The organism is Rheinheimera sp. UJ63 (assembly GCF_021568285.1).
In the GTDB taxonomy this organism is placed as follows: domain Bacteria; phylum Pseudomonadota; class Gammaproteobacteria; order Enterobacterales; family Alteromonadaceae; genus Alishewanella; species Alishewanella maricola.
This window is the reverse complement of record NZ_JAKGTQ010000002.1, coordinates 115,344-576,716: the sequence shown is the minus strand read 5'-3', so window position 1 is coordinate 576,716 and position 461,373 is coordinate 115,344. Positions and strand designations below refer to the sequence as shown.

Annotated in this window: 413 protein-coding genes, 9 tRNA genes and 1 pseudogene (2 of these 423 running past the window's edge); 145 read left to right on the top strand and 278 right to left on the bottom strand. The window is 46.2% G+C overall.

Features of this window, described 5'->3' with window-relative positions; all coding sequences use genetic code 11:
• On the bottom strand, positions 1-80 hold the 5' portion of the coding sequence (locus tag L1N97_RS08685) for a DcaP family trimeric outer membrane transporter (RefSeq protein ID WP_236129504.1). Its footprint begins 1,090 nt before the window's first position; 80 of the gene's 1,170 nt are visible here — the first part of the coding sequence; its start codon is at positions 78-80; its stop codon lies beyond the left edge, outside the window.
• 207 nt (positions 81-287) lie between these two features.
• Between L1N97_RS08685 and acs the strand changes: the two genes are divergently transcribed.
• Together acs and L1N97_RS08675 are read left to right on the top strand one after the other, a co-directional pair.
• The gene (acs, locus tag L1N97_RS08680; RefSeq protein WP_229588001.1) at positions 288-2,243 is read left to right on the top strand and encodes an acetate--CoA ligase; all 1,956 of its coding nucleotides are present in this window, start codon (positions 288-290) and stop codon (positions 2,241-2,243) included.
• Between the two features lie 109 nt (positions 2,244-2,352).
• A complete protein-coding gene (locus L1N97_RS08675) occupies positions 2,353-3,027 on the top strand; it encodes a response regulator transcription factor (protein WP_236129503.1) in 675 nt (224 codons plus the stop codon).
• Between the two features lie 33 nt (positions 3,028-3,060).
• Here L1N97_RS08675 and L1N97_RS08670 read toward each other — a convergent pair whose 3' ends face one another.
• Complete coding sequence (locus tag L1N97_RS08670) at positions 3,061-6,609, bottom strand: PAS domain-containing hybrid sensor histidine kinase/response regulator (protein WP_236129502.1); 3,549 nt, start codon at positions 6,607-6,609, stop codon at positions 3,061-3,063.
• Positions 6,610-6,766: 157 nt separating this feature from the next.
• Here L1N97_RS08670 and L1N97_RS08665 point away from each other — a divergent pair, with 157 nt between their 5' ends.
• The 5 genes from L1N97_RS08665 to L1N97_RS08645 all read left to right on the top strand — a co-directional run bounded on the left by L1N97_RS08665 (position 6,767) and on the right by L1N97_RS08645 (position 11,944).
• On the top strand, positions 6,767-7,030 hold the full coding sequence (locus L1N97_RS08665; protein WP_236129501.1) for a DUF4212 domain-containing protein: 264 nt from the start codon (positions 6,767-6,769) through the stop codon (positions 7,028-7,030).
• Positions 7,031-7,035: 5 nt separating this feature from the next.
• Complete coding sequence (locus tag L1N97_RS08660) at positions 7,036-8,817, top strand: sodium:solute symporter family protein (protein ID WP_236129500.1); 1,782 nt, start codon at positions 7,036-7,038, stop codon at positions 8,815-8,817.
• A 93-nt stretch (positions 8,818-8,910) separates the two neighbouring features.
• On the top strand, positions 8,911-9,429 hold the full coding sequence (locus L1N97_RS08655; protein WP_229587993.1) for a hypothetical protein: 519 nt from the start codon (positions 8,911-8,913) through the stop codon (positions 9,427-9,429).
• Between the two features lie 34 nt (positions 9,430-9,463).
• Complete coding sequence (locus L1N97_RS08650) at positions 9,464-11,284, top strand: putative nucleotidyltransferase substrate binding domain-containing protein (RefSeq protein WP_236129499.1); 1,821 nt, start codon at positions 9,464-9,466, stop codon at positions 11,282-11,284.
• A complete protein-coding gene (locus L1N97_RS08645) occupies positions 11,285-11,944 on the top strand; it encodes an exonuclease domain-containing protein (RefSeq protein ID WP_236129498.1) in 660 nt (219 codons plus the stop codon).
• Here L1N97_RS08645 and L1N97_RS08640 read toward each other — a convergent pair.
• The 6 genes from L1N97_RS08640 to L1N97_RS08615 form a co-directional block, all read right to left on the bottom strand.
• A complete protein-coding gene (locus L1N97_RS08640; protein WP_236129497.1) occupies positions 11,941-12,399 on the bottom strand; it encodes a DUF1456 family protein in 459 nt (152 codons plus the stop codon). The genes L1N97_RS08645 and L1N97_RS08640 overlap by 4 nt on opposite strands.
• A 76-nt stretch (positions 12,400-12,475) precedes the next feature.
• Complete coding sequence (gene efp, locus L1N97_RS08635) at positions 12,476-13,036, bottom strand: elongation factor P (RefSeq protein ID WP_442967226.1); 561 nt, start codon at positions 13,034-13,036, stop codon at positions 12,476-12,478.
• A gap of 32 nt (positions 13,037-13,068) precedes the next feature.
• Positions 13,069-14,226, bottom strand: coding sequence for an elongation factor P maturation arginine rhamnosyltransferase EarP (gene earP, locus L1N97_RS08630; protein ID WP_236129496.1), 1,158 nt, complete (start codon positions 14,224-14,226; stop codon positions 13,069-13,071).
• Between the two features lie 15 nt (positions 14,227-14,241).
• The gene (locus tag L1N97_RS08625) at positions 14,242-14,595 is read right to left on the bottom strand and encodes a hypothetical protein (protein WP_236129495.1); all 354 of its coding nucleotides are present in this window, start codon (positions 14,593-14,595) and stop codon (positions 14,242-14,244) included.
• Positions 14,589-15,122 (bottom strand): hypothetical protein, encoded by a 534-nt coding sequence (locus tag L1N97_RS08620; protein WP_236129494.1) that lies wholly within the window; start codon positions 15,120-15,122, stop codon positions 14,589-14,591. The genes L1N97_RS08625 and L1N97_RS08620 overlap by 7 nt, the downstream gene beginning before the upstream one ends.
• A 2-nt stretch (positions 15,123-15,124) precedes the next feature.
• The gene (locus tag L1N97_RS08615; protein ID WP_229587983.1) at positions 15,125-15,745 is read right to left on the bottom strand and encodes a LysE family translocator; all 621 of its coding nucleotides are present in this window, start codon (positions 15,743-15,745) and stop codon (positions 15,125-15,127) included.
• Between the two features lie 126 nt (positions 15,746-15,871).
• Between L1N97_RS08615 and L1N97_RS08610 the strand changes: the two genes are divergently transcribed.
• Positions 15,872-16,066, top strand: a complete 195-nt coding sequence (locus L1N97_RS08610; RefSeq protein ID WP_226750001.1) for a DUF3185 family protein — start codon at positions 15,872-15,874, stop codon at positions 16,064-16,066.
• A 63-nt stretch (positions 16,067-16,129) separates the two neighbouring features.
• On the opposite strand, the gene glnS is transcribed toward L1N97_RS08610, so the two are convergent.
• The 14 genes from glnS to sdhC form a co-directional block, all read right to left on the bottom strand.
• On the bottom strand, positions 16,130-17,794 hold the full coding sequence (gene glnS / locus L1N97_RS08605) for a glutamine--tRNA ligase (RefSeq protein ID WP_229587981.1): 1,665 nt from the start codon (positions 17,792-17,794) through the stop codon (positions 16,130-16,132).
• A 116-nt stretch (positions 17,795-17,910) separates the two neighbouring features.
• Positions 17,911-18,948 carry a multifunctional transcriptional regulator/nicotinamide-nucleotide adenylyltransferase/ribosylnicotinamide kinase NadR gene (gene nadR / locus L1N97_RS08600; protein WP_229587979.1) on the bottom strand — a complete coding sequence of 346 codons (1,038 nt, stop codon included), beginning with the start codon at positions 18,946-18,948 and terminating at the stop codon, positions 17,911-17,913.
• A complete protein-coding gene (gene pnuC, locus L1N97_RS08595; RefSeq protein WP_236129493.1) occupies positions 18,945-19,745 on the bottom strand; it encodes a nicotinamide riboside transporter PnuC in 801 nt (266 codons plus the stop codon). The genes nadR and pnuC overlap by 4 nt, the downstream gene beginning before the upstream one ends.
• A 30-nt stretch (positions 19,746-19,775) precedes the next feature.
• Positions 19,776-21,401: a tryptophan halogenase family protein gene (locus L1N97_RS08590; RefSeq protein ID WP_236129711.1), complete on the bottom strand. Its 1,626-nt coding sequence runs from the start codon at positions 21,399-21,401 to the stop codon at positions 19,776-19,778.
• A 14-nt stretch (positions 21,402-21,415) separates the two neighbouring features.
• The gene (locus L1N97_RS08585) at positions 21,416-22,207 is read right to left on the bottom strand and encodes a hypothetical protein (protein WP_226750006.1); all 792 of its coding nucleotides are present in this window, start codon (positions 22,205-22,207) and stop codon (positions 21,416-21,418) included.
• Positions 22,208-22,284: 77 nt separating this feature from the next.
• On the bottom strand, positions 22,285-25,236 hold the full coding sequence (locus L1N97_RS08580; protein WP_236129492.1) for a TonB-dependent receptor domain-containing protein: 2,952 nt from the start codon (positions 25,234-25,236) through the stop codon (positions 22,285-22,287).
• Between the two features lie 169 nt (positions 25,237-25,405).
• On the bottom strand, positions 25,406-26,278 hold the full coding sequence (sucD, locus tag L1N97_RS08575) for a succinate--CoA ligase subunit alpha (RefSeq protein WP_226750008.1): 873 nt from the start codon (positions 26,276-26,278) through the stop codon (positions 25,406-25,408).
• A 10-nt stretch (positions 26,279-26,288) separates the two neighbouring features.
• Complete coding sequence (gene sucC / locus L1N97_RS08570; RefSeq protein ID WP_229587969.1) at positions 26,289-27,455, bottom strand: ADP-forming succinate--CoA ligase subunit beta; 1,167 nt, start codon at positions 27,453-27,455, stop codon at positions 26,289-26,291.
• 144 nt (positions 27,456-27,599) lie between these two features.
• Positions 27,600-28,787 (bottom strand): 2-oxoglutarate dehydrogenase complex dihydrolipoyllysine-residue succinyltransferase, encoded by a 1,188-nt coding sequence (odhB, locus tag L1N97_RS08565; RefSeq protein WP_236129491.1) that lies wholly within the window; start codon positions 28,785-28,787, stop codon positions 27,600-27,602.
• Positions 28,788-28,853: 66 nt separating this feature from the next.
• On the bottom strand, positions 28,854-31,664 hold the full coding sequence (locus L1N97_RS08560; RefSeq protein WP_236129490.1) for a 2-oxoglutarate dehydrogenase E1 component: 2,811 nt from the start codon (positions 31,662-31,664) through the stop codon (positions 28,854-28,856).
• A gap of 102 nt (positions 31,665-31,766) precedes the next feature.
• Positions 31,767-32,483 (bottom strand): succinate dehydrogenase iron-sulfur subunit, encoded by a 717-nt coding sequence (locus tag L1N97_RS08555; RefSeq protein ID WP_226750012.1) that lies wholly within the window; start codon positions 32,481-32,483, stop codon positions 31,767-31,769.
• 13 nt (positions 32,484-32,496) lie between these two features.
• A complete protein-coding gene (gene sdhA / locus L1N97_RS08550) occupies positions 32,497-34,269 on the bottom strand; it encodes a succinate dehydrogenase flavoprotein subunit (RefSeq protein WP_226750013.1) in 1,773 nt (590 codons plus the stop codon).
• Positions 34,270-34,617: a succinate dehydrogenase, hydrophobic membrane anchor protein gene (sdhD, locus tag L1N97_RS08545; RefSeq protein WP_226750014.1), complete on the bottom strand. Its 348-nt coding sequence runs from the start codon at positions 34,615-34,617 to the stop codon at positions 34,270-34,272.
• A complete protein-coding gene (gene sdhC, locus L1N97_RS08540) occupies positions 34,608-34,985 on the bottom strand; it encodes a succinate dehydrogenase, cytochrome b556 subunit (protein WP_229587964.1) in 378 nt (125 codons plus the stop codon). The genes sdhD and sdhC overlap by 10 nt, the downstream gene beginning before the upstream one ends.
• 366 nt (positions 34,986-35,351) lie before the next feature.
• Between sdhC and gltA the strand changes: the two genes are divergently transcribed.
• The 3 genes from gltA (at position 35,352) to L1N97_RS08525 (ending at position 38,546) form a co-directional block, all read left to right on the top strand.
• Positions 35,352-36,623: a citrate synthase gene (gltA, locus tag L1N97_RS08535; RefSeq protein ID WP_229587962.1), complete on the top strand. Its 1,272-nt coding sequence runs from the start codon at positions 35,352-35,354 to the stop codon at positions 36,621-36,623.
• 259 nt (positions 36,624-36,882) lie between these two features.
• Positions 36,883-38,100 carry an aminotransferase class V-fold PLP-dependent enzyme gene (locus tag L1N97_RS08530; RefSeq protein ID WP_236129489.1) on the top strand — a complete coding sequence of 406 codons (1,218 nt, stop codon included), beginning with the start codon at positions 36,883-36,885 and terminating at the stop codon, positions 38,098-38,100.
• Positions 38,055-38,546: a SufE family protein gene (locus tag L1N97_RS08525; protein ID WP_236129488.1), complete on the top strand. Its 492-nt coding sequence runs from the start codon at positions 38,055-38,057 to the stop codon at positions 38,544-38,546. The genes L1N97_RS08530 and L1N97_RS08525 overlap by 46 nt, the downstream gene beginning before the upstream one ends.
• On the opposite strand, the gene tcdA is transcribed toward L1N97_RS08525, so the two are convergent.
• From tcdA to L1N97_RS08490, 7 genes are read right to left on the bottom strand one after another with little or no spacing between them, the layout of a single operon-like run.
• A complete protein-coding gene (gene tcdA / locus L1N97_RS08520) occupies positions 38,543-39,328 on the bottom strand; it encodes a tRNA cyclic N6-threonylcarbamoyladenosine(37) synthase TcdA (protein ID WP_236129487.1) in 786 nt (261 codons plus the stop codon). The two genes, L1N97_RS08525 and tcdA, sit on opposite strands and share 4 nt — an antisense overlap.
• Before the next feature lie 11 nt (positions 39,329-39,339).
• On the bottom strand, positions 39,340-40,041 hold the full coding sequence (locus L1N97_RS08515) for a pseudouridine synthase (RefSeq protein WP_236129486.1): 702 nt from the start codon (positions 40,039-40,041) through the stop codon (positions 39,340-39,342).
• Complete coding sequence (gene kdsB, locus L1N97_RS08510; RefSeq protein WP_236129485.1) at positions 40,034-40,789, bottom strand: 3-deoxy-manno-octulosonate cytidylyltransferase; 756 nt, start codon at positions 40,787-40,789, stop codon at positions 40,034-40,036. Before kdsB ends, L1N97_RS08515 begins: the two co-directional genes overlap by 8 nt.
• Positions 40,777-40,974, bottom strand: a complete 198-nt coding sequence (locus tag L1N97_RS08505; protein WP_226750022.1) for a Trm112 family protein — start codon at positions 40,972-40,974, stop codon at positions 40,777-40,779. Before L1N97_RS08505 ends, kdsB begins: the two co-directional genes overlap by 13 nt.
• A complete protein-coding gene (gene lpxK / locus L1N97_RS08500) occupies positions 40,949-41,947 on the bottom strand; it encodes a tetraacyldisaccharide 4'-kinase (protein ID WP_236129484.1) in 999 nt (332 codons plus the stop codon). The genes L1N97_RS08505 and lpxK overlap by 26 nt, the downstream gene beginning before the upstream one ends.
• Entirely contained in the window at positions 41,944-43,695 is a 1,752-nt protein-coding gene (gene msbA / locus L1N97_RS08495; RefSeq protein ID WP_236129483.1) for a lipid A export permease/ATP-binding protein MsbA, read from the bottom strand. The genes lpxK and msbA overlap by 4 nt, the downstream gene beginning before the upstream one ends.
• A gap of 35 nt (positions 43,696-43,730) precedes the next feature.
• Entirely contained in the window at positions 43,731-45,953 is a 2,223-nt protein-coding gene (locus L1N97_RS08490) for a ComEC/Rec2 family competence protein (protein ID WP_236129482.1), read from the bottom strand.
• Positions 45,954-45,978: 25 nt separating this feature from the next.
• On the opposite strand from L1N97_RS08490, the gene L1N97_RS08485 reads away from it, so the two are divergent.
• Positions 45,979-46,512: a DUF2062 domain-containing protein gene (locus L1N97_RS08485; protein ID WP_229584217.1), complete on the top strand. Its 534-nt coding sequence runs from the start codon at positions 45,979-45,981 to the stop codon at positions 46,510-46,512.
• A gap of 67 nt (positions 46,513-46,579) precedes the next feature.
• Here the strand turns inward: L1N97_RS08485 and L1N97_RS08480 are convergent, their stop codons facing one another.
• The 3 genes from L1N97_RS08480 to L1N97_RS08470 are packed head-to-tail and all read right to left on the bottom strand — an operon-like array spanning position 46,580 to position 49,687.
• Entirely contained in the window at positions 46,580-47,818 is a 1,239-nt protein-coding gene (locus L1N97_RS08480; RefSeq protein WP_229584218.1) for a lipoprotein-releasing ABC transporter permease subunit, read from the bottom strand.
• Positions 47,815-48,495: a lipoprotein-releasing ABC transporter ATP-binding protein LolD gene (gene lolD, locus L1N97_RS08475; protein WP_236129481.1), complete on the bottom strand. Its 681-nt coding sequence runs from the start codon at positions 48,493-48,495 to the stop codon at positions 47,815-47,817. The genes L1N97_RS08480 and lolD overlap by 4 nt, the downstream gene beginning before the upstream one ends.
• On the bottom strand, positions 48,488-49,687 hold the full coding sequence (locus L1N97_RS08470) for a lipoprotein-releasing ABC transporter permease subunit (protein WP_236129480.1): 1,200 nt from the start codon (positions 49,685-49,687) through the stop codon (positions 48,488-48,490). Before L1N97_RS08470 ends, lolD begins: the two co-directional genes overlap by 8 nt.
• Before the next feature lie 108 nt (positions 49,688-49,795).
• Here L1N97_RS08470 and L1N97_RS08465 point away from each other — a divergent pair, with 108 nt between their 5' ends.
• The 6 genes from L1N97_RS08465 (at position 49,796) to L1N97_RS08440 (ending at position 56,925) form a co-directional block, all read left to right on the top strand.
• Positions 49,796-50,374 (top strand): PilZ domain-containing protein, encoded by a 579-nt coding sequence (locus L1N97_RS08465; RefSeq protein WP_236129479.1) that lies wholly within the window; start codon positions 49,796-49,798, stop codon positions 50,372-50,374.
• A gap of 63 nt (positions 50,375-50,437) precedes the next feature.
• Positions 50,438-53,917 (top strand): transcription-repair coupling factor, encoded by a 3,480-nt coding sequence (gene mfd / locus L1N97_RS08460; RefSeq protein WP_236129478.1) that lies wholly within the window; start codon positions 50,438-50,440, stop codon positions 53,915-53,917.
• Complete coding sequence (locus L1N97_RS08455; protein ID WP_236129477.1) at positions 53,914-54,957, top strand: CsiV family protein; 1,044 nt, start codon at positions 53,914-53,916, stop codon at positions 54,955-54,957. The genes mfd and L1N97_RS08455 overlap by 4 nt, the downstream gene beginning before the upstream one ends.
• A gap of 81 nt (positions 54,958-55,038) precedes the next feature.
• Positions 55,039-55,545, top strand: coding sequence for a DUF3087 family protein (locus L1N97_RS08450; protein WP_236129476.1), 507 nt, complete (start codon positions 55,039-55,041; stop codon positions 55,543-55,545).
• A gap of 16 nt (positions 55,546-55,561) precedes the next feature.
• A complete protein-coding gene (ylqF, locus tag L1N97_RS08445) occupies positions 55,562-56,497 on the top strand; it encodes a ribosome biogenesis GTPase YlqF (protein ID WP_236129475.1) in 936 nt (311 codons plus the stop codon).
• Positions 56,498-56,508: 11 nt separating this feature from the next.
• Positions 56,509-56,925, top strand: coding sequence for a BLUF domain-containing protein (locus L1N97_RS08440; RefSeq protein WP_236129474.1), 417 nt, complete (start codon positions 56,509-56,511; stop codon positions 56,923-56,925).
• A gap of 26 nt (positions 56,926-56,951) precedes the next feature.
• Here L1N97_RS08440 and ahr read toward each other — a convergent pair whose 3' ends face one another.
• Complete coding sequence (gene ahr / locus L1N97_RS08435) at positions 56,952-57,953, bottom strand: NADPH-dependent aldehyde reductase Ahr (protein WP_229584227.1); 1,002 nt, start codon at positions 57,951-57,953, stop codon at positions 56,952-56,954.
• Between the two features lie 369 nt (positions 57,954-58,322).
• Between ahr and L1N97_RS08430 the strand changes: the two genes are divergently transcribed.
• Positions 58,323-58,835 carry a DUF1993 domain-containing protein gene (locus L1N97_RS08430; RefSeq protein WP_236129473.1) on the top strand — a complete coding sequence of 171 codons (513 nt, stop codon included), beginning with the start codon at positions 58,323-58,325 and terminating at the stop codon, positions 58,833-58,835.
• Positions 58,836-59,044: 209 nt separating this feature from the next.
• Entirely contained in the window at positions 59,045-60,448 is a 1,404-nt protein-coding gene (gene rimO, locus L1N97_RS08425; protein WP_236129472.1) for a 30S ribosomal protein S12 methylthiotransferase RimO, read from the top strand.
• Between the two features lie 69 nt (positions 60,449-60,517).
• On the opposite strand, the gene L1N97_RS08420 is transcribed toward rimO, so the two are convergent.
• Together L1N97_RS08420 and L1N97_RS08415 are read right to left on the bottom strand one after the other, a co-directional pair.
• Positions 60,518-61,216 (bottom strand): hypothetical protein, encoded by a 699-nt coding sequence (locus L1N97_RS08420; RefSeq protein WP_236129471.1) that lies wholly within the window; start codon positions 61,214-61,216, stop codon positions 60,518-60,520.
• Positions 61,217-61,331: 115 nt separating this feature from the next.
• Positions 61,332-62,045: an RluA family pseudouridine synthase gene (locus L1N97_RS08415; protein ID WP_236129470.1), complete on the bottom strand. Its 714-nt coding sequence runs from the start codon at positions 62,043-62,045 to the stop codon at positions 61,332-61,334.
• A 297-nt stretch (positions 62,046-62,342) separates the two neighbouring features.
• Here L1N97_RS08415 and fusA point away from each other — a divergent pair, with 297 nt between their 5' ends.
• The 6 genes from fusA (at position 62,343) to L1N97_RS08385 (ending at position 71,683) form a co-directional block, all read left to right on the top strand.
• Positions 62,343-64,448 carry an elongation factor G gene (gene fusA / locus L1N97_RS08410; RefSeq protein WP_442967225.1) on the top strand — a complete coding sequence of 702 codons (2,106 nt, stop codon included), beginning with the start codon at positions 62,343-62,345 and terminating at the stop codon, positions 64,446-64,448.
• A gap of 147 nt (positions 64,449-64,595) precedes the next feature.
• Positions 64,596-66,056: a circularly permuted type 2 ATP-grasp protein gene (locus tag L1N97_RS08405; RefSeq protein WP_236129468.1), complete on the top strand. Its 1,461-nt coding sequence runs from the start codon at positions 64,596-64,598 to the stop codon at positions 66,054-66,056.
• Positions 66,057-66,059: 3 nt separating this feature from the next.
• Positions 66,060-67,031 carry an alpha-E domain-containing protein gene (locus L1N97_RS08400; protein WP_236129467.1) on the top strand — a complete coding sequence of 324 codons (972 nt, stop codon included), beginning with the start codon at positions 66,060-66,062 and terminating at the stop codon, positions 67,029-67,031.
• 25 nt (positions 67,032-67,056) lie between these two features.
• Positions 67,057-69,423: a circularly permuted type 2 ATP-grasp protein gene (locus L1N97_RS08395; RefSeq protein ID WP_236129466.1), complete on the top strand. Its 2,367-nt coding sequence runs from the start codon at positions 67,057-67,059 to the stop codon at positions 69,421-69,423.
• Positions 69,420-70,301, top strand: a complete 882-nt coding sequence (locus L1N97_RS08390) for a transglutaminase family protein (protein ID WP_236129465.1) — start codon at positions 69,420-69,422, stop codon at positions 70,299-70,301. The genes L1N97_RS08395 and L1N97_RS08390 overlap by 4 nt, the downstream gene beginning before the upstream one ends.
• A gap of 74 nt (positions 70,302-70,375) precedes the next feature.
• Positions 70,376-71,683: an acetyl-CoA hydrolase/transferase family protein gene (locus L1N97_RS08385; protein ID WP_329605544.1), complete on the top strand. Its 1,308-nt coding sequence runs from the start codon at positions 70,376-70,378 to the stop codon at positions 71,681-71,683.
• A 32-nt stretch (positions 71,684-71,715) separates the two neighbouring features.
• Here the strand turns inward: L1N97_RS08385 and uvrB are convergent, their stop codons facing one another.
• Both uvrB and L1N97_RS08375 read right to left on the bottom strand, forming a co-directional pair.
• The gene (gene uvrB / locus L1N97_RS08380; RefSeq protein WP_229584237.1) at positions 71,716-73,731 is read right to left on the bottom strand and encodes an excinuclease ABC subunit UvrB; all 2,016 of its coding nucleotides are present in this window, start codon (positions 73,729-73,731) and stop codon (positions 71,716-71,718) included.
• Between the two features lie 11 nt (positions 73,732-73,742).
• Complete coding sequence (locus tag L1N97_RS08375; RefSeq protein ID WP_236129463.1) at positions 73,743-75,077, bottom strand: MATE family efflux transporter; 1,335 nt, start codon at positions 75,075-75,077, stop codon at positions 73,743-73,745.
• 540 nt (positions 75,078-75,617) lie between these two features.
• On the opposite strand from L1N97_RS08375, the gene L1N97_RS08370 reads away from it, so the two are divergent.
• From L1N97_RS08370 to nth, 11 genes are all read left to right on the top strand, one after another.
• A tRNA-Asn gene (locus tag L1N97_RS08370) sits at positions 75,618-75,694 on the top strand.
• Positions 75,695-75,722: 28 nt separating this feature from the next.
• Positions 75,723-75,799 (top strand) — tRNA-Asn (locus L1N97_RS08365).
• A 21-nt stretch (positions 75,800-75,820) separates the two neighbouring features.
• A tRNA-Asn gene (locus tag L1N97_RS08360) sits at positions 75,821-75,897 on the top strand.
• A gap of 167 nt (positions 75,898-76,064) precedes the next feature.
• A complete protein-coding gene (locus tag L1N97_RS08355; RefSeq protein WP_229584239.1) occupies positions 76,065-77,993 on the top strand; it encodes an EAL domain-containing protein in 1,929 nt (642 codons plus the stop codon).
• A 139-nt stretch (positions 77,994-78,132) separates the two neighbouring features.
• Positions 78,133-78,717, top strand: a complete 585-nt coding sequence (gene rsxA, locus L1N97_RS08350) for an electron transport complex subunit RsxA (RefSeq protein ID WP_226750049.1) — start codon at positions 78,133-78,135, stop codon at positions 78,715-78,717.
• Complete coding sequence (gene rsxB, locus L1N97_RS08345; protein ID WP_226750050.1) at positions 78,714-79,265, top strand: electron transport complex subunit RsxB; 552 nt, start codon at positions 78,714-78,716, stop codon at positions 79,263-79,265. Before rsxA ends, rsxB begins: the two co-directional genes overlap by 4 nt.
• Before the next feature lie 7 nt (positions 79,266-79,272).
• Positions 79,273-81,747 (top strand): electron transport complex subunit RsxC, encoded by a 2,475-nt coding sequence (gene rsxC / locus L1N97_RS08340; protein ID WP_236129462.1) that lies wholly within the window; start codon positions 79,273-79,275, stop codon positions 81,745-81,747.
• The gene (rsxD, locus tag L1N97_RS08335) at positions 81,744-82,811 is read left to right on the top strand and encodes an electron transport complex subunit RsxD (RefSeq protein WP_229584242.1); all 1,068 of its coding nucleotides are present in this window, start codon (positions 81,744-81,746) and stop codon (positions 82,809-82,811) included. Before rsxC ends, rsxD begins: the two co-directional genes overlap by 4 nt.
• Positions 82,808-83,437: an electron transport complex subunit RsxG gene (gene rsxG / locus L1N97_RS08330; RefSeq protein WP_229584243.1), complete on the top strand. Its 630-nt coding sequence runs from the start codon at positions 82,808-82,810 to the stop codon at positions 83,435-83,437. Before rsxD ends, rsxG begins: the two co-directional genes overlap by 4 nt.
• Positions 83,434-84,129 carry an electron transport complex subunit E gene (locus L1N97_RS08325; protein ID WP_229584244.1) on the top strand — a complete coding sequence of 232 codons (696 nt, stop codon included), beginning with the start codon at positions 83,434-83,436 and terminating at the stop codon, positions 84,127-84,129. The genes rsxG and L1N97_RS08325 overlap by 4 nt, the downstream gene beginning before the upstream one ends.
• Positions 84,130-84,142: 13 nt before the next feature.
• The gene (nth, locus tag L1N97_RS08320; RefSeq protein WP_226750055.1) at positions 84,143-84,802 is read left to right on the top strand and encodes an endonuclease III; all 660 of its coding nucleotides are present in this window, start codon (positions 84,143-84,145) and stop codon (positions 84,800-84,802) included.
• A 70-nt stretch (positions 84,803-84,872) separates the two neighbouring features.
• Here nth and L1N97_RS08315 read toward each other — a convergent pair whose 3' ends face one another.
• Positions 84,873-85,271 (bottom strand): MerR family transcriptional regulator, encoded by a 399-nt coding sequence (locus tag L1N97_RS08315; protein ID WP_229584245.1) that lies wholly within the window; start codon positions 85,269-85,271, stop codon positions 84,873-84,875.
• A gap of 120 nt (positions 85,272-85,391) precedes the next feature.
• On the opposite strand from L1N97_RS08315, the gene L1N97_RS08310 reads away from it, so the two are divergent.
• Entirely contained in the window at positions 85,392-87,563 is a 2,172-nt protein-coding gene (locus L1N97_RS08310) for a TonB-dependent receptor domain-containing protein (protein ID WP_236129461.1), read from the top strand.
• Positions 87,564-87,791: 228 nt separating this feature from the next.
• Complete coding sequence (gene gloA / locus L1N97_RS08305; protein WP_229584247.1) at positions 87,792-88,193, top strand: lactoylglutathione lyase; 402 nt, start codon at positions 87,792-87,794, stop codon at positions 88,191-88,193.
• A gap of 55 nt (positions 88,194-88,248) precedes the next feature.
• Here gloA and L1N97_RS08300 read toward each other — a convergent pair whose 3' ends face one another.
• The 6 genes from L1N97_RS08300 to L1N97_RS08275 all read right to left on the bottom strand — a co-directional run bounded on the left by L1N97_RS08300 (position 88,249) and on the right by L1N97_RS08275 (position 93,310).
• The gene (locus L1N97_RS08300; RefSeq protein ID WP_236129460.1) at positions 88,249-89,088 is read right to left on the bottom strand and encodes a substrate-binding periplasmic protein; all 840 of its coding nucleotides are present in this window, start codon (positions 89,086-89,088) and stop codon (positions 88,249-88,251) included.
• Between the two features lie 45 nt (positions 89,089-89,133).
• Positions 89,134-90,024 carry an aspartoacylase gene (locus L1N97_RS08295; RefSeq protein WP_236129459.1) on the bottom strand — a complete coding sequence of 297 codons (891 nt, stop codon included), beginning with the start codon at positions 90,022-90,024 and terminating at the stop codon, positions 89,134-89,136.
• 161 nt (positions 90,025-90,185) lie between these two features.
• Positions 90,186-90,401, bottom strand: coding sequence for a bacterioferritin-associated ferredoxin (locus tag L1N97_RS08290; RefSeq protein WP_236129458.1), 216 nt, complete (start codon positions 90,399-90,401; stop codon positions 90,186-90,188).
• Between the two features lie 75 nt (positions 90,402-90,476).
• Positions 90,477-91,679, bottom strand: a complete 1,203-nt coding sequence (locus L1N97_RS08285; protein WP_229584251.1) for an ABC transporter permease — start codon at positions 91,677-91,679, stop codon at positions 90,477-90,479.
• Positions 91,679-92,479 (bottom strand): ABC transporter ATP-binding protein, encoded by an 801-nt coding sequence (locus L1N97_RS08280; protein WP_226750063.1) that lies wholly within the window; start codon positions 92,477-92,479, stop codon positions 91,679-91,681. The genes L1N97_RS08285 and L1N97_RS08280 overlap by 1 nt, the downstream gene beginning before the upstream one ends.
• Before the next feature lie 9 nt (positions 92,480-92,488).
• Positions 92,489-93,310 (bottom strand): DUF3025 domain-containing protein, encoded by an 822-nt coding sequence (locus L1N97_RS08275; protein WP_236129457.1) that lies wholly within the window; start codon positions 93,308-93,310, stop codon positions 92,489-92,491.
• 163 nt (positions 93,311-93,473) lie between these two features.
• On the opposite strand from L1N97_RS08275, the gene asnB reads away from it, so the two are divergent.
• Entirely contained in the window at positions 93,474-95,138 is a 1,665-nt protein-coding gene (asnB, locus tag L1N97_RS08270; RefSeq protein ID WP_226750065.1) for an asparagine synthase B, read from the top strand.
• 256 nt (positions 95,139-95,394) lie between these two features.
• Here asnB and secF read toward each other — a convergent pair whose 3' ends face one another.
• The 3 genes from secF to L1N97_RS08255 all read right to left on the bottom strand — a co-directional run bounded on the left by secF (position 95,395) and on the right by L1N97_RS08255 (position 98,731).
• On the bottom strand, positions 95,395-96,339 hold the full coding sequence (gene secF / locus L1N97_RS08265) for a protein translocase subunit SecF (protein ID WP_236129456.1): 945 nt from the start codon (positions 96,337-96,339) through the stop codon (positions 95,395-95,397).
• Between the two features lie 10 nt (positions 96,340-96,349).
• The gene (gene secD, locus L1N97_RS08260; protein WP_236129455.1) at positions 96,350-98,203 is read right to left on the bottom strand and encodes a protein translocase subunit SecD; all 1,854 of its coding nucleotides are present in this window, start codon (positions 98,201-98,203) and stop codon (positions 96,350-96,352) included.
• Positions 98,204-98,413: 210 nt separating this feature from the next.
• Positions 98,414-98,731: a hypothetical protein gene (locus L1N97_RS08255; protein WP_236129454.1), complete on the bottom strand. Its 318-nt coding sequence runs from the start codon at positions 98,729-98,731 to the stop codon at positions 98,414-98,416.
• A gap of 222 nt (positions 98,732-98,953) precedes the next feature.
• Between L1N97_RS08255 and atcJ the strand changes: the two genes are divergently transcribed.
• From atcJ to L1N97_RS08225, 6 genes are all read left to right on the top strand, one after another.
• Positions 98,954-99,238 (top strand): cold adaptation protein ActJcold adaptation protein ActJ, encoded by a 285-nt coding sequence (gene atcJ, locus L1N97_RS08250; RefSeq protein ID WP_226750069.1) that lies wholly within the window; start codon positions 98,954-98,956, stop codon positions 99,236-99,238.
• Between the two features lie 7 nt (positions 99,239-99,245).
• On the top strand, positions 99,246-99,791 hold the full coding sequence (atcA, locus tag L1N97_RS08245) for a cold adaptation protein AtcA (RefSeq protein WP_229584258.1): 546 nt from the start codon (positions 99,246-99,248) through the stop codon (positions 99,789-99,791).
• A 2-nt stretch (positions 99,792-99,793) separates the two neighbouring features.
• Positions 99,794-100,558, top strand: coding sequence for a cold adaptation protein AtcB (gene atcB, locus L1N97_RS08240; RefSeq protein WP_229584259.1), 765 nt, complete (start codon positions 99,794-99,796; stop codon positions 100,556-100,558).
• Positions 100,559-100,569: 11 nt separating this feature from the next.
• Positions 100,570-101,466: a cold adaptation protein AtcC gene (atcC, locus tag L1N97_RS08235; RefSeq protein ID WP_229584260.1), complete on the top strand. Its 897-nt coding sequence runs from the start codon at positions 100,570-100,572 to the stop codon at positions 101,464-101,466.
• Between the two features lie 91 nt (positions 101,467-101,557).
• A complete protein-coding gene (locus L1N97_RS08230; protein WP_236129453.1) occupies positions 101,558-102,415 on the top strand; it encodes a PA4780 family RIO1-like protein kinase in 858 nt (285 codons plus the stop codon).
• A 385-nt stretch (positions 102,416-102,800) separates the two neighbouring features.
• Entirely contained in the window at positions 102,801-104,318 is a 1,518-nt protein-coding gene (locus L1N97_RS08225; RefSeq protein WP_229584261.1) for a DUF3360 family protein, read from the top strand.
• A gap of 194 nt (positions 104,319-104,512) precedes the next feature.
• Here L1N97_RS08225 and L1N97_RS08220 read toward each other — a convergent pair whose 3' ends face one another.
• Genes L1N97_RS08220 through L1N97_RS08210 form a run of 3 tightly spaced genes read right to left on the bottom strand, consistent with a single transcriptional unit; the run spans position 104,513 to position 106,902 of the window.
• Positions 104,513-104,800 (bottom strand): hypothetical protein, encoded by a 288-nt coding sequence (locus L1N97_RS08220; protein WP_229584262.1) that lies wholly within the window; start codon positions 104,798-104,800, stop codon positions 104,513-104,515.
• A gap of 45 nt (positions 104,801-104,845) precedes the next feature.
• Positions 104,846-106,015 carry a vWA domain-containing protein gene (locus tag L1N97_RS08215; RefSeq protein WP_236129452.1) on the bottom strand — a complete coding sequence of 390 codons (1,170 nt, stop codon included), beginning with the start codon at positions 106,013-106,015 and terminating at the stop codon, positions 104,846-104,848.
• Positions 106,016-106,059: 44 nt separating this feature from the next.
• Positions 106,060-106,902, bottom strand: a complete 843-nt coding sequence (locus L1N97_RS08210) for an AAA family ATPase (RefSeq protein ID WP_226750075.1) — start codon at positions 106,900-106,902, stop codon at positions 106,060-106,062.
• A gap of 125 nt (positions 106,903-107,027) precedes the next feature.
• On the opposite strand from L1N97_RS08210, the gene cysK reads away from it, so the two are divergent.
• A complete protein-coding gene (cysK, locus tag L1N97_RS08205; RefSeq protein WP_229584264.1) occupies positions 107,028-107,999 on the top strand; it encodes a cysteine synthase A in 972 nt (323 codons plus the stop codon).
• 171 nt (positions 108,000-108,170) lie between these two features.
• Positions 108,171-108,620 carry a hypothetical protein gene (locus tag L1N97_RS08200; protein WP_229584265.1) on the top strand — a complete coding sequence of 150 codons (450 nt, stop codon included), beginning with the start codon at positions 108,171-108,173 and terminating at the stop codon, positions 108,618-108,620.
• Between the two features lie 41 nt (positions 108,621-108,661).
• Here L1N97_RS08200 and L1N97_RS08195 read toward each other — a convergent pair whose 3' ends face one another.
• Positions 108,662-109,405 (bottom strand): enoyl-CoA hydratase-related protein, encoded by a 744-nt coding sequence (locus L1N97_RS08195; protein WP_236129451.1) that lies wholly within the window; start codon positions 109,403-109,405, stop codon positions 108,662-108,664.
• A 19-nt stretch (positions 109,406-109,424) separates the two neighbouring features.
• Positions 109,425-111,164: a gamma-glutamyltransferase gene (gene ggt, locus L1N97_RS08190; RefSeq protein WP_236129450.1), complete on the bottom strand. Its 1,740-nt coding sequence runs from the start codon at positions 111,162-111,164 to the stop codon at positions 109,425-109,427.
• 70 nt (positions 111,165-111,234) lie between these two features.
• Here ggt and rrtA point away from each other — a divergent pair, with 70 nt between their 5' ends.
• Complete coding sequence (gene rrtA, locus L1N97_RS08185; protein WP_229584268.1) at positions 111,235-111,813, top strand: rhombosortase; 579 nt, start codon at positions 111,235-111,237, stop codon at positions 111,811-111,813.
• 48 nt (positions 111,814-111,861) lie between these two features.
• On the opposite strand, the gene L1N97_RS08180 is transcribed toward rrtA, so the two are convergent.
• The 5 genes from L1N97_RS08180 to L1N97_RS08160 are packed head-to-tail and all read right to left on the bottom strand — an operon-like array spanning position 111,862 to position 116,597.
• Positions 111,862-112,584, bottom strand: coding sequence for a YdcF family protein (locus tag L1N97_RS08180; RefSeq protein ID WP_236129449.1), 723 nt, complete (start codon positions 112,582-112,584; stop codon positions 111,862-111,864).
• Positions 112,568-113,890, bottom strand: coding sequence for a hypothetical protein (locus L1N97_RS08175; protein WP_236129448.1), 1,323 nt, complete (start codon positions 113,888-113,890; stop codon positions 112,568-112,570). The genes L1N97_RS08180 and L1N97_RS08175 overlap by 17 nt, the downstream gene beginning before the upstream one ends.
• The gene (locus tag L1N97_RS08170; RefSeq protein ID WP_229584271.1) at positions 113,890-114,783 is read right to left on the bottom strand and encodes a glycosyltransferase; all 894 of its coding nucleotides are present in this window, start codon (positions 114,781-114,783) and stop codon (positions 113,890-113,892) included. The genes L1N97_RS08175 and L1N97_RS08170 overlap by 1 nt, the downstream gene beginning before the upstream one ends.
• A 10-nt stretch (positions 114,784-114,793) precedes the next feature.
• On the bottom strand, positions 114,794-115,540 hold the full coding sequence (locus L1N97_RS08165; RefSeq protein ID WP_229584272.1) for a WecB/TagA/CpsF family glycosyltransferase: 747 nt from the start codon (positions 115,538-115,540) through the stop codon (positions 114,794-114,796).
• A 1-nt stretch (position 115,541) separates the two neighbouring features.
• A complete protein-coding gene (locus L1N97_RS08160) occupies positions 115,542-116,597 on the bottom strand; it encodes a glycosyltransferase family 4 protein (RefSeq protein WP_236129447.1) in 1,056 nt (351 codons plus the stop codon).
• 208 nt (positions 116,598-116,805) lie between these two features.
• On the opposite strand from L1N97_RS08160, the gene wecA reads away from it, so the two are divergent.
• The 3 genes from wecA to L1N97_RS08145 are packed head-to-tail and all read left to right on the top strand — an operon-like array spanning position 116,806 to position 120,360.
• Positions 116,806-117,867: a UDP-N-acetylglucosamine--undecaprenyl-phosphate N-acetylglucosaminephosphotransferase gene (gene wecA, locus L1N97_RS08155; RefSeq protein ID WP_236129446.1), complete on the top strand. Its 1,062-nt coding sequence runs from the start codon at positions 116,806-116,808 to the stop codon at positions 117,865-117,867.
• Positions 117,864-119,204 (top strand): flippase, encoded by a 1,341-nt coding sequence (locus L1N97_RS08150; protein ID WP_236129445.1) that lies wholly within the window; start codon positions 117,864-117,866, stop codon positions 119,202-119,204. The genes wecA and L1N97_RS08150 overlap by 4 nt, the downstream gene beginning before the upstream one ends.
• Positions 119,197-120,360: a polysaccharide pyruvyl transferase family protein gene (locus tag L1N97_RS08145; RefSeq protein WP_236129444.1), complete on the top strand. Its 1,164-nt coding sequence runs from the start codon at positions 119,197-119,199 to the stop codon at positions 120,358-120,360. Before L1N97_RS08150 ends, L1N97_RS08145 begins: the two co-directional genes overlap by 8 nt.
• Positions 120,361-120,466: 106 nt before the next feature.
• Here the strand turns inward: L1N97_RS08145 and L1N97_RS08140 are convergent, their stop codons facing one another.
• The 8 genes from L1N97_RS08140 to L1N97_RS08105 form a co-directional block, all read right to left on the bottom strand.
• Complete coding sequence (locus L1N97_RS08140) at positions 120,467-120,763, bottom strand: DUF6482 family protein (protein WP_229584277.1); 297 nt, start codon at positions 120,761-120,763, stop codon at positions 120,467-120,469.
• A gap of 118 nt (positions 120,764-120,881) precedes the next feature.
• Positions 120,882-121,319, bottom strand: a complete 438-nt coding sequence (locus tag L1N97_RS08135; protein WP_236129443.1) for a nuclear transport factor 2 family protein — start codon at positions 121,317-121,319, stop codon at positions 120,882-120,884.
• Positions 121,320-121,484: 165 nt separating this feature from the next.
• Entirely contained in the window at positions 121,485-122,312 is an 828-nt protein-coding gene (locus L1N97_RS08130) for an SDR family oxidoreductase (protein ID WP_236129442.1), read from the bottom strand.
• Positions 122,313-122,671: 359 nt separating this feature from the next.
• Entirely contained in the window at positions 122,672-123,568 is an 897-nt protein-coding gene (gene mmsB, locus L1N97_RS08125; RefSeq protein WP_236129441.1) for a 3-hydroxyisobutyrate dehydrogenase, read from the bottom strand.
• Positions 123,569-123,571: 3 nt separating this feature from the next.
• Positions 123,572-124,726, bottom strand: coding sequence for an enoyl-CoA hydratase/isomerase family protein (locus L1N97_RS08120; RefSeq protein ID WP_229584280.1), 1,155 nt, complete (start codon positions 124,724-124,726; stop codon positions 123,572-123,574).
• A 93-nt stretch (positions 124,727-124,819) separates the two neighbouring features.
• Positions 124,820-125,977: an acyl-CoA dehydrogenase family protein gene (locus tag L1N97_RS08115; RefSeq protein WP_236129440.1), complete on the bottom strand. Its 1,158-nt coding sequence runs from the start codon at positions 125,975-125,977 to the stop codon at positions 124,820-124,822.
• A 106-nt stretch (positions 125,978-126,083) separates the two neighbouring features.
• Complete coding sequence (locus tag L1N97_RS08110; RefSeq protein ID WP_229584282.1) at positions 126,084-127,580, bottom strand: CoA-acylating methylmalonate-semialdehyde dehydrogenase; 1,497 nt, start codon at positions 127,578-127,580, stop codon at positions 126,084-126,086.
• Positions 127,581-127,714: 134 nt separating this feature from the next.
• Complete coding sequence (locus tag L1N97_RS08105; protein WP_236129439.1) at positions 127,715-128,899, bottom strand: acetyl-CoA C-acyltransferase; 1,185 nt, start codon at positions 128,897-128,899, stop codon at positions 127,715-127,717.
• A 266-nt stretch (positions 128,900-129,165) separates the two neighbouring features.
• On the opposite strand from L1N97_RS08105, the gene L1N97_RS08100 reads away from it, so the two are divergent.
• The 10 genes from L1N97_RS08100 (at position 129,166) to L1N97_RS08055 (ending at position 140,011) form a co-directional block, all read left to right on the top strand.
• A complete protein-coding gene (locus L1N97_RS08100; protein ID WP_226750097.1) occupies positions 129,166-129,570 on the top strand; it encodes a MerR family transcriptional regulator in 405 nt (134 codons plus the stop codon).
• 47 nt (positions 129,571-129,617) lie between these two features.
• Positions 129,618-130,787: an isovaleryl-CoA dehydrogenase gene (locus L1N97_RS08095; RefSeq protein WP_236129438.1), complete on the top strand. Its 1,170-nt coding sequence runs from the start codon at positions 129,618-129,620 to the stop codon at positions 130,785-130,787.
• Positions 130,788-130,967: 180 nt separating this feature from the next.
• Positions 130,968-132,575, top strand: coding sequence for a carboxyl transferase domain-containing protein (locus L1N97_RS08090; protein WP_236129437.1), 1,608 nt, complete (start codon positions 130,968-130,970; stop codon positions 132,573-132,575).
• A 163-nt stretch (positions 132,576-132,738) separates the two neighbouring features.
• A complete protein-coding gene (locus L1N97_RS08085) occupies positions 132,739-133,557 on the top strand; it encodes an enoyl-CoA hydratase/isomerase family protein (protein WP_236129436.1) in 819 nt (272 codons plus the stop codon).
• Between the two features lie 4 nt (positions 133,558-133,561).
• Positions 133,562-135,547, top strand: a complete 1,986-nt coding sequence (locus tag L1N97_RS08080) for an acetyl/propionyl/methylcrotonyl-CoA carboxylase subunit alpha (protein ID WP_236129435.1) — start codon at positions 133,562-133,564, stop codon at positions 135,545-135,547.
• Positions 135,544-136,449, top strand: coding sequence for a hydroxymethylglutaryl-CoA lyase (locus L1N97_RS08075; protein ID WP_236129434.1), 906 nt, complete (start codon positions 135,544-135,546; stop codon positions 136,447-136,449). The genes L1N97_RS08080 and L1N97_RS08075 overlap by 4 nt, the downstream gene beginning before the upstream one ends.
• A gap of 1,086 nt (positions 136,450-137,535) precedes the next feature.
• A complete protein-coding gene (locus L1N97_RS08070; RefSeq protein ID WP_236129433.1) occupies positions 137,536-138,237 on the top strand; it encodes a CoA transferase subunit A in 702 nt (233 codons plus the stop codon).
• A 10-nt stretch (positions 138,238-138,247) separates the two neighbouring features.
• On the top strand, positions 138,248-138,907 hold the full coding sequence (locus L1N97_RS08065) for a CoA transferase subunit B (RefSeq protein ID WP_229584290.1): 660 nt from the start codon (positions 138,248-138,250) through the stop codon (positions 138,905-138,907).
• A 173-nt stretch (positions 138,908-139,080) separates the two neighbouring features.
• Positions 139,081-139,530: a type II RES/Xre toxin-antitoxin system antitoxin gene (parS, locus tag L1N97_RS08060; RefSeq protein WP_236129432.1), complete on the top strand. Its 450-nt coding sequence runs from the start codon at positions 139,081-139,083 to the stop codon at positions 139,528-139,530.
• Position 139,531: 1 nt separating this feature from the next.
• Positions 139,532-140,011, top strand: coding sequence for an RES family NAD+ phosphorylase (locus tag L1N97_RS08055; protein ID WP_236129431.1), 480 nt, complete (start codon positions 139,532-139,534; stop codon positions 140,009-140,011).
• Here L1N97_RS08055 and L1N97_RS08050 read toward each other — a convergent pair.
• On the bottom strand, positions 140,000-140,878 hold the full coding sequence (locus L1N97_RS08050; protein WP_229584293.1) for an NAD(P)-dependent oxidoreductase: 879 nt from the start codon (positions 140,876-140,878) through the stop codon (positions 140,000-140,002). The two genes, L1N97_RS08055 and L1N97_RS08050, sit on opposite strands and share 12 nt — an antisense overlap.
• Before the next feature lie 83 nt (positions 140,879-140,961).
• On the opposite strand from L1N97_RS08050, the gene L1N97_RS08045 reads away from it, so the two are divergent.
• Positions 140,962-141,441 (top strand): glutathione peroxidase, encoded by a 480-nt coding sequence (locus L1N97_RS08045; protein ID WP_226750108.1) that lies wholly within the window; start codon positions 140,962-140,964, stop codon positions 141,439-141,441.
• Positions 141,442-141,511: 70 nt separating this feature from the next.
• Positions 141,512-142,492: a 2-hydroxyacid dehydrogenase gene (locus L1N97_RS08040; protein ID WP_236129710.1), complete on the top strand. Its 981-nt coding sequence runs from the start codon at positions 141,512-141,514 to the stop codon at positions 142,490-142,492.
• Between the two features lie 85 nt (positions 142,493-142,577).
• Here the strand turns inward: L1N97_RS08040 and L1N97_RS08035 are convergent, their stop codons facing one another.
• Positions 142,578-142,970 (bottom strand): DUF2750 domain-containing protein, encoded by a 393-nt coding sequence (locus L1N97_RS08035; RefSeq protein ID WP_229584294.1) that lies wholly within the window; start codon positions 142,968-142,970, stop codon positions 142,578-142,580.
• A gap of 90 nt (positions 142,971-143,060) precedes the next feature.
• Complete coding sequence (locus tag L1N97_RS08030; RefSeq protein WP_236129430.1) at positions 143,061-143,483, bottom strand: YqaA family protein; 423 nt, start codon at positions 143,481-143,483, stop codon at positions 143,061-143,063.
• 214 nt (positions 143,484-143,697) lie between these two features.
• On the opposite strand from L1N97_RS08030, the gene L1N97_RS08025 reads away from it, so the two are divergent.
• Positions 143,698-145,239 carry a methyl-accepting chemotaxis protein gene (locus L1N97_RS08025; RefSeq protein ID WP_236129429.1) on the top strand — a complete coding sequence of 514 codons (1,542 nt, stop codon included), beginning with the start codon at positions 143,698-143,700 and terminating at the stop codon, positions 145,237-145,239.
• Between the two features lie 16 nt (positions 145,240-145,255).
• Here L1N97_RS08025 and rlmC read toward each other — a convergent pair whose 3' ends face one another.
• From rlmC to L1N97_RS08005, 4 genes are all read right to left on the bottom strand, one after another.
• Positions 145,256-146,419, bottom strand: coding sequence for a 23S rRNA (uracil(747)-C(5))-methyltransferase RlmC (rlmC, locus tag L1N97_RS08020; protein ID WP_236129428.1), 1,164 nt, complete (start codon positions 146,417-146,419; stop codon positions 145,256-145,258).
• A 4-nt stretch (positions 146,420-146,423) separates the two neighbouring features.
• The gene (locus L1N97_RS08015; RefSeq protein ID WP_236129427.1) at positions 146,424-147,683 is read right to left on the bottom strand and encodes an alkaline phosphatase family protein; all 1,260 of its coding nucleotides are present in this window, start codon (positions 147,681-147,683) and stop codon (positions 146,424-146,426) included.
• A 183-nt stretch (positions 147,684-147,866) separates the two neighbouring features.
• A complete protein-coding gene (gene pbpC, locus L1N97_RS08010) occupies positions 147,867-150,311 on the bottom strand; it encodes a penicillin-binding protein 1C (RefSeq protein ID WP_236129426.1) in 2,445 nt (814 codons plus the stop codon).
• A gap of 45 nt (positions 150,312-150,356) precedes the next feature.
• The gene (locus tag L1N97_RS08005) at positions 150,357-156,188 is read right to left on the bottom strand and encodes an alpha-2-macroglobulin (protein ID WP_236129425.1); all 5,832 of its coding nucleotides are present in this window, start codon (positions 156,186-156,188) and stop codon (positions 150,357-150,359) included.
• A gap of 187 nt (positions 156,189-156,375) precedes the next feature.
• Between L1N97_RS08005 and L1N97_RS08000 the strand changes: the two genes are divergently transcribed.
• The 3 genes from L1N97_RS08000 to L1N97_RS07990 all read left to right on the top strand — a co-directional run bounded on the left by L1N97_RS08000 (position 156,376) and on the right by L1N97_RS07990 (position 158,334).
• Positions 156,376-157,008 (top strand): methylamine utilization protein, encoded by a 633-nt coding sequence (locus tag L1N97_RS08000; RefSeq protein ID WP_236129424.1) that lies wholly within the window; start codon positions 156,376-156,378, stop codon positions 157,006-157,008.
• A gap of 76 nt (positions 157,009-157,084) precedes the next feature.
• A complete protein-coding gene (locus tag L1N97_RS07995) occupies positions 157,085-157,918 on the top strand; it encodes a DUF3034 family protein (protein ID WP_236129423.1) in 834 nt (277 codons plus the stop codon).
• Positions 157,918-158,334 (top strand): group I truncated hemoglobin, encoded by a 417-nt coding sequence (locus tag L1N97_RS07990; protein WP_226750118.1) that lies wholly within the window; start codon positions 157,918-157,920, stop codon positions 158,332-158,334. Before L1N97_RS07995 ends, L1N97_RS07990 begins: the two co-directional genes overlap by 1 nt.
• A 177-nt stretch (positions 158,335-158,511) precedes the next feature.
• On the opposite strand, the gene thpR is transcribed toward L1N97_RS07990, so the two are convergent.
• On the bottom strand, positions 158,512-159,018 hold the full coding sequence (thpR, locus tag L1N97_RS07985; protein ID WP_236129422.1) for an RNA 2',3'-cyclic phosphodiesterase: 507 nt from the start codon (positions 159,016-159,018) through the stop codon (positions 158,512-158,514).
• Between the two features lie 116 nt (positions 159,019-159,134).
• Positions 159,135-161,408: a YgiQ family radical SAM protein gene (locus L1N97_RS07980; RefSeq protein WP_236129709.1), complete on the bottom strand. Its 2,274-nt coding sequence runs from the start codon at positions 161,406-161,408 to the stop codon at positions 159,135-159,137.
• Positions 161,409-161,582: 174 nt separating this feature from the next.
• On the opposite strand from L1N97_RS07980, the gene L1N97_RS07975 reads away from it, so the two are divergent.
• Complete coding sequence (locus tag L1N97_RS07975) at positions 161,583-162,482, top strand: cation diffusion facilitator family transporter (RefSeq protein WP_236129421.1); 900 nt, start codon at positions 161,583-161,585, stop codon at positions 162,480-162,482.
• A gap of 116 nt (positions 162,483-162,598) precedes the next feature.
• Here the strand turns inward: L1N97_RS07975 and L1N97_RS07970 are convergent, their stop codons facing one another.
• A complete protein-coding gene (locus tag L1N97_RS07970; RefSeq protein ID WP_229584304.1) occupies positions 162,599-163,135 on the bottom strand; it encodes a hypothetical protein in 537 nt (178 codons plus the stop codon).
• 207 nt (positions 163,136-163,342) lie between these two features.
• Positions 163,343-164,110, bottom strand: a complete 768-nt coding sequence (locus tag L1N97_RS07965; protein ID WP_236129420.1) for a helix-turn-helix domain-containing protein — start codon at positions 164,108-164,110, stop codon at positions 163,343-163,345.
• A gap of 135 nt (positions 164,111-164,245) precedes the next feature.
• Here L1N97_RS07965 and rhlP point away from each other — a divergent pair, with 135 nt between their 5' ends.
• On the top strand, positions 164,246-165,121 hold the full coding sequence (gene rhlP, locus L1N97_RS07960) for a rhombotarget lipoprotein (protein WP_236129419.1): 876 nt from the start codon (positions 164,246-164,248) through the stop codon (positions 165,119-165,121).
• 10 nt (positions 165,122-165,131) lie between these two features.
• On the opposite strand, the gene L1N97_RS07955 is transcribed toward rhlP, so the two are convergent.
• The 3 genes from L1N97_RS07955 to L1N97_RS07945 are packed head-to-tail and all read right to left on the bottom strand — an operon-like array spanning position 165,132 to position 172,536.
• On the bottom strand, positions 165,132-168,227 hold the full coding sequence (locus L1N97_RS07955; protein WP_236129418.1) for an efflux RND transporter permease subunit: 3,096 nt from the start codon (positions 168,225-168,227) through the stop codon (positions 165,132-165,134).
• Entirely contained in the window at positions 168,224-171,463 is a 3,240-nt protein-coding gene (locus L1N97_RS07950) for an efflux RND transporter permease subunit (RefSeq protein ID WP_236129417.1), read from the bottom strand. Before L1N97_RS07950 ends, L1N97_RS07955 begins: the two co-directional genes overlap by 4 nt.
• 14 nt (positions 171,464-171,477) lie before the next feature.
• The gene (locus L1N97_RS07945) at positions 171,478-172,536 is read right to left on the bottom strand and encodes an efflux RND transporter periplasmic adaptor subunit (protein ID WP_236129416.1); all 1,059 of its coding nucleotides are present in this window, start codon (positions 172,534-172,536) and stop codon (positions 171,478-171,480) included.
• Positions 172,537-172,850: 314 nt separating this feature from the next.
• Between L1N97_RS07945 and L1N97_RS07940 the strand changes: the two genes are divergently transcribed.
• Both L1N97_RS07940 and L1N97_RS07935 read left to right on the top strand, forming a co-directional pair.
• The gene (locus tag L1N97_RS07940) at positions 172,851-173,492 is read left to right on the top strand and encodes a DUF4136 domain-containing protein (protein WP_229584310.1); all 642 of its coding nucleotides are present in this window, start codon (positions 172,851-172,853) and stop codon (positions 173,490-173,492) included.
• Between the two features lie 168 nt (positions 173,493-173,660).
• On the top strand, positions 173,661-174,398 hold the full coding sequence (locus tag L1N97_RS07935) for a pseudouridine synthase (protein WP_236129415.1): 738 nt from the start codon (positions 173,661-173,663) through the stop codon (positions 174,396-174,398).
• On the opposite strand, the gene L1N97_RS07930 is transcribed toward L1N97_RS07935, so the two are convergent.
• On the bottom strand, positions 174,354-175,541 hold the full coding sequence (locus tag L1N97_RS07930) for an MFS transporter (protein WP_236129414.1): 1,188 nt from the start codon (positions 175,539-175,541) through the stop codon (positions 174,354-174,356). The two genes, L1N97_RS07935 and L1N97_RS07930, sit on opposite strands and share 45 nt — an antisense overlap.
• A gap of 370 nt (positions 175,542-175,911) precedes the next feature.
• Between L1N97_RS07930 and L1N97_RS07925 the strand changes: the two genes are divergently transcribed.
• On the top strand, positions 175,912-177,468 hold the full coding sequence (locus tag L1N97_RS07925; protein WP_229584313.1) for a peptide MFS transporter: 1,557 nt from the start codon (positions 175,912-175,914) through the stop codon (positions 177,466-177,468).
• 129 nt (positions 177,469-177,597) lie between these two features.
• On the top strand, positions 177,598-178,179 hold the full coding sequence (locus tag L1N97_RS07920; RefSeq protein WP_236129413.1) for a DUF5610 domain-containing protein: 582 nt from the start codon (positions 177,598-177,600) through the stop codon (positions 178,177-178,179).
• Between the two features lie 14 nt (positions 178,180-178,193).
• On the opposite strand, the gene L1N97_RS07915 is transcribed toward L1N97_RS07920, so the two are convergent.
• A complete protein-coding gene (locus L1N97_RS07915) occupies positions 178,194-179,489 on the bottom strand; it encodes a hemolysin family protein (protein ID WP_236129412.1) in 1,296 nt (431 codons plus the stop codon).
• A gap of 156 nt (positions 179,490-179,645) precedes the next feature.
• On the opposite strand from L1N97_RS07915, the gene L1N97_RS07910 reads away from it, so the two are divergent.
• Together L1N97_RS07910 and L1N97_RS07905 are read left to right on the top strand one after the other, a co-directional pair.
• Positions 179,646-181,712, top strand: a complete 2,067-nt coding sequence (locus L1N97_RS07910; protein ID WP_236129411.1) for a tetratricopeptide repeat-containing diguanylate cyclase — start codon at positions 179,646-179,648, stop codon at positions 181,710-181,712.
• 222 nt (positions 181,713-181,934) lie between these two features.
• A complete protein-coding gene (locus L1N97_RS07905; RefSeq protein WP_236129410.1) occupies positions 181,935-183,821 on the top strand; it encodes a propionyl-CoA synthetase in 1,887 nt (628 codons plus the stop codon).
• Between the two features lie 213 nt (positions 183,822-184,034).
• Here the strand turns inward: L1N97_RS07905 and L1N97_RS07900 are convergent, their stop codons facing one another.
• The 11 genes from L1N97_RS07900 to L1N97_RS07850 all read right to left on the bottom strand — a co-directional run bounded on the left by L1N97_RS07900 (position 184,035) and on the right by L1N97_RS07850 (position 195,732).
• Positions 184,035-184,343: a DUF6170 family protein gene (locus L1N97_RS07900; RefSeq protein ID WP_226750136.1), complete on the bottom strand. Its 309-nt coding sequence runs from the start codon at positions 184,341-184,343 to the stop codon at positions 184,035-184,037.
• Between the two features lie 111 nt (positions 184,344-184,454).
• On the bottom strand, positions 184,455-186,554 hold the full coding sequence (locus L1N97_RS07895; protein ID WP_236129409.1) for a YjbH domain-containing protein: 2,100 nt from the start codon (positions 186,552-186,554) through the stop codon (positions 184,455-184,457).
• The gene (locus tag L1N97_RS07890) at positions 186,554-187,303 is read right to left on the bottom strand and encodes a capsule biosynthesis GfcC family protein (protein WP_236129408.1); all 750 of its coding nucleotides are present in this window, start codon (positions 187,301-187,303) and stop codon (positions 186,554-186,556) included. The genes L1N97_RS07895 and L1N97_RS07890 overlap by 1 nt, the downstream gene beginning before the upstream one ends.
• Positions 187,300-188,004, bottom strand: a complete 705-nt coding sequence (locus L1N97_RS07885; protein WP_236129407.1) for a YjbF family lipoprotein — start codon at positions 188,002-188,004, stop codon at positions 187,300-187,302. Before L1N97_RS07885 ends, L1N97_RS07890 begins: the two co-directional genes overlap by 4 nt.
• Before the next feature lie 49 nt (positions 188,005-188,053).
• The gene (locus L1N97_RS07880) at positions 188,054-188,422 is read right to left on the bottom strand and encodes a hypothetical protein (RefSeq protein ID WP_236129406.1); all 369 of its coding nucleotides are present in this window, start codon (positions 188,420-188,422) and stop codon (positions 188,054-188,056) included.
• 122 nt (positions 188,423-188,544) lie between these two features.
• Positions 188,545-190,527, bottom strand: coding sequence for a polysaccharide biosynthesis protein (locus tag L1N97_RS07875; RefSeq protein WP_236129405.1), 1,983 nt, complete (start codon positions 190,525-190,527; stop codon positions 188,545-188,547).
• Between the two features lie 83 nt (positions 190,528-190,610).
• Positions 190,611-191,519, bottom strand: a complete 909-nt coding sequence (gene galU, locus L1N97_RS07870) for a UTP--glucose-1-phosphate uridylyltransferase GalU (RefSeq protein WP_236129404.1) — start codon at positions 191,517-191,519, stop codon at positions 190,611-190,613.
• Positions 191,520-191,599: 80 nt separating this feature from the next.
• The gene (locus tag L1N97_RS07865; RefSeq protein ID WP_236129403.1) at positions 191,600-192,616 is read right to left on the bottom strand and encodes an NAD-dependent epimerase; all 1,017 of its coding nucleotides are present in this window, start codon (positions 192,614-192,616) and stop codon (positions 191,600-191,602) included.
• Between the two features lie 4 nt (positions 192,617-192,620).
• A complete protein-coding gene (locus L1N97_RS07860; protein WP_236129402.1) occupies positions 192,621-193,979 on the bottom strand; it encodes a UDP-glucose dehydrogenase family protein in 1,359 nt (452 codons plus the stop codon).
• Between the two features lie 45 nt (positions 193,980-194,024).
• Positions 194,025-195,479, bottom strand: coding sequence for an MBL fold metallo-hydrolase (locus L1N97_RS07855; RefSeq protein WP_236129401.1), 1,455 nt, complete (start codon positions 195,477-195,479; stop codon positions 194,025-194,027).
• Between the two features lie 19 nt (positions 195,480-195,498).
• Entirely contained in the window at positions 195,499-195,732 is a 234-nt protein-coding gene (locus L1N97_RS07850) for a four helix bundle protein (RefSeq protein WP_329605552.1), read from the bottom strand.
• Positions 195,733-195,986: 254 nt separating this feature from the next.
• On the opposite strand from L1N97_RS07850, the gene L1N97_RS07845 reads away from it, so the two are divergent.
• Positions 195,987-196,904, top strand: coding sequence for a hypothetical protein (locus L1N97_RS07845; RefSeq protein WP_236129399.1), 918 nt, complete (start codon positions 195,987-195,989; stop codon positions 196,902-196,904).
• Between the two features lie 363 nt (positions 196,905-197,267).
• Here the strand turns inward: L1N97_RS07845 and L1N97_RS07840 are convergent, their stop codons facing one another.
• The 31 genes from L1N97_RS07840 to rfbC all read right to left on the bottom strand — a co-directional run bounded on the left by L1N97_RS07840 (position 197,268) and on the right by rfbC (position 232,873).
• On the bottom strand, positions 197,268-198,275 hold the full coding sequence (locus L1N97_RS07840; protein WP_236129398.1) for a sugar-transfer associated ATP-grasp domain-containing protein: 1,008 nt from the start codon (positions 198,273-198,275) through the stop codon (positions 197,268-197,270).
• 191 nt (positions 198,276-198,466) lie between these two features.
• Entirely contained in the window at positions 198,467-200,416 is a 1,950-nt protein-coding gene (locus L1N97_RS07835) for an asparagine synthase-related protein (protein ID WP_236129397.1), read from the bottom strand.
• 34 nt (positions 200,417-200,450) lie between these two features.
• A complete protein-coding gene (locus tag L1N97_RS07830) occupies positions 200,451-201,287 on the bottom strand; it encodes a sulfotransferase domain-containing protein (RefSeq protein ID WP_236129396.1) in 837 nt (278 codons plus the stop codon).
• Complete coding sequence (locus L1N97_RS07825; RefSeq protein ID WP_236129395.1) at positions 201,284-202,210, bottom strand: hypothetical protein; 927 nt, start codon at positions 202,208-202,210, stop codon at positions 201,284-201,286. Before L1N97_RS07825 ends, L1N97_RS07830 begins: the two co-directional genes overlap by 4 nt.
• A 3-nt stretch (positions 202,211-202,213) precedes the next feature.
• Positions 202,214-202,492 (bottom strand): PqqD family peptide modification chaperone, encoded by a 279-nt coding sequence (locus L1N97_RS07820; protein WP_236129394.1) that lies wholly within the window; start codon positions 202,490-202,492, stop codon positions 202,214-202,216.
• Entirely contained in the window at positions 202,482-204,182 is a 1,701-nt protein-coding gene (locus L1N97_RS07815) for an ATP-binding cassette domain-containing protein (protein WP_236129393.1), read from the bottom strand. The genes L1N97_RS07820 and L1N97_RS07815 overlap by 11 nt, the downstream gene beginning before the upstream one ends.
• A 31-nt stretch (positions 204,183-204,213) precedes the next feature.
• Positions 204,214-204,684: a lasso peptide biosynthesis B2 protein gene (locus L1N97_RS07810; protein ID WP_236129392.1), complete on the bottom strand. Its 471-nt coding sequence runs from the start codon at positions 204,682-204,684 to the stop codon at positions 204,214-204,216.
• Entirely contained in the window at positions 204,668-205,867 is a 1,200-nt protein-coding gene (locus L1N97_RS07805) for a nucleotidyltransferase family protein (protein ID WP_236129391.1), read from the bottom strand. The genes L1N97_RS07810 and L1N97_RS07805 overlap by 17 nt, the downstream gene beginning before the upstream one ends.
• A 193-nt stretch (positions 205,868-206,060) precedes the next feature.
• Positions 206,061-206,615, bottom strand: coding sequence for a sugar transferase (locus L1N97_RS07800; RefSeq protein WP_236129390.1), 555 nt, complete (start codon positions 206,613-206,615; stop codon positions 206,061-206,063).
• A gap of 41 nt (positions 206,616-206,656) precedes the next feature.
• Positions 206,657-207,586 carry a UDP-glucose 4-epimerase family protein gene (locus L1N97_RS07795; RefSeq protein ID WP_236129389.1) on the bottom strand — a complete coding sequence of 310 codons (930 nt, stop codon included), beginning with the start codon at positions 207,584-207,586 and terminating at the stop codon, positions 206,657-206,659.
• Positions 207,583-208,794: a glycosyltransferase family 4 protein gene (locus L1N97_RS07790; protein ID WP_236129388.1), complete on the bottom strand. Its 1,212-nt coding sequence runs from the start codon at positions 208,792-208,794 to the stop codon at positions 207,583-207,585. The genes L1N97_RS07795 and L1N97_RS07790 overlap by 4 nt, the downstream gene beginning before the upstream one ends.
• A 1-nt stretch (position 208,795) precedes the next feature.
• Positions 208,796-209,926 carry a non-hydrolyzing UDP-N-acetylglucosamine 2-epimerase gene (gene wecB, locus L1N97_RS07785; protein ID WP_236129387.1) on the bottom strand — a complete coding sequence of 377 codons (1,131 nt, stop codon included), beginning with the start codon at positions 209,924-209,926 and terminating at the stop codon, positions 208,796-208,798.
• A gap of 3 nt (positions 209,927-209,929) precedes the next feature.
• Positions 209,930-211,036: a UDP-2-acetamido-2,6-beta-L-arabino-hexul-4-ose reductase gene (gene wbjC / locus L1N97_RS07780; RefSeq protein WP_236129386.1), complete on the bottom strand. Its 1,107-nt coding sequence runs from the start codon at positions 211,034-211,036 to the stop codon at positions 209,930-209,932.
• 3 nt (positions 211,037-211,039) lie between these two features.
• Entirely contained in the window at positions 211,040-212,074 is a 1,035-nt protein-coding gene (locus L1N97_RS07775; protein WP_236129385.1) for a nucleoside-diphosphate sugar epimerase/dehydratase, read from the bottom strand.
• Positions 212,074-213,177: a glycosyltransferase gene (locus tag L1N97_RS07770; protein WP_236129384.1), complete on the bottom strand. Its 1,104-nt coding sequence runs from the start codon at positions 213,175-213,177 to the stop codon at positions 212,074-212,076. Before L1N97_RS07770 ends, L1N97_RS07775 begins: the two co-directional genes overlap by 1 nt.
• A gap of 39 nt (positions 213,178-213,216) precedes the next feature.
• On the bottom strand, positions 213,217-214,338 hold the full coding sequence (locus L1N97_RS07765; RefSeq protein WP_236129383.1) for a glycosyltransferase: 1,122 nt from the start codon (positions 214,336-214,338) through the stop codon (positions 213,217-213,219).
• A 32-nt stretch (positions 214,339-214,370) separates the two neighbouring features.
• The gene (locus tag L1N97_RS07760) at positions 214,371-215,762 is read right to left on the bottom strand and encodes a hypothetical protein (protein WP_236129382.1); all 1,392 of its coding nucleotides are present in this window, start codon (positions 215,760-215,762) and stop codon (positions 214,371-214,373) included.
• Positions 215,763-216,546: 784 nt separating this feature from the next.
• Positions 216,547-217,950 carry a lipopolysaccharide biosynthesis protein gene (locus L1N97_RS07755; protein ID WP_236129381.1) on the bottom strand — a complete coding sequence of 468 codons (1,404 nt, stop codon included), beginning with the start codon at positions 217,948-217,950 and terminating at the stop codon, positions 216,547-216,549.
• Complete coding sequence (gene rffA / locus L1N97_RS07750; RefSeq protein ID WP_236129380.1) at positions 217,947-219,074, bottom strand: dTDP-4-amino-4,6-dideoxygalactose transaminase; 1,128 nt, start codon at positions 219,072-219,074, stop codon at positions 217,947-217,949. Before rffA ends, L1N97_RS07755 begins: the two co-directional genes overlap by 4 nt.
• A 1-nt stretch (position 219,075) precedes the next feature.
• Entirely contained in the window at positions 219,076-219,630 is a 555-nt protein-coding gene (locus tag L1N97_RS07745; protein ID WP_236129379.1) for an acyltransferase, read from the bottom strand.
• Positions 219,630-220,679: a TDP-N-acetylfucosamine:lipid II N-acetylfucosaminyltransferase gene (locus tag L1N97_RS07740; protein WP_236129378.1), complete on the bottom strand. Its 1,050-nt coding sequence runs from the start codon at positions 220,677-220,679 to the stop codon at positions 219,630-219,632. Before L1N97_RS07740 ends, L1N97_RS07745 begins: the two co-directional genes overlap by 1 nt.
• Positions 220,680-220,804: 125 nt before the next feature.
• Entirely contained in the window at positions 220,805-221,668 is an 864-nt protein-coding gene (rfbA, locus tag L1N97_RS07735; RefSeq protein WP_236129377.1) for a glucose-1-phosphate thymidylyltransferase RfbA, read from the bottom strand.
• 3 nt (positions 221,669-221,671) lie between these two features.
• On the bottom strand, positions 221,672-222,745 hold the full coding sequence (rfbB, locus tag L1N97_RS07730) for a dTDP-glucose 4,6-dehydratase (RefSeq protein ID WP_236129376.1): 1,074 nt from the start codon (positions 222,743-222,745) through the stop codon (positions 221,672-221,674).
• On the bottom strand, positions 222,742-223,998 hold the full coding sequence (wecC, locus tag L1N97_RS07725) for a UDP-N-acetyl-D-mannosamine dehydrogenase (RefSeq protein ID WP_236129375.1): 1,257 nt from the start codon (positions 223,996-223,998) through the stop codon (positions 222,742-222,744). The genes rfbB (L1N97_RS07730) and wecC (L1N97_RS07725) overlap by 4 nt, the downstream gene beginning before the upstream one ends.
• Before the next feature lie 3 nt (positions 223,999-224,001).
• On the bottom strand, positions 224,002-225,123 hold the full coding sequence (gene wecB, locus L1N97_RS07720; RefSeq protein WP_236129374.1) for a non-hydrolyzing UDP-N-acetylglucosamine 2-epimerase: 1,122 nt from the start codon (positions 225,121-225,123) through the stop codon (positions 224,002-224,004).
• 3 nt (positions 225,124-225,126) lie between these two features.
• Positions 225,127-226,047, bottom strand: coding sequence for a Wzz/FepE/Etk N-terminal domain-containing protein (locus tag L1N97_RS07715; protein WP_236129373.1), 921 nt, complete (start codon positions 226,045-226,047; stop codon positions 225,127-225,129).
• A gap of 297 nt (positions 226,048-226,344) precedes the next feature.
• Complete coding sequence (locus L1N97_RS07710; RefSeq protein ID WP_236129372.1) at positions 226,345-229,161, bottom strand: polysaccharide biosynthesis/export family protein; 2,817 nt, start codon at positions 229,159-229,161, stop codon at positions 226,345-226,347.
• A 187-nt stretch (positions 229,162-229,348) separates the two neighbouring features.
• Positions 229,349-229,852, bottom strand: coding sequence for a transcription/translation regulatory transformer protein RfaH (rfaH, locus tag L1N97_RS07705; RefSeq protein ID WP_236129371.1), 504 nt, complete (start codon positions 229,850-229,852; stop codon positions 229,349-229,351).
• 104 nt (positions 229,853-229,956) lie between these two features.
• Complete coding sequence (locus L1N97_RS07700; protein WP_236129370.1) at positions 229,957-231,300, bottom strand: capsule assembly Wzi family protein; 1,344 nt, start codon at positions 231,298-231,300, stop codon at positions 229,957-229,959.
• A 131-nt stretch (positions 231,301-231,431) separates the two neighbouring features.
• Entirely contained in the window at positions 231,432-232,283 is an 852-nt protein-coding gene (gene rfbD, locus L1N97_RS07695; protein ID WP_236129369.1) for a dTDP-4-dehydrorhamnose reductase, read from the bottom strand.
• Entirely contained in the window at positions 232,283-232,873 is a 591-nt protein-coding gene (gene rfbC, locus L1N97_RS07690) for a dTDP-4-dehydrorhamnose 3,5-epimerase (RefSeq protein ID WP_236129368.1), read from the bottom strand. Before rfbC ends, rfbD begins: the two co-directional genes overlap by 1 nt.
• 51 nt (positions 232,874-232,924) lie before the next feature.
• On the opposite strand from rfbC, the gene rfbB (L1N97_RS07685) reads away from it, so the two are divergent.
• Both rfbB (L1N97_RS07685) and wecC (L1N97_RS07680) read left to right on the top strand, forming a co-directional pair.
• Positions 232,925-233,929 (top strand): dTDP-glucose 4,6-dehydratase, encoded by a 1,005-nt coding sequence (rfbB, locus tag L1N97_RS07685; protein ID WP_236129367.1) that lies wholly within the window; start codon positions 232,925-232,927, stop codon positions 233,927-233,929.
• 313 nt (positions 233,930-234,242) lie between these two features.
• Complete coding sequence (wecC, locus tag L1N97_RS07680; protein WP_226750175.1) at positions 234,243-235,490, top strand: UDP-N-acetyl-D-mannosamine dehydrogenase; 1,248 nt, start codon at positions 234,243-234,245, stop codon at positions 235,488-235,490.
• Positions 235,491-235,534: 44 nt separating this feature from the next.
• Here wecC (L1N97_RS07680) and L1N97_RS07675 read toward each other — a convergent pair whose 3' ends face one another.
• From L1N97_RS07675 to ccmA, 16 genes are all read right to left on the bottom strand, one after another.
• Entirely contained in the window at positions 235,535-236,947 is a 1,413-nt protein-coding gene (locus L1N97_RS07675) for a mannose-1-phosphate guanylyltransferase/mannose-6-phosphate isomerase (RefSeq protein WP_236129366.1), read from the bottom strand.
• 101 nt (positions 236,948-237,048) lie between these two features.
• The gene (locus tag L1N97_RS07670; RefSeq protein ID WP_236129708.1) at positions 237,049-237,675 is read right to left on the bottom strand and encodes a transposase; all 627 of its coding nucleotides are present in this window, start codon (positions 237,673-237,675) and stop codon (positions 237,049-237,051) included.
• Positions 237,676-238,017: 342 nt separating this feature from the next.
• Entirely contained in the window at positions 238,018-239,745 is a 1,728-nt protein-coding gene (locus L1N97_RS07665) for an SLC13 family permease (protein ID WP_236129365.1), read from the bottom strand.
• Between the two features lie 3 nt (positions 239,746-239,748).
• Positions 239,749-241,155 carry a sulfate adenylyltransferase subunit CysN gene (gene cysN, locus L1N97_RS07660; protein ID WP_229584381.1) on the bottom strand — a complete coding sequence of 469 codons (1,407 nt, stop codon included), beginning with the start codon at positions 241,153-241,155 and terminating at the stop codon, positions 239,749-239,751.
• On the bottom strand, positions 241,155-242,063 hold the full coding sequence (cysD, locus tag L1N97_RS07655) for a sulfate adenylyltransferase subunit CysD (RefSeq protein ID WP_226750180.1): 909 nt from the start codon (positions 242,061-242,063) through the stop codon (positions 241,155-241,157). The genes cysN and cysD overlap by 1 nt, the downstream gene beginning before the upstream one ends.
• A 189-nt stretch (positions 242,064-242,252) precedes the next feature.
• Entirely contained in the window at positions 242,253-243,377 is a 1,125-nt protein-coding gene (wecB, locus tag L1N97_RS07650) for a non-hydrolyzing UDP-N-acetylglucosamine 2-epimerase (protein WP_236129364.1), read from the bottom strand.
• 131 nt (positions 243,378-243,508) lie between these two features.
• Positions 243,509-244,291, bottom strand: a complete 783-nt coding sequence (locus L1N97_RS07645) for an MlaA family lipoprotein (protein ID WP_236129363.1) — start codon at positions 244,289-244,291, stop codon at positions 243,509-243,511.
• A gap of 1 nt (position 244,292) precedes the next feature.
• A complete protein-coding gene (ccmI, locus tag L1N97_RS07640; RefSeq protein WP_236129362.1) occupies positions 244,293-245,516 on the bottom strand; it encodes a c-type cytochrome biogenesis protein CcmI in 1,224 nt (407 codons plus the stop codon).
• On the bottom strand, positions 245,513-246,034 hold the full coding sequence (locus tag L1N97_RS07635) for a cytochrome c-type biogenesis protein (protein ID WP_236129361.1): 522 nt from the start codon (positions 246,032-246,034) through the stop codon (positions 245,513-245,515). Before L1N97_RS07635 ends, ccmI begins: the two co-directional genes overlap by 4 nt.
• Positions 246,031-246,609, bottom strand: a complete 579-nt coding sequence (locus L1N97_RS07630) for a redoxin family protein (RefSeq protein ID WP_226750185.1) — start codon at positions 246,607-246,609, stop codon at positions 246,031-246,033. The genes L1N97_RS07635 and L1N97_RS07630 overlap by 4 nt, the downstream gene beginning before the upstream one ends.
• Positions 246,602-248,563: a heme lyase CcmF/NrfE family subunit gene (locus tag L1N97_RS07625; protein WP_236129360.1), complete on the bottom strand. Its 1,962-nt coding sequence runs from the start codon at positions 248,561-248,563 to the stop codon at positions 246,602-246,604. Before L1N97_RS07625 ends, L1N97_RS07630 begins: the two co-directional genes overlap by 8 nt.
• A gap of 3 nt (positions 248,564-248,566) precedes the next feature.
• The gene (ccmE, locus tag L1N97_RS07620) at positions 248,567-249,064 is read right to left on the bottom strand and encodes a cytochrome c maturation protein CcmE (protein ID WP_229584388.1); all 498 of its coding nucleotides are present in this window, start codon (positions 249,062-249,064) and stop codon (positions 248,567-248,569) included.
• The gene (ccmD, locus tag L1N97_RS07615; protein ID WP_226750188.1) at positions 249,064-249,354 is read right to left on the bottom strand and encodes a heme exporter protein CcmD; all 291 of its coding nucleotides are present in this window, start codon (positions 249,352-249,354) and stop codon (positions 249,064-249,066) included. The genes ccmE and ccmD overlap by 1 nt, the downstream gene beginning before the upstream one ends.
• A 13-nt stretch (positions 249,355-249,367) precedes the next feature.
• Positions 249,368-250,105, bottom strand: a complete 738-nt coding sequence (locus tag L1N97_RS07610) for a heme ABC transporter permease (protein ID WP_226750189.1) — start codon at positions 250,103-250,105, stop codon at positions 249,368-249,370.
• 1 nt (position 250,106) lies between these two features.
• A complete protein-coding gene (gene ccmB / locus L1N97_RS07605) occupies positions 250,107-250,772 on the bottom strand; it encodes a heme exporter protein CcmB (RefSeq protein ID WP_229584390.1) in 666 nt (221 codons plus the stop codon).
• The gene (gene ccmA, locus L1N97_RS07600) at positions 250,766-251,425 is read right to left on the bottom strand and encodes a cytochrome c biogenesis heme-transporting ATPase CcmA (RefSeq protein ID WP_236129359.1); all 660 of its coding nucleotides are present in this window, start codon (positions 251,423-251,425) and stop codon (positions 250,766-250,768) included. The genes ccmB and ccmA overlap by 7 nt, the downstream gene beginning before the upstream one ends.
• Positions 251,426-251,615: 190 nt before the next feature.
• Between ccmA and L1N97_RS07595 the strand changes: the two genes are divergently transcribed.
• Positions 251,616-254,234, top strand: coding sequence for a flagellar hook-length control protein FliK (locus L1N97_RS07595; RefSeq protein ID WP_236129358.1), 2,619 nt, complete (start codon positions 251,616-251,618; stop codon positions 254,232-254,234).
• A 77-nt stretch (positions 254,235-254,311) separates the two neighbouring features.
• On the opposite strand, the gene L1N97_RS07590 is transcribed toward L1N97_RS07595, so the two are convergent.
• The gene (locus L1N97_RS07590; RefSeq protein WP_236129357.1) at positions 254,312-255,724 is read right to left on the bottom strand and encodes a sodium-dependent transporter; all 1,413 of its coding nucleotides are present in this window, start codon (positions 255,722-255,724) and stop codon (positions 254,312-254,314) included.
• A 178-nt stretch (positions 255,725-255,902) separates the two neighbouring features.
• Between L1N97_RS07590 and L1N97_RS07585 the strand changes: the two genes are divergently transcribed.
• On the top strand, positions 255,903-256,202 hold the full coding sequence (locus tag L1N97_RS07585) for a YciI family protein (RefSeq protein ID WP_226750194.1): 300 nt from the start codon (positions 255,903-255,905) through the stop codon (positions 256,200-256,202).
• 33 nt (positions 256,203-256,235) lie between these two features.
• Positions 256,236-257,255, top strand: coding sequence for a UDP-glucose 4-epimerase GalE (gene galE, locus L1N97_RS07580; RefSeq protein WP_236129356.1), 1,020 nt, complete (start codon positions 256,236-256,238; stop codon positions 257,253-257,255).
• A gap of 178 nt (positions 257,256-257,433) precedes the next feature.
• Here the strand turns inward: galE and L1N97_RS07575 are convergent, their stop codons facing one another.
• Together L1N97_RS07575 and L1N97_RS07570 are read right to left on the bottom strand one after the other, a co-directional pair.
• Positions 257,434-258,084, bottom strand: a complete 651-nt coding sequence (locus L1N97_RS07575; protein ID WP_236129355.1) for a response regulator — start codon at positions 258,082-258,084, stop codon at positions 257,434-257,436.
• The gene (locus L1N97_RS07570; protein WP_236129354.1) at positions 258,077-259,231 is read right to left on the bottom strand and encodes a sensor histidine kinase; all 1,155 of its coding nucleotides are present in this window, start codon (positions 259,229-259,231) and stop codon (positions 258,077-258,079) included. Before L1N97_RS07570 ends, L1N97_RS07575 begins: the two co-directional genes overlap by 8 nt.
• 130 nt (positions 259,232-259,361) lie before the next feature.
• On the opposite strand from L1N97_RS07570, the gene L1N97_RS07565 reads away from it, so the two are divergent.
• Together L1N97_RS07565 and L1N97_RS07560 are read left to right on the top strand one after the other, a co-directional pair.
• The gene (locus L1N97_RS07565) at positions 259,362-260,114 is read left to right on the top strand and encodes a hypothetical protein (RefSeq protein WP_236129353.1); all 753 of its coding nucleotides are present in this window, start codon (positions 259,362-259,364) and stop codon (positions 260,112-260,114) included.
• A 227-nt stretch (positions 260,115-260,341) separates the two neighbouring features.
• Positions 260,342-261,142, top strand: a complete 801-nt coding sequence (locus L1N97_RS07560; protein WP_236129352.1) for an SDR family oxidoreductase — start codon at positions 260,342-260,344, stop codon at positions 261,140-261,142.
• Positions 261,143-261,356: 214 nt separating this feature from the next.
• Here L1N97_RS07560 and rluB read toward each other — a convergent pair whose 3' ends face one another.
• The 5 genes from rluB to rnm are packed head-to-tail and all read right to left on the bottom strand — an operon-like array spanning position 261,357 to position 265,196.
• The gene (gene rluB, locus L1N97_RS07555) at positions 261,357-262,271 is read right to left on the bottom strand and encodes a 23S rRNA pseudouridine(2605) synthase RluB (protein ID WP_236129351.1); all 915 of its coding nucleotides are present in this window, start codon (positions 262,269-262,271) and stop codon (positions 261,357-261,359) included.
• Positions 262,271-262,867, bottom strand: a complete 597-nt coding sequence (gene scpB / locus L1N97_RS07550) for an SMC-Scp complex subunit ScpB (protein ID WP_229584400.1) — start codon at positions 262,865-262,867, stop codon at positions 262,271-262,273. The genes rluB and scpB overlap by 1 nt, the downstream gene beginning before the upstream one ends.
• The gene (locus L1N97_RS07545; RefSeq protein WP_229584401.1) at positions 262,867-263,688 is read right to left on the bottom strand and encodes a segregation and condensation protein A; all 822 of its coding nucleotides are present in this window, start codon (positions 263,686-263,688) and stop codon (positions 262,867-262,869) included. Before L1N97_RS07545 ends, scpB begins: the two co-directional genes overlap by 1 nt.
• 12 nt (positions 263,689-263,700) lie before the next feature.
• Entirely contained in the window at positions 263,701-264,321 is a 621-nt protein-coding gene (locus L1N97_RS07540) for an L-threonylcarbamoyladenylate synthase (RefSeq protein WP_236129350.1), read from the bottom strand.
• The gene (gene rnm, locus L1N97_RS07535; RefSeq protein ID WP_236129349.1) at positions 264,318-265,196 is read right to left on the bottom strand and encodes an RNase RNM; all 879 of its coding nucleotides are present in this window, start codon (positions 265,194-265,196) and stop codon (positions 264,318-264,320) included. Before rnm ends, L1N97_RS07540 begins: the two co-directional genes overlap by 4 nt.
• A gap of 120 nt (positions 265,197-265,316) precedes the next feature.
• Here rnm and L1N97_RS07530 point away from each other — a divergent pair, with 120 nt between their 5' ends.
• The 8 genes from L1N97_RS07530 to L1N97_RS07495 all read left to right on the top strand — a co-directional run bounded on the left by L1N97_RS07530 (position 265,317) and on the right by L1N97_RS07495 (position 273,158).
• On the top strand, positions 265,317-265,496 hold the full coding sequence (locus L1N97_RS07530; protein WP_226750205.1) for a DUF6435 family protein: 180 nt from the start codon (positions 265,317-265,319) through the stop codon (positions 265,494-265,496).
• Between the two features lie 377 nt (positions 265,497-265,873).
• Positions 265,874-267,445 carry an anthranilate synthase component 1 gene (locus L1N97_RS07525; RefSeq protein ID WP_236129348.1) on the top strand — a complete coding sequence of 524 codons (1,572 nt, stop codon included), beginning with the start codon at positions 265,874-265,876 and terminating at the stop codon, positions 267,443-267,445.
• Positions 267,446-267,447: 2 nt separating this feature from the next.
• Entirely contained in the window at positions 267,448-268,074 is a 627-nt protein-coding gene (locus L1N97_RS07520) for an aminodeoxychorismate/anthranilate synthase component II (protein WP_236129347.1), read from the top strand.
• Positions 268,074-269,114, top strand: a complete 1,041-nt coding sequence (trpD, locus tag L1N97_RS07515; protein WP_236129346.1) for an anthranilate phosphoribosyltransferase — start codon at positions 268,074-268,076, stop codon at positions 269,112-269,114. Before L1N97_RS07520 ends, trpD begins: the two co-directional genes overlap by 1 nt.
• Positions 269,107-270,540 (top strand): bifunctional indole-3-glycerol-phosphate synthase TrpC/phosphoribosylanthranilate isomerase TrpF, encoded by a 1,434-nt coding sequence (gene trpCF / locus L1N97_RS07510; protein ID WP_236129345.1) that lies wholly within the window; start codon positions 269,107-269,109, stop codon positions 270,538-270,540. The genes trpD and trpCF overlap by 8 nt, the downstream gene beginning before the upstream one ends.
• The gene (gene trpB / locus L1N97_RS07505; protein ID WP_229584407.1) at positions 270,533-271,732 is read left to right on the top strand and encodes a tryptophan synthase subunit beta; all 1,200 of its coding nucleotides are present in this window, start codon (positions 270,533-270,535) and stop codon (positions 271,730-271,732) included. The genes trpCF and trpB overlap by 8 nt, the downstream gene beginning before the upstream one ends.
• Positions 271,732-272,532, top strand: coding sequence for a tryptophan synthase subunit alpha (gene trpA, locus L1N97_RS07500; protein ID WP_226750210.1), 801 nt, complete (start codon positions 271,732-271,734; stop codon positions 272,530-272,532). The genes trpB and trpA overlap by 1 nt, the downstream gene beginning before the upstream one ends.
• A 146-nt stretch (positions 272,533-272,678) precedes the next feature.
• Positions 272,679-273,158: an FKBP-type peptidyl-prolyl cis-trans isomerase gene (locus L1N97_RS07495; protein ID WP_226750211.1), complete on the top strand. Its 480-nt coding sequence runs from the start codon at positions 272,679-272,681 to the stop codon at positions 273,156-273,158.
• A gap of 192 nt (positions 273,159-273,350) precedes the next feature.
• Here L1N97_RS07495 and L1N97_RS07490 read toward each other — a convergent pair whose 3' ends face one another.
• Together L1N97_RS07490 and L1N97_RS07485 are read right to left on the bottom strand one after the other, a co-directional pair.
• Positions 273,351-274,481, bottom strand: a complete 1,131-nt coding sequence (locus L1N97_RS07490) for a PQQ-dependent sugar dehydrogenase (RefSeq protein WP_236129344.1) — start codon at positions 274,479-274,481, stop codon at positions 273,351-273,353.
• A complete protein-coding gene (locus L1N97_RS07485) occupies positions 274,478-274,915 on the bottom strand; it encodes a hypothetical protein (protein ID WP_236129343.1) in 438 nt (145 codons plus the stop codon). The genes L1N97_RS07490 and L1N97_RS07485 overlap by 4 nt, the downstream gene beginning before the upstream one ends.
• A gap of 179 nt (positions 274,916-275,094) precedes the next feature.
• Here L1N97_RS07485 and hemH point away from each other — a divergent pair, with 179 nt between their 5' ends.
• Together hemH and L1N97_RS07475 are read left to right on the top strand one after the other, a co-directional pair.
• A complete protein-coding gene (gene hemH, locus L1N97_RS07480; RefSeq protein ID WP_236129342.1) occupies positions 275,095-276,177 on the top strand; it encodes a ferrochelatase in 1,083 nt (360 codons plus the stop codon).
• A 10-nt stretch (positions 276,178-276,187) separates the two neighbouring features.
• Positions 276,188-279,283, top strand: a complete 3,096-nt coding sequence (locus L1N97_RS07475; RefSeq protein WP_236129341.1) for a transglycosylase domain-containing protein — start codon at positions 276,188-276,190, stop codon at positions 279,281-279,283.
• A gap of 93 nt (positions 279,284-279,376) precedes the next feature.
• Here the strand turns inward: L1N97_RS07475 and L1N97_RS07470 are convergent, their stop codons facing one another.
• Positions 279,377-280,309, bottom strand: a complete 933-nt coding sequence (locus tag L1N97_RS07470) for a GGDEF domain-containing protein (protein WP_236129340.1) — start codon at positions 280,307-280,309, stop codon at positions 279,377-279,379.
• A 144-nt stretch (positions 280,310-280,453) separates the two neighbouring features.
• Positions 280,454-281,050, bottom strand: a complete 597-nt coding sequence (locus tag L1N97_RS07465; RefSeq protein ID WP_236129339.1) for an HAD family hydrolase — start codon at positions 281,048-281,050, stop codon at positions 280,454-280,456.
• A 133-nt stretch (positions 281,051-281,183) separates the two neighbouring features.
• On the opposite strand from L1N97_RS07465, the gene L1N97_RS07460 reads away from it, so the two are divergent.
• A complete protein-coding gene (locus tag L1N97_RS07460) occupies positions 281,184-281,882 on the top strand; it encodes a YebC/PmpR family DNA-binding transcriptional regulator (protein WP_226750218.1) in 699 nt (232 codons plus the stop codon).
• Between the two features lie 52 nt (positions 281,883-281,934).
• Here L1N97_RS07460 and L1N97_RS07455 read toward each other — a convergent pair whose 3' ends face one another.
• From L1N97_RS07455 to L1N97_RS07440, 4 genes are all read right to left on the bottom strand, one after another.
• The gene (locus L1N97_RS07455) at positions 281,935-282,114 is read right to left on the bottom strand and encodes a hypothetical protein (protein ID WP_229584414.1); all 180 of its coding nucleotides are present in this window, start codon (positions 282,112-282,114) and stop codon (positions 281,935-281,937) included.
• A 241-nt stretch (positions 282,115-282,355) separates the two neighbouring features.
• Positions 282,356-282,553 carry a general stress protein CsbD gene (locus L1N97_RS07450; RefSeq protein ID WP_229584415.1) on the bottom strand — a complete coding sequence of 66 codons (198 nt, stop codon included), beginning with the start codon at positions 282,551-282,553 and terminating at the stop codon, positions 282,356-282,358.
• Positions 282,554-282,726: 173 nt separating this feature from the next.
• Positions 282,727-283,125, bottom strand: coding sequence for a cytochrome b562 (locus L1N97_RS07445; RefSeq protein ID WP_229584416.1), 399 nt, complete (start codon positions 283,123-283,125; stop codon positions 282,727-282,729).
• 220 nt (positions 283,126-283,345) lie between these two features.
• Positions 283,346-285,535, bottom strand: a complete 2,190-nt coding sequence (locus tag L1N97_RS07440) for a M3 family metallopeptidase (protein WP_236129338.1) — start codon at positions 285,533-285,535, stop codon at positions 283,346-283,348.
• A 272-nt stretch (positions 285,536-285,807) separates the two neighbouring features.
• Here L1N97_RS07440 and L1N97_RS07435 point away from each other — a divergent pair, with 272 nt between their 5' ends.
• Positions 285,808-287,013 carry a dipeptidase gene (locus tag L1N97_RS07435; RefSeq protein ID WP_236129337.1) on the top strand — a complete coding sequence of 402 codons (1,206 nt, stop codon included), beginning with the start codon at positions 285,808-285,810 and terminating at the stop codon, positions 287,011-287,013.
• 71 nt (positions 287,014-287,084) lie between these two features.
• On the opposite strand, the gene bdpA is transcribed toward L1N97_RS07435, so the two are convergent.
• The 6 genes from bdpA to L1N97_RS07405 all read right to left on the bottom strand — a co-directional run bounded on the left by bdpA (position 287,085) and on the right by L1N97_RS07405 (position 295,648).
• Positions 287,085-288,581: a BAR domain-like protein A BdpA gene (bdpA, locus tag L1N97_RS07430; RefSeq protein ID WP_236129336.1), complete on the bottom strand. Its 1,497-nt coding sequence runs from the start codon at positions 288,579-288,581 to the stop codon at positions 287,085-287,087.
• A 329-nt stretch (positions 288,582-288,910) separates the two neighbouring features.
• Complete coding sequence (locus tag L1N97_RS07425) at positions 288,911-290,080, bottom strand: M14 family metallopeptidase (protein WP_236129335.1); 1,170 nt, start codon at positions 290,078-290,080, stop codon at positions 288,911-288,913.
• A complete protein-coding gene (locus tag L1N97_RS07420; protein ID WP_236129334.1) occupies positions 290,080-293,199 on the bottom strand; it encodes a TonB-dependent receptor in 3,120 nt (1,039 codons plus the stop codon). The genes L1N97_RS07425 and L1N97_RS07420 overlap by 1 nt, the downstream gene beginning before the upstream one ends.
• A gap of 73 nt (positions 293,200-293,272) precedes the next feature.
• Positions 293,273-294,358 (bottom strand): FecR family protein, encoded by a 1,086-nt coding sequence (locus tag L1N97_RS07415; protein WP_236129333.1) that lies wholly within the window; start codon positions 294,356-294,358, stop codon positions 293,273-293,275.
• Positions 294,351-294,929: an RNA polymerase sigma factor gene (locus L1N97_RS07410; protein ID WP_236129332.1), complete on the bottom strand. Its 579-nt coding sequence runs from the start codon at positions 294,927-294,929 to the stop codon at positions 294,351-294,353. The genes L1N97_RS07415 and L1N97_RS07410 overlap by 8 nt, the downstream gene beginning before the upstream one ends.
• A 209-nt stretch (positions 294,930-295,138) precedes the next feature.
• On the bottom strand, positions 295,139-295,648 hold the full coding sequence (locus L1N97_RS07405; protein ID WP_236129331.1) for a M48 metallopeptidase family protein: 510 nt from the start codon (positions 295,646-295,648) through the stop codon (positions 295,139-295,141).
• A gap of 266 nt (positions 295,649-295,914) precedes the next feature.
• Between L1N97_RS07405 and L1N97_RS07400 the strand changes: the two genes are divergently transcribed.
• The gene (locus L1N97_RS07400; RefSeq protein ID WP_236129330.1) at positions 295,915-296,601 is read left to right on the top strand and encodes a 2OG-Fe(II) oxygenase; all 687 of its coding nucleotides are present in this window, start codon (positions 295,915-295,917) and stop codon (positions 296,599-296,601) included.
• 239 nt (positions 296,602-296,840) lie between these two features.
• Here L1N97_RS07400 and L1N97_RS07395 read toward each other — a convergent pair whose 3' ends face one another.
• From L1N97_RS07395 to L1N97_RS07385, 3 genes are read right to left on the bottom strand one after another with little or no spacing between them, the layout of a single operon-like run.
• Positions 296,841-298,262: a YfcC family protein gene (locus L1N97_RS07395; protein WP_229584423.1), complete on the bottom strand. Its 1,422-nt coding sequence runs from the start codon at positions 298,260-298,262 to the stop codon at positions 296,841-296,843.
• Positions 298,259-299,128, bottom strand: coding sequence for an N-formylglutamate amidohydrolase (locus tag L1N97_RS07390; protein WP_229584424.1), 870 nt, complete (start codon positions 299,126-299,128; stop codon positions 298,259-298,261). Before L1N97_RS07390 ends, L1N97_RS07395 begins: the two co-directional genes overlap by 4 nt.
• A 60-nt stretch (positions 299,129-299,188) precedes the next feature.
• On the bottom strand, positions 299,189-301,939 hold the full coding sequence (locus L1N97_RS07385; protein WP_236129329.1) for a TonB-dependent receptor: 2,751 nt from the start codon (positions 301,937-301,939) through the stop codon (positions 299,189-299,191).
• A 123-nt stretch (positions 301,940-302,062) separates the two neighbouring features.
• On the opposite strand from L1N97_RS07385, the gene L1N97_RS07380 reads away from it, so the two are divergent.
• Positions 302,063-302,962, top strand: a complete 900-nt coding sequence (locus tag L1N97_RS07380; protein ID WP_236129328.1) for a LysR family transcriptional regulator — start codon at positions 302,063-302,065, stop codon at positions 302,960-302,962.
• 701 nt (positions 302,963-303,663) lie between these two features.
• Positions 303,664-303,774: pseudogene (tnpB, locus tag L1N97_RS17065) on the top strand (IS66 family insertion sequence element accessory protein TnpB); the annotation flags it as partial.
• A gap of 150 nt (positions 303,775-303,924) precedes the next feature.
• Here the strand turns inward: tnpB and L1N97_RS07375 are convergent.
• The 19 genes from L1N97_RS07375 to aspS form a co-directional block, all read right to left on the bottom strand.
• Entirely contained in the window at positions 303,925-304,641 is a 717-nt protein-coding gene (locus L1N97_RS07375) for a hypothetical protein (RefSeq protein ID WP_236129327.1), read from the bottom strand.
• Positions 304,642-305,459: 818 nt separating this feature from the next.
• Positions 305,460-305,549: transfer RNA gene (locus tag L1N97_RS07370), tRNA-Ser, on the bottom strand.
• 115 nt (positions 305,550-305,664) lie between these two features.
• Positions 305,665-306,723 carry a quinolinate synthase NadA gene (gene nadA / locus L1N97_RS07365; protein WP_236129326.1) on the bottom strand — a complete coding sequence of 353 codons (1,059 nt, stop codon included), beginning with the start codon at positions 306,721-306,723 and terminating at the stop codon, positions 305,665-305,667.
• 127 nt (positions 306,724-306,850) lie between these two features.
• Positions 306,851-306,926 (bottom strand) — tRNA-Lys (locus L1N97_RS07360).
• A 26-nt stretch (positions 306,927-306,952) separates the two neighbouring features.
• Positions 306,953-307,028, bottom strand: a tRNA-Lys gene (locus L1N97_RS07355).
• Positions 307,029-307,047: 19 nt separating this feature from the next.
• A tRNA-Lys gene (locus L1N97_RS07350) sits at positions 307,048-307,123 on the bottom strand.
• A 26-nt stretch (positions 307,124-307,149) separates the two neighbouring features.
• A tRNA-Lys gene (locus L1N97_RS07345) sits at positions 307,150-307,225 on the bottom strand.
• 174 nt (positions 307,226-307,399) lie between these two features.
• A complete protein-coding gene (gene ybgF, locus L1N97_RS07340; protein WP_226750335.1) occupies positions 307,400-308,197 on the bottom strand; it encodes a tol-pal system protein YbgF in 798 nt (265 codons plus the stop codon).
• A gap of 20 nt (positions 308,198-308,217) precedes the next feature.
• Positions 308,218-308,742: a peptidoglycan-associated lipoprotein Pal gene (gene pal / locus L1N97_RS07335; RefSeq protein WP_236129325.1), complete on the bottom strand. Its 525-nt coding sequence runs from the start codon at positions 308,740-308,742 to the stop codon at positions 308,218-308,220.
• 45 nt (positions 308,743-308,787) lie between these two features.
• The gene (gene tolB / locus L1N97_RS07330) at positions 308,788-310,134 is read right to left on the bottom strand and encodes a Tol-Pal system beta propeller repeat protein TolB (protein ID WP_236129324.1); all 1,347 of its coding nucleotides are present in this window, start codon (positions 310,132-310,134) and stop codon (positions 308,788-308,790) included.
• Positions 310,131-311,099: a cell envelope integrity protein TolA gene (tolA, locus tag L1N97_RS07325; protein WP_229584429.1), complete on the bottom strand. Its 969-nt coding sequence runs from the start codon at positions 311,097-311,099 to the stop codon at positions 310,131-310,133. Before tolA ends, tolB begins: the two co-directional genes overlap by 4 nt.
• Entirely contained in the window at positions 311,089-311,517 is a 429-nt protein-coding gene (tolR, locus tag L1N97_RS07320; RefSeq protein WP_324295575.1) for a protein TolR, read from the bottom strand. The genes tolA and tolR overlap by 11 nt, the downstream gene beginning before the upstream one ends.
• Positions 311,517-312,197, bottom strand: a complete 681-nt coding sequence (gene tolQ, locus L1N97_RS07315) for a protein TolQ (RefSeq protein ID WP_226750339.1) — start codon at positions 312,195-312,197, stop codon at positions 311,517-311,519. The genes tolR and tolQ overlap by 1 nt, the downstream gene beginning before the upstream one ends.
• A complete protein-coding gene (gene ybgC, locus L1N97_RS07310; RefSeq protein ID WP_236129323.1) occupies positions 312,187-312,597 on the bottom strand; it encodes a tol-pal system-associated acyl-CoA thioesterase in 411 nt (136 codons plus the stop codon). Before ybgC ends, tolQ begins: the two co-directional genes overlap by 11 nt.
• Before the next feature lie 597 nt (positions 312,598-313,194).
• Positions 313,195-314,208, bottom strand: coding sequence for a Holliday junction branch migration DNA helicase RuvB (ruvB, locus tag L1N97_RS07305; protein ID WP_229584431.1), 1,014 nt, complete (start codon positions 314,206-314,208; stop codon positions 313,195-313,197).
• A gap of 96 nt (positions 314,209-314,304) precedes the next feature.
• On the bottom strand, positions 314,305-314,925 hold the full coding sequence (gene ruvA / locus L1N97_RS07300; protein WP_226750342.1) for a Holliday junction branch migration protein RuvA: 621 nt from the start codon (positions 314,923-314,925) through the stop codon (positions 314,305-314,307).
• Between the two features lie 24 nt (positions 314,926-314,949).
• Positions 314,950-315,471: a crossover junction endodeoxyribonuclease RuvC gene (gene ruvC, locus L1N97_RS07295; RefSeq protein WP_229584432.1), complete on the bottom strand. Its 522-nt coding sequence runs from the start codon at positions 315,469-315,471 to the stop codon at positions 314,950-314,952.
• Between the two features lie 2 nt (positions 315,472-315,473).
• Positions 315,474-316,217, bottom strand: a complete 744-nt coding sequence (locus L1N97_RS07290) for a YebC/PmpR family DNA-binding transcriptional regulator (protein ID WP_236129322.1) — start codon at positions 316,215-316,217, stop codon at positions 315,474-315,476.
• 79 nt (positions 316,218-316,296) lie between these two features.
• On the bottom strand, positions 316,297-318,072 hold the full coding sequence (gene aspS, locus L1N97_RS07285; protein WP_229584434.1) for an aspartate--tRNA ligase: 1,776 nt from the start codon (positions 318,070-318,072) through the stop codon (positions 316,297-316,299).
• Positions 318,073-318,269: 197 nt separating this feature from the next.
• Between aspS and cmoA the strand changes: the two genes are divergently transcribed.
• The 7 genes from cmoA (at position 318,270) to L1N97_RS07250 (ending at position 323,875) form a co-directional block, all read left to right on the top strand.
• Entirely contained in the window at positions 318,270-318,998 is a 729-nt protein-coding gene (gene cmoA, locus L1N97_RS07280) for a carboxy-S-adenosyl-L-methionine synthase CmoA (RefSeq protein WP_226750346.1), read from the top strand.
• 5 nt (positions 318,999-319,003) lie between these two features.
• On the top strand, positions 319,004-319,969 hold the full coding sequence (gene cmoB / locus L1N97_RS07275; protein WP_236129321.1) for a tRNA 5-methoxyuridine(34)/uridine 5-oxyacetic acid(34) synthase CmoB: 966 nt from the start codon (positions 319,004-319,006) through the stop codon (positions 319,967-319,969).
• Positions 319,970-319,992: 23 nt separating this feature from the next.
• The gene (locus L1N97_RS07270) at positions 319,993-320,880 is read left to right on the top strand and encodes a LysR family transcriptional regulator (protein WP_229584437.1); all 888 of its coding nucleotides are present in this window, start codon (positions 319,993-319,995) and stop codon (positions 320,878-320,880) included.
• Positions 320,881-320,892: 12 nt separating this feature from the next.
• Positions 320,893-321,300 (top strand): hypothetical protein, encoded by a 408-nt coding sequence (locus L1N97_RS07265; protein WP_229584438.1) that lies wholly within the window; start codon positions 320,893-320,895, stop codon positions 321,298-321,300.
• 75 nt (positions 321,301-321,375) lie between these two features.
• Complete coding sequence (gene purM, locus L1N97_RS07260; RefSeq protein WP_226750349.1) at positions 321,376-322,419, top strand: phosphoribosylformylglycinamidine cyclo-ligase; 1,044 nt, start codon at positions 321,376-321,378, stop codon at positions 322,417-322,419.
• A gap of 9 nt (positions 322,420-322,428) precedes the next feature.
• Entirely contained in the window at positions 322,429-323,091 is a 663-nt protein-coding gene (purN, locus tag L1N97_RS07255) for a phosphoribosylglycinamide formyltransferase (RefSeq protein WP_236129320.1), read from the top strand.
• Between the two features lie 58 nt (positions 323,092-323,149).
• The gene (locus L1N97_RS07250) at positions 323,150-323,875 is read left to right on the top strand and encodes a DUF3108 domain-containing protein (protein WP_229584440.1); all 726 of its coding nucleotides are present in this window, start codon (positions 323,150-323,152) and stop codon (positions 323,873-323,875) included.
• Here L1N97_RS07250 and L1N97_RS07245 read toward each other — a convergent pair.
• Complete coding sequence (locus L1N97_RS07245; protein WP_229584441.1) at positions 323,843-324,613, bottom strand: class II glutamine amidotransferase; 771 nt, start codon at positions 324,611-324,613, stop codon at positions 323,843-323,845. The genes L1N97_RS07250 and L1N97_RS07245 overlap by 33 nt on opposite strands.
• Before the next feature lie 233 nt (positions 324,614-324,846).
• On the opposite strand from L1N97_RS07245, the gene fadE reads away from it, so the two are divergent.
• Positions 324,847-327,342: an acyl-CoA dehydrogenase FadE gene (fadE, locus tag L1N97_RS07240; RefSeq protein ID WP_236129319.1), complete on the top strand. Its 2,496-nt coding sequence runs from the start codon at positions 324,847-324,849 to the stop codon at positions 327,340-327,342.
• Between the two features lie 88 nt (positions 327,343-327,430).
• Here the strand turns inward: fadE and L1N97_RS07235 are convergent, their stop codons facing one another.
• Positions 327,431-330,016 (bottom strand): ExeM/NucH family extracellular endonuclease, encoded by a 2,586-nt coding sequence (locus L1N97_RS07235; protein WP_236129318.1) that lies wholly within the window; start codon positions 330,014-330,016, stop codon positions 327,431-327,433.
• A 184-nt stretch (positions 330,017-330,200) separates the two neighbouring features.
• Here L1N97_RS07235 and ppnP point away from each other — a divergent pair, with 184 nt between their 5' ends.
• The 3 genes from ppnP (at position 330,201) to L1N97_RS07220 (ending at position 332,714) form a co-directional block, all read left to right on the top strand.
• Positions 330,201-330,482, top strand: a complete 282-nt coding sequence (gene ppnP, locus L1N97_RS07230; protein ID WP_236129317.1) for a pyrimidine/purine nucleoside phosphorylase — start codon at positions 330,201-330,203, stop codon at positions 330,480-330,482.
• A gap of 77 nt (positions 330,483-330,559) precedes the next feature.
• On the top strand, positions 330,560-332,314 hold the full coding sequence (locus L1N97_RS07225; protein ID WP_236129707.1) for an ABCB family ABC transporter ATP-binding protein/permease: 1,755 nt from the start codon (positions 330,560-330,562) through the stop codon (positions 332,312-332,314).
• An 85-nt stretch (positions 332,315-332,399) separates the two neighbouring features.
• A complete protein-coding gene (locus L1N97_RS07220; protein ID WP_229584444.1) occupies positions 332,400-332,714 on the top strand; it encodes a TraR/DksA family transcriptional regulator in 315 nt (104 codons plus the stop codon).
• Positions 332,715-332,755: 41 nt separating this feature from the next.
• On the opposite strand, the gene L1N97_RS07215 is transcribed toward L1N97_RS07220, so the two are convergent.
• The 3 genes from L1N97_RS07215 to L1N97_RS07205 are packed head-to-tail and all read right to left on the bottom strand — an operon-like array spanning position 332,756 to position 337,403.
• Positions 332,756-335,797, bottom strand: a complete 3,042-nt coding sequence (locus L1N97_RS07215) for an efflux RND transporter permease subunit (protein WP_229584445.1) — start codon at positions 335,795-335,797, stop codon at positions 332,756-332,758.
• Positions 335,798-335,808: 11 nt separating this feature from the next.
• Positions 335,809-336,867 (bottom strand): efflux RND transporter periplasmic adaptor subunit, encoded by a 1,059-nt coding sequence (locus L1N97_RS07210; protein ID WP_236129316.1) that lies wholly within the window; start codon positions 336,865-336,867, stop codon positions 335,809-335,811.
• A complete protein-coding gene (locus L1N97_RS07205) occupies positions 336,867-337,403 on the bottom strand; it encodes a TetR/AcrR family transcriptional regulator (RefSeq protein WP_236129315.1) in 537 nt (178 codons plus the stop codon). The genes L1N97_RS07210 and L1N97_RS07205 overlap by 1 nt, the downstream gene beginning before the upstream one ends.
• A gap of 341 nt (positions 337,404-337,744) precedes the next feature.
• Between L1N97_RS07205 and L1N97_RS07200 the strand changes: the two genes are divergently transcribed.
• Positions 337,745-338,149, top strand: coding sequence for a YccF domain-containing protein (locus tag L1N97_RS07200; RefSeq protein WP_236129314.1), 405 nt, complete (start codon positions 337,745-337,747; stop codon positions 338,147-338,149).
• Between the two features lie 99 nt (positions 338,150-338,248).
• Here L1N97_RS07200 and L1N97_RS07195 read toward each other — a convergent pair whose 3' ends face one another.
• The 3 genes from L1N97_RS07195 to L1N97_RS07185 are packed head-to-tail and all read right to left on the bottom strand — an operon-like array spanning position 338,249 to position 340,340.
• A complete protein-coding gene (locus tag L1N97_RS07195) occupies positions 338,249-338,800 on the bottom strand; it encodes a PEP-CTERM sorting domain-containing protein (protein ID WP_236129313.1) in 552 nt (183 codons plus the stop codon).
• A gap of 35 nt (positions 338,801-338,835) precedes the next feature.
• Positions 338,836-339,741, bottom strand: a complete 906-nt coding sequence (locus L1N97_RS07190; RefSeq protein ID WP_236129312.1) for an Hcp family type VI secretion system effector — start codon at positions 339,739-339,741, stop codon at positions 338,836-338,838.
• Positions 339,742-339,776: 35 nt separating this feature from the next.
• Entirely contained in the window at positions 339,777-340,340 is a 564-nt protein-coding gene (locus L1N97_RS07185) for an Hcp family type VI secretion system effector (protein ID WP_236129311.1), read from the bottom strand.
• Positions 340,341-340,964: 624 nt separating this feature from the next.
• On the opposite strand from L1N97_RS07185, the gene L1N97_RS07180 reads away from it, so the two are divergent.
• The 5 genes from L1N97_RS07180 (at position 340,965) to L1N97_RS07160 (ending at position 345,561) form a co-directional block, all read left to right on the top strand.
• On the top strand, positions 340,965-342,287 hold the full coding sequence (locus L1N97_RS07180; RefSeq protein ID WP_236129310.1) for a tetratricopeptide repeat protein: 1,323 nt from the start codon (positions 340,965-340,967) through the stop codon (positions 342,285-342,287).
• Positions 342,288-342,421: 134 nt separating this feature from the next.
• Entirely contained in the window at positions 342,422-342,832 is a 411-nt protein-coding gene (locus tag L1N97_RS07175) for a DUF3429 domain-containing protein (protein WP_236129309.1), read from the top strand.
• A gap of 4 nt (positions 342,833-342,836) precedes the next feature.
• Complete coding sequence (locus L1N97_RS07170) at positions 342,837-343,202, top strand: thiol-disulfide oxidoreductase DCC family protein (RefSeq protein ID WP_236129308.1); 366 nt, start codon at positions 342,837-342,839, stop codon at positions 343,200-343,202.
• Between the two features lie 3 nt (positions 343,203-343,205).
• Entirely contained in the window at positions 343,206-343,559 is a 354-nt protein-coding gene (locus tag L1N97_RS07165) for a hypothetical protein (RefSeq protein ID WP_236129307.1), read from the top strand.
• Between the two features lie 145 nt (positions 343,560-343,704).
• On the top strand, positions 343,705-345,561 hold the full coding sequence (locus tag L1N97_RS07160) for a M1 family metallopeptidase (protein ID WP_236129306.1): 1,857 nt from the start codon (positions 343,705-343,707) through the stop codon (positions 345,559-345,561).
• Positions 345,562-345,564: 3 nt separating this feature from the next.
• On the opposite strand, the gene chrA is transcribed toward L1N97_RS07160, so the two are convergent.
• From chrA to L1N97_RS07125, 7 genes are all read right to left on the bottom strand, one after another.
• Entirely contained in the window at positions 345,565-346,764 is a 1,200-nt protein-coding gene (chrA, locus tag L1N97_RS07155; RefSeq protein ID WP_236129305.1) for a chromate efflux transporter, read from the bottom strand.
• 1,326 nt (positions 346,765-348,090) lie between these two features.
• Positions 348,091-349,281 (bottom strand): organoarsenical effux MFS transporter ArsJ, encoded by a 1,191-nt coding sequence (gene arsJ / locus L1N97_RS07150; protein WP_236129304.1) that lies wholly within the window; start codon positions 349,279-349,281, stop codon positions 348,091-348,093.
• A gap of 23 nt (positions 349,282-349,304) precedes the next feature.
• Positions 349,305-350,309 carry an ArsJ-associated glyceraldehyde-3-phosphate dehydrogenase gene (locus L1N97_RS07145; protein WP_236129303.1) on the bottom strand — a complete coding sequence of 335 codons (1,005 nt, stop codon included), beginning with the start codon at positions 350,307-350,309 and terminating at the stop codon, positions 349,305-349,307.
• 119 nt (positions 350,310-350,428) lie between these two features.
• Complete coding sequence (locus L1N97_RS17060) at positions 350,429-351,202, bottom strand: metalloregulator ArsR/SmtB family transcription factor (RefSeq protein WP_236129302.1); 774 nt, start codon at positions 351,200-351,202, stop codon at positions 350,429-350,431.
• A 212-nt stretch (positions 351,203-351,414) separates the two neighbouring features.
• The gene (locus L1N97_RS07135; RefSeq protein WP_236129301.1) at positions 351,415-352,467 is read right to left on the bottom strand and encodes an aldo/keto reductase; all 1,053 of its coding nucleotides are present in this window, start codon (positions 352,465-352,467) and stop codon (positions 351,415-351,417) included.
• Positions 352,468-352,660: 193 nt separating this feature from the next.
• Positions 352,661-353,173 (bottom strand): GNAT family N-acetyltransferase, encoded by a 513-nt coding sequence (locus L1N97_RS07130; protein WP_236129300.1) that lies wholly within the window; start codon positions 353,171-353,173, stop codon positions 352,661-352,663.
• 1 nt (position 353,174) lies between these two features.
• Complete coding sequence (locus tag L1N97_RS07125) at positions 353,175-354,101, bottom strand: M14 family metallopeptidase (protein ID WP_236129299.1); 927 nt, start codon at positions 354,099-354,101, stop codon at positions 353,175-353,177.
• 451 nt (positions 354,102-354,552) lie between these two features.
• Here L1N97_RS07125 and L1N97_RS07120 point away from each other — a divergent pair, with 451 nt between their 5' ends.
• Complete coding sequence (locus L1N97_RS07120; RefSeq protein WP_236129298.1) at positions 354,553-355,413, top strand: ion transporter; 861 nt, start codon at positions 354,553-354,555, stop codon at positions 355,411-355,413.
• Positions 355,414-355,474: 61 nt separating this feature from the next.
• On the opposite strand, the gene L1N97_RS07115 is transcribed toward L1N97_RS07120, so the two are convergent.
• The 11 genes from L1N97_RS07115 to tkt all read right to left on the bottom strand — a co-directional run bounded on the left by L1N97_RS07115 (position 355,475) and on the right by tkt (position 366,911).
• Entirely contained in the window at positions 355,475-356,080 is a 606-nt protein-coding gene (locus tag L1N97_RS07115; protein ID WP_236129297.1) for an acyl carrier protein phosphodiesterase, read from the bottom strand.
• An 80-nt stretch (positions 356,081-356,160) separates the two neighbouring features.
• Positions 356,161-357,426 carry a tetratricopeptide repeat protein gene (locus L1N97_RS07110; RefSeq protein WP_236129296.1) on the bottom strand — a complete coding sequence of 422 codons (1,266 nt, stop codon included), beginning with the start codon at positions 357,424-357,426 and terminating at the stop codon, positions 356,161-356,163.
• 4 nt (positions 357,427-357,430) lie between these two features.
• Positions 357,431-358,048 (bottom strand): energy transducer TonB, encoded by a 618-nt coding sequence (locus tag L1N97_RS07105; protein WP_236129295.1) that lies wholly within the window; start codon positions 358,046-358,048, stop codon positions 357,431-357,433.
• A gap of 2 nt (positions 358,049-358,050) precedes the next feature.
• Positions 358,051-358,455 (bottom strand): ExbD/TolR family protein, encoded by a 405-nt coding sequence (locus L1N97_RS07100; protein WP_226751876.1) that lies wholly within the window; start codon positions 358,453-358,455, stop codon positions 358,051-358,053.
• A 12-nt stretch (positions 358,456-358,467) separates the two neighbouring features.
• Positions 358,468-358,995: a MotA/TolQ/ExbB proton channel family protein gene (locus L1N97_RS07095; protein WP_236129294.1), complete on the bottom strand. Its 528-nt coding sequence runs from the start codon at positions 358,993-358,995 to the stop codon at positions 358,468-358,470.
• A complete protein-coding gene (locus tag L1N97_RS07090; protein ID WP_229584465.1) occupies positions 358,995-360,362 on the bottom strand; it encodes a MotA/TolQ/ExbB proton channel family protein in 1,368 nt (455 codons plus the stop codon). The genes L1N97_RS07095 and L1N97_RS07090 overlap by 1 nt, the downstream gene beginning before the upstream one ends.
• Before the next feature lie 6 nt (positions 360,363-360,368).
• The gene (locus L1N97_RS07085; RefSeq protein WP_236129293.1) at positions 360,369-361,118 is read right to left on the bottom strand and encodes a DUF3450 domain-containing protein; all 750 of its coding nucleotides are present in this window, start codon (positions 361,116-361,118) and stop codon (positions 360,369-360,371) included.
• A gap of 265 nt (positions 361,119-361,383) precedes the next feature.
• Positions 361,384-362,448 carry a class II fructose-bisphosphate aldolase gene (gene fba, locus L1N97_RS07080; RefSeq protein ID WP_229584467.1) on the bottom strand — a complete coding sequence of 355 codons (1,065 nt, stop codon included), beginning with the start codon at positions 362,446-362,448 and terminating at the stop codon, positions 361,384-361,386.
• A 53-nt stretch (positions 362,449-362,501) separates the two neighbouring features.
• Positions 362,502-363,683, bottom strand: a complete 1,182-nt coding sequence (locus L1N97_RS07075) for a phosphoglycerate kinase (RefSeq protein ID WP_229584468.1) — start codon at positions 363,681-363,683, stop codon at positions 362,502-362,504.
• A gap of 22 nt (positions 363,684-363,705) precedes the next feature.
• A complete protein-coding gene (epd, locus tag L1N97_RS07070) occupies positions 363,706-364,713 on the bottom strand; it encodes an erythrose-4-phosphate dehydrogenase (protein WP_229584469.1) in 1,008 nt (335 codons plus the stop codon).
• A 200-nt stretch (positions 364,714-364,913) separates the two neighbouring features.
• Positions 364,914-366,911, bottom strand: a complete 1,998-nt coding sequence (gene tkt, locus L1N97_RS07065; protein WP_236129292.1) for a transketolase — start codon at positions 366,909-366,911, stop codon at positions 364,914-364,916.
• A gap of 362 nt (positions 366,912-367,273) precedes the next feature.
• Here tkt and metK point away from each other — a divergent pair, with 362 nt between their 5' ends.
• The 7 genes from metK to L1N97_RS07030 all read left to right on the top strand — a co-directional run bounded on the left by metK (position 367,274) and on the right by L1N97_RS07030 (position 373,246).
• Complete coding sequence (gene metK, locus L1N97_RS07060; RefSeq protein WP_236129291.1) at positions 367,274-368,422, top strand: methionine adenosyltransferase; 1,149 nt, start codon at positions 367,274-367,276, stop codon at positions 368,420-368,422.
• A gap of 187 nt (positions 368,423-368,609) precedes the next feature.
• The gene (locus L1N97_RS07055) at positions 368,610-370,190 is read left to right on the top strand and encodes an AbgT family transporter (protein WP_229584472.1); all 1,581 of its coding nucleotides are present in this window, start codon (positions 368,610-368,612) and stop codon (positions 370,188-370,190) included.
• Between the two features lie 105 nt (positions 370,191-370,295).
• Complete coding sequence (rsmE, locus tag L1N97_RS07050; protein WP_236129290.1) at positions 370,296-371,024, top strand: 16S rRNA (uracil(1498)-N(3))-methyltransferase; 729 nt, start codon at positions 370,296-370,298, stop codon at positions 371,022-371,024.
• Between the two features lie 11 nt (positions 371,025-371,035).
• A complete protein-coding gene (gshB, locus tag L1N97_RS07045) occupies positions 371,036-371,998 on the top strand; it encodes a glutathione synthase (RefSeq protein WP_229584474.1) in 963 nt (320 codons plus the stop codon).
• 18 nt (positions 371,999-372,016) lie between these two features.
• The gene (locus tag L1N97_RS07040) at positions 372,017-372,574 is read left to right on the top strand and encodes a YqgE/AlgH family protein (protein ID WP_236129289.1); all 558 of its coding nucleotides are present in this window, start codon (positions 372,017-372,019) and stop codon (positions 372,572-372,574) included.
• On the top strand, positions 372,574-372,993 hold the full coding sequence (gene ruvX / locus L1N97_RS07035) for a Holliday junction resolvase RuvX (protein ID WP_226751863.1): 420 nt from the start codon (positions 372,574-372,576) through the stop codon (positions 372,991-372,993). Before L1N97_RS07040 ends, ruvX begins: the two co-directional genes overlap by 1 nt.
• A complete protein-coding gene (locus L1N97_RS07030; protein WP_236129288.1) occupies positions 372,977-373,246 on the top strand; it encodes a DUF1653 domain-containing protein in 270 nt (89 codons plus the stop codon). The genes ruvX and L1N97_RS07030 overlap by 17 nt, the downstream gene beginning before the upstream one ends.
• A gap of 55 nt (positions 373,247-373,301) precedes the next feature.
• Here L1N97_RS07030 and L1N97_RS07025 read toward each other — a convergent pair whose 3' ends face one another.
• Positions 373,302-374,174: a tRNA/rRNA methyltransferase gene (locus L1N97_RS07025; RefSeq protein ID WP_236129287.1), complete on the bottom strand. Its 873-nt coding sequence runs from the start codon at positions 374,172-374,174 to the stop codon at positions 373,302-373,304.
• 301 nt (positions 374,175-374,475) lie between these two features.
• Between L1N97_RS07025 and L1N97_RS07020 the strand changes: the two genes are divergently transcribed.
• Positions 374,476-376,674 carry an SEC-C metal-binding domain-containing protein gene (locus tag L1N97_RS07020; protein WP_236129286.1) on the top strand — a complete coding sequence of 733 codons (2,199 nt, stop codon included), beginning with the start codon at positions 374,476-374,478 and terminating at the stop codon, positions 376,672-376,674.
• A gap of 38 nt (positions 376,675-376,712) precedes the next feature.
• Here L1N97_RS07020 and L1N97_RS07015 read toward each other — a convergent pair whose 3' ends face one another.
• The 3 genes from L1N97_RS07015 to L1N97_RS07005 all read right to left on the bottom strand — a co-directional run bounded on the left by L1N97_RS07015 (position 376,713) and on the right by L1N97_RS07005 (position 378,885).
• Entirely contained in the window at positions 376,713-378,158 is a 1,446-nt protein-coding gene (locus L1N97_RS07015) for a KAP family P-loop NTPase fold protein (protein ID WP_236129285.1), read from the bottom strand.
• A 205-nt stretch (positions 378,159-378,363) separates the two neighbouring features.
• Positions 378,364-378,723 carry an RNA methyltransferase substrate-binding domain-containing protein gene (locus tag L1N97_RS07010; protein ID WP_329605550.1) on the bottom strand — a complete coding sequence of 120 codons (360 nt, stop codon included), beginning with the start codon at positions 378,721-378,723 and terminating at the stop codon, positions 378,364-378,366.
• Entirely contained in the window at positions 378,724-378,885 is a 162-nt protein-coding gene (locus L1N97_RS07005) for a hypothetical protein (protein WP_236129284.1), read from the bottom strand. It abuts the gene before it with no gap.
• A gap of 212 nt (positions 378,886-379,097) precedes the next feature.
• Between L1N97_RS07005 and L1N97_RS07000 the strand changes: the two genes are divergently transcribed.
• Positions 379,098-379,937 carry a 23S rRNA (adenine(2030)-N(6))-methyltransferase RlmJ gene (locus tag L1N97_RS07000; RefSeq protein WP_236129283.1) on the top strand — a complete coding sequence of 280 codons (840 nt, stop codon included), beginning with the start codon at positions 379,098-379,100 and terminating at the stop codon, positions 379,935-379,937.
• Positions 379,938-379,939: 2 nt separating this feature from the next.
• Positions 379,940-380,719, top strand: coding sequence for a S1/P1 nuclease (locus L1N97_RS06995; RefSeq protein ID WP_236129282.1), 780 nt, complete (start codon positions 379,940-379,942; stop codon positions 380,717-380,719).
• Positions 380,720-380,746: 27 nt separating this feature from the next.
• Here L1N97_RS06995 and L1N97_RS06990 read toward each other — a convergent pair whose 3' ends face one another.
• Both L1N97_RS06990 and L1N97_RS06985 read right to left on the bottom strand, forming a co-directional pair.
• Positions 380,747-381,292 carry a hydrolase gene (locus L1N97_RS06990; protein WP_229584482.1) on the bottom strand — a complete coding sequence of 182 codons (546 nt, stop codon included), beginning with the start codon at positions 381,290-381,292 and terminating at the stop codon, positions 380,747-380,749.
• A 54-nt stretch (positions 381,293-381,346) separates the two neighbouring features.
• On the bottom strand, positions 381,347-381,670 hold the full coding sequence (locus tag L1N97_RS06985) for a DUF440 family protein (RefSeq protein ID WP_226751857.1): 324 nt from the start codon (positions 381,668-381,670) through the stop codon (positions 381,347-381,349).
• Between the two features lie 93 nt (positions 381,671-381,763).
• Here L1N97_RS06985 and rlmA point away from each other — a divergent pair, with 93 nt between their 5' ends.
• Positions 381,764-382,567 (top strand): 23S rRNA (guanine(745)-N(1))-methyltransferase, encoded by an 804-nt coding sequence (rlmA, locus tag L1N97_RS06980; RefSeq protein WP_236129281.1) that lies wholly within the window; start codon positions 381,764-381,766, stop codon positions 382,565-382,567.
• On the opposite strand, the gene L1N97_RS06975 is transcribed toward rlmA, so the two are convergent.
• A complete protein-coding gene (locus L1N97_RS06975; protein WP_236129280.1) occupies positions 382,564-383,760 on the bottom strand; it encodes a serine hydrolase domain-containing protein in 1,197 nt (398 codons plus the stop codon). The genes rlmA and L1N97_RS06975 overlap by 4 nt on opposite strands.
• A 198-nt stretch (positions 383,761-383,958) precedes the next feature.
• Positions 383,959-384,372 carry an MAPEG family protein gene (locus L1N97_RS06970; protein WP_226751854.1) on the bottom strand — a complete coding sequence of 138 codons (414 nt, stop codon included), beginning with the start codon at positions 384,370-384,372 and terminating at the stop codon, positions 383,959-383,961.
• Positions 384,373-384,589: 217 nt separating this feature from the next.
• On the opposite strand from L1N97_RS06970, the gene L1N97_RS06965 reads away from it, so the two are divergent.
• Together L1N97_RS06965 and L1N97_RS06960 are read left to right on the top strand one after the other, a co-directional pair.
• Positions 384,590-386,656: a site-specific recombinase gene (locus tag L1N97_RS06965; RefSeq protein ID WP_236129279.1), complete on the top strand. Its 2,067-nt coding sequence runs from the start codon at positions 384,590-384,592 to the stop codon at positions 386,654-386,656.
• Positions 386,657-386,791: 135 nt separating this feature from the next.
• On the top strand, positions 386,792-387,388 hold the full coding sequence (locus L1N97_RS06960) for a thymidine kinase (RefSeq protein ID WP_226751852.1): 597 nt from the start codon (positions 386,792-386,794) through the stop codon (positions 387,386-387,388).
• A gap of 32 nt (positions 387,389-387,420) precedes the next feature.
• Here L1N97_RS06960 and L1N97_RS06955 read toward each other — a convergent pair whose 3' ends face one another.
• From L1N97_RS06955 to L1N97_RS06790, 34 genes are all read right to left on the bottom strand, one after another.
• Positions 387,421-387,726, bottom strand: coding sequence for an EscU/YscU/HrcU family type III secretion system export apparatus switch protein (locus tag L1N97_RS06955; protein WP_226751851.1), 306 nt, complete (start codon positions 387,724-387,726; stop codon positions 387,421-387,423).
• Between the two features lie 17 nt (positions 387,727-387,743).
• A complete protein-coding gene (locus tag L1N97_RS06950) occupies positions 387,744-388,181 on the bottom strand; it encodes a DUF2802 domain-containing protein (protein ID WP_236129278.1) in 438 nt (145 codons plus the stop codon).
• A complete protein-coding gene (locus tag L1N97_RS06945) occupies positions 388,181-388,675 on the bottom strand; it encodes a chemotaxis protein CheW (protein WP_229584487.1) in 495 nt (164 codons plus the stop codon). Before L1N97_RS06945 ends, L1N97_RS06950 begins: the two co-directional genes overlap by 1 nt.
• Positions 388,668-389,483, bottom strand: a complete 816-nt coding sequence (locus L1N97_RS06940; protein ID WP_236129277.1) for a chemotaxis protein CheW — start codon at positions 389,481-389,483, stop codon at positions 388,668-388,670. The genes L1N97_RS06945 and L1N97_RS06940 overlap by 8 nt, the downstream gene beginning before the upstream one ends.
• A gap of 1 nt (position 389,484) precedes the next feature.
• Positions 389,485-390,261, bottom strand: coding sequence for a ParA family protein (locus L1N97_RS06935; protein WP_236129276.1), 777 nt, complete (start codon positions 390,259-390,261; stop codon positions 389,485-389,487).
• Positions 390,261-391,226 carry an OmpA family protein gene (locus L1N97_RS06930; RefSeq protein WP_229584490.1) on the bottom strand — a complete coding sequence of 322 codons (966 nt, stop codon included), beginning with the start codon at positions 391,224-391,226 and terminating at the stop codon, positions 390,261-390,263. Before L1N97_RS06930 ends, L1N97_RS06935 begins: the two co-directional genes overlap by 1 nt.
• A 3-nt stretch (positions 391,227-391,229) precedes the next feature.
• Positions 391,230-391,973, bottom strand: coding sequence for a flagellar motor protein (locus tag L1N97_RS06925; protein WP_229584491.1), 744 nt, complete (start codon positions 391,971-391,973; stop codon positions 391,230-391,232).
• Entirely contained in the window at positions 391,966-393,126 is a 1,161-nt protein-coding gene (locus tag L1N97_RS06920; RefSeq protein ID WP_229584492.1) for a protein-glutamate methylesterase/protein-glutamine glutaminase, read from the bottom strand. Before L1N97_RS06920 ends, L1N97_RS06925 begins: the two co-directional genes overlap by 8 nt.
• An 11-nt stretch (positions 393,127-393,137) precedes the next feature.
• Positions 393,138-395,285, bottom strand: coding sequence for a chemotaxis protein CheA (locus L1N97_RS06915; RefSeq protein WP_236129275.1), 2,148 nt, complete (start codon positions 395,283-395,285; stop codon positions 393,138-393,140).
• 15 nt (positions 395,286-395,300) lie between these two features.
• A complete protein-coding gene (locus L1N97_RS06910; protein WP_236129274.1) occupies positions 395,301-396,053 on the bottom strand; it encodes a protein phosphatase CheZ in 753 nt (250 codons plus the stop codon).
• Positions 396,054-396,079: 26 nt separating this feature from the next.
• On the bottom strand, positions 396,080-396,451 hold the full coding sequence (cheY, locus tag L1N97_RS06905; RefSeq protein WP_442967229.1) for a chemotaxis response regulator CheY: 372 nt from the start codon (positions 396,449-396,451) through the stop codon (positions 396,080-396,082).
• A gap of 54 nt (positions 396,452-396,505) precedes the next feature.
• Positions 396,506-397,225 (bottom strand): RNA polymerase sigma factor FliA, encoded by a 720-nt coding sequence (locus L1N97_RS06900; RefSeq protein WP_439647514.1) that lies wholly within the window; start codon positions 397,223-397,225, stop codon positions 396,506-396,508.
• Positions 397,226-397,233: 8 nt separating this feature from the next.
• On the bottom strand, positions 397,234-398,100 hold the full coding sequence (locus L1N97_RS06895; RefSeq protein WP_226751840.1) for a MinD/ParA family protein: 867 nt from the start codon (positions 398,098-398,100) through the stop codon (positions 397,234-397,236).
• Positions 398,093-399,517, bottom strand: a complete 1,425-nt coding sequence (gene flhF / locus L1N97_RS06890) for a flagellar biosynthesis protein FlhF (RefSeq protein ID WP_236129273.1) — start codon at positions 399,515-399,517, stop codon at positions 398,093-398,095. Before flhF ends, L1N97_RS06895 begins: the two co-directional genes overlap by 8 nt.
• Before the next feature lie 9 nt (positions 399,518-399,526).
• Positions 399,527-401,635 (bottom strand): flagellar biosynthesis protein FlhA, encoded by a 2,109-nt coding sequence (gene flhA, locus L1N97_RS06885; protein WP_236129272.1) that lies wholly within the window; start codon positions 401,633-401,635, stop codon positions 399,527-399,529.
• Between the two features lie 137 nt (positions 401,636-401,772).
• A complete protein-coding gene (flhB, locus tag L1N97_RS06880; RefSeq protein WP_236129271.1) occupies positions 401,773-402,903 on the bottom strand; it encodes a flagellar biosynthesis protein FlhB in 1,131 nt (376 codons plus the stop codon).
• A 9-nt stretch (positions 402,904-402,912) separates the two neighbouring features.
• A complete protein-coding gene (gene fliR, locus L1N97_RS06875; RefSeq protein WP_229584498.1) occupies positions 402,913-403,674 on the bottom strand; it encodes a flagellar biosynthetic protein FliR in 762 nt (253 codons plus the stop codon).
• Between the two features lie 11 nt (positions 403,675-403,685).
• On the bottom strand, positions 403,686-403,955 hold the full coding sequence (gene fliQ / locus L1N97_RS06870) for a flagellar biosynthesis protein FliQ (RefSeq protein WP_229584499.1): 270 nt from the start codon (positions 403,953-403,955) through the stop codon (positions 403,686-403,688).
• A complete protein-coding gene (fliP, locus tag L1N97_RS06865; protein ID WP_229584500.1) occupies positions 403,952-404,698 on the bottom strand; it encodes a flagellar type III secretion system pore protein FliP in 747 nt (248 codons plus the stop codon). The genes fliQ and fliP overlap by 4 nt, the downstream gene beginning before the upstream one ends.
• Before the next feature lie 8 nt (positions 404,699-404,706).
• On the bottom strand, positions 404,707-405,312 hold the full coding sequence (gene fliO, locus L1N97_RS06860; protein WP_236129270.1) for a flagellar biosynthetic protein FliO: 606 nt from the start codon (positions 405,310-405,312) through the stop codon (positions 404,707-404,709).
• Entirely contained in the window at positions 405,312-405,692 is a 381-nt protein-coding gene (gene fliN / locus L1N97_RS06855) for a flagellar motor switch protein FliN (protein ID WP_236129269.1), read from the bottom strand. Before fliN ends, fliO begins: the two co-directional genes overlap by 1 nt.
• A 5-nt stretch (positions 405,693-405,697) precedes the next feature.
• A complete protein-coding gene (gene fliM / locus L1N97_RS06850; protein ID WP_236129268.1) occupies positions 405,698-406,786 on the bottom strand; it encodes a flagellar motor switch protein FliM in 1,089 nt (362 codons plus the stop codon).
• 12 nt (positions 406,787-406,798) lie between these two features.
• Complete coding sequence (gene fliL, locus L1N97_RS06845; protein WP_236129267.1) at positions 406,799-407,314, bottom strand: flagellar basal body-associated protein FliL; 516 nt, start codon at positions 407,312-407,314, stop codon at positions 406,799-406,801.
• Positions 407,315-407,459: 145 nt separating this feature from the next.
• Entirely contained in the window at positions 407,460-409,919 is a 2,460-nt protein-coding gene (locus L1N97_RS06840; protein ID WP_236129266.1) for a flagellar hook-length control protein FliK, read from the bottom strand.
• A 93-nt stretch (positions 409,920-410,012) separates the two neighbouring features.
• Positions 410,013-410,468 carry a flagellar export protein FliJ gene (gene fliJ, locus L1N97_RS06835; protein WP_236129265.1) on the bottom strand — a complete coding sequence of 152 codons (456 nt, stop codon included), beginning with the start codon at positions 410,466-410,468 and terminating at the stop codon, positions 410,013-410,015.
• On the bottom strand, positions 410,468-411,811 hold the full coding sequence (gene fliI, locus L1N97_RS06830) for a flagellar protein export ATPase FliI (protein ID WP_236129264.1): 1,344 nt from the start codon (positions 411,809-411,811) through the stop codon (positions 410,468-410,470). Before fliI ends, fliJ begins: the two co-directional genes overlap by 1 nt.
• Positions 411,812-411,861: 50 nt before the next feature.
• The gene (gene fliH, locus L1N97_RS06825; RefSeq protein ID WP_236129263.1) at positions 411,862-412,665 is read right to left on the bottom strand and encodes a flagellar assembly protein FliH; all 804 of its coding nucleotides are present in this window, start codon (positions 412,663-412,665) and stop codon (positions 411,862-411,864) included.
• 13 nt (positions 412,666-412,678) lie between these two features.
• On the bottom strand, positions 412,679-413,710 hold the full coding sequence (fliG, locus tag L1N97_RS06820) for a flagellar motor switch protein FliG (RefSeq protein ID WP_229584509.1): 1,032 nt from the start codon (positions 413,708-413,710) through the stop codon (positions 412,679-412,681).
• On the bottom strand, positions 413,703-415,409 hold the full coding sequence (fliF, locus tag L1N97_RS06815) for a flagellar basal-body MS-ring/collar protein FliF (protein ID WP_229584510.1): 1,707 nt from the start codon (positions 415,407-415,409) through the stop codon (positions 413,703-413,705). Before fliF ends, fliG begins: the two co-directional genes overlap by 8 nt.
• A gap of 28 nt (positions 415,410-415,437) precedes the next feature.
• Positions 415,438-415,776, bottom strand: coding sequence for a flagellar hook-basal body complex protein FliE (fliE, locus tag L1N97_RS06810; RefSeq protein ID WP_229584511.1), 339 nt, complete (start codon positions 415,774-415,776; stop codon positions 415,438-415,440).
• Positions 415,777-415,950: 174 nt separating this feature from the next.
• Positions 415,951-417,309: a sigma-54-dependent transcriptional regulator gene (locus L1N97_RS06805; RefSeq protein ID WP_236129262.1), complete on the bottom strand. Its 1,359-nt coding sequence runs from the start codon at positions 417,307-417,309 to the stop codon at positions 415,951-415,953.
• Between the two features lie 4 nt (positions 417,310-417,313).
• Positions 417,314-418,429, bottom strand: coding sequence for a sensor histidine kinase (locus tag L1N97_RS06800; RefSeq protein WP_236129261.1), 1,116 nt, complete (start codon positions 418,427-418,429; stop codon positions 417,314-417,316).
• A gap of 147 nt (positions 418,430-418,576) precedes the next feature.
• The gene (locus tag L1N97_RS06795; protein WP_236129260.1) at positions 418,577-420,040 is read right to left on the bottom strand and encodes a sigma-54 dependent transcriptional regulator; all 1,464 of its coding nucleotides are present in this window, start codon (positions 420,038-420,040) and stop codon (positions 418,577-418,579) included.
• A gap of 127 nt (positions 420,041-420,167) precedes the next feature.
• Entirely contained in the window at positions 420,168-420,941 is a 774-nt protein-coding gene (locus L1N97_RS06790) for a flagellin (RefSeq protein WP_236129259.1), read from the bottom strand.
• A 272-nt stretch (positions 420,942-421,213) separates the two neighbouring features.
• Between L1N97_RS06790 and pseB the strand changes: the two genes are divergently transcribed.
• The 10 genes from pseB to L1N97_RS06740 all read left to right on the top strand — a co-directional run bounded on the left by pseB (position 421,214) and on the right by L1N97_RS06740 (position 431,176).
• Positions 421,214-422,215: a UDP-N-acetylglucosamine 4,6-dehydratase (inverting) gene (gene pseB / locus L1N97_RS06785; RefSeq protein WP_236129258.1), complete on the top strand. Its 1,002-nt coding sequence runs from the start codon at positions 421,214-421,216 to the stop codon at positions 422,213-422,215.
• A complete protein-coding gene (gene pseC / locus L1N97_RS06780) occupies positions 422,212-423,378 on the top strand; it encodes a UDP-4-amino-4,6-dideoxy-N-acetyl-beta-L-altrosamine transaminase (RefSeq protein WP_236129257.1) in 1,167 nt (388 codons plus the stop codon). Before pseB ends, pseC begins: the two co-directional genes overlap by 4 nt.
• Before the next feature lie 34 nt (positions 423,379-423,412).
• Positions 423,413-424,111 (top strand): pseudaminic acid cytidylyltransferase, encoded by a 699-nt coding sequence (gene pseF, locus L1N97_RS06775; RefSeq protein ID WP_236129256.1) that lies wholly within the window; start codon positions 423,413-423,415, stop codon positions 424,109-424,111.
• A gap of 1 nt (position 424,112) precedes the next feature.
• Positions 424,113-425,138: a UDP-2,4-diacetamido-2,4,6-trideoxy-beta-L-altropyranose hydrolase gene (gene pseG / locus L1N97_RS06770; protein ID WP_236129255.1), complete on the top strand. Its 1,026-nt coding sequence runs from the start codon at positions 424,113-424,115 to the stop codon at positions 425,136-425,138.
• A 24-nt stretch (positions 425,139-425,162) separates the two neighbouring features.
• Positions 425,163-426,212, top strand: coding sequence for a pseudaminic acid synthase (pseI, locus tag L1N97_RS06765; protein WP_236129254.1), 1,050 nt, complete (start codon positions 425,163-425,165; stop codon positions 426,210-426,212).
• Positions 426,209-427,186, top strand: a complete 978-nt coding sequence (locus tag L1N97_RS06760; protein ID WP_236129253.1) for an ATP-grasp domain-containing protein — start codon at positions 426,209-426,211, stop codon at positions 427,184-427,186. The genes pseI and L1N97_RS06760 overlap by 4 nt, the downstream gene beginning before the upstream one ends.
• Entirely contained in the window at positions 427,170-427,841 is a 672-nt protein-coding gene (locus L1N97_RS06755) for an HAD family hydrolase (protein WP_236129252.1), read from the top strand. The genes L1N97_RS06760 and L1N97_RS06755 overlap by 17 nt, the downstream gene beginning before the upstream one ends.
• Positions 427,834-428,706 carry a class I SAM-dependent methyltransferase gene (locus tag L1N97_RS06750; RefSeq protein WP_236129251.1) on the top strand — a complete coding sequence of 291 codons (873 nt, stop codon included), beginning with the start codon at positions 427,834-427,836 and terminating at the stop codon, positions 428,704-428,706. Before L1N97_RS06755 ends, L1N97_RS06750 begins: the two co-directional genes overlap by 8 nt.
• 198 nt (positions 428,707-428,904) lie before the next feature.
• Positions 428,905-429,492, top strand: coding sequence for a class I SAM-dependent methyltransferase (locus L1N97_RS06745; RefSeq protein WP_236129250.1), 588 nt, complete (start codon positions 428,905-428,907; stop codon positions 429,490-429,492).
• A gap of 34 nt (positions 429,493-429,526) precedes the next feature.
• Positions 429,527-431,176, top strand: a complete 1,650-nt coding sequence (locus tag L1N97_RS06740) for a motility associated factor glycosyltransferase family protein (RefSeq protein WP_236129249.1) — start codon at positions 429,527-429,529, stop codon at positions 431,174-431,176.
• On the opposite strand, the gene L1N97_RS06735 is transcribed toward L1N97_RS06740, so the two are convergent.
• From L1N97_RS06735 to L1N97_RS06640, 20 genes are all read right to left on the bottom strand, one after another.
• Positions 431,173-433,986 (bottom strand): motility associated factor glycosyltransferase family protein, encoded by a 2,814-nt coding sequence (locus tag L1N97_RS06735; protein ID WP_236129248.1) that lies wholly within the window; start codon positions 433,984-433,986, stop codon positions 431,173-431,175. The two genes, L1N97_RS06740 and L1N97_RS06735, sit on opposite strands and share 4 nt — an antisense overlap.
• A gap of 12 nt (positions 433,987-433,998) precedes the next feature.
• Positions 433,999-434,298 (bottom strand): hypothetical protein, encoded by a 300-nt coding sequence (locus L1N97_RS06730; RefSeq protein WP_236129247.1) that lies wholly within the window; start codon positions 434,296-434,298, stop codon positions 433,999-434,001.
• A 2-nt stretch (positions 434,299-434,300) separates the two neighbouring features.
• Positions 434,301-434,738 carry a flagellar export chaperone FliS gene (gene fliS / locus L1N97_RS06725; RefSeq protein WP_236129246.1) on the bottom strand — a complete coding sequence of 146 codons (438 nt, stop codon included), beginning with the start codon at positions 434,736-434,738 and terminating at the stop codon, positions 434,301-434,303.
• A gap of 9 nt (positions 434,739-434,747) precedes the next feature.
• Positions 434,748-436,208, bottom strand: a complete 1,461-nt coding sequence (fliD, locus tag L1N97_RS06720; RefSeq protein WP_236129245.1) for a flagellar filament capping protein FliD — start codon at positions 436,206-436,208, stop codon at positions 434,748-434,750.
• 36 nt (positions 436,209-436,244) lie between these two features.
• On the bottom strand, positions 436,245-436,634 hold the full coding sequence (locus L1N97_RS06715) for a flagellar protein FlaG (RefSeq protein WP_236129244.1): 390 nt from the start codon (positions 436,632-436,634) through the stop codon (positions 436,245-436,247).
• A 65-nt stretch (positions 436,635-436,699) separates the two neighbouring features.
• Positions 436,700-437,548, bottom strand: coding sequence for a flagellin N-terminal helical domain-containing protein (locus tag L1N97_RS06710; RefSeq protein WP_236129243.1), 849 nt, complete (start codon positions 437,546-437,548; stop codon positions 436,700-436,702).
• A 282-nt stretch (positions 437,549-437,830) separates the two neighbouring features.
• Positions 437,831-438,682, bottom strand: coding sequence for a flagellin N-terminal helical domain-containing protein (locus L1N97_RS06705; protein WP_236129242.1), 852 nt, complete (start codon positions 438,680-438,682; stop codon positions 437,831-437,833).
• Positions 438,683-438,856: 174 nt separating this feature from the next.
• A complete protein-coding gene (flgL, locus tag L1N97_RS06700) occupies positions 438,857-440,080 on the bottom strand; it encodes a flagellar hook-associated protein FlgL (RefSeq protein ID WP_236129241.1) in 1,224 nt (407 codons plus the stop codon).
• A gap of 3 nt (positions 440,081-440,083) precedes the next feature.
• Positions 440,084-442,153, bottom strand: coding sequence for a flagellar hook-associated protein FlgK (gene flgK / locus L1N97_RS06695; protein ID WP_236129240.1), 2,070 nt, complete (start codon positions 442,151-442,153; stop codon positions 440,084-440,086).
• Positions 442,154-442,186: 33 nt separating this feature from the next.
• The gene (gene flgJ, locus L1N97_RS06690; protein ID WP_236129239.1) at positions 442,187-443,332 is read right to left on the bottom strand and encodes a flagellar assembly peptidoglycan hydrolase FlgJ; all 1,146 of its coding nucleotides are present in this window, start codon (positions 443,330-443,332) and stop codon (positions 442,187-442,189) included.
• Entirely contained in the window at positions 443,333-444,427 is a 1,095-nt protein-coding gene (locus L1N97_RS06685; RefSeq protein ID WP_236129238.1) for a flagellar basal body P-ring protein FlgI, read from the bottom strand.
• 9 nt (positions 444,428-444,436) lie between these two features.
• On the bottom strand, positions 444,437-445,108 hold the full coding sequence (gene flgH / locus L1N97_RS06680; RefSeq protein WP_229584550.1) for a flagellar basal body L-ring protein FlgH: 672 nt from the start codon (positions 445,106-445,108) through the stop codon (positions 444,437-444,439).
• 14 nt (positions 445,109-445,122) lie between these two features.
• Positions 445,123-445,911, bottom strand: a complete 789-nt coding sequence (gene flgG / locus L1N97_RS06675; protein ID WP_229584551.1) for a flagellar basal-body rod protein FlgG — start codon at positions 445,909-445,911, stop codon at positions 445,123-445,125.
• Positions 445,912-445,995: 84 nt separating this feature from the next.
• Positions 445,996-446,742: a flagellar basal body rod protein FlgF gene (locus L1N97_RS06670; protein WP_236129237.1), complete on the bottom strand. Its 747-nt coding sequence runs from the start codon at positions 446,740-446,742 to the stop codon at positions 445,996-445,998.
• Between the two features lie 150 nt (positions 446,743-446,892).
• Positions 446,893-448,194 carry a flagellar hook protein FlgE gene (gene flgE, locus L1N97_RS06665; RefSeq protein ID WP_236129236.1) on the bottom strand — a complete coding sequence of 434 codons (1,302 nt, stop codon included), beginning with the start codon at positions 448,192-448,194 and terminating at the stop codon, positions 446,893-446,895.
• Between the two features lie 26 nt (positions 448,195-448,220).
• Complete coding sequence (locus L1N97_RS06660) at positions 448,221-448,904, bottom strand: flagellar hook assembly protein FlgD (protein WP_236129235.1); 684 nt, start codon at positions 448,902-448,904, stop codon at positions 448,221-448,223.
• A 10-nt stretch (positions 448,905-448,914) separates the two neighbouring features.
• The gene (flgC, locus tag L1N97_RS06655) at positions 448,915-449,334 is read right to left on the bottom strand and encodes a flagellar basal body rod protein FlgC (RefSeq protein WP_226751796.1); all 420 of its coding nucleotides are present in this window, start codon (positions 449,332-449,334) and stop codon (positions 448,915-448,917) included.
• Positions 449,335-449,336: 2 nt separating this feature from the next.
• Positions 449,337-449,738, bottom strand: coding sequence for a flagellar basal body rod protein FlgB (flgB, locus tag L1N97_RS06650; RefSeq protein WP_236129234.1), 402 nt, complete (start codon positions 449,736-449,738; stop codon positions 449,337-449,339).
• Positions 449,739-449,801: 63 nt separating this feature from the next.
• Entirely contained in the window at positions 449,802-450,635 is an 834-nt protein-coding gene (locus L1N97_RS06645) for a CheR family methyltransferase (RefSeq protein WP_226751794.1), read from the bottom strand.
• A 16-nt stretch (positions 450,636-450,651) separates the two neighbouring features.
• Positions 450,652-451,581, bottom strand: a complete 930-nt coding sequence (locus L1N97_RS06640; protein ID WP_229584556.1) for a chemotaxis protein — start codon at positions 451,579-451,581, stop codon at positions 450,652-450,654.
• Between the two features lie 127 nt (positions 451,582-451,708).
• On the opposite strand from L1N97_RS06640, the gene flgA reads away from it, so the two are divergent.
• The 3 genes from flgA (at position 451,709) to flgN (ending at position 453,264) form a co-directional block, all read left to right on the top strand.
• Positions 451,709-452,434 carry a flagellar basal body P-ring formation chaperone FlgA gene (flgA, locus tag L1N97_RS06635; protein ID WP_236129233.1) on the top strand — a complete coding sequence of 242 codons (726 nt, stop codon included), beginning with the start codon at positions 451,709-451,711 and terminating at the stop codon, positions 452,432-452,434.
• Between the two features lie 78 nt (positions 452,435-452,512).
• A complete protein-coding gene (gene flgM / locus L1N97_RS06630) occupies positions 452,513-452,830 on the top strand; it encodes a flagellar biosynthesis anti-sigma factor FlgM (RefSeq protein ID WP_229584558.1) in 318 nt (105 codons plus the stop codon).
• Positions 452,830-453,264 carry a flagellar export chaperone FlgN gene (gene flgN / locus L1N97_RS06625; protein WP_229584559.1) on the top strand — a complete coding sequence of 145 codons (435 nt, stop codon included), beginning with the start codon at positions 452,830-452,832 and terminating at the stop codon, positions 453,262-453,264. The genes flgM and flgN overlap by 1 nt, the downstream gene beginning before the upstream one ends.
• Positions 453,265-453,312: 48 nt before the next feature.
• On the opposite strand, the gene L1N97_RS06620 is transcribed toward flgN, so the two are convergent.
• On the bottom strand, positions 453,313-453,774 hold the full coding sequence (locus L1N97_RS06620; protein WP_236129232.1) for an LPP20 family lipoprotein: 462 nt from the start codon (positions 453,772-453,774) through the stop codon (positions 453,313-453,315).
• A 236-nt stretch (positions 453,775-454,010) separates the two neighbouring features.
• On the opposite strand from L1N97_RS06620, the gene L1N97_RS06615 reads away from it, so the two are divergent.
• Both L1N97_RS06615 and L1N97_RS06610 read left to right on the top strand, forming a co-directional pair.
• Positions 454,011-455,147, top strand: a complete 1,137-nt coding sequence (locus tag L1N97_RS06615; RefSeq protein WP_236129231.1) for a flagellar assembly protein T N-terminal domain-containing protein — start codon at positions 454,011-454,013, stop codon at positions 455,145-455,147.
• Positions 455,148-455,248: 101 nt separating this feature from the next.
• Positions 455,249-455,323 (top strand) — tRNA-Arg (locus tag L1N97_RS06610).
• A gap of 163 nt (positions 455,324-455,486) precedes the next feature.
• Here L1N97_RS06610 and L1N97_RS06605 read toward each other — a convergent pair.
• From L1N97_RS06605 to ptsP, 6 genes are all read right to left on the bottom strand, one after another.
• Entirely contained in the window at positions 455,487-456,182 is a 696-nt protein-coding gene (locus L1N97_RS06605) for a FlgO family outer membrane protein (protein ID WP_236129230.1), read from the bottom strand.
• Between the two features lie 77 nt (positions 456,183-456,259).
• The gene (locus L1N97_RS06600; protein WP_236129229.1) at positions 456,260-456,922 is read right to left on the bottom strand and encodes a FlgO family outer membrane protein; all 663 of its coding nucleotides are present in this window, start codon (positions 456,920-456,922) and stop codon (positions 456,260-456,262) included.
• Entirely contained in the window at positions 456,919-457,539 is a 621-nt protein-coding gene (locus L1N97_RS06595) for a FlgO family outer membrane protein (protein WP_229584564.1), read from the bottom strand. Before L1N97_RS06595 ends, L1N97_RS06600 begins: the two co-directional genes overlap by 4 nt.
• 343 nt (positions 457,540-457,882) lie before the next feature.
• Complete coding sequence (locus tag L1N97_RS06590; RefSeq protein ID WP_229584565.1) at positions 457,883-458,731, bottom strand: thymidylate synthase; 849 nt, start codon at positions 458,729-458,731, stop codon at positions 457,883-457,885.
• Entirely contained in the window at positions 458,728-459,540 is an 813-nt protein-coding gene (gene lgt, locus L1N97_RS06585) for a prolipoprotein diacylglyceryl transferase (RefSeq protein ID WP_229584566.1), read from the bottom strand. The genes L1N97_RS06590 and lgt overlap by 4 nt, the downstream gene beginning before the upstream one ends.
• 72 nt (positions 459,541-459,612) lie before the next feature.
• On the bottom strand, positions 459,613-461,373 hold the 3' portion of the coding sequence (ptsP, locus tag L1N97_RS06580) for a phosphoenolpyruvate--protein phosphotransferase (protein ID WP_229584567.1). The gene runs 498 nt beyond the window's last position; only the last 1,761 of its 2,259 coding nucleotides appear in the window; its start codon lies off the right edge, out of view; it ends in the stop codon at positions 459,613-459,615.

Genomic DNA, 461,373 nt, shown 5'->3' with positions numbered 1-461,373 from the left:
TTGTTCGCATGTGCTGCGCCTGCAGTTAAGGCTAATGCGATAGCCGCAGCTAAGGTATTCCGTGTCTTACATTGTCTCATCTGGAGTTCTCCATGTTTTTTTATAGTAGTACTGATGTCGTTATTATTGTAACCAAACTCTGAGCGACAGTCTGCATCTTCGCAATTAGCCTTTAGTCGCAATTCGCACTCTGTTTTAACATCGTCTAGACTATGGTCTAATTTCTTTAAACAGCTGTCTCCGTTAGTAATGATTAATAATAATTACGATAATCCGTAGGGGATCATATGACGCAACCAACTCTTTATCCGGTGCCTGAAAAAATCAAGCAGCATTGCCATGTAACTGATGAACAATATCAAGCACTTTACCAACAATCTATTGAACAGCCTGATCAGTTCTGGGGCGAACAAGCCAAGAAACTGGATTGGATTAAACCGTTTACTCAGGTGAAAGACACCAGCTATGAACTGGGCAAAGTGAAAATCAATTGGTTTGCTGATGGCGTGCTAAATGCCAGTGTTAACTGTTTAGATCGCCATCTTGCCACGCGAGCCAATCAAGTGGCCTTTTATTGGGAAGGTGATGAGCCTGGCGTTGAATCAAAAGTGACCTATCAACAACTGTATGATGAGGTTTGCCAACTCGCCAACGGCATGAAAGCCCTGGGGGTGAATAAAGGTGATCGGGTTACCATTTACTTACCGATGATACCGCAAGCCGCTGTTGCGCTATTAGCCTGTGCTCGAATTGGTGCGGTGCACTCGGTGGTGTTTGCCGGTTTCTCACCTGATGCACTGGGCAGCCGTATCGTCGATTGTGATTCAAAATTGGTGATCACCACCGATCAAGCTTTACGGGGTAGCCGTGCTACTAACCTAAAAGACAATACGGATTTAGCCTTAGCGCATTTAGGCGACACCAACCCAGTTAAAAATGTCATTGTGATTAAACATGTTGGCAAAAGCATTGATTTTCACCATGGTCGAGATGTTTGGTATCATGACCTGCTTGCTGCACAACCTAAAGAATGTGCACCTGAGCCGATGAATGCGGAAGATCCACTGTTTATTCTTTATACCTCCGGTTCAACCGGTAAGCCCAAAGGTGTCCTTCACACCACTGGCGGTTATCTGCTGTATGCCGCCATGACGCATCAATATGTTTTCGATTATCAAGAAGGCGATATTTACTGGTGCGCCGCAGACGTTGGCTGGGTTACAGGCCACAGTTATATTATTTACGGGCCGTTGGCCAATGGCGCCAGCAGCGTGATGTTTGAAGGTGTCCCTACCTACCCCAGCGTGAAACGTATTGCGCAAATTGTAGATAAATACCAGGTCAATATTCTGTATACCGCGCCAACAGCCATCCGCGCTTTGATGTCGCATGGCGATGCGCCTGTTGCCGGTGCCGATTTATCTTCGTTACGGATCTTAGGTAGCGTGGGTGAACCCATTAACCCAGAAGCATGGAATTGGTATCACGAAAAAATTGGTAAGGGTAATTGCCCTATCGTTGATACCTGGTGGCAAACAGAAACAGGCGGCATTTTAATTACGCCATTACCGGGTGCCACTGCCTTAAAACCTGGCTCGGCAACGCGGCCATTCTTTGGCGTTAAACCGGCGTTAGTGGATAACGAAGGCAACACCGTCACGGGCGCGGGCGAAGGTAATTTAGTTATCACGGATAGCTGGCCTGGGCAAATGCGTACCTTGTTTGGCGATCACGAACGCTTCGAGCAAACCTACTTTAGTACCTATGCGGGGGTTTATTTTACCGGTGATGGTGCACGTCGTGATGAAGACGGCTATTATTGGTTAACGGGTCGTGTCGATGATGTATTAAATATTTCTGGCCATCGTTTAGGCACCGCTGAGATTGAAAGCTGTCTTGTTGCGCATGAAGCGATTGCTGAAGCTGCCGTAGTCGGTTACCCACACGATATTAAAGGCCAAGGCATCTATGTGTATGTTTCACCTCGGGTGGGTGTAGAACCCAGTGAAGAGCTAACCAAAGCGATTAGAGCCTGGGTGCGTGAAGAAATTTCACCTATCGCTACGCCAGATCTGATACAGTGGGCTCCTGCCGGATTGCCGAAAACGCGCTCTGGTAAGATTATGCGCCGTATCCTGCGAAAAATTGCAGCCAATGAACATGATCAGTTAGGAGATATTTCTACACTGGCTGATCCATCAGTGGTTGAATTATTGGTAAATAACCGCTTAAATCGTAAGTAAGACACCCGTCCTCTTACGTTGAGCTGGTGTGTCTCCAGTCGCAGCAGAAAAGGCCGCTACCATGCGGCCTTTCTTATAACAAAAACAAGCTAAAACCACTGGAGGGAAGATGGCAAAGTTAATCGTAGCAGACGATCATCCGCTATTTAGAAACGCGCTTATTAATGCTATCAGCAGTACTTTTGCTACCAAAGCCACCGTTGAAACAGACAGTTTTGAAAGCACCTGTGCCGCCCTAGAACAACATCCCGATGCTGATTTGTTATTACTCGATCTGCATATGCCGGGAAACTGCGGTTTCTTGGGGTTAATTCAACTGCGGAAAAACTATCCCAGTTTACCGATCGTGGTGATTTCAGCGAGTGAAGATTTGGATGTGATCCGCCGCGTCATGTCGTTTGGCGCCTCTGCCTATGTCCCCAAATCCGCCAATCCTGTTGATATCAGTACCGCCTTAAATGCGGTGCTAGATGGTGAGTTATGGGTACCGAAGAACCTACAAAAACAAATTTTAGAACAAGGTGATACCGAGCAAGATTTGGATTTAGCCTCTCGGGTGGCGCAATTAACCCAGCAGCAATACAAAGTTTTGTATTATTTAACTGAGGGTTGGCTAAATAAACAAATTGCTTATGATCTGCATATCTCAGAAGCCACGGTGAAAGCGCATATTACGGCAATCTTTCGTAAACTGGGTTGCACTAACCGCACCCAAGTGGTGATCCAAGCGCAGCGGCTGACGTTAGAGCCGCCGGTTGATCGCGCTATGGCTCAGCATCAATAAGCGCTTGTTTGCCATTAAATCGCCAACGAGGGCCTAATTAGCGGCCCTTTTCAGCATTTTAAAATGATTCAGCGTTGCCCGTAACGCCCCCGGTTTAATCGGTTTAGCTAAAAACATCAACGACTCCGCTTTAGCTAAGGCCGCTAAATCAGCTTGAGGTGAGGCCGACACCAAGATGCCATTTACCTCTCCCCAATACTGACGGATCTGCCGATACAGATCTAAGCCATTCAAATGTTGGCCTAGTTGATAATCAATAATAATCACATCCGGTGCGGGATGGTTCGGCGCATAACTGAGTAACTCTTGTTCATCATAAAAACACTGCACATCAGTGATCTGCCATTGCTGTAATAAGACTTTTAACGCCGCTAAGTTAGCCGCATCATCATCGACACACACCACCGACAGCCCTGGTAAGGGCCTTTGCTGCAGGGGGCTAGGCAGAGGCAGATCTTGGCGGCGCTTGCCAAGTACTAACGGCAAGCGAATACTAAACACCGTGCCCTTACCCGGCCAAGACTTCACTAACAACTCATGGCCAAGCAATTTCGCCATCCGATTAACCACTCCCAGGCCCAAGCCCAGCCCTTGTTGGCCTTTAGCCGTGGCATCAATGCGATAAAAGTCTTCAAAAATACGCTGCAGATCTGCCTCACCAATACCCGGGCCAGAATCCCACACTTGCAATAACAAATGATCACCACGTTTGCGACAACCTAGTAAAATGCGTCCTTTATTGGTGTACTTGATGGCATTAGATAACATGTTTTGTAAGATCCGCCGTAAATAAGTGGCATCGGTTTGCACTTGTAACGAGCTGGTTTTTACTGTTAAGGCTAAGCCTTTTTGACTGGCCACCAAGCCATATTCGTCGGCTAATTGCATCAATAATTCTTTTAACGGCACCGGTTGTACATTCGGTTGTAACTTACCATCATCAAGTTTGGCGATTTCTAATAAGGTTGAAATCAGCTCTTCTGAAGCTTTCAGCGAATTATCAAGCTGCGTTAAAATCGCACTTTGTTGCTGCTTGTCGTGAATGCCTGCTAAAGCGGCAGTAAACAAGCGCGCGGCATTTAACGGCTGTAAAATATCGTGGCTGGCTAAAGCAAGAAACCGGGTTTTCGACGCATTCGCCGCTTCAGCTTCGGCTTTTGCTTGCAGTAATTGCTGCTCTGTTTCACGACGACGCCCTACCTCAGCCAGTAACTCCTGGTTCATGTCAGAAATAGTTTGCGTACGCTCATGCACCCGATCTTCTAAGTGTTGCTTCGCCTCGGCTAAGCCCTGCACGGCTTTAACATGGTCCGAGATGTCGGTAAAGCTGGTGACAAAACCGCCGCCAGGGATGGGGTTACCGCGCATTTCAATCACTTTACCATCAGGTCGCACCCGCTGAAAAACATGAGCCGTACCATTTCGCATATGCATAATACGTTTTTCAACGTGCTCATCCGGATCACCAACGCCACAGAGCCCGCGCTCCGCATTAAGCCGCACAATATCTGCCACCGGCCGCCCCACACGTACCATACCATCAGGATAATTAAACATCTCTAGGTAGGATTTATTCCACGCGACCAAATTCAGATCACGATCAACCACACTGACCCCTTGGCTTAAGTGTTCTAGCGTTGAGAATAATATTTTGCGAGAAAATTGAATGGCCTGCGTAGTGTCATCAAACAAGGTGACGACATCTTCAAACGCCAGTTGCCGCCCTTCAAGTACCGCATTAACCATAGTAGAGGCAGACGACGCGCCGATGACCCCAGCGAGTTCACGTTCAACGTGTTCGACTAACCCAACGCTAGGCAAGTCATCCAGTTGCAGAGTCATTTGCTGTTTACGACCAAATTCGGCTAAACATTCTGCGGCACGTTGATTACCAACAAACCGTTCCAGTAAGATTTTTAAATCACTGTTATGAATGCGAATACGCCGCGCTGGCGTATCTTGATGTTTAATCGGTAAATTCGGTTTAACAAAGGCCACCGCCTGTAAGCGATCAAGCAAGTTTACCTTGGTACTTAACGAGACCAACGTATAAGCAAGCACATTAAAGCCCAGCGACACCAAGACACCATGGCTTAACGAATCCAGCTTAATACCAAACATGGCCGTAGGCAGTAGCCAATTCAGCCCAAAGACCCCCTGCTGCATAATGGCGCTGCTTAATACCCCGGCATTCACCAGTTGCGGTAACATTAAGGTGTAAAACCACAACACCATACCAATACTTAAACCCGCATACACGCCATAAGCATTACCACGACGCCAATAAAGCCCGCCAACGACCGCAGGGACTAATTGAATGGTCAGCGCAAAGGCTAACAAACCGGTTTCGGCCAATTCGTAGTTGCGGGCAAAGACACTGTAATACAGATAAGACAGCGCCATCACCACCACGATCATGGTACGCCGTACCACCAAAATTAATAGGCTGTAATCGTGTGATAAACCTTTTTGCTTACTCGACTTTAATAAGCCTGGCATCACCACATCATTACTGATCATCGTGGCTAAAGCTAAGGTCGCAATAATAATCATCGACGTGGCGGCAGAGAAGCCACCGATAAACACTAATACGCTTAAAACGTTCCATTCCATCCGTGAAGGGATTAACAACACAAAGCTATCCGCCAGCTCCAGCATATCGGGAAACAGTTGCATACCGGCCACGGCAATCGGGATCACCACTAAGGTGACTAAAACTAAATAACCGGAAAACCAGCGTCTGGCATGACGTAAATAATGATGTGAGACATTTTCGACAAAGGCGACATGAAATTGTCGGGGTAGCAAAAACACCGCGACCATCGCCAACAGTGTTTTCGTGATAAATTCAACCCAACCGGGTGTGGTCAGTTGTTCTTGCTGCGACACCGAATGTAAGGCAAAAGTGCGAAGCACAGACTGATCAGTATCCATTAAGAACACATACACGGCTATGGACAGCATTAAAAGTGCAAACAACTTCACCACGGATTCGAAGGCGATGGCCACCATCACCCCACGGTTTTGCTCGGTCAGGTGAAGTTTGCGTGTACCAAATAAAATGGCGAAAAACGCCATGGCGATGGCGCTTAATAAGGCACTGTCTTGATACCATGCTAATTTACTGTCATCAAAGCTGCCGCCAAGTAATACCTGATAAGAGCCTGCCACCGCCTTTAATTGCAACGAGATATAAGGGATCACCACAATCAAGCAAACAACGGCCGCCAAAGTGGCGATATTGCTGCGCTTACCATAGCGGGCAGAGATAAAGTCAGCAATCGAGGTCACGTTTTGTTTTTTCGACACATACAACAGCTTAAATAAAAACGGTTGCGCGAAGATAAACAGCAGAATAGGCCCTAAATAAATGGCAATGTAATCCCAGCCGCGGGTCACTGCCGTACCCACTGCGCCATAATAGGTCCAAGAGGTACAATAGACCGCTAACGCCAAGCTATAAATTAAACCGCCATACTTTCGTATTAGACGATCGTCGGCATGGCGTTCACCCCAATTGGCAATTAAAAACAAACCACCGACATACAGTAAGGCTAATAGGGCTACAGTCCACGCAGTCACGGGATTCTCCATTTAGGGTTATCAGCTAACTTTGGTTTTAGTGCGGCACCTTGTCAATGCTTCAGTACAAGTCTTCGACTAAAGTCGGGCTAGCAGAGCAGCTAACTACTGCTACATTAGAATTGCTCGAAAATAAAAACTAAAGGAGACACAACTTATGGCAAATAATAACACGAATGCCGCTGCATATTGGAGCGCTAACCTGCGCCTCATAATCGTAAGCTTGGTGATATGGGCAACCGTATCCTATGGCTTTGGTATTTTACTTCGGCCGTTACTGGCCGGTATTAGCGTTGGCGGTACTGATTTGGGCTTCTGGTTCGCACAACAGGGTTCTATTCTTACGTTTATCGCGTTGATCTTCTTCTATGCCTGGAGAATGAACCAACTGGATAAAGAATTCGGTGTGGACGAGGAGTAAGCAGGATGAGTCAATTTGCAATTAACTTGATATTTGTTGGCGGCTCGTTTGCCCTCTATATCGCAATCGCTATCTGGGCACGTGCTGGCACCACCAAAGAGTTCTATGTCGCCGGTGGTGGCGTAAACCCAGTAATGAACGGTATGGCTACGGCTGCCGACTGGATGTCAGCGGCATCTTTCATTTCTATGGCCGGCTTAATCGCGGCGGGTGGTTATGCCAATTCAACCTTTTTAATGGGTTGGACCGGTGGTTACGTTTTGTTAGCCATGCTATTAGCCCCCTACCTACGTAAATTTGGTAAGTTTACCGTACCTGACTTTATCGGTGATCGCTTTTACAGCACAGGTGCACGCTTAGTTGCGGTAGCTTGTTTGATTATTGCTTCAGTAACTTACGTTATCGGTCAAATGACCGGTGCCGGTGTGGCGTTCTCTCGTTTCCTTGAAGTGAGCAGCGACATGGGTCTGATCATTGCGGCTGTTATTGTGTTTTTATACGCGGTAATGGGCGGTATGAAAGGTATCACTTACACGCAAGTTGCACAGTATGTGGTGCTAATCATTGCTTATACTATCCCTGCAGTGTTTATTTCATTACAACTTACCGGCAACTTCTTACCGCCATTAGGCTTGTTTGGTACCCATATCGAATCAGGAATGCCGTTACTGGCTAAGTTAGATATGGTTGTTCGTGAGTTAGGTTTCCAAGATTACACCGCAGATGTTGATAATAAACTGAACATGGTGCTTTTCACGCTGTCACTGATGATCGGTACTGCAGGTTTACCTCATGTTATTATCCGTTTCTTCACTGTGCCTAAAGTAGCCGATGCGCGTTGGTCAGCAGGTTGGGCATTAGTGTTTATCGCGTTATTGTATTTAACTGCACCAGCAGTTGCGTCAATGGCACGTTTAAATCTGATGAACACCATTTACCCAGCAGGACCCACTGCGGATGCTATTCAGTATGCGGAACGCCCAGACTGGATGAAAACGTGGGAAACAACGGGTTTAATTTCGTTCCAAGATAAAAACGGTGATGGCCGCATTCAAGTGTATAACGATACACCGGCATTTGCTGAAAAAGCCGCAGAACGTGGTTGGAATGGTAACGAGTTGACAGTAAACAATGACATTTTAGTACTGGCCAACCCTGAAATTGCCAATTTACCTGGCTGGGTTATCGGTTTAATTGCAGCCGGTGGTTTAGCGGCAGCGTTATCAACTGCAGCCGGTTTATTGTTAGCGATTTCGTCCGCGATCAGCCATGACTTAATCAAAGGTTCGCTTAAACCAGACATCAGTGAAAAAGGTGAATTACGCGCAGCACGGATTTCCATGGGTGTCGCCATTGTGATAGCGACCTGGTTAGGTATGAATCCGCCAGGCTTTGCCGCACAAACCGTTGCCCTAGCTTTCGGTATTGCCGCAGCCTCTATTTTCCCTGCATTGATGATGGGTATCTTCTCTAAGCGGGTGAATAACAAAGGCGCCATTGCGGGTATGCTGGCAGGTTTAATCTCTACCTGTGTGTATATCTTCTTATACCTAGGCTGGTTCTTCATCCCTGGTACTGCAACCTTTGCTAACATTCCAGCTAACTGGTTGTTTGGTGGTACAGGTTACGGTATTTCACCACTGTCGTTTGGCGCAGTAGGTGCGATGATTAACTTTGCCGTAGCGTTTGCGGTGTCAGCTATGACTGAAGCCCCTCCACAACGGATCCAAGATCTGGTAGAAAGTGTGCGTTCGCCACGTGGTGCAGGCCAAGCCATCGATCATTAACATCGTGGCAGAACATGGCTAGCGTAAGAGCAGCTTGTTCTGCCTCACCCTCGGGCTTTCTCTGGAAAGCCCGAATTTTTTAGGAAGTCCATTATGTTGTGGGAATTAATTGCAACGATTTTTGCAGGTTTAGGCGCAGCAGGAGTCGCCCTAGGCTTACGCTTTATCAGTCGTCAGCGCCTACCTCGTTGGCTCGTCCCCGTGTTTGCTGCGGTGGGTATGCTTAGCTTTCAAATTCACAGTGAATACAACTGGTACAGCCATCAAACAAGCTTATTACCTGAGGGCGTTGCTGTGGTAAAAACCATAGAACAAACCGCGCCATGGCGTCCTTGGAGTTATTTCTATCCTCAAACTTTACGTTTTATCGCCGCCGATGTGGCTAATGCCGCAGTCAATCAGCGCAATTCCGCGCTGGTGTTAGTCGACTTATATTTCTTTGAACGGCGCATGAGTGCCAAACGCGTGCCGCAAGTTGTGCATTGCCAACAAATGGCTCAGGCGGACTTTACCGAAAACTTACAGATCCCCACTGCAGGTGAAGCCTTATCTGCGCAATGGCGTCCATTGTCGGCTACCGATCCCATCATTACCTTGCTATGCGCAAAGTAAAGCCGGCCTAAACGAACTTAAACAGGAGTGCATCATGGAAGTTGCCGAAGTCAGTAAATTTTTAGCGCACACCACCCCCTTTGATCAGTTAGCCGAAGGGCAACTGGCGGATTTAGCAGCGGCGCTGAATGTGTATTATTGCCAAGCTGGCGAAACGGTGGATAACAGCACAGAAAATTTACTGATCGTTCGCACCGGCATTTATGCACTGTACAGCGATCAACAACAATTGCTTACCAAGCTGGAAGAAGGTGATTTTTATGGTTATCAGCTGCTGTTAACCGGCTTGGCTGATAACGATCAACTGATTTGTGAAGAAGATGGTTTATTATTCTGGTTACCGGCCACGGCCTTTCATCAAATGCGCTATCAATATAAAAATATTGATATCTTTTTTCAGCGCTTATTTGGCCGTCGACTACATCAATACAAAGAGCAACAAGGCTCGCGCTTTACCTTAAAAGTATCTGACATTGCCCAAGCGCGCAAAATTGCCATTCATGGTGAACAAACCGTGCAAGCCGCTGCCCAATTAATGACCGAAAAACGCGTCTCCTCTTTATTAATTGAACAAGACGAACGCTTAATTGGAATTTTAACCGACCGCGATTTACGCAGTCGTGTTCTGGCGGACAACTTACCGGCAGCAACACCGGTGAAAGAAGTGATGACGCCAAAACCGCAAACTATTGATAAGCATGCTTATTTGTTTGAAGCAGTCCAACTGATGAGCCGCTTTAATGTGCACCATTTACCGGTGATGGACCAAGGTATTAGCTATGGCATGATCACAACCACAGATGTGATCCGCTCTCAGCAAGATCACCCCGTGTATTTGATTGGTGAGATCCATCGGCAAACCTCGATTGATGGCTTAGAGCATTGCAGCATGCAAATTAATAACTTGGCGCTGATTTTAGGTAAGCAGCAAGTGCCTGCCTATGAAGCGGGTCATATTATTACCACCATCACCGATGCGCTGACGCAGCGTTTAATCAAATTAGCCCAGATTGAGTTTGGCCCCGCGCCCTGCGTATTTAGCTGGTTGTGTTTTGGCTCACAGGCTCGAATGGATCAAAGTATTAATGCCGATCAAGATAACGCCTTATTACTGGAAAAAGAGCCCAGCGGCGAAATTGGCGAGTATTTTGCCAAATTAGCCGATTTTGTCTGCCAAGGTTTGGCTCGTTGCGGTATTACTTTGTGCCCGGGCAATATTATGGCATCGAACCCTGAGCTTAGAATGAGTTTAAAAGGTTGGTCAGGAAAATTTGCGCGCTGGATCTCCTCGCCGACCCCTGACGCTATTCTTAAATCCAGTATCTTCTTTGATATGCGCGTGGTTGAAGGCTCAAAGGGGCTATTTAACGCGCTGCAACACGATATTTTAGCCCGTACTAATCAATCATTATTTTTGTTACAACTGGCACAAACCGCATTACAACGCACGGCACCACTGAGTTTTTTAAAGAACTTTATCTTAGAGCACGACGGAAAACATAAAAAAGGCTTGGATCTGAAAAAACGTGGTATCAGCTTAATTACCGATATCGTGCGGGTGTATGCTCTGGCAAATGGGATCCAGGAGGTGAATACACGTCAGCGTTTAGAGCGCTTGGCGGCAGACGGTATTATGGAAACAAAAGATACCCAAAATTTATCAGACGCTTTTGATATTTTAGCGCAATTGCGTTGGGATAAGCATTTACACGATATTAGCCAAGGCCATGAAGCCAGTAATTTATTGGATCCTGCCGTGCTATCGGGTTTACAACGGCATCAATTAAAAGACAGTTTTGCGGTGATCAACGGCGCACAATCGTCCATGAAACATCGTTACTGTCGAGAAATGTAAATGTTTGGATGGTTACAGAAAAACCCCGAGTTGTATGCCGAAATACTGACGTTTAATCAGGTGGCGTTACCCAGTGCTGACACACCGGCACGCGAGTGTCGTTACTTAGTATTAGATTTAGAACTCACCGGCTTAAATGCCAAACAAGATCATATTGTGAGTATCGGCTGGTTGCCTATTGTTGAGCAACATATTCGGCTGAGTGAAGCACGGCATTACTTAATTGAAGCGCCAGTCAGTGTCGGACAAAGTGCCATTTATCATGGCTTACATGACAGCGACTTAAAAGATGCCCAAGAGTTAGCCGACGTATTACAGTTTTTGCTTAAGCAGTATCCCGGCTATATTTTTGTCGCACATCATTGTCGCTTAGATCGGGCTTTTTTACAGATCGCTTTTCAGCGGCACTTTGGCAAGGCGCCACGCATGCTGTTTCTGGACACGCTGAATATCGAATATCATCGCCTGCAAAAACTGGGATCGCGGCTAGCGACTGATGCCCTGCGCTTACCGCAATGCTTAGCGCGACATCACCTACCGGTGAGTGCACAGCATCATGCCTTAGAAGATGCCTACGGCTGTGCCCTATTGTTTTTAAGCCAATTAAAGAAAAGCCACTCGGCTATCACGCTAGGTGATTTACAACTGCATAGCCGTTAAGGACGCAGCTTAAGCTGTAAGCCTTTTAGCACATTACGCAACACTTGCGCTTGGCATTGCCGATAATGGTGATGATCAGGTTTGCGGAAAAATGCGCTGAGTTCCGCTTTGCCCATGCGAAAATCGGCTAATGACAACAAGGCTAACAGATCATCATCACGCAGCGTAAAAGCGATTTTCAATTTACGTAAAATAATATTGTTATTTAAGCGCGCTTCCGCGATCGGTTGCTCGCCCTCTTTTTGGCCACGTTGACTGCTGATTAAGCCATTTAAAAACTGCGCCAACGCTTGGTCTTCTAATGCTAAAAATACCGTATCTTCTTCTTTTGCCAGCCAGCCAATAATCTGTTCACGACTACACACTAAGCCCCCTAGCGCAAAGGTTGCCGCCATAGTGCTGTTGTTGTAATCCATAATAAAGCGCAGACGACGCAGAATATCGTTATTAGTCATTAGGTGTCCAATCGTTAAACGTTAACAAGCCTCAGCAAAAAAGGCGCTTACGCGCCTTTTTTTTGCTCAGATGCTTTTACTTAGCACGGCTGCGGTATTCGTCGGTGCGCGTATCGATTTCGATACGATCGCCTTCTTCTACGAATGCCGGAACCATCAGCTCAAAACCGGTTTCCAGTTTCGCTGGCTTCATCACTTTACCTGAAGTATCACCACGCGCTGCTGGCTCAGTGTAAGTCACAGTACGCACAACCACTGTGGGTAAATCAACAGAGATAGGACGCTCGTTGTAGAATACCACTGAACATTCCATACCGTCGATTAAGTACTTCAGTGCTTCGCCCATTGATTCAGCTTCGATTTCAAACTGATTGTATTCAGCGTCCATAAATACATACATTGGATCGGCGAAGTAAGAATACGTCACTTCTTTAGTTTCCAACATAACTTGCTCAAATTTGTCATCAGCACGGTAAACTGTTTCCATGCCCTGACCATTAAGCAGGTTTTTCATTTTCATTTTTACTACTGCAGAGTTACGGCCTGATTTGTTAAACTCGGCCTTTAACACTACCATTGCCTCACTTCCAACCATAATTACTTGGCCGGCACGGACTTCTTGTGCTGTCTTCATCATTTGAGAATATCTTCTTGTTAGGAAAAATTGCGCTACATTATAATTTTTTTTTCAGCAAAACGCACGAGGTTGCTAGCAAGATCTCCAAAGCTTTCTAATTTGTTGCGCCATAATTGATTTAGCTGCGCAATTTGTGAGCTAACCAAGGCGAAATCTTGCCAACTGTGTTGCACATCTTGCTCGGTATTCCATTGTAAATGCAATTTTTGTACAACACTTGCCAGCTCGGCGGGAAACTCCGCTGTATAACGTGCTAAAAAAGCGGATAACTTATCAATATGCGCTTGCTCTGCTTGCCGATAGATTTGCCAAATAAAAGGCTTAGCCGCCCACTGCGCTCGGATCACGGAGTCTTCACCGCGTACAAAATTAATATCGCAGGCACTGAGTAAATAATCGTATTGGGGCTGCGGTAAAAACGCCAATAAATGCACCGTCAACGATCCCGCTTGCCAGGGTTGCTCAAGGCTTAAACCTGGCAGTAATTGTTTGGCTTGGTCGGCCAAAGCCCCTAACGGAATAACACATAACACCGGGCGGTCATACTCTTGCCATAATGCCAATAAACTGCCCAATGCTTGCTGGGTGTAAGCAAACAACGACACTTTTAAGGTGTTTTCATCTGTTAAGCTGATGCCTAATTGTTGCCAAAAGTGTTGCTGGGCCAACGCATCTTGTTGAAAGGCACTTAATTGTGCAATCCTACCCTGCTCACACAGTAAGCCGCCGGTTTTTTCACTAAAACCGGGGAAAAAGAAATACTTAATTAAGGGTAACTGCGGCTGTGGTGAGGCCATAGTATGGCACGCTTCAATCCAGCTCTCAGCAGATAAGTATTCTAAGTTCAGCCACAGCGGTTTCACTGCTTGCTGCGCCATTTGCTGCTGATAAGCAAAAGGAATAGTACAGGCTAACGCCTCAACCACTACGGTGCCAGGAGTCGTACTCTGCCATGGCGTTTGCACTTGCCAATGACAAATCAGCACACCTGCCTGCTGTTGCTCTGTCAGGTTGGGATCGATTGCAGGGCATAGCCGCTGAAAACTGACTAAATCATCGACCCACAAGCGCACAGCCAGCCCATGCTCGGCGACCAACTGCCGACTTAAACGCCAACAAATGCCAATATCACCAAAGTTATCGACCACGGCACAAAAAATATCCCAACGTTGCTGCTGCGCTAACCTCATGACCCAACTTCTCCATTAAAAGACATAATGCCGCAGCAGTAAACTGAGCATGCGCAGCAATAATAACAGCCAGCTAAATAAGATCAGGCTCAGTAAGAACGCCAGTAAATATTGGCCGCTGCGATAAAATAACCGCCGAAAAAAGCCGGCGGGTTGTAACGGCGCTTTGCTGAACAAGGCACTGATTAACCAGCAACAAAGGCAAGACAACAACGCGACCGACAGCCCTAACAAGGCATGCGGATTCAAAGCATTAGGAGCAAAAATTAAGCTGCCAATTATCAGCAAAGCGATACCGCATGCCAACACTAAATACCAAGTTTGCCAAGGAGACAACCAGCTTGCTAAGCGCCGATACAGGCTTAGCACTTTGCCACCTCAGCACTTAGTAGCGCGCGGGGGTACAACGGCAAAATACCCGATTGCCCTAATAAATCCCCGACTACCCAAATCTGTTGAAAGGGATGCTGATGCGGTAACTGTAACTTGTGGCAATGCGCCAACATATCTGCGCGACGCCACAGCGGATTCGCATTACGGATCACCAGCCAAACTCGCTCGCTGTCATAATGCTTTTCTGCTTTATTAGCAATAATCCGATTCAGTGCTGCTAACAAACGCTGTGCTGCCGGTACGCGCAGCAACGCCATTAATTCTTGATGGGTTTGTTGGCTCAGTGCTCGCCCTAAAATATGCATGGCTTCTGCTTCACTGCCATATAAGTGGGCAATTTCTAAATCAAGTTTTTGATCGTCATAATAACAAGACACATCGGGGCGCGCCGGCTCGTTATGCCAAATATGCCGCATTTTAACGGCAAAACGTTGCTCATACAGCCGCATAAAAATGCGAGCGGCTTCATGCTCTAGCGCAATTTTTTCTGCAGCACCATTCATCGTTAAACCGTACTAAAATAGAACTGCCATAACTCCAGGAGCACGGGCAGCACAGACAATAATAAAATAACGCCCATAGCGGCATTAAATAGCCGCTGCGCGAAGGTGTTATTTAACAGCTTTTTTAACACCACACCAAACAACAACCACACGCCGACACAAGGAAAGGCCATTAGTAAAAAGGCCAAAGTAATGCTGCTTACTTCTAACCAATAAACCCCGCCCACGCTGGTAAAAGCCGCCATCGCGCCAGAAGCCATCACCCAGGCCTTGCCGTTAATCCACTGAAACAGCACCGCCTGCCAAAAGCTCATGGGTTTGCTTTTACCCGTGGCAATACTTTGTGGATGGGCGCTGGCAATTTTCCAAGCCAGGTATACCAGGTAAACCGTACCCAGCACTTTAATCAGTTGATGTAGATGAGGAAAGCGTTCAAACACCACTGCAAAACCTAAACCGACCAACAACACCATGAACGGGAACCCCAGGCAAATACCCAGCCAATGCGGTAAGCTGGCTTTAATGCCATAGTTAACGCCAGACGACATCATCATCACGTTATTTGGCCCGGGCGTAATCGTGGTTGAAAAGGCGAAAAATAACACGGCCCAAAAGATTTCCATGCTGTACTCCTGCTGCAAATTGTCGCCGACCTTAAGCCAACAATGTCATACCGATAGTTATATGCTACATTTACTTCCAAGTTGTTTGTTAACAGCTTAGGCACTTTCATCATACAGGAGAAGTAAATGAATAAGATTATTGGATTAGCTTTGTTAGTTGCCGGCGCCATTTTATTATATTTTGGCTATACCGAGTATCACTCTACTGCCTCTCAAGTCACTGAAGTGGTGACTGGCAACCCAACCGATAATGCCATTTGGTTTCTCGTTGGCGGCGCCATCGCGGCGATTGTTGGCTTAGGGATGCTCTTTAAAAAATAACAGCCGCTAAGCGGCCGTTATTAGGTTGAACGCTAAGGCAGCCGTTTCCTGCTGCCTTAGGGCTTACTCTTCTTCTTTACCCCAGCTATCACGTAACCCTACTGTACGATTAAATACCAGTTTAGCTGCGCTAGAATCTTGGTTATCCGCACAATAATAGCCTTCACGCTCAAACTGATAAGCCTGTTCGGCCACGGCTGTCGCTAACGATGGCTCGACAAAACCATGCTTAATCACTAAGGATTGTGGATTAACAGTACTGATGAAATCTTCTTCAGCTGCAGGGTTAGCCACACTGAATAAACGATCGTAAACCCGGAACTCTGCGGCTAACGCTTGCGTTTGCTCTACCCAATGGATCACACCACGCACTTTGCGACCATCAGCCGGGTTTTCACCTAGTGTCTCAGGTAAGTAACTGCAATTTAACGCAATAATATTACCGGCATCGTCTTTAATCACTTCGTCTGCGTGAATCACATAGGCATTACGTAACCGTACATCACCACCAGAGACTAAACGTTTATATTTTTTATTGGCTTCTTCACGAAAATCAGCACGATCAATATAAAGTTCACGGCCAAATGGCACTTGGCGCTCACCCATCTCATTTTTAGGATGATTAGGCGCGGATAACCACTCAATTTTATCTGCTGGATAATTCGTGATAGTGACCTTGATCGGATCAAGAACGGCCATCGCCCGCGGTGCTGACGTGTCTAAATCTTCACGAATACAGGCTTCTAACGCGCTCATTTCAATAACGTTATCTTGCTTCGTCACACCGATACGCTTAGCAAACTCACGAATGGCGGCGGCGGTAAAGCCACGACGGCGTAAACCGGCGATCGTCGGCATACGTGGGTCATCCCAGCCTTGTACCACTTGCTCTGCCACTAAGGTTTGTAATTTACGCTTACTCATCACTGCATATTCAAGGTTTAAACGCGAAAATTCAATTTGCTGTGGATGACATGCAATACTGATGTTATCTAAGATCCAATCATATAAACGACGGTTGTCTTGAAACTCCAGCGTACATAACGAGTGCGTAATACCCTCTAACGCATCAGAAATACAATGGGTAAAGTCATACATTGGGTAAATGCACCACTTGTCACCCGTTTGATGGTGATGCGCAAATTTTACCCGGTAGATAACCGGATCGCGCAAACAGATAAAAGAGGAGCTCATGTCGATTTTTGCACGTAATGAGCACTCACCTTCTTTAAAACCACCAGCCCGCATTTTTTCAAATAAGGCTAAGTTTTCTGCTGGGCTGGTATCACGATATGGGCTAGGTTTACCTGGCTGGGTTAAATTGCCACGGTATTCGCGCATTTGCTCGCCATTTAAGAAACAGACATAGGCTAAGCCTTTGTTGATTAACTCCACCGCATAGCCATATAGCTGTTCGAAGTAATCTGATGAGTAACGCACATCGCCAGACCACTCAAAACCTAACCAGCTAACGTCACGTTTAATCGACTCAACAAACTCGACGTTTTCTTTTTCAGGGTTAGTATCATCAAAACGCAGATTACACTGCCCCTGATAATCTTGCGCAATGCCAAAATTCAAACAAATAGACTTAGCATGACCAATATGCAGGTAACCATTAGGCTCAGGCGGGAAACGGGTTTGAACGCCACTGTGCTTACCATTGGCCAGATCGGCATCAATAATTTGCCGTATAAAATTCGTTGGGCGCGAAATGACGTCCGACATAATACTTGGTGTCCTTTTATTCTACGAGAACCGAAAAATGATGTGGCATTATAACAGCCGAACCGGCGCTGACTACTGCTGGTCAGCACTGTTTGCAAAGATTTTAATCAGCAAGGCTATTTTTGCAATAATGCATCAACCGCACTGATGCAACTCTCTAACCGTTCGTAATAATCAGCCGAGCTAATACGTAAGATACGATCTGCAGGAAAACCATACTGCTGATACAAGTCGAGCAACTGCTGAAAGCTTTGTTGGCGTACGTGCGGCGAACCTAATTCGCGCATGCCATCCGCTACCCAGGGCACGGTCGGCTCCAGCGCGATGATTAAGTCATATTTCAGCGGATCAATAAAACTCTCGATACGACTAGCGACATTGCCTAAAAACACCTGACTGAAAAAAGCAGTGACCACCGCATCAGTATCGAAAAAACAGACCTTGTTGGCACTACGTAAGGCATGCCAATCTTGCTCGTATTGCAAATGGGTAATACGATTGAAATCTTCTAAATTAAATAAATCGCCATTGCCGCCCACCACGTCTTCTTGATAATCACGCCCCAGCTCTTCTGACCAAGAAGTACAATATACTTTGGCGAGCTTGCGGGTTAAGGTGGTTTTACCGCAAGACTCAGGCCCGGTGATCAGCACTTTACGCGCAAAAAACGGCCGAGCAGCACCGGCAATATAATCCCAGTGTAAATAGGGTCGGTTGCGAATTTCAGTGCCACTGATCGGCCATTGGGTGCGTTGCGGATCTAACACCCGATAATCGATGTTAGGAAAATGCTGCTGATGACCGGCACGATAATCTTCTTCGCCACCAAATATCACTGCAAACGGCTCTGGCACGGTGTGTTGTAACAACCCGGCATATTCTCCCCAACCTTGCGGAAACGCAGGGATCGCATCTTCGTTTTGCAGCAATACCCGGATCCCCAAGCCTTGCAGCTCTTGCGACAACCAACGCTGACGAAGTACACCGTCAATATAAGGAATACCGGCAACCCGACATAACTCACCATCTTCATGGCTTCGCTCACTGATCACCACGTACAGTTTGTCACACAGTGCATGTGCGCGCAGTATCGCGGTTAAGTGGCCACGATGAGGCGGTAAAAACTTCCCTGGAAAAACGCCTACTTTACTCAATGCTCTGATGCTCCTTTGTGCCAGCTAATCATGCCGTAAATCGAATTCATTAAAAATGCGCTCCACATTAATAAGGTGGGTACCGCATAGGCTGTTGCACTTGGATCCGTTAGCAATACCAAACTCCAAGCAAACAACGTTAAGACATTGGTCAGGATCCAAAATGGCCACTGCGCCGCATACATGCGGATCATCAATAATTGCGCGGCAATTTGTAATACCACCGTCGCGCTATCCAGCAGTGGACCGCTAAACGTCAGCCCGGTTAATTCGCGTAAGCTGGCATACACCTGTGAATTACGCTGTAAGGCTTCACTAATAAAGCCGTCGAGCTCGGCTAATACCGCGGTAAGTGCCGCAATCCCCAGTACAACTAAAGCCAACACCCAAAACCAATGCCGCCCTAACCGCCGCATCTTGATGATCTGACTTTCAGCGCAAAGATGTTGACGCCAGCTAAAATAAATAAAAAATTGCGCAGGTAAAAAGTAAAACCAATTAATTAACCAATCACCATAATAGCCCGAGGTCCAAGCGAGCAAACCGTAGCTACTGGCACTGATCAGCCCCCAAATCCAGTTCGACATCAAGCCTTTGGCGACCATCACCACGCACAAGACACCACTGATGGCACTCAGCGGGCTGATAAACCAATTTAGGGTTATTGACCCATAGCTCTGCCAATCCGTGCTTTGCCAACTAAACCAAATTGTACTGCTCAAAATAATACATAAAAACCAATGTAACCAGCGTCGCTCTAGGCGGTTTAAACGCTGTAAATCTGCCCATAGCAACATCTGTTTGCTCCGTGACACGCTAATGTCAGATTAGACCCAACCCGCAGGTTTGGACTCAGTCGCATAGGTTGGCATACCAACGGCTTGCTGTAACCAATGCGCATGCGGCGGCAATTTGTGTCGTGCCATTTGTAAGCGCTGTAATATTGCTCGGTGAATTTGCGTTGCCGGTAAATTCGGCCCGTAACGTTCTGCACAATGCGCTCGCAGGTAATCCATACCATATAAAATGCATTGATAACTTTCGTGATTCCACAGCCCGCCGGTATCAACCGCCGCGCGCATATCACTGAAACCATCATGACTGCCCTGTGGATCCATCCCCGGGAACCACTGATCCTGAAAATCATGGGCACTAGGCGGTTTGACTTTCCAAAATGCTAACTTGGCTTTTAAACGCTCGGTAATTCGCTCCGGTTTTTGTACTTCTCGCCAAAAAGCGGTGTCGGTGCGCTGTGTCATGCAATAGTGCATATTGATAAAATCGAGAATTTCATAAAAGCGATTAGATAAGATACGATTATAACGACTGGCCAGCAGCGGCATATCTTCAGCGGCAAACGGAAAATGCTCCGCTAAGGTGACGGCGCCTAAATCACTGAGATATAAACCGGTTGATTCCAGCGGTTCAATAAAGCCTCCCGATAAGCCAATGGCCACACAGTTACCTTGCCAGTTTTGTTTACGCCGGCCGACTTTAAAATTAACCACCCGATGCGGCAAATCTTCACACCCCACCCCTTGATAAGCACGCATTTCACGCTCAGCCTCTTCAATACTAATAAAAGCACTGCTATGAACATAACCGACTGACCGTTGGTTTTGCATGGGGATATCCCAGATCCAACCATTGGATAATGCGGTGGCCGTAGTATAAGGCCGCACCATACCCGGATAGAACCGATCATAAGGAATATGCATGGTAATGGCGCGATCGCAGAGCAACCACTGGGAACAATCTTCAAAACCGACACCGAGTTGTTTTTCAATTAATTTGGCACTAAAACCGGTGCAATCGACAAATAAATCTGCCGCCAGCGTTGCCCCTTGATCGGTGACGATAGCGCCAATCTGCTGCTCGGCCTTCATTTGCACGTCTTGCAGATTGGCCAGGGTATGTTTAACCCCCCGCGCCACGGAAAAATCACGCAAATAATCGGCAAACTTTTGCGCATTCATATGATAAGCATAATTAAGCGGTGGGCCCATATCCCATTGCCCAAGCATTTTTGGCGCTAAACCCATCTCACATATAATCGGTTGTGCTGAGCAGGTTTCCATAAAGGGAATACTGCGATCACTGCGCAGCCATTCTTCGGCTAAATGGTCTAAGGGTTGCGTACGCATACTGCTAAAAGGATGGTGATAGAACGTATTATCGTTGTGTACCCAGTTGGCGTACTTAATTGACTGCTTAAAAGTCGCATCGGTCGCGCGCATAAATTCCATTTCATCAACGCCAATTACCGCTAACAGATGACGCATAGAAGGGATCGTTGCTTCACCCACTGAAATGCGTGGAATATCAGGAGACTCCAATAAATGGATATTCACGCGAGGTTCACGGCCTGCTTTATTTAATGCGCCATTAAGGTAGGCTGCCGTCATCCAACCGGCTGAACCGCCGCCAACAATTAATACTTGCGGTCGCTGCATCACCGACTCTCCTGTTAGTAATAACCTAAAATATGCCGCAAACCTGGCGCAGCATATTCGACTAAACGTTTTTGCATATCGGGTAATTCGTCTGGGATCTCGGCACTGATCCCAGCCAGATTCTCTCTATAGGTGCCGCTCTGCTGGCGATCTGAACCCAGTTCAATACGGCGGCGCCAATCTTCGGGTAAGCAACCGTTGACTAATACTGGCTGCAATAACTCAGTAAAATACTGCTCAGCGGCGGGCGTATCGAGTTTTTTTAAATGGGTAATCACATCTTCATAACGCACTAATTTGATGCCGGTGCCTAACCAAGCAACGGCGTTATGGCTATAAATTTCTTGTAAGGTAGGCGCCTTTTGATAAATGCCAAAGATCATCATATTGAGCATTTCATTAATTTTAATGCGACCGCCTTTTAAATGGTCCATCTGCCCTTGAAAGGTATCCGATAAAAAGAAGCGTGCACGCGCTAATACCCAGTCATAAGGGTCACGCACAATAATATATTGCACCGCTTTTTGCGTGGCTAAGGCCGATTCATCCGAAAACAGTAAGTGCCCCCAACTTAACATCGGCTTGGCCGGATTAAACGCCGGCAGACACTGGCGCAAGTTAGGAATTTGCACAAAAGCGTCATGATATTGTTGTGCAACAGGAACAAACATCCGGAAAATATTACGCAACAAATGTGTACCGCACTTAGGCACTGAGTTTAAAAACACCGGTTGCGTTAAAGCTGGCTGGTTAAATTGTGGATTAAGATCGTTCAAAGTATCAGGCTTGGCAAACACGCGAGGCATGAGGCTGGTTTCCAACAACAAGACTAGAAAAAAAGGAAAATGCCGACCTAAGTCGGCATTTTTACTCACACTTATAATTAGAAATTATAAGACATATTTAAGAACACCCGACGACCTAACCAGTCATATTGACTGTAAAACGCTGAGGTGCCTAAGCGACTAATACTACTTACAGAACTCACTTTTGGTGGTTCTTTATCAAACGCATTTGATACACCCAAAGTTACGTCTAAGCCAACATCAGTAAAGTCTTTTGTTAGTGAGAAAGTATGGTAAACCACAGAATCAGCAGCAGCTACTACTGTAATAGCCTGATCTCGGTATTCTGGGTTGTTTACATATCTTTCATTAGAAACTGAACCAACGTAGCGAGCAATCCAGTTAACCGACCAGTCTTGATATTCTAAGCCAACGAACAGATTGCCCACATCTTTCGGACTGCCAAAGTCTCCTGTGCGATCATCTGGTGTGCTGGTTGGAAACAATTGACTCGCTGCTTCTAATTGACGGGTATGTTGATAACTGGCACTGAAACGACCAATTTTAGTATCAGTAGCATAACCTAATGTTACATCAAAACCGCGATTAACTTGGTTTGCAATGTTTAGATAACCACCACGAACATTAGTAATGCGTAAATCGACAGGATCGCGGTCAAACTGAGTACATAGTGGTTCCGTGCTAAAGTTTTCAGAGATATAGCAGTTATACACTATCTCGCCTGCTGAAAGATTAGTGACTTCACCGGTAATTTCAATATTAAAATAATCAATTGATGCACTGATATCATGGTTGTCAAAGTCAGGGGTCCATACTAAGCCTATGTTCTCTGAAATTGATGTTTCAGCGGTTAACTGCCCAGCTCCACCACCCGTCGTAACGGTGGCAGTAATAGCACCACCACCATAATCACCGGGGATACCGTCAGCAGCACAGTTTGCTGCTATACGTGGATCAACTGTACCACCGGCGCTATCAGCCCAACGAATACACGTATCAATTGCTCTTTGTGAAGCAAAGCTCGTTTGATTATTTAAATATAATTCAAATAATGCCGGTGAACGGAACGAGGTACCCCGTGAAGCGCGCACCCGCACGCCATCGACGATGGTCCAGTTTATACCCGCTTTATAGGTATTATCACCGCCATAAGAAGACACATCGGTGTAACGGCCTGAGATGGTTAAATCTAACGCTTGAATACCCGGTAAATCACGTACTAATGGCACTTGGAACTCAGCAAATACCGCACGGCTGATATGTGAACCGGCAGTAATACCAGCCGAGGTTTGGCCCCAAGTATTTTCACGTAAGGTCTCTTCGCCAGGGACGTCATTGATTGAGTCTTTTTGGAACTGGAAACCGACCGCAGTACCGATAAAGCCGGCGGGTAATTCAAATAAATCACCCGAAATAAAACCTTCAACTGATTGTTGTTTATAAACAGTATTACCCGTTTGCTCACCAAACAAGAAATCACGGATTTCAGGTGAAATGTTACCAGCTAAGAATTGTGGATCTAACCAAGGCACATCCACACAAGGCACGCCACGGATCGGTGTTGTTTCACCTACGCAAGAACCCGGAACAAAGTTGTAAGGGGTGATCGCGTCTTCATAAATCAGTTTCGATTTATAATCACCGCTGCTATGGCTATTTTGATAAGCCACATCATAATACCAGTTACCAATATCACCATTAATACCGGCGACAAAACGGCGGTAATCCACGGTGATTTTATCACCAGAGTGATCGGTAATGGCCGTTGGGCTTAACCACTGTGCCCCCGTCCAACCGGCACTTAATGGATCACCAGCAAAGAAGTTTTCGTTGTACTGATAATTCCAAAATTGGCGATAGCCGTTGGTGGTGGTTTGACGGCGATTTAATAACACTTCACCGTATAAACTGGTGGTGTCATTTAATTCATAATCACCTTGTGCATACACGGTCATTAATTCGTTTTTCGGGATCAGTGTTTCTAAATCTTGAAACGGGTGATCTGCGTTAGTGACGGAATCTGACAAACGATCATAAGCCACCGGGAACCAACCGGGTGGTGTTACCATAAAGTCCGGATTGTTGGGATCAGTTGCAAACCCAGGAATATACTGACCTAAGTTACCATCATAATCATATTGCGCTTTAGCACCCGCTGGGACGTTGCCGCCATCACGTTGATAATCGTAAATCCAAACATGACCCCATAATAAATCGTTACAATGATAGCTGCCGGTACGCGGATCAATTGGGTCTACGCGTTCATTAGTTGCAGGATCAAAATAGTAACGCTCGGCACAGTTAAAGAAGCTACGCTGACCTTGTGCTAATTCTTGCTGCACTTTGTAATCACCGACAATACGGAATGAACCACGGCCAAAGGTTTTGCCGTAAGTACCGTTTAATTGATACGTTTCACCGCCTTCTTCCAAAGGCTGTGAGGTATTAAAGTTAATGGTACCTTCATCACCCTTCTTCGTAATAATGTTGATAACACCGGCCACGGCGTCAGAACCATATAACGAAGAAGCGCCATCTTTTAAGATTTCAATACGATCAATTGCCGATAAAGGCAGAATGTTCGGATCAAAAGAAGCTACCTGGCCACGCGTACCCGCTGGGCCAGCACGACGACCGTTTAATAAAACTAGCGTACGGTTTGCACCTAAACCGCGTAATGAAATGCTTTCTGAACCGACACCACCTTCAGTAACAAACGCCGTAGAGGCCGCAGCGGTAATTTGGTTTGAACCTGCAGCAACCGTGGAATTACGTAATAACTCACCTAAGTTGCTAATACCCTGACTGGCAGCAACACTGGCATTAATCACTTCAATTGGCGCAGCTTGATCTAAACCGTCGGTACGAATACGTGAACCGATAATTTGAATACGTTCGGCTTTTTCATCTGCTTTGGGCGCGTCAGCTTCTGCTTCTTGGGCGTGAACTTGAAAAAGTGAACCGGCCAGCACACAGCTTATCGCTATGGAAAGCGGCTTAATTTTGGAATCTGATGGCATTATTCTCATAGGAATTTCCCTGATTATTATTAGTAAAATAACAGTAAAGCTGAATGGACACTTAACCGCTCTCTCCATGTTAGATAACTGACTCTAAAAATCAACCCCCAACTGTAATTCAAAGGTATTAGACATAAAAAAACCCGCTAAAAGCGGGTTTTTCGGCTAACAAGCTAGATTACCAGCCCGTTAATTCTTTCAGGGCTTGACCGATATCCGCTAAGCTCTTCACGGTTTTAACACCGGCGTCTTCTAAAGCAGCGAATTTTTCATCCGCAGTACCTTTACCACCAGAGATGATCGCACCAGCATGACCCATGCGCTTACCTGCAGGTGCAGTCACACCAGCAATGTAAGATACAACAGGTTTAGTCACATGCTGTTTGATATAAGCAGCCGCTTCTTCTTCTGCAGAACCACCGATTTCGCCGATCATGACGATAGCTTCAGTTTGTGGATCTTCTTGGAATAACTTCAGAATATCAATGAAGTTAGAACCTGGAATTGGATCACCACCGATACCAACACAAGTAGACTGGCCAAAACCGTAATCTGTGGTTTGTTTAACCGCTTCATACGTCAGAGTACCTGAACGCGAAACGATACCCACTTTACCTGGCTTATGAATGTGACCTGGCATGATGCCAATTTTACATTCGCCTGGCGTGATAACGCCTGGGCAGTTAGGGCCGATCAGCACGACGCCTAACTCGTCACATTTCACTTTGGCATCTAACATATCTAAAGTTGGAATGCCTTCCGTGATACAAACGATCAGCTTAATGCCGCCATTTGCCGCTTCTAAGATAGAATCTTTACAAAATGCCGCAGGTACATAGATGACTGATGCCGTTGCACCCGTAGTTGCTACCGCTTCTGCTACGGTGTTAAACACCGGTAAACCTAAATGCGTTTGACCGCCTTTACCCGGAGTTACACCGCCAACCATTTTTGTGCCGTAAGCAATGGCTTGTTCAGAGTGGAATGTGCCTTGTGCACCAGTAAAACCCTGACAAATAACTTTGGTATCTTTATTAATTAAAACGCTCATTACTTACCCCTTATGCCTTAGCCGCTGCAGCAACAACTTGTTTAGCCGCGCTTGTTAGGTCGGTATCAGCGATAATGTTCAGGCCGCTTTCAGACAGCACTTTTGCGCCCAATTCTGCATTGTTACCTTGCAGACGAACCACAACAGGAACTTTAACGCCCACTTCTTTTACTGCACCGATCACGCCTTCAGCAATCATATCGCAACGTACGATACCGCCGAAGATGTTGATGAATACGGCTTTAACCGCAGTATCAGACAGGATAATTTTGAATGCTTCAACAACACGCTCTTTAGTTGCACCACCGCCAACATCTAAGAAGTTAGCAGGTTGGCCACCGTGTAATTTCACGATGTCCATCGTACCCATAGCTAAACCAGCGCCGTTAACCATACAACCGATGTCACCACCTAAGGCAACATAGTTAAGCTCCCATGAGGCAGCGTGCGCTTCACGTGGATCTTCTTGTGAAGGATCTTGCATCGCTTTCAGCTCTGGGTGACGGTATAAGGCGTTGCCATCGATAACTAGCTTGGCATCTAAACAGTGTAAGTCGCCGGCAGGTGTAATAACCAATGGGTTAACTTCTAATAAGGCCAGATCTTTTTCTTGGAAAAGTTTTGCTAAACCTAAGAAGATCTTCACGAATTGGCTAACTTGCTTGCCTTCTAAACCTAATTTGAATGCTAACTCACGGCCTTGGTATGGCTGAGCACCCACCAAAGGATCAACCGCAGCTTTTAAGATTTTTTCTGGGGTTTCGTGGGCCACTTTTTCAATTTCTACACCACCTTCAGTAGACGCCATAAACACGATACGACGTGAAGAACGGTCAACAACTGCTCCTAAATACAATTCTTGAGCGATATCGGTGCATGGCTCAACTAAAATACGGCTTACCGGCTGACCTTTTTCATCTGTTTGATAGGTTACCAGGTTCTTACCAAGCCATTTTTCAGCAAATGCTTTGATTTCTTCTTTGCTCTTAACTAGCTTCACACCACCCGCTTTACCGCGACCACCAGCGTGTACTTGAGCTTTGACAACGAACATATCGCCGCCGATTACATCTGCAGCTGCTACCGCTTCTTCTACTGTAGCTGCGGCAACGCCTTTAGATACAGGCAAACCATATTGGGCAAACAGTTGCTTACCCTGATACTCGTGCAAATTCATGGCTATTTTCCGTTCTTTTGAATTGGGACGTTACTCAACAAAGAGTAACCTGATTTTGGTTCGGTGCTTATTATAGTACCAACCGGTTTGATAAAAAATGCTGTTGTACTAAACAACAGCATTTTTGATACATTCAATGAAACGTTAGATGTCCAACAGAATACGCGTTGGATCTTCTAACAATTCTTTGATGGTGACTAAGAAACCTACTGACTCTTTACCATCAATGATCCGGTGATCATAAGACAGTGCCAAATACATCATAGGTAGAATTTCCATCTTACCGTCAACAACCATTACACGGTCTTGGATCTTGTGCATGCCAAGAATAGCAGATTGTGGTGGGTTGATGATCGGAGTAGACATCAATGAACCAAAGACACCACCGTTAGTGATAGTGAAGTTACCACCTAACAGATCGTCCATAGCTAACTTGCCATCGCGACCTTTCAGGGCTAATTCTTTGATGGCTTTTTCAATTTCAGCCAAATTCATTTTGTCGCAATCACGTAAGATAGGCGTAACTAAGCCACGAGGCGTAGACACTGCGATGCTAACATCGAAGTAGTTATGATAAACAATATCATCACCGTCGATCGCCGCGTTCACTTCTGGGAAACGTTTCAACGCTTCAGTAACCGCTTTTACATAGAAAGACATAAAGCCTAAACGGATACCATGGCGCTTCTCAAACACATCTTGATATTGCTTGCGTAAATCCATGATAGGTTTCATGTTAACTTCGTTAAACGTGGTTAACATGGCCGTTGAATTTTTCGCTTCTAATAAACGATTCGCAATCGTTTTGCGCAGGCGTGTCATAGGAACACGTTTCTGGCTGCGATCACCGGCAGCAACCACTGGCGCAGCTGCTTTAGTAGGCGCGGCAGCTTTGGCTGGGGCAGCAACAAACTTTTCAACATCTTCTTTTGTTACGCGACCGTTTTTGCCTGTGCCCTTGATTTTGCTGGCATCTAAGCCTTTTTCAGAAATCATGCGACGTACAGAGGGGCTTAACGCATCGTCATTGCTGTCATCGGCAGCAGGAGCTGCTGCGGCTTTTTCTGCCGGCGCTTCTTCTTTCTTAGCAGCCGGTGCACCACCCGCTTCCATTTTACCAATGACTTCTTCTGCCGTTACCGTTGCACCAGTGTCATGGATGATTTCGCCCATCACACCATCTGCTTGTGCAACAACTTCCAACACAACTTTGTCAGTTTCAATATCTACTAATACCTGATCACGGCTAACGGCTTCACCAGTTTTTACGTGCCAGGTGGCGATGGTTGCATCTGCAACAGATTCCGGAAGTACGGGTACTTTAATTTCCACTTTTTCACCTTTAACGGTTGGTCTATATCAGTTATCACAGCCTGCAGCATGCAGGCTGGAAAATCATTATTTAACGGTTAGCGCGTCATTAACGAGAGCTTGTTGCTGCTTGTTATGCACAGACAAGTAACCTACTGCAGGTGAAGACGACGCTTCACGACCGGCATAATTCAGGTAACCCGTTTTTGGAATTGCAGCACGGAAGTGATGCTGACTACAGTACCAAGCACCTTGGTTTTGTGGCTCTTCTTGACACCAAACAAAATCAGTTACATGTTGGTACTGGCTTAATACTTCGGCCATTTCCTCATGTGGGAAAGGATAAAGTTGTTCAACCCGCACGATAGCCACATCGGTTTGCTCGCGCTTACGACGCTCTTCGAGCAATTCGTAATACACTTTACCGCTACAGAAAACGACACGTTTCACCGCTTTTGCATCAAGTTCGTCAATTTCACCAATCACGTTATGGAAGGTACCCGATGCAAGTTCTTCTAACGAAGAAGTCGCTAATGGGTGCCGTAACAGTGATTTTGGAGACATTACGATCAATGGACGACGCATTGGCCGCACCATTTGACGGCGTAACATGTTGAAAACTTGCGCAGGTGTCGTTGGCACACACACTTGCATGTTGTGATCAGCACACAACTGTAAGAAACGTTCCAGACGAGCAGATGAGTGCTCAGGGCCTTGCCCCTCATAACCGTGCGGTAGTAATAAAGTTAAACCGCATAAACGGCCCCATTTTTGCTCGCCAGAGCTTAAGAATTGGTCAATAACCACTTGAGCGCCGTTGGCGAAGTCACCAAATTGACCTTCCCAAATAACCATAGCCCGTGGCTCTGCTGTCGCATAACCGTATTCAAACGCTAAAACAGCTTCTTCGGATAAAGCCGAGTCGAAAACTTCAAACTTACCCTGCTGCTCACTGATTTTCTCTAACGGCGTATAGGTTGAACCATCCGTTTGATTATGCAGCACAGCATGACGGTGGAAAAAGGTACCGCGACCAGAGTCTTGACCGACAATACGGATACGGCTACCTTCACCAACCACCGAGGCGTAAGCTAAGATTTCAGCAAAACCCCAGTCAATTTTCTTCTCGCCTTTTAACATCAATGCACGGTCTTCATAAACTCGACCAACCTGACGTTGTAACGCATGCGTCGCGGGTACCTGTATGGCTTTTTCACCTAACGCTTTGAGTTCTTCAAGCTTTAAACTGGCGTCATAACGAGTATCCCAGTCTTTACCGATAAAGGGGGTCCAATCTACTGAAGACGGTGCCATCGGTTGCCATTCTTCAACAACACAATCGCCTTTGTCTAAAGCATCCCGGTAACCGTCTATTAATGCTTTCACTTCGTCAGCAGTAATAACCCCTTCTTGCACCAACTTCTCAGCGTAAATTTCCCGCGGCGTTGGGTGCTTTTTAATCTTCTGATACATCAGAGGTTGCGTTGCATTTGGCTCATCGGCTTCGTTATGGCCATTACGGCGATAACAGAACAAATCGATGACCACATCACGCTTAAAGGTATTACGATAATCAACCGCTAATTGCGCAATCATCACTACCGCTTCAGGATCATCACCGTTCACGTGGAAAATGGGCGCCTGTACCATTTTAGCAATGTCGGTACAGTAAGGGGTTGAACGCGTATCTTCAGGGTTTGACGTAGTAAAACCCACTTGGTTGTTAATGACCAAGCGGATAGTGCCACCTACTTTGAATGCACGCGTTTGCGAGATGTTAAAGGTTTCAGCAACCACACCCTGACCGGCAAAAGCCGAGTCACCATGAATGGTAATAGGCAGTGCTAGCGAACCGTCGGTACAACCGCGGCGATCTAAACGGGCACGCACAGAGCCTAAAACAACAGGGTTAACAATTTCTAAGTGTGATGGGTTAAAGGCCAGTGCTAAATGCACATTACCGCCTTTGGTGGCAAAGTCAGATGAGAAACCCATATGGTATTTCACATCGCCAGCACCCACCACTTCGTATTTACCGGCAAATTCATCAAATAACTTCGATGGATTCTTACCCAGTACGTTGATCAAGGTATTCAGACGACCACGGTGCGCCATACCAATCACTGAGTCTTTGGCGCCTTGCTCACCGGCACGGTGGATCATGGCTTTCAGTAATGGGATCATCGCATCGCCGCCTTCAAGACCAAAGCGCTTAGCACCTGGGAATTTTGAGCTTAAATACTTTTCCAGACCGTCAGCCGCGATTAATCCTTTAAGGATACCTAGCTTAGTGTCTTTATCGAAACGAGGCTGAGATTGCACACTTTCTAAGCGCTGTTGGATCCAACGTTTCTCATCGGTAGAGACGATATGCATGTACTCAGCACCAATAGAACCGCAGTAAGTGCGCTCTAGTGCTTTGTGCAAATCGCCCAATTTCATTGTTTCTTGACCAGAAGCAAATGATCCAATGTTGAACTCAGTTTCGTAATCAGCTTCAGACAGTTCGTGAAACGACAATTCAAGGTCGCGTACCCGAGGTTGTTTCCACAGGTTTAACGGATCCAAATTGGCGTGTTGATGGCCACGGAAGCGATAAGAGTTAATTAATTGCAGTACTTTAACCTGACGGTTGTCAGCACCAGAACCAGAGTTTACCACCACAACTTCACGATGTTTGTTGCGGGCCAACTCAGCGAAATGTTCACGCACATCGCTATGTCGGGTTTCAAGCTCGACCCCATCGATCTTTGGTAACTGGGCAAAAAACTCACGCCATTCGTCACCAACACTGGTGGGCTCTGCTAGGTAGGATTCATAGAGTTCATCCACATAGGCCATGTTACCACCGCCAAGATGTGAAGACTCTAACCACGCCTTCATTACACCTTCGTGCATTTAGTTTCCCTTATTTTTGAGCACCTGGAAAAAGTAGCAAAAAAACTGCCACCCCGCTAAGTGGATGGACAGTTTTCAATTAAATCACTAAAAAAGGGCGCATTACAGCGCCCGGTTTAACAACATCGACTTAATTTGGCCGATTGCCTTAGTCGGGTTTAACCCTTTCGGACAAACGCTAACGCAGTTCATAATACCATGACAACGGAATACGCTGAAAGCGTCATCTAAGTCATTTAACCGTTGTTCGGTTGCAGTATCACGGCTGTCTGCCAAGAAACGATAAGCATGTAATAAACCCGCTGGCCCGATAAATTTATCAGGATTCCACCAGAACGAAGGACACGATGTTGAACAACATGCACAAAGAATACACTCGTACAAGCCATCTAACTTAGCGCGTTCTTCTGGCGTTTGCAAAAATTCACCGGCTGGCGGCAAACCATCGTTGATCAAATACGGCTTCACTTTCTCGTATTGCGTGTAGAACTGGCTCATATCGATAACCAGATCGCGAATTACCGGTAAACCAGGTAATGGGCGCACCACGATTTTACCGCCTTTCAAACCCACTGCGGATAGCGGTGTAATACAAGCCAAACCGTTTTTGCCATTCATGTTTACGCCATCTGAACCACAAACACCTTCACGGCAGCTGCGGCGGAAAGATAACGTTGGATCTTGCTCTTTTAATTTGACCAGTGCATCAAGCACCATCATGTCCCGGCCATCCGGGTTGTCTAAAGTATAATCCTGCATGCGCGGCGCTTGGTCGACATCAGGGTTGTAACGATAGATCGAAAAAACTAATTTCTGCATCGCTGTAGCCCTCTTAGTACTTACGTGCTTTCGGTGGGAAAGCTTCACGGAACTTCGGTTCCAGATTCACTTTACGCTTAAACATTGACTCAGTGTCTGGTGTATAAACACTGTGACACAACCAGTTCTCGTCATCACGATCTGGGAAGTCGAAACGTGCATGAGCACCACGGCTTTCAGTACGGAAGTTTGCTGCAACAGCAGTAGAGAATGCGGTTTCCATTAAGTTATCTAACTCTAAACACTCGATACGCTGGGTGTTGAAGTCAGAACTCTTATCATCTAAACGAGCAAACTGCAGACGTTCACGAATTTCTTTTAACTGCTGTAAACCTTCAGCCATTGCTTCACCTTCACGGAATACCGAGAAGTTAAGCTGCATACATTTTTGCAGGTCTTTCTTAATTTGTACCGGATCTTCACCTTGACCAGGCTTGCTCTCTTCCCAACGACGTGTGCGTGCTAAGGCCGCATCAATGTCAGATTGAGAAGCATCGCGAGCTTGCGCGGTTGCGGCAAGGGCTTCACCAAGGTGTAAACCTGTTGCACGACCAAATACCACTAAGTCTAACAACGAGTTACCACCTAAGCGGTTTGCACCGTGTACGGATACACAAGCAATCTCACCACAAGCAAATAAACCAGCAACAACAGATTCTGTACCATCGGCTTTCGGTGTAATGACCTGACCGTGCACGTTAGTCGGAATACCACCCATCATATAGTGACAAGTAGGAATAACCGGGATGGGCTCTTTAACCGGGTCAACGTGCGCAAAAGTACGTGATAATTCACAAATACCTGGTAAGCGGCTTTCTAAAACTTCGGCACCTAAGTGATCCAGTTTTAGTTTAATGTGAACACCCCATGGGCCCTCACAGCCACGACCTTCGCGGATTTCTGTCATCATGGCACGAGCCACAACGTCACGACCGGCTAAGTCTTTCGCGTTTGGCGCATAACGTTCCATGAAACGTTCGCCATCTTTATTTAATAAGTAACCACCTTCACCACGACAACCTTCGGTTACCAAAGTACCGGCACCTGCGATGCCTGTTGGGTGGAACTGCCACATTTCCATATCTTGTAAAGGCACACCCGCACGTAAAGCCATACCGACACCGTCACCGGTGTTTATGTGTGCGTTAGTGGTTGAAGCGTAAATACGACCGGCACCGCCGGTAGCCAGTACCGTGGCTTTGGCTTTGAAATAAACGATTTCGCCAGATTCAATATCAATGGCGGTACAACCGACAATGGCGCCATCTTGGTTTTTCACCAAATCTAAGGCATACCATTCAGAGAAAACTTGAGTACGGTTTTTAACGTTTTGTTGATAAAGCAAGTGTAACAAGGCGTGACCAGTACGGTCAGCAGCAGCGGCAGTACGGGCAGCTTGCTCGCCACCGAAGTTCTTCGATTGACCACCAAATGGGCGCTGATAAACGCGGCCAGCTTCAGTACGAGAGAACGGTAAACCCATGTTCTCTAATTCAGTGATCGCTTCTGGACCCGTCTTACACATGTATTCAATCGCGTCTTGGTCACCGATATAATCCGACCCTTTAACGGTGTCGAACATGTGCCATTCCCAGTTATCTTCATGGCTATTACCCAGCGCTACCGTAATACCGCCTTGCGCCGACACCGTGTGTGAACGCGTAGGAAAAACTTTTGATAACAATGCACAGGTTAAACCTGATTGGGTGATTTGTAGCGCTGCGCGCATACCGGCACCACCGGCTCCAATGACGATCGCGTCAAATTCTCTTACTGGAATATTCACTTAAGCACCCCACAACACAAATAAACCCACTGCCACGTAGCTAAAGGCAATTACGTACAGGACAAACTGTAAAGCGGCGCGTAACTTGGCACACTTTACGTAGTCAGTTAATACCTGCCATAAGCCAATACGGGTATGAATGGCAATCGAGATCAACGCTAACAAGGTATACACCTTCATTAACACGTTACTGAACAGGCCATGCCATATCTCGAAAGTCACTTCTGGAGTGAAAAGAAAAAAACCTAAAATGAAAAGTGCGTATGTCGCTAGGACAACAGCAGTTGCTCTTAATGATACATAATCCTGAACACCATCGCGTTTCAGGCTTGCCTGATTTAGAACCATAACCATACCCCCGCTAAAACAGCTAAAATAATCCATAACACCATAGTGATGTTGGCACTGGCGTTACCTGAGTCGAGTTCTTCCCAGTAGCCTTGGTCCATGATCATGTGGCGGATACCGCCTAGCAGGTGGTAAATAAGTACCGTGATAGTGCCCCAAGCGATAAACTTCGCAAAATGTGAGTTTAGCAAGGACTTCACGTAGTCAAAGCCTTCTGCGCTTTGCAATGAAACCGCCCATGCCCAAATAACAAAAAGCAGTGCGAAAAACATTGCAACACCGGTTACCCGATGCAGAATAGAAGCTTTGGCAGTCGCAGGTAGAGAGATAGTTGTTAAATCAAGATTTATTGGTCTTTGCTTTTTCACAGTGTCTTGCCTATCGATGCCCGTGTAGAGCGTAGTTGTCATTATTGTCGCTGCAAAAAACAGCCACATCCCGAAGCAGATATACTCTTTTTCTATAAAGCTGGTTCAGCAAAAAGGTTCTGGTAAGGTGAACTGTTTTTACGCCGCAAATAGTATATATTTCATGACACGCTATTACAATTTTTGTTTGGTTTTTAACGGAAAAATCCGTTACTCAAAACTTTACAGCTTTTTAGCGGTACGGCAATACGACTAGAGTCGAATACTTATTAATTGATTAGCCTTTAGAATTGACTTTCAGGTGCGGTTTGCGAGTAGAATACCCTTAACCCTAATATCCCATAATAAAACAGTAGGAGAAATCCAATGGCAGATAAAAAAGCCGTCGTACAGATTGATGGTAAAACCTTTGAGTTACCGATCTACTCTGGTACGGCAGGCACTGACGTGATTGACGTTCGTACACTAGGTCAACAGGGCTATTTCACGTTTGACCCGGGCTTTATGTCTACCGGCTCCTGTGAATCGAAAATCACATACATCGATGGCGACAACGGCATTTTGTTACACCGCGGTTACCCAATAGAGCAACTCGCTGATAAATCAGACTATTTAGAGACTTGCTACCTGTTATTAGAAGGCGAATTACCGACTAAAGAGCAGTATGATAACTTCGTTAAAACCATTACTCGTCACACGATGGTTCACGAAAAAATCGCCGCATTTTTCCAAGGTTTCCGTGTTGATGCACACCCAATGGCAATGCTGTGTGGTGTGGTTGGCGCGATGTCATCGTTCTATCACTCTGATTTAGACATCAACGATCCGCAACAACGTACCCGTAGCGCCCATCGTTTGATTGCTAAATTACCAACAATTGCTGCGATGGCGTATAAATATACTGCCGGTCAGCCATTCGTTTACCCACGTAATGAATTGAGCTACTCAGAAAACTTCTTACACATGATGTTCTCTGTACCCGCTGAAGACTATAAAGTTAGCCCTGTATTAGCCAAAGCAATGGATCGGATTTTCATGTTACACGCCGATCACGAGCAAAATGCTTCTACTTCTACCGTGCGTTTAGCCGGTTCATCTGGTGCTAACCCTTACGCATGTATCGCGGCAGGTATTGCCTCTTTATGGGGTCCTGCACATGGTGGTGCCAACGAAGCCTGTTTAAAAATGTTACAACAAATTGGTTCAGTTGACCGTATTCCAGAGTTTGTAGCTAAAGCCAAAGACAAAAATGACTCTTTCCGTTTAATGGGTTTCGGTCACCGCGTTTATAAAAACTTTGACCCACGTGCCAAAGTTATGCGTGATACCTGTCATGAAGTATTAAGCGAACTGAACATTAAAGATCCATTGTTAGATGTCGCCATGGAATTAGAGCGCATTGCGTTATCTGACCCGTACTTCATCGAGAAGAAACTGTATCCTAACGTTGACTTCTACTCAGGCATCATCTTAAAAGCTATTGGTATTCCTACCAGTATGTTTACGGTGATCTTTGCGATGTCACGTACAGTGGGTTGGATCTCACACTGGGACGAGATGTTAGCAGACAAAGGCCACAAAATTGGTCGTCCACGTCAGTTATACACTGGCCATGCCGCACGCGATTACAAAAAGTAATTTGCTCTGGCAAGCAGCAGCTTAAAAGCGGCCATTGGCCGCTTTTTTCATTGTTATCGCGGTAAATTCGCTCATCATTGTAAAGTAACCTCGGCTATTTTAATTCTTTTTACCTTAGCCTCATGCAGCAAAAACCAGCCGAAATCGCCAACACGCCTGAGTAATGACGCTTTTATTAGGCTCAATAAAAGGTGCTTCTCGCTAAAAGAGGTGGCATTAGGCATAATAGCCGCCTTGTTTTTGTCTTGAGCTTCCCGACATGTCTGTGTTTGATGCCGCCGCTTTTCGTCAACAGTTCCCTTTTTTTCGTGAACAACCCGCTTGGATCTATCTTGATAACGCAGCAACTACGCACAAACCTCAGGTCGTCATTGATAGCCTGGTACAGTTTTATCAGCATGATAATAGCAATGTGCATCGCGGAACGCATCAGTTAAGCCAACAGGCAACAAGCCAATTTGAAGAGGCAAGACGCACGGTACAGCAGTTTATTAATGCCGCCGAGCCAGCCGAAATTGTCTTTACCAGTGGTACCACGGCGGCGTTTAACCAATTAGCCTTTGGTTTAATGCATACCGTATTGCAAGCCGGTGATCGCATTTTAATCTCGGCCTTAGAACATCACGCGAATATCGTACCTTGGCAACTGCATTGTCAGCGGCACGGGGTTATCATTGATGTGATCCCATTGACCGTTGATAGACAACTTGACCAAGCCGCCTATCAAACACTGTTAGACAGCAAGCCAAAAATAGTCAGTCTTACTCAAGTATCTAATGCACTTGGCAATGTTTTGCCTTTAGCACAGATGTTAAGCGACGCGAAAGCGGCCGGTGCCATGACCATCGTCGATGGCGCTCAAGGCATTGCTTGGCAACGACCCGATGTACAAAAATTGCCTGCCGATTTTTACTGTTTCTCAGCGCATAAGTTATATGGCCCAACCGGGATCGGTGTGTTGTATGGCAAGCGGGCATACTTAGAACGACTGACACCGTTACAGGGCGGCGGTGAAATGATTGAACATGTTAGCTTTAGTGGCAGTCGCTTTAACAGCCTACCCGCCCGTTTAGAAGCGGGTACCCCGCATATTGCGGGTGCGCTGGGCCTTGCTCAGGCCATTAAATTTATTAGTGGGTTTGACGCTCAGCAAATAAACAGTTATAAAGGCCTGTTATTAAAGGCTTTTCATAATGGTTTACAGCATATCCCTGGCATTCAATTGTTATCGTCTCGCCACGATAATGCCGGTATTGTCACCTTGAACATTCAAGGTGAACACCCTGCCGATGTCGCGGCATTGCTGAACGAACAACACATTGCTGTGCGCGCGGGCAGTCATTGTGCTATGCCCTTATTTGAACAATTAGCCGCGCCAGGCGCGCTGCGTTTCGCTTTTGCACCTTATAATCAGTTAACCGAAGTTGAGCAATGTTTAGCGGCATTGGCTCAGGCAGTGGAGATCCTTACGGTATGACCATGGCACAACTTATTACGGATACTGCGACAGCCCTTACGGCTATCCGGCAACAGGATTTGCCACAGTTACAACAACCCCAAGATTGGCAAAGTAAGTATCGTTTATTGATGCAATTAGGTAAAAAATTACCGCCGATCCCAGAAAAAATGCGCCAAAATGAGTGGCTAGTTAAAGGCTGCGAAAGTCGGGCTTGGTTACTGCACTACTATGATAGCCGCACCGAACAACACTTTTTTGTGTTAGACAGCGATGCCCGCATCGTCAAAGGGTTACTGGCCATCATGTTATGCTTTGTTAATGGCCTGACGCGGCAAGAAATCTCTACACTGGATTTACAACGCAGCTTTGATAGTTTGAATCTGAAACCCTATTTAAGCCAATCGCGAGGCAATGGCTTAAATGCGATGGTCAATCGAATAAAAGACGTGGTCGCCGCCCATTAAACGGCGGCTTTTTGCTGCAACTTGATTAAAATTCGCGACACGGCGGCCAAACCAAAGGTTGCCGTAACCACCATAGCGGCGCCAAAGCCGCCACTACAATCTAAGCGCATACTGCCTGTATTATCGGGTTTTTGTTGACAAATACTGCCGTCGGCTTGTGGATAACGTAATTGTTCAGTAGAAAACACGCATTCCACACCAAAACGCCGCTTAGGATTACGGGTAAACTGATGATCGCGCCTGAGCATATTGCGTACTTTCGCCAACAACGGGTCATTAAAGGCTAAGGTTAAATCAGCCAATTGAATTTGCGTTGGATCCAATTGCCCACCGGCCCCACCGGTTGTGATCAGTGGCATTTTATTGCGTTTGCACCATGCAATTAATGCGACCTTTGCTTTTACAGCATCAATCGCATCTAACACATAGTCTGCGTTAGCCGGTAACAGGGTCGCTAAGTTATCCGGGGCAATAAAATCAGCGACTTGATTCACTTTACACTCTGGATTAATTTGTAAAATCCGCTCAGCCATCACCGCCACTTTGTCTTGGCCGACCGTGTCGGTCAGCGCATGCGCTTGCCGATTGATATTACTTATACACACATCATCTAAATCGATTAGCGTTAACTCACCGATCCCTGAGCGCGCTAAAGCTTCACAAGCCCAGCTTCCGACGCCACCAATACCGATCACCACCACATGTGATCGCTGAAATTTTGCTAAGGCCTGCTGACCATATAAACGCGCAATGCCAGCAAAACGCGTATTAAAATCTGACATACTTCTTCCTGTTAACGCTCAAACGGCAAGCTAGGTGCCGCGGGCCAAGCATATTGCCATGGTGTTAGCCACGATCCGGGTAATCCGTGATGCACTAACGCCAGAAACTGCTCACCGCTATCGGGTAATAATTGATATTGATAGTCTATGCCAGCAAAACGAAACGCCAAGGCATAGGCATGCAGATAAACGCGGTCGGCCTCTGCAGCACCATATAAGCTATCGCCTAGGATAGGTGCACCCTGACTTTTTAACGCCACGCGTAATTGATGTGTTTTACCGGTATAAGGCCGCAGTAAATAAGCGCGAAACGGTAAGTTTTCAAAGCCCTGACTCACAAAATACGTGACCGCTAAAGCCTGTTGTGCCGACGTTAACTTCCAACCGCCGCGCCGGCCAGGCTGCATGGCACCTTTCACCCAACCTTGTTTTTTGTTAGGCCGTACTGCACTTAACGCCAAGTAACATTTCTGGATTTGCCGACGACTAAATAATTGGGTAAATTCTGCTGCTGCAACAGCATTGCGCGCCAACAGCAATAAACCCGAGGTGACTTTATCTAATCGATGCACCGCAAACAACTTTTCGCCTAACTGTTGCTCGGCAATGGCCACTACCCCCGGCCCCTCTTCCGAATGAAAGCTTAAACCTGCGGGTTTATTAATAACCACAAAATCTGCGGTACTATCGACGATAGTCAGTGGTTTAAACATGTTGTTGCGTGGCAAAAGCAATGGCTCGCGCCAGATCTTCTGCGGTATCTACGCCGACCGCCGGCGTTTCTATCGCTGTCGCCACATGAATGGCTTCACCTTGCCACAGCACTCGTAACTGCTCTAACGCTTCAATTTGTTCCAGGGTTGATGTTGGCCACGCCACGTAATCGGCAATAAAACCCGCACGATACGCATATAAGCCGATATGTCGCCGATAATGTGTTGCAAGGGCATCACGGTAACGATCATCACGGTCAAACGGAATAGCTGAACGACTAAAATATAAGGCGTAACCGGCATGATCGGTTACCACTTTCACCACATTCGGATTTTTCAGCTCGGCAAGATCATGCAGCGGCACGGCTAAAGTGGCCATCCGAGCTTTTTGTTGCAGCGCTAAATTCTCTGCTACCTGACGAATAATTTGCGGTGGAATAAAAGGCTCATCACCCTGCACATTCACCACGATATCATCTGCAGCTAAACCTAATTGAGTGACCACTTCGGCCAAGCGTTCCGTACCAGAATTATGACTGGCCGCCGTCATGCACACTTCACCGCCAAACTGGCGCACTGCAGCGGCAACCCGCTGATCATCGGTCGCAACCAGCACGCGCTCGGCACCGCTTTGTATCGCTTGTCGATACACACGCTCAATCATGCTTTGACCTGCAATATCCGCTAACGGCTTACCCGGTAAGCGAGAGCTGGCGTAGCGAGCAGGAATAACGACTATGAACGCCATTTTTCACACTCTTCTGAGCTTAATGGCGTTGCTTCATTCGCCAGTAACACCGGGATATTATTGCTTAAACGATAAGCCAGTTGATCAAAGGTGCAGATCAAGCGCTCGCCTGTTTTGTCATATTTTAATTTACCCTTACATACCGGGCAGGCCAAAATATCAATCAATGCCAGATTCATGGCCATATTGACTCCGTAATAAGTTAAGTTTTTTGCTTAGTTGCTCAGTAAATTGGGGATCTAACCGCGCCTGAACGGCTAAATAATACCAACCGCTTTTGGCAAAAGACCGACATTTTACCGCATCTTTTTCCGTCATTAACAGCGGGGGTGTTAAATCGGTAAAATCGTCAGGGCTAAAAGGATGGTGATCGGCAAAGAAATGCTGCCCTGCAATGTTAAAACCGGCCTCTTGCGCCGAACGAGCAAAACGTGCTGGATTGCCAATTGCCGCCACTAACTGAACCGGTGTCGACACCGCTAACGCCGGTTGCTCAGCCAAAAGGGGCCGCGCAGCAACAACGGCTAGCGTCATGTGGCCATCAACACCGTCTAATGGCCCACTGTTTGCCACCGTAAAATCAACTGAGGCTAAACGAGAAGGCAACTCGCGCAAAGGGCCAGCTGGAAGTAACCAGCCATTCCCCAGACCACGCTGACCGTCAATCAGCACAATTTCTAGATCGCGCGCTAACCGATAATGCTGTAGGCCATCATCAGAGATAATAATGTCGACGTCTGGGCAACGTGACAGCAAATGCTGGCCGGCGCTAACACGATCCGGAAACACAACCACCGGACAGCCACTGCGCTGAGCCAATAAGAGTGGCTCATCCCCCACCTGATTTGCCATGCAGTTAGCGGTAACTAAACGCGGCGCCGTTAATTTTACGCCATAGCCCCGACTAATAATGCCTGGGGTAAAGCCCTGCTCGCGCAATAACTGGCATAACCATAACGTAAACGGTGTTTTGCCCGTACCGCCAACGGTAATATTGCCGACAACAATAACCGGCACCGTTAAACGATAATGGCGTTTAATGCCAAGGCGAAATAACGCGCGGCGCATAGTCGACAATAACCAAAACAACAGGCTAAATGGCGCCAGTAAATAACACCACCATCGACCTTGATACCAGCCACGCTCTAGTGCGGTCATTTTTCAGAGCCGAACTGCAATTTATGTAACGAAGCATAAACGCCATCACGCGCTAATAATTCGGCGTGTGTGCCCTGCTCTAAAATACGACCTTGATCCATCACAATAATGCTGTCGGCATTTTCAATGGTTGATAAGCGGTGGGCAATCACAATACTGGTGCGCCCTTTTAACAGCACGTCAAGAGCGGCTTGGATCTTGCGTTCAGACTCTGTATCCAAAGCCGAGGTGGCTTCATCTAAAATCAGTACTGGCGCTTGGCGTAATAACGCGCGAGCAATGGCAATACGTTGGCGCTGGCCACCGGATAAACTGACGCCATTTTCACCAATTTGTGTATCGAGGCCCTCTGGCATCTTCTTAGCAAATTCCATCACGTGGGCTTGCTCGGCAACCGCCAATAATTGCTCGCGACTGACCGGCTCTGCCATACCGTAACAAATGTTATTGGCGATTGAATCGTTAAACAGCATCACATGTTGTGAAACTACGGCGATTTGATGACGTAGAGAACTGCGGCTATACAATTGAATGTTTTGACCATCCACTAAAATCTCGCCCTGCGCTACCTCATAAAAACGCGGTAATAAACTGGAGATGGTGGTTTTACCACTGCCTGAACGCCCCACTAACGCCACCGTTTTACCTGCAGGCACGTGAAACGACACATCTTCGAGAACCTGCTGCTGATGGCCAGGATAGTTAAAGGTGACATGTTTAAACTCGATGTCGCCTTTGGCCTGCTTTAATTCAATGGTTCCCGTTTCCCGCTCCGCGGCTTCATCCATAACTCGAAAAATACTGGCGGCGGCGGCTAAGCCGCGTTGAAACTCGCTATTTACCGTGGTTAATTGTTTTAGCGGCTTTAACAGCATGACCATCGACGTGACAATGGCAGAGAAAATACCGGCGGTTAAGGTATCAAGCATTTCCGGTTGACTGGCCATAAACACCACAAAAGCCAGAGCAAAAGAGGCGATCAGTTGGATCACACCAGAACTAATGGCCGAGGTGGCATCCATTTTCACGCCTTGTAAGCGAGTTTGATTATTCACTTCTTCAAAACGCGCATCTTCAATCGCTTGGCCACCAAAGGCTAAAATCACTTTATGCCCATTGAGCATCTGCTCAGAAGCAGTCGTTACGCCGCCCATCGCATGTTGAATTTTATGGCTTAACTTACGAAAGCGTTTCGAGACAAAGCTAACAATAACGGCGATCACCGGTGCAATTAAAAAGAAGATTAACGAGAGCTGCCAGCTATACCAAAACATTACACCAATTAAACCCAGTACCAAGGCACCATCACGCACCAACACAATCAGGGCTTTGGTTAAAGATTGTTTGATTTGCTCTGAGTCATAGGTGATTTTAGAGATCAGCTCACCGGTAGAATGTTTATCATGAAAGCTCACCGGTAAACGCATCATATGGCTGAATAATTGCTGTCGCATATCTTTGACAATTTGATTACCTACCCAACTAATACAATAGGTTGCGGTAAAGTGAAAAATGCCACGCAAGATAAACATCAAAATGACCACTAAAGGCGCTAGGCGTAAAAATTCGGTATCTTTTTCTTGAATGCCGCGGTCAATAAACGGCTGTACCGAAGCAATAAAGCCCGCATCCACCGCTGAATACCCCACCATACCGATAATGGCGGCAACAAAACCTAAGCGGTAGGGTTTTAAATAGCTGAGTAACCGACGATAAACCGCCGCTGACGTTGTTTGCTCTGTCTGCAAAATTCTAAACCTTTTATCGTTATCATCTGGCTATTCTAACGTGTTGAGGCAGAGGTTTCAGCTATTGCTGTCGGCTTTTCTGCCCAAGGGTAGTGTTTTTCTCTATTTTCTTGGCGAATGCGCAGTTTTTCAGCCGTAAATTCAATCTGCAAGCTGCCTTGTAACCCAGTATGATACAGCGGTAAATTCAATAAGTTAATCCGTTGTTGCACGGCAGCTTGTGGATAAGTATAGGGCCCTTGTGCGTTGGCCGCTAATAGCAATTGCCGTGGCACTAAAGCTTGTAAAAAAGCTAATGAATTAGCGTTAGCGCGCCCATAATCTGCCAGTAAATAAATATCTGCGGTTAAATCAGCATACTGCTGCAATAATGCCCGCTCTTGAGCCTGTTGCAACTTACCCGGCAACAACAATTGCCAGCCTGCCATATTAACACTGAGCACACAGGGATCGGTTTTAGCTAACAACCAATGCCGAAAGCCAATGTCAGGATAAGCTGCAACTAACTGACTACAGGTCTGCACTTCTGGTAATGTCGCTACCGCACTGTAAAATTTTGCCATTGGATAAGCTTGTTGAATTAACGCCACTGCCGGCGCCATTTCTCGCTCAAGTGCCGGTATAATGACCGGCCCCAATTGCCGCAACCGTTGTTGCTGTAACAAAGGTAATACCTGCTGGCGAACCAGCCCTTCCAGCTGTGTCGCAGGGGCATCTAAATATAAGATGGCATTATGAGGTTGCTGTAATAATAATACCGTGCGCTGCCCGCTATCGATTAGCTGTAATTGCGGGTGAACATTCACCGGCAAATAGACCATTAATACCACCACAGTAAGCCATAACAGCCACAGAGAGCCCTTTACACGGCAGGCTAGCAGCAATGCTAAAGCCCCGGCCAGTAATAACGCCGTCAGGGGGGAAAGCTTAGGTAAACTCCACCACACTGCTTGAGAGGCACTCCACTCTAACCATGTCATTAAGGGAATAAACAACGCATCGGTTAACTGCCAAAGCCATTGAACATAAGGCAAGCCCGCCAAGCTCCAACAGACCGTGATCAATAAAAACGGGATCGCGAGCAACGAACACCAAGGGACAAACAACAGATTAGAGAGAATGGATAAGACACTCACACCCGAGAAAAAAGCCATGCTAATAAATGACATTAACAAGGTTAATGCTAATTGAAACAGCAACCAGTAACGTAATTTTGCCCAGCGCTGTGGCGCTGCAGGGGCTAAGCACCATAGCAGTAACACAATGCAGCCTACGGCTAACATCGACAACCAAAAACTATAACTGAGTAACCACAACGGATTGGTCAAGAGCAATAATGCCAATAACAGCAACCACGCTTGATGCTTGGCTAAGGGGCGCAGTAATAATCGGCTCAGCACAAAAATAGCCAATGCCACCGCCGCGCGTAATGTTGGGATGGTAAAACCAGCCAACCAGCCATAGCCTAAGACCGGTAACAAACTGAGTAATAAAGCCAGCTCCACTTTAAAGCGCCAGGGGCTAAGGCGTAGCACCCCGCTAAATAACAACAGGCTCCAACCATAGACCAAGCCAAGGTGTAAACCCGAGATAGTTAAAATATGTCCCAAGCCACTGTGCCGGATCCCTTGCCACAATTGCGCATCAAATTGTCGCTCTGCTACTGTTAACGCTAACAGCAGTGGCGCACTGCTAAGGGATGCAGTCGACGTTTTTAGCTGGGTAATGATGGTTTCTCTGGCTGAAACAGGGGCCTGTAATAAGATCACCGGCTGCTCTGGCAATACATATCCCTCGCCAATCACACCTTGCAATAAGGCTTGCAGCGAACGAGGCCGAGACTGTGGAGTCCAACTCTGTGCTACTGGTCGCAATTTTAACGGTAAACGCCAAAGTTGATTATTTTCGAGGCTTGGGGCTTGTCGCCAGCGCACAGAGAGCAGATACTGATCATATGAGCTTTGCTGTAGTTGCAGTTTCACTGTCAAATCACCAGTGCCGTGATCGGTCCAACTGACGATCCGCACATCATGATAGCTGCTTGCTGAGTTTAACAACGTATTCTGTGCCTGCCAGTATGCAGATAACTGCCAATGCCAACTGACTATAAACGCGCTGCAACCGGCTAAAAAAAACAGCCGAAAGCGGCAGCTGACTAGAAAAGCCGCTAGAAAAATATATTGAAAAAAAGCTGGCGGAAGCGGTAAAAATAACGACAATAGGCAGCCAGCTAATACACCTGTGCAAAAGTGTTGCATGTTTACTTTTCGTAAATAGGTTGTAATGCCAAAGAAGACTATTAAGAAATATTTACCATCTCCAGAAAAAATCAAGCAGATGAAGTTATTAAATCTGTTCGGTTCGATGCTGCACGATGGTAATTTATGGCACTTAAACCGCCGCTCTGCGCGCGGCGCTTTTGCTGTTGGTCTTTTTTGGGCCTGGATGCCCTTCCCTTTTCAGATGCTATTCTCGGCGCTGATGGCCGTGCCTTTACGCGTTAACTTACCGTTAAGTGTGGCGTTAGTGTGGATTTCAAACCCGCTCACCATGCCGGTGATGCTGTATCTCAGTTATTTAATTGGCAGTGTGGTACTTAAAGCGCCTGCAGAGCCCTTTGCTTTTGAAGCTTCGCTCGGCTGGTTGTGGCATAGCATGCAAACCATCGGCAAACCTTTACTGACCGGCTGTTTATTAATGGGCATTACCGCCAGCATTGTTGGCTATTTTGCCATTGACTGGTTATGGCGTTTATCGGTAAAGAAAGAAAAGCTCGCGCGCTTGTTACGGCATAAAAATCGCCTAAAACAAAACTAATGGCTTAATTAGCGTTGCTTTAGGCAGAGAGTCACTAAAAAGCTTGAACAAAACACGACGGGGGATGTTAGCGTTGCCCCAGCACGTTTGCCGGTTGCACCCTACTTGCACGAAATGCCGGATACAGCGTCGATAATAAACTTAAGCCCAATGCCAACAGCACCGTAACGACCACATCCTGCCACAGCAATAACGACGGCACGTAATCGATAAAGTAGATGCTCGGATCTAATAACGATTTGCCAAGTGTCGAGGTTACAAAAGCAAAGATCGGCTCAATGTAATGTGCCAGTAACACGCCAACAACAGCCCCGCCTAAGGTGCCAACCAAACCATTTAGCCAGCCTAGCAACATAAAGGTTTTAATTAATGCCGCCGGTCGCATGCCCATGGTCAGCAAAATGGCAATATCCGATTCTTTTTCCCGCACAGCCATCACCAAGGTGGCGACAATATTAAAGCAGGCCACGGCGATCACCAGCGACAACACCAAATATAAGATGGCGCGCACCATTTGAATATCTTGATAAACATGGCCTTGGCTACGAAACCAATCGAGTAGATAGACATAATCATCCGACAACTGCCCAAGTTGCCGTGCCATGGCCGGTGCCGCAAAGATATCGTCTAAACGAAAGGCTAAACCGTGCACAGTGTCTTCTGGCATAGCTAAAAAATCAGCTAATGCATCCAAACCCAGCCACGCTTGGCTATAATCGAGTTGCCCGCCCACCGCAATAATGGCACTGACACTCAGCACCCGATTAGAATAACTGGCTAAACGACCATCATCGGTAAAACGAGGTAGCATTAATTGCACATTATCGCCGACCTGCAAACCCAGTGCTGCGGCAATACCGCTGCCTAATACAACTTGCTCTGCCGCCAAGGTCTCTAGGCTGCCGCTTTGTAAGTAAGTGGCGAAGTCACTGAGTTGCTGTTCAAGTTGCAAATCAATACCGCGCAGCTGTACCGCTTTAATTTGGCTGCCCGCACGCAGCATGCCGTTGGCTTTAATATAAGGTGCGCCCGCTATTACGCCTTCTACAGCGCTTAAGCGCGGTAGCTTGCTTTGCCATTGCTGTAAGTTATTTTCCACTGACTCTAATTCAACATGCGGGATCACCGCCAACAAACGCTGTTTTAGTGCCTGCTCAAAACCATTCATCACCGACAGCGCTAAAATTAAAATCGCCACGCCTAAGCCAATACCCCAGGTCGATGAAGCCGAAATAAAGCGAATAAAGCCACTGGTATGGCGAGTATTACGATAACGTCGCGCCAGTTGCCAAACGAGAGCATTCATGGCGCAGGCTCCAAACGACCATCTGTCATCAAATAGTGTTTGTCTAAGCGAGCCGCTAAGGCACGATCATGGGTCACCACCACAAAGCTGGTGGCAAATTCACGATTAAGCTCACGTAACAATTGATAAATAGACTCTGCGGTTTGCTGATCTAAATTACCGGTGGGCTCATCGGCTAAAATTAGAGCGGGTTTAGTCACCAATGCCCGAGCAATGGCAACGCGTTGCCGCTCGCCGCCGCTTAATTCAGACGGCTTATGGGTTAAACGATGCGCCAAGCCCACTCGGCTTAGCAAAGCGGTGGCGGCGGCATTCGCTTCAACAGGGGCTTGCCCACGGATCAGTAAGGGCATGGCCACGTTTTCAACCGCCGTAAAATCCATTAATAAATGGTGGAACTGATAAATAAAACCCAGTTTTTCATTACGCAAGCTGGCTTTTTGATTGGCGCTAAGCTTAGCAATCTGTTGCCCAGCGATCTGCACATGGCCACTGTCTGGCGTATCTAAAGTGCCTAAAATATGCAATAAGGTACTTTTGCCCGAGCCTGAACTGCCAACAATGGCCACCATTTGTGCTTTGGCAATGGTTAAATTAACCTGATGCAACACCTCGGTGACCTGCTGGCCATCACGGTAACTTTTACAAATTTGAGAGGCTTCAAGAACATTATTCATCGCGTAATACTTCCGCCGGATTAATTTTTACCGCACGCCAAGCTGGATACAACACGGCGAGCAAGGTTAAGCCAATAGCACTAATGAAGATGGTGGCAATTTGGCTGGCATCCATTAACACAGGTAATTGAATACCGCCTGCAACTTGGAAATTGAACAGATCTAATAACGCATTAAGCTGCCAACTGACTAACACGCCCGCCATCACACCAAGCACAGCACCGAGCAACCCGTTAAATAAACCTTGTATAGCAAACACAAAAAATAGCGCGCGGTCAGTCATGCCTTGCGTTTTTAAAATCGCCACTTCTGCTTGTTTCTCGGTAACCATCATCACTAAAGCTGACACAATGTTAAAGGCCGCCACAGCGACAATCAGCAATAACATCAGCCACATCATGGCTTTCTCCATGGCCACTGCCGCAAATAATTTGCCATGGCTCTGCCGCCAATCTTGCACTGAACTTATCTGCGTATCAGCCGATAATTGCTCGGCTAACAACGGCGCTTGAAAAGGCTCTAACAAACTGACCCGCCAACTCGGCGTGCGCTCGGCCACCGGCAATAACCGCATTAAATCTTCTTGCGCCGTGATCGCGATAACACTATCCACTTCAGAGCCGGTATCAATAATTCCGGCGACGGTAAATAAGCGCTGGCGTGGCATCCAGCCTAAGGGCGTATGGCTGCCACCTTGCGCTAATAGTACCCGAATTTGTTGCCCTAAATGCACATCCAGCTGTTCGGCTAAACCGCGGCCGAGCATCATGCTATAACGCTGCTCGCTTAATGTTTGCCAATCGCCCAGTGCTAAAGATTGTTTTAAAAACTGCGGTAACTGCTCAGGTGTTAAGCCTTGCAGCATCACAGCTGTTAACTGCCGAGGCGCTTGCACTAAGGCTTCAGTTTGCAGAAATGGCGTAATATCCAACACCTTGGCTTGTTGTTGTAAGCGTTGTTGCCAGCGAGTATCCCCCTGGGGCGCTTGCACAATAAGATGGGGCACCACGCCTAAGATGCGACGCTTTAATTCCGCCTCAAAGCCGTTCATAACCGAACTGACAATGGTTAACGCCATCACCCCAAGTAAAATACCGGCAACAGAAAATAGGGTGATAAACGAAATAAAGGCATTACCCTTGCGGCTTTGGCTATAACGTAAGCCAATAAACAGGCTGACTGGAAGGTGCATGTGAATTTTCAGGACTTTACCTAGGTTAGATGATAAATTAGCGCAAAAGTGGTGCCGATAATAGTGATAATTCGGTGCAATGACAAGCACCAACGGGGGAGAACCCAGATGAGCTCTGAACTGGACAGCCTAGCCGAAGATTTTCAACAGTATTTCAAAGTTGAGCATCGCATTGCCATTAATGTGGTACCACTGAGTACGCCTCTGCCAAGCGAAGCAGACTTTACGGCGGCCATCCCCGAGCCTTTTTTGTTAGCCGGGAATGTGGGCCAACTGAATATGAATGCACTGCGCTCGTTACAACGCGTCGGTGAATTAGCCGAAGAGTTAGCGAATTACTTGCAACAGCAAGCAAAAAAGCTCGATTTGCTGCTGCATTACGTTTTACAACAACAAGATGTTGCGGCGTATCGCCATCATACGCAAAGCTACGGCGGTGCTGGCCTCACCTTTAAAACTGATCGCGCCATGCCAGCACTGCAAGCAGTTGAAGTGAAGTTATTTCTTGCTGACAATGCTGGGGCGGTTTTTTGTTTTGGTCAAGTATTAAGCGCTGAGCAAACCACAGATGGCTATCTGATCAAGGTGGTGTTTAAACTGATCCGTGATGAAGATCGCGAACTGCTAGTACGCGCCAGTTTGCAGCAGCAAGCCCGACAATTAAAATTAAAAGCGGAGCAGCGCTGAACTAGCAGCGCCAAATCACTGTAACAGCCAACGCGATTAATCAGGATACGAGTTTATAATTCAATGAGTGTTTTTCCTTCGATACCGCAATTACGCGGCGCTACTGATCAGCAAGCATGGGGCCAACTGACTGGCGCTGCCTTACCTCTAGCCATCAGCAGCTATGTCACACAGCAACAAGGCGTCTGTGTCTTAGTGGTGCAAGACACCCCCGCAGCGATGCGTTTAGAGCAAGAGTTAACGGTCTTTCTTGACCCCGCAAAATGCCCTATTCTGACGCTGCCCGATTGGGAAACCCTGCCCTATGATATGTTTTCGCCGCATCAGGACATTATTTCTCAGCGTTTAACCACTCTGTATCAATTGCCTCGGCTCAGTCATGCCTTAGTGATAGTGCCGGTGAGTACCTTGTTATTGAAAATTGCTGGTCGTGCCCATTTAGAGCAACACAGTTTTATTCTGGCCGAGCAACAACAAACCGATTTAAGTGCCTTTAAGCAGCAATTGGCCGCGGTGGGCTATCGACATGTCGATCAAGTTATGGAGCATGGCGAGTTCTCTGTTCGTGGCTCTTTACTAGACTTGTATCCGATGGGCGCAACGCAGCCTTATCGCATCGACTTTTTTGATAATGAAGTGGATGCCATTCGCACCTTTGATCCTGACACGCAGCGCAGTTTAGATAAAGTGAAACAAATTTCGCTCTTGCCGGCACATGAGTTTCCAACCGACAAGGCAGCGATTGAACGCTTTCGTTTGCGTTATCGCGAACGCTTTGCCGCTCGCAATGAAAAAGAATCCTTATATCAGCAAGTCACCCAAGGTATTTTACCGGCCGGTATTGAATATTATTTACCGCTATTTGCTGAAGATACCTCAAGTTTTTTCAGTTACTTACCGGCTAACTCGCATATTTTAACCTGTGGTGATATCGAGCACAGTGCCAATCAGTTTTGGCTAGAGTTAAAACGTCGCTATCAAGATCGAGCCATTGATTTACTGCGGCCCATTTTACAACCCACCGAATTGTATTTAGCCACCGATGAGCTGTTTGCCGCGCTAAAAGCTTACCCTAGGTTACGTTTAAGCCGTGCAGAGTTACCGCTTAAAAATGGGCACATTAATGCGCCGATTGCTAACCTGCCTGATCTTAATATTAATCATCAGCTGAAAAATCCGTTAGAAGCCCTGTTAAACTTTTTAACGGCGCTAAAAAAGCAGCAAGGCCGCGCGCTATTTTTAGTGGAAAGTGAAGGTCGTCGTGAAAGTTTATTGCAGCTGCTGCACAAAGCCGCCGTGCATCTGCCGCAAACCAGCAGCTTGGCGCAGTTTTTAACGCAACAGCAAGATATTGCCGTGTTGGTCGGAACCCTAGACCAAGGTACCTTCGTTAACACCACCCCGCCGCTGGCCCTGATCAGCGAAAACGAGCTATTTGGGCAAAAAATTAGCCAGCGCAGGCGTCGTAAGAAAAGCCAGCAAATTTCTTCCGATACCATTATTCGTAATCTGGCCGAATTAAGCCTGGGTCAACCTATTGTGCATTTACAACATGGTATTGGTCGCTATCAAGGCTTGCAGGTGTTGGATGCCAATGGCATTAGTGCTGAGTTTGTGACCATTGAATATGCAGGCAGTAGCAAACTGTATGTACCGGTGTCATCACTGCATCTGTTAAGTCGTTACTCAGGCAGCGATGCCGAACATGCCCCCTTGCACAAACTCGGTAACGATACTTGGGAAAAAGCCCGCCGTAAGGCTGCTGAGAAGGTGCGTGATGTTGCAGCAGAATTACTCGATGTCTATGCGCAGCGTGCCGCACATCAGGGCCATGCCTTTAAACTGGATGAAAATGACTACGCGGCCTTTGCCGACAGCTTCCCGTTTGAAGAAACAGCCGATCAGCTCGACGCCATTAACGCCGTATTGCAGGATATGCAGCAACCGCAACCGATGGACCGCTTAGTGTGTGGTGATGTCGGCTTTGGTAAAACCGAAGTGGCTATGCGCGCCGCTTTTGTTGCGGTTAACGGCGGTAAGCAAGTGGCTTTGTTGGTACCAACCACCTTACTTGCACAACAACATTTTGAAAACTTTAAAGATCGTTTTGCTAACTGGCCGGTGCGAGTTGAGGTGCTGTCTCGTTTTGTTAGCCCCAAAGCCCAAAAAGCCATTTTAGAAGATGTCAGTAACGGTAAAGTTGATATTGTTATTGGTACGCACAAACTGCTGCAAGATGATATTAAACTGCACGATTTAGGCCTGTTGATTGTCGATGAAGAACACCGTTTTGGTGTACGCCAAAAAGAGAAAATTAAAGCGCTACGCGCCAACATTGATATTTTAACCTTAACCGCCACGCCCATTCCGCGTACGCTGAATATGTCTATGTCGGGCATGCGTGATCTGTCGATTATCGCCACCCCACCCGCGCGGCGTTTAGCCGTGAAAACCTTTGTGCGCGAATACGAAAACGGCTTGCTACGCGAAGCGGTGATGCGCGAGATCTTACGGGGTGGTCAGGTCTACTTTTTACACAATGATGTTGCCTCTATCGAAAAAATGGCAGCCGATTTACAAGAGCTGATCCCTGAAGCGAATATCGCCATTGCCCATGGTCAGCTACGTGAACGCGAGCTCGAACAAATTATGGCTGATTTTTATCATCAGCGTTTTAACGTATTACTGTGCTCCACTATTATCGAAACCGGCATCGATGTGCCCACAGCCAATACCATCATTATTAACCGTGCGGATAATTTTGGCTTGGCGCAGTTACATCAATTGCGGGGTCGGGTTGGCCGCTCCCATCACCAGGCCTATGCTTATTTAATGACCCCGCCGCCCAAGCGTTTATCTAAAGATGCCGAAAAACGCTTAGAAGCCATCGCCAGTTTAGAAGATTTGGGTGCCGGTTTTGCTTTAGCGACGCACGATTTAGAAATTCGTGGCGCAGGTGAGTTATTAGGCGATGAGCAAAGTGGTCAAATTGAATCGGTCGGTTTTAGTTTGTATATGGAAATGCTCGAAGAAGCCGTGCAAGCCTTAAAAGCTGGGCGAGTACCCAGCCTTGAAGCCATGCTCAGCCAACAAACTGAAATGGATTTAAAACTGCCTGCGCTGTTTCCAGAGAGCTACATTCCTGATGTCAATTTACGGCTATCATTTTATAAAAAACTGGCCAGTGCCAAAAATCCAGAAGAGATCGATGAAGTTCAGGTCGAGTTAATCGACCGTTTCGGATTATTACCCGATGCGGCGAAAAACTTAGTGGCCGTTGCTGAGTTAAAATTGCAAGCACAGGCACTGGGTATTAAACGGATAGAAGCCAATAGCAAAGGTGGTGTGGTAGAATTCGCCGAGAAAACCTTGGTCAATCCAAGTTACATTATTACGTTGATCCAAACCCAATCGCGCGTCTTTAAACTGGAAGGCGGGCAAAAACTGCGTTTTAGTATTGCCGCAGAGGATCATAAAGATCGACTCAGCCTCATCAGCTCGATGTTGGCTGACTTTACCAAACATAAGGTAGGAAACGCATGAAAGTTCGGCTATTGCTGACCGGATGTCTGTTACTGAACACCATGCTGCTGCAAGCCAATGAGCGCTGGTTTGAAGTAGAACTGATTGTTTTTGAACGCACAGGCGATAGCCAATTACGCGAACATTTTCCCGAGCAGGTTACGCCAATTCGCTTAGGCCGCATTATTGATTTGGTGTCTCCTTTGTATAATCCGACTATTCAGCCGCTAGTCAGTGCTTTAGAAGATTGCAGCCCAGCACCGCTAAATACAGCAGCAAGCAGTGTGTTTCCAAGCGATTGGCAGGCCCCCCATAAACTGATGTGCCAACAGGAAACCCAGCCGTTGGCTTGGCAGCGTCTGGCGTTGTTTCCTGAAAAATGGCTCAGCCATAAGGTGCCTTGGCCCTCACGGCTGCCCCATACCTTAGCCGGTCGCGGTGAGTTTCAAGGCGTGCCCTTTTTAGCAGAGCCTGAAGCCTTTGCTTTAACTGATGTGGTCGCTAAACTGCGCCGACAACGCCAGCAACAAGTGCTGTTGCATACGGTATGGCGTCAAGCACCTGTCACCGAGCGCCGAGCGATCCCCAGCCGTTGGTTTGCCGGTGAAAACTTCAGCCAGCGTTTTGATTATTGGGGACAGCCCATCACCTCTGAGCAACATGATACCCCGGTGAATGACACCCAAGCTGCGGCCAATGCCAACGACGTGACCAGCGTGCTTGAACAAATTAATAGCCGCCGCCAACAACTGGCCGCGGGTGTGTCGTTGGATCAACCCAGCACAGCGGCAATCGACAATAGCAGCAACGTACAAAGCCAGGCCAATTTACCGACGGAAGTATGGCAACTGGATGGTTTATTTAAACTGCATTTAGATCATTATCTGTTTGTCAATACAGACTTTAATCTGCGCAGAATGCATAATGGTGCCCTACAAAGTATCAATGTGAAACAAAGCCGACGGGTGATCAGTGGCGAAATTCATTATCTGGATCACCCTAAATTAGGCATAATACTGCAAATTCGCCGTTATCAACCGCCTGAAGTCGCACAGCCATAACCTAGCATGCGCCGCAGTTTCCCCTTTGTCGGGCTGCGGCGTGTCGTTGGTTCAACCCCGCTAACAAATGAACGAGTCATCATGCAATTACGTGTTATTGAAAAACATCGCTATCGCCAACGGCTAAACCGCATCACTATTTCAAGCATTATCGCATTGTTACTGATCAGTTTAGGCAGCTCGACCTTACTGATCGCACTGTTCGCCACCGGATCAGGTTCAAATTTTTGGCTAAATTTTAGTGGTGTGGTGATCGGCTGTTTAGTGGTCGGCTTCAGTTTGAAACGTTTAAAAACGCATCCCTATTTTCATGATGTGGCCTACATTTGGGATCTGAAACACGAATTAAATTTAATCCAACGTAAGCAACGTGCCATCGACGCGGCCGCCGAGCAAAATGATGTCATTGCGCTATTAATATTGGCGTACAGCTACGAAGCATCAAAACTGGTGTGGCAATTGGATGATAATACCTTGATGATGTCCGAGCTCAATTTGGCCGCCAACAAACTGCAAGATAAACTGAACGCGGCAGGCTTAAGCATCAACCTAGCCGATTACCGTCGCGAATTACTGGCGCGTTTTTAACGCCATAGGAACTGTCATGTCTATTAACTGGTTTCCGGGCCATATGCACAAAGCCCGCAAAGAAATCGCCGAAGTGATGCCGCAAGTCGATATTATTATCGAAATGCTCGATGCCCGTATTCCGTTTTCCAGTGAAAACCCGCTGGTGCCGCAACTGCGCGGTAATACACCCTGTATTAAAGTGTTAAACAAAGCCGATCTGGCCGATCCTGCGCTAACCCAGCGTTGGGTTCAGCACTTTGACAGTCAAAGCGGCGTGAAAGCTATCCCGATCAGTCAGCAAAATCCTGAACATATTCGCGCCCTATTACAGCTGTGTAATGACATGCTGCCAGAGCGTAACCTGGAGATCCGAGGCGCTCGTGCCATGATTATGGGGATACCTAACGTCGGTAAGTCTACGTTAATTAATACCCTCGCCGGGCGGACCATCGCCAAAACGGGTAACGAAGCCGGCGTGACCAAAACACAGCAGCGTATTAAGCTGGATAACAATGTGATTTTAACCGACACGCCGGGCTTTTTATGGCCGAAACTGAGCCCGCCAACCTGTGGCTATCGCTTAGCCGTGACCGGCGCCATCAAAGATACGGTGTTTGAGTATGCCGATATTGCCATGTTTGCGGCAGAGTATTTATTACAAGCCTACCCTGCTGCAGTGATGCAACGCTTCGATTTAACCGAGCAACCGGAAAATGATCTGGCGCTATTAGATGCGATTGGCCTTCGTCGTGGCTGTATGCGCAAAGGTGGTGTGGTCGATCTAGAAAAAGCCGGCACTATCCTGATCACTGAACTGCGCGCCGGAAACTTAGGCCACATTACGCTAGAAACCCCAGAGATGGTTAGCCAAGAGCAAATTGATGCCAAAGCCGATGAAGCGGCGAAAGCCAAAGACAAAGCCGAGCGAGAAGCCGAGCGTAAACGCAAAGCGCAACGTAAATACCGATAATTGAGATCAGCATGCCAGAGCAACCGTTATTGCAACTTGCCTATGTCAGTACTGCCCAAACGGACATAACCGCTGACTGTATTGCTGAAATTCATCAGCAAGCAGAACGTAATAATCGGTTACACCAAATCACCGGTTTGCTGCTCGCCACGGAGCAGCATTTCTTACAACTGCTTGAAGGGCCAAAACGGGATGTCGAGCTCACCTATGCGCGGATCCAACGGGATAAGCGGCATCATCATGTGCGGTTAATTTTTAAACATGGTGTAACTGAACGGCAATTCCCTGAATGGCATATGGGGCTGCGTCGTAGTTTTGATCAAGCAGAACAAGAAGATGTGACAGCCATCGTTAATTTGTATGGCCAGCGTTCGCAGTTTTCTGCCCAACATGGCGCAGCGTTAGTCTTGCTGTTAAGCTCGTTGTAAGCCGCTTAACAGCAAGTTAAAGTGGCTTAACGTTCTAACACGATACGATAACGCGCTTTACCACTTTCGAGGTGCGCTAAGGCTTCGTTGATCTGACTAAATTTAAAAGTTTCAACCACCGGTTTAATGTCATGTTGCACGGCAAAATCCAGCATCTTAGCAATGGTTGCAGGGCTTCCCACCGGTGAGCCTGATACCGAACGCTGCGCCATAATCAAACTAAACACATTCAAATCTAACGGCTCTAGCGTTGCGCCGACAAAATGCAAACGGCCTTTCGGTTTTAAAGTACCTAAATACAGGTTCCAATCAAGCTTCACATTGACGGTAGAAATAATAAAATCAAACTTGCCGGCCGCTTGCTCAATGTCTGCGGCGCTGCGTGAATTAATGCAATGATGCGCACCTAATTCTTTCGCTTCAGCGGCTTTACTGTCACTCGAGGTAAAAGCCGTGACTTCACAGCCCCAAGCCCGTAAAAACTGCAAGCCCAAATGCCCTAAGCCACCAATACCAATAACCGCCACTTTATCGGTTGGCTTCACGTCAAACTGCACCATCGGGTTAAACACCGTAATGCCACCGCAAAACAATGGGCCTGCGGTTTTTGCATCCATGCCCTCTGGCAATGGGATCACCGCACTGGCATTGGCCCGTACTTTATCGGCAAAGCCACCATGATGGGCTACGATAGTACCTTGCGCACTGGCGCAAAGGTTGTGATCGCCACTACCGCAGGTGCTACAGACCTTACAGTAATCAGAATGCCAGCCTAAGCCGACCACTTGCCCTATTTTTAAGTGGGTCACATCGGCGCCAACCGCAGCAATGCGGCCCACCACTTCATGCCCAGCCACCAGCGGGTAACTCGACATACCCCATTCATTATTTAACATTGAAATGTCAGAGTGACAGATGCCGCAATAATCCACGTCAATCTCGACTTGATCGCGCGCTAATGCGCCTGGATCATATTGCCAAGGTTCAAGTTTGCCATGGGCTTTCATTGCAGCGTATGCGTTAATCATAAAAACTCCTGTGTGCTAAAAAAATCCAACAGTGCAAAGTACAGTGCTAAGTATTAACCAGATCTCAAGAATTGCTTGTTAAATTTTGGAATAGGCACCTCAAGCACTATTTACAGCTGTTTTGTGCTGTCAATCGTTGAAAATGGCTAAAAGCGCCAGATAATCACTTTATACTTGTGTTTATTTGCCAAACCACAACCCCCGATGGCAAATAAAGAAATCACACCGTAACATTGTTAAACGCACTAAAACACCGCATAGTGCAGCTACATCTAACGTGACGGATATTGGCAAAACCGCAGCCAATACCAACTGACCATTTAAGCTGTTCTATCACACTGATTATTAACCCAGCCCGAGGCCAACCCCATGTATTTTCAATTGAGCATTACCCAAGCCACTAAAATGTTGCATAACTTACAGCACATCTTAGACAAAAGCAGCGCTTATGCGCTTAGCAAAAAAATTGATATGAGCGTGCTGTTAAATGCGCGTTTAGCGCCTGACCAATTTCCGTTGATCCGCCAAGTACAAATTGCCTGTGATACCGCGAAGCTCGGTGCCGCGCGCTTGACCAACCAAGTCGAACATGCACCTAAGCATGCCGATGGCGAAAGTACACTTGAGCAACTGACGCAGCGCATCAATGACACGGTCGCGTACTTAGCCAGCTTTAAAGAAGCCGACTTTGCCAGCGCCGCCACGCAGCACGTCAGCCAGCCACGTTGGGAAGGAAAATACCTGACCGGTGAAGAATTTTTAATGCAACATGTACTGCCTAATTTGTATTTTCATATCACCACGGCTTACGCCATTTTGCGCCATAACGGTGTGGATGTGGGTAAAAAAGACTATTTAGGCGCGATGCCTTACAAAGTTTAACACCCCCTCCTCGATCATGCGGGCGATGCCCGTATGATCTTATTTCATCCGCAACGACTTTGCGCATCAATAAAGCCGGCTTCGCCTTATTTTCCGCTGCAATAACTGACACCAGTGTTCATTTTTTGGTCAGCAACCCCTGTAACTTTGCTACGTATCAGGTATAATCCGCCGACTTTTTTCAGGCAACGCCCAATCTAAGAGACACTATGACTGTTCAAACCTTTGATCCAAGCCAAACCACGACCCTCGATACACCTCGCAAAAGCCTGACTGACCAAGCCGGCAACGCGCACAAGGGCAACAATACTATCGGCTTTGTGAGCTTAGGCTGTCCAAAAAACTTGGTGGATTCTGAGCGGATCCTAACGCAATTAAAAGCCGAAGGTTATAACATCGTACCCAGCTATGATGATGCCCAGTTAGTTATTGTAAACACCTGCGGCTTTATTGATTCGGCCGTACAAGAGTCACTGGAAACCATCGGCGAAGCTTTAGCCGAAAACGGTAATGTGATTGTCACCGGCTGTTTGGGCGCGCGCGAAGATGAAATTCGTCAAGTGCACCCGAACGTGCTGGGCATTACTGGGCCGCACAGTTATGAAAACGTGTTAAAGCAAGTTCACGAGTTTGTCCCCAAGCCAAAATACGATCCCTTCACCATGCTGGTACCGGATCACGGGGTTAAATTAACCCCTAAACACTATGCCTATTTAAAAATTTCGGAAGGTTGTAATCACCGCTGTACCTTCTGCATTATTCCATCGATGCGCGGTGATTTAGTCAGCCGGCCGGTGGGTGAAGTGTTAGATGAAGCGCAGCGCTTAAAAAATGCGGGCGTAAAAGAGCTGCTGATCATCTCGCAAGACACCAGCGCTTATGGCGTAGATGTGAAACACCGCACTGGCTTTTGGAATGGCCAACCGGTGAAAACCTCGATGCAGTCACTGTGTGAAGCCCTTGGTGAAATGGGCATTTGGGTACGTTTGCACTACGTTTATCCTTACCCGCATGTTGACGATATTATCCCGTTAATGGCTGAGGGTAAGGTGTTACCTTATTTAGATATCCCGTTTCAACATGCCAGCCCACGCATCTTAAAACTGATGAAGCGCCCAGGCCAAGCCGAACGTGTATTAGAGCGCATTAAAAAATGGCGCACTATCTGCCCAGAGCTGACCATCCGTTCAACCTTTATTGTCGGCTTCCCAGGTGAAACCGAAGAAGATTTCCAAATGTTACTTGACTGGTTAGATGAAGCGCAGCTTGATCGCGTAGGCTGTTTTAAATACAGCCCGGTCGAAGGTGCAAAAGCCAATGAGCTTGCTGACCCTGTGCCACAAGCGGTAATGGACGAGCGTTACGATCGCTTTATGTTAAAACAACAAGCGATTAGTGCGGCGCGGTTACAAGCGAAAGTGGGCAAAACCATTAAAGTACTGATTGATGAAGTTGACGGAGAAGGCGCTATTGGCCGCAGTTTTGCTGATGCGCCAGAAATTGATGGTGCGGTGTATTTAAACGGTTTAACTAACGTCAAACCTGGCGATCTGATTGATGCAGTAGTAGACGAAGCCGATGAATATGACTTGTGGGCGTCAATAGCAGAATAATTTTGCAGATTTGAAAAATAGTAACAGGCAGCTTCGGCTGCCTGTTTTTTTGTGCATGACGCACCACGATTAGCGAAACAATGTAAATAGCTCTGCCATATACTCAGCCGCAGCCTCTGCTGTGGTAAATTGCGCCGCTTCTGCCCCTTCAATTTTTAATGTATATAAATAACGGGGCGTTAGCGCGCGAGCAAACCACAGCCCATCTTCAGCTTTTTGCGCATCACTACCAATACAAATTCTATGACGCGGGGTGTGAGCTTGATAAGTAGCATGCCATACCGGTAAGCCCGTCTGCTCTAAATAATTTAGGCAGTTGCGATAAAGCTGTAATTGCAAATCAATGTTGGCTTGCAGCGCTTTTTTAAAAAAAGCTTTTTGAGTGGTATCCGCCTCAGCCCGATCCCAGCGTTGCAAAGCGGGCATCACATCCAGCCCTAAAGCCGTTACCGAAAACGTCCAAACGCTCTGTTGATCAGCACTAATAAAAGTTGAAGTCGCGGTAGGTAACACCGCATCACAATCCAAATAGTGCTCGCTAATCGCTTCATCATTTAAGACGTCAGGCAACAACGTAAATAAATCAGTAAAATGAGGGCAATCTATTAATAGGGTGTTTTCATCCGCCGTTGGCGAATCGTCACTGTAGGTTTCATTTATTGCTAGCGGCTGTGCAGACGGCTCGCCCAAACTTTGTGTATTATTTGCCTCAGAACAGGCGACCAACCACAGCAAAGTCCACAACCACCCCCTTTTGTTTATCGTCATGCTTTTTCTCATCGGCAAAGTTATTTTGTCGTTTTAGTATTAAGCATCTTTAGCGAAATTCAACTTAACCAAAGACGAAATTTTATTTGCTTACCGCAGCAGGCCTAATGCACGCTTAAAATGGACTTGGACAATGCCAATGCATGGGCTGCAAGCGGGTGGGATGCTCAAAGTCGATATCACTGGCATGCAGTAATAAACGCTCAGCCATCTGCTCACTTTGTGTGTTGTGATATAAATCACAACCTAAAATAGGATGACCAATACTCTGACTATGAATGCGTAACTGGTGGGTTCGCCCGGTGTGTGGCGTAAACGCCACTAGGCTTCGCGGTGGATCATTTAACCGTTTAAGCACTCGAAATTGACTCAGAGCGGCCTTACCGGTATCCGCACACATTCTGACTCGCCCAAAACCGTGTTTATCTTTGACTATCGCCGCACTAATCATGCCTTCGTCCGCCGTTAGCCAACCATCGAGCATCGCCATATAGCGTTTTTGCACGGCTCTTATTTGAAACTGTCGGTTTAAATGCTGGGTAGCCTGCTCTGTTAGCGCCACCAACATAATACCTGAGGTGCCGTAATCTAAGCGGTGCGGCAATTTAGCTTGCGCAAATGCGGGGCTGATGCCCTGCTGACCATTTACTAAACGGTAATGCACCGAATCCCAATTAAGTGGGTTTTTACCCGATAAACTTAATAAACCACTGGGTTTGTTGATCACTAACATGTCTGCATCTTGATATAAAATATCAACACTCGCCGCACAGGGTTTGGCAACAAAGTGATCCATCAGACTGTCGGTTGAACTGGTACTGTTTGACATGGCGCTTTCTCTGCTCACTGGAGCATCGTGATAAATAGCTTAGTGATGGTAACCCACTGGCTGTCGAGGCGATACGGCTGATTGCTGCTAGCGCACACCGTTATTAAAAAATTTGCCCTAAAATTTAGCGCATTATAAAAGCCGATTAGCGTCATGTCTTTGCTGTTACTGAAAAAGTCTGTAACTGTCAGTTGACAGTATCAGTAAAGAAATTAGCCGGTGACAATAATTTTTTCTGCAAAACATTTAAAAATCCTGTATATTGTCGCACTATTTTCAAACCCCTAGCTTATAGAGATGACTATGTCAGCAGATTTATCCTTATACAGAAACATTGGTATCTTCGCCCACGTTGATGCCGGCAAAACCACTACTACCGAACGTATCCTGAAACTGACCGGTAAAATCCATAAGTTAGGCGAAGTTCACGAAGGTGAATCAACTACCGACTTCATGGAACAAGAAGCCGAGCGCGGTATTACTATCCAGTCAGCAGCGGTTAGCTGTTTTTGGAAAGGCTACCGTTTCAACGTTATCGATACCCCAGGACACGTTGACTTCACTGTTGAAGTATATCGTTCATTAAAAGTATTAGACGGCGGTGTTGGCGTATTCTGTGGTTCTGGTGGTGTTGAGCCGCAATCAGAAACCAACTGGCGTTATGCTAACGACGCTGAAGTATCACGTCTGATCTTCGTTAACAAGCTTGACCGTATCGGCGCTGATTTCATCCGCGTAACTGAACAAGTTAAGAAAGTGTTAGGTGCTAAGCCATTAATCATGGTGTTACCTATCGGTCGCGAAGACACCTTTAAAGGTGTAGTTGACCTGTTAACTGAAAAAGCGTACATCTGGGATGAAACGGGTTTACCAGAAAACTACACCATTACTGATATTCCAGCTGACATGGCTGATGACGTTGCGATGTATCGTGAACAGTTAATCGAAACTGCTGTTGAGCAAGACGATGACCTGTTAATGGCCTACATGGAAGGCGAACAGCCTTCATTAGAAGACATTAAGCGTTGTATCCGTAAAGGTACTCGTGATTTAGCCTTCTTCCCAACTTACTGTGGTTCTGCTTTCAAAAACAAAGGCATGCAATTACTGTTAGACGCCGTTGTTGATTACTTACCGTCACCAACTGAAGTTATTCCTCAGCCACTGACTGACGAAGAAGGTAACGAAACGGGTAATTCTGCTATCGTTTCTCCAGATGAGCCATTCCGCGCGTTAGCGTTCAAAATCATGGATGACCGTTTTGGCGCCCTGACTTTCGTGCGTATCTACTCTGGCGTATTGAACAAAGGCGACACCATCCTTAACTCATTCACGGGTAAAACCGAGCGTATCGGCCGTATGGTTGAGATGCAAGCAAACGATCGTACTGACCTGACTACTGCGCAAGCCGGTGATATCATTGCTATCGTTGGTATGAAAAACAACACGCAAACAGGCCACACGCTGTGTGATCCGAAGCACCCTTGTACCCTTGAGCCAATGGTATTCCCAGAGCCAGTAATCTCTATCTCTGTTACACCAAAAGATAAAGGTTCAGTTGAGAAGATGGGTATCGCTATCGGTAAGATGGTTGCTGAAGATCCAACGTTCCGTGTTGAAACCGATGTTGATTCTGGTGAAACCATCCTGAAAGGTATGGGTGAATTACACTTAGATATCAAAGTAGACATCTTAAAGCGTACTTACGGTGTTGAATTAGTTGTAGGTCAACCACAGGTTGCTTACCGCGAAACCATTACCCGTGAAATCGAAGATAGCTACACGCACAAGAAGCAATCTGGTGGTTCAGGTCAGTACGGTAAAATCGACTACCGCATCCGTCCGGGCGAGCAAAACTCTGGCTTCAAGTTCGTTTCTACTGTAGTAGGTGGTAGCGTACCAAAAGAATTTATGCCAGCCATCGAGAAAGGCTTTGCCTCTATGATGTCTACCGGTACTTTAGCGGGCTTCCCAGTATTAGACGTAGAAGTTGAAGTATTCGACGGTGGTTTCCACGCCGTTGACTCATCAGCCATCGCGTTTGAAATCGCGGCTAAAGGTGCATTCCGTCAGTCAATCCCGAAAGCAGGCGCACAACTGCTTGAGCCAATCATGAAAGTTGACGTGTTCACGCCGGAAGATCACGTAGGTGATGTTATCGGTGACTTAAACCGTCGTCGTGGCATGATCTCTGGTCAAGAAGCGGGTGTAACAGGCGTTCGCATCAAAGCTGACGTACCATTGTCAGAAATGTTTGGTTACATCAGTACATTACGTACGATGACATCAGGTCGTGGTCAGTTCTCTATGGAGTTCTCGCACTACTCACCGTGTCCATCTAACGTTGCTGAGACCGTCATCGCCAAAGAAAAAGAAAAGAAAGCCGCTGCTGCTAAAAACTAAGCTGTAAGCGCATAAAAAGCCCCGCTGGTGAAAACCGCGGGGCTTTTTTTATACTTGTGCTCGCGCTGGCATAAGCTTTGCTATGCTTCTTGTACAAACTAAAGCGATAGCCCGTTGCTATCGGCTCAGAAGTGCAAGGAGCTGTGCATGAGTCTGGAAAATTTTACCGGGGGCCGCTACCCCCTTTTAAAAAATTGTTTTGATGAATTAGTCGCTACCGATGGAAGTGCCAGACCGCCCGCCTCTGCCATTGCCCGCTTTATTGCTAAACATGGTGATTTAGAACTGTGCAAAAGACAACTACAACTAAATCAAACGATTAGCGATATGGGGGTGTGCTTTACCTTGTATGCAGACGGGGCGAATATCGACCGCGCTTGGCCATTAGATGTGATCCCACGTACCATTCCAAGCTCGGAATGGCAACGCACTAGCGCCGGTTTAAAACAACGCTTAGCTGCACTTAATCTGTTTATTGATGATTTATACAACGAGCAGAAAATCCTCAAACAAGGCATTGTGCCGGCAGAATTAATACTCGACTCTAAAAACTTTCTTGCACCATGTCAGGGCGTATCACCGATCCATGGTGTCTGGGCAAACATTTGTGGCACCGATTTGGTGCGTGATGAGCATGGCCAATTTTTAGTGTTAGAAGATAACCTACGAGTACCATCAGGGGTGTCTTACATGCTGGAAAACCGCACCGTGATGAAACGCGTGTTTCCCGAATTGTTCGCCGACTCTACTATTGTGCCGGTGGATGATTATCCCGCGCAATTGTGGCAAATGCTGGCATCATTATCGCCACGAGGAGAACATGTCCCGCCTTGCATCGTGGTACTCACGCCCGGTATTTATAACTCAGCTTACTTTGAACACAGCTTTTTAGCACAACAAATGGGCGTAGAGTTGGCTGAAAACCATGATTTATTTGTTGAAGATGACCGCGTCTGGCTAAAAACGCTGCGTGGCAAACGCCAAGTTGATGTGATTTACCGTCGAATCGATGACATTTTTATCGATCCGCAAGCCTTTAGGCCCGATTCCGTGTTGGGGATCCCAGGATTGATTGCCGTTTGGCGCAAAGGCTTGGTGGCCATTGCCAATGCACCGGGGTCAGGGGTGGCCGATGATAAAGTGATTTATTCGTTCGTGCCGAAGATTATTCAGTATTATCTAGGTGAAGAGCCGCTGCTACAAAATGTCGAAACCTACTTGTGCCAAGATCCCTTGCAACGCAGCTTTGTGTTAGCTAATTTAGATAAGCTGGTGGTGAAACCCGCAAACGAGTCTGGCGGTTACGGTATTTTAATTGGCCCTCGCGCCAGCCAAAGCGAGCGCGATGAGATGGCCATGGCCATTAAAGCCAACCCACGTAATTTTATTGCCCAGCCCACACTCAACCTGTCAACAGCACCAACGCTTTGTGAGGGGATGTTAGAACCACGCCATTTAGATCTTCGCCCCTTTATCTTACAAGGTGCCGATTTGTATTGCTCCACTGGCGGTTTAAGCCGTGTCGCACTGACCAGAGGCTCTTTGGTCGTTAATTCTTCACAAGGTGGCGGTAGTAAAGACACCTGGATCATCAATGATGAGGGCTAAGCAATGTTAGCAAGATCCGTAGAAAATATATTTTGGTTAGGCCGTTATTTAGAACGGCTCGACGATACTGCTCGTTTAGTCAATGCCACCAGCCACTTACTGATCGACAGCCATAAAGATACTGAGTTTGGCTGGCCGGTGTTACTCGAGGTAATGGGACAAGACAGTGCGAAGGTACTGGCCAGTTATGGCTTAGAGCATCAAAATCGGCAACAATTAGCGCAAATTGAACAAGCAGTGATGCAGCACCTGATCAGCAATATCGACAGCCCCGTTTCTATCCGTAATGCCTGCAGTCAGTTACGTTATAACGCCCGAACAATTCGACAATTATTGCCGCGTGATATGTGGGAAGAGCTGAATAAACTCGACAGTTTCGTCCAGCAACAATGTGTGGAAACAGTCAGTCGCCAGCAGCGCTATCAATTGATGACCGAAATCAGTCGTCGTTGCCAAATGGTTATTGGCACCTTAGATAGCGTAATGTTACGCGGTGATGCTTTTGATCTCTTTACTATTGGTCGTCATTTAGAGCGTGCGGATATGGTGACGCGGATCATGGACGTGATGGTGCTGCAAACCTTACAACCCACGCAGTTAAAACGGCCACGTTTTCGTTGGATCTCCATTCTAAATGCCTTGGGCGGAGCGGAATCCTATCAATATTATATCGCCAATAATCTGGCTGGGGCGGCTGCCGATGCCATTGATTATCTGTTATGCTATGCCGATTTTCCACGCTCAGTAAGTTATTGTCTGCACCGCATCGCGGCCTCAGGCAAAGCCTTACCGAATAGCCCGGCCATCTTGCAGCAGGTACATCAATTACAGCATTTGATCACCGAGCAAGCAGTAACCGAGTTAAGTACTGTGCAGTTGCATCAACTGATTGACCAGATCCAAACCGGCATTATTGACTTGCATCAGGTGCTCGTCGATATCGCCACAGCTGAGCAGCAACCATTAACCGCCTAGCGCCATCGCGCTTGCAGGAGTAGCCGTGCCAGCAGTGAATGCACCGCCAAGCTCAACCGAACAGCTTTTGGCGTGGTTTGCTAAGTTTCCTTTAGCGCTGCGTAGCCGTTGGTATGATGATATTCAACATCAGCTACGCGAAAATGGCGCAAACTTTGATCGTTGGCAAAAACCAGGGCGCAAACTTGATTTGTATCCGTGGTTAATCAGTACGGCAGATTGGCAACAGGTGCAGGCTGGTATCGCGCAGCGCCATCAATTACTCGCCTTGATCCTGCAAGATCTGTATGGGCCGCAGCAGTTAGTACAAAGCGGGATTATTCCCGCAGAACTCCTGTTTTCCAACCCTCAGTTTCTGTTTGAAAGTGCCGGCTTAGTGCAGCAACCTGAACAATGGCTACCGCTACTGGCAACCGATTTAGGCTTTGATCATCATGGTCAGATTTGCGCCTTTGCCGACAGCTGTAAGGCCCCTGCTGGCTTAGGTTTTGCACTAGAACATCGTTTAGCATTAAAGCAGAGTATTCCTGAGCTGCAACAACTGCGCGCTAAAGCTCATCTGTCTGGTTTTTTTCGGCAGCTACGTTTCTTTTTACAACAACAAGGCAATGGCATTGCGGCTATCTTAACTCATGGCGCGCGCGATGAAGCCTACTTTGAGCAAGCCTTTTTAGCCAACTATCTAGATTTAGCTTTGGTGCATGGTGCCGATCTGATGTTTAGCGAACAACGCATCTGGTTAAAAACACTCAGCGGTTTGCAACCGGTCAGTGCCTTGATGCGCTTTTTAGATGATCGTTTAACGGATCCGCTGGAGCTAGACAGTGAAGGTGCTGGCGTAGCCGGGCTGTTACACAGTATTCGGCAACAGCAACTGTTTTGTGCCAACCCTCCCGGCACCGCGTTATTGGATAGCGGTATTTTGTTACCGTTTTTAACGGCCGCAGCCGATTATTTCTGGCAACAGCCGCTGTTGCTCAATACCGTGCAAGCGTATTGGTGCAAAGAAGCGCAACCCTTGCAGCAGGTGCTAAAAAACCCGGAGCAATTTTTACTGCATGACCTATCCGCGCAGCAGCAATATCCGGCAGATAACACCTGCGCCTTATTGCAGCGCCCTGCCGATTTTATTGCGCGGCAAAAATTGTCGTTACACATGCAGCCTTGCTATGATCAGCAAAACCCAACATGGCAATTGCCAGCAGTGCTTAGAACCTTTAGTTTATACCAATCGAATCAAGCCCCGCTACTGCTGCCTGGCGGTTTTGCGCGTTTAGGTGAGCTGAGTCAAATTCAATTACCGGTTATTGCCCAAGATGGCTCAGAGTTAAGTAAGGATGTCTGGGTGCTGGGCGTGGATCAACCCACAGAATCCTTACTGCAACCGAGCTACAACTCAATGCCGTTATCACGTGAAGCGGGCTTGCTGCCCAGTCGCGTTGCTGAGCATTTATTTTGGTTAGGTCGTTATAACGAGCGTTTAAACTTATTAATTCGGGCACTGCGGGTGGCGCTGCCGTTATTGCACCCTACTCAAACCAATCAAACTGAACAACAGCTCTATTGCTTTATCGATTTTTGTTTGTTGGCCAATGGCAGCCCACCGCGCCAAGCCAATGAGCCCATTAGTGTTGCACTGGCGCAACTGTTCTCACCAGATAATCCGCTGAGTGTCATCGGCTTACTGAAAAATTTAATTTACAACGCGCAATCGGTGCGTGAGTACTTTAGTGAAGATACCTGGCTGTTACTCGATAAGTTACAAGCTACCGTCTATCAATGGCCGCAAACGCCTGACTTACAGCAGCCCATGACCATTATTTATCTATTAGATGAGATGGTATTACTACAAACCGCGATTTATGGCCTGAATAACGAAACGATGAGTCGCACCCAAGCATTGCGTTTTATGGATATTGGCCAGCACCTCGAGCGCGCCTTACAAACCAGTTTATTGTTGCAGCGTATTTATAGCCAAGATTTACCCTCTGCCAGCGTGATGGAAGCCTTATTACGCATGGCCGATACCTTGATGACCTATCGACGGCGCTACCGCTCAGAGCTCAACCCGATGGCGATTTTAGACTTACTGTTACTCGATACCACGACACCGCGCTCTGTCGGCTATCAAATCAGTCGATTACATCGACAAACACGTGCCTTACCGGAATTAACCAGTGCGGACCGGCAGCATTTACCCGTGCTGACCACGGAGCTGAGCCAACTATTAGAACAAGTCAGTACCCAACAATTAGATGCTAATTATCCGTCTTGTTTAACCTTGCACGCGCAGCTTGGTCAGTTACAGTATTTGTTACGCCAACTGTCGAATGAATTATCGCTGTGTTACTTTACCCATGCGCATCGTAGCAGTCCTTGGTCCATGTCATGAACTACCAGCTTAAGCACCTTACCGAATATCAATACGAACATGCTGTAGCGAACAGTTACAACCTCGCGTGTTTAATGCCGCGGCAATTACCCTATCAACACGTTAGCCAGGCCAGTGTCCGTTTAACGCCCGATCTGGGACACATCAGCCAATATCAGGATTACTTTGGTAATACCCGACATTTAATTCATTTACAGCCACCCCATCAACAACTAAAAGTATGCAGTGAAGCCTTAGTTGAGGTGTTACCGCGCCACAACAGTGCCTTACTCGACAGCGGCAGCGGTGTGGACATGCCACAGCTTCAACATTATTTAAATAGCAACCTGTCAGCCGCGGCCATGCAAGCCAAACTGTTTTGCCAAGCCAGTAAGCTCGCTCCGTTTTTAACCGAAACCGCCGCGCTGTTACCGCCGTTACGCGCCCCTAAGCAAACCCTGTTGCAATTAGTAGAATGTTTAAACCAGTATATCTTTGAGCATTTTATCTACACGGCGGGCTTTACTACCGTCGTCACCCCTCTTACCGAGGTGCTACAACATCGGCGCGGCGTTTGCCAAGATTTTGCCCAGTTAGCCATCAGTTGCCTGCGGGCAAATGGCATCCCTTGTCGCTATGTCAGTGGTTATCTCGAAACACAACCGCCACCAGGACAAGCACGATTGCAAGGCGCAGACGCCTCACATGCGTGGTTTGCGGTGTTTGATCCAGAGCTCGGCTGGATTGATTTTGATCCGACCAATAACGTATTGCCGTGCCAGCAACATCTGACCTTGGCTTTTGGTCGTGATTATGCCGATGTGGTGCCATTAAAAGGCGTAGTGCAAGGCAGTGGCGCCCATCAATTACAGGTCGCGGTGGATGTGATCCCGTGCTAAGTTAATGGCCTCTTTGCTCTGCACTGGCGCATGATCATGCAACTCAGGGATGTAACCCAGCACACGCCAGCGCAGTGAGCAGTTTTCAGCAAACGGAGTTCTCGATGCGCGTCACCACCGCCGAACAAGCCCTCAGTATTTTGCAAGATAACGATACTATTTGGTGTCAGTCGATGGCGGCAACACCCTATTTTTTATTGCACGCTTTAGCCACAGTGGCGTTATCCCGGCACAATCTTACCTTATTACAATTACATACCGAGCACAGCGAAGTATTGTGCGCACCGGAACTGAGCGGTCATTTACGTCAGCGGGCTTTTTTTGTGGGGAGCAGTACTCGCCAGGCCGTGCAATGTGGCTTAGCCGATTATGTCCCAATATTTTTATCTGAAATTCCCAAATTATTTCGAAGCGGCGAACAACCGCTTGATGCGGTGTTGATCCAGGTTTCTCCGCCAGATAAACATGGCTACTGCAGTTTAGGGATCTCGGTAGAAGCAACGCGTGCCGCCCTACAAATGGCCAAACGCGTGATCGCGTGGATCAATCCGTTAATGCCCAGAACCCACGGTGACTCTTTTGTGCATCTGAGTCGATTTGACCGTTATGTTGAGCACAGCGCCCCGCTACCGCAACATTTGCCCGTGCCGCTGGATGCCATTACCCAGCAAATTGGCCAACATGTCGCCAGCTTGATCCGCGACGGCGATTGTTTACAACTGGGTATTGGCGCCATACCCGATGCCACCCTAGCCTGTTTAGGCCAACATCAGCATTTAGGTATTCATACCGAAATGTTTTCCGATGGGGTGCTACCGCTTATCCAAACGGGCGTCATTAATAATCAGCGTAAACGCAAACATCGCGGTAAAATTGTTACTACCTTTGCAATGGGCTCTCAAGCCTTGTACGACTATGTGGATGACAACCCCGAAGTGGTCTTTTTAGATGTCGAGTACACTAACGATACCGCGGTTATTCGGCAAAACCCGCAAGTGGTCGCGATTAATAGCGCTTTACAAGTCGATTTAAGTGGTCAAGTGTGTGCCGATTCGCTAGGCACCAAAATCTACTCTGGCGTGGGCGGGCAAATGGATTTTGTGCGTGGCGCGAGTTTATCCGAAGGGGGGCGCGCGATTATCGCTCTACCCGCTACCGCAGCGGCCGGCACAGTATCACGCATCAGCAGTTTATTGGCCCCCGGTGCGGGAGTGGTTACCACCCGCGCTCATGTTAACTATATTGTCACCGAATACGGTATTGCTCAGCTTCGCGGTAAAAGTTTAACTGAACGTGCCAAGGCGCTGATTGACATCGCGGCGCCCGCTTTTCAAGAACGCCTGGCGCAGCAAGCCTGGGATGATTGGCGCTTAAAAGTGTAAGCGCCGTTAAGGATAGCGACAGATGCAAGCGTTTAGCTTTCTGGTAACTCCAGCAAGCGCTGTTTGATTTTATGTACCTGATCACGCAGCGCTGCCGCTTGTTCAAACTCGAGATCCCGGGCATGTTGCAGCATCTTTTGTTCTAGCTGTTTAATTTCAGCCTGCATTTGATAAGGCGTTTTGCCTTTAAAGAAAGCTTTCGTTTCAGCTACTTGGCGCAAAACAATATTTTTGGTTTGTGGCGATTGCCCCAGATCCATCACATCGGCCACTTTCTTCAGAATCGCCTTGGGCGAAATACCATGCTCAGCGTTAAAGGCAAGTTGTTTATCGCGACGACGATCCGTTTCATCAATCGCTTTGCGCATAGAATTGGTAATGCGATCAGCATATAAAATCGCCCGTCCTGCTAAGTTTCGCGCCGCACGACCAATGGTTTGAATTAATGAGCGCTCTGAGCGTAAAAAACCTTCTTTATCTGCATCAAGAATGGCCACTAATGACACCTCAGGAATATCCAGACCTTCTCGCAGCAAGTTGATGCCCACCAAAACATCGAAGATCCCTAAGCGTAAATCACGAATAATTTCCATGCGCTCGACGGTATCGATATCAGAGTGTAAATAACGCACCCGAATACCATGTTCACTTAAGTACTCGGTGAGATCTTCCGCCATCTTTTTGGTCAGGGTTGTCACCAGCACCCGCTCTTGTCGCGCAGCGCGCTGCATCGCTTCAGACATTAAATCATCAACTTGCGTCGCGACGGGGCGAATTTCAATAATCGGATCAACCAAGCCCGTTGGCCGCACCACCTGCTCAATTACTTCGCCATGAGAGTGTTCTAACTCATAAGCCGCCGGTGTGGCCGAAACATAGATGCGCTGCGGTGCGATCATTTCAAATTCTTCGAACTTCAGCGGCCGGTTATCTAAAGCAGAAGGTAAGCGAAAACCATAGTTAACCAAGTTTTCTTTCCGTGAGCGGTCGCCCTTATACATCGCGCCAATTTGCGAAATGGTGACGTGCGACTCGTCAATAAACATTAAACCATCGTCTGGAAAATATTCCAGTAAGGTCGGTGGTGGTGCACCATCACCACGGCCCGATAAATAGCGCGAATAGTTTTCAATACCCGAGCAATAGCCTAATTCAATCATCATTTCGATATCAAACTGCGTGCGCTGCGCTAAGCGCTGCTCTTCAACCAGTTTATTGGCACTGAGTAACTGCTGACGACGCTCAGCAAGGTCAACCTTGATTTGCTCTACGGCTTTTAGAATCGTCTCTCTGGGTGTGACATAGTGCGTTTTAGGATAGATGGTATAGCGCGTGACAATTTTCTCCACCGCACCGGTGAGCGGATCGAATAAACTGATACGTTCAATTTCTTCATCAAATAATTCGATACGAACAGCAATCTCTTCCGACTCTGCCGGAAACACATCAATCACATCACCGCGTACCCGATAAGTGGCACGCTCAAAAGCCAGATCGTTTCGGCTGTATTGCAGTTCGGCCAAGCGCCGTAAAATAAAGCGCTGGTCAATAATATCGCCTTGCTTTAAATGCAACAGCATTTGCATATAAGACTGCGGATCGCCCAAACCATAAATGGCCGACACCGACGCGATAATCACCACATCACGACGCTCCATCAGCGCTTTGGTCGCAGACAGGCGCATTTGCTCGATATGCTCATTTATCGACGCATCTTTTTCAATAAAGGTATCCGTCGAGGGTACATAGGCTTCAGGCTGATAATAATCATAATAAGACACGAAATATTCAACGGCATTATGCGGGAAAAACGCTTTCATCTCGCCGTAAAGCTGCGCGGCGAGTGTTTTATTGTGCGCCATAATCAGCGTCGGTCGGCCCACTTGAGCAATCACATTGGCCATCGTAAAGGTTTTACCTGAGCCGGTGACACCTAATAACGTTTGATGCGCTAGGCCACTTTCTAAGCCGCTGACCAGCTTTTCGATCGCGCCAGGTTGATCGCCAGCCGGTTGATAATCTGATACCAGTTCAAAAGCACGTGACATGGTGTTTCCTATTACAAATAGCGTTGCTGCACTCGGTTAAACCAATAATAAGCCACGGCAGCCGTGAGAAAATTAGCAAGAATGCATCCAATAAAAATGCCGACCACGCCAAACATAACGCCGCCAAGCCAAGCAAGGGGTACATAGCAAACAAACAAACGGATCACGCTAAGTACCACGGCTTTCGCCGGTAAATGCAACGCATTAAAAGAAGAATTGGTTAAAATGATGATGCCTTGTAAGCCATAAGCCAAAGGCATCAGCCAGATAAACCAACGTAAATAACTGGCGACTTGCGGATTATCCGTGAACATAGCGGCAATCGGATAAGCCAGTAGCGCTAAGATAAGATAAATACCGGCTTGCCAAAACATCACAAAGCGACAACATAACTGATAAGCCTCTTTGACACGATCAAAACGCGATGCCCCAAAGTTTTGGCTAATCACCGGCGGCAGGGTCATCGATAACGCCAACACCACTAACGAAGCGATACTTTCAATCCGTGCCCCCACGCCAAAGGCCGCGACGGCTTCTGGACCATAAGTTGCCATAATCGCCGTGAGAACCGCCATCGCCACCGGCGTCAGCATGTTGGCGCCGGCAGCCGGTAGACCAATATGCAAAATTTTACGACAGATCTGACAAAACAATCCCCAAGGTAATATCCAAGCCGTTAATAAACCGCGCTTAACACTGAGCCAATATAAAATAAACACAAAGCCGGCTAACCAAGAGATGACCGTAGCAATAGCAGCCCCACTGATCCCCATAGCAGGAATAGGGCCAATACCAAAAATCAGGATCGGATCCAAAATGGCATTAATCACACCGCTGCCGGCCATCACTAGACTGGGGATCTTTGTATCACCGGCCGCGCGTAAAATGGCATTGCCGACCATCGGTGTCACTAATAAAATCGACCCCGCCAGCCAAATCAGCATGTAGCGTTCAATGTAAGCAAAGATCTCTGGTGTCGCCCCCAACAAAAAAAATAGCGGCTCTAACAACAGATAGCCCAGCAAGGCGAGAATACTGACTAAAATCGCCGACAGCCATAATGCCGCTAAACTGTCGGCCCGCGCCGTGTCGGTATGCCCTGCCCCCAGTGCTTTGGCAATAATGGCCGAAGTACCAATGCTTAAACCAATCGCTAAACTGATTAAGGTAAAGGTAACCGGAAAGGTAAAACTGATTGCCGCCAGCTGTTGAGTTCCCAGTAAGCTAATAAAAAAGGTATCGACCAGGTTAAAACTCATTAGCGTCAACATCCCGCCCATCACTGGCCAAGTCAGACGTTTTAATAAGGGAGCCATGCTGGCTGTTAACAGTGGATTCGTGCTCATCAAAGATAACTGCTTCTTACGATGTCAGAAAAGTCAGCCTCTATTGTAGAGAAAAGCGCGAGTCAGCACCATGCTCGTCGTTGAATAAGCCAAATTACCGGTTAAGTGGCATAAATGACCTGAAACTCACAAAAACAGTGCACAATGGCAAGCGGATCGGACAGACAGTAAACAAAAACTGCACTGAAAAAGCACAATCTGCATAAAAAATCATAAACCACTGAAATTTAACAAAAAAGATTTTTATCGCAAAGCTATTGACCACGATGAAATTAAGCAATGACAAGGCTTTGCTCGATTAAGCAACCAATCATTCACAGAGTTATCCACAGCTTTAGTGGATAACTCTACACAAGGCTTATTGGCTATGGTGTTGCGGTCATTGCCATCTGAATGACCAGTCATCGTTCGTTGATTCGTACTGAAAATGTGCATTTTGGCGAAACTATATGCAAGTAAACCACTTCTGTAAAAATCAGCTCTGCAAAGTGTTGACAGTCTCCTAAGGTGGCATTAGTATTGCGCCCCGTTGAATGCTGTTCCCTAGTAGCTCAGTTGGTTAGAGCGGCGGACTGTTAATCCGTAGGTCACTGGTTCGAGTCCAGTCTGGGGAGCCAACAGCAACTTCAACGAATGTATCACCCTTCCCTAGTAGCTCAGTTGGTTAGAGCGGCGGACTGTTAATCCGTAGGTCACTGGTTCGAGTCCAGTCTGGGGAGCCAAATTTCTGCACATCTTTTTGTTCCCTAGTAGCTCAGTTGGTTAGAGCGGCGGACTGTTAATCCGTAGGTCACTGGTTCGAGTCCAGTCTGGGGAGCCACAATTTTCTGTTATACTCCTTTTATCCCCTGTGTTTTATAATCTGACATTTGCGTGTTATTTATTTATTTATAAAGATTTTTTTGCTTTAATAGGCACAGTGAGTTGCGTGATAAAAGCCACATTTGCGCTTTTATAATGGATGCAATATTGATTGGTGGTCTGGGAATGATGAAAAACTTTCGAACGTTACTTACAGCACAGTTAGTCTCTGCGACTCTGCTAGTTATTGTCTTGCTGGTCGGTTTCCTCTATTACGGCAAGAACCTACTCATTTTAGAAGAAAATACCGCCAAACTTGCCATAGAACAAACTATCGCAACCCATGTTACCGCAGATGGTAAATCATTAAGCCGTCAACTGGACCGCAGCTTTAAGTTAAAAAGCCTGCAAGTCAGACGTTTAGATGGCACCATTTTATATGAACAAAGCAATAATGCTTATCAAACCAGCTTTATTAGTCAGCTGTTGGCGCTAGCCGGTAAAGCAGACGATACCGTGACCATTAAAGATGAACAACAAGACGTGCTGGTGCGTTATGAGTTAGATCACCGCGCCACCTTAAAAGGCATGCAATATTTTTTATTCGTGCTGGTTGCCAGCCCTTTTATTCTGTTTATGTTGCCAGTGCTCATTATCAAAAATAGTTTACAACGCAAATATCGTCGTATCTCGAGAGTGGTTAATGAGACCATCGAAGCGTTCTTATCAGACAATAAACAAACAAAAGCAGAAAACAGTCAACTCCCCGCTGAATTTTCTGAAATCAGTATTTCATTACGTAAGTTAGCGCAATATACCTCGCAACAAGCTGAAAAAATGAAAGCCGATGCCCAACTGATTGCAGAAGAAGCCTATAAAGATACGGTGACAGGCCTGCCGAACCGTAATCGCTTTGTACAAAATTATGAAGAGCATTTTAATAATACCAGCCAAGCCAACTATGGTATTTTTGGTATTACCCGCTGTACCGAATTGCAAAGCATTAACCAAACCCGTGGCTTCCATGAGGGTGATCAATACATTAAAGAAGTGGCAGAAATTCTTAAACGGGTAATCGCAACCTATCGCGATAGCAAGTTATTCCGTTTAAATGGTTCTGACTTTGGTATTTTAATGCCCAAAGTGACCCCTAAAGAAGCAGAAAACTTTGCCCTGCAATTACAAAGCCGCTTTAATGAGTTTCAAAAACTGTCTGAACTTGACTCGGTGGCTTACACCGGTTTAGTGAGCTATGAAAATGGCAAAGCCTTAGGTGAGTTATTGGCCAGTGCCGATACCGCTATCAGTTTAGCGCAAACTAAACAGCCGAATGCCTGGCACTTACAAAAAGAAAGCAGTGGCTTAGACAGTGCGGGTAACAGTTACGGCAATCAAAATTGGCGTAATGTAATTGACGATGTGATCGCAAATAATCGGTTAGTGTTATTAGTTCAACATATCATGCCGTCTTCGCGCGCAGCTAAAGCCTATTCCGAAATTTTGGTGCGCTTTAAGACGCATGAAGAGCAAACGCTGCCTACGGCTTCTTTCTTAGCCATGGCAGAGAAACTGGACAAAATTATTGCCATTGACCGCTTAATTGTTGAAACCTCTTTGACAATGATCAAAACCAAAAGCATGCATGACCAGTATTTTGGTATAAATCTCTCGCCACGCAGTGTGCATGATGATCAATTTGTGATCTGGTTAGAACGGCGCTTGCTAAAAGATGCCAATATTGCCGCTAAATTGGTGTTTGAAGTCAGCGAATTTGGTTTACAACAAAATCTGAAAACCAGTAAACGTTTTATCGACATGTTACATCGTGCCGGTTCACGTATTACCGTTGAGAAATTTGGTGTGGGTATTACCTCATTTAAGTTTTTCCGCGATTTAAAACCCGATTATGTGAAAATGGATGGCAGCTACACCCGCCATATCAATGAAGATAAAAACAATCAGTATTTTATGCGGTTAATGATCGATTTAGCACACCGCATTGGTGTGGGTGTGTTTGCTGAAAGCGTGGAAACGCAGGAAGAAAAACACATGCTGGAATCGTTGTTTATTGATGGCAACCAAGGCTATTACATCGGCAAACCTAGCCCCATGTAATACCCCATGCCTTGTGGCGGCTGCCAGCATAGTTTTACAGTTAAGGGCTTCTGCATAGCAAAAGCCCTTACTTTTATCAGGTTGTATGCCATACAGGCTAACGGCATAATACGCGCTGAGAACCCTATAACGTAACCCTATGACTGAATTTTTATTACTCCTTGTAAGCACAGTATTGGTCAATAACTTTGTCCTGGTTAAATTTCTTGGGCTCTGCCCCTTTATGGGCGTGTCGGGCAAGTTAGAAACCGCCATCGGTATGTCTTTAGCGACCACCTTTGTACTGACACTGGCTTCTATCAGTAGCTATCTTGTTGACAGCTATGTACTCGCGCCATTAGATCTGTTGTATTTACGAACCCTGAGCTTTATTTTGGTGATTGCCGTGGTCGTGCAATTTACCGAAATGGTCGTGCACAAAACGAGTCCTAATTTATATCGGTTATTGGGCATCTTTTTACCGCTGATCACCACTAATTGTGCGGTATTAGGCGTGGCCTTATTAAATGTTAATGCACGGCATAATTTTATTAATTCCGCATTATATGGCTTTGGCGCTGCCGCAGGCTTTTCGTTAGTGTTGATCTTATTTGCTGCTATGCGTGAGCGTTTAGCCGCAGCCGATGTGCCGGTCCCCTTTAAGGGGGCGGCCATTGCGATGATCACCGCAGGTTTAATGTCGCTGGCCTTTATGGGCTTTAGTGGCTTGGTGAAATCGGTATGACCATTATTACCGCACTCATCGCACTGGGTGTACTGGCGTTATTGTTCGGTGCTTTACTCGGCTATTCGGCTATTCGTTTTAAAGTTGAAAGCGATCCTCTGGTCGAACAAATTGATGATATCTTGCCGCAAACGCAGTGTGGTCAATGCGGCTATCCAGGCTGTCGACCCTATGCCGAAGCCATCGCCAATGGCGATGACATTAACAAATGCCCACCGGGTGGCGATGCCACTATAAAAAAACTGTCCGAGCTGATGGGCGTTGAAGCGAAACCGTTAAATGCCGCGCAAGAGCCTGCGGTAAAACGTGTGGCCTTTATTCGCGAAGATGAGTGCATTGGCTGTACCAAATGTATTCAAGCCTGCCCCGTCGATGCCATTGTTGGCGCGTCAAAATTAATGCATACCGTACTGGTTGATGAATGTACGGGCTGTGATCTGTGTGTTGAACCTTGCCCGGTTGATTGTATTGATATGATCCCTGTTCCGGTGACCGCTGAGCGCTGGAAATGGGATTTACAGGCAATCCCGGTAAAAGTGGTGGAGTAACCCAACGGTGCCAAGTTTATTTCAACAAATTCAAGCCGGCGCGCTATGGGACTTTCATGGTGGTGTGCATCCCCCCACGCGTAAAGCGGTAACCAGCGAAAAGCCGATCATCAGCATGTCGCTTCCCGAGCGCCTGTACATTCCACTGCGCCAACATATTGGTGTTGCGGGTCAATTGCTGGTGGAGGTGGGTGAACGCGTGCTCAAAGGCCAAGCGCTCACCGCTGCCGATAACTCCATGACGGTGCCCGTGCACGCGCCGACTTCGGGGATGATTATCGCCATTACCGATCACACCAGCCCACATCCATCGGCCTTACCTGAAAGCGTCATCGTCATTGAGCCCGATGGCTTAGAAGAGTGGCGTGAGCGGGAGCCACTGAACTTTGCCACAGCGGATACCCAGACCCTTTTAGAGCGCATTCAAGACAGCGGTATTGCCGGTATGGGCGGTGCGGGCTTCCCCACCCATATTAAAGCGGGCTTGCACCAACCGGTCGATTATTTAATTATCAACGCCGTTGAATGCGAACCCTATATCACCGCTGATGATGCCCTGATGCAAGAAGCGCCAACAACCATCGTCAAAGGCATTGATATTCTGTGCAAGCTGCTCAATCCTAAAGCCGTATTAATTGGTATTGAAGCCGATAAGCCGATTGCGGCAGCCGGTATGCGCGCGGCATGTAGCCAACGCGAACATTACTATGTTCGAGAAGTGCCGGTTAAGTACCCCTCCGGCGGTGAAAAACAACTGATCCAATTACTGACTAATAAAGAAGTGCCAGCGGGCCGTCGCCCTGCCGATATCGGTATTGTGATGCAGAATATCGGCACCGCCTTTGCTATCGCGCAAGCGGTGTTAGACGATCATCCGTTAATTTCGCGTATTGTTACCGTCACCGGGGAAACCTTGCAGCGGCCACAAAATGTGCAGGCGTTAATCGGCACACCTGTTGCGGCCTTATTAGATTTTTGCGGTTATCAGGTCGAACTGGAACAAAAAGTGATTATGGGCGGGCCGATGATGGGTTTTACCCTACCCGACTTAGCCGTGCCCGTTGTCAAAACCACTAACTGCATTTTAGCGCCCAGCCATACCGAATTACCCAATGCAGGGCCAGAATTAGATTGCATACGTTGTAGCGCTTGTGCTGATGCTTGCCCCGCCACCTTATTACCACAACAATTGCTGTGGTATAGCAAAGCCAAAGATCATGACAAACTCAAAGAGTATAATCTGGCCGATTGTATTGAATGCGGTGCCTGCGCTTACGTCTGTCCCAGTGAAATCCCGTTGGTGCAGTATTACCGTATTGCCAAAGCCGAGATCCGTGAGCAGCAGCGCGAAGCACTAAAAGCCGAACAAGCAAAAGCGCGTTTTGAAGCACGCAATGCCAGGCTGGAGGCGGAAAAACAAGCACGCCTGGCTAAAAATCAACAGCTGGCTGCGGCACGGCAACAGTCTCAACAACAAAATGCCGGCAGCAATACGGTTGCCGCAGCACTTGAGCGCATTAAAGCCAAACAGCAAAACGCTACCGAAACAGCACAGCGTTCGCATGCGGATATCGTGGCTGAACGCGAAGTGAAAAAACAACAAGCGCGTGCGTATCAAGCTCAACAAGCCGCAGCAACACATACCGATGCCGAGTCTGGCGCGCAAAGTCAGTCAGCAAGCCAAAATCTCGACGCCACGGCCACCGATCCACGCCAAGCCGCAGTCGCAGCGGCTATTGCGCGAGCCAAAGCACGGCAACAACAACATACCACTGAGCCTGCTCAGACTGCACAGAGTCGCGCAAGCGCACCAGCGGTAACTGACAGCCAAGCCACACAAAACCATGCTGATAAGGCACCAAGCCAAGATGATCCGCGTAAAGCCGCCGTTGCTGCAGCTTTAGCACGCGCCAAAGCACGTAAACAACAGCAGGGCGCTGAAGCTGAACAAAACCATGCTATAGAAAACAACGCTGCAACAGCCGCTAGCCGCGAGGCTACAGCAGATAAGGCGCCAAGCCATGACGACCCGCGTAAAGCCGCGGTTGCCGCCGCTTTAGCTCGCGCCAAAGCACGTAAACAGCAACAGGGCGCGGAAGCTGAACAAAACAGCGCTTTAGACAACAACGGTGAGGCTGCCGCTAGCAGCGAGGCTGCAGCAGATAAGGCGCCAAGCCATGACGACCCGCGTAAAGCTGCCGTTGCCGCCGCTTTAGCACGTGCCAAAGCACGTAAACAGCAGCAGGGCGCGGAAGCTGAACAAAACAGCGCTTTAGACAACAACGGCGAAGCAGCCGCTAGCAGCGAGGCTGCAGCAGATGAGGCGCCAAGCCAAGACGACCCGCGTAAAGCCGCGGTTGCCGCCGCTTTAGCACGCGCTAAAGCCCGTAAACAACAAGCCGCAGCCGATACAAGGTCTGCCTCTGAGCACGACGAGAACGCCCAGGCTGAATTAGCGAAAACAAAAGGTGACTCTGCATGAGTTTTAAAATTGCCAGTTCGCCGCATCATCACAATCGACGTAGTACGGCCAGCTTAATGCAGTTGGTGGCGATTGCCTGTATTCCAGGGATCGCCGTACAAGCCGTGTTTTTTGGCTATGGTGTGCTCGTGCAATTGGTGTTGGCGATTGCTACCGCCTGGTTGGCAGAGGCAATGATATTAAGCTTGCGCCACAAAGCCATCAGACCGCGCTTAATGGATCACAGTGCTTTAGTGACAGCCGTGTTGCTCGCTGTGGCTATCCCACCTTTTGCGCCTTGGTGGTTAATTGTTATTGGCACCGCTTTTGCCATCATCATGGTCAAACAGCTATATGGCGGTTTAGGGCATAATCTGTTTAATCCGGCCATGGCAGCCTATGTCATGTTATTAATATCCTTCCCGGTACAGATGACACAGTGGCTACCGCCATTGCCCTTACAATCGGTAACCATTAGCCCATTAGATGCCATTTGTACCATCTTTACCCAATTTAGCTGCGGTGGCTTTAGTTTAAGCCAGATGCAACTTAGCGTGGATGGCATCACCTTAGCCACACCACTGGATACCCTACGTACTGATCTGGCTCAAGGCTTAACCTTAACCGAAAGCTGGCAAAGCCCAGTTTATTTAAGCTTTGCCGGCTCAGGCTGGTTATGGGTCAATTTAGCCTACCTCGCCGGAGGCTTATTTTTACTCCAGCAAAAAGTCATTACGTGGCGCATTCCGGTGGCAGTTCTGGCTAGCTTGTTTGTGTTGACTATGCTGAGTTGGTTAGCTTCACCGGATGCTTTTGCCAGCCCGCTGTTTCATTTATTTAGCGGTGGCACCATGTTAGCCGCCTTTTTCATCGCCACCGATCCTGTGTCGGCCTCTACCACCGATCGGGGGCGTTTATGGTACGGGGCGTTAATTGGCCTATTAATTTATTTAATCCGCAGCTTTGGCGGTTATCCTGATGCGGTTGCTTTCGCGGTGTTACTGGCCAATATGTGTGTGCCGCTGATCGACTATTACACTCGTCCGCGTACTTATGGCCACAAAGCCAAAGGAGCAACCAAATGATCCGTATGGTCAGTAAAAATGCCATAGCCCTAGCGCTGGTTGCGGTTATTTGTGTGGTCATTTTAGGCAGTTTACATTTATTAACGCAGCCCAAAATTGCCGAGCAGCGTCGCTTAAGCCAGCTGGCGATCCTCAGTGAAGTGTTACCTGAAGTACAGCAAACGCGGGCACTGTTGGCCAATTGTACGCTGGTTAATGCACCAGACGAGCTTGGCGGTAAGGCGCAGCGCGTGTATCGTTGGCAAGAAGATGACCAACTTCGTGCCTATGTGCTTGATGTCACCGCTCCAGACGGTTACAGCGGTAATATTGAGCTTATTGTTGCCATTAGCCCAACCGGTACCGTACTAGGTACACGCGTTTTAAACCATCAGGAAACACCGGGCTTAGGTGATAAAATTGAAACCAGACGCAGTAACTGGATCTACAGTTTCAGTGGCAAAGCCGCCACACCTGCTGAGGCTAAGCACTGGGCCGTTAAAAAAGATGGCGGCGATTTTGATCAATTTACGGGTGCAACCATTACGCCGCGCGCCGTGATTAACGCCGTGTATCGTGCCGCTAGCTATGTGCAGCAGCACCCTGAACTGGCCCGTGCCGCCACAAATTGTGAGTTAACCCCATGAGCCTATTTAAAGAACTGACGCTACAAGGATTATGGAAAAACAACCCTGGCTTAGTGCAATTATTGGGGCTTTGCCCGTTGCTCGCGGTGACCAACACCGTGATCAATGCGCTGGGTTTAGGCTTGGCAACCTTGTTAGTGTTACTCGGCTCGAATATCGTGGTGTCGTCAATCCGTAGCCACGTGCCTAATGAAATTCGTATCCCGATTTTTGTGATGATTATCGCCACCTTTGTAACTGCTGTGCAATTGCTGATGAATGCGTTTACCTTTGGTTTGTATCAATCCTTGGGTATTTTTATTCCGCTGATTGTCACCAACTGCGCCATTATTGGCCGGGCAGAAGCCTTTGCTTCAAAAAATGCAGTACTGCCCTCAGCGCTAGATGCACTGATGATGGGGTTAGGCTTTTTATTGGTGTTACTGGTGTTAGGCGCTCTACGTGAAATCTTAGGTCAAGGCAGTTTATTTGCCGGGGCTGATTTATTATTAGGCAGTTGGGCTAGCGGCTTACATTTACAGTTATTTCAAAGCGATAGCCATTTTTTACTGGCTATACTCCCGCCAGGCGCCTTTATTGGTATGGGCTTACTTATCGCATTAAAAAATAGTATCGATCAGCATTACGCCAGTAAAAAAGTTGTCAATAAAGGGGATATTGCTCGGGCCCGCGTGACCGGCAGCCCACAATAACCAGAGCGATAGTATGAATAAACAAAAACGTATTGCCATGCTCACTCGGCTGCGCGAGGCCAATCCGCATCCGAAGACCGAACTTGAATACAGTTCACCCTTTGAGCTCCTTATCGCCGTATTGCTGTCGGCACAGGCGACCGATGTTGGCGTCAATAAAGCCACACGGCAGTTATTTCCAGTCGCACGCACCGCACAAGCTATGCTTGATCTGAATGTTGAGGGCGTAAAGCACTATATTAAAACCATCGGCTTGTTTAATACCAAGGCTGAAAATGTCATTAAAACCTGTCGAATTTTGGTTGAACAGCATGGTGGTGAAGTGCCGCAAAACCGCGCGGCCTTAGAAGCACTGCCAGGGGTGGGTCGCAAAACAGCCAATGTGGTGCTTAATACCGGTTTTGGTTTACTGAAAGACAACGAAGGCCATTATTTTATCGCGGTTGATACGCATATTCAGCGGGTTGCTAATCGCACAGGCTATGCCAAAGGCAACACCGTTGAGGCCACTGAACAAAGCATTATAAAAAACACCCCGCAAAAATCTGAATTTATGTTTGATCTGCATCACTGGTTGATCTTGCATGGTCGCTACACCTGCACCGCCAGAAAACCTCGCTGTGGTTCTTGTATTATTGAAGACCTTTGTGACTTCAAACAAAAAACAGAATAATTCATGTTTTATTTCGCCATTCAGGCTGCGCCAACTCCCTAGCACGCTGTGATGCGAGCGCTCAGTCAGATCATGCCCCGTCGGTGGCGCGCAGGCTTTGCAAAATGCAGCAGTCTTGGATCTGTTCGCTACGACACGAGGTGACCAGTGCCTCTAGCGTATGTGCTAACTTTGCCAGCTCGCGCTGAGTTTGTCGCACTCTGGCCAGTTGTTCGCTAATAATGCTATCAACGGTGGCACATGACGCCTCAGGATCTCGCTGCACGCTAACCAACTGCTTGATATCGTCAATTGAGATATTCAGCTCTCGACAACGACGGATAAAAACCAGTGTTTCTATATCTGCTGAATGGTAATACCGATAACCATTGGCCTGCCGTACCGCTGTACTCAACAGGCCAATACTTTCATAGTAACGAATGGTTTTTGCTGGGACCTGGCTGGCTTCGGCCAGTTCACTAATTTTCATCTTGACCTTCCAGTAACGGTAAGCTTTAAGCTGCAAGCTATCACAGCACAAGCTAATTTCAATAAAGCCGGTAATATTCCTGCAAAAATAGTCGTTTTTCTCGTTGGATAAGGGGATTAAATGTCCAAAATGACACCTGCAACCCTGTTGCTGTTATCGCTCAGTGTTCACGGTATTAGTTATGCAGCACAAACCGCTGCTGTTACAGCAGAGCATAATGCCCGTCAGCAGCCGCAATCAGTTAAGCCTAAAGCCCACCCAGAGACGGCACTGGATCAACACCCTGACGAACACGATGACGAACACGATGACAGCCATGCAGCTGAACATGCAGACGAGCACCAAGACAGCCATGCATCTGAACATGCAGCTGAACATGAGCATGCCGACTCGGATACGGATGAGCATGATCATCACGAGCACATTGAAAAAATCGTGGTACAGGCGACTCGCAGCGGACGCATTGCCGATGAGCAACCGATCCGTGTTGAGCTGATCAACCGTGAGGAAATTGAAGAAAAAGCGGCTATGCGCCCTGGCAATATCTCCATGCTGGTTGCCGAAACAGGCGGTGTGCGCGTGCAAACGACGTCACCTGCGCTGGGCAGTGCCAATATCCGCTTGCAAGGGCTATATGGCCGCTATACCCAACTGTTAGCCGATGGTTTACCGCTTTATGGCAATCAGGCCTCTTCGATTGGCCTGTTGCAAATACCACCAACGGATCTAAAACGCGTCGAAATTATTAAAGGCTCGGCCTCGTCTTTGTATGGTGGTTCAGCCATGGGAGGCGTGATTAATCTAGTCTCAAGAACCCCAGGGGATACCCGACAAGGTGAAGTATTATTAAATGCCACCAGCCGCGATGGCCAAGATATTACCAGCTACATTGAGACGCCACTGACAGCACGTCTGCAAGGTTCGATAACTGCCGGCGCACACCATCAGGCCAGCACCGATGTGGATCAAGACGGCTGGATTGATCTGGCCGGTTATGAACGTTATACCGCAAGGCCCAGGCTTTACTGGCAAGGTGAACAGGGGGCCACGCTATATGGCACGCTAGGCGTGATGTCTGAAAAACGTCAAGGCGGCACCATGCCCGGCAGCAGTGTCAGTGATGGCAACCCTTTTAACCAAAGCCAAGACTCCGAGCGACTGGATGGCGGCGTTGTCTTTAACCTGCCGGTGTTTGATAACCTGAACCTAAATAGCCGTGGCTCAGTCATGCAGCAACAACATTTACATCGATTTGGCGTGGTGCTAGAAGAGGATCAGCATGAGAGTTATTTGCTTGAATCCAGCCTCGCTGGCTACACGGCAAACAGTGACTGGGTGATAGGTGCCGCTTATCAAGCAGAGCAATTCACATCGCAAACCTTTCAACAATTTGACTATCACTACAGAGTGCCGGGGTTATTTTCTCAATTTGATTATGCGTTTAATGCGTTAATGAGTACCTCGTTAAGCGCCCGCCTGGAAAATCACAGTGAGTTTGGTCAGCAATTCAGCCCGAGAGTCTCACTGTTATATCGCCCTGGCGATCTCACGGTTCGCGCCTCTTATGGCCGAGGCTACTTTGCCCCAACCCCTTTTGTCGAAGAGATTGATGCCGCCGGTTTATCCAGACTCGAAACCATAGATAACCTACAGGCCGAAACCGCGCAAACGGCGTCTTTGGATGTTACCTACAGCCATGAAAACATTGAAAGTAGCATCACGCTATTCGCGGCCAATATTGATGATGCTATTGGTTTAGCGCCGATAGCCACGGGCAATGATGGCGTGTTCAATGGCGTACGCTTAGTTAATAATACGGGCGCCAGTAAAATCCGCGGCTCAGAGTTACTGCTGCGTTACTACTGGCAAGATATCAAGTTAACCGCCAGTTACCTCTATCTTGATGCCACCGAGCTCGCCGCCGATACCCTTCAACAGCGCGAAATTGCACTAACACCCAAGCATTCAGCAGGCTTTGTCGCCATGTGGGAGCAACATGGTCGTTTCAGAGCGGGCTTTGAAGCTTACTACACGGGTGTACAACGCTTAAACGACAACCCCTTCACCGATTATTCAACGCCCTATTGGCACCTGGGCTTAATGGGAGAAATCACCGTGGGCCAATTTAGCTGGTTTGTGAATTTAGAAAACCTGCTCGATGTGAAGCAAACCGATCAACACCCGATGATCTTACCAAACCGAGCCGCGAGCGGTCAGTGGACAACGGATATTTGGTCGCGTAACGATGGCTTTATTGTTAATGCCGGCGTAAGGGTAAAGTTTAACGGTTAACGGTTAACCCTTAAAACGCCTTGCGGTTTTTCTGCAAGGCGTTTTAACCTTAAGCGCTACCAGCACAACACAGATGCGCAGCCTAGCGAATAGCAGTCTTTTCATATAACAGAATATGTTACTATCTGCTGTGCTTTGCCATAGCGCATCCGTGCGATGATGCTGTCGACATTTAGGCAAGCATACAGTTTTAAGAACATTGCAAGCAGACAAAGCAAAGGGGTCATCATGCGAATTTTACATACCATGCTACGCGTTGGAAATTTAGAACGGTCAATCGCCTTTTATACCGAGGTGCTGGGCATGAGATTATTACGCCAATCTGAAAACAGTGAATATCGCTATACGCTGGCGTTTGTCGGTTATGGCGATGAGAAAAGTGATGCCGTTTTAGAGCTGACCTACAACTGGGGTGTTGACAGCTATGAGCTGGGTGGCGCTTTTGGTCATATAGCCTTAGAAGTAGAAGATGTTTATGCCGCCTGCGACAAGATCCGCGCTAAAGGCGGTGTGATTAGCCGCGAGCCAGGCCCCGTAAAAGGTGGCACAACAGAAATCGCATTTGTGCGCGATCCCGACAATTACGCTATTGAGTTAATTCAGAAAAAAGCCAGTTACGATACGTTGTAAGGTTTAACCTGAAAACTCGACACTTAGCGGCTGAACGTTAAGTGTCGAGCAAGCATTAGGATGCCGTGTTTGGCGACTTACCGGCTAATTGCTCAAGCTTTTCAATCACGCGCGCTGGGTAATTTGATTGATAAAATCGACGTAAGGTGCCATCGCGATACAATTGTTCTAATTGTTGCTGCCACAACGCAATTTCACTGTCAGAAAAATCCAAAGAAAACGCCATATACAACGCCACTTCATTGAGTGCAATAAGCGGCACTAAACGCAGTTGTGGCTCTTCGTACATGTCGCCGCGACGAAAACCATTCATGGGCGTGACATCGGCGCGCCCTAATCTGAGCATATCTAAACAATCTGTCTGCGTTTTCATTAAGACCAAATTGGTATCTTCAGAAAAACCTAAGGTCGCTAAGATCGGTAAGTAAGAGGCGCCACGATAACCGCAGGCAACATAATTTTTACTTATCTGCTCTGCATTCATGCCCTTTAGTTTCGGTGGGCCATATAGCTGCATATCGAAATACATAATAGGGCCGACCCATTTAAATAATGGCTCGCGCTCGGCATTACGCACGGTTTCGAACAAAATACTGCGCGGTGTATGCTGAGCCCGTTGCATCGCTCGCGCCCAAGGCATTAAATAAAACACCCTTTCTTTGCCAACACGTTCGGCTAAGATATTCATCAAATCGATAGTAGGCCCGATGACGTCACCATGGCTATCTAGTTGCACACCGGGGTAGCTCGTTTCAGTTAAGAACACCACTGAACTTTGACATTGTTTGCTTTGACAACCAAGTGCCGAGGCAGGCGCACAGGCAACCCCCAACACTAACCACAAGCCAAGTGCTCGAACACGCCGTAAAGTGCTATGACTAACAGATAAGCTCATACACATCCTATGTTTAAAGGCGTACTCGTTTAGCGCACGCCTTTTTTATTCCAATTCTATAATGACTTTTTCATTTAATGACATCGCCAAATTATTATCATAATAAGCCGCTTCATTAATAAAGGTAGGATAAACTACATTTTCACCTTCATAAAGTACTTCAGTACCATCAAACAAGGTGAAGATTGGATCGCCTGGGTTAATCGGTTGATAATCACGATCTTGCACATTTTTATGCACCATACCCATGCGCTCCCCCGCCGCATTCATCGGTAACTTAATCGAATGTAAGTAACGAAACGCGTCGGTTTTTTTCGGTAAGGCTGGCAAGTTATCCTGATTGTAAAGCTCAACAAAATCAAGAATGTGCTGCACCATTGTTTGCATTAACTCTAACACATCCTGGCGTAAAACCGATTGTGGCTGTGGCCCTACTTCGACCAACACGCCGTAACGGCCTAAGGTACACATTAAAGCGTGCTCTTCTGCCGCGAAATGATCTTCATCACGCGAAATTATCGCTTCTGGCATGTTCATTTTAACGTAGGCCGCCATTTTATTATAAAAAGGCCCTGCTTGCGTCAAAATCAAACAAGCGCCCATATTACTGGTGGTGTTGTGTAAATCGATCAGCAGATCGGTGCGCGCAGCGCCTTTGGGACCTAACTGGGCGTTTAACACTTTAGCTCGGCTTTGTTCGTAATCGGTAAGTTCAGGGTTTGCCAGATCCACGTTTTTAAATTGTCGATTTAAATCACTGTGCAAATAGCGCTTATTCGCAGCATAAGCCGCAGGATTAGCCCAGACCGTTTCAGTTGTAAAACTGGTACGACGGCAGCGCTCAGGCTCAGCTTGATAGTGTTTCACCAAGTAGATCCCTGAAAACTCATTACCATGTACACCACCGACGATGGCAACCTGCTTAATCTTATCCATTAACTGCTCCAAAGCGTTCGACTTACCTTCACAAAACCACGTTTACTATACAGCAACGCCTTTACAGGCCTCTGTATGAGCAAGATTGAGCTATTATGCTGGGCTTTGCGACGGAATGAAAATAGAAATGTGGCGATAAGCGGAATTAATTGTGTACGAACTTAAGCAGCCGGTTTTGCTAACTTATCGATAATATCGGCGTTCGGTTGTTGCTTCACCAGTTCATTATGCAGCAACTGTGCTGCCTGACACAGACATTTACCACACTGAGAGCCTACCCCCAGCTGATTTTTGAGTGCGCGCATTGAATCTGCACCTTCAGCAATAGCCTGCTTAATGGCTTTGTCAGATACCGCTTTGCAAACACAAATGAACATGGCGTGATCTCCGTTCTGGACACCACGCCATATTAATACTATTGCGAATCGTTATCAATAGCTTTTAGTTGCCATTTAACGAAACAGCACTTTTTCTTGTTGGAACCAGTGCACACAAAAGGCAATTAATGCTGCAGCTAATAGCACTGTCGCACCAAAAATCAGCGCAATCATACTGGTTTCCGCCGTACCTTTAATCAACTCTTTAATGGCTAACGCGACATTCATTACCGGAATAAAAGCGGTTTTCGCATTTAACTCAACACCTGGCATCATGGCGGCAGCAAGAGGAACAAACATCAAAATACTGAGCGGGCTCATGTAGTTTTGCGCTTCTTTAAAGGTTTTGGCATAAATCGAGATCGCCAATAATAAAGAGGCAAAGATGGCCGACGTTGGTACGATCATCATAAAAATCAACAACAACTCTGGTACAGAAATCGCTCCCATCGCCTCTTTAACCACTGAAAAACCGGCAAAAGAGCCTATCACCGCGCCCCATATACCGAAGCTGGCTACCGTGATCAGTGCCCCCGCCAAGCCTGTCGTCAGTACCGTAGCAAATTTACCCAATACAATGGCAGTGCGGCTAATCGGACAAATTAACAAGGTTTCTAGCGTACCCCGCTCTTTCTCCCCCGCGCCCATGTCAATCGCCGGATAAGACGCGCCGAGCAAGCACAACGGGATCAAAATATAAGCCACTAAGGCCCCAAATTTTTCACCCAGATTTTCACGTTTCGCTGCCGTATCCAGTTTTTCAACCGACACGGGTTTTAAAATCGCAGTTAGTTTTTCAGGATCAACACCCAGTGCACTTAAGGATTGACGTTGCAAAGTACCGGTATAATTTTCAAGCATTTCATTAAAATAACGAGACATAAAGTCTAACTGGCTAGCTTGGTTATAAATCAGCTGCCATTGGCTTTGTTCAACGGCTTGTTGTTTTGCTTGAAAATCAGCAGGGATCACCACGGCTACGTCAAAATCACCGGCACGAATAGCCGCAATCAACGCTTCAGGCTCGGTCAATGAGGTTGTCACCTGCTTAAAGTTTTTATGATAAAACAACGCTTGGGTAAACTCAGGAGCTTGCTGCTCGTTAATAATGACGTAGCGATGTTGCTCTTGCATGGCTTTATTGGTGGTTGAAGATAACACCAAGCCCATAATGCCGAAGATCACCGGAAAAATAAAAATTGGCAGTAGGATCACGAAAATTAATGTTTTTTTATCCCGCATTAATTCCGTAAGTTCTTTCAGATAAACTTGCCACATTAGACGGCTCCTTGTGCTGCAGGTTGTTGCTGTAAGACAGATAAAAAGGCCTGACGTAAATCGCCCGTGGCACTTAAGGCACTAAATTGTGCCAAAGCACCCGAAAAGCTGCTGATCCCTTTATCAATGACCACCACACGATCACACAAACTCGCCACTTCATCTAAGTGGTGAGTAGAGAAAATCACTGGGATCCCTGTCGTTTTTAACGACTGAATAAAATCTAATACCGTTTGCACGGTCATGATGTCTAAACCTGTGGTCGGCTCATCGAAAATCACCACTTTGGGGGAATGAACTACCGCCCGCGCTATCGCCGTTTTTTGTTTCATACCAGTAGACATATTATCGGCACGCCGATTGGCAAAATCGTGCATGTTCAGCAAAGTAAACAGCTCATCAATGCGCTTTTTAATGGCCGCATCAGACATACCATGTAATTTGGCAAAATAAGCAATATTTTCATAGGCGGTTAATTTGCCATATAAGCCGGTATCCGCTGATAAAAAACCAATTAACTTACGCGCTTTTACGGGTTCTTTTAACACATCCACACCGTTAATCAACACCGCACCCGCATCGGGTTTTAAGGCCGTTGACAGCATCCGTAACGTCGTGGTTTTACCCGCGCCATTCGGGCCAAGCAAGCCTAACACTTCACCCTGACCACAGGTAAAACTGACATCACGTACCGAATGAAAGACTTTATTACTGTAGCGAACATCCTGTTTCTCTGTATCAGATAACTTATTGCCTTTACTTAACGTAAAGCCCTTGGCAAGTTGTTTTATTTCTATCATCTAACAGTCCTATTGTTGAGTCTTGCGTGGACGAAAATACTCCGTATTGGCATAAAAAACCTCTGCATTATTATCAGCATACCAACCGGGTAAGCCTAATAACGGCAAAGGTGTAAGCTGGTCATTATTAAGCAGTTGCTCAGTGTTAGCAATTTGTTGAGAGAGTTTTTCATCGAGAAAAGTGTAACGATCTGTTAAAGCCCATTGGCTAAAACCGGTAGGCACATCAATAAACCAGGTTTTCGCGGTTAAGCCGATAAAGGGTTGAGTGGCCATTTCATAAATAGCATGGCCGAAAATCACTGGCACGATAGCGTGCTGCCAATCATGGCGCTGCTGCCAAAAACTGCGCCGCCAAGCATGTTGTTGTAACCACTGACGATGTGCCTGAGCGCTCGGCTCCAGCGCAATCAGCACACCACATTCATCCAGCAAGGTTAATTTGTTGCGAATTTTACTGCGCTGCTGTTGTCCATGTAAGGCCATTTCGCTGATGTGCAGCTGGTTGATCTGACGTTTGGTTTTAGGAAACAACCCCCAAATTAAACCGCCAAACAGATCATGCCAATTTTCAGCACGGGTCGGAATGTGCGACGTCGCAAAAATAAAAGCTTCGTAGTAACGTCCGTCAGCTTGCAACAGCGCATCGTCCACCAAGCGATAATCGCTTTGGCCCAACCAATGATTAAGTTGCACTAAGGTTGGCCAGTTGTTAAGTTCGGTCAGTGGAAACAACTGACACAACTCGCTGAAGATCGGGTTAGTGCTTAAATACTGCGCCGACCAGTTGGCGGGGGCGTTAAAGCGGTTTTTTGCTGATTTTTTATTCATAAGCTTTCACATTTGACGAGAGTGGTTATTTTTTGGACTATTAAAGGAAATAAACCAAAAAGCACTTGCAATTTAACGCTAGCATGGCACATTCAACGGGTACGTATAGACGTACATACTGCCAAAACTTATTGTGTTATTAATTTGATTATCAGAGGTTATCATGTGTTCGATATTTGGGGTGCTTGACATCAAGACAGATGTTAAAGCATTGCGCCAGCAAGCGCTGCAGTTATCTAAGTTATTACGTCATCGTGGTCCTGACTGGTCAGGCATTTGGAACGATGATAATGCTATTCTGGTGCATGAGCGCCTAGCGATTGTAGATACTGAAAATGGTGCCCAACCTCTCATTAATACCGAGCGAAATCACATTCTGGCAGTGAATGGTGAGATCTACAATCATAAAGCACTCGAAAAAACCTTGAGTACGCCCTATCCGTTTAAAACAAAATCGGATTGTGAAGTGATCTTACCGTTGTATTTAGAGCACGGTGCTGAATTTATTGATCAGCTGCACGGCATGTTTGCCTTTATTTTGTATGATGCTGAACAGCAACGCTATTTAATTGCGCGTGATCATATGGGCATTATTCCGTTGTATTACGGTTATGACGAACATGGTCAGCTATTTGTCGCCTCAGAGTTAAAAGCGCTAGTACCGGTTTGTAAGCAAATCAAAGAATTCCCGCCAGGCCATTATTTTGATAGCAAAATTGGTGAACTGCGTCAGTACTATCAACGCGATTGGCAAAGTTTCGATGCGGTTAAAGATAACCCTGCCAATGAAACTGAGCTGCGCGAAGCGCTTGAGCACAGCGTAAAAACCCACCTGATGTCAGACGTCCCTTATGGGGTATTGTTATCCGGCGGTTTAGACTCGTCCTTAATTTCAGCTATTGCTCAGCAATTTGCTAAGCGCCGTGTCGAAGATGATGATCAATCAGAAGCTTGGTGGCCCCGTTTGCACTCTTTTGCCGTCGGTTTACCCGGCTCGCCTGATCTGATTGCCGCCCAAAAAGTAGCTGATGCCATTGGTACTGTGCATCACACGGTGCACTTTAGCGTGCAAGAGGCATTAGACTCGCTGCGTGATGTGGTTTATCACCTAGAAACCTATGATGTGACCACGATCCGTGCTTCCACACCGATGTATCTGATGGCTCGTAAAATTAAAGCCATGGGCATTAAAATGGTGTTATCTGGCGAAGGCTCAGATGAACTGTTTGGTGGTTATTTATATTTCCATAAAGCGCCGAATGCCAAAGAGTTCCATGAAGAAACACTGCGTAAATTAGATCGTTTACATTTGTTCGATTGTAATCGTGCTAACAAAGCCATGTCAGCTTGGGGTATTGAAGCGCGTGTGCCGTTCCTAGATAAAGAATTTATGGATGTGGCTATGCGCTTAAACCCACAAGCGAAAATGTGCGGTGGTGGCAAAATGGAGAAACACATTTTACGCCATGCATTTGAGGGTTTACTGCCTAATGAAATTTTATGGCGGCAAAAAGAGCAATTCTCGGACGGTGTCGGTTACAACTGGATTGACAGTTTAAAAGCGCATGCCGCAAAAGAAGTGTCTGATCAGCAGATGGCCACCGCCAGCTTCCGCTTCCCGGTCAACACGCCAGATAGCAAAGAAGCCTATTACTACCGGGTGATCTTTGAAGAGCATTTCCCACATGCAGGTGCCATCTCTTGTGTGCCAGGCGGTAAGTCTGTCGCTTGTTCCACACCAGAAGCCTTAGCTTGGGATGCCAAAATGGCTGAAATGACCGATCCTTCGGGCCGGGCGGTTCGAGATGTTCACGCACAAGGTTATTAAGCCATCGCGTTTTTTAGCTATAAAAGTTGCCTGAAAAAGCGCAACCGCTACACAGAACACTTTTATTGTTGTGGCACAGTAACTCAGTTGAAAAGGACTCAGGTCCTTTTCAACTGAGCGGCTCTCCCCCTCAATAGCGTGCTGATACCCCTGGTTGCTTTAAAGAGCACCGCTCATATCCGATGACCGGTGCTCTTTTCTGCCCTAATTAGCTTAGCTGAACGTCAAATGATTAACGACCTACCCTTAAGCACTTTTATAGTGGCAAATCATTCGTGGCGCCTTCTTTCTCAATCACGGGCACCAGCAAATCTTCCCGCGTTAAACCCAACACTAAGGCGATGGCACTGGCCACATAAACTGACGAATAGGTGCCGACCAGAATGCCGAACAACAACGCCGTTGCAAAACCATGGATCAGTGCACCTCCCATATAAAACAGTACCAGTAACACCAATAGTGTAGTTAACGAGGTAATAACCGTACGGTTTAAGGTGGTGGTAATAGCATGGTTAATGGTTTCTTCCGCGCTACTATCACGCAGTTTGCGAAAGCTCTCACGAATGCGATCAAATACCACAATCGTATCGTTGATTGAATAACCAATCAGCGCCAACACCGCCGCTAAAACCGTCAGATCAAACTCTAACTGCAATAATGAAAATAAACCCAGCGTTAAAATTACATCGTGCCCTAAAGCCAAAACGGCCCCAAGTGACAAGCGCCATTCAAAGCGCAGGGTGACATAGAGTAAAATACCTAATAAGGCGACTAGCAACGCTAAGCCCCCATCTTGCTTTAAGCCCGCGCCAACACTTGGCCCCACAAACTCAATGCGCTGCATACTGATCAGAGGATCAATCTGCTGCGTTAACGCGCTTAATACCGTGCTGCCCAGTTGTGTTTGTGCAAGCCCCTGCTGCAACGGGATACGGATTAACACATCCTGACTACTGCCAAACAATTGCACAACGGCATCGGCATAACCGGCACCGGCTAAAACCTCGCGCACTTGCACCAAATTAGCGGCTTGCTGAAATGCCACTTCAATCACTGTACCGCCAGTAAAATCTAACCCCCAATTTAAACCACGCGTGGCTAATAGCATCAACGAGCTAAGCACCAGTAGCACAGACACACTCACGGCCAGCCATTTATAACGCATAAAATTAGCCGGTTGTGTAAAGTTAAATACTTGCATCAAATACCCCTTAAATAGACAGTGACTGCACACGGCGGCCACCCCAAATCATGTTGACGATTAGGCGGGTACACAGCACCGCAGTGAAAATTGACGTTAAAATCCCTAGCGCCAGCGTAATAGCAAAACCTTTCACCGGGCCGGTGCCAATGCCAAACAGAATTAATGCCACTAACAAGGTGGTAATATTGGAATCGGCAATGGTGGCAAAGGCGCGATCGTAGCCTTCATGAATAGCCTGTTGCACAGAGCGCCCTGCGCTGAGCTCTTCTCTGATCCGCTCAAAGATCAACACATTGGCATCCACTGCCATGCCTACGGTTAACACTATGCCGGCCATGCCGGGCAAACTTAGGGTGGCGCCAGGGATCATCGACAATAACCCTACCAGCAACACCACATTGGCGAGCAAAGCAACATTCGCGACCAAACCAAAGCCTTTGTAATACACCAGCATAAACAACAACACGGCCAGCATGCCAAAAGAGATGGCTTGCATACCAAGCTTAATATTTTCTTGGCCTAAACTAGGGCCGATGCTGCGTTCTTCTAAGATTTGGATCGGTGCGATTAAGGCGCCCGCGCGTAATAACGACGCCAGCTGTTGAGCTTCAGCAGACGAGCTTAAACCGGTAATTTGAAAACTATGGCCAAGGCGCATACGAATGGTGGCATCATTTATCACCTCTTGCTGTTTAATCAGCACGGCACTGCCATCCTCAGCACGCTCGGCACTGGCTTTGTATTCAACAAACACCGACGCCATGCGCCGCCCGGTGGCGTTTTTAGTGCCTGCCGATAGCAATTCGCCACCCTGTGCATCCAACATAATACTGACTTGCGGCATGCCATATTCATCGTAGCCAGAGCTGGCATCGGTGATCCGATCCCCGGTCAGCATAATACGTTTTTCAAGTAAAATGGGCTGCCCGTCACGGGTTTGGAATAGCTCAGCATCGGCGGGTACGCGACCGGCGAGCGCAGCGGCTAAATCAGCTTGAGTGTTCACCAGGCGAAACTCTAACGAAGCCGTCGCCCCTAAAATCTCTTTGGCTTGCGCGGTATCTTGCACACCGGGTAATTGCACAATAATCCGATCGGCACCTTGGCGCTGCACAATCGGCTCGGCCACACCAATTTCGTTTACCCGATTACGCAAAATCGTTATATTTTGCTCCAGCGCCTCTTCACGCAGCGCTTTTAATTGCAGCTCTGACAGTTGCAACAGCAAAGTAACACCATCATCGGCACGACTGAGCAACCACTGTCGATCTCGTTTTGACAGCAGTGATTCTAACGAGGCTAAATCAGCAGCACTTCGCAGTGCAATCTGCAGTTGAGCATCAGTTGGATCGGCTTGCACGCTGCGATAACGGATATCGGCTTGCCGCATTTCCACACGCAGTCGTTGCTGCAAATCATTCATGTGTTTTTGCTGTGCCGCTTGCATATCCACCGCTAACAAAAAATGCACGCCACCGCGTAAGTCTAAACCCAACTTCATTGGCGTCGCACCAATCCGGGCTAACCACGCGGGCGTGGCAGGCGCTAAACTCAAGGCCGTAACATAATTATGATCAAGTGTTTTGTTGAACAGCGTTTGCGCTTGTAACTGTGCTTCGGTATCAGCAAAACGTAACAGTAATTGACCGTCTTGTAATTGCAGGGCTTTAACGGGGATATTCGCTTGTTGCAGCGTTTGGCTTAACTGCGCCTGAGTTTGTTCGCTGATTTTCGCGCCACGGGTTGCACTGATACTCAGTGCCGGATCGGCTGGATACAGATTAGGCAGTGCATAAATCAGTGCCAACAGCAGCAAACTGATCACCATGCATACCTGCCAAGTTGAATTCTTGTTTAGCATAGCTGCTCCTTGCTAACAGGCGCATCAACATGCCGACACACTTGAAGTAACAGCGGGGTAAATAATATAAAAAGCACAGGCAATAACGCTTTGCCAGGCATAAGCGCAATATCAATAAAAACCATATTTTCCTCTCACACCAAAGCGCTTCTTGGCTTTGGTTAAGCTAGCTTAAACAGTGCGACGAACCACAATGGGTCGCGCCATCATTTAAAGGCTGAGGAACAAAGGGGGGGCGCGTGCTTGCGCAGATGAAAATAAGCGGTTGGCCAACACCGCTAAACGCTGCGTCAGCGCAACAACGGTACTAAGATGCCCTAGCCCAAGGTTGCGACTAAGCAGGGCAACATCAGGCTGATCGGGTTCTTCATCCGCTTCGTTAGCTAAAAACTGCGGCAGTGCCACAGGCACCGCTTGCAACTGGCTGTCTATCTGCGGCAATACTCTAACGTCATACACCGCAGACGAATGCGGTGTGCAAAGTACCGTTAGATACAACAGAATGATTAAACCGCTAAACCAGCGCATAACACCTCGATGCAGAGAAAAACCTGTTACGCCGCTTAAAAGTGCAGTGTAAACGTAACATAGGCCTGCATATGATGCGGCTAAATAGCGCATTACTCAAGTGGCTAAACTTAATAAAGTGGAATTGCATAATGCGCTGCCAACACTGCATCAGATCTGCTATGATTTGCGGCTATAATTTACTGTTTAACCCCCTAGTCGCCGTCTGTACAGGATAACAACATGATTAATCACTTTCGGGTACTGGGCGTAAAGTCTAATGCCAGTGATGACGAGATTAAAAAAGCGTATCGCCGCTTAGCCAATAAGTTTCACCCCGATAAACTACACGGTTTATCAGAAGAAGAATTGCAGCAAGCCGCCAATCAATTACAACGGGTCAAAACAGCCTATGAAGTGCTGGGCGATCCGAAGTTACGTAGCGCCTTCTTAAAAGATTTTAATAACGTTATTGTTACCGATCCTGCAGCCGCAATGCGTGAGCTGTGGGACGAATATTACGCCTGAGGCCATCATGAGCAGCAAATTAAACTTGGCACGGATCCGCGCCTTACAAACCGACGCCGGTGAAAATATAGATTCGTATAGCGACCCAGAAAATCCGAAAGCGCTTGAGCAATTTACTAGCAAAATGAAAGCCGTATTACTAGCTGATCCTGAAATGCTTGAGTCGGTACCAGAGTATTTACCGATGGCGCTTTATGGCCGCGTTAAGTTCCCCCCTGCCGCGGCAGCAAAATGGCAGCAATGGTTAAGCGCCGCTAAAAAGCCCAGTTGGGAAGAGTTTAAAGTGTCTGTCGCCTTTAATAATGCGGATTTGCCCTTGGTAAAAGCCATTCGTGATTATTCTGAAACGATGTTAATTGAAGCCTGTGCCGCACTGTATTTACTAACGCAAAATGTGGCCATACCCAAAGGCCACGCGGCTGATGACAGCGATGATGAACAAGAAGACGCACCCTATGGTTTTGGTGGTGATGACGAACACGATGACGACGATAGCGATGAAGAAGGCTACGACGATCAATATGATGAAATCCGCTTTAACCGGGAGGGCTGAGAGTGAGTACCGATTTAATTGCTATTGCTGCAGCAGAAATAAAAGAATTAGCGCTAGTCGAACCAAAACAAGCCAGTAAGCGTTTTGAGATTATTGCCAACACCATGAGCGATCAACAACTGGTTGATGTGATTGAGCAAATTGATATTGTTACGCTAACACAAATGAACAGCCAGCATGACTTATCGTTCCCGTCGATTATTTCTGAGCTGATGACGCCAGAAAAAATCCGCGATATTGTGTGTCAGCAACCCTTGTATTGGGAAGAAAAAATCAAAAACAATGCGGAAGATCTGAAACAGCATACCTTTGATTTTTTAACTTACCTGATCCGCACCCAAGATAACGAAGAGAAACAAGCGGAGATTTTAGAGTGTATTGCTGAAGATCCCGCCGGCTTGTTCTATTTATCCATTCCTTTTATCGAAATTTATCGCGGTGAAATTCTAGAGTATGAAAACTACTGGGAAGATAAGCTGTATGAAGATGAAGAACATTTAGAAGAAGCCGAAAGCTTTACTGAACGCCAGCTTGCCGAAGATGCCCACAATATTGGCTATGATGATCCGAAGAGCTTATTGGCGCTGATCCGCCAATTAACTCCTAAGGTAGAAACAGCCATTAAAGCGCTGATCCGCAATGAAAAATCTGGCTGGGAAGGTATTATCAATAAATTTGCTACCGAGTTGGTGATGCAAGCTAAAGAGAAAAACCAAGCTGAAGACGAATTTAGCGAAGTCGACGATATGTTTAGCTTTTTGGATTAGGGATAATTTTCATGCAGTTAGTGGTGCGGGATAGCCAGCAAGGCCCCTTTTTAACGCAGGTGATTCGACACGCGCAAGCGGCAGAACAATTAAATGCCGCTGAATTAGCGCAAATTAAAAGCAAAGCCGTGTTGATGAGCCTAAAGTTTGCTGACAAGTTCTATAACAAATACAAGATGCACCTGTTAGAACAAGCCGCTTACGATGTCATCGGCATTGTCAGTCTGGGCCTGATGGCGTTAAGCGATAAAGATCAAGTACGGGCTCTCCAGCTCTTATTAGCGCCTGAAGGTTTGGTTAAACCGTTTCAAAAAGGCTGGCACATGCTCAGCACTGTGCATCGTAAAACCTCAGGCAAAAGTTCCTTATATGGCGAGGTTGATGAACAATTGCTGTCACAAGTGTCTTGTCCGCCAGATGCGGAAGAGTGGCAAGGTTGGCCAGCCTATCAACAAGCCTTGACCGAGCATCATCGTTTTCAGGCGATGCAGCTATTACGACAACAGTTTTATCAACGGCAACAATTTGATGAATTCGAGCATTTTAGCTTAGAAGAAGTGTTGGCTGAGATTGTGCTCTATCGTGCTTTAACCGGTGGTGGTCAAGTAAAGCAAGATTTAAAACGTCGGCTACGCGAAATTGACTTTGCCGAGCATTGGTTTAATGATGCTTACCTGATGTTACAAACCGAAGCGGTATTAGCTGAATTGCCCGCTGAAAACGCCAGTGCGATCCGCCAGGATCTGGGCCAGCATTTTCATCCTGCCTTACAGCGTACCTTGTTGTTTTGCCGTGAATATCAAAAACAGCAACGGTTAGACGCATCGCCAGAAAAACTCGATGCCTTTGAACATAAACACGGTTTAACCAGCCCGCTGCTAGGTTGGCCACATTATTTAGATTTGTAACCTCCCGTTGGCAATATGCTGCTGCAACCGCAGCCTGTTGCCATGGATCGGCTTAACCTTTGGCACTTCGCCAATTTACTATAGGGGTGTTATGAAAACACCAAAACGCATCCAACCTTTAATTGATGAAGGTATTATCGATGAAGTATTACGGCCATTGATGAGCGGCAAAGAAGCCTCTGTCTATGTCGTTCGTTGCGGTAACGCCATTCGATGTGCCAAAGTGTATAAGGATGCTAGCCAACGCAGTTTTAAAAAAGCGGTACAGTATCAAGAGGGCCGCAAAGTGCGCAGCTCACGCCGCGCTCGCGCCATGGAAAAAGGTTCAAGCTTTGGCCGTGAGCAACAAGAAGAAAGCTGGCAACATGCCGAAGTGGATGCTTTATATAAGTTAGCCGATGCCGGAGTACGCGTACCTGAGCCTTACGGTTGTTATGATGGCATCTTGCTGATGGAATTAATTTTAGACGAAGATGGCGATGTCGCGCCGCGTTTAAATGATATAACGTTAGAACCCGAGCAAGCCAAACGCGATCACAAAACCATGATGCAACATATTTTGCGCATGTTAGCCGCAGGTTTGGTGCATGGCGATCTCTCTGAATTTAATGTACTACAAGATCCTACTGGCCCGGTCATTATTGACTTACCTCAAGCAGTGGATGCGGCAGCCAATAACAACGCTCAGTGGATGTTAAGCCGAGACGTGAATAATATTACCCAATATTATGGGCAATTTGCGCCTGAGCTATTAAAAACAAAATATGCTAAAGAAATCTGGGCCTTGTTTGAAGCCGGTAACCTGAATCCTGACACTGAACTGACCGGTGAATTTGCCGAAGATGAACAGTTAGCCGATATCGATGCAGTGCTCGATGAAATTAACGCCGCTTATAATGAGATGCAAGAACGTAAAGCGCGCAATGCGGCGGCAGAGCAAGACGATTAGCCACAAAATCAGTGTTACTTTTTCACCTCTTTCATAACGGACAGCGCATGTCCGTTTTTTTTACCTTGTGCGGGTCAGCAAAAATTCGCCCATCCACATCACGGCCCTGACTCGCTGTCATGCTTTAGCTGACGGCTTTCTTGCTAAGATAAAACCTTCACACATCACACACAACAACCTGCCCTCGCGTCAGCATCAACGCAGCAGAAAACCATACTCACCTTAACGGTATTACACTAAAACCGCATTAATTTCTGTCAACCTCGACCTTTGACTAATAACAATTTTCTGACGGCTGCTTTATTCTGCTGCCTCAACATGTAATTGCTTATAAAAAAAGCCGTGATTTTAATTTTTTAGTAGCAACTATGTTGCCGGGGATAACATGAACACCAAGCCTGAAGATGACAGCTTGTCTGCAGCTGCACAGGTAACGACGGAGCACGCCGTTACTGATAGCTACCAAAATTTACACAAACCCAGTTCTGAGTTCAGTAGCCGTGAAGCGTACCTCGAGCATGAACTGCAAATTATGCAGCCAAAACGTTGGCGGCCTAATTTACCGTTTCGAGATTATCGATTCGAGTTTGAAGATACCATCCCAGCAATGGCCGCCACCATCGGTAAAGTCGTTATGGTGGCCGCCATTGCTGCGACCTTTGCCAATGCCTTAGGTTTAGGCGATGCGTTTATTCTTGAGAACGTACGTTACGAACTCTTAATCGTTTCGGTATTTATTCTGTTATTTTCCGGTTTTATTTTACCCACCGCTAACTTAGCCGGCACCCATGGCCCACTGATCCCGTTGATCCCAATTGTTGTCGCAACAGGCGGTCACCCGATGGCCTTTGGTCTGTTAATTGGCGCTTTTGGTTTAATTTTAGCGCTCAGTAAAGGTGGTAGCTTATTGGCACGACTGACCAGTAAAGGCGTTTGTGGCGGCTTACTACTGTACCTCGGTTTTATAGGTACCACCTCGCAGGTAAAAAAATTGTTCGTTTGGGCAGAAGGGATCGAAAAAACGCATATCGCCTTTGTGGTCATCCTATCGACCATATTGCTCTATGCGTTCTTAGAACATTTTAAGAAACGCTGGTTAGCCGTGCCCTTAAGCTGCTTTTTAGGGGGCGCGATGGCCTTTGCTCTTGGCGCGCCTTTTGAGTTTCATACGGCACCGGGCTTACCTAATATGAACCCGATGTACTGGTGGGGTGACAACACCGGCTGGATGCTAGGTTTACCCACAATAGAAAGCTTTGTGGTGGTTCTGCCTTTTGCCATCCTTGCCGTAGCCATGTGGTCACCTGACTTTTTAGGTCATCAAGTGTTTCAAAAAATCAGTTACCCACAACGGACTGAAAAAGTATTAATGAACATTGATGACACCATGTTAAGCGCTTCAGCCAGACAAACCTTTGGCTCATTGCTCGGCGGGGCTAACTTTGCGTCTTCTTGGGGAACCTATATTGTTCCTGCCGCTATTGCTAAACGCCCTATCCCCGCAGGTGCTATACTCACCGCGCTATTTTGTATTATTGCAGGGATCTGGGGTTACCCGATGGATCTGGCCATTTGGCAACCGGTATTGTGTGTCGCCTTAATTGTTGGGGTGTTTATTCCCCTGTTAGAGGCGGGCATGGAAATGACCCGTGAAGGTAAAACCACTCAATCCGCAGCCATTGTGGTCTTTGCTTCAACCTTGGTTAACCCCGCTTTTGGTTGGTCATTAACCATTCTGTTGGACAACTTAGGCTTAATTGGCTGTAAAGAACGTAGCGCTGAGTTAACCCATATGAGCCGTTGGATCATCCCACTGGTGATGTTTATCGTGTTAACGACGGTGATGGCGATTGTCGGTATGCTACCGGGGATCCCCGCGCTTATGCCGAGCTTCCGGCAGTAAAGCAACGGTCATACAGGTTCACTGTTTAGTACAGCGTACCCCCTAAAAAACCCGCTAAGGCGATAAGCGTCTTTGCGGGTTTGCGGGTTTGCGGGTTTGCAACATGACATCATAATGTTAAAGTGTTACGACGAGTCCCCCCTCGCCATTGGCAAAAAATGTCTTTAAGTCATTCGTGTTTAAAGAAACGCTCATTACTTTGCTCGAAATCGTTTTAGATACCAAATCGACAAAGGAATTTCGAGGATCAGATAACATGCCAGCGTAAACCAAAACCAGTTAAGGTGCAGACCAGCCAACTCAAACACTTGCTCAGTTTGCCAATACTTGGTACCCACGATGCCAAGCGCGATGACGGTGGTTAAGCCATCCAATAACGCCACTTTTTTTAGATCAGCGCCAGCCACTCTGGGGTATAACCAAAAGTAGGCCAGTAACAACAAAACTGTAGTCAGTAGAATAACACTGAGTTCCGCGCTCATCCGTATACTCCTATTAAGCGGCGCCAATAGCTATGGCCGTTGCGCTTAGCTAAGGCTTTTAATGGCATCAGATAAACCGGTAAGGGTTAACGGAAACATACGCTGCTGCATAATACTTTGAATTAAACTGATGGAATGATAATGCCCCCACCATGCCAGCGGCTGCGGATTTAACCACGCCGCTTTGGGGTATTGTTGTAGCAACCGGTTTAACCACACTCGCCCCGGCTCGGCATTCCAGTGTTCAACACTGCCACCGGGGTAGTCAATTTCATAAGGGCCCATGGTGGCATCCCCAACAAAAATCAGTTTGTAATCGCTACCGTAAGTGTGGATCACATCAAGCACTGAGGTTTGTTCGGTAAACCGTCGGCTATTATCACGCCAGACACCTTCATAGACGCAGTTATGAAAGTAAAAAAACTCCAGATGCTTAAACTCGGTTTTCACGGCCGAAAAGAGTTGCTGACAAAGCGTGATATGATCATCCATCGAGCCACCCACATCAAAAAACATGAGTACCTTGATGGCATTATGTCGCTCGGGTACAAAGCGTAGATCCAGATAACCGCCCTGCTCTGAGGTGGCTTGAATGGTGCCGTTTAAATCCAATTCCGTTGCCGCACCACTGCGGGCAAAGCGCCGTAACTGACGTAGCGCCAACTTAATACTGCGATTGTTGAGCTCGCTGTGACTGTCTAAATCTTTAAACTCGCGTTTATCCCACACTTTTACCGCGCGGCGCGCACCACTGCCTTGTTGGCCAATGCGCACGCCTTCCGGGTTAAAGCCATAAGCGCCAAACGGCGAGGTACCAACGGTGCCGATCCACTTATTGCCGCCAGCATGGCGTTTTTGCTGTTCGGCCAAACGCTCACGCAACTGCGCCATTAAGGCCTCTAAACTGCCCAGCCCTTTTAACGCCGCTTTATCTTCCGCTGATAACTGACGAAAGATATCCGGGATGAGCCATTCGTCAGGAATACTGCTGGCTAAATCGACCGCCGCGACCCCTTCAAAATACTCAGCAAAGGCTCGATCAAACTTGTCATACTGACTTTCGTCTTTCACCATGATTAAACGCGCCAGCTGATAAAAGGCTTCGCTATCGGCAAAGATCACCTGCTGCGCTAGCGCGTTGAGTAAATCCAGCAGCTCAGTAATACTGACTTTTAAGCCGTATTTGCGCAGGGTGAAAAAAAACTCAATCAGCATAACAACACACGATGGCAGTCGATAAAACACTTAACGGCACCATTCTAGCGCCCCCGCTTAGCAATAAACGCCAGTTTTTCAACCAACTGCACATCTTGCTCGTTTTTTAACAGCGCGCCGAACATCGGCATTAAGCCGCCCTGCTGCTGTTTCTGTTGCAACACTTCGGCTGGAATTTGCTCGGCTAACAATAATTTTAACCAGTCAAGTAGCTCGGAGGTAGACGGCTTTTTCTTTAAACCCGGTAGCTCACGTAACTCGAAGAACACCTCAAGTGCGGTACTGAGTAATTGCTGGCGAATAGTCGGAAAATGCACCGCCACAATCTCGCGTAACACCTCGGCATCAGGAAAGCGAATGTAATGAAAGAAGCAGCGCCTGAGAAACGCATCCGGCAATTCTTTTTCATTATTGGAGGTAATAATCACAATCGGCCGCTGCTCGGCGCTGATATGCTCACCGGTTTCATGCACATAAAACGCCATTCGATCCAACTCATGCAACAAATCATTCGGAAACTCGATGTCGGCTTTATCAATTTCATCAATCAACAACACAGGTCGTTTTGCCGCAGTAAAGGCCTGCCACAGTTTGCCCGGTTTAATATAATTGGCAATATGTTGCACTTTTTCACTGCCTAGTTGGCTATCACGCAAGCGTGACACGGCATCATATTCATATAAGCCCTGTTGCGCTTTGGTGGTGGACTTAATATGCCACTGAATTAGCTCTGTGCCCAAACTCTCGGCAAGCTCTTCGGCCAGACGTGTTTTACCGGTGCCCGGTTCGCCTTTAATTAATAAGGGTTTTTCTAGGATAACAGCGGCATTAACCGCCAGTGCCAGCTCGGCAGACACGATGTAGTTTTCGGTACTTTGAAAGGCCATACAGGCTCCGTGCTTAGTGAAAAAACTGATATATGTTATAGCAAATTGCTACTTTAATTTTTAGCTAGGCCGCGTATGCTATGGGTTATTGTAATGGTTATTTCCTATCTTTTTTTGGAGTTTTTATGGCTAATGTATACGCAGATAACACATTGTCGATCGGCCGCACCCCTTTGGTCAAATTAAACCGTGTCGTTAAAGGCGCCAATGTCTATGCCAAAATTGAAGCGCGCAACCCAAGCTTTAGTGTGAAATGTCGCTTAGGCGCCGCTTTAATTTGGGATGCAGAGAAACGTGGCATCCTGACAAAAGACACCGAATTAGTCGAGCCAACCTCAGGTAACACAGGTATCGCACTGGCATTTGTGGCGGCGAGCCGCGGTTACAAGCTCACCCTCACCATGCCGGCCACCATGAGTTTAGAGCGTCGTAAATTGTTAAAAGCCTTAGGCGCCAACTTGGTGTTAACTGAAGGGCCAAAAGGCATGAAAGGCGCGATTGAAAAAGCCAAAGAAATTCAAGCGTCTAACCCAGATAAATACCTCATTTTGGGTCAGTTCGATAACCCGGCGAACCCACAAATTCACTTTGAAACGACCGGCCCAGAGATTTGGAATGATTTAGACGGCGCAGTGGATGTGTTTATTGCCGGTGTTGGTACTGGCGGTACTATCACGGGTGTCAGTCGCTTTTTAAAACAAGAGAAGCAGCATCCGCTGGTCACCGTGGCGGTTGAGCCGTCGGAATCGCCGGTCATTAGCCAAGTTAAAGCCGGTGAAGAAATCAAACCTGGCCCACATAAAATTCAAGGTATCGGTGCCGGTTTTATTCCTGGTGTGTTAGATGTCGATTTAATTGATCGGGTTGAGCAAGTCAGCAGTGATGATGCCATTGCCATGACACATCGCTTGATGAAAGAAGAAGGCATTTTAGCCGGTATCTCATCAGGTGCCGCGGTAGTTGCCGCAGCACGTTTAGCCGAGTTACCCGAGTTTGCCGGTAAAAATATCGTGGTGATCCTAGCCAGCGCGGCAGAGCGTTACTTATCAAGCCCCTTGTTCGCCAATATTTTCACCGAGCAAGAATTAGAAGCCTAATGGATAAAGGCGGCTTTAGCTTTGATGCCCGTCAGTGAAGCATGACGGGTGTGCTTAAGCCCCGTTGTCGGCCATGGATGGCCGGATAAATAGGCTTTTCGCCGCCTTTTTCTTTACAGATAGCCTGAAAACACCCACAATTCTGCTATCGCTTAAGGAAAATATGATGTTATGGCTTATTTAAAACTCCTACTGTTACCACTGCTATTGCTGTTAGCCAGCTGTACTGAAGACAACCCGCAAGTTAATGCGCAAGTTGGCACGCCTGAATTTATCGCCGGTGAATTTTTTCATGCTATTTATAATGAAAAAGATTTAAATCGGGCGAAAAGCTTGTCGACCAACGAATACGCCAAACTTTTAGAGTCTTACGGCTCGGTAAAACAAGTCAGCCGTACTCTATTGAATATGAGCTTTGATACCGTAGTAATTAACGTCAACAATAGCGGTCGTAATCTGCGCCAGCAGTACGATAACGATGCGACTATTCAGCTGGTTTTTGATGGCGAATTTGATAACAAACGCGTGCAAGACACTCGGACAGTTGAAATGGTAAGACATCGAGGTTCCTGGCTAGTCAAAACGGTACAAGCCGACAAGTTTAGTACCGCCATTCGTTAGTAAATGGCGGCCCTAGTGCTAAGTCAGTGCTTCGCTTAGCCTTAGCGTCGCTTAAAAAAAGCAGCCAGCTGTTGTTGGCAAGCGTCAGATGACAATAACTGCTGAAAATCCAGCAACTCCTGGCCAATCACTTGCTGCACTAACGCCTGTTGAGGGGCCTTTAATAGCGCCTTACTGCGTAATACCGCTTCGCTAGGTAATGCCGCCAGTGTTTCTGCTTTGGCTGCAACAAAGGCCAATAACTGCTCGGCCGGCACAATGTCATTCACTAAGCCAAATTGTGCGGCTTGCTCACTGCTAAAAGCCTCCCCCAATAACAAATATTGCGCGGCGCGCTGGTAACCGGCGATCTGCGGTAATAATAAACTGGATGCGGCTTCAGGGCACAACCCCAGCAAGGTGAACGGCATCTGCAAACGGCTGGCAGGCGCAGCGTAAACCAGATCGCAGTGCAGCAATAGCGTAGTACCGATGCCAATGGCCAGCCCTGCCACAGCCGCTATTAAGGGTTTGGGGAAACTGGCGGCTTCGTATAAAAACTGCACCACCGGATGCTGCATATCTAAAGCACCCGCAGATAAAAAATCTTGCAAATCATTACCACTGGTAAAGCAATCTGCATCCCCTTGAATTACCACAACCTTGGTCTGTGACTGCTGCCGTGCTTGTTGTAATGCCGCCGTAAGCTGCCGATACATCGCCAGATTTAACGCATTCTTTTTTTCAGGGCGCTGCATCGTCAGTGTTAACACACCGCTGGCCGCTTGCTCAATCAAGATAGTCATTATTACTCCAACCTAACGCTTAAAAACCACTGACCTTGCCTTCGCGGCGGGGATCTGCAGCACCTTCGAGCTGTTTTGCTTGTACTTCAATAGCGTGTAAACCACTGTTGAGATCTTGGATCCGCACATCATAACCCATTGCGGTTAAGCTCTCTTTTAACTCAGCCAACGGCGTGCCCTGCTCTAACGCCAAATAATCATTGCGATGGGTAAAACGAGGCAAGTTGATGGCTTGCTGCACATCTAAATCCCAATCTAATATGGCGATAATACTTAACGCCACATAATTGATAATACGGCTGCCACCGGGCGAACCAATCACTAAACGTAAATTATTATCGGCATCAAATACCATCATCGGTGCCATCGAGCTGCGAGGCCTTTTGCCACCTTCAACACGGTTGGCTACCCAAAGCTCACCATCGCGAGGCGCTAAGCTAAAATCCGTTAACTGGTTATTAAGCAAATAGCCGTTAACCATTAAACCTGAGCCAAACACATTTTCAATGCTGGTGGTCATACTCACCGCATTACCTTTTGCATCCACTACCGAAAAATGACTGGTATTCGGAAACTCCACTGCCTTTGAGGTGGTTTGTGCTTCAGCACCCAGCGGGATACCCGCTGTGGCCATGTGATCTTGAGCACTAATCAGGCTGGCGCGTTGCTTTAAATAGGCCGGATCGAGCAAACCGGCCAGCGGCACATGACCAAAAGCCGGATCAGTGACATACAGATCGCGGTCAGCAAAAGCGAGGCGAGAGGCTTGGCTGATGACATGCACAGCTTGGGCACTATTGGGCTGCATCTCGGCCAGTGGGAAATGCTCTAGAATACCGAGCATTTGCAACACCGCAAGGCCACCAGAGCTAGGGGGGGCCATGCCACACACTTGATATACGCGATACGCCACACAGAGCGCATCGCGTTCAATGGCTTGATAATTGGCTAAATCAGATAACGCCAAACTGCCTGGGTTAATCGCGGCTTGTTGCACCGTTTTGACCATCGCCTCGGCATTTTCACCTTGATAAAAAGCACTGACCCCTTCTTTGGCAATGTTACGTAACAGCGCCGCATACGCCGGGTTTTTCAGCGTTGCGCCTTCAAGTAATGGGCTGCCATTCGGATAAAAAAACTCTTTGGCCGGCGACAGCTGCTTCAAACCACTGTTCCAACCCATCGCTAATTGCTTCGAGGTGCGGCTACTCACGGCAAAGCCCTGCTCGGCTAAGGTAATGGCATCGGTAAATAGCGATTCCCAAGGCAGTTGGCCGTAGCGTTGATGGGCATCGGCTAAGGCTTTAAGTACACCCGGCACCCCCACCGATTTACCGCCAACATAAGCTTCGCGCCAACTCATCACCTTGCCATGATCGGCAAATAAATAAGGACCCGCCGCAGCAGGTGCCGTTTCACGACCGTCAAAAGTGGTTAAGGCTTGGTTATCCGCTTGCCAATGTAAGATAAAAGCGCCGCCGCCGATCCCTGAGCTTTGTGGTTCAACTAAACCCAGCACTAACTGTGTGGCAATAGCCGCATCAATGGCACTGCCGCCAGCTCGCAACACGCGCTCGCCCGCATCAGATGCTAAAGGATGCGCCGCCGAGACCATTGCCGTAGGAAAGCGGGTAAGTTGTTGTTGCACAATACCAGTAGTAGCTTCAGGCTCACGCGTTTCTTGCGTAGCTTGGGCTAATAAGCTGGGGGCAAAACTTATGAGTAATAACGAAACGAGTGGGATAAGAGTGCTTTTCATTATCAAGACTTTCCTTATAATACAGTCATAAACACCCTACTCAGTTCCTATAATAAGATCAACCAGCACTATGCTATCTCAGACAATTAAATCTTATGCGCCCTATTTGTTGCTAGGTTTTTTAATATTCTTGTTACATTTTAGTCCCTTAGCATGGCATGAGCTGCTGCAATACAGCCGACCAGCCATTGGCCAAGGTGAAGTATGGCGTGTTCTGACCGGCCATTTATTACACAGTAATGCCTATCATTTGCTGATGAATATGGTGGGTTTGCTGTTAATTATGCTGATCCATGGGCATTTACCAGGGCGCTTAGCCTTTGGCTGGCAATTACTGATCTTAGGCTTGGGCACAAGTGCGGGATTATGGTGGCTGGCGCCTGACATGCTGTATTACGTAGGGTTATCAGGCGTTTTGCATGGCATTTTATGCTATGGCGCGGTCATTGATATTAAACAAGGCTTTCGTACCGGCTATCTCATTTTAGCGGGTGTACTGGTAAAGATCCTTAGCGAACAATTCTCTGCGCCTGATTTAGCCTTGGCGGCACAAATTAACGCTGATGTTGCCATCGATGCCCACCTGTTTGGTGCCAGTGTCGGTTGTCTGCTAGGTCTGGTGTTATTTAGTCGGACACCACGCCAGTAACCCACCTGTTTGGTGCCAGTGCCGAGAGTCTGCTCGGTCTGATGTTATTTAATCGGATACCACGCCAGTCACCTCTTTGCCAGCCACGCGATACACCGCATAACTGGCAAACTCGGCCATCAGCTTACTGTACAAATCCAAATTACTTAAGTTGACCGTTAACAGGCAGTTTAAACCGCAATTGACGGGGCGAAACGTTTGCGAGCGCACCACACCCACACTGGCTGATAATTGATATTCTTTAATAAGCTGTCGTACGCGCCAGCTATGAAAATCACTGGTGATAAAGCGGATACTCTGCTGCTTTTCTAAGCGCTTGGCTAAGGTCTGAAATTCTTGATAAGTATTTTCACCGGCATCAAAACAATCTACTGCCCATTGCCGTGTTGTTTGCTGCAATACAGCTAAATAAGGCTCGCAATAGCGCGTGGTGATAATCACGGCCAGCGGCGCCGCTTGGGGTAACCGGGAAATTTCACTCTTTAATTGTTGAATACGCGCTGCTGCACAGGCCGGTATCTGCTCGGCTGAGCCACCACAGCCTAACATCACAAATAAATCAGGCGTTCGCCCTAATACACTGGGTGCTGAGGCAACAGCTTGCTGTTGATACCATTGCCTTACCTGATTAGCCACCCAGGTATTACCAAGCAAATAGTAAAACAGCAATAAGCACCACAAGCCTTTTTTGCGATAAGCGATACAAGCGAATAACAAGCCGTATAACAACAGATTATGCGGATAAATTAGCGGCTCAAGCAGATCTTTCATCAGCGGCTCCCGTTTCGGTCTGTAAAAGCGTTAATGCTAGGGCTCGCGGCAATGCTTGCTGTGCCAGTAAGGCGGCATTAATCAATGCCCAAGGTAGCCATAACATACCGGAGGTCAGGACATGTCCGGCGAGTAACGCGACCAATAATAACAGGCTATTTAACAGTAACACCGGCCCCGCGGCTGAAGCTTTTTTCAAGGCGCCGGCACTTAAACCAAACACGCGCCAAAAAGATAAGGCGAATAATAAGCCTCCGGCTAAACCGTAAAACAACAGCAGATCGAATAAATCTAATTCGATAAAGTATTTTTTCAAATGCAGACGCAAGCCACCTTGGCCGACACCAAATAATTGTAACCACTCAGGGTAACGCTCAGCGACAAGGGTGAAATTACGCTGTAAATAATAATCGCGAGAGGACAAAATAATGCCCATAATACCCCGCTGTTCATAGGCAAATTGCAGCTTGTCGTAAATTCCTACCCATTGCAGGACACTGCTTAAATGCCACAGCAGTAGCATCAATAAGCCCAGAAGTATGGCGCCTAGCCCCAGCAGCCATTGCCGTTTCGCGTAAAAATAAGCGCGTGGCGTTAATAAAATGGGGATCAGTAGCACTAACAGCAGCACACCAAACAAACCGGTTTTCGTTAGCAATAACGCGGCTATCGACAGTGCCGCCAAACTGAGCAAGGGATAGAACCAGCGTAGCGCTTGCCAACTGCGAACTAACAACCAACAGCTGAGCACCAGTAACAAACCTGACAACTCATTGGTTGAAATAAAGAAACCTTTTACGCCAAGAAAGGGCTGCGCCACTTCATCCATCGGCTGATAGGCCGTGCCACCGTACCCGGCTAACCCCAGCAGGCTATTAACAAACAACAGCAGAAAGCTGGCAGCAAACACACCGTCTAGCCAGCGTAAAAAAGCCTGGGGTTGCTGGCGCGCCAATTCAGAAAAATAAGCCAGTGCCACTAATAGCGCTGCTGATTTACTGATCAATTGCAGATCGGCCAAGCCATAGTGATGGCCTGTTAGCCATAAAACATATAAAGGCCCGGGTAACATCAGCAGCATTAACGCCAAGGGCCAATGCAAGGCTTGGCGATTTAACTGCCAACCACGGTAAATTAACAGCAACAATAGCAGCAGTTTAATACTGGCCGAGAAACCAAAACTGCTACCAAAGGTATGCCACAACAGGCCATTACCCCAATCAATAAACACCAGCAACGAGGCGAGCAACACCAGAAGCTTATCAAGTGGCGTGGCAATACTGAGGTAATGTCGGATGCTTGGCATTATTTTTTAAATAATCCACTTAAGCCCTTGCTCAGCAATCGCATCCGCAACTGACTTAAACCGGCTAATTTATGTTTAATATAATAACGCCACTTCACTTTAACGATACCATAACGGCACAGGCTTAAAAATTCTGTGAACCGCAGCACATGATGCTGCATCGTCAGCCGATAAAACATCTGGTTTTGTAAGTTACGCTCGCTCATTAAAGGGCGATGTTTCGCCACAAACTGCTGATGGGCATCTAAGCGTTTCGGTGAATTGGTAATACGGCCTTGCTCATGCCCTACATGCACGCGATAACTGGCTTCCGCCAAACGCAGTGCAGGGCCATAAGCCGCGACCACTCGCACCCACATATCGTAATCTTGAAAGGCGGCCAAGTTAATGTCGAAGCCGCCTAATTGCAACATGCGTTCACGTTTAACTAAGGCTTGATTCGATAAGGTGTGTAAATCCAGTAAATTGGACAAATTCACGGTTTGTCTTTGCGCAAACAACGTTTTAGTAAAGCTGCCGTAATCCCATAAATAAGCCGAACACACGCAGCTATAACGATCATCATAAGCAGCATAAAGTTGGCTTAGGCGCTGAGGTAAAAATTCGTCATCGTCATCCAAGCCCGTGACAAATTCACCGTTAGCCACTTCAATGGCTCTATTGCGCGCGGCACAAGCCCCCTGCCCCTCGGTTTGCCGTAAAATTCGAACACGCACATCGGATGCATAACGATCGGATAACACCGCAAAGGTGTCATCTTTTGAGGCGTCATCGACCACAATAAGCTCGATGTTAGGATAAGTTTGGGCTAACACCGAATCGATAGCGCGACACGCCATCTGCGCACGATTGTAAGTCGGCATATATACACTGATTAATGGCCATTGCGACATGGTGCTTCCCTTAAATTTTACCCAGTCCATACCACCAAAGGTATCGGAATAAACGAAGTTGACGGCCAATGCGACTGGGCTGCGCTAACAACCGATACGCCCACTCTAAATTTAATTTACACCACAAGGCCGGTGCACGTTTCACATTACCGGTATACACATCATAAGTGCCACCGACTCCCATATAAAAACAGTGAGGATGGGCAGCTTGAATACGCTGGATCAATAATTCTTGCTTGGGCGAACCCATGGCAACGCTGACAATTTTCGCATCGGCGTGTTTAATGGCAGCGATAAGCGCGGCTTCATCTTTAAAATAGCCATCAATAGCCCCGACCACGTTAACACCCTCAGCCAGTAACTTGGCTTGTGTTTGCGCTAATACCTCGGGCTTGGCGCCAACTAAGAACACCGGTACTTGTTGTTTTGCCGCACGTGCCATCAGTTGTTGCCAAAGCTCACAGCCAGGGATCCGTTCAACATGACGACCTAACCGACGACGCATCACTTTCACCACGCCGATACCATCCGCATAACGAATATCCGCTTGCTCGATAACCGACATAATGGCCGAATTTTCCATCGCAGTTAACACTTTTTCAGGGTTAATGGCAATGGCTGAACCAGCATAGCTCTCGCCTTGCTCAGGTAAAATAAACTGCAGCAGATGCGTCATATCTTTAAAGGCTGACACCTTAACCGGGCCAATCTTGACTTCAGCAATGGCCTCCGTCAAATCCTGTTCTGTACCACTCATGCTAAAGTTCCTGATAAAGTTGGGTTAACTGATGTATCACTTCGGGCAACAACACCTGCTCTGCTTGTTGGCGACCCGCTTGCTGCATTGCACGATATTCTGGCTCGTCTAACATTAACAGCGCCTTTATGGCTAAAACCAATTGCTGACAGAGTTGCGCTTCTGCTTGTTGCTGTGAAACGCGATAACCGGTTACCCCCGATGTTATTTGCGCTTTAGCGCCATCCGTATCGGTAGCCACCACTGGCGTATAACAAGCCATTGCCTCTGCCATTACTAAACCAAAAGATTCATTACGCGATAAGCTGATAAAACAGCGGGCACGTTGATACAGTTTGACTAAAGCCGCAGCATCTTGAGCACCTAATAAACGCACATTGGGGTAGTCTGCAACCGCGTGTTCTAGCTGACGTTGCCACGGCCCGGTACCAGCAATCACGATGTGCAGTTCTCTCAACGCGGGCAACATGGCCAATAGCCTGTCCATGCCTTTATTTCGATCTAAGGCGCCGACATACAACAGATCAATGTCTTTTTCGGTACGCGTTTGAAAACGCGCGGCAGCATAGCGACTCTGGATACCCGCTGACAAGATCCGTTGTGGCTTGGCTTGAAAATAAAACTGTTCACTTAATGCTTGGCTGGTAAAAACCCAGGCTTGCACCTGTTTTGCACACCAACGGTAAAGCTTACCGGGCGGTTGATAATGGTAAATATCACTGCCATGACAGGTTACAACAATCTTAACCTGCCGATTACGCAGGCCTCGATATAACAATGCTAGCCAAATCGTCGGATAAAAAAAGTGCACATGAATAAGGTCATAACGCTGACGGCTCAACATATATCGCCAAAGAAAATCCAAAAAGAAAACCGGATATTTCAATAACCTGTTCAGCCAAGAGTCACTATGCCAGCGCATATAATGATAAGCAGAAGGATGGCCTTGTGCCTCAAGTTCATCTACTTGTGCCCGCACAAACTGGCCTTGAAAAGGCGCAGACGCTTTCGGGCCCATATTGGTGATCACAAGCAGTTTTTTAGTGGCAACTAACACAACGATGAATGCTCCTTAAAGCCAACCATTTAATACTAAAAAACGGGGCGGGGTCAGGGTTAAACAAGCGAGAAAAAACAATATTTTTAACTATTACGTAAAGCCAGTCGTTTATTCTGTCACTAAGCATTATTATTACAACAAGTTTCAGCTGACGCCTGGCTGAATAATTCTGCGGTTTAACAAAATTGAGAAAAATTAGTCGGTTATGAAATCCCAGTTACTGTTAATGAGTTCAGCTTTAGGCTGTTGCCTGTTAGCCATTATTTTATTGTATCCGCTGTCACAACGCGTAGGCTTAGTGGATATTCCTCGGGGTCGTAAACAGCATCAAGGTGCCGTACCGCTGATTGGTGGTTTATCGGTGTTTTGTGGTTTAGCGGTGGCCTTGGGCTTGTTCGCCCCTTCTGAACTGGAACCTATCTATTATTTGTTATTAGCCGGTGCCTTGGTGATCTTAGGTGCCTTTGACGATTATCTCGATCTCAGTGTCAAACTGCGCCTTGCTGTGCAATTAGCCATTGGCCTTGGCATGGTGTTCGCGCTGGATTTACACCTGAATAGCTTGGGCAATATTTTCGGCTTAGGCGAAGTCACCTTAGGCCCACTGGGCATCCCTATTACCTTGATAGCAGTTATTGCCGCGATCAACGCCTTTAATATGACCGACGGTATTGACGGCCTTGCCGGTATGCTCAGTTTGGTTAGCTTTGTGGTCATTGCCGGCTTTATGTTGCTGTGGGGCCAACAAGAATATGCCTTGCTACCGTTAACCTTAATTTGTGCGCTACTGCCCTATTTAGCCTTTAACTTGCAATTGGTTCCGGGTAAAAAAATCTTTATGGGTGATGCCGGCAGTATGCTGATTGGTTTATCTGTTATTTGGTTATTACTGATTGGCACCCAAAGTGAGACGGCCAGTTTTCGCCCGGTTACCGCGTTATGGCTAATTGCTATTCCGCTAATGGATATGGCGGCGATTATGTTGCGGCGCATTCGCAAAGGCCAATCGCCATTTCAAGCTGATCGCGAGCATTTGCATCATATTTCATTACGCTTAGGTTTAAATTCGCGGGAAGCCCTCACTTTAATCGTCGCGTTATCGTGTGTCTTTGCTTGTATTGGCGTGATTGGTGAGTATTTAATGGTGCCCGATCTGGTGATGTTACTGCTGTTTGCCGCTGCCTTTGCCGGCTATATTTTGCTGCTGCAAAATGTCTGGCGTATTGTTTCGACCTTGCGCCGCCGTGCCGCCGGAGCCCGTAAATGAAGATCATTAAAAAGTTATTGATGGCTCGGGCTACCGCCATGCTCGGCGATAAATTAGTTAAATTAGCCGCTGGTGCCATCTTAACCGTCTTTGTGGCGCGGATGCTCGGTGCGGCCGAGTTAGGTATTTATTCTATCGTTATGGCGTGGAGTGCGTTTTTAGTGCCCCTAACCAGCATGGGCTTAAATAACCTTGTGGTCAGGCAAATGACCAAGCTATCAAGCGGTCAAGAAGCCATGACGATGCTGTATACCGCGGTCAGTATTCGTTTAACACTTGGCCTGATAGGCGGTGGTGTCTTACTCGGCTTGTTTTATCTGCTGAACCCGGAACTGTTTAGTGGTCATCTTAACTATGCCATCCCACTGTTATTTATGCTGCAGGCCTTTTTTGGCTTTTTACTGTTTGAGTTTTACCTAAATTACCAAGGCACCTTTCGCAGCCCAGCCTATGCTAAATCGGTTATCTCGCTGCTCAGTTTCGCCGTTAAGCTGCTTTTATTACTGCAAGGCTTTGGCATCGCCAGCTTATTGTTAATGACGGCTATCGAGTTTTTATTGGTCGGCTTAACCCAATATCTGCTGTATCTACGTAAACACCAACCTTTTAAAGAAGAAACCCAGCGTTGGCAGCGTTACCATCCGCGCCATTTCAGCTTCGCTCAAGCCAAAGTGCTGCTCAAGCGCTCCGCCTGGTTATGGTTATCTGGCATTGTTTCGGTCATTTATCTGAAAATCGATATTGTGATGCTGGGCAGTATCGCCGGCGCAGAGCAAGCGGGTATCTATGCCGCCGCCAGTCGACTTTCTGAATTATGGTATATCTTCCCTGCCACCTTAGCGGTGCGCTATTACCCTGATATGTTAAAAGCCTTTGAAAAAGGCTGGAACGGCTATTTATTAAAACTGCGCCGCTTTGCGCTAATGTTTTTTTCTGCAGCCTTAGCTATCGCCCTGGTGATGACGCTTTGTGCCGAATGGTTAATTTTATTACTGTTTGGCGAAGCCTTTAACGATGCCGTAACTGTGTTACGCATCCATATCTGGGCCGGCTGTTTTATTTTCGTACGCTATCTGATTGGCCAGCACTTAGTGATCACCGAGCAAGAACCGCTATCGCTGTTTAGCCATGGTATGGGTGCGCTGATTAATGTCGGCTTAAATCTTTGGTGGATCCCACAATACGGCATCGTTGGTGCAGCTTGGGCTACCTTGATTTCTTATGCTTACGCCTCTTTTTTCTTCTTATTTTTTGCCAAAAGTACCCGCACGCAATTCTGGCAATTGCTACGAGTAAAACGCGCATCCTTGACTGATAATGGAACTATGAATGACTAAACCTTATTTTATCGAAATTAAAGGCGTGCAATTTCGCAACAAAGGCGCCTATTTGATGTTATTAGCCTGTTTGCAAGGCTTAAAAGCGAAAGATAAAGCCTTTGAATTGGTGTTATCACCCGGCCCGAATTTGCCCTACCCCGAGCGAGCACGCCACGGTGCTTGGCAAAAATTGGCGTTTCGACGCAAAGGCATTGATTTAACCGGTCTGCTTGGCAAGCTGCCTGGCGGCCTGCGTAATTTATTTAAACGCTATGGCATGGTCACCGAGCGCGATGTCGATTTGGTGTTAGAAGCCAGCGGCTTTGCCTATGGTGATCAATGGCCGCTGACCTTTTTACAAAATACCGCAAAAGAAGTGGTGCGCTTTGGCCAAGCGGGCAAACCATTTATCTTTATGCCACAAGCCTTTGGCCCCTTTACTTCCAAAGAAAGTAAAGCGGCTATGCGCGATATTATCCACCATGCCCGGCTGATTTTTGTGCGTGATCCGGTGTCCTTAAAGCACTTACAAAGCTGTGTTGAGGTGTTACCCGAGCACGTCGTGCTTACCCCTGACTTCACCGTAGGCTTAAGCCCTCTCGGCAATCAAGAGTTACCTGAGTTAGATATGCCTTTTGCGGCCTTGATCCCTAACTCCAAGGTCGTGTCAAAGTACAATCATGCCAATGCTGAAGCGATGCGCCAGCAATATGTGATGGCTTTTGCTGCCGCAGCGGATTACTTAACGGTGCTTGGCATTCAGCCCGTGCTGGTTAACCACGAAGGTAAAGAAGACGCCGAGTTATGTGCTGAAATCGCCGCCTTATCACCCTGTGGCTTAGTACAAATTGAGGACCCTCTCGCCGTTAAAGCCTTTATCGGAAAAGCCGAGTTAGCCATTAGCTCGCGCTTTCATGGCGCAGTCAATGCACTAAGCCAAGGTGTGCCTTGTATCGCGACCAGTTGGAGCCATAAATACCACGCCATGATGAGTGATTTTGGTATGGGTAAGTTTTGTGTCGAAGAGTTGACTGAAGACAACCTGCTGCGCAGCGTTGCCGAATTAATTGAACAAAAAGAAGCACTCACCAAAGAGGTGGCCTTAAAAGCAACGAGCTTAAAGCAGCAGAACAAGCTGATGTGGCAACGTTTGTATCGGGCAATTGGCTGGTAAGCTTGCCACTGAGTGTCTGTTTAGCCGAAAGAACTCACACCGGCTAACAACAAACGGGCGGGTCAGAAAACTGACCCGCCCGTTTTCACAAAAACAGCGCTCACGTTTAAACGAACAACGCGAGTTTTAAGGTGTTATCCACTTTTTCTGCGCCACCGCACATTTCATCATAAGCAGATTTGTGAACTAACCAAGCCTTTTTAACCGTGCAGTCGCTGAGCGACTTTTTAACCTGTTCGACACTATGAAAATGTTGTGGTTGATTTTGCTCATCAACAATGAAGCCTTTACGGCCGTCAAAGTCAGCTTCAACCAAATAAAGACCCATTTCATAAGAGTGTACGGTTAACTCATCAATGCGTACGTCTTGATGGTTCAAATGGGTAAGGCGATGATGTGGCATAGCAGTAACTCCAAGCTGTGAACGTTAAAGGGATTACTTAACTAGAGTTTGTCGAAAGAATGTACGACTTAACCTTAGGATCGGATCTTCACCTCGTCCAGCAGGCGTTTACTGACACTTAATTAATGCTCGGCTCACTCAATTTAGTGGCTTGCCAGTTAACCACTTGCCACTGTCCGTTACGCTTGACCAAAGTACCACTATTTAAAAAACGCAGTGTTTCTGTTGCTGATTTTCCTACCAAAACAAAAGCCACCACAGCAGTATCGCCATACTGCATAATGTGCAAATCTTCACGACCATAACGCGTGCTCACTTCAGCAGCAGGGATCTCGCCACGGCTGTTTACGCCCTGCATTAACTGCGCTTTACCAAAACGGGTACCCGCAGAACTGGTGTAAATCAGCTCTTCTGCCCAAAAGGCATTATGTATCATGGGATCATTTCGGCTCGCCCCATCTAAAAAAGTGTCCAACATGTTCGTAAGGACGCGTTGTTCATCCGCCCATACGGCGCTAGGCAGCGCTAATAACAAACAAAAAAATAAGCTTTTCATCGGTCAGATCCTCTAAAGATAAGGGTTATCACAGGTTAAGGCGCCAAAGCTGCCATACTGTCTTGAGCATTTTGCGCAAGCCCCGCTAAAGCCTACAACACGACTTTTAGGGCGAAGCTCAAGGCTTCACCAATAGCAAACATGAGCTCAAGCGCCTAACCCGTTTTACATACTGATGCCACCATCTATTTCTACCACACGACCGGTAAAAAAATCATTCTCAAAAATGTACTTAGCGGTATGGGCCACTTCACTGGCCTCACCTAGCCGGCCAACCGGCTTCATTTTCTCTAAACGATCACGTGCTTCTGGCTTCATGGCATCTGTCATAGCCGTACGAATAACGCCCGGGGCAATAGCGCCAACCCGAATACCGTAACGCCCTAACTCACGTGCCCAGGTCACGGTCATTGCCACAACACCGGCTTTAGACGCTGCATAGTTGGTTTGGCCCATGTTACCGCCACGCGCGACACTCGACATATTGATAATAACGCCTTTGTTGCCACGCTTCACCATCGCTGCTGCCGCTTCACGGCCACATAAAAATACGCCTGTCAGGTTAACATCAATAACCGATTGAAATTGTGCCAACGGCATCTTGCTGGTGATTTCGCCATCTTTGAATTTCAATAACAATCCATCACGCAGGATCCCAGCGTTGTTAATCAAACCATCGATACCGTTAAAATCACTGTCGATTTGGCTGAAAGTCGCTTCAACTTCGCCTTCAGCGGCAACGTTAGCTTGGTAAACGTGCACCGTGGTATGTGCCGAGAGTTCGGCTTTAGCGGCAGCCAATTGCTCGGCATTCATATCAATTAACGCCAGCTTGGCGCCTTCACTAGCACACATCCGCGCCATCTCTAAACCCAGGCCTTGAGCGCCGCCCGTGATCACAATGGTTTTGTCTTTAAGATTCATTTTATTACCTTTGTTTGTAATATTTTGTTCAATAGGATGATGGTCGTTGCGTACTTTTTTATCGGACACGCCGTAAATACCTCCCTGTAGGCTCCTCTTTTTCATCCATGAAAAAGACGGTCCGCTAAAAAAGTAGCTTCACTCTTTTAGCCGTAGATAAAGCAAAGCCGCTACACAAGCCAAGTCAGCCGTTACGGATGTACTTTTTTCTGCAACCGTTGTAGGCCATGGATGGCCGAAAAGGAGCCCCAAGGATGGTTCATGGCGTGTTGCAGAAAAAACGTACGCAGTAACAGCATCAACTAATACTGTTCTTTATAAAACGGTCGACCGCTAGTTTTAGTCAAAGTTAACACTGGTTCAGGACGTACTAGGCGCTATCGCACAAGCCCCCTCAAACAAAAAAATCAAGCTATTTAACTAACCAACTAATTAGCATCTGACTTTTTAAATGACGTAAAAATACTCGAAAAATCTAATTTACCGTGACCAGCTTGTTGATGACTAACATACAAATCACGCACCAGACTGCCTAATGGCGTTTTACTTGCACTTTGCTCTGCCGCTTCCATGGCCAAGCCTAAGTCTTTCGCCATCAAGTCGACCATAAAGCCACCTTGATAATGATTGCTTGATGGAACCGTATCAATCACACCTGGGCAGGGATTGTATAACTCTAGGGTCCAGTTACGACCTGAACTTTTCAGCATGATTTCAGAAAGCACTTTGGGATCTAAACCATTAGCTATGCCCATCTGCAAGGCTTCAGAAGTACCGGCCATCAAAATGCTTAACAGCATATTGTTACAGATCTTCGCAACCTGTCCGGCGCCAACATCACCGGCATGAAACAGGTTTTTACCCATGTTCGATAACACCGTTTTCGCTCGCTCATAATCCGCTGCAGTGCCACCGATGATAAAGGTTAAGGTGCCGGCTTTAGCACCACCCACGCCACCCGATACGGGCGCATCAATAAAGGCAATCCCTTGCTCACGCAACCCGGCACCGACTTTACGCGCACTTTCAGCATCAATTGTCGAGCAGTCAATCACTAAAGCCGATTGACTAATATTGCCCGCGATGCCCTGTTCGCCTAAATATAAACCTACAACATGCTTACCCGCAGGTAGCATAGAAATGACAAACTCTGCACCTAACACCGCCTCAGCAGCCGATGCCGCAACCGCAGCACCTTCTGCTTGCACTTGTGCCAGTGCGGCAGCTGATAAATCAAAAGCCGTAACCTGATGACCTGCTTTCAGTAAATTGAGTGCCATCGGGCCACCCATATTACCTAAACCAATAAATGCCACTTTTGCCATGTTCTAATATCCTTGTTGTTGTTTACCCAATTGTGCGAGGGGATGTGCGGCTTCTGGCCATGGCGAACGAAACAGTTCTGCCACCACTTCCACCGGCACGGCTGCCACATCGGGATATAACCACTTAGGTTGTAAGTCTTTATCAATTAATAAAGCTCTCACGCCTTCTTGAAATTCGCCTAACTTGCCACATTGCACACTTAAGCCCAGTTCCAAACGGAAACTGTCGGCCAGTATTTTTGTTTGACCCAGCTGTAATAAACGAAACACAATATGAGCGGTTATCGGGCTGCCATAGCTCAGCGACGCTTTGGCTTTAGTCAGCCATTTATCTTCACCTGGCATCGCCATAATACTATTGACCACCTCGGCTAAGGTCGCTGCTTGGGCTAAAGCCGCGATAGGCTCTTGATGCACACGGATCTGGCTAAGTGGCATTTGTGTGCGACAGCCTTGTTCTTGCACCCGCAGTGCATCAGACAGTTTCTGGTGGTTTAACGACACCGTATCCCCCCAGTTAATACTGCAAAGCTTTTGCACTAACTCGGCTTTTTGCTCATGGCAAATGAATACATCCGCTAAACCAATAAAGCGCGCATCTGCGGCATTAATGGATGCACCGGTTAAACCTAAAAATAAACCACAGCCAGCCGGCATCCGATTTAAAAACCAGCTTGCCCCAACATCAGGATATAAACCGATGGCCATTTCCGGCATGGCAATACGACTGCTCGCGGTCACGATACGATGCGAAGCGCCCGCCATCAGGCCTAAACCACCGCCCATGACGATGCCATTACCCCACACTAACACGGGCTTGCCAAAGGTATGGATCAGATAATCGAGGGTGTATTCTTTGCAGAAGAAATCAGCAACATAAGGTTGAAACTGGCCGGGGGCATCCTGCATAGCTTGATACAAATCGCGAATATCGCCACCCGCACAAAAGGCTTTATCACCCGCGCCTTGCAACATCACCATAGCAACGGTTGGATCAGCTTGCCATGCTTGCAATTGTGGCAGTAAGGATTCAACCATCGGCAAGCTTAAGGCATTAAGTGATTTTTCTGAGTTGAGTGTCGCCACGCCAATCAGTTTACCATTGGCTGCTTGCAACTCCTGATAAAGCACTACACTACTGTCAGTATTTACCAGCATAAACATTCCTTTAAAGTGTACAGTAACGCTTAGGGTAAGCCCTGTGTGTGACATAACATGGCATAAGCTCAGCGTTACCGTGATTTTTTATCGTTATAAGATATCGCCTGCCGCTTCATCTAATAAACGCCGGCCGATAATCAGCCGCATAATTTCGTTCGTACCTTCTAAGATCTGATGTACGCGGACATCACGGAAATGCCGCTCAAGAGGATACTCTTTGATGTAACCGTAACCGCCATGCAGTTGCAGTGCTTGATCACACACTTGGAAACCGACATCGGTGGCAAAACGTTTGGCCATCGCACAATAAGCGGTGGCTTCACTGTCTTGTTGATCTAATTTAAAGGCCGCTAAGCGCACGAGTTGCCGAGCCGCCACCAGTTCAGTGGCCATATCGGCCAGTTTAAACTGCAGCGCTTGAAACGCCGCTAAAGGCTTACCAAATTGCTGACGCTCCAACATATAATTGCGCGCGGTATTCATCGCTTGTTGCGCTGTACCGATAGAGCAGGTCGCAATATTAATGCGGCCGCCGTCTAAGCCTTTCATAGCAAAAGAAAAACCTTCGCCTTCATTGCCTAATAAATTGTGCGCAGGAATACGCACATCTTCAAAAGTAATTAAGCGTGTAGGCTGTGCATTCCAGCCCATTTTCTCTTCGGCTTTACCGTAAATCACGCCTTTGGCATCGGCAGGTACAATAAAAGCTGAAATCCCTTTCGGGCCGGCTTCTCCGGTACGCGCCATCACCACTAATACTTCGGTTTCACCGGCGCCCGAGATAAACATTTTTGAGCCGTTCAGCACATAATGATCAGCGTCTTTCTTCGCGCTGGTGCGTAAACCCGCGGCATCAGAGCCTGAGCCTGGTTCAGTTAAACAATAAGAGGCTAACTTTTGGCCGGTCACGAGCGACTCAACCCACTCACTTTTCGCGGTTGCCGTGCCCCAGGTTGCAATCATCCAGGTCGCCATATTGTGGATGGTCAACATCGCCGTGGTCGCAGTACAGCCCATGGCCAGTTGTTCAAAAATAATCGACGAATCTAAGCGTGATAACCCCATACCGCCATCTTCTTCTGCGGTATACAGCGAACAAAACCCCAATTCACCCGCTTTTTGGATCACGGCTTTTGGAAAGAAGTGATCACGATCCCACTGTGCAGCATGTGGGGCTAATTCTTGCTCAGCAAACTGCTTAGCCACATCAACAAAGGCTTGTTGATCTTCAGTTAAATTAAAATTCATAGAGATTTCCTGTACTGATCTAAGCAAAACGGACGACGGCGCAGCTGCAAATTTTTAATGGTTTTGTCTTCGCTGTCACCGTCGCCACGTTCGCCCCTGTCAACTCTTAACGTAAATTAATCGACATATTCGGGCCGGCTACCGGAATATCGTCATCGAACCAACGCGCCGTAATGGTTTTAGTCTCAGTGTAGAAGCGCACAGCTTGTTTACCGTAAGCATGTTGATCGCCGTAGAACGAGCCTTTCCATCCAGTAAAGGAGAAAAAAGGTAGCGGTACTGGAATGGGAATATTAATACCCACCTGACCCACTTCTACGTTGTGCTGATACTTACGAGCGGCAGCGCCACTGGCGGTGAAGATTGAAGTGCCGTTACCAAAAGGACTGTCGTTAACGACTTTTAACGCCTCTTCTAACGAATCTACCGTCATGGTAGATAACACCGGCCCAAAGATTTCTTGCTTGTAGATTTCCATCTCGGTGGTGACATTACTGAACACGGTAGGGCCAACCCAGTTACCGTTAGGGTAGCCATCGACCACGCAGTCAGTGCCATCTAATACACAGGTCGCGCCTTCTTTTTTACCTTGCTCAATCAGTGATAGCACGCGAGCACGCGCTTGTGGGCTGATTTGTGGGCCGTAAGCCGCATTAGCATCGCTGTAATGCCCCGGACGCACTTTACCAATGGCCGCGGCCACCTCGGGGATCCACTCTGCCGCGGCACCGACAAATACGGCCACTGAAATCGCCATACAACGTTGTCCTGCCGCCCCCACAGAAGCGCCCACCAAGGCATTCACCACCTGTTGCTTATTGGCATCAGGCATAATCACCATATGGTTTTTCGCACCGGCAAAAGCTTGTACGCGCTTCAGGTTGTCAGTACCCGTTTTATAGATGTATTGACCCACGTTAACCGAGCCTACAAACGAAATCGCCTTAATATCAGGGTGATGCAAAATGGCATCCACTTGCTCTTTCGCACCGTGTACTACCTGCAACACGCCTTTTGGCGCACCGGCTTTAACAAACAGCTCGGCAATTTTGTTCACCGTCATCGGATCTTGTTCAGACGGTTTTAAAATAAAGGTGTTACCACAAGCAATCGCCATCGGGAACATCCACAGTGGGATCATCGCAGGAAAGTTAAATGGCGTGATGCCCGCGCAGACACCTAGCGGCTGAATATAGCTGTAGGTATCAATGCTACGTGCCACGTTTTCAACCGTTTCACCCATCATTAAAGAAGGGATATTCGCCGCTTGCTCTACCACTTCAATACCGCGCCAAACATCGCCTTTGGCATCTTCAACGGTTTTGCCTAACTCTTCACAAATGATCTCAGCAATTTCGCCCTGATGTTCTTTTAATAAATGCGCAAAGCGCATCATTAAACGAGCACGTTCAGAAACCGGCACTTCTTTCCATGTTTGAAAAGCCGCCTTAGCTGAAGCAATAGCGCGCGCCATTTCTTCGCTGGTGGCACAAGGCACTTGAGCAATCACCTGTTGCGTTGCAGGATTAGTCACTGCAATCAGTTTATCGCTCGTTGATGTGACGAATTCGCCGTCGATAAAGTGTTGAACCTGTTGTGTCATGAAGCATCTCCCGATTGTTGGGCTATACCGACGGCATCTTATCTATGTCGTTATTATTTGCCGTCGGTAAATATGAATGGTTTATTGTTGCGTTGGCCGGTGTAAAACACGCGGCCTACGTAGCATAGCGTTTGTTACAGGACTTCCACTGCAAGCGCGACGGCTTCACCGCCACCGATACACAGTGAAGCAATACCTTTACTTAAACCGCGGTTACGCAAAGCGTGGATCAAGGTCACCAAAATACGGGCACCTGAAGCGCCAATCGGATGACCTAAGGCACAGGCACCACCGTTAACGTTAACTTTGTTATTATCTAAACCCAGCTCATTCACGGCGAGCATCGTGACCATGGCAAAGGCTTCATTGATTTCCCACAGGTCAACCTCATCTTTTTGCCAACCGGTTTTTTTCAATAATTTTTGCATCGCACCAACGGGCGCAACCGTGAAATTCTCTGGTTCAATCGAGTGCGTGCTGTGGGCTACGACGCGCGCTAAAGGTTTAGCCCCTAACGCTTTGGCATCGTCTAAACGCATTAATACCAAGGCGGCAGCGCCATCAGAAATTGAACTGGAGTTTGCGGCGGTAATAGTGCCGTCTTTGGCAAACGCCGGACGTAAAGTGGGAATTTTATCTAATTTGGCATTACCCGGTTGCTCATCGACGTTAAAGGTCATTTCGCCTTTACGCGTTTGAAAGGTGACCGGCGTAATTTCAGCAACAAAGGCGCCACTGCTAATAGCATTTTGTGCTCTGGTCAGTGATTGCACCGCAAAGGCGTCCATCTGCTCGCGATTAATCGCTTTATCATTAGCCGTGTTTTGCGCGAAACAGCCCATGGCTTTACCGTCATAGGCGTTTTCTAAACCATCTAGCATCATATGGTCTTTCATTTCGCCGTGGCCCATACGGTAACCGCTACGCGCTTTGGGTAACAGGTAGGGCGCATTTGACATCGACTCCATGCCACCGGCGACCACAACATCGGCACTGCCAGCGTGTAATAAATCACTGGCTAACATCACGGCTTTTAAGCCTGAGCCACACACCTTGTTAATGGTGGTTGCACCGGCACTTAAAGGTAAACCGGCTTTTAAAGTGGCTTGCCGCGCGGGTGCCTGGCCTAAACCCGCCGGCAGTACATTGCCCATAATTACTTCGCTAATTTTCTCAGCAGCAATTCCTGCATCAGCCATTGCAGCTTTAATGGCCGCCGCACCTAATAGTGTAGCGTCAACCTCTGATAGACCGCCCATAAAGCCGCCCATGGCGGTACGTCTAGCAGCAACAATAACAACAGGGTTTTGCGGATTCATTCAGCTCTCCAAATCTTGGCGTTGACTTAAATAATGACACAGAGCCTACACCAAATTTACGTTTACGCCAACGTCAACTTGTTAGCACTATGGTATTACCACAGATTTAAAGTGCAAAAATCTGTACAGCGAGTGGCGTTTTGTTGGCATAAAAACTTTACAAAGAGCACTATTAACCCACTCAAACAGTGATAGCTTATGGCTGATTGCTTTACCTTTACGTAAACTTCACTTATAGTTGCCAGCACTTAGTGAGAAGGCATGCCATGAAAGAAAAAGACGAGAAAACCTACAGTATCAGCGAGCTAGCACGGGAGTTTGACATTACGACCCGTAGCATTCGTTTTTACGAAGATCAGGGTTTGATAACGCCACAGCGCGCCGGCCAAACACGAATTTACAGCAAACGTGATCGCGTTCGCTTAAAGCTTATTTTACGCGGCAAGCGCCTGGGCTTTAGCTTAGCGGAAACCGGTCAGTTGTTTGAACTGTACGATGCCGACAAAAGCAGCGTAAAACAACTCAGCACCATGTTGACCTTAATTGAACAAAAAAAAGTCGAACTACACCAACAGATGGATGACATTAAAGTGGTGTTGATGGAGCTGGTTACCGTCGAAAAACGCTGCCGAGAAACGCTTTCTGAAGCCAAACAACCAAAAAGCGCCTGAACCAATAAGGTTTCGGGTGATAAGCCTAATACAGATGGGGATTTAACATGATTAGCAGTTACAAAGGCCTTAATTTCGATTTAGGCGAAACCGTCGATATGATCCGTGATCAAGTAAATGCGTTTGCGCGTGAAGAAATCGCACCGCGTGCCGCGGCAATCGACGAGCAGAACGAATTTCCACATGATTTATGGCGTAAATTTGGTGATTTGGGTTTATTAGGCATTACCGTGGATGAAAAATACGGTGGCTCAGGCTTAGGCTATATTGAGCATGTGATTGCCATGGAAGAAATCAGCCGCGCCTCTGCCTCAGTGGCCCTGTCTTATGGTGCTCATTCCAATCTGTGTGTGAATCAAATTTCTCGCAACGGCACTGAAGCACAGAAAATGAAATACTTACCCAAACTGTGTTCGGGTGAACATATCGGTGCCTTGGCCATGAGCGAACCGAATGCCGGCTCTGACGTGGTCAGCATGAAACTGCGCGCCGACAAACAAGGTGATAAGTACATTTTAAACGGTAACAAAATGTGGATCACCAATGGTCCAGATGCCCATACCTATGTGATTTACGCCAAAACCGACGTAAACGCCGGCAGCAAAGGCATTACGGCTTTTATCGTGGAACGCGGTTTCAAAGGCTTTAGCCAAGCACAAAAACTCGACAAGCTGGGCATGCGTGGCTCGAACACCTGTGAATTAGTCTTTGAAGATTGTGAAGTCCCTGCCGAAAACGTATTAGGCGAAGTCGGTCGTGGCGTACAAGTACTGATGAGCGGTTTGGATTACGAGCGCGTGGTATTAGCCGCTGGCCCGCTGGGTATTATGCAAGCCTGTATGGATGTGGTAGTGCCTTATATCCACGATCGTAAGCAATTCGGCCAATCCATTGGTGAATTCCAATTAGTACAAGGTAAGTTAGCCGACATGTATACCCGCATGAACGCGGCCCGCTCTTATGTCTACATGGTGACAAAATCATGTGATAGAGGCGAAACTACCCGCAAAGATGCTGCCGGCGTGATTTTATATGCGGCGGAATTAGCTACCCAAATGGCCTTAGACGCCATTCAATTACTCGGCGGTAATGGTTATATCAATGAATACCCTACCGGACGTTTGTTACGAGATGCCAAGTTGTATGAAATTGGTGCCGGTACCTCAGAAATTCGCCGCATGCTGATTGGCCGTGAACTCTTTACCGAATCGAACTAAGCTTTTAAGCCGGATTAACAGTGGCAGCGTCAGCTTCCACTGTCTTATTAGCAATCTAGGCAAGTGACATTAACTAGGCGAAGCGCGCAACAGATTTAACGAAACGAGCGATTAAACGTGAGTCTGCTAAGTTGTTCCGGTTCCGCTTTGTTTAACCCGCTCTAGTACAAGGTGACTTAAGTGACCAGAATTACGTCAAAAGTAAATCCTCGCGCAGAGGATTTCCAAAAAAACGCTGCGGCGATGCAAGCCGTGGTCGATGATCTGAATAGCACAGTACAAAAAATTAAACTCGGTGGTGGCGAAGCGTTGATCGCGCGGCATACCGCACGTGGCAAGCTGTTTGTGCGCGAGCGGATCCAAAAGCTGCTTGACCCCGGCTCACCCTTTTTAGAAGTAGGCCAATTTGCCGGTTGGGAATGCTATGAAGATTACGTGCCCTGTGCCGGAGTGGTTGCCGGTGTAGGTCGTGTCAGTGGTGTTGAGTGCATGATTGTCGCCAACGATGCTACGGTTAAAGGCGGTACTTACTATCCGCTTACGGTAAAAAAACACTTACGTGCGCAAGAAATTGCTGAGCGCTGTCACCTACCCTGTATTTACTTAGTCGACTCTGGTGGCGCTAACCTGCCACGCCAAGACGAAGTTTTCCCCGATAAACTGCACTTTGGGCGTATTTTCTTTAATCAAGCGAACATGTCAGCCAAAGGTATTCCGCAAATCGCGGTAGTCATGGGGCTTTGTACTGCAGGTGGCGCTTATGTGCCGGCCATGGCCGATGAAAGCATTATCGTTAAAGATCAAGGCACCATTTTTTTAGCCGGTCCACCACTGGTAAAAGCCGCCACCGGTGAAGAAGTGTCCGCCGAAGAGCTCGGCGGTGCCGATGTGCACTGTAAAATCTCCGGCGTGGCAGATCATTATGCTTTAAATGACGAACACGCCCTGCAACTTGCTCGTAATGCGGTATCCAGACTGAACCGCCCCGCACCTCAGCAAATGTATGTAAAAGCACCGCAAGAGCCTTTATATGATGCTAAAGAGCTGTACGGCATTGTCGGTACCGACTTACGCAAACCGTTCGACGTGAAAGAAGTGATTGCTCGTATTGTCGACGGCTCAGATTTTGATGAGTTTAAACAATATTACGGTGCTACGCTCGTTTGTGGTTTTGCGCGGATCTTCGGCTATCCTGTGGGCATTGTCGCCAATAACGGGATTTTATTCTCAGAATCGGCGCAAAAAGGCGCGCATTTCATTGAGCTTTGTGCCCAGCGCAAAATCCCACTGTTGTTTTTACAAAATATCACCGGTTTTATGGTGGGTAAAAAATACGAAGCCGAAGGTATTGCCAAACACGGTGCCAAAATGGTGATGGCGGTCAGCTGCGCCAAAGTGCCGAAATTTACTGTGTTAATTGGTGGCAGTTATGGCGCCGGAAACTATGGCATGTGCGGCCGGGCTTACGATCCCACCATGATGTGGATGTGGCCGAATGCGCGCATCTCAGTAATGGGCGGTGAACAAGCCGCCGGTGTTATGGCCCAAGTGACTAAAGATGGCTTAGCACGCAAAGGTGAAACCTTAAGTATTGACGCTGAAAAAGCCTTGAAGCAACCCATTGTTGAACAATATGAAAAACAAGGCCATCCTTACTATGCCAGTGGTCGCTTATGGGATGATGGCATTATCGATCCGGCACAAACGCGAATGACCGTCGGTTTAGCTTTAGCGGCCGCCTTAAATGCCCCAATTGAAGAAAGCCGTTTTGGTGTATTCAGAATGTAAGGTGTTACCGCAACCAGTTTGCTTAATAGCGGGCTGGCTGCGCTGAAGTAGGTTAACCACAAAAGGTGTTTTATGTAGTAAGCAAACGCTTGCTGGCTTATCCAGCCATACCGGCAACCCCATTACTTTTATAAGCAGAAAGTCTTAACTTTCGGAGATAAAAATGACCCAGGTATACACAGAAGTTAATATCGATACCCGTGGCGTAGCAACTTTAACGCTGAACCGCCCTGCTGTGCATAACGCTTTTGATGACGCGATGATCGCCGAATTAATTAATGTGATCAACGATCTTGCCAATAACGATACCGTGCGGATCATGGTGCTCGCCGCCAATGGCAAAAACTTCTCTGCCGGTGCCGATTTGAATTGGATGCGCGCTATGGCGCAAAAAGATTACGATGAAAATCTGGGTGATGCCGCCGAATTAGCCACCTTAATGCACTTGCTCGATAAATTTCCAAAACCCACTATTGCTCTGGTTAACGGTGCAGCCTTTGGCGGCGCGGTTGGCTTAGTGGCTTGCTGTGATATTGCTATTGCCAGTGACAGCGCCACTTTCTGTTTAAGTGAAGTGCGCATTGGTTTAATGCCTGCCGTTATTAGCCCTTATGTGATGCGAGCATTGGGCGAGCGCGCGAGCCGCCGCTACTTTATCACTGCTGAACGCTTCAACGCCGCTACCGCACTGCAATTGGGTTTATTACATGTTGTGGTAAGTAGCGATGACATGCAGGCTTGCTGTGAAGGTTTTATTACGCAACTGCTGCAAAATAGCCCAGCGGCGATGCGTGCGGCTAAAACCTTGTTGCAAAACATCTACAACCGAAAAATTAGCAACAATGTTATTGCTCATACCCAGCAAGCGATTGCCGATATCCGCGTATCTGACGAAGGCCAAGAAGGCCTAAGCGCATTTTTAGACAAACGTACCCCAGCTTGGCAAAACGTAGTAACCACCGATGATAAGGCAGGGAAATAACATAATGTTTCGTAAGATCTTAATTGCTAACCGTGGCGAAATTGCTTGTCGCGTGATTGATACCGCACACAAACTCGGTATTCGCTGCGTGGCGGTTTATTCTGAAGCCGATACCAATGCCCGGCATGTCAGAATGGCCGACGAAGCCTACTTACTCGGCCCTGCACCAAGTAAAGACTCCTATTTACGCAGTGATAAAATCATTTCAATTGCTAAACAAAGTGGCGCCGAGGCGATTCACCCAGGTTACGGTTTCTTATCTGAAAATGAAGATTTTGCTAACGCCTGTGCGCAAGCCGGTGTGATTTTTATTGGCCCACCAGTGGCGGCCATCACCGCGATGGGCTCAAAAAGCGCGGCTAAAGAAATTATGGCGGCTGCAGGTGTCCCCTTAGTGCCGGGCTATCATGGCGACGATCAAAGCGATACCTTGTTAGCTGAAGAGTCAACCCGTATTGGTTATCCGCAATTACTGAAAGCTGCCTACGGTGGCGGGGGTAAAGGCATGCGGGTTGTTTGGAACAAAGACGAATTTGCAGCCGCTTTAGCCAGTGCTAAGCGCGAGGCCAAAGCCGGCTTTGGCAATGATAAAATGCTGATCGAGCGTTATTTAACCAAACCGCGCCATATTGAAATTCAAGTATTTGCCGATAATCACGGCAATGCGGTGTATTTGGCTGAGCGTGATTGCTCTATCCAGCGTCGCCATCAAAAAGTGATTGAAGAAGCCCCAGCCCCCAATTTTAGCGCTGCGCAGCGTAAAGCCATGGGCGAAGCTGCTGTAAAAGCCGCTAAAGCCATTGATTATCGTGGCGCTGGTACGGTGGAGTTTTTATTTGACGAAGACGGTTCTTTCTACTTTATGGAAATGAACACCCGCTTGCAGGTTGAGCACCCGGTGACAGAGATGATCACTGGGCAAGACTTAGTAAAATGGCAATTATTAGTGGCCGCGGGTGAGCCTCTGCCATTGGCACAACAGGATATTCAATTAGACGGCCATGCCATCGAAGTGCGGGTGTATGCCGAAGATCCGGATAATGACTTTTTACCGGCTACCGGCAAACTGACTTACTTACGTCAACCCGAAGCGAATCGCCATGTGCGGGTAGACACCGGCGTGGTTGAAAATGATGAAGTGTCGCCCTTTTACGATCCGATGATTGCCAAGCTGATTGTTTGGGATGAAAGCCGTGACCGCGCCATTGCCCGCATGCTGCGCGCCTTGGATGATTACCGTATCGCCGGTGTGACGACCAACCTGAGCTTTTTAACCAGCCTGACCGAACACCCTGCGTTTAAAGCTGCACAGCTAGATACTAACTTTATCACTCAGCATCAAGAAAGCTTATTTGCCCCAGCGAATAATGAAACCAATCAAGCCTTAGTACTGGCTGCATTGTTTGTTTTACAACAGCAAAAAGCCCCCAGCTGCAGTCATACAACTTTTAGCCCATGGCAATTTAGCCATGGCTGGCGTTTAAATGAAATGCCGACCGTGCACATTGCTTTGCATTATGGCGAACAGAAACAAACACTGACTATTCAGCAACATGAGCAGCATTATGTTATTGATGTGCAGGGCCAACAATTATGCTGTACCGCCGAGCTTCTCGGTGATGAACTTAGCGCCGTGCTAGGTGATCATCGTACCAAGGTGCGGGTAAGCCAATATGGCGACACCATCAGTATCTTTATTAAGCATCAGCGCTACGACTTTATCTATCAAACCGAAGTCGCTACCGAAGTTGATGGTAGCGAGCATGCCGGCAGCTTAACCGCACCGATGAACGGGACTATTGTCGCGGTGATGGTTGAAGCTGGCGCCAAGGTTAAAGCCGGTGAGACCTTAGTGATCATGGAAGCCATGAAAATGGAATACAGCATCAAGGCACCGAAAGATGGCGTAGTAAATCAGCTGTTTTATCGTGCCGGTGAGCTGGTACAAGACGGTGCAGAACTGGTCGATTTTACTGCGGAGGAGCAATGAGTTTTCCTAAAACCGTGCGCCTAGTGGAAGTGGGCCCTCGCGATGGTTTGCAAAACGAGCAAAATGTTAGCACCAACGCCAAAGTGCAGCTAATTAATATGCTTAGCGCTGCAGGTCATCGCTATATCGAAAGTGGCGCATTTGTCTCCCCCAAATGGGTACCGCAAATGGCCGACTCAGCAGCCGTGTTCGCCGGTATTTCGCGCGGCGCCAATGTCACCTATGCTGCCCTCACGCCCAATTTAAAAGGTTACGAAGCCGCTAAAGCCGCCAGTGCCACTGAAGTGGCCATCTTTGGCGCCGCATCAGAAGCCTTTAGTCAAAAAAACATTAACTGCTCAATCAGTGAAAGCTTGGCACGTTTTGCGCCGGTATTGGATGCAGCAAAAGCCGATGGCATTAAAGTGCGAGGGTATATCTCTTGTGTCGTCGGTTGCCCCTATCAGGGTGACGTTGCGCCAACCGAGGTCGCTCGAGTTGCCAAAGCGCTGCTAGAGATGGGCTGCTATGAAATTTCGCTAGGTGACACCATCGGGGTTGGCACCCCGCTTAAGGTGAATGCCATGCTGGACGCCGTGCTCAAAGTGGCCCCTGCTGAACAACTCGCAGTGCATTTTCATGACACCTATGGCCAAGCCTTAACCAATATTTATGTGGCGCTCAGTCGTGGCATTAGCGTGATTGACAGCGCCGTAGCCGGTTTAGGCGGCTGCCCTTACGCTGCCGGTGCCTCAGGCAATGTGGCCACTGAAGATGTGGTGTATTTATTAAATGGCCTGGGCATTGAGCACGGTGTGGATTTAGACGCTTTAGCCGCTGCGGGGCGGTTTATTACCGAGCAATTGGGTAAAACCACGAACTCAAAAGTAGGCTTAGCACTTAGCGCTAAATGCGCAAGTTAGCATAGTATTGGCTGTCACACTGGGCTCATAAAATCTGGGCTCAGCAAGGTCACTAGTAACACAAAGCGCAGCACAATTTTTGGTGGGACCGTGTTTTTCAGGGATGAAAAACAGGAGCGTACAGGGATGTATTTACAGCGTGTCCCAACAAAATTGGGCGCAGCGACAGTGCTAGTTAGACAAAGCGCAGCACAATTTTGGTGGGACCGTGTTTTTCAGAGATGAAAAACAGGAGCGTACAAGGATGTATTCACAGCGTGTCCCAACAAAATTGGGCGCAGCGACAGTGCTAGTTAGACAAAGCGCAGTGCAATTTTTGGTGGGACCGTGTTTTTCAAGGATGAAAAACAGGAGCGTACAGGGATGTATTTACAGCGTGTCACAACAAAATTGGGCGCAGCGACAGTGCTGCCAATAAAGAACGTAATGAACTTTATTTATAAAAAATAATATTTATTAAATCCGATTTTACTTCCAAGTAAGATATGCAGGGAGGAAAGAAATTAAATTGCGCCTAGTTCTAAAGTAGGATTGTCGCTCAACACCCATAGCGGGCAAACTCATTCTTAGTTAAATGGTAACAACATTACACATTGAGCTTGGTATATCGTTAAGCTTTACATACAACTTTGCCGGAACACGCCGTGAATACATCCATGTAGTCTCCTGTTTTTCATCCATGAAAAACACGGTTCCGGTCAAAGTGTATTGCAAGCTTAACTCAATCGAACTTTAGCTTAGGTTTCTAGATCAGCAGCGTTAAATTTAAGTTTTCAAAATGGCAGAAACATAATCAATTGCGCCAAGAAGTATGGCTGCTAGTTAGCACTTAGAAAAGTCACTGACAGCCCTTGCAATGCATTGTTGGTTGTTAAATCGTAGATGGGACAAGTGGTTAATAGAAAACGATGATGTAACTAACTAAGATACGTTTTCGCTACGAGCTTTACACAGAAAATACCTTGGCCAGTGCAGCATTCAGGGCGAAAGCTGCGAAAAACATTTAAAAGCTAAGCCGTTTAATACATATTTAGATTGATACATGTTCAATAGTCAGACAAGCGACTCAAAAACAGAGGACACAAAATGGCAGGGTTTAATAAAGTCGTACATAGCTACGAAGACGCCATGGCAGGCTTGCAAGACGGCATGACCGTTATTGCCGGCGGCTTTGGCTTATGCGGTATCCCAGAAGGGCTTATCGCCCAAATCAAAAAAATGGGGACCACCGACTTAACCGTGGTATCTAACAACTGCGGTGTCGACGGTTTTGGTTTAGGCGTATTACTCGAAGATCGTCAAATCAAAAAAATGGTCGCTTCTTATGTAGGTGAAAACGCCCTGTTTGAAAAACAATTACTCAGCGGCGAACTTGAGGTGGAACTGACACCACAAGGCACTTTGGCCGAAAAAATGCGTGCTGGCGGTGCCGGTATTCCGGCATTTTTCACTGCTACCGGTTACGGTACGCCGGTGGCCGAAGGCAAAGAAACGCGCGAAATCAACGGCCGTAATTATGTATTAGAAGAAGCCATAACCGGTGACTTTGCCATAGTTCGCGCCTGGAAAGCCGACCGTTATGGCAACTTAGTGTTCCGCCATACTTCAATGAATTTTAATCCGATGGCCGCAACAGCCGGCAAAATCACGGTAGCAGAAGTCGAAGAAATTGTGGAACCGGGTGAACTCGAGCCATCACAAATTCATACCCCAGGTATCTACGTGCAGCGCGTGATCAAAGGCAACTTTGAAAAACGCATTGAACGTCGTATGGTTCGTAAAGATTAAGGAGGCAGCAATGGCTTTATCACGTGAACAAGTTGCCATGCGTGTCGCGCAGGAACTTAAAGACGGTTATTACGTCAATCTCGGGATCGGTATCCCAACGTTAGTCGCAAACTATGTACCCGCCGGTATTGAAGTGATGCTGCAATCCGAAAACGGTTTACTCGGTATGGGCCCCTACCCAACCGAAGCAGAGCTGGATGCCGATATGATTAATGCCGGTAAAGAGACCGTCACCGCCATCAAAGGCGCAGCGATTTTTAGCTCGGCTGAAAGCTTTGCCATGATCCGCGGTGGTCATGTCGATTTAACCGTACTGGGCGCTTTTGAAGTGGATCAAAATGGCAATATTGCCAGCTGGATGATCCCCGGCAAGCTGGTTAAAGGTATGGGCGGTGCCATGGACTTAGTGGCCGGTGCACTCAACATTGTTGTTACCATGACCCACGCTGATAAATACGGTAACAGCAAGTTACTGAATGATTGTACTTTGCCACTCACCGGTGTCGGTTGTGTGAAGAAAATCGTTACCGATCTGGCCGTACTAGAAGTGCGGGATGGCGCCTTCCATTTGTTAGAACGTGCACCAGGCATTAGCGTGGAAGAGATCCAACAAAAAACGGCAGGCAAACTGATCGTCAATGGCGACATACCAGAAATGGTATTTAATTAAGTTAGCCAAAAACAGATATTAGGGCGCGAGTACAGCTAAGGCTGATCAGTTTGGTGTTTTCCATAACACCTTTTATTTAACTGACAGGCATTGGTGATATCGCGCCCTTTTTTTGACCAAGCAAATATCATATGATAGAGTCAACACATACCAACTGATAAATCAGGTGTATTATGACCGCGCAAGTTCATGAGTTTATTCCAAGCCACTACGCTAGCCCGAACCTCTGGCAACAGCTAGGCATTGCCGAGCGCGGGCCTAAGCTGTATCAAGCCTTACATAACGGCTTTCATTACAACGTCTTTGAAAAACTCGCTTTATCGGCACAGCTCGATAAAAAACAGTTGGCTCAGGTTTGCCAATTAGCCCCGGCAACACTGGCTCGCCGTGCCAAAAGTGGTCATTTTACCCAAGATGAAAGTGACCGTTTATACCGTTTCGCTACCGTGCTGGTGGCCGCTAATGCCCTTTTTGCACAGGATAGCGCAGCCACCAAACGCTGGTTAACCGAGCCGGTGTATGGTCTGGGTGATAAAACCCCGCTCGATATGCTCAGTACCTCTGCTGAAAGCCAAGCCGTGTTAGATTTAATTGGTCGCTTATCACATGGTGTCTTTGCCTAAGATGGCAGCAAAAGACACGATTTCACTTTATCGATTAGTGCATCAACAATGGGCTGCGCAAGCCTTTGATGGTGAAGGTGCCTATTTATATGGTGGGCGTTGGAATAACAAAGGGCAGCGTTGTATTTATACCGCAGGCTCAGAAGCGTTAGCCGTTTTAGAGATCTTGGTGCATTTAAATAATCGAGCGGCACTGCGCCAATATCGTTTATTTCAACTTAGTGTAGACAGCAGCGCCGTGTTGCAACTGAGCCAAGAGAACCTGCCCGCAAATTGGCGCGCCCAACCGGCTGCGGCTGATACGGCCCGTTTAGGTGATGATTGGCTGCAGCAAAAGGCCAGTTTAGCGTTAGCGGTGCCCAGCGTGTTGGCACCGCGTGAAACTAATATTTTATTAAACCCGCAGCATAGCCAATTTAAGGGCTGCCTCAGCAGCCTTGTTGAATTGGAGTTTATGCCCGATCCACGCTTAACGCTTTAACCGCGCCAGTAAGCTCGAGGTATCCCAGCGACCACCACCAAGCTGTTGCACTTCACTATAAAACTGATCAACCAATGCGGTTAGGGGTAAATGACTGCCATTTTTGCGCGCTTCATTCAGCGCAATCGACAAGTCTTTACGCATCCAATCCACCGCAAAACCAAAATCATATTCTCCGGCCAACATGGTAAGCGAGCGGTTTTGCATTTGCCAAGACGAAGCCGCGCCTTGAGAGATCACCTCTACCACCGCCGCGCCGTCTAAACCGGCATTTTGAGCAAAATTCAGCGCTTCGGCCAAGCCTTGTACCACACCGGCAATACAAATCTGATTGACCATTTTAGCTAGCTGGCCATTGCCCGCGGGGCCCAATAATTTTACGCAGCGCGCATAACTTTGCATGGCGGTTTCAGCTTTGGCATAGGCTGCGGGTTCGCCCCCAACCATCACAGTTAAAATGCCTTTCTCTGCACCCGCTTGGCCACCTGATACCGGCGCATCTAAAAAGCCTAGCTGTTGTTTAGCACAAGCCATGGCCAGTTCACGTGCTAAATCAGCCGACGCTGTAGTATGGTCAATCAATACTGCGCCCGCTTGCATGCTTGCTAACACACCATGCTCGCCATACACCACTGAGCGCACATCATCGTCGTTACCTACACAAACAAACACTAAGCTCGCGCCACTGGCTGCAGCGGCTGGCGTTGCAGCAGCCTCACCTTGGTAGTGTTCAACCCACTTTGCCGCCTTGCTTGCGGTGCGGTTATATACGCTGACTGCATAGCCTTTTTGCTGCAAATAACCCGCCATTGGGAAACCCATTACACCTAAGCCGATAAAGGCCACTTTCACTGCTTGATTTGACATATAACTGACTCAAAAATATGACATACTGTGGTCATAGCTTACTAAGTTCTCTCACCGATGAACAGCAAATAAAAGGATCTGCAATGCCCTCTATCTACGATTTTACTGTGCAAGATAACCAAGGACAGCCCATCGAACTCAGTCAATATCGCGATAAGGTGCTGTTAATCGTCAATACCGCCAGCAAATGCGGCTTTACGCCGCAATATAAAGAGCTAGAAGCGCTCTATCAGCAGTATCACACGCAAGGTTTGGTGATTTTAGCCTTCCCCTGTAATCAGTTTGGTGGGCAAGAACCCGCAGGCAATTCTGAGATCCAACAGTTTTGTGAAATCAATTTCGGGCTAAGTTTCCCATTAATGGCTAAACTGAATGTTAATGGGCCTGATACCGCGCCCCTGTTTGATTATCTCAAAGAGCATGCCCGCGGTTTACTGAAAAGCCGAGCGATAAAATGGAACTTCACCAAGTTTTTGGTGAATAAAGAGGGGATGGTAGTAAAACGCTATGCACCGCGCACTAAACCCGCCAGCATAGCGCCTGCCATCGAAGAATTACTGTAAATTTGATCTGGCGCTAATTATGACCGAACAAGATACCCTACACTATCCGCAATCTGATGGGAGATTGCCGATGAAAGTCGCTGTATTCAGTGCCAAAAAATACGATAAAGAAGGGTTCAGCCAATGGGCCGATCCCAGTCTTCAATTTCACTATATTGAAAGCCGACTTAACCTAGAACACCTTAAACTGGCGCAGGGCTGCCATGCTATCTGTGCCTTTGTTAATGATGATTTATCTGCGCCAGTGTTAGAGCAGATGTCAGTGATGGGCATCGAAATGGTTGCACTGCGCTGCGCCGGCTTTAACAACGTCGATTTAGACACCGCCAAAGCCTTAGGCATTCGCATCGCACGGGTCCCCGCCTACTCGCCTGAGGCAGTTGCAGAACATACCGTCGCTATGATGCTGACGCTTAATCGCAAATTACACAAAGCTTACAACCGCGTGCGCGATGACAATTTCGCCTTAGACGGTTTATTAGGTTTTAATATGCACGGTAAAACGGTGGGCATCATTGGTACTGGCCGCATCGGGCTGGCAACCGCTCGGATCTTAAAAGGGTTTGGTTGCAAACTGCTTTGCTATGATATTAAACCTGATCCGGAATTTGCCGAGCATTACACCAGCTTAACCGCGCTTTATCAGCAAAGTGACATTATTAGTTTGCACTGCCCGCTGTCACCACAAACCAAATATATCATTAATGCCGACAGCCTTAATTTAATGAAAGAAGGCGTGATGCTGATTAATACCAGCCGCGGTGCATTAATTGACACTAAAGCCGTTATCGATGGTTTGAAAAATCGTAAAATTGGTTATTTAGGCTTAGATGTGTACGAGCAAGAAGCGGATATTTTCTTTGAGAACTTATCAGAGCAGATGATTGATGACGAAGTGTTTAAGCGCTTATTAACCTTTTCCAATGTATTAATTACTGGGCATCAGGCGTTTTTTACCAAAGAAGCGTTACAGCAAATTAGCCATATTACCAGTGAAAACTTGTTAGCTTATGCCAGCGGCAGTTTTAACGGTAATGAATTAGCCAACTAAGTGTTAAAGCCGCAGTAGTAAAGTGTCTACCTATTGCGGCTTAATTATCATCGTTAAGCAAAACAAGGCCTAATGAAAAACAGTTTTACGCGTCGTCGCTTGTTTCATCAACCAGCGTTTCAGCCATTTCATCTGGCGAAACTACCACACCTGGACCATCCGCGTCTGGCAATACGGCAATACTTAACTCATCGCCATTTAAGCCTTCAGTCCACTTGTTTAACCAGGTTTCTAAATCAACGGCTTGCGCTTGGCAGTTTGACCATTCGCCTTCAATCCACTGCTCAGCTAACTCAAGGTGAGGCCATACTGGGATACAACGTTCATCTTCGGCACTGACTAAAACAAAACCTTCATCATCTGTTAGGATCCAGATCTGCTGTAAATCTGCAACGGCTTGAATAAAGTAGTCGTAACGCTGCTCTGCATCAAGCGCCGTAATGCGTGCTAACTCTTCTGCCGATAATTGGTATTCCATGTGTCTATCCCATACTGTCAATAATAAGGTTAATGATGACGGATCTGCCGGCATAATGCCATCAGAAAAAGCGTTAGCGCAGCGCTTAGCTTAAAAAAAGGACAGTGCTAGCAGGATCAACACCGCATAACGCAAAGCCTTACCCATGGTCACTAACAGCAAAAATATCGAAAAAGGCATCTTTAACACGCCGGCGATCATCGTTAGGGGATCGCCTACTACCGGCAGCCAAGATAACAACAAACTCCAGCGGCCATAACGCAAAAACAGTCGCTCGGCACGCGCTAATTGGCTTGTCGATACTGGAAACCAGCGTTTATGTTGGTATAAACGTAGTTTTTGGCCAAGCCACCAATTCACGCAAGAGCCTAAAGTGTTGCCTAAGGTGGCGCTAAGCCACAACAACAAGGCGACATGCCCCTGTTGCAGTAAAGCCAGCAGCAGCAACTCTGAAGAGGCCGGAAATAGCGTAGCCGCGATAAAGCCAGTTAAAAATAATGAGAAATAAACCAAAACGTCTACCTTTTACTCAATGGGGATGCGACCCAACGCCTTAATCGTGCCGTTGTTGATGGCGACAAAAAAAAACGGCTCATCATTGGGCGTCATTATTAGTATAAAACAACCGCTTGGCTATACTTTAGTCGCAGCGCACTGGGCACGCATTGACTTTGCTAACGCTTTTACCGAATCTGCTTAATCATATCAAAAATAACTGGGAGTCATCATGCCGCTAAAGTTGACACATCACCTGCTGTTTTTAGTGCTGTTAGCACTCAGTCAACTGCTGTTACTCTGGCTAGACTATGCCAAGGTAGCGGTCGGCCTGTCTTTTTTACTTACCGCTTTCTATTTATATGCCGTCTCGAAATCAGTGCCACCCGACTCGCCGCTTGAAACAAAGACAACGCATCAGCCGGTATTAAATGACATTTCAACTGCCACCTCAAAAATGGCCATTGGTGCCGCTGAAGTGTCATTTTATATTGATGGCTTAATTAAAGATATCCAACAAAGTGGTCAAGATAGCCAGCAAATTGCCAACGCGACCAGCGCAGTGGCCGACACCAGCAGTAAACTGAATCATAATTTGCAAACCATCAACCTTGCGCTGACGCAAACCGCCAGTGCCAGTTTACAAGCGGATCAGAAATTACAATCCGGTGTGGATAAAATTCAACAGCTTGCCCAAGCCGTTAGCCATGCGGCGCACGAGTTGTCTGCCCTGCGCGGCAATGCGGATAAAATTCAGCACATTACTCAAGTTATTGATAATGTCGCAGCGCAAACCAATTTACTGGCACTGAATGCGGCCATTGAAGCGGCAAGAGCAGGTGAACAAGGACGCGGTTTTGCCGTGGTCGCCGATGAAGTGAGAGCTTTAGCTGGCAAAACGGCGAATGCCACCAAAGATATTGGCAGTATGCTGGCCGATATTCGCTCACAAAGCGCGCATACGGCAAATTTGATGACCCAATTAGAAGAAGCCAGCCATCAGGTGCAGTTAGAGTTACAAGATGTCGCCAGCGGCGTGCAGCATATCAGTCAGGAAGTCAGTCAATCCTCTACCACTTTAAACCAAATTGAACACCTCAGTGCCGATCTTGAACAAAACAGTGTGCAGATCAGTAGCGCTATCAGTAATATCAGCCAAGCACTGCAGGCTATCGAGCAAAAAGGCGGCAGTATTGCCAGTCAAGCTATTGATGTCTCGGTAGAAACCGAAACCATTTATCGTGCCCTCAGCCAGCAACAACACGATGCTTTTTATCAACCGATCTTACAAGAAGCACAACAAGCGGCAAGCGCCATTGGCGAGTTACTGCAACAAGCGATCAGTCAGGGTAAATTTAGCCAGCAACAATTGTTTGCCGAGCAATATCAGCCTATTGCGAATACCAACCCGCAAAAATACCATACCGACTATGATAAATTTACCGATCACGCCTTCCCGGCCATTCAAGAAGCCATTTTGGCTCGGCATGCCAACGTAACCTATGCAGGGGCGGTCGACCGTAAAGGTTATTTCCCTACGCATAATCGTAAATTTAGCCAAGCATTAACCGGTAATTATCAAAAAGACTTACTGCAAAATCGTACCAAACGCATTTTTAATGATCGTACGGGCAGCCGCTGTGGCAGTAATACCGAAGCGATGTTGTTACAAACGTACAAGCGTGATACCGGAGAGATCATGCACGATCTCTCGGTTCCAATCTATGTGGCCGGTAAACACTGGGGTGGTTTTCGCATTGGCTTTACTCGCTAAGCCACTAAGGCAAGCATTAGCGCCGAATTAATAAGGTCAGCACCTCGGCATGGCTGCTATGAGCAAACAGATCGAACAACTGAGCTTTGACTAAGCGGTAGTCTTTTAGCCGCGCTATATCAGCCGCTAAACTGTGTACGTTGCAACTGGAATACAGCATAAAACGCGGTTGTAACCGTGTGATATCGGCACATAAAGCGTCACCTAACCCGCGCCTAGGTGGGTTAACCACCAATAAATCAGGCGCCTGTGCGGCGGCATGGGCAAAGGCCGCAGAGTCTAACGCTTGAAAACCCACCTGAGTGAGCCCCAACTCGCTGGCCGCTTGCTCGGCACTGGCTATCGCAGCGGCGGCAATTTCAATGCCGGTTAACCTGGGTTGTTGCCCTGTTACTGCCGTTAATTGACTTGCTAAGTGCAGCCCAAAGCCACCGACACCACAAAACAAATCCCAGATCTGTTCAAGTGGCTCACCTTGTTGCTGTAACTCAACCGCCCAAGTTGCGGCGGTAGCATATAGCGCCGCCGCTAAGCTGGGGTTGGTTTGAAAAAAGCTTTGGGGTGATAAATACAACGGCACCTGGTTTAATTGCTCGCGCAGCAAGCGCTCTGCCGTAAGCACAATCTCTTGTGCCCCTTCTAACAGCGCGGCAGGTTGTGGCTGCAAATTAATACTGACCACAGCTAGAGCGGGTACTTGCGCTAACAAGCGCGGTAGATACTTTTGAATGACCGCTAAATGATTTTTTGAACGCAGCACAAAACGCAGCATAAAACGGCCGCTATGCTGGCTTTGACTGAGTAAAATAAATTTCAGCTCACCACGGCGCTGCTGCACCTGGTAAGGCTGCAGTTTAGCTAAAACGATAAAATCTTTAATGGCGGCAAATACATCAGCAAAGCGCTCTGGATACAACGGGCAATCGGCCAAATCGACCGCTTCGTTTTGCTGATTAACAATCCCCAGCAATGGGGCTGCTGCCGTGCCAAGCACCACCATTTTGGCTTTATAACGAAACCCCTGTTCGCTACTGGCGATGGGCGCTAATAACTGAAACGGCGTAAAAGCAGCCAATACATCTACTAACTGCTGCTGTTTGTTGGCCAGTTGTGTGGCATAGGGCTGAGCTAACCATTGGCAGGACTGACAACGACCTGCTATAAAATGGGCACACTGCACAATATTATTCCTCAGCCAGCATCAAAGCTACGGCTGCAGGATCACCATCATTCGGGGCCGGTGCAATTTGCAATACCGCAGCCATCACATTATAGATATCAACCATACTAAGCTTCTCGACGGCGGTGGCTTTTTTAAAGGCCGGGCCCACAGCAATCAAGGTCGTTTGCATATCCGCCTCGCTATTATCATAACCATGGCTACCACGCGGATCTAAATAAGTGGGATCGGCTTCCAAGCGGGCTAAAGCACTTTGCCGCACGAAAATCCACGGCTGTTCAGCCAGTAAAAAAATCGGTGCGATACGGCTATGCTGCTGGTAATGAAAACGCGCTGGGAAATCAGCTTTACGATATAAGCGCATCTGCTCTGGGTTATAACGCTCAGCAATTTGCTGATACAACGTATCTTCTGCGCCCTCTTTCGGGAAAATACTGATCAACTCACGTGAAAGCCGCACATTTAACGCTAAATCGGCTGAGAATAACTGATCCGCCACAATATGCTTGCGCTGATCCACTTCGGCCATGCCATGATCTGAGCTGATAATCAGATTCAACTCATCAGCTTGACCGCGAGCGGTTAAGGTTTGCATCAAATAGGCGATCTCAGCATCCACATCGGCTAAGGCTTGTGCCGTTTGTGCGGATAAGGGGCCAAAATCATGCCCGGCTGAATCCACATCGCTGAAATATAACGTAATCACCTTAGGGCGCTCAGCATAAGGTAACGCTAACCAATCAAGCACTTGCTGGGTACGCTGACGATTTGGCGTATTATGCACATAGGGAAACCAATAGCTTGGGCGCAGGCCATTGATTTCCGCTTCGGTACCTGGATAAAAATAAGTGGCCGCCATCTTACCTTGGCGCTCAGCCGTGATCCAAATAGGCTCACCCTGCCACCAGAAACCATCCCCGACTTCCTCGGACTTACTTAAGGCAAACATACGGCCCGTTGCCGGATCATAGATAGAGTTATCAACAATACCGTGCTTTTCTGGGTGTAAACCAGTTACCAAAGAATAATGATTAGGAAAGGTTTTGCTTGGAAAGACCGGTTGTAACTGTTTCACCTGCACGCCCGCTGCGGCTAGCTTAGAGAGAGTCGGTGCTTGATGCAGTTGCAAATAATCGTGACGCAAACCATCAATTGAAATAATTAACAAGCTGGTCTGTGCGGCGTCTTTTGCCGTCGACTCGGTTTGTTCGGGTTTAGCGCAAGACACTAACAACAGCAGCATAACAACAGTTAAAAATCGCATGAAACTAACCTTTTATTAGCAGAAACCAGCAGCGGAAAACCCACAAAACCAAAGCATTAACCTGCCCAGTGCTGCGGTAACCCCTTGGCGAAAGTACACATTGCTGCTAACGCAGCATGCAATTTGGTAAAGGCGATTAGTTTACTGCTTTTTCAAAGGCGCTTCATGCCATTTTGCCCATAATTATTGCACGTTCAACGTAATTTCACTGCTGCCGCCTAAATCATCCTGTACCCGTAACTGATATTCTCCGGCACTGGCTGACCAAAATAAGGTTTCATTCGCGCCAACCGCCCCTAAAAAACGCTTACCGGCAAACCAATAACTCTGTGTGGCGGCGCCATCTAAGCGCACCTGTAAGGCTAATGGCCGGCCGGCTTGGGCAAAATAGGTTAAACCCGCTTGGGGCGACACAATCTGCGGCGGTTGTGCTTGGCTTTGGGTTAACTGTGAACATGGGCTGGCGTAAGCGGGCGGTTGCTGTAAACGCACACCTGCTTGCTGATACAAGGCCGCAATATCAGAGGGCCAAAACTCAAATACCTGTAACTCGGTCAAAGGCGGTTGATGGTAACAAGCACGCAAGCCTGAAGCGCGAAAAATCGGTACTGGCCGATGTAACTCTGACAAAGCAACCGGTGATACGCCAGGGATCACCCAACCCAGCTCAGTGGCAGGGCAAAAGCGATTGGGTAATTGAAAACTTTGCCGACACAGCGCAACTTGGCGTAAGTTAAGCTTTTCCGACACCGCAAACAGCTGCTGATTCGCGTGTTGTTGCTCACCGAGCAGCGGTAATAACGAAAAAAACAAGGGTGCCGCTACCGTGCGCCCCACTAAATTCGGGTTGCTACTGCCATCAAAGTTGCCAAGCCAAACGGCCACCACGTAATCACCATAGAGCCCCAGAGTCCAAGCATCGCGATACGCATAAGAGGTGCCGGTTTTCCAAGCGATTGGCGGGCTATCGGTCAGCGCAGCTAAACGCGCATTTTGTAAGGCGGGCTGACTACTGAGCATCTGTAAGGTTAAAAACGCCGCCTCGGGCAATAAGCCGGCGTTATTCTCCGTTGCTGCTACCCTCTTTAGTTCATGGGCGGTTATCTCAACAACATCTTGGGGGTGATTGGCTGTTCCCCCCCACGGCTTAGCCTCTATGCTCGCGTGTTGTGTCACTTCAACCTTGGTAGTCGCATCGCTGGCAAGCCACTGCAAATCACGATACTGCCCTTGATTGCCGAGCATGGCATATAAACGCACCATTTGCTGCATCGACAACTCCATTCCGCCCAGAGCTAAGGCTAAACCATAATAGTTGGCGTCTTGCGGTAAGCGAACCCCGTTAGCCCCGAGCCATTGGTAAAAATCAGGTTGTGCTAACTTTGCTTGTAACGTGACCGCCGGCACATTTCGACTTTGCACCAAGGCTGCCGTGGCGGTTAACGGGCCTTGAAAACGGCGATCGAAATTCTCTGGGCTGAACAGGCCAAAACGCTGCGGTAGATCTTTTAATAGGCTTTTCGGGTGAATATGCCCTTGCTGTAACGCTAAGGCATAAATAAAAGGTTTTAAGGCTGAGCCTGGTGAACGCAGTGCCGCGGTACCATCGACTTGCCCCGCTATCTCGCGGTTATAAAAATCGGCAGAGCCGATATAGGCTTTGATCTGCATGGTTGGGCGGTGCACCACGAGTACGCTGGCATTACGCAGCCCTAAACGCTGTTGCTGGCGCAAATAGCTGTCGACCCGTTGCTGCACTTGCTGCTGTAAATGCCAATCTAAACTACTGTGTAACTGGCCACTGGGTTGTTGCACAGCCAGTGCTTGCACAAAATGGGGGGCGGTGAAAGGCAAGTCGGAGCGGCGTTTAAAACGAAGTGGGATCTGCAATAACTGCTGCTCACTTGCTGTTAACGGATAATACTGTTGCCATATTTGCAGTAACCGGGCTCGCGCTGCTTCAAGTTGTGCCGCGCCGTTTTGCCGCTCAGGGTTACGTTGTAGCGGGTTTTGTGGGATCACCGCCAGCGCTAAGGCTTCAGCCGTGCTGAGTTCAGCGGCAGTCTTGCCAAAGTAAATTAGGCTAGCGGCAGCAACGCTTTCGATGTTGCCGCCGTAAGGGGCGTAATTTAAATAGGCTTCTAAAATGGCATCTTTGCTGAAATGCCGCTCTAAATACAAGGCCAAGCCAATTTGCTGTAATTTGCCCAGCACAGTTTGACTGTCAATTCCGTAATGCAAACGAGCTAATTGCATAGTGATGGTGGAAGCGCCCTGCCGCCGCCCCCCCTTCAGTACCCCTTGCGAAAACGCTCGTGCTAACGCTAGCAGATCCACGCCAAAATGCTGGTAAAAGCGTCGGTCTTCATACAACAAGGTGGCTTGCTGTAACGCTGGGGCCATATCGGTTAGCGCCAGCCGTAACCGATAACGTTCATCCGTTGCCGGACGCAGTGCTAACAATTGGCCGCCTGCGGCAAAAACCGCTTGGCTTTGTGCATACTGGGCATACAGCTGCGGTTTGGCCGTAAACAAGGGTAAGCCATACCAAAACAACGCCAATAACGCGAGTAAGACCAACCCGCGCGCTATTTTCTGACGCCACAGCTGTTTTAACCTAAGCCTCATCACTGACAGTGCCCCAGCGTATTAGCGGTCATCCGTTGCGTACAACTAAGGTTGAGTTGGATCAGCTTGATAGGCACTCACCTCAAGCTGACCGGCTGGCGTGTAAGCGCGCACACGATTGTCGTACATGGCTTCAGCCGAGGCCACCGGCACCGTAAAACGACCGGCGGTGCTAACACGCACCTGATAAGTCAGCTCGGTCATTTGCGTTGCAATAGCGCCGTACCACAGCACGCGATCTTCACGAATGTCCATATAATCGGCCTGCCATAGGCCACTTTGCCGTGGCACTGAGCTGCGCACCACCTCAAAGCCGGCCGGTAATAAATCGGTAATCACCATATTACTGATGGTAGCACCCGTTAAGCTACGCAGCCGCAAACGCACGGTTAACAGCTGCCCTTGGCGCGCACGGGTGATTTTCTCGCCCTCACTGTTCAGGTAATCACGCACCAGCTCAACACCGTCTGCACGGGCTTTGCTCGGTAATTGCGCCGCATAGCCTTGCTCTGATAAGGCATAAAACAATGGGTAAGCTGCATTTAAGCTAAATTGCTGTAAGGCTTTATCCGTGGTGGCACGCGCATAAGGCCAGTTATCTAACAGCGCTAACTTTTCGCCGTCGGCTAATAACGTCGGTAATACCGATACGGTATTTGGCTTGATATCAGCATAAGCCGCTAACGCCAAAATGCTGTAAGCCGCCGCTTGCGTATGATAATCGCCCGCAAATAATGGCTCGAGCTGTGTTAACAGTTGCTCGCTACTAAGCTGTGCAGCCTGCTCTGGGAAATGCCGCGCTAATAACAACAGATACTGGCTATCTAAGTTAAACTGCGATTGAAACTCAGGGTTAGCAAAAGGCTGTGGCAAGTGATTAACCGGCTTGTAGTCGCGCTCAAGTAACGAGGTTTTGCCCGCTTGATAAGGCTTCAACAAACTTTGCGCTAAGCTAGGTTGCTGTAAAATTTGATAACTGGCCGCCATGTACACCGCCAAAATATCTGATTGCCAACGCTGTTCATGCTGCCGTGTTAAGCGTTCATGCAGGTGTGTTAAGGCATTACTGACTTGCTCGCCTTTTACGCTTAACAAGTAAATCGCCTGCGCGCGTAATCTCGCTTGATAAAGATTAGCACCAGCGCCTTGGCTTAAGGTCCGTAAATAATGCAGCGCCCGCTCCAGCATATAATGTGGCACGGCAAAACCTTGCTGCTCCGCTTCCAGTAAAAACTGGATCACATACAACGAGGGGAAATCTGCGCTTTGGGTATGACCTGGCCAAAAAGCAAAGCCACCATCGGCTTGTTGCCGTTCGGCTAAGGCTTGCAGCAGCTTAGCAAACTTTTCATTTAATTGTGGCCACTGCGCTTGGAAATGCGCTTGTTTAACCAAAGGGATCCAAGGAAAAACTTGGCTAACCATCTGCTCGGTACAACCATGCGGATAAGTATCCAAGTAATGACTTAAACGGTCGACCAATAGTAACGGGCTGCTACCCGCCGTAAGCTGCCGCTCAGCCAATACCGGCAACAAGGCCGTAGCATTCAGTTGTTGCTGCCCACTTTTGCTGTAACCAAACTGCAATTGCCGCAAATAAGGCTGTGCCGGGCGAATACTTAAACTCAACTCTCGTTGACTGCTCTGCTGACCGTCAACCGTGGCCACACTAAACCGAATTGAGGCTTCGCCAGGTTGCTCGTTTGCCTTTAATTTCAGCCGCAGAACCTGTGCAGCGCCTTCTTCCACAGTAATACTTTGCGTTGGCTCACTGAGCAAGGTTAAGCCTTGACTCACCGTTGTCTTAACCTCTAACGGTAACGCCTTACCTGAGCCATCGAGCATATTACTGATCGACAAACTGATCTCAAATTCATCTGCCGGTGCCACAGCCGTTAATACATCGGGCTGCAGAACAAAGGGCCCACGAACCAACACGTCTTGGCGAGTCGCTCCTAACGCCTGCTCAGAGACCCCCACGGCCATTAATTGCACCGTGCCATTAAAGGTATCGGGTAATCGCGCCTGATGCACACTGCCATTAGCATCGGTTTTCACCACACCTAACCAAAAGACGCCAGGTTGTTCCACCCGACGGGCGAACGGATTGGTGTCACTTTTCAATCGAGCCGCCGAAAGCATTATCCTTTCAGTATCACCACCAGGGCCTGCCGTTAAACGTTGTAAGGCGCTAAATTCCGGTAAAATAAGATCAAGCATCTGCATACTGCGCACTTGTAAGGCACGTTTTTGTAAGAAAAACGCCAGTGGATCGGGTAAGTCGTAAGCGGCTACCTGCAAGATACCGGCATCGACACCGTACAGCAGCACATCGGCGGGCTGATCGCTGCTTAAGCTAAAGCTAAATTCTCGCCCGGGCTGGATCAACGCCGGTGCCGTTAAGTTAAGCTGCAAGGTTCTGGCAGCACGAGCAATATTAAAGGGTTGCACCGCATAACTAAGCGGGCTTAACAGCAACTCAGGCGCACCGGCTGCGCGCACAAAACTGACATTTAAATAAGCATTACCTTGCAAGTCTGCCGGTATTTGAATGCGCTGCATGCTGTGGCTGCTGTCTGCTTGAAACCAGCGAAAGGCGACGACCTTGTTTGTTTCAATGGTGATTAAACCACTACCGGTATAAGGTGCCGTTACACTAAACTCTAACCACTCGCCCGGCTGATAATCGCTTTTGCTGAGTTTCAGTTGTAACTCGGCATTTTGCTCGAGTTGCGCGGTCAAATTAGCATTACCGACCACAGTGTAATCGGTTTGACTGACCAGCTCACCTGCCGTATTAAACAGCTGCAGCTGATAATCGCCAGGTTGCTCGGTATTCAACTGATAAGTTTGCCCTTGCTCGGCAATACTGAAGTCTTGCTCTGCTATGACCTTTTGCTGCAACACCGTTTGATATTGCAAGGTACCATCGGGTTGTTTCACCAAACTGGATAACGGTGTTTTTTGCACTAACTTTAGCGTTAAGTTGTCTTGTGCTAACGAAGTTAACTGTTGATTAATGGCTAAAAAATGTAATTGCCGAGCTTGCTGTTGCTTTAAAAAATTCAGCGCTCCATCGGCTTTCATGCCAATTAATACTGGGCTAGTCGCGATAAGCGCGCCATTACTGTGCTGCACTGCCCGCCCACCGGCGCTGTCAAACCCTTCAACGTACACTTGCAATTGCCAATGGCCCTGTTGAAAACGCTGCAGCGGTAAGCTAAAGGTCACCTGACCAGCGCTATCGGTTTGTTGCTCGGTTAAATTCTCGCGCTGCGCAACTAAGCTCTGCTCATTTGGGATCCCAAACTGATAATCTGGATAAGCATCAAATTGAAATGCGCTGGGCATCAAGACATAACGAGCAGCCACACGCCGCTGCTGCGCGGCACTGCCAAACAAGTTATCGAGTTGCAATGCTAAACTTAATTGCTCAGGCAATAACCAACCTTTTGCCTGTTGATTAAACTGACTACTTATTTTTAGGGTGTCGGGTAAAAACTCTTCTAGTTGAAAACTGACATCACCAAGTGTTTGTTGATGCCGGCCTTGCGCATCCACTAACATAATGAGGGCATCATATTCACCGGTATCGCTAAACTTAGCGGTGTCTAACTGAAAGCTTTGTAAACCACGCGCTGATAAAGTGAATTTTTGCTGATGCAGCGCATTGCCTCGTGGCCCGTTAACTTGCAATTGTAAGCTGAGGTTTTTGGCTGTTACCGGTGCTAAATCACTGCGGCGAATAATACTGGCTAATTGCACCGTTTCACCCGGCCGGTAAATGCCACGATCGCTGAACATAAAGGCTTTAAGCTGAGCCGCATTACCCGACTGATACTCGCCATCAATCGCAAAGCGCGAATAATCGAGTTGTCGACTGTAACGATTAAACGGAATAAACGTACTGTCGGTGCGACCGTTCTCAGTGTGCTGGACCAAATACACGGTGGCCTGCTCCGCCTCTTTTAAGCCATTAGTCACACCCAGCTCCACATGGCCTTGCTTATCGGTGATGCCGCTGTATACCGCCAAGCCATTACGCCCAAGCAATTGCACCTTGGCACCACTCACCGGCTTGCCGCTGGCTAAAGACATCACAAAGATTTTTTGGCTACTGTCTTGTTGGTGTTTCACCATCAAGCCTAAATCGGTGACCAACACCAGCCGCTTATCTAATGCTTCGCCTAACCAATCCGGATACTTCGGATCGTGTTGATATAGCTCTACAAAATACACGCCCATGCCTTCACGCTGCAGATGAGGTTTTAAATCTAAACTTAAAAACTGATTTTTTTGGGGTGTCTGATTATTGATTTCAAAGATCTGCTCGGTGATCGCCGCAAGGTTTTCCGCACCGAAACTGCGATTGTAAAAAAAGGGGTTGCTGATATCACCGCCACTTTGACTAATAAGATGATTAAGATGTTGCGGTAACACCTTAGCCAATCGCACTTTTAACTGTGGTAAGCCGCGGCTGACCAGTTGCAGCTTTTGCTCACCGGATAACATTAATACCGCACCCTCACCACTGATCTGCGCTTCTTTTGGATAATCCGGTAGCGTCAGTACGCGTTGATAGGTATGGCTTAGTTGATAATTATCTAAACCGGGTAAACCCGCCTTAATCATCACCGCCAATTGCCGCTTCGCCGGTAAATCCAATTTAATGGCAAAATCTTGTTGATGGGCAAAAGCCCCCGGCTCTAGCTGGTAATGCAATAACCGGGCTTGCGCTAAGGTGGCCGGCGTTAACTCTGCGGCCGTCCAAGTGCGTTTCGCCGGATGTATCGGTAATAGATATAACTGTAAATGTGCCGTCAGATCAGTAAAACGCACCCGATCAGTCAGGCTCAATTGCAATACTTGCTCAGGCTCCGCTTGGGCGTTACGCACTAATTGCAATTGCGCATCACTGATCTGCAACACCGTAGCTTGATCGGGGATCAACACTTGCTGCTGTTGCGCCTCTTGCGTGCGGCCTTGACCATGCTGCGCTTTAACGCCAGCGGCGAGCTCGAAAGTTAAAAATTGTGCTTGCTTAGGCAAACTAATCGGTTCGCTTTGCAGATACCAAACCCGTCCTTGCTCAGCACTTTGCAGGGTATAAGCAACAGACTGCGCTTTACTGCCCACTTTTTCTCCGCTTTGCGGCAAGTTTAAACTCAACGCTTTTTGCAAGCTTTGTTGCTCAACCGCATGAGTAAAAGCCAGCGTGGCTAAAATGCGTCGCACCGAAACCTGCTCGGGATCTTGATAAAACTGCAGTTGTTCTATGGCAACATTAAGGGCCGGACTGTCGAATGACCATTTGCGGGTAGCGAGAGCTATCTTGTCGGCAAACCAGGTTTTAGGCAGTGTGATCTGATAACGCTGACCCGCTGGCCAAGCTTGCTCGGGTAAAAACTGTAATTGGTTATCATCCAGCCATTGCCACTGGCCCTGAATGGCGGGTGTGAGCGTATCCCCTACCGCCAGGCTTTCACCTATTAAAGTCAGCTTTGCTGCGCTTAAGTTTGCAGTAGCTATCGGTAAACTGATCCGGGCGGGGTTAACATCGGCAAGTTGCGCGTTATCGCTGGCGGGGTCTTCTTGGTAAAAGCGCAATAATAACGGCGTGGGTTGTTCTACCTGTTGTACTATCTCACCTTGGCTTGGCGCGATCACTTGCGCTAACACCTGCGGTGCTTTGGGCAGTTGCCAATAATAGCGAGTCAATAACGCTAGGCTCATTAACGCCAACAACACAATAAGCAAAGCCGCACCAAAACGCTTCGGCTTCGCTTTCGCTTGTTGTTGTAGCTTGGCTAACCAAGCCGGTGCAGCCCAGCTGAGCTGCCCAAACAGCCGAGTAAATAAAGACGAAGCCCTAGACATACCCCTTCCTTGCTCGCGTCAACCGCGGAAAATTCCTCAATATTGTTAAAGTATAGCCCTGTTATATTAATAACCGATGAACTCTTTTAAAAAAGGCGGTGATAACCTAATGATTTAGGGAGAAAATTGAATTTAAGCCAGCCGTAGTTTAAAGTAAAAACCAGATCCCACTAAAAAAGTGTCCAACATGAAATTTCATTCCTCACTACTAGGCATACTGACGCTTGTTTTTGCTAGCTTTGCTTCTCAAAGCCAAGGTGTCAGCATTACCGTGTTAGATCAGACTAACCAACCGCTGGCCGATGCGGTGATTGAAATTATCAGCCCTGATTTTAAAACGACCACCGCAGCGAAGATAGCGCATGTCGCACAAGAAGATCTTGTATTTGTGCCCTTTGTTACCGCGATTCAACAAGGTAATCTGATCGACTTTCCCAATCGCGACAAAACCCGACATCACGTTTACTCTTTTTCTAGTGCTAAAACCTTTGAGATCCAGCTGTATTCCGGTAAGCCTGAAGCGCCCGTTCAATTTGACGAGCCCGGGATCGTGGTTCTTGGCTGCAATATTCATGATTATATGCTGGCTTATATCTATATAGGTGAAAGCCCGCTGTTACTCGTCACCGATAAGGAAGGTAAAGCACAGTTCCCTGAGGTACCTGCGGGTGAACTTCGCTTCAAAATCTGGCATCCATGGCAAGTTGAGGCTTTAGCTGAGCAAGTGGTTACGCCAGATGAAACGGGCCATCTCACCTTTTCCTTAGCCATCGAAGACAATGAAAAGCCCAGTGCACCTAAGCGCGGCTTTGGTAGTTAAGTTTATTTATGCTAAAAAAACGCCTGGGGGAACAGCCTAAGCAGCTGCCACTTTGGGTGTAGTCTGGAGATACACTATGATCACGCGTTTTACATTAGCCCTTTGTTGCCTACTTGCCAGCGCGAGCAGTGTTGCCGGCAGCAAAATCGTGGCGACAGGCGGTGCAAGTAGCATTGAAGGCAGTGCTGGCGGCGGTATTGTGCCGTGGGCAGTGATTAACGGTTATGGCAGCAGTGATGAGTGGAGCGCCACCGCTTTTACGAGCCGCGTCGGTGTTGATGATTTCACGCTAAATGTGTTTGGTGCCAGCGTCAGTTATGACAATAAATGGGAATGGTCGGTTGCCCGGCAAACCTTCAAACTAGATAGCATTGGCGGTGAATTACGCCAAGATGTCTTTGGTGTTAAATACCATATCGCCGGAGAACTGCTGTATACGGCTTGGCCGCAAATCAGCGTTGGCTTACAGTATAAAAAACACCGTGATTTTGGCTTACCGCAAGCGGTTGGCGCTCGTGATGATAGTGGTGTCGATGTTTATTTTTCTGCCAGTAAAGTGTTGTTTGACCAAGTTGCCGGGCGCAATTTGTTGCTAAACGGCACAGTGCGTGCCACTAAAGCTAACCAAACCGGTTTACTCGGCTTTGGCAGTGCTAGCGATAACAATTACCAGTTTGTCTTTGAAGGTTCAGCGGCAGTTTTGCTGAATTATAACGTGGCACTGGGCATTGAATTTAAACAAAAGCCTGATCAATTAAACTTTGCTACCGAGCAACATTGGCGCGATCTGTTTGTCGCGTGGTTTATCAATAAGCATGTGTCGGTGGTCGGTGGCTATGTCGACCTTGGCAGTATTGCCGGTTTTGATCAGCAACAAGGTTATTATATTTCAGTAGAAGGAGCCTGGTAATGCGCACCATCACCCCCTTAGTTTTCGCGTTACTGTTGACGGCTTGTAGCCAACACCCCCAACCTAGCTTGTATCAACAACTCGGTGGTGAGCCGGGTATTGCCGCCATTACCGATGGTTTATTGCAAAAAATTGAACAAGATCAACGCATCGTGCATCACTTTGCCGATACCGATATTGCACGTTTTCGCCGATTATTAGCCGAGCAGCTGTGTAATATCAGCGGCGGCCCTTGTGAATATACTGGTGGCACCATGCAAGAAAGCCATACCGGCTTTAACATTACCTTGGCGCATTACGATGCGTTAGTCGAAAACTTAATTGACGTGATGCAACAACAACAGATTAGCATCAGTGCGCAAAATCAGTTATTAGCCCTACTTGCGCCCATGTACAAAGACATCACTTATCGCTAATCACCTAAGCACCCGAATGCGCTGAGCTATCTCCTCCGACCACACTCAGAAACCGGTAAGAGCTCAGACCTCTGACCGCACTCAGAGACAGGTTGGACCACACTCTGAGACTGGTATGACCGGTGTCTGAGTGTGGTCGGACAACTGAAACTGAATAAGCTTTAATCTGACATCACGCTATTCATTCAGTGGCACATAACGCAGTTGTCCGGCAATTTGCGTTGAATGAAACAAGGCAAATCGGTCTATCTTAAGCTCTAACGGCAAACAAGCCGGCAAGAGCCCCTCGTGATCCACTTTTCGAAGTAAGGTGATATGCGGCTTAAATTCGGGGTGCTGTACCTCAAAGCCTTGTTGTTGACACAACTGCGTGATCTGCTGTTGTAACTGCAATAAAGGTTCAGGAATAACACTGGGCGCTAAGTAAGCAATTTTAGGTTTGGCGAAATAGCCCAATTTATCGAAAGTGAGCGTTATATCAATTGGCGCAATCGTCTTCGCCGCAGACAGTAAAAACGGCTCTTGCTCACCGTCTACTTGACCAAGAAAAAACAGCGTTAAATGAAAGTTATCCGCAGTCACAATTCGCGCATCAGGATACTGCGCTATCAGCTGCTGCTGATACGTTAGGATAGCTTGTTGCTGCGCTGGGGAAAATTGCAGTGCAAAGAACAGTCTTTTCATATGCTCATGCGCTAAGTTAATGAAGCTAAAGCCGCGGTTTTTGTCAGCGAGCCCTGCTGCGGTTTTCTTATCATAACCAAGCGCCTAGTGTGTGCCAGACGCTTGGTTGTTCAAGACTAACCGCGTTGCGCTTTGCCGTTATGTGGGCGCTTTGCTTTTGGTTTTACCGCTGTCGGGCCATGAGTGCTAGCTGGCGTAGCAGGCTTTTGGCCGTTGTGTTTGGCTTTAGGCTTGCTCGTATTATCGGCGCGCGTGACTTTTGCCGCCGGGTTTAACCCCGTGTGCCGCGTTAACGCTGGCTTACCCCCCCGTAGAGGTTTGCGCTGTAGCTCGTCTTTGCCTTCCGGTGGCACTAAACAGTCTTTGCCCCGGCCGATTAAATGCTGTAAACCCATCTTCGTCAGCGCTTCGCGAATACTTGGCCAGCCTTTTGGATCGTGATAACGCAAAATGGCTTTATGTAAACGGCGCTGTCGTTCACCTTTGGGTACCGGCACCGCTTCTTTATTCGCTTTATTAATGTTTTTCAGCGAATTCATCTCGGTGTGATAAATCGTGGTGGCATTGGCCATCGGGCTTGGATAAAAGTTTTGTACCTGATCTAATCTGAAATCACGCTCTTTTAACCATAAGGCTAAATTCACCATATCCATATCGGTGGTGCCAGGATGTGAGGCGATAAAATATGGGATCAGATATTGCTCTTTGCCCGCTTCTTTACTAAAGCGATCAAACATTTCTTTAAATTTATCGTATGCGCCCATACCCGGCTTCATCATCTTACTTAATGGGCCCTCTTCGGTATGCTCAGGGGCAATTTTTAAATAACCGCCGACATGATGCTGCACTAACTCTTTAACATAGTTCGGATCTTCTACCGCCAAGTCGTAACGCACACCCGAGGCAATCAGCACCTTTTTGATGCCTTCGATATTACGCGCTTCACGGTACAACTCTACCGTCGGGCTTTGATCGGTATCCATGTGCTCACAAATGGTCGGATAGACACAAGAAGGTCGACGACAAGTTTGCTCTGCTTTCGGGTTTTTACAATTTAAGCGATACATATTGGCCGTGGGCCCACCTAAATCGGAGATCACGCCGGTAAAACCTGGCACTTTGTCGCGAATGTCTTTGATCTCTTGCATAATCGACTCTTTCGAGCGACTTTGAATAATCCGGCCTTCGTGCTCAGTGATAGAGCAAAACGAGCAGCCACCAAAACAGCCTCGCATGATATTCACTGAGGTTTTAATCATTTCATAGGCAGGGATCTTGGCTTTGCCATACACCGGATGCGGAATACGCTGATAGGGCAAACCAAACACCAGATCCATCTCTTCGGTACTCAGCGGAAAAGCCGCAGGATTAACCCAAATATGCCGATCACCATGACGCTGCATAATGGCGCGCGCACAGCCCGGATTGGTTTCTTGGTGCAAAATACGTGAGGCATGGGCATACAACGGCTTATTCACACTCACCTGCTCAAACGCTGGTAGCTTAACGTAAGTCAGCTCCCACGGTTTTTGCCGTGGTGCCTGCACCATGATCGGCTTAGCTTCTTCTTCAACCGGTTTACTCAGATCAATACCGGCCTTAGCAAATTCAGAATAGCTGCTACAACCGACATCATCGGCACCATAAGGATTAGGGATAGGGTCGATTTTACCAATTTTATCGATGGCGGTGGAATCTACGCCGCGCCAGCCCGGCAGAGGCTCTTTGCGGATCACCGCAGTGCCACGTACATCCTGTATATCGGCCACAGGAATACCACTGGCAAGGCGATAGGCCACTTCAATTAACGGCCGCTCGGCATTGCCATAAATTAAGATGTCAGCTTTGGCATCAAAAATAACTGAACGGCGCACTTTTTCAGACCAGTAATCATAATGCGCAATACGGCGTAAACTGGCTTCAATACCGCCGATAATAACCGGCACATCACTGTACGCTTCTTTACAGCGCTGAGTATACACAATCACCGCGCGATCCGGTCTTTTACCCCCAATATCGCCAGCGGTATAAGCATCGTCATGCCGCAACTTTTTATCGGCGGTATAACGGTTGATCATCGAGTCCATATTACCGGCAGACACACCGTAAAACAGATTAGGTTTGCCTAAGCGCATAAAGTCGGCTTTGCTGTGCCAATCGGGCTGGGCAATAATGCCCACGCGATAACCCTGCGCTTCCAACATACGCCCAACCACTGCCATCCCAAAGCTGGGATGATCAACATAAGCATCGCCAACCACTAAGATAATGTCGCAGCTATCCCAACCTAACTTGTCCATTTCGGCGCGAGACATCGGTAAAAAAGGCGCGGTGCCGTAACATTCGGCCCAGTATTTTGGGTAAGAAAACAGATCGCGTTCAGGCGCCATCCGGGCTACCGGAGCAGATTTACGAAGATTTACAGTAGTCGCGGACATAATTACAGCACCTGAGTGTTACAAGGCCGCATATTATACAGGGTGTGCGATTGAAAGGCGAATAAGCCGCATGACTTTACTGCCTCGCAGGGCTACACTGACTTTTTGTCTCGAAGATTTGCGCCGATGTCTAGCCTACGCCCACGTCAATTGCTGTTACTGTCGCTACTTGCCGGTTTTTTAACCATGGCGTTAAAAACCTTGGCTTGGTATTTAACCGATTCGGTGGGTTTTTTATCTGACGCTATCGAGTCGCTGGTGAATGTCGCGGGCGCGAGTTTTGCGCTAATGATGGTAACACTGGCCAAACGCCCCGCTGATGAACAACATCCTTTTGGCCACGGCAAAGCAGAATACTTCTCAGCCGCTTTTGAAGGCGGCATGATTTTTCTGGCGGCACTGGCGATTATGTTTACCGCCGTTGAGCGTTTGCTCAATCCTCAACCTTTACTGGCTTTAAATATCGGCATCGCGCTAACTGTGCTGGCCAGCCTGCTTAACTTAGCCGTGGGCTTGCTACTGGTTAAAGGTGGGCAGCAACATCAATCGCCGGCCTTAGAGGGTGATGGCAAACATTTATTAACCGATGTTTGGACCACCGCTGGCGTGGTTATCGGGGTCGTGTTAGCGGCATTAACGGGGTTTATTTGGTTGGATGCCTTGGTGGCTATTTTGGTGGCCTTGCATATCCTGCGTGAAGGCGGCAGTATTTTATTCAAGGCGATAAATGGCTTAATGGACAGAGCCTTGCCTGCAGAGCAAATTGCCACGATTGAACAGATTTTTGTCGAGCTGGGTAATCGCCAGGCGCAGTTTACTCATTTACGCACCCGCGCTGCCGCCACCCAAGCGTTTGCGCAAGCGGATTTACTGGTACCCGGTGACTGGAGTGTCGAGCGTGCGCATCAATTAGCTGATGCTGCCGAGCAGCAATTACTCAGCTTAGGTGTGCAATTAACAGTACATATTGAACCGTTGGACTATAACAGCTCGGATAACAGGCTACTCAATCCAACCGTTCATTAACTCACTTTAGCCAGTCATATTGGCGAGATGCTGCATTACCTCGCGACCTTGGCAAGCCACTCTTCAGCAGCGAACAACATCGCTAGGCGGTGCTAAATGCCGAGAGACAGTAAAAACTATATCGCCAAGCCTGGCATACTGACCGCTAAATTAATGAAGCGCTGCTGGTGTTGCTGCAAGGCCGCCAAGTCTTCACTGGTTAAACACGGCTGAATCACTTTTTGCATATGACTGGTTTGCGCCAAGGTTTTTTCAACTTGATCGCGCTGCGCTTGCGGTAAAAACGGCAACGACTGCTGTGACAGATTCAACATCGGCTGCATCGATTGCAGAACTGGCCAAGCCCCTTTCGCGGTTAACTCTAAAAAGACTGCCGGAGTTAGCTGGTGCGCGGCCAAAATTTGTTGCATCTGCGCCACATACTCTTTACCGCTTTCCTTCGCTTGTAACTCACTGACATGCTGTGGCCAGTTGCAATGTGGCTGTAATCTTAAACGCTTTAACTCCGCGGGGCTGTCTTGCTCAATTTTCGCCAATTGCGGTAAAGCCGCCTCTAAGCGACTGATATTTTGCTCAGTAATCACGGTAGCGGCCGACAACACACTACTAAAGCCAAACAACGGCAACATCAGCGCTAATACTTTCATTCGCATAAAAACCTCTTCACTATTTAAGTAAATTGCTCCACAACACCACCGACCTGTCTCTGAGTGTGGTCTAACCTGTGCGGTCCAACCTGTCTCAGAGTGCGGTCAGAGCTCAGAGCTCGTACCGGTGTCTGAGTGTGGTCGGAGTTGTCTCTGAGTGTGGTCTGATCTGTGTTTTACGCGCTTAAGGCTGAACGCTGGCTGAAAGCGTGTTTAGCTTAGATTATCTTGGCGTAATAACCGCTGCAAAGCACCAAAACGCCAATCGCGTAGCGCCAGCACCACGCTACTGCCATGGCGCTGACTAAGCGGTAACTGACTGTCTTGTTGAACTAATTCGTTAAATTCATGGGCGAGGCGTTTTAGCTTGCGTTGAAACACCACATTATTCGATACCGACAACATGCCATTTAACACCAGTAAGCATTCTTGCTCGCCGTTAAAACGATGATGAATAAAGTCGGTTGCCAGTTGCTGTTGAAAGAAGCGTTGAATGGGGCCATCGCTACGCCAACTAAAATTCGGGGCCACTTTTAATTTAATGCGGTTTTGCGGTAGCAGTTCAATCAACTTTAAACGGTCTAATTTAATCAACTTTTGCAAACATTCACTCGGCGTCAGTTGATACCACTGCAGCATGTCTTGCATCGTCCAATGATTTAACGCCGATACGGCCACCACTAACAAGGTCAGATCTTCAGTTAACTGCTGCTCTTGCTGTTCGGTCAGTTGCGTTACCTGCCACTGAGCTTGCTCTAATAAACGCAGCAGATCAGTAAAGTCTAAGGCCATCAACTGACAAATGCTTTCAATGCGCGCCAGCGTAAACTGCTGTTGAGAAAACATCCGTTTCACACTGGCTTCAGTTAGCCCAAGATGGGCTGCGACCTGTTGGTACGTTAAGCCATGCTGTTTTAAGGCCTGCTTTATCACTTTAATTAATGCGTTACTTTGTTGCATCGGATGTTCAGCTATTGTCATACCCAGCCTTAAAAGTAGCGTATTATGCTACCAAAGGCGATAAATATTGCTGCTTTTATTTTTTAGGTAGCGCATTGTTTACATGCCTGCTAGCTTAATGACTAAGCACATCTGCTCAACCAAAAGGACGCTATTATGGCTCTGTCAATTCGTCAAATCAGCATTAGTCTTGCCCTACTTTGCAGTTTAACCGGTTGCGCCAGCCAGCAAATGGGCAGCCGCAGTAGCGTGGTCGATTACCTATACCCTACGGAAAGTGAAGTGATGATTAGCCCAGCGACACCGGTTTTACAATTACCCATTCGCTTAGGCATAGCCTTTGTACCGGCTGATCGCAGCCATCAGCGTGGTGACAACCCTTGGGCTTGGCAAAACACCGGCGCTAACCTGCTGACTGAACCGGCTAAGATGCAAATTCTGGATAACATTGCCGCACAATTTAGAGAACGTGAGTTTATTGGTGATATTCAAGTGATCCCAAGCGCCTATTTGCGACCGCAAGGCAGTTTTACCAATCTTGATCAGCTAAAAACCATGTTCGGTGTCGATGTCATCGCCTTAGTGTCGTTTGATCAAGCGCAGTTTAGTGACGACTCTAAAGCCGCGCTGAGTTATTGGACCTTGGTCGGTGCCTACTTAGTGTCGGGGCAGAAAAACGATACCAGCACTTTGATGGATACCGCGGTTTATGCCATCGACAGTCGCAAGTTGTTATTCCGGGCGCCAGGCGTCAGCCAAATACAAGGGCGCTCCACGCCCATTAACCTAAGTGAAGAACTACGGCTTGATAGTAGCGCGGGCTTTGCTGCAGCCAGTGAAGATATGATCAGCAATTTAGAAACAGAATTACAGCGTTTTACCGAGCGTTTAAAAGCGCGGCCAGAGGATATCCAAATTGTCAAAAGTAGCAATTATCGTGGTGGCGGTAGCTTCGGTTCAAGCTTTTTAATAATCATATTTGGCCTGTGGCTGAGTCGGCAACGTGCTCGCCAGCCACTCAGCCAAAGTTAAAGCTTAAAGGTTAGGCTCGTTTTAATAAGCGATGTTGCCAACGCTGACTGCGCAGTAACAACTGCGCACAAGCGGCGCGTAACTTTATCAAGCCATAATAATTTAACGGTACCAGCAGCAAACTGGTTAACGTAGAGAATAACAAGCCACCGATGATCGCTAAGGCCATCGGTGCATAGCTGGGGCCGTCACCGCCAATCGAAGTGCCGCCTAACGCCAACGGGATTAAACCTAACACCGTAGTGGATACCGTCATTAAAATCGGCCGTAGCCGTAAAGTACAGGCTTCTACAATCAAGGTTTTTAGCGGCAGATCAGGCTGTAATTGCCGATCTTGATTAATACGATCAACCAATACAATGCCGTTATTCACCACAATGCCCATTAATACCAGCATGCCAATCATCCCCATCACTCCCATGCTGGTGCCGGTGAGCCAGAATGTCCAAAACACCCCAACAAAAGAAAACAATAGGCTGCTGATCACCGCATTGGGCAGTAATAACGATTCAAATAACGCCGCCATCACAATGTAAATCATCGCCAGCGCCAGCAACATATTCACCATCATCACTTGCTGCTCTTCGTTTTGCTGCACAAAGCCGCCTTGATAAGACCATCGATAACCGTCAGGCAGCTGCACTTGCTGCATTAACTGATCAATGTCTGCCCGTGCTTGTTCGTTTTTAACATCGGGTTGTAATGCTAATTGCAATGCAATACCGGTTTGCCGTTCAAAACGGCGGATCGACTGTAATCGTGGCATCACCTTTAATTCCGCCACCTGCGACAATGAAATGCTGACACCGTTAACCACCGCCACGGGCAAGGCGGCAAGCTCGGCCGGTGATTGGCTGATGCGTTCATCGTAAATCAAACGGATCAACAGCTCACCCTGCTCACTGCTACGAAACGTGCGTAAATTGACCCCACGTAGCGCCAAGGCAACGGCATTCGCCACCTGATCGGCCGCCAATTTTAGGCGATCCAGCTCAGTACGTTTTAAGATAATTTGAATTTCTTGTTGCCCTTTTGCCAAGTCAGAACTGACTTCGGCTAGGCTCGGTAAGCTTTGTAACAGCGGTTGGATCTCGGCGGCTAAGCTTAATAAACGCTCGGTCGAACTGCCTAATAAGTGCAGCTGCAACGCATTGTTATTATTACTGAAACTAAATGAAGGTTGCGAGCGTACCAGCGCTGGCCAGTCGGTACGAATTTGCTCTTTTAGTTGCGCTAAGGGTACTTCAAGCTCAGGTTTCAGCAGAATAATCGACATGGCATGCCCAGCACGATAATAACTATAAACCGAAGCAATCCCAAACTCTGCCTGACGGCTATATAAAAACGCTTCCATCGTCGACACTTCTGCCCGCACTTCTTCTAAGCTGTAATTACCTTGCACATTATAATTCAGGTACAAGCGGCTGTTATCCTGATCTTCATCATTGCTGCTGCCCATTTGCGAAAAGGGTAAGCCGGCACTGGCCAGCACCAACAACGCGGCAACACTGGCGGTTTTCGGCCAATTCATCACCAGCGTCAGCACGCGATGATAATACTGCTCTAGCGCTGAAGCCGTTTGCTGTGGTTGTGCTTGCACCTTTAATTTGGTGGTTAATAGCGGGATCAAGGTTAAAGCTAACAACAAAGAAATGCCCAAACATAAACAGATGGCAATGGCGACATGCTCTAAAAAGATGGTCAGCTGCATCTTTTCACCGATAATATTCGGTAAAAACACTATCGCCGTGGTGGCGGTACCGGCTAATACCGCCAAGCCAACGCGCTTTACCCCCCGCTCGGTCGCCGCGCGGATATCGCCGCCTGCTGCACGTTCCCGAAAGATGCTTTCGGTAACCACCACCGCATTATCAACCAGCATACCTATGGCTAACATTAAGCCCATCATGCTAAGAATATTTAAGCTATAGCCCATAAAATACATGGCGCCCAGCGCAATCACGATAGCCGCAGGCACGGATAACACCACAATTAAGGTGGTGGTTAAATGCCGTAAAAATAAAAACAACACAATAAACGACAGCAAAGCGCCGATGGCACCGGCCATTAATAAATCGCGCAGCGACGTTGTCACGCTGTCGGCCAAATCATCCATCACAAATAAATTGATGCCATTAAATGCCGGGTTCGCTTCAGCCTTGGCCACCACTTGCATGGCGGCAGCGGCCACTTCCACCAGGTTAGCACCCGATTCTTTGTACACGTTCATGCCAACCGCGTAGGTTTGATTTAAATGGCGCCCTTCTTGGCGTTTAGGTAACTCAAGCTCAACGCTGGCCAGATCGCGCAGTTGCAAACCAGGCCGTACCGGCAAAGCAGCGATCTCACTCAGATCTTGATACTCACCCAGCGGTTTCACTAAGACACTTTGCTCTGGATTACGCAACTCGCCGGCACTTAACGAAAAGTTACTGCCACGCAATTGCGCCAGTAAACTACTGGCATCGACATTCAAAGCACGCAATTTGTCGGGATCAAGGCGAATAATGACTTGGCGTTTTTCCACACCGTATAATTCTACTTTCGATACCCCCGGCACGCGCTCTAACGGCCGCTTAATTTGCTGCTCCAGCAAATCATAAGCCATCGCCAAATCACGCTCAGAAGAGATACGTAATTGAAAAATCGGCATATCGCTGGTGTTAAATTGAAACAGCAACACGCGCTCGACATCGCTTGGCAGCAAATGCCGAATACTATCAAGGCGTTCGCGTACCTCTAAGCCCTTGCTACTGATGTTTTCGCTCCAACGAAACTCAAGCGATACATCACCGCTGTTTTCATTGGCAAAACTGCGCAAACGCTTAATACCACTGACCGTCGCTAACGCTTCTTCTAAAGGCCGGGTAATTAAACGCTCTACTTCAGCAGGGCTAGCATTAGGATAAGGTACGGTGACATATAATTGCGGCACATCAATGCCCGGTAGCATCTCTAGCGGCAATAACCTGCTGGCTAAACCACCGAGTAACAGAAGCGAAATAAAAAACATGCAAATGGTCACCGGCCGACGCAGAGCTAACCGGGTTAACCCCAAGGGTTTTTCTGTTGCAGGTTTTTCTGTGGCAGGTTGTTCAGTGTTCATACTTGCGCCTCCGTAACAACAGCACTTTGGCGGTTTTGCTGAAAGCTATACAGCACCGGTATAAACACCAAGGTTAATAAGGTGGCTAAACTTAACCCAAAAATTACCGTGATCGCCATCGGCGCACGAATTTCACTGCCTTCGCCAGTGCCAAGCGCCAGTGGTAATAAACCGAGCACCGTGGTTAAGGTGGTCATTAACACGGGGCGTAAACGACTTTGCCCAGCCAATATAATGGCCTCGGTCATCGCTTGGCCTTCCGCCCGCAATTGATTAATGCGGTCAATCAGCACGATGGCGTTATTCACTACGATACCTGCCAACATAATTAAACCAATAAACACGATCACCGATAACCGCGTATCCGTGAGCCACAAACCTAACACCGCCCCTGCTCCTGCTAGCGGCACCGTAAATAAAATGAGTAAGGGTTGCAGTAAATTCTCAAACTGCGAGGCCATCACTAAGTACACTAAAAACACAGCGAGTAACAAAGCAAACATTAAAGAACTATAGGCCCGAGCCATTTCTTCGCTTTGCCCCATCACCTGCACCACTTGGCCTGGCGGTAACACCAGTTGCTGTAACAGGGTATTGGCACGATCGGTGGCTTGCTCTAAATCACCATAGGCTAAATTGGCCGTGACAATGGCAACTCGCTGCTGGCCTACTCGGGTAATTTCGCTTGGGCCTACTTCACGGCGCACTTGCGCAACGGCACTTAACGGCAAAGGCTCGGCTGCACCAGGGTTGATGATCAGTTGCGCCAGTTGTAATTCATATTGCCGATATTGCTCGGCTAAGCGCACGCGAATATCAATTTTCCGATCGTTTACCGAAAACTGCCCCGCCACTTCACCGCCGATATAGGTTGCGACACGCTTGGCCACCTGCTGTGCTGTCATGCCTAATTGTGCTAAACGGGCATGATCAAAGTACAGCGTAATTTCTGGCTGGCCTGGTCGTAAACTCGATTTAACATCCGTAAAACGCTGATCGGCACTTAATAAGCCCTGCAAGCGCTCTGCCGATTCGGCTAGCTGGGATAAATCATAACCACTAATTTCAATTTCTAACGGCGTACTAAAACTAAACAACTGCGGCCGGTCAAAGTGCGCGTTTACCCCTGGCTGTAACGCTAAACTGCGGCGCAGCTCTTCTTGCAATAACTGCTCATCCGCAGCACTACTCTCGTCGGTTAACACCACATGAAAACGGCCCCAATGGCTGCCACCAATGGCGGGATCAACCGTCATTTGCGCGCCAGTACCGGCTAAACCATAGCTGCGCGCCACCACCGGATATTGTTCTAATTGCTTAGCTAGCTGCTTTAACAGTGCATCCGTTTGCTCAATTGCCGAGCCCACCGGTAATTGCACATCAACATAAAATTCACCTTGGCTAAGTTGTGGTAGTACATCCGCGCCTAAGCGTGGTAATAAGCTAAAGCACGCTCCTGCAGCGATAAAGGTAACGAGTAAGGTCAGCGTTTTCGCTTGAAGCGCTTTGCGAAGTACTTTTAGATAACTTTGCTCTAACACGCTTAATAACCATTGCACCAAAAGCACAGCCGGGCGACACACCCAATACAAGCCTTTTGCAATAAGATTAAACAACAGGCTCAGCACGCTAACCAGTGATAATAGTACAAGGTATAAGCCACGACCGATTAAGCGCAGCGGCAATAATGGCCAGTGATACCAACGCGTGGGTTTTAATGACGGCAAAGCCGCGGGGGCTTGGTCATCCTCGGTAGTGACCTGTTTACGACTGCGCGCTGCCATGGTCGGAATTAACGTTAAAGCCACCACCAGTGACACTAACAAAGCAAAGGTCACGGTTAAGGCTTGATCACGAAACAGTTGCCCGGCGATACCTTCAACAAAAACCAAGGGAAAAAACACGGCAACTGTAGTTAAAGTAGAGGCAGTAATCGCCATCGCCACTTCACCGGCGCCTTTTTGCGCAGCGGCTTTCCCCGATAACCCCAGCTCTTTGTGCCGGGCAATATTTTCTAACACCACAATGGCATTATCGACCAGCAAACCAACCGCCAAGGCAATACCGCCTAGGCTCATCATATTCAACGTAATACCCTGACCGTACATCAAATTAAAGGTCGCAATGACCGAAACCGGAATGGAGACAGAAATAATCAAGGTGGCCCAGGCATTTCGTAAAAACAAATACAGCACTAACATCGCCAGTAAGCCGCCGATAACGCCTGCAGATTTCACATCGGAGATGGCTTGTTTAATAAATTGAGATTGATCAGATAGCACCTCCAGCTGATAGCCTGGCGGCAGCATTTTACGTAGCTCAGGCAAACGCGCTAATAACCCTTCAGCCACGCGCACCGTGTTGGCATCGCCCTCTTTATAAATGGCCAGTTCAATGGCCTGACTGCCATTGATGTAACTGATACTTTGCCGATCAGCAAAAGCATCGCGCACCTGTGCTACATCTTTTAAGCGCACCTGACTGTTACCAACCGTAGTTAAATACAGGTTTTCAATTTCTTGCAGCTCGGCGAATTGATTGATGGTTCTGACCAGATAATCATAAGAGGCGGTTTCTAACCGTCCGCCCGCTAAATTGATATTCTCGGCTTTTAAACGCTGGGTGATCACACTGATATCAAGTTGCAGCTGACTTAACTTTTGTGGATCCACCAAAATCTGAATTTCTTGGGTTAATCCCCCGTCAGGGCGCACCGCAGCGATACCGCTAAACGACTCCAGTTTTCGGCGCAAGTCTTCTTCAGCAAAGGTACGGATACTGACCAACTCTGCTGCGGTCATGTTGGCTTTAGACAACGACAGCCGCACCACCGGATCCAGGTTAGGGTTAAAACGTAGCAATAACGGCTTATCGACATCTAAGGGTAAGAAAAGTACATCCAGTTTCTCTCGCACTTCTAACAGCGCCAGATCCATGTCGGTGCCCCAATCAAACTCCAGCACCACATCAGAGCGTCCGGCTCGTGACACCGACGTGACTTTACGGGCCCCTTTAACAATGCCTAGCGCTTCTTCGACCGGCTTGCTGACCAGTTGCTCTACTTCAGCCGGGGCCGCGCCAATATAGGTAGTACGCACCGTCAAGCTAGGATAGGACAGATCAGGTAGTAAATTAACCGCTAAGCGGCCGACCGACACTAAACCAAATAATACAATTGCGAGGGTAAACATCCAGACGGTAACCGGCCGGTTGACAGCAGTATTGACCAAACTCATGATAAACGTCCTTGTTAGAATTCGCGCTCAGAAACCACTTTAACCAAGCTTTGCTCTTTAAGTGCAGCATGCCCCGCTACCACCACTTGATCGCCTACGTTTAAACCGTCTAGCACTTCGACCATATGATCTGCGGTATAGCCCAAAGACACTTGGCGACGTTGCACTCTATTATCGGCATCTAACACCATCACACCGGCTAAATTATCTAAGGTAATAAGCGCGCGCTTAGGGATTAACAGTGCTTGCTCACGGGTATCAAATTGGATTTCAACCTGACTAAACATACCGGCTTTTAACTGCCGTGCTTGGTTATTAATAATCAACGTGGTGCGCACCGTACCTGAGCTAGCATCGACCACTGGCGCTACGCGACTGATACTGGCGGTAACACTGGGCACACCAGCAAAGCTTAATATGGCGGCTTGGCCACTTTTTGCTTGCAGCATTTGTTGCTCAGGTAAATGCACCACAGCTTCTAATTCGTTTTCACTGACCAAATAAAACAGTGAATTTGGTGCCAATTGGTTAATCAATTGGCCGGTTTTAACAAAACGCCGCGCCACCACCGCATTAAATGGCGCGCGAATTTCGGTTTCTCGTAAATTGAGTTCAGCCAGTGCAACGCCGGCTTGCATGGCCGAGACTTGCCATTTTAGTTTTTCATACACCTCGGTGCTGACTAATTTGCGTTGATGCATTTCATGCATTCGGCTCAGCTCAGATTCTAAGCGGCCTAACTCGGCCCGCTCTTTAGCTAACAAGTGTTGTTGCCGCTCGTTTTCTAAAACCGCTAACAATTGCCCCGCTTTAACTTGATCGCCTTCTTCCACGAGCACTTGCTGCACGATACCGGTGCTTTTCGCCATCATGTCGGCTTCAGCCCGCGCGGTTAAGGTAGTGGTTGTACGATAACTGCTACTGATGGCCCCTAAACGCGAACGTGACGTTTCTACTGGGATCGCCACCTCTGCGGCGGCGGTGCTGTTGGGGCTACTTTGCGCCTTATTGCATCCTGTTAAAACTACGCTACCGAGTAACACCACCGCCACTAACGCTAATTTCGCCTGCATTTTTCCATTCCTTGCACTATAAACGTATTATAGATATTGATTGCAGCCACTATGCCAAAACTAAAATAAAAATATAATCAGTAAGTTAGCAGATAATTGTTACAATTCATGTTTTTTAACATCCTAATTAAATGGCGGAAATAACGATTAATTAGTCAATTTAACTAGCCTTGCTAAACCTTCAGCCTGATAGCAGCGTAAAACGAAGTACAGGCTGCGTTCAGCTTGGCTTGCTAAATTATTACACTGTGAGGCGTGCATAAACTGCGCTAAACTCGCTGCAATAAACTGTTTGTTTCCGGATGAGGTGTCTGATGTCTGTTGTTAACGTGCTAAAAACCAGCTTATTGCTGCTAACCACCACGCTTGTATTAGCCGGTTGCGCCAGCCCGAAACAAGCTAATATTGACTATGACCGTACGGTTAATTTTCAACAATATCAAACCTTTGCTTTTTTTAAGCCCACCGAAACGGCTGAGGCAACAGCCGAAACCAAAACAGCTGACACGGCAGAAACTGCTGCGACAGCCCCTAGCTACGATCCGTTACAAGCGCAACATTTTAAAGCCGCCATCATTCGTGAAATGACTGATTTAGGCTATCGCTACAATGAGCAAAGCCCGCAATTGTTAGTGAATTACCAGATCAGTACAGAGAATCGGGAAGATGTTCGCAGTTCGCCTTTTAGCATTAACGCCGGTTATGGCTTTTTCGGTCGCAATAGCGCTTTGAGTTTTGGCTTTCCTATTTTTGGCGGTGTTGAAACACATCGTTACAAAGTGGGATCGATTCTAATTGATGTGATTGATGCCAGCGAGAATCGCTTAATTTGGCAAGGTATGACCGAAGGTAAATTAGCCGCAGACTCGAAGGTGCATTCGCAAGATAGCATTAGCGCAGCAGTGGCGCTGATTTATCAGCGTTACCCTACACGGTTAAGTGCCGATAACAAATAAATGCTTTGGCCAGTGCCTCAACAGCACTGGCTTAATGCCCGAAGATTTAATCAAGTGCTGCCAACAACGTATTACAGTGGGTTATTATACCCATCATTAATAACCAAGATGCTCAAGCCCGCTGATGTCCTTAGTTAACTGCTTAGCCAAGCGCTTTGCCCTTCGCCCATGAACCCTCGAATTCCTCTCACTAAAGCGATTGCTTCGCGCGGTTTTTGCTCACGCCAAGCGGCGAACCGTTTGATCAGTGCAGGCCAAGTGTTGGTTAACGGTGAGCCGGCTCGATTGCAACAACGAGTTGCTGTTGATGATGAGATCCAGATTAACGGTGAAAGCTTAGCAGCTGCCCCAGCATGGCAATATTGGCTTTATCACAAGCCGGTCGGTATCGATTGTAATAATCGAGCTGCTGATCCCGCCAGTATCGCGCAGGTGCTGTCACAATTACCGGTTCGAGCGTTCGCCGTGGGCAGGCTAGATAAAGACTCGCGCGGTTTATTACTGCTGACCAATGATGGCGAACTTGCCCAGCGCTTACTGCATCCACGTTATCAGCACCATAAGCGCTATCTGGTGCGCGTGCAGCAAGCGATTACCGATGCAGACGCAATGAGCAAAGCCTTTGCTGCTGGCATAACATGGCAAGTGGGGCCGCATCAATATCAAGCAAAGCCCTGTTTGGTTAAGGTATTAACTGCACACAGCTTAGAAATTTGCCTCAGTGAAGGACAGCATCGGCAAATTCGTTATATGTGCCGAGCGCTTGGCTTTAAAGTGGTTGATTTGTGTCGGATCGCTATTGGCGATTTACCACTAGGTGATCTCGCCGAGGGCAGCTATCGGCCTTTAACAGCACCCGAATTAGCACAACTTCGCGCGTTGCAAACGCCAGAGCCAACAACTTAGCGCTAAGGTTAAGCAATACATCAGCAAAGAGCCCATAATCACCCCAGGCCAAGCCGCCCACTGCCAAAATGGTTGCAGGTAAACGCCACCGCTACTGGCGCCGATATAGTAAAACACCAGATATAACGCACTGGCACTGGCTTTAGCGCGGGTAGCCTGTTGATTGACAAAACTGCTGGCGAGTGAATGGCACAAAAAGAAACCAAAGGCGCTGATAAAAAAACCCGCGACCATCCCCAACAGCCCTGCAAAGAGGGTCATGATTGAGCCTAACATCATAATCAACACCCCCAGCGCCATCGCGCCTGGCAAATTAAGCCTCTGGGCAATTTTAGCGGAATAAGCCGAGCCTAAAGTGCCGGTTAAATAAGTTATAAATAACAGCCCGATAAGGCCGCTACTTAAATTAAACGGCGTGGTCGCCAGCACAAAGCTGGCGTAGGTATATTGGTTTAAAAAGATTAAAAAATTTAAGCCGCCAATCAGGTAGGTTAATAATAATAATGGCTGGCTTAAGTGATAAAGATTATCTTGTAAAGCCTGTTTTAAACGAAACGGTTGACGCAAAAAATACTGAGCGGCCGGTAAATAGCGCCAAACCGCATAACAACTGAGCGCCCCTAACAGCGTCATTGGCCAAAACACCCATTGCCAGTGCCCCAAATCCGCTAACCCACCGGCGAGCAAGCGCCCTGAGATCCCGCCTAACGAATTGGCACTGATGTAATAGCCCACCGCGCTGACTAACGCCGGCTTACTGTATTCTTCGCCCATCCAGGCAATCGCAATCGCCGGCAAGCCCCCCAAACAACAGCCTTGTATGGCCCGAAGTAACACCAAGCTACTGAAACTTTGCACCTGCGTGAGTAACAAGGTACTTACGCTCATGCCAATTAAGGTGGCTAACAGCAGCGTTTTGCGCCCCCATGCATCCGACAAAGCAGCATACACTAGCAGCGACAGGCCCAAACACAGCGTCGCCACGGTATAACTAATACTGGCCTGCAGCGGGGTTAACGCAAATTGACGGCTAATTTCCGGCAACAGCGGCTGCATTAAATGCAAATTAGCGAATACCGCCACGGCGGCTAAACAAAGTGCTGCAACACTGCGGTAATAGGCGGCAGATTTATATTCGATCACTGACCATGCTCAGTTAACTACATGCGGTTATTGTAACGGATCGCCAACCGCGAACAAACCAACTCGCTAAATAATCACAAGAAAACGCCCTCCCCCAACAAAACGTCTCTGAGTAAGGCCCGACCATTACCGGAGTGTGGTATGACCTGTCTCTGAGTGAGGCCCGACCTGTACCGGAGTGTGGTATGACCTGTCTCTGAGTGAGGCCCGACCTGTACCGGAGTGTGGTTGTACCAGCTTGCGGCGGTGATCTAAGGTGCGATGAAGTAAATGCTTGTACCGAGGATGACAAAACGTTGTGATAGCGGCATAATCGAGTGCGAACTGCATAAAAGCAGACAATAATAATAATTCATTACCCGGGGACTCCATGAATTCTCACTCCACTGCGCTGGGCAACCACCACACTCAGCCACAATTTTTCGGCCATCCGGTCGGGCTTTACGTATGCTTTTTAACTGAAATGTGGGAACGCTTTTCGTTTTACGGCATGAAATATTTGCTGTTGTTATATTTAACAAAGTATCACTTGTTCAGTGACGCCGGCGGCTTGGATGTATTAGGTAGCTATGCGGGTTTAGTGTATGCCATGCCTGTGATCGGCGGCATGCTTGCCGACCGCTATTTAGGGATGCGCAAAGCCGTTACCTTCGGTGCCATTTTGTTGTGTTTAGGCCACTTAGGTCTTGCCTACGAAGGCTTTCAAGCCTATGTCGAAAACGGTGTGGTGGTACAAGATACCGGCGCGATTCAAGTGTTCTACTTTTCGTTAGCCTTAATCATTATGGGTGTGGGGTTTTTAAAGCCAAACATTTCCACTATCGTCGGCCAATTGTACGGTAAAGATGATGCCCGCCGTGATTCTGGGTTCACCATCTTTTACATGGGTATTAATACCGGCTCATTTATTGCCACCTTATTGGTTACCTATATCGGTGAAAAATTCGGTTGGGGCTGGGGTTTTGGTTTAGCCGGCATCGGTATGGTACTGGGCTTAATTGTGTTCTTGGCCGGCCAAAAATACCTGTATGGTTATGCCGAGCCCAATGATCCCGTGCGCTTAAAACAAAAGGTCTTTGCTTTTGTCGATCGTGAATGGCTGATTTACCTAGCAACCATCCCTGCCCTGTTTGTTGTATGGCAATTGGTACAATACAACCCTATCGTTCACTCTGCGTTATTAGGTTTGTCGTTCATCGTGTTAGCCGGCGTGATCTGGTTTATGGTAACGCAATGCAATAAAGAAGAACGTGATCGCATGTTGGTGCTGATCATCTTAACCTTCTCTACGGTGGTGTTTTGGGCCTTGTTTGAACAATCGGCTTCATCCATGACCTTGTTTGCCGATCGAGTGATGGATCGCACAGTGTTCGGTTTTGAAACCACGGCAGGTCAATACGGTGCGTTAAATCCATTATTTATTATTACCCTAGCGCCTATTTTTGCCTGGCTGTGGGTAGCACTTAGCAAACGTAAGCTTGAACCAAGTACGCCAGTTAAATTTGCACTGGGTATTATGCAAGCCGGTTTAGGTTTTGGTGCCTTAGTGATTGGTGCACAATTTCCGAATGAAGCGGGCTTAGTCAGCGCCGGTTGGATGGTGCTAGCGTATATGCTGCATACCATGGGCGAATTGTGTTTATCCCCAGTGGGCTTATCAGCGGTTACCAAATTAGCTGTACACAAAGTGGTAGGTGTGATGATGGGCGCGTGGTTCTTGGCCACCGCATACTCAGAATTACTGGCAACGCAATTAGCTAAACTGGCCGCCATTGAAACACCCAGTGGTGAAGTCGCCGATGTTGGCGCTGCCTTAGCAGCCTACACTGAGCTATTTACCTTCTTATGTTACTTTGGTATCGCTGCAGGTATTTTTATGTTGGTTATCAGCCCGCTACTGAAAAAACGTATGCACGGCATCCAATAATCTTTAACACCTTGTTACCCTCAAACACCTCGGTCTGCTGGCCGGGGTGTTTTTTTATGGTTTTACGGCTAAAGTTATTGTTGTAGCGGCCGCTACAACGTTAATTGAAAATGGATCTAGGGATCACTTATGAGCAGCATTAAAACCGACAGCATGGTAAGTCCGCTACGTAGCAATGCTAATAACGCTGCAGTGATACCAGAGAAGCAAAGCAAACAACAACAAAATGCCGCTATTTTAGCGGCCAGTGAAAAAGTGGCGTTGCAAAGTAACAACAACATCCTCAGCCTGCTTTATAAAACTGCGCTGGAAGGCATTAACGACGCCTTAGAGCCAACCTTAGGTAAAAACGCTAGCAAAAAAATCTATGAGTCTGGCATTGATACCTCGCCCGAGGCCACCGCCGAGCGCATTGTCAGCTTTGCCACCAGTTTGTTTAACATTTACAAACAACAAAAACCGTCTGAAGACAGCTTAAAGCAATTAGATGATTTTATGGGAACCATCGGCAAAGGCATTGAGCAAGGTTTTAGCGATGCAAAAGCTATCTTAACCGGTTTAAAAGTGTTTGAAGGTGATGTCGAAAAAGGTGTCGCTAGCACCTACGATATGGTGCTGAAAGGCTTACAAAACTTTCGTGAAAAACTGATGGCAAGCTATGAGCAACAAGCCGAAACGGCTAAAAGTGAGCCGGCGACAAAAAGCCCATAATCAGCATGAAGTGCTTACTCCGCAATAGGCTCGATACGAGTGACCAATAATTGGTCAATTTTGTAGCTATCGATATCAACCACTTCAAATTTATAGCCGGCATGCAGCACAAAATCGGTGCGTTTCGGAATTTTCTTCAGGGTATACATCATAAAACCCGCTATGGTTTCGTAGTTTTCGGCATTCGGAAAACGCGGTATATCCAGTACCCGCATCACATCAGCTAGTGGCGTTAAGCCTTCAACTAACCATGAATTACTGTCACGCGCGACAATCTGCTCTTCTTCTGAATTAACCAACTCGCCCATCACAATACTCATCACGTCTTTTAAGGTGATAATGCCCACCACCATCGCGTACTCGTTTAAGATAATGGCAAAGTCGATACCCGCCGATTTAAAGTGCTCTAACACCTCATACAAAGACAAGGTATCCGGGATAATTAATGGCGTGCGCACAATGCCGTCTTTTTGCAAAGAAATAGGCTGATCGTGTAATACCTGCATTAAGATATCTCGGGTATCCACATAGCCAATCACTTGATCTAACACACCCGCGCACACCAAGAACTTAGCATGTGGATGCTCAGCAATTTTGGCTTTAATACTCTCTTGCGCCTCGTCTTTGGTGAAAAAGATTAAGCTTTCGCGCGCGGTCATCGCCGAGGTTACGGTGCGCGATTCCATATCAAACACATTTTCTAATAACTGATGCTCATGCTCTTGCAACACGCCGGCCTGCGCGCCGGCATCCATCATGGCCATAATGTCATCAGGCGTAATATCATCTTTGCGCAGTGTTGGTATTTTAAGCATACTAAAACACCAATTAGCTAAACCGTTAAATAACCACACCAAGGGTTTAAGCAGCATAATGAGTAAGAGCATGGGGGCGACAATGCGCAGCGCAATTTGCTCGGGGGCAATCATGGCTAAGCGTTTAGGCATTAAATCGGCAAACAAAATAAATAATGACGTGACAAAGAACACAGACAAAGCAAAAGCCGCAGGCTGTACCCAAGTTTCGTTGCTGAACAAACCGAGCATATTGGCAAAATAAGGTGTAAAAGCCGACTCACCTAAAATACCGCCGAGTATCGCCACGGCATTAAGACCAATTTGCACCACCGTAAAAAAGTTACCTGGGTGTTCTTGCAGCGCTAAAATTTTCTCAGCGCGAACATCGCCCTCGGTGGCCAATAAACGTAACCGCATTTTGCGTGACGCCGCTAAAGAAATTTCCGAAACAGAAAAAAAGGCGCTGGTGGCAACTAAAAAAAACATCATCAGCAGGTATTCAAAGGTGGTCATAATGTATCCGTTAACAAAAGCCTAAATTAGGCATCGGCAAGGTTCCGATAGCGCTATTATAACTGATCATTAAGTAATTTTTTCAATAAAGTAGACTTCTGACACAAACTTGGTTAAAACTAATACTATGAATTCACTTTATTACGACTCAATGACATGCAAAGCCAAGTAGTTGTTTGGATTACCTTGTTAATCACTGGTTGGTTATGTCTTACTATTCCGCATGCCTATGCCAACGCTCCGGCTGAAGCAGTTGAAGCATCTGAGAAACCCCATAAATATCAAGATATTGCGCTAGAAAAACAACTAGACCACTATTTAACGCTTCAAGTCAGCGATGCAGCCGCTGCCAAAGTGTTGTTAGAACAATTAGTAAAGTCATTAGATGAAAACACGCCAATAGAGTCTAAAGTACGAACCTTGTCTTATTACGTTGCATATTATATGCACAAAGGCGAGATCGCGCATACCGATAGCGCTTTAGACACCCTAGAACAATTAACCACACAGCCGCTAACGCCAAATGCACGAGCAGAAATTTTCAGCACCCGCATTGATGTGCTTACCTTTCGAAATGAACTCAATCAAGCTTATATTCATGCCGACAGCTTAATTGAAATGCTTCCTGAGCTGAGTGATACTCGAATAATTTATTGGGTAAACGCGATATTAGGTCGTTTATTCCGAGATACCCAAGAGTTTGATAAGGCATTATTTCATTACAATGCAGCGTTAGACACCTTAGATGGCAGTAATGATAATCGTGTGTTGATTAGACGAGTATTTCTGACAAGACAAACAGCTTATGTTCATATTGATTTAAAAAACTGGGAACGTGCAAAAGCCTTACTAGAAGAATTGATCACCGAGCTGAAACATCATCAACAAGATGCATTATTGCCCGATGTTTATCTAACTCTTGGTTTTGTTTATTCCTCTTTAAAAGATTTTGCGGCAGCCGAGCAAGTTAACTTGGCCGGTTTAGCCGGGGCTCGTCAGTTTAACAAACATGCTTTACTATTAAAGTTTATGAATAACCTGGGCTCTGACTACATTGACCAAAATAAATTGGATGCTGCAAAAACCATTCTAGAGCAGGCCTTAGCAGAAGCTCAACTAACCAACGAGATAAACACCACTAATTTTATCGAATTCAATTTAGCTTATTTACAAGTACTTGCCGGTAATAGCCAGCAGGGCTTTGCCAAAATGCAAGAAATTTTTGACTACGCAAAAAAGCGCAACAACAAAGCGATCCTCGAAGAATATACACTGTCTTTTACCAAAGCATATAAAGCCGTCAATGATTATAAAAATTTGGCCATCATGCTTGAGCAGTTAATGCAAATTCGCAGCGAGATTATGATCGCGGAGCGCGAGCAAAATATTCGTAACTTGCAAGATCGCTATGATTTAAAAACCCAAAACCAACGCATCACTATTTTGCAGCAGCAAAATGCCTTGCAAGAGGAGTTATTAACTAACAAGCAATTACAGCAAACCATTACCCTTTTGTTTATTTTTATTATGGGTTTAGCGGCGTTGTTATTGGTTAATTTATACCGCAAAGTACAACGCTCCAATCTACGCTTAAAAGAAGTCAATAAACAACTGGAATATCAGTCTTTACGCGACCCTTTAACCGGCTTATTTAATCGTCGTGCTATGCAAGATAAAATGGCGAAACGGCATAAAAGCAGCCAGCCGGATGCTTGCGCGCTCTTATTGTTAGATATCGACTTTTTCAAACAAATTAACGATAACTATGGCCATGCGGCAGGTGATGCCGTGCTGATTGATTTAAGTCGACGCTTATTGGCCTTAACCGATGAGAACGAGCTGTTGATCCGCTGGGGTGGTGAAGAGTTTTTAATTGTTATTCAGCGTTTAGAGCAAGAAGATATTGATCAACTCTGCCAACAAGTACTGCAAGTGGTCAGTGCCCTACCCGTGGTATACGAAGGCAATGAGATCCCCGTGACGATTAGCGGTGGCTTTATTCGCTTGCCGTTTTCGCAAGTTCCTGAGCATCAATTTAATTGGGAAAAAGTATTACAGGTTGCCGATATGGCCCTTTACTTAAGTAAGTTGAATGGCCGTAACCAAATCAACCTGATTGACGAATTGCGAGTGCCGTTTGCCGATGCAGAGCCGCATTTACAATCAGATCTTAATGGGGCGATCCGCGAGAACATGCTTAATTACCATGTCATCAAAGGGTAAATTTTAGCTTATCTCTAGTGTTTGATTACACTCTGCCATATCAGTTGAGACAGTGCGCACAGTTTTCCCATGTGCGCTTTTCTTTACCTTAAACACTCCACAGCAAAAATATAATGGCACGGCCCTCTAACGACATCTTGCTGCATTAGCTATAAGTCTAAGTTCTATTTACGCCTGATTTATGTACAGTAAGTTCATAAATAAAAAGTAAAGGACCACGCAATGTCTTACCAACAACAGTACCAAGCAGCATTAACGAATCCGACCGCATTTTGGCAAAAGCAGGCTAACGCCTTGGCATGGCACAAGCCGCCAAGCAAAATCCTCAGTCAGCAGGCTGAGCAGCAGTATCAATGGTTTGCAGATGGTGAGCTTAACACCTGTTATTTAGCACTGGATCAGCAAGTTATTGAAGGGCGTGGCGAGCAAGTAGCCCTTATTTATGACTCTCCGGTGACTCAAACCAAACAACAATACACTTATAAGCAACTCCTCGATCAAGTAGCAAAATTCGCCGGAGTATTACAAGCAAATGGCGTAACCAAAGGTGATCGTGTGGTTATCTATATGCCGATGATCCCGCAAGCGGTGATCGCCATGTTGGCATCGGCGCGGTTAGGTGCCATTCACTCAGTGGTATTTGGTGGTTTTGCACCGCATGAGTTAGCGATCCGAATCGATGATGCTAAACCCAAAGTGGTGATCAGTGCCTCATGTGGCATCGAGATTAATCGTGTTATCAGCTACAAACCGTTACTCGACAGCGCGATTGAAAAAGCAGAATTTAAACCCGAACACTGTATCATTTTTCAGCGCCCGCAAGATCCTGCAACCCTGGTTGCAGGGCGTGATGTGGATTGGCAACAAGCCATGCTTAATGCCACAGCCGTAGACGCGGTGCCGGTGAAAAGTACTGATCCGCTTTACATCCTTTATACTTCTGGCACCACCGGCAAACCTAAAGGTGTAGTGCGCGATAACGGCGGGCATGCGGTTGCCTTAAAATACAGCATGCAAGCCATTTACGATATTCAAGCCGGCGATGTGTTTTGGGCTGCCTCAGATGTGGGCTGGGTGGTAGGACACTCATACATTGTGTATGGCCCCTTGCTCGCAGGCGCCACCACTATTTTGTATGAAGGTAAACCAGTATTTACACCCGATGCAGGTGCATTCTGGCGAGTATGTGCGGAATATAACGTAAAAGCCATTTTTGCTGCGCCTACCGCCTTTCGTGCGATTCGAAAAGAAGATCCACATGCTGAACTGTTAAAACCGCATAACTTAAGCCAGTTAAAACATGTTTTTATGGCCGGTGAGCGGCTTGATCCCCCCACCTATCAATGGGCTTGCGAAGTATTAGGCAAACCCGTGATTGATCACTGGTGGCAAACTGAAACAGGCTGGGCCATTTGCGCCAATTTAGCCGGTGTGGAGTTACTACCGGCCAAGCCAGGCTCGTCAACCAAACCTGTACCTGGCTACCATGTGCAAATATTAGATGACACAGGACAAGCTGTACCCGCCAACACGCAAGGCAATATTGCGATTAAGCTGCCACTACCCCCCGGCTGTTTAACCACCATCTGGGGCAATCCAGAGCGTTTTAAAGCCGGTTACTTAAGTCACTTCCCAGGCTATTACAGCAGCGGCGATGGTGGCTATCTGGATGAAGACGGCTATCTGTTTGTGATGGGCCGTACGGATGACGTCATCAACGTTGCTGGGCATCGTTTATCAACAGGCGAAATGGAAGAGATTTTAGCCTCGCACCCTGCCGTGGCAGAATGCTGTGTTATCGGTTTACCTGATGAATTAAAAGGTCAGCAGCCTGTGGGTTTCGTGCTACTGAAAAACGGCATCACCGTTGATGAAACGACCCTACAAGCAGAGTTAGTCGCGTTAGTAAGACAAGAAATCGGTGCCGTTGCCAGCTTTAAAAAAGCATTAATCGTGCCACGGCTACCCAAAACACGTTCGGGTAAAATTTTACGTAAACTGTTACGGCAAATCGGTGAAGGGCAAAGCTACCAAGTCCCATCTACTATCGACGATCCTGCCAGCTTACCGGAGATCGCCAACATCATGAAACAACGCGGCATCACCTAACACCACCCCACCCCGACACTGGTCAAACCACACTCCGGTACTGGTTTGACCACACTCAGACACTGGTCAGACCGCACTCCGGTACTGGTTTGGCCACACTCAGACACTGGTCAGACCGCACTCCGGTACTGGTCTGGCCATACTCAGACACTGGCCAGACCGCACTCCGGTACTGGTTTGACCATACTCAGAGTCGGTTAGGCTTAATGGCGACTAAGCTTGTTGTTCTGGAAACTGCTGCCGGCGAATTGTGGCAAACTGTGAGCGGCATAAATAAAAAGTGATAGGCCGTGTGATCAACGGATAAACCACCACCAATAACAGAATGTAACCAGGGATGGCTAAACCTTCAGCGCGAGCAATTAAAATAAATAACGTAGAAAGAATAATTAACTTAATAATATTCAACGTTATCTTGGTGGGTGCGGCTAGCCTATCAGCCGCAGTACGAATCACTTCCATGCGCTGTGAAAAATTCAAGCCAGCAAGCTCGGGGATACTCTGACTGTTGAAATAAATCATTTATCTTCGCCTTTACTAAAACCAACTAAGTTCTTCAAGATAACACTACGGCTAAACAGGCAATTGCGATTGGTCAAACCGACACTTTAGTCCGGAATGACCAACATAAACTTAATCATTAAATGGAGAACGGATCTCTGTAACATCTATTAATTTTACAGGACGATTCAGCGGTTGGCCACCATCACGACTAATTGGCACCCAAGGCACATTGCCTCGCCCCTTCGAAGGTCTAACCGAAAATAAGTCAAAGGGTATCGATAGATAAAAGCCTTTAGTAAAACTTCCTTCACCATAATCAGCTGCAGAGGCATCCGTTATCGCAGCATAAGCACCAATTATCATGCCGCTATCAAAACGCTTAGCAAAATCGACATTGACCCCTTTATCCTTGGCTAGGAACTGTCCTATATTAAAGGTCAGACGGGTATCAGGTAGGAATTCCGGTTGCCAATACACATTAATGTGGCCGGTTAACACACTGTAATCAAAAAAGGCAAACTCCTTTTCAAAAGAGCGTTGCTTGACATAGTTTAAATCAAAACCAACAGAAAAATTACTGTCAACAGGACGATATAACAGCTCTAAACCGGCGCCACCAAACATTGTTTCAAGATAGCCAACATAAGCTTGTGCAAATAACGAAGGGGCAATTTGATTTTGCCAATGACCATAAACGTTTTCAACACTAAGCCTGCTGCGCGTAACATATTCACGTACAAAGGTACGAACGCGTGGCAATGCCGTATCTAAAGGATCAACTTTAAAGTTAAATTGATCAAAGTTATCCAACATTGTTAGCTTAGCAGTACCATTCAGCCTAAATTTATCATTAAAATGATAACCACCCGCTAAAAGCAAGCCTCCTTGGTACATATAAAACTGTTCAGGGTTGCCAAACGACTGTACCCAAAAAAATTCCGAATTAGTGTAAAAACCAGATACATCCGCTGTTCTTACGCCCTCTACTGCTTTTAAAGAGGGTTCTTGTCTTATATATGTTGAACGAAGGTCGGGTTGTAATACATCGTAAGACACTGCAGCAATAAAACTATCAGCATCAATAACCTTTTCAACAAGCGGCAAAGTGCCGCTGTACTCTAATACCCTAATTGTTTTAAGCCCAGCCGGAAGTTGTGCTGCAATAGCACGCCCAACCCGCTCGGTAAGTTCTTCATCATCACGAAAAGCGATGGAATGACCATGAATAATTAATTCATCACCTTCGACATGAACACCTCGTGGCACAAAGCCAGCGTTGTAGTACAAATTACTAATAAGTGTGTTGAAATTAATGCTAGCAGGTATATCACTGCGCTCCGTGCTAACCGGGATCATAGGCGGTTTAATTTTATATTGTTCTGCTTGATGCAGATTAAAAGCGTAATGCACGCCAAAACCTAAAGTGTTACCACGTTGGTAATTCAAATCAAAAGTAAAATCCTGATATTGGTAAGTCGCACCAATATTCCAGCGACTATCCTGCGGAAGTTCTCCAGCAAAATCATCAATGTAGTTATTACCTTCGTACTCTAATTTGAAAAGTAATGGTTGCCAGGCCGTTTGATAGCTGATCCCACCAAAAACTGAGGCAGGGCCTTTAAAAAAACGTTGATAATCAATCTTACCACCTTGCCCACTAAAGCCACCTGGCCTTGTACAAAAACTATCACGTACTTCACAAAATGGATTAGTAACATTGCCTGCCGCCCCCAAGTAACCCCAACCCAGTCCGAGATGAAAATCAAAATTACCTAAGCGTTTACTTAAACTGACAAACTCACTTTCAAATAAGCCTGTACCACCAAAATCTTTAAAACCCAAAGCGACTTCTGGCAAAAACTGACTTTCTTGCCATAAGCGTAACTTTACATCCAAACCTTTATCTTTATAGGTTTGGTCGCCGCTAAAAGCTTCCGAACTGCTGTATAGTCGAGTTCTAACATCAGTATAGCGCGCTGTGGTTTCAAGCCATGGATACAATTGAATACTCACAGACCAAAAACGATATTGTTGATTGTCTGTGTAGTTAAAGGAAAAATTGCCTTCTTCCGCCATGCGTGCTGTTGGCGTTTGAATTAAACCCACGCCACCATGCACCGCCTGAGATGGGCCATTTGATAAAGTAGGCCAAGAGTCATTTGCCTGAACAATACCGGAAACCAACAGCATCAGCCAAGCGCAATTGAAAGATAAAAAATTGTTTCGCATTAATACACTCTATTTACAGCCAAAGAGACAAGCAATTGATTAAATTCGGCAAGGCTTTTTGCAAATAAACCCGTTTTAAAAGGTATAATAACTTGCGCACCCGGCATCAGCTCATAATGAGTATGATTCCAAAGCTGTACTCCAACCTTTAATACTTCGCCATTAGGCTGAACCACAATGACATAGCTACTATCTGCTACTGAGCTCAAACTAAGCTGTTTGTGGTAAAAGCTAACCGATTTGCTACCTTGATGTGAAATTGTTTTTGCTTGGCCAATCGCTCCCCAAAATTGAATTTCAGTAGGACGGGACGATACCACTAATTTATAGTTACCTGAGTCAAACCGTGGATTAAAACGTCGCTGAACCCTTACTAAATCTTGATCAATGGTAATAGGTATACGTTTTGCAAACTGCCAAGCAGAAATAGCATTCACTAACTGCGCTATTACAACTTGCATATTTTCCTTTTCAGAACGCAATAAACTAGTCGACATGGAAGAAAATAAAGCTAACTGCTCTGAAACGTCGGCAGTATCCAGCAAAAACAATTTACTAGATGGCCAATAGCGTGCAGTTTCAGCAGGTAAATGAGCTAAAACTTCAGATAAGCGAGGCCGTTCACTGAACTCATGTATTTGATGCTCTAATTGCACAGTTACAACTGGCTCAGCGCTGAAAAGGTTAGTTGATGTAAAAACGGTTAGGGCGAGTACGTAAAGTATAATCTTGGTAATGAGGCGTTTCACACGGCATCTCCCGTTACTATAACACCACGCTGCTGGAAGATACGGACAATGTCGCTGATAAACACCAGCTCGAAAACTTCGCCACCTGGTAGCAGCTGTTGTTGGCTTTTTAGTACCTTACCGGTTTCAGCATCTAGCCAAAACGTATTCTGCCATGCAGTATCAAAACGCCAATAATGACCATCCGAGATATAGTTTAGTTTCTCGGTTATTTTGATCACATTTATTGGTTGTGCAAAAAACTCTAAAGTTTGATCTGAGCCAACAATAAAAGTAGATCGAACTTCATTACCGTAAGTTCCTACTTGCCAATCAACACCGCGGATCCAACTCGCCTTATCTACATTTACTCTTTTAAGAGGATCAGAAGCAAGGTTAGTGACATGCAATAAATCATTACTTAAACCTTGAGTTTTTACAATTCTACCTTGCTCAGTAATTAGTACAGCTTGGTCAGCAGATAACCATTTTTGCTGGTTAGTGGTTCCAGACATTAACCCCATAGCTGCACGTGGGCGATTGCCATTACGAACGTATAAAAAGTCATTTGGGGCATCAGTTAAATAAGAATAAGTTAGCGCAACATCTTCACCAGGTTTCAACGCTAATTGGATTAAATCAAGGTAATTGCGATAAGTATTAGAACAACCCGCAATCAGCAAAAAACAGCAAAAGCTGAATACAAGTTTAGCGATAGGCATGATGAATAGGCTCAGATAGGAAAAGCCGCCATCAGGCGGCTTTTTTTACTTAAGGGTTAGTAAGAATTGCTAAATATGTAGAAGTTACAGGAACTGTAATGGTAGTAGTGTTTGTACCCGTACCTGTTACCGTTACCGTAGTGCTATTAGTAGTACAAATACCATTAACAGGCGCAGCATCACCAGTTTTACAAACTAGTACTAGTTCTGGAGGTAGTGGGCCGGTTTCATTGCCGGGCAATGCACCTGATTGTCGAGCGTTAGAAACAATTGTTGCAATTACAGAAGCTGCTATAGAGCCAGCAACTAAAGTAGTTACGCCAACACCACCAAAACTAACTACCTTTTCTTCTTGTGCTAAAGCTTTACCACTAAAAGTAGCTAACAAGGCAACTGCAGCCAGTGTTAATTTTTGCATTTTATATCCCTCTAAATTGAATTTTAATGTTGTAAAGTCTAACCTACGCGATAGCTTTTGACAACGTGGTATTTGCTGGAATTAGTATTTCTATAAACAATAGATGATTACGTTATACAAATTCAAGCGATTTGTTGTGATGAGTTTTCAACTATGTGCGATTCTATCGAGATCGCGGCTTTTGAATCAGAAATATTGGCAATTTGGGCACCCGTAATAACCGCACAAGTCGCATTGGTCACCAAATCACTTGTGGCATTACTGTAATTAAACTCGGTTGGCGCAGAGCGGATCAGCTCAATAATTTCTTCTACCGCAAAACGATCACAGGCTACGTCTAAACGAGCTAAAAGATGCTGCATCTGCTCCCAGTTTAAACAGGCTTCATCGGCAGCCATAATACGGCTATGCTCAGTTTTGCGAACGTTACTGCCTACCAGTAATTCTTCATACAATTTTTCGCCGGGCCGCAAACCCGAATAGTGAATTTCGATATCGCCCTCTGGATGAGCAGCATCTTTCACTTCAAGGCCCATTAAATGGATCATACGGCGGGCTAAATCTGCAATTTTTACGGGCTCGCCCATATCCAGTACAAATACATCACCGCCTTTGCCCATCGCACCCGCTTGTATCACTAACTGTGCTGCTTCAGGAATGGTCATAAAGTAACGAATAATATCTTTGTGCGTTACCGTAACGGGGCCACCTTTGCGAATTTGCTCACGAAATAAAGGTACCACTGAGCCAGAAGAGCCCAACACATTACCAAAGCGCACCATACAAAAGCGGGTTTTATTTTGATACTGCGCTAAAGCCTGTAACACTAATTCAGCCAAGCGCTTAGACGCCCCCATCACATTGGTTGGGCGCACCGCTTTGTCGGTCGATATTAATACAAAATTTTGAACGCCGGCTTTAATAGCCGCATCGGCTGCATACCAAGTACCGAACACGTTATTTCTTACGCCTTCCACTACATTGTATTCCACCAACGGTACATGCTTATAAGCTGCGGCATGATAAACCGTGTTCACTTCAAAGGTGCGCATTACTGTTTCTAAACGGCTTTGCCGCTGCACTGTACCCATTACTGGGATCAATTTAATGTCTAAGCCTTCGGCTTCAATATGATTACGCAGTTCTTGTTCAATGGCGTATAGCGAAAATTCAGATAACTCAAACAGCACTAAGGTTAAAGGTTCGCATCGAATAATTTGCCGGCACAACTCAGAGCCAATAGAGCCGCCCGCGCCGGTCACCATTACAACTTTGTCTTTAATATTGGCGTTTAAAAGCTTGGTTTTAGGTGCAACCGGATCTCGGCCTAGCAAATCTTCAATTTTCACATCTTGCAATTCATCAATGCGCATACACCCATCGACTAAATCACTCATACCTGGAATAGACAACACAGGTAAAGGTAATTGATCTAAGCGATCTAATACTTCACGACGGCGAGAGCGGCTTGCCGAAGGCATCGCTAGTAGTACGCGGCCAATGTTTTTTTGTTTAATAATACTGGCAATGCTATCAGGGTTACCTACCGGAATGCCTAAAATGGTTGAGCGTTGTAAGGTGTTATCATCATCCACAAACATTACCGGATGATACTGATCGCCGTTTAATAAGGCTTGCGCAAGCTGTCGCCCAGAGGAACCTGCACCATAAATGAGTACACGTGTTTTATGGCCGTTATTTTGCGGTAAAAAAGCCATTCTTGCGGTTAAACGAATACCACCAGAGGTAACTAAAGCAAGCAATGCATACACAATAACCAAGCTAGTGCGATCGTGCACGCCTAACACCGCAAACAAGCCCGCTAACACAATGGCACTACCCACTATACCAAACAGTACCGCGCCCAAGGCATGCTGCCCAACATAACGAATTACTGCACGATACAAACCAAGCTTGGTAAATAGTACTAAAGTAATAGGCAGCGTGACGAGAAACGCAAACATAATGAGTTTAAGCTGCGCAACATCGCCATTCTGCGTAAGTACGAAGGCAAGAATAATAGATAAAAATAAGAATAACGTGTCTATCGATACCGATATTAAACGTTTAACCGAACGCGGCAGCGCCAGTAACCAAGTAAACATGAAGAACTCCTAGTGCCGATAGATAACACCGACACTCACTTACAAACTCAATACCAAATTATAGCAGCAAAACGTTGTGCTGTTTAGGCACTCGGTTTTAACAATGTATCTAACCAGTGTTTAAAATCTGGCCCTAAGTATTTATCGCGCAGGCCATATTCTACAAAAGCCTGCATATAGCCAAGTTTATTACCGCAATCGTGGCTGCGCCCTTTAATATGATAGGCATTTACTGCTTGCGCTTTCATTAAAATGGCGATGGCATCTGTAAGTTGAATTTCATCACCGGCACCTTGCGGCGTATATTCTAATGCTTCCCAAATATCAGGAGAGAACACATAACGCCCTACTACCGATAAATTAGATGGCGCTTCATCAATAGGGGGTTTTTCAACAATCGCAGTCATATTAGCTGACTCACCTGGTGACAATTCATGCCCCTGCACGTCTGCAACCCCATAACTAGAGACGTTTTGCATTGGCACGGGTTCAACCATTACCTGGCTAACACCTGTTTCGCTAAACAGCTTTGTCATATGTGCCAGGTTTTCACGTTTTAAATCGCTGTCGTAGCCATCAATTAATACATCAGGCAATACTACCGCAAAAGGAACATCCCCTACCAAGGGCCGCGCACAGAGTACCGCATGGCCTAGCCCTTTCGCTTGGCCTTGGCGAACATGCATAATGGTGACATCTTTCGGACAAATATTTTGCACTTCATCTAATAACTGGCGCTTTACTCGTTTCTCTAACATTGATTCCAGTTCAAAACTGATATCAAAATGGTTTTCAATGCTGTTTTTCGAGGAATGCGTGACCAAGATAATTTCTTTAATACCGGCAGCAATACACTCTTGCACCACATACTGGATAAGCGGCTTATCCACTACCGGTAGCATTTCTTTAGGAATAGCTTTAGTTGCAGGCAACATCCGTGTACCAAGGCCGGCAACAGGTATTACAGCTTTACGAACAATACTTTTTTGCATATTTTTTCCATTCTAAAATTGCTAATGTTAATCTTTTAGCTGATGATAAAACTAAAAATTCAACACTCAACACTCAACACTCAACACTCAACATTATAATAACCTTTATACCAATTAACAAAACGCTGCATACCCACATCAATTGGCGTGGCCGGTTTAAAGTCGACCGCGGCTTGTAGGTCATCAATATCAGCAAAAGTAGCCGGTACATCACCGTCTTGCATTGGGTAATATTCTTTTATCGCCGTTTTACCGGCAGCTTGCTCTATGGCTTCAATAAAAGCCATCAGTTTCACCGGCTGGTTATTACCAATATTAAACAGCTTGTAAGGGGCGAAGCTTTCGCTGCTATTAGTGCCATCCCAACTAGGCTGCGCTAGCGGTGGCTTAGCTTGAATACGCACTATGCCTTCTACTATGTCGTCTATATAGGTAAAGTCACGCATCATCTGGCCATGATTAAACACTTTAATCGGCTCGCCCGCTAAAATGGCTTTAGTAAATAAAAAGGGTGCCATATCGGGGCGGCCCCAAGGGCCATATACTGTAAAAAACCTTAAACCGGTGGTGGGTATGCCATACAAATGACTATAGGTATGCGCCATTAACTCATTGGCTTTTTTGGTTGCCGCATATAAAGACACCGGGTGATCTACCCGATCGGTGGTACTAAACGGCATTTTCGCATTCATGCCATACACTGAACTAGATGAGGCATAAACTAAATGCTCAACCTTGTTGTGGCGACAACCTTCTAAAATTGTGAGGGTGCCAATTACATTACTATCGGCATATGCCAAAGGGTTGTGCAGCGAATAACGCACCCCCGCTTGCGCCCCTAAATGGATTACCCGCTGAAACCGCTCTTGTGCAAATAACGCGGCGATACCTTCGCGATTGGCTAAATCAAGTTCCACAAAACGAAATACCGCTATATCAGTTAACTGTGCCAGGCGGTCTTTTTTTAGTTGTACTTCATAATAATCATTCAGATTATCTAAACCGACAACACTATGGCCTTCGGCCAGCAAACGCTGGCAAACATAAAAGCCAATAAAACCGGCAGCACCGGTAACCAAAAAGTGTTGTTTCACCATAAAATTATAGAACCTGCTTACTAGCCGCTTTTGCGACAGTTTCACCGCGGCCAATCGCATAATAAGTAAAGCCACGCGCTTCTAATCTGCGCGGTTCAAATAAGTTACGGCCATCAAAAATCACGGGGTGCTGTAACTGCGCTTTGATTAGGTCAAAATCGGGCGCTCTAAATTGTTGCCATTCAGTACATATAACCAGTGCCGCAGCACCTTTTAAAGCCGCTTCTTTGGTACCCACCAAGGTTAAGTCATCTCTTACGCCATAAATGCGTTGTGTTTCTTCCATCGCTTCAGGGTCATAAGCTTGCACTTTTGCACCGGCTTGCCACAGCGTTTCCATAAGCACTCGGCTGCTGGCTTCTCGCATATCATCAGTGTTAGGTTTAAAGCTTAAACCCCACAGCGCAATGGTTTTACCTGCAAGCTCATCACCAAAATGCTGTTGCACTAAAGAAGGTAATTTGTATTTCTGCTTATCGTTAACAGCCTCAACGGCTTGTAAAATCGTTGGTGTATAACCCAGTTGCTCAGATGAACGAATAAGCGCTTGTACATCTTTGGGAAAGCACGAGCCACCATAACCACAGCCAGGGTAAATAAAGTGATAACCAATACGAGGATCAGAACCGATACCCTTACGCACAGCTTCAATATCGGCACCTAGCATTTCTGCTAAATTGGCCATTTCATTCATAAAAGAAATTTTGGTGGCTAACATGCAGTTCGCGGCATATTTTGTTAGCTCGGCAGAACGCACATCCATAAAAATCAGCTTGTCATGGTTGCGATTAAACGGCTCATACAATTCACGCATTAAGTCTTGCGGGCGCTCATCATATGTGCCCACAATAATGCGATCGGGCCGCATACAATCACTTACTGCAGCACCCTCTTTTAAAAATTCAGGGTTTGATACCACATCAAATTCAAGCTCTACATTACGCACTTTTAATACTTCGGCAATTTTAGCCTTAACACGATCAGCTGTGCCAACAGGTACAGTCGATTTATCGATGATCACTTTTGCCGTTTCCATATGATTAGCAATAGTGGTAGCAACGGCCAACACATATTGTAGATCTGCAGAGCCGTCTTCATCGGGTGGCGTGCCCACAGCAATAAACTGCACATCACCGTGCTGCACCCCAGCGGCTGCATCCGTCGTAAAATTTAAATAACCACTGGCAAAATGTTTTTCAACTAATGGCGTTAAGCCAGGTTCATAAATAGGAATAATACCCTGTTTCAGATTCTCAACACGCTGGGCATTCACATCAACACATAATACTTGATGGCCAACCTCGGCTAACACGGCTGCTTGCACTAAACCCACATAACCAATACCAAAGACCGTTACTTTCATGTTTTTTCCATAATTAAAAGTTAACTTAAAGCTCTATGCTAGCTATTACGCAATTATCGCTTTAATTCCCTGCAGCTCTAAGGCCTGCTGCAAAGCAAGTTTCGCATTATTATCACCGTGCACTATCCTAACCTGCTGCGGAGGGTGACGCATCCCTTTTATAAATTGTATCAGCCCCTTTTTATCAGCATGAGCTGAATAGCCGCTTAATGTTAGCACTTCAGCCTGAATGTCAATTCGTTCGCCGGCGATCATAACATAACCACCGCGAGGACCATATTGCTGAATAGCAGCGCCCAGCGTACCGCGTGCTTGATAACCCACAAACACCAATTGATGGGCTGCATCAGGCAATAACGCCTTTAAATAATTCACGACTCTACCGCCCTCACACATACCGCTGGCGGCAATAACAATAGCAGGCTTGCGAGTACTCGCCAGCAAGTTAACCGTAGCAAGGTGTTCTGCATGGCTATCAATAGTATGCAGTTGGGCAAAACTAAGAGGGTGGCGCCCCGCATGCACTTTGCTGCGCGCTTCGGCATTCCAGCAAGGCAGCAGTTGTTGAAACGCAGTAGTAAATTTAGCGGCTAAGGGTGAGTCAATAATTACCGTTAAGTCTTGCCAAGCTAACTGTTGATGAATTTTTTGGCCTTGCAAACGATGGATAATACATTCTAACTCGTACACCAGCTCTTGCGTTCGGCCGATGCTAAAGGCAGGAAACAGCACCGTGCCATTATCTTGCAGCGAATGTAATAACACTTGCTCTAAGCGCTTAACACGTAAACGCCGATCATCATGCAGCTTATCGCCATAGGTACTTTCTATTACCACCACATCGGCGGCATAAGGTGGCTTGGGCGCCACCAGCAAGGGCGAGTAAGGCGCCCCTAAATCGCCAGAAAACACCGTAATAAAAGGTTTTGGCTGTTTACGGCTTGCCGGGTTATTGGCTTGAACAGTGCGGCTAGCAGCAGGGTAATGCTTAATTTCCACATAGGCCGAGCCTAAAATATGCCCGGCTTTTTGCAAGCGAAATTGCCCCGTCGGTTTACCGTGGTAATCAGGTAAGTTCAACCACTGCTTATATTCACACGGCACCAATTGCCGACCAATCGCCCTTAAAAAGCCAGCAATAAGCTTTTCATCACGAGTTACGCCCACTTTTAACGCATCTTCTAACACTAATGGCAGCAAATGGGCAGAAGCGATAGAGCAATAAATTGGTCCCGTAAAACCGGCAGCAAGTAAATAAGGAATACGCCCCACATGATCAATATGCACATGCGTAACAATTAACGCTTGTATATGCAAAATGGGAAATTGAATAGCGAGATTAGCTTTATCACTGCCGCTGCCCTGCTCATCACCCTGAAACAAACCACAATCAATAAGCACCGCATAATCAGCGGCAAGTTGATACTCATGACAAGAGCCGGTCACGCCATTAACGGCGCCGTGGTGGATAAACGTGGGTGGAAAAGCTAATTTGGTCATCCTTGAACCTTTTTAGTTTTTAATGTTCAGTTGTGATGTTTTTACTATTTTTAATGAGCATTTTTATCAATTCTTCACTTTGGCTTAGTATGCTAATAACGTGAGGCTTTTTATTATCTAAATATCCCGATAAACATAGCAAATCTAGCCAATACTTCATATCACGTGATTCTTTACTGGCGATACTCATCTTTGCTATGAAATCGGCTTTAGATTGACCTGCTTGTGCTTCATTATTTGAATAATTGAAGATTAATAGTCAATGCTTGCTAAGGCTCGACGATTAAAAGCCAGCAGTTTTTCATCTACGGTTACTCCAACCTTTAGCACATCTCCTAATACTAAAGGCAACAAATGAGCAGAGGTAAAAGAACAATAAATTGGCCCTGCATAACCGTTAGCTAATAAGTTGAGCTGCCTAAAACCCTCTTGACTATAGAGAATGCTTCAATTATTGCTAAAAACAATGATAGCATTATATAAATTAAAAAAACTACGTGAGACATTTTGAGCAACCACTATTCAATTTATGGCTTAAACATAACGAGTCCGATCTGGCTACCAAGCGCCAATAGCGATACTTTTCAAAACGTCGATCTGAGTTTAAGTGAACATCCCTTGTTTTTATCAGACGTCACTGCTAGAAACGCGCAATGGCAAACTAACGGCTATCAATTGTTAAGCACACTGCCAAATTTAGGACAGGCACTGATTAAAAGCCCAGAAAACATCACCATTTATGCCAACCCCAATCTATGCAAAGAACATCTTTTAACCTTTGCTTTGGGCAGCGGCCTAGCTGGAAGCTTATACCTAAACCAGTTTTTGCCTTTGCACGGAGCATCGGTCAGCACTGGTAAAGGCGCAATTCTTTTTCTAGGTGCTAGTGGCAGAGGAAAAAGCACCTTAGCGCTTGCTGCTGCGAATGCTGGTTGGAAAGTCTTCACAGATGATGTGATTTCACTTCATGGCAATCAAGGTCAAAGCCCAATCAAAGTTTATCCGTCTCACAGAAGGTTTAAAGCTCAATGCGACACGGCGGTAAAACTAGGTCTTTTACCAGATACGAGGTATACCACTGCGCCAGGCACAGAAAAGCATCCTTGTTATATTCCTATACAAATGATCAGCCAAAACCCTGAGCCAATTAAAGCAATTTATTTGCTGCAACAACCTAACGCTAACCATAATTATGCGCTGCAACAGCTAGCACCACACTTTGCTATAGATGCACTGAGCAAACATTGCTATCGGCCTGGCCTGATAAAGTTGTTAAAAAAACAACAGCAACTTTTTTCCCAAAGTGTACAACTGGCTAAGCAAGCACCTTTATATAAGCTGTGGCTGCCAAGCTTTAATTATTGCGGAAGTGTAGCTGGCTTCCAGCATTGGCTTAATGAGTTTTTACAACAACACACATTATAATACTAAGCATGGTATGTTTATCCAGTAAATGATTTTACGGATTATTGACACCGCGATGGTTAAGCATCTAATATAAGATTAGCTTGTATTACGTCTTCATCACCACGCTCACTGAAGGATCCTATATGCAAAACGCTTCTGAACATCAGATAGACACTGAAAAGCAACCTTGGGTTGCACCATCCTTAACATTGATTTCAACAGAAAACACCGAAGGAAAGCCATTTTCCTTCGTGGAAAGTTTCGGATCCGGCCCATCGTAACCGTTAATAACTAAAACTTTTGAAACGTAATGAAGAGGTGTAATCTCATTTTCACCTCCTTATTCTTGAACAAATAAACTAAAAAATTCGTTAAAATTTTTCAAGATACTGGGCTGTAAAGTTTTGAAAACTTTTCCAGCAATCCTCCCTGCTCCGGTAATTGCATAGGCTGCACGGCCCAATTAAGGTTCACTTCAAGGCAGTAAACCTGGTTTTGACTAATGACAAAATCCCAGCCCAACGTTTTTACGCTTGATAACACGTTATGCCCCAGTTGCACCTGCTGTAATAACTGTGACCAAAGCGGTAACTGCCAGTTGTGCTCATACAACAAACCATTATCGGGATTAATAGGCAATAATTTAAATCGTTGCTGGCCTTCATTAACTTCTAGATTAGCTGCCATAAAAATCACTTCTCCTGCACTAAAAGCACTGACCAAGCGGATTGTTATCGTTGCCAGCACCGAAGCCGTTTCTGATAAAAACTGATCCAACACCGAGTGATGATGCAAAAACGGCTGCACAAGGTAACTTTGGCTGGCCATATTTTCATTTATAAAACGCAAAACCACTGCTGGTGCAGTGAGCGTTTCTGTATATGTAGTTAAACAACACTCTTGCTTTGTGATACGAAGGGTATAACAACCCTGCGATCTTGAAGCCGCAACAGGTTTACAGAATACGGTATTATCCTCAAAGCTAGGTAGTTTAGTTAAACGTGTCCCTTGCTGCCAATAGCTTAACGTCGGCACAGTATTCATACCCGCAGCAGACATTTGCTCTGCAAACAGCCGCTTGTTTCGAATTAACGCCTGCACCGGCTCAGTTATATGTGGCTGCCATACCTTATGCCAATCAGGTAACTGTTGAGAATAAATAAAATTGAAAGTATGCGAGTGAGGATAACGATGCAAAACCAACTGATAATAGGCTGCAGGATGAACAGTGCGGCCATAAGCTAGGCGTAATAAATGAAGTAACTGCCGTATTGAAGTGACAGCATAAGCATGCTGCGTTTGTTGAGACTGCGAACGCCAATTACGCCAAATAGCCCAAGGCCCATGCCATAAATACCACCAGAGTAGCTGATGTAACACCACTAACATTGCGAAAAATCTCGGCAACTCAGGTAATACCCGCGAAGAGAAAGACCGTTGACAACGTATGGCGTTATCCGCTGTAGGTAAGATATAGCGCCAGCTGTATAAAGCATACGGACTGCGACGACATATATAACGCTTCCAAATCAGCAGCTTATGCTTCCAGAGCTTTTGAAAAAAATGCCGCATACTGCGAATTAATCCAATACCGGTAAATTTTCTTCAAACTCTGGCAGAAATATCAATTTTTGGTCATATAGCTTACACAGTGCTTTAAGTGCTTCAAGCTTTGTCACGACCATCGGCATAGAGGCAAAGTTTGTTGGTATGGCAGCAAAAGATGCTTCATCAAAAAAGTACTGCGTCAATGGGTGATGTTGTAACTCGGTAATTAAATGCTCGAGCTGTAATTTTTTATGTTCAAGCTGACTCTGCAGCATGCCTTTGGGTAAAATAACATCAGATTTTAGCCGAGTACGGATCCGCTCAGTCACCAAACCGCTTATTGCATCACGAAACATTGAACGCTCAACACCATTCCAGATCTTATAGGCCGAAGGCATACTATACACATACTCAACCAATTCTTTATCGAGCATTGGAAAGCGATATTCCAATTGAAAAAAACGACCTGCAACCTCAGAACCAAAAAGGCGCCAATGCACACCAATATCGAACAACTCGCGCCAATCCCGTTGCTGTACACTTTGCAATTCGGTTCTTCCCAAGACGATTCGCTTGCTTTGCTCAATTTTATCTTCGTGGATCCACTGACTTCTCAGCGGTTGGGCTTGCAATATAAGGTTATACTGCTTCAAGAGAGGGTCTTTACATAATAAATAACGTCGATAAAATGCTGTGGAAAGGTGTTTAAGCAACAAACGCAGTAAAACCTTAATTGGTTGACTACCACGTCCACGCCGATGTTTGCTTTTTAATAGCTTTAATAGCGTTAATAATTTAGCACTCTTTAGCAGTTCATCTTCAAAGAAATCTGCATAGCCGGTGACACAATGGTCACCGCCCCAGCCGCTCAGTAAAGTGCGGACCTGGGTATCTGTTATTAAAGGGTATCGCTCTAACCATTGGCCTGTTTGCGGCATTGGCGCACCAAAAGCATTAAAAATAGCGCGATTTAACTCGGTTTCGCTTTGTTTTGGTTCTACTTCACGCCACTGCGGCCGAATATTGTCATACATCTCAACAAAATCCAGAATATCACGATAGGTCTCTTTATTATTTTCATTAATCGGCTCGCAGCGATATGAAAAGGTAAGTAACTCTTCAGTTGCTAGTATTTTTGCCGCTACACCACAAATAGATGTTGAATCTAGGCCTTCGCTTAACTCGGCACCTACTGTAAAGTCAGTAACCAGACGCCGCTGTACGGCCAACTCAAAACGCTGTCGTAAGCCAGCAATACTTTGCACTTTGTTACTAAACTCGGGGTAATCACGCTGCTGTAACTGCCAATAACGCTGACAAGAAGCACCATCATGATTTACCAGTAAGTAGTGCGCCGGCGGGATAGATTTTATACCTTTACAAGGTGAAACATAACCGACATCGGGTAAGGGTAACCACTGCTTGACCAGATAATCGGGGTTAATTTGGTTATCTAACCCAGGCGCCATTAACAACGCCTTATGCTCATTACTTACCATTAAGCCTAAGTCGCAGTAACCATAAAACAGATTTTTTACGCCAAAATGATCACAGGCGGCAAACAGTTGCCGCTGTGCTTCGTCCCAGATAATAAAGGCAAAATCGCCTAACAAATGTTGAAGGCATTCCAGGTTAAATCGTTGATACAGTAATCCAATTAACATGCCATCCGCTATCTCCGCATCCACTGCAGCATCAAGCAGCTGAAAAATTTGCTCTCGGTTGTCAAGCCTGGCATTTGCCACTACATATAAATGGCCGGGGATAACACTATGCACTTTTTCAAAACGATAGAATGGCGTATTAAACCGCAGTAATTGCCCCATTAGCAGCGGTGTCGGCGTGTTTTGCTGCAGCTGATCTACTTTTTCAGGCTGCCAATACTGGCTGATAGCACACATCTTTTCTGCCTGTGCAGTGGCAAGCTCCGGCCACAATGCAGAGGTTTTTTCAAGCTGCGCTACTGCATAGATATGAGACATTAAACGCTAAGCCTTAGTCTGAAATAGTTATTATTCAAGGTACATAATCCAGCCGTTGCATCATATGAAGATGACAACTGACTAATTGCTGTTTTTGAGCTTTATTTAACCTTTCAGCCCCCTCACCTACTTTACCACTTCGAAAAAACTGTGGGGCTTTAACAGGTTTCTCACGAAAACCATGCTGTAACTCTTTTTCTTTTAATTTATTAAAGTGGCAAGCATCGATAGCATTTTGTATTTGTGAAATGTCTGCACCAATTTCCAGAAAGCTCGCCAACGCACTAAAAGTAGCTAAAGATGAATGCTGCATATCTTCATAACGCATTAGATGCACCCGATGAGGGCTATCTAACCAAGATCGCACATGCTCAGACCAACTTAGCAAACGCTGCTCTACTTGCGAGTTTAATCTGATTTTGGATTTGGACATCCGATAGTCACTCCGACACATGATATCAACAGCCTCTTGCAAAGAAGAGCCATTATGATTGGCAAATGATACGGCAACATCATAAGGATGGCGTACAATATATAACACCCCTTTAGCTGCGTCAGCCGGGAACAGCGGCTGCTGTTGAACATTTAACACATAGGCATCATGTATTTTTATGTATTCTGGTTGTTGTGCCTGCTGGTGCAAAAATCGATACGCTATGGGCCTTAATAATTCAATTTCAACAGAACTACTTTCTTCCAGTGACAGGCCAAGTGCATTTTCTATCAAAGACCGTGAGCTTGCGATACCACCGGTATTAAGTTTATTAATATCTACGCCTTGCTCTGGCCGCATTAATGCATTAAGAAAAGTACGCGTCCAAGTGTTGCCTGATTTAGGGTACGAGGCTAACCAGAAAATACCGCCATTCATTTTACGCCCCTTGCCATAGCATCATGATTTATGGCGTCGGCAAGCTTTGATAAACTGGCATCATCAAGGCGATTCAGCTCTCGGCTAACACTCACCAGCGGTAACGCCCCTAAATGTTTACCACTTAATGTTAAATAAAGCTTATCTCGTTTTAATGGTTTTACCAAAAAAGCTCGATAATAATGCGATTGTAAAGGTTCAAACTTAGCAAAACCGGTTAATTCAGTAAGCTGAGCGGGCTGACGATTATCAGTATCTAACACATACACCACGGCAGGGCGAACAGGTTGCGACTTTTGCTGTTCTGGCCGAAAATAGACTTTGTTAATCACCTCGCGCAAGGGCTGAATGCACTGCGCGGGAAGCTTAAGCACATCTACCGCATCTTGCCATAACTTAATATCATCAAAACCCGGCAGCACCTTTCCATCTTGGTCAATAATAGTAATTTCATCACTGACTAATTTAAACCCTTTAGCCAGCAACGCCGCCGCAATAGTTGATTTACCACTGCCACTACTACCACACAATACAATAGCCTTATCATTTCGGCTCAATGTGGTAGCATGCAACACCATTTTACCGGCCAGCATTGCCTGCACACCTAAGGCGTACCCCTGCAAATACACTTGGATTAAATCTGCATCTGCGCCAAGTACAGCATCTACAATAATGTCACGTTCTGTTATAAAAAACTTGGCTAAGTTGGGTATATCAAGCCAGATTTCACTTGCGCTCGCAAAACAACATGCCGCAATTTGCTGCGCAACATCAGATGTTGGCAGTTCAATCTTACCTTGGTGAATCAATACAGATTCAGTCGAACTGTCAACAGACATAACTTGATTAGAGGTCAGTGCTATTTGGCTATACACACCTACACCAAAAACCTGATAACTTGATGCTGCTGCAAGCTCTGACATAGCTTACTCCTGGGTTACTATGAGCTTATGCTGCAGCATCTGCCCTAAAAACAGCTGCACATCTGTTTCGCACTGTTCAGCCGTAACCTGATATTTCTGTTGCAACGATGAACAAAGCTGCGCAAACGCCATCGGAGCTTCAAGTAGATTCCATATGTCCGCAGCGATCGTATTTAACCCCAGATACTGGCCTTGCTCTTCTGACAGCATCACCAATTCATCACCCATTTGTGCAAATACTACCTCTGGATTGCGGCAATAATGTTTTATGTTATTTTGCATTAATATTTTCCTGCTTTACTTCAACAATGTGATCTGCCCACTGTGCAGCATCTTCTTTATGGCTAATTAGCAACACCGTTATGTGTGGTGTTAACTGTTTTAGGTTATCCAACCATATTTGCTCGGTTTGATTATCTAATGCATTGCTGGCTTCATCTAAGATTAACAGCGACGGTTTGCGGCATAGCGCTCTGGCTAAAATAACACGCTGTCGCTGCCCGCCTGATAGCGCAATGCCCCGCTCACCTACTGTCGTATCAAGCCCTTCTGGCAAACTAAAAATAAAAGTGGCCGCCGCTTGCTCGCATATATCTCTTAGCTGTTCGTCTGTATCGTGTTGGCCAGCAAAAGCCGACCCCCAGACAATGTTGTCCCTAATGGTTGCATCAAATAAAAAAGGCTCTTGCGTGATATAGATCACTTGCTGCCGCCACGCCAACAATGCTAAGTCGTCTAACGCCTTACCATCAAGACATAGCTGCCCTTGTTGTACATTAACTAAACCACTAAGAATGTCCGCTATAGTCGTTTTACCACTACCCGACGGCCCTTGTAATAAGGTAATTTCACCTACAGGTAAATACAGTGATACATGACTAACGCCACGGCCAGAGGGATACCTGTAACAGGCATCTCGCAGCGCAATTTCAACTTGAGGCGCAGCTAAATTAACCGTTGCGTTACCACTTTCCGCATGGCGTTGGAATAGCATAAGGCTTTGATGAATATCCGTAAATGCCGGCAATGTATGCAATAACCGCTGCAAGCTGTTTTGCATGTCTAGCAACAGTGGCATTAAGCGGATAAAAATCACCACCAATAACGTTAACGTCGCTAGTGGCAACGTTAGCCAAAATAACCCGCCATAAGCCATAATGCACACCACAGCCGCAGTAATGATGCTAAACAAAAACTGATTACGGCCACTCTTTCGCTGATAATTAAGCTGGTTATCTCGCAACAGAAGTTGTTGCTGTGCAAAAGTGCTCGCTTGCACCGACTCTTGCTGAAAGGTTTTTATGGTTTTTAAGCCATTTAAATAAAATAATACTCGGTTATACAGCTGCCGCTGCGTCTGAGTAAGGCTTTCACCTAAGTTCAAAGCATTATGGTTAATACCCCGCAAAAAAAATAAAGTCCCGCCACCCAGCAGCAACGCTAGCAGCACAGCCATGGGGGCAAGCTTAAGTGCGACAAAAAGGTAGGTGATAATTAAGATGGCTGATGTAGCAATTTTAAGCACATAAAAGGTCGCCATGCCGACTCGTTGCATACCAGTTGTTAACTGCTCAATAATCTGTTCATGCGCCACCTGCGAACTGTATTGCCAACGCGAGTGCAGCATGGCGTTAAACAAAGTCGCCCGTAACTGATCTGAGGAATGCAGGCGAATCAGAGCCATATAGTTTTCACGCACAAAAATGATGCCAGCACGAAAACACAACAACAAGAAAAACAACAGTAATAATATTGCCGGCTCAACTAATTGTGGCAAGGTTTGAAAAACAGCAGGCAGTTGCGCCGTGACCGAACTATCGCCGGTAAGTGCCCCCAGTAATGGCAGCAACATAAACAGGCCTAACCCTTCGGTAATAGCCGCGATTAATAATAAACAAAAACCCACAACAAGCTGGCGGCCAGAGGTGGCGATAAGATAGCGGATATATTGCTTTAACTGATTAAAAAACAAAGCGACTATTTCCTATTGATTTGGCTACAGCTTATTTATTAGCGGAGAACGGCTGGCTGACATAGCTGGCGACCACAGTAAACTGAGCAAAGCTATTGCCTCCACATACCACTACCGGCCCAGCGATTAACCATGCATGCGCTTTAAGCTGCTGAGCAGGATCGCGTGCAACCCCAAAAAAAAGGGTGTAAGGTAACCCCCACCAGCTTAACCACACTTTGGCAGTAATCGCCTGAGCGAAGCAATTCGCTTTCCAAGGGCAATAATGACTGGTAATAGCAATCAGTTGCTTCAGGTTACGCAACCGCTGAAGATGCTGCGGTGCAACTAAGGGTAATACTGGCGCATCGGCGCGACATCCCAATAAAGGGGCAAGCTTGCGAAATGGTAACAAGAGAACAATAACACGGGAAAGGCCTAGTAAAACCCAGGTAATTGGCATTAGCCAGCGCACAGCTAGCGGTATCTGCGTAAAGCTATGATATTTACGACGCAGTGTCATTGGAACGCTTAACGTTATGCTGGGCTATTAATTGCGACAATACTCTAACAAGATAACGCAGGACCTTATAGCAGGGAAAGGCAGGCAAAAATAAATAATTCAACGGGAAGGTAAGACGATTTAACAACCTTACATCGTCCATATTGGGCCAAAACACCATATTGAATAATAAACGTGCATTATAACTGAGGTTTGACATGAGAAAAAAAGGTTTTATTACTGACTGAAGCGTAGCGCGCTTGGGAAATAAAGCTAGTTGCCAACTAGTGAGCACAGCCTCGACACGTTTTTGTTCAGCGAAACTTGACTGTATAGTTATTGGCAATAAATTGCTATAGCACTGCTTTATTAACAACAACATTAACCTTAACTGCGAAGCAACACTGTATTTATTTGCCAGCGCTTCAGCGCTTATTTGCCAATCCGGTACAGTTTGTTGTAGCTTTAACGCATAAGCTGCAACGTCAACTAACCACTTAATGCGATGACACTTACTTTTTGCAGCGTGCACACAAAGGTATACAAACTCATCTACTGAAAAACCAACTGGCTGTGTTAAATACTGCTTAGCCATGTACTGGCTAAACTTGCAGTGTGCATTATCCAAACGCCAGTGCAACTCCAGAATAGTGCCGTCAGGCTTGGTAAACACGCAGTCTTTTTGCAGCGCTTGACGAATGCGCGAACCTAAACCGGTTGTAGGTAGTTCAGCAAACTCGGAAACAAAACCAAATTGCATGAGTAACAAAGACGCTTGGTCTTTATCATCAAAACTGATCAACAAATCAATGTCTTTTGAGAAACGCCAAGCAATGTCTTGGTAAAGTTGCTGACTTAACGCTAAGCCTTTAAAAAAACGATGTGTAATTCCCGCATCGTTAAACGCCTTTTGCAAACGGCTTTGTTGAAAATACTGCTGCCGAACAGTTTGTAGCTGTTGCGTTGTTTGCTGCTGCAGCTGCTCTAAAAAAGCCGCAGTGAGTAGCAGCTTCCATTCAGGCAACAAATTTCTACTTACCACAAGCGCCACTCGATGAAAGCGAATCAAATAGATAAATTTTTCCTGATTCACCTTCGTCAACAGCGCTAAAATGCTTTCGGGCCAATGTGACACGGCGTTGGGGAAGCTCAATAACGCCAGCAATTTCAGTTCAACACTGCTGTTTGAGATATCTGTTTCCATATTTATAAGCTAATACCTATAAGCCCAGAAATAGCATTCAAGACTTAATATTTCAGCGCTAAAACCAAAAACCTTAATGTATATTTGCACTTTCAGCAGATTTCAGATTAAGTATTGTAATTAACCATTAAGCAATTAAAGAAAACTTGGATGCCTCATAGAACCCAGCAAAGAGTTGGCGTTTCAAGCTTACTCATTTCTTAATGCGATCACCGCTACCTTTACCGACTACAGTCATAAAAATATATTTAAAATAATCAGCAAGCGTTAGCTTTTGCAACATCTTGGCGTCGATTTCAGCTAAAAGCTCTGGCGTAGACATATCAATTTCATTCACTTGCGCTAAGCCAGTAATACCTGGGCGCGCCCTAAACACACCCATTTTTTCTCTAGCTGCCGTTAACTCTTCTTGGTTAAACAAACCAGGGCGAGGCCCAACTAAACTCATCTCGCCTTTTAATACATTCCAAAGTTGTGGTAATTCATCCAGCTTAGTTTTACGCAAAAAACCACCGAATGGCGTTATGGCACTACTACTGGCTAAATGGCTAGCTACTGAAGCGGTATCTTTTTTCATGGTACGAAATTTTACCAAGGTAAAAGGCTTTTTATTACGCCCTACTCGTACTTGCCGAAAAATAGGGGAACCTGTATCAAAAAAACCAATAATTGCAAGAATAATCAACACCGGAAAACCGAATACCAAACCACAAAAAGAAAAAATAATATCTAACAACCGAATCAACATATCACCTCAAAAATAAAAAAATCAACACTCAATACTTAACACTATTTACTCGCTGCGAAACAGCGACTAATCCCCTCTTCTACAGAGACCGGCGGCTTCCAGCCTAAAGTGTCTTTTGTATGCCTTATATCCACCTGCAAGTTGCCGCAAAGCCTATCAACAATTGCTCGCTTCCCAGTTAGCTTACCAACTAGTTTGAACCAACTCATTGGCAAAGGTATTAACCAAGGCTTTTTGCCCGCTGCTCGAGTCATCATTTGTAATAATTCTGTAGTCGAAATATCCCGATCATCACTCACTAAAAAGGTTTGATTAGCGGCTTTAGGATGGTCGATACAGGTAATAATTAAATCGACTAAATTATCTAAGGCAACCATACTACGACAGTTATGTATCGCACCAAGAGGTAATGGTAGATTTTTCTTAGCAAATTTTAACATCGCCGCAAAATTAGCTTTTACTCCCGGGCCATAAACCAATGGTGGGCGAATGACGACGACTTCCATTCCCGTATCCGCTGCAATTTGCTTTAGTCCAACTTCAGCTTCAGCTTTGGAAACGCCATAAGGATCTGATGCGTTTGTCTGGTCAAAAGGGGTGTAGGGCCTAGCTGGTAAAGTACCTTCGCCATTTACTTTAATAGAGCTGATAAAGATAAAACGCTTTACACCTAGCGCTGCGGCCTGACTTGCTAAATTTAATGTACCATCTACATTTACCACTCGATATGCGGCTAATGGATCTGCCGCTGCATCTTCCATTACGTGCACTCTCGCAGCTGCATGAATAACTACATCAGCGCTTTCTAAACAATCAGAAAAATCAGTTTTTGGATTAATTGATTTTTCATAAAATTTTTCTGTCTGTTCTGGCAATTTTCTGCGACCAACCAACCTCAAAGAATGTTCAGATATAGCATTAACTAAAGCTTGCCCGACAAAACCGGTATGACCGGTAACAACGATATTCAAGAGTTCTCTCCAAGAGTAACTTGTTCAATAATCTGCCCAGCAACAGACTCAACAGAAAAATATTTTTGGAGAAGTTGCCTTGCAGCTATACCTGTATTAGCACGTAACTCTGTTGAAGAAAGTAACTTTTGGGCAGCCAAGAAAAAAGCCTCATCATCTCCATTCTCAAAAACAAAACCGGCCTTATGTTGATTGATTAGCTCTATAACATCATTTCCACGATTAACACTCCCTAATATAGGTAATGACTCAACCATGTAGCCTAGTAATTTACCTGGGAAATTATGGGCAGTATGTTTTGCTGACAGTGAAAATAAACCGATGTCAGTTTGCGTTAATAATTCTCGATAAACCTGTTGCGATACAGAAGGCTTAATAGTGACATTACTTAGCTGCCACTCCTCTTTAAGTTGATGAATCAAACTAACTTCATCGCCTTGACCTACAAATAAAAAATGTGCTTCTGGCATATTGATCATTGATTTCGCCAGACGCATCAAATTTGCCATATCCTGAGCATGACCAATGTTTCCACCATAAAAAAACACAATTTTATCAGCAAGCCCCCAAGCTTTACGCCAATCAGTACCTACACTTTCACGTTCTAGTGGTCGTGTATCTGCCCAGTTCATGAGAATTTTGACATTAGAGTATCCTGGATGTAACTGATTAAAAAGCTTAAGGTTAGCTTCCGACATAACGCCAATACAATCAGATGCCCGATAGTTTAAACGTTCAAAATAACGGAAATAACGTGTAATTAATGAACCTTCTTTAATCATCCCTTGATCGATTACCCATTGCGGAAACATGTCTCGCAATATTAAATACACATAAGCACCGTGTGCTTTAAGCCTCTTAGCTAAAGGACCAAAGAAAATAGTAGGTGAATAGTTGATACAGGCATCAAAGGGCTGCTTTTTAACTTTAGACTTAATTGCAAGCCATGCATTAATGGGCAGCAATGATTCATTAATTGCTCGTTTAACCTTACCAATTCCTCGTGTTCGACCGGTACGAAAACGCCAAACCTCAACACCGTCATAAACATCGATAATCAGTTTTAGTTGTTGCTCAGGTTCACCAGGGGTAATAATAACCACCTGATGACCATTTTTTTGTAATTCATGCGCTAACTCATGAAACATTTTGGCATGAACTAAAGTGCTTGAAGGCAAATAAGCATCTGGTAATAAAGCAAATCTCATGTTAGTACTGCTTCCATACCACACGCATAACGTAATCACGGTAACTGTGAATTATTCTGACGACCTTGTCAGACACATTTGGCATACTATAGTCATATACAGGCCGCAGTAAACGAACTGCACCAGAAGGTTGTGAATCAAGAACCTGCAAAGCCTGAAAAACGCGTTCTACTTCAAGCCCTACCATCATCACTGATGCTTCTTCAAAAGCTTCTGGCCGCTCATGTGCTTCACGAATGTTTAGCGCCGGGAAGTTCATAATGGACGATTCTTCACTAATGGTGCCGCTATCAGACAAAACGGTCTTAGCCGATTTTTGTAGTTTGTTGTAGTCGTGAAAGCCCAGCGGCTTCAACAACTGTACCAATGGATGAAAACTTAAACCTTGCTCTTCAATACGCTTCCGAGTACGAGGATGTGTTGATACTATGACAGGCAATCCATATTTTTCAGCAAGGCCGTTTAAAATAGCGGCAAGTTTGTGTAAATTTTTTGGTGAATCAACGTTTTCTTCCCGGTGCGCACTAATCACAAAAAACTCGCGCGCGGTTAAACCCAGGCGGTTTAGTACATCTGAGCCATCAATTTGCGGCATATAATGGTGTAGCACTTCAAACATTGGGCTACCGGTTTTAATAACACGGTCTGCCGGAATGCCTTCAGCCAGCAAGTAGTCGCGGGCAATGCTGCTATAGGTAAGATTAATATCCGCAGTATGATCAACAATACGACGATTAATTTCCTCTGGAACACGCATATCAAAGCAACGATTGCCTGCTTCCATATGGAATGTAGGGATCTTACGCCGTTTGGCAGGGATAACTGCCATACAGCTATTGGTATCGCCAAGCACCATCATGGCGTCGGGGTTAACTTCGGCCAGCACTTTATCTACGGCAATAATCACATTACCAATAGTCTCAGCTCCGGTGCTACCTGCGGCATTTAAAAAGTAATCGGGCTTGCGTACACCTAAGTCATCAAAGAAAACCTGATTAAGCTCAAAATCGTAGTTCTGGCCGGTATGAACAATAACATGCTCGCAATGTGCATCCAGTGCGGCCATAACGCGAGAAAGCCGAATAATTTCCGGGCGGGTGCCCACTACGGTCATTACTTTAAGTTTGTTCATTAATTACACCTTGTAAGCAACAGTATCTGGGCGTTCACGATCAAAGTTTTCATTCGCCCACAGCATTACCACCATTTCATCATCGCCAATGTTAGTAATGTCGTGTGACCAACCAGGAACGGTTTCCACAATCTCAGGCATATCACCGGTGGTAAAAATTTCGATCACCTCATCGGTAACGATATGGCGAAATCCAAAACGTGCCTTACCTTTAATCACAAGAAACTTTTCAGTTTTAACATGGTGGTAATGACCACCACGGGTTACCCCTGGATGAGCAGTAAAAAATGAAAATTGGCCTGAATCGCGGGTTTTTAGCATTTCCACAAAGCAGCCACGCTTGTCTTCATGTTTGGTTAGGCTGTAATTAAACTTATCTGGCGGGATATAGCTAATATAGGTGGCGTACAACACACGGGTGAAACCCTCACCCACCGGCTCTGTGATCAGGCTTTCGCGGCTATCACGGAACTTGTATAACTGGTCAACTAACTCACCCAGAGTGACTTGATAAACAGGATCAACACTGACATATAGCTGCTCTTCTGATTGTTGGCGTAAAATCTTTAAAAAAGACGTTACCACAGCCCCAATATGCACCAACTGTAATTTAGCAGAAGGATCGTTCACCTGTATCGGTAAACCACGGCTGATATTATGACAAAAGGTTGCCACCGCCGAGTTATAATTAGGTTTACACCATTTACCAAACACATTGGGCAAACGATAAATATAAACCTTATTGCCCGTGTCTAAGTGCAAATTAAGCAAATGCATTTCGGCCATGAGCTTACTTTTACCATAGGCGTTATTGCGCTCTGCCTGAATGGACGAGGTTAACGCTATAGGGATTTTACGGCCACTTTGCCGTATAGCATGGCAAAGGGCAGCTGTAAGATCGGCATTACCCACGGCAAAGTCATTTTCATCAAGTGGGCGGTTTACTCCAGCTAAATGAAAGATAAAGTCGGCGTTATTAATTAATGCAGGTAAATCTGCCAGCGCCATATCGTGGGTAAACTTTAGCACCTCAATATCAGGGTTACGCTGCAAACTTATAATCAGGTTTTTACCAATAAAACCATTAGCGCCGGTTACTAATACTCTCATTATTTAATCCTCTGCTGTTGCCATTTCACCGCGGGTTATTGCCTGAATAAAATCCAGCTTAAGCAGCAGTTGCTTCATACCGGCTACGTTTAAACGCTCAGTATTGTGAGAGTTGTAATCTTCAAGCTCGTTAATCTTTTGATCGCCTTGGTCAAAAAACTTACCATAATTAAGATCACGGTTATCTGGTGGTACACGGTAGTAATCGCCCATATCAATAGCACAAGCACGCTCTTCGCGACTTAATAGCGCTTCAAACAACTTTTCACCATGGCGGGTACCAATAACATTTACCGGATGCTCAGACTTTTGCATCAGCTCTAGCAAGGCGTGAGTTAAAACTTCAATCGTTGCCGCCGGCGCCTTTTGTACAAAGATATCGCCGTTATCACCATGTTCAAAGGCATACAACACCAGATCGACTGCGTCTTCTAGTGTCATCATAAAGCGCGTCATATTTGGATCGGTTATGGTAATGGGCTTGCCGGCACGCACTAGGTCAACAAACAGCGGAATAACAGAGCCACGCGACGCCATAACATTGCCATAACGGGTGCCACAAATTACGGTTTTAGCCGGGTCGAGGTTACGGGATTTAGCCACCATCACCTTTTCCATCATGGCTTTAGAAATACCCATGGCATTAATAGGATAAACAGCCTTATCGGTACTCAAGCACACAACACGTGATACACCGTTAACAATGGCCGCTTCCAGTACATTCTCTGTACCTACCACATTAGTTTTAACCGCTTCCATAGGATAAAATTCACAGCTTGGTACTTGCTTTAATGCAGCGGCATGGTAAATAAAATCTACACCACGGGTCGCATTTAGCACGCTGTTATAATCACGTACATCGCCGATGTAAAACTTCAGCTTAGGATGATTATACTTTTTACGCATATCATCTTGTTTTTTCTCATCGCGGCTGAAAATACGGATTTCTGCGATATCGGTGTCTAGAAACCGTCGCAGGACGGCATTACCAAAAGAACCGGTGCCGCCGGTTATAAGAAGTGTTTTATTATTGAACATTATAAAGAAACCTTATTAATGACATCTACATATATTAAAGCACGATCAACTGGACTGGAAAATTTGATAGCGTACATTCTAGCAGCAAGTCTTTCCTCGAGATCTCGTCCCCACTTATCATCTATATATTTACTAATTACTTCAGCCGCATCATTTGGGTCTAATGGATTAAAATAATAAGCATATTCACCACAAACATCTCTATTAAAAGGCATGTCAGACGCAAATAAAACTCGACATGAAGCTAACGCCTCAAGAGGAGTTGCTGAAAAACATTCTAGAAGTGAAGGAAAAATAACAGCATCGAAGGATAAATATGTGTCTAAACAATCATCAACACTTTTGGGGCCTAAATTAATAACATTTTGTTGAAAAAAATCTGAATGAGAATTAAATTCAGTCTCATTGAATGTCACACAAAAATCAATATCTTTACCATATTTATGCAGCAATACAGCTTTGACTTCGGGGATTATACATATGTTTTTGTGAAAATAATTTCGCGAAATCAATCCAATAGTAAATTTTTTTTTAGATAACGAGCCTGAATACAGTAAAGTGTTATCTAATTCAATATAGGACCTCGAAATACAATTGTATGCAATATGAATGTTTTCTTTAGAGCCTAAACCTTTAGAAAGCATTCCGTTTTTAACATGTTCTAATTCAACAACATATACATCAGCAGTTTTAAAAAACTGCTTTTTAATCCAAAACCCTAGCCTTGTCTTAATAGAAGAAAAAAAACCAAGTCTTTGGTAAAGGACTGTATTGTTATAAATTATCCAAGGCTGGGCGAAGCCAACTATTTTTTTTGATTTTATAAATGGCAGATAGTCAGGACCAAAAAGTGTGAAGATTAATTCAAAATTTGAAAATATAACTCTTTTAGATGGAAGTAAAGCACCTAATCCAAAAACATCTAACTCGACAATCTTATACACCGACTTAATATCCTGAAGTGAATGAGACAAATTTATCTTCACTTCAGTAGAAATTAAAATAGTAATGTCTTTAGAATCGAAGAAATTTTTAAGATTCACAATTTCTCTTAGAAATGAAGTAGCAACCTGAACAGCACCTCCATTATGTAAGTTTGACATGTTTATACATATTTTTTTCATTGATACAGTGACCTTCAACTAATTTAAAGCATTTATAAAGTTGTTAACTTTAGATTGAATATTAGCGTTGTAGCGAATAGTGTTAACAGAAGCTTCTGACATAAATAATTGATGATCAACATCATCCAAATAAGCTTCTAGCTTTGATACGAAGTCACTAAGATCACCTTCTCTGTAAATTATGGCATTAAGTCCATGTTGGAGAATATCAAATTCGGATGCCTGATTAACAATGCTATCATCTGTCATAACCGGAACGCCAAAACCTAAAGAGTGATGTGCACTTAAACCAATACAAGTTGGAACAACAGAAATTTTAGCTACAGAAAACCACAAAGATAAAACCTTCTTATCGTAGCATGGACCAAGAAGCTTAATATTACTTTCGAGTCCGAGAAACTTAACTCGTGAATTAAGATCATCAAAAAGCTCACCTCCACCTATTAAAACAAAAACAATATTGCTATTTTTCTTGAGCATTTCTTGAGCAACATCAATTACGAAACCAGGATTTTTGTAGCTAGATAATCTCACAACCTGCAAAATAACAGATGCTTTATATAGATGATTATTTCGGATAAAATCATCTTTTTCTATTTGAGAAATTTCAACGATCTCTGAATCATTATCTATTGCAGTGCCAATTATATTAATTTTGCTGTTGTCAACACCAATAGATTCTAATGTTAAGGCACCACGACGTGAATAACAAAATAATTTAGCTGAAAAGAAGCCAAAGAGCTTATAAGCTGTGCGAGAAAAAATATTCATACCACCAATTCTATGAAACATACCATATGAAGCTGCCCAAATTCCTGAAAGCTTTAAATAAAACAACAAAAACCATATAGAAATATCTTTAGGATTAGCATATAAGACAACTTTATCGGCTTTAATTTGCTTGATAGTATTAACTAAACCCGTCCTGTAATAAAAATTATAAAAACTATAAAATGGAATATTTATTAGTTCATATTTCCTATTAGATTTTTTAAGAGTAAAAACATCTTCATCAGAATCAGTATCGGCAATAACATAAACATCGTACTCATTACAAAGTTTCATTGAAATCGAGTTGAAAAAAAATTCGTTGTAATGAGGTATTATGTTAGTAACAAATACAAGCTTTTTTTTTGACATTTTCACAGCAAACCTTTAATTATTAATTAATATTAAAAACGACTTTTATTAATCATTTTGGATAATAGAAATACAACAAACCACGCAGTAAAAATACCCAGTATGTTAGAAACTCCTGTCACAAGATCACCACGCAAGGTTATAAATAGCATTGGTGCCATTATAAAATAGCTTAAAACATAAAACTTATCTCTAAGGTTCAAAGAGTTCAATGAAATCTTCATTAGCGGATTAAAATAACAATCAAAGAATTTTGTAATGCAACCAAGGCATATTGCAAAAAGAAATGCCCCTAAAAACCCAAAATTTAACCAGCCTTCAGCAAAAATATTGGCACTCATATTTGTAAAATAAGCCCCTAAAGACTGACCAATTTCGACACCAGAACTTAGTGGTTTGTCAGGCCAATACTTCCTTGGCACCCAGAAAAACAAAACTATTAACAATTGATTACCATAAGTTATAATATTATTAGTCATTACCTGTGCAAAAGTTTGAAATGAATCGAAGTGCCCCTCTACAAAGAATCTTAAATCACCTATGGAAACTAACTTAAACTCCTCATTAGTTGAAAACCTGCGAAATGAGTTTAATAGAGGAAAGATGAACAATACTGACAGCGTTAAAAAGTAAAAATAATTGACGCCTCTTCTCAGGATAGGAAAAATTATGAACAATATTGGAATGTATAAAGCTGCAGCAAAAAATCTTGGTAAAGAAGTCGGAAAAGCTGTTATCAGAGCAATAAGGAACAAAAGAGTAATTTTTATTTTTCTTTTTAAACCATAAAGAAGAAAAAAACTTAAAAAACAAATCATTGGTAGAGGCCTGATAAACCTTTCAATAATTAACTTTTTAGGCCCCCAATCTTGCGACTCAGTTACAAAATCACCACCTCTAAAGAACAAAGCTAATATATTCCTACCAAGTTCATCGAAAACCAAAACAAAACAAGAAATACCAGTCGCAAAGAAAACAAAAAAACACAAATTTTGGTTAATAACGTTACTTAATAAGCTAGCTTGGTGAGGCGAACCACACTTGTTATAAGAAAGTAAATTATGACTTTTTTTAAAAAATGATAAAGCATAGAATGAAGCGTAAACTAAATTAAAAAAGAAAATATATACACCAGCTTTGAAGATATCAAAATCACTTAATTTAGGCATACCAAAATAGCTTTTGACACCATAATTAATTTCTATAATTGGGACTATACCAAAAAATAATAGCGAAAAGACCCAATATGTTTGTCCCAATAGACCTTTTGAGAACAATACAAATATAAATGATTGAAGAGTTATAATCAAAAAAACCACGAAGCCAGAAGAAGAAATAAGCAAATCAGGATGCATTTGCACAATAAACAACGCTACAAATGTAAAAATAAAAAAAAGCGGAATAGGGTTTGCAGTTACTCTCATCAAAAATGACTTATTTTTAATATTATTAAAAACATAACGTTTTATTACCTTAAAAGATTAATTAAAAAAACACTTGAATTTTTTGATTTATAGCTAGATTTAAACCCAAATAAATTGAATAATTAAAACTACTCTGCTAGATTTAAGCTGGCACTTTTATAAATTCGTTATCATACCCCACAAGTAACAATTTCCATTTACAGTATGTAAGTTTAACTAATTTGTTATAACTTAAATAGTCACTCAAATTTTTTTATTCTTAAATGACGCTTGCTCTACTTTGACGAACCAAAATCGTTTTAATCTACCAAAAATCGCTCTATCTCTGAGTTAACTCAATATGCACTAACATCGCCCATATTGGCTTTAAGAGTGTCAATATACACCGAAATTACTGTACAAAATCACCGAAACGCGCAGGTCAATCACCATTTCAACCACCTTTTCCTTGAATTTAGATTAAAAATTTCCATAACTACGTTTTAGTCATTTTACCCATCTAGCTGTCGAAATCTTATTTTGACCTTTTAGTCTCCCAAGATATATTAAACCAACTCACAATTTGGAATTCAGGACAAAAGGCACAAATGAAAGATTACTACACTAAATTTACAAGCCATAATTACTTATATTTAAGCTACAGAAATGTTACAAGTAGCATTTATCACTCCCTTAACAAATCACCTTTCGATTAAGTGTAATAAAAAATAATTAATAACAGCTTTTATATTTAAAATATAATAATTTCATATGGAAATCTTACAACTCAACATCAGTTAATTTATTAAAATCTTTCTAATCCACAGATTATAACTTCCTTTATTTGTTTTTTAAAAAATAATATACATAACATGAAAGTAAAAAAGTATAAAACCACCAAAAAAAAATCATTTAATCGCAAAATATTTATTATTAAACTCAGCATAACTAACCAAATCATAAACACGTACAACCGAAAACGTTCAAAACTAACCCATAGTTTTGAGCTTGCTTCTGTTCGAATGGTGAAGAATATGAAAAATGCTACCGCCGAAGCCATTGCAGCACCAGATGCACCATAAATAGGAACTAAAAACCAATTACCAAGCGCATTAACAATTAATGCGACAACGGCAGCTAACATTGAAAACATAGTTTTTCGTTTAATACCAATACCTATGCCTGTTGACTCAGAAACCGTATAAAGTAATGGAAAAGCTATAGCTGCAAGAAGAATATATTGAACTTTATTATATTCTGGAGGAAGGATGTAAGGTACCGCCCAAGAAAACATCCCAGCTAATGACCAAAGTAGAACAACGGCTAGCGTGACATAATCCATCACATTTTTTATTTTTTCTGGCTCAACGCCCTCAGCAGCCCATCTGTAAACTACTGGGGCCCAGACAGTTGAAAAAATAGCTTGAAAGACTAATGCTACACCTGCAAAACTTACAGCGATTGAATAAATGCCTAATTCTTCAAAGCTAGATAGACCGCGCAAGAATAACTTATCCATAGCCGTTAAACCCCAAAAAGCGACACCACTTCCAATTAAAGGAATACTATAACGAATCATCTCTGACTGTTTAGCCATATTAATTCTAGCTGTTAGTGCGGGTATCCAGTCTTTCCGTGCATTCCATGCGTATATTATAAAAACGGCAAATGTTGATAAAAAATTCGCCATAATCAGGTTATCAAAAATTGCTTCTGCACCAAGCCATAAATAACCCAGTAAAAGAACTAAAAAAATAACTTTTGGTAATAACTGACTCATGGAATAAGCTAAGCCGCGCTCTTGCATCCTGAGTATTAGGCTCAAAAAACGCGAACCGAACGAAAGTAAAATCGCAGCATAAAGCAAAAAATTAATAAAAAACGAATCGATGTCAAAAAGAATTAAGGATGGTGATAAAGGACTAAAACCAAGGCAAACTAAAAGAATCACTAGAATCATGAACCCTGGCAAAAAGACTGCTTTGAGTAATCCAGGTTTATCATTTACCTCATGAAACTCACGCACATATGCTTGATCCAAACCCAAGCTAAACAGTAACAATGAAAAGCCCACTGCTACATTGAGCATGGTTAAACGCCCAATATCATCTGGTGAAAATATCCACGCTACAATTGGTAAAGTAATCAGCCCTAATATAGCTGCACCGATTGGCCCAATTGCGAAATAGAAAATTTTTTTTGCGTTCAAGCAAAAAACTCCACTACAGCTTTGGCAACTTGAGACTGTTCTTTAGCACTCATACCAAAGTAGATAGGTAGCCTTGCAAGCCGTTCACTCTCGTTTGTAGTATGTTGGTCTTTACCGTTAAACTTAGTAAAACTTAATCCAGCAGGAGCAGAGTGAAGTGGAATATAGTGGAATACGGCGCTAATATCGTGAGCTTTTAGATGCTCAATAAATTGGGTACGTTGATCGAGATTTTTCAATTTAATATAAAACATATGCGCGTTGTGTTGACAATTATCTGGAACTGTAGGCAAAGAACATTCACCTAAAGGTAACTGCTTAAACAAATCGTGATAAGCATTCCAGGTTGCCAAACGGTTTAGATTGATTTCATTTGCTTTTTCTAACTGCCCCCACAAAAACGCGGCTTGAAGCTCGCTAGGCAAATAACTGCTTCCCACATCGACCCAAGTATATTTATCGACCTGACCACGAAAAAACTGGCTGCGATTTGTACCTTTTTCGCGAACCACTTCTGCTCGTTGCAAAAACCGCTGGTCATTGATGAGTAATAAACCACCTTCGCCACCACTAGTGTAGTTTTTAGTTTCATGAAAACTAAACGCGCCCAAATGCCCGATTGTTCCCAATGGTTTACCTTTGTATTTGCTCATCATGCCTTGCGCTGCATCTTCAACCACAAACAAGCCATAACGGTTGGCTATGTCCATAATAGCATCCATCTCGCAGCTTACCCCCGCATAGTGTACTGGAACAATCGCTTTTGTATTAGGGGTAATGGCCTCTTCTATTTTAGCCTCATCTATATTCATGGTATCAGGGCGAATGTCCACAAAGACAATTTTTGCGCCGCGTAAAACAAACGCATTAGCCGTGCTAACAAAGGTGTAACTTGGCATAATCACCTCATCGCCCGGCTGAATGTCGATCAATATTGCTGCCATTTCTAATGCGGCTGTGCAAGAGGGCGTTAGTAATGTTTTTAGGCAACCTAGCTTAAGCTCAAACCATGTTTGGCATTTTTTACCAAAAAAACCATCGCCTGAAATTTTACTACTTTGTATTGCTTGCAAAACATACTTTTGCTCATTGCCGGTTAAAGGTGGTTTATTGAAAGGTATCATATTAGCTCTCTAAGAATTTCTTTTCTAATTTAAGTAGATCTTTTTTTCGTTCTTTAATTTTTTTTGCTGGTGAACCCACATAAATCGACCAACTATCAGTTGATTTCAAAACTAGAGAGTTTGCCCCTACAGAATTACCTTCAGCAATATTAACACCAGGCATTATTATAGCACCAGCGCCAATAATTGAATGCCTTCCAATGTATACAGGTAACATCAATTCATTTTTATATTGCTTGGGTACTGTTGAATTTGTCATTGTGGCACCTGAGTAATCGTCAGACTGCGTGAAGACTTTTACCCCATAAGCCAATGTTGCAAAGTCTTCAATCAAGAGCCCTGGGATTCCACCTGCAAGTAAACAATGTGGGGTTATGTGTACGTTTCGTCCAATTTTAACATTCCCGGAAACCACGCAAAAATCATCTATTCTAGAAAAATCGCCAATTTCAATTAAATCAGCATTATAAATACTAGCACCTTCGCTTATTTTTACGCCCTTACCGAGTGATTTGAACCCCATCTTAGTTAATTGTTCTTCACTTAAATAAGCCATTAATTAAATATCTCACGCAATTGGTTCAAAAATGTTTTCTCAGAAAAGTAGGATTTAACTATATGCTTGTTTGCTTCAATTTCTCTATTTGCAGAATCAAACAACGATAAATCTTTAATATCGTAAACCGTAATACCATTGCTTTTAAAAAAAGCCCACGGTGTTACATCTCTCCGCATAAATACCTTTTTACCTAAACCTAACAGCGTAATAGTATTACCCATGGCTTGTTGGCGCTTATGATTAAAAATAGCTATGTCAATCTTACCAAGAAATTCGAGGTATTTGTTAAACGGCATATATTCTGTTAGCGCTTCAAATTTTTCGCCAAAGCGCCGATGACCCTGTTCAATTATCATCTTTGCATAATCTGGATTCCCATAAGATAGTGGTACGTAAATTTTAATGTCTTTTCCTGATAAGGCTTCAAGTTTGTCAAACGCATCTATATGGTTGTTGCTTGGATCCGCGGAGTTTCCAACTAGAATATTGACACAGCTGTTTTGCTTTTGTGGTATTTCATATTCTCTGTAAAGATTACTGGTGTACATAATGCACTCGTGATATTTACCTTTTGCACTGTACCATTGCTTTGCGAGCTCGTAATCACCTTTTATGTACGTTATCAAGTGTCCTATGTTTTTTATGACAGGTCGACGGACAATATCATCCAAAAGTTTCCACCTAAAATTAGTTTCGCGAAGTTTATATTCATATAAATCACCACCCCAAATGAACCAATAGCATTTTTTGAGCAGCCAAGGCATAAAAAATAAAATATAAACCAATTTGATATCAAACATACCATGTAAGATAACTTTTTGGGCTTGGTGCATTTTAATAATGCTTTTGCCATAGTGCTTAAAATACCCCGGAATGGATCTTTCCGCTAATTGAATATTTGGATAGCGTTTGATCTTATCTTGCACCATGCGCCCGGTGAGAAGAAATTCATGCTCATTAAAGTCGAAGTGCAATTTAACAAACTCAATAAACTGCGGCATGAATTTATCATCATTGTAGGCAATATGAAGGATTTTTTTATTCATAAAAAATCTTGGTATTTGTTGTCGTCAAATCAATAAAATGCATTAGTTTGCTGAAATTCTCTATGATCGCTAACGTTTTGACTAAATGATTCAAGGTTTCACTTCTTAGATAGTTATTACTGGTTTCATTTGATTAAATCCGATAAATAGCGTCCATAACTGTTTTTACTAAGTGCTTTAGCAGTTTTAGCAACTTGATCGCTGCTGAGCCATCCGTTGCGCCATGCGATTTCTTCTAAACAAGCTATTTTAAAGCCTTGTCGTTTTTCAATCGTTTCGACAAACATCGCTGCCTCTAATAGGCTTTCATGTGTACCTGTATCTAACCATGCAAAACCTCTTCCTAGAAGTTCGACATTTAAATCGCCTCGCTCCATGTACATTTGGTTAATTGTTGTAATTTCAAGTTCACCACGCAGACTGGGTTTGACCTGTTTAGCAATTTCGACTACGTCATTATCGTAGAAATATAAACCGGTTACCGCGAAATTGGATTTGGGATTTTCTGGTTTTTCTTCGATACTGATAGCTTTTTGATTTTGGTCAAACTCAACCACACCAAAACGATTAGGTTTTTTAACTTCATAGCCAAAAACCGTTGCACCAAAAGATCTGCTTCTGGCACGCTTGAGAATCGGGGTGAAACCTTGCCCCCAAAAGATGTTGTCGCCAAGAACGAGGCACACACTGTCATTACCAATAAAATCTTCGCCAATAGTAAAAGCTTGCGCAAGTCCATCAGGGCTTAGTTGAATTGCATAACTTAACTTAATACCAAATTCAGAACCGTCACCTAACATACGAATAAAGCCTGCCTGATCATCTGGTGTGGTTATAACAAGGATATCGTTTATCCCTGCCAACATAAGAACAGATAGTGGATAGTAAATCATTGGTTTGTCATAAACTGGTAACAGCTGCTTAGACACACCACGAGTTATCGGATAAAGCCTAGTCCCTGAACCACCGGCTAACACTATACCTTTCATTGTTTAAACTCCCTGCCCTAAACGCTCGAACTGATAACTGCCATCCAGCACTGCCTGCCACCACACTTTGTTCTCAAGATACCACTGCACAGTTTTACGCAAGCCAGATTCAAAGGTTTCTGCTGGCTTCCAGCCTAGTTCACGCTCAATTTTGCTAGCGTCTATGGCATATCGCAGGTCGTGGCCTGGACGATCCGTTACGTGAGTGATGAGTGATGAGTGTTTAGTGTTTAGTGGGTAACCGCGTTCGTGCATTGGAGCAAGTTCGTCCATCAGTTCACAAATAGCACGCACTACTTCGATATTTTGTTTTTCGTTGTGGCCACCGATATTGTAGGTTTCACCAACAACACCTTCAGAGACTACCTTATAAAGTGCACGGGCATGGTCTTCAACGTAAAGCCAATCACGGATTTGGTTACCTTTGCCGTATACCGGCAGAGGCTTGCCCGCTATCGCATTTAAAATAATCAGCGGTATCAATTTTTCCGGAAAATGGTATGGGCCGTAATTGTTAGAGCAATTAGTGACAACCACGGGCAAGCCATAAGTACGCTGCCACGCCCTTACTAAGTGGTCAGAACTGGCTTTGCTGGCAGAATAAGGACTGCTTGGCGCGTAAGGAGTGGTTTCTGTAAATAAGTCATCCGTGCCATGGAGATCACCATAGACTTCATCCGTTGAAATATGGTGAAAGCGAAAAGCTGTTTTACGAGCCTCTGGTAAGGCTTTCCAATAATTTCGAGCCGCTTCCAATAAAGTGTAAGTACCTACTATATTGGTTTCAATAAAAGCTGCCGGGCCGTCGATAGAACGGTCTACATGGCTTTCTGCAGCCAAGTGCATTACCGCATCTGGCTGATGCTTTTCAAATACAGCTGTCATGGCAGCAGCATCACAAATATCAGTCTGTTCAAATACATAGCGCTCGTTGTTGGCAACAGCCGCTACCGAATTCAGGTTGCCTGCATAAGTCAGCTTATCTACATTAACAACACTATTTGATGTGTTATTAATAATATGGCGCACAACTGCAGAGCCGATAAAGCCTGCACCACCTGTTATCAACAACTTCATTTCCATATCCCTTTTGTATCTACCACTAGGTCGCTAGTTGGTCCTTGCTGTTTAAACTCTTTATGATCAACTAGAAGAACATGTATATCCGCTGTGGCATAAGCTAAATCAGTCGCTACCAACTTATGACGGTTTAATTTAGTAGGCAAACTCTCTATGTTAGGTTCGACTAACAACACTGTACCTGAATGAAGATTGGCAATTTGCTGAGAAATCGAGCAAGCAGGGCTTTCACGTAAATCATCAATATCTGGCTTAAATGCTAAACCATAACAAGCAACCGTCACATCTTTGGCAGTTTTGGTCGGGTTAGCTTGCAGAAAATCAGCAATAGCAATTTTGACTTTATTAATAACCCACTCAGGCTTGCTGTCGTTTACTTCGCGTGCAGTACGAATCAGCCTTGCTTGTTCAGGTGTTTTACTAACAATAAACCAGGGGTCGACCGCGATACAATGGCCACCGACACCAGGGCCAGGTTGCAAAATATTTACTCGTGGGTGGCGGTTTGCGAGCTTAATAAGCTCCCAAACATTGATGTCCAACTTATCACAAATCATAGACAGTTCATTGGCAAAGGCAATATTTACATCCCGAAAGCTGTTCTCTGTAAGTTTTGCCATTTCAGCAGTGCGGGCGTTGGTGATTACGCATTCGCCTTGAACAAAGCTTTTATATAAAGCTACAGATGCAGCTGAGCACTTTGCCGTCATACCACCAATTACCCGATCATTCTCAATCAACTCTCTCATTACATGGCCGGGTAAAACACGTTCTGGGCAATGTGCAACCCGAATATCAGAGTCTTCACCATGTGTTTGCGGAAAGGTTAAATCAGGCCTTGCCTCTGCAAACCACGCGGCCATTTGCTCTGTAGCGCCAACCGGTGAAGTCGACTCCAATATCACCAAGTTACCCTTTTGCAATACTGGCGCAATGGCTTTGCTAGCAGATTCTATATAGCTTAAGTCTGGCTCGTGGTTATCACCTTTAAAAGGCGTAGGTACTGCAACAATAAAAGCATCTGCGGCTTCAGGAATAGTGGTGGCTCTTAAGTACCCTTCAGTTACTGCAGCATGTACAGCAATATCAAGATCAGGCTCTACAATATGAATTTTACCCTGGTTAATGATATCAACCGCTTTTTGGTTAACATCAACACCAACAACCTTGATTTTACGAGAAGCAAAAACGGCTGCTGTAGGCAAGCCAATATAACCGAGGCCAATTACTGATAAAGATGAAAACTTCATAAATTACTTACCTTGAATAAGCGTATCGAGAATGCGTTGGCAAGCTTTGCCATCGCCATATGGATTGTGGGCACGACTCATAGCGTTGTAAGCGGCTTCATCGGTAAGCAAAGTACCTACTTCTGTAGTAATTTTTTCAACGTCAGTGCCGACTAATTTTACCGTGCCGGCAGACACAGCTTCAGGTCGCTCTGTAGTTTCACGCATAACTAATACGGGTTTCCCCAGCGAAGGCGCCTCTTCTTGAATGCCACCAGAGTCAGTTAAAATAATGTGCGAACGCATCATTAAATAAACAAAGGGTAAATAGTCTTGTGGCTCAATTAAAAACACATTGCTTAAGCCAGCTAGTAAACGGTTTACCGGTTCTTGTACATTGGGGTTTAAGTGCACAGGGTAAACAATTTGGCAATTTGAGTAGTTAACTGCAATTTGTCGCAGTGCTTCGCAGATACGCTCGAATCCACCGCCAAAACTTTCGCGGCGATGCCCGGTTACCAGAATCATTTTTTTGTTATTATCTAAAAACGGGTATCGGCTGGTTAAAGTATTGGCAAGCTCAGTATTTTGTTCAATTTTTTGTTTAACTAGCAATAACGCATCGATAACGGTGTTACCTGTAACGCTAATACTTGCAGAGTTAACATTTTCCGCTAACAGATTTTGTTGCGAGGTAATAGTTGGGGCGAAATGGTAGCTTGCCAAAGCGCCGGTAAGCTTGCGGTTGCCTTCCTCTGGCCAGGGGCTGTAGATATTACCCGTGCGTAATCCTGCCTCTACGTGTCCTAATTTAATTTGCTGATAGTACGCTGCTAAAGAGCAAGCCAAAGTAGTAGCAGTATCGCCATGTACTAACACAACATCAGGCATAAATTCGCTGAGAACGGGTTGCAACCCTTTTAGAATGCCAGTTGTAACATCGGTGAGCGTTTGCCCAGCTTTCATAATGTTTAAGTCATAGTCTGGTTTTATTTCAAATAAAGCCAAAACCTGATCAAGCATTTCACGGTGCTGCGCTGTTACGCATACTTTAGCTTGAAAGCGGCTATCTGCCGCCAAAGCATGCACCAAAGGTGCCATTTTAATGGCTTCAGGGCGGGTACCAAATACAGTTAAAACTTTCATTTTTTACTTCTTAGAAAAATAGCGGATTAAAACAAACAATACTGACAACATACCACCAAGCATAACGCCCAAAACACAAATTAGTGCTCTGGCTGGTTTAGCTTTTCGCTCTGATACAACCGCTGGGTCAATAGTTTTAAATACATATTCACTACGTACGTTAGCCAACATTAATGTTTTGGTTTGCTCTTCTATTAAAGAGAACAGCATCGCTTTGGCATCCGCTAAATTTGTTTGAGAAATTTGCTCATTTAAGTAACTAATGCTTCGTTGCGCTTCGCTCAAGTCTCTGTTTCGCATTTCTTCGTTGATCTCTAATACCAATTTTTCTGCCCAAATTTTAGCTAAAGAAGGTGAAAAATGCTGCACACTTAGTCTAACCATACCGGTGTTTTTATCCTGAGATACGCTGACTAAGCGCATAAATTTAGCATACGTTTGTTGAATACTCGGTTGTGGTGTCATGGGGGGGATTGCTTTTCTTACCCACTCGCCGGTATCTGCATCAAAAAGCTTGTTATTAATAACTAAACTATCGTCAGCGCGGTTCCAGCCTTTTGCGGCCATTACCGGTACAAACAAGTCGTATTTTTCAATAAAACGGCCCATAAAATCTCTGCTTTTTAACACCTCAAGAGCTAAAGCTGATTTATCGTTTCCTCTACCGCGTAAATTTACGCCAGCCAAGGCTGCTAGCCCACCCAGCTGACCGGGCAACGCCATACTGCTATTTTCTGTTACAGGGGAAAGTAAGGCTTCGCTGCTGTATATGTTTGGCAAACTTATCGCATAAAAAACCGACAAAACGGCAAACACAAAGGTAGTGCCAGCAATAATCCACTTACCTTGCCAAATGGCGGCAAAGAGCTCGCGCAGGTCGATTTCGTCGTCGGCAGCTTGGGTGTGTTGAACATTTTCAGTCATGGTGTTCCTTTAGGGTAACAAGCTCGCTGTGCGAGCGGTAACTAGCTGGCTATGCCAGCGGTCACTTGCTGCCATAGGCAGCGGTAACGGTTGTTAAGTAGTGACTAGTTCGTTTTACGAACAGTAACTAGCTGGCAAAGCCAGCGGTTACTAGCTGGCAAAGCCAGCGGTTACTAGCTGCCTCTGGCAGCGGTAACGGTGTTTAAGTAGTGACTAGTTCACTGCGCGAACGGTGACTAGGCCCTTTAGGTCAGTCACTGTTGCCAAGGGCAACTCGTCACTCGTCACTTCAAAAAATTACAGCGTTGCAATAGCCGCTATAGCCACCGCACTGTTGTAAATAATTTGCGTGGCAGTGGCCCAAATGGTTAAGCCGTCTTTGTATTCGGTATTAAGCGGTACAACGATGGTATCGCCAGCCTCTAAACGGTTACGGTTTAAGGCAAACCAGCTGTTGGTGCTGTTCATTACACTGCCGTCTGCTTTAATAACATATACCGCATCTTTGTCGGCACGCTGTTTAAAGCCACCGGCACGGTTTAAGTAATCTTGCACTGATAAACCCGAGGTAAATACATGGCTAGAGGGGCTATGAACCTCACCAATAATGCTAATGGCATTACGGCGCTGCGGAATAAAAATTTCATCGCCGTTCTCTAGCTCAATATTTTGGCCGTTATTGCCGGCTAAAGCACCGTTCATATCAATAACTAAACGACCTATGGCTTGGGTTTCATTTAATTTACTGCTGAGCTCTTCTGCTTCCGCTACCGTGTTGTTATTACCTGTAGCAGTAACTGCTTCTGCCGCTAACTGCTGCTGTAAGCTTAAACGCAGTGCTGCTAACTGTTTCGCTTCGTTTTCACGAATACTGGCGCGGCTAAATACCGTGGCTTCTGGGTGCGCTAAGTTGCTAAAACCACCGGCACGGTTAATCACATCGGCTAAGCGCTCGCCACGTTTAATAGTGTAAGTACCCGGGAATTGCACTTCGCCCACTAATTTAACGGTGGTGCTTTCACGCCAATCTGGGATACGTTTTATTTGTAAGGTATCAAGCGGCGCTAAGGCGGTATTAGCCGCAGCAGCTAAAGGTAGCTCACGATGCTGAGTGCTAAACATGGTGCTGCCATCGGTAGTGCGACTGGTTAGCTCGGCGGTAACGGCATAACTGGATTCTTTAAAACCACCGGCTACTTCGATAAGTTGTTGTGCCGACATACCCGCAGTTAATGGGTAGCGGCCAGGGAAACGCACATCGCCTTCAATATTTACTACTAATTGCGGTACGTCTTTATCGGCTTGCTGCAGTAAACGTTCCACCAAATTAACGATAATAGGCTCACGTGGCTCTGTCATGGAGAATACATACAGCTTATCTAGCGCTTGTAGTTGAATAGCTAAGCTGCTTGGCTCGGCCAAAGAGACTACTTGCACACTGGTTTTTACTGTTTGGCTATTAAAACGGGCTAATAAGGCATAGTTTTTATCGGCAAACTGGTCAAGGTCAAAACCGGCTTGTAGCAAGTTGCCTAGTGTCATGCCCTCTGTTAACGGGAACTCACCGCTGAAACGGCTATAACCACGTAGCGAAACCACTTTAGGCGGTTGTAAAAAGCGGGCTTGATCGCGCAGCTCGGTAATTAACGAGGCTAAACGCTCTTCGCGGTTGTCGTTGCTGCCAAATAAATACAGGGTATCGCGCGGCTGTAAAGCTAAGTTGGCTGCTGAAGCAGGTTGCGTAATGGCACGGCCAGGGTTAAAAGCAATAACTTCAATTTCTCGCGTGGGAAAGGTTTCACGGCGAATAATACCGTAGTTTAAATCGGGGTTTGGTAAAAGCTCGCGGATATCGGGCAGTACATCGCTAATACGCATACCTTGGCGCCAGCCAAAACCGCCTGGGCGATGTACATGGCCGGTTAGCTTAACAATGTTATCGATTTGATCAAGCACCGAATACACTTCAATAATATCACCTTGCCACAGTGCAGCGTTTTTACCGCTGTCTTGTGTTAAGTCTATGTCTTTTAATAATTTTGCGCCATTACGATCAATGCGCTCTAAACGTGAGGCTGCTGGGAATGCAGTAGGTAAAAAACCACCGGCTAAACGAACAATGTCGTTAGCGGTTTTTTCATTTTTAAGCTCATAAATAGCCGGGCGTAATACTTCACCGCCGATGCCAACCGTGCGCTCTACCGTTGGAATAAACACCACATCACCTGGCTGCAAGGTAACATCGCCAGAGGTATCGCCACGTAATAACAAGTCATACAAATCAAGCTTGGCGACGGTTTTGCCACTGCGTTTAATTTCGATATTACGCAACGAGCCAATTTTTTTAACGCCACCGGCCGCTAACACGGCATGCGTAGCGGTTGATAACGAGCTAATGGTATAGGCGCCCGGTTGAAACGCTTCGCCTAAAACGAATACCCGAATTGAGCGTAACGAGCCCATGGTAACGTTAATTTGGTTACCAATCATTTGTTGTTCAACAACGGCATTCAGGTTTTGTTTTAATTCGTTAAAGGTTAAACCGGTTACCATTAAGGGGCCAATATTGGGGAAGAAGATTTGGCCGTTGCGATCAACGGTAAGCTCTTGCTGCAGGTTTTCTTTACCGTATAACTGAATACGGATGGTGTCGCCGGGGCCTACTACGTAATTTACCGGTACTGGTGCATCAGAGATAGGGGCAAAGGTAGTGGGTGAGCCGGCGAATAAATCGTAACCAAATTGCTTTAGGCTTTGTCTTAAATTGCGCGGTTTTTGTTTTGACGTAGCAGTGTCGAAAGTGTCATCTGTTGACTTATCCAGCATGCCTGTTGCCGTTTCAATACTGTTGTCGTTTTCAGGAGCGGTGACTTGGCGCATCGGCGTAAGCTGTTGCAAGCTGGGTGCTGGCGTGGCGGCTTGGGTATTAGCCTGCCCTGTTAACTGATTAAGATCGACACCGTATTGTGCGGCTAAGGCTTCCTGTTGTGCTCGAGGAAGTTGTTTAAATTGTTCAATTTGTGCCGCAGAAATTTGAGCTGTGGCGCTGGCAGTAAACAGCACTGCGGCAGCACTAAAAGCTAAAGTGCGGAAAAAACGTGTAGACAACCTCATGCAAATGCTTCCGTATTGTTGTTGATGCGAAAATTATTTATGACCATTTTCAGGTGTTTAGGCACGCTACCGCCACTGAGTTAAGCGCCCCAGAACTAAAATTCTATTTGATCAAGCGCGGGATTATAGCTTAAAACCACGCGTTTTTGCTGCTACTAACGGTATTTATTTGTAATAAGCGTTTGATTTACCCAGCCGCAGACCTGCTGGCCAAACTCGTATTATTAATGGCTAATTTAACTTGTTGACCTAAAAAGCTTACTAAAATAATGCTGCGGCTGTCGCCATCGGCTTGTTGAAATACCGCATTAAGGCTCGCAAAAGGCCCTGTTAATACCTCAAGTGGCTGCCCTACTTTAAATGGGTGTGCCGGTGTTTCTTGTTGTAATTGAATTTGTTGGGTAAGTAAGGTTTGAATGAGTTCTGCTGGCACGGTTGCCAGGCTTTGGCCAAATTTTACAAAGCCCGCTACACCTCGGGTGCTACGGATAGTACCCAGGTTGATATCGGAACCGGCTTTTAAAAAGATATAACGCGGAAACAGGGGTTCAGTTTTCGTTATGGTTTTACCCGCGCGAATTTTGCTGATATGGATATGCGGCACAAAGCTTTCAAAGCCTTGATTAGCAAGGTGTTGCTGTGCTCGAGTTTCTTGCTTGGGCTTGCTGTAAAGCAAATACCAGTTATCCATAACTTAACGCGTCCTGTGTTGTGCGGCGCAGATATTACGGATGTAGCGGTGTTGCGTCAAATGGTTTAGTGCAACCACCGTGTTAACTGATGTATTTAACAGCATTACCAGCGCCATTCCCATCTTGCACTGGCTTTGTGATTAAAGTCGGTTTCATCTGCGGCAAGTGTGCCTTTTTGCAGCTGATAATCTAAAAACAGTAAGCCTTTTAATAGGGGTTGTTGGTAGCCGGCGTGCAGCGTTACCGCACGTTGAAATTGGCTTGGGCTGATATCATCAACATAATTGCTGTGGCTAAGTTTAACGTAGCCCGCTTGGCCGTTGGGTGTGGTGATGTGTGTGCCAACAACCCACTCGTTTTTTAAGGCGGCGTTGTCCATACCGGGGTTAATAAATAGCCATTGATTGTATTGTGCCGGGATACGTTGGTATTCAGCAAAAAAACGCAGCAATACCGCTTGGTTGCCTAAGTGATAATGGCTGCCTAACAACCAACCGGTTGAGGAATTATTACCTTGTTGTTGCGACGCTTCAGCATAAATAGCGCTTACGGCATTAAGATGATAGCGCACATCCATACCCACGGTGCTGAAATCGTCTTCTGGCAGTAAGTTGCTGTAAGGCTGGTTGAGATCATGCTCTTCAATACGCGGTGCTATTCTGCGAGCAGAGAAACCCAATTCAAGTTTGCTGATAGGTTTTAAGCCCAAGCGAGTAGCCATGTAATTTGCATGCCGCAGTGGTGCTGTGCCAGCAAAGCTGCCGAGTTGCATGTTAAAACTTACTGGCCCAAGCCACTCGGTGCTTTCTAATAAAGGTAAGTTGGGGTTAAGGCGGCTAACTTGTAGGCTTTTGGTTGGGCGTTGCTGGTTGTTAAAGTTAAAACTACTGTGTATGGCAGGCCCCCACCATTGTGGCTGCATGGCGGCAATAAGTACCCAATTACCGGCGGTATAAGCTGCGTAGCTGCCATCAAAGTTGCGGTCATTTTTCGAGTAACTGTTGCTATCAAAACTATCATGCCGAAATTGCTGGTAGATGCCGGTTGTCCAGTTACCGCCTTTAAGTTCAGCCCCCACGCTTAACAGGGCTTTTTGTTGCGACTGCGTGCCAAAACCTTGCTGCCCTAGCGGTTCATTGCCGCCTTGAAGCGCCACGGTTTTAATTTGGTTGTTTTGGGCAAAGCTGGCGGCTGATTGAATGCGATAATAAGCATGCTGTTGCGCAGGAGTAAGGCTAGCGACATCGATTCGAGCTAAGTCTTGTAAAATTGGCTGCCACATAATGGGCCAGGTATTAACCGGTGTAGCAATAAAGCCCGCGTTGGCCAGTTGTTGAATGCTTTGCTGCAAATAAGGATCATCAGTTTTTATCCAAGGCGCTGCACTTAGGTAGGGTGAAACCAGCGCACTGCTGATGGCAATAAAAACTGTAGTAAGTAGCCGCATTGTTTCGCTTAACGTCCTGTAAATGTGTTTAACCGGCGCAATGCTACCAAAGCCACCTAGTGCAAGCAACCTAATTACACCACCCGAAACAGGTAAGACCTCAGACCGCACTCAGACACCGGTAGGAGGTCTTACCTGTACCGGAGTGCGGTCTGACCAGTTTGGGTGTTGAGCCACTGTTTTAGGCGCTGACTGTTTAAGCAGCTGTTTGCGGGGCGTGCGGCGGCAGCGGCATATTCTTGGCTGCTAATGGGCTGTAGCTCGGTTGTGCTTTGTTGTGCTTTAAAGATTTGCTGGGCAAATTCAAACCAGCTTTGGTATTGCTCGTCGCAATAGTGATAAAGACCAAAAGGTAAAGCCTGCTCGCTTTGATGTTGCTGAATAATAGTAACTACTTCTGCAGCTAGGTGAGCGGCGTGAGTAGGCGCCCCCAATTGATCATTTACTACTTTTACTGGCTTGCTGCCTTGTGCCAATTTTTGCATGGTGGTGTAAAAGTTTTTACCTGAATAACTGTATAACCAACTGGTTCTGATAATGTAGTGCCTGCACGCTATTTGCTGAATAGCTAACTCCCCCGCTAGCTTACTTTTACCATATTGATTTAACGGCTTCGGCTTATCCTGCTCTTCGTAGGGTTTGCTGCTGGTACCGTCAAACACATAATCGGTTGAAAAGTGTATAAGTACACATTCTGTCTTATAGCAGTATTCAGCTAAAGCTTTAACGGCAAGCTCGTTTACCGCAAAGCAGCTTGCGCTGTCTGTTTCGGCTTGATCTACTGCAGTGTAGGCCGCGCAGTTAATAATAATGGTGGGGTTTAGCTGGTGTAAAAAAGCGGATAATGCGGCTTGGTTAGTAATGTCTAACTCGTCACGGTTTGTAGCCACAAAGGCCATATTGGCAGCGAGTAATTCTGCGGCAATCGCTTTACCTAATTGGCCGTTAGCACCGGTGAGTAAAATGTTTGGCGTAATTACCATTATATTGTGGCTATTAGTTGCTGTTTAACAACCTCAAAGGCCGGTGCTGCGCGATCTTTGTCTGACATCATAGTAACTGGCTGCGGCCATGTAATAGCAAGCATTGGATCCAGCGCGTTAAACGCGCCTTCATCGGCTGGGTCGTAATACGCAGTAGTTTTATAAGAAACTAAAGCAGAAGTGCTTAATGCCTGAAAGCCATGGGCGAAACCAGGCGGGATCCATAGCTGTTGTGCTTGCTGTGCATCTAAGTATATACCTTGCCATTGGCCAAAGCTGGCTGATGCGGGGCGTAAATCTAACATCACATCGTAAATTTCACCGTGTAAAACAGATATCAGTTTACCTTGCGGTTTAAAGCGCTGAAAATGCATGCCGCGCAGCACACCTTGTTGGGAGCTTGATAAGTTATCTTGCACAAAGGCTTGAGTTAAACCCGCCGCTTGGTATTTAGCCGCAACGTAAAGTTCACGAAAAAGACCTCTGTTATCATGATACACCGGCGGTTGGATCAGCAGGCAATCGGCTAATTGTGTTTTAGTAATCTGCATGAGTAGGCTAAGTAAGGCGCTAATGGGTGTATTATACATAAAGCTCGGTTGCTTTATTGGCGCCTTTTAACGGCTTTGTAAGAGAAAAGAATGAATAAGTGTGTGTTTGTTACCGGTGGTTCCGGTTTTATTGGCTCTGCTGTGGTGCGTTTGCTGTTAGCAACAACTGATTTTACCATCGTGAATATTGATAAGCTGTCTTATGCTGCAAATCCGTTGGCGTTAAAAGCAGTGGAAGGTGATTGCCGATATCGCTTTAAACAGCAGGATATTGTTGATGAGTTAGAACTTTATTCACTGTTTACACAGTATCAACCGCAGTATGTGATGCATTTAGCAGCAGAGAGCCATGTCGATCGTTCTATCAATAGTGCGGCGCCTTTTATACAAAGTAATATTGTTGGCACCTTTAGTTTACTTGAAGCCTGCCGAAAATATTGGGCACAGTTGTCAATTCAACAGCAGCAGGTGTTCAGGTTACTGCATGTGTCAACGGATGAAGTTTATGGCGATATTCCCCTAGCCGCGAATGCCGCAACGGAGCAAACGGCCTATCATCCCAGTAGCCCTTATTCCGCTAGCAAAGCAGCCAGTGATCATTTAGTTCAAGCCTGGCAGCGTACTTATGGTTTGCCGGTGTTAACCACCCATTGCACCAATAATTATGGCCCTTTTCAGCATCAAGAAAAGCTGATCCCATTAGTTATAAACCGCGCCCTTAAAGGCCAAGCGCTGCCCATTTACGGTGATGGCCAGCAAATTCGCGATTGGTTGTTTGTAGAAGACCACGCCAAGGCGTTATTAACGGTATTGCAAAAGGGCACTGTTGGCGAAAGCTATAACATTAGCGCGAGTAACCAACTAACTAACCTGGAGGTGGTAAGCATTATTTGTCATGAGCTCGATAAGCTTATACCGGCTAGCAAAATGGGTATTAACCATTACCACGAGCTGATCACGTTTGTGACAGACCGCCCTGGGCATGATCGCCGCTATGCTTTAAATGCTACAAAAATCTCCCAGCAACTTGGTTGGCAACCCAGCACCAACTTTGCTGAGGGAATTGTAAAAACCATTACAGCTTACCTCCCCTAGCAACTGGTCATACCACACTCCGGTACAGGTCGGTCCACACTCAGACACTGGTCTGACCGCACTCTGAGACAGGTCAGTCCACACTCAGACACTGGTCTGGCCACACTCCGGTACAGGTCAGACCACACTTAGACACTGGTCTGGCCGCACTCTGAGACAGGTCAGGCCACACTCAGAGACCCGTAATAGCCCAAAAAGAAAAATTCATGCTGATATTTGAATAATTATTTTACAGATAAATTGTATATTCATATTCAGCACCTTAAGATGAGCTTATTCATACTCATTATATAAGCGTTGCAAGGAATCATTAATGCTATCTCAGTTTTCTAAAGTGTCTGTTATTGGCTTAGGTTACATCGGTTTACCTACGGCAGCGGTTATTGCTTCGCGTGGTGTTGAAGTCGTCGGGATTGATGTGTCTGAGCATGCGGTTAACACTATTAACCAGGGCAAGATCCACATTGTGGAACCCGACTTAGATATGTTGGTGCAGGCTGCAGTTACTACCGGTAAATTACGCGCTTCGCTGGTACCTGAGCCGGCAGAAGTGTTTATGATTGCGGTGCCCACCCCGTTTAAAGATAACAAAGCGCCGGATCTGAGTTACATTCGCACCGCATTAGAGAATATTGCGCCGGTCATTGAGAAAGGTAACTTGATTGTTCTGGAGTCGACCTCGCCGGTTGGTACCACAGAGCAAATTGCCGAATGGTTAAAAGAGTTACGCCCTGACTTAAAAGTGCCGTTAGATCACTCAGACGTTGCCGATGTGTATATTGCGCATTGCCCTGAGCGCGTTTTACCCGGCCGCGTATTGCAAGAGCTGGTAAGTAACGACCGTATTATTGGTGGTATTACAGAGCGCTGCGCTGAAAAGGCCATGTCGCTTTATCAGCTATTTGTGCGTGGTGAATGTTTACGCACCAATGCCCGTACTGCTGAAATGGCTAAGCTGACTGAAAACGCCTTTCGTGACGTGAACATTGCCTTTGCCAATGAATTATCACTGATCTGCGATAAATTAAAAATTAACGTTTGGGAATTGATTAAACTGTCGAATCGCCATCCACGGGTGAATATTTTGAGCCCTGGCCCGGGTGTTGGCGGCCACTGTATTGCCGTTGACCCTTGGTTTATTGTTGATTCAGCTCCAGATTTAGCCAACTTGATCCGCACTGCACGTGAAATTAATGACGGCAAACCACATTATGTTATTAACAAAGTTAAAGAAGCGGCTGATCAATTCAAACGCCCTGTTATCGCTTGCTTAGGTTTGGCGTTTAAAGCCGATATTGATGACTTGCGCGAAAGCCCGGCTTTAGATATTGCCGAGCATCTAATCAATGACAACGTTGGTGAAATTCTGTTAGTTGAACCAAACATCAAAGCATTACCGAAGCGCATGAGTCAACACAACGATAAACTCACTACCCTCGCTAAAGCGCTGGAGCGGGCCAATGTGTTGGTAGTGCTAGTTGACCATCGCCAATTTAAAGCCATGCATATCAATGAAGTTGCTGCGAAGGTAGTAATTGATACACGCGGGATTTTTGGTTAAAAAACGAACGGTACCGGTATGCTAACTTACCGGTACCCTTCAAACTAACACCTACCATATCGATCCGTAAAACGTTCAATATCATCTTCCTCAAGATAACGACCAGACTGCACTTCAATCAATTCTAAGAGTTCAGGCCCAGGGTTCTCTAGCGCATGTATGCAACCTATTGGAATATAGATGGATTGGTTTTCACTAAGTGTTTGCTCCACGGTATCTAGCGTTACTTTTGCAAGGCCTGATACCACAATCCAATGTTCAGCACGATGTTGATGCCTTTGCAGGGATAATTTTTCACCGGGTAAAACAGTAATACGTTTAACTTTATATCCATCACCTTGATCAATAATGTCATATTGCCCCCAAGGCCGATAAACCTGTCGGTGTGTATAATGCTCTGAACGACCTTGCTCTTTGATCGTTTGCACTATTTCTTTAACCTGCTGAACATGATCTTTATTTGCAACTAAAACAGCATCGCTAGTTTGAATAACAATGGTATTTTCTAAGCCTATTGTTGCAACCAAACCACTTTCAGAATAAACGTAATTATTGTGGCTATTATGCTGAAGCACCTCACCATGCTGTACATTACCACGAGTATCTTTTTGGCCTAACTCCCAAAGGGCTGACCAAGAGCCAATATCACTCCATTCTGATTCAATCGGCACCACCACAGCAGATTGAGTGTGCTCCATCACGGCATAATCTATAGATTCTGCCGGACAGTTTATAAACAGTTCTTTATTAATACGTATAAAGTCCATATCAGCCAGCGTTTGTGCTACTGCATTTTGGCAATGCAGAAGAATATCTGGGCGGTAAATGGCCAGTTCGTTTAAAAAGGTACTGGCTTTAAACATAAACAACCCACTATTCCAGCAAACGTCACTGTCTAAAAGCAGTTGTTTTGCCTGCTCGATAGTGGGTTTTTCAATAAATTGCTTTACCAGATATGCGTTGGGACAATCATTTAGTATCTTGCCTTGTTTGATGTAGCCATAGCCCGTTTCAGGCGCAGTGGGTTTAATTCCAAAAGTCACTAACAGTCCCTTTTCTGCTAAGGGCTTTGCTGTGTATATTGCTTGTTTAAAAGCACTTACATTAGAAAAAACATGATCGGCAGCTAACACCAGTAAAGTGGGATCTTCACCATGTTGCATAGCATATAACGCAGCTATCGTAATGGCAGGGGCGGTATTGCGGCTGGTGGGTTCTAAAATGATATTTTTATCTAGCAAATTTAACTGTCTTATCTGCTCTGCAGCAATAAAACGATGCTCTTCGTTGCAAACAACTAGGGGCTTAGCTGTGCTGATCCCTGAAAGCCTGATCAGGGAAGATTGCAGTAAAGATTTATCGCCATGCAAAGTTAAAAACTGTTTTGGCATTAATTCTCGAGAAAGCGGCCAAAGCCGACTACCGCTGCCGCCTGCCAAAACAACAGGTAATAACATGTAAACTCCAGGCAAAGATTGAATGCACTAAAGCTAACTTACTTTGCATGAAAAAAATAGCGATTTATCCTTACTGCAACCCCCTTGAGTACGTATTAAATTCAAACCGAGATTGACATAGCCTCAGGCTGAACTTGTTTGCTACTTGCAATTAAAGACTGACACGGCAAGTTCTTATTCAGCGACTGACGGATAGCCTGTAGCTCTGCTTTGTCGATGTCGGCGTTAAACAGTTCACGATAAGCACGTAGCCGGGTAAATTTGTTATCACCTAACGCCTCATAGCTCGGATGTGGCACAATGATTTGCGAGTTTAAACCGCCGGCATTGCTATGATAGCTTGACCAATGATATTGATCCGGCGTTCTAACGATACCTGCCCTAACTGGGTTAAGTTCGATATAGCGATAACATGCTAAAACGTAATAATCGTTTTCGACCAAACTAGCAAAGTATTTACCATCCCATACCGTGCCGGTTTTATCGTTTAGTGCATTATAGTAACCCGCAAAATGCCGACCCAAGCATTGCATAAAGTGCGGTACTTCTTTACCACTTTGCGGTGTAACGAGTAGATGATAGTGATTCGACATCAACACAAAAGCATGTAATTTGATGCCACATTCATCTAACTTATTGCATAACATAGAAAAGAACATTCCTTTTACAGCCTCAAACTTGAAGCAATTCGTCCGATTATGTCCCCTATGCACAATATGGTATGGCATATTATCTATAAACATACGTAGCCTCCTAGACATTTTTAGTAACCTTATGTTAAACAAATTTTAAAATAGTAAACAAAATTAAAAGCTGCAAATAAAAATTTCACCGATCAGACCTCGTACCAGTACCGGACTGTGGTAGGACCTGTCTCTGAGTGCAGTCAGACCAGTACCAGAGTGTGGTAGGACCTGTCTCTGAGTGCGGTCAGACCAGTACCGGAGTGTGGTAGGACCTGACTCTGAGTGCGGCCAGACCAGTACCGGAGTGTGGTAAGACCTGTCTCTGAGTGCGGTCGGACCAGTACCGGAGTGTGGTCTGATCAGTGCTGGAGCTGGAGGGCTGGATTAAAAGGGAAAAACGCGGGGGATAAGAAGTAAACTAACCACGATGTAAGTAATAGCTACGGGCGCTCCCATCAGGAAAAAATGCTTGAGACGGTAATTGCTCGCATTAAATACCATTAAGTTGGTTTGATAACCGTAAGGCGTGATAAAGCTGGCTGACGCGGCAAATGCCACCCCCATCACCATGGGTATTGGATCAACGCCCATCCCCTGTGCCAAGCTATAGGCGATAGGAAACATTAATGCCGCGGCGGCATTGTTGGTAATCATTTCTGTTAACAAATAAGTTAATAAAAAAATGCCCATTAAGGTAAAGAACGGCGCTTGGCCACTTAAACCTGTGCTTGCAAATTGACTTATCACGTTCGATAAGCCGGTAGTATTCATCGCCGTAGCAATACATAGCGCACTGGTGACCACCAGCCAAATTTCCACAGGAAAGCGGCGTTTTATTTCGTTAACGGTTAAGCACTTGGCAAACAATAACACTGCCAGAAAGAACATCGCCGCTTGTAACAAACTGATAGAGGTGAACACACTCACACCAATCATCAGCGCAAAGCCCCACCACGTCAGTTTTTCACGGTGGCCACTGAGCATATCTTCGGTATCAATATCCGACAGAATATAGAAGTTTTTACTCAGGTTATGCCTGCTGCTAAAATCTGGCCCAGTTGCCAATAGCATTACATCACCGGCTTTTAATGCTATATCGCCCAACTTACCGCTGACTTGTTCGCCCTCACGGCGCACAGCCACGACCGCAGCATCGAACCTGGCTCGAAACCCGGTACTTTTTAAAGTTTGACCCATTAATACCGACTCTTCCTTGATCATCACCTCGGTTAATACTTGCGTCGTTAAACCGTTATCATCAGCAAATAACCGTAACCCCACAAATTGTTTGAGCACGTTGACTTTGTGTACGTTGCCACTAAAGAGTAATTTATCGCCGGCACACAATACGTCATAACGCGCTACGGGCCGGATTAATTGCTTACCTCTAACGATTTCAGTTAAAAATAACGCATCAAGATGGCGCAAGCCGGCTTCTTCCACCGTAAGCCCTACCAATGGCGAGTCGGCCATCAATTCAGCTTCTAACAGGTAAGCGCTATGGTTTTCAGCTGAAATGGTGTCATTCGGTAAAAATCGGCTCATAAAAATGACGACCCCACCGCAGGCTAGCGTGACGCCTAAACCTATTAGGGTAAAGTCAAAAAAGCCAAAACCCGGATGGCCTTTTTCAGTTAACATTGAATGCACGATTAAGTTGGTCGAAGTACCTATTAAGGTTAAAGTTCCGCCGAAGATCGCGGCATAAGAGAGTGGGATCAACAACTTTGCTGGCGACACCGTTTTATTACTACGCACGGTGTTAAGCATCGCTGCCACAACGGCGGTATTATTTAATACTGATGAGGCTAAAGCGGCAAAACTGACGGTGCGAAACACCGAACCCGACACAGAGCGGGTAAATAAAAAGCGCGAAATACGCCGTAAGATACTGGTTTTCTCTAACGAGTAAGAAATTAAAACCAGCAACACTAACGTGGCTAAACCCGAGTTGGCCGCATTTTTTAATACATCGGCCGTCTCAATAAAACCCAAGGCTAACAAGCCAAGTAACATGGCACCAAATACACCGGCGGCATGCTGCTGAAAGCGTAATAACGCCATCAGCAACATCACCAGCAACCCTATCAGCACACTCGCTTCAAGGCTCATTTTTTACTGCCGAGACATTAAATGGGGAAAATGTTTGCGCACAAGCATGATCAATTCATATTCAAAATCGCTGAGGCCTTTAATTTCTTCCTCTTCGGCAACCGTCGCAACTAAGGGCGCATCAATCATGCCGGCTCCTACCGTTAAATTGCTGAAACGGTCAATAATAATAAAAGCACCGGTAAGCTTGTTTTTACGATAAACATCAAACGCCATAGTTTCTGTTAAATTAACATCAACCAAGCCAATTTCATTCATCGCTAACACTTCCGCTGATTTTTCTGCAAGAGTATTCACATCGATGCGATGATGCAGTTTACTGATCTCACCTGTCGTGGTTTTACAGCTGAATTTAAAGTAATATTGCCTGTCGGTTTTTAGTGGCGTGTCATGCAACCAAATTAACTTGGCTCGCATCCGCGATGAGACATGCGGCAGTGCGTCTTTTTTTACCAACATACTGCCACGGCTGACATCAATTTCATCATTCAAAGTAAGCGTTACAGCTTGCCCTGCGTTGGCACTTTGCAAGTCACCATCAAAGGTCACGATGCTTTTGATGGTAGACACGGTACCCGCCGGCAATACCCGCACGGTATCGCCTACAGCGATACTGCCTGAAGCAATCGTGCCTTGGAAACCACGGAAATCAGCATTAGGGCGGCTGACTAACTGCACAGGGAATCGAAAATCGTCATTTTCAGCAAGCGTTAATTCAATGTTTTCAAGATACTGCATCAAGGTTGAGCCACGAAACCAGCTCAGTTTTTCACTTGGATGCACAACATTATCGCCCTCTAAGGCCGAAATAGGCACGAAGCGGATATCAGGGATGTCCAAAGCCCCTGCCAAAGCCAGATACTCTTCTTGAATGGCCTTGTAACGGGCTTGAGAGTAATCGACTAAGTCCATTTTATTAATCGCGACAATCACATGCTTGATACCCAGCAAGGAACATATGTAGCTGTGTCGCCGCGTTTGGGTTTGCACACCTTTACGCGCATCCACCAGGATTATCGCTAAATCACAGGTCGACGCACCAGTGGCCATATTACGCGTGTATTGCTCGTGGCCTGGCGTATCGGCAATGATAAATTTCCGTTTCTCAGTTGAGAAATAACGGTAAGCCACATCAATGGTTATGCCCTGCTCACGTTCAGATTGTAAGCCATCGACCAGCAAGGCTAAATCGACACGCTCGCCTTGAGTACCCACTTTTTTACTGTCTTCAGTGATAGCCGCAAGCTGATCTTCAAAAATCATTTTGCTGTCATGCAACAAGCGGCCAATCAGGGTACTTTTACCATCATCCACACTGCCACACGTAATAAAGCGCAGTAATTGCTTGTTTTCGTGCTGCTTTAAGTAGGCCAGAATATCCTGCTCTATTAATTCTGAGGTATGGCTCATTAGAAGTACCCTTCCATTTTTTTCTTTTCCATCGAACCGGTGCTGTCGTGATCAATCACCCGACCTTGCCGCTCTGAGGTTTTGGTTAACAACATTTCTTGAATGATTTCAGGTAAGGTTGCCGCTGAGGATTCAACGGCACCCGTTAACGGATAACAACCCAGGGTACGAAACCGTACACTTTTCATGCTAGGCGTTTCGCCCGGTTGTAACGGCATGCGCTCATCATCAACCATAATCAGGGTGCCATCGCGTTCCACCACAGGGCGCGGTTTAGAGAAATACAAATCTGGGATTTGAATATTCTCAAGATAGATGTATTGCCAAATATCTAGCTCGGTCCAGTTTGATAACGGAAACACGCGAATGCTTTCGCCTTTATCGACTCGACCATTAAATATATTCCACAGCTCTGGCCGTTGATTTTTAGGATCCCAACGATGATGCTTATCGCGAAACGAGTAAACACGTTCTTTCGCACGGGATTTTTCTTCATCACGCCTTGCACCACCAAAGGCGGCATCAAATTTGTATTTATCTAAGGCTTGCTTTAAACCTTGGGTTTTCATGATATCGGTATGCTTGCTGCTGCCATGCTCAAAGGGGCTGATATTCATAGCTAAGCCGTCTGGGTTTTGATGTACCAATAAATTTAAGCCCAGATCGACAGCAATTTGATCACGAAACGCAATCATCTCTTTGAATTTCCAGGTGGTATCCACATGTAACAGTGGAAAAGGGATTTTGCCAGGGTAAAACGCTTTACGTGCCAGATGCAATAACACCGACGAGTCTTTACCTACCGAATAAAGCATCACCGGATTATCAAACTCGGCTACCACTTCACGGAAAATTTGAATCGATTCGTTTTCGAGGGCTTTTAAATGGCTTTGGCTACTTGCTGCCATGATAACTCCGCCTGCGTCTAAGTAAGTGTTTATAGCTTACCAGAACAAATCAAAACCGAATTATCTTGTTTTGGAATATCTTATTTCCAACAACAGGTCCGACCGCACTCAGACACCGGTAAGAGCTCCAACCAGTACCAGAGTGTGGTCGGAGGTCAGATTGGTGCCTGAGTGTGGTCTGATGAGTATCTAGCGGAAGGTTTTTAGGGTGGCGATAATCCGTGCGCAGGCTTTGCCATCACCATAAGGGTTATGGGCGAAGCTCATGCTGTCGTAGTAAGGTTTGTCACTGAGTAAGCGAGTGACTTCAGCTACAATTTTAGCTCTGTCTGTACCTACCAACTTTACGGTACCGGCATCAACCGCTTCTGGCCGTTCGGTTGTGTCACGCATCACTAAAACCGGTTTGCCAAGTGACGGCGCTTCCTCTTGAATACCACCGGAGTCGGTCAGTACCAAGTAACTTCTGCTCATCAAATACACAAATGGCAGATAATCTTGTGGCGCAATTAAATGCACGTTCGATACATCACTCAGTAAACGATAAACCGGCTCGCGCACATTGGGGTTCAAATGTACCGGGTAGACAATATCGCAATCCGGGTATTGCTTAGCAATATCCGCTAGCGCGGCACAAATTTGCTCAAAACCACCGCCAAAACTTTCACGGCGATGGCCTGTTACCAAAATCATGCGGCGATCGTCTTTTACAAAAGGAAACTGCTTGGCAAAACTGGCGCTTAATTCTGGGCTGTTATCAATTTTGTCGACAACTTGCAGCAACGCGTCAATCACCGTATTACCCGTAATAACGATGTTAGCGGCAGCCAGGTTTTCCGCTAATAAGTTATCCGCAGAGGTTTGCGTCGGCGCAAAATGCAAGCGAGTTAAAGCGCCGGTTAACTTGCGATTAGCTTCTTCAGGCCAAGGGCTATAAATATTGCCAGTACGCAGGCCGGCTTCGACATGGCCTACCGCAATTTTTTCATAATAGCAGGCTAAGGCCGCAGCAAAGGTAGTGCTGGTATCACCGTGAACTAACACGATATCAGGTTGAAACTCGCGCAGTACCGGTTTGATGTTGAGCAAAATACTGGTGGTAACGTCATACAGATCCTGCCCAGCTTTCATAATGGCTAAGTCGTATTCAGGTTCGATACTGAATAACTGTAATACCTGATCCAGCATTTCACGGTGCTGACCGGTAACACAAACACGGCTATCAAAGGCCGCATCTTGCTTTAATTGATTGACCAATGGGGCCATTTTGATGGCTTCAGGGCGTGTGCCAAACACACTTAATACTTTAATCATGTCGCTTTCCTTTTCATTTCTCACGCCGTCATAAGGCCTTTTGCACCCATAACTGGACAAACCAGTACCGGAGTGCGGTCAGAGGTGTGACCTGTACCGGAGTGTGGTATGACCTCTGGCTGCTGAGTGTATTATTCGATTTCGTCGAGAAAATCTAACATATCATCGTCCAGCGTTTCTTCTGGCTGTGGCGGGTTGCCATCGTATATTTTAAAAAGCTGACGCTGATAATAACTTTCTTTAACAAACGAGTATGGATCCAGCGAGTCGTTTAACATACTTTCGACTTGCATTAGCTGCTCGCGACCGTCTAACGCACCAATCACGGCACGTGTGATGGTTAACGGCGTATTTAATAAGCTTAAGGGGAAATACAAATTATCAACCAGCGAGCCAGCAGTATCTCTTACCGTGGTAGGCCCACGCGCAGGGATCATTAAAAATGGGCCATCGCCAATCCCCCATACTGCCATGGTTTGGCTGAAATCTTCTTCAGCATTGGTCAAACCAATATTCGTAGCCACATCAAATAAACCAAAAATACCGGTGGTGCTGTTTAACACAAAACGGCCAACGCTTACGGCTGCTTTCTTCGGTTTGGCTTGCAACACGCTGTTGACGAAACTGGCGGGCTCTCCTAAGTTATTAACAACATTACTTAACCCTTTACGTGCCGGTTTTGGCACTACCGTCATGTAGCCAACGGTTAGCGGTCTAAGTAAATAGGCGTCTAACACATCGTAATTAAAATCCCAAAGCGGGCGGTTAATGCGCTCTAACGGATCTCGCACATCAACATAGGCGGGCTGAGGATTATTAGTTGTTGCAGCTTGCTGCTCGCTGGGTGCGCTAGCACAGGCCGTTAAGCTGAGCACACCGCCAAGCATTAGGGCTCGAAAAAAGAATAAAGACATATCACTGTTCCAGAGTTAATTGTACGGATAATACCGGTTGCTCAAAACTTAGCACCGCTGACACCACTTCTACATCTTGCGCAGAGCGCTCAACTGTTCCTGAAACAGCCATACGGGCAACAACTTGAATAAGATTAGTTTGCTCGAGGTTCCAGCCCGCTTGCATCGCATCGGCTGCCGATAAGCTGATCTCGGTTACACCGGCAACTAATGGTAAACGCTTCGCGGCTAATGGAATTGCCGGGCCTTCTGCTGCACGAGCGAACACGAACAATGAAGCGCCAGGATGAGCGGCAGCTAATTCAGCGCCAACACTAACCTGAACCTTTACTTCACGAACAAAGGCTGCGTTTTGCTCGGCAGTGCCGACCGTTGCAGGGGCATTTAATTCGGCTAAACGTGCATTCACCACCTCTAAACGTGGATCATCAGGTGCTAAGCGCGATGCCAATAATTGCCAAGCGGCTACCGCTTCGGCATTATCGCCACGCTCATAAGCAATTAACGCCATTAATGAAATCGCATCAATATTTTCAGGCTCTTGCATTAAAACCCGCGCAACACTTTGGCCGGCTTTGGCTAAGTTCATATCACCGCCCAGCATAATCAAGGCTTGGCTATAGCTGATTAACAACGGCGTGCGCTCTGGCATTAGCTTTAAAGCGCGCTCAAAAGACTCAACCGCTTCTTCTAGCATGCCCAAGGTCATCCAAACCCGACCTAATAACATCCAAGCTACCGCATCATCACCCTCATTGGCCAGTTTTGTGCGCAGCGCCAAAGAAAACAGCTGCATATCTTGCTCGTTTAAGGGCTCGCCCTCGCCTAGCAATGCGCGTTGACCATAGCTAGCTAAGTTTTGCTGGGCATATTCCCAATCGGATAATTGCCGATAATGGCCATTTTGGCTGTACACCACCGCCACAATTAACGCCGTTACTAGCACTAAACTGAGGTGTAATACTCGCTGCTGTTTGGGTTGCTTATAACGAATGGCTTGCTGCTCTTGTTCTAAAAACTGCTGCTTTAACTCATTGGCGGCGGTATCAAAATCTTGCTCAGCCAATTCACCGGCATCGCGTGCTAACGCCAATAATTGCAGGCGCTCTTCAAAAAGTTGCGCCGGGGTTTGATTATTTTTAGCATCGGCTTTGCGCGGCCAAATAATAAAAAGGGTACTTAACACCAACATGGCGAGTGCACCGGCGGCAAGTTGCCACATCATGATTTCTTACTCCGATAACTGTCGATAATTTGCTCAAGCTGCTGGTTTAACTTTTCTTTTTCGGCAGAGTCGCCAGCAGCGTCATCTGACAACTGCTCTGACCTGTACCGGAGTGCGGTCTGACCAGCTTGGCGTTTAAGTTGAAACAGCAACAATGATAACAACACTAGCGCTGGGGCTAGCCACAACCAAATGGTGTAGCGATTGACCGGCGGCTGATAGTGCACAAAGTCACCGTAACGATCGATCATAAAATCTAACACTTGCTGCCGGCTTAAGCCTTGTTGCACCAACTCATAAGTTTTATCACGCATATCAACGGCCACCACGGCATTCGAGTCGGCGATGTTTTGATTTTGGCATTGCGGACAGCGAAGCTCAGCCGTCAGCTTTAAATAAAGTTGTCGTTGCTGCTCACTTTCAAAAGACAATAACTCTTGGCTCTCTGCTGCACTGGCAGCACTGCTTAAGCCCACGGTCAGAAGAATGCTGCAAAGAAAAGTAAAAAATGGCTTCATGGTTTGGCCGCCCATTGCTGGTAAATCGGCGCGAGCTTGCTGCGCCAAACTTGCGGATTAATATCACCAATATGATGCGCCCGCACAATGCCGTTGGCATCGACGATAAAGTGCTCAGGCGCGCCACTGACCCCTAAATCCAGCGATAAACGCCGCTGTTGATCAAGGATATTAAATTGGTAAGGATCGCCATTTTGTTGCAACTTGGTGGCAACTTCTTGCTGTAAGGTTGGCAAATCGAAGACTTGGCCAAACATCGGATCTTCAGGTAACACATAGTAAAGGCCGATGATCCGAATGCCCTGCTCATTGCGCAGCTGCGTCATGTAACTGAGCTCGGCATTACAGGTTGGGCACCAAACTCCCCACACATTCAGTAAAAAGGTTTGCCCTTTTAAGGCGTCTGGCGTCCAGCTTTTACTGGGATCCTGTAAATCAGGTAACGAGAAACTCGGCAGTGGTCGATCGATAATGGCCGAGTCACGCTCACGCGGATCAGAAAACAAACCACTGAGTAAAAACAGTGATAAGCCTAAAAATAACGCCAAAGGAATATAAAATAACGCCTTACGCATCTGCAGTCTCCCGAACTGGCACTTGTCGACGATAGCGCTTATCAAGCAAAGCGATTAGCGCGCCTAACGCCATCAGCAAGCCGCCAAGCCAAATCCATCTGACGAAAGGTTTTACATACACGCGGATTGCCCAAGCATCGCCGGGTAAAGCTTCACCCAGTGACACATAAAGATCACGGCTTAAACGCGCATGCACCGCGGCTTCGGTCATCACCATCCGCTGAATGTTGTATTCGCGTTTTTCGGCATGCAGATGGGTAACATAGCGTCCATCCGTGCGTCTTACGTCAATTTCTGCCGCTTCACCGCCGTAATTGGGGCCGTTTAAGCGATAAACATCTTGCAGCTCAAACTCGTAATCGGCTAACACCACCTTATCACCAATGGCCATGCGCACATCACGTTCGACACTGTAAGTTTTGGTCATGGCCACACCAATCACCAGCACAGCAAAACCGATATGCGCCATCGTCATTCCATAATGCGACGCCTGTAATTTACTAAAACCGGCTTTTACTGATCCAAACTGATCTAATCGCTGATAAATTTCGCTAAGCGCCGATAAGCCTACCCAAGCGCCTAACAGTAAGCCTAACAACGCCAAGTTTGCGACGACACTTTGCAGTAAACTTAAAGTACCCAAAGCGACAGTCAGCGTGGCAATGGCCAGTAACGACATGGGCTTGAGCAAGGGCGCGGCTTTTTGTTGTTTCCAACGTACCCAAGGCCCTAAGCCTAGTAACAGGGCAAAAGGGATGGTCAGGTAATAAAACATCTGATTAAAGAACGGCTCACCTATCGAAATAGAGCCTAAGCCTAACTCTTTGTGCACTAAGGGGAATAACGTACCTAACAACACCACTAAGGTAGCAGTGAGTAAGAACACGTTGTTGCTCCACAGCATCACTTCGCGCGAAAAAAGCTGATAACGCGCCTGACTGCGCACCGAGTTCATGCGGCTGGCGTAAAGTAACAATGAACCACCGATAACGATTAGCAAGAAAATCAGTAAGAAAATACCGCGATCAGGATCCGAGGCAAACGAGTGTACCGATACCAACACACCAGAGCGCACTAAAAAGGCACCTAATAAACTCAGAGAAAAGGCACCGAGCGCCAATAATACCGTCCAGGATTTAAAGGTGCCGCGCTTCTCGGTGACCGCTAAGCTATGGATTAAAGCCGTACCCACCAACCAAGGCATTAACGACGCATTTTCTACCGGATCCCAAAACCACCAGCCGCCCCAACCTAGCTCATTATAGGCCCACCAACTACCCAGCATAATGCCCAGGGTCAGGAACATCCAGGCCGCTAAAGTCCAGGGTCTGGCCCAGCGCGCCCAGGTGCTGTCAAATTTACCACCAATTAAAGCAGCTATCGCAAAGGCAAACGACACCGCAAAACCGACATAACCCAGATACAATAACGGCGGATGGATAATCATGCCGAAGTCTTGCAACAATGGGTTTAAGTCACTGCCTTGCACAGGGTAAAACGGTAAGCTGCGTTCAAACGGATTTGACATAAACAAAGAAAAAGCAATAAAGCCGATATTAATCAGCCCCATAATGCCTAAAATCCGCCCTTGCATTAATAAGGGTAACGCTTTGGAATATTGCGCCACTAAGGCAGTCCAACCGGCTAACATCATAACCCATAACAACATCGAGCCTTCGTGTGAGCCCCATACTGCGGTGAGTTTGTAGTACCACGGTAAAATAGAACTGGAGTTGGTGGCCACATTAATTACGGTAAAATCATCGTGATAAAAAGACCAGGCCAGCGCCATAAACGCCAGTAAGGTAAATACAAACATGCCCACTGATAAGGGTTTGGCCAATAATAAGGCACGTTCATTGGCCGTAAAACTGCCGGCTAAAGGCACTAAAGCCAATAGTAATGACAGCGCAAAGGCAAAGGTCAGCGCCAGCTGACCGTATTCTGCAATCATCAACTAGCCTCCGTAATTCGCGTTGCTAGCAGCAGGCTGCTGGCTCGGTGGCACATGGCGAATGCCTTTTAGGGCTTCGGCCACCTCTGGAGGCATATATTCTTCATCGTGTTTGGCCAGCACTTCGGTAGCGGCCAACACCGTAGCACTACGCAACTCACCTTGCGCGACGATACCTTGACCCTCTCGAAATAAATCCGGCAAAATGCCTTCAAATTCAACCGTGGCGATCTCACCTGAATCGTCGGTTAAATCAAAGCGTACTTTTAAACTGTCGGCGTCACGTTGCACCGTGCCGGGCACCACCATGCCCCCTAAACGCAGCCGTTGGCCGATATCGGGTTTAATTTTCCCTTCACCAAGGCCCTGAATAAGCTGACCTGGGGTATAGAACAAGTTAATGTTTTGCTGTAAGGCAAATAGCATCGCCCCCACGGCACCAGCAATCAAACTGATTACTAATAACATGGATAACAGGCGTTTCTTTCGTCTTGGTTGCATTAGCTTTGCTGCTCCTGATACTGCTTAATTCGTTGCTCTCTGGCCATTTTTGCGGCGAGCTGCTGCTTAAACTGACGTTGCTGGAAATAACTCCACCACAGCAAGCCCATTAACAGCAAATAAGTTAAACCGAAAGATAACCAAACAAAAAAACTGTAACTAATGCCGTTACTGGCCATCGCTAAAAAATCACTGAAGCTAGCAAAGTAGAACGGAAAAACACCAAAAAGTTGCACCGGCAATTCGCTACTCAATTGCCAAAACGTGTTCAATAAACTGCTCAATAACATGCTATCTCCTCGCTTATGCTTTGCTAACTAACTGTTTAACCCAAGGCCGATGCTGCTCATTTTCGAGGATCGCCGTACGTAAACGCACGCAGGTTAACGCCGCTAATAACAAACTAAATGCCAATAAACTTATTAATAAAGGCCAAAGCATGCTGGGATCGATGGACGGTTTAGCAAATTTAGTTATGCTGGCACCTTGATGCAGGGTGTTCCACCATTCTACCGAAAAATGGATGATGGGTAAGTTAATCACGCCAACAACCGCCAATAAACTGGCCACTTTAGCGCCGGTTTGTCGCTCTGAAAAAGCCCCATGTAGCGCCATTACGCCAAAATATAAAAACAACAGAATAAGTTCAGAGGTTAAACGGGCATCCCATACCCACCACGCGCCCCACATGGGTTTACCCCAGGCCATACCGGTTAGCAAAGCAATGGCGGTGTACACCGCACCAATCGGCGCGATGGCTAATACTGCCCACTGGGCCGTTTTGATTTGCCACACCAAGGCAGTAAAGGCTGCGATGGCCATCGCCATATAAGCGCCCATCGACATAATGGCCGACGGCACATGAATGTGAATAATGCGGTAACTGTCTCCTTGCTGATAATCAGTGGGGGTAAAGCCTAAGCCCCAAATATTACCCAACAACAAGGTAAACAAGGCACTACTCATTAACCAGGGCGTTAACTTGCCACAAAAATGATATAGCGTTTCTGGTTTTGCTAACGGATCTAACCACTTAAACATATCAGCTCACATTTATTTTTAAAGCGCTGCACACGGCCATAGGCACCAAGGCCAGCGAGAACAAAAACATTGCCAATAAAATGGCAATCTGCCCAGTAAAACCTAAACCAATACTGGCCGCTTCAATGGCGGCACTGGCAAAAATTAACAGCGGGATATATAACGGCAAAATAACCAATGCCAGTAAGATCCCACCTTTATCCGCAGAGACCGTGATACCCGCCCCTAACACACTGAGTAAGCTCAGCACCGGTGTACCCAGTAATAACGTTAGCGCCATCGCTTCTAGGGCGGCCCCTTGCATATTCAGCAACAAAGCCACTAACGGTGATAACAACAATAACGGCAAACCGGTACTTAACCAATTCGCGGTAATTTTCGCCAGCACAAACGGCATTAATGCCTGCTGCGCCGCCACTAATTGCTCGATCACCCCATTGCGATAGTCATCTTTAAACAGTCGCTCGGCAGCTAATAGCACGCTTAATAGCGCAGCGATCCAAACTATCCCTGGTGCCATTATACGCAGCATATTCGGCTCTGGGCCAACCCCTAATGGAAACAGGGTTAGCACGATAATAAAAAACAACACAGGATTCAGCCAATCCGCTTTTTGCCGAGCCAGTAAACGTAATTCGCGCTGTAAAAAAATGCTAAATTTTACCATCGATAATGGATCTCTAACGCGCGCAGGGCATGATATTCGATGCTGAGCGGTTGGTGGGTCGTTAAGATTATCGCGCCGCCGCGCTGTAAATGCGCAATAAAGTGTTGCTGTAAACTGACAATCGCTGATTGATCTAATGCCGTAAAAGGTTCGTCGAGGATCCAAATTTGCGCAGAGGTGGCCCAAAGCCGGGCTAAGGATACCCGTCGCTGTTGGCCGGCCGACAGCATGCGACAAGGAATATCTTCTAAACCGGCTAAACCTAATTCTGCCAGTAACGTAAATTCGTCTTGAATATGCAGATCGCTAGCCGCTTGCCAAAATTGTAAATTTTCAATCGCCGTTAATTGCTCATGAATACCGCTTTGATGGCCGATAAAACATAAATTGGCGGCGTAATCGCTTAACGCGGCAGGTAAGGGTTGGCCTAAATACTGCAGTTGGCCTTCATCAGGTTGGGCCAAGCCAGATAGAATGCGCAGCAATGAGCTTTTACCGGCGCCATTTTTGCCTTTAATCTGCAAAAGTTCGCCCGGTTTTAAGTGTAACGACAGCTGCTCAAACAGCACGCGATCTTGCTTTACGCAGCTTAAATCAGCGGCATCGAGCAAAATGGGGGCAGTAACAGCAAAGGTGGGTTGTGCTATATTCACAGTCCTCTAACTATCGACGACCAACAAAATTGCGCGCATAGTAGCATAATGCCGCCAGAATACGAATCAGAACCGCTTCGTAAGCTTGATTCAAATCAGCTATTTGCACAACTTGTCGGCAAGTGCCGCTTACAGTTCAATAATCACTGTTAACGAAAGCGGCTTTAACCCACAGAACCTTGAGAGCGTGATGTTACCCTTTAATTTTGGCCAGCTCACTACAAACACCAGCTTAAACCCACAAACGGCAGTGAACAGTGGTGTGATTAAACTTGCCAGCGCCGTGCCCTATCCGGCAATGGTAATCACCAGCCATACCAATAACACCCCCAATGTGACACAGCAATTACTGCTGCAAAGCCAGCAAGGCTTACAACGGCTTGCTTTATCTGCGCTACCACCGTTACCGCTGAATGTGCCGCTGCAACTGAGTTTTAATGCGACAACGCCCGACAATTTGAACGTACGCGTGATGCAGTGGCAAGGTAACCCGCAAGCACAGCAATTAACGGCCGCACAAACCACTTTGTTACTGCAACCTGAGCAGCTAAACCAATTGAGTGAACAATTAGCCAGTGGCAAACCGCTTAATCATTTGGCTGGCCAAGCGGTTACCCCGCCCCTCGCCGCGCAATTAGCCACATTACAATTGGTCAAGTTACCCAGTGTCAGTGCCGCTTCATCGGCGCAGAGCGCTTTGCCAAGCAGCAATAGCACTAACCTTTCGGCAAATAACAACAACCAAGCGGCTAACACGCTAACAACCAATACGCCAAGCCAGAGAGCGGCGATGGCTAACCTGCAAAACGCAGCGGTATTTCAAACGCTAAGCCCCCAGCTACAGCACGCTTTGCAGCAACCTGCCGTGCAGATTTCTGTGTTTCAACAATTACAAACGGCAAGCCCGCTGTTGCAACTGAATAACCAAGTACTCAACCTTAGCCCGCCTGAGCGCCAGCAATTAAAGTTATTACTACAACCTTTAGTTACCCAAACCACAACTAATCATGCCACTGAGCGAGCGAATTGGGTGTTACTCATACAACCGTTAAAAGACTTGGGCCAGTTTCAACTGCCAGCCAGCGCACTGAACCGGCCACTGCAACTTAGCTTGTCTGATGGTAGCCAATTAACACTGGGCAGCACGCAATCTTCAAATAAGCTCAATGACTCCGCACCAAAAAGTGCGACATCGCACTTAGCAGCAACGGCAACAGCCCAAACGCAGTTAAACCGGCCTAGCGCCAAGATGCCCGCCGGCGTGATGCCCAATACCCCTTTACCAGAGGAACCGATGAAAACCGCGATTGTTGATAAGATCCTCAGCCAGTTTGGCCAAAACAATGAAAGCACGCCGAAACTGCAAGCAGGGCAACCCTATTTTGCTAAATTACAGTTAACTGGCCAAAGTGCTCAATTTATTGTGCAAACGGCGCAAGGCTTGCTGCAATTGCCACTGACACTGGCGGCCAAACAACTCTCTGCCATTCCAAGCGATTTACCCTTACAGTTAAGTTTTAAAGAAAGCAAACCCGGCACGATAGAAATTCAAATCAAGGTATTAAGCGGCTTACCAGAGAACATTCAGCTCACAGCGAAACAAGCACAATTACTGCAAGATCCCAAACAATTAGCCGCCTTGCAGCAAAGCTTGTTGCGCGGTGAAACCATCACCCAATTAGCGGGCGAGCCGCTTGCGCAGCCGTTAAACGCTCGCTCAGCCACTAGTAACAGTATTGCCAAACATTTATCGCTGATATTATTGCCACCCGCTAATAACAATAAAACCGCTAATGCAAGTTTAGCGCAGCAACACGCCCCAGCAACGGCAGGGGCTAATACGGCCAACAGCGCTGCTACCTCGTGGCAATTAAGCGTGCAGCCGCTTGTCAGTGAACACAAAATTCAGCTCGCCAGCCAGCAGTTTGCCAAGCCTCTGCCTTTGGGTGCGCAGCCTACCCCTGCAGCCCCCATCGTGACAAAATTACAGCCAACCGATGTTAGCAATATGCACTGGCGGCAATTATTACCTTTATTACAAAGTGCGCCCGCCACCTTAAGCAGCCTGCCGGACTTACCTGCCGAGGTACAGCAAGTGTTTAACCTACTGCGCCAAGCTCAGCCGGATGGAACTAAGGTATTAACACCGCCTCAAGTACAAGAACAACTGCAAGCAGCGTTAAACTTTCAACCTTTACAAAGCCAACCCAATATGACCACCTCGGCCGGCACCTTGGCTGTGGCCATTCAATTATTATTAGGGCACTTGTTAAAGCAACCCTCGGGATCATTGCGTGAGCCAACCGCGCAGCGTTTAGCCCAAAATATTGGGCAGCTTGAACCGGCGCAAGCCTCTAACTTACTACGAGCTCTCGGCAGCCACAGTAGTGCTTTGCAATTGGCACAGCTACAAAACGCTGAAGTGGCAGCAAATGTGCAGCAATGGCTGATCCCGTTAGCCTTGCAGCAGCAACAAGAAAGCCGAATTAGCCAAATTTTATTAGAGCAAAAAGAACGCGAGCAAAAAGACAGCGAACAAAAACAGCGCTTTTGGCAGTTAACCATGAAATTTGACTTAGCCAATAAGGGCCAATTATTAGCCGTGGCCAAGTTGCAAGACGACGATGTGCAATTACAGTTTTATACCGATCAACCACAAGCATTACAGCAAGCGCAAAAGTTTTTACCGATCTTAACGGATCGCTGCAGTGCGCAAGGGTTAACCGTGAGTAAAGCGGAATGTCAGTTAGGGAAAATCCCCGATACGCTGGGCAGTAAACGCACCAGTTTAATTTCGACGCAGGCTTAAGCCGCAAGTTGAAAAAAGTAACAAAGTTACAGCGTGGCCAGCGCGTTATCACACTGGCCACCAAGGTTGTCGCTTACTTAAAACAACAAGTTTTTACCAAAGTAAATGGTAGAGACAGTGTTGATAAAAATAATCGCTAAAATTAATGGAATAAAGGTACCCAGTGAGAAATTCACGTATTTTTGTAAAAACGAGCCAGCAAAGCGCTGATTGCCATCACTAATTTCCGCATCAAAATTCTGCTTTTTCCAACGGTAAATCACAAAGAGACACAGCAACAAACCGTTTAATGGCAAGATGGTTTCATAAAACATATCGTAAATCAGATCAAAGAATGACTTATCGGCACCGCCGTAATGCAGCATATTGCTCAGCCAATCAACACGGCCAAACGACAAGGCGGAAACGATACCTAGTGCCACCATCACACTGCCTAAAATATACAAGGCCTTGCGACGACTGATCCCTTTGCCATCCATGACACTGGCTACTGGCACTTCAATAATCGAGACCAGTGAAGTCATCGCAGCGAAAAACACTAACAAAAAGAAAAACGCGGCGACAAAAGAGGCGCCGAAATAACCGATATCCGTTTGTAACGCTAAAAAGATTTTCGGTAAGAACATAAAGATCATGCCGATACTGGAGGTCGACAGTTCCGAAATTTCAATTTCAGGGTTAAACGAAAACACCGCCGGCAATATTAATAAACCCGAACAACAGGCCACCATTAACGATAAGCCCGCCACCGTTTTACCAGCTGAGACGATATTGTCATGTTTTTGAATGTATGAGCCGTACGTAATCAAAATACCCATGGCTAAAGACAGCGAGAAAAAGGCTTGCGCCAGTGCGCCATTGAGGACTTCGCCGGTTAACTTGGTAAAATCAGGAATAAGAAAGAATTTCACACCCAGCATGGCGTTTTCTAAAGTAAGCACGTAAATCACCAACGCAATTAGCATAACAAACAGTGTTGGCATCAGTACTGTGGTGGCTTTTTCAATGCCCTTTTTCACGCCGCCTTGCAAAATTAAGAAGGTTAATACTACGACAAAGGCGAGATAACCAAATAACTCGTTGCTGGTAATAAAATTACCAAACCCTGCGGGATCGGCTAATTGATCTAGCTGCCCAAAAACGGCTTTACCCAAGTAGCCGGCGATCCAGACGGTAATCACCAAATAGAACACGCCAATCATAAAGGGCGTGATCACCGATAACCAACCTACCGTGCGCCAAGCGCGGTTTTGGCCAATCTCGGTGTAAGCGCCAAGCGGGTTTTGCCGGGTGTGACGGCCTAAACTCATCTCGGCCAGCATCACGGGTAAACAAATAAAGAACACGAAAAAAGCGTACATAACGAGGAAGGCCGCGCCACCGTTTTTACTGGCCATCACCGGGAAAGCGACGAGGTTACCAATACCGACAGCTGAGCCTGCTGCAGCCAGAATAAAACCTAGGCTGGAGCTAAATTGTTCACGTTTCATTGATGCGTGACTCCTGGATAAATGTTGTAGTTATAGTTGTTGTTTTTTACAGTCAGTTGCATGCTAACAGTCTGTTGAAGCAAATCCTAGTCCGAGCAGCAAAGCACGTACTGCTAATTGGTTTTTAAAAAGCAAATCTGCTAAGGTGCAAGCAGTTTATTAACAGACGAGTTTTATCATGTTATATATGATTTATGCAGAAGATGCGGTAAATAGTCTAGAAAAACGGTTAGCAGCCCGTCCAGACCATTTAGCACGCTTAGAACAGTTAAAATCTGAAGGACGTTTAGTGATGGCAGGCCCGCTGCCGGCCATCGATTCAGACAACCCGGGGGCTGCTGGTTTTACCGGTTCTTTAGTGATTGCTGAGTTTCCCTCTTTAACTGACGCCGAAGCTTGGGCCAAAGCAGATCCTTATTGGGCTGCGGGTGTGTATCAACAAGCTACAGTGAAACCGTATAAGAAAGTGTTACCTTAATTTTCGATCAACTTCTCTCAAAGGAATGACAGCATGTCGTCATATATTCTGTTAACGGGTGGTGCCGGTTATATCGGCAGCCACACGGCATTGTGTTTACTGCGTGCGGGTTATCAGGTGATTAGCTTTGATAATTTTAGTAATAGCTCAGATGAAGCGTTAAAACGCGTTGAACAACTTTCAGGTAAAAGCCTGATCAGCATCAATGGTGACATTCGCGATCAAGCCGCGTTAACCGCCGTTTTTAGCCAATACACTATTTCTGCGGTAGTGCATTTTGCCGGTTTAAAAGCAGTAGGTGAATCCACTGAGCTACCGTTGCACTATTACGATAACAATGTTGCCGGTACAGTGACCTTATGCCGGGTCATGCAACATTTTAACGTGAAGAAACTGGTCTTTAGCTCGTCGGCGACCGTGTATGGTGATGCCAAAGAAGTGCCGATCAAAGAAACCTCAGCACGCTCAGCGACCAATCCGTATGGTCAAAGCAAATTGATGATCGAGTATATTTTAGAAGACTTGCAACGCGCGGATGACGACTGGTCAATTGCCGTGTTGCGCTATTTCAACCCTGTTGGTGCGGATAGCAGTGGGCAAATTGGCGAGGATCCTAACGGTATCCCGAATAATCTGATGCCATTTATTTCACAAGTGGCGGTGGGTAAACGCCAGCAGCTAAGTGTGTTTGGCGATGACTACCCGACCGCCGATGGCACCGGTGTGCGCGATTACATCCATGTGGTCGATTTAGCGCAGGGCCACCTAAAAGCGCTTGAGTTCTTACAAAGCTTTAAAGGTATTGAAGCCATCAACCTGGGCACGGGCGTGGGTTACAGCGTGTTAGATATGGTTAAAGCCTTTAGCGATGTGAATAAGGTGCCGGTACCCTATCAAATTGCTGCCCGCAGACCAGGTGATATTGCCGTTTGCTACGCCGAGCCCAGCAAAGCGAAACGCTTACTTAACTGGCAAACTGAGAAAACATTGCAAGATATGGTGCGCGACACCTGGCATTGGCAAAGCAACAACCCCAACGGTTACAAAGCTTAAACACTCCCCCTGATAAATAACCCTAACCTGTCTCTGGTCTAACCACACTCAGAGACAGGTTAGACCACACTCCGGTACTGGTCTGACCGCACTCTGAGACTGGTTAGACCTCACTCCGGTACTGGTCAGGCCACACTCTGAGACAGATTGGGCCACTTAGAGTAGCATTTGGGTGTGTTTATTGGCTGATCAAGCCAAGTTCTAAAGCCATTAATACCGCTCTGGTGCGATCTCGAACACCGAGTTTACTAAGGATGGTGGAGCACTGATTCTTTACCGTTCCCTCTGATTTGCAAAGTGCATTGGCGATCTCTTTATTGCTATAACCGGCTGCCATTAACTGTAAGATTTGTAGCTCTTTTTCACTTAATGGCTCTAAAGGTAGGGGTTTAGTAAAAGCAGTTGGCGTAGGTTTACGTACTTGGCTTAGTAGTCGCTCAGTGATGTTAGGCTGAAAAAAACTGCCACCGGCCGCTAAGTTTTCAATTGCGCTAATTAAAGTGTCTAATGACACATCTTTTAGTAAAAACCCTCGTGCGCCGGCTTGAATACTTTGTAGCACCAAATCATGCTCATCAAAGGTGGTTAATACCAATACAGGGATAGAAATGTCGGCTTGTTGCAAGGCCTGCAAGGTTGCGATGCCATCCATCAACGGCATAGATAAATCGAGTAAGATAACCTCTGGTTTTAACGTTTGACACAGCGACACCACTGGCCGACCATCACTGGCTTCCCCCACTACGCTTACTTTACCCGAAATGGCTAACAAGCTGCGGATCCCATCACGGATCAGCTGTTGATCATCAACCAGCAACACGTTAAGCATTAGTCACCTCTTGCGGTAAACGAATTTGCAACTGTAAGGCGCCATTAACTTCGTGCAGGTTAAGTTGCCCATGACATTCCGCCACGCGCTCTTGCATGCCCGTTAAACCATTGCCTAACTGCCAATTATCAGCAAGCATACCGTTATCGGTAATACACAGCAGTAATTCTGCTTTGTCACTAACATGAATAATTTCTGCGCTAAGGCTAAGCGTTGTTGCCTTGGTGTGTTTAAGGGTATTACTGACCGCCTCTTGCACCAGCATCATGACATGCTGTGCTTGAGTGATATTAGGTAAAGTCAGATCTGCTGGGATCGCCAGCTCAATGTTTAAGTGACTCGGTAAATCGGCCAAGATCGGCTCTAATAGCTGAGCTAGGCTTAAGTTTGCATAATCACGCATGGAGCTTACGGCCTCACGTACATCTGATAACAATAGCTTTGCCAGTTGTAAGCTTTTTTCAACCTGTAAACGTGCTTCGCCATCACTGTGATGACGCGCCACTTGTAGTTGTATCGTCAGTGCTGTTAAGTGATGACCTAACAAATCATGTAAGTCACGCGCAATACGATGACGCTCGCCTTGTCTTGAGGCCGCTAGCAATAAGTGCTGGGCAGCCTGTAACTGCTTGTGCTGACTGGCAATCTTTTCCTTTGCTTGCTGCTCAGCAAATATCGCGCTTTGCATCACAATCGCAAACAAATGAAAGCTGCCATATAAACTGGCCGAGATCCACAAACTGCGTTGTTCAAGCGCCGCTTGCAGACTAAACCATACCACTACCACCACAGCAGCTAATAAGATGGCTTTATACTGCGACATAATATGAGGCAGTAAAGACACCCAAATAATGGTCAAAATTGCCAAGTAGTCAAAATGCCCCGCCGGTAACACCCACAATAAACCAAACGCACAGACTAACTGAATGGCCAGTAGATAATGTCCATAACGCTGCTTCAAAGCTAAAGACGAGCTTGACTCTTGCGTTAGAAAAATAAAACAGCCGCCATAAAGCAGTAATAACAGCACTACGGGTAGCCAAGGTTGTGGGCCGGGTAAACGCTGCAAAATAAGCAGTGTAATGCCAGAAACCAACAACCAGGTCAAAACACCGGCTAGGGTTGCAAGAGGGAAAGGTAATTTCATCAACTTATTATGTCTGTCCTAGCTGTAACTGCAATAGGCCAGAAGTCATATTTTAAAGTGCTGACTTCTGGCACCTGTATTGATTGCTTATCCGCCCTACACTACATAAACATTTACAGGGAGCATCACAATGTCATTTATTCATAGTATTTTGCTGTACGGTCATATTTTCTTAGGCGCACTTTGTTTAGTACTGTTTTGGGTACCTGTGATCTGTGAAAAAGGCACTAAGCTGCACAAGTTATCTGGGCGTTATTATTACTTTATGATGCTGTTTATTGCCGGCTCTGGCATTGTCATGAGCCTCATGGTGTTATTCGACCCGGCGCAGGTATACCTTAAAGGGGCAATATTACCGGCAGAAAAACTGGCAAAATTTGTCAGTGAAAGGCGGCATTTTTCAGCGTTTTTACTGTTGCTAAGCGTTTTAACGTGGGTAACGGTTCGTCATGCTTTTTTGGTATTAAAAGTTCAAGCCGAGCGGCAACCTTTACGCACATGGCACTACCTATTACCGGTAGTCAGTTTAATGCTTGGCAGCCTTTTTATGCTCGGATATGGTTTTCTTACTGGCACTTGGCTATTTATGATTTTTGCCATGGTCGGAGTTTTTACGAGTACTGGGATCGCTCGCTATGTCTTTCGCGCTGAGCTGGCAAACCGGCAATGGATTATCGAGCATTTCAGCTCAATGATCGGTTCAGGTATTGCTTTGTATACCGCTTTTTTCGCTGCCGGTGGTCGCAAGCTACTCTCAGAGCTACTCAGCCGTGAATGGCAACTGGCAACTTGGCTTATCGCTCCAATAGTGGGTACTTTAGCCATTACGTTATTGACCAAGCACTTCAGCCGCAAGTTTCGCGTTAGCCCTTCGACAAAATAACTTATTCGCAGGTCATACCGGTCTCTGAGTATGGTTGGACCTGTCTCAGAGTGCGGTCAGACCAGTACCGGAGTGTGGTTGGACCTGACTCAGAGTGCGGTCAGACCAGTACCGGAGTGCGGTTGGACCTGTTGCGGGGGAGCTGGGGGTTTGGGTGATTGTTATTTTGACAGTCAGTAGCGATTTGCCCTAACATCAGGCGCATGCAAGCGACAATGGCGAAATAGATGAGCGTATCACTGCAAGATAAAGTTGTGTGGATCACGGGGGCTTCTGGCGGTATTGGTGAGGCCTTGGCGCACGAGCTAGCAAAAGCCGGTGCCAAGGTGGTGCTTAGTGCGCGACGTGAAGCCGAATTACAACGGGTGCAGCATAGCTTGCTTGCACCCGAGCGACACCTGTGTGTGCCTTTGGATGTTTGCGATGAAACACAACAACAGCAAGCACTTGAGGCCATTATCGATCATTATGGTCAGGTAGATTGGTTGATCAATAATGCAGGGATCAGCCAACGAGCGTTGGTGATGGATACCAGCGCAGCAACCGATCGCAAAATTATGGAAATCGATTACTTTGCGCAAGTGGCACTGAGCCGGCGTGTTTTAGCCGTAATGTTAAAGCAAGGTCATGGTCAACTGGTGTTTATTTCTAGCGTGGCGGGTTTAGTCGGTACGCAGTTTCGTGGTAGCTATTCAGCGGCGAAAGCAGCGCTGCATTTATGGGCGAACAGTGCCCGCGCTGAACTTTATGAACAAGGGATCCGTGTTGCGGTGGTGTTTCCGGGCTTTGTGAAAACCGCGGTTTCAATGAATGCGCTAACAGGCAATGGCGAAGCCTTAGGTAAAATGGATGATGCGCAAGCACAAGGCATGTCGGCAGAAGAATTTGCCAAAATTACCGTAAAGGGGCTTTGCCGCGGTAAAAATTATTTGGTGGTTGGCGGTTTAAAAGAGAAATTTGCCAGCATGCTAGGGCGTTTTGCACCTGAGCTGCTGTATAAACTGATCAGAAAAAGTAAGGTGCGTTAATCTAGTATTGGCCGTTAAGGTGCAATGCTACAAATTACTGCTGATGAAACGGCGTTTATCTGCTGCGCTAAGCTAAAAACCGCAGGCCCGTCGTCGTCAGTCTCAGCAGCATAATAGCGGCGAGTTGTTCAACTATCTTTCAAGCAGCCCACATAAACTGAATAAGCACTCACCTAATAGCTTTTAACAGCCATTAAGTGAGTGTTTTAGTTGATTAAGACGGCTTTCTGCTCGATTTACGATCCGTTGCTGGTCGCTTATCCGTGGCGACTTTTTTATCCGCTGATGGCTTCTTTTCTGCCGCTTGAAACTTACGTACTGCGCGTTTCATGCTGGCCATACGACGACGACGCTCGGTACGGTCTTCAGCTTTCACCAAAGTTTGCGTTTCGGCAGGCATATGCACCAGTTTGCGTAAGTAATTTACTTCATCCAGTGGATATTCGGCATAACCGCCAGCGGGTAAATGTTTAGGTAGGAGTAAATCGCCGTAACGAACGCGGATCAAACGGCTGACCACAGCACCTTGTGATTCCCACATCCGGCGTACTTCACGATTACGGCCTTCGGTTAACACCACATGGAACCAGCGGTTAATGCCCTCACCCGGTAACGCTTTGATTTTTTTGAAGTTGGCTTTGCCATCGTCTAACTCAACGCCGGTACGTAAACGTTGGATCATCGCATCATTGATCTCGCCAAATACCCGTACGGCATATTCACGTTCAACTTCAAATTTTGGATGCATTAAGCGGTTAGCTAACTCACCGTCTGTTGTGAACAACAACAAACCCGAGGTATTAATGTCTAAGCGACCAATGGCAATCCAACGTGCGCCTTTGATATTAGGCAAACGTGAAAACACCGTAGGTCGACCTTCCGGATCGGTACGCGAACAAATCTCACCTTCTGGTTTATGATAAGCCAATACGCGGCAGATCTGTTGCTCTTCACTGGCGATTTGCACGGGGTGGCCATCAACACGAATAGCTTGGGTGGGCTCTACGCGATCACCTAAGGTAGCCGGTTTGCCATCTACCGAAACACGACCACGGCTGATCCAATCTTCCATTTCGCGGCGTGAACCTACACCGGCACGGGCTAAAACTTTCTGTAACTTTTCACTCATTAGTGGAGCTCTCCTGTCATCTCGACGGTGGATAAGGATTCTGCCGTTTCATCCGTTAGCAAAGCTTGAAACTCAGCTAATGGCGGCAATTCATTTAAATGTGTTAAACCAAAATAATCTAAAAACGTAGCCGTTGTGGCATACAACGCCGGTCGACCTGGCACTTCCTTTTGCCCAACCACTTTAACCCAGGCGCGCTCGGTTAAGGTGCGAATAATTTGTGTACTCACCGACACGCCGCGGATCTCTTCAATTTCACCCCGGGTGATCGGTTGACGATAAGCAATCAAGGCCAAGGTTTCCAATACCGCACGCGAATATCGCGGTGAACGCTCAGGCCATAATTGGGCTAGCGCATCACTTAATTCTGGGCGAGTATGAAAACGAAAACCACTGGCGGTTTCGACTAACTGAATGCCACGCGCACTGTAATCTTGTTGTAACTGCGTTAGGCTTTGTGAGAGTTTTCGGCTACTTACGGCAAAATCGACCAAGACTGTCGCTTGCAGTTCTGCCCGACTTAACGGCTTATCCGCCGCAAAAATAGCGGCTTCGAGTAACTGCAGTAATTGAACGTCATTTAGTTTGCGCGCCATTATGCCTCATTAATCGCCAGTTTGACATGAATTTGTGCAAGCGGAGCGACCTGCGTCAGTTCGATTAACTTTTCTTTGGTTAGCTCTAAAATCGCTAAAAAGCTCACCACAACACCTTCGCGGCCTTCTTGCAATTCAAAGCAATCGCTAAAGGCCACAAAACCCTGCCGCTGCTGTAATAAGGCTAGAATACGGCTCATACGCTCGCGCGTTGATAAATGTTCACGTTTAATATGATGATGCTGCAGTGCTTGCGACCGCTTTACCACGTCTTTTAACGCCGCCAGTAACTCGGTAAAGTCGACTTCAGGTAAAATCAGGAGTGGGCTAAAGTTATCGGCTAAACTGGCTTTCGCCGTGAAAAAATCACGCTCGGCACGGGGTAAGGCATCTAAATCACTGGCCGCTTGTTTAAAAATCTCGTATTCCTGCAACCGACGCACTAATTCGGCACGCGGATCTTGTTCGTCTTCTTCCGCAGCCTGGCTGCGCGGCAGCAACAAGCGCGACTTAATCTCTGCCAGCATGGCGGCCATCACTAAGTAATCGGCAGCCAATTCGAAGTTTAGCTCCTGCATCAGGTTGATATATTCCATATATTGCAGGGTAATTTCATTCACGGGCAACGCCACTAAATCAAATTTGTGCCGTCTGATCAGGTACAGTAAAAAATCTAATGGCCCCTCAAACGCATCGAGTAACACTTCTAGCGCATCAGGGGGAATATATAAGTCTTCTGGCCGCTCTAACACCGCTTCGCCGCGCACATAAGCTAGCGGCAAAACCTGCTGAATGGTGAGGCTGTTAAAGGGCTCGCTCATTTTTTGAGTAAATTACTGAAAGGGTCGCACATCACCACGGCCTTCACGGATGATAACCGGGCTTTCTTCAGATAAATCAATTACGGTAGTCGGATCTTCGCCAATCACGCCACCATGTAAAATCAAATCAACTTGGCGCTCTAACTGTTGGCGCATATCATCAGGATCGGCTTCGGCAAATTCATTACCCGGTAAAATCAAGCTGGTTGACAGCATCGGCTCACCAAGCTCTTCCAGTAAGGCCAAAGCAATTTTATGCTCTGGAATGCGCAAACCGATGATCTTTTTCTTTTCATTTAACAAACGCCGTGGCACTTCTTTAGTACCGCGTAAGATAAAGGTATAGGCCCCCGGTGTGTTATTTTTGATCAAGCGAAAGGCGCTGTTTTCAACCTTGGCATAAACCGACAACTCGGATAAATCACGGCACATCATGGTAAAGTTGTGATCACCACTGACTTGACGAATTTGTAAAATACGATCCATCGCGGCTTTATCGCCCATATGACAACCCAGAGCGTAACCACTGTCGGTGGGATAAACAACAATGCCGCCTTTTTGAATCAATTGCACCGCTTGTTTAATTAAACGTTGCTGTGGATTATCGGGGTGAATGTGAAAAAACTGACTCATAGTGCTTGCCCTTGCAAATTAGCGGTGTCGGTTGCTGTGGGCTGAAGTGCCCAATCCGCCCAAATTGGCGTAACATCATCCGGTAAATATAGATGCTTTCCTAGCTCATTCCAAGCCGTAGGCTGATGAAAATCTGAACCGACAGAAGCAGTTAAATTATGAAGTTGACACAGTGCCCACAGCTCACGCCGCTGCACTGGGGTTTGTTGTGGCGAGATGATCTCTAAAGCATCACCACCGGCTAGCGCAAAGTCTTGCACCAGGCGTTTTAAATATTTGCCGTTTAATTTGTATTTTAACGGATGCGCCAACACGGCTTGGCCGCCCGCATCGTGGATCCACTGGATCGCTTCGGCCATCGCCACCCAATTATTTGGCACATAGCCGGTTTTACCGCGCGCCAAGTATTTTTTAAATACGGTGTTCATCGAGCTAGCGTGGCCGGTATTCACTAAAAAGCGGGCAAAGTGCGTGCGCGTGATAGCCCCACCGTTGGTCAAAGCCAACACGGCAGGCAGCGCATCAGCAATGTTGGCTTTCGCTAAACGCCGGGCGATTTCTTCCGCGCGCTCAAACCGGCGCTGCTGCTGTAACGCCAAGCGGGCTTGAAATTGCGGGCAATCAGCGTTGATATTTAAGCCCACCACATGGATTTCAAATTCTTGCCAGGCAGTAGAGATTTCGACGCCGGCAATAAGCTTAAGCGGCGCTTGCTCGGCTTTTAGCCATTGCTGCGCTTCTGTTAAGCCACTAATGGTATCGTGATCAGTAATGGCCAGCACATCTAGCTTGACGCTAAGTGCCCGGCTCAGCAGTTCACTGACACTGAGCAGACCATCGGAATGAGTTGTGTGACTATGTAAGTCAATTTTCATGCAGTTTCCTTTTTAACAACCGCTATTGTCGCATAATCGCTTAGAAAGCCCAACAAACAAAGAACCAAGCCAAGCTTGCTTGCGTACAAAGGCGCACAGCAAACAACTGATGAGTGCATTATGTTTAAATGGTTAAAGCCCGATCCCGAAAAGAAATTACGCAAACGTTACGATGCCAAACTCGAGCAAGCTATGCATGCACAGCGCAATGGCGACATGCGGTTATTTGCCGACCTCACCGAAGAAAGCGAAGCCTTATGGCAACAACTGACAGAATTAAAAGCCCAAGCCAACAAATAAGCGCTGAGCATTTTTTGCACAACAGGCTTAAGGCTGATGATGAACCCAAGCGAATAAACACGATTTTTTGCTCGCTGAACAGCGGATAAGTGACCTGCAACACAGCCGTTCAGCCTTCTTTACGGTTTAATCGTCTTAAATGACAATTTGCTCTTGACGCGCCGCGCAATTCGCGGTTTGATGTAGCCTGATTTTTTAGAGGTGGTTAAAACCAATGCAATTCACGACTTTCGCTAACCTAAACATCTGGTGGTGGCACATTCCCAACGGGCATGTGTAGGCGTTGTATTCGCTTTAATAACCTAAGCCCGTTTCAAAAAGAAACGGGCTTTTTTTTACCCTGAATTTATAGCTGGTTTGTGTAAAGGATAATACCGATGATTTTTAGTCATATCACCGATACCCCAGGCGAAGTCGCCAGTATCGCACTGCCTGTGCCTTATCAGGCTGATGCTTTAGCCGCTTATGCGTCACTGTGCTCGGCCGACCGTTGCTCATTACTGCTAGAGTCGGCTGAAATTGACAGCAAAAATAGCGTTAACAGCTTAATGTTAATTGATGCGGCGCTCCGTTTAGAATGTAACGGGCAACAGGTCATCATCGATGCGTTAAGCAATAATGGCTTAGGCTTATTACCCTATTTAGCCGAGCAGCTTGCCGATTTAGCGCAGGTGACATTAAACGGCGAACAACTTATAGCAGAATTTAAACGCCCTGATCCGCTGTTAGATGAAATCAGTCGTTTAACTGAAGCTAACCCTTTTAGTGCGCTGCGTTTAGTGCAACAAAGCTTACGCGGCCAAAGTGATGAGCCTTTTGCCATCTTTTTAGGCGGCGTGATTGGTTATGACATGGTGGCAAACATTGAGCAATTGCCCGAAGTGCCGGTCAAGTCCAATCAATGCCCTGATTATGTGTTTTATCTGGCAGAAACCGCCCTAGCGATTGATCATCAGCGCCAGCAAAGCCGCTTGGTCGGCAACGTATTTTGTGGTGCCGATGCCCCTGCCAACTGTTTTGCCATTGGTAAACGCCTAGAGCAACTAAAACAGCAACTGGCGCAAACCCCTCCGTTAGCACCAGGTAAACCGGCCATAGATAGCAGCGTATCGGTTGATATTAGCGATGACGATTTTGCCAGCCAAGTAGAAAACTTAAAAGAGCATATTGTTGCCGGTGATGTCTTTCAAATTGTGCCTTCGCGTTGTTTTTCACTGCCGTGCCCCAACCCGTTAGCGGCCTATGCCAAATTAAAGCAGCTTAACCCCAGCCCTTATATGTTCTTTTTACAAGATCCGGCGTTTTGCTTATTTGGTGCCTCGCCAGAATCGGCTTTAAAATTTGCTGCCGACAACCGGCAAGTTGAGATCTACCCTATTGCGGGTACGCGTCGCCGTGGCTTTGCCGCCGATGGCAGCATTGATCGTGATTTAGACAGCCGTATTGAGTTAGAACTGCGCCAAGATGAAAAAGAAAAAGCCGAACATTTAATGCTGGTCGACTTAGCCCGAAATGATGTGGCGCGTATCGCGGTACCCGGCAGTCGCTATGTTAAAGAGCTATTAAAAGTGGATCGGTACTCTTATGTCATGCACTTGGTCTCACGTGTGGTCGGTACCTTAAAACCAGAATTAGATGCCCTGCACGCGTATCAAGCCTGCATGAATATGGGCACCTTAGTAGGCGCACCCAAAGTGAAAGCCGCTGAATTAATTCGCCAAGTTGAAGGCCAAAAGCGCGGCTCTTATGGCGGTGCCGTGGGGTATTTAGCCGGTAATGGTGATTTTGATAGCTGTATTGTCATACGCTCAGCCTATGTTGCTCAGGGCATGGCACATATTCAAGCCGGTGCCGGCGTGGTATTTGATTCTGTTGCCGTGCTAGAAGCGGAAGAAACCCGCAATAAAGCGCAAGCCGTGATTAAAGCTATTCAACAGGCGGGGTACTAAGCATGAGTACGCCAGCCATGACGACCTTAGGAAGCCGCATGCCGACGATTTATTTATTAGATAATATCGACTCTTTTACTTATAACCTTGTCGATGAATTTGCACAGTTGGGCTGCCAGTTAAAACTGTATCGCAACACCGTACCGGCTGAATTTATTTTCAACAAAATGCAGCAAGAAACAGGCCCGGTATTATTAGTGCTTTCGCCAGGCCCCGGCGCACCGGGTGATGCGGGCTCCATGCCAGCTTTATTGCGCCTTGCTGCGGGTGTCTATCCGGTGCTGGGTATTTGTTTGGGCCATCAAGCTATCGTAGAACATTACGGCGGACTGGTCGGACGCGCAGGTGAGACCGTACATGGCAAGACTTCAGCAATAACGCTGCACGAACACCCGGTGTTTCATGGCTTGCCACGGCCTTTTCCTGTGGCGCGCTATCATTCATTAATGGCCACCGAACTGCCGAATAGTCTGTACGTATTAGCCACTGAGCGGCATATCCCGATGGCCGTGATAAACGAAAGCCAACGGATGCTGGGTTTTCAGTTTCACCCAGAGTCTATTCTCACCACGCTGGGTAAGCCGTTGTTGCAGCAAAGTATTGCCTATTTACTAAGGAGTAAAGACTGATGTCGCAGCCTCAACATGATCAGACGCAGCACATTCTGCCTCTGGTGCAGCAAAGCTTAAATGGCAAAAGCCTGAGCCGTGCGCAAGCCGAACAATTTTTTACGGCGGTAGTACAAGGCCAAGTTGAACCCGTGCTGCTAACGGCCTTGCTGGTCGCCTTAAAAGTGCGCGGCGAAACTGCCGATGAAATTACCGGGGCAGCACAAGCCTTATTAGCCGCCGCTACCCCCTTTCCAACGACGGTCAGTGGCACCATTGATTGTTGTGGTACGGGCGGTGATGGCAGCAACACCATTAATATTTCTAGCACTGCAGCCATCGTTGCAGCCAGCATGGGCTTGCCAGTAACCAAACACGGTAATCGTAGTGTGTCATCCCGCTCAGGCTCAGCCGATTTATTGGAATACCTTGGCATTAATATTCAAGTTAGCCCAGAGCAAGCCGCGGCCACCTTAAAAGGCAGCAATTGTAGCTTTTTGTTTGCACCGCTTTATCACAGTGGTATCAAGCACGCGATGCCGGTACGCACCGCTCTGAAAAGCCGTACCCTGTTTAACTTACTAGGGCCGCTAATTAACCCAGCCCGACCTGATTTTCAACTGTTAGGGGTGTATGATGCTGGCCTGTGCAAACTGATGGCGCAGGCATTACAACAACTGGGCACGAAAGCCGCTTGGGTTGTGCACGGCAGTGGTTGTGATGAAATTGCTTTACATGGCAATACCTATGTTTGCCAATTAAAAAATGGCGAGCTTAGCGAATTTACCCTAACCCCTGCCGATTTTGGGGTAGAACCGCAAGCATTAAGCAGCTTGGCAGGCGGTGAGCCAGCCGATAACGCGGCAGCAACCTTAGCCATTTTAGCTGGCACCGCGCCAGAAGCGCATTTAACGGCGGTGGCAGTTAATGTGGCGGCGATGCTAAAAATTGCAGGCTTAGGTACTGATTTAAAAGTGAATACCCGCGCAGTATTAGAGCATCTGCACAGCGCCAAAGCGCTGCAAACGTTGCACAGCATGAAGGAGTTAAGTCGTGGTTGAAACAACGACACCCCAGGTGGTAATTGAAGGGGTTTTGGCAAAAATTGTCGATAAAAAACGACTCGAAGTCGCTGAAATGATGGCAGAGCGCCCGCTTGAGCAGTTTATCGATCAGGTGATCGCCACTGAGCGTAATTTTTTAGCGGTGTTACAACAACCGGGTGCCCGTTTTATTTTAGAGTGTAAAAAGGCTTCGCCTTCCAAAGGCTTGATCCGTGAACATTTTGATTTAAACGAAATTAGCAGCGTCTATAACTGCTATGCTGATGGCATTTCCGTTCTGACCGACAGCAGTTTCTTTCAGGGTAGCTATCAGTATTTAAGGCAAATGCGTACGCTTACCGACAAACCGTTGCTGCACAAAGATTTTATTATTTCGAGCTATCAGATTTACGCAGGGCGTGAAGCCGGTGCCGACGCAGTACTGCTGATGTTATCGATTTTAGATGATACGCAGTATCGCGAGTTGGCAACGGTGGCCAAACAACTGCGTATGACCATCTTAACTGAAGTGAGTAATGAGCAAGAAACCTTACGTGCCGTCACCCTAGGGGCGGAGTTAATTGGCATTAACAATCGTAATTTGCGCGATTTGAGTACTGATCTGCAAACCAGCGTACGCTTACGACAGCTGATCCCGGCGGATCGCACCGTGGTATCCGAATCAGGCATTTATCAAAATCAGCAAGTGCGGCAATTATTACCCGTAGCCGATGCCTTTTTAGTGGGCAGTTCGCTTATGGCGCAAACCGATTTAGCCGGCGCCTGTCATCGCTTGATTATTGGTGAGCATAAAGTCTGTGGTTTAACCCGTGCTGAAGATGTGCAAGCGGTCTATCAAGCCGGTGGCTATTATGGAGGCCTGATATTCGCAGCGGCCTCCCCTCGCGCGGTAAGCGCCGAGCAAGCGGCCGAGCTAGTCAAAGCGGCCCCGCTGCGCTTTGTCGGTGTATTTGTGAACGCCGAAAAAGAGCAAGTGGCCCATTTAGCAAGCCAATTAGCCTTAGCCGCCGTACAGTTACATGGCGATGAAGACGATGCTTATTTACAGGCATTAAAACCCTTATTGCCAACCGGCTGTGAAATATGGAAAGCCTATCGAGTACAAGCCGAATTACCGGCGTTTACCGCCTTAGCTGATCGCATCTTATTAGATAGCTTTCATCCACAACAACACGGTGGCTCGGGTGTCAGTTTCGACTGGCGTTTACTGCAACAACTGCAAAGCCAACAACCGATTATGCTAGCCGGTGGCTTGAACCCCGATAATCTCATTGCCGCCTTAGCACTGCCGGTTGCCGGTTTAGATATGAATTCCGGCCTCGAAACGGCTGCCGGTTTGAAAGACGCGACGAAAATCGCCAGTGCCTTTCAGCGGATCCGTGAATTTGATTTTTTGACTAAGAAGAGTGTCCCACATGAGTGAGCTAAAACTTAATCCTTACTTCGGCCAATATGGCGGTATGTTTGTGCCGCAATTGTTGGTGCCCGCCTTAAAGCAATTAGAAGCGGCCTTTGTTGACGCTCAACAAGATCCGGCGTTTCATGCCGAGTTTCAACAATTGCTGACGGAATATGCCGGTCGGCCCACACCATTAACGCTAACCCGCAATTTATCACCCAACCCGCTGGTGAAAATTTATCTGAAGCGTGAAGACTTACTGCACGGTGGCGCCCATAAAACCAACCAAGTTTTAGGCCAAGCGTTACTGACGAAACGCATGGGTAAAAAAGAAGTGATCGCTGAAACCGGCGCAGGCCAACATGGTGTGGCAACCGCTTTAGCCTGTGCCTTACTGGGTTTAAAATGCCGCATTTATATGGGCGCTAAAGATATTGAGCGCCAGCAACCGAACGTATTTCGGATGCAGCTAATGGGAGCAACCGTGATCCCAGTTACCGCCGGTTCAGGCACCTTGAAAGATGCCGTGAACGAAGCGATGCGCGACTGGTCTGCCACATACGAAACCACTCACTATATGTTAGGCACCGCAGCGGGCCCTCACCCCTTCCCCACTATTGTGCGTGATTTCCAACGGATGATCGGTGAAGAAGCTAAAGCACAGATCCTCAAAGCTGAAGGTCAATTACCCGATGCAGTGATCGCTTGTGTCGGTGGCGGCTCAAACGCTATCGGTATTTTTGCCGACTTTATTGAAGAATCCGGCGTGCGCCTAATCGGCGTTGAACCCGGTGGTAAAGGGATTAATACCCATCAACATGGTGCGGCATTAAGTACCGGTAGTTACGGTATTTTGCACGGTGCTTACACCGCGATTATGCAAACCACCGATGGCCAAATTGAAGAGTCTTACTCTATTTCAGCCGGTCTAGATTATCCCGCTGTTGGGCCACAACACACCCATTTACAACAAATTGGTCGTGCTGAATACGTGGCCATTAACGATGACGAAGCCTTAGCGGCTTTTCAATTACTCGCCATGAAAGAAGGGATTATTCCGGCATTAGAAAGCTCTCATGCCGTAGCGCACGCCATTAAAATGGCCGAAGCAGCAACCGAGCCCATGGTGCTATTAATTAATTTATCGGGTCGCGGCGATAAAGACTTATCGCATGTGCACAGTGTATTAGCCGCACAACAGCAAGGAGCAGAGTAATGCAACGTTATCAACAGATGTTTCAGCGGCTGAGTGACGAAAAACGTGGCGCTTTTGTGCCGTTCGTTACCGTGGGCGATCCACAGCCCGAGCTGTCGTTTCAAATTATTAAAGCTTTAATTGATGGCGGTGCTGATGCCTTAGAGTTAGGTATTCCGTTCTCAGATCCGATTGCCGATGGCCCCACCATTCAAAATGCTAATATCCGCGCACTGGCTGCGGGTGTCACCCCCGCCATGTGTTTCGATATTATTAAGCGTATTCGTGCCTATGATGCAAACATTCCAATTGGTTTGCTGCTGTATTCCAACTTGGTTATGGCAAAAGGCCTGGACACGTTTTATGCGACGGCTGCCGCCGCAGGCGTTGACTCCGTGCTGATTGCGGATGTGCCACTGAGTGAAAGCAAAATGTTCCGTCAAGCGGCCATGGCACACAATATTGCACCGATTTATATTGTGCCGCCGAATGTCGATGATGATGACTTACGTGCGATTGCCTCTTATGGCCGTGGCTACACCTATTTGTTAAGTCGTGCTGGGGTAACCGGTGCCGAAACCAAAGCAGCGATGCCGACAGCGGCTTTGATTGAACGTATTCGTGCTTATAATCCGGCGCCACCACTACTTGGCTTTGGTATTTCTTCACCAGAGCAAGTTCGGGCAGCAATTGATAATGGCGCAGCCGGTGCGATCAGCGGCTCGGCAATTGTTAACATTATTGAGCAAAACCAAGCCGATCCGGCTTTAATGCTCAGTAAGTTACAGCAATTTGTGAGCGAGATGAAAGCCGCCAGCTAAGCATTACAGACGATCCGTTGGCTAAAGCTGCGGATCGTCTTGCTGTTACGGCTTACACCGTTTTTTAAAACCTGCACAAATTTCTCTGACGCCGCCTGCGAGCGCGTTATAATAGCGCCACGATAACCTTCAGAAGATGACTCATCATGCAAATCAGTTCTAACAGTGTTGTACAATTTCATTACACGATCACCGAAAACGGCACTGAGCTTGAAAGCTCACGCCAAGGTGATGCCATGTTGTATTTACATGGCCACAATCAAATGCTGCCAAAGCTTGAAGAAGCCTTACAAGATAAAAACGCTGGCGACACGCTAGAAGTGACACTGGCTCCGGTGGATGCTTATGGTGAGCGCAAAGCCGATGCCATTCAAAGCGTACAAGTCAAACACCTGCAAGGTGCCAAAAAATGGAAACCGGGTATGGTGGCATGGGTTAATACCGATCATGGCGAGCGCCAAGTCACCATCGTTAAAATGGGTATGTTTAAAGCTGACGTAGACACTAACCACCCCTTAGCCGGTAAAACGGTGACTTTTCATATCGAGATTTTGTCGGTACGTGAAGCCACAGAAGAAGAGCTTGCGCATGGCCATGCCCACGGCGCAGGTGGGCATCAGCATTAAGCATTAAGCCTTGCGCTAAAAGCTTTACGCTTCTCGCTCTCAGTTTACGGAGCAATGATCTCCGTTCAGCGGCAGCCGCCTTTAGCTGAAAAACAAAAAACGCAGCGTTTTGACGCTGCGTTTTTTATGAGCCTCAGTTTAATGCATTCAGCAAACAGATTAGTGCGTGCTTAAACACGCCACCACTTCGCGCTAATTCGGTAATAAGCGCAGTAACTGCCCTTTAGCGCCATCGGTTAACAGGTAAATCGCCCCATCTGGCCCCGTGCGCACATCCCGTAGCCGAGTAGCTAAATCCGCTAACAGTACTTGTTCTGCCGTGACTTTGCCCGCCGTTAATTGCAAACGATGTAACGCTTTACCGGCTAAGGCACTGACAAAGATATTCCCTTGCCACTGTGGAAATAACTCTCCTTGATATAAGGTCATGCCCGCGGGGGCAATGGATGGCGTCCAAACATACAACGGATCTTGCATGCCCACAAAACGCTGATAAGGCGAGACACGCGCGCCGGTATAATCCACACCATAGGTGGCTACAGGCCAGCCGTAGTTTTGCCCGGCACTTAGCAGGTTTAATTCGTCGCCCCCTTTAGGCCCATGCTCATGGCTATAAAGTTGCCCGGTTTGTGGATCATAGACAATGCCTTGCACGTTACGATGGCCCAGTGTGAAGATCTCCCCGGCAATACCAAACTCATTAACAAAAGGGTTGTCGGCAGGCACCGCCCCATCCACCGTCAGACGCACCGTTTTACCCAAATGATTGGCTTTATTTTGCGCCTGCTCCCGATAGTCAAAACCGTCGCCTAAGGTTAACACTAAGGTTTCATCGGGTAATTGCACCATACGCCCACCGTAATGGGCGGCGCCGCGTCGCTCAGGCTGCGCCCGAAAAATCGGTCGAATGGCGGTTAATTCATCATTCACTAATTGGGCACTGGCTAAGCAAGTACTGTTGGCATTTAAATTTCCGCAAGAGTAACTTAAAAATAACCGACCGCTACTGTCAAAGTCAGCCGCCAGCAGCACGTCGAGTAACCCCCCTTGCGCAGCCACAAACATATCGGGCAAGGCCGCGGCTTGGCGCTTGGCTTCACTGCCATCGGCATTCAGAATAACCAGCTGGCCAGTGCGCTCGGTGACTAAAAAACGCCCGTCGGGCATAAAGGCCAATGACCAGGCAAAATCGAGATCGCTGGCCACGGTATCAAGGCGCCAAGAGGTTTCGGCCACTAAGGGCAAACTGAGCAAGGCGCTGCACGTTAAACTCAGGGTGAGCTGCTGTAAGGCTTTCAGTTTTTTAACGATAGACGTGTTCATCGCGTACTCCGTTTCGCTGTCATCCATTGAAAAAATACCGCTGCAAAGGCGGTGCAACAGAGCAATAACAACGTACCACTCGTGCTGCGATTCAGCGCAATCAGCGTTGGCATAGGGGCCAAATAATTAATCAGGTTAAGGGCTAGCCAAGTTGCTAATGCCGTTACCGCAAACATGGCGGCCAGCGGTTGCAATGGCAAGAACCGACAGATCAGCTTGGTTGATAGCACACTTAATATCAAAATGGGCAAAAAGATCAGTGCTAATAGCGGCATAAAATGCCGTAAATCGAAAAGAAAAGTACGCCATTGATCGGCTAACGACACCGAACCTGCCAGCTGGGTGATCGCCCATAAATTGGCCGCGCTTTGTAATGCGGTACCCAGCATAGCCGCTAACAACACGGCCAGTACAAAGTAACTGATTATTTTCATCCGTTATTCCCTTTTTTTGCGCTAAGTCAGGCACTCAGCATACGGCAGAACAAGATTATCTGCATCCGGTAATAGGTTTACGTGACACAAACTGCTAAGATCAGCCTTATGTTGGCGATCTGTCATTTCCCCGCTGCCGTAACGTCTTTTTTGATTTTCAGTGAGAGTAATTACCGATTATGGGTTATATCAACAGCAAAAATTATAGTCATGGCGACGCCGATAAAATCGGCGTGTTATTAACCAATTTAGGCACACCAGATGAACCCACGCCTAAAGCTCTGCGTCGTTACCTCAAACAGTTTTTATCGGACCCTCGTGTGGTAGAAGTACCCCGCTTATTATGGTGGTGTATTTTAAATGGCATTATTTTAAATATTCGGCCTCGTCGCTCAGCTAAAGCTTATGCCGGTGTATTTACCGAGCAAGGCTCCCCCTTGTTATTTCATACGGTGAACCAAAGCCAAGCAGTACAAGCCGCCCTCACCGCGGCAGGCCAGCATAATGTTGTGGTTGATTATGCCATGCGCTATGGCAATCCCAGTATGGACAGTGCCATTGAACGCTTGATGGCACAGGGCGTGCGCAAGTTATTGGTACTACCGCTTTATCCTCAATATGCTGCCGCCACTACGGCTTCAACCTTTGATGCGTTAGCCGCTAACTTTACGCAGCGTCGCTGGTTGCCAGATCTGCGTTTTATCAGCCATTACCATGATTATCCAGCTTATATCGCAGCCTGTGTTGCACAAATTCAAGCACATTGGCAGCAACATGGCCAAACCGATCAATTGCTGTTTTCTTATCACGGTATTCCAAAGCGTTATTTACTCAATGGCGATCCTTATCACTGTGAATGTTACAAAACCTCACGCTTGATCGCCGAACAACTCGGCTTAAGAAAAGATCAATACATGACCACCTTTCAATCGCGCTTTGGCCGCGAAGAATGGTTAAAACCTTATACCGACGAAACGCTAAAAGCGTTACCGGGTTTAGGTGTGCACAGCGTGCAAGTGTTCTGTCCAGGATTTGCTGCTGATTGTTTAGAAACGATTGAAGAAATCGCGGAAGAAAACAAAGAGTATTTTGAGCAGGCCGGTGGTGAGCGTTACGAATACATTACCGCACTGAACGACAGCCCTGCACATATTGATGCGCTAACACAGCTTATTTTAGATAATTTACAAGGCTGGCAAATTACCGCTGATCCTGACAGACTGGTTCGGGCGCAGCAACTTAACCACGAGGAAGTGAAATAAAGTCACCACTATGTCAGACGAAAAAAGAGTTGAGCCCCGCATTGGTGACGCCCCGTTAGAAGGGCCACCAGTGCTAAAAAGACGGCATTTTGAAAATGTACGCGAAAACCAACGTAAAGTCGTCGCCCCTCGGGTCCATAATTGGAAACCGTTGAAGTGGTTACTTTGGCTGTTAGTCTTGCTGCTATTAGCTGGCCTCGTTTATCAAGAAGCACGCACCAGCTTCTTGCAAGCGCGGGTTTGGCATTACCTGGCCACACAATTAACCTTTGAACAAGGCACAGGCCCGGCACCTGCCGAGCAACAACCCATTTATCCAACGGGTGGGCCCTTTGACCAACGGGCTGGCTATAGCCATTTAGCCGATTGGTTAATCAAACTCAATAATAGTGGCTTTAATATTACCAGCCAAAGTCGTTTTTCACCCAGTTTACAGCGCTACACCGAGTGGGGCTTGTACCCACCCTATGCCGAAAAAACCCAATGGGGCTTGCAAATTTTCGATTGCCAGCAACAACCGTTATTCAGTTATCAAACACCTGAACAGCAATATGCTCAGTTTAGTGATGTTGCACCGCTGATGTTGCGGATCTTATTATTCATTGAAAACCGAGATTTATTTCAAGCCGCACCGCTGACTAATCCGGCCATTGACTGGTCTCGTTTGGCCGTTGCCGGCTTAGCACAAGCGCAAAAGTTAGCAGGACAAGAAGCCGCCGCGGCCGGTGGCAGTACCCTCGCGACGCAAATCGAAAAATATCGGCACTCGCCACAAGGTTTTACCTCAGGTTTTGCCGATAAGCTCCGCCAAATGGCATCAGCCAGTATCCGCGCTTATCAACCCGGCTTAGAAACCATGGCGCGACGAATGCAAATCGCCTTAGACTACATTAATACCGTGCCTTTAGCCGCCACACCCCAAGCAGGTGAAATACATGGTATTGCAGATGGTTTAAATGCCTGGTTTGGTGTTGATGCCATGCAGGTCAATCGTTTACTGCAAGATGCAGAACCCACCGCCGCTCATGGCCAAGCGCTGCGTCAGGTGTTAGCCTTGTTTATTGCCCAGCGTCGCCCCAGCTTTTATTTACTGCAAGGCCGCGCCGAGCTGGAAGAACTGGTAGACAGCCACCTGCGTTTATTACGCCAATTTAATATTCTATCGCCGGCTTGGTATGCCGCGGCAAGCGAGCAAACCTTAAATTTTAATCAGCAAGCTCGGCAAACCACGCGTAAGTTAGATAAAACGGCCTTGTTAGTGCGAAACCGTGTCGCCGGTTTATTAGGCCGCAGTTTATATCAAACCGACCGGCTCGATTTAACGGTGCAAACCACGTTAAACTTGCCACTGCAGGCAAAAATAAATCGCTATTTGCAGCAATTATCACAACTGCCCGCGGCCAATAATGCCGGTATTATTGGTCAACGTTTATTACAAGAAAACCAGATTGGCAACGTTAAATACAGTTTTACACTGTATGAAAGCACGCCGCTAGGCAATAAGCTGCGAGTGCAAACCGATAACCATGCAGAGCAACCTTTTGATTTAAACGAGGGCAGTAAGTTAGAGCTGGGCTCAACCGCGAAGTTGCGCACCTTAGCCACTTATCTGGAAATGGTGGCCGAGATCCACCAGTTATATGCTGAAGAGTCGCCCCAGCAACTGGCCTTTTTAGATATAGCACCACAAGATGAGCTGTCGCAGTGGGCCATAAACTACCTGATTGCCAATCCTGGCGTAACGTTACTGACCATGCTCAATGCTGCGATGGATCGTGAGTTTTCTGCCGATCCCCGAAGCAGCTTTTTTACTGGCGGGGGCTTACATACCTTCGGCAATTTCCGCCGTGAAGAAGATCGCATGACACCGACACTGCGCAAAGCCTTGTATGAATCGATTAACCTGCCTTTTGTACGCTTAATGCAAGAGTTGGTGCAATACAGTATCCATCATGGTGAAAGCAGCAGTTATCAGTTATTGAAAAACGATAACGATCCGCGCCGTGATCAATATTTACGCCGTTTTGCCGATCACGAGGGCGTAAAATACCTACAACGTTTCTGGCGTAAATACCACAAGCTCAGCGCCAACGAGCGCTTAGACGTGTTTTTAAATGGTTTGCGGCAAACACCTGACCGCTTAAGTGCCGGCTATCGCTTTATTAACCCCAGCCAAAGCGAAAGTGAATTTATCAGCGCCATGCAGCAGCGTTTTACTGATAACCCACTGACAACGCAACAATGGCGTCAGCTTTATAAAAAATACTCGCCCAGCGAGTTTAGCTTACCGGATCAAGCCTATTTAGCTCGCAGCCACCCGTTAGAGTTATGGTTGTTGGCGTATTTACAGCAGCAACCGGCAGCCACCCTAGCCGAAGCCACGACGCTCAGCGCCGATGTGCGGCAGCAAGCCTATCAGTGGTTATTCCGCACGCAGTCGCGTAGTGCCCGGGATAATCGCATTCGCACAATGCTCGAAATCGAGGCGTTTTGGGATATTCATCAGCGCTGGCAGCGTATGGGCTATCCGTTTGAGTACTTGGTACCGTCACTGGCTACCGCATTAGGCAGCTCTGGCGATCGACCGGCTGCTTTAGCGGAGCTGATGGGCATTATTCAAAATGGCGGTAAACGACTGCCGATGTTCAGAATTGCCGGGGTGCACTTTGCCGCAAATACGCCTTACGATGTGGCTTTAAGTCGCACAGAAGTGCAAGCAACACGCGTTATGGCACCCGAAGTTGCTCAGGTGTTGCGCGAAAACTTAGCGGGCGTTGTTCAGCTTGGCACAGGGCGGCGTTTATTACCGCATTTTAGCTTAAGTAACTTGCCCGACTTGGCGATTATTGGGGGTAAAACCGGCACAGGTGACAATCGTATCAGTACGGTGAACAGCCGTGGCGAGACCGTTCAGTCGCGCGCACTCAATCGCACGGCAACCTTTGCGTTTTATCTCAGTGATAATTACTTTGGGGTGATCAGTGTTTATATTCCAGGCAATGCGGCAGACGACTACTCTTTTACTTCGGCACTACCGCTGCAAGTATTAAACGGTATGTCGCCCTTGCTCATGCCATTACTAAAAGATAATGGCAGCTGCCCTTAGTAGACGATTGAGATTGCAACTGACTCAGCGGCGTGAGTAGAAAAATAAGCAGCGCGAGTAGAGCGATATAATGACACACCTCTCGCGGGCAGACTAAGCCGCAATCACCTGATTGCGGCCATTGTTCTTCGCTTGATACAGCGCCATATCCGCCCGATGCAACCACTGCTCCCAATCTTCATCTGGCGCTAACATGGCCACACCTGCGGATAAGGTGACCGCTTTGCCATCGGGTAAGGTTAACTGCTGCTCAACCCCTTGGCGGATCTTCTCGGCCAGATGCAATAAATCAGTCGGTTTAATATCACGCAGCAACACAATAAATTCTTCGCCGCCAAACCGAAACACGCGATCAGTCTGACGAATTAATGACGAAATTAATGGCACTAAGCGCACCAATGTTTGATCACCGACTTTATGGCCATAGTTGTCATTGATTAATTTAAAGTAGTCCAAATCAAACAAAATTAAACCGTAATGGCAGTTCAATTTTTGTTTTAACTGCACAGCCAGATCTAACTGGGCATTTAAAGTATGACGATTGCCCGCCCCCGTTAAACTGTCGATACTGGCCATATGCTTTAATTCTTTATTCTGTGCCCGGGTGCGATAGGCAAACATAAAGGCGAAAAAACTGCAGATAAAGGCGGTGACGACGAATGACATCATTTGATAATGATTAACAAAGATTTGCCCCGGCTTAAGAAAATCAATGCCAACCAATAACAAAAGTAATAACAAGGAAAGTAAGATGGCTTCTTTAGCGGAAACTAAGAAGAAGATAAACACCATGAGCGGATAGACCCAAAATAAGCCGTTAACGCCTAAACTGGTACAGATAATGGCTAAACCAATACAAAATATCAGTGCCAAAAACTGGCCTGGCCGCACCGTATCATTGGTGTGCCATGCATACCACACCGCGATTGAACTGGTAAAAACAATCGTTAAATCCGCAATTCCCACCAGCATATTGCCCGTGAAGAGACGATACACACCGTAAGGCGTAATGAATAGCAATATCATTACACCCACTAATGTGATCATAGCAAGATAGAAGTTTTGTTTTAACCTAGCGAGCAAAGTGCACCTGTTAACTGTTATTTTTATGTTGATACTATAGAGGCTATCACGTAAAAATGACAAGTCATTGCGGTTAAATTCTCTTTGTTAGGCCATTTGCTGCCAAAACGCCTGTTGTAACTCATTAAAGTGAGCGATGCTGTAATCCGCTTGCGGCAAAAAATGGTGATTACTGTCGTTAAGGTATAAACAGGATGCGGCCCCGGCATTGGCGGCAACTTGTAAATCAAATACGTAATCGCCAACATACAGCATCTGCTGGCATGGAACGCGTAAACGCTCGGCAATGATATGTAAGCCTTGCGGGTCGGGTTTGGCCGCACAATCTTCTCGTGTGAGCACTAACTCAATCGGAATTTGTAACCGGGTTAGCACATGCTCGGTGGCTTCGCGCATGTTGCGCGTTAAAATGGCCAGTGGCAGCTTTTTCTCTAATAACGCCAGTAAACAGGCTTCGGCCCCCGGCATCCACTGTGCCGCTGCTGCACCGGCATTTTCATGACGCCGAATAATCTGATGAACCCGGTCAGCTTCTGCACCTGGGCCGAGCGTGGCAATATGCTCAAGTAAGGGTGTGCCATGCGGCCAACCAAGATCATCGCAAATTGCTGCAAAATCTAAGCGTGAATCGATCAGGGTACCGTCTAAATCAAATACCACTGCTTTAATATGAGCCAAGTTCATGGCAAACCCTCTTGATTAATGCCATCTTAAACGGCTTATTTTGCGAAAAAGATCATGCAGCAGTTGCTAAAAAAGCCTGCTATTCGCTAGACTACCCCACCAATTTTAATTGATAGCTTAACAGGACTTCATTATGGGTGCCCAGTGGAAGAACAAGCATAAAGCAGATGCGGCCAATGCCAGAGGCCGTATTTTTACCAAACTTGCCAAAGAGATTATGGTTGCAGCACGTAACGGGGCCGATCCGGCAATGAATGCCAAGTTGCGTTCAGCCATTGAAATCGCGAAAAAAGCATCCATGCCAAAAGAAACCCTAGAGCGTGCCATTAAAAAAGGCGCCGGTTTACTCGATGGCCCTGTGAATTATGAAACAGTGGTATATGAAGGCTTTGCGCCACATCAGGTTCCGGTTATTGTTGAATGTTTAACGGACAACAAAAACCGCAGTGCCATGAGTATGCGTATTTTATTTCGTAAAGGGCAATTAGGAGGCGCGGGCTCGGTATCCTGGGACTTTAAACACTTAGGACAAATTGAAGCCGTGGCCAGTAGTGCCGATGCCGATATGGAGCTGGCAGCCATTGAAGCCGGTGCACAAGATTTTGAAGAAGGTGAAGACGGTGAAGTGATCTTCCTAACTGAACTGACCGATCTTGATTTAGTGGCAAAAGCCCTACCCGACTTTGGTTATGAAGTGCATTCAGCCAAATTAGTCTATCGTGCCAATAACCCGCTGAGCTTAGATGACGAGGCCCGGGCTGAGGTTGAAGCCTTTTTAGATGCTATTGATAATGATGATGACGTACAAAACGTCTACGTCGGTTTAGCCTAATAAATAGGCTGAGCAGTACACCAAAATGTCACTGCTCAGCCAAGTTCGCACATTAATTATACCCCAGTTCAGCACAGCGCTCGATATCCAACTCTGCTAACGGTTGCGGCCGTAATTGCTGTTGCTTTTGCCAGACTAAACTCAGTGACGTTGTCGCTTTCGCTTGCTGCTGTCTATCTACTTGCTGATACTGCCGCTCGGCAGCATGGGCTTTATGTTGGTTTGCTTTCATCGCTTGATCCTCATCAATTTATGGCTTTATCGGTTACCCGATACTTTAAGCCTAGTGCAAATAAACTGACCCTGCCCTGAATCAAACCAATAAAATCAATTAATTGCTTTAAGGTGATTAAACAAAGATGCCGTATCCGTCTGATTATTAGTTTGAAATACCTTTTGAGGGGGGGCTGAAAAAGGCTAGATAAAAAGTAAAACCCAGTAGCAAAGGCTGCTACTGGGGTGAATAAAAGTGGTTAGAGACTATCAAAGAACGCTTGCACCCGTTGGCGGGCATCGTCTTCTTCCAGATTGTAGTGCTCTTGCACTAACTCAGTGAGATACTCAGGATTATTGCGAGTCAGTTCAAGCTCAGCATAACTGATCTTATCCCACTCACATTTGACCTGTGCTCGCACACTGCTCCATTGGCTTTCGGCAAAGAATGAACTCATAGCATCGTCCTCGCTTATCATGACGCCACTCAAGAAGTGCTGGTAGCGTCTATTTAAGTATAGGCGATCTTTGTCAAACTGTGGCTCAACACAGGCTAGCAAAGGCTTTGAGACTAACCCTTTGCGACTAAACCAGCAGATTAATCTAAAGCACTTTCAGCATCTTGATGCTTTTAATATTTTCCAAAAATTAATTGCCAGAAACTGAATTTGCGCTCTTTATGGTACTGCTTTTTTAATTGTTCAATTTGCTGTAAGTGTTGTTTTAACTTAGGCAAGTCATCCGCGGTAACCGCGGCTTTAGCCAGCGCCAGCTCAGCTAATACTTTGTCTAAGCCTTCGTTGTATACTTCGGCTTTGTCAGAGGGCAGTGGCGCTTGTTTAGCTTGCTGCACCAGCTTTTGTAACTTTTCAACAAAAGGTAAGGCTTCTGCCGTTGTGCTCGCTTCAGAAGCTTGCTTGTGGGCAAAACCCATGGTTTTCATGGTTCGTTCTAAATTAACCGGCTCTTTTGCCAATACCGACTGACTGCTCACTGCAAGTAACATAGCTAATAGGGCTGTTTTAATCATGACACTCTCTCAGATCTGATAATGCTTTGCAGTATACCTTATTCTGTCAGGCTGATCATGATTGCGCCGCCACCCAGTGCTGCAACAGGGGGTTAGCTTGTAACGGTAAGCGCAAACCTTGGAAAGCTGCCTTGACAGCAGTGTCACACGCCGGTCGTGGGCCAAGCTTGAGACAAAAAAGGAAGCCCGCAGGCTTCCTTATATTACGCAATAACCGAGATTAGTCGGCTTTCGGGATCGGGAAACCGCGATCGCGCATTAAGGCGTCGATTTTGGCATCACGACCACGGAAAGCCCGGTAGGCCTCGGCGGGATCAACCGCATTTCGCACACTGAACAAATGCTCAACTAACTTTGCAGCAACCTCTTTATCGTAAAAACCACCTGGCGCTTCGGCAAAAGCTTCTGCGGCATCCGAGGTTAATACTTCCGCCCACATGTAACCGTAATAAGCCGCAGCATAACCTTCACCAGAAAACACATGGCCAAACTGCGGCGTACGATGGCGCATGACAACTTGTGATGGCATGCCCATGGCCGCTAAGGTATCTCGCTCAAAAGCATCAGGATCAATGCCTGTTGGATCATCCAGCATATGCAGTTTTAAATCGATAATGGCAGACGCTAAATATTCCGTGGTTTTGAACCCTTCGTTAAAGGTCGCGGCATTGTTAATTTTAGCCACCAACGCTTTTGGCATAGGCTCGCCGGTTTCATGATGCACTAAAAACTGACTGATCACTTCGTCGGTTAATAACCAGCGCTCTAATAACTGTGACTGGAACTCGGTGTAATCACGCACCCCGCCGTTTAAGGTTGGGTAGGTGACTTTAGCCGATAACGCATGTAGCGCATGACCAAATTCATGAAAGTAGGTTTCAGCATCATCCCAAGAGATCAGTACAGGCTCGCCCGGTGCCCCTTTAATAAAGTTAGAGTTGTTAGACGACAACACGTTTTTCGCACCGTCAAAGTTGCTATAACTGCGATAACTGGTGGCCCAAGCCCCCGAACGTTTACCGGTGCGTGCAAAGGGGTCGAGGTACCATAAACCAATGTGCTTACCGCTGGTTTTATCGGTCACTTCCCACACTTTCACATCTTCATGGAACACCGGCACACTGCCATCTGCTACCGCGGTAAAGTTAAAATTAAATAAGCGGCCAGCAACATAGAACATGGCTTCGCGCAGTTTATCCAATTGCAGATACTGTTTAACTTCGTCTGAATCTAAATCGTACTTGGCTTTACGCACTTGCTCTGCATAAAAACGATAATCCCAAGGCTCAATGGTAATGTCATTGCCCTGCTGTTTAGCCAAAGCTTGCATATCGGCCACTTCTTCTTGCACCCGTGCAATAGCCGCAGGCCACACCGACATCATTAAATCCATTGCGCGTTGTGGTGATTTCGCCATCCGATCTTGTAAACGCCACGTGGCGTAATTCTCAAAACCCAGCAAACCCACACGCTCATCACGCAAGGCCAAAATTTCAGTAATTAACGAATTGTTATCTTGTGCATCACCATTATCGCCGCGGCTGTAATAGGTGTTCCAGACTTGCTTGCGCAATTCACGCTCAGTGGAATAGGTTAAAAAAGGGTCCATTGATGAGCGCGTATTGGTAATGGCATACATGCCTTCTTTACCACGACTGTTGGCTGCAGCGGCAGCGGCGTTAACAAAAGACGTGGGTAAACCGCCTAATTGCTCTTTGGTGAGATACAACACGTAGTTTTCTTCGTCGGCTAATGTATTATTTGAAAATTGCGTATACAACTGCGCTAAACGCTGATTGATCGCGGCATAACGCTTTTTCTGCTCTGCGTTTAACGTAGCGCCGTTATTGGCAAAACCTAAGTACACCAGTTGTGTTAAGCGTTGCTGCTCGGGGGTTAACGACTTCATCTCTTCTGAATTATAAACAGCGGCAACACGCTGAAATAATGCTTCGTTTTGCGTAATTTTAGAATTAAAGTCAGACAGCTTTGGCGCCATTTCACGTTGGATCGCACGGAATTCTTCAGACGATTTATTCGCACTCCAAATGCCGTAATAAGTGAAAACCCGATCGAGTTCTGCACCCACGCGCTCTAAAGCAACAATCGTGTTTTCAAAATTAGCGGCTGCAGGATTAGCCGTGATTTTATCGATATCGGCCAAATGCGCCGCCATGCCCTGCTCTAGCGCGGGTTTTAAATCCGCTAACTGCATCTTGTCAAAGGCCGGCACGCCTTCGAAAGGACCAGTCCATTTTTGTAATAACGGGTTAGTTTGCTTTTCAGTAACCGCTTGCTCAACGGCCGCGGCCGTCGCATTTTTTTCTGCCGTCGGCGCAGCCGTGTCGTTACATCCGAGTAAACTCACAGAAACTAGGGCGCAGCCTAACCAAAGAGGTAAAGATTTCATGCACATCTCCAAAAATTCTGATAAAGCAGTATGACTCTGCTAATAAGTAACCTAGATACCGAGCAAGTCTCGGCCAGTACCCTTAGAGTACCGTGATTAAATTCACTAACGCAATTTAATCCAGCTTAAAGCACTGAGCAACCAGCGCAGACTGAGCTCAATAACCCACTTCAATCAGCGCTGATATTGGCATATTGGTCGGATAGTGCTTGTCGGCAGCCCAAAAAGCTGCTCAGATGAAAGTTGGCGTACCCAACAATAAGAGACGATTAATGAAATTTCAATTAAGTGCTATGACCATACTCTGTAGCACCCTGCTGTTAAGCAGCTGTGCCCAGACTATGCAAGCCACAAGTAACAACTTAGCTGAGCTAAACACCGCCGATCGCGTGGCGCAGCAATATATTATTGTTGATACCCATATCGATGTTCCTTATCGACTCCATAAAAAATGGGAAGATGTAACGGTTGCCACGGCTAACGGCGAATTTGACTACCCCCGGGCACAACAAGGGGGCTTAAATGCGCCCTTTATGTCTATTTACATTCCCGCGTCCTACGAGCGCACTGGCGGAGGTTACCAACTGGCCAATCAGCTAATTGATAGTATGGAAGCCCTGGTTGCACGCGCCCCGGATAAATTTGCCATGGCCAGCAGCACACAGCAGGTATTGGCACAATTTGGTAGCGGCAAAATTTCTTTAGCCATGGGGATGGAAAATGGCACGCCGATCGAAGGTAAATTAGAAAATTTACAGCATTTCTATCAGCGTGGTGTGCGTTATATCACGCTCGCCCACTCTGAAAGTAATCATATTTCGGACTCTAGTTATGATATCCGTCGCCGCTGGCAAGGCTTAAGTCCGTTTGGCAAAGAGCTGGTAGTGGCGATGAACAATATCGGTATGATGATTGATATTTCGCACGTATCAGACGATGCCTTTTATCAGGCCGTGGCCATCAGTAAAGTACCGGTAATTGCTTCGCATTCGTCACTGCGCAGCTACACACCTGACTTTGAGCGTAATATGGATGACGATATGTTAAAAGCGCTGGCCAAAAATGGCGGCGTGATCCAAATTAACTTTGGTTCATCCTTCGTAACACGCCAAGCCAATCAATATAACGCCTTACGAAAAGCGGCTGCGCAGCAAGCGGGCGTGGAAGATAATCAAGCATTTCGCGAAGCTTATAGCAAAACCCATCCTTATCCGTTTGCGACATTAGACACCGTGCTGGACCATATCGACCATGTGGTAAAGTTAGTGGGTATTAACCATGTGGGTATCGGTTCGGATTACGATGGCGTCGGCGATTCACTGCCCATCGGTTTAAAAGACGTGGCCAGCTACCCGAACTTGATTGCAGGCTTATTTAAACGCGGTTACAGCGAAGAAGATATCGTGAAAATTCTCTCGGGTAACCTGATGCGCGTTTGGGCAGAAGTAGAAGCTTATGCGGCTAAACAAGCCAGTTAACGGTTAAGCTCGTCATGATGTCAGGCCCTTGCAACCAAGGGCCTTTTTTATGCGCAACTTGCCACTGGTGCTTACATATAGGCGCGACTAAACGAGTCTTTTGATTGTTTGAGGTAATCACGCGCTTTGCGAGCGTGCGTTTCCCACACTTCTTTGTCGGTTTTTTCAGTAAAGGGGTTTTGTTCAGCCGCTACTGAGCGCTCAAAACGTTCATAGTAGGTCAACATGGCCGAGGTGATCTGGTTAAAACTGTCTTTATAGCGCTGCATACCATCGAGTAACTCGGAGGTTTTTAAGACAAAACGGATTAATTCGGTGTTACTGCCATCACTTAAATAACTGCCCGCTTTTAAACTGATGTTGCCCGCCACCGCTGCCCCCAGCTTTTGCCGGATCGCTTCATCTTTACTTAGCACCTTACTGATATTCTCTTTGGATGCCACCACACTGGCATGCAATAACGTATCGCGTAAATGCCGGTCGAGATCGCGTCTAAAGCTATCAATATTGCGCTGAATACTGGCTAAATCATTATCTAACGCGGTGACCAGTTGTAATTCACGCTCTAGCTCGGATAAAAAGCGCTCGGCATCCTGATAAATTTTTAAACCGTTGTCTTCAGCAAATTTACGATCCGCTCGGCTTAACCCGGCATTTTGGTAACTAGAGCGGTCAAAACTCACCGCCAAAAAGGATTTAAACGGCTCTGCAAAGGCCGAATAAGTGCCGGCACTGACTACATTTAAAGTAGCCGTCACCAGATCACCAAAGGGTTTGATCATCGAGTTAAGTCGTGCTTGCTGAATTTTAGAACTGACGCGTTTGGCATCACTAACGATATTACGAAAACTGGCATAGGACATCGGATTGGACATTTTATTGCGCTCTGAACTGGCGAGCACTAAAGAGATCCCCGAATGCAAGGCATTAGCGTATTCGAGATACTGCCGCTGCACTTCTAACTGTGCCGCATAATTCGTGCCCAGCGAACGAAATGACTCGGCTTGCACTTCAATATTTTTATCTTTACGCAGCTTATCCAAAATGCCGCTAATAATGCGCTGCTCGTTTTTATGCAAAGCGGTCGCTAATAAGATGCGACTGGTTTGCAAGTCATCTAATTGTACAAAGCCATGCTGAGATTCAATATCCAGCCGTAAAAATTTACGCCCAGGATCATCCACCGAAATGCGGTGCGCTTTATAGCCTAACTCTCCCGCTTGCTGCTCAATTACGGCAACCGGCTGCCACGCACTGTCTAAGGTGCTTTTTTCTGAGACCAACACTTGAATACGATAAGAGGTAAACTCCGACTCGGGCAACACCCAAAGCTCAAGCACGCCTTGCTCGCCTATCGATTCTCGGCTAAACAAGGAGTTACTGCCGGCCTGACAGCGCATCGCGCCCTCACCCGTTCGAGGTTGTTCGTTGGTTAATTGGCACTCACCCAGTTGTCGCCAAGTTTTTAAGCTGCTTTGTTCAAAATCACTACTAAATACGATACCAGCGGTTTGCGCCGCCGTAGAAAACGCAACCATTGCACACAATATTGCCGCAAGCTTACGCATTATCACCTCGAAAGTGTAAGTAAAAGGGTTGGAAGCCAGGACTGATGCTTAATTCGCCGCGAATTCTAGCAGTGCCTTTTGCCCAGCACAATTAGCCACAGCAGAGGGCAGCGTAAGATTTTATCGCTCAGTACCACTAGCAACGCGCTGAAGATACGCTCTGCAAACTGAATAATGGCTGAAGGGACATCTACATTAGCGATGTGGGTTTAAACGTTAATACATCTGAAAAAAGTACTAAGCATAAACTCACTTAGTACTTTTTAGATCAGTTTGGCGGATAAGATCACTGTTATCAATAACCAAACAATACTTTTAACATGCTCTGTTTAAAGATGCTCAATCAAAGTACGTAACGCCGCTTCAGCCATGACTTTAATCTCTGCTCTGTCGGTATTATCACCAACTTCATAGGTGACTGAATGCACGCCAAACTCATCTGCCATATATTGTTTAAACACCCCAGAATCTTGGTTATGACTCGGTTTATTTTCAATTTTATAAGGCTCACTTGCCGCCAATGACGTTAGCCAGTTATTGACTAACTGCGGCTGCGCTATGGGTTTACCCTTTGCCGTAACATAATCATGATCCATGGTGTAATAAACATTGCGATTGGTTGAATGGAAATCTAAGGCAAACCGAATAACCCCACCTTCGGCTTCAATGGTTTTTAGTTTGGTGTGCAATGCCTGGGTTTCAGGTTGACTGCGATTTTTCCAATCACGATTTAAATCAAGCCCATTTCGGTTATGCCGCCAATTTCCGCGATGCACGCCATCAGGATTCATGTTGGGCACTAACAAGATATTATAGCGCGACCGAAAAGCACTCACCGTTGGATCTTCACTCCATAACAAATTGTTAAAATGCATCAAAGCCAAAGCGCCAGTGATCTCTGGCGGGTGTTGCCGGCCGATCAAAATCAGCCAATCTTGGCTGTTGGGCGTACGATGCTCCAGCATGGGTATGGCACGGTTTTCAACCGTTAGACCCAAGGTGGCGATTTCGCCTTGTTCTAGATCAGACAGCCATCGGGTGTAAGTGACGTTGTTAATGATCTCACCGGCCGCAACATAGATTGGTGTTTTCGATGCAGACAACTTAAATTGTATGCTTTGATCGGTTTTACTAAAAGCAACCGGAGCCCAAACCTGCTGATCAAGACTGACCTTAGGGCTATAGCGTGCAGGGCCGTTATGTGTCATTAAGGTAATGGTTATCGGTTTGGGCTGTGCCTCGCGACCAATCACTTTAAAGGCATACCAAGGACTGGGGTTAATGGGCAGATTTTCCGGTTTTAGGTGCAGTGTAAAACTGTCCGAGCCGGTTTGCTGACAATCATCCACGCGGCCACTGGCGAAGTTAGTCGCAAAACTGACGGTACTAAACACGCAACTGTCCGTGTTACTGGTGGCATTAACCGATGCTTGCTCGGCTTTCGCAAAGCCTGCGCTGCTCAGTAGCAGCGCAACAACAAATAAAGATCTCCGCAACATTAAAAACTCCAAGACCAGTTAGCGTAGATATAACGACCACGGTTACTATGTACATCTGAAAAGTAACCAAAGCTTTCGTCTGCTATCGGTGGATCACGATCAGTCAGGTTGCGCACACCGAGGCGTAAACGACTGCCGTCTAAATAGCCCTCTTTGAAGCGATATTCGCCATAAACATCGGTGGTTGTCCAGCTAGGGATGGGTAAAGGATCACCCGCGGCACTGGTCGCGGAAGTATCAAAGAAGTCACTGATGTAATTCACTCGAAAACCGGCACTCCACTGCGCTAAACGCCAATCTATTGCCGCATACATCCGCAATTCTGGATTACCGCTCATCTGCACTAAATCACCGGTACCCGGTACGATAATATCATTGGGCACCGCAGGATTACCGGCAGCTTGCGCAGCCAGTACGATAGTACTAATGGGATCAGGCATTTGTTGAAACTTGTTGAGTTTCGCGGCATTCACTTTAAAATCAAAACGACCGACATCGGTGCGTAATTTGTAACTAACGCTCACATCTAAACCACTGATCTCACGTACATCGAGGTTGCTGTAAGTATTCTCAACAAACACCACTCGATTATCGATAGGATCACGCACAACGGCAGGGTTTACCGACCCCTCAGAGCGTAATAATGAATCATACAGTAAATGCGTTTGGCTGTTTAAAATGCCTACCACGCCTTTTTGCTCGATATCCCACCAGTCTAAGGTGATCAACAAGTCATCCAGTGGTGCCAAAGCAATACCATAACTAAAGGTTTTATCGTCTTCTGGTTCTAGTGTGACATTACCACCACGCACTTCCTCGACGCCATAACTGGCATTAGTGACAGGATCGCGCCGCGTATTGGAACGCACAACGCCATCTTCAAATACTTGCGGTAAATTAGGCGCACGAAAACCACCAGAATAAGCGGCCCGTAGTTGTAACCACTCTTGTGGTGCCCAAGCTAACGCTATTTTCGGTTTGGTTACATTACCGACATCATTAAAACGTTCATGCCGCAATGCTAACTGCATACTTAAACTATCAGCCAGGGGGACCAACAATTCAGAGTAGAGAGAGACAACATTACGACTTCCGCTGGCGTCAGGCGTTGAACTACTGCCGAGTGCATCAGAATCTGAGCCTACCTGCCCAGTAAACGCATCCACAAAGGGTTGGCTGCCATCCAAAGTAGGATCGCGATCATCGGCGTAACTTTCGTAACGATATTCAGCACCTGCGGCAATACCAATATCACCGGCATACCAAGAGAATAGTGCTGGATTAGAGACTTTAAAGTCCCACAAGGCTAATTCGCTGGTGCTTTCACGATAAACATCACGCACTATTCCGGCAATCACGTTGGCACTGTTGCCAACACTAAAACCGGTATTCGGATTAGCCGGATCGCCGCCTAAAAAAGGGTTGTAGGCTAAAGCAGGATCCGTTTGATTTAACGCAGCACTAAAGGCTGACGTACTGATACGGTTGTAATCCATATCAAGTGTATTAGCACGAGAGTACAACACAGCACTGTCCCAATCCCATAAGCCTACCGCACCGCGTAAACCCGTTAATACGCGATAGCTGGTATCGGTGACTTCAATGCGCCGAGGGCCGGCGTCTACTGGACGGTAGTTACGCAATTCTACTGCTTCGTTAAACGGGTTAAATGCGGCATTAGGTCCAATGGTGATTCGTTGTGCTGTGAGGTTGGCATTTTGTTCACGACGACGCTCTGACTCAGCACGATAATATAAAGCTTCAGCGTAGAACTCGGTGCTGTCTGTTAATTGCTGAGTAAAGTAACCAAACAGGTTTAAGCGATCGACCGCTGACGTCATACTTTGGTCTTCAATAGCGGGATCATAATAAAGGTCTCGTGATTGGGTACCACGATCGGCACACACATTATTTGCTAACTGCACATCACAACCCGACATGGTATTCGGTTGAATATGAAAGGTGCCCAGTGATGAACTAAAAAACGTTCCCCAAGGTGAGGCGATTAACCGATTATCCAATGCCGTGCGACCGATAAATTCTTCTGGGATCCCAGGAGCATTACGACGATCCTGATTTGCTGAATAAGCACGTTCATTAGCCGCCATTTCACCACGGCTGTAATAAGCGGCAGAGAGCGCTAAATAACTTTTGTCATCATTAAAGCGCATACCGGTAGAACCATTCACCGTGATTTGGTCTAGGTTGGTGCCTTCAGACTTACCATAACTAAAATTAATGGTACTGTTTTCAACATCGTCTTTCAGTACATAGTTTATAACACCTGCAACCGCATCTGTGCCGTAAATCGCTGCGGCACCGTCGCGTAAAACTTCAACCCGCCGCAAGCCAGCCACAGGCAAAGTATTCGAGTTGACCGTAGTGACGGGTACGAAATTCTCGGTTTGTGTGCCAGGGTGTAATACTAGGCGTCGACCATTTAATAGCGTTAGGGTATTGCCCGTACCAATACCACGTAAGTTAATCGATGCAACATCGCCGCGCGCATCATTAACACCGCCAATGGTGCGTTCATTATTAAAGCTGATATCACCGATCTGTGGAATTGATCTCAGTAATTCATCTCCCGTCACTGCACCGGTATTAAGAATATCTTCGGCATTTAAAATGGTTACTGGTAAGTTTCCCGCCGCTTTTGCGCCGCGAATATTGGAGCCAACCACTTGAATACGCTCCACAGACTTGCTGGAAGACTCACCTTCAGCATTTTGTAATTGTTGTTGGAAGTTATTTTGGATGCGACTGAGATTGTTATCGCTGGCACTGATCACAAAAATCGATGAGCTTTTCGCACTCGCTTGCAAGCCTGAACCTTGCAATAAAATAGCTAACGCTTGACTAATCGTTAGCTCACCGCGCACTGGTGGTGAATTTAAGCTGCCAGTACTCTCTGGGGTAAACATAATTTGAACCCCTGCCACTTCAGCCAGTTCGAGTAAAGCTGAGCTGGTGCGCTGGGCAGGAATATTAAAATTAAAGGTTTGATTGACTTCGATACTGCTATTGGTTTGCGCATTGACATCAGTAACCATGCCGGCACTGGCGCCAAGAGCCACCAGTGTACAGCAGGCTAAATAACTTAAGCGGTATTTCAACATGTTTGGATCCCCTGTTTTTTTATTTTTGTCACAGGTATATACGCAGCCTGTAAAAAATACCTCCGCACTATTTTTAACGATTGCTAATATTAATTTGTTCCGCAACCACGGCAACCCGGATCGGCAAGGTCGCTTCCAAAGCTGACAAGATGGCTTCACCATCCGCTAGGTGAAACACTCCACTGATCCGATAGTTTTTCACTTGTTCATCGATAATAGTAATTTTGCGGGTGCGATAACGATTAAATTCTTGTACAACATTATCAAGGCTTTCGTTATCAAAGCGCATAATGCCTTGCCGCCACGTTTGTGCCTGACTCACTTGCTGTGGTTGATTCTGTTGAATGACCTCATTTTGTTCACTAAAGGCAGCTATATCGCCAGCTAGCAAAGCCTGCACGGCTTCAACCTCCGTTGCTTGCAATGGTTTCACCAGGTTCTTCACCGCCACCTTACCTTCTAATACCGCAATTTTTAACAAGGTTTCATGAGGTAATTTTCTAACATTAAACTTGGTACCAATCACCTTAATCTGTCGCTCGCCGGTATCAATAATAAAAGGTCGATTGGCATCTTTAGCTACATCAAAAAACACTTCACCTCGGCTTAACGTTACTAAGCGCTGACCAGCACTAAAGGCCACCGATAGTGCTGACTGTGTATTCAGTGATAAGGTGCTGCCATCGGCTAGCAAAATATTGCTGACTTCACCCACTGCCGTTTCAAAGTGCCATACGCCGCTGGTGAGTGGTTGTTGACGCTCGGTAATCCGAAACTCGTTGTCCTGTAAGGTCTTTTGCAAGGCTGTCTGCATTTGCTCTGTGGCAACGGCTGCCACAGGCACATGGCCTGACTGAGGTATCGCCGTTGGCGTGATACTTTGCAGTAGCACCAATAAACCCACCGCACTGACACTGGCGGCAGTTGCCAGCCACGTTAGCCAGTCATGACCAGCAGCTTTGGTTGTTTTTTTATGATGAGGATGATAAAGCATCGCAGTAAAATCATAAGCTTGCAGCGCGGCTTGCCACTCCAACTCATGCTCTGGTTGCTCTTCGCGCCAGCGGCGTATTTGGCTCTCTTCACGCGCAGTTAATTCACCCGAGTACAATCGAGTAACATAGGCAATTGCTTGCTCACGTATGTTGAGTTTAGCCATGCTGATTACTTCCTAAGGCCGCTGTGTCGACACTATTACGGATCACCAATAGCGCAGCGGAAATATGTTTTTCAACAGTAGAAACGGAAACGCCCAAATTGTCGCTAATTTCTCGATAACTTAACCCGTCAATACGATGCATTAAAAAAGCCTGGCGTTGTTCTTGGCGGATCTGTTGCAGAGCACATTCAACTTGATGCAGTAAGCGTTTGTTATGTAACTGCCGATCGGGTTCATCAATGGCGATTAACTCGTTTAGTGCATATTCGCCTTGATGTTGGTCTGCACAGCGAACTTGGGCGCGCCTGGCTCGATCAATTAACAAATTACTGGCAATTTGAATTAAATAATTTCTTGCCGTATCAAGCCTACCGGCTAATTTTGCGGGTAAATCTTCAATTTGGCTGAGCCGCATATAAACTTCTTGCATGACATCATCACAATCCACGCTACTGTTCATGCGCACGCGAATAAAACGCCTTAGAGCAAAATCATGTTCTGCCAGTAAACGTTCGATCAGCTTATGGCTGGTTTGCTTTTCACGTTGGCGATTTAGTACATTTTCAAGCACAAGCATCTTCTCTAGTTTAACTCGTCTTACTATATACGCAGCCAAGAGGAAATACCTCCGCTGATTGTGCTGTTTTGAATGCCACTTACAACATCATCCCAAACGCTATCAGCAATAACCGGCATGAAACTCAACCCAATCGCTTGGGTTAGATAAAAACACTGCCCAGCTAATGCTGAGTTGTTTTGGCAAGAACTTGCAGGCTCGAACTAGTAGTGAGGGCTTGCTTGATACTCCCGCCAGGTTAAAAACAGCCGCAGATCAAGCTCTAACTGATGGTAATCGGCCAACATATATTGGCACAGTTGATAAAAGGCTTTGTTATGATCTTTCTCGCGCAGATGCGCCAGCTCATGCACAACGACCATCTGTAACAGCGGCAACGGTAATTGCTTTAACACACTGGCCACGCGAATTTCATTTTTACTTTTTAGCTTACCGCCCTGCACCCGGCTTATTTGCGTATGGGTGCCCAGCGCATTGTTGATGACATGCAACTTAGGATCAAACACTACCTTACTTAGCGGTTCGCTACTTTTTAAATGCTGGCGTTTTAACTCAAGCGTATAGTGATATAACGCTTTGTCGGTTTGCACCGCATGCACCGGCTCTGGATAACGCCGCGCTAAGACGTTACCTAATTGCTGGTTCAGTAGCAGCTCACTCACTTGCTGCTGCACCTGTGCAGAGTAGCCTTGTAAATAGCGTAATGCGCTCATACGACGTATTAATGATGGATTAGTCAACCTTGGCGGCAGTATAGGGATTTTGTTTTAGGCTGTATAGCGCGGGGGGCTTATCGGCAACCAGCTGAACATCACACGGTGTTGAGGGCACAGTGCTGTAGCCATCGCGTTAGGCAGCTAGGTTAGCGGGCTGAAATGGGCATCACTCACACACTTAAACAGAAAATGAATAGAAATTAGCTCTTCTGCCCTTTATTATCACGCCGATTACAACAACCCCAAATTTATAGGTGCTGGCGATGTGGTTAAACAAAGCGCTAATAACCGATACCGCGGTGCGTGCTTTTCGTAAACAACTAATACACTCAAGCCCACAACATCTGGTGCTGGATCATTTATTTGATACGGCAGAATTGCATAGCGTGTTAGCTGCCCTGCAACATGCATCGAACTGGCAAACGCAACAACATACCTACTCCGCCTTGTATGTCGACTCGTCTACCTGGCAAAAAACCAGCGCGCAACAGCGTTTTGTGCAGCGCGATCTGTGGCAACGCCCCGAGCAAAATGCCCCCAGCGATATCGCACAGCAATTTCTGCTGTTTTTACGCAGCAATGAATTTTTAGCTTTACTGTCACGGCTGTTCAAAGTGGCTTTAACCGATATTAATGTGGCTAACCCGGCAATAAATACCAATTACTTTCGACTAAGCGCTAACGATTTTGTCAAACAACACGCGGATGACTCACCGGGTAGAGAAGTGTGTATGTTACTGTACTTAAACCAAGACTGGCGTGAGGAAGACGGCGGTGAATTAGTATTTATGGGAACACATCAGCAACCTATTGCTATCTCACCACTGTTTAATCGCTGTGTGTTGTTTGATCCCGCCTCCCCCGGCGCTGAGCATTGGGTTAACGCGGTCTCGCCTCTAAGCCAGAAGTTATACCGATATAATGTCACTAGTTGGTATTGGTCTGAGTAACCGGCTTGATGAGAAGTTGATCTCGGCTTACCACTTTCTGGTGTGGTATAGCCGGTTACAGCTTGGGGCACGCTCCGGCTCGACATTGCTCCAAAGCAGGTTATGCTTCCCGGCGTGTGAATCGAACCTCTTGGTGAACCTCCTGTTTGTTATCTTGAGGCATTAATGCAAAAGGCCCTCGTGGTTAACGTGGGCCTTTATCAATTAACTTGCTATGTATTAACTCACTTTTTGAATGCCTAATACCCAACTGAAACAGCAAAAAAAAGCATGAAGCAGGCAAGGATAATAAACACTAAGACTAGTGGAAAGATAAACTTAGCCCATTGCGTCCAACTGACTTGTGCGGTGGCTAAATAAGCTAATAAGGTGCCTGATGTTGGCGTAATCATATTGGTAATACCATTGCCAAACAAAAAGGCCAGCACAGTAGTTTGCGCGCCGACACCCGATAATTGACCGAGTGGTCCCAAGATTGGCATGCTGACCGCCGCTTGCCCTGAAGTTGAAGGGATCATCACATCTAACAATAACTGTGAAATAAACATCCCAACTACGGCAACATAAGGATTATCTTCGCCGATAATACCAACTAACCCATGCACTACCGCATCCAGCACTTTCCCGTTCTCCAAGGTGATCGCGATGGCAAAGGCAACACCAATTAAAATACTGGCCAACAAAATCTTTTTCATACCGGCGACAAAAGCATCTGCCGCACCACTGGCACCTAAACCACTGCAGCTGGCCAAGATAATACTTAACCCTATGTAATAAGCGGTAAGTTGTTGGTTTTTCCACTGCCAAGTATTAGAGGCATACACTAGCCCAGCTATGCCGCTTAACATAATCAGTAATAGCAGCAAATGCCGCTTACTCAGTTTTTTACTATCAAACTCAATGGCAACTTGGGTATTAAAACCCGCCCGCCGGATCATCAACAGCATGAAAATGATTCCGAAAAACAAATAAATAAAGAAAAACAACGTGCGCATGCCTGCACCACTAAAAATCGGCAGACCCAATAATGGCTGCGCAATGGTCAGTGGTAATGGATTGGTTATTGAAGACAAATAACCGACCTTGACCGCCACCGTTAAAATAGCCAGCCCAATCAGGTTAGACATCCCTAATCTTCTGGCCAGCTCTACCATCAACGGAATAATCAATAAATATTCTGATGCTAGCCCAAGAAAAGTACTGCCCAAGGCAAACATGGTCATTAAAAAAATCACTAAACCATAAATGTTGCCTTTTACTGCAGAAAGTAAACGCTCTAAGCCGGCATCAACAGCGCCCGACTGATTCAAAATGCCAAACATACCACCGATGATCAGCACCATAAAAATTAATCCGCCGCCACGCTGCAGCCCCGCTGGAATGGCCTGTAGTACATCAACAACGCCCACAGGCCGCGCTTCTCCTGCTGCCGCATCTGCCACCGTACCAAAAACATGGCGCAAGGAGCGATCTTTCTCAATCACCTGATAGCTACCCGCGACCACTAAACCATCGGCACGCTGATAACTTCCAGAGTCGAGTAAATAAGTTAGGCAAGATGCCAACAGCAAAATAAACAGCAAAACAACAATGGGGTTACTGCCACTACGTACTGTTTTGTTGAAAACAGGCTCAGGGGCGGTGTTTTTTTGCTCTGTCATAAAGAATTACCTTGGGCTAATGATGACAACTTAGCAGAAATAAAATTGCGGATGACTGCCGCGAGTTCAGCTAAATCACTTTGTAACTGGTAAAAGCCTGCATGTTTACTAAAGGTTTTTTCATCCATGTACAAAGCCCGATTAATTTCAATTTGCACGCTATGTCGGTTATGTTGTGGATCAGCAAAACATTCGGTGAGGTAGCCGCCCTTATAAGGATGATTTACCGCAACGCTATAACCCGCGTTTTCAAAAAAATTGACAAGTAATTGCGTAAAGTCAGCATCAGCAGAGCGACCATCTTTATCGCCAATGACTATTGATGGCCGGGCTTGCTCGTTATCAATATTCATGGCATTACCACGTGACTTCATAGAATGACAATCAATATGCCAAACAGCACCGAATGTTGCATGATAATTCGCTAATAATTCGGCTAAACACTGATGGTATGGCAAGTAATAATCAGCAATACGCTGCTGCACGTCCGCCACTGATAATGGCTGCTGATACATGGGCAAACCAGGCAACGCATAACGACGCAATAAGCCCATGCCTCGCTGACTGTAGGCCGTAGGGTTAATGCTAGCAGGCCATTCACCGGCTATCATATCCGGATCAATATCATCAACCGCTCGATTTAAATCAATGACCATTCTGGAAACTAAGGCTTTTAAAACGGTCGCACCAACCTGTGTTGCCGGCTGCCATAATTCATCAACATAGGCATCCCAGCCCGAACGCATCTGCGCCTCTGATGCTTGACACTGAAAACCTGTTGGCAACGCCATACCACTGTGTGGCGAGTCAAAAACAAGTGGAATGGCGGCGGCTTCAGGCAACAACAACTGAAAGCTTTTTATCATAGGGTTTCTCATTTATACATTAAACTGAAGGGCACGTGAAACGTGCCCTCTCTTTAACCTTTAGAAGTCATACGTCATTTGCAGGTAATAGAAACGGCCTACCGCATGGTATGTCTGTTGATCGAAGTTGATATTGGTATTCACTCGCGAAGTAGGCGGTTGTTTATCAAATAAGTTGTTAATACCTAAACGCAAAGTAAGGCCATTGTCTAATTTATAACCGCCAGTAAGATTATGATAAAACATTGATCCGATGTGACTAGGCTGGTTAGCAAACACTTCGGAAGTATCACCGATATAACGTACATCATAAGCCAGTGAGAAATGGTCGTTACGCCATTGAGTGGTAAAATTACCACGCCATTCTGGATAAGCTTCTCGCACCCCAGCTAGACCTTTTTTGTCTGTTGTTAAAGTAGAACCATCGGCTAAGGTTGCAACCTCAGCAAATTTATTAAGCTTGGAGACACTGGTGCTAAAGTCCCAACGCCCTAAACTATTATTCAAACGGTAACGGATTACGGTATCAATCCCCGACACCTCTGTTTCATTCAGGTTCACCGGACCATCAACCACATTGGTGATTTCACCTGTCACACCACGGCTGATCACGTTGCAGTTACGCCCCGTAAAAGCACATAAATCAAGAAGGTTTTGCGTTCCGAAGGCACTGATCGTGTTGTCAATTTTAATGTTGTACCAATCAGTGGTAATACTAAACCCCGTTAACCAAGTGGGTGTATAAACAAAACCCGTAGATAAATTTTCAGAGGTTTCTGGGGTCAGTAAAATATTGCCACCAAGCGTAATGGGAATATTTGCATCGGTTTGTACATAAGCCGCTGGAATGCCAGCACAACCTGGTAAGCTAGTATTGGCAGAGCACGGATCATTCACCGGAGAAAACGAAGCACGCTCACCTTCATAAAGCTCTAATAATGACGGCGCTCGAAAGCCTTCGGCCCAAGTTGCGCGTAACATCACATCTTGCATTGGCCGGTAAAGAATCCCCACTTTACTGTTCGTTGTATTACCAAAGGTACTGTAATCTGAAAAACGTGAAGCCAAGTTCAGTTCTAAAAGTTCGGCCAAAGGTGCATCCGCTAACAACGGAATATTGAGTTCAAGATAAGCTTCATACAGATCATATTCACCCATGGTGCCGGTGCGTGGAGCTGAAGATGTAGTTTGATAACGAGTCACTCGCACTGGCGAGTTAATAATGCTATCTGGGGTATCGGTGCCCTGCTCTTTACGATACTCCATGCCTGTAGCTAATAACACATCACCAGCCGGCAATTCAGCAATAGCATTGGTCAGGTTAAACCGTAGATGCTGCTGTTTTGCTTCATTAGCATCTTGCCCAGTGAAATTAATATAGTCCACCATAGCTGGCGTTAACGAATTAAACATATTCACCGGCACACAATCGGCAAGCAAATCGCTGACATCAGCTTGAATACCGGCCGCATTACAGGCACGTAAGCCCAATGCCAGCTTATCCAAATGTATTTGATTTGTTGATGAAAAAGTACCTTCGTTTTTAGCGAAGGATGCAAATGCATCCCAACGCCAGTCACCCGGTAAAAAACCTTCTAAACCGAGACCGAAACGCGTTGTTTCAACCTCCTGCACGTTTTTGCGTAAACCATTATCAACAAAAAAGTTGGTCATCACAAAATCGCTACCAGAAAACTCTACGCCAAACGGATTCACGCGAGGATCGTTCGCAATAATAAACCCCCGACTACCATTTACTATCGGAATGACAGCAGAAAATTGTTGATCTGATTCACGACGATTATGTAATAACTCAACACGTAAACGAGTCTCGGTAAAAATAGCGGTATCAGCCAATTGAAACTGTGCTTGGCCGTATAAACTTAGCCGCTCATTTGGTGCGACGACGTAGTTATCATAATAACGATTAAAACGATCATTCGTTGTCGCCGGCCGCCAGCTGGCGAGGTTATTACCATCGGTACCGGGCTCACGGGTAATACCTTGAGCGGGGATGGTAAAATTAACCCGTCCTGCTAAGCTGCTTTCTCGAAATAAACCCTCAGCTGAGCCTAAAGATAAACCATTCAAAGGTAATGCCGTGAGCTCGCGATCCTGAGTAAAGATAGGTTTTTGGTTGGAATAACTGGCAGCAAAAAGAAAATTATGCTCCCCCACATCTTTACCCAGCTTAAGATCTAAATTGGTGGTTTGTCGGTCACTTTCGCTACTTTGTCCATAGTACGCTTTAACACTGGCCCCATCATAGTCTTTCAAAGTGTGAATATTAACGACACCGGCAATGGCATCAGCACCATAAATAGCCGTAGCACCATCTTGCAGTACCTCAACGCGATCAATGATGGCAAATGGAATGGTATTCAAATCCACAAAATCACGAAAACCACGACTACCCGCACCATTAACCCAGCGGTTACCGTTCACCAAAACCAATGAGCGGTTTTCACCTAAATTACGCAAGTTCATACTAGAAGTACCATGGCTGGTACCCGCAGAACCGTTATCATTTAAACTGGCACCAACCGAAGGCAAGCCTTGTAAGATTTCACCGATCGACATCGCCCCTTTAATGTCTATGTCAGCCCGTTCAATAGTTTGAATAGGGCTACCTTCGGTTTCACCTCGGCGTAATATGCGTGAACCGGTAACAGCAATTACTTCAACAGACTTTTCAGCATGCTCTGCTGTTTGCTCTGCCTGTTGCGCATAAGTTGGATTAGCTGCAAAAACTAAGGCACTGCTGATTGCCAAAGTAAGCATTGATAATGGGTAGAGAGGATGTTTATTCATGGCGTTTCCCGCTGCTTGGTATTAATGATGTGTTGTGTCATCAAGAAAACTAGCAAAGCCGCCAAACCTATGCAATATTATGATTTTTTATTATCGCCCCATAACAAAACGTCATAGGAAAATATGGATAATTTAAATTTACGTAGCTTATTAAGCTTTCAAGCCATTATGCAAACGGGTTCTGTCACGGCAGCAGCCAAACAATTAGGTTTAACACAACCTGGCGTTAGTCGGCTGTTAGCAAGCTTAGAAGAACTCGTGGGCTTTCAATTATTTTATCGCGAGCACAGCCGGCTTATCCCAACCGCTGAAGCAAAAAATCTCGCCCCTGAGATTGATTTATTACTGAGTAATGCCAACCGTTTTTTAGCTTTAGCGAAAAACATTCACCGCACTGAAACCGGTTCGTTAACTATGGTCGCGCCGGCCAGCTTTAATTCAGGCCCGCTAGCAGATGCTGTCGCCAGTTTTATCGAAAAATATCCTAAGGTATCAATAAGTATTGACTCACACAGTCCGCAACTTGCTCGTGATTTGGTGGCTCAGCGCTCTATCGATTGTGGCTTTATTCAATTACCTGAGAACCATCCCGGCCTGATTAGCCAACCTATTTTGCAAAGCCCTATGGTATGCGCGGTGCCAATAAAGCATGTTTTAAGCCACCATAAGACACTGCATTTGCACGATTTAACTCAGCATCCGCTAATTATGCTGGGGCAAGGTCGACCTTCCCGCCACAAAATTGAGCATATATTTAAAGAAGCACACTTTCAGCCAACGATTCGATTAGAAACGCACAGTGTCGCAACGGCTTGTGCTTATGTTAAACGCGGCTTAGGTATTGCTATTATTAATAAAGTGTTGGCTCAGCAGTACGTTAATGATCAATTCAAACTCATCCCATTAGCACCACTGATTAATCATGAATACGGTTTTATTTATTCGGCATATGCACCTATGCCACGTTTAGTGCAGGCTTTTTATCGGCATTGTATTGCGTTTTTTGAACACGCTTCTGAATAGCTTGTTATGACCATAGCGTGCTGCAAATAAATCCGCTTTATCCACGCATAAATAACAAGTTGGTCGAAACGCAGGGTTCGAACCAAAGCCTCATCTCTGCCGCGATAAAACAAAAGGTCCGTGTTTATATGTTACGTAAGCGTCCAGCCATCACATCTTATATTTGCTGACTGATCACGCAACATATCTTTCACTGTTGCCAACAATGAAAATTATATATGCCAGCTTTAAAATAACCTAATATACGTCAATTCTTTTCACCCCAATTTAAATGGCAGATTGTGCAGTAATCGAAAGAACAAACCCTTGAGGTATCTCAATTAGCGCGCAAATATGATGTCAACACCAGCTCAGTCTTACGCTGGATACAAAAAGTGAATATCGGTCAGACTTTGTGCAGCATGCACGCTAAAGTTGAAGTGGATATGCCAGCGGCTCCCAGGCCATTCCTTACTGTGAGTGATTGTACTGTTGGCGCGATTTCAGTGTTGCATAAACCTGCATTAACGATGTCGTCTCGTAGCGGACATCAACGGGTGTTACACGACGCCACATCGGTCACGTTGCTCCAACACAAGGCGATATTGTCATGATGATGTTATCGTTTGACGTGCGCATCTGGCTGTGTGCCGGTCACACTGATCTGCACAAATGCTTCGATGGCCTTTCGGTAATGCGCTGCATGTGCTGCAAAAAAACCGTTTAATGGTCACGTGTTTGTGTTTCGCGCACATCGAAGCGACCGAGTTAAATTGCTCTGGTGGGGATGGTCAGGGGTAATGTTTATTATACTAGCGTCTGGAGCAGGGTAAATTTGTCTGAGCTAGTTTAAGATCGGGTGCGATGCATACACAATTTTATTAAAAATGGTGTTTAATATTTTTTCTCATTGGCAAAATACAACTAAAAAATATAAAACGCCTTACCGAAGCAAGGCGTTTTTAACATGATCTTATTGTATATTAAGGGGCAGTTTTTCTTAAGCGAGTAAACCCAATACCCATTAGCCCTAAAAGGAAAATTGCAAAGGTTGAGGGTGTTGGAACTGAAGCCGCATCTTGAACAACAGCTCTTGCGTTGATATTAAAATCTTGGACCTGATATTTTAATAACAAACCATTACTTGTTGGCATAGTATATCCAGTACCAAATCCAGCACGTTGAATTACAGTCTGTGTTGAGTTTTGGACAAGCGGAGTGTCTGACCAAAAAGGGGTAGTAGTATCAATCAGGTTGTTTAGATCTGAGATTTGAACAGAATAAGCACCTGAAGCAATATTTGAACTTGTAGAGCCAGGAAGAACAGTGTTATCTATGGTAAATAGATGCCATAACGGATTTATGTCAGTGATCTTTACACCATTAATCATACCGCTGATATTTTCTTGGTTGCCACCGCCACCAAGAGCGAGAATATAAATATAAGAGTTAGGAGAAGCACTGTTATATGTAAATTGAGTATTGTTCTGGTTTATCTGGTCTCCCCAAACAAAATTGTTCTGATACAAAAGCTCTACAATATTTGATTCAGTACCACTAAAAAGAGCAAAGTCGTTGTCGGCAACTAACTTGAAATCGTAAGTCGTGTCAACGCCTATGATAGCTGCAGAAGCAGATCCAACCGACACTCCCAATAATAAAACAGACGCTAAAGTGTTTTTCAAAAAATTAAACTTCATTTTTTTTCCTTATCTTACAATCTGCATCTGGTTTCTTAATTAAGCTCACCGTATGACATGTTGTTATGTGATTTGTATTTAATACCTAATGTACTTTGAAGCACAAACTATGCCACTATAATTTAATTATTTATATCAATTACTTATCTATATATACTGATTATAGCGCCCCTGAACTGTAAAAAAAACTGACACAAAAACTGTTGTAATAACAAATCCCATTGCTTACCTGTAATTAACTAACACCTTTGAACCCATCGATAGATTGGTTTTAAAATACACGACTGTTTAATCTATGTGTATTTTTTAATGAAGATAATTTACTCCCCTAGCCACAAGCAATCCGACAGATATAAACAGGTTGAATTATGGGTAATAACAAATGCGATAAAACCTTGTCAGCTCTAACGTTGCTCAATGAATAATAATATTTATCTACATTAACCTAACTTTTGTCTGATCAAATGAGTAAAAATAGCCGTTTTGTATCAGACGAATTTATATTCCGGACATCCTGCCCTTCACCCTTCGGGCCGTGCTAAAGCACGTCCAAATTCGCTCCCGGCGAATTTGTCGAACCTAATGGTTCGAACCAAGACCTCATCTCTGCCGCGTTAAAACAAAAGGCCCGAGCTTTTGGCGACATCGAGGGATTACCAGCGCCATCCATGGCGCTGGCCCTTCGGGCCGCACTAAAGTGCGTTCCAACTTGTTCCTGACAAGTTGGTCGAACCGCAGGGTTCTCATCAAATCCTCGATCTCTACCGCGTTAAAATAAAAAGGCCCGAGCTTTTGGCTCGGGCCTTTTTATTTTAATCTGGCGGAGAAAGAGGGATTCGAACCCTCGTTAGGGATTAACCTAAACACACTTTCCAGGCGTGCGCCTTCAGCCACTCAGCCATTTCTCCGAAACTTGCGTTGCAAGCGCGGCTATACTAGGGAAAAAGGCCGCGCTTAGCAATAACTAATTGGTATAGCACAAGCTTATTGCCGCTATTTTGGCCAATCCCTCTTTTACAAAAACTAAGCGTTACCTTTTACTACAGTTTTTTGTTCTTTAGCAAAATTCAACATACGGTCTAGCGGCAGTAATGCTCGCTCACGCAGTTGCGCATCAACAAAAATTTCATGGCCTGTAGGCTCTAGCAGCGCTTCCTCAATCGCTTTTAAGCCGTTCATCGCCATCCAAGGGCAATGCGCGCAGCTGCGGCAAGTTGCGCCGTTACCGCCGGTTGGGGCTTCCATAAACGTCTTATTTGGCATTAACTGTTGCATCTTGTAAAAAATACCGCGGTCAGTCGCCACAATAAAGATGTCGTTCGGTAAGGTTTGGCTGGCTTTAATCAGCTGGCTGGTCGAACCGACGGCATCGGCTAACTGCACCACGCTATCAGGCGATTCAGGGTGTACCAGTACGGCGGCTGTTGGATATTGCTTTTTCAGCTCAATTAACGCTTTAGCTTTAAATTCGTCATGCACAATACAGGCGCCGTTCCACAGCAACATATCGGCACCGGTTTGCTTTTGCACATAAGCGCCTAAGTGCTTATCAGGGCCCCATAAAATTTTCTTACCCTGGCTGTCGAGGTAGTCCACCACATCTAAAGCAATAGAAGACGTCACCACCCAATCGGCACGCGCTTTAACGGCCGCAGAGGTGTTAGCGTATACCACAACTACGCGGTCAGGGTGGGCATCGCAAAACGCTGAGAACTCGGCCGCTGGGCAGCCTAAGTCTAACGAGCAGGTCGCTTCCAAGGTTGGCATAATGACCGTTTTTTCTGGCGTAAGAATTTTGGCGGTTTCGCCCATAAACTTAACGCCAGCCACCAACAAGGTTTTTGCAGGGTGCTGGTTACCAAAACGCGCCATTTCTAAAGAGTCCGATACACAACCACCGGTTTCTTCGGCCAGCGCTTGAATTTCTGGATCGGTGTAGTAATGCGCCACTAACACCGCATTTTTTTGCTGTAATAAGGTTTTGATCCGCGCTTTGTAAGCGGCTTTATCGTCGTGACTTAATGGCACAGGCTTTTTCGGGAAAGCAAAATCTTGCTCTGAAAAATACAACGGCTGATCCATAGAAGATACTCAGTAGCTGGTCAAGGCCGCGTATTATATAAGGCATAACATAAAAAGGACAGTACAGATGTGCGAAGCAATTAGGTGGTTTAAGTTGAAAGTCTGAGTAGGCTACGTATTTGCGAAGTGGTGGGTCGTGCTGGATTCGAACCAGCGACCAATTGATTAAAAGTCAACTGCTCTACCAACTGAGCTAACGACCCGCTTCGGTATACTGTATTGTGCAATTTGGTGGGTCGTGCTGGATTCGAACCAGCGACCAATTGATTAAAAGTCAACTGCTCTACCAACTGAGCTAACGACCCAAACAGGGTAAACACGAAGTGGTGGGTCGTGCTGGATTCGAACCAGCGACCAATTGATTAAAAGTCAACTGCTCTACCAACTGAGCTAACGACCCACTTCGGTGTACTTGTTTGTGCGATTTGGTGGGTCGTGCTGGATTCGAACCAGCGACCAATTGATTAAAAGTCAACTGCTCTACCAACTGAGCTAACGACCCTAACCGCGGAGGCATATCTTACTGATTTACGTAATTAGTGCAACCAAAAACTGTGATTTTTTCGGCTTTAGCCGGCTGACTGCTTAAAATCCCAGCGGATTGGTGTAAGGCTATAGACGAATTGTTTAATCGCTAAACAACAGAAAGAAAAAACCCGGCACCAGGCCGGGTTGATCATTTAAGCGCCTCGAGGCGTTCCTTTGCCAGTTTGGCAGCCGTAGAGCTACCATGTGCAGATACCAGAGTTCGATAATGCCCTAAAGCGGTGGCTTTATCGTTGTTGCGTTCTGCTATCTGTCCAAGCTTCAATAATGCATCCGCCACTTTGCTTGATTCGGCGAAGTTTTTCACTACGCGTTCAAACTCAGTTTTCGCTTTAGCTAGCTCGCCATTGTTAAACAACAGCTGCCCTAACCAATAGTGTGCGTTGGGTGCATACACCGAATTTGGATAAGTACGCAAAAAGTTCTCAAATTCAGGAATAGCAGCATCATAGCGTCGGTCTTTCAACACCATGTTGACTGCTCTGTCATAGGCGTCGTTTTCCGAGACGTTACCCGAAACCATGACAGCCGGGCCACTCGTAGCCGGTGTGGCTGAACTCGGTGCAGCGTTAGACGCTCCACCTTGTACAGCACTCACCCGCCGTTCTATTTCCTGGTAAATATCACGCTGTCGCTGGATAATCTCGTCCAGCCGGTATGAATGAGTTTCAGTGACCCCACGGAGATCGCTTACTTCATCCAGAAGAATCTGCAATTGTTGCTGCATACGCACTTGGCCTTCGGCGCGGGCTTCAACCACCCGCTCCAACGTTGCCAATCGCTGTTCTACTGTACCCACCGCGGCTGCAGTGGCTGATGTTGAAGTTGTTCTGCCGCTTTTACTTATCTCAGTAACCGGCGCCGGATTTGCCCAGACGCCAACACTGACTAAGGACATTGCTATAAGCAGAGGTTTCTTCACTATCATCCTCACTCGTACCTTTTTAATTAGTAAACTAATACACCGCGACGGTTTTTAGCATAAGCTGATTCGCCTGTCTCACGTACTGCTGGCTTTTCTTCGCCGTAGCTTACTGTAGAGATCTGGCCAGCGCTTACGCCCAGGTTCTGTAAATACTGAACCACAGACATTGCACGACGCTCGCCTAACGCGATGTTGTACTCTGGCGTGCCACGTTCGTCAGTATGACCTTCAACAGTCACACGTACGCTTGGGTTAGCGCGCAGGAACTCACCGTGAGCTTGCAGAACTTCTGCAAATTCTGGACGGATAGTTGCTTTGTCGAAATCGAAGTATACGGTGTTTTCACGACGTAATGCTTCCATTTTTAAACGCATTTGTTCAGCAGCAGCAACCGCTGGATCTACACGTTCAACTTGTACAGTTTGAACTGTGTTAGCAGACGTGTCAGCGTCGCCAGCACCTGTTGAAGACTTTGAGCTACAAGCAGCTAAAGTTAATACTGGAACTGCGATTAACAGACCTTTTAACACTTTATTTAAGTTCATCATTTGTCCTTAGATTAGATTAGATTTACCAAGTTTTACCAAGTTTTTTTATAAAAAAGGTGACCAAGCCGGCGATTTCACCTGTCCATCAGCCGCCGGTAGTCGTGCTTTAAAACGCCCATCCATAGAAACCAGTGCCAACACTTGCGAACGACCATGCATAGTGCTGTAAATTATCATCGAACCGTTAGGTGCAATACTCGGTGACTCATCTAGGTTAGTAGCGGTCAACACTTGCAAATAACGGGTCTGTCTGTCCATTCTTGCCAGATGATAGCGGCCGTTGGTACGGTTAACCATAACAATCGACTGACCATCTGGTGAGTAAGTCCCCGCCAGATTCATTTCGCCTTCGAACGTTAAGCGACGGGTATCGCCTGTGTTCAAATTTACGCTATAAAGTTGTGGATTACCACCGCGCTCAGAACTGAACACAATTTCTGTACCATCTGGTGACCAGCTCGGTTCTGTATCAATGGCGCGATGACTGGTCACGCGGGTTAACGCTTTAGTGGCCACATCCATCACATAAATTTCTGCATTACCATCTTTTGATAATACCATCGCAATCTTTCTGCCATCAGGGGACCAGGTTGGGGCACTGTTAATACCCGGGAACGAGGTCAAAATGGTACGACGGCCGCTGTAAATATCTTGAATATAAATTTGTGCCTGACGCTTTTCAAAAGTGACATAAGCTAATTTGGTACCGTCTGGTGACCAGTTAGGCGACATCAATGGTTCTTTCGAGCGTAATAATACCTGCTCATTATAGCCGTCATAATCAGCAACGACTAATTGATATGGAAATTCTGCATTAGGACGCACTAAAACATAAGCAATCTTGGTTAAGAAAGCACCGCGCTCACCGGTTAACTTTTCGTAGACAATATCGCTAATACGATGAGCGTACTGACGGAATTGACTGCCGTTAATCGTGGTTTCACGACTGTCTAACAAGTACTGTGGCGAACCACCTAAGATACCGCTATTCAGCATCTGGCTGCTTAAACCGGTGCTACCTTTTAATACATCAATTAATTCAAAACTAACACTGTACCGGTCGATGCCAATCTCAGTAATAGAACCCATTAAAATGGCTTCTACACCTTCTTTTGCCCAAGCTGAAAAATTAATGTCAGCTGAGGTTGCAGGACGCTGCGGCATTTTTAAAAACGAAATAGGATTAAACTTACCGCTACGCATTAAATCGGCAGACACGACATCCGCGATATTTTCTTTAGGCAAGGTAGTGCCTTTAAACGTGAACGGTAACACCGCCACCGGACGGGCAGAATCAACACCACCGGTAATCACAATTTCTAAAGAAGCATGCGCTTGCATACCGACCAGCAGTAAGACACTGCAACCTAATTTACGTAAAAAATTCATCATCTAAATTCTGGTGCCACCGTTAATGTTATGTCTTTGAGTTGGTTATATACATCAGGGTCAGCTGACATCGGCAAGGTCCCTGCCCGATTTACCGCTCGCACTGCTGCATCACATACCACCCGCTCACCGCTAATCACATTGACACTTGTCACAAAACCATTGGTTGCTAAGCGAATATTTACCCGACAAGTACGGCCACGCATGGTCGATTCATCTTTAATCAGGTTTCTATCAATCGCATCGCTGATCATCGCGGTATAGCGTTGAACCTCAGTCACAGCTTGTTGTGATCTGGCTCGGCGCCGCGCTTCCGCTTCTGCGGTTAACTGCTCTTGGATCATCCGCTCGCGTTCAGCTTGCTCTCGCTCTTCACGTGCTTTTTGTTCACGTTCAGCTTGCGCTTTGGCTAACGCGGCTTGTTCCGCTTTGCGTTTCGCTTCTGCTGCTTTGGCCGCTTCTTCCGCTTTTTTGCGTTCTTGCTCTTTGGCAACACGCTGTTGCTCGGCAGCGCGCGCTTTAGCCGCTTCGGCCTCTTGTACTTTCTTTGCTTCTGCAGCAGCTTGTCTTGAAGCCTGGGCTGCGGCATCCGCTTTACGTTTTTCTTCTGCTACCCGTTTTAAGCGGGCTTCTTCTGCTGTGCGTGAATTTTCAGCTTCTTTCGCACGGCGTTCTAAATCTCTAATACGTTTCTCTTCAGCTTTGCGTGTATCGTCTTGCTGTTTTTTTATCTCAGCAACACGCTGCTCTAACGCTTGCTTATCTATCGCCACCGCTTCAACAGGCGCTGGTGGCGGCGGAGGTGGCGCATCGGCACTGAGCCCTGCTTCACCCGATAACATAATTTCAGTTGGCTTTGGCCAAAAACTTAAGGTACTGATGAATAAGCCCAGCACTAACGCAAGGTGCAAGCCTACTGATTTTGCCAGTGGTTTTTGCCACCACTTTGCTTGCAACTCAGACTTCATTGTCAGTCATCAACCCGACAGCGGGAGCCCCAGCGTTTTTCAACACATTGATCAGGCGTATCACAGAATTGTAATCCACACGACCATCACCTTTTACTATCACCTGAGTGCCAGGCTCAATGCTTAACCAACTTGCCACTTCAACCTGTAACTGTGTCGCGGTAAAAGGGCCTTGCTGGTTACCGTCTTTCTCAAAGTAATACAAACCATCTTCATCAACGGTGGCCACTAAGGGCGTTTTACCGTCTTTCATTTGTTCAATCGGTTGTGCCGCTGATTTTGGCAGTTCAACCTTCACACCTTGCGTGATAATCGGTGTGGTAATCATAAAAATCACCAACAACACCAGCATAACGTCGATATAAGGTACTACGTTAATCTCAGCAACTGGGCGGCGCTTTTTACGCGGGTACATCATTAGCCTTGATCTCCGCTACTGACCTGACGATGCAGAATATTCGCAAACTCTTCAACAAAGTTGATGTAGCTGCTTTCAATCTGCTCAACCTGCGTTGAAAACTTGTTATAAGCAATAACGGCCGGGATGGCAGCAAATAAACCAATTGCAGTTGCAATTAAGGCTTCAGCGATACCTGGCGCCACCATCGCTAAGGTGGCTTGTTGCACCGCACCTAAAGCGATAAAAGAATTCATAATACCCCAGACCGTACCGAACAAACCGATATAGGGGCTGATTGAACCGACAGTGGCTAAAAACGGCAAATCAGATTCTAAGCGTTCTACTTCGCGCGATAAGCCTACGCGCATGGCACGATGCGTGCCGTCCATCACTGCCGCTGATTGGCGACTCGTTTTGTGCATCCGCGCGAACTCTTTAAAGCCTGACTTGAACAAGGCTTCCATACCGTTGGCTTGTTGGCGCGCACTGACTTCAGCATATAACTTAGATAAATCAATGCCTGACCAAAAACGGTCTTCAAACTTTTTCGCATCACTTAACGCTTCGGTTAAGATCTTCTTGCGTTTAAAAATCATCGCCCACGAGGTTACTGACATCCCTACCAGGATTAACATTACTGCCTGAACAACTATGCTGGCATCGAGCAATAAATGCAGAATGGAAATTTCACCTGACACGCGATAATACCTCTGTTATTTCTGCGGGGATTGAACGAGCTTTTGACTGCTCTGGGTCAACACACGCTATCTTAATCTCTGCCGCACACACAACTTGTTGTGCTGCATTGTGAATTTCTTGTTTAAAACTTAAACTAGCACGCCTTAAGGTACTGATTTCACTGGACACCGTCAACAGCTCATTAAACTTTGCTGGGCGGGTGTTCTTCATTTGCACTTCAGTAACCACAAAAGCCACTTTATTCGCTAACCAGATATCTTGCTCAACTCCGAGGGCACGCAACCATTCGGTGCGCGCTCTTTCGAAGTATTTCAGGTAGTTTGCATAGTAAACAATGCCGCCAGCATCGGTATCTTCATAATACACCCGCACTGACCATGAGAAGTTGTTTCGCTGCATCTGGTTCCGCTTTATTTCGCGCCTGTATGATAATTAAGCCAGCGTACAAACTCAATCGGCTGTCGACCAATTTCGTAACTATATTTTTTTACACTGACTACTTGTTTTTTATTAAAACATTACGTTGACACAGGTCTATCGGCTAAGTTCAGAATAAAGGCCGATTTATTAGGTACAAATTATCGTTTTAAGCGATAAAAAGTAATCTGGTGCTATCATGCTTGATTAAGATGAATGGCAGATGAATTTCAGCAATAGCTTGCGATAAACTCGTTAGTCTCTTTTTATCCTGCTCGCCGTACACCTTGGCGCGCCATTAGTTTTTCTAATGACAAAACGCCAGTTTTTCTCGTTTGAAGTAAAAACTCCAATTCTCTATCATGCGCATGTGTTCTGAGCTAGCGCAAAGACAATCAAAATTTTGGTAGCGCTTTTTGATTGTTTAGTACAGGTCACTTAACAATGAGACTTTGTGAGAGAGGTTTTGTTGTTTGCTCCAAACATGTTCCCTGGATTTATTGAAGCAGTTCCTGAAATTGTTGCTTGCCCGCTCATTGAGCGGGCTTTTTTTTGCTTAAAAATCGAGTAGCAACACCCTTATGTTGGTGTTTGTGGCAGGTCAAAACCTAAATGCTGATAAGCACGCGGCGTGGCTATTCGCCCCCGTGGCGTGCGTTGAATGTAACCTTGCTGAATTAAAAAGGGTTCAATCACATCTTCTATCGTTTCTTTTTCTTCACCAATGGCCGCGGCTAAGTTATCTAGCCCTACCGGCCCCCCCATAAACTTATCGATAATGGCATCGAGTAATTTACGGTCCATATAATCAAAACCTTGTGCATCTACATCGACCATTTTCAGCGCGGCAGACGCCACTTCAACACTGACTATGCCATTGGCTTTAACCTGAGCATAATCTCGCACACGACGTAACAAACGGTTAGCGATACGCGGCGTACCCCGAGCGCGTCGTGCAATTTCAGTGGCACCGGCTTCATCTAAATGCATATTAAGGAAGTTGGCCGAACGTTGAATAATTTGCGTCAGCTCTTCCACTTTATAAAATTCCAGTCGTTGTACGATACCAAAGCGATCGCGCAAGGGTGATGTCAGAGCACCAGCCCGGGTGGTGGCCCCGACAAGGGTAAAAGGCGGTAAGTCGAGTTTGATTGAGCGCGCCGCAGGGCCTTCACCAATCATCAGATCTAACTGATAATCTTCCATGGCCGGATACAGAATTTCTTCTACCACGGGGCTTAAACGATGAATTTCATCGATAAAAAGCACATCATTTTCTTCAAGATTGGTCAGTAATGCAGCCAAATCACCGGCCTTTTCTAGTACAGGCCCAGAGGTGGTTTTAATGTTCACCCCCATTTCATTAGCCACAATCATGGCTAAGGTGGTTTTACCTAAACCTGGCGGGCCAAAAATCAATAAATGATCGAGCGGCTCACCACGGCCGCGGGCGGCTTCGATAAAGATCGCCATTTGCTCACGCACATGCGCTTGGCCGGTATAATCGGCCAGCGATTTTGGCCGAATAGCCCTGTCGATGGCTTCTTCTTCTTTAAATGCGCTAGGCTGGATCAGACGATCTGCTTCTATCATGCTATGCCTTTTATAACTGCTTTATGTGCTTAGAAAACGCAACGATTAACCGCGATACAGGCCAGCATCACACTCTGCTTGGCCTGGCTTGCGGGGTTAAATCATACTCTTTAACGCTGCTTTAATCAGCTGCTCGCTGCTCATGCCAGGTTTCAGTTGTTGTTGCACCGCTTTTGCCGCTTGCGCTTGCGAATAGCCTAAACCGAATAAGGCACTAATCGCATCTTGCTCTGCCGAAGCCGGGGGCGCGAATAAAGCTTCATCATCCTGCATAATCATTTTATCGGTGATGGGTGTATTTGAACTGACGCCCCAATCTTTTAGGCGATCACGCATTTCAATCACTAAACGCTCGGCCGTTTTTTTACCGACACCCGGCAATTTTACCAAGGTACTCAGATCGTCAAATTGCACACAACGCACAAAATGCTGCGCAGTCATGCCAGATAGGATGGTTAACGCCAACTTAGGCCCAACGCCATTGGCTTTAATTAATTGTCGAAACAAACTACGCTCAGTTTGATTACTAAAGCCATAAAGTAACTGTGCGTCTTCGCGCACCACAAAGTGGGTGTAAATCACCGCGGGCTTACCCACTTCGGGCAAAGCATAAAAACTGGTGAGGGGCAATTGCACTTCGTAACCCACACCGGCCACGTCCAATAATAAATCGGGTGGCTGCTTTTCTAAAATAATACCGCTTAAACGTCCAATCATCTGTTTTCTTATCTTTGGGCGGCGTTATCGTAAACGGCCGCGAACTGTTTTACTGGCTTGCCCAGCCATGGCAATTAAACTTTGCTGCGTATGACCATGGCACAAGGCCACGGCCAGCGCATCTGCCGCATCGGCTTGAGGACTCGCAGATAACTTTAATAAATGCCGGATCATGTGTTGTACTTGCGCTTTATCTGCCGCGCCACTGCCCACTACGGCTTGCTTAACTTGCCGCGCTGAATATTCATGCACCTCTAAACCGGCATTTTTAGCCGCCACAATAGCCGCGCCCCTCGCCTGACCTAATTTGAGTGCCGAATCGGGGTTGCGCGCCATAAACACTTGTTCAATGGCAAAAATAGTCGGTTGCGTTTGCGCAATAATTTCACTGATGCCGTTAAAGATACGCAGTAAACGCTCAGGAAAGTCATCAGTGCCTAAACGAATACAACCACTGGCCACATAATGAAACTGCCCACCTTGCTGGCGAACCACACCGTAACCCGTTAAACGACTACCAGGGTCGATGCCCAGAATAATATTCAAGGCTACTCCAAGCTAGCCATAATGTCGTCACTGATCTGCGCATTATGATAAACGTTTTGTACATCGTCAGAATCTTCTAACGCATCCAGTAATTTGATAAATTTCTCTGCCGTCTCAGCATCCAACTCGGCATGCGTATCAGGCACTAAGGTTAGCTCAGCAGAGTCAGCCACAAAGCCTGCACCGCTGAGCGCATCCTGTACTGCACTGAAATACTCAGGGCTGGTGAGCACCTCGATGCTGCCATCTTCTTGGGTTTGTACATCATCGGCACCGGCATCCAGTGCCACATCTAAGATTTGCTCTTCATCAGCGCCGGCGGCAAAGCACATCACGCCTTTACGATGAAACAAATAAGAGACCGAACCTGAGGTGCCTAAGTTACCCATGTTTTTCGAAAAGGCATGGCGCACATCAGCAACGGTACGTTTATTGTTATCGGTGAGTGTTTCGACAATCACCGCCACACCACCTGGGCCATAACCTTCATAAACGAGTTCTTCGTAGTTATCGGCATCATGCATACCGGCACCACGTTTAATGGCTCGGTCGATGGTATCGCGCGTCATATTTTCGGCTAAAGCGCGATCGACAGCCAAACGTAAGCGTGGATTAGCCTGCACATCGGCACTGATCTTCGCCGCTACCGTGAGTTCGCGGATCATCTTCGTCCAGATCTTACTTTTTTTGGCATCCTGACGGGCTTTACGATGCTTCATGTTAGCCCATTTGCTATGTCCAGCCATGTCTTACTCCTCTTAGCTAATCATAAACAGGATATAAAGGCACAACGAGGCACTAGGGCCTCGCTGTGTAATGCAGTAACTACGCTTTTGGCGTGACTTGGATACCCAACTCAGCCAGTTGTTGCGGGTTGGCCGCACCAGGTGCATCCGTTAATGGACACGCAGCCGTGGCGGTTTTAGGGAACGCCATCACATCACGAATAGAGGTTGCACCGGTCATTAACATGACTAAGCGATCTAAACCAAAGGCTAAACCGGCGTGTGGCGGTGCGCCATACTTTAACGCTTCGAGTAAAAAGCCGAATTTTTCTGCCGCCTCTTCATCGCTAATACCCAGTAAAGTAAACACTTTCGCTTGTACTTCTGCGGTATGAATACGGACTGAGCCACCGCCTAATTCGGTACCGTTTAGCACCATGTCATAGGCATTGGATAACAATTCGCCCAGCTTTAATTCTTGGTTAGGCGTAGCTAAAAAGCTTTGCGTATCTAATGGTGAGGTAAACGGGTGATGCACAGCAGAATAGCTACCATCGTCGTTTTCTTCAAACATCGGGAAATCCACCACCCATAATGGCTTCCAACCGGGTTGAGTGATCTGTAAATCTTCACCCAGTTTTAAGCGCAGTGCGCCCATGGCTTCACAGACCACTTTATAGCTGTCAGCACCAAAGAAAATTAAATCGCCGTTAGCGGCGGCTGTACGCGCTAAAATGTCAGTAATGATGCTCGGGCTTAAAAACTTCGCCACCGGCGATTGCACGCCTTCGGCTCCCGCGGCAACGTCATTTACTTTCATCCAAGCGAGGCCTTTTGCACCGTAGATGCTGACAAATTGGGTGTAGTTATCAATATCTTTGCGCGATACTTTTTCTGCTGCGCCTGGCACTTTTAATGCCACTACGCGGCCTTTTGCATCGTTTGCTGGGCCTGAAAAAACCTTAAACTCAACGTCTTTCAGTAAATCAGCAACGTCTACAAACTGCATGGGGTTACGCAGATCAGGTTTATCTGAGCCGTATAAACGCATCGCTTCCCAGTAGGGCATTTGCGGGAAGGTGCCTAAATCCACACCCAGCAATTGTTCAAACATCTGCTGAACCATTTGCTCCGTTACCGCCATCACTTCTGGCGCACTCATAAAAGAGGTTTCGATATCGATCTGGGTAAATTCAGGCTGACGATCGGCGCGTAAATCTTCATCACGAAAACATTTTACGATCTGATAATAGCGATCTAAGCCCGACATCATCAGCAGTTGTTTAAACAACTGGGGTGACTGTGGCAAAGCGAAAAACTCGCCTTTGTGCGTGCGGCTTGGCACTAAATAATCTCGCGCACCTTCTGGCGTGGCTTTGGTTAAAATGGGGGTTTCAACATCTAAAAAGCCATTGCCGTCCATAAAGTTACGTACAAAACTGGTGACTTTAGCGCGAAACTTTAAACGTTCGCTCATTAATGGCCGACGTAAATCAAGATAGCGGTATTTTAAGCGTTGTTCTTCGCTGTTCTCATGATTAAAGTCTAAAGGTAGTGGCGCCGACTTATTTAAAATGGTGAGCGCACTGGCATACACTTCAACCGCACCTGTCGCCATCTCTTTGTTAATTTGTGAGGCGGGACGCGCCCGAACTTGCCCGGTGACTTGAATACAATATTCATTGCGCAAGGTGTAAGCGACGTCGAATAACGCTTTCAGATCGGGATCACAAACGACTTGCACCAAGCCCTCGCGATCTCGCATATCGATAAAAATTAACCCACCCAGATCCCGACGACGGTTTACCCAGCCACTAAGTGTGACCTGCTGATCGACTTCGTTTACCGATAACTTACCGCAATAATGACTACGCATTAATTTATCCTTTCTCCATGCTGAACAACTGAAAGCAACTGATTTGAATGACGGCAATTATAGCGAAAAGCGCTTTAAAGTCACTGCCCAGAGCCGAAAACTCTGCTTAGTCGCTAGCTTAACACGATAAGTTTTCAGCGCTCGGCAAATTTCAGGTAAACTAGCCGCCATTTTCGTGACAACCACTGAGTGTGTTAATGCAAAAAGACCACGTTTATGCCGAACCTTTGGCACATATTCAGGATTTCCGTTTTGATGATGCGGTAGCCGACGTTTTTCCTGACATGATCCAGCGCTCTATACCTGGCTATCAAACGATTATTCAAACCATCGGTAAACTGACTGCGCGCTATCAGCAGGCAAATAGCCATTATTATGATTTAGGCTGCTCGTTAGGGGCGGCCAGTTTGTCCATGCGCCGCCATATTACCGCCGACAATTGTAAAGTGATTGCAGTGGATAATAGCAGTGCCATGATTGAGCGTTGTCAGCGTCATTTGCAAGCCTTTCGCTCGGATGTGCCGGTGGACGCTATATTAGGTGATATTCGACAGCTTACTATTGAAAATGCTGCGGTGGTGGTGGTGAACTTTACCATGCAGTTTTTAGCACCGGAAGATCGCCAAGCCCTGCTCAACAAAATCTATCAGGGGTTAAAACCGGGTGGCCTTTTGATCATCTCAGAAAAATTTAAAGCCGATACCCCTGTTAATGATGAATTGCTGATTGATTTGTACCATGATTTTAAACGCGCCAATGGTTACAGCGAATTAGAAATTAGCCAAAAACGCACTGCGCTGGAAAAAGTTATGCGCCCCGACACGCTCGCCACCCACAGTGCGCGCCTGCAGCAAGCCGGCTTTCACTCGCACAGTGTTTGGTTTCAATGTTTTAATTTTTGCTCGATGTTTGCTTTAAAGGATTGATTCGCATGTTGGACTTTTCCACTTTTTATGCACAGCTTGCTACCAGCCGCCTGCACCCTTGGCTAGAAACCTTACCGGCGCAATTAGCGTTGTGGTCGAAAACCGCGCTACATGGTGAATTTAAACAATGGCAAAAAATACTTGCTAATCTGCCAACGACCTGTGTCTCGCAAATAGAGTTGGCTGACGCCGTTGCCTTTGGCCAAGCAACTGATATTAGCGCAGGTGAAGCAGAACGCATTCGCTTTTTACTCCAGCAATTAAAACCTTGGCGCAAAGGCCCCTTTCAGGTCCACGGTATTGATATTGATACCGAGTGGCGTTCAGATTGGAAATGGCAACGGGTGCTGCCGCACATCAGTGATTTAACCGAACGCTTGGTATTAGATGTCGGCTGTGGCAGTGGCTATCATTTATGGCGGATGCGCGGCGCTGGGGCGCGCTTTGTTGTGGGTATTGATCCCTCGCAGCTGTTTTATACGCAATTTCAAGCCATTAAACATTTTAATCCCGATCCGCAGGTTAATTTACTGCCGATTGGTATTGATGATATGCCGGCGTTAAAGCAATTTGATACGGTGTTCTCGATGGGGGTGTTATATCATCGCCGCTCGCCGTTAGACTTTTTACAGCAACTAAAACAACAGCTGCGCCCCGGTGGCGAATTGGTGCTAGAGACACTGGTTATTGAAGGTGATGCGCAAACCGTATTGGTACCCGGTGAACGCTATGCCAAAATGCGTAATGTTTGGTTTATCCCCAGCACAGCCGCCTTGTGTCACTGGTTAGAACGGCTGGGTTTTCAAGATATTAAACTGGTCGATTTAAATCACACCAGCTTAGATGAACAACGTGCCACCCCTTGGATGGAAAATGAAAGTCTGATTGATTTTCTTGACCCAAATGACCATAGTAAGACCATTGAGGGTTATCCGGCACCATTACGTGCGGTGGTGGTAGCCAGGGTTTAAGCAAAGTAAGGAAACGGCTCGTTATGCCCTATCGCCCAAAGTCCACGTTAGAGCAATGGCGCATTTTACAAGCGGTGGTTGATGCCGGTGGCTATGCCCAAGCGGCCGAGTTGCTCAACAAAAGCCAATCATCGCTGAATCATGCCGTCGCAAAATTACAAACCCAGTTGGGCGTAGAATTGCTCGAAGTGATTGGGCGTAAAGCTCAACTGACTGCCGCCGGCGAAGTTATGCTGCGCCGTTCGCGTATTTTAACGCAACAAATTGAAGAACTTGAACTGCTGGCCGATAATTTAGACAAGGGCTGGGAGCCAGAAATTCGTATCGCCACCGAGTTAGCCTACCCCAAACACTATTTATACCAAGCATTACAGCAATTTTATCCAATGAGCCGTGGCAGCCGAGTACAAATTATTGATACGGTGCTGACAGGAACCAGCGAAATCATTACTCAGAAAAAAGCCGATTTAGTCATCACCGGCGTGGTGCCAAAAGGCTATTTAAGTGAGCCGTTGTCGATCACCCGTTTTATTCCCGTGGTGGGCGCGTCGCACCCGTTAGCACAGCTACCAAGCCTAGACCAAAATGAACTGAGCCAACAACTGCAAATTGTTATTCGTGACACCGCCGTTAAACCGCAAGAACATATTGGCTGGTTAAAAGCAGAACAACGTTGGACGGTAAATAACTTTGACGAAGCAGTCGATATATTATTACTCGGTTTAGGCTTTTGTTGGTTGCCCGACTTTGTGGTGGCACCGCTGTTAGCCGATAAAACCTTGTTTCGGCTACCGCTGCAACAAAGTACCGAACGTTTTGTGCCGATGAGTTTATTGGCACCACAAGAAGAATCTCTTGGCCCCGGCAGTCGTCAGCTGCGTCAGCTGTTACTGGCCGTCCATCAAAAATAATAAGGAACCCCTATGCAATCTGCCGAAATAAACCAGTTAATGCATGCCGCCGCACAAGATGCGATCGCTTATGCCGCCGAACAACATCAATTAACGCTAGATGGCTCTGCCGAAAGTTTAGCGGTCGTCGACACCTTGTTGTCGGCATTACACAAAGATCAGCAGCATCGGCAACATTCTGGCGAAATGTTATTTACACTTTGTAATATTATTGGCGCTTATGTCGGTGAAGTGTTCATTAAACTGGTCGGGGGTGACTGGAACAACAATCAACAAGATCAATCTGCACCTTATATTGCAGTGACCTTTGGCGACAAAGAATTTCCTTTTGCTTCAGTCTGTTACCATAAGATCGCCAATGACGATACCATCAGTTTACAAGACTATGTTCGCCAAGCGAAAGAGAATGCTATGCAGTAAGGCTTTTGTCTGCGCGGTTAAACGGGTAAAATAGTCAGCACTTTAGCCAACCCACTTAGCCATTCGAGGAAAGCCGTGAGCGAGCACAACACATCTTTAAGTTACAAAGACGCCGGAGTAGACATTGACGCAGGTAATGCGTTAGTTGACCGCATCAAAGGTGCCGTAAAACGCACCACTCGCCCAGAAGTCATGGGTGGTTTAGGCGGTTTCGGTGCGCTGTGCCAAATCCCTGCCGGTTATAAAGAGCCGGTGTTAGTCTCAGGTACCGATGGCGTGGGCACAAAACTACGCTTAGCCATGGACTTAAAACGCCATGATGGCGTAGGTATCGACTTAGTTGCCATGTGCGTCAACGATTTAGTGGTGCAAGGCGCTGAGCCATTATTCTTTTTAGATTACTACGCCACAGGCAAGTTGGATGTTGACACCGCCGCCCGCGTTGTTACTGGCATCGCTGAAGGCTGTGTGCAATCAGGTTGTTCTTTGGTCGGTGGTGAAACGGCTGAAATGCCCGGCATGTACCACGGTGATGATTACGATATCGCAGGTTTTTGCGTAGGCGTAGTTGAAAAAGCCGACATTATCGATGGCAGCAAAGTACAACCGGGCGATCAACTTATCGCATTGGCCTCGTCTGGCCCTCACTCTAATGGCTTTTCATTAATTCGCAAAGTATTGGAAGTGTCAGGTCAGTCAGCAGACACCTTATTAGAAGGTAAGTCGTTAGCCGATCACTTACTAGAACCTACCCGAATTTATGTGAAAAACCTGCTGAGCTTGTTTAAAACCAGCCCTGTGCATGCGTTATGTCACATTACCGGTGGCGGTTTCTGGGAAAACATTCCTCGTGTCTTACCGGCCAATACCAAAGCCGTCATTGACGGCAAGAGTTGGCAGTGGCCCGCCATTTTTAACTGGTTACAGCAACAAGGCAATATTAGCCGCCATGAAATGTATCGCACCTTTAACTGTGGTGTGGGTATGTTAGTGGTCGTGCCTGCAGCCGAATTACCTACCGCTTTAGCGACATTACAACAAGCGGGTGAAACAGCTTGGCACCTTGGCGAGATTCAAGCGGCTGCGGCAGATGAGCAACTGGTTATTATTAACGAATAACGAGGCCGCATGAACGCTATTGTAGTACTGATCTCTGGTAATGGCAGTAATTTACAAGCCATTATCGATGGCTGTGCGAAAGGCACGATCCCCGCTAAAATTACCGGGGTTATTGCCAACAAAGCGTCCGCTTATGGTTTGCAACGGGCAACGGCAGCGGGTATTGCTACCCGTGTCGTCAGCCACAAAGACTATAGCGATCGCGCCAGTTACGATAGGGCTTTACAACAAGCCATTGAGGGTTTTGCGCCATCATTAGTGGTGCTTGCCGGCTTTATGCGGATCCTCACGCCCGCTTTTGTGCAGCACTTTTCTGGAAAATTATTGAACATTCATCCATCTTTGTTGCCGAAGCATCAAGGTTTAGATACACATCAGCGCGCAATTGATGCCGGCGATACTGAACATGGTTGCAGTGTCCATTTTGTGACAGAGCAACTTGATGGCGGCCCGGTGATCTTGCAAGCGAAAGTGCCTATCTTTCCAGGTGATGATGCTTCGACAGTGGCTGAACGGGTACATGAGCAAGAACATCTGATTTATCCACTGGTTGTGCGTTGGTTTTGTCAAAATCGTTTACAACAGCGCGGCAATGAGGCATGGTTAGACGGTAACTTACTTTCAGTACAAGGTTATGCCGAAGATGAGGATGATTCTGAAGTGGCGTGTTAACACGTCACTTTTTTTAAGCACACTATTATTCTGTAGTTCTGCTGTATTGGCGACATCGTTGCCAGCCCCTAGCGTTGCTGAGTTGTCGAAAGACACTGCTGCAGCACCTATTTTTACTCCCTTTAATGCTGATTATTTAGTGTACCGTGGCGGCAAAAGCCATGGCACGGCTAAACGCTATTTGCATAAAAAAGACAGCCATTATGAAATGGGCTACAGCAGTGATATCACTTGGTTAGTGTTTAGTGATAAGCGCAGCGAAACGTCCACTTTTACGCTTGAGCAGGGCCGTTTAAAACCGTCACATTATAAAATGATCCGCACGGGTACCGGTTCTAATCGACACTATGAATTGCGTTTAAACTGGCAGAAACAACAACTTTTCACCGGTAAAAAACAAACGCTCAAAGCCATTGATTGGCAAGACGATTGGTTAGATCCACTGAGTTACCATCAACAGTTAGTGCTGGATTTACGCGCCGGTAAAACCGATTTCACTTACCAAGTGTTAAACCGCGATGGTAATAATAAAGTGTACCACTATCAGGTGGTCACCGAAGAAGCATTGGCCTTACCTTTTGGCACCGTTCGCGCGTTACGCATTGCTCGGGTTGAAGAAAATTCAGACAAGCAAGTTTTAGCCTGGGTTGCACCTGAGCTTGATTATATGCTCGTCAGACTTTGGCGTGGCGAAGATAACGTCGAACAATTTGATGTGCAACTGCAAAAAGTACAGTGGCTCACACCCACCTCAACAGTCGATGGGCTCGCCACGACGGAATAACTGCGCCTCACCACTTTGCATTTTTTGCCACTGCTCATTATTAGTTAGCGGTGCAGTGGCAATAATGGTCACGACATCGTTCGGCGTGGTTTCTTGGCTAAAATCAATATCCACATCAACATCAGATAAGCGCGCCACCCCAAAAGGGGCCCGGCGCGTGATCCAATGCAGCTTAGTGCTGCAAAACGCCAATAAATACTCACCATCGGTGAGCAGCATATTAAATACCCCTAGCTGCTGTAACTGCGGTAATAAGCGACGAATATAACGAAATGCGGCTTTGGGGCCCGGGCTTTTCTCTGGATAACGTGCCGCTAAAGCGCTGAGCAGATAACAAAAGGCACGCTCGCTGTCAGTCGTTCCCACCGGTAAAAACCGATCCACCGCTAAATGTTGATAATGGGATAACTGCCCATTGTGGGCATAAGTCCAATAACGCCCCCATAGTTCACGGGTAAACGGATGAGTATTGGCTAATGCCACTTGCCCCCGATTGGCTTGCCGCACATGCGCAACCACAGCGGTGCTTTTAATCGGGTAATCAGAAATTAAACGGGCAATTTCGGATTGATAACTGGGCAGCGCATCTTTAAAAGTGCAAACGCCTTTTTGCTCGTAAAAGGCCACTCCCCAACCATCTTTATGTGGGCCTGTGCGCCCACCGCGCTCTTTTAAGCCTTTAAAACTAAAACAAATGTCGGTCGGCACATTGGCCGACATTCCCAATAATTCACACACTGGAGTATTCCCATTAATCCACAACGATGTCGTTGGCGTTTAAAAAGTGCAAACGCCGCTTGTGTTTACACACAAAGGCCGATGCTGAGCTATGCTAAAGGCTATTGTACAGAGTCTGCAACATTAGTTGACACTTTGTATAGATAAGCATTGCACAGAAGTACTTGCAACTTAAATCAAAGCGTTCTAAGCTAAGGCTTTAGTGGTCAGACCTCTTATCGCAGGAGTTAACAATGAGTGTTTTTCTGGTTTGTGTAGCTTTGCTGGTGGCGACAGGCATTCTTGCCTATCACCGCGCCAGCCTCACATTATTTACCGCAGCTTTAGCGGGTGTATTATTAATTGGTACTTTTAGCGACATCGTCGGCTTTTGGTCTTGGTTAGTCTTTCTAATCGTTGCCTTACCGCTAAATATCGCCTCAGTACGTCAGCAACATCTGACAAAACCATTACTGGCGTTATATCGCAAAATTATGCCGGAAATGTCGACGACAGAAAAAGAAGCTATCGATGCCGGTACCACCTGGTGGGAAGGCGATTTATTTCGCGGTAACCCTGACTGGCATAAAATGCACAACTTCCCACAACCTCGGTTAAGTGCAGAAGAGCAAGCCTTTTTAGACGGCCCAGTTGAAGAATTACTGGCCATGACGGACGACTGGCATACAACACATGAACGTGCCGATCTTGCGCCAGAAGTCTATCAATACTTAAAAGATCACGGTTTCTTTGCGATGATTATCAAAAAAGAATACGGTGGTTTAGAGTTTTCTGCTTATGCACAGTCTTGCGTATTGCAAAAATTAACCAGTAAAAGCATGGTGTTATCAAGCATCGTTGGTGTTCCTAACTCGTTAGGCCCAGGCGAACTGTTGCAACACTATGGTACTGATGAGCAAAAAAATTACTATTTACCCCGCTTAGCCAAAGGCATCGATGTTCCGTGTTTTGCTTTAACTAGCCCAGAAGCGGGTTCAGATGCCGGTGCGATCCCTGATGTGGGCATCGTTTGTAAAGGTCAGTGGCAAGGTGAAGAAGTTCTGGGTTTAAAATTAACCTGGAACAAACGTTATATTACTTTAGCGCCTATCGCTACAGTGTTAGGTTTAGCCTTTAAACTGTACGATCCAGATCATCTATTAAGTGAAGAAGAAGATCGCGGTATTACCTGTGCGTTGATCCCTGCCGACACCCCAGGTGTAAAAATTGGTCGTCGCCACTTCCCATTGAATGTGCCGTTCCAAAATGGTCCAACGCAAGGTGAAGAGGTGTTTGTACCAATCTCTTACATCATTGGTGGTCCAGAAATGGCCGGCCAAGGTTGGCGCATGCTGGTTGAATGTTTATCTGTCGGTCGCGCCATCACATTACCGTCTAACAGCACCGGTGGGATTAAAGCTGCTGCGCTGTCTACTGGCGCCTATGCGCGTATTCGTCGTCAATTCAAATTACCTGTCGGTAAAATGGAAGGCGTTGAAGAAGCGATGGCACGCATTGGTGGTTATGCCTATATGGCCGATGCCTCTACCTCGATGTCGGTAGGTGCGATTGATTTAGGTGAAAAACCATCAGTGGTTTCCGCCATTACCAAATACCATATGACTGAGCGCATGCGCACAGCGATTAATGATGCAATGGACGTGCACGGTGGTAAAGGCATTTGCATGGGGCCAAATAACTATTTAGCTCGCGGTTACCAAGGTGCGCCTGTTGCCATCACGGTAGAAGGTGCCAATATCCTGACCCGTAACATGATCATTTATGGTCAAGGTGCCATCCGTTGTCATCCTTATGTGTTAGCCGAGTTACAAGCCGCACAATTAACGGATGAAGGCGCTGCCGTAACGGCTTTTGATAAAGCGTTATTCGGTCATATTGGTTTTGCCATTAGTAACTTCTTCCGGACCTTCTGGTTATCGTTAACCGGTGGGGCTTTTAGCCATTCACCTTACAACGATGACACTGCGCGTTATTACAAGCAAATGAACCGCTTTAGTGCCGCCCTTGCGTTAATGTCAGATGTTGCCATGGGAACCTTAGGTGGCGACTTAAAGCGTCGTGAGCGTATTTCAGCGCGTTTAGGTGACATTTTAAGTATGTTATATATCACGTCATCAGTACTGAAACGTTATCAAGATGAAGGTCGCCAAGTTCAAGACTTACCTTTGGTAAAATGGGCTTGTGAAGATAACATGGCCAAAGCGCAGTTGGCGCTGACCGAGTTATTCGATAACTTCCCTAACCGCGTCATTGGTATCGTGCTAAAACGCATTGTCTTCCCATTTGGTCGCACGTTGCGCAAACCATCAGATATGCTGGATCATCAAGTTTCACGCATCATGATGACCCCTTGTGAAGCGCGTAACCGCTTAGGTAAGCACTTATATTTAACGGTTGAACCGGGTAATCAATTAGGTCGCGTAGAACAAGCCTTATTGGATGTGTTAGCTGCAGAGCCGCTGTTTGATAAAGTCAGCAAAGCCTCAGGTAAACGCCTGCCCTTCTTCAAGTTACATGAAGTGGCTGATATTGGCTTAGAGCTGGGGGTGATTAATAAACAAGAAGCGGATAAGTTACGTAAAGCTGAAGATAGCCGCTTGTTTGTGATTAACGTTGATGATTTTGAACCCGATTACTTAGCGGCAGACAAAACCTTAACCCAGCAACCCAATGGTGCTGAAGCGTTAAAAGCTGAAAGTAAGAAGCAAACCAAAACAGCAGCCGCTTAAGCGCGAGACACTGTAATTAGAAAGGGCCCGTCTGACGACGGGCCCTTTTTTTATCTGTTTAAGCGTTGCTCGCAACGCTTTAGCTAGGTTAGAACTGCACGGTTAATGGCGCAGAGCACTGTGCGGTCGCGTCATAACATAAGGTATATGTAACGGCTGGCGCACTGGTTTTAAATTGATTGTTGTACTGACCAGGCTTGTCCAACACCGCCACCACTTCGCCATCGCGATACAGCGTTAAGCCTGTTTGCACACTGCTCCAACGTAACTGCACCAGTTTCGAACCTGATTTAGCATTACCTTGATTCACTTTGATCAGGTTTAAATCAATATCCAAAGGCGCAATCAGATCCAGCGCTACAATCACCGGATCATGATCAGACGAACGATAAGCATCGGGCGCATAAAAATCGATTCGTTGCTGCTCAGATTTAAACTCTTGGTTGTAATCCAGTGAAATAGGCTCATCGGCATTAATATGCCATTCTGCCGCATCTACTAAGTAACGGCGTGCAGGCTCGTTCAGTAAAGCATGATCGAGTTGACCCGCTAAACCATCAAACACATAACCGTAGGTGGGCGTTTTCTCTAACACATCAAATACGTTAGCGTAACCGGCATGCGCCAGTGCCGTTAATGGATCTTCTTTCGCATAAGAATTCAAATCACCGATAACCAGTGCCGGAATAGCATTAAAGTGCTGCGCGGCAAATTGCCCTACTGCCTCCGCCGCGCGCGTCCGAGTGATATTACAATTACCCTGACCATCATTAAGATCTGGATCACCGCTACAAGCTGAACCCTTTGATTTAAGGTGATTCACCATCACCGCAAACTCAGCATTGTTACTGGTGAGCTTAAAGCGCTGCGCCAGCATCGGGCGGTTACTGCGGGTATTAAATAACGCTACGCCATTAGCATCCGTGGCAGAGTTGCTTTCATCTAGTACCTGAGCATCCCCCACTGGGGTGGCTAAATTAGCACGATATAACATACCCACGGTAATTTGATCGGTACCAATCACCGGCGTGTTAACTGAGACAAAGCGCCAATCGTCTTGCCCACTGACTTGCTGTAAACCACGCACTAAATCAGCAATGGCAGAGGTTTCTGTAAAACCATCATTCTCAATTTCCATCACGCCAATCACGGTGGCATCTAACGCCGCTAAAGCCGCTAAAATCTTGGCACGCTGACGCTCAAACTCAAACAGATTATTGGCGCCACGGGCGGTTGGGAAACCACCGCCTAAGCCGTCACCATTGAAATAGTTCAACACATTAAAGCTAGCAATTTTCACATTACCATCGCCACTGAGCTCAGGCTGCGCTGTGCGCGGATTTGTCGCGACAAAGTTCACGCTATTAATCGGGTTAACCCGATATTCATTAAAGCTGTAATAAAGGGTACCCGTTAAGCCCACGACGGTATCGCCGGCACGCACGGTATTCATCGCCGTTAAACCCGGTGCTGGATAAATGACCGTGGCAGCGTTTTGCACTGTTGAGGCATCATCTAACATAATGCGATTTAAGGCATGCTCAGCCGCTAAGGCTTGTGCGGCGGCACCTGGCGTAACAACTTGAGTCGGTGTGTAACGACGACCGTTTGATAACACTAACTCGCCAAAACGGCCTAAGGTAAAGTTGCTGTTTACCGTCAACTCTTGCGCGAATTGCACCAACATGCCTTCGTAACGTTCTAAATAATCTAATGCAGCGACCGGTAAACTCACGGTTACCGCGCTAGGCAATTCAGCTGTACCACAGGCTACGCTTTGCGTGACATTCTGTAGCTGGGTATTGCTAAAGGCTTCGGCAACTTGTGCTTGTAAGCGCACACGCTGACCTGCGGTAACATTCAGATTTGCATTATCGGTAAAGACAAAAACACCTTCGGAGGTTAACGGATCGGTATCTTGCTCAAGGTCACTGGCTTGGATCATATAACCCCGTAAGCCAGGTAAAGTATGCGTTACAACCGCCTCGACTACTACCGTTTGCCCAATTAACGGGCTCACATTACCGGCACCTTGAATCGCAGAAATGGGCGTAAAGGTTGCCCCACACACTAAAGGTGGTAATGGCTCGGGATCGACAGGTTCTTCAGGATCAATTGGTGCGCCTGTGCCATTAAACATGCCCAGATCAGAAAAATCATCCCGATCAAATTGAATCCATTCCACAGAAGGATCAAAGGCATCACTGATATTGGTATCTCTTAGCACACTCTTGCGGCGGAGCGTTTTATCTATGGTGGTCACGCCATTGCCGGTCCATGCCGTGCCTGGGTTTTCACCTACTCGACCAAAGCTATCGACAACTTCACCATTTTTCTCAATCACAATGGCATCGTTACCATTCCAAAGACCGGAACCGGTGGTGACATTCGCTACCGCTAAAATAGCTGCTGCAGCATTAGAAGCGGCATAAATAAAAGTTTCACCCGCAGCTAAGCTGCCACTCAACTGTTGATTAACGCTGGATGTTAACGCACCATTAGAGTAAACCCGGATACGGTAATCGCTGAGATTAATTGCCGAAGTACCTGGGTTGTATAATTCTAACGCTTTATTATTACTAGAACCTTCAACATATTCTGATATAAAAAGTTCTGCTTGAGCAACGGGCGCTAAAATAAGCGCTAAGGTTGCCGCGATAAGTGTTTTCTTCACGTGTTATTCCCTGATCTGTTATTAGGATTGTGCAGACTAAGCCACGAATGTGGCAATCTGATTAACTTTTTAAGAATGCGTTACTGATTAGAAAAAGACTTCAAGACATCTAAATAGCTAAAAAAGCTATACAAACGGGCTTTTTTCCGTTTTACTAAACAGCCCGATATATAAGGAGTTAACGATGTTTAAAGTCAACAATTATTTTGATGGCAAAGTCGCCTCAATTAGTTTTCAAGGCGAAAAGCTACCTGCAACGGTCGGCGTAATGGCACCCGGTGAATATGAGTTTGGTACCAGCCAACATGAAGTGATGACCGTGATTAGCGGCGCCCTTACCGTAAAACTGCCTGGCAGTGATGATTGGCTGACATTTACATCAGGTCAGGCGTTTGAAGTAGAAGCTAACGTGAAGTTTCAATTGCAAGTACAACAGGATACCGCGTACCTTTGTACTTATGCGTAAGTTGAATTACTGAGAGTACTATGCGAGGCATGCGAAGCGCCGCGAAACAACCTGAACCGTTAAAGCGTGATTACGCCATGCCGCTAGGCCAGAGTATTAAAACCCTCTGGCCTTATTTAATGGCCTTTAAAGGGCGGGTATTGTTAGCCTTACTGGCACTTATTGCTGCCAAAAGCGCCACCTTACTGCTGCCTTGGGCCTTAAAAGAAATCATCGATGCGGTAGATGCCAACCGCCAACAATTACTGCTTGTTCCTGTTTGGTTATTACTTTTGTATGGCGCGCTGCGCTTTGGCATGGTGTTTTTTGGTGAAGTGCGGGATGCACTGTTTGGGCGTGTCACCGAACATGCCATGCGCCAATTAGGTTTAAAAGTTTTTAAACACCTGCATAGTTTAGAATTAGCGTTTCACCTTGACCGACAAACCGGTGGCATCAGTCGCGATATAGAGCGAGGCAGCAATGGCCTAAGCTTTTTAATGCGCTTTTTGATGTTTAATATTGTGCCAACCTTACTTGAAATCGTGGCGGTTGCCGTGATCTTCAGCTTACTGTTCTCGCCCATGTATGCGCTGATCACCGTGGTGGCGGTCAGTCTCTATATCTTTTTTACCGTGTATATTACGGAATGGCGCAACAAGTTTATTCGTGAAGCGAATCAAGCGGATAACACCACCAATAGCCGTGCCGTTGATAGCTTACTTAACTATGAAACGGTGAAATATTTTAATAATGAGCAGCATGAAGCACAGGTTTACGATGGCTTTTTAGCCACTTGGGAACAAGCTCGTTTAAAAAACCGTTTAAGTCTGCTCTTACTTAACTCTGGCCAAGCACTATTAATTGCCGCTGCTATTACCGCATTAATGTGGCTAGCCGCAGCCGAGGTGGTTAACGGTGAAATGAGTATCGGTGAATTAGTAATGCTGAATGCTTACATGATCCAACTGTTTTTACCGTTGAATTTTTTAGGCTTTGTGTATCGTGAAATTCGCCGCGCGTTAACCGATTTAGAAAATATGCTGGGCTTATTACGACGCAAAAGCAGCATTGTCGATAAAGCAGATGCCAAACCCTTAGTCACCCATGGGGCCAGTATTCAGTTTGAGCAGGTGAGTTTTGCCTATCAGGCCGATCGCCCCATTCTCAATAATCTCAGTTTTACCGTTGCCGCAGGCCAAAAAGTGGCGATTGTCGGCGCGTCTGGTGCGGGTAAAAGTACCATTGCCCGCTTACTGTATCGCTTTTACGATGTGAGCGGCGGCCGCATTTTAATTGATCAGCAAGATATTACTGGGCTAACCCTCGACTCTCTGCGCCAAGCGATTGCTATTGTGCCGCAAGATACGGTGTTATTTAACAGTAGCATGCGAGATAATATTGCTTACGCCAAACCCGAAGCCAGTGCCAATGAGATTGCCCAGGTTATTGAATTAGCCCAGTTACGTCAGTTTATTGATAGCTTGCCACAAGGCGATCAAACGCTAGTGGGTGAACGCGGCTTAAAGGTCTCTGGCGGTGAAAAACAGCGCATTGCGATTGCCCGAGCGTTATTAAAAGGCTCGCCTATTTTAGTCTTTGACGAGGCCACCTCGGCATTAGATTCCTTAGCCGAGCAAAGCATTGTTGCTGCTATGCGTGAAGTCGCCAAACAACACACCAGCGTGGTTATCGCTCATCGTTTATCAACCATTACCGATGCTGATTGCATATTAGTATTACGGCAGGGCGAATTGATTGAGCAAGGCAGCCATCAACAGTTGCTAGATTTAGCGGGGGAATATGCCAAAATGTGGCAGCAACAGGCCAAGCAGACACGTCTTACCACCTAAGCCATTGCTGTTTATTTGTGCTAGATCAAGCTTTTTTAACGAAGTGCTGCTAAATTTAAGACAGCGCAGAGACAAGGAGTAGATCATGCCATTTCAAGAATACAAACGTCGCCTAATTCAACGTAAAATGGAACTAGAGCGACAGCAGATATCACTGCAGCAAGACCTCTCGAAAGAACACAGCCATGATTTTGCAGAACAAGCACAAGAGCGAGAAAACGATGATGTGCTAACCAGCCTAAAACACCATGCCGAGGCAGAGTTGGCTGAAATTAATCAGGCCTTGCTAAGGATGGAACAAGGTGTTTATGCTAAATGTACCCGTTGTGGTGCAAATATTAATCCAGCACGCTTAGAAGCGTTACCCGCCACCGCATTTTGTGTTAACTGCAGCCACTAACAGCGCAGCAAAGCCGCACTGTTAGCAACCAGCAGAATCAATTAGCGGGCTAATTTGATTTTAAACACCAGCGAATACAATACCGGCACTGCCACCAGAGTTAACACGGTGGCAAACGCCAAACCGGCCATAATGGTTATCGCCATACTGTTAAAAAACGCATCCCAAATCAGCGGCAACATACCTAAAATAGTGGTTAATGCCGCTAAGATCACCGGCCGGATCCGGCTGATGCTCGCATCAATAATGGCTTGAGCCTTATCGCTTGCTTGGCTTAATTGCAAATCCATTTCGTCAACTAACACTATGGCGTTTTTCATCAGCATGCCGGATAAACTCAGAAAGCCCAACAGCGCAGTAAAACCAAAAGGAAAGCCCGTCAACAGAAGCCCAGCACTAACACCACATATCGACATCGGCACAATTAACCAAATAACTAAGGGTTGTTTTAGGGAGCCGAACAACAAAATGCTAATAGCTAACATCACCAAAAAACTTAAGGGCAATTGTTTACCTAATGAAGCCTGTGCTTCCGCTGAGCTTTCATACTCGCCTCCCCACTCCAACGTATAGCCATGTGGCAATACTAATTGCTCAACCGGCGCCCGCAAACGCTTTAAGGCCTGATCGGCGGTTATGGCCGTGGTGGGCTCAGCTTCAACTGTTAAGGTGCGTACCCGATTGCGCCTTTGGATCACCGCTTCTTCGTGCTCGGTAACAAAGCCATTAATCACCTGCGTTAGCGGGATATAGCTGTTGTCGATGCTACTCCAAATCATTCGGTCATTTAGTCTGTCTAAATCAAATCGCTCTGCTGCCGGTGGCCGCACCACAATAGGAATTTGTTTTTCTTGCTCGCGATATACACCGCTAACTAAGCCCTCACTGGCAAAAGCCAAAGTTTGCGCTAAATCCGTACGATTAACACCGGCAATACGTGCCCGTTCTTCATTAAAATCTGGCGCTATCACCAACTCACGCTGCCGCCAATTTTGCCTGATATCGGTCACACCGTCGGTATTGCGCATAATATCCGCCACTTGCTGGCCGAGCTGACGCAAAACGGCCTCATCACTACCAGAAATGCGGGCCTGTAACTTGGCTCCGGTACCGGGGCCGAACATCAATCGCTCAGTATAAATTTCGGCACTAGGATAACGAGCGGGTAAGGTTTGCCGCAAATACTGCATCAAGGGCGGGATCGCATCACGCTCCTTGGTGCGAATAATCAATTGACCATAAGCACTATTCGGCAATTGCGGTGCATAGGTCAACATAAAACGGCTGGCGCCTGCGCCAATAAAACTACTGACCGACTCCACTGACGCTTCGGCCAAAATAATCTTTTCTATTTCGGCAATATCGCGCTCGGTGGCACGAATATCGGTGCCTTGCGGTAAATAATAATTTAAGTAAAACAACGGGGTATTAGAGGCAGGGAAAAACACCTGCTTAACTTGGCCAAAACCAATAACGCTGATCACAGTTAGCACCATCAGCAAACCGATGGTAGCGGCGCGCTGCCGTAAAGCTAAACGGAGCACCTTGGCATAACGCTGATAAACAAAACCGGCATAGGGATCACGTTGCTCGCTGTCTGCGGCCACTTTAAACAAATAATGACCTAACAAAGGCGTAACAGTAATCGCCAACACCCAGCTTAATAATAAGGAAATACCAATCACTGCGAATAACGAAAACAAAAACTCACCCGTGCTATCAGGCGACAAGCCAATACCAGCAAAGGCCATAATGCCAATAACCGTGGCACCTAATAACGGCACTTGGGTGCGACTGGCCGCCTCCGCTGCAGCTTGGCGTGATGCCATGCCTCGCTGCATATTTATCAGCATGGTTTCGGCCACCACAATGGCATTATCAACCAACATCCCCATGGCGATAATCAGCGCACCTAACGAAATTCGCTCCATTTCGATTTGCCATATGCGCATAAAGAACAAGGTGCCCAGCACAGTCAGTAATAAGGTGCCGCCGACAACAATACCCACGCGCCAGCCCATGGTTAAACACAGCACGGCGACCACAATCACCACAGAAATTAATAAATTCACAATAAAATCATTAATCGCTTTATCCACCACAATATGTTGCTGGTAGATCGGCTGTAACTCGATGCCAAGTGGAATACGCGGCGTTAAAGAGGCTAAGTGCAAATCAACGGCATTACCTACATCCACAATATTGGCATCACTTAAGCCGGCAATGGCTAGCGTAAAAGCCGCTTTGCCGTTATGACGGATCAAGTGTGTCGGCGTTTCCGCCTCTTCTCGACTCACTTTAGCAACATCGTAAATACTCAGTTGCTCTGTGGAGCCCAAATTACCTAAGCGTAAGTTCTCAATCGCACTGATCGAATCTAAGCCAGGCTTACTGACTAAACGGATACGCTTATCGCCAACGGCTAAAGAGCCGGCCGCCGCGACGGTATTTTCAGCTTGTAAGGTTCCAATCACTAAATCTAAAGGTAAGCCCATACCCAGCAACCGCTCTTGGGCAATCTCTACATAAATTTTCTCTTGTGGCTCGCCCGCGGTTTGTACTTTAGCCACACCCGGCACCATCAGCATTTCGCGCCGTAAAAACGTGGCCAACTCACGGATCTCGCGATCGCTATACCCTTCAGCAGTGACCGCATAAAAAATACCAAACACATCACCGAAATCGTCATTGACTGAGGGCGTCATTACCCCAGCAGGCAGTGACCGACTGCTATCGCTGATTTTTCGGCGTAACTCATCCCAAATTTGCGGCATGGCTGGGCCATTGTAAGTATCTTGGATCACTACGCGGATCTCAGATTTGCCTGGAAAGGATTTAGACGTCACACGTTTTAATTGCGGTAACTGCTGCACTGCCGATTCGAGTACCTCAGTGACTTCCTCTTCCACCTCGGTTGCCGTCGCCCCAGGATAGTAGGTGATTACCATGGCTTCTTTTAGGGTAAAGGCCGGATCTTCTAAACGACCAATGGTATTTAGCGCCCAAAGACCACCCAAAAAACAAAGCATAATCAACATCCAAGTGTTGACCTGTTTATCAATCGCATAACTCGCCATTTTCATGCGGTTGACTCCTAATATTTTTCAAACGGACGCACGACTTGGCCGTCTTGTAAATGATAAATACCCGCAGAGACCACCTGATCGCCGGCTTTTAAACCGGAGAGTACTTCAACTTGCTGCTGGTGGATCCGACTGACTTGGATCGGTTGTCGGCTGACTTGCTGAGTTTCGGCTTGATAAATCCAAACATGGAATTGCTCTGGCGTTGAAGTATCTAATGCCGAGACGGGGATCAACATATTATTCTGAGCAGCATTGTTCTCGGTGACCACCGTCACCGTCATGCCTGGCAATAAATTTTCACCGGCGAGTCGCGGCATAGCAAACGACACTTGATAGGTTTGCGTGACCACATCCACTTCCGTCGCATGCTCACGGTAAGTAAGCGGGTGAAGGCTGGCATTATCATCAGATAATTTCACATACACCGCATAATCGGCTTTATCTTGCACTTGGCGCATCATTTGCTCTGGCACGTTAATGTGCACACGTAATTCAGAGACATTCTGCACGCGTAAAATGGGTGTACCGGCCGTGACGGTGGAATAACGCTCGATTAAGCGGCGCGTAACTAACGCATCAAAAGGGGCGTTTAACTGCGTGTACTGGCTATTACGCTTGGCGTTTTGCAACGCAACTTGCGCAATATCAAAATTAGTTTGCAACTGGTCAAAAGCTGACGGGGTTAAAATACCCTGTTCGCGTAGAGGTTTAGCCCGCTCTAAATCTCGCTGCGCTTGAGCAAGTTGCACTTCGGCTTGTTGCACGGCCAATTGATAATCGGTGTTATCCAGTGCCGCTAATAGCTCACCTGCAGGAATAATTTCGCCTTGCTGCACCGGTAAAGCGGTAACCCGACCGCCCACTTGAAAAGCTAAATCGACAGTACTGACCGCATCAATTCGCCCGATAAAACTGCGACTGTTGGCATGTTCATCTCCGCTAACGGTATATAATTTCACCGTGGTTAGCGTGGTATCAGACTCTTGGCTTACCGAATCGGAACAAGCACTGAGAAATATCAGCAGGCTAAGTATGCTACTGATCAGAGTAAAAGATGGGCGGTTCATTAACTTAGCTCCTGTGCACGAGTCGTCATATAATTTTCCAATTGACTGTGTTGTTCCGGGGTCAAAGGTGAAATGTTCAGCAACTGATGAAAGGTCAAGGCTTCACTGACTAGCAATAATGACATCACTTCGGGACTGTGATGATGCTCAGCTAAAATGTCGTTAAATACCTTACGGTTATGTTGCTGCAGCGGCTTTAACAGCGCCGGTTGCTCTGCTGCCGCCGCTAAGATAGCCATCGCGGTATTACTGCTTAATTGCTGAGTGAAACACTCTCGCGCTTTTAAGAAAGCCGCTAATTTTGATGACTCGGTGGCGACAAACTGTTGGCGGTTTTGCTCAGCATCATCCACTAAAAACTGCACCATGGCACTGAGCAAGGCTTCTTTTGACGGAAAGTGATATAACAAGCCACCTTTACTCAAGCCACTGGCTTGTGCCACCGCATCCAAGGTGACCTTACCCGGCCCTTTTTCTGCAGCGACGGCTAAGGCCGCTTGTAAAATCTGTTGTACGGTAATTTGCGCTTTATTCACGTTTGCTGCACCCTCAAATTAAAACCGTCTAGTCGGTACAGTATAACGGCAAAATCACAAACCGACCAGTTGGTACAGTAAAAGTTTTATCACAGACGCAGCTAAGCGCTATCTGGGCAACATTGTCGGGTTAGGGTTGTGCTACATGTGCCTGAGTATTTTTACTAAAAACTGGTTAAATTCACACAAAAATACGCTTATCCAGTTACAAGCTAAAAATAAAACGAAGATAAACAATAGTTTAAAGTTGGCACATTTATCGCTTTGTTTTGCCAGCTGCGAAAGTGCTATCACATTTGGATGGCAAGCGTTTTGAACTTAATGAGGTTGTGGAGCGCAAGATGAGTGTATTACGGTTAATTTTTAATGTTTTATGGTTTTTACTCGGCGGGCTGGTGATGGGCTTAGCCTGGTGGATTATTGGCTTAGTTTGCTTTATCAGCATTATTGGCATTCCGTTTGGTCGTGCCTGCTTTGTGATGGGCAAACTGGCGTTTTGGCCCTTTGGCCGCGATGCGATTAATCGCCGCTATATTAACCACGTAGAAGATTTTGGCACCTCGGCTTTTGGTACTTTGGGCAATATTGTCTGGTTTATCTTCTTTGGTATTTGGCTGGCCATTGGCCACTTAATGCATGCCTTGGTTTGCTTCCTGAGTATTATTGGCATTCCTTTTGGCATCCAGCACTTAAAATTAGCCGGTTTAAGTATCGCGCCCATTGGTAAAGGCATTGTGGGGCGCTAAATTGACTTAATTATGTTCGGTTTAAGTAACTTAGTTTACATGAAAAAATACCCCCAATTGATTGGGGGTATGTTGAGTACTGAAAATACACTTTAACGGTTAGTTTAATCGCAATTGCTTTATACGATAAGCGGCAAAAGCCAAAAGCCCCAACCCGAACAAGTATAAAGAGCTCGGTTCAGGTACTGCCGCGATGGAAATATCACCAGCAGCAAGAGGATTTGCTAAAGCATCATCAAAATTAAGACTCGCATCATACACTTCAAATTGCTGCAACCTCGGCAGGTTAGCCCCCAAGTAAGTGTATCGAACCACAAAGTTTGAAACACTTTGACCAACGGCTATACCTGCACCAAAAGAGTAAGCGTCAACAAAACCATCATCTGTAAAAAATGGATCGAATGTGAATATATCCCACTCAGGCCCAAATTCAGCAGTTCTTACATATTCTAAGTTCGAATATTGGTCAGCTTGAAAGAACAGTGTAAACCAATAAATATTATCCGATAAATTATTGGTTATGGTATAACGCGTCTCCCAAGTTGTACCGGATATATTGGTCGCCGAGCCAGTAATCAACGCCGCAAACGCAGGCTGAAAACTCAGCATTACAAAACAGGTTAACGCCGAGATTATTTTTTTTATTTGCATACTTTTTCTTCCAAAATTTATACATTACGCTTCAATCAGTTATAAGACTGAATGGAATAAATGGGTTGCTGAAAACGACATTTATCGCCTACTGGGGTATACATCGTTTGAATCATCGCGGTATTAAAAGCAACATTTTCGGTTAAACGATCTTCTCCACCACTGCCACCACTGCTTAGCCCGACCACCATAACGTTACTTAACGTAATGGCATATTGCGTATACAAACTCGTGCCACATTGCTTAATAACATCGATTTGCACTTCTTCAAAAAGCTCGCCTTTTGCAATCGCTAATCTGAGCGGATTACTTGCGGTATCTATGTATTTGGTGACGTTAACATTACCAAGCATAAACGAGCCGGCGCCTGCCCCTCCGCCGACATGGGTAGTACCGGAGTTACTTGACCCCTCACTCCAGGCTAATACTTGGATCCAATCTTTGTGGCTTGAACTTTCCACCTCACCTTTAATGGCAGGCCCATCAATCTTCATAAAGATGCCCACTGCTGTTGGGCTGGTGGACGGCGGTGGAGGGGGCGGTGGTAAATCTCCATCAATTTTCCAAACAAGATCCGCTAAGTTATAAGCTTCGCGTAAATTAATTTGAATGGTAAAGTCATTAGAACTTAAAACGCTGCTATTAGCCGGAATAGCGCCAAATGCCAAGTTACCTTGAATGATTGAGATGCTTGTAGGTGCAGAGATTAAACTGGCTTTTACATTGCTCAAATCGACAGCAGAGACATTTTGTGCCAGCACACGTAATTTATATTCGCTAACAGTACGGGTTACTCTTCGCGAACTGACTAAAGTAAAATTTTTATCATCAATAATAATATGATCATTAATAACTTCAGACACCGCAAAACCTGAAAAAGCAACTAACAATCCTACTAATAACCATGAAAGGCTATGTATGCTTTTTATCAATAACCTCATGTGATTAACTCCTCATAATTGGGGTTACTGACAGGTTATAACTGTTTATTCTCAGCGATATTCCAACCAACTGAAATGGGTGGTTTCGGATTTCCACCTTCATCAATAGGATAGTATGTCCAAGTAACCTCAGCGAAATTCAATGTAATATTTTCAGTCAGCCGATCGTCACCACCACTTCCACCTGACGATACCGAGGTAACAATGATATTTTTCATTTCTATTTTAAAATATTGCGACGGGTTCGCGCCGGCTCGCCTAACCGTTAAAGTCGCCGTTGGAATATGTTGCCCATTCGCCACGGATAACCTGAGCGCTGGGCTGGCACTGTCTAGCCACTTAGTAAAATTAATATCTTGAAAATTGGCTTTACCTGCACCGCCACCGCCAGTTTGAAAAGATCCAGATTGCGATAAACCTTCTGACCAAGCCAAAATATCCATCGCGCCACGGTTATCTTTGTCATAACTTTCACCAACAATACCGTCAATTTCTAAAAACATATCAACAGCAGCATAACTGACAATGGGCATGAGTAATAAGCTAGCGGTAGTTGTGATGGTTAGTAAGCTTTTTGAAAGTGGGTTTAGTGTTTTCATAAATTAGCCTTAATTAGAAGTTAAGGTGTTTTTACTGCGCCGCACCTATTTATGTAAATTAATAGTAAAAATCATTTAATAAGACAGTGGCATTCCGATTTTGAGAAAAACTCAAACCAATAACACCAATCCACATTAGAAATGTTTATAAAACGCCTCATAGTGTTGAGCCGATTTTTTGCATTTTTAATTCAGTATTATTTAAAGCATAATTAATGCCATTAAAATTAAAGCACGTTAAATTAGCCATTTAAAAAGTACAGTGAATAATGGCAAGCCAGCTTTGTAAAGAAAGCTGACACCACCTTTATGCTGATTATTTTTTAACAAGAAATTTTGCGGCCGTTAATCCCAATAAGGATTTATGATTAGTTTAAAATGATGATTTTGAAATGCGCCCTCTGTGCATCATTGTTCGAGCTTTAAAACACTTATTATTACAATAAAAGCCCTAAAAACTAACACCGCGTTGCAGATAAAATGTTACTTTTTTAGCTGTTTTTACTGCTGTTGACATCAGATCCAATTGCCTGTTGCTGACTAATTTAAAAATATCACAATCATCTTAGCTATAAATTGTCTACACCTTAGGATAAGGTGCAGGTAAAGTCAGTTAAGAGTCTGATGATGTCGCCAACTAATAACCAAAAAATCATGCATAATTTAGTGTTAGCGAGAACGCTGCATCAACAAGGCAACTTGACACAAGCGGCGGCGGCTTATAAAAAAATATTGCGTCTAGCCCCTACGCAACCAGATGCACTGCACTATTTAGGATTAGTTCTTTATCAAACCGGGCAAGTTAATGCAGCGTTAGTACAAATAAAGCGGGCGCTTGTGATCGCACCACACTATGCTGATGCGATGAACAATTTAGCGAATATTTACAAAGAAACAGGTAAGCTTATAGAAGCTCAAGCACTGTATAGGCGGTTACTGAGCATCGCACCCAATCATACCAATGCATTGATTAATCTGGCGATAGTTCTTAGGCAAACCCAGCAAAAAAAAGAAGCACTTCATCTTATTCATCGCGCCTTAGCACTTGACCCCCAGCATCTGCTTGCGCATCATAATCTCGGTAATATTCAAATTGATTTACAACAGTATGAACAAGCAAAATCTTCATTTCTGCGAGTTTTAGCCATTGATCCGCAGCACCATCAAGCCACCAAGCAACTGGCTTATGTATTAACCGAGCTTGATGAAACGCAGGCAGCCATTAAACTCTTAGAAAACCTCATGGTCTCGCGTCCTGATGATGCGATTGCACAACATTTACTTACCGCTTACTCACAAAAAAATACCCCAACCAGAGCCACAGATAACTATATAAAACAAACGTTTGATGATTACTCATCAAGTTTCAACTTATCACTAGCTCAACTTAATTATCAGGTGCCAGAACTTATTGCAGAAAAAGTGCTTAATCAACTTGCTGTTTCAGGCGAAAAATACGATATCCTGGATCTTGGCTGCGGCACGGGTCTCTGTGCGCCATTGTTGAAACCTGTTACAAGACAATTAGTTGGCGTAGATTTATCGGCCAAAATGTTAGCCCAAGCGGCAGAGCTAAAACTTTATGCCGAATTGCATGAAACTGAGTTATGTATGTTCATGTTAAACACTGAAATGCCATTTGATTACATTATTTGTGCCGATACCTTTGTCTATTTTGGTGAGCTGCAACACGCTTTCACAGCAGCGTTTAGCGTGTTAAAACCGGCTAGCTATTTCATTTTTAGCGTTGAACAGCACAGCCCTGCGGATACTCATCAGGATTATTTTTTACAATTAAATGGCCGTTATAGCCACACTAAAACATATATAGAGAGCAGTTTGCAGCAAGCCGGATTTACCCTATGTAGTTTCGAAAGTATTGTGCCTCGCTTCGAAAAAGGCAAAGCTGTTGCTGGCGCAATGATTGTCGCTATAAAAACGCTTTAAAAACGGTACTTTAACAACTGCAGTACGGTGTTCGTTGTCATCATTCACAACCATAGCGTAAGCCTTAGAGCCAAAGATTTTTGATCGCGTTGAAAGCATAAAACGTAATAAACCGACTATCTTAGGAGAAACACATGATTCGCGTTCTTAGCTATGCCGGTTTAATCCCCTTTGTTTTTTTGCCGTTGGCCAGCATGGTTTGGCCGCTGCTGGCACCCGCGCAAGCATTGTTGTTATTTCAGTTTTATAGCTGTTTAATTTTAGGTTTTATGGCAGGCGTATTATGGCCGGTATTACATCAGCCTAAGGCGGCTACACAGCAAGCCTTAGCAGCGGTCAGCTTCCCGATAGTTAGTTTTTTAGCCTTAGCGCTGTTGCCTGCTTACAGTGTGCTGATCCAAGCGGGCTTATTTTTAGCGCTAAGCTTTTATGAACATTTTTCCGGTATTAGCCAACAGTATCAGCAAAGTTACCGCACACTGCGCTATCAGTTAACGACTGTCGTGGTACTAAGTCATCTGGGGTTTTACTTTTTTTATGGATAAGCAAATGACCATAAATCCGGCGCAAGCCGCGTTATTTTTTGATGGTAGTTGTAAGTTATGTCGCCATGAAATCAATTGGTTAGGCCCTAAGCTACAGGGCAAAATGCAACTGGTGGATATTAGCCAAGCTGAGTTTGATGGCTTTAATGGTGCCAGCAAAGCCCAGATGATGCAGCAAATTCATGTTTGGGATGGCCAGCAGTTTCAGATCGGTTTAACTGCCACACTGTTTTATTGGCGCCTTGCTGGTTTAAGGCTATTACCGGCTATTTTGGCTTTTCCGTTGATCCGCCCCATTGCCAATTGGGTTTATCAGTATTGGGCGCGCAAACGCCTAAAATGTACCGATGGCCAGTGTGAGATAAAATAGCCAATGCGTCCTCCTCGTCACCGTGTGCGCACCAAAGCGCAGCAACAATCCGATTTGCAGTTACTGCAATTACATGCGCGCATTGCCGATAAACTGTTGGCCAATCCTGAGCTCGCCATCCCCTTACTTGAAAAGTTAGAACTGCGCTATCAAACCGGTTTAATTAAGCATTGGGGCTATATTCGTTGGCACAGTATTCTAACCATGATGCATGAGCCTGAGATCTTTAAACAGGCATTACTTGAAGACAGTGACAGTATGCGCCGGCTGCGCCGCAAAACGCTGTTAACCGGCATCCTGACCGAGCAAGAGCGCGATAGCGTGCTGCTTAATCAACTGCCAACTGAAACCGACTAAGCATCATCTAGCTTAAGCGCAAAAAATTTACCACGCACCCTTACGCGGTTTAGGTAGTTGAGCAAACAGATAGCCGTCTTGTATTGGCGCCAGCTTTGGCCGTACACTGCAAATCTTCATTTTTAATACTCTTGCAGGAACCACTATGTTTGTGCGCCCGCTAATATTCGCATGCTTACTGTTACTCGTCAGCCCGTTTACTCAAGCAGCTCAGGTAAAAGATAGCTATACCTATGCCAACCTAGAAGAAGTACGCGTTAGCCATTTGTACTTAGATTTACAGGTAGATTTTCAAAAGCAGGCCTTAATCGGTTTTGCTGAGCTTACACTGGATTGGCAACAAGAAGAGCGTAATCACATTACACTTGATACCCGCGATTTAGCCATTAAACAGGTGTATGCCCGTCGTGCTGATGGCCAGTGGCGACAAGTGCCATTTCAGCTTGCCGCGCGCGATGCGGTCCTCGGCAGTAAACTGACCATTACACCGGGGTTTCAACCGAAGAGAATTCGTGTTCAATATCAATCTACTCCGGCCGCGTCAGGCTTACAGTGGCTGACTAAAGCGCAAACCGCCGGAAAAACCCAGCCGTTTATGTTTAGTCAAAACCAAGCTATTCATGCCAGAAGCTGGATCCCAATTCAAGATAGCCCCGCGCTGCGCTTAACTTACACGGCACGTATTCAAACCGATCCTGAACTGCTGGCGGTGATGAGCGCCCCCAACTCACCAAGCGCCGAGCGCAGCGGTGATTATCGCTTTAACATGCCACACCCCATCCCGCCCTATTTGTTAGCGCTGGCTGTTGGTGATTTGCACTTTAAAGCGATGAGCGAGCAAACCGGTGTGTATGCCGAGCGTTATATTTTAGAGGCGGCGGCCAAAGAATTTGCTAGCACCCAACAAATGATAGCGGCTACCGAACAGCTCTACGGTGAGTACCGTTGGGGCCGGTACGATTTATTGATTTTACCGCCCAGCTTCCCCTTTGGTGGCATGGAAAACCCGGTGCTGTCGTTTATTACCCCCACGGTGGTGGCTGGCGATGGCAGCTTAGTGAATTTAATTGCGCATGAGTTAGCGCATTCTTGGTCCGGTAACTTAGTGACCAATGCGACTTGGCAAGATCTGTGGCTTAATGAAGGCTTCACCTCTTATGTCGAGAATCGCATTATGGAGCAGGTGTTTGGTACTGATCGTGCGCTAATGGAGCAGGCCTTATCGGTGCAAGATTTAATGCAAGAGCTGCCCCGTTTAGCCGCTGATGACACTCGGCTTTATCTGGATTTAAAAGGCCGTGATCCAGACGATGCTTTTACTGGCGTACCCTACACCAAAGGCCAACTGTTTTTAATGTTTTTAGAACAGCGCTTTGGCCGTGCGGACTTTGACGCTTTTGTGCGCCAATACTTTGCCGATCATGCCTTTGAAAGTATCACCACCGCAGAATTTGAACGCTATTTTGCCGCGAATTTACTGCAAGCCCACCCGGGTAAAGTTAGCAGCGCAGAGGTGCAAGAGTGGATCCACGGTAGCGGTTTGCCTGCTAGCTCGCCTAAGCCGCAGTCGGATGCGTTTTTACGTGTGCAGCAATACATCAATGCTTGGCGCTCCGGTTTAACGGCCCTTACCGAGATCCCCACCAGCGAGTGGACGGTGCATGAATGGCTGTATTTTATTAATAACTTGCCACTTGATATCAGCCTTGGGCAATTACAGCAGTTAGACAGTGCCTTTGCACTTACGCAATCAATTAACAGTGAAATTGCCCATGCTTGGTTTTTGTTGGCGTTAAAAACTAATTACACCACGGTGTTACCGGCACTTGAGGGCTATTTGCTGAAAATTGGTCGGCGTAAGCTGATTCTGCCGCTGTATAAGCAACTGGCCAGCACGCCAGAGGGGTTAGCCCTGGCGCGCAAAGTGTATCAGCAAGCTCGCCCTGGCTATCATCCCTTAGCGCAAGGCAGTGTTGATGAGATCTTAAAACTCGCTAACTAAGCCTTAGCTAATTAGCGTTAAAAGCGCGCCCAAAGCGCCGCCAGCCAGCACCAGTTGCCAGGCTGGCCGGCGCCAAAATTGCAACGCCACAAACCCAGCAAGTGCAATAGCCAGATCAACGGCGGTAAAAATACTGCTTTGCCAAATGGGCTGATATAAGGCTGCTAATAAAATACCGGTTACGCTAGCCCCTACCCCGGCCATCACTTGGCTGATCGTGGCAGAGCTGCGCAATTGTTGCCAATAGGGTAATACCGCCGCCAGCACTAAAAATGACGGTAAAAAGATGGCTAAAAGGGCTAAAACACCGCCAGTAACACCCGTAACACTGCCTGTGCTTGCGGCACCTAGAAAAGCCGCGAAGGTAAAGAGTGGGCCTGGCACCGCCTGTGCAGCGGCATAGCCTGCTAAAAAGGTATCGGCATCAACTAGGCCATTTGGCACTACCTCTGCTTGTAATAACGGCAGTACTACATGGCCGCCGCCAAACACTAAGGCTCCGGCTCGGTAGAAGGATTCAAACAGCGCTAACGCAGCGCTGGGATACAACTGTACCCATAACGGCAAGCCAATTAACAACAGCAGAAACAGTAGCCCAAAACCTTTGGCGGCAGTTCTTGAGATCTTCAAGGGTAAGGCGTTGCTGCTGCTCGGCTCTGGTGCTAACCACAGATAGCCTAACAAGCCACCAAGTACAATTACCGCAGGTTGTAACCAAACAAGCGGGAATACTAATAGCAGCAATGTGCTGATTGTCATAATGCTGATTTTTGTTTTGGTATTACACAGGGTTTTTGCCATGCCCCAGACGGCATGGGCTACGACGGCAACGGCTACCAGCTTTAAACCATGCAACACGCCTTGTGTGAGCGCGCTTTGTAATAGCGGTAAGCTTATACTAAAGGCAATGAGTAGTATGGCTGAGGGTAAGGTAAAGCCTAACCACGCAGCCAAGGCGCCGCGGTAATGGCCACGCAGCAAGCCAATGGCTAAACCCACTTGGCTACTGGCGGGGCCAGGTAAAAACTGGCACAGCGCAACGAGTTCGGCATAATCACGCTCGCTAAGCCATTGGCGTTTTTCAACGAATGCGTGACGAAAATAGCCCAGGTGCGCCACGGGGCCACCAAAGGAGGTGATCCCGAGTACGAAAAAGATCCGGAACAAGTTCCAGAAGCTGCTGTGTGATGCGGTTTCAGTCATGGTTAACCTGTGATAGCGTTTTCATTATTATTGAGCAACGGCTCTTAGCTGCAAGTTTGATGCACCCGGTGGCTAAACACGACGCACAACTTTGCCAGGTACGCTGTTGATACATATTCGTTCAACTATTGCTGCGAGTTCAGTTCATCCGGTGACCCAGTACTCCGTACACCTTTGCTGGGGCACGCCGTAAATACCTATCTGTTCACCTATTACTATGAGTTTGGTGCATCCGGTGGCTAAACGCGACTTACAACTTTTCCGGGTACGCTGTGGATACATATTCGTTCAACTATCGCTGCGAGTTCAGTTCATCCGGTGACCCAGTACTCCGTACACCTTTGCTGGGGCACGCCGTAAATACCTCCCTGTAGGCTCCTCTTTGGCATCCATGCCAAAGACGTCCCCAGCAAAGGGTACTGCGCACTTGTCACCTCGTCTGATATTTATGTATCATCTAAGCTGAAACAAACATTATAAGATGCTTACCGTTACAGAACGCCATGTATAACGTTATCTTTTAAAAGTATTTTCTAGCCAAGCAGCGAGCCGATATTGCTAAGCAAAGCGTCTCCGGCATGGATGCCTGACAAATTCGTCTGGAACGAATTTGGACAGCTCTGCTGGCCCTAAGGGTGGATTCACGGCGTACCTCAGAAAAAATGGACGTAGCTCCTCGCCGTATTTAGTGCACAAAACTTTTTTATGTCCCAGCACGCTGTGGCATATATTTGTTCCCTATTGCTTTAAGTTTTGTGCGTCCGGTAGCTAAACGCGACGTACAACTTTGCCGGGGCACGCTGTGGATACATCCTTGTACGCTCCTGTTTTTCATCCCTGAAAAACACGTCCCCTTGCAAAGTGTACTCTGCGTTTACCACCTCGTCTTAAACTGCTACTTAATCCGGAATACATAACGACACACTAATCAAGGTGAGGGGCGAAACTCCTCGCAGTATTCAATTAACAAAACTTTTTTATGTCGCGGCACGTTGTGGCATATATCTTTTCACCTATTGCTTTAAGTTTTGTGCGTCCGGTAGCTAAACGTGACGTACAACTTTGCAAAGTACGCTGTGGATACATCCTTGTACGCTCCTGTTTTTCATCCCTGAAAAACACGTCCCCTTGCAAAGTGTACTCTGCGTTTACCACCTCGTTTTATACTGCTACTTAAACCAGAATACATGATGAAACACCCATCAGGATGAGGGACGTAGCTCCTCACCGTATTCAATTCACAAAACTTTTTTATGTGCAAAAATTCACAAGCACACTACAGTGAAACAGCTGATGGTGTAATTTTGTATGTCACACTTCATTTATTTATTGAAGTTTTAATCGCCAAGTACACAACACCGCCCCGAGTAACAGCAAACCGGATAACCACAAACACGCCACTAACCCATAACTTTGGTATGCCCAGCCTGATAGTAAGGTTCCAGCTAAACGCCCGGCGGCATTGGCCATATAATAAAAGCCTACATCCAGCGACACGCCATCACGATTAGCACTGGCAACAATTAAGTAGCTATGTAAGCTCGAGTTAATGGCAAAAAACACACAGTAAAGCAATAAACCACACAACAGCGCGAGTAACGGCTGAGCGCTATACAGCATGGCGACACCTATTAACCAAGGCAACAAGGCTAACAGCAGTACCCAATTAAGTGCTGTACTGGCCGTTGGCGGCGCTTGCTTATTACTGCGGGTAAGCTTAGGGGTAAACGCTTGCACTATGCCATAGGCAATAACCCAACTGGCTAAAAACGCCCCCACTGCACTTTGTGACCAACCGGCAATACTCGCCAAATACAACGGCAACGCAATCACAAACCATACATCGCGCGACGCAAATAAACAAAAACGTGCCGCCGATAACCAATTTAAACTGGCACTTTTAGACAGCAGCTCTGTAAATTTCGGTTTAAAGCTTTTTTTGCCAAGATCCTGTTTCAGCAAGACTAAACTTAATACCCATACCAGCAACAAACTGCCTGCCATCGCCGCCATCGCGCCTTGAAAACCTAACCAGGCTAATAACACCCCGCCTAAAAAGAACCCCACGCCTTTAAGGGCATTTTTAGAGCCGGTTAACAGGGCCACCCACTTGTATAACGCGCCTTGCGCTTCATCGGGTAACAGCAACTTTATGGCACTTTTTGCGCTCATTTTATTCAGATCTTTGGCAATACCTGACAAGGCCTGCGCCGCCATCACCCACACCACGGTAAGCTGTGCCGTGGGGAGCAATAACATGCTAAGTGCGACAATTTGCAGCAATAACCCCAGATTCATGGTTTTGTTTAACCCCAAACGCGCACCTAGCCAGCCCCCCACTAAATTGGTGACAATGCCAAAAAACTCATAGAACACAAATAATGAGGCGATGGCCAGTGGGCTGTAACCTAGCTGATAAAAGTGCAGCACAATTAGCATGCGCAGCGCCCCATCGGTTAAAGTAAAGGCCCAGTAATTACCGGTTACGATTAAATATTGCCGTACATCTGCGTTCATGCTGCTCTCTGCTGCAAAATGGCTTATTTGGCCAAGCCAACTAATTTGGCTAACTCAACGGTGCGATTGGCATAGCCCCACTCGTTGTCATACCACGCATAAATTTTTACTTGGGTACCGTTTACCACCATGGTGGAAAGCGCATCAATAATGCTCGAGCGCGGATCGGTTTTGTAATCTACGGACACTAAAGGCCGCGTTTCATAGCCTAAAATACCGGCCAACTCGCCTTCTGCCGCGGCTTTAAGTAGCGCATTGACTTCTTCTGCTGTGGTGGCACGTTCTACTTCAAATACACAGTCTGTGAGTGACGCATTGGCCAGTGGCACACGCACGGCATGCCCGTTTAAACGGCCTTTTAGCTCAGGGAAAATTTCGGTAATCGCCGTGGCCGAGCCGGTAGTCGTGGGTATTAAACTGCTGCCACAAGCCCGCGCGCGGCGTAAGTCTTTGTGCGGCGTATCTAAAATAGATTGGGTATTGGTTAAATCATGAATAGTGGTGATGGCACCGTGTTTAATGCCTAATTTTTCGTGGATCACTTTTACCACTGGCGCTAAACAGTTAGTTGTACAACTTGCCGCCGTGACAATCTGATGAATTGAGGGATCAAACAACTGCTGATTAACCCCCATCACCACATTTAACACACCGGCTTCTTTAACAGGCGCGCTAACCACGACCCGTTTTACCCCTTGATCTAAATAGGCTTGCAGCAGCGCCTTGCTTTTCATTTTACCCGAGGCGTCGATTACGACATCACAGCCCGACCAATCCGTGTCAGCAATGGCTTTATTGGCGGTTACCTTGATGTGCTGCCCTTTGATTATCATGGCATCGTCATTGGCCGTGGCCTCATGTTGCCAACGGCCATGTACCGAATCAAAGTTAATTAAGTGCGCAAAGGTGGCTGCATCGGCCGCCGGATCGTTAATTTGCACAAATTCAAACTCAGGCCAGTCAAAGGCTGCGCGCAGTGCTAAGCGGCCGATGCGGCCAAAACCGTTAATTCCTACTTTAATTGTCATTATGCTGTCCTGTTTTTCATTAACATTATTCAGTTTCGACTGTTGCGGCCGTTTTTAAACTTTTGCCAGCCACAATGCCAAGCGCTTAAAACTCTGTGGTGACTTTATGCAGTGCCTCGTTATTCACGACAACATTGACTGTCACGCGTTGGACGATCGCCCATAGCCGCAAGATTCGCTTGTAACGGCGCGAGAAAGGGTTGCTGCGCGATCGCCGTCTGCTCAAGGCAAGCTTGCGCCCACGGCGCTAAGGTTGGATTTAGACGGTAATACACCCACTGCCCCTGACGACGGTCGAGCAGCACCGCGGTTTTTCGCAGCATTGCCAAGTGGCGTGAAATTTTGGGCTGGGTATCTTGTAAGGCGGTAGTGAGCTCGCAAACACATAATTCTTGCTCGGCCATAATTAATAACAACGCATTTAGCCGGGTTTCATCGGCCAGTAATTTAAAAAAACTCAGTGGGGTTAAGGGTTTGTGCTGATGCTGTCGATCGTATAGCAGCACAAACATACTTAAGCGCTCTGCTAATTGATGAAGTGTGGTTTCAAAAGCATGAGAATCAGAGCTTTGCTTTGGATCGCTAAAATCCCAAGCCAATAAATGCTTAGCGGTGATTTCGTTGGCGCACTCTGCCGTTGTTTTATTGCATAGCACAATCGCATAATCAAAATTGATATGCCGATATTTACTGAGGGGTTTGGCGTACAAACCCTCGGTACTGATACCCTGAGCGGCTAAAGTACTCAAAGCGCGAGGATCGGCAACAGCAGGCGCACTACCAGCACTGTATGCTGTAAAACGATCCGCATATTTATGCCGAGCTAAGCCTTCCGCTAAAATAGAACGCGCCGAGTTCTCGGTGCAAATAAACAGTAGAGTGGGTAAGGTCACAATTATTCACATATGAAAAAACGAATATGCGAATTATTTTATATGTGTTTATTGAAACTGCAAGCCTAAAACGCAAAATTCATCAAACTGTCACATAACACATTTTGAAACGGACCCGTCGTTACCGACTTTAGGCATACTGAGATAAAGAAACGATCCACCATCAGCTCCGAGCATAGGCTCAGAGCTGATGGTTAAAGTAGAAGGGAAATTTAAAAGGTCTGTGGATGCCGTTGTAACCAATCGTTCATGGCATCAAGTACTGCAGGTTTTAGCGGTATGGCAAAAGCCGCAATATTTTCCTGTAATTGTTGAGTGTTAGTGGCACCGATTATCGTGGAGGTAACGCCGACAACTTGATTGGTCCAGCTTAATGCTAGCTGCGTTGGACTGATGCGAAAATTCGCCGCCAGTGCAACAAAGTCAGCGATCGCTGCATTAGATTGTGCGGTATCTCGAAACAAGCCATTACGCTGAGCGATAGACCAGCGACTGCCGGCAGGTCGCGCCCCGCCGAGATATTTACCCGACAATGCCCCACCCGCCAAAGGCGACCAAGGCAGGTATGCCAATTGCTCATGCTGACATTGCTCTAACAAATAAGGCCAGTCTTTGGTGTGCAGCGGGCCAAATTCGTTTTGCACTGAGACCATTCGAGGCAAGTTATGCTGCTTACTTAACTGTAAATATTGGCTGATCCCCCACGGGGTTTCATTTGACAAGCCACAATAACGGATTTTACCGGCCTGCACTAAATCGGCCAGTGTCTGCAAAATCGCTAAGATTTCATCTTGTTGCTGCTGCACATTGACCGCAGCAAAATTGATGCGGTTAACCGCATGCTTACCAAAATGTGGAGATGTGCGATTCGGCCAATGCAATTGATATAAATCGATATAGTCGGTATTTAAACGGCTAAGTGAGCCCTCAACGGCTGTGATGATACTTTGCGGGCTGATCGTGCTACCGTTACGAATATGACTAATACCATTACCGGCAATTTTGCTGGCAATAATCAACTTATCGCGCTGCGCAGCATGGCGGCTTAACCAATTACCCAAAATTCGCTCTGTGGCACCATAAGTTTCAGGACGTGGCGGAATAGCGTAAAGCTCAGCAGTATCAATAAAGTTTACGCCAGCCTCTAACGCCAATGCTAACTGCGCATTGGCATCTGCCTGGGTATTTTGCTGGCCCCAAGTCATGGTGCCTAAGCAAACTCGAGATACACTAAGATCGCTGCTACCTAATGGTGAATACTGCATGTTTGTCTCTGAATTTATTCAAATAAACCGACTATAGCAGATTACTCTGCGTTTTAGCGACTCGTTGCGGCGCTACTGTAGATATTACAAGCAGGCAATAAGGCTATAGCCCCAAAGACTAAAAGCCAACAAGCCAGTTTTTAGCAGTTACAACAGCAGCAGGGAGCAACTTGATACACCCATCACTAAAAAATTAGCCACTGGTTAAAGGCTTCTGCATATACACTGCATCTAAGCCATAACTATGCAAAGCGCACAGTGCTTTTTCGGCTAACAGCCTGTGCGCAATAAAGCCCTGTTTATGCCAAAAACGCTGCGATTTTTGAACAGCAACTAAGGCTAAACATGGCAGCGATAAAGCAGCCGCATGCTGCTCAGCTTGTTTTAACAGTATGGCGGCAATGCCTTTACCCCGCGCAGCCTCACTAACGGCAAGATCATGCAGGTACAATAAATCCGCTGCCGCTGCACGCTCAAATTGACTGGCTAAAACAGTCACATGCTGCGTCAGCGCAGGATAACTGAATAAATAGCCAAGTAACTCACCCGCCGTATTTTCGGCCAACCAGCAACTTTCTGTCGCCACCTTTAAACGCGCACCGAGTAACGCCGGCGGTTCATATAAATCGTCGCTATAGCAGTGATCTTGCAAGGCAACCACCTTAGCAAGATCATCCGCTTGCAGCAGACGGATCCTGACATCCATGCTAGCTCGCTTGCCTTACAAAGTTTAAAGCAGCACAAATCGCGGTAACTTGTGCCATAACGCATTGTTCAGGCGTGGCAATGGGGCTGTCTGGATACACTTCAGTGGTGGTCACATATGGGGCCTCTGTAACACGACCGCATAAACCCAAGGCTTTCTTTGGATAATTGATCACCCCCGGTTGTACCATAGGATCACCAATTAACTCACCGTTTTCGTCCGGCGGCGCGATATGCGTTACCTTGGCGACTTCATTTATAATCGCTTGCTGAAATGCCGGCTCGGGTCGCTCTGTATCGCCAACGAGGTAAAAACCATCCGGAATGTTCCAATTGGTATTGACGGTGCCATCGCGCGCAGCTTTTGCTGGGCGAAACTCCGTATTATCACTGTCGGTGGTTTCATGTAAATCAATGTGTAACAAAGGGGTGATACCCAGTCGCTGTAAATACTCACGTAAATAACGTGCTTCGTCACTTGCACTATCACCGCTAAATGAGCGATTTGGATCCACCGCCAAAGGGCTCCAGCGATTAATCGTTTCATAGGCCCAAGGGCTGATACAAGGTGCAATTAACAGATTAAAATCAGCTAAATACGCTGCAGCATGCTGCGCCGCAAATCGCAAAGCGCCATGCACACCACTGGTTTCATAACCATGTACGCCACCGGTAATTAACGCTAAGGGTTTATCGTCTCGCCAATCACGACTCTTTAAAATATAAAGCGGGTAACAAGCAAAACCTTGCGCTTGATAATCAACCTCACCATATTGCTCTCTCTCGAAATGCGCATCGAGAGAGGCGAATGACGCTAACACATCCTGCTGATAACTGCGTTGTACTTTTTGTAACGCCAACCATTGTTGTTTTTCAGCCGCTTGCCAAGGCTGGCCTAAACGGCCAATCGGGTAATATACTTCTGTCATAATGTCCTCTGTTAGCGCTGCTATCTAACCTCACTGTCTAAATGGTATAACAGTTTAAATTGCCATAACTAGCCTACCTGAAAGCGGCTGCAAGGCCTAGACTGAAAACGTTGTTGTACAAATAATCTGTGGTAAAACAAAATAACGGAGCATGACAGCAACGTGTCGCTGTATTTGAATAGGCTTGGCGTTATCACAAACCCGCCGCAACTTTCCCAGTGCCGCTTTTTTATGCAGCTTACTGGGGCTAATAAGCGTGTTTTACTACGAAAGTACCTTAAAGCAAAACGTATTATCGGCCGGGATAAGTGTGTTATTGATAAGCTGGTTGTATGCGGCCATTTTGGCAGAAGTTATCTTGCGACCACTGATATTTAAATTAAGCCATGCTATTACACTGCAAAGCAAGGACGATGCTTGAGTCGAAAGCCCAGTACTGCTAGGCTAGTTTATGAGTAAAACGAGCGCTTTAACCTCTATGAATAAAAGAAATTGGCTGGCAAAACAGATAGATCCTTCGTCATGGCGTCAAGAAGGGCTATCGCCATTCAATTTATTTATATGCGTTGTCATTGTACTTTCCACAATCTTCGCCATTTTAGAAACAGAACCCTTATTAACAGAGGCTTACCCTGAATACTTTGTTTTAATTAATCAGATATTATTAATCATATTTGCTACTGAGTTAGCCTTACGTATCTATATTGCACCCTATGGGCATGGTGAACAGGGCATTAGCCGTTGGCGCTTTATCATTTCTGGCTGGACTTTGCTGGATATCTTAGTGCTGTTAACTTTTATGCCATTGTCTGAAGATTTACCGCTGTTGGTGATTCGTTTGATGCGCGTTTTCCGTATTCTGCGTCTATCCCGGCTGACACGCTTTAATTACTCCCTCACTTTACTGCTGCAATCCATTCGTAAACGGCAAACCGAATTGGGGATCAGCTTTCTGATAGCCCTTTTATTACTGTTACTCACGTCGATATTGTTATATTTGGTGGAAGGGAAAAGTAATCCAGCAGACTTTGGCAGTATCCCGCGTACCATGTGGTGGTCAATTGCCACACTCACCACTGTGGGCTATGGCGATGTTACCCCCCTGTCGCCACTGGGTAAGTTTTGTGCCGGAATAACCGCGTTAATTGGTATTGGTTTAGTCGCCATGCCAACGGGCATATTGGCGGCCGCTTTTAGCGATGCTTATCAACAAGCCCGCGAACATAAAGCACAACACTTAAAACATTTAGAAGAAAGAAGAGCCGCTGAAGCCAGCAAACTGGCTGAGCAGCAAAAACATACCGAAGGCTAAAGCAATACCGCTTTAAAGAAATAGCCATTTACAGGCTTGATAGGCGTTTGCAAGGCACTAGCTAACGCTGCGCGGGCATGATAATTGACTCTAAAGCCTGTTGTCTCACATGCTGTTGTAACCTGGGGTAAAAGTCTAAGAATACCTGTTCAAGCTCAGTATAGCGCGGAGTAATTTCAGTAATAATACCGGCGAATTGATTGGCAAAACGAATTCGCTGAGCAATCCTATCTAACGCCATGCCGACTCGAGGCAATTGCTGGTAGCTTTCAAACCAATCTTGCTGTCGCACTTTTTGCATAGTCCACAACATCTGCGCTGGCATTAGAGGCTCCGCATGGGCTAATTGCTGGTAGAGCGCTAATTTAGCGCGACTAAAAGGTTCTGCATAAAAGCGAGACCAATGTACTGTTAAAAAGTGGTCAAATAATACATCCAAAGCCACCCCAGCAAAGCGCCGCCTTGTCGATGAAAATTGCCGTTTAGCCAGACAAATAGCACTATCTGCATCAGTAAAGGCATCTACTGCTCGATGATTAGCAAGGCCGGCTTTAATTGAGGGAGCAAGAGAAACAAGGCATACGCCTTTAGAGAAGTCGCCCAACAAATTCCCCACTAACGATGACGCTGTAGGCTGCGCTAGAGCCAGATGTGCCAAATAGTTCATCATCACCTGTAATACAAAATTGCTTAAACAATTTGATAAAAAAACCCGCTATTTAGCGGGTTTTTTAGTAAGCGTATCAATTATAAGCTGATGTTTTTCACTCGCGCTTTTTCATTGATGTAGCTCTGCCAACTACGTGTTTGACGCTCAGTTGCAGGATCCCGCTTAGCCGCTTGCAATGCAGCATTCGCTTCGCGATATTTGCCTTGATAGAAGTAGGCTTCCATCATGCTCATGTGGATCTTACCGGCATCACGTGAATCAATGGCTAAAGAAGCATCAAAAGCTTTAATGGCATCGTTGTACTTTTGAATGGCTAAGTAAGCCATACCTTGGCGACGATACGCATCAGCTTCATTGGTCATTTTAGCTAATTCACCGTAGTACTCAGCGGCTTTACCAAATTCACGAGCAGCTTGGAAGTTAGATGCAATAGCATTTAACATGGTACGATCTTTTTTGATCTTACCGCTTTTCATGTATTTTTCGTAAATCGCTGCCGCTTTATGCGGAATGTTGTTATTTGCATACATTTGACCAAGCGTTTTTAGCTCAGACTCTGATTGCAAATAACCATTATTGTAAGCAATTTGCAGAGCACTTAACGATTTTTGGTAATCTTCAACTAAAGTATAAAAGTTACCTAAATAAACCCAGTATTGGCGTTCTTCAGGAAACAGTTTCACCATCGTTTCTACCGTTTCTACCGTTTTCGGGTAGTTTTTAGACTCATACAAGGCGCCCATCTTCAGCATGTAATACTGTTTGTTAGGCTCTTTAGCATAACGAATAGCATTATCAATTGGAGTAAGAACGTTTTTGTAATCACCTAGTTGGTAATAAGCATTCGCAATACGCAGATAGACATCAGCATTTTGCTCACCGGTAAACTTCATCCAAGCTTCATAGTTTCTAATGGCATCTTTATGCATATTTTCCATTGATTGCAAATCTGCAACCAACCTTAACGATGCAGAGTGATCCGTAAAACTTAGTAAGTCAGATTTAACGGCTTGTTCAAGATACTTGATCGCTTGTTTAGTATCTTTAGTGGCATACAAGTTACCGATGAAACGTGCTAAAAACGCGTTATCGAAATCATTACCACCGCGAATTTCTAATAACACTTGCAAAGCTTCGTCAACTTTTTCTTCGCTGTATAACTCAAATGCTTTAGTTACACCGCGACCTACCCGCTCACCAGGTAACTGCGTTTTACGGTTTTTGCGTTCTTCAATGCGCGCTCTGTCAGCATCAGTAATGTTAACCTGTGCCATTGCTGGCACAGAAAAACTAAAACTGGCGGCAACGATCAGAGCTGAGGTTAATAAAGATAATTTTTTCATTTCTTTAATCTCCCTGTTGCATATCTAAGCTGAAATCTAGCTGTACTTGTTGGCCAGGCTGGCGCATCGGCTTGCCATCAACAACTTTCGGGCTATATTTCCAACGACGCAGTGCACGGATAGCTTCACGGTCAAAAACACGACGTGGTTCGGCTTCAATCACTTCAACCTCATCCACACTGCCGTCTTCCATGATAGTAAAGCTTAAACGTACCCAGCCTTGTAAGCCGTCACGCGCTGCTTGCACAGGATACCGTGGTTCAATACGTACGATAGGCGTTGCATCACCATCACGTAATAAAGAACCTGGATCACCTAAGCCGGTGTTCGCACCCAGATCAAGACCTGGCATGTTGAACGAAACGCCACCTGCCGTATTGCTCATTTCTGGCTCCGGCTGCTGCTGTTTAGGCGGCTGGGCCGGTGGTGGTGGTGGTGGCGGTGGTGGTGGAGTCCGCGTCTGTGTATCTGAATCCGGCGGTGTCGTATTAATCTCTATAATAATACGCTCCTGCTCAGGAGGACGCCGCTCGCCGCTGCCCTCAATGAGCAGCGCCATAATCAGAAACAACAGGAACGTTACCACGGCACCGATAATTAACGATGTTAGGAAACGTACCATAATTAGTTATTCTCCCCAGCAACAGTAATAACAAGTGACGGATCAGCTGCTTTAATCTGGTCCATAACTTCCATTACTACACCGTGTTTCGATTCTTTGTCTGCCTGAATGATAATGGTATCAGTAGGTGACTCAGCTCTTAACCGCTCGATGTTCGCAGAAACCCGCTCTACATCAACCGGACGCTTGTCCATCCAAACTTCACCGTTAGCACGGATAGCAATAAAGATTGTCGCACTAGGCTTTTTAGTGGCCTGGGCCGCTTCAGGTTTGTTGACATCGATACCCGCTTCTTTCACGAAAGAAGTCGTAACGATAAAGAAGATCAACATAATGAAAACGATATCCATCATCGGCGTAATGTCGATTGCGGCTTCTTCGTCTTCGCGTATACGTTTACGTGCCATAAAAATTCTCTCTTAATGATGCGGTAAGCTGTCTACGAGATCAGCTTTCTCTCGTTTGACTTTAACTTCCAGCCGCGAACTGAAAAATACACCTGACAAAGCCGCAACCATACCCGCCATTGTCGGGATAGTTGCCATGGAGATACCCGCCGCCATTGTGCGAGGGTTACCGGTACCTTGGGTGGCCATGATATCGAACACCGCAATCATACCCGTTACCGTTCCAAGCAGACCCACTAATGGGCACATTGCAACCAGTGTCTTAATCAGTAACATTCTTTGATCGAGTTGATCCGTCGCTTCAGAAATCCAGCAATCACGGACTTTATGCGCATACCAGGAAGTTGTATCTTCCCGAGCATCCCACTTAGCAATGATTTCCCGTTTCATCTTAGGAAAGATTGAAGTGACATACCAGTAACGCTCTATCATCAATACCCACATGACGAAGAGCACTATGGCGACAACGTACAGGACGTTGCCTCCCGTATGGATAAAATCCTGTACTGATTCCCACAGCCCTACTAGCTGGAGATTCATTAGGCTTTCTCCTTCTCCGCGTGAGCAGCAACAATACCAGCGCTTTGCTCATCTAGAACTTGTAGAATTGATTTAGCACGTGACTGTACGATGCTGTGAACGAACAACAATGGTAAAGCACAAATCAGACCTAGAGCAGTGGTTACCAATGCTAAAGAGATTGAACCTGCCATCAGTTTCGGATCACCTGTACCGTATAACGTGATTTGTTGGAACGTTAAAATCATACCGATTACTGTACCTAATAGACCCATTAACGGTGCTACTGCAGCAAACAGTTTGATTAAGCCGATACCGCGATCAACCGCTGGGGTTTCACGTAGGATGGCTTCGTCTAACTTAAGCTCTAAGTTTTCAACATCAGCTGATTTGTTGTCGTGGTAAACTTTCAGAATACGACCCAGTGGGTTTTTCTCTGATGGTGCACCCAGGTTTTTCAGCTGTGCACGCATTTTGCCGCCAACAGAAGCTAATACTAGGATACGCTCTAAAGCAATCAGTAAACCGATAGCTAATAATACGGTGATCAAATAACCAACCGTGCCGCCCTGATGGTAGTATTCCATCAATGTTGCGCGCTGTTGGTTTAAACGTAACAGTGAGTTACCTTTAGTTGGATCCACATACATACCCGCTAATTCACCAGCACCTGCGCTGTTAAATGCAGCAACTGAGCTTTGGATTTTAGACTGTGGTGCACGACCCAGTGGCTGGATTTGGTCAGTATCAACGTTACGGATCAAATAATCAGTCGCTGTGGTTAAGTGGAAAGAACCCAAACGAGTTACACGTTGTGTAGAAGTACCACCGGCTAACTCAACCACTTCAGCGTCAAATTTTGAAATTTTAGCTGATTCAGTCATTTCAGTTAACATAGCCACCCACAGGTCTTCCATCTGATCTAACGTTGGAAGTTCAGTTGCTGCAGCGATTTCACGTAATGGTACATCACGGCCAGGATATTCAGCGCTGATGATTGAACTGCTAATGGTACCCAGTGTTTTGTTGGCTGTTTGACGAACCACACCGAATACTTCACCCATAGTACCTAAAGCGCTTTGTAACTCTTGTTGCTTTTGGGCGATAAGGATGTCGTTTTGAGCATATTCTTGCTGTAAACGTTTACCACGAGCTTCTTGATCAGCTAAGGCTTTTTTCGCCGCATTTAATAATGCTTGCTTATCAGCACGCTCAGCTAAGAATGCACGCTCACGCTCTTGGTTAACGCGGCCTTCAACTGTACGTTGCTGTTGAATTTGTTGCAGTAATTGGTCTAACTTTTCGGTATTTGCTACCGCGTTGAAAGCTACTGACGCAGAAAGTGTAACTGCCGCAGCAACAACTAAACTTTTAATTGCCATTTTCATCTATTCTTACTCCGCTGCGAAAAGTGGTACACGATCCATTTCAAGCGTGGCTTCACGACGAGCCATCTTGATGAAATTACCTACTGAAGGTAAATAGGAAGCGTCTAATGAAACCCACTCGCCAGTGCTCTTATTGAACACCCAACCAGCGCTGCCATCTAAAGCGATTGCCATTAAAGATAAACGGCCTAAGTGAACGTAATCAACCGTAATTTCGCTACCGCCAGTGGTTAACGTGCCTTGGAAAGCCGCTAACTCGCTACCGTAACCCATTTCAATTTCATAGGCTTCAAGGATTTGACGGAATTGCTCTGAACGTTGTACGTCTGAGCGAGCCATCAATTCACGTAACCGCTCAATACGCTCTAAACGACGTTCAGTACGCAGTGGAATATCGGCTTTGATGAATTGCTCTAAAGAATCGATCATGCGGAACATGAGCGGAACTGTACCTTGGTTAGTCTTTTCAAGACCGTCAATCTGGCGTTGCACAGAGTTGATTTGACGTTGTTGGTCAGCAACTAAGGTAGCTAAGAAATCGTTGTATACTTTTAAGTTGTCTGTTTGGTCAACAACTACACGGTACTCACCTAACAATTCTTGAGCTTGCTCATAAATTGTGTTGATTTTCTCTTGTGACTGAACAGCAGCACGTTGAATTTGATTATTTGCTTGATGAAGATCTTTTAAGTCTGTTGCTGCAGCTGAACCAGCCAGCGCGAAGCTGCCTGCCAACGCAGATGCCACAAGACTCATATGAGTTTTTTTATTAAACATAGTTCCCAACCAATGATTGCTGATTAACGTAACCTGATGTTGTAAGGGTCGCCGTTGATAACGACGGCAGACCCTCGTTTTAGAGGGTAAACCAACCGCATCATTACAGGTAAAAAGTAAGATGTCAACTGACAGACGCCCCTGAAACACCTGTATTTATGCGGGTTTTGTATGGTTTAACACCATTTTCTGAGTACCGATAAACTCATTATTAAATTTTTTTAACTCTTATTAATAACTCTGCTTATTTTATATGCGGCACTAATTTGCCTGCCGTATACAAATCTACCATCGCATCTAAAGATAATGGCTTAATTTTACTACCTTGGCCAGCACAGCCAAATGCCTCATAACGTGCAATACAGATATCAGACATTGCCTTCACAGACTCTTGTAAATACTTACGAGGATCAAATTCTGCAGGGTGCTTTGCCATATAACGCCGTATAGCACCTGTAGACGCTAAGCGCAAATCAGTATCGATGTTAATTTTACGCACACCAAATTTGATTCCCTGCTGGATCTGTTCAACCGGAACGCCATAGGTTTCAGGAATAGCACCGCCATATTCATTAATAATCTCCAACCAGTCTTGCGGCACTGAAGAAGAGCCATGCATAACAAGGTGAGTATTTGGAATACGTTGGTGGATCGCTTTAATCCGGTCAATCGCCAGAATGTCGTCTGTTGGTGGCCGACTAAACTTATAGGCACCATGAGAAGTACCACAAGCAATGGCTAAGGCATCAACATGTGTTTCGCGAACAAACTGTGCGGCTTCTTCCGGATCAGTAAGCATTTGATCGTGCGTTAGTTTACCCACTGCACCAATGCCATCCTCTTCACCCGCGTCGCCAGTTTCAAGCGAGCCCAAACAACCTAACTCGCCCTCAACCGATACACCACAAGCATGCGCTATTTCAACAACTTTGCGCGTTATATTCACATTGTAAGCATAGTCAGTTGGGGTTTTACCGTCTTCCGCTAGCGAGCCATCCATCATGACTGATGAAAAACCTAACTGAATTGAGCGTTGGCAAATACCTAATGAGGTACCGTGATCTTGATGCATCACAACCGGCACATGTGGAAACTCTTCCACCGCAGCTAAAATTAAGTGACGCAAGAAAGGTGCGCCAGCATATTTCCGCGCGCCTGCCGATGCTTGCACGATAACCGGACTGTCGGTTTTCTCAGCTGCCAGCATAATAGCGCGCATTTGCTCCAGATTATTCACGTTAAATGCCGGGATGCCGTAACCAAATTCGGCGGCGTGATCCAGCATTTGCCGTAATGATATCAGTGCCATGAGTTCCTCTCTTTTTTTGTTAGGTACAGTAGTAAGATTTTAGTTTTGTTATTTTAAGATTTTTTTGCACGTTCTTCTAAAATGGCGACCGCTGGTAAGGTTTTACCTTCTAAAAACTCCAAAAAGGCACCACCACCGGTTGAGATATAAGAAATATCTGCCGCTACACCATATTTATCAATTGCGGCTAAGGTATCTCCCCCACCTGCAATAGAAAACGCTGAGCTTTCTGCAATAGCGCGAGCTAAAGCTTCAGTACCTGCGCCAAACTGCGCAAATTCGAACACCCCAACAGGACCATTCCAGACTATCGTGCCGGCTTGTTTTAGTATAGCGGTAAGTTCGGCAATGCTGTCTGGTCCGATATCAAAGATCATGTCATCATTGTTAACTGTAGCAACCGGTTTTAAAACCGCTACTGTATCAGCACTAAAGGCGCTACCCACCACGACATCTGTGGGTACAGGAATGTTGCCACCGCGCGCTTTTGCTTGAGCCATCAAGCGCTGCGCTTCTGGGATTAAATCATTTTCGCATAACGATTTACCGACATTATGGCCATTGGCGGCAATAAAGGTATTGGCAATACCGCCACCGACAATCAGTTGGTCCACAATATTGGATAAAGATTCCAGTACCGTGAGTTTAGTTGACACTTTCGAACCACCGACAATAGCCACCAATGGCCGTTTCGGATTTTTCAGTGCTGCGGCTAAGGCATCTAATTCAGCGGTGAGCAAAGGGCCCGCACAGGCAACAGGTGCATACTTAGCCACACCGTGAGTAGACGCTTGTGCGCGATGCGCTGTACCAAAAGCGTCCATCACAAACACATCACATAATGCCGCTAACTTTTTTGCCAGCTCGTCATTGTTTTTGCCTTCGCCTTTATTAAAGCGCACGTTTTCAAAAACCACCACTTCACCAGCGTTAACCTCGATCCCCTCAAGATAATCGGCGACTAACCGCACAGGGACAGTGAGTGCTTTTGCTAAATAATCAGCCACGGGTTGCATCGATGAGGCGCTGTCAAAGACGCCTTCTTCAGGTCGGCCTAAATGCGACATCACCATCACTTTTGCGCCCTTGCTTAACGCTAACTCGATGGTTGGCATTGCCGCTCTTAAGCGCGCATCTGAGGTAACAACCCCCTCACTAACAGGGACATTTAAATCTTCGCGGATTAAAACTCTTTTACCGCTAAGATCCAGTTCGGACATGCGAATTACTGACATTTTATTCTCCATTGCAAAAAGCTTACCCTGCCATAGCTCTGGCGGTATCCAACATACGATTGGCAAAACCCCACTCGTTATCGCACCAAACTAGACACTTAACTAAACGTTTATGACTAACCCGCGTTTGCGAGCCATCAACAATACAGGAATGTGGATCATGATTAAAATCGACAGAAACTAAAGGCTCTTCAGTATAATCGAGGATACCGCGCAATGCTTGTTGGCTGGCTTCGCGTAACACCCGGTTGATATCATGAATACTGACATCATGATCTAAGGTAACGCTTAAATCCATTGCCGTGACATTTAACGTAGGTACCCGCACTGCAATGGCCTCAAAACGGCCAGCTAAGTGTGGCATAATGCGTTCGATACCCAAGGCTAATTTGGTATCCACCGGTATAATCGATTGACTGGCCGCTCGCGTGCGGCGGAGATCAGGATGATAAGCGTCGATGACTTGTTGATCATTCATCGAGGCATGGATCGTCGTGATGGTACCGCTTTCCACACCAAAATGCTGATCGAGCACCTGAATCACCGGCACGATACAATTAGTGGTACAAGAACCGGCTGAAATAACTTGCATGCTCGGTTCGAGTAAGTGCTGATTAATACCGTATATAATAGTGGCATCAATGTCCGCTGCCGCGGGATGTGAAAATAACACTTGCTTGGCACCCGCATCGAGATGCCACTGTGCGTGCTCTCGGGTAGAAAAAATGCCGGTACACTCCAGTACCACATCCACTGCTAATTCGCGCCAAGGTAATTCCAACGGATCGGCCTGAGCAAATAACGCAATATTATCGCCAGCCACCGTTATCCCCCCCGCAAACGATTGCACAGCATAACCAAATCGACCGTGCGAGCTGTCATACTTTAATAAATGTGCGACACCGGCTGCGTCGGCCAATTCATTAATCGCGACGACTTGAAATTGCTGTTGCCAGCCATTTTCATAAATGGCACGTAAGATATTGCGTCCAATACGGCCAAAGCCGTTTATTGCCAGTTTTATTGCCATAAACGTAACTGCAAGAACCTTATCTGCGGGTAATACTGTGCACCTAACGCGCCGTGCAAATATGAAATGAAGCAGGGTGATGATGCAAAACATCACCACCATACCTCATGCATCCTTGCCGGCGTAACGAGGCCTTGTTGGCCCCATTAGCGTTGATATGAACAGCACAGGCTCAACATGAGCCGTTATAAAAGCTTAACTTAGCTCAGTAATTGCTGAGCCGCCTCAAGTACTTTTTCGGTAGTGATACCAAAGTGAGCAAATAATTGCTCTGCCGGGGCTGACTCACCAAAAGAGTTCATACCAATGATGGCACCGTTCAAACCCACATACTTATACCATGTATCTGTAATGCCCGCTTCTACCGCAACACGTTTGGTTACGGCTTTTGGCAAAACGGCTTCACGATATGCGGCATCTTGTTGCTCAAACACATCGGTGGAGGGCATGGAAACAACACGTACCGCTTTTCCGTCAGCTTGTAATTGTTTTGCTGCTTGCATAGCCAGTTCCACTTCTGAACCTGTGGCAATAAAAATCAGCTCAGGTGCATCAACGCTATCTAATAGCACATAACCACCGCGTTTAATCGCGTCTAATTGCTCAGCATTACGGGTTTGTTGCACCAAGTTTTGACGCGTAAAAATCAGGCTGCTTGGCCCTTCACTTCGCTCGATAGCTTGTTGCCAAGCCACCGCTGATTCAACTTGGTCACAAGGACGCCAATTCATTAAATTAGGGGTAACACGTAAACTGGCTAGTTGCTCTACCGGTTGGTGTGTTGGACCATCTTCACCTAAACCAATGGAATCGTGCGTGTAAACAAAAATAACCCGTTGCTTCATTAATGCGGCCATGCGCACGGCATTGCGTGCATATTCCATAAACATTAAGAAGGTCGCACCATAAGGTACAAAGCCGCCATGTAAGGCAATACCATTCATCATGGCTGACATGCCAAACTCACGCACGCCGTAATAAACATAATTACCGCTGGCATCCTTGGCAGTCAGCGGCTTACTGCCCGACCAAATAGTTAGGTTAGAACCGGCTAAATCGGCCGAACCGCCCATAAACTCAGGCAATAAAGGGCCAAAATTATTTAGCGCATTTTGCGATGCTTTACGCGTGGCAATCGTTGCCGGGTTAGCTTGTAGCTTAGCAATATAGGCTTGGCTTTGCTCTGCCCAATTCGCCGGTAATGCTCCACTGCTGCGCCGTAAAAACTCCGCGGCTAAAGCGGGGTGAGCCGCTTGATAGCTAGCAAACAGTTGTTGCCACTTTGCTTCTGCTTGTTGGCCAGTGGTTTTCGCATCCCAATCTGCATAAATATCTGCTGGAATATCAAAAGGCGCATGGGGCCATTGTAAAAAGGCGCGAGCAGCGACAATTTCGGCATCGCCCAGCGGTGCGCCATGACAATCATGGCTACCACCTTTATTAGGCGAGCCATAACCAATCACCGTTTTACAACAAATCAAGGTGGGTTTATCGGTAACCGCACGCGCTTGCTCAATGGCTGCTTTTACTGCTTCAGGATCATGACCATCGACATTCGGCACAACGTGCCAGCCGTAGGCTTCAAAGCGCGCTGGAGTATTATCAGTAAACCAGCCTTCAACGTGGCCATCGATAGAAATACCGTTATCATCCCAAAAGGCTATCAGCTTACCTAAGCCTAAAGTACCCGCTAAAGAACAGGCTTCATGCGAAATGCCTTCCATTAAGCAGCCATCGCCTAAGAACACGTAAGTAAAGTGATCAACGATATCAAAACCTGGCTGATTAAATTGTGCGGCTAAGGCTTTTTCTGCTAAAGCCATACCTACGGCGTTAGTAATACCCTGCCCTAATGGACCCGTAGTGGTTTCTACACCAGGGGCATAACCGTATTCTGGGTGACCCGGGGTTTTAGAGTGTAATTGACGAAATTGTTTTAGATCGTCAATGCTTAACTGATAACCACTAAGATGTAATAAAGAATAAATCAGCATTGAGCCATGGCCGTTTGATAACACAAAGCGATCACGATCAGCCCAATTTGGATTGGTTGGGTTATGCTTCAAGTAATCCCGCCAGAGTACTTCGGCAATATCTGCCATGCCCATGGGTGCACCTGGGTGGCCCGATTTAGCTTGTTGTACCGCATCCATGCTGAGTGCACGGATAGCATTAGCAAGTTGTTTACGAGATGGCATGTTTACTCCTGAAAATTGGGCGCAAGGCAGGTTAAGCGCCTAGCTTGCTGCTTAAATTGCCACTATTTTCACTCAGCTGCCGGCAGATGGCAAATGTTAATCTTGCTAGATGCCTTTATTTCCTTGGCATCTGATCTAAAAACAACGAGTGGCGTAATTGACGGAAAGAAAGACGTCTGGGCGTCAAATATTACTGGTAATCAGCCGCGGTTTTCACTAAAATTAGCGGCTATTTTTTTGGCGCCCATCACTTTGCAACCTGCACTGGCATAGCTTGCCGGTACAACCTTTTGCAAATAGGCGTAATTTTAGACAGGCGCTTTGGCGCATTCCGCATTAACCAACGTGGTGGAAAACAACTAATGGCACAACATATTTTCACGTCTGAGTCAGTTTCTGAAGGACATCCGGATAAAATTGCCGATCAGATTTCAGACGCAGTGCTGGATGCAATTTTAGAACAAGACAGTAAAGCACGTGTTGCGTGTGAAACCTTCGTTAAAACCGGTATGGTACTTGTGGGTGGTGAAATCACTACTTCAGCTTGGGTTGATATCGAAGAGCTCGTTCGCAAAACCGTGCGTGAAATCGGTTATACCCATTCAGACATGGGCTTTGACGCTGACTCTTGCGCAGTGTTAAACGCAATTGGTAAACAATCTCCTGACATTAACCAAGGTGTTGACCGTGCCGATCCAAGCGAGCAAGGCGCAGGTGACCAAGGTTTAATGTTTGGCTATGCAAGCAACGAAACCGACGTTTTGATGCCTGCTCCTATTACTTATTCTCACCGTTTAGTACAGCGTCAGGCGCAAGTACGTAAAGACGGTACTTTACCGTGGTTACGCCCCGATGCGAAATCGCAGTTAAGCTTCATTTATGAAGACGGTAAGCCCATCGGTATCGATGCAGTGGTATTGTCAACGCAGCATTGTGACACGATTAGCACCGCTGATTTACGTGAAGCCGTAATGGAAACCATTATTAAACCGGTATTACCGGCTGAATGGCTCACCAGCAAAACCAAATATTTTATTAACCCTACTGGCCGTTTCGTCATTGGCGGCCCAATGGGCGACTGTGGTTTAACCGGTCGTAAAATCATCGTTGACTCTTACGGTGGTATGGCACGTCACGGTGGTGGCGCTTTCTCAGGTAAAGATCCATCAAAAGTTGACCGCTCAGCGGCTTACGCTGCGCGTTATGTTGCGAAAAACTTAGTGGCTGCCGGCTTGGCCGAGCGTCTTGAATTACAAGTGTCTTATGCCATCGGCGTAGCTGAGCCAACTTCTATCAGCTTAGAAACCTTCGGCACCAGCAAACTGAGTGAAGATGAGTTAATCAAACTGGTGCGTGAACATTTCGATCTTCGCCCACACGGTTTAATTGAAATGCTGCAACTGGAAAGACCGATTTATCTGCCTACTGCCGCTTATGGTCACTTCGGCCGCAACGAGTTCCCGTGGGAACAAACCGATAAAGCCGAGTTACTGCGTCAGTACGCAAAATAAGCAGTTGTTGTATAAAAACTAAAAAAAGGAGAGCTCAGCTCTCCTTTTTTCTTTTTTTAATGGCCGTTCAGCTGATTTGCCGCTTACCTGACGCCAAGTTTTGTGTATGATTATTGATTAGTTGTACCTTCCAGGGTCATTCACTGTAACAGTGAGTACACAATAAAAAAATAAAAAAGGATATGTTATGTCTGAACAAACCGCAGCCAATAACAATGGCTGGATGAATCGTGCGCTCAATACGATTGAGGTGGTGGGTAATAAATTGCCCGATCCTGCCGTATTATTTGCATTGTTAATGGTGATTGTTTGGGTAACCTCGTGGTTACTGTCTGGCGTGAGCTTTGATGAACTGGACCCTCGCTCTGGTCAACAAATTGCCATAGTCAACTTGCTTTCTGGTGAAGCGTTAACGAACTTCACCTCCAATATTGTCAATACCTTTGTCACCTTCCCGCCGCTGGGTGTGGTACTGGTTGCGATGCTAGGTTTAGGCGTTGCCGAATATACCGGTTTTATTAATGCTGGCCTACGCTCAATTTTATCCGTTACCCCGAAAATGCTACTGACCCCAGTACTTGTTGCGGTAGGTGTACTCAGCCACGTTGCCGTTGATGCAGGCTATGTGCTCGTGGTACCGCTTGGCGCAGTGATATTCTATGCTGCAGGTCGTCATCCATTAGCCGGTATTGCTGCCGCCTTCGCGGGTGTATCTGGCGGCTTCTCTGCCACCTTTTTTGTGCCTTCAAGCTTAGATCCATTACTGGCCGGTTTAACGCAAACCTCAGCACAAATTCTTGACCCCAGTGTCACCATCAACCCGCTTAACAACTATATCTTTACCACCGCTTCAACCTTTTTGATTGTTGCCATTGGTTGGGTGCTGACGGATAAAGTGATTGAACCTCGGTTGAAAAGTACTAAAGTTGATGGTGATACGTCACAAATGGTGACAATGGAAGCCTTAACGCCTAATGAGTCTCGTGGTTTAAGAGCAGCAGGCTTATCGATGTTAGCGGTTATCGCCTTACTTGCCCTGAGTATCGTGGTGCCAGAGCAAACGCCATGGGCAGCAAAACCAGAAGAGGTATTAGCCGGTGTAAACCCATTGCTTACTGCCGCCGCACCACTGATGAAATCGATTGTGACCATTATCTTTGTGTTCTTTTTAGTGCCAGGTATTGTGTATGGCTATGTGTCTGGCTCGGTAAAAAATCACCGTGATGTGGTCAAAGGTATGAGCCATGCCATGAGTGGTATGGGCTATTATATTGTGATGGCGTTTTTCTGCGCCTTGTTTTTATATGCTTTTAACCAGTCTAATCTGGGTGTGTTACTCGCGTTAAAAGGCGCCAATGCGTTAAAAGCCATGGGCTTGCCTTTGGGTATGACACTGGTGGGTATTGTATTCTTATCTGGCTTTGTCAATTTAGTGGTCGGTTCAGCGTCGGCTAAATGGGCATTGATTGGCGCTATCATGGTGCCCATGCTGATGGAGTTAGGGATCTCGCCTGACTTAACGCAAGCGGCTTATCGGGTGGGTGATTCCTCAACTAATATTATTACGCCACTGCTACCCTACTTCCCGCTAATTGTGGTGTTCTGCCAGAAATACGTGAAAAATAGCGGTATCGGTACCCTAGTGGCGCTTATGCTGCCCTTCTCGGTCGTGATGCTGGTGCTTTGGACGGCCTTCTTACTAGGCTTCTGGGCGTTAGATATTCCACTGGGCCTCGGTTCAACTTACGAGTACGTGCCAGTGCGCTAAGTTGTTTACGGCCACTTTGCAAAACCGCTGCTCGCAGCGGTTTTTTATTTTGAACCCGCAGCTCAGGCTGCTAACATTAACGCTTTTAGCATCGGAACCGCCGGCATGCGTATACCTCGTATTTATACTCCTCAAACTTTGAGTGTTAATCAAACACTGCTTCTTGATGATGACGCAGCAAATCACGTGTCTCGCGTGTTACGCATGCAAACGGGCCAAGCCATACAACTCTTTAATGGCGATGGCTTTAATTACGACAGCCACATTGTTGATGTCAGCAAAAAGCAAGTGCAGGTACAGGTTGTGGCACAACAGGCTAACCCGGTTGAGTCACCGCTATCTATTCACTTAGGTCAGGGTATTTCACGCGGCGATCGCATGGACTTTGCCATTCAAAAAGCCGTAGAGTTAGGTGTGACTGAGATTACCCCCCTGTTTACCGAACGTTGTGGCGTAAAACTGGATGGTGAACGTTTAGCTAAACGTAACGAGCAATGGCAAAAAATTGCCATAAGTGCCTGTGAGCAAAGTGGTCGCAGTGTTGTGCCAAGGGTACATTCGGCGATTTCTTTAGCGCAATGGCTGGCCCAACAAACAAAAGAATTAAAACTCACCTTGGATCCGCGCGCCAGCGCCACCATTAAAACATTAAGTCCAGCGCAAACAATTCGGCTGGTTATTGGCCCGGAAGGCGGCTTTACTGATGCCGAAGTCATCGCTACGGCCCAAGCTCAGTTTACGGGTATTCAGCTCGGACCGCGCATTTTACGAACAGAAACGGCTGCACTAACCGCCATTAGTGCCTTGCAATTGCAATTTGGCGATCTTGCCTAAGGTTAAATGTTATGACGATAAAACTGGGTATCGTGATGGACCCCATCAGCCAAATCAACATCAATAAAGATTCCAGCTTTGCCATGCTGCTGCAGGCGCAAAATCGTGGTTATGAAATTCATTATATGGAAATGGCCGACTTGTATTTGTTACAAGGCCAAGCGCGTGCCCGCACGGTTACGCTGCGGGTTCAACAAGATCAACAAAGCTGGTATCAATTTGGTACTGAACAAGATATCGCCCTGAGCGAACTTGATGTGATCCTGATGCGTAAAGATCCCCCGTTTGATACCGAATATATTTATGCCACTTACATGCTAGAGCGAGCAGAAGACTTGGGGACCTTGATCGTCAACAAGCCGCAAAGCCTGCGTGATGCCAATGAAAAACTCTATACCAGCTGGTTTAGTCAGTTTACGCCTAAAACCTTAGTCAGCCGTGATCCCGCGCGGTTAAAAGCCTTTTATAAAGCTGAGCAAGATATCATTTTGAAGCCGTTGGATGGTATGGGCGGCGCATCGATTTTCCGCTTACAACCGGGCGATCCGAATATCAGTGTTATCATTGAAACGCTGACTGAACATGGCAGTCGTTACGCTATGGCCCAACGTTTTATTCCAGAAATTACCCAAGGTGATAAACGAATATTGGTGATCGATGGTGAACCTGTGCCATACTGCTTAGCAAGGATCCCTGCTTCAGGGGAAACACGCGGCAATCTGGCTGCGGGTGGTCGAGGTGAAGCTCGAGCCTTGTCTGAAACCGATTGGCAAATCGCTAAAGCCATCGGTCCAACACTAAAAGCCAAAGGGTTAATCTTCGTCGGCCTAGATGTTATCGGCGATAAATTAACTGAAATCAATGTCACCAGTCCAACCTGTATTCGGGAAATCGAAGCCGCTTTTCCGATCAGTATTACCGGCATGTTGTTTGACGCCATTGAACAGCGCCTGGCAGCACGCTTAACGCCGTAATGATATCGCGGAGGTTGTATGCAAGGATTTCAGAACCATTTTCTCATTGCAATGCCTGCCTTGGACGATCCGATGTTCAAACGCAGTGTAACCTATGTTTGTGAGCACAATGATGAAGGCGCTATGGGTATTGTTATCAATCACCCACTCTCGGTCAGCGTGGCTGATTTATTGAAACAACTCGAAATAACCTTTGATGCCGACAGCCCGGTGGCCAGTAGCCAAGTTTGTGCTGGCGGGCCGGTACAGAGTGATCGTGGCTTTGTATTGCATACCGCTAAACCGGGCTATCATAGCAGTATGCCATTGGAAAACGGCTTAATGGTCACTACCTCAAAAGATATTTTGATGGATTTAACCACCGCCGCTGCGCCAGAGAAATTTATTTTGGCGCTGGGCTATGCCGGTTGGACCGCCGGCCAGTTAGAGCAAGAAATTGCGGATAATAGCTGGCTAGTAGTGCCTGCTGATAATCATATCATTTTTGATTTGATCCATGCTGAAAAATGGCAATCCGCAACCGCGGCCATTGGCATTAAACCTTGGCAATTAACCAACGAGGCTGGCCACGCTTAATGCAACATCGCACCATTTTATGTTTTGATTATGGCACCAAAAGTATCGGGGTCGCTGTCGGTTCAGAATTAACCGGCAGTGCTACCTTACTGCCTGCTTTAAAAGCGCGTGATGGCATTCCGGAATGGGAGCAGATTGAGCGCTTAATAAAAGACTGGCAACCGCAGTTATTGTTAGTCGGTTTACCGCTTAATATGGACGGTACTGAGCAAGACTTTACCGTGCGAACACGTAAATTCGCCAACCGCCTCCATGGCCGTTTTGGTTTAGCCGTCGCGCTACATGATGAGCGTTTATCCACCGCAGATGCGCGCAGTAGACTATTTGCAGAAGGCGGTTATCGTAATCTGAGTAAAGACAAAGTAGACAGCCTATCGGCACAAATTATTTTTGAGGGCTGGCATGAACAACAACACTAAGCCTGATTTGCCACAAGGCTATTATCAACACTACAAAGGGCGTTATTACCAAGTTGTTGACTTGGCTATGCATAGCGAAACCGCCGAATGGCTGGTGATCTATCGTGCGCTGTACGGCGATTTTGGCCTGTGGGCTCGCCCTGCCACCATGTTTAGTGAAAACGTTGATATTGCTGGCGAACTGAGCCCGCGCTTCAGTTATGTTGGCTCAACCTTATCCAAAGCACTAAGCTCACTGGCAAATACCCCTTAACGATGAACAGCAGCGACGCTAATAATCGTCGCTGTTACCCATACTACAACGCGCCCTAACTTTGTTGCCGATACCACTCACCCAGAATTAAGCTCGCTGCCACGCTCACATTAAGCGATTCCACTTTACCGGTGCCGGGTATTTGCAGCGCGATATCGGCGTTTTTCGCGACATGTTGCGATACACCAAACATTTCTTCACCAAACACAATCACCACTTTGGCCGGTAATGGCGTGTTATATAACGAGCTTCCGCCATGGCTAGAGGTTGTAATAAGCGTATAACCCGCCTCTTTACAAAGCTTCAGCGCCAGTGGCAGATTGTCGCAACTTAAACCATCCACAAATTCACCGCCGCCTTCAGCGGTGCGTAGCGCCGCGCCCGATTGTAATAACTCAGGCTGCTTCATAATAATGCCGCCCACGCCAAAATGGGCACAGCTGCGGGTAATGGCGCCTAAATTATGCGAATTTCCTATTCCGTCTAAAGCGAGTAAGCAGTCCTTCTTAAGCCTATTTTGTTGTAAATAACTGGCAATGGATTGGATAGGCTTATTTTTTACCAGCATCACAATGCCGCCATGATGCTGGCTGGCAGCGATTTTCTCTAATTCAGTATCTTCCACTATGTGGTACGCTTTTTTAGACGCCGCCAGATACTTCATTACGTCCGAAAATTTCGGTGCTACTTTCTCTGATACATACAACCGTATTACCGATTCAGGCCGCTGTTGAAACAGTACACGGCAAGCGTTTGGGCTATAAACTTTGCTCTCATCGCCCTGCACTGACTTCACCGATTTCGCCGCCTGTGCTTTTGCAGTTGCAGTATTGCGGTTAGGCTTACCAGCGGCAGCCTTATCGGTTTTGTTCCACGGCTTGTGTAATGGATTAGCGGCTTTGTTTTTATTCGGACGGTGTTGAGACATTGGTGTTCCTGTATTAGCCTTATGGCCTGCAATCATTAATGCGGCGAATTTTAGCAGCTGCGCGGCAACAATACTTCTGTTTTGCAACTGGCAACCCTACTTCATCACACCAATGGCCAATAGCAGATTAAAGCACGATCTCTAAAGACCAACCTCAGCTACTGATAACATCGACCTAGAGCTGAATTTTGAAATAGGAGCTTTTTAGGTTAATGTTCTATATCGTGCTGGAAACTAGCATCCAGTTGCTATATAACGCCACTTTCCTATCTCTTAATATTCAAGGCTGTAAATTAAAAATATGAGAACAGAACAGCAGATATTTGAAGCACTTGAAGAGTTAAGTAGACAAGATGGTTTTTGGGAAATAATTGCCTTCTTCTGCTGGAAAGATACATTTATTCACTTTTCCGGTGACAAACTAGATGAAAAAGCGTTTTCTGGGCAATTTGATCGCACTAGGCTATCCCGAACTGAACTTTCAACTCTAGTTGGCTTAGCGTGTAAACATGGCTTTAAGGCAACTCAATTAAGTTTCGATGAATTGAAATGCAGAGCAGAAGATTTATGGCACCTTCTTGACGAACTGCATAATTCATTTTACACAACGTTAGACTTTTCAAGTTTGGTAGCAAAAGTTAAACAAGAAGATGAGAGAGCAACCTTTTCAAATAAGATTTTTTCTGACTTTATCCACAGCAATGAGCATAATGCTTTTATGCGAGAGGCTATTTTTTATGGCGGTGATGGAGCCTATAAACACCAATATAGAGATTTAGCAAAGCGACGTTATTCGTATGATGATAATTGGCTACAAACGAACAAAGGTTTTAGCATAATTCAAGCTGCAACTGTGATAAATGCAATAGACCAAATTCAACTACAAAAAGTAAATCATGCAGTATCTGAATCTCGAAGTTGGCCATTGCCCTACCATCTGCCCGTTTTTATGTTTGAACCGTCTGAAATTACTAAACAGAGCGGCCTCGACCTAAAGATTGTCACTGCCGTAATTGATGCTTTTTCTGCTCAACCAGAAGAGGGTATGGATTGTTTTAACAGTGTCGATGATTTTAATCATAGAAATGCTTTTCCTTTAATTAAAATAGACACAGACAAATATTTGAGCTTCCAGTCATATAGCTTATGGGAAAGCCTTTATGAAAGCCCATTTTTCTGGTTTGGAGCAGACAAGAAATACAATGTAATAGCCAGCAGCCATCGAGGTGTCTTTACTGAAGAATTCGCTAAAGAACGTTTAGCATTAGTGTTTGGGGAGAAAAATGTTTTATCCAACATCGATCTATTTGATGGAAAAAATAAAATTGGTGAGATTGATGTACTGGTCACATTCGGAGCTTATGCAATCGTTGTCCAAGCAAAATCTAAAAAGCTAACAATTGAAGCACGTAAAGGAAACAGTTCACAACTTAAAAAAGACTTTAAATTGGCGATCCAAGATGCGTACGACCAATCGCTTATATGTAGCGAGGCGCTAATTAGTGGAGGGTTAACGCTAAAAGACTCATCGGGTACAGCTATAGAATCTATAGGAACTGATTTTAAAGCAATATTTCCTATCTGCCTTGTATCAGACCACTTTCCAGCTCTTGCCGCTCAAGCAAGCCACTTTCTTGACTATAAAGTTACTAACACCATAAAACACCCTTACGTTATGGATGTTTTTTTGTTGGATATGATTTCAGAAATGTTGCAATCACCCTTACGGTTTCTAGACTACATGACCAAGCGCAGTGATTTCGGTGATTCAATAGTTTCAAACCATGAGCTAGTGACCCTTTCAACATATATCTTACAAAACCTATATTTTGACGAAAATCCCAATATGGTTATGCTTGGAGACGATATCTCTGGCGCCCTAGAATTAGCAATGCTTGCGAGAAGAGATGGATTTGATGGAACAAAAACTCCTGAGGGATTTCTAACTGCTCATAAGAATACCTATGTCAGCGGTATCATAGAGGATATAGAGAATTCATCAGATTATGCGCTTCAAAAACTTGGGTTTCATCTTTTATCAATGTGTGGCAAAAGTATTGATTTACTTAACTCGGCAATCGCAAAACTTATTGAACAATTTAAAAAAGATTATCGCCACCATGATATAACACTCCCACTATTTGACGTTAAATCAGGCCTGACCATTCACTGCAGCGAGGACGATCATGAAACTGCGTATAAAAGGTTAATAGTCCATTGCGAGAAGCGGAAATATATCTGCAAAGCCAATTATTGGGTCGGATGTTGTCTTAGCCCAGCACACGGCAGATTGAGATTTGCGTCTTATCATGAATCAGAGTGGGAACAATCTAGTGAAATGGACAAGTTGGTGGCCGACCTAAAACCTCTGCATTCTATAACTCCAACTCCTAGATCATCCCCAAAACAATCTATGAGAAGTGGCGGAAAAAAGATTGGTCGAAATGCACCTTGTCCATGCGGAAGTGGCAAAAAGCATAAACATTGCTGCATCGTATAATCTAATTATTTTAAATGGTTTTATGAGTAATTTGTGCATTACTCAATCATGCCTGCAAGCCTCACTACTCTCTGATAATCATGCCATAACCATATTTTGCTGGTTGTTTTTTTATGATGGTGTGAAAGTACATTGCTTATATTCGCTATGATAGTCCTTAAAGTAAAATCATTACTGTAGTCTGAGCTTCTTAACTGCCTAACTCCAAAATAAAGCTCCTTATACTGCTCACCATGATGACTATCCACAGTTTCTTCATGCATGACAGAACAAATCATATTGATTTTATAGATCTCTGAGAGACTGACTAATTCACCGTTTAAAGTGAAATCCGTATTTGTAAACACACCGGAAATCATAGGGTTGCTGGTTTTTCTTTCAATAAACTGAGAATGCTCCTTATCGAACTCAATTAACGCAGTTATTAATGAAAAAACATTAATTAGCTGAACTTTTTGACTTAGATCATAGGCATGAATCGCTGTACGTAAGCAGGCGTTTAATTTATTTATTAATTGATCTATGTCTCTTAAGCTTAGATCGAATGCAACTGACAACCATTCTAAGTATTTAGTTGTGCTTTGGCGCCCTAAGTTACTAATTTCAGGATAAAGTATCACTCTTGAACCATATTCATTGTTACTAACTTTTGAAAGTCCTATGTACTTCTCTAATTTTGGTTCATCCAGCCTTGCTTCTCTATTAAAAAATCGTTTCAAGTAAGTCGTCGAGTCGAATGAGGAACCATATACGGATTTTATAGACTCACGGAGTTGCTTAGTGTCAGTTGCGACTACAAAAACAAAATGTTTTGTTGTGAAAAAGTGCTTAATAACTTCCAGCATTTCAATTGCATAGCTTGGGCGGCACCGATCTAATTCATCGACTAAAACAAAAACTGGTAACCGTTTGCTGTAATTTTTCTGAATAACTTCAGCAAGATTTCCCAGTTCTGTACGAATGCTTTTTATTGCTTCAATCTGTTCAGCATGTTCTTTTTTCACGCTATCAAGAAAGTCGTTTGGTGACTTTTCGAACAGAGCCTTAGCCATTTCACTACCTGCGCTTGCGTCAGCTAGTAAATGCTTAGATAAAAGACCTGCACCGCCGATAATGGCCCCCTTAACGGCCTTACCTAAAAATTCTCCGACTTTACTAAGTTCAGTACCAATATCTTCGTTAATCGCAGAAAGCTGGTTCAAAAGTTCACTTGATACGACAGATAACGGCATTTCGGAAAAATCACTTTCCCAAGCATCAATATATATGGTTGGATGGCCTTCTGTGATAAATAAAGAATATAACCGCCTTAAGAACTCGGTTTTTCCTGTACCCCAAGCACCATTTAAGTTGAGGACAAAACCATCATGCTCACCGGCCAGGTAATTTTTAAGGAATTCGCCGTACTCGCCACGATCAAGCTTACAGTTTTCAAACGTATACTTTGTCAGCCACTTTTCGTATTTGCAGCTTAATGCAGCCATAGCCTGTACTTCCCTTAATGCATGAATCTTAGTTGTTTTTTTAGATAGTAATTTGCTTTCTGTCTTAACACCACAGTGAAAGTAGGTATTCGGGACAGTTTAAACCTGATTGCTAGGCCGAAATCACGGCAATTGTTGCTTTCAGAGATGGGTTTAATGGATCAGAAACGCGAATTGAATTGCGTTGAAAGAAGGCTTACAAGCTTTATAAAACAGGGGCTACAGTATTGTTGAAAAAGTCAGAGATCGTGTTACCTCTTTTATGCGGATTACCCACACCATCTAACGCCAGCAAACAATCTTGCTTGCGGCCTTTCTGTTGTAAATAGTCAGCAAGTTTTTGCTGCGCTTTACGTTTTACCAGCAGCACTATGCCACCGTGATGGCCACTGCCGGCTACTTTTTCAAGCTCGGCATCATCAACAATATGGTAGGCTTTTTTCGCTGCGGCTAAATACTTCATTACATCAGCGAACTTTGGTGCCAACTGCGCCGACAAATACAAACGGATCACTGCCTCTGGCCGTTGTTGAAACATCACCCGACAGGCATTCTCTCCGTAGATTTAACCTTCGTTATCCAACACGGTTTTCATCGGCTTAGCGGTTAGCGGTTTTGATGCGGCTACCGGACGTTTTGCTTTATTTGCTGCTGATTTCGCGTTTTTCATCCATGGCTTTTGCAACGGATCCGCTGCTTTGCCGCCTTTTGGCCGTTGTTGTGACATACCCATTCCCGTTTCTTTAGCATTTTGCTATCACTTGCTGTATACCGCAGATTTTACCAGTTAGGCGCCGACAATACTTGGTTTTTTCTTGCACCGAGTCCGCGTGGGTCTACTGCAAAGCGATTGCTATTAGTGCCATGGTTTTAACACTTGTTTTTTTAGGCTAACGCAGTATCCTTGGCGCCTTAAATGGCAACGCAAGGCTCTTTTTTATGCTCAGTTATCGTCACAGCTACCATGCGGGTAATCACGCCGATGTGGTAAAACATCTTACCGAGGTAGCCATCTTAGACTACCTACTAAAAAAAGATAAACCGCTGTGCTATCACGATACGCATGCCGGTGCGGGCCTGTATAGCTTGCAAAGCGAACACGCACTAAAAACCGCAGAGTACCAAGGCGGTATTGCTAAACTTTGGCATTATCCAGCACAAAGCCCGTTGTTACAGCGCTATATTGCATTAGTAAAACAGCTCAACCCAGATGGCGAGCTTAACTTTTATCCAGGCTCACCCAAAATTGCCGCGTTAATGCTGCGCAATGACGATCATATTCAAGCCACTGAACTGCATCCTACCGACTTTCCGGTGCTAAAAAGCCAATTTGTGCGCCGCCGTTATACGCGTATTGAAAATACCGATGCTTATGCCGGCTTTAAAGCCATGCTGCCGCCCTTGGTCAAACGCGGTTTAGTGTTAATAGACCCGCCTTATGAGTTAAAAACTGAATATCAAGACTTGGTTACAGGCTTACAAGAAGCCTATAAACGCTTTCCGCAAGCGACCTATGCTATTTGGTACCCGGTCATTGAACGCAGCGCGGTTGAAGCCTTTATCAATAGCCTTGTTGCTACTGGCATTAAAAATCAGTTACGTATTGAGTTTAATTTACATGCCGATAGCCAGGGGCATGGCATGACGGGCAGTGGTATGTTAGTGATTAACCCGCCTTACACCTTAGCCGAGGACATGCAAGCGGCGTTAAACGAAGTGCAACAACAGATCGGTGAAGCGGCCAGCCGCTTTAGTATTACTCAACTGGTTGGAGAATAAGTATGCGCAGTTTTTTAGTGTTATGTGCACTGTTAATCAGCTTCAATAGCTTTGGTTTTGGGCGCACGGGGCATGCGCTGATCTGTAATATGAGCTTACAATTACTGTCGGTACAAACCCAACAGCACGTGGCGAGCTTAGTTGCCGCCTCACCCCATACCGAATTCTCCAGTGCTTGCGCGTGGCCAGATGAAGTGCGCAGTGAAGAGGAATATCGTTGGAGTGCGCCCCATCACTATGTGAATATGCCGCGCCCAGAACAAGAAATTAAGCATGAACACTGCCCTGAACAAGGCTGTATTTTATCGGCCATCGCCGATATGCAGCAGCGTTTAACCGCAGATGCGACTGACTGGCAAGCTTTGTTATTTTTAGCGCATTATCTGGGTGATTTACATCAGCCACTGCATGTCAGTTATGCCGATGATCTTGGCGGCAATCGCACTGCTGTATATTTTTATAACCCAGAAACGCCGGCTAATTTACACGGCATTTGGGATAGCAGCATGCTGCACAAGCTAGGTTATGACGAAGATTACCAGAGACAAGAATGGTTATTTTTGCAAATTAACCCAGAAAACACGGCGCTGTGGCAACAAGGCAGCGTGTTAGATTGGGCAAATGAATCAGCACGGTTAACCTTTGATATTTATCAGCATTATCGGCCAGGCATGTTAATTGACGACAGCTATTTAGCGCAGTATCAAGCGACGTTAGAGCAGCGTTTACAACAAGCTGCAGTGCGATTGGCGCTTTTGCTAGAACAGCTGCTCGGTCAATAAGGTTTTCGCCTTAAAGCAACCAAGCGGTTATTTGATCCACCCTTTGCTAATTTGCCGGAACAACTCTGTTCCGGCGCGCTCTAGCCATTCAAAGGCTAACATTTCCTTACTGATCACCACCGCACCGGCTTGTTGCATGCGGCTAAGCGCCAATTGTTTGTTTTCAGGTGTACGCGAGCCGACCGCTTCACTAACTAAATACACTTGATACCCTGCGGCTAGTAAGTCCAGCACCGTTTGCAACACACAAACATGGGCTTCAGTGCCAAGCACCACGACTTGTGGCCGTTGCTGTGCGGCAACAGCCGCAACAATCTCGGGTTCACGCATAGCACTAAAATGAATTTTTTCATGCACGGCGCCACTAGGAAGTAATTCGAGCAATGAGGGGATAGTATGACCTAAGCCAGCGGGATACTGTTCTGTCGCCATTACCGGCACGTCACATAAGCTGGCAATTTGTAACACCCAAGCGGCAGCCTGACTCAGCTGCGCCTGATCAGCAATGGCTGGAGCCAATTTGCTTTGGATATCAATCAGCAAAACCTGACTCTGTTGTACCTGCAATAACATAAAGACTCCTTTACTAAACCTTTTAGCTAAAACACCCTTGCCGAATCATCCGTTTTATTGCCCACGCCACAACGCATGGCATAGGGTCTCATGTTTTTCGCGACTTAACAAAATACGGGCTAATACCAAGTCGGCACTGCCGTTCTCGCCCGTCACACCAATTTGGGCTTCGAAGTGCAGTTCCGGTTCAAGCTCTTGGTTGACCGTATCTAGCCAATCCGCTCCTGGCACCACCAAATCGACATAGCCGCGTGCTTCATAATGCTGTTGATAAAACTGATAGTCTTCAGCAGATAGGTTATCGGCTGCTAATTCTTCAAATATATCAAAGGCATGGTCACATAATTCATCTAAAGACCACATTTCCAATTCTTGCATAGATCCCCCACATAATTTGCCGCAGTATACCAAGGCTTTGCGGCGAAAGCTTGCCTGCTGCTACAATAGCGTTTTTGCTATCTTGGTTTAACTATGTACCTGTGCCCACTGTGTCAACAAGCTTTAGTTCTGAATAATAAACAGTATCAGTGTGTCAATCGACATAGTTTTGATCAGGCTAAAGAAGGCTACGTTAACCTGTTGCCAGTACAGCAAAAAAACTCGCAAGATCCGGGTGATAATAAAGAGATGATGCAAGCCCGCCGCGCATTCTTGCAAGCCGATTGGTATCGGCCAATGGCCGAGCAAGTTGGCGCCATGTTAAAACCTCTTCAAGCCGCTAAGTTGTTGGATCTAGGGTGCGGCGAAGGCTATTACAGCCATCTGTTACAGCAACAATTAACTCTCGAAGAACAGCATGGTATCGATATTTCAAAAAGCGCCATTCGCTCAGCCGCCAAGCAGTATCCACAGGTTCATTTTGCGGTCGCTAGTGCCTATAGCTTGCCTTTTGCCGCCGGCTATTTTGATGCCATAGTGCGTATTTATGCGCCCTCTTTAGCCAGTGAGCTGAGCCGTGTGCTCAAAGTGGGTGGTCACTTACTTACCGTTACCCCCGCCCCTGAGCATTTACTGCAACTTAAACAAGCGATTTATAGCGAAGTGAGATTGCACAGTGATGCCGTTACTGAAATAACGCATTTTCAGCATGTTACAAGAGAACGGTTAAGTTTTCAGCTAACGCAGTTAACGGCAACCGATTTAATGCAGTTGATCACAATGGTGCCATTAGGCTGGAAGTTCAGTGCTGCAGTCAAAGCAGAATTACTGGCGCAAGCGCCAGCAATTCAATGTGATTTCTATGTAGATTTATATCAGAAAGTCGCGGCGGCTTAACAGTTAGCCGCTTTTTTTGTACTGTTTTTCTCGGGAAGTTTGCAACCTGCCAGTAAACTGGCTTTGTCTTCTTTTTGCATTGCCGTAAACATGGTAGACCAAAAATGCGTGCTTAATTCCGCAACCACATTCGATTCCGCATTTAATAAAATCACCAAACCCAACTCACGATCTTTAGAATACGCTAACTCGGCACGAAAGCCTTGAACCCAACCACCGTGATACACCAGTTGCTCTTGACCAAACTGATAAACGCGCCAGCCCAGGGCATAATGGGCATCGGTAATATGCTCACGCCACTGACGACGGCGCAGATCGCGAACCGTGCGTACCCGCTTATTGGTCATATATTGCAGTTGTTCGCTATTTAGCACCTCGGGGTTATAACCTAATTGCGCAATTAACCAATAGCCTAAATCGATAGCGCTGGCATTGACCCCTGCGGCCGGTGCAAAACGATAGTAACTTTCGCTAACGGTACGTGGATACCATTTACCTTTAGCTTTCACATGCGGAATGGCGCGATTTTCAGTATCTAAAAAACCCTGATAGCCCACCGATGCCGTTGGCATATGCAGCGGTTCAAAAATATTCTGCCGTAACAAACTGGCATAATCTTGCGAGGTCGATTGCTGCATAATGGGTTCAATTAAACTGAACAAGACATTTTGATAGCCATAACACTGGCCGGGTGTACACAGCGGATCTAACTTTTGAAATTGCGGTAAAATACGTTCAGGCTGAAAATTAGCCTCAATCAGGTTGTCATAAGCATTGGCAATCACCCCAGTGCTTTGCGACAGTAAATGCTCTACTTTTAATTTATTATTAAACGAGCGCGTTTTAAACGAAAAATCAGGCAAATAGCGATTGACCGGATCATCCCATTTAAAGTGACCTTGCGATGCGAGAATACTGGCTAAACCGCCGGCGAAGGTTTTAGAAACAGAAGCAATCCGAAATACGGTAAAGGCATCAACCGGTAGCTTGCTACCCACTTCACGTACACCAAAACCTTTGGCACGAATAATCTTATTTTTATAGACAATAGCATAGGCAGCACCAGGCACTTGCTGTTGCTGGACTTGTTCTTGAAAGAACTTGTCGAATTCTTTTAATTGTTCTGGCGAGGGCTCGGCAAAAACTGCAAAGCTAGCACCTAAACATAACAAACCGCATAACGCTTTTAGCAAAATAACCTCATCTACTACTGATCTACCGCGATAGGGCAAATCAAGGGTTAGTCTTCGTTAATCATAGCAGCTAAACCCCAGTGTACTCTAGGGTTAGTTCTGCGTTACCCGCTATTTTTGTTTTGGTTGGTTAAGGCGCTAACCCTTTATTTTCAAGCCTAAGTACAAGCCGGTGTATTTTATTAACAAATGCACAAATTATAATGCCAATAGCAGCAAACGGCCCCAAATCACCCACAACACCACACAGCCTAAGACAAATAACCGAAAACGTGGACGCAAGGTATTGCTACCAATATGCACCACGGTATGTGCGATACGTAACAGCACAAAGGCCGTACCCAGCAACAAAAAGGTTAAATCGGCCAAACCAAACTGCAGTATAAATAACACACTAAACAGATACAGCATGGGCATCTGAAATTGATTATCGAAATTACGGCCGGTCGCTATAACTTGTTGATCCGCGCCACGTAAATCCATGGTTTGAAAAGCGGCCATGTTAATTTGTTTGTTACGGGCCGCTTTAAAACGTCGCCGTCCCATCAGCACCATGACCACGCTGGTCAGCACGACTTGCGCAAAAACGGTCAATAATAGCCACTTTTCCATCTTTTATTTCCTTAAATCAACGATATTGTTGCTGGGCAGTATGCCTGTTTTAAGGTAAAACAACCATTAAAGGTCTAAAAGCTAATGTAAATTTAAACTACGCAAGCTAGTAGACACTGCGGTATCATAAGGGCGCACTGGCAAATGCTGTGGCTATGCTGAGCAAACAGCTTAGGACAACGACGCAGTAAAGGCTTGTATAGGGTATGAGGTGTTAATGGATAAATTAAATGCGCTGATGCTCGTTCGCGCTTTGGCCGCTGAAAAAGAAGGATTACCCCTGCTAAAACAATTAGTGGGTTGGGTAAACGAGTCACGCTTTAGCTTTGAGCGTAAAAAACGCGCTAAAAAATTATTAGAAACACTGCAACAAAATCTCGCTGAAAGCGAAATGATTGCCAATAACTTGTTCAGTTGGCTGTGCAGTGTGCATATCTACCCGGCATTAGTCAGCCTTGGCGTATTTTCGCGTCGCGGTTTTTTTCGCGAATTATCAAGCCGTCTCTATGAAAAAGTGAACCCAGCACCGCGCGATCTGAGCGAATTAAAAGATGTGCTGGCCGAAGTCTTTAAAAACATTGTTATTGATGATGAAGAGCATGTTGATGGCCCTGGCTTGTTTACTGAGTTCAGCTGCTTTTTTCTGAGCGTAGTTAGCAAAGAAAAGCTAACGGCATTTGAAGAGCACATGCATGAAGATGCCTTGTGCGCACTGGAAATGCTCAGTGTCTGGATCGCTGCAGAAGAGATGGAACCGGATTTGATGCGCTTGGATAAGCGGCTCAACAACATTGATTCCGCATTTATTGCGCTGCATCGTGAACTGAATATGTTAGTGGGTCATTATCGGCAAAAACAACCGGATGTGGAATTACCGCTCTACGACTGTGCACATTACATCGTGATGGTTGAGCAATGCTATGAGCAAATAGACCGCTTAAGACGCCGTGCAGCAGCAGCAGGCAGCACGGTGGCCGTGTCTCATCTGTTAGAACGCTTAGAGCAAACGCTAAGCCGGATAGAACAATTAGTGATATTGATCACCGGTCAGGATCGCGCCGAGCTGCACCGGCATACTTTAGAGTTAACCGAGCAGTTACTGTATACCAGCCGCGAGAAAAAAAGCGTGCGTGCGCTCTGGCGCAGTAGTACTCAGCTGTTATCGAAAAGCATCAGCGTGAACAAAAGCAGTCATGGTGAACATTACATCACCCGCGATAAAAGCCAATTTTTTGGTTTAGTGGCCTCAGCCGCAGGTGCAGGCGTGATTATTGCCGTGATGGCACTGATTAAAATTCATATCCAAGCGCTGGGGTTATCCCCTTTCTCTACCGCTGCGCTGGCCAGTTTAAATTATGGCTTAGGTTTTGTGCTCATTCATATGTTAGGCCTGACTGTCGCCACCAAGCAGCCAGCCATGACTGCGGCCAGTTTTGCCGCTGAAGTTGAAAAAGGTGAAAACGGCCGGGCAGCCCATAAAAAACTGGCAACCCTACTGATTGACGTAAATCGGTCGCAGTGGGCTGCAGTATGGGGTAACGTCAGTATTGCCGTGATAACCGCTTCAATTATTGCCTTGAGCTTTTGGTATTGGCAAGATCGCCCCATTTTAGATGCTGCGGCGGTGTCTTATCAGTTAGATGCCATCTCGCCTTGGCATGGCTCACTGTTTTTTGCGGCTATTGCGGGGGTTTGGTTATTCTGCTCGGGCATTATTGCCGGTTTTTTTGAAAACCGCGCCAATTACCTTGAGTTAAATTTACGGCTATACCAACACCCCTTACTGAAAAGGCTGTTACCGCAGCGCGCGCGTAAAGCTTTTGCCGAATATTGGCATGAAAACTATGGCGCCTTGGCCGGTAATTTCTTTTTTGGTGTGTTATTGGGCATGACCAGCTACTTAGGCTACTTGCTTGATTTACCGCTGGATATTCGGCATGTCGCCTTTGCTTCAGCCAATTTAGGCTACAGCACAGTCGATGGCGATTTGGGCCTCTTCGGCTTTTTGTTTTATCTAGTGATGGTGCTATTAATTGGTTTTGTTAATTTGTGGGTGAGCTTTACTCTCGCCCTAACCGTGGCACTGCGCGCCCGCGGCACGCAAATTGGTAAGTTTTCGTTATTACTAAAAAGTGTGATCGATCAAATCAAGCAAAACCCGTTGAATTTATTCTTTCCGATAGTGCAACCCGCTAAACCAACACAAAACAATAAAAAATCAGATGACAGCGCCGTTAAGCGCACAGAAAAACCCCAAGAAAGGGTTAAAACTGCGGATCATTAACACCATACCAACGCCCTGCTGCCGGTCAATTTCAGCCGCAGCAGGCAAGAAAATTCTGCTAGTCACAAAGCGCAGCTAGCTGATTTTCTGCGGTAAGTTGCTATACTGCGCCGTCAGCATTTTTAGGGTAACGTAATGGCTCAATTGTATTTTTATTATTCGGCAATGAATGCCGGTAAATCCACTTCTTTGCTACAAAGTGCCTATAACTATCAAGAGCGCGGCATGACGGTGGCCATTTTTACCGCCGCTTTAGATAATCGCTTTGGTTTAGGTAAAGTCAGTTCGCGCATTGGTTTGGCCATGGATGCGCACATTTTTGATCACCAATTCGACTTTTTCACTACACTGCAACAACAAAAAGCCGCAGGCCGTTTAGATTGTGTGTTGATTGATGAAGCGCAATTTTTATCAAAAACACAGGTACGGCAACTCACCGACGTAGTAGATGAGCTAAATGTGCCGGTGTTGGCCTTTGGCTTACGTACTGATTTCTTGGGGGAAACCTTTGCTGGAAGTCAGGCACTTTTAGCCTGGGCGGATAAATTGATTGAATTAAAAACCATTTGTCATTGTGGCCGCAAAGCGAATTTCGTGGTGCGCTTAGATGAACATGGCCAGGCTGCGACAGCGGGCTCGCAAGTACAAATTGGCGGTAATGAAAGCTATGTTTCGATGTGTCGTCAGCACTTTAAAGCGCTGGTATGGCAAAAACCAGAAACGGCTGAATAGCCTTAGCTACAAAGAACATGCAGCTTAGGAGCTTAGGCTTTTAGGTCAATACGCTGGTGAATGTTATGCCAGTTTTCAGGAAACTTACCCTGCAGTACATAGGAGAAGGCAATTAACTCGGCGATAATCAGATACAAGGCCTTAGGGATCTGATCGCCTAATTGTAATTGGCTTAACAGCCGAGATAACTCGGCATCTTCATGTATTAATACACCGTGCTCACGCGCTAGGGCAATAATATCTGCCGCTAACTGGCCATGCCCTTTGGCAATAATAATGGGCGCGCCGGCACCGTCATATTTAAGCGCGGTAGCGCTTTGCTCTGGCTGATCACTCATAGCGACCTCTGCTTGGCTTAACCTTGTTTTTGTTGATGCAAATTGACCAGTAATTCAGCTTCAGCGCGTGGTAATTCACATTCACGGATAATTTCTTCGAGATCCGCGCCCAGCTCTACCATCTTCATCGCTCGGCTATAAATTTTACTCTCAGGATCGCTTAGCGCAATCACTTGATGCTGTTCGTGTAGCTCAGCTAATTGGTTTTTTAAGCGCTGTTGCGACTCTTGTAAATTGAGTACTCGCTGGCCAACACCGATTACTCCTGAGCGCAGCTCTTCTAGCTCAGCCTGCGCTGTGGCCGCATGTTGCTGGCTGCTCTCAAGCTGAGCACTCAGTAAACTGACTTTACGCTCAACTTGTGCCAAACGCTTACGCAGCCATAAGGCCATTAGCAACACACTGACTATGACTAGGCCTAACAACGGCCAGACTAACCAAACGGGTATGTTCATCAAAGGCTGTTAATCTCGTCCCATTCTTCATCGTTCAGCATTTTATTCAAATCAACCAAAATGAGTAACTCGCCTTCGCGATTAGCCACACCTTGAATAAAACGCGCACTTTCATCGGTACCGACATTCGGTGCACTATCCACCTCAGACTGTTTTAAATAAACCACTTCGGCGACACTGTCGACCAAAATACCAATCACTTGCTTTTCTGCTTCGATAATCACCACACGGGTATTATCGGTGACTTCGGCTGGCGGTAAACCAAATCGCGCCCGCGTATCAATAACGGTAACAACGTTTCCGCGTAAATTAATGATGCCCAGTACATACTCTGGTGAGCCAGGAACCGGTGCGATCTCACTATAACGCAACACCTCTTGCACCTGCATCACATTGATGCCGTAAGTTTCTTCCTGCAAACGGAAGGTTACCCATTGCAACACTTCGTCGACAACCTGTTTTTTATCTGCCGACTGGGAAACTTTATTACTCATCTACAGCTCCTTGTGCTCTAATTCTGCGGGCGTTGATATCGAGGCCTTGGTTAAGCAAGGCGATTAACTCGTCAACTTCAAGTAAGACACACATATGTTCTTTGATCAATCCGGCCATCCACGGGCGCTTGCCTTCGTGTTCACGCCATTTCACTTCTTCAGGTTCTAAGCTAATGGTATCAATTAGGCTTTCACAACACAGCCCCCAATTACTCGACCCTAACATAATGAGATAATTATAGTTTAACTCTTGCGCCAAGGTTTCGTTATATTTTTCTGGCATAACCCAACGTGCTGTGTCGACCACATTGATTTTTTGTTCACGATACAACATCACACCAAGAAACCAATTGGGTTTACCAAACAAACTGGTGATAGTACTTAGCTCGTGAATACCACCAAGCTCAGTTAAAGGTACCGCGACTTTTAAACCGGCCACATTAAAAAATAACGCTTGAAAACGGCCTTGCCGATAGGCTTTCGCCGTTGTATCGGTAGCAGCGGTAACGGTATTCGTCGCTAAACGCTGTGCTATGGGGATTGCTCTATTACTGGTGAGCTCAGCGGGCTGCACGGCCAATTTAGCCGGCGCTAAAACGGGTTCAACGGGCGTTTTTACACTAACCGTAGGGGCGGCTGGCACAGCAACGGGCTTCGCAGTAACGGCTTGCGCCAATAAGGTGTTTAATTCAGCACGTTGTTTTTCCGCTACAGCGCTACTGGCTACCTCAGCGCTCTCATCGTCTTCGGTTAATAACGAATCTAAATAGCTTTGAATCACTTTTTGACTGGCAATTAACTGGCTCATGTTAAGCCTCCGGCGCTAATTGCAGTAAATAAGTCAGCAACGTATTGTAGGCAAATACACCACGGGCATTGCTGGTAAACATATGCGGGGGCGTTTGTGCTAACGACGCATCGCGAAACTTCGTATCTATTGGCACCACAGAAGACCACACTTGATCCTGATACGTCTCTTTTAACGCTTTAAAAGCTTCTAGCGAGGCTCGGGTACGTTTGTCGTACATAGTAGCAATAATAGTATAGGCTAAAGCTTGTTTTGAGCCGCGCATTAACGCCATGGTCGCAATCATTCGCTCTAAACCTTTCAGTGCCAAAAACTCGGTTTGCACCGGTATTAACACGCGCTGACAAGCCGCCAGCGCATTGACCATTAAAACCCCCATCACCGGGGGGCAATCAATCAGTACATAGTCGTAATCGGCGGCAATTAACTGTAAGGCTTTTTTCAGTAGTAAGCCCATCCCCCCTTTATTGCCCATGGCACGATCGAGGGTCGCTAACGACATGGATGCGGGCAGAATATCTAAACCTTCAGCCTGAGTCGGGCACAGCGATTGTAAGATTTCTTCACGGGTAATCTGTTTACCGCGCATAAAAATATCGAACACGCTCACTTCCAGCTCTTCGGCGTCAATACCAAAATAATAGGTTAAGGAAGCATGGGGATCGGTATCCACCAACAGCACACGATGACCGCGCTCGGCCAATAAGCCACCCAGCGTCACTGTGGTGGTGGTTTTACCTACTCCACCTTTTTGATTTGCGACTGTCCAAATAACCACTATTCAGGATCCTGTCCTTGCGGCACGGCGTCGGGATTTTCCTGACGCGTTGTAATACGTATCCCGCCCCCAGGTAAAGCAATAACTTGAATAGAACCATCTTCTTGAGTGACTTGTCGCAGTTGCTGCTCTAGGGCGGCATCTGCTTCTGGGCTTGGCTGTTCGGGGCGATAGCCATAACGAGAAATGGCAATCACCACTTTACGATTTTCAGCACGGCCGCTGGCGGTACTGTTATCGGCACTGGGATAATACTGACCGAAGCCTTCAATCGCCATGCGATGCGACGGCGTACCAGAGTCTTCTAATAAGCGTAGCACTGAAGTGGCACGAGCAACGGATAATTCCCAATTAGATGAAAACACTTCATTGCGGATAGGGATATTATCAGTATAGCCTCTAACTCTTAAAAAGTTATTGATTGGATTAATAATTTTACCAATTTCTTTTAACAAGGTACGGGCTGACTCAGTTGCAGTGGCGCTGCCTGACGCAAATAACAACCCGCTGTTTAGCTCGATCACCAACCAATCTTCATCTTGCCGAAGCTTAGCGACCCCTTGTTCAATTAAATTACTGAGCGCCTGTGTTAGCTCTTGCTCTATCGATTGTAAGGCGCTGCCTAAGAAGCGTTGTCTGACATCAGATAACGTCGCGGAGTCGGCAACCAGTTCAGGCCCTTGCGCCGGTTCGAGGGACGTGCCGTACAACGGAAAATCGCTCTGTTTATTGCTTAACGGTAATAAAGTTTCACCGGTGGCGGCGGTTTGGTTTTTGGCCGTTTTATCAAATACTTTGGTTATAGAATCGGTGAGTACGCTAAACTCTTCGTTTTTGACTAAAGATAACGCATAAAGCACAACAAATAAGGCGAACATTAAGGTCATGTAGTCAGCATAGGACACCAGCCAACGATCAAGATCTTCGCGTTCGGTTTGTTGCTGAGAACCTCGATGCCGATACATAACTTAACCTGGTCGATAGGCGGCAAGTTTCCGCTCAATAGTCCGCGGATTTTGCCCTTGGGCAATAGACACTAGGCCTTCAATAATCAACTCGTGATAAAGACTTTGTTGCTGCACTAAGTTTTTTAATTTGTTCCCTAAAGGGATAAACACCAAGTTCGCAAAACCAACGCCATAAATGGTGGCCACAAAGGCAGTGGCGATGCCCAAACCGAGCCTATCAGGATCACTGATATGACTCATCGCTTGAATAAGCCCCAATACCGCGCCAATAATACCGATAGTCGGGCTGTAGCCTCCCATCGCTTCAAAAATACGAGCGCCGCGCAGTAAACGTTCGCGAGCTAAACTTAATTCAGCATCTAAGGTGCTTTGTAAGGTTTCGGCTTCTGCACCATCAACTAATAAGTTTAAACCACGATGCAAAAACGGATCAGATTCTTCTAACGCTGCCGATTCTAATGACAAAAAGCCATTCGCACGCGCTGAATTTCCCCACTCAACAATCCGGTTCATGGTTTGTTGTACTGGCAGTGCGCGGGGTAAAAACGCCCATGGCAACATAGATAAGCCCAAGCGAAATTGTTGAAATGGGGTTTGCAACATCACTGCACCCAGCGTGCCACCAAATACAATAATAAACGCCGGTAAATGCATTAAGGTACTAAGGGTGCCGCCTTCTAAAACAAAGCCGCCAGCCACCGCCACTACCGCCAGTATAAAGCCAATAAAAGCCAACTTATCCATGCTTAAGTTCCGTCAATATTCTTGCGGCCACATCAGCTAAAGGCACTTCCGCATCCATTAATCCTGCTGCTGCAATCGCTTGCGGCATCCCATAGACAACACAACTGGCTTCATCTTGCGCCCAAATGGTTGCGCCCTGCTGTTTCAGCATGCGCGCACCTTCGCGACCATCAGAACCCATACCGGTTAATACAATCGCCAGCACTTTTTGCTGAAACACTCGTGCAGCAGTAGCAAAGGTGACATCCACGCTGGGTTTAAAATTAATCCGCGGCGAATCATCATCTTTAATTTTTAAACGCGCTTGGTTTTCATTGCCATCCACCAGCATTTGTTTACCACCTGGGGCTAAATAGGCCACACCTGGGCGCAACAGTTCATTGTCTTCGGCTTCTTTAATTTCAATTTTGGCCAACGAGTTTAATCGCTGCGCAAAAGCGCCGGTAAAGGCCGCCGGCATATGTTGAATTAAGATAATCGGTAACGGGAAGTTAGCGGGTAGCGCCGTTAAAATACGTTGTAAGGCCACGGGGCCACCGGTAGAAGTACCTATGGCCACCAGCTTATATTCTTTACCACTACTTTGTGCCACGGCAGAGCTGCGTGGGGTTAACGCCGGCCGCTGCAAGGCACTGCGTGCCCCGAGGGTGCGGCTGGCATCAGCCAATGGCCGTGTCGTGACATCGGCAGTGCGCGTGGTGGGCATAGCAGCTTTTGCAAGCGGAGAGTGAGCAAAAGTACTGCGACCTAAGGGTCGACGTCTTGCAACCGCTTTAACGCGATCGCGTAACACATCGATAGCTTCTTGCTTATCGCGGGCAATATCTTCAAATTTTTTCGGTAAGAAATCGACAGCCCCTGCTTCCAGCGCATCTAAGGTCGCTTTAGCGCCATCATGTGTCAGCGAGGAAAACATTAAAATAGGAATACGCTGCGTTTTCAGTATTTCGCGAACCGCAGAGATACCGTCTAATACCGGCATCTCGATATCCATAGTGATCACATCAGGTTTTAACGCTAATGCTTTCTCTATGGCTTCCTGTCCATTATTGGCGGTATCAATCACCTCTAACTCAGGATCAGCCGATAACATTTCGGTTAACCGACGGCGGAAAAAACTCGAGTCATCAACGATTAATACCCTAATAGCCATGCAATACTCACTTACCCACGTAGCGTTTTAAAGCGCTCGAATTTTATTTTTGATTTTTTAGCGTAATGCTTAAGCAGGTTTGGCACGTCTAAAATCAAGGCGATACCGCCATCGGAAGTTATGGTGGCGCCGGCCATGCCGGGTGTACCTTGTAATAACGCATCTAGCGCTTTGATCACCACTTCTTCTTGGCCAATCAGTTGATCAACCACAAAACCCACTTGCTGCTGGCCGATTTGCACGATCACGACATGACCTTGTTCGCGGCGTAACTTTTTATCAGAGCCTTTGACCAACCAATGCTCGAGGTAAAACAAGGGAATGGCTCTGTTGCGCACCACGATGGTTAACTGGCCATCGACAATATTGGTTTTCGCCAGATCCAGATGGAAGATTTCATTGACACCGGCTAAAGGTAAAGCGAAGGTTTGTTTGCCTACTACCACCATTAAGGTTGGCAAAATAGCTAAAGTTAACGGCACCTTGATTTCTAACGTGGTGCCTTCACCCAATTTCGAACTAATATGCACGGTACCGTTCAGTTGAGTGATCTTGGTTTTCACCACATCCATGCCGACACCGCGACCCGATATATCCGAAATCTGCTCTTTAGTTGAAAAGCCGGGGGCAAAAATCAAATTAAAGGCATCGGTATCCGACATTCTAGCGGCCGCATCGGTATCAATAACACCGCGTTTAATGGCAATGCCTTTGAGTTTCTCTGGATCCATACCGGCGCCATCATCTTGAATGGTCAACAGAATATGATCCCCGGCTTGGGTCGCCGCTAATTTCACAATACCGGTCCGAGCCTTACCTGCAGCTGCACGAACATCAGGCATTTCAATACCGTGGTCAACCGAGTTGCGCACCAAATGCACTAACGGATCGGCTAAGGCTTCCACCAAGTTTTTATCTAAATCGGTTTCTTCACCTTCAAGGATCAGATCGATATCTTTTTTCAAAGAGCGCGCTAAATCACGCACGACGCGAGGGAAACGGCCGAATACTTTCTTAATGGGCTGCATGCGCGTTTTCATCACCGCGCCTTGAATATCCGCTGTGACCACGTCAAGGTTGGCAATCGCCTTAGTCATTTCTTCGTTTTGCGTTGAGCTCGATAAGCTCACCAAACGATTGCGCACCAACACTAACTCGCCAACCATATTCATAATTTGATCTAGGCGTTTAGTATCGACTCGTACCGTTGTTTCAGCGGCAGGTGCAGCCGGCGGTGCGCCTTTATCCGCTGGCGTCGCCACAACTGGCGCAGCCGTTGCGGCAGGCGTTTGCGCTGTGGTTACCGGTGCAGGCGCAGCCGGACGCTCAGTAGTTTTAGCCGCTGGCGGTGTTACTGGTGCTTTGCCTTTGCCATGCAATTGATCTAGTAAGGCTTCAAATTCGTCGTCGGTGATTTCGTCATCTTTTGGCGCAGCGGCTTTTGGCTTGACGGGTTCAGCTTCTGCAGGGGCTTTGGCTGGCGTGTCGGTGTTAAAACTGCCTTTACCATGTAACTGGTCTAGCAGGTTTTCAAATTCGTCATCGGTAATGTCATCAGACTTATCAGCGCCAAGCTCAGCACTGCTTGTTGCGGTAGGCGCACTATCACGACCAGGAGCACCACTGCCGTGCAGCTCATCAAGCATACGCTCGAATTCGGCTTCAGAAATACTGTCGATATCACCAGCGTCTTCAATTTCGGCAGCCGCTTGAGCCGTTGCGGCTGGCGGCGTTGGCACTGCGGGTGCCTCTGCGACCGGATCTGCAGCGGCAGGTTCACTGTAGTGATGGAGTGCCGCTAATAAATCAGCCGCCGCTGGCGTTAACGGTTGGCGCGCTTTAACTTCGGTAAACATGCTGTTGACCGAATCAAGCGCTTGCAAGATCACGTCCATTAATTCTGGCGTTACCGAGCGCTTGCCTGTACGTAAAATATCAAATACGTTTTCTGCACCATGGCAGACATCAACTAATTCGGTTAGCGATAAAAAACCGGCGCCGCCTTTAACCGTATGAAAACCACGGAAAATTGCATTAAGTAGCGGCGCGTCATCTGGGTTATTTTCTAACTCAACTAACTGTTCTTGCAGCAACTCCAAAATTTCACCGGCTTCTACCAGAAAATCCTGAAGAATATCTTCGTCCATATCAAAGCTCATCTGCAGACACCTCAGTTAAAACCCTAAGCTAGACAGTAAGTCGTCGACATCGTCCTGACCATTTACTACATCTGCACGCTCAGCGGCATCAATAATCGGGCCTTCGGCAGCAACCAACGTTTTAGTTTTACTTTTTACGGGTTGTTGTTCCAGAAATTGCGAACTGGATTTACCAAAAGCAGTAACAAGACCGATGAGGCTTTCTTCAACTTCTCGCACCAATTCAATCACGCGGCGAAGAATCTGCCCAGTAAGATCTTGAAAATCTTGCGCCATCAAGACGTCAGTTAACAAGCTGTTTAGACGTAATGATTCGCTCGAGGTTTTTTGTAAAAAACCATCAATATCATGACAAAGCGCTTTAAATTCAGCTAAGGGCAAATCGCGCTGCATCAATTTTTGCCATTGCGGCATTAATTGCCCAAGTTGTTTAGTGATCTCATCGGCAATCGGTAAACAAGACTCAACGGCATCCATGGTGCGGTTAGCGGCTTGCTCTGTCATATCAATAACATGATTTAAGCGCTTTTTCGCATCAGGAATATCTTCTTGCAGGATATTGCTTAATGAAGGATCAATTTGGAAGTTTTTTAAGGAATCGTGCAGTTGCCGGGTAATTTTTCCGACCTCAGCAAATAGCTCGGACGAGCCAGGCGTACCCAGCTGTTGGACCAGTTGATTAGCAACTTCTTGCTCGCCAATCTCCAGCAGCTGAACCAGTTCTTTTGCTTGTTCAAGCGTAATTAATGGGACCGTAGTCGCAGGCATGGCTTTACTCCTTGGCAAGAAAGGGTTTACCCGATCCGCTCAAATACTTTCGCCAGCTTTTCCTGTAAGGTTGCAGCAGTAAAAGGTTTGACGATATAACCATTTACGCCAGCTTGTGCTGCCGCGATGATTTGTTCTTTTTTAGCTTCAGCCGTTACCATCATCACCGGAATGTGTTTGAGCTTAGCATCGGCACGAATTGCTCTTAGCAAATCGATACCCTGCATACCCGGCATATTCCAATCGGTGACCACGAAGTCAAAATCTCCGCCTTGTAACATAGGTAAGGCCGTGCTGCCATCATCTGCTTCTGAAATATTGGTAAAGCCTAGATCGCGCAACAGGTTTTTAATGATGCGTCTCATAGTAGAAAAGTCATCTACCACAAGAATTTTCATGTTTTTATTCAAAGTCCCCTCCGAAGAGAAAGTCATCCCGATAATATGGATGCATTACAACCAAGCCTGCATTCGGCCTTTTAAACGCACCAATGCCTGACTATGAATCTGACTGATACGAGACTCGCTGACATCCAGCACCGCCCCGATCTCTTTTAAGTTTAGTTCTTCATTATAATACAGCGACAGCACTAACGCTTCTCGCTCTGGTAAACTGCTGATGGTTTTGGCAAGTGCATCGTTAAAGGCGCTGTTAGCTTGATGCTGATATAACTGGTCGGTATCGCTGTCATCAGCAGTGACCAACACGTCTTCTGAAATGCCGAGGTCTTCAATACCAATAATACGACCCGAGCTAACATCACTAAGCATATGATGATATTCATCTAATGATATAGCAAGTTTTTCTGCAACTTCATAATCTTTTACGTCGCGACCCAACTCAGCTTCTAGCTCGGCGATGGTATCGGCAATTAAACGGGAATTACGATGCACCGAACGCGGCGTCCAATCGCCGCGACGAATTTCGTCTAACATGGCGCCGCGAATACGAATGCCAGCAAAGGTTTCAAAACTCGCCCCTTTGCTACCATCGAAATTTTTCGCCGCTTCAATTAAGCCGATCATGCCAGATTGAATTAAGTCATCGACTTGCACACTGGCCGGCAAACGGGCCAATAAGTGATATGCAATACGTTTGACCAGCGGAGCTTGTCGCTCCACTAACTGTTGCATGTGGTCTACGCCACCATAAGCGGCAAGCTTACTGTTCACAGATCCCCCTAATCAGACTGTGGCTGTACTAACTGCTCCAGAAAAAACTCCAGATGCCCAGATGCACTGCCTGGCAACGGCCATTTCACGGCTTTAAGCGCTAAGGTTTTAATTGCCATGCTCGCCGGTGTTGTTGGGAAGGCTTCAATAAAAGCTTTCTGTTTGCGCGCAGCTTTGCGCACGTTTTCATCCTGTGGCACGGTGGCCACTAATTCTAAACTGACATCAAGAAATCGATCGGTAACACGAGTCAGTTTAGCAAATAATTCTTGGCCTTCTTTGAGGCTGCGCACCATATTGGCTACAATTTTAAATTTATCGACGCCGTGGTCGCGACTTAATATCTTCATTAAAGCATAAGCATCGGTAATGGAAGAGGGTTCATCACATACGACCATTAATACATCTTGCGAGGCACGAGAGAAACTGAGCACCATATCGGAGATACCCGCAGCGGTGTCAACTAATAACACATCAATCGGCGTGTGTAATTCACTGAAGGCACGGATTAAACTAGCATGTTCTACCGGAGAAAGCTCCGTCATATTTTGACTACCAGAGGTGGCAGGTACAATTTTGATACCGTAAGGCCCCTCTACCAAAATATCGTCTAAGGTAGCCGATCCAGCAAGGACATGGGATAAATTTTTATCGACGCGTAAGCCCAACATCACGTCGCAATTGGCTAAACCGAGATCGGCATCGAGTACTAAAACCTTTTTCCCCAGCTGGGCCAGCGCCATAGCCAGATTCAATGTGACGTTGGTTTTACCCACGCCACCTTTACCGCCGGTTATGGAAATCACTTTTACCATCTGTTTCTTCATTTTTCTAAGGCCACTGGCTTGATCATCGGCTAATACATCTTTAGGCATATGCAGCTGCTACCTGCGTTGTGTCGTCTTGATACCATTGATGGCGGTTACCACTGTGTTGCTGACGTAACTGCTCCGCTTCTTTTACTAAATCGGCCGCGTCAGCAATGCGAATATCTTCTGGCACGCGTTGACCATGTGTTAGGTAACTGACCGGCAGGGCATTTTGTAATGCCACATTGATCACTTCACCTAAACTTAAACATTCATCCAATTTGGTGAAAATACAACCTGATAAGCCAATGCGTTTAAATTGTTGCACACTTTCTTGCATCACGCGCGCCTGCGCTGTGGCTGACAATACCAGATAACTTTTTATTTTAACACGAGAATTGTGGACCAATGACGCAAGTTTCTCGGCTAAACGCACATCACGTTGGCTCATGCCGGCAGTATCAATTAAAACCAGTTTACGCTGTTGCAGCTGATTCAACAATATCGCCAGCTCTTCGCTATCTTTCGCCTGTTTAACTGGGCAACCGATAATGCGGCCAAATGTCGCCAGTTGTTCAAAAGCACCGATCCGAAAACAATCGGTGGTAATTAAAGCCACTTGATCAACGCCATGTCGTTTAGCAAAACCCGCGGCAAGCTTGGCCACTGTGGTGGTTTTCCCGACGCCAGTTGGGCCGACCAAAGCAATAACACCACCTCGGCGCAAAATATCATCGTTAGTAGTATTTAACTGCCCTGTCAGTAATTCTAGCGCAGTATCCCATGCATCGGCGGCATTTAAATCATCTGGCATAAAACAGGCTAACTGATCAGCGATTTGTTCAGACAAACCCATCTGTTGCAAATTTTCAATCACCAGTGCCCGCACGGGCTCGCGCCGAGCTAAATCTTGCCACATTAAACCCGAGACTTGATGCTGCAATAATTGGCGCATCGACAGCATCTCAGTTTGCATTTGTGCGAACTGTTGCTGCATTAATTTTGCTTGGGCTTGCTGGGCTTGACTAATTTCTTGCCACTGTGCCGGCGGAGCTTGGGTATTGCCAGAATTTTGACGTTCAAATTGTGGGGCTTTTTGTAACGCAGGCTCAGCAACCTTTTGCTTAGTTAATCGCGCCGCGGGTGCTTGCGGCTCACGACCTTGTTGCTTAATCATTTGTCTGGCTAGCAAGGCGCGTAATGAATCCGCGGAATCCGCTTCTGGCTCGTCATCAACACTGACACTAAAGCGTGGCTCAGCGCGTGCACTGGCACTTGCTACCGTTTCTGCAGTGCTAGAAGCCTGTGCTGGCGAGGCTTGGCGCGGTGTTGCCGCCGGGGCTTCTGCATCAATCGCAGCAACAATTTCAACGCCGCCAGCGACTTTTTTGTTGGATAAAATAATTGCATCGGCGCCGAGGAACTCTTTGACTTCTGCCAGGGCGCTGCGCATATCTTTGGCAACAAAGCGTTTAATTTTCATGAGTTACTCCTAGTTCTGCTGACCGATTACACTAACGATTCGAATTTGTTTGTCATCGGGGATCTCTTGATATGACAACACTCGTAGTCCTGGAATAGTGTATTTCACGAATCGTGCCATGACTGAGCGTAAAATTCCTGACGTCAGCATAATGGCACTTTCACCGGTCAATTCTTGGTTCTGATGCGCTTCTTGCAATGATTGCTGAATGCGATCCGCTAAACCGGGCTCAATACCTGCGCCATCGTTACCTGCCGCTTGCATGGATTGATGCAACATCTGTTCAAGCTCAGGCGCAAAAGTAATCACCGGGATCTCAGGTTTACTGCCCACCACTTCTTGCACAATAAGCCGGCGCAAAGAAATACGACAGGCGGCGGTTAACACATCGACATCCTGACTTTTCGCGCCATATTCCACCAAAGTTTGTACAATAGTGCGCATATCACGAATTGGCACGCCCTCGTGTAATAAGTTTTGCAGCACTTTTACTACGGTTGTCAGTGGCAGTGTTTCAGGGACTAAGCCTTCCACTAGCTTCGGTGAGTGCTTGGCCAGCATATCTAACAAATTCTGTACTTCCTCATGGCCTAATAAACTGGCGGCATGATTCGTTAAAATTTGGCTAAGATGCGTGGCAACAACGGTGGCAGCATCGACCACGGTATAACCCAGTGTTTGGGCATGTTCACGCTGATCTTTACTGATCCACACCGCATCCAAGCCAAATGCCGGATCTTTGGTGGCAATACCTTTTACCGTACCAAACACTTGGCCTGGGTTAATGGCTAACTCATTATCGTGGCGTAATTCACCCTCACCATTGGTTACGCCCATTAAGGCCACCCGATAGCTGTTCGGCTCTAAATCAAGGTTGTCGCGAATATGGACTGGCGGCACCAAAAAGCCCAACTCTTGTGATAGCTTTTTACGCACGCCTTTAATCCGATTTAACAACTCGCCGCCCTGGGCTTTATCCACCAAGGGGATCAAACGATAACCCACTTCTAAACCAATGGTATCAACGCCATGCACATCGTCCCAACCGATCTCTTTCACGGTTTGTGATTCAGGCTTAGGTTGGCCAGCCGTGGCTGCACGCGGTTGCAAGGCAGTTGCTTTTTCGCTGGCCAGTTTTTTGATATACCAGGCTACGCCCCCCAATAACGCTGCTAAGGATAAGAATGAGAAGTGTGGCATGCCAGGCACAATACCCATTAACGTCATTACGCCAGCGGCGACAAACAACACATGGGTGTTATCACCCAACTGACTGGTCATTTGCTTGCCCAGATCGCCTTCTTTATTTTGACGGGTGACAATAATGGCAGTACCAATGGATAGTAATAAACCCGGGATCTGCGCGACCAAGCCATCACCAATGGTTAGCAGGGTATAAATTTCCATTGCATCGCCAAAGCTCAGATCGTGCTGCATCATGCCGATAAACAAGCCACCAATCAGGTTGATCACCAAAATAACGATACCGGCGATAGCATCGCCTTTTACGAATTTACTGGCACCGTCCATCGAGCCATAAAAGTCGGCTTCGTTGGTGACATCTTCACGGCGTGCTTTGGCCTCTTCTTGGGTAATTAAACCGGCATTTAAATCGGCATCAATGGCCATTTGCTTACCGGGCATCGCATCTAAGGTAAAACGCGCAGACACTTCTGCGATACGACCGGCACCTTTGGTCACCACCACAAAGTTGATAATAATTAAGATCAGGAAGACCACGATACCCACGGCATAGTTACCGCCGATCACGACCGAGCCGAAGGCTTCAATGACTTTACCGGCGGCATCGCCACCGTTATGCCCTTCCAGCAACACCACACGGGTACTGGCTACGTTAAGCGCCAAACGTAAGATGGTCGCAATTAAGATCACACTGGGAAATATACCGAAATCTAACGGCCGTTTGGTATAGATGGTGACCAGCAACACCACCAGCGCCAGCGCGATATTAAAAGAGAATAAGACATCCAGCATAAAAGGTGGCAACGGTAATACCACCATTGCCAATGCCGCCAAAATTAAGATTGGCGTGCCGACACCCTTAAGGTGTTGAAGCTGGGATCGATCAAATTTACTAAGAAGCTGGCTCAACTGCATGGATAACCTGACAATTTAATGACGGAACAACAGGCTAAAGCAATAAACGTTCCAGTATCAGGTGAGGTCATTGAAAAGCGGCTAAATGAGCGATAAAACCGTGCCGACACTTATCGGCACGCTGCGGTCATTCGTGCTTAGTGTTTAAATTCATCTGGGATAGGTAGCTCTTTGGCGAGGTTTTTCGGCCGACTGCCCTTGCCTTTGCGATACATCCGTAATTGAAAGACATAAGCGAGCACTTGCGCTACAGCCGCGAACAATTGTTCGGGGATCGGGTGATCAAGTTTGGTGGTGTAATAAATCGAACGAGCTAACGCCGGGGATTCAATCACCGGGATTTTATGACCATTGGCAATTTTTCGAATATGCATGGCGATATCATCGACGCCCTTGGCAACCACCACCGGTGCGCGGAACTTGCCTTGATCATACTTCAGCGCTACCGCATAGTGCGTTGGGTTGGTAACGATAACATCCGCAGTGGGGACTTGCTGCATCATCCGCTTCATCGACATCTGCATTTGTGTGCGACGGATCCGCGCCTTGATCTCTGGGCTACCTTCCGAGTTTTTATGCTCGTCTTTAATTTCTTGCAGCGACATTTTTAGTTGCCGCACATGATTCCACTTTTGATAAGGCGCATCAACTAAGGCAATTAGTGAGGTACTGGCACAGAGCCCTAAAAATAACCAACCTAAAAAATACAACGCCGATTCAATATTATTAGGCTCGCTCATCAGCGATAACGCCATAATATCCATAAAAAACAGCTTTAATAAGAAAAAGGCAACCCCCACCACCACGGCCACTTTTAAAAAGCTTTTACCCAGCTCGACAAGCGCTTGTAAGCCGAACATGCGTTTTAAGCCCTTCATTGGATCCATTTTACTGGCTTTGGGGCCTGCAGCTTGCCAACTCAGGTTAAAGCCCCCTAATAAGGTATTACCTAAAAACGCGGCAATAAGGATCAACGTAAACATGCCCATTAAAGGCGCGATCAGCTCACCACCCGCCTCTCCCCATGCCGTAAACATCGAATTCGTTTCAAAAATATCTTTTTCATCCAGCCGTAACATACGCTGGCCAATGGTGAGTACTGCCATCGCTAACATCTTGCCAAACACCAATAATGCTGCGGCGCTGCCAATTAGCACAAAAGCCGTGCCAAGGTCTTTTGAGCGGGCGATTTGGCCCTTTTCTGCTGCGTCTTGCAGCTTCTTGGGCGTGGGCTGTTCGGTTTTCTCTGCGCCGGAATCTTCTGCCATGTCAGCCTCCTAGCAACTAATCAGCCGACAGCTGTAATCAATTACATGCTGCCACTGTTTATCGTAATGGAATAAAAAGGTATCGAGCGTTAACCATAAAATCAGCAAGCCTGACAGCATGGTCACTGGGAAACCAATCGAGAAGATATTCAGCTGCGGTGCAGCTCGGGTCATAATGCCAAACGATAAATTGACCATCAGCATGGCGACAATCGGTGCTAAGGCAATTGCCAGCGAAGTGGCAAACATCCAACCGCCAAACTCAATAATGGTCCAGTAGTGCGTCACATCCCACCATTGACCGTTAATTGGCAAGGTATCGAAGCTAAACACTAACATCTGGATCATAATCAGATGGCCATCGAACACAAAAAATAACAAGGTGGCTAAAATCAGATAAAACTGACCGATAGCCGGTACCGTCATGCCGCTGGCCGGATCGGCCATTGACGCAAAGGCTAAACCGGTTTGTGTGGCCAGTAATTGCCCTGCCAACACAAAGGTATTAATAAACATCAACGAAATAAAACCAAGGGCAAAGCCAATGGTGATTTGCAACAGCACTTCTAATACCATGGCAAAAGAAATTAACTCTGGGTAAACCGTTTTTGGCAACATTGGCATCATCACTAGCGTGATCATCACCACTAAACCGGTTTTGATCCGCGTGGGGATAGTGCGTACGCCCAAGCCAGCCATAATCATCAACATACCAGTGACTCGGCACAGCGGTAGCAGAAAATCAGCAATAGCCTGTAACAGCGTTGCCATCAAAATTTCCATTAGCCAACTACCGTTGGGATGCTTTGATATAAGTCTACGGTATATTCCATGATCACCCTTACCAACCAATGCCCGCCGAACATCAACGCTAATAAAGTGACAATTAAACGCGGTAAAAAACTTAACGTTTGTTCGTTAATCGAGGTCGCGGCTTGGAAGATCGCCACAATTAAACCGACAAACAATGACGGCAAAATAATGGCGCTAACCAGTAAGATCACGATAAACAGTGAATCACGCAACACATCAACAAAGACCTCTGGACTCATGTGCCTACTCCATAACTGGTGGCCAAGGTACCCATCACTAAAATCCAGCCATCGACCAACACAAACATCATTAACTTAAAGGGTAAGGAGATAATCATGGGTGACAACATCATCATACCCATCGCCATCAAGACGCTGGCCACCACAAGGTCGATAATCAAGAACGGGATAAACAACATAAAGCCAATTTGAAACGCGGTTTTCAATTCACTGGTGACAAAAGCCGGGATAACAATAGTCATCGGATAATCTTGCGGCTGCACAGCCACATCTAAGCCCGCAATTTGTGCAAAGGTATCCAAATCTTTTACCCGCGTTTGATGCAGCATAAAGGCTTTTAAGGGCACAATGGCCGCATCAAGTGCCTGCATCGGATCCAGGGTTTCAGCAAGGTAAGGTTGGATGGCTTGTTCATTGATGTTTTTAAACACCGGCGCCATGATAAAAAACGTCAAAAACAGCGTGATGCCAATAAGCACCTGGTTAGACGGGGTTTGCTGTAAACCGATAGCTTGGCGCAAGATGGCCAGCACTACGATGATCCGAGTAAAGCTGGTCATCATGATCACCATCGCCGGCACAAAGCTGAGCGCGGTCATAATGGCCAGTACTTGCAGCGTGACACTGTAAGATTGTGAGCCATCAGAATTGGTCGTCACAGTCAGTGCCGATAAACTGCCATTATCGGCCAACAGCTCAGGACTTAGCAAAGCTAACAACAACAGAAACAACAATCGCGACATGGAAAAATCTATTTTTTCAGGAATGATTGTAACTGTGTATGAAAGTCTGATGCCAACTTTTCTTCAGGAAGCGGATTTTCTAATTCAAACAGCAAATTAATGTTATGTGGCGTCACGCCAATAACACGTTGTTTGCCTTGCATTTCAATAACTAAGATACGTTCACGCTGCCCTAATGGCAGGGAAGAAATCACTTTAATATGTTTAGTACCCGGTAGGCGTAACGACAGTTTTTTAAACAACCAACCCAAACCAATCACTAAAACAACCACCAGCGCCAGAGAAATGACGATTTTCATCAAGGTCATCGAGCTGGGTGTTGCTGCACTACTATTCTCGGCCGCTTTCAGCCGAGCAGTACGATCGCTTGCAGTGTTATTGTCAGCCGCTGGCACTGCTAACGGCGCGCTGGTGTCTCTTACTAAGGGGTTAGGCTCGTCCGTGACCACTTCAGCGGGTACCGGCTCAGCCAGCTCTGGCTGATTGACCGCAAGCTCAACCGTGGCCGCAGCGCGCTGCTGCGGTGAGTCTGTTGCAGGCGGCGCAGTAGCTAATGCCTGCAGCGGCAGCCACAGGCAATAGGTTAAGGCGAAAAGTAAGCTACTATTGCGCATTAGCGTAACTTCTTAATCCGCTCAATTTGGCTAATCACATCCGTCAATCGGATACCAAATTTGTCGTTAACCACCACCACTTCACCGTGCGCAATCAGGGTGCCATTGACTAATACATCTAATGGCTCACCGGCGATCCGCTCTAGCTCCACCACCGAACCTTGGTTCAGTTGCAGTAAATTACGAATACTGATTTTAGCGCGCCCCACTTCCATCGAAATAGTCACAGGAATATCTAAAATAGTATCGAGCTTACGTTTATCTAACGCACTGCCTTTCTCGTCTTTTAATTCTTCAAGATCGACCGTTTTTGCATCGCCACCTTCAGCCTCAGCCATCGCTGCTGCCCATTCGTCCATTGTGTCTTGATCTTCAGCCATCGTTGTTACCTTCTTTCCCGCTCACCGATATTTAAATCGGCCTCTAATTCTGAAATATCTGCATCATTGTCTAAGCGACGGCCACCTTTGGTGAACACTTGTAGCTCAGACTTAACCGATTCAGGTCGCTTAATCTTCTCGGAAATCTTCAAGGCGACATTATCGCGAGAACGCCCCAGCTTCGCACGATAAGTCGGTAAATCTTCTACCAGCACGGTAATATGCTCTGGCATTTCGACCGGAATAATATCGCCTGCTTTTAATTCCATGATTTGCCGCAGCGTTAAGTCAACTTCCAGCATTTTGGTGCTGAGATCGACCTTGACGTCCATAATTTCATCACGCAAGGCTCTAGACCAGCGTAAATCGGTGTCTTCTTTATCGCTTTGCACACCGGCATCTAGCAACTCGCGTATCGGCTCTAGCATTGAATAAGGCAGAGCAACGTGGAAATCGCCACCGCCGCCATCTAATTCGATATGAAATGAGCTGATCACCACGACTTCTGTGGGGCTGACGATATTCGCCATCGCGGGGTTCACTTCCGAGTCCAGATATTCAAACGACACATCCATGACCGGCGCCCAAGCTTCTTTGTAATCTTCAAAAATTAATTTTAGCAACATCTGAATGATGCGACGCTCGGTAGGCGTAAATTCGCGCCCTTCAATTTTGGCATGATAGCGGCCATCACCACCAAAGAAGTTATCTACCAAGATAAACACCAGCCGTGCTTCCATGGTAATCAGGCCCGTGCCTTTTAATGGACGGAAACGCACCATGTTTAAACTGGTGGGCACAAACAAGGTGTGCACATATTCGCCGAATTTAATCATTTGCACGCCGTTAATCGACACTTCGGCAGTGCGGCGCATCATATTAAACAAGCTGATGCGCATGTGCCGAGCAAAACGCTCGTTTACCATCTCAAGCGTAGGCATCCGACCACGGACGATACGATCCTGCGAAGAGAAGTCGAATTGAGTAGACTGACGCCCTTCTGTGGCTTCAACCCCCTCGACATCTTCTTCTTCTACGTCATCGACACCATGTAATAGCGCATCAATTTCATCTTGGGACAATAAATCGGACACGGTTGCTCACTCTTATTGCATAACAAAACCGGTAAATAGCACTTCGGCTATTACCACAGAACCCACCACATCCAGCATGGCGTTTTGTAAATCAATTAACGCTTTGTTTTTTAATTCTTCTTTGCCCGTAGCTGAAATCAACTCGTCAGCATTAGCTGAACTAAAGGTGGCTAATAAGGCGCTTTCAATTAACGGAATATTCTTGAGCGCCAGCGCTTGGTTTGCTGAGCCGCGCACCATTAATTGCACCCGAATTTGCACTAAGCGATCTCGCGATAAACCGGCTACATTAAATACGAATGGCCGCGGCAATTGCACATAAAGCGCCGTACCCTGCACCACCGGTGTGCCGTCGGCAGCCGCGCCCCCTTCAGCAGTCACTTCAGCACTGGCAGCGGGTGTATCTGAACCCATAAAGAAAAAATAACCGCCACCGGCACCCGCTAATACCACCACGAGCGCAATCAGCATCATCAGCTTTTTCTTTTTGGCTCCCTGATCAACAATCTCTAACTCATTATCTGCCATTCTGTATGGCTCCCTTTGCCGTCAAAAAACTGACTAAATAACTGTTATTATGCTCACCTGTCACGGCTGTTGTAAACGAAAAGCCGTGATAACGGTGAAATCAACTGACTTTCAGCCGCCGAACGGCTTAACCATCTAAGCCTGCTTAGGCATAGTAATCTACGATACGCTCGCTATGTTGCACCTCGACACTGCGCTCTTGCACTGGGCCATCAATATCCTCAAACAGCGCTGAACCTTGGCCCTGACCTTGCTGCGATCCAGAATCAGCAGATTGCCGGTCTTGCCGCGATTGCTGTTGCACCTGACCATCGCCTAATTGAATGCCCTGTTGTTGCAATAATTCACGTAATCTTGGCATTTGTTGTTCTAGTAGCTCTTTCGCATGGGCTTGTTGCACTATAAACTGCACTGAAGCTTGTTCTTGCTGTAAGTTAACGCGAATTTGCATTTGCCCCAATTCGGCTGGATCTAAACGAATATCGGCCACCTGAATATTTTGTCTTACCATAATTTGCACGCGTTCCCGTAACTGACCGGCCGCATCTTGCTGTAATTGTAACTGCTGCAGGCTGGTGGGTAAGGTTGCAGCAGGGGCTTTGCTTTGATTAGCCCGCGTTTGTTGTTCTAAAGCGCCAGCGAAACCTTCAGTGCGCAGCATATTATTAGCTAATTCACTCGCTGTAGGTGTGCTACTGCTGGCGGCTGGCACGTTATTGGCTTGTTGCGCCAAACTCACTTCGAGGTTTACTGCGGCAAACTGGCGAGCATCTTGACGTTGCTGACCTGATTGCTCATGTTGTTGTTCACTGTTGGCGGCATTTTTGGCCACATGCTCAAGGGTGTTTAACTTGGTGTTTGCGGCACTCTCCACACTCGCCGTAGGCACTTTAGTCAGCTCGGCTGTCGGCGCAGTGACAATAATAGGCTCAGCTTGATCTTCCGTCACATTATTTAACGCAGCCGATTGTAACGGCGCACTTTGCATAGACGCGGTTGCTGCGCTCTGAGCGCTTGAAGGTAGCGCAGCCGAATTCGCTGCTGCCACGCTCGCTTGCGGCGTCTCTACCTGACTGGTTTTGCTATTTAGACTGTTACTGACGGCAATTTGTGCCTCTAAATCGACTAACGCCTGCTCGGTTTGCTTCACTTCAGCGGTCAAAATGTCGGCGTTACTGTCATTTTGCTGAGCCGCAATGGTCAGTGAACTGACGGGTTGACTCGCTATGGTGTTGGCAGGGTTGCTCTGACTGGCCATCTTATTAATAGCGGCGGTTTGCGCTTGATTACTGGCCGCTGACTTAATAGCAACCGCTTGCTCTTGCAAAGCACTACCTGCGGTTTCTAACTCAAGATCAACTGAGCTCAGCTCAGCAGTTTGTATTGTCGGTGCTGTTTGTACGCTTTGTGCATTTTGTTGTTTGGCCGTTACAGGCGTTGCAACCGCTTGCTCAGTTGATGCGGTGACTAAAGACTGCGCAGCGCCCTGCGGTGCTTGCGACACTTGGTTTAATGCTGCATCGTTTGCAGTGCTCTCACCACCCGCGGCCTTTAACGCTTTAGCCGCTTGCTCATCCAGCAGCGCTTTGCTCTCTGCCTTTATTGCTGAAGGCTCTAACGAAGCCAGTGCCGCGGCTTTATCGGCCGTTTTCTCTGGCACGACATCACCTAAGTTTGAGTCAATAACCTCGGTCAGCGCCGCAGCATCGGTTATCGGGATAATCGGTGTTAGGCGATCAGTCACTGGGCTGTCATTTAGCGTAAATTGTGTGGCACTGGTTTTTTGCTTTAAGGCTAACAAGGCAGCTGCTTGCGCTTGTTCCTGTTCAGCGTCAGTCAGCGGTTTTTCGCTTAATGTTGTTGCGGTCGCTGAGGTATTACCCGCTGAAGCGTTCAGCACATCCGTGTCAGCAACCTTGCTTGTTAGCGCCGTTGCAGAAGACGGTTCAGTCGTATGTGCCTGCGCCGTTAATTTACCCGCAGCCAGTTGTGCGGCACTAAACGCGTCTAGCGCAAGGTAACCAGCCGGTATTTCGGCACTGAGCAGCTGCGCATCAAACTCGTTAAAAAGGCTATCTTCAGGTGATGGCACAGGGCCAATAGTTTGAAAGTCCGGTATGGGTTGAATTTGAAAAAACTCAGCAGGATCGCGGGCACGATAACGTAACTGTGCGCTGGTATCTGTCGATTGTTTAATTAAGCCCAACCATTGGCCAGCAATATCTAATTCTGCGGCAAGCTCAGCGGATACTTCAGTATTGTCTGCTAACGAGGGATCCGTAACCATTTTGGACTCGGTAACAAAGGCACGATGATCAGCCATTGTGACTAACGGCTTCGCGGTGCTTGCTTGCGTTTGTTCGGTGCTCTCGGAGCTTACAGTGTTAGCAGTGTTAGCCACTGGTGCTTTAATCGCTTGGCGCGAATTGGCGGCAACATTTTGCCCTGCAGTACTCTTTTGTTGCTTATCTTGCAGCAATTGTTGAAACACGCCGGCTTGCTGCGCACTGGCTGGATCATTAAATTGCCCTGCTGCAGCCTGCTCGCCAGAGGGCGTGCTGTCTAAGCCGTTAAACATTAGGGAAAACTGTAAGCCTTGAGTCATGTGTTACTCCGCCTGCATCTAAGCTGCTGTGTAAGCCTATTTATATGCAAATACCATACAAAAACCGCGCCACTTTTAACTGTTTGCAATGGTTTAGTACTGTTCTGTCTGTTTAGTACGTTGATAAAAACGTTGCGCCGCGTACTCATCGGCCAGTTTTTGTTGTTGTTTTTCTGCTAGTTGAAATTCTTTTTGTCGAGCTTGTTCAACCAAGATCTCTAAGGCTTTACGCTTGGTTTGCATTTTTAACCAGGTTTGCCGCCGCTGCTCTGCCGCGTTACGATTTTGCTGTACCACACGACCTTGCTGAGTTAATGCCTGATCTAACTTACTGATAAAGCTTACATACTGATTATATTGGCGACCACCGAGGCCGGCACTGCCTTGCTGCAAGCTTTGCTGAATATATTCGGTGCGATAATCGGCTAAGCCTTGATATTTTTGCTCAGCCTGCACAAACGCTTGCTGTGCTCGTACAAATTGCGCCTGCAAGGTTTCCTCACGCTCTTTTTGTACTTTAATTAATAGCGTTAAGCGTTCATTGGCCATTAGTTAGCTCGCTTCGGTTGGGGTGCCAACTGACTGAGCAGCGTCAGACACTCGTCATATTGCACAATTTCTTTCATGCCTTGCTGTAAGAAGGTATTGATGCGCGGCAACATATTGATGGCCAAATCTAACTGCGGATCACTGCCTCGCACATAAGCGCCGATGGCAATTAAATCTTTGCTTTGCTGATAACTGGCATATAACTGTTTAATACTGCGCGCCATCAATTGGTGCTGCTCGCTGGTTACCGCGGGCATGACTCGACTGATCGATTTTTCAATATCAATTGCCGGAAAATGCCCGGCATCGGCAAGGCTGCGCGACAGCACAATGTGGCCATCTAAAATAGCGCGTGACGCATCAGCGATCGGATCTTGTAGATCATCACCTTCTGATAACACGGTATAAAAAGCGGTTATTGAGCCTTGATTGCCGGAGCCATTACCTGCACGTTCAACCAGCGCCGGTAATTTGGCGAACACCGAAGGGGGATAGCCCTTTGTGGCAGGTGGCTCACCAACGGCCAGGGCAATTTCGCGCTGCGCTTGGGCATAACGCGTAATAGAGTCAATCAGCAGTAATACATCAAGGCCTTGATCACGAAAATACTCGGCAACTTGCACCGCCGTTTCACAGCCTTTTAAACGCATTAACGGCGACACATCGGCCGGTGCGGCGACTACAACAGAGCGTTTCTTACCCTCGTCACCTAAAATTTCATCGATAAATTCCTTTACCTCGCGTCCCCGCTCACCCACTAAGCCCACCACAATAACATCTGCAGCCGTGCCGCGTGTCATCATGCCCAGCAACACACTTTTACCGACACCAGAGCCGGCAAATAAGCCCATACGCTGCCCCTTGCCAACGGTTAAAATGGCGTTGATAGAGCGGATCCCGACATCCAGTGGCTGTTTAATTGGCCGCCGATGTAGCGGATTTATCGGTTTACCTTTACCTGTGGCATAGTGTGTTGCTGTAATTGGCCCTTTACCATCCAGCGGTTGGCCCACACCATCAATCACCCGCCCCAGCAATGCCATGCTGAGCGGCACACCTTTGTGCTGCAACAGCGGCGTGACCCGAGCGCCTGGTACCACGCCGTCAATATCATCTTGCGGCATTAAATACACGCGCTCCTGGGCAAAACCCACCACTTCCGCCATAATTTGGCCGCGAGCACTGTCGACTAAACAGGCTTGGCCAATAGCCGCGCTGCAGCCCACGGCTTCCAGCGTTAAGCCGACCACCCGCACTAAGCGGCCAGAAACCATCGGCCGGCTCTGATGAATATACTGATGTTGCTGCTTAACTCGGTTAAGCAAGCTGACAGGTTCAGTCATAAAATCCCTGTGTTGTGCTGCATAAGCAGCATTGTCAGATAAAAAGCGGTTTACTCTGGAGAGGACTGATGCAGGAAGTGTTCCAAGCTGCTTTGTAAACGTTGCGTCAAACTTCTGTCGACACTGGATTTTTCGGCTTCTACCAAGCAACCGCCTTGTTCTACCAACGGCTCAGCACGTAATTGCCATTGGCGTTGCTGCAGATCGTCTGCTGAATAATGTTCGCGAATAATGGCTAAATCATCTGGATGCAGTTTAATCAGCAGTTGACCCGCTTGCATCGGTAAGGCCGCGGTGGCTTCTTGCATGGCTTGCAAAATCACCTGAGGATTAGTTTTGACTTCAACGCCGATCACGGCTTTGGCCATAGCCAAAGCTAACTCGGTTAATGCCTGCTCGACTTGCTGATTTAAATCGGCCAGCGGTTGCTGTAATTGTTCGATTAAAGCCGTTAGTTGCGCCAATTTTTCATCAATATCGGGCTGCGCCGCGGCGAGGCCTTGTTTTTTGCCTTCAGCCACACCTTGCGTTAAGCCATCTTGTTGCCCTTGTTCACGGCCTTCGTTGTACCCCTTACTAAAGCCTTCGTCTTTACCCTCGGCAAAGCCTTCATCATAAGCCGATTGCCGCAGTTGCTCCATGTCGGCCGCAGTCAGCGGTTTAAATCTTTCTTCTTCGTCGGCGGGGTCAGGGGTAGTCGTGTGGCTTGGGCGTCGTAAATTCAGCGCATTGGTATGCCCTGGCAGCATTTCGGTATCTGCCGTCATATCGGGGGTATCCCAAGTTTGCAGCAGATCAGAAACCTCTTCGTCTGGCGAAAAAGGTTTTTTATATCGAAACGCATCTTTACTCATCTAGCCCTCGCGCTTAAACGAATTCTTCGCCACCGCCGCCGCCTAACATAATTTCACCGGCATCAGACAAGCGTCGTGCCACCGATAAAATCTCTTTTTGCGCCGTTTCAACTTCACTGACCCGCACGGGGCCCATCGCTTCTAAATCGTCTTGTAGTAATTCAGCGGCGCGTTTCGACATGTTCTTCAAGATTTTCTCTTTCAGATTCTCATCGGTGCCTTTTAAGGCTCTCATTAATACATCTTGTTGTACTTCACGCAGAATGGCTTGGATACCACGATCATCAACGTCAATCAGGTTTTCAAATACAAACATCAGATCTTGAATTTGTTGCGCCATTTCTTCGTCATGCTCACGAATAGAATCCATCAGCTGACCTTCTAAGTTGGTATCTAAGTAGTTCAAGATATCGGCTGCCGCTTTTAAGCCGCCCATTTTCGCGGTTTGTGCACCCGCTTGACCGGCAAATTGTTTCTCCATAATTTCATTCAACTCCTGCAACGCGGCCGGTTGAACTTCTTCAAGGTTAGCAATACGCATGGTTAAGTCTAACCGAACTTTTTCTGAAAACTGCGATAAAATTTCGGCCGATTGCTCCGGCTCTAAATAAGATAAAACGATAGTTTGAATTTGCGGGTGCTCGTTGCGAATAATATTGGCAACCTGCTTCGAATCCATCCACTTTAACGAATCTAAGCCACGGGCACCGCCACCTAATACAATTTGATCAATCAGGTTAGCGGCTTTCTCTTCGCCTAACGCCGCCGTTAATGCCCGTTTGATAAACTCTTCGCTTTGGAAACCTATGGTACTAAAGTTTTGGATTTGTTCGATAAAGCGCCGATGGACCGCCGTGATCTTAGCTTGATTCAAATCGGTGGTTTGCGCCATCGCCATCCCCACCCGCTGCACCTGCTTCGGCTCTAAGTGCTTAAGAATTTGCGCGGCATCTTCTTCTGACAAACTCAGCAGTAAGATAGCGGCCTTTTCAACGCCATCTAACTTACTGACGTCAAAGATTTTAACTTCTTTTTTCTCACTCATCTTCAGCCAACCAATTCTTCACTACTAATGAGGACAGTTCCGGCTCGTTCGCCACTAAGGCACGCACCGCTCTTAATAAATCTTCGTCGCCATGCAGATCCGGTAACATCAAGGTGCCATCTGGCGCAAAACCGACAGATTTTTCATCAAACTGGGCAACCGCCAAGTCATCTTCGTTACCCAGATCTAAACCACTGGTCATGGCATCTTCATCATAAGCATCGACTGTTTCTGCCGGGTTCATCAGTTTCTTCAGCATTGGCAGCACGATACCCAGTAACAATACAATGATAACCAAGCCACCCATGACCAACTTAACCACTTGCAAGAACCAATCTTGTTGATAAATAGGCACATCGGCTAATACTTCAACTTGCTCACGGACGAAAGGCACCGAAATCACTTCGATAGTATCACCGCGTTGTACATCAAAGCCAACGCCACCTTGTAATAAACGGCGAATATTCTCTAGCTCTGCCTGTGCCATCGGGGTGGCGGGGCCAAGGGTACCATCTTCTTGGGGTACGCCTTGTTTATAATCGACCGCCACCGACACACTTAAGCGACGGATCACGCCACTTTGCTGGCTAGTATGGCTAATGGTGGTATCAAGCTCAAAGTTGCGAGTAGACTCACGACTATTGCGACCAGGGATCACCGCTTGCGACGCCCCGGTAGCTTGCTCAGGAATAGCCGAAGGCATTGGGGGTTGATTAGACAACGCACCAGGAATACCGCCACTGCCGCCGCCAACGCTGTTTTCTTCAATCACCATTTCGCTGCGAATGGCCGGTAAATCTGGGTTATAGCGCTTTTGGGTTTGCTCAACAGCGGTAAAGTCCATCATTAAGTCGACTTGCGCAGTGTAATTTCCCATGCCCAGTACCGGTAATAAGATGGAGTCAACTTTCTGACGATACTCATCTTCACGGCTACGTTGAATTTCTAATTCACGACGATTGCGGGCAGAGCTGCCATCTTGTGAACCGCTATTCAGTAAGCGACCATTTTGATCGGTTACGGTCACGCGGCTTGGCTCTAAGCTTTGCACGGCAGAGGCCACTAAATCGACAATCGCATCGACTTCACTGTCACGGATCACACGCCCGCCGCGCGCAGTCACTAATACCGTGGCGGAAGGTAAGGCTTGTTGCCGAGCAAACACGTTTTCTTTAGGAATAGCCAGTAGTACCCGCGCTCTGGCAATGCTTTGTAATTCTTCAATGGTTCTGGCCAGTTGTTGCTCACGGCTGTGCTTTAACCGTTCCATTTCTAAACGCTGACTGACTCCAAAACCGCTGTCTTGTAATAAAAACTCAGTACCTAATGACGGCTCTTGGTTTAAACCGGCACGAGACAAGCCTAAACGCACATCTTGTAAGGTATCTTCCGGTACTAAAATAACGTTACCTTCCAATTTGTATTTAACTTTTTGCGCGTCTAAATGATCCAGTGTTTGAATAAGCTCTTGCGTGTTGTAAGTACCCAGTGGCCGCATCTCAGGGGTTTTCGCCCAGAGAATGATCAAGATGGCAATACCCAAACAAATGGTTAATGCCACGATCAACGTGACCTGTCTTAACAAATCACCACTATTGCCCAGCGCACTCAAAAAGCCCGCCTTGCTTTGCGGTTGATTGTCATTGCTGAAATCGGTGTTGGTTAACGCCAGTTCCGTTGATTGATTATCTGCCACCATACTTCTCCTGCTTGCGCTACCCGTCTAATTAGACCGGCATCGACATAATTTCTTTATAGGCTTCGACCACTTTATTACGAACTTGCACGGTCGCTTCGAAAGCCAAAGAGGATTTTTGCGCGGCAATCATGGCTTGCGCCAAGGACACTTTAGGATCGCCCATTTCAACTGCGGTCGCCATGCCACGGCTTTGCTGCTGTAGTTCATTGACACTGCCTAGCGCGTTTTTAAACAAGGTGGAAAAATCTGACTGGCTGCTGTTTGTCGGCTGCACCGCCATGCTTGGATCGGCTTCGAAGGGCAAAGCACGTGCTTGGGTTGCCATGCTTTGCATTTGGGCATATAACGCCTGACCTTTAATTTCCATAATGCTGCCTGTCAAAATTTTGTTATTTACGAGGATATAACAGACTAAGCAGAAGTTGTGCCAACTCGCCAAACATAGGGAAAACAGGGGTTATAACCAGACAGCCTTACGCTGCATCGGCATTCGTTGCCAAGCAGCGTAAGGCTTTGTAGTGAAATGACGTATGAGGCTCGCTTAAGCCGGAATATCAATACCTGACTCGCGCATCCGCGCTAATTTGTAACGCAAGGTGCGATCACTGATACCCAGCTTTTCGGCCACGTCTTTGCGCTTAAAAGCACAAGCCTGAAGCGTGGCAAGAATAAGCTTATGCTCTTGCTCATGAATTTCAGTTTTAAAATCGGTGGTGTCTGCCGTGGTTGAACCTACACCTTGCACGCGTGGCACGGCACTTTGCCCCAGTGAACCCGGCACTTCTAATAAAATATCAGCCGCCGCAATCTCAATGCCGCCTTGTAAAATTAAAGCACGCTGGATCACATTATCGAGCTCGCGCACATTACCTGGCCAGCTGTGCTGGGTTAAACGCTGTTGAGCCGCTTTACTCAACTGGCAAGTTGGCCGTTGTTGTTTATGGCAATGCCGGCGCAATAAATGCTCCGCCAACGGCACAATATCTTCCGGGCGCTGCGCTAATGCAGGCCAACTTAACGGAAAAACATTTAAACGATAATACAAATCTTCACGAAAAAGGCCATCGGCTACCGCTTGAGCAAGCTCACGATTACTGGTGGCTAAAATGCGCACATCTAACTTAATGGTTTTACGACTGCCCAGCCGCTCTACTTCGCGCTCTTGTAGCACACGTAAGAGTTTAACCTGCAAATTCATCGGCATTTCAGTAATTTCATCCAGCAGGATAGTACCGCCTTGTGCTTGTTCAAATTTACCCGGACACGCCGCCACCGCACCGGTAAAGGCGCCCTTTTCGTAACCAAATAAGGTGGATTCCAACATATTATCGGGGATCGCTGCGCAGTTAATGGCGATAAAAGGCTCAGCAGCACGGGCTGATTGTTGATGAATATAACGCGCCAGCACTTCTTTTCCCGAGCCACTAGGCCCTAAGATCATCACACTGGCTTCAGAATGCGCCACCCGCTCGGCCAATTGTAACAGGGCTTTGCTCTGCTCGGCCGCGGCAATCGGCGTGAAGCTGTCTGTTGGCTCAGCAACCACATAACGCGCTACCGTACTGACCAGCACCTCAGGTGAAAACGGTTTCGATAAATAATCAATCGCCCCTAAGCGAATCGCCTCAACCGCATCTTGCACGGTGGCATAGGCCGTCATCATCAGCACAGGTAATTGCGGATGTTGTTCGCGTAAGGTTTTTAACAAGGTTAAACCCGATACCGAGCCCATTTGCACGTCACTGATCACCAGTTGCACACTTTGTTTTTTTAATAGCAGCAAGGCTTCTTCGGCACTGGCGGCACTGAGCACCTGATAATTGACCAAACTCAGTGTATCGATTAAGGCTTCGCGTAAACCGGCATCATCTTCCACAATTAATATTTTCAGATCTGACATGGCTTTACTCCTTAGTCTTAGTCGCTGAGGCACTATGATGAATAGGCAAGCTGATCTCAAAACAGGCGCCACTTAACGCCCCCTTTGGCCTTGCTGCTAACTCAACATAATGAATACTGCCCTGATGGCTATGGACCACCGCCTGTACAACCGCTAGACCTAAACCACTGCCACCGGCTTTATTGCTAAAAAACGGCTCAAACATCTGCGCTTGCACGGCTAGCGGAATACCCGGGCCATTATCACTAAATTGCCAGGTTAACTGCCCCGCTTTGCCAATTTGCTGCGCTAAGCACAATTGTGCGTTATCGCCTGCAGCTTGTAAGCTGTTGTGCAATAGGTTTAATAAGGCTTCTACTAGGCTGTTTTTATTACCCAGTAAAGATACTTGCGGTGTGGTTAAACTGATTTTAAGGGTGGCATGATGATGGCTTAGCAAGGCTTCGCTGCGCAGTTCCAGCTCGTCCATTAATTGCTGCAATGTCATGCTGGCCACGGCTTGTGCCGTACCTGAGCGCGCAAATAACAGCATATCGTTCACTTGCTGCTCTAAATCGTGCAAGCGCGCCAGTAACTTATCTTGAAATTGTTCACGTGATTGATGGGGCAATTTTGGGCTACGCAAATTCTCTGCATATAGCATGGCAGAAGATAAAGGGGTGCGAATTTGATGCGCGAGCGTCGCCATCATTTTACCCAGTGTGGATAAACGCTGCAGATGACTTAAGCGATTTTGTAGCTCACGTGTTTCGGTGAGATCGGTCAACACAATAAGCTGCCCCGAGTCGGGTGTTAAAGCACTGATTTGCAGTTTTACGCGCCGCCCATCCGTTAACGATACTTCTAAGCCATCATCACTGCGAGGTCGAAAGCAGCGGTTAATCACATTAAGCCATGACTCACCGAGCAAAGGCTCGCCAAGCATCTCTACAGCAACATGATTCACTTCAATCACTCGGCCCCAACCATCAAGCAACACCACGCCGGAGGGTAAGCATTGCAGAATGTGTTTTAACCGCTGCTCTTTCGAGCGCGCACTGCTTTTTGTGGGCGCGATCAAAGGATGCACAGTCGCACTTGATACTTCATTCAAGTGGCTGGTTGCGGTTAATACTGACATAGAGTGGCTCCTGCTGCTAAGGGCCAACAGCGAAGCAGTTGGCGGATCTTAACAGGAGCAATGCAGAGAATGTGCCATGATTAAATTATTGATATTAATAATCTTTATGCGTCAAAAATCTGACAACAGGCTCAAGATGATGCAGAGTTACTCGTCTTTACCTAAATTATATTTACGCATTTTTTCAACCAAGGTAGTGCGGCGCAAACCTAGAATATCGGCTGCCCGCGCCACTACAAAATCGTGGCGCTCTAGCGCTTGAGAGATAAAACGGATTTCTAATTCAGCCAAATACTCTTTTAAGTCTAAGCCCTCTTCCGGCAAGTTATCTTGAGTGATAACAGAAGTAAATGTGGCTACAGACTCAAAACCGGCGGCCTCCTCACTGTCGCTGCTGTCATCGCTTTGAAATAACGCATTTAACAGATCACGCTCTTGTAATTCTTCTGGATACACCGGCTGATAAGATTCAACATCTAGGTGCTGATATTTTTTCGGTAGCTCGGCCACATCGACGATCTGATCCGGATACATGATCACCATACGTTCGAGTAAATTAGCCAACTCGCGCACATTACCCGGCCAACTGTGTAACTTTAAACTGTCGAGTGCGCGTTCAGTAAACTTCACTTTTGCTTGATGTGCGGCATATTGGCGATTGAGTAATTCATTAATTAAAATCGGCAAATCGTCTGCACGATCGCACAGCGCAGGAGTATCGATAGGAAACACATTTAAGCGATAGTATAAATCTTCCCGAAAACTGCCGTCTGTGATCATCACTTCTAAATCGCGATGCGTTGCCGCAATAATCCGCACATCGGCTTTCAGCGTTTGGCTACCGCCTACCCGCTCAAAAATTCGCTCTTGCAACACCCGCAGCAATTTCACTTGCATGGGCTGTGGCATATCACCAATTTCGTCCAAAAATAAGGTGCCACCTTGTGCTAACTCAAACCGACCTTTGCGGGTAGAAATAGCCCCGGTAAAGGCGCCTTTTTCATGTCCAAATAATTCGCTTTCTAACAATTCGGCCGGAATAGCCCCACAATTAATTGGCACAAAGGGCCCATTCGCGCGGTTCGATAATAAATGAATATTGCGCGCGACCACTTCTTTACCGGTACCAGAAGGCCCTAATACCAGCACATTCGCTTCTGTTTTGGCCACTTGCTGGATCAAAAAACGAATTTTTTGCATGGCCGGTGTTTGCCCAACCATGCCATCGAAGCGCACTTGATTATCTTGCTGTTTATGGGTGGGTAATAAGCGATGGTACTGCTGCGCATCACGCAAAAGCTGCGTTAAGCTATTATAAGAAAAGGGCTCACTCAACACGCCAATCACGTTGGCCTGCTCTAATAAATAACCTTGGCTGTCACCAATAACTAAAAACGCACTTGCCGGAAATTGCCGAATAATAGTACTGGCATCCAATTGATCAATCGCCCCGAACACAACCACCGAAGCCGGATGATGTTGTAGGGTATTGGCCAAATCAGCAGGGCTCACCAGCTGATGAGCTTCACCAATAAAACTGCAGACGGTGGACAAACGCTCACAGCGATTGAGTTGCAAATCAACCAGATAAAGATGAGGGTTATCAGACATAAGCGCACAGTTTATAACTATAATTGACTTTATTGTACAAGCTGTGCGCAGCCTTGCAAGGTAAAACGCTAATTTTTTGACAGGGCGTCAAAAAATTAGCGTTTAGCAAAATACTGATATACGCAGTTTAACTAAGCAGCGATAACGCTTGCTCTGAACTAACACGTGCTTGCATCGCCACATTCACCGAGCTTTGCGATAAAATATTATTGGCCGCACGTTCGCTACTGGCTTTCGCATAATCAAGATCAGCAATACGCGAACGCGCTTCAGAAGTAGCGACTTGCTGACCTGATACCGCACGAGAAGCACTGTCAAAGGCATTGATACTAGCCCCGACCTCAGTTTGCAACGCATTTAACTGCTCTGCCACAGCGCGCACCGTTGTCAGAGTTTGTGGCTGAGTTAAATCAATACTGAACAAGTTTTGACTGTTCAGCGCTGCGCCTAAATCTTGGGTTTGTAATTGTAGATTGCTATCACCAGCATTAAAGCTAAGCGCCGTATCTTCAAAAAGTTTCTTACCGGCAAACTCCGCCGTTAAACCTTGTTGGATATTGGCTAAATAACCATTCGCTTCGCTTTGCAGCGCTTGTTTGTCAGCATCGCTATAAATGCCATTACCGGCAGCAATCGCCAACCGCTCAATTTCATTCACGTTATCGCTAATCCCTTGCACCGCTTGCTCATAAACCCGCGCAAACGCCACTCCATCGGCAATATTACGCTGCCCTTGCTGCTGACCATTTATCACGCTGCTCAACCGATTACTGATTTGCAAACCCGCCGCATCATCGGCAGCGCTGGTAATACGCTTACCACTGGCTTCTTGCTGGGCTAATTTCTGTTGTTGCTGCAACACATTAGTTAAGATGTTATTGCTTGGCGTTGTAATTTTCATCAGCATGCCTCGTTATCAAATCTTAATTAAGTTTAGCCCTTAAGTGGTGTTAACTCAAATGAATGGCGCTATCAAAATGCGTACAGAAACGACTAAAGGCTTCACTTAAAATACAACTGCTGCGATTAACTTGCATCTGCTCAGAAACGGGTTAAACTAATTTAACTGACCTGCTGTTTTTACAAGACTTTTTAGGTTTTTACTTTAAAGCAGTTACAAATGGCATGTGTTATGCTTTACCGTAAATAACGAGAAAAATGGGTGGGCAGACAATGTTTGATGGCAAAACGATCCTAATCACTGGCGGTACTGGCTCATTCGGGCATAAATATACTCAAACTTTACTTGATCGCTATAAACCAAAAAAAATCATCATTTATTCTCGCGATGAGCTAAAACAATATGAAATGCAGCAACGCTTTAATCAAAGCTGTATGCGCTATTTTATTGGTGATGTTCGCGATGGTGACCGTTTAGTTAGAGCGATGCATGGTGTAGATTATGTGATCCATGCTGCGGCACTGAAGCAAGTTCCTGCAGCAGAATATAACCCGACCGAATGTATCCGAACCAATATCAATGGTGCCGAGAACGTCATTAATGCTGCCATCGATTGTAATGTTGAAAAAGTTATTGCCCTCTCCACTGATAAAGCCGCAAACCCAGTCAATTTATATGGTGCCACCAAACTCGCCTCTGACAAATTATTCGTCGCCGCAAATAATATGGTGGGAGGAAGTCGCCCCCGTTTCTCTGTTGTGCGCTACGGTAATGTTGTAGGCTCTCGTGGTTCAGTTGTTCCTTTCTTTCAACAACTGATTGATAACGGCAGCGACCATCTGCCGGTTACCCATCAAGATATGACGCGCTTTTGGATTAGTTTGCAGCAAGGCGTAGATTTTGTATTGAAGAACTTTGAACGGATGCTTGGCGGTGAGATCTTCGTACCCAAAATACCCTCTATCCGCATTACTGATTTAGCCAAAGCTATGGCCCCTGATTTACCCATTAAAATTGTCGGCATTCGCCCCGGTGAAAAACTTCATGAAATGATGTGTCCAGGCGATATGTCCTACCACACCTATGAGTTTTCAGACCACTTTGTGATTGCGCCCGCCATTAAGTTTTTTAATCGCAGTAATGATTTTACTTCTAACGCGATTAACGAACAGGGAACACCAGTCTTAGATAATTTTGAATATGTTTCAAATAGCAATCCGCACTTTTTATCAATTGCTGAAATCTTAGAATTCAATTTGGATGTATCTCTATGATTCCCTATGGTAAACAGCAACTGGATTCAGATGATATCGCGGCAGTCACGGCGGTATTGCAATCTGCATGGCTCACCCAAGGACCACAAGTTCCCGCTTTTGAACAAGCTATCAGTGTATTGTGTGGCGCCAAACATGCTGTAGCGGTAAACAGTGCGACATCGGCTTTGCATATTGCCTGCCTTGCACTTGACGTTGGCCCTGGCGATTTAGTTTGGACCTCTGCCATTTCGTTTGTTGCGTCGGCCAATTGCGCGCTTTATTGCGGTGCAACAGTTGATTTTGTTGATATTGAGCTTAATACCGGCAATATGTGTGTTAACGCTTTAGAAGCAAAATTACTCATAGCAAAAAAAACTAATACCCTTCCTAAGGTCGTTATTCCAGTTCATTTTGCCGGTCAACCCTGCAACATGGCCAAAATCGCGCAATTAGCGGCCGAGTATGGTTTCAAGGTTATTGAAGATGCGTCTCACGCCATTGGTGCACAGTATCAAGGTAAAGCCGTTGGCAGTTGTCATTATGCCGATATCTGTATATTTAGCTTTCATCCGGTGAAAATTATCACTTCTGGTGAAGGTGGTATGGCTCTGACAAACCAAAGCGACGTTGCTCGTAAAATGCAGCTGCTGCGCAGTCATGGCATTACCTCTGAGACCACAGAGTTTAATGAAGAGAGTCATGGCCCTTGGTATTATCAGCAGCAACTTTTAGGCTTTAACTATCGGATGACGGATTTACAAGCGGCCTTAGGTTTGAGTCAATCACATAAATTGTCACAATTTGTTACCAAACGTAATAAGCTTGCCCAGCAGTATCAAAAGCTTTTAGCGCCTTTTAATAGGATTATGCCGTTGCAAGTGCAGGCGGATTGCTACAGCAGCTATCATTTATTTGTTGTTAGGCTAACGGGGCTTTCTAAAACACACCATAAAGCCTGCATTGAACACTTACGTGGCAAAGACATTATTGGTCATCTGCATTATATTCCGATTTATTTACACCCCTTCTACCAACAACAAGGTTTTCAACCTGGTTATTGCGAGCAGGCTGAACGCTATTATCAGCAGGCGGTGACCTTGCCATTATATCCTGGTTTAACGTTGAAGCAGCAAAGTCATATTGTGCAAGTATTAACAGACTTTTTGTCTAACGACCTTTAGTCATGTTTTTTAAACGGCATTTCAGGAACTCGTTATGAATATCGCCATTATTCCAGCCAGAGGAGGCAGTAAGCGGATCCCGCGTAAAAACATAAAATTGTTTTGTGGAAAACCAATGATTGCCTATCCGATTATCGCAGCAATAGACAGCGGTGTGGTGGATAAAGTGATTGTATCAACGGACGATGCAGAAATTGCTGATATTGCAAAACACTATGGGGCTGAACTCCCTTTCTTTCGCAACAAAGACTTAGCGGATGATTACACGAGTACCAGCGCCGTAATAAAAGACACCATACAACGTTTACTTCAGCTAGGCTGGTCAATTAATCATTGTGCTTGCCTGTATGCCACAACACCGCTACTGAGCGCGAACACTATTAAAGAAATGCTTGTCACGCTAACAAGCACTAATGCCTCCTATGTATTTACAGCAGCGCGTTTTTCTTTTCCTATACAGCGCGCGCTATTGCAAACTGCAAGCGGCGGTGTAACACCTTTTGATCGCAATAGTATCGGCAAACGTTCGCAAGATTTAGCCCCCGCTTATCATGATGCCGGCCAGCTATATTGGGCCACAGCAAGTACATGGTTAAACGCTGAACACAACATTTTTGGCGAACAGTCCAAAATGCATGTTCTGCCTGATCATTTGATACAAGATATTGATACACCCGGCGATTGGCTTCGGGCAGAATTGCTGTATAAATTGCTGCAACAGGAACATCCCTAGCATGAAAGTGCTGTTTCGGGTTGATGCCTCTGTCACAATTGGCAGTGGCCATGTTATGCGTTGCTTAACATTAGCAACAGCGCTACGAAAACAACATATTGACTGTCACTTTCTGTGCCGTGAAACACAGGGAAATTTACTGGCGCTGATTACAGAGCAAGGTTTTGAAACTTTTAGCTTACCTTGTGAGCCGGCGAATGAACTGCTTGATAGCCAACAAAGCTTGGCCAAACTAAGCTTTCACTATCAATTACTGGTGCTTGATCATTACCAATTAGGATATACATATTGCAAACAGATGCGATCACGTTGTCGTTATATTATGGTGATAGACGATTTAGCCAACAGAACACATGATTGCGATCTTTTACTCGACCAAAACTTGCTAGCTAATGCGGCTAATCGATACCGTAAACTTGTCCCTGCACATTGTAAAACCTTAACAGGTCCTTGCTATGCATTACTACGTGAGGAGTTTTATCAAATTTATCCACCTCGAACTCAGCATCAGATTCTGGTTGGTTTTGGTGGCAGTGATGAGCAAAACTTAACGTCTTTGGCAATTAAAGTGATTGCACAGTTAAAGATCCCAGGCATTTCGGCCGATATAGTAATTGGCGCTAATAACCCTTGGCGCGAACAGTTAATGTCACAGCTGGCCGCTTACCCTAATTTCACATTACATATTCAATGCAACAATATGGCTGAGTTGATGGCGCGTGCTTCATTAATGCTCGGCGCCGGCGGCGCGACACACTGGGAAAGATGTATAACAGCTTTACCCGGGCTGGTGGTGGTGGCTGCCGACAATCAAAAAGCCATTACCGAATACCTAGCAGAGCAAGGAGCCTGTATTTTTTTGGGAATGGCTGACGAGATAACTGAGCTAAGCTTAACGCTACAACTACAACATTATTTAACACAGCCGAACTTACTGGCTGCAGTTAGCCAACACGCAGCTGCGATTGTGCCAAAAGATGCGGGAACCCCTTTAGTGGTAAGCGCAATATCAAAATTAATTAACTAAAAAATTTGGAAATGAGGTCAACAAATGGCTGTTATTACGCTGGGAAAACATCAGATTGGCGCTGGTAATCCGCCCTTTATCATTGCTGAGCTCTCTGGTAACCATGACCAAAGTTTAGAAAAAGCGTTAGCCATGGTAGATGCCGCAGCAAAATGTGGTGCAGATGCAATTAAACTGCAAACCTATACCCCAGACACCATTACGCTAAATGTGCATGAAAATGAGTTTTTTATCGATAACCCGGCTAGCTTATGGCACGGCTGCTCGTTGTATGAACTTTATAAAAAGGCCATGACACCCTGGGAGTGGCATAAACCGTTGTTTGATCGTGCAAAAGAGCACGGTATGTTAGCCTTTAGCTCGCCTTTTGATTTAACCGCAGTAGACTATCTGGAACAGTTAGATGTGCCCTGCTATAAAATTGCCTCGTTTGAAAATATCGATCATGGCTTAATTGCTGCCGTTGCCCGCACCGGCAAGCCGGTGATCATCTCAACCGGCATGGCCACCCAAGCTGAATTAGCAGAAGCCGTTGACGTGCTGCAACGCAACGGTTGCAACGACATTATCTTGTTAAAATGTACCAGCAACTACCCGGCACGCCCTATCGACGCCAACTTAAACACTATTCCACACCTGGCGGCGCTGTTTGACTGTCAGGTTGGCTTATCCGATCACACAGCCGGTATTGGTGTCAGCGTAGCTGCTGTCGCGCTAGGCGCAAGTGTGATAGAAAAACACTTTGTGTTGGATCGCAGCGAAGGTGGCATAGACTCAGCCTTTTCTATGGAGCCGGACGAGTTCAGTTTACTGGTATCGGAATGTCGTAAAGCTAAAGATGCCTTAGGTAAAGTGCATTACGGCTGTACCGATAAAGAGATAGCCTCGCGGATACACCGGCGCTCGCTCTATATTGCTAAAGATATGCAAGCCGGAGATATATTTACCGCAGAAAACCTGCGTTCAGTGCGGCCGGGGCTTGGTTTAGCACCGAAATATTTGCCACAACTTCTTGGCCGTAAAGTAAAACAGGATGTGACGATGGGCACGCCACTTAGCTGGGATTTGCTGTGACAGAGCCACTGTCCGGCAGCGCATTGCTGTTAACCAGTGCCAGCGCCAAAATTCCTATGTTGCAAGCAGCCAGGCAAGCCTGGCTGCGGTTGTTCCCAACCGGAAGTATTATTGCTGGTGACACCCAACGGCTATGCGTCAGCAGAGCAGTTGCTGACAGTTTCTGGCAAATGCCAGCCACAGTTAATGCAAATAAAGCTGAACTCCGCAGCGGCTGTATTGAACGCAACATAAAGGTCATCCTGCCCAGCCGGGATGGTGAACTGTTGTTTTGGGCGAAAAACCGCGCTTACTTTGCTGACGCCGGCATTCATATTATTGTGTCGCCAGAGGCCGGCATTAAATTGTGCCTAGATAAATTGGCCTTTGCTGAATTTGGGCGGCAGCATCAACTACCTATTATTCCAGCGTCATTAAAAATTGACGACATTATCGCAGAGCAATTTGTAGTGAAAGAGCGTTTTGGTGCCGGAGCCAAATCTATCGGACTGGCGCGGAGCAAGGCGCAGGCCATTCAGCATGCTAAACAGTTACAGAATCCAATCTATCAGCCTATGCAAAGAGGAAAAGAAATCAGTATCGATGCATGGCTGGACAGAGATAGCTGTGTAAAAGGCCTGATACTGCGACAGCGGGATAAAGTTGTTGCCGGTGAATCGCAAATTAGCACCACCTTCAGCGATACGACTTTAGCTCAGCAGTTCAGCTATATATTGGCAAAGCTGAAACTAACAGGCCCTGTGGTTATGCAAGCCATTATTGATGCCAGCGGCAAGCCGCATATTATAGAATGTAATAGCCGTTTTGGCGGTGCTTCTACCTTAAGCATCGTGGCTGGGCTTGATAGCCTGTATTGGAGCTTTTTGCAAGCCATGCAGCCAGAGGCTATGCTTACAGCATTTATCGCAGCAACACAGCCCATCAGGCAACTACGCTACAGTATGGATACCTATCAGTATGATCCTGATTTTTGATCTGGATGACACCTTATACGATGAACGTCAGTTCGTCGAAAGCGGCTTTCGCGCTGTAGCCGCTATGGCACAGCAGCGCTGGCAATTAGATGCCGCCAACGGTTTTCAACGTTTATGTCAGTTGTTAGACAGCCAGGGGCGCGGGCGTATTTTTGACGAGTGGTTAGCACCGCACAACCTGGCCACGAAAACCAATATCAGTGACTGTGTGCGCCGCTACCGCTTACATAAACCGGCTCTGACACTACCGCAAGCCCACCGCCAAATGCTACAAAACTTGCCTGGGCCACTTTATCTTGTCACCGACGGCCATAAAATAGTACAGCAAAATAAACTCGAGGCACTTGGCTTAGCGCCTTATTTTAAACGTATGTTTATTACTCACCGTTTTGGCATAAAGCATGCTAAACCTTCTACCTATTGTTTTGATTTAATCCAGAAAGCAGAACAATGTAGCTGGCAGGATCTAGTTTATATTGGCGATAACCCGGCAAAAGACTTTGTTAATCTGAATAAAAAAGGCGCACAAACTGTCCGCATTTTGACAGGCTGCCACAAGGATGCGCAGGCTAAACCAGGCTATGACGCTAAAACGCGGCTGCATACTCTTACTGAGCTGAAGCAACTGCTAAAAGGTAACCACAATAATGTCTGATAAAGCAAAATTTACTGAACAACGCCACGCGCTGGGGTTTATGGAAGCTATGCCCAAACCCTCAGAGCCACAGTTACAGGCGCATTATAACGCTAAGTACTACCAGGTGCCCGAAGGCTCTTACCAAAGCACTTATACTAAGCATGAGCTCGAGTATTTTCACAACATCGCCAGTGTCGCTCACCGTGTAGCACAGCAAAATAACTTGCATCGCAGCTTACTGGACCTGGGCTGTGGTGAAGGTTTTTTTGTCAACGCTTTTAACACCTTTGGCTGGGAGCTTGCCTGCTGTGATTATTCTGACTTTGGTATCAGCAAACACAACCCGCATTTGTTGCCGTATTTTCAGCAAGGCAGTATTGAACAAAGCCTTGCACACTACAAAGGCCGCATCTTTGGCCTGATTAACCTGCAAAACGTGCTGGAGCATGTACTGGATCCGTTCGAAACCATGGCCACACTCAAACCCCTGCTGTCAGCCAGTTCCGCCCTGAGAATTAAAGTACCAAATGACTATTCAGACTTCCAACTGGCCTTGCAACAACAAGGCTATACCGACAATACCTGGTTTGCCCCACCGGAGCATTTGAGCTATTTTAACCAGGAAAACTTGACCCGTTTTATCTCTGCATGCGGATATCGTTTATTGTCGTTACAAACCACCTTTCCTATCGAAGTTTTTCTAACAAATTCACATTCTAATTACTGGCAGGACCGAAGCTTAGGTAAACAAGCGCATTTTAGCCGCGTATTTTGTGAAAACTTTCTGATTGGCAATAATATCGATAATTATATTCGTTATGCTGAAGCTAGTGCAGCCCTGGGCTTTGGCCGTGAGCTGGTCGCTTATGTCACACCTGAGTAAGCCTTAATTTTCGAGAAAAAATGAACAACAAAGCAAACACCAATCTAGTGGTATCAACAGACTCATCAGCTAAAGAAGCATACAGCCGCAAGAGCTTTTACCAAACCTTTAGCTACTGCCCGTTGCCACCGGCAGAAATGCTGAATAATTTAGGGCTGTTTATGCGCCGTCAGGATCTGGCACGCATTATGTTTATGGATGAGTTATATAAGGGCACTGCCGGTGCATGGTGTGATCATGGAGTTTGGTGTCCGTTTGTGGCAAAACCTTGCGCTGTTTTCTTCGTTTCGTGGCATGTATGAACCTTACAACTATAACCGTAAGATCATTGGCTTCGATACCTTCGAAGGTTTCCCGTCCGTATCTGAAAAAGACGGCAACAACGATGTCATTAAAAAAGGCGCATACAGTGTCACTGAAGGTTACGAGCACTACCTAGACAGTGTGTTGCAATACCATGAATCAGAAAGCCCGCTGAGCCACATTAAAAAGTATGAAATTATTAAAGGTGATGCTACCGCAACTCTGAAGCAATACTTGACGGATAATCCACAGACTATTATCGCCATGGCCTACTTTGACTTTGACATTTACGAGCCGACCAAAAGATGTCTGGAGTTAATCAAAGACCATTTGACCAAAGGCAGTGTTATTGGCTTTGATGAGCTCAATTATCATAAGTTTCCTGGAGAAACCCTAGCATTAAAAGAGGTATTTGGCTTGGATAAATATGCCATAAGACGCTCGCCACAGAGCCCGCTTACCTCTTACATTGTAATAGAATAACAATACCACATCTTAATAACTTCAAATAGCGCCGGTGCTTTCGAATACAAATAACGCTGCTACGAAATCCGGCACTTGCTATAATGCTAAATACGGCATTAATAAACTACAATACAGCGTCAACACTGCATCTTTAGCAACTGCTTTTAACGTTAAAGAACGTGTTTTACTGGGTACTGCAGATCACAACGCTTTACTACATGCTCTACAAAACAGTGAATCTCTGCTGGTTTTTCAGCCGGATCTCGATTTTTTGTATGCCTCTTTTTTTACCGTTCCTTGGTATCAAGCTACAGCTCAGGTAGTTATTTGTACTGAAATAAAAACGTTAGAACAGCACCTAATTACAGAATATCAGAGTGGAAATCTTGATTTAATCAATTTTTATATTGATATGCCTTACTATGAACAACATCTGTTTGCGGCTTATCAACTTTTGCGGGAACTAGTGCAAAACACCAATGGAAAAACCAATTACGTTGAAAAACAGCTGCAAAGTGTCAGTCGTTGCTTCACCAATTCTAAACAGGCCCGCTACCTTGTTAGCACCACACCCGTTCTAACTGAGCCCGTGTGCATAATAGGTAATGGACCAAGTTTAGACTTACACCTCACATTTTTACGCGAAAATCGCCAGGGTCTTATTTTAATTAGTTGTGGTACAGCCCTAATCACATTACAACGGCATGGCTTAGTACCAGACTTTCACGTTGATCTTGAACGTGGCATTGATACGTTGGAGCGTTTGCAACAATTACCGCGTAACTATTTAAAACAAATTAATTTAATCAGCCCGTTAGATCAGCACCCGCAGATTTGTAAACTGTTTCAAACTGCATTATTAGTTACCCTAGCAGGTCAAGAATGTCGTTCTGAACTAGAATACAATTTGGCACCAAAGCAACTACTCGCGTTACATTATGCCTATTATACCGTTACCAATTTAGCTGTTGACCTGGCTTTAACTATTGGCTGCCAAAACCTTTTTCTAATTGGTATCGATTTTGGCTTTAAATACTTAACAGCACACCATGCTAAAGCGTCGGATTATTTTACTTCACAAGGCACCGAAATATATGACTTTGAACTCGCCCATGGCGCAGCTTATAAAGTAGAAGCAAACTTTGGCGGACACTGTTTAACTGTGCCACCGTTTGATGCAGCAAGAAAGCTGATGTCTGAGCGCATCAAACTTGCGTCAACACAGAAAGTATATAATTGTAATGATGGTGCCAAAATAGAGGGGGCTATCGCATTAACAAAACCGCAAATAACGATTCAAACCGAAGCTGTTGCCGCTGCGTTAAACACCATCAACAACTTGTTTATTAAACCTAAAGCGTTTTCAACAGCATCCAGTTCGCATCACTATATAGAAGACAGTATCAAGCTTGTCGAGCAAATGCTGGCGCTATCAGCTAAAGGTGCCCAAATCAGCCTACAGCAGCAAGTTGCCATAAAAAGGCAAATCTTGGAAAAAACCAAACTAAACCAGCAGCATACCTGCTATCAACTGTTTAATGGCGCCTTGCGTTACATCGAAATGGTGACAGCAACTTTACATTACTTTGCTTTGCCAACAACTAGGTTTGATACAGTGAGGCAAGCATGGTTAAACTACTTGGCACACTGCTTATTACAACTGAAAAGGGAAAGTCAAAAAAGTGCAGCACCTAGTCACTAATTGGTTTTTGATTTATCACTAAACAAATGCTCAACGCTAACATTACAAAAACTAAATGGATCAGCTTTGTACTGTTGTTCAGCTTGTTGCAAGTAATCACGCCAGATTGCAAGCACTTGATTAAAAGCATCAAAACGTGCTGGATCTTCTTTTTTACTGGCAGCAGGAATCAGTCTGGCTAAAACCGTTAGAAAATAAATGGCGCTACCGCATAACAGGTAAAACCCTAAACGCTGCTCACTAAAATAGTGATCCCATAAATATTCCCACTGCTTAGGTAACAACTGTTTTGCTTCTTGCTCGTCAGTTACAGGGCTACACATATTACATAATTGGGTGGTGATAGATGAGAAATCCGTTGCTAATACCTTGGCTTTTATTTCGTCTGCAATCAAGCTTAAGTCATAATTATGGAAGCTATTATCAAAAAATTCTTCTATCGCAGTCGAAACGGCATAATCTACTGGTTTAATTATAATATTCTCTGGTAGCAAAGGGTAAGCCCCTTTTATAAAAGCGCCATCACTACAGTTAAAAAACTGTCGATCTTTTGCGGCAGAGGCTATTCTTAACTCCATAATACTGCGCGAAAAGTCAAATTCTGGTTTGGTTTGAACAACGTCTCTAAAATTACCTTTAATCACCAAGTTATAATCAAAATCACTCACTTGCTGCAAGCTTGAACCATCATTTTCACGATAATAAGCAGAAAACTTTGAATGGTGGTTGTTAGGGTCGACGTAACCTAAATCGACACCAAACAAATAAATTTGTTTAAATCCTAACTCAGTGAATAAATCTAATACCAAATTAGAGACTGTAGGATAGCAATAATTAAGTTCAACCGGCTTAAGGCGATGTTGTTCTAACGCTGTACTAAAGAGGCTTGTTGAAGATTCCCCTGTTTTGAGCGCTAAATACACCTTTTTAAAAAGCGCGGCAGTTTCAGGATGAACACCATTTATCGACAATAGCGAAATCGATTTAAGCCATTTAGGATCTTTGACTTGGCTTATCCAACCTACAGTAGCGCGATTTTGTTCAATTTCGGCATGAAAATCTGGGGTTATCCCCAGCTTATAAAGTGATCTCAACGCTGTACCACAGCTTATAACAATCAAGTTATCGCGCTGCTCTTTGATATATTGGTAGCTCTTATCTAAACTTGGTCCATTTCCTACAATAATGACCGGGAGGTCTAGGGTTGCAATATCAGACTCGCGATATGGTTGCCGTAATAACAAACCGTGGTTTTGAGAAAAACTGTGATAAGTATGCGCAACACCATAACGCACATGGTCAAAATTCTCCCCCATGGCAACAATAATTTTTAATTGTGACTGCAGCTTTTGCAGAGAAAGTTTCATTCCTGGGGTTAAAAACGAATTAAATACCAAACTGTTGGCTAAACCATAGGCGCCCGTTTGGTAATATTGGCTCATAATATCAGTAAAGTATTCCTCCCCTGAGCCCCCGATATTAAAGTAAAAACGCTGCTCCGTTGCGGCGGCTTTATTAAATAATGCTGCCCAATCTGTTACAAATAAACTGGCATAAAAAAAGTCGATATTGGGTTCGAAGATAAATAAATTTTTGATGCTGTGTTGTTCAAGTAATAATTCAATATGACGACCAAGACCAACACCGAGAATAATCAGATTTTCAACACTGTCTAATTCGTTAACCGTTTTAAGATGCAATTGTTCTAAAATAGGCTGTATCTTTTTAACCGCCTGAAAATGCACATAGTTTTTAAACTTATCTTGCCCACCTTGAATTAAGATAAGCTCATTATTAATTGGGTGCCGTAAAAAGCGTTGCAGGGAATTGCACGAGTCTTGCTCAGCATCATGATAAAACAAGGCCCAACGTTCATCACAATAAAGATTGAAGCCGTTCTCATCTTCAACACAACGCCAGTATTGCGCTTTATAGTCACGAAAAATGTCATATAACTGCGGGTAATATTGTTGAAAGGCAGCCATATTTGCTAGAAATAGCTCACTTTTAACGGCATCAGAATATTCTTGGTTTGCCAAAACGCTAGGTGTCCGCTCAGGTACAAATAGCGTGTCCTCTGAATACCCTATAAACTGGCGTTGATGTTGAAGTAACTTAACACGATCACCGTTATGATTTAGTAAGAAGCGTAAGACTTCATCTGACACAGGATGTGCTAAATGACGATATATGTGGCAGTGTTGAAGATGTGGTAATAACTCAGTTAGTTCGCGCAGATCTGCAGCAATACTGGCGCCATTGTTGCCTATCTGTAGGGATAACATGGTGTTATAACTGGCAGCCGTATCAAACACATCTGCCCAGTTAATGATACTTAACGAGCTAATAAATAAATCTAATTCTGCCTCGTAAATAACCAACACTGCTGGACGAGCTTTTTGTAAAAACGGGACTAACTGTAGCCCAGCACCAATACCGAACATTAAAACGACTGCCTTCTCGGCAATAGGCTGCAGGTTTGTTTTAGCCGTATTGTTATCTAAGTACAGCGTAGGCGCGACTTGGCAAAAACGTTCAACCTCCATTAAGGCCTCGGCTTTTGGATCGGCTTGGTATAACACACGGCCACTTGCTGTCTCAACAATATTTAATGCCAGATCTTTTGTGCAAAATACCGCATAATTTTTTGCTTTGTAATTAATTACCTGCTGATAAATATCATTATTGAAGTGTTTAAAAAAAAGCAGGTTAGTTTGGAAGGTTTTCTTAAGCTTGACTGCGGCCGACTGCTCATTAATAAATTGCAAATCTACATCTTCATGTAAAAAGTCACTGATAAGGTTTAACATTCCGTTACTCAGTTATCTATTCTTATCATAATTATGACTGGCTTTACGCCCAGTGTTAAGCTCTTTCAAGCTAGTACCGATTGTTAGCCGTTCTTGCTGGGTTCGGGCAATAGCCTCATTAAAAAAATGCTGTAAGCGTTCTAACTGGCTTTGCGCTTGTTGTTCTCTCTGTGCAGCAAGAGTGAGCTTAGCAACCCAAGGCTCTAATTTAGTAAGTAGTTGTGATAATAAAGGTATGTCTAAAGATGAACAAGCAAGCTGAGCTTCAGCTTGCTGGATAATTTCATCGAGTTCAGGCTGATTTACTGTCAAGTTTAAACCCCAACAACCATTTTTTGGCTACGTTGAGCTTGTAATTTATAGCCATTTTCTCGGTCAGCCACAGGAATTTGATCCCAGGCAGATTTAATCGTCACCATTATAGAAATCACATCATCGATTTTTGTAATGTCTAGGTCTCTGCTAGCAATTGTTAAGTGGTTTAGCATAAAATAATACAATGAAAACAAATTCTCTGATAATTCTCCGCCACCATCCATATCAAGTGAGCCTTGAAGAGAACTAATAATCGCCATCGCCTTAGAAAGCGTTTGTGCTTTACCCGCAAAATCTTTACGCTCAATAAAACCTTTCGCTTTTGCCATGTTCTCTAACGCACCTTGCATTAATAACTGTATAACGCGATGCGGATCGGCTACGGCTAAATCATCTTTAACACCAACTGATTTGTAAGCTTTAATACCATAACTCATAACAACTCCTTAGCTCGATGAACTTGAAGTAAACTTAGGTAAACTAGACAGCGCAGCGGTGACGCTCGCTTGCTGCCGCTGCATTTGCCCTAATAAGGTATCTAATGCAGCATAACGCTTCCTAAGTGAATCTTCATAACTAGCTATATATCGGCTGGCAGCCTCAGAAGCTTTAGTATTATCTCGCAGTTGTGATTGAATTGTATCTTGTCGATTAGAAAGAATACCACCTGTCTTAGTGTACTCGCTAACGAATGCATCAAGCTTAGAAATTAATCCATCATCACCACCGAATAACTTTGCCACATTATCGAAATTTTGGTTAAGCGCTTTATCAAAGCGGGCCTGGCCTGTTTCATTATTAAACTCGGAACTTGCAGAAATCTCTAAAGTGCCATCTTTGGTCATAGAGATCCCCATGCTGTACAAACTGTTTAAACTGTCTGCAGCGCCACTAACGGTGCTACCAAGAACACCACGTAATTGATTCATGATGTTTCTAGGTAAGGAATCACCTGATAAAGCACCACTTTCTAATGTAACTTTACCATCTGCATCCAGAATGCGTTTTCTTGTCAAAGTCGCCACTTGCGACACTAGGGTGTTATAACTTTTAATAAAGTCATTAATATTTTTTTCGGCAGCCGTTTTATCCGTAGCCACATCCAGCTTAGCGTTATTTCCATCTGGTGTTTTCGCTAACACGGTGATGGAAATATCTTGTACAACATCATCAAACACATTGGTTTTACTGGACACTGTAGTACCATCAAGCTCAATTACCGCATCTTTAGCTGCCAAAGTCACAGCAAGACCAGCGCTAGCACCTGTTGGCACGGTAGAAAAGGCGTCTAACTCAGCATTATCGTTGCTAATAGCTAAATCATTACCGGTTCCTGTTATCGTGGAAGTTAATACCAGTTTAGTACCTACCGCGCCACCCACGTTAAGTATATTGGCATTAACGCCAAAGTTATCACTGACATCATTAATTTTTAACCGCAGCTCGTTCATCGTCATGCCGGCGGTAACAGCAACAGTAAAAGAATTGCCGTCAGCTTGAAAGGTTAAATTACCTGCCGTAGTACTTACCACTGCACTCGAGTCACTGTAAGCACCATCTGCAGACTCGACCCGACTACCGCTAGCAAGCTGGTTGACCTTGATATCAAAACTGGATGCAGCTGCGGTATTTTTGGCCGTTGCAGAAATAAACTCTTTGCCCGCCTCTGGCTGAACTATTGAGACAGCGCGCGCTTTAAGATTGTCAGTAGATAACTTCTTAGACGCGTCTAAAAAACTGGCTAAGGCTGACTTAAGCTGACCGACACCTGATAAAGAAGCATCGAGGGTAGTCTTCGTTTTATTAATTCTGGCAAGCTTAGTGTCACGCTCTGCGTTGACAAAGGTTGAAACCAACTCATCAAGTGGTAAGCCTGATGCTGCACCAAGAAAGTTAATTGAAGACATTTTAGCCCCCTAGCCTGTACTGTTAATAAACAACCATTACACTTTCCGATCAACCAGAAAGCCTAACGACTGCCCCATTTCCTCTTGTAACTTCTTAATATCTTGTGCGACTTTAAGCAGTTCTTCTGAAGGGATCTGGCGGATTAATTGGTCATTACTACGATCTATGACTTTAATTATAGACCGACCTGAAGCTTCATCTACCATAAAACTTAAAGAGCGCTGTTCAAATACAGCAGCCTTATTGACCACGCTAAGCGCATTTTCTACTTCAGCTGCACTTGGCGCTTTAACGTCCGCTTGTGTATCTGCAGGTCGCTTTGTTTCTACTTCAGAGAATTTAGTTTGCTCTACATTACCAGAATTTACTCTGGCTTCCGACCCAACATTCGATATTAACATAGAGGCACTTGTTATTGTATTCATAATACCACCTCAGTTGTTAAGGCTAGATGAAGGCATAGGCCTTCATCCTAGCGCTTAATTACGTTTTAACCTAACAACGACAACGCTGCCTGTGGCCGCTGATTTGCCTGGGCTAATACAGTAGTGCTTGTTTGCTGTAAGATCTGTGCCCGCGTTAATTCTGCAGTTTCTTTGGCAAAGTCGGTATCCCGGATCCTCGCTCGTGCACCAGACACGTTTTCAGATATATTAGATAAGTTTCTGATAGTTGCCTGAAAACGGTTTTGCACCGCACCAAGGTCAGCTCGTTTACCATCAACCAATTTAAGCGTAGCATCTATCTTAGTTAATGCGCCTGAAGCAGAATCTACTCCGGTAGCATTAGTAGCCATATTTACAGAGCCAAGCCCTATTCCTGTTGCATTAGCTGACCAACCACCAGTCCGACTAACATTTACAGAAATAAAATCCGCTGCAGCTGCTTGAGCTCCAACTAAAACCTTGGTGGAAAAAGTACCATTCAACAACTTTTGACCTCCAAACTCTGTTGTATTAGCCACTCTAGTTATTTCATTAGCTAAAGCAGAAAACTCTTTTTGAAGAGCAGCTTTATCATCAGCGTTAGAAATACCATTCTGTGCTTGTACAGCAAGTGTTCTCATTCGCTGCAAAGAGGTTGTAATTTCTTCAAAGGCGCCCTCTGCAACTTGTGCTAAAGATATTCCATCGTTAGCATTTCTAGTTGCTTGATCCAATCCATTAATTTGACTGGTTAAGCGGTTTGAAATTTGTAGGCCTGCCGCATCATCAGCTGCGCTGTTAATACGAAAACCTGAGGAAAGTCTTTTAAAAGCTGTATCCAGCGCACCACCAGAGTTTATTAGCTGACGCTGAGCATTTAACGACGAACCGTTAGTATTTACAAATAAAGCCATGAGTCACTCCTTAGTCACCAGCAAAAACTGCCTTAGACTGTAGTTTAAGTTACGGTTTTTCCGTTTAATTGAGCCAAGCTGCAACTTGGCTTAACTTTTTATCGGCAGGCTTTAAATTTACTTTAGGATTTTTTTAATATTATTTTTAAGAAGAGTATTGTGGTTTTTAAGAAACATAAAGCCGCCATACGGCGGCTTTATAATAAGCGAGTCACTCCACTGAAGCGGTTCCGGCAAGAAGCAAGATTACTGCAATAATCTCGATGCTTCAGGTATTTACGCTTAACCTTGAAGCAAACTTAAAGCTGCCTGTGGCCGTTGGTTAGCCTGGGCGAGAACTGTAGTACCAGTTTGCTGTAGAATTTGAGCTCTAGTTAATTCAGCTGTTTCTTTAGCAAAATCTGTATCGCGAATACGAGCTCTCGCGCTTGAAACATTTTCAGATACGTTAGTTAAATTTCTAATAGTTGCTTGGAATCTATTTTGCACTGCACCTAAATCAGCTCTCTTTCCATCAACAGCTTTTAATGCAACATCTATTTTAGTTAATGCGCCTGAAGCAGAATCTACTCCTGTAGCGTTGGTAGCCATATTTACTGATGCAAGCTGAAGACCTGTAGCACCTGCAGACCAACCGCCTGACCGACTTACATTTACTGATATAAAATCTGCTGCGGCAGCCTGAGCACCAACTAAAACTTTTGTAGAAAAACCTCCTGTAAGTAACTTTTGCCCACCAAATTCTGTTGTTTGGGCAACTCTTGTTATTTCTGCAGCAAGAGCTGAAAACTCTTTTTGAAGAGCAGCTTTATCATCAGCGTTAGAAATACCATTTTGAGCTTGTATAGCTAAGGTACGCATACGCTGCAAAGAATTAGTAATTTCGTCAAATGCTCCTTCAGCAACTTGGGCTAAAGAAATACCGTCATTGGCATTACGCGCCGCTTGATCCAAGCCGTTAATTTGGCTGGTTAAACGGTTAGAAATCTGTAAGCCTGCTGCATCGTCAGCCGCGCTGTTAATTCGAAATCCTGAAGATAAACGTTTAAAAGCAGTATCTAAAGCCCCACCAGAATTGATTAACTGACGCTGTGCATTTAAAGCTGATGAGTTAGTATTGACAAATAAAGCCATGATGTAATCCTCGCTTTTTAATTGTTTGAGGCAATTAACACTGTGTATTGCCTGTTTCTTGCCGTGTTAAATATGTATCGGCGCAGTGCGGGGAAACTTTAGAATTTTTTTGAGGATTTTAAATGCAATATTAATCAATGACTTTAGAGCAGGCATTGCTGCCTGCTCTGGTTTTTAGCGGATATAATCAAATAACGTTGTTGCGTTAACTTTAGAAAACGTTTGTGAGGCGGCCTGTAATGCCACTTCTTGGCGCTTAATTTCAGTAAGCGCTGCGGCAAGATCCACTTCGGAAATATCGGCCTTATACTGCTGGTTATTAATCAATAAATCGGCATTGGTATTAAAAACACTGTCTACCACATTTAATCGCCCGCCCAAATTGGCTAATACACTGTCAACGTTGTTCGCGGTGACTGTGGTCTGCTGCAGAATATCGGCAAGGCCAACTGTTAAATCACTTGCTGAGGAAGCTGGATCACTTAACGTATCTATATACTTCTGTAAGGTATTTAAAATATTGGTTTGTTGTGGTTTCGGTAGTTCAAAATCAACTTGAGCGGGTAGCGGTGTCGCCGCATCTATTGCAAATTCGGCGCCATTAAAGTTAATAGCACTACCTGGGACATAACTTCCTGTCACAGGAGGTGTTAATGCACTGCCATTGCGTAAAAATTGATAATTACCTGTCGCATCAATGTCTAAACGATAATTATTATTCGTTGCCGTTAAGTTATCGTAATTACTTAAATAGAAACCGTCAAAAGCCGTTTGATTAACTACGTTGATCGTTGTACCAGCAGGAGCTGTTGTTAATTGGGGCATGAAACGCGCAAACACAGAATCAAAAATAGCTTTACCACTGTCATTTGAGGGTAAACTGATTGACTGCGAAATCTGCAGTGAGCGGCTGCCATCATCGCCTGTAAACTCATAGATACCCGTTCTTGTATCAAGGGTATAAGCCGCCGCTTTGTCTTGAAAACCTGCAAAGATATAACTACCTTCCGCACTGCGGGTGTTCATAAGATCAAATAATTCAGTTTGAATGTTTTTTAATTCTAAAGCGATAGCTTCGCGTTCATTTGCCCCATATGTACCATTTCCTGAAGCAATACCTAATGTTGAAATACGGTCAAAGGACGTTCTCATACTGGTTAGCACCGTTTCTTGGAGTGCTAAGTTGTTTTTCAGTAAAATACTGTTGGTCTGATACTGCTCTGTTTGTGCTTTGCTTTGATCCAAGCTCAGCACTTTAGCCGAACCTGCTGGGTCGTCGGCAGGTGACAAAATACGCGTTTGCTTGCTAAGTTGCGTTTCGGCTTTTGACATACGTTGCTGTGCGTTTAGAATGCCATTTAGGCTCTGTGTAAACTGCATATTAAAAGTTAAACGCATACCTTACCTCACTGACTGTAACAGAGTGTCAAAAATTTCTTGCGAAGTGGCTATAATTTTAGCAGCTGCAGCATAGCTTTGCTGAAATCGAATTAAATCGGCCGCTTCTTCATCTAAGTTTACCCCAGATAAAGACTCATACCATAAGGTGGTCTGCTCTAAAATAGCCGTATTGGCTTCATCAGCAGTGCGCGCTTGACGCGTACGCTCACCAATGTTCCCCACCATAATCCCATAACTTTGATTTAAACTATACAAATTCACTGCGGAACCAGCAGGATCCGCACTGCGCCGCACCAGCGAGGCATTTTGTAACGCTGACATGGCTAAACCATTGCGGTTGTCATTGTAGCCGTTGCTGTTAAAGCCCAACGTAAATTTATCACCAGGCTTGGGCACACCGGTAATATTAAAATCAAAACCTAACTGAGATAAATCGGGCACATTATTTGGGTTAGTAAATACATTATTAAAATTATTGGTATCAAAAAAACTGTTGCCCAACACACCATTGGCATCAGCAATTTCAAATACATGTTGTCCAGAAACGCCAGAAGTAGTGTCGAATCCCTGATACGTAATAGTATAGGGTCCATCCGGCAAGCCATTACTGCTAAAAGCCGACGTGGCCGGATTGGTATTGCTCACCGTTAAACCTTCAACCCGCCCATTACCCAAATTAGTAATATCATACTCACCGCGCACCGGGCCGGATAACGCTAAATCTTCAGCTCTGGACGTTGCCATTTGTAACTGGCGTGCCGCAGAGTCTAATGGTTTTAATAAGAATTTATCACCTGTCACACCACTAATGGTTAACTTTAAACCAAATAAGTCACCATTGGCATTATCGGCGGTAAAGGGGGAAGTTGAAGGAAAACCAGTGGCACTGGTTAAGGTTTTCACTTTAAGGGGATCAGGTTGGCCATTGCTGTCTAAATATGGTTGTCCCATCTCGTCTAAGGCCGTTACCGTGGCGGTAGTGGCATCGACTATCGTCACAAGGAAATTATTCGGCGGCAATTGATTGGCATTGCCTGGATCAACTTCTACGATAACACCACTGCCTGCGCTATTGTCTTTAAACGCTAAACCTTGCGAGCTAGGTAGCCGAAATAAATCCTGCCCAATGGTGCCATTTAGCGTTAAGCCTAATTTATTTTGCTGGTTCATGTTATCCGCCAGCGTTAGCCCTAGTTGCCCTAATTGTAGCTGCGTCGGGTTAAGTACTTGCAACCGATAATCAGTTAAAGCACCTACCTTACCGCCAATACCTTGTGCGCTCAGCGTCACTTTCACTTTGGAGTTTTCACTAAGTGTTAGTTGTATTTCGCGATCATTCGGATCCGGTTCGCCGCGCAGTGAAAACAGATTAAACTGCCCACGTTCAACTACAAGCGCCTGCCCCGTGCCCATAAATACCAGTTTTTCACCTGAGTTGGAGTCAACGGTTTGGATATCGACAAATTCGGCTAACTTTAAAATAGCGGCATCACGCTTATCGAGTAAATCTAAAGGAACAGGCCGACTGCTACTAGAACCATAGTTAGCAATCTCGAGATTATAAGACGCAACCTGACCAACCAAATCATTGATGTCTTTTACATAGATATCCAGCTGTTGATTAATAAAGTTTTCTTGATCAGATAACAAAGTAGACATATTGCCAAATTGGTCAATTAACGACTGACTGGTTCCTAAGACAAGTTGCCGATTGGATAACTGCGTTGGATCATTGTTCGCGGTTTGAATTTGTTGAAATAAGTTATTCATACCGGTGGATATACTATTGGCTGCATTAGAAAACAGCGCATCAAGACGATTCGCTTCTGCCAAGTACTGCGCACTGTAAGATGCACTGGTTGTGTCACGACGTAATTGTTTTTGGCTAAATTCGTTTACTAAGCGCTCAGTGGTGCCTTGGCCAACACCCAAGCCAAATTGCTGCGACACAAATTCCGTGCGTTGCCGCACATAGCCAGGCGTATTGATATTGGCAATATTGTTACCGGTGGTATTTAGCAAGGTGTTACTGGCTAATACCGCTGTTCTACCAATGTTAAGTAAGCTCATTTATCGCTCCACGCACCCGTTTACGGGTATAGGCTATTCTTCGGCTGTTGTTTGAAAATCTTGAGCGTTATTTAATTCTGCTCTAACTTGCTCAAAGGCGGTACTTTTAAATACCGCCATAATTTTTTGGGCATAATTGGGATCGGTGGCATACCCTGCGGCTTGTAATTCACTAAAATAGGCTGCTGGTTCAGGCGCGGCAGCCACCGCTTGCTGATAGCGCAGGCTATTAGCAATAAAACCCGCGTAATCTTGTAAGCTGTGTTCGGCAGAATCATAAGCCCGAAACTTAGCTTGCTCTTTACGTGCCACACCTTGGCGGTATTCCAGCGTATCAACAACAGCGGTCTCACCTTGCCAATTACGGCTAGCTTTAATACCAAATAAATTATAACTATTGTCGCCACTGGCGGTTTTAATAACGCGTTTACCCCACCCTGTTTCAAGTGCGGCTTGGGCAATCAAGGCTAACGGATCTAACCCTAAAGCACCGGCAGCTTTGCGTGCGGCGGGCAGTAAACTGCGAATAAACTCCACCGGTGAATCGTTACGAAGCGCTGACGCCCCCACAACGGCTAGTGGCTCAACATTGCTTGTATTGCTACTACCAGCAATTGCAGCGGCTTGGGCTTGTTCTTGCTTTTGTGCACGCTGTTGTTGCAGTTTATCTAATAATGGGCTCAGTTGTGATAATTCGCGCCGCCCCGGCTGAGCCATTTCCACTTGCGCTAACTGCTGCATAGATTGGGCTTTTAATAACCCCAGCTCCGGTGCATCTTTAAACAGTTGCACTTGTGGCATGTTTAATTCATCGGCACGCGTATCACCGGGTAAGCGCAGTGCAGAAGCGGATTGTTTGTGCTGGCTGACGGCTTGAGGGTCCAGCTGTTGAACTAACAAATCGGCTAAACCCAAGGCACCTTTTTGCGCTAAATCAGATGCCATCTGGTTATCATGCATATCACGATAAAACTCCGTGGTTTGGCTGTTCATCAAGCCTTCTGCTTCAAATGCCTTATTCGCTTGACGCATACTTTTTAGCAGCATATTAAAAAAGATCCCTTCAAACTGCTCAGCCGCTTGGCGCAGCGCGCCCTTGTTATCGTCTTTAGCTGCACTGCGAATTTGCTGCAGGCTGCTTAAATCATGATAAGAATGTTGCAGTTTGCTGGTATCCATTTAGATCACCACCAGCTCGCCATGAATGGCGCCAGCCTCTTTTAACGCTTCTAAAATGGCCATCAAATCACCCGGTGCTGCGCCAACGGCGTTCACTGTACGCACTAAATCATCAAGTGTGACACCAGGGTCAAATTTAAACATTCTGGAGTTTTCTGGGTTCACATCAATAATGCTGTTTTGTACTACGGCCGTTTCACCACCGGCTAACGCATTAGGTTGCACCACCTGTGGGTTTTCAGCGATGGTAACCGTTAAGCCACCATGGGTAATCGCGGCAGGGAACAAACGCACATCTTTACCAATCACGATGGTGCCAGTGCGAGAATTGATAATGATCTTGGCAGATTGATCTGCCGGTTGAAAGGTCAAGTTTTCTAATACCGACAAATAACTTACGCGTTGGCTAATATCGCGCGGCGCTCTAACCTGTACCGAAGAGGCATCTAATGAAAAGGCGGTTTCTGGGCCCATAAAACCATTAATTACTTCAGCCAATCTTTTTGCAGTAGTAAAATCTGGGCGCTTTAAATTAAACGTAATAAAATCGCCTTTGGCAAAAGGAGACTCTACTTCACGCTCGACTACAGCACCGTTTGGAATACGGCCCACGGTGGGTGTGTTCACTAAAATACGCGAACCGTCTAAACCTTCCGCACCTAAGCCACTGACAATTAAACTGCCCTGTGCTACTGCGTACACATTGCCATCTAAGCCTGTTAAAAAGGTTTGTAATAAAGTGCCGCCACGCAAACTTTTCGCGCTACCCACCGAAGATACCGTAATATCGATATTTTGCCCGGGCTTAGCAAACGCCGGTAACTCAGCATGGATGGCCACTGCCGCCACATTTTTTATTTGCGTACGTGAACCCGCCGGTAAGTTAATCCCAAAATTAGCCAGCATGGTGCGGAAACTTTGTTCGGTGAATGGGCTTTGTTCGCCAGTTCCGGGTAAGCCGACCACCAACCCATAACCGACTAATTGGTTACTACGCACCCCTTCAATATCGGTGACATCTTTAATGCGCGCAGCTTGAACAAGGTTGCTACAAACTAACGTGAATAATAAGCCGAGCGTGATCAGAAACCGCATATACTGCTCCTAGAATGGCCAGAATGGGCCATTGAAAAACTGGGTTAACCAGCCTGGTGATTGCCCGCCATGATGCGCACCCGTACCGCTATATTCGATACGGGCATTCGCGATCTTGGTCGACTCTACCGTGTTATTCACATCGACATCTTGTGGCCGAATGACACCGGTTAAACGGATATATTCTTTACCGGTATTTAATGTCAGCCATTTTTCACCACGGATCACTAAGTTACCGTTCGACATCACCTGCAACACATTGACCGAGATATCACCAACTAAACTATTGCTCTGATCCGCTTTGGCATCACCTTTAAAGTCTTGGCTACTGCCCGCGCCAAACTGCAACACATTACCGCCAACTGATACGTTGCTTCCGGCAAAATTAATCGGGTCAAAAGCAATGTTGCTGTCTTTGGCCGTTTCCGTTTTAGCTTTTTTCGACGCTTGCGTTTTCTCACGAAGCACAACCGTAATAATGTCGCCTTCATGCCGCGCTTTGTTATCGGAATACAAGCTATTGGAATGGCTTTGCATAAACAACGAACCATTTTTTACCACCGGCCGCGGCGCCGACTCTGGCGGCAAGGGAGCAAAATACGGATCGTTTGGCTGGGCCTCTTGCATCGAAGCACAGGCGGTTAAACTCCCGACCATCAGTATTAATAGGACATTACGCATTAGCTGTACCTGCCTTATAACTGTTGAATAACAAAACCAAGCATCTGATCCACGGTTGAAATAACTTTAGAGTTCATTTCATACACGCGCTGGCTTTCAATTAAGCTAACCAATTCTTCTGTGACGTTCACGTTTGAGGTTTCTAGCGCGCCCTGTACAATAATGCCTAGGCCTTCTAACCCTGGAATGCCTTGCACCGGATCGCCACTAGCGGGCGTTTCGCTAAACAAGTTTTGACCAATCGGCTCTAAACCGGCCGGGTTAATAAAATTAGTGACCGTTAACTGGCCTAATACGGCATTTTCAACCTGCCCAGCTAAACGAGCGGAGATCTCGCCATCTTGAGACACCATGATATTCGTCGCATCTGGCGGCACCACAATATTGGGCTGTACCTGATAACCAGCACCAGACGTCACAACATTACCATCACCATCAACCGTAAATTGGCCATTGCGGCTATAAGAAATGGTGCCATCTGGCATTAACACTTCAAAAAAGCCATGGCCTTGGATCATCAGATCCAAACTGTTCTCGGTGGTGATCATATTGCCTTGGGTAAAGCTTTTTTGCGTCGCCACTACCTTAGTACCGGCACCTATCATTAAACCGTTAGGTAATTCGGAGTTCTGCGATGAACGCCCGCCTGGCTGATTAATGTTTTGATACAGCAAATCTTCAAACACGGCACGGCTCTTTTTAAAACCTACCGTGCTGGCATTCGCCAAGTTGTTAGAAATAACCGAGATATCACGCTGTTTCGCGTCTAACCCTGTTTTGCTGATCCACAATGCTGGATGCATTTGTACCTCCTGGGCTTACGCCCTATTAACTAAGTGCCAAACAAGCAGCTGCTGGCTGAAGTAAAACGGTAAAAAGAAAAAGCCTTACCCCATGATCCGCAGCAACTGATTTTGCTGTTGATCCATTTGCTCAGCTTGCTTCATCATTTTTACTTGTAATTCAAACTGGCGCTGTAAGCTGATCATCGTGGTCATTTCGCCAACCGCATTGACATTGCTACCCTCATAGGCGCCGCTAAGCAAAGTGACATTGGCACTGGCCTGGGCATCCTGACCATCTTTACGTCGAAACAAGCCATCATTACCTTTCACGATATCGGCATATTCCGGTTGTACTAGCTTAATACGCCCGACTTCCTCTAACGCGTTTGCCGGGGCGCCTTGCGCTCTGGCAATCACGGTGCCATCAGCGCCGATTTCCATCTTCGCTAGCGGTACAGGTAACTGCATCGGCCCTGCATCACCCATCACCGGCAAACCGCTGGCGGTCATCAACATACCACTGGCACTAATTTGTAAATTACCGGCACGGGTGTAGGCTTCATTACCGTCTTTATCTTGCACAGCAAACCAGCCATCACCTTGAATAGCCACGTCTAATTCACGTTCAGTAATAATCATCGCGCCACTGTCAAAGTTTTGACCTGGACTCTCTGTTAACGAAAACACTCGGGTGGGCAAACCTTCACCGAAGGCTTGCATGGCTCGTGCTTGCTCAAAATCGGCTTTAAAGCCGACTGTGCCGGTATTAGCCAGATTATTTGCGCGAACACTGATGCCATTCATGTTCTCTTTGGCACCGCTCATGGCGATATATAACAGACGATCCATAGTAAACCTCGCAGGGACTTGCCGTTTTTACTTAACAAAACTTTTATTGCGTAACTATAGTTAAGCAATAAAAGTGCCAGCTTGATAAAGCAGGCTATTTTGATTAAAAAAAAGCCACCCGCAGGTGGCTTGATTCGACCGACAAATCGTTTATCGGATCTGCAAGATGGTTTGTTGCAAGGTACTGTTTACTTCTAACGCCCGAGAGTTAGCCTGGAAGTTACGCTGGGCATTAATCAAATCAACCAGCTCAGTAGTAAGGTTAACATTCGATTGCTCCAGAGCTGCGCTTTGAATGGTACCAAAAGTACCCGAATTTGGCTCGCCGGCTAATGGCTCACCTGAACCTAAACTCGAGCGCCATGAAGTCGCACCGGCCTGATTCAAACCTTGCGGGTTGGCAAAACGCACCATCGCCACTTGTGATAAAAACTGTTGATCGCCATTAGAATAAGTTGCACGAATTTTACCGCTAGGATCAATATCTAAACCGGTTAAACGCCCTACTGTTGTACCATTTTGGCTAAGCGAACCAACTTCAAAATTCGATGCATATTGTGTCGGATTTCGAGTACCTGATTCATCAGAATAACGTAATTGAACATCAGTGTTAAAGGTCGCACCATTGCCAACCAAAGCATTCAACTCTGTTGCTGATAAGACTCCATTAGCAAATGGCGCAGGTAACGTCTCTGGCGTGCCCGAAGAAGTAAATTGTAAGGTAGACGTTGCAGTTGGGTTAGCCGGGTCAGGGCTGTTCAATACGTTGCCATTAAAAGCAACATAAACCTCCCAACTATTTAAAGGGGTATCATTTTTTACAAAATAGGTACTAACAATATGTGCTTGACCTAAACTATCGTAAACGGTAGTGGAAGTGGTACTGTTATAAGTATTTCTATCAGCAATATCAAAACCCAAAGTCGGCGAAACAGCTCTTGAGTCTAAATTCATCGTAACGAATATCTCACTGGTGGCATTTGGCGCACCGGCAGTGGTTGGTATTTGGATTGGCAAAGTAGTGCTTAAACTCACTGACGTTGTCGCACCACTTGACGAATCTACCGGATAACCTTGCAAAAAGCTGCCATCATTATTAACTAAAAAGTTATTACTATCTAATTTGAATGCGCCCGATCTGGTGTAAATGTAATCTCGAGAACCAATTTCAGAGCCCGTTACAAAGAAACCGTCACCCGTGATTGCGAGGTCCAACGAATTACTGGTAAATTGCAATGAACCTTGTTGAAATTGCTGTGCAACTGTTGCGGTTCTAACGCCATCACCCACTTTGGTTTTACCCGATTGAAAAACCGATGAAGCAAATACATCGGCAAACTCTGCGCGTGATTCTTTAAAACCCGTGGTATTCACGTTTGCAATATTGTTTGCTGTGGTATCTAAATCTTTTTGTGCAGCGGCAATACCGCTTAATGCTATATTAAAACTCATATGTCACCATACCTTAAGCGTTGCTATTAACCGTAAGAAACTTCTAACACATCCGCCAGTTTAACTGTGCCGATACCTAATAAATTCAATGTAATTCCTGAACCATTATTGCCCATGCTCACGCTGGAAACAGGGGTATAAACTTGTACCGGCATATTTTCAGTTTTACCGCCGCTAGTCACTTCAACACTAATGTTGTAAAGCCCTGCTACCATTTGTTCGCCACTGGAATTACTACCATCCCAAACAAATTCGTTTTTACCCAAGGCGGGTTGATCAACGTTAAAAGTTGACACTAACTCACCATTGGGTTTGGTAATCATCACTTTCATATAATCAGCCGGCTGATCGAGGGTGATTTGGCCACGCGAGAGCGATTCACCCGTAAACACCAATTTGTCTGACTGTGTCAGCACACTGCGCCCTACTAGTGATGAGGCTTGCAAGGCTTGATTAGACGACATGCTTTGCGCCAAGCTACTAAAGTTATCATTAAGCTTGGTAATACCATCGGCCATGGTAAAGTTGGTCATCTGCGCGATCATCTGATCATTTTCTACCGGCTTGGTCGGGTCTTGATAAGCTAACTGCTGAGTTAACAAAGCAAAAAAGTCAGACTGCGTTAAAGCGCCATTGTTTTTATCGGCAACTTTTTTCTCAGTATCCCAGTACATCCCTTCTAGCGCAGAATTTGTATTAATGGTTGTCATGCGTTACTCCTTAACCCTGACCTAACCGTAAGGTGCGCATTAACATTTGTTTTGCGGCATCTGCGGTTTGTACGTTGGTTTCATAGGCTCGAGACGCTGAAATCATATTCGCCATCTCTTCCATAATGTTGACGTTGGGCTTGTAGACATAGCCATTTTCATCTGCCAACGGGTGATTGGGCGCATACTCCACATTCGGTGGCGCGTCAGATTCAACAATTCCCAGCACTTTAACGCCAGAGCCGGCATCTTGTTGCCGCTGCGCTTGCGCAAACTCGGTGGCAAACACCGGGTGACGACCACGGTAAACCTGATCGATACTACTGCTAACGCTATTCGCGTTGGCAATGTTACTGGCTGTGGTATTCATTCTCACTGACTGGGCGGTCATGCCAGAGCCAGCAATATCAAACACTTTAAATAAGCTCATAATTACTGTCCTGTGCCTGTAATGGCTTTTTTCAAGCCACTGATCCGACTGTTCAAAAATTGTAGGCTGGTCTGGTATTCGATGGCATTTTGCATCATGGCATTACGCTCGCGGTTCATATCCACGCTGTTACCATCGCCGGTGTCAGTTTGTTCTGGATTGCGAAACTTCACTTCATGCCGGGTTGCAGTTGAAATGGGGAAATGCCCATCATGCGTCCGCTGCATGGAACTGCTTTGCCGAGATTGGGCGTTCACCAGCGCTTGCTGAAAATCGATGTCTTTAGCTTTGTAGCCAGGAGTGTCAGCGTTAGCGACGTTTTCTGACAGCACTTGCGCACGACGATCTCGAACCAGCAACGCTTGTTCGTGCATGCCAAAGGCTTTGTCTAAACTGATTGCCATTTTTTTGCCACCTCATGTTGTAACCTTAGTTTGAGGAAGCAAAAAGCAGGCCAAGATGCAGAGTTAAGATTTCTTGCGGTAGATAATGCCAGGATTACAACGCAGCATGTCAAAGTCTTCATTCATGGTTGATAATGACTCTGAGGCCCCGAGGATTAAATAGCCTTTACTGTTTAATGACTGAGCAAACTGTTTAATTATTTTCGCTTTCACTTCAGGAGAGAAGTAAATCAATACGTTACGACAGAATATAATGTCGAATTTTCCTAGCAGGGTATAACTGTCTAGCAGGTTAAGATGCCGAAACGTCACTCTTTTACGCACGTTATCTTTAACGCGCATCATGCCATTAGAGGTATCTTCAAAAAACCGCGTGCGCCGCTCAGGTGATAAGCCTCGGGCTAAAGCTAAGCCATCGTATTCGGCTCTTGCGCAATGCTCCAGCATCGTATTAGAAATATCGGTACCCAAAATATTAACGCCGCCAGGAAAGGCATTAGGCCGACTTTGCTGAAATTCTAGCGCGGTCATTGAAATAGAATAAGGCTCTTGCCCCGATGAACTAGCCGCTGACCAAATTTTGACGCTGCGGCAAGTTTTTTCCAGCTCCGGCAATAATTGATTCTTTAACAGCTCGTACGGGTAGTTGTCACGAAACCATAAGGTTTCATTGGTGGTCATGGCGTCAATCACCGCTGAACGCAGCTGCCGTTCAAACGGGCTCATGGTTTTGGCAACCAGCTCAGATAAACTGCCATGACTAAAACGTTGCATTAAGGGGGTTAAACGGCTTTTAACCAAATATTGCTTATTATCACCCAGCACGATGCCGCACTGCTGCTCGAGAAAATCCCTAAATTGCCGATATTCCGATTCTTGTAACTGCTTATTCTGCACGCATGACCCTTACCAATTATTCAACGTGGAGCCATTTTTGCACTGATTGCGCTAACTCATCGGGATTAAACTTTGCAATAAAATCCTCAGCCCCCACTTTTTGTACCATTTGCTGATTAAACACGCCACTTAACGAGGTATGTAAAATCACATGTAACTGTCGCAGTTTCACATCGGCTTTCACAGCCGCCGTTAAGGTATAGCCATCCATATCCGGCATTTCGATATCAGAGATCAGCAAACCCACTTTTTCTGTAATCGAATGTTGGCATTGTTCACTTAATTGTTGCAGGTAGGTCAGCGCTTCGCGGCCATTTTTGACCAAGTGCATTTTTACACCTAATGGCTCTAATGCCCGTTTCACCTGATTACGCGCCACGGTAGAATCATCGGCAATTAAAATAATTCGATCACCTAAATCAGTTGCAATGCTTTTCGACACCGTTTCATCGTGGATCATTGTCGGTGAGGGTGAAATCTCTTCGAGAATTTTTTCAACATCCAAGATCTCAATTAATTCTTTATCCAGTTCGGTCACGGCCGTTAAATAGCTTTGCTTACCACCGGTGCCTTTTGGTGGCGGCATGATGGCTTCCCAGTTGATATTAACGATGCGCTCAACTGAACTAACTAAAAAGCCCTGCACCGAGCGGTTATACTCAGAAATAATAATGAACGCAGTGGAAAGATCTTGAATTTCTCGCCCGCCGATAGCCAAGCTCAAATCAATGACCGATATGGTTTGACCACGAATGTGCGCAATACCACGCACAAACTTGTTGCGTTTGGGCATGCTGGTTAAACGCGGACATTGCAACACCTCACGCACTTTAAACACGTTAATACCATAACGCTGGCGTCCAGCAAGCTTGAACAGCAATAACTCCAATCGATTCTGACCCACAAGTTGGGTGCGTTGGTTGACGGAATCTAGAATACTGGACATCTGGGTTTCCTTACTTCAGCCTTTAGGCGTGGTATTTGCATGATTGGTTCTAAGTGTCAGAAAATCGGCGTCAATACATGATTCAGGTATGTTATAGCCCTTTATTAGTTAAGCATAGACAAACCCTATGAAAAAGTATGAAAATTTTCGTAATACCACCGCTTTAATCAAGGCACTGTGCTTAGGTTTAACGCTTAGTGCATCGGCTTTTGCCGAGCAAAATACCTTAGCAAACTATAGTCCCGAGCAATTAACGACCCTGACAGAAAATTGGTTAAAAGACACCTTAGCCAGCGAACTGTCAGCAGATACTGAGGTAAGCGTGACCCCTTTGGATACTCGGATTGGTGATAAAGAATGTGCTAATGCCCTGCAATTTAGTTTACCGGCAAGCTACAATCCGCGCCAAACCACCGTGCAACTAAGCTGTGACAGCCCTGTGGCTTGGCAGTTGTTTATCTCAGCTAGGATCACCGAGTATCTTGATTTAGTGGTGATGCGGCAAAATATTTCTCCAGGAACGGCTATCACGGCCGATATGCTAGAAATTGAGCGCCGTGAACGACGCTTAGTTCGGGGTAATATTGTGCAGCAACCGGCTGAGATTATTGGTAGTAAAAATAAACGCAGCCTGAGTGTTGGTCAAATTATCAACCTTCAAGATCTTTGTCTTGTATGCCGGGGTGATATTGTTACAATAGAAATTAATAACAGCGGTTTATCTGTTACTGCCACTGGCGTGGTACAGCAAGATGGCACTCTAGGTGCTATAGTTACCGTGAGAAACCAGCAATCTGGGCGCAGTATTCAAGCAGAGGTTGTTGGGGTTAATCAAGTTCAAGTAAAATTTTAGAAAATAAACCTAAAGTTTTCTTTGTAGCGGCCGTTAACCTAAGCATAAGGACTAAAGTTTAGGTGAAGAGGTTCTATTATGGCGATTAATATTAATAACTTGCAAAATACTCCGCAGGTTAAAACAGATAAAAATGATCAATTGGTGCAGCGCCAACAAACTACTGTGCAGCAAAATGCCGGTAGTCAGGCAACGCAAAAGCAAGATTCGGTTTCTATTACACCGCAAGCTCAGCAATTTTCTAAATTGCAAGAAAAGGCCAGTAACAGTAGCGGTATCGATCAAGAGAAAGTCGATAAAATTAAACAGGCCATTGCTGAAGGCAAATACAAAATTAACGTTGAGCAGTTAGCTAAGCGTATCATGCAATTTGAGGGCGATTTATTCGACCGCTAATGAATACAGCACAAAGCGCCACCCTCACCTGCCTGAACCAACAACAAGCGCATTTATCTGCGCTTTTGTTGTTGCTAGAACATGAGCTTAAAGCGGTTACCGAACGTGATGTACCGCGTTTAAACGACATCATCGAACAAAAAAATACCTTATTGCTACAAATTGAACAAACCGATACGGCACTCAGCCAATCTGAAGATCTGGCAGAGCAACGCAAACACTCTTGGTTTGATGAGCGTATTGCTGTTTTGGATGATTTATTGGCGCAGTGCAAACAACAAACTGCCGTTAACCAGCAGGTTTTAGAACACAGTCAGTTAACGCTAGGTCGATTAAAGCATGAGATTTTATCAGCGAATGGTAAGTCCGGCTTAACCTACACCAACAAAGGCAAACCGGCTGTAGATAGTAAAGGCAGCGGCGTAAAAGCTTGATCCAACTCTACCTATTAAGCAATTATCCGCGCTTAATAGGCCTTGCCATCACCACAAATAACGGACACTGCGAATACTTTGCTTCGGCTCGGTATGCTGCAAGGTTGCATATACCTCGGCAAAATCCAGCGATAGCTCGGTAATATAGGTATCTTCAACCGCGTAGGTTTTCACTACCCGCGCACCGCGGATCACACCTTGCACTGACGCTTCTAACACATCATTTTGCGCGACCATGGCACTTAAGGTGTTTTTGCTGTCAATTCTTTGACCATAAACCCGCTCAGCTAATTCTCGATAAGCTTCTAATTTAGAGGCCCGCATCGCCATTAACATACGCTGGCTGTCACTCGCACCCGGTTGTGCTGATATTGGCGCTGCACCCAGCGCCGTGATCACCGGGAAAGCCAGTGGCGTTTCTTGTTGATATTCAATATGTCTATCAGCCAATTGGCCGCAAGCTGTTGTTAATGTAGTCAGAATCATAACTACGCTTAAATTCTTTATCATAATAACCCATCCTGTCACGGCAAGTAAGGCAGATAGCGGGCGCTGCCTAAGCCAACGCTTTTCTGATATCAAAACCTAAGCAAAATTCGCGCCAGTCATTACAAAGATCCAGTTCGGCACATTATTTGCTTGTACCTTAGCAGTAGATACGTTGTAACGCCGGTGCTTAGCTTACGCTAAGCAAACAATCAGATAGGCGTTTACACCTAATCAATAAATTCACACGATGGCAGACTATGAGAATACGCATTCTATCCACCCTCTTGTTCGGGCTTGCCGCTTTAAGCCAAAGCAGTTCGCTTTACGCCAACTGGTATGAAGCCACCGGGCAAGCCAGTATTGAACGTGGCGATTTAGATAGCGCGCGTCGAGCGGCCATTGAAGATGCACTGCAACGCGCCACCTTATTTGCAGGGGCAAAATTAGAAAGCCAACAACAGGTGGTGCAAGGGATCTTGCAACATCACTCGGTTACGCTTAGCACTAGCGCGGAGCTGCGACAAGTACAATTACTGTCAGAAACGCACAGTCAACAACAGGTGTTTATTACGCTAAAAGCCCATATATTGCCTATGGCTAAAAGCTGTGCGGCTAATTTTCGAAACCCATTATTAGTCACCCAAGTGCATTTAGATGCGCGGCAAGACGCCATTTATGGCCAGTTGTTTGAACTAGGTGAACACAGTACACGACAGCTGTCGCGCCATTTGCGTGACTTTGGCCCAGGCTTAGCTCTACAAGTACGTGACGAACCCATAGCGCAATCTCAATTAACCGCCAATGTTGCCGATCAGTTTTTTGCAGAAGGCCAACAATTTATTTTATTCGCCACCATTCAAGATTTATCACTTGGCGCTAAAACCAGTAAATTTTGGCAAAGCAGCCAACGCGAACGCTTCTTTACTTTAGAAGTGGTGTTGTTTGATACCTATGAGCGACGAGTGCGTTATCAACAAGAATACCGCACCAGCAGTTTTTGGCCAGATCAAGATAACACCACACCCAGTAGCCACAGTGTGGCATTTTGGCGCATGCCCTATGGCCAAAAAATTGATCAAGTACTCCGTACCGTGGCACAAGATATTCAAGAACAAACCCAATGCCAACCGTTGCTCGCGCAAATTCGCCAAGTAAAGCAACAACACATTCAGCTTGGTTTAGGCAGCAGTCATGGTTTAAAAGTGGGCGACCAGGTTAATTTAATTCAGGTGCAACGCGATCCACAACAAGCCGATTTGCGGCGTTTACTTGATAGCCCTGTGCAACTGACGATTACCGATATTACCCCAGAAGGCGCATGGGCCGCCTCGCCTAGCCAACAATTGCTCAATCATATTCAACCCGGTGATATTGTTAGCTTTCAAAGCCGATAGCCTTTTATCAAGGCCGCTTACTGAGTGATGAAACAACAGCATAAGCGGTCGCAAGGTAATATTCACTTCAAGGTTTTATTCTGCTAGACTCTGCGCCCTGTTGCCTCATAGTTAAATGGATATAACGGCCCCCTCCTAAGGGGCAATTGCAGGTTCGATTCCTGCTGGGGCAGCCATGAATAAAGTTTCTTTCATACCAAACAGCTTTCTAGCAATCACGTGCCATGCCGGTGACTGCGGATCAAGCCGCCTTAGCCACATCGCAGCAAGACGCAGATGCCAGTTTGTCGATAGAAAAAACAGAGTGATAACAACGCCAGCCCTCGAGGCTGGCAGTGTTTAACGGGTAATACCCGGATAAAGCGAGCTGATGACAAAGTGTGGAATGAGCAATTGCGAACTGGCGGCAACGACCTTGCTGTGAAAATTGATGATGCGCGCATTAACCATAATACCGCGTGGCGTGAAGATCATCGTACCCGATAAAACAAAATCAATTTGCTGCAGCATATCGAGTTTTGCGTGATCACGACTAAATACAAAATCGCCATTTCGGGTAATTTGGATATCGCGCGTGGTTTTAAAATCGACTACCTGCAAACCAAATTGCTGCAATTGGTGAATAAAGCCTTCTGCTAACTGATTGCCAACGATGTTAGTTCGATTTAACTCACCATCTAAATCGACAAAAGAGGCGACCGCGATGCGAGATTCTGTTGGGAAATAATGAAAGTTCTCAACCAGCTGCATCGCCATTTGCGCCACATAATCGTTGAGCTGCTTATTCGATTGTAAACTGGTGACATATTGATAAGGTACTGACCAGCCTTGCTGCCGATCAGCATTGATTGGTTTTGCTGACGGTACAGGTCGAATCGTATGGCTTTGCTCTGCGCCATGAGATTGCGCACGCACATCAGAATTACAATGACCACTGGTATCACAAGGTATGTAACCTTGCTGACTTTGATGATGCGTTTGGCAGCCCAGCAACAGCGCTGCCCAACTGAGCAGCAGCAGGTTCTTCTTTATCATGGCGTTCTCCTAAAAAACTGACATAGCATGTCAGTTCTTTATCGACCCATGCAAGCCTTTCTTTAGCGCCAAAGGGGTTAACCCTGTTTTAATTTTAATGTGGCATCGCCATGCTGCTGCAAAATGGCATTATAGACGGCGGCAGGCACAAAGGTTCGCGCCGCAGAGATCACTCTTTTACTATCAATTTGAATTAAACGCGCATTGAGCATAATGCCAGCTTGATGCAGCGTGACTGTGCCGGTCACAACATATTTAATCGGCAACTCTGCAGAAAGCTCGTTAAAATCCCGGCTCAGTACAAAGTCACCTTGTGGGGTAACACGAATATAATCCGTGACTTTATAATCTAATACTGGCACACCAAACAAATGTAAATCGTAAATAATTGCTTCGCTAAGATGATTGGTAAACACAGAACCTTGCTGTAAATCGGTATCAATAAACGCCAAATCGGTTACCGCCACCATCGCATTCTCATCGGCATTATGGTGATTGGTCATCAACTCTTGTACTAGATTACGCGCATAATGATCCAGCGTAACCACTGGGGTTTGCCGATAGTGCTGCGTCACAGATTGCGGTTCAAAGGCTTGTTGATTGGCAATGCGCTGCTCTCGAGCCAGTTCTCCCCGCATCGTCACCGCATTCTCTGGCACAATTTTCGGCTGTTGGCTGGCCTGTTGTACGCAAGCGGTTAAGCTAAGGGCAACAACAGCACTGATAACAAAAGCTCTCATGGTTTCTCTCCGATCCGATCACTACGGAATAAATAATTACCGCGTTTTTGTATTTTATCTGGGCTCCACATCACATTGTGTGGCACAAAATCGGTGGCTGCGGCAATCACTTGCTGATTATCCAGCTCAATTAAACGCACATTAACCACTAAACCATCTTCTTGCACGGTATAAGTGCCAGTTAATAATGCTCTGGCACCATGCTGTTGGCGAAGCGCTGATAACTGCCGAGATAGCGCTTGCTCATGATCGCTTTGCAATAACAACTCTTGCCGTAAGCGCAGATCTACAGCGACAAAACCCCGTTGCACCGCTTCGCTAAGCATGCTTTCAGCAAGTTGATTCGCTAAATCAATTTCTTGCTCACTTAATTGCGCCAGGCTAAGTTGTCGTGCGGGTAGAAAACTGCTAACCGCCAACGGGCTGCGAAAGTGCTCACTGCTGATAGAAGCAAACAGTGTTTGTGCTAAACGATGCGTGTAAAAATCTAGTGGCCGCGCACTTAAGCCGACGGCAGAAACTTGCCGCAATGGCATTTTGACAGTCGGTTCAGGCTCTGCTTTTTGCGCGCAGCCACAAAGCAGCAGCAATATTGCGCTGGCAAGAAGATATTTCATGATCACCTCATCCTGGTCGATTACTGTTTCAAAGCAAAAACCACGCCAGAAATTTAGCTGGGTTCTTGACGCTAAGGTGTTTTAAGCGAAATACTAGGGCAGGCGTTGACAATAAGTGTGAAATTGAGGCTATCGCTAAGTGCGATATTAAGAATACGTAATGTTATTAGCGCACCATACAGACTTTTACTAAAAAATAACTCAGCATCACGCCAACGTAAGTCAGTTAAGCAAACCGCGTTATGCTAAATACGAAACTGCTCGGCATTGAGCATAACGCTGCCAATACACAGCGTTATGAAGCTAGCCTGCTCTCGCCCTAGCCGCAGCAAGGCAGCGATAATTAAACACTGAATGGGTATTTAATGGCCGGATGCGATTGATAACCTTCTAAGGTAAAGTCATCAGGAGTGACCCATTGCTCAATATCGGCGAGTGTTTTGATATTGGGGTTAAGGTGTAATTTCGGCAGCGGGAACGGCTCACGTAGTAGCTGCTGTTTTAATAGTGGTAACTGATTTTCGTAAATATGTGCATTGACGATTTTATGATAAACCTTGCCAGGCTTATGCCCGGTAATTTGCGCGATTAAAGCCAATAACACAAAGCATTGTACTTGATTAAAGTTCAGGCCCAGTGGCACATCACAGCTGCGCTGATAAGAGGTCAGTGATAAGGTGTCGCCAAGTAAACTGAAGGTATGCGTGTGCATACAAGGCCGTAAGCAGCCTAATTCAAACTCACCGGGGTTATAAAAAGTCAAAATTTCGCCGCGATCATCGATCCCTTGCGATAAGTTGTGAACCAGTTTTTGTAACTGATCTAAGCGCGAGCCATCAGGCTTCTGCCAGCCCCGCCCTTGCACGCCATAAACACGGCCTAAATCATCAATCCCTTTGCGGGCGGGATTATTTAACCACGCTGAATTTTCGTTGGCATTCGCATTCCAGGTGTTACAGCCCAGTTCCCGAAATTGCGCAGCATTGTCATAACCACGAAGATAACCTAATAATTCGGCGATGGCGGCTTTATAGTAACTTTTACGCGTGGTTAATAACGGAAACTCATTCGCAGCCACATTGTATTCAAGATCAGCATTGATCACCGTTAAGCAGCGGGTACCCGTGCGTTGGTTATCAACCCAAACCCCTTCATCAATAATGCGCTGGCAAAGTTTTAAATACTGCTTCATTGGCTACTCACTCCTGACGTTCTGCCTTGCTTGAACGAAAACACCATAATCCCGATGCCGGCTAACATCATAGGTAAGCAAAGCCATTGTCCCATGGTCATGCCAAGTGATAATAAGCCCAGGTGTGCATCAGGCTCACGGAAGAATTCAACGGTAAAACGTGCCAAACCATAACCTAACAAAAAGACCCCACCGACCACACCAACCGGTGGACGCAGGCGTCGCACTATCAGGATAACGATAAATAATAACAGGCCCTCTAACGCCACTTGGTAAAGCTGCGATGGGTGTCGGCCCAACGCACCAGCACCTGGAAAAACCATCGCCCAAGGCACATCAGTAGTACGGCCCCACAATTCACCATTGATAAAATTGCCCATGCGCCCAGCCGCTAAGCCCAGTGGTACCAACGGCGCCACAAAATCGCCCAGCGCTAAGTAGGCTTTTTGATACTTACGCGCAAACAGGGCCATCGCAGTCAGTACACCGATTAAACCGCCATGGAATGACATGCCGCCTTCCCAGATCCGAAATAAATACAAGGGATCGTTAAGCACAGTGGCAAAATTATAAAATAAGATATAGCCAACGCGACCGCCTAACAGCACCCCCACAAAACCGTAAAACAACAGATCACTGACCTGATCGCTGTTCCAACCTGAACCCGGTTTGGCTGCGGCACGAGTCGCCAGCCAATAGGCTAAACCAAAGGCTAACAAATACATCATGCCGTACCAATGGATCTTAACCAGCCCCAGATCGAGTAAAACCGGATCGATATTAGGAAAGGGTATTGCCGAACTTGTCATAAACTTCCTTAATTACTGACGACTGCAGTGGCAGTGACTTTACAATGAAATTGGATTATCAGGCTGGAATATTTAGGCTCTAAGCTGAGTTAACAACTGTTTTTGCTCTAAAAAGCGTTGCACTTGTGCTCGTATTTGTTTGGGTGAATGGCACTGCAACACCTCTGTGAGTAGTTGCTGTAATTCTGCCAACTCAACCCGCCGTAACAACCATTTTATGCGCGCTAAATTACTGCTGTTCATACTAAAGCGCCGAAAGCCCATTGCAGCCAGCAATAACACGCCAGCAGGTTCACCGCCAAGCTCACCACAAATACTAATTGGAAAGTGTAACGCCTGAGCGTCTTGCCCTAAACGGTATAACGCGCGTAGTACAGACGGATGCAAAGCATCATATAAATTGGCGACCCGTGCATTGTTGCGATCCACGGCTAACAAATATTGGGTTAAATCGTTAGTACCCACCGAGCAAAAATCAACTTTTGCCGCAAGCTCTGGCAGCAAGTACAAGGTTGAGGGCACTTCAATCATCACGCCAATTTTTGGCAGCGGTAAAGTGATTTCTAACTCATCACTTAGCTCAAAACAAGCTTGCTTCACCAAACGAATGGCTTCATCCACCTCGTGCAAATCGCAAATCATCGGGAGCAAAATATGCAAATTGTCATGGCCGATATTAGCGCGGATCATGGCGCGAATTTGCACCAAGAAAATCTCTGGATGGTCTAGGGTTAAACGGATACCGCGCCATCCTAAAAAGGGGTTCTCTTCAATAATACTGAAATAAGGCAGTGCTTTATCCCCACCGACATCGAGCGTGCGCATAACGACAGTTTTACCGGGATAACTGCCCAGCACTTGCGCATATAACTCGACTTGGTCTTGCTCTGTCGGAAATTGGTCACGAATGATAAACGGAAATTCTGTGCGATAAAGCCCCACGCCATCCGTGTATTGGGCGTGGACATTTTCTAACTCAACGGCTAACCCCGAGTTCACCATAAATTTAAACTGCTCACCGCATTTTGAAGCCGATGGTAAGCTAATTTCTTCCATATAACGTGCATTTAGCGCAACGTCTTCAGTGATAAGCCGCTGATATTCATGGCAGAGGGCTTCAGAGGGCGATAACAAGATATGGCCTTGGTAGCCATCGACAATCACGCGCTGCGCATGCCAGTGCAACAGCGGTAACTCACTCACCCCCATCACGGCTGGGATCCCTAAAGCGCGAGCCATAATAGCGGCATGCGAGTTTACCGAGCCTCGCAGTGAAACCACGGCAACTAATTGCTCACGTGGAATTTCGGCCAACATCGTCGCCGTAACTTCATCAGCCACCAACACCACTTTATCGGGTAATTTAGCCCGGCGCTGTTCGGTATCCAATAAATTATTGAGCACCCGCTGCCCCAGATCACGAATATCTAAACCGCGCTCTCTCAGGTAAGGGTCATCCATATCATCAAATTGCCGAGCAAAACGCTCTACCACGCGTTTTAAGGCACTTTTGGCACACCAACCATCGGTGATTTGAATTTCGATTTCGCGCCCCAGGCTGGCAGCGTCAAGAAGCTGATGATACACATCAAAAATAGCTAATGCATCGGCCGGTAAATGGCTCGACATGCGCTCAGCTAAACGATTAAATTCGGCTTTGGTGATTTTAACGGCCCGATAAAACAAGGCTAATTCTTTTTCTGGATCTTCGGCGCGCTTTAACGAAATAGCAGCAAAGTCACTGGCCGGCTGCGCGACATAGGCTTCGCCAATGGCCATCCCGGGGGAACCTGGTAAACCATGAAACTGTGAGCCTTGCTGGCTAAAAGGGGT

Coding starts and splice junctions, on each gene's coding strand:
- acs (WP_229588001.1), top strand. CDS start 288: ATGACGCAACCAACTCTTTATCCGGTGCCTGAAAAAATCAAGCAGCAT.
- L1N97_RS08675 (WP_236129503.1), top strand. CDS start 2,353: ATGGCAAAGTTAATCGTAGCAGACGATCATCCGCTATTTAGAAACGCG.
- L1N97_RS08665 (WP_236129501.1), top strand. CDS start 6,767: ATGGCAAATAATAACACGAATGCCGCTGCATATTGGAGCGCTAACCTG.
- L1N97_RS08660 (WP_236129500.1), top strand. CDS start 7,036: ATGAGTCAATTTGCAATTAACTTGATATTTGTTGGCGGCTCGTTTGCC.
- L1N97_RS08655 (WP_229587993.1), top strand. CDS start 8,911: ATGTTGTGGGAATTAATTGCAACGATTTTTGCAGGTTTAGGCGCAGCA.
- L1N97_RS08650 (WP_236129499.1), top strand. CDS start 9,464: ATGGAAGTTGCCGAAGTCAGTAAATTTTTAGCGCACACCACCCCCTTT.
- L1N97_RS08645 (WP_236129498.1), top strand. CDS start 11,285: ATGTTTGGATGGTTACAGAAAAACCCCGAGTTGTATGCCGAAATACTG.
- L1N97_RS08640 (WP_236129497.1), bottom strand. CDS start 12,399: ATGACTAATAACGATATTCTGCGTCGTCTGCGCTTTATTATGGATTAC.
- efp (WP_442967226.1), bottom strand. CDS start 13,036: ATGATGAAGACAGCACAAGAAGTCCGTGCCGGCCAAGTAATTATGGTT.
- earP (WP_236129496.1), bottom strand. CDS start 14,226: ATGAGGTTAGCGCAGCAGCAACGTTGGGATATTTTTTGTGCCGTGGTC.
- L1N97_RS08620 (WP_236129494.1), bottom strand. CDS start 15,122: ATGAATGGTGCTGCAGAAAAAATTGCGCTAGAGCATGAAGCCGCTCGC.
- L1N97_RS08615 (WP_229587983.1), bottom strand. CDS start 15,745: ATGGAAATCTTTTGGGCCGTGTTATTTTTCGCCTTTTCAACCACGATT.
- L1N97_RS08610 (WP_226750001.1), top strand. CDS start 15,872: ATGAATAAGATTATTGGATTAGCTTTGTTAGTTGCCGGCGCCATTTTA.
- glnS (WP_229587981.1), bottom strand. CDS start 17,794: ATGTCGGACGTCATTTCGCGCCCAACGAATTTTATACGGCAAATTATT.
- pnuC (WP_236129493.1), bottom strand. CDS start 19,745: ATGTTGCTATGGGCAGATTTACAGCGTTTAAACCGCCTAGAGCGACGC.
- L1N97_RS08590 (WP_236129711.1), bottom strand. CDS start 21,401: ATGCAGCGACCGCAAGTATTAATTGTTGGCGGCGGTTCAGCCGGTTGG.
- L1N97_RS08585 (WP_226750006.1), bottom strand. CDS start 22,207: ATGCCTCGCGTGTTTGCCAAGCCTGATACTTTGAACGATCTTAATCCA.
- L1N97_RS08580 (WP_236129492.1), bottom strand. CDS start 25,236: ATGAGAATAATGCCATCAGATTCCAAAATTAAGCCGCTTTCCATAGCG.
- sucD (WP_226750008.1), bottom strand. CDS start 26,278: ATGAGCGTTTTAATTAATAAAGATACCAAAGTTATTTGTCAGGGTTTT.
- sucC (WP_229587969.1), bottom strand. CDS start 27,455: ATGAATTTGCACGAGTATCAGGGTAAGCAACTGTTTGCCCAATATGGT.
- L1N97_RS08560 (WP_236129490.1), bottom strand. CDS start 31,664: ATGCACGAAGGTGTAATGAAGGCGTGGTTAGAGTCTTCACATCTTGGC.
- L1N97_RS08555 (WP_226750012.1), bottom strand. CDS start 32,483: ATGCAGAAATTAGTTTTTTCGATCTATCGTTACAACCCTGATGTCGAC.
- sdhD (WP_226750014.1), bottom strand. CDS start 34,617: ATGGTTCTAAATCAGGCAAGCCTGAAACGCGATGGTGTTCAGGATTAT.
- gltA (WP_229587962.1), top strand. CDS start 35,352: ATGGCAGATAAAAAAGCCGTCGTACAGATTGATGGTAAAACCTTTGAG.
- L1N97_RS08530 (WP_236129489.1), top strand. CDS start 36,883: ATGTCTGTGTTTGATGCCGCCGCTTTTCGTCAACAGTTCCCTTTTTTT.
- L1N97_RS08525 (WP_236129488.1), top strand. CDS start 38,055: ATGTTTAGCGGCATTGGCTCAGGCAGTGGAGATCCTTACGGTATGACC.
- tcdA (WP_236129487.1), bottom strand. CDS start 39,328: ATGTCAGATTTTAATACGCGTTTTGCTGGCATTGCGCGTTTATATGGT.
- L1N97_RS08515 (WP_236129486.1), bottom strand. CDS start 40,041: ATGTTTAAACCACTGACTATCGTCGATAGTACCGCAGATTTTGTGGTT.
- kdsB (WP_236129485.1), bottom strand. CDS start 40,789: ATGGCGTTCATAGTCGTTATTCCTGCTCGCTACGCCAGCTCTCGCTTA.
- L1N97_RS08505 (WP_226750022.1), bottom strand. CDS start 40,974: ATGGCCATGAATCTGGCATTGATTGATATTTTGGCCTGCCCGGTATGT.
- lpxK (WP_236129484.1), bottom strand. CDS start 41,947: ATGACCGCACTAGAGCGTGGCTGGTATCAAGGTCGATGGTGGTGTTAT.
- L1N97_RS08490 (WP_236129482.1), bottom strand. CDS start 45,953: ATGCAACACTTTTGCACAGGTGTATTAGCTGGCTGCCTATTGTCGTTA.
- L1N97_RS08485 (WP_229584217.1), top strand. CDS start 45,979: ATGCCAAAGAAGACTATTAAGAAATATTTACCATCTCCAGAAAAAATC.
- L1N97_RS08480 (WP_229584218.1), bottom strand. CDS start 47,818: ATGAATGCTCTCGTTTGGCAACTGGCGCGACGTTATCGTAATACTCGC.
- lolD (WP_236129481.1), bottom strand. CDS start 48,495: ATGAATAATGTTCTTGAAGCCTCTCAAATTTGTAAAAGTTACCGTGAT.
- L1N97_RS08470 (WP_236129480.1), bottom strand. CDS start 49,687: ATGCACCTTCCAGTCAGCCTGTTTATTGGCTTACGTTATAGCCAAAGC.
- L1N97_RS08465 (WP_236129479.1), top strand. CDS start 49,796: ATGAGCTCTGAACTGGACAGCCTAGCCGAAGATTTTCAACAGTATTTC.
- mfd (WP_236129478.1), top strand. CDS start 50,438: ATGAGTGTTTTTCCTTCGATACCGCAATTACGCGGCGCTACTGATCAG.
- L1N97_RS08455 (WP_236129477.1), top strand. CDS start 53,914: ATGAAAGTTCGGCTATTGCTGACCGGATGTCTGTTACTGAACACCATG.
- L1N97_RS08450 (WP_236129476.1), top strand. CDS start 55,039: ATGCAATTACGTGTTATTGAAAAACATCGCTATCGCCAACGGCTAAAC.
- ylqF (WP_236129475.1), top strand. CDS start 55,562: ATGTCTATTAACTGGTTTCCGGGCCATATGCACAAAGCCCGCAAAGAA.
- L1N97_RS08440 (WP_236129474.1), top strand. CDS start 56,509: ATGCCAGAGCAACCGTTATTGCAACTTGCCTATGTCAGTACTGCCCAA.
- ahr (WP_229584227.1), bottom strand. CDS start 57,953: ATGATTAACGCATACGCTGCAATGAAAGCCCATGGCAAACTTGAACCT.
- L1N97_RS08430 (WP_236129473.1), top strand. CDS start 58,323: ATGTATTTTCAATTGAGCATTACCCAAGCCACTAAAATGTTGCATAAC.
- rimO (WP_236129472.1), top strand. CDS start 59,045: ATGACTGTTCAAACCTTTGATCCAAGCCAAACCACGACCCTCGATACA.
- L1N97_RS08420 (WP_236129471.1), bottom strand. CDS start 61,216: ATGACGATAAACAAAAGGGGGTGGTTGTGGACTTTGCTGTGGTTGGTC.
- L1N97_RS08415 (WP_236129470.1), bottom strand. CDS start 62,045: ATGTCAAACAGTACCAGTTCAACCGACAGTCTGATGGATCACTTTGTT.
- fusA (WP_442967225.1), top strand. CDS start 62,343: ATGACTATGTCAGCAGATTTATCCTTATACAGAAACATTGGTATCTTC.
- L1N97_RS08405 (WP_236129468.1), top strand. CDS start 64,596: ATGAGTCTGGAAAATTTTACCGGGGGCCGCTACCCCCTTTTAAAAAAT.
- L1N97_RS08400 (WP_236129467.1), top strand. CDS start 66,060: ATGTTAGCAAGATCCGTAGAAAATATATTTTGGTTAGGCCGTTATTTA.
- L1N97_RS08390 (WP_236129465.1), top strand. CDS start 69,420: ATGAACTACCAGCTTAAGCACCTTACCGAATATCAATACGAACATGCT.
- uvrB (WP_229584237.1), bottom strand. CDS start 73,731: ATGTCACGTGCTTTTGAACTGGTATCAGATTATCAACCGGCTGGCGAT.
- L1N97_RS08375 (WP_236129463.1), bottom strand. CDS start 75,077: ATGAGCACGAATCCACTGTTAACAGCCAGCATGGCTCCCTTATTAAAA.
- L1N97_RS08355 (WP_229584239.1), top strand. CDS start 76,065: ATGATGAAAAACTTTCGAACGTTACTTACAGCACAGTTAGTCTCTGCG.
- rsxA (WP_226750049.1), top strand. CDS start 78,133: ATGACTGAATTTTTATTACTCCTTGTAAGCACAGTATTGGTCAATAAC.
- rsxB (WP_226750050.1), top strand. CDS start 78,714: ATGACCATTATTACCGCACTCATCGCACTGGGTGTACTGGCGTTATTG.
- rsxD (WP_229584242.1), top strand. CDS start 81,744: ATGAGTTTTAAAATTGCCAGTTCGCCGCATCATCACAATCGACGTAGT.
- rsxG (WP_229584243.1), top strand. CDS start 82,808: ATGATCCGTATGGTCAGTAAAAATGCCATAGCCCTAGCGCTGGTTGCG.
- L1N97_RS08325 (WP_229584244.1), top strand. CDS start 83,434: ATGAGCCTATTTAAAGAACTGACGCTACAAGGATTATGGAAAAACAAC.
- nth (WP_226750055.1), top strand. CDS start 84,143: ATGAATAAACAAAAACGTATTGCCATGCTCACTCGGCTGCGCGAGGCC.
- L1N97_RS08315 (WP_229584245.1), bottom strand. CDS start 85,271: ATGAAAATTAGTGAACTGGCCGAAGCCAGCCAGGTCCCAGCAAAAACC.
- L1N97_RS08310 (WP_236129461.1), top strand. CDS start 85,392: ATGTCCAAAATGACACCTGCAACCCTGTTGCTGTTATCGCTCAGTGTT.
- gloA (WP_229584247.1), top strand. CDS start 87,792: ATGCGAATTTTACATACCATGCTACGCGTTGGAAATTTAGAACGGTCA.
- L1N97_RS08300 (WP_236129460.1), bottom strand. CDS start 89,088: ATGAGCTTATCTGTTAGTCATAGCACTTTACGGCGTGTTCGAGCACTT.
- L1N97_RS08295 (WP_236129459.1), bottom strand. CDS start 90,024: ATGGATAAGATTAAGCAGGTTGCCATCGTCGGTGGTGTACATGGTAAT.
- L1N97_RS08290 (WP_236129458.1), bottom strand. CDS start 90,401: ATGTTCATTTGTGTTTGCAAAGCGGTATCTGACAAAGCCATTAAGCAG.
- L1N97_RS08285 (WP_229584251.1), bottom strand. CDS start 91,679: ATGTGGCAAGTTTATCTGAAAGAACTTACGGAATTAATGCGGGATAAA.
- L1N97_RS08280 (WP_226750063.1), bottom strand. CDS start 92,479: ATGATAGAAATAAAACAACTTGCCAAGGGCTTTACGTTAAGTAAAGGC.
- L1N97_RS08275 (WP_236129457.1), bottom strand. CDS start 93,310: ATGAATAAAAAATCAGCAAAAAACCGCTTTAACGCCCCCGCCAACTGG.
- asnB (WP_226750065.1), top strand. CDS start 93,474: ATGTGTTCGATATTTGGGGTGCTTGACATCAAGACAGATGTTAAAGCA.
- secF (WP_236129456.1), bottom strand. CDS start 96,339: ATGCAAGTATTTAACTTTACACAACCGGCTAATTTTATGCGTTATAAA.
- secD (WP_236129455.1), bottom strand. CDS start 98,203: ATGCTAAACAAGAATTCAACTTGGCAGGTATGCATGGTGATCAGTTTG.
- L1N97_RS08255 (WP_236129454.1), bottom strand. CDS start 98,731: ATGCGCTGGTTTAGCGGTTTAATCATTCTGTTGTATCTAACGGTACTT.
- atcJ (WP_226750069.1), top strand. CDS start 98,954: ATGATTAATCACTTTCGGGTACTGGGCGTAAAGTCTAATGCCAGTGAT.
- atcA (WP_229584258.1), top strand. CDS start 99,246: ATGAGCAGCAAATTAAACTTGGCACGGATCCGCGCCTTACAAACCGAC.
- atcC (WP_229584260.1), top strand. CDS start 100,570: ATGCAGTTAGTGGTGCGGGATAGCCAGCAAGGCCCCTTTTTAACGCAG.
- L1N97_RS08230 (WP_236129453.1), top strand. CDS start 101,558: ATGAAAACACCAAAACGCATCCAACCTTTAATTGATGAAGGTATTATC.
- L1N97_RS08225 (WP_229584261.1), top strand. CDS start 102,801: ATGAACACCAAGCCTGAAGATGACAGCTTGTCTGCAGCTGCACAGGTA.
- L1N97_RS08220 (WP_229584262.1), bottom strand. CDS start 104,800: ATGAGCGCGGAACTCAGTGTTATTCTACTGACTACAGTTTTGTTGTTA.
- L1N97_RS08215 (WP_236129452.1), bottom strand. CDS start 106,015: ATGCTGATTGAGTTTTTTTTCACCCTGCGCAAATACGGCTTAAAAGTC.
- L1N97_RS08210 (WP_226750075.1), bottom strand. CDS start 106,902: ATGGCCTTTCAAAGTACCGAAAACTACATCGTGTCTGCCGAGCTGGCA.
- cysK (WP_229584264.1), top strand. CDS start 107,028: ATGGCTAATGTATACGCAGATAACACATTGTCGATCGGCCGCACCCCT.
- L1N97_RS08200 (WP_229584265.1), top strand. CDS start 108,171: ATGGCTTATTTAAAACTCCTACTGTTACCACTGCTATTGCTGTTAGCC.
- L1N97_RS08195 (WP_236129451.1), bottom strand. CDS start 109,405: ATGACTATCTTGATTGAGCAAGCGGCCAGCGGTGTGTTAACACTGACG.
- ggt (WP_236129450.1), bottom strand. CDS start 111,164: ATGAAAAGCACTCTTATCCCACTCGTTTCGTTATTACTCATAAGTTTT.
- rrtA (WP_229584268.1), top strand. CDS start 111,235: ATGCTATCTCAGACAATTAAATCTTATGCGCCCTATTTGTTGCTAGGT.
- L1N97_RS08180 (WP_236129449.1), bottom strand. CDS start 112,584: ATGAAAGATCTGCTTGAGCCGCTAATTTATCCGCATAATCTGTTGTTA.
- L1N97_RS08175 (WP_236129448.1), bottom strand. CDS start 113,890: ATGCCAAGCATCCGACATTACCTCAGTATTGCCACGCCACTTGATAAG.
- L1N97_RS08170 (WP_229584271.1), bottom strand. CDS start 114,783: ATGTCGCAATGGCCATTAATCAGTGTATATATGCCGACTTACAATCGT.
- L1N97_RS08165 (WP_229584272.1), bottom strand. CDS start 115,540: ATGAGTGGTACAGAACAGGATTTGACGGAGGCCATTGCTGAAGTCAAG.
- wecA (WP_236129446.1), top strand. CDS start 116,806: ATGAAATCCCAGTTACTGTTAATGAGTTCAGCTTTAGGCTGTTGCCTG.
- L1N97_RS08150 (WP_236129445.1), top strand. CDS start 117,864: ATGAAGATCATTAAAAAGTTATTGATGGCTCGGGCTACCGCCATGCTC.
- L1N97_RS08145 (WP_236129444.1), top strand. CDS start 119,197: ATGACTAAACCTTATTTTATCGAAATTAAAGGCGTGCAATTTCGCAAC.
- L1N97_RS08140 (WP_229584277.1), bottom strand. CDS start 120,763: ATGCCACATCATCGCCTTACCCATTTGAACCATCAAGACGTACGCATT.
- L1N97_RS08135 (WP_236129443.1), bottom strand. CDS start 121,319: ATGAAAAGCTTATTTTTTTGTTTGTTATTAGCGCTGCCTAGCGCCGTA.
- mmsB (WP_236129441.1), bottom strand. CDS start 123,568: ATGGCAAAAGTGGCATTTATTGGTTTAGGTAATATGGGTGGCCCGATG.
- L1N97_RS08120 (WP_229584280.1), bottom strand. CDS start 124,726: ATGCTGGTAAATACTGACAGTAGTGTAGTGCTTTATCAGGAGTTGCAA.
- L1N97_RS08115 (WP_236129440.1), bottom strand. CDS start 125,977: ATGAATTTTAATTTAACTGAAGATCAACAAGCCTTTGTTGATGTGGCT.
- L1N97_RS08110 (WP_229584282.1), bottom strand. CDS start 127,580: ATGACACAACAGGTTCAACACTTTATCGACGGCGAATTCGTCACATCA.
- L1N97_RS08105 (WP_236129439.1), bottom strand. CDS start 128,899: ATGAATCCGCAAAACCCTGTTGTTATTGTTGCTGCTAGACGTACCGCC.
- L1N97_RS08100 (WP_226750097.1), top strand. CDS start 129,166: ATGAAAGAAAAAGACGAGAAAACCTACAGTATCAGCGAGCTAGCACGG.
- L1N97_RS08095 (WP_236129438.1), top strand. CDS start 129,618: ATGATTAGCAGTTACAAAGGCCTTAATTTCGATTTAGGCGAAACCGTC.
- L1N97_RS08085 (WP_236129436.1), top strand. CDS start 132,739: ATGACCCAGGTATACACAGAAGTTAATATCGATACCCGTGGCGTAGCA.
- L1N97_RS08080 (WP_236129435.1), top strand. CDS start 133,562: ATGTTTCGTAAGATCTTAATTGCTAACCGTGGCGAAATTGCTTGTCGC.
- L1N97_RS08075 (WP_236129434.1), top strand. CDS start 135,544: ATGAGTTTTCCTAAAACCGTGCGCCTAGTGGAAGTGGGCCCTCGCGAT.
- L1N97_RS08070 (WP_236129433.1), top strand. CDS start 137,536: ATGGCAGGGTTTAATAAAGTCGTACATAGCTACGAAGACGCCATGGCA.
- L1N97_RS08065 (WP_229584290.1), top strand. CDS start 138,248: ATGGCTTTATCACGTGAACAAGTTGCCATGCGTGTCGCGCAGGAACTT.
- parS (WP_236129432.1), top strand. CDS start 139,081: ATGACCGCGCAAGTTCATGAGTTTATTCCAAGCCACTACGCTAGCCCG.
- L1N97_RS08055 (WP_236129431.1), top strand. CDS start 139,532: ATGGCAGCAAAAGACACGATTTCACTTTATCGATTAGTGCATCAACAA.
- L1N97_RS08050 (WP_229584293.1), bottom strand. CDS start 140,878: ATGTCAAATCAAGCAGTGAAAGTGGCCTTTATCGGCTTAGGTGTAATG.
- L1N97_RS08045 (WP_226750108.1), top strand. CDS start 140,962: ATGCCCTCTATCTACGATTTTACTGTGCAAGATAACCAAGGACAGCCC.
- L1N97_RS08040 (WP_236129710.1), top strand. CDS start 141,512: ATGAAAGTCGCTGTATTCAGTGCCAAAAAATACGATAAAGAAGGGTTC.
- L1N97_RS08035 (WP_229584294.1), bottom strand. CDS start 142,970: ATGGAATACCAATTATCGGCAGAAGAGTTAGCACGCATTACGGCGCTT.
- L1N97_RS08025 (WP_236129429.1), top strand. CDS start 143,698: ATGCCGCTAAAGTTGACACATCACCTGCTGTTTTTAGTGCTGTTAGCA.
- L1N97_RS08015 (WP_236129427.1), bottom strand. CDS start 147,683: ATGCGATTTTTAACTGTTGTTATGCTGCTGTTGTTAGTGTCTTGCGCT.
- pbpC (WP_236129426.1), bottom strand. CDS start 150,311: ATGAGGCTTAGGTTAAAACAGCTGTGGCGTCAGAAAATAGCGCGCGGG.
- L1N97_RS08005 (WP_236129425.1), bottom strand. CDS start 156,188: ATGTCTAGGGCTTCGTCTTTATTTACTCGGCTGTTTGGGCAGCTCAGC.
- L1N97_RS08000 (WP_236129424.1), top strand. CDS start 156,376: ATGAAATTTCATTCCTCACTACTAGGCATACTGACGCTTGTTTTTGCT.
- L1N97_RS07995 (WP_236129423.1), top strand. CDS start 157,085: ATGATCACGCGTTTTACATTAGCCCTTTGTTGCCTACTTGCCAGCGCG.
- L1N97_RS07990 (WP_226750118.1), top strand. CDS start 157,918: ATGCGCACCATCACCCCCTTAGTTTTCGCGTTACTGTTGACGGCTTGT.
- thpR (WP_236129422.1), bottom strand. CDS start 159,018: ATGAAAAGACTGTTCTTTGCACTGCAATTTTCCCCAGCGCAGCAACAA.
- L1N97_RS07980 (WP_236129709.1), bottom strand. CDS start 161,408: ATGGCGCCTGAACGCGATCTGTTTTCTTACCCAAAATACTGGGCCGAA.
- L1N97_RS07975 (WP_236129421.1), top strand. CDS start 161,583: ATGTCTAGCCTACGCCCACGTCAATTGCTGTTACTGTCGCTACTTGCC.
- L1N97_RS07970 (WP_229584304.1), bottom strand. CDS start 163,135: ATGCGAATGAAAGTATTAGCGCTGATGTTGCCGTTGTTTGGCTTTAGT.
- L1N97_RS07965 (WP_236129420.1), bottom strand. CDS start 164,110: ATGACAATAGCTGAACATCCGATGCAACAAAGTAACGCATTAATTAAA.
- rhlP (WP_236129419.1), top strand. CDS start 164,246: ATGGCTCTGTCAATTCGTCAAATCAGCATTAGTCTTGCCCTACTTTGC.
- L1N97_RS07955 (WP_236129418.1), bottom strand. CDS start 168,227: ATGAACACTGAACAACCTGCCACAGAAAAACCTGCAACAGAAAAACCC.
- L1N97_RS07950 (WP_236129417.1), bottom strand. CDS start 171,463: ATGAGTTTGGTCAATACTGCTGTCAACCGGCCGGTTACCGTCTGGATG.
- L1N97_RS07945 (WP_236129416.1), bottom strand. CDS start 172,536: ATGCAGGCGAAATTAGCGTTAGTGGCGGTGGTGTTACTCGGTAGCGTA.
- L1N97_RS07940 (WP_229584310.1), top strand. CDS start 172,851: ATGTCTGTTGTTAACGTGCTAAAAACCAGCTTATTGCTGCTAACCACC.
- L1N97_RS07935 (WP_236129415.1), top strand. CDS start 173,661: ATGAACCCTCGAATTCCTCTCACTAAAGCGATTGCTTCGCGCGGTTTT.
- L1N97_RS07925 (WP_229584313.1), top strand. CDS start 175,912: ATGAATTCTCACTCCACTGCGCTGGGCAACCACCACACTCAGCCACAA.
- L1N97_RS07920 (WP_236129413.1), top strand. CDS start 177,598: ATGAGCAGCATTAAAACCGACAGCATGGTAAGTCCGCTACGTAGCAAT.
- L1N97_RS07915 (WP_236129412.1), bottom strand. CDS start 179,489: ATGACCACCTTTGAATACCTGCTGATGATGTTTTTTTTAGTTGCCACC.
- L1N97_RS07910 (WP_236129411.1), top strand. CDS start 179,646: ATGCAAAGCCAAGTAGTTGTTTGGATTACCTTGTTAATCACTGGTTGG.
- L1N97_RS07905 (WP_236129410.1), top strand. CDS start 181,935: ATGTCTTACCAACAACAGTACCAAGCAGCATTAACGAATCCGACCGCA.
- L1N97_RS07900 (WP_226750136.1), bottom strand. CDS start 184,343: ATGATTTATTTCAACAGTCAGAGTATCCCCGAGCTTGCTGGCTTGAAT.
- L1N97_RS07895 (WP_236129409.1), bottom strand. CDS start 186,554: ATGCGAAACAATTTTTTATCTTTCAATTGCGCTTGGCTGATGCTGTTG.
- L1N97_RS07885 (WP_236129407.1), bottom strand. CDS start 188,004: ATGCCTATCGCTAAACTTGTATTCAGCTTTTGCTGTTTTTTGCTGATT.
- L1N97_RS07880 (WP_236129406.1), bottom strand. CDS start 188,422: ATGCAAAAATTAACACTGGCTGCAGTTGCCTTGTTAGCTACTTTTAGT.
- L1N97_RS07875 (WP_236129405.1), bottom strand. CDS start 190,527: ATGTTTACTTGGTTACTGGCGCTGCCGCGTTCGGTTAAACGTTTAATA.
- galU (WP_236129404.1), bottom strand. CDS start 191,519: ATGCAAAAAAGTATTGTTCGTAAAGCTGTAATACCTGTTGCCGGCCTT.
- L1N97_RS07865 (WP_236129403.1), bottom strand. CDS start 192,616: ATGGTGAAACAACACTTTTTGGTTACCGGTGCTGCCGGTTTTATTGGC.
- L1N97_RS07860 (WP_236129402.1), bottom strand. CDS start 193,979: ATGAAAGTAACGGTCTTTGGTATTGGTTATGTGGGTTTAGTGCAAGCA.
- L1N97_RS07855 (WP_236129401.1), bottom strand. CDS start 195,479: ATGACCAAATTAGCTTTTCCACCCACGTTTATCCACCACGGCGCCGTT.
- L1N97_RS07840 (WP_236129398.1), bottom strand. CDS start 198,275: ATGTTAGTGGTGTTACATCAGCTACTCTGGTGGTATTTATGGCATGGG.
- L1N97_RS07835 (WP_236129397.1), bottom strand. CDS start 200,416: ATGTCTCATATCTATGCAGTAGCGCAGCTTGAAAAAACCTCTGCATTG.
- L1N97_RS07830 (WP_236129396.1), bottom strand. CDS start 201,287: ATGAATGGCGGTATTTTCTGGTTAGCCTCGTACCCTAAATCAGGCAAC.
- L1N97_RS07825 (WP_236129395.1), bottom strand. CDS start 202,210: ATGTCAGAGCTTGCAGCAGCATCAAGTTATCAGGTTTTTGGTGTAGGT.
- L1N97_RS07820 (WP_236129394.1), bottom strand. CDS start 202,492: ATGCAAAATAACATAAAACATTATTGCCGCAATCCAGAGGTAGTATTT.
- L1N97_RS07810 (WP_236129392.1), bottom strand. CDS start 204,684: ATGACACTGCGTCGTAAATATCATAGCTTTACGCAGATACCGCTAGCT.
- L1N97_RS07805 (WP_236129391.1), bottom strand. CDS start 205,867: ATGGAAACAGATATCTCAAACAGCAGTGTTGAACTGAAATTGCTGGCG.
- L1N97_RS07800 (WP_236129390.1), bottom strand. CDS start 206,615: ATGTTGATTCGGTTGTTAGATATTATTTTTTCTTTTTGTGGTTTGGTA.
- L1N97_RS07790 (WP_236129388.1), bottom strand. CDS start 208,794: ATGAGATTTGCTTTATTACCAGATGCTTATTTGCCTTCAAGCACTTTA.
- wecB (WP_236129387.1), bottom strand. CDS start 209,926: ATGAACAAACTTAAAGTAATGACCGTAGTGGGCACCCGCCCGGAAATT.
- wbjC (WP_236129386.1), bottom strand. CDS start 211,036: ATGAGAGTATTAGTAACCGGCGCTAATGGTTTTATTGGTAAAAACCTG.
- L1N97_RS07775 (WP_236129385.1), bottom strand. CDS start 212,074: ATGTTCAATAATAAAACACTTCTTATAACCGGCGGCACCGGTTCTTTT.
- L1N97_RS07770 (WP_236129384.1), bottom strand. CDS start 213,177: ATGTCAAACTTACATAATGGAGGTGCTGTTCAGGTTGCTACTTCATTT.
- L1N97_RS07765 (WP_236129383.1), bottom strand. CDS start 214,338: ATGTCAAAAAAAAAGCTTGTATTTGTTACTAACATAATACCTCATTAC.
- L1N97_RS07760 (WP_236129382.1), bottom strand. CDS start 215,762: ATGAGAGTAACTGCAAACCCTATTCCGCTTTTTTTTATTTTTACATTT.
- rffA (WP_236129380.1), bottom strand. CDS start 219,074: ATGATACCTTTCAATAAACCACCTTTAACCGGCAATGAGCAAAAGTAT.
- L1N97_RS07745 (WP_236129379.1), bottom strand. CDS start 219,630: ATGGCTTATTTAAGTGAAGAACAATTAACTAAGATGGGGTTCAAATCA.
- L1N97_RS07740 (WP_236129378.1), bottom strand. CDS start 220,679: ATGAATAAAAAAATCCTTCATATTGCCTACAATGATGATAAATTCATG.
- rfbA (WP_236129377.1), bottom strand. CDS start 221,668: ATGAAAGGTATAGTGTTAGCCGGTGGTTCAGGGACTAGGCTTTATCCG.
- rfbB (WP_236129376.1), bottom strand. CDS start 222,745: ATGAAGTTGTTGATAACAGGTGGTGCAGGCTTTATCGGCTCTGCAGTT.
- wecC (WP_236129375.1), bottom strand. CDS start 223,998: ATGAAGTTTTCATCTTTATCAGTAATTGGCCTCGGTTATATTGGCTTG.
- wecB (WP_236129374.1), bottom strand. CDS start 225,123: ATGAAAGTTTTAACTGTATTTGGTACCCGCCCTGAAGCCATTAAAATG.
- L1N97_RS07715 (WP_236129373.1), bottom strand. CDS start 226,047: ATGACTGAAAATGTTCAACACACCCAAGCTGCCGACGACGAAATCGAC.
- L1N97_RS07710 (WP_236129372.1), bottom strand. CDS start 229,161: ATGAGGTTGTCTACACGTTTTTTCCGCACTTTAGCTTTTAGTGCTGCC.
- rfaH (WP_236129371.1), bottom strand. CDS start 229,852: ATGGATAACTGGTATTTGCTTTACAGCAAGCCCAAGCAAGAAACTCGA.
- L1N97_RS07700 (WP_236129370.1), bottom strand. CDS start 231,300: ATGCGGCTACTTACTACAGTTTTTATTGCCATCAGCAGTGCGCTGGTT.
- rfbD (WP_236129369.1), bottom strand. CDS start 232,283: ATGGTAATTACGCCAAACATTTTACTCACCGGTGCTAACGGCCAATTA.
- rfbC (WP_236129368.1), bottom strand. CDS start 232,873: ATGTATAATACACCCATTAGCGCCTTACTTAGCCTACTCATGCAGATT.
- rfbB (WP_236129367.1), top strand. CDS start 232,925: ATGAATAAGTGTGTGTTTGTTACCGGTGGTTCCGGTTTTATTGGCTCT.
- wecC (WP_226750175.1), top strand. CDS start 234,243: ATGCTATCTCAGTTTTCTAAAGTGTCTGTTATTGGCTTAGGTTACATC.
- L1N97_RS07675 (WP_236129366.1), bottom strand. CDS start 236,947: ATGTTATTACCTGTTGTTTTGGCAGGCGGCAGCGGTAGTCGGCTTTGG.
- L1N97_RS07670 (WP_236129708.1), bottom strand. CDS start 237,675: ATGCCATACCATATTGTGCATAGGGGACATAATCGGACGAATTGCTTC.
- L1N97_RS07665 (WP_236129365.1), bottom strand. CDS start 239,745: ATGAGCCTTGAAGCGAGTGTGCTGATAGGGTTGCTGGTGATGTTGCTG.
- cysN (WP_229584381.1), bottom strand. CDS start 241,155: ATGAGCCATACCTCAGAATTAATAGAGCAGGATATTCTGGCCTACTTA.
- cysD (WP_226750180.1), bottom strand. CDS start 242,063: ATGGCAGCAAGTAGCCAAAGCCATTTAAAAGCCCTCGAAAACGAATCG.
- wecB (WP_236129364.1), bottom strand. CDS start 243,377: ATGATTAAAGTATTAAGTGTGTTTGGCACACGCCCTGAAGCCATCAAA.
- L1N97_RS07645 (WP_236129363.1), bottom strand. CDS start 244,291: ATGTCTTTATTCTTTTTTCGAGCCCTAATGCTTGGCGGTGTGCTCAGC.
- ccmI (WP_236129362.1), bottom strand. CDS start 245,516: ATGATGTGGCAACTTGCCGCCGGTGCACTCGCCATGTTGGTGTTAAGT.
- L1N97_RS07635 (WP_236129361.1), bottom strand. CDS start 246,034: ATGAAGCCATTTTTTACTTTTCTTTGCAGCATTCTTCTGACCGTGGGC.
- L1N97_RS07630 (WP_226750185.1), bottom strand. CDS start 246,609: ATGCGTAAGGCGTTATTTTATATTCCTTTGGCGTTATTTTTAGGCTTA.
- L1N97_RS07625 (WP_236129360.1), bottom strand. CDS start 248,563: ATGATTGCAGAATACGGTCAGCTGGCGCTGACCTTTGCCTTTGCGCTG.
- ccmE (WP_229584388.1), bottom strand. CDS start 249,064: ATGCAACCAAGACGAAAGAAACGCCTGTTATCCATGTTATTAGTAATC.
- ccmD (WP_226750188.1), bottom strand. CDS start 249,354: ATGTTATTGAGCAGTTTATTGAACACGTTTTGGCAATTGAGTAGCGAA.
- L1N97_RS07610 (WP_226750189.1), bottom strand. CDS start 250,105: ATGTTTAAGTGGTTAGATCCGTTAGCAAAACCAGAAACGCTATATCAT.
- ccmB (WP_229584390.1), bottom strand. CDS start 250,772: ATGGTAAAATTTAGCATTTTTTTACAGCGCGAATTACGTTTACTGGCT.
- L1N97_RS07595 (WP_236129358.1), top strand. CDS start 251,616: ATGTTACCCTTTAATTTTGGCCAGCTCACTACAAACACCAGCTTAAAC.
- L1N97_RS07590 (WP_236129357.1), bottom strand. CDS start 255,724: ATGAAACGTGAACAATTTAGCTCCAGCCTAGGTTTTATTCTGGCTGCA.
- L1N97_RS07585 (WP_226750194.1), top strand. CDS start 255,903: ATGTTATATATGATTTATGCAGAAGATGCGGTAAATAGTCTAGAAAAA.
- galE (WP_236129356.1), top strand. CDS start 256,236: ATGTCGTCATATATTCTGTTAACGGGTGGTGCCGGTTATATCGGCAGC.
- L1N97_RS07575 (WP_236129355.1), bottom strand. CDS start 258,084: ATGCTTAACGTGTTGCTGGTTGATGATCAACAGCTGATCCGTGATGGG.
- L1N97_RS07570 (WP_236129354.1), bottom strand. CDS start 259,231: ATGAAATTACCTTTCCCTCTTGCAACCCTAGCCGGTGTTTTGACCTGG.
- L1N97_RS07565 (WP_236129353.1), top strand. CDS start 259,362: ATGTCATTTATTCATAGTATTTTGCTGTACGGTCATATTTTCTTAGGC.
- L1N97_RS07560 (WP_236129352.1), top strand. CDS start 260,342: ATGAGCGTATCACTGCAAGATAAAGTTGTGTGGATCACGGGGGCTTCT.
- rluB (WP_236129351.1), bottom strand. CDS start 262,271: ATGAGTGAAAAGTTACAGAAAGTTTTAGCCCGTGCCGGTGTAGGTTCA.
- scpB (WP_229584400.1), bottom strand. CDS start 262,867: ATGGCGCGCAAACTAAATGACGTTCAATTACTGCAGTTACTCGAAGCC.
- L1N97_RS07545 (WP_229584401.1), bottom strand. CDS start 263,688: ATGAGCGAGCCCTTTAACAGCCTCACCATTCAGCAGGTTTTGCCGCTA.
- L1N97_RS07540 (WP_236129350.1), bottom strand. CDS start 264,321: ATGAGTCAGTTTTTTCACATTCACCCCGATAATCCACAGCAACGTTTA.
- rnm (WP_236129349.1), bottom strand. CDS start 265,196: ATGAAAATTGACTTACATAGTCACACAACTCATTCCGATGGTCTGCTC.
- L1N97_RS07530 (WP_226750205.1), top strand. CDS start 265,317: ATGTTTAAATGGTTAAAGCCCGATCCCGAAAAGAAATTACGCAAACGT.
- L1N97_RS07525 (WP_236129348.1), top strand. CDS start 265,874: ATGATTTTTAGTCATATCACCGATACCCCAGGCGAAGTCGCCAGTATC.
- L1N97_RS07520 (WP_236129347.1), top strand. CDS start 267,448: ATGAGTACGCCAGCCATGACGACCTTAGGAAGCCGCATGCCGACGATT.
- trpD (WP_236129346.1), top strand. CDS start 268,074: ATGTCGCAGCCTCAACATGATCAGACGCAGCACATTCTGCCTCTGGTG.
- trpB (WP_229584407.1), top strand. CDS start 270,533: ATGAGTGAGCTAAAACTTAATCCTTACTTCGGCCAATATGGCGGTATG.
- trpA (WP_226750210.1), top strand. CDS start 271,732: ATGCAACGTTATCAACAGATGTTTCAGCGGCTGAGTGACGAAAAACGT.
- L1N97_RS07495 (WP_226750211.1), top strand. CDS start 272,679: ATGCAAATCAGTTCTAACAGTGTTGTACAATTTCATTACACGATCACC.
- L1N97_RS07490 (WP_236129344.1), bottom strand. CDS start 274,481: ATGAACACGTCTATCGTTAAAAAACTGAAAGCCTTACAGCAGCTCACC.
- L1N97_RS07485 (WP_236129343.1), bottom strand. CDS start 274,915: ATGAAAATAATCAGTTACTTTGTACTGGCCGTGTTGTTAGCGGCTATG.
- hemH (WP_236129342.1), top strand. CDS start 275,095: ATGGGTTATATCAACAGCAAAAATTATAGTCATGGCGACGCCGATAAA.
- L1N97_RS07475 (WP_236129341.1), top strand. CDS start 276,188: ATGTCAGACGAAAAAAGAGTTGAGCCCCGCATTGGTGACGCCCCGTTA.
- L1N97_RS07470 (WP_236129340.1), bottom strand. CDS start 280,309: ATGATATTGCTATTCATTACGCCTTACGGTGTGTATCGTCTCTTCACG.
- L1N97_RS07465 (WP_236129339.1), bottom strand. CDS start 281,050: ATGAACTTGGCTCATATTAAAGCAGTGGTATTTGATTTAGACGGTACC.
- L1N97_RS07460 (WP_226750218.1), top strand. CDS start 281,184: ATGGGTGCCCAGTGGAAGAACAAGCATAAAGCAGATGCGGCCAATGCC.
- L1N97_RS07455 (WP_229584414.1), bottom strand. CDS start 282,114: ATGAAAGCAAACCAACATAAAGCCCATGCTGCCGAGCGGCAGTATCAG.
- L1N97_RS07450 (WP_229584415.1), bottom strand. CDS start 282,553: ATGAGTTCATTCTTTGCCGAAAGCCAATGGAGCAGTGTGCGAGCACAG.
- L1N97_RS07445 (WP_229584416.1), bottom strand. CDS start 283,125: ATGATTAAAACAGCCCTATTAGCTATGTTACTTGCAGTGAGCAGTCAG.
- L1N97_RS07440 (WP_236129338.1), bottom strand. CDS start 285,535: ATGAAATCTTTACCTCTTTGGTTAGGCTGCGCCCTAGTTTCTGTGAGT.
- L1N97_RS07435 (WP_236129337.1), top strand. CDS start 285,808: ATGAAATTTCAATTAAGTGCTATGACCATACTCTGTAGCACCCTGCTG.
- bdpA (WP_236129336.1), bottom strand. CDS start 288,581: ATGCGTAAGCTTGCGGCAATATTGTGTGCAATGGTTGCGTTTTCTACG.
- L1N97_RS07425 (WP_236129335.1), bottom strand. CDS start 290,080: ATGTTGCGGAGATCTTTATTTGTTGTTGCGCTGCTACTGAGCAGCGCA.
- L1N97_RS07420 (WP_236129334.1), bottom strand. CDS start 293,199: ATGTTGAAATACCGCTTAAGTTATTTAGCCTGCTGTACACTGGTGGCT.
- L1N97_RS07415 (WP_236129333.1), bottom strand. CDS start 294,358: ATGGCTAAACTCAACATACGTGAGCAAGCAATTGCCTATGTTACTCGA.
- L1N97_RS07405 (WP_236129331.1), bottom strand. CDS start 295,648: ATGAGCGCATTACGCTATTTACAAGGCTACTCTGCACAGGTGCAGCAG.
- L1N97_RS07400 (WP_236129330.1), top strand. CDS start 295,915: ATGTGGTTAAACAAAGCGCTAATAACCGATACCGCGGTGCGTGCTTTT.
- L1N97_RS07395 (WP_229584423.1), bottom strand. CDS start 298,262: ATGACAGAGCAAAAAAACACCGCCCCTGAGCCTGTTTTCAACAAAACA.
- L1N97_RS07390 (WP_229584424.1), bottom strand. CDS start 299,128: ATGATAAAAAGCTTTCAGTTGTTGTTGCCTGAAGCCGCCGCCATTCCA.
- L1N97_RS07385 (WP_236129329.1), bottom strand. CDS start 301,939: ATGAATAAACATCCTCTCTACCCATTATCAATGCTTACTTTGGCAATC.
- L1N97_RS07380 (WP_236129328.1), top strand. CDS start 302,063: ATGGATAATTTAAATTTACGTAGCTTATTAAGCTTTCAAGCCATTATG.
- L1N97_RS07375 (WP_236129327.1), bottom strand. CDS start 304,641: ATGAAGTTTAATTTTTTGAAAAACACTTTAGCGTCTGTTTTATTATTG.
- nadA (WP_236129326.1), bottom strand. CDS start 306,723: ATGGATCAGCCGTTGTATTTTTCAGAGCAAGATTTTGCTTTCCCGAAA.
- ybgF (WP_226750335.1), bottom strand. CDS start 308,197: ATGATAGTGAAGAAACCTCTGCTTATAGCAATGTCCTTAGTCAGTGTT.
- pal (WP_236129325.1), bottom strand. CDS start 308,742: ATGATGAACTTAAATAAAGTGTTAAAAGGTCTGTTAATCGCAGTTCCA.
- tolB (WP_236129324.1), bottom strand. CDS start 310,134: ATGATGAATTTTTTACGTAAATTAGGTTGCAGTGTCTTACTGCTGGTC.
- tolA (WP_229584429.1), bottom strand. CDS start 311,099: ATGAAGTCTGAGTTGCAAGCAAAGTGGTGGCAAAAACCACTGGCAAAA.
- tolR (WP_324295575.1), bottom strand. CDS start 311,517: ATGATGTACCCGCGTAAAAAGCGCCGCCCAGTTGCTGAGATTAACGTA.
- ybgC (WP_236129323.1), bottom strand. CDS start 312,597: ATGCAGCGAAACAACTTCTCATGGTCAGTGCGGGTGTATTATGAAGAT.
- ruvB (WP_229584431.1), bottom strand. CDS start 314,208: ATGATAGAAGCAGATCGTCTGATCCAGCCTAGCGCATTTAAAGAAGAA.
- ruvA (WP_226750342.1), bottom strand. CDS start 314,925: ATGATTGGACGTTTAAGCGGTATTATTTTAGAAAAGCAGCCACCCGAT.
- L1N97_RS07290 (WP_236129322.1), bottom strand. CDS start 316,217: ATGGCTGGACATAGCAAATGGGCTAACATGAAGCATCGTAAAGCCCGT.
- aspS (WP_229584434.1), bottom strand. CDS start 318,072: ATGCGTAGTCATTATTGCGGTAAGTTATCGGTAAACGAAGTCGATCAG.
- cmoA (WP_226750346.1), top strand. CDS start 318,270: ATGCAAAAAGACCACGTTTATGCCGAACCTTTGGCACATATTCAGGAT.
- cmoB (WP_236129321.1), top strand. CDS start 319,004: ATGTTGGACTTTTCCACTTTTTATGCACAGCTTGCTACCAGCCGCCTG.
- L1N97_RS07270 (WP_229584437.1), top strand. CDS start 319,993: ATGCCCTATCGCCCAAAGTCCACGTTAGAGCAATGGCGCATTTTACAA.
- L1N97_RS07265 (WP_229584438.1), top strand. CDS start 320,893: ATGCAATCTGCCGAAATAAACCAGTTAATGCATGCCGCCGCACAAGAT.
- purN (WP_236129320.1), top strand. CDS start 322,429: ATGAACGCTATTGTAGTACTGATCTCTGGTAATGGCAGTAATTTACAA.
- fadE (WP_236129319.1), top strand. CDS start 324,847: ATGAGTGTTTTTCTGGTTTGTGTAGCTTTGCTGGTGGCGACAGGCATT.
- ppnP (WP_236129317.1), top strand. CDS start 330,201: ATGTTTAAAGTCAACAATTATTTTGATGGCAAAGTCGCCTCAATTAGT.
- L1N97_RS07225 (WP_236129707.1), top strand. CDS start 330,560: ATGCCGCTAGGCCAGAGTATTAAAACCCTCTGGCCTTATTTAATGGCC.
- L1N97_RS07220 (WP_229584444.1), top strand. CDS start 332,400: ATGCCATTTCAAGAATACAAACGTCGCCTAATTCAACGTAAAATGGAA.
- L1N97_RS07215 (WP_229584445.1), bottom strand. CDS start 335,797: ATGAAAATGGCGAGTTATGCGATTGATAAACAGGTCAACACTTGGATG.
- L1N97_RS07210 (WP_236129316.1), bottom strand. CDS start 336,867: ATGAACCGCCCATCTTTTACTCTGATCAGTAGCATACTTAGCCTGCTG.
- L1N97_RS07200 (WP_236129314.1), top strand. CDS start 337,745: ATGAGTGTATTACGGTTAATTTTTAATGTTTTATGGTTTTTACTCGGC.
- L1N97_RS07195 (WP_236129313.1), bottom strand. CDS start 338,800: ATGCAAATAAAAAAAATAATCTCGGCGTTAACCTGTTTTGTAATGCTG.
- L1N97_RS07190 (WP_236129312.1), bottom strand. CDS start 339,741: ATGAGGTTATTGATAAAAAGCATACATAGCCTTTCATGGTTATTAGTA.
- L1N97_RS07185 (WP_236129311.1), bottom strand. CDS start 340,340: ATGAAAACACTAAACCCACTTTCAAAAAGCTTACTAACCATCACAACT.
- L1N97_RS07180 (WP_236129310.1), top strand. CDS start 340,965: ATGATGTCGCCAACTAATAACCAAAAAATCATGCATAATTTAGTGTTA.
- L1N97_RS07175 (WP_236129309.1), top strand. CDS start 342,422: ATGATTCGCGTTCTTAGCTATGCCGGTTTAATCCCCTTTGTTTTTTTG.
- L1N97_RS07170 (WP_236129308.1), top strand. CDS start 342,837: ATGACCATAAATCCGGCGCAAGCCGCGTTATTTTTTGATGGTAGTTGT.
- L1N97_RS07165 (WP_236129307.1), top strand. CDS start 343,206: ATGCGTCCTCCTCGTCACCGTGTGCGCACCAAAGCGCAGCAACAATCC.
- L1N97_RS07160 (WP_236129306.1), top strand. CDS start 343,705: ATGTTTGTGCGCCCGCTAATATTCGCATGCTTACTGTTACTCGTCAGC.
- chrA (WP_236129305.1), bottom strand. CDS start 346,764: ATGACTGAAACCGCATCACACAGCAGCTTCTGGAACTTGTTCCGGATC.
- arsJ (WP_236129304.1), bottom strand. CDS start 349,281: ATGAACGCAGATGTACGGCAATATTTAATCGTAACCGGTAATTACTGG.
- L1N97_RS07145 (WP_236129303.1), bottom strand. CDS start 350,309: ATGACAATTAAAGTAGGAATTAACGGTTTTGGCCGCATCGGCCGCTTA.
- L1N97_RS07135 (WP_236129301.1), bottom strand. CDS start 352,467: ATGCAGTATTCACCATTAGGTAGCAGCGATCTTAGTGTATCTCGAGTT.
- L1N97_RS07130 (WP_236129300.1), bottom strand. CDS start 353,173: ATGGATGTCAGGATCCGTCTGCTGCAAGCGGATGATCTTGCTAAGGTG.
- L1N97_RS07125 (WP_236129299.1), bottom strand. CDS start 354,101: ATGACAGAAGTATATTACCCGATTGGCCGTTTAGGCCAGCCTTGGCAA.
- L1N97_RS07120 (WP_236129298.1), top strand. CDS start 354,553: ATGAGTAAAACGAGCGCTTTAACCTCTATGAATAAAAGAAATTGGCTG.
- L1N97_RS07115 (WP_236129297.1), bottom strand. CDS start 356,080: ATGAACTATTTGGCACATCTGGCTCTAGCGCAGCCTACAGCGTCATCG.
- L1N97_RS07110 (WP_236129296.1), bottom strand. CDS start 357,426: ATGAAAAAATTATCTTTATTAACCTCAGCTCTGATCGTTGCCGCCAGT.
- L1N97_RS07105 (WP_236129295.1), bottom strand. CDS start 358,048: ATGGTACGTTTCCTAACATCGTTAATTATCGGTGCCGTGGTAACGTTC.
- L1N97_RS07100 (WP_226751876.1), bottom strand. CDS start 358,455: ATGGCACGTAAACGTATACGCGAAGACGAAGAAGCCGCAATCGACATT.
- L1N97_RS07095 (WP_236129294.1), bottom strand. CDS start 358,995: ATGAATCTCCAGCTAGTAGGGCTGTGGGAATCAGTACAGGATTTTATC.
- L1N97_RS07090 (WP_229584465.1), bottom strand. CDS start 360,362: ATGAAAATGGCAATTAAAAGTTTAGTTGTTGCTGCGGCAGTTACACTT.
- L1N97_RS07085 (WP_236129293.1), bottom strand. CDS start 361,118: ATGAGTCTTGTGGCATCTGCGTTGGCAGGCAGCTTCGCGCTGGCTGGT.
- fba (WP_229584467.1), bottom strand. CDS start 362,448: ATGGCACTGATATCATTACGGCAAATGCTGGATCACGCCGCCGAATTT.
- L1N97_RS07075 (WP_229584468.1), bottom strand. CDS start 363,683: ATGTCAGTAATTCGCATGTCCGAACTGGATCTTAGCGGTAAAAGAGTT.
- epd (WP_229584469.1), bottom strand. CDS start 364,713: ATGGCAATAAAACTGGCAATAAACGGCTTTGGCCGTATTGGACGCAAT.
- tkt (WP_236129292.1), bottom strand. CDS start 366,911: ATGCCATCTCGTAAACAACTTGCTAATGCTATCCGTGCACTCAGCATG.
- metK (WP_236129291.1), top strand. CDS start 367,274: ATGGCACAACATATTTTCACGTCTGAGTCAGTTTCTGAAGGACATCCG.
- L1N97_RS07055 (WP_229584472.1), top strand. CDS start 368,610: ATGTCTGAACAAACCGCAGCCAATAACAATGGCTGGATGAATCGTGCG.
- rsmE (WP_236129290.1), top strand. CDS start 370,296: ATGCGTATACCTCGTATTTATACTCCTCAAACTTTGAGTGTTAATCAA.
- gshB (WP_229584474.1), top strand. CDS start 371,036: ATGACGATAAAACTGGGTATCGTGATGGACCCCATCAGCCAAATCAAC.
- L1N97_RS07040 (WP_236129289.1), top strand. CDS start 372,017: ATGCAAGGATTTCAGAACCATTTTCTCATTGCAATGCCTGCCTTGGAC.
- ruvX (WP_226751863.1), top strand. CDS start 372,574: ATGCAACATCGCACCATTTTATGTTTTGATTATGGCACCAAAAGTATC.
- L1N97_RS07030 (WP_236129288.1), top strand. CDS start 372,977: ATGAACAACAACACTAAGCCTGATTTGCCACAAGGCTATTATCAACAC.
- L1N97_RS07025 (WP_236129287.1), bottom strand. CDS start 374,174: ATGTCTCAACACCGTCCGAATAAAAACAAAGCCGCTAATCCATTACAC.
- L1N97_RS07020 (WP_236129286.1), top strand. CDS start 374,476: ATGAGAACAGAACAGCAGATATTTGAAGCACTTGAAGAGTTAAGTAGA.
- L1N97_RS07015 (WP_236129285.1), bottom strand. CDS start 378,158: ATGGCTGCATTAAGCTGCAAATACGAAAAGTGGCTGACAAAGTATACG.
- L1N97_RS07005 (WP_236129284.1), bottom strand. CDS start 378,885: ATGTCACAACAACGGCCAAAAGGCGGCAAAGCAGCGGATCCGTTGCAA.
- L1N97_RS07000 (WP_236129283.1), top strand. CDS start 379,098: ATGCTCAGTTATCGTCACAGCTACCATGCGGGTAATCACGCCGATGTG.
- L1N97_RS06995 (WP_236129282.1), top strand. CDS start 379,940: ATGCGCAGTTTTTTAGTGTTATGTGCACTGTTAATCAGCTTCAATAGC.
- L1N97_RS06990 (WP_229584482.1), bottom strand. CDS start 381,292: ATGTTATTGCAGGTACAACAGAGTCAGGTTTTGCTGATTGATATCCAA.
- L1N97_RS06985 (WP_226751857.1), bottom strand. CDS start 381,670: ATGCAAGAATTGGAAATGTGGTCTTTAGATGAATTATGTGACCATGCC.
- rlmA (WP_236129281.1), top strand. CDS start 381,764: ATGTACCTGTGCCCACTGTGTCAACAAGCTTTAGTTCTGAATAATAAA.
- L1N97_RS06970 (WP_226751854.1), bottom strand. CDS start 384,372: ATGGAAAAGTGGCTATTATTGACCGTTTTTGCGCAAGTCGTGCTGACC.
- L1N97_RS06965 (WP_236129279.1), top strand. CDS start 384,590: ATGGATAAATTAAATGCGCTGATGCTCGTTCGCGCTTTGGCCGCTGAA.
- L1N97_RS06960 (WP_226751852.1), top strand. CDS start 386,792: ATGGCTCAATTGTATTTTTATTATTCGGCAATGAATGCCGGTAAATCC.
- L1N97_RS06955 (WP_226751851.1), bottom strand. CDS start 387,726: ATGAGTGATCAGCCAGAGCAAAGCGCTACCGCGCTTAAATATGACGGT.
- L1N97_RS06950 (WP_236129278.1), bottom strand. CDS start 388,181: ATGAACATACCCGTTTGGTTAGTCTGGCCGTTGTTAGGCCTAGTCATA.
- L1N97_RS06945 (WP_229584487.1), bottom strand. CDS start 388,675: ATGAGTAATAAAGTTTCCCAGTCGGCAGATAAAAAACAGGTTGTCGAC.
- L1N97_RS06940 (WP_236129277.1), bottom strand. CDS start 389,483: ATGAGCCAGTTAATTGCCAGTCAAAAAGTGATTCAAAGCTATTTAGAT.
- L1N97_RS06930 (WP_229584490.1), bottom strand. CDS start 391,226: ATGTATCGGCATCGAGGTTCTCAGCAACAAACCGAACGCGAAGATCTT.
- L1N97_RS06925 (WP_229584491.1), bottom strand. CDS start 391,973: ATGGATAAGTTGGCTTTTATTGGCTTTATACTGGCGGTAGTGGCGGTG.
- L1N97_RS06920 (WP_229584492.1), bottom strand. CDS start 393,126: ATGGCTATTAGGGTATTAATCGTTGATGACTCGAGTTTTTTCCGCCGT.
- L1N97_RS06915 (WP_236129275.1), bottom strand. CDS start 395,285: ATGAGCTTTGATATGGACGAAGATATTCTTCAGGATTTTCTGGTAGAA.
- L1N97_RS06910 (WP_236129274.1), bottom strand. CDS start 396,053: ATGCCTGCGACTACGGTCCCATTAATTACGCTTGAACAAGCAAAAGAA.
- cheY (WP_442967229.1), bottom strand. CDS start 396,451: ATGAAAATTCTTGTGGTAGATGACTTTTCTACTATGAGACGCATCATT.
- L1N97_RS06895 (WP_226751840.1), bottom strand. CDS start 398,100: ATGCCTAAAGATGTATTAGCCGATGATCAAGCCAGTGGCCTTAGAAAA.
- flhF (WP_236129273.1), bottom strand. CDS start 399,517: ATGAAAATTAAACGCTTTGTTGCCAAAGATATGCGCAGCGCCCTGGCA.
- flhA (WP_236129272.1), bottom strand. CDS start 401,635: ATGCAGTTGAGCCAGCTTCTTAGTAAATTTGATCGATCCCAGCTTCAA.
- flhB (WP_236129271.1), bottom strand. CDS start 402,903: ATGGCAGAAGATTCCGGCGCAGAGAAAACCGAACAGCCCACGCCCAAG.
- fliR (WP_229584498.1), bottom strand. CDS start 403,674: ATGGCAACGCTGTTACAGGCTATTGCTGATTTTCTGCTACCGCTGTGC.
- fliQ (WP_229584499.1), bottom strand. CDS start 403,955: ATGAGTCCAGAGGTCTTTGTTGATGTGTTGCGTGATTCACTGTTTATC.
- fliP (WP_229584500.1), bottom strand. CDS start 404,698: ATGTCGCGATTGTTGTTTCTGTTGTTGTTAGCTTTGCTAAGTCCTGAG.
- fliO (WP_236129270.1), bottom strand. CDS start 405,312: ATGCGCAATAGTAGCTTACTTTTCGCCTTAACCTATTGCCTGTGGCTG.
- fliN (WP_236129269.1), bottom strand. CDS start 405,692: ATGGCTGAAGATCAAGACACAATGGACGAATGGGCAGCAGCGATGGCT.
- fliL (WP_236129267.1), bottom strand. CDS start 407,314: ATGGCAGATAATGAGTTAGAGATTGTTGATCAGGGAGCCAAAAAGAAA.
- L1N97_RS06840 (WP_236129266.1), bottom strand. CDS start 409,919: ATGACTCAAGGCTTACAGTTTTCCCTAATGTTTAACGGCTTAGACAGC.
- fliJ (WP_236129265.1), bottom strand. CDS start 410,468: ATGGCCAATGAACGCTTAACGCTATTAATTAAAGTACAAAAAGAGCGT.
- fliI (WP_236129264.1), bottom strand. CDS start 411,811: ATGACTGAACCTGTCAGCTTGCTTAACCGAGTTAAGCAGCAACATCAG.
- fliH (WP_236129263.1), bottom strand. CDS start 412,665: ATGAGTAAAGATGCGTTTCGATATAAAAAACCTTTTTCGCCAGACGAA.
- fliG (WP_229584509.1), bottom strand. CDS start 413,710: ATGAGTGAGAAAAAAGAAGTTAAAATCTTTGACGTCAGTAAGTTAGAT.
- fliF (WP_229584510.1), bottom strand. CDS start 415,409: ATGGTGGCAGATAATCAATCAACGGAACTGGCGTTAACCAACACCGAT.
- fliE (WP_229584511.1), bottom strand. CDS start 415,776: ATGGAAATTAAAGGTCAGGCGTTATATGCCCAAATGCAAAGCATGGCA.
- L1N97_RS06805 (WP_236129262.1), bottom strand. CDS start 417,309: ATGTCAGATCTGAAAATATTAATTGTGGAAGATGATGCCGGTTTACGC.
- L1N97_RS06800 (WP_236129261.1), bottom strand. CDS start 418,429: ATGTCAGTATTAACCGCAACCAGCCACTTGAATGAAGTATCAAGTGCG.
- L1N97_RS06795 (WP_236129260.1), bottom strand. CDS start 420,040: ATGTCTGATAACCCTCATCTTTATCTGGTTGATTTGCAACTCAATCGC.
- L1N97_RS06790 (WP_236129259.1), bottom strand. CDS start 420,941: ATGAAAATTACAACGCCAAGCAATAACATCTTAACTAATGTGTTGCAG.
- pseB (WP_236129258.1), top strand. CDS start 421,214: ATGTTTGATGGCAAAACGATCCTAATCACTGGCGGTACTGGCTCATTC.
- pseC (WP_236129257.1), top strand. CDS start 422,212: ATGATTCCCTATGGTAAACAGCAACTGGATTCAGATGATATCGCGGCA.
- pseF (WP_236129256.1), top strand. CDS start 423,413: ATGAATATCGCCATTATTCCAGCCAGAGGAGGCAGTAAGCGGATCCCG.
- pseG (WP_236129255.1), top strand. CDS start 424,113: ATGAAAGTGCTGTTTCGGGTTGATGCCTCTGTCACAATTGGCAGTGGC.
- pseI (WP_236129254.1), top strand. CDS start 425,163: ATGGCTGTTATTACGCTGGGAAAACATCAGATTGGCGCTGGTAATCCG.
- L1N97_RS06755 (WP_236129252.1), top strand. CDS start 427,170: ATGATCCTGATTTTTGATCTGGATGACACCTTATACGATGAACGTCAG.
- L1N97_RS06750 (WP_236129251.1), top strand. CDS start 427,834: ATGTCTGATAAAGCAAAATTTACTGAACAACGCCACGCGCTGGGGTTT.
- L1N97_RS06745 (WP_236129250.1), top strand. CDS start 428,905: ATGAGTTATATAAGGGCACTGCCGGTGCATGGTGTGATCATGGAGTTT.
- L1N97_RS06735 (WP_236129248.1), bottom strand. CDS start 433,986: ATGTTAAACCTTATCAGTGACTTTTTACATGAAGATGTAGATTTGCAA.
- fliS (WP_236129246.1), bottom strand. CDS start 434,738: ATGAGTTATGGTATTAAAGCTTACAAATCAGTTGGTGTTAAAGATGAT.
- fliD (WP_236129245.1), bottom strand. CDS start 436,208: ATGTCTTCAATTAACTTTCTTGGTGCAGCATCAGGCTTACCACTTGAT.
- L1N97_RS06715 (WP_236129244.1), bottom strand. CDS start 436,634: ATGAATACAATAACAAGTGCCTCTATGTTAATATCGAATGTTGGGTCG.
- L1N97_RS06710 (WP_236129243.1), bottom strand. CDS start 437,548: ATGGCTTTATTTGTAAATACTAACGGTTCGTCGTTAAATGCTCAGCGT.
- L1N97_RS06705 (WP_236129242.1), bottom strand. CDS start 438,682: ATGGCTTTATTTGTCAATACTAACTCATCAGCTTTAAATGCACAGCGT.
- flgL (WP_236129241.1), bottom strand. CDS start 440,080: ATGCGTTTAACTTTTAATATGCAGTTTACACAGAGCCTAAATGGCATT.
- flgK (WP_236129240.1), bottom strand. CDS start 442,153: ATGAGCTTACTTAACATTGGTAGAACAGCGGTATTAGCCAGTAACACC.
- flgJ (WP_236129239.1), bottom strand. CDS start 443,332: ATGGATACCAGCAAACTGCAACATTCTTATCATGATTTAAGCAGCCTG.
- L1N97_RS06685 (WP_236129238.1), bottom strand. CDS start 444,427: ATGCGGTTTCTGATCACGCTCGGCTTATTATTCACGTTAGTTTGTAGC.
- flgH (WP_229584550.1), bottom strand. CDS start 445,108: ATGCGTAATGTCCTATTAATACTGATGGTCGGGAGTTTAACCGCCTGT.
- flgG (WP_229584551.1), bottom strand. CDS start 445,911: ATGCATCCAGCATTGTGGATCAGCAAAACAGGGTTAGACGCGAAACAG.
- L1N97_RS06670 (WP_236129237.1), bottom strand. CDS start 446,742: ATGGATCGTCTGTTATATATCGCCATGAGCGGTGCCAAAGAGAACATG.
- flgE (WP_236129236.1), bottom strand. CDS start 448,194: ATGAGTTTTAATATAGCATTAAGCGGTATTGCCGCTGCACAAAAAGAT.
- L1N97_RS06660 (WP_236129235.1), bottom strand. CDS start 448,904: ATGACAACCATTAATACAAATTCTGCGCTAGAAGGGATGTACTGGGAT.
- flgC (WP_226751796.1), bottom strand. CDS start 449,334: ATGAGCTTATTTAAAGTGTTTGATATTGCTGGCTCTGGCATGACCGCC.
- flgB (WP_236129234.1), bottom strand. CDS start 449,738: ATGGCAATCAGTTTAGACAAAGCCTTTGGCATGCACGAACAAGCGTTG.
- L1N97_RS06640 (WP_229584556.1), bottom strand. CDS start 451,581: ATGTCCAGTATTCTAGATTCCGTCAACCAACGCACCCAACTTGTGGGT.
- flgA (WP_236129233.1), top strand. CDS start 451,709: ATGAAAAAGTATGAAAATTTTCGTAATACCACCGCTTTAATCAAGGCA.
- flgM (WP_229584558.1), top strand. CDS start 452,513: ATGGCGATTAATATTAATAACTTGCAAAATACTCCGCAGGTTAAAACA.
- flgN (WP_229584559.1), top strand. CDS start 452,830: ATGAATACAGCACAAAGCGCCACCCTCACCTGCCTGAACCAACAACAA.
- L1N97_RS06620 (WP_236129232.1), bottom strand. CDS start 453,774: ATGATAAAGAATTTAAGCGTAGTTATGATTCTGACTACATTAACAACA.
- L1N97_RS06615 (WP_236129231.1), top strand. CDS start 454,011: ATGAGAATACGCATTCTATCCACCCTCTTGTTCGGGCTTGCCGCTTTA.
- L1N97_RS06605 (WP_236129230.1), bottom strand. CDS start 456,182: ATGATAAAGAAGAACCTGCTGCTGCTCAGTTGGGCAGCGCTGTTGCTG.
- L1N97_RS06600 (WP_236129229.1), bottom strand. CDS start 456,922: ATGAGAGCTTTTGTTATCAGTGCTGTTGTTGCCCTTAGCTTAACCGCT.
- L1N97_RS06595 (WP_229584564.1), bottom strand. CDS start 457,539: ATGAAATATCTTCTTGCCAGCGCAATATTGCTGCTGCTTTGTGGCTGC.
- L1N97_RS06590 (WP_229584565.1), bottom strand. CDS start 458,731: ATGAAGCAGTATTTAAAACTTTGCCAGCGCATTATTGATGAAGGGGTT.
- lgt (WP_229584566.1), bottom strand. CDS start 459,540: ATGACAAGTTCGGCAATACCCTTTCCTAATATCGATCCGGTTTTACTC.